Source organism: Croceibacterium aestuarii (assembly GCF_030657335.1).
GTDB lineage: Bacteria > Pseudomonadota > Alphaproteobacteria > Sphingomonadales > Sphingomonadaceae > Croceibacterium_B > Croceibacterium_B aestuarii.
The window spans coordinates 1556386-2001090 of record NZ_CP131039.1; the positions used below are offsets into that span (position 1 = coordinate 1556386).

The 444705-nt window shown below is 65.8% G+C and carries 475 protein-coding genes, 3 tRNA genes, 1 other RNA gene, 2 pseudogenes and 2 riboswitches (2 of these 483 cut by a window edge); of the genes and pseudogenes, 244 read left to right on the plus strand and 237 right to left on the minus strand.

All coding sequences use genetic code 11. The features are described 5' to 3' along the window. On the plus strand, nt 1-1185 hold the 3' portion of the coding sequence (locus Q7I88_RS07485) for a glycerol-3-phosphate dehydrogenase (RefSeq protein WP_305098415.1). The gene continues 288 nt to the left of window position 1, outside the view; 1185 of the gene's 1473 nt are visible here — the last part of the coding sequence; its start codon lies off the left edge, out of view; its stop codon occupies nt 1183-1185. A 134-nt stretch (nt 1186-1319) separates the two neighbouring features. Here Q7I88_RS07485 and Q7I88_RS07490 read toward each other — a convergent pair whose 3' ends face one another. Genes Q7I88_RS07490 through crtY form a run of 5 tightly spaced genes read right to left on the minus strand, consistent with a single transcriptional unit; the run spans nt 1320 to nt 7636 of the window. Continuing rightward, nucleotides 1320-3251: an acetyl/propionyl/methylcrotonyl-CoA carboxylase subunit alpha gene (locus Q7I88_RS07490; RefSeq protein WP_305098575.1), complete on the minus strand. Its 1932-nt coding sequence runs from the start codon at nt 3249-3251 to the stop codon at nt 1320-1322. 40 nt (nt 3252-3291) lie between these two features. Further along, nucleotides 3292-4386 carry a phytoene/squalene synthase family protein gene (locus Q7I88_RS07495; protein WP_305098416.1) on the minus strand — a complete coding sequence of 365 codons (1095 nt, stop codon included), beginning with the start codon at nt 4384-4386 and terminating at the stop codon, nt 3292-3294. Next, nucleotides 4387-4968 carry an LOG family protein gene (locus Q7I88_RS07500; RefSeq protein WP_305098417.1) on the minus strand — a complete coding sequence of 194 codons (582 nt, stop codon included), beginning with the start codon at nt 4966-4968 and terminating at the stop codon, nt 4387-4389. It abuts the gene before it with no gap. After that, entirely contained in the window at nt 4965-6458 is a 1494-nt protein-coding gene (locus tag Q7I88_RS07505) for a phytoene desaturase (RefSeq protein WP_305098418.1), read from the minus strand. Before Q7I88_RS07505 ends, Q7I88_RS07500 begins: the two co-directional genes overlap by 4 nt. Then, complete coding sequence (crtY, locus tag Q7I88_RS07510; protein ID WP_305098419.1) at nt 6455-7636, minus strand: lycopene beta-cyclase CrtY; 1182 nt, start codon at nt 7634-7636, stop codon at nt 6455-6457. The genes Q7I88_RS07505 and crtY overlap by 4 nt, the downstream gene beginning before the upstream one ends. 59 nt (nt 7637-7695) lie before the next feature. Here crtY and Q7I88_RS07515 point away from each other — a divergent pair, with 59 nt between their 5' ends. Beyond that, nucleotides 7696-8280: a DUF2585 domain-containing protein gene (locus Q7I88_RS07515; RefSeq protein WP_305098420.1), complete on the plus strand. Its 585-nt coding sequence runs from the start codon at nt 7696-7698 to the stop codon at nt 8278-8280. Nucleotides 8281-8352: 72 nt separating this feature from the next. Next, entirely contained in the window at nt 8353-10164 is a 1812-nt protein-coding gene (locus Q7I88_RS07520) for a DUF885 domain-containing protein (RefSeq protein WP_305098421.1), read from the plus strand. Nucleotides 10165-10201: 37 nt separating this feature from the next. Here Q7I88_RS07520 and Q7I88_RS07525 read toward each other — a convergent pair whose 3' ends face one another. Genes Q7I88_RS07525 through Q7I88_RS07540 form a run of 4 tightly spaced genes read right to left on the minus strand, consistent with a single transcriptional unit; the run spans nt 10202 to nt 12004 of the window. Beyond that, a complete protein-coding gene (locus Q7I88_RS07525; protein WP_305098422.1) occupies nt 10202-10411 on the minus strand; it encodes a hypothetical protein in 210 nt (69 codons plus the stop codon). A gap of 33 nt (nt 10412-10444) precedes the next feature. Further along, on the minus strand, nt 10445-10756 hold the full coding sequence (locus Q7I88_RS07530; RefSeq protein WP_305098423.1) for a transcriptional regulator: 312 nt from the start codon (nt 10754-10756) through the stop codon (nt 10445-10447). Continuing rightward, on the minus strand, nt 10753-11211 hold the full coding sequence (locus tag Q7I88_RS07535) for a hypothetical protein (RefSeq protein ID WP_305098424.1): 459 nt from the start codon (nt 11209-11211) through the stop codon (nt 10753-10755). Before Q7I88_RS07535 ends, Q7I88_RS07530 begins: the two co-directional genes overlap by 4 nt. A 37-nt stretch (nt 11212-11248) precedes the next feature. Continuing rightward, nucleotides 11249-12004, minus strand: coding sequence for a CPBP family intramembrane glutamic endopeptidase (locus tag Q7I88_RS07540; protein ID WP_305098425.1), 756 nt, complete (start codon nt 12002-12004; stop codon nt 11249-11251). 151 nt (nt 12005-12155) lie between these two features. On the opposite strand from Q7I88_RS07540, the gene Q7I88_RS07545 reads away from it, so the two are divergent. The 3 genes from Q7I88_RS07545 to Q7I88_RS07555 all read left to right on the plus strand — a co-directional run bounded on the left by Q7I88_RS07545 (nt 12156) and on the right by Q7I88_RS07555 (nt 13863). Then, on the plus strand, nt 12156-12542 hold the full coding sequence (locus Q7I88_RS07545; RefSeq protein ID WP_305098426.1) for a hypothetical protein: 387 nt from the start codon (nt 12156-12158) through the stop codon (nt 12540-12542). 104 nt (nt 12543-12646) lie between these two features. Next, nucleotides 12647-13465: a hypothetical protein gene (locus Q7I88_RS07550; protein ID WP_305098427.1), complete on the plus strand. Its 819-nt coding sequence runs from the start codon at nt 12647-12649 to the stop codon at nt 13463-13465. Between the two features lie 20 nt (nt 13466-13485). Then, entirely contained in the window at nt 13486-13863 is a 378-nt protein-coding gene (locus Q7I88_RS07555) for a DUF6152 family protein (protein WP_305098428.1), read from the plus strand. Here Q7I88_RS07555 and Q7I88_RS07560 read toward each other — a convergent pair. Next, entirely contained in the window at nt 13817-14476 is a 660-nt protein-coding gene (locus tag Q7I88_RS07560; protein ID WP_305098429.1) for an SOS response-associated peptidase family protein, read from the minus strand. The genes Q7I88_RS07555 and Q7I88_RS07560 overlap by 47 nt on opposite strands. A gap of 41 nt (nt 14477-14517) precedes the next feature. After that, nucleotides 14518-14626, plus strand: a riboswitch (TPP riboswitch). Nucleotides 14627-14660: 34 nt separating this feature from the next. On the opposite strand from Q7I88_RS07560, the gene Q7I88_RS07565 reads away from it, so the two are divergent. The 10 genes from Q7I88_RS07565 to Q7I88_RS07610 all read left to right on the plus strand — a co-directional run bounded on the left by Q7I88_RS07565 (nt 14661) and on the right by Q7I88_RS07610 (nt 22933). Next, nucleotides 14661-14867 (plus strand): hypothetical protein, encoded by a 207-nt coding sequence (locus Q7I88_RS07565; protein ID WP_305098430.1) that lies wholly within the window; start codon nt 14661-14663, stop codon nt 14865-14867. Continuing rightward, entirely contained in the window at nt 14868-16736 is a 1869-nt protein-coding gene (gene thiC / locus Q7I88_RS07570) for a phosphomethylpyrimidine synthase ThiC (protein ID WP_305098431.1), read from the plus strand. Then, nucleotides 16705-17256: a DUF2306 domain-containing protein gene (locus Q7I88_RS07575; RefSeq protein WP_305098432.1), complete on the plus strand. Its 552-nt coding sequence runs from the start codon at nt 16705-16707 to the stop codon at nt 17254-17256. Before thiC ends, Q7I88_RS07575 begins: the two co-directional genes overlap by 32 nt. Nucleotides 17257-17330: 74 nt before the next feature. After that, nucleotides 17331-17783, plus strand: a complete 453-nt coding sequence (locus Q7I88_RS07580) for a hypothetical protein (protein WP_305098433.1) — start codon at nt 17331-17333, stop codon at nt 17781-17783. Nucleotides 17784-19140: 1357 nt separating this feature from the next. Next, nucleotides 19141-20016: a hypothetical protein gene (locus tag Q7I88_RS07585; protein WP_305098434.1), complete on the plus strand. Its 876-nt coding sequence runs from the start codon at nt 19141-19143 to the stop codon at nt 20014-20016. A 14-nt stretch (nt 20017-20030) separates the two neighbouring features. Beyond that, the gene (gene arr / locus Q7I88_RS07590; protein WP_305098435.1) at nt 20031-20441 is read left to right on the plus strand and encodes an NAD(+)--rifampin ADP-ribosyltransferase; all 411 of its coding nucleotides are present in this window, start codon (nt 20031-20033) and stop codon (nt 20439-20441) included. A gap of 37 nt (nt 20442-20478) precedes the next feature. Next, nucleotides 20479-21102 carry a cation efflux transmembrane domain-containing protein gene (locus Q7I88_RS07595; protein ID WP_305098436.1) on the plus strand — a complete coding sequence of 208 codons (624 nt, stop codon included), beginning with the start codon at nt 20479-20481 and terminating at the stop codon, nt 21100-21102. Between the two features lie 246 nt (nt 21103-21348). Next, the gene (locus Q7I88_RS07600; protein WP_305098437.1) at nt 21349-21963 is read left to right on the plus strand and encodes a hypothetical protein; all 615 of its coding nucleotides are present in this window, start codon (nt 21349-21351) and stop codon (nt 21961-21963) included. Nucleotides 21964-22091: 128 nt separating this feature from the next. Beyond that, nucleotides 22092-22286, plus strand: coding sequence for a hypothetical protein (locus Q7I88_RS07605; protein WP_305098438.1), 195 nt, complete (start codon nt 22092-22094; stop codon nt 22284-22286). A gap of 146 nt (nt 22287-22432) precedes the next feature. Continuing rightward, nucleotides 22433-22933 carry a hypothetical protein gene (locus Q7I88_RS07610; RefSeq protein ID WP_369426176.1) on the plus strand — a complete coding sequence of 167 codons (501 nt, stop codon included), beginning with the start codon at nt 22433-22435 and terminating at the stop codon, nt 22931-22933. A gap of 15 nt (nt 22934-22948) precedes the next feature. Here Q7I88_RS07610 and Q7I88_RS07615 read toward each other — a convergent pair whose 3' ends face one another. Beyond that, entirely contained in the window at nt 22949-23272 is a 324-nt protein-coding gene (locus Q7I88_RS07615; protein ID WP_305098439.1) for an alkylphosphonate utilization protein, read from the minus strand. A gap of 5 nt (nt 23273-23277) precedes the next feature. On the opposite strand from Q7I88_RS07615, the gene Q7I88_RS07620 reads away from it, so the two are divergent. From Q7I88_RS07620 to Q7I88_RS07630, 3 genes are all read left to right on the plus strand, one after another. Further along, nucleotides 23278-23817 (plus strand): DUF3833 family protein, encoded by a 540-nt coding sequence (locus Q7I88_RS07620; protein ID WP_305098440.1) that lies wholly within the window; start codon nt 23278-23280, stop codon nt 23815-23817. Between the two features lie 106 nt (nt 23818-23923). Then, nucleotides 23924-24244, plus strand: coding sequence for an HPF/RaiA family ribosome-associated protein (locus Q7I88_RS07625; RefSeq protein WP_305098441.1), 321 nt, complete (start codon nt 23924-23926; stop codon nt 24242-24244). After that, nucleotides 24244-24417 (plus strand): hypothetical protein, encoded by a 174-nt coding sequence (locus tag Q7I88_RS07630; RefSeq protein ID WP_305098442.1) that lies wholly within the window; start codon nt 24244-24246, stop codon nt 24415-24417. Before Q7I88_RS07625 ends, Q7I88_RS07630 begins: the two co-directional genes overlap by 1 nt. Here the strand turns inward: Q7I88_RS07630 and Q7I88_RS07635 are convergent. Continuing rightward, nucleotides 24414-24548 carry a hypothetical protein gene (locus Q7I88_RS07635; protein WP_305098443.1) on the minus strand — a complete coding sequence of 45 codons (135 nt, stop codon included), beginning with the start codon at nt 24546-24548 and terminating at the stop codon, nt 24414-24416. The two genes, Q7I88_RS07630 and Q7I88_RS07635, sit on opposite strands and share 4 nt — an antisense overlap. A 315-nt stretch (nt 24549-24863) precedes the next feature. Here Q7I88_RS07635 and Q7I88_RS07640 point away from each other — a divergent pair, with 315 nt between their 5' ends. Then, nucleotides 24864-25076 carry a cold-shock protein gene (locus Q7I88_RS07640; RefSeq protein ID WP_305098444.1) on the plus strand — a complete coding sequence of 71 codons (213 nt, stop codon included), beginning with the start codon at nt 24864-24866 and terminating at the stop codon, nt 25074-25076. Nucleotides 25077-25159: 83 nt separating this feature from the next. After that, nucleotides 25160-25411: a hypothetical protein gene (locus Q7I88_RS07645; protein WP_305098445.1), complete on the plus strand. Its 252-nt coding sequence runs from the start codon at nt 25160-25162 to the stop codon at nt 25409-25411. 54 nt (nt 25412-25465) lie between these two features. Here Q7I88_RS07645 and Q7I88_RS07650 read toward each other — a convergent pair whose 3' ends face one another. From Q7I88_RS07650 to Q7I88_RS07660, 3 genes are all read right to left on the minus strand, one after another. After that, complete coding sequence (locus tag Q7I88_RS07650; RefSeq protein ID WP_305098446.1) at nt 25466-25714, minus strand: hypothetical protein; 249 nt, start codon at nt 25712-25714, stop codon at nt 25466-25468. Nucleotides 25715-25801: 87 nt separating this feature from the next. Continuing rightward, complete coding sequence (locus tag Q7I88_RS07655) at nt 25802-26905, minus strand: potassium channel family protein (protein ID WP_305098447.1); 1104 nt, start codon at nt 26903-26905, stop codon at nt 25802-25804. A gap of 55 nt (nt 26906-26960) precedes the next feature. Continuing rightward, nucleotides 26961-27698: a SpoIIAA family protein gene (locus tag Q7I88_RS07660; protein WP_305098448.1), complete on the minus strand. Its 738-nt coding sequence runs from the start codon at nt 27696-27698 to the stop codon at nt 26961-26963. 188 nt (nt 27699-27886) lie between these two features. Here Q7I88_RS07660 and Q7I88_RS07665 point away from each other — a divergent pair, with 188 nt between their 5' ends. Continuing rightward, the gene (locus tag Q7I88_RS07665; protein ID WP_305098449.1) at nt 27887-29440 is read left to right on the plus strand and encodes a hypothetical protein; all 1554 of its coding nucleotides are present in this window, start codon (nt 27887-27889) and stop codon (nt 29438-29440) included. Beyond that, nucleotides 29430-30047 carry a hypothetical protein gene (locus Q7I88_RS07670; protein ID WP_305098450.1) on the plus strand — a complete coding sequence of 206 codons (618 nt, stop codon included), beginning with the start codon at nt 29430-29432 and terminating at the stop codon, nt 30045-30047. The genes Q7I88_RS07665 and Q7I88_RS07670 overlap by 11 nt, the downstream gene beginning before the upstream one ends. 6 nt (nt 30048-30053) lie before the next feature. Here the strand turns inward: Q7I88_RS07670 and Q7I88_RS07675 are convergent, their stop codons facing one another. Continuing rightward, nucleotides 30054-30587 carry a hypothetical protein gene (locus Q7I88_RS07675; protein ID WP_305098451.1) on the minus strand — a complete coding sequence of 178 codons (534 nt, stop codon included), beginning with the start codon at nt 30585-30587 and terminating at the stop codon, nt 30054-30056. A gap of 106 nt (nt 30588-30693) precedes the next feature. On the opposite strand from Q7I88_RS07675, the gene Q7I88_RS07680 reads away from it, so the two are divergent. Next, complete coding sequence (locus Q7I88_RS07680; protein WP_305098452.1) at nt 30694-31188, plus strand: COG3650 family protein; 495 nt, start codon at nt 30694-30696, stop codon at nt 31186-31188. Between the two features lie 14 nt (nt 31189-31202). Further along, entirely contained in the window at nt 31203-31991 is a 789-nt protein-coding gene (locus Q7I88_RS07685; protein ID WP_305098577.1) for a DODA-type extradiol aromatic ring-opening family dioxygenase, read from the plus strand. Here the strand turns inward: Q7I88_RS07685 and Q7I88_RS07690 are convergent. Then, a pseudogene (locus tag Q7I88_RS07690) lies at nt 31988-32316 on the minus strand (Mpo1-like protein). The gene Q7I88_RS07685 and the pseudogene Q7I88_RS07690 sit on opposite strands and share 4 nt — an antisense overlap. A gap of 136 nt (nt 32317-32452) precedes the next feature. Between Q7I88_RS07690 and Q7I88_RS07695 the strand changes: the two are divergent. The 4 genes from Q7I88_RS07695 (at nt 32453) to Q7I88_RS07710 (ending at nt 35824) form a co-directional block, all read left to right on the plus strand. Beyond that, nucleotides 32453-33313: a cupin-like domain-containing protein gene (locus Q7I88_RS07695; RefSeq protein ID WP_305098453.1), complete on the plus strand. Its 861-nt coding sequence runs from the start codon at nt 32453-32455 to the stop codon at nt 33311-33313. A gap of 145 nt (nt 33314-33458) precedes the next feature. Then, nucleotides 33459-34070, plus strand: coding sequence for a YbhB/YbcL family Raf kinase inhibitor-like protein (locus Q7I88_RS07700; RefSeq protein ID WP_305098454.1), 612 nt, complete (start codon nt 33459-33461; stop codon nt 34068-34070). Nucleotides 34071-34108: 38 nt separating this feature from the next. Beyond that, nucleotides 34109-34357: an SWIB/MDM2 domain-containing protein gene (locus tag Q7I88_RS07705; RefSeq protein ID WP_305098455.1), complete on the plus strand. Its 249-nt coding sequence runs from the start codon at nt 34109-34111 to the stop codon at nt 34355-34357. A 207-nt stretch (nt 34358-34564) separates the two neighbouring features. Beyond that, nucleotides 34565-35824: a gallate dioxygenase gene (locus Q7I88_RS07710; protein WP_305098456.1), complete on the plus strand. Its 1260-nt coding sequence runs from the start codon at nt 34565-34567 to the stop codon at nt 35822-35824. Here the strand turns inward: Q7I88_RS07710 and Q7I88_RS07715 are convergent. The 3 genes from Q7I88_RS07715 to Q7I88_RS07725 are packed head-to-tail and all read right to left on the minus strand — an operon-like array spanning nt 35821 to nt 36979. Then, nucleotides 35821-36258 (minus strand): DoxX family protein, encoded by a 438-nt coding sequence (locus Q7I88_RS07715; protein ID WP_305098457.1) that lies wholly within the window; start codon nt 36256-36258, stop codon nt 35821-35823. The two genes, Q7I88_RS07710 and Q7I88_RS07715, sit on opposite strands and share 4 nt — an antisense overlap. Next, entirely contained in the window at nt 36255-36692 is a 438-nt protein-coding gene (locus Q7I88_RS07720; protein WP_305098458.1) for a cupin domain-containing protein, read from the minus strand. Before Q7I88_RS07720 ends, Q7I88_RS07715 begins: the two co-directional genes overlap by 4 nt. After that, the gene (locus Q7I88_RS07725; protein ID WP_305098459.1) at nt 36689-36979 is read right to left on the minus strand and encodes a DUF427 domain-containing protein; all 291 of its coding nucleotides are present in this window, start codon (nt 36977-36979) and stop codon (nt 36689-36691) included. Before Q7I88_RS07725 ends, Q7I88_RS07720 begins: the two co-directional genes overlap by 4 nt. A 74-nt stretch (nt 36980-37053) precedes the next feature. Here Q7I88_RS07725 and Q7I88_RS07730 point away from each other — a divergent pair, with 74 nt between their 5' ends. Further along, nucleotides 37054-37851, plus strand: coding sequence for a DUF72 domain-containing protein (locus tag Q7I88_RS07730; RefSeq protein WP_305098460.1), 798 nt, complete (start codon nt 37054-37056; stop codon nt 37849-37851). Further along, a complete protein-coding gene (locus Q7I88_RS07735; protein ID WP_439648374.1) occupies nt 37848-39107 on the plus strand; it encodes a dipeptidase in 1260 nt (419 codons plus the stop codon). The genes Q7I88_RS07730 and Q7I88_RS07735 overlap by 4 nt, the downstream gene beginning before the upstream one ends. 30 nt (nt 39108-39137) lie before the next feature. Here the strand turns inward: Q7I88_RS07735 and Q7I88_RS07740 are convergent, their stop codons facing one another. From Q7I88_RS07740 to dapD, 3 genes are all read right to left on the minus strand, one after another. Further along, on the minus strand, nt 39138-39326 hold the full coding sequence (locus Q7I88_RS07740; RefSeq protein WP_305098462.1) for a DUF3008 family protein: 189 nt from the start codon (nt 39324-39326) through the stop codon (nt 39138-39140). A 13-nt stretch (nt 39327-39339) separates the two neighbouring features. Continuing rightward, nucleotides 39340-39648, minus strand: coding sequence for a hypothetical protein (locus Q7I88_RS07745; RefSeq protein WP_305098463.1), 309 nt, complete (start codon nt 39646-39648; stop codon nt 39340-39342). Nucleotides 39649-39727: 79 nt separating this feature from the next. Then, a complete protein-coding gene (gene dapD / locus Q7I88_RS07750) occupies nt 39728-40567 on the minus strand; it encodes a 2,3,4,5-tetrahydropyridine-2,6-dicarboxylate N-succinyltransferase (RefSeq protein ID WP_305098464.1) in 840 nt (279 codons plus the stop codon). 402 nt (nt 40568-40969) lie between these two features. Between dapD and Q7I88_RS07755 the strand changes: the two genes are divergently transcribed. Continuing rightward, on the plus strand, nt 40970-43177 hold the full coding sequence (locus Q7I88_RS07755; RefSeq protein ID WP_305098465.1) for a S8 family peptidase: 2208 nt from the start codon (nt 40970-40972) through the stop codon (nt 43175-43177). Here Q7I88_RS07755 and gmk read toward each other — a convergent pair whose 3' ends face one another. Genes gmk through Q7I88_RS07770 form a run of 3 tightly spaced genes read right to left on the minus strand, consistent with a single transcriptional unit; the run spans nt 43178 to nt 44847 of the window. Continuing rightward, on the minus strand, nt 43178-43813 hold the full coding sequence (gmk, locus tag Q7I88_RS07760; protein ID WP_305098466.1) for a guanylate kinase: 636 nt from the start codon (nt 43811-43813) through the stop codon (nt 43178-43180). Nucleotides 43814-43863: 50 nt separating this feature from the next. Next, entirely contained in the window at nt 43864-44277 is a 414-nt protein-coding gene (locus Q7I88_RS07765) for a hypothetical protein (protein WP_305098467.1), read from the minus strand. A 57-nt stretch (nt 44278-44334) separates the two neighbouring features. Next, nucleotides 44335-44847: an SspB family protein gene (locus Q7I88_RS07770; RefSeq protein WP_305098468.1), complete on the minus strand. Its 513-nt coding sequence runs from the start codon at nt 44845-44847 to the stop codon at nt 44335-44337. Between the two features lie 84 nt (nt 44848-44931). Here Q7I88_RS07770 and hisB point away from each other — a divergent pair, with 84 nt between their 5' ends. The 14 genes from hisB (at nt 44932) to pal (ending at nt 53505) form a co-directional block, all read left to right on the plus strand. Next, nucleotides 44932-45525 carry an imidazoleglycerol-phosphate dehydratase HisB gene (gene hisB / locus Q7I88_RS07775; protein WP_305098469.1) on the plus strand — a complete coding sequence of 198 codons (594 nt, stop codon included), beginning with the start codon at nt 44932-44934 and terminating at the stop codon, nt 45523-45525. A gap of 4 nt (nt 45526-45529) precedes the next feature. After that, nucleotides 45530-45817: a YciI family protein gene (locus Q7I88_RS07780; protein WP_305098470.1), complete on the plus strand. Its 288-nt coding sequence runs from the start codon at nt 45530-45532 to the stop codon at nt 45815-45817. Beyond that, complete coding sequence (hisH, locus tag Q7I88_RS07785) at nt 45818-46447, plus strand: imidazole glycerol phosphate synthase subunit HisH (protein ID WP_305098471.1); 630 nt, start codon at nt 45818-45820, stop codon at nt 46445-46447. A gap of 106 nt (nt 46448-46553) precedes the next feature. Then, on the plus strand, nt 46554-47282 hold the full coding sequence (gene hisA, locus Q7I88_RS07790) for a 1-(5-phosphoribosyl)-5-[(5-phosphoribosylamino)methylideneamino]imidazole-4-carboxamide isomerase (RefSeq protein WP_305098472.1): 729 nt from the start codon (nt 46554-46556) through the stop codon (nt 47280-47282). Beyond that, complete coding sequence (hisF, locus tag Q7I88_RS07795; protein ID WP_305098473.1) at nt 47279-48037, plus strand: imidazole glycerol phosphate synthase subunit HisF; 759 nt, start codon at nt 47279-47281, stop codon at nt 48035-48037. Before hisA ends, hisF begins: the two co-directional genes overlap by 4 nt. 79 nt (nt 48038-48116) lie before the next feature. Next, entirely contained in the window at nt 48117-48287 is a 171-nt protein-coding gene (locus Q7I88_RS07800; RefSeq protein ID WP_305098474.1) for a PEP-CTERM sorting domain-containing protein, read from the plus strand. A 33-nt stretch (nt 48288-48320) separates the two neighbouring features. Beyond that, nucleotides 48321-48635: a phosphoribosyl-ATP diphosphatase gene (locus Q7I88_RS07805; protein WP_305098475.1), complete on the plus strand. Its 315-nt coding sequence runs from the start codon at nt 48321-48323 to the stop codon at nt 48633-48635. Further along, nucleotides 48635-49012, plus strand: coding sequence for a histidine triad nucleotide-binding protein (locus Q7I88_RS07810; RefSeq protein WP_305098476.1), 378 nt, complete (start codon nt 48635-48637; stop codon nt 49010-49012). Before Q7I88_RS07805 ends, Q7I88_RS07810 begins: the two co-directional genes overlap by 1 nt. Before the next feature lie 70 nt (nt 49013-49082). After that, nucleotides 49083-49541, plus strand: a complete 459-nt coding sequence (locus Q7I88_RS07815; protein WP_305098477.1) for a YbgC/FadM family acyl-CoA thioesterase — start codon at nt 49083-49085, stop codon at nt 49539-49541. Further along, nucleotides 49538-50248: a protein TolQ gene (gene tolQ, locus Q7I88_RS07820; protein WP_305098478.1), complete on the plus strand. Its 711-nt coding sequence runs from the start codon at nt 49538-49540 to the stop codon at nt 50246-50248. The genes Q7I88_RS07815 and tolQ overlap by 4 nt, the downstream gene beginning before the upstream one ends. A gap of 3 nt (nt 50249-50251) precedes the next feature. Further along, nucleotides 50252-50701, plus strand: coding sequence for an ExbD/TolR family protein (locus tag Q7I88_RS07825; protein WP_305098479.1), 450 nt, complete (start codon nt 50252-50254; stop codon nt 50699-50701). 13 nt (nt 50702-50714) lie between these two features. Next, nucleotides 50715-51524 carry a cell envelope integrity protein TolA gene (gene tolA, locus Q7I88_RS07830; RefSeq protein WP_305098480.1) on the plus strand — a complete coding sequence of 270 codons (810 nt, stop codon included), beginning with the start codon at nt 50715-50717 and terminating at the stop codon, nt 51522-51524. After that, nucleotides 51524-52915: a Tol-Pal system beta propeller repeat protein TolB gene (gene tolB, locus Q7I88_RS07835; RefSeq protein ID WP_305098481.1), complete on the plus strand. Its 1392-nt coding sequence runs from the start codon at nt 51524-51526 to the stop codon at nt 52913-52915. The genes tolA and tolB overlap by 1 nt, the downstream gene beginning before the upstream one ends. A 77-nt stretch (nt 52916-52992) precedes the next feature. Beyond that, nucleotides 52993-53505 carry a peptidoglycan-associated lipoprotein Pal gene (pal, locus tag Q7I88_RS07840; RefSeq protein ID WP_439648375.1) on the plus strand — a complete coding sequence of 171 codons (513 nt, stop codon included), beginning with the start codon at nt 52993-52995 and terminating at the stop codon, nt 53503-53505. 25 nt (nt 53506-53530) lie between these two features. Here the strand turns inward: pal and Q7I88_RS07845 are convergent, their stop codons facing one another. Then, a complete protein-coding gene (locus Q7I88_RS07845) occupies nt 53531-53686 on the minus strand; it encodes a hypothetical protein (RefSeq protein ID WP_305098483.1) in 156 nt (51 codons plus the stop codon). 143 nt (nt 53687-53829) lie between these two features. Here Q7I88_RS07845 and Q7I88_RS07850 point away from each other — a divergent pair, with 143 nt between their 5' ends. The 4 genes from Q7I88_RS07850 to Q7I88_RS07865 all read left to right on the plus strand — a co-directional run bounded on the left by Q7I88_RS07850 (nt 53830) and on the right by Q7I88_RS07865 (nt 55619). After that, the gene (locus Q7I88_RS07850) at nt 53830-54363 is read left to right on the plus strand and encodes a J domain-containing protein (RefSeq protein ID WP_305098484.1); all 534 of its coding nucleotides are present in this window, start codon (nt 53830-53832) and stop codon (nt 54361-54363) included. Nucleotides 54364-54559: 196 nt separating this feature from the next. Next, nucleotides 54560-54901, plus strand: a complete 342-nt coding sequence (locus Q7I88_RS07855) for a PilZ domain-containing protein (RefSeq protein WP_305098485.1) — start codon at nt 54560-54562, stop codon at nt 54899-54901. Nucleotides 54902-54917: 16 nt separating this feature from the next. Further along, complete coding sequence (locus tag Q7I88_RS07860) at nt 54918-55292, plus strand: PilZ domain-containing protein (protein ID WP_305098486.1); 375 nt, start codon at nt 54918-54920, stop codon at nt 55290-55292. Between the two features lie 3 nt (nt 55293-55295). After that, nucleotides 55296-55619 carry a PilZ domain-containing protein gene (locus Q7I88_RS07865; RefSeq protein ID WP_305098487.1) on the plus strand — a complete coding sequence of 108 codons (324 nt, stop codon included), beginning with the start codon at nt 55296-55298 and terminating at the stop codon, nt 55617-55619. A 163-nt stretch (nt 55620-55782) separates the two neighbouring features. Here Q7I88_RS07865 and Q7I88_RS07870 read toward each other — a convergent pair whose 3' ends face one another. Together Q7I88_RS07870 and Q7I88_RS07875 are read right to left on the minus strand one after the other, a co-directional pair. Next, complete coding sequence (locus Q7I88_RS07870; protein ID WP_305098488.1) at nt 55783-57093, minus strand: cystathionine gamma-synthase family protein; 1311 nt, start codon at nt 57091-57093, stop codon at nt 55783-55785. Nucleotides 57094-57289: 196 nt separating this feature from the next. Further along, on the minus strand, nt 57290-58699 hold the full coding sequence (locus tag Q7I88_RS07875; protein ID WP_305098489.1) for an SLC13 family permease: 1410 nt from the start codon (nt 58697-58699) through the stop codon (nt 57290-57292). A 68-nt stretch (nt 58700-58767) separates the two neighbouring features. Here Q7I88_RS07875 and Q7I88_RS07880 point away from each other — a divergent pair, with 68 nt between their 5' ends. Next, complete coding sequence (locus Q7I88_RS07880; protein WP_305098490.1) at nt 58768-59151, plus strand: VOC family protein; 384 nt, start codon at nt 58768-58770, stop codon at nt 59149-59151. On the opposite strand, the gene Q7I88_RS07885 is transcribed toward Q7I88_RS07880, so the two are convergent. The 5 genes from Q7I88_RS07885 to pdeM form a co-directional block, all read right to left on the minus strand. After that, nucleotides 59143-59631 (minus strand): hypothetical protein, encoded by a 489-nt coding sequence (locus Q7I88_RS07885; RefSeq protein WP_305098491.1) that lies wholly within the window; start codon nt 59629-59631, stop codon nt 59143-59145. The two genes, Q7I88_RS07880 and Q7I88_RS07885, sit on opposite strands and share 9 nt — an antisense overlap. A gap of 83 nt (nt 59632-59714) precedes the next feature. Continuing rightward, entirely contained in the window at nt 59715-59978 is a 264-nt protein-coding gene (locus Q7I88_RS07890) for a PadR family transcriptional regulator (RefSeq protein WP_305098492.1), read from the minus strand. A gap of 104 nt (nt 59979-60082) precedes the next feature. Beyond that, complete coding sequence (locus Q7I88_RS07895; RefSeq protein WP_305098493.1) at nt 60083-60628, minus strand: hypothetical protein; 546 nt, start codon at nt 60626-60628, stop codon at nt 60083-60085. Between the two features lie 74 nt (nt 60629-60702). Next, nucleotides 60703-61224: a translation initiation factor IF-3 gene (infC, locus tag Q7I88_RS07900; RefSeq protein WP_305098494.1), complete on the minus strand. Its 522-nt coding sequence runs from the start codon at nt 61222-61224 to the stop codon at nt 60703-60705. A gap of 103 nt (nt 61225-61327) precedes the next feature. After that, nucleotides 61328-62017 (minus strand): ligase-associated DNA damage response endonuclease PdeM, encoded by a 690-nt coding sequence (gene pdeM, locus Q7I88_RS07905; protein WP_305098495.1) that lies wholly within the window; start codon nt 62015-62017, stop codon nt 61328-61330. A gap of 150 nt (nt 62018-62167) precedes the next feature. Here pdeM and hemF point away from each other — a divergent pair, with 150 nt between their 5' ends. Beyond that, complete coding sequence (gene hemF / locus Q7I88_RS07910; RefSeq protein ID WP_305098496.1) at nt 62168-63025, plus strand: oxygen-dependent coproporphyrinogen oxidase; 858 nt, start codon at nt 62168-62170, stop codon at nt 63023-63025. Between the two features lies 1 nt (nt 63026). Here the strand turns inward: hemF and Q7I88_RS07915 are convergent, their stop codons facing one another. The 3 genes from Q7I88_RS07915 to Q7I88_RS07925 all read right to left on the minus strand — a co-directional run bounded on the left by Q7I88_RS07915 (nt 63027) and on the right by Q7I88_RS07925 (nt 64910). Further along, nucleotides 63027-63419 carry a type II toxin-antitoxin system death-on-curing family toxin gene (locus Q7I88_RS07915; RefSeq protein ID WP_305098497.1) on the minus strand — a complete coding sequence of 131 codons (393 nt, stop codon included), beginning with the start codon at nt 63417-63419 and terminating at the stop codon, nt 63027-63029. Between the two features lie 5 nt (nt 63420-63424). After that, entirely contained in the window at nt 63425-63652 is a 228-nt protein-coding gene (locus Q7I88_RS07920; RefSeq protein ID WP_305098498.1) for an AbrB/MazE/SpoVT family DNA-binding domain-containing protein, read from the minus strand. 115 nt (nt 63653-63767) lie between these two features. Further along, nucleotides 63768-64910, minus strand: a complete 1143-nt coding sequence (locus tag Q7I88_RS07925; protein ID WP_305098499.1) for an aminotransferase class I/II-fold pyridoxal phosphate-dependent enzyme — start codon at nt 64908-64910, stop codon at nt 63768-63770. Between the two features lie 272 nt (nt 64911-65182). Here Q7I88_RS07925 and Q7I88_RS07930 point away from each other — a divergent pair, with 272 nt between their 5' ends. Both Q7I88_RS07930 and Q7I88_RS07935 read left to right on the plus strand, forming a co-directional pair. After that, entirely contained in the window at nt 65183-67264 is a 2082-nt protein-coding gene (locus tag Q7I88_RS07930; protein ID WP_305098578.1) for a RelA/SpoT family protein, read from the plus strand. A gap of 4 nt (nt 67265-67268) precedes the next feature. Further along, nucleotides 67269-67631, plus strand: coding sequence for a VOC family protein (locus Q7I88_RS07935; protein ID WP_305098500.1), 363 nt, complete (start codon nt 67269-67271; stop codon nt 67629-67631). Nucleotides 67632-67656: 25 nt separating this feature from the next. On the opposite strand, the gene Q7I88_RS07940 is transcribed toward Q7I88_RS07935, so the two are convergent. Continuing rightward, complete coding sequence (locus Q7I88_RS07940; RefSeq protein WP_305098501.1) at nt 67657-68625, minus strand: peptidylprolyl isomerase; 969 nt, start codon at nt 68623-68625, stop codon at nt 67657-67659. Between the two features lie 16 nt (nt 68626-68641). After that, nucleotides 68642-69046: a metallopeptidase family protein gene (locus Q7I88_RS07945; RefSeq protein ID WP_305098502.1), complete on the minus strand. Its 405-nt coding sequence runs from the start codon at nt 69044-69046 to the stop codon at nt 68642-68644. Between the two features lie 113 nt (nt 69047-69159). On the opposite strand from Q7I88_RS07945, the gene Q7I88_RS07950 reads away from it, so the two are divergent. Continuing rightward, nucleotides 69160-69249: transfer RNA gene (locus Q7I88_RS07950), tRNA-Ser, on the plus strand. Between the two features lie 190 nt (nt 69250-69439). Here Q7I88_RS07950 and Q7I88_RS07955 read toward each other — a convergent pair. The 4 genes from Q7I88_RS07955 to Q7I88_RS07970 form a co-directional block, all read right to left on the minus strand. Next, the gene (locus Q7I88_RS07955; RefSeq protein ID WP_305098503.1) at nt 69440-69844 is read right to left on the minus strand and encodes a hypothetical protein; all 405 of its coding nucleotides are present in this window, start codon (nt 69842-69844) and stop codon (nt 69440-69442) included. Between the two features lie 31 nt (nt 69845-69875). Beyond that, nucleotides 69876-70466 (minus strand): CC0125/CC1285 family lipoprotein, encoded by a 591-nt coding sequence (locus tag Q7I88_RS07960; protein WP_305098504.1) that lies wholly within the window; start codon nt 70464-70466, stop codon nt 69876-69878. Nucleotides 70467-70474: 8 nt separating this feature from the next. Then, complete coding sequence (locus tag Q7I88_RS07965; protein ID WP_305098505.1) at nt 70475-71749, minus strand: hypothetical protein; 1275 nt, start codon at nt 71747-71749, stop codon at nt 70475-70477. Between the two features lie 93 nt (nt 71750-71842). Then, entirely contained in the window at nt 71843-74272 is a 2430-nt protein-coding gene (locus Q7I88_RS07970) for an outer membrane beta-barrel protein (RefSeq protein ID WP_305098506.1), read from the minus strand. Nucleotides 74273-74415: 143 nt separating this feature from the next. On the opposite strand from Q7I88_RS07970, the pseudogene Q7I88_RS16570 reads away from it, so the two are divergent. After that, nucleotides 74416-74606 (plus strand): annotated as a pseudogene (locus Q7I88_RS16570) (IS6 family transposase); the annotation flags it as partial. 246 nt (nt 74607-74852) lie between these two features. Here Q7I88_RS16570 and Q7I88_RS07975 read toward each other — a convergent pair. Then, nucleotides 74853-76127: an MFS transporter gene (locus tag Q7I88_RS07975; protein WP_305098507.1), complete on the minus strand. Its 1275-nt coding sequence runs from the start codon at nt 76125-76127 to the stop codon at nt 74853-74855. Between the two features lie 241 nt (nt 76128-76368). Here Q7I88_RS07975 and Q7I88_RS07980 point away from each other — a divergent pair, with 241 nt between their 5' ends. Genes Q7I88_RS07980 through Q7I88_RS07990 form a run of 3 tightly spaced genes read left to right on the plus strand, consistent with a single transcriptional unit; the run spans nt 76369 to nt 79805 of the window. After that, nucleotides 76369-78606, plus strand: coding sequence for a TonB-dependent receptor (locus Q7I88_RS07980; RefSeq protein ID WP_305098509.1), 2238 nt, complete (start codon nt 76369-76371; stop codon nt 78604-78606). Between the two features lie 9 nt (nt 78607-78615). Continuing rightward, complete coding sequence (locus Q7I88_RS07985) at nt 78616-78990, plus strand: carboxymuconolactone decarboxylase family protein (protein ID WP_305098510.1); 375 nt, start codon at nt 78616-78618, stop codon at nt 78988-78990. Next, entirely contained in the window at nt 78987-79805 is an 819-nt protein-coding gene (locus tag Q7I88_RS07990; RefSeq protein ID WP_305098511.1) for a class II aldolase/adducin family protein, read from the plus strand. Before Q7I88_RS07985 ends, Q7I88_RS07990 begins: the two co-directional genes overlap by 4 nt. Here Q7I88_RS07990 and Q7I88_RS07995 read toward each other — a convergent pair. Next, complete coding sequence (locus Q7I88_RS07995) at nt 79793-80752, minus strand: NAD(P)-dependent oxidoreductase (RefSeq protein ID WP_305098512.1); 960 nt, start codon at nt 80750-80752, stop codon at nt 79793-79795. The two genes, Q7I88_RS07990 and Q7I88_RS07995, sit on opposite strands and share 13 nt — an antisense overlap. Before the next feature lie 4 nt (nt 80753-80756). Then, nucleotides 80757-81653, minus strand: coding sequence for a beta-keto acid cleavage family enzyme (locus Q7I88_RS08000; protein ID WP_305098513.1), 897 nt, complete (start codon nt 81651-81653; stop codon nt 80757-80759). Between the two features lie 154 nt (nt 81654-81807). On the opposite strand from Q7I88_RS08000, the gene Q7I88_RS08005 reads away from it, so the two are divergent. The 11 genes from Q7I88_RS08005 to cobA all read left to right on the plus strand — a co-directional run bounded on the left by Q7I88_RS08005 (nt 81808) and on the right by cobA (nt 97273). Continuing rightward, nucleotides 81808-82659: a helix-turn-helix transcriptional regulator gene (locus Q7I88_RS08005; RefSeq protein WP_305098514.1), complete on the plus strand. Its 852-nt coding sequence runs from the start codon at nt 81808-81810 to the stop codon at nt 82657-82659. A 532-nt stretch (nt 82660-83191) separates the two neighbouring features. After that, the gene (locus Q7I88_RS08010) at nt 83192-83791 is read left to right on the plus strand and encodes an ANTAR domain-containing response regulator (RefSeq protein ID WP_305098515.1); all 600 of its coding nucleotides are present in this window, start codon (nt 83192-83194) and stop codon (nt 83789-83791) included. Further along, nucleotides 83788-84996, plus strand: a complete 1209-nt coding sequence (locus Q7I88_RS08015) for an ABC transporter substrate-binding protein (RefSeq protein ID WP_305098516.1) — start codon at nt 83788-83790, stop codon at nt 84994-84996. Before Q7I88_RS08010 ends, Q7I88_RS08015 begins: the two co-directional genes overlap by 4 nt. Before the next feature lie 222 nt (nt 84997-85218). Beyond that, nucleotides 85219-86658: a CmpA/NrtA family ABC transporter substrate-binding protein gene (locus Q7I88_RS08020; RefSeq protein WP_305098517.1), complete on the plus strand. Its 1440-nt coding sequence runs from the start codon at nt 85219-85221 to the stop codon at nt 86656-86658. A 29-nt stretch (nt 86659-86687) separates the two neighbouring features. Beyond that, the gene (locus Q7I88_RS08025; RefSeq protein ID WP_305098518.1) at nt 86688-87749 is read left to right on the plus strand and encodes an ABC transporter permease; all 1062 of its coding nucleotides are present in this window, start codon (nt 86688-86690) and stop codon (nt 87747-87749) included. A gap of 2 nt (nt 87750-87751) precedes the next feature. Continuing rightward, nucleotides 87752-89419, plus strand: coding sequence for an ABC transporter ATP-binding protein (locus tag Q7I88_RS08030; protein ID WP_305098519.1), 1668 nt, complete (start codon nt 87752-87754; stop codon nt 89417-89419). A 139-nt stretch (nt 89420-89558) separates the two neighbouring features. Beyond that, nucleotides 89559-90770, plus strand: coding sequence for an alginate export family protein (locus Q7I88_RS08035; RefSeq protein WP_305098520.1), 1212 nt, complete (start codon nt 89559-89561; stop codon nt 90768-90770). 241 nt (nt 90771-91011) lie between these two features. After that, a complete protein-coding gene (gene nirB, locus Q7I88_RS08040) occupies nt 91012-93498 on the plus strand; it encodes a nitrite reductase large subunit NirB (RefSeq protein ID WP_305098521.1) in 2487 nt (828 codons plus the stop codon). Continuing rightward, nucleotides 93498-93872 carry a nitrite reductase small subunit NirD gene (gene nirD / locus Q7I88_RS08045; RefSeq protein ID WP_305098522.1) on the plus strand — a complete coding sequence of 125 codons (375 nt, stop codon included), beginning with the start codon at nt 93498-93500 and terminating at the stop codon, nt 93870-93872. Before nirB ends, nirD begins: the two co-directional genes overlap by 1 nt. A gap of 9 nt (nt 93873-93881) precedes the next feature. After that, nucleotides 93882-96455, plus strand: coding sequence for a nitrate reductase (locus Q7I88_RS08050; protein WP_305098523.1), 2574 nt, complete (start codon nt 93882-93884; stop codon nt 96453-96455). Then, a complete protein-coding gene (cobA, locus tag Q7I88_RS08055) occupies nt 96452-97273 on the plus strand; it encodes a uroporphyrinogen-III C-methyltransferase (protein WP_305098524.1) in 822 nt (273 codons plus the stop codon). Before Q7I88_RS08050 ends, cobA begins: the two co-directional genes overlap by 4 nt. A gap of 99 nt (nt 97274-97372) precedes the next feature. On the opposite strand, the gene Q7I88_RS08060 is transcribed toward cobA, so the two are convergent. The 3 genes from Q7I88_RS08060 to Q7I88_RS08070 all read right to left on the minus strand — a co-directional run bounded on the left by Q7I88_RS08060 (nt 97373) and on the right by Q7I88_RS08070 (nt 102234). Then, nucleotides 97373-99655, minus strand: a complete 2283-nt coding sequence (locus Q7I88_RS08060; RefSeq protein WP_305098525.1) for a TonB-dependent receptor — start codon at nt 99653-99655, stop codon at nt 97373-97375. An 88-nt stretch (nt 99656-99743) separates the two neighbouring features. Next, nucleotides 99744-100985: a serine hydrolase domain-containing protein gene (locus Q7I88_RS08065; protein ID WP_305098526.1), complete on the minus strand. Its 1242-nt coding sequence runs from the start codon at nt 100983-100985 to the stop codon at nt 99744-99746. Between the two features lie 73 nt (nt 100986-101058). Further along, nucleotides 101059-102234: a helix-turn-helix transcriptional regulator gene (locus Q7I88_RS08070; RefSeq protein ID WP_305098527.1), complete on the minus strand. Its 1176-nt coding sequence runs from the start codon at nt 102232-102234 to the stop codon at nt 101059-101061. A gap of 447 nt (nt 102235-102681) precedes the next feature. Here Q7I88_RS08070 and Q7I88_RS08075 point away from each other — a divergent pair, with 447 nt between their 5' ends. From Q7I88_RS08075 to Q7I88_RS08095, 5 genes are all read left to right on the plus strand, one after another. Next, nucleotides 102682-105822, plus strand: coding sequence for a TonB-dependent receptor (locus Q7I88_RS08075; protein ID WP_305098529.1), 3141 nt, complete (start codon nt 102682-102684; stop codon nt 105820-105822). A 135-nt stretch (nt 105823-105957) separates the two neighbouring features. Further along, the gene (locus tag Q7I88_RS08080) at nt 105958-106674 is read left to right on the plus strand and encodes a SapC family protein (protein WP_305098530.1); all 717 of its coding nucleotides are present in this window, start codon (nt 105958-105960) and stop codon (nt 106672-106674) included. Next, complete coding sequence (locus Q7I88_RS08085) at nt 106671-107702, plus strand: cupin-like domain-containing protein (protein ID WP_305098531.1); 1032 nt, start codon at nt 106671-106673, stop codon at nt 107700-107702. Before Q7I88_RS08080 ends, Q7I88_RS08085 begins: the two co-directional genes overlap by 4 nt. Nucleotides 107703-107718: 16 nt before the next feature. Continuing rightward, the gene (locus tag Q7I88_RS08090; protein WP_305098532.1) at nt 107719-109206 is read left to right on the plus strand and encodes a tryptophan halogenase family protein; all 1488 of its coding nucleotides are present in this window, start codon (nt 107719-107721) and stop codon (nt 109204-109206) included. Between the two features lie 102 nt (nt 109207-109308). After that, nucleotides 109309-110439 carry a GGDEF domain-containing protein gene (locus Q7I88_RS08095; protein WP_305098533.1) on the plus strand — a complete coding sequence of 377 codons (1131 nt, stop codon included), beginning with the start codon at nt 109309-109311 and terminating at the stop codon, nt 110437-110439. A 127-nt stretch (nt 110440-110566) separates the two neighbouring features. On the opposite strand, the gene Q7I88_RS08100 is transcribed toward Q7I88_RS08095, so the two are convergent. The 18 genes from Q7I88_RS08100 to Q7I88_RS08185 form a co-directional block, all read right to left on the minus strand. Next, complete coding sequence (locus Q7I88_RS08100) at nt 110567-110950, minus strand: flagellar protein FliS (protein WP_305098534.1); 384 nt, start codon at nt 110948-110950, stop codon at nt 110567-110569. A 1-nt stretch (nt 110951) separates the two neighbouring features. Then, nucleotides 110952-112373, minus strand: coding sequence for a flagellar filament capping protein FliD (fliD, locus tag Q7I88_RS08105; protein ID WP_305098535.1), 1422 nt, complete (start codon nt 112371-112373; stop codon nt 110952-110954). A gap of 30 nt (nt 112374-112403) precedes the next feature. Then, on the minus strand, nt 112404-113528 hold the full coding sequence (locus tag Q7I88_RS08110; RefSeq protein ID WP_305098536.1) for an EscU/YscU/HrcU family type III secretion system export apparatus switch protein: 1125 nt from the start codon (nt 113526-113528) through the stop codon (nt 112404-112406). Next, on the minus strand, nt 113525-114310 hold the full coding sequence (gene fliR, locus Q7I88_RS08115) for a flagellar biosynthetic protein FliR (RefSeq protein ID WP_305098537.1): 786 nt from the start codon (nt 114308-114310) through the stop codon (nt 113525-113527). Before fliR ends, Q7I88_RS08110 begins: the two co-directional genes overlap by 4 nt. After that, entirely contained in the window at nt 114307-114579 is a 273-nt protein-coding gene (locus Q7I88_RS08120; RefSeq protein ID WP_305098538.1) for a flagellar biosynthetic protein FliQ, read from the minus strand. The genes fliR and Q7I88_RS08120 overlap by 4 nt, the downstream gene beginning before the upstream one ends. A gap of 5 nt (nt 114580-114584) precedes the next feature. Continuing rightward, entirely contained in the window at nt 114585-115340 is a 756-nt protein-coding gene (gene fliP, locus Q7I88_RS08125; protein ID WP_439648376.1) for a flagellar type III secretion system pore protein FliP, read from the minus strand. Beyond that, nucleotides 115337-115615, minus strand: a complete 279-nt coding sequence (locus Q7I88_RS08130) for a flagellar biosynthetic protein FliO (protein ID WP_305098539.1) — start codon at nt 115613-115615, stop codon at nt 115337-115339. The genes fliP and Q7I88_RS08130 overlap by 4 nt, the downstream gene beginning before the upstream one ends. After that, nucleotides 115615-115938: a flagellar motor switch protein FliN gene (gene fliN / locus Q7I88_RS08135; RefSeq protein WP_305098540.1), complete on the minus strand. Its 324-nt coding sequence runs from the start codon at nt 115936-115938 to the stop codon at nt 115615-115617. Before fliN ends, Q7I88_RS08130 begins: the two co-directional genes overlap by 1 nt. Continuing rightward, the gene (locus Q7I88_RS08140; protein WP_305098541.1) at nt 115935-116837 is read right to left on the minus strand and encodes a flagellar motor switch protein FliM; all 903 of its coding nucleotides are present in this window, start codon (nt 116835-116837) and stop codon (nt 115935-115937) included. The genes fliN and Q7I88_RS08140 overlap by 4 nt, the downstream gene beginning before the upstream one ends. After that, on the minus strand, nt 116834-117418 hold the full coding sequence (locus Q7I88_RS08145; protein WP_305098542.1) for a flagellar basal body-associated FliL family protein: 585 nt from the start codon (nt 117416-117418) through the stop codon (nt 116834-116836). The genes Q7I88_RS08140 and Q7I88_RS08145 overlap by 4 nt, the downstream gene beginning before the upstream one ends. A 33-nt stretch (nt 117419-117451) precedes the next feature. Then, nucleotides 117452-118729, minus strand: coding sequence for a hypothetical protein (locus Q7I88_RS08150; protein WP_305098543.1), 1278 nt, complete (start codon nt 118727-118729; stop codon nt 117452-117454). Between the two features lie 69 nt (nt 118730-118798). Then, nucleotides 118799-119224 (minus strand): hypothetical protein, encoded by a 426-nt coding sequence (locus Q7I88_RS08155; protein WP_305095426.1) that lies wholly within the window; start codon nt 119222-119224, stop codon nt 118799-118801. Next, nucleotides 119214-120545, minus strand: coding sequence for a FliI/YscN family ATPase (locus tag Q7I88_RS08160; RefSeq protein WP_439648329.1), 1332 nt, complete (start codon nt 120543-120545; stop codon nt 119214-119216). The genes Q7I88_RS08155 and Q7I88_RS08160 overlap by 11 nt, the downstream gene beginning before the upstream one ends. After that, nucleotides 120539-121120, minus strand: coding sequence for a FliH/SctL family protein (locus tag Q7I88_RS08165; RefSeq protein ID WP_305095427.1), 582 nt, complete (start codon nt 121118-121120; stop codon nt 120539-120541). Before Q7I88_RS08165 ends, Q7I88_RS08160 begins: the two co-directional genes overlap by 7 nt. After that, nucleotides 121113-122138: a flagellar motor switch protein FliG gene (gene fliG / locus Q7I88_RS08170; RefSeq protein WP_369426035.1), complete on the minus strand. Its 1026-nt coding sequence runs from the start codon at nt 122136-122138 to the stop codon at nt 121113-121115. The genes Q7I88_RS08165 and fliG overlap by 8 nt, the downstream gene beginning before the upstream one ends. Further along, nucleotides 122135-123775 (minus strand): flagellar basal-body MS-ring/collar protein FliF, encoded by a 1641-nt coding sequence (gene fliF / locus Q7I88_RS08175; protein ID WP_305095428.1) that lies wholly within the window; start codon nt 123773-123775, stop codon nt 122135-122137. The genes fliG and fliF overlap by 4 nt, the downstream gene beginning before the upstream one ends. Nucleotides 123776-123779: 4 nt before the next feature. Next, nucleotides 123780-124145 carry a flagellar hook-basal body complex protein FliE gene (gene fliE / locus Q7I88_RS08180; RefSeq protein WP_305095429.1) on the minus strand — a complete coding sequence of 122 codons (366 nt, stop codon included), beginning with the start codon at nt 124143-124145 and terminating at the stop codon, nt 123780-123782. Then, nucleotides 124142-125275 (minus strand): sigma-54 interaction domain-containing protein, encoded by a 1134-nt coding sequence (locus Q7I88_RS08185; protein ID WP_305095430.1) that lies wholly within the window; start codon nt 125273-125275, stop codon nt 124142-124144. The genes fliE and Q7I88_RS08185 overlap by 4 nt, the downstream gene beginning before the upstream one ends. A 362-nt stretch (nt 125276-125637) precedes the next feature. Between Q7I88_RS08185 and Q7I88_RS08190 the strand changes: the two genes are divergently transcribed. Further along, complete coding sequence (locus Q7I88_RS08190; protein WP_305095431.1) at nt 125638-126459, plus strand: flagellin N-terminal helical domain-containing protein; 822 nt, start codon at nt 125638-125640, stop codon at nt 126457-126459. A gap of 761 nt (nt 126460-127220) precedes the next feature. Here the strand turns inward: Q7I88_RS08190 and Q7I88_RS08195 are convergent. Genes Q7I88_RS08195 through Q7I88_RS08255 form a run of 13 tightly spaced genes read right to left on the minus strand, consistent with a single transcriptional unit; the run spans nt 127221 to nt 136691 of the window. Beyond that, a complete protein-coding gene (locus Q7I88_RS08195; RefSeq protein ID WP_305095432.1) occupies nt 127221-128045 on the minus strand; it encodes a flagellar motor protein MotB in 825 nt (274 codons plus the stop codon). A 1-nt stretch (nt 128046) separates the two neighbouring features. After that, nucleotides 128047-128910 (minus strand): flagellar motor stator protein MotA, encoded by an 864-nt coding sequence (gene motA, locus Q7I88_RS08200; RefSeq protein ID WP_305095433.1) that lies wholly within the window; start codon nt 128908-128910, stop codon nt 128047-128049. A gap of 31 nt (nt 128911-128941) precedes the next feature. After that, entirely contained in the window at nt 128942-129850 is a 909-nt protein-coding gene (locus tag Q7I88_RS08205) for a flagellin N-terminal helical domain-containing protein (protein WP_305095434.1), read from the minus strand. Between the two features lie 4 nt (nt 129851-129854). Continuing rightward, entirely contained in the window at nt 129855-131192 is a 1338-nt protein-coding gene (gene flgK, locus Q7I88_RS08210) for a flagellar hook-associated protein FlgK (protein WP_305095435.1), read from the minus strand. A gap of 3 nt (nt 131193-131195) precedes the next feature. Then, the gene (locus Q7I88_RS08215; RefSeq protein WP_305095436.1) at nt 131196-131498 is read right to left on the minus strand and encodes a rod-binding protein; all 303 of its coding nucleotides are present in this window, start codon (nt 131496-131498) and stop codon (nt 131196-131198) included. Further along, nucleotides 131495-132592 carry a flagellar basal body P-ring protein FlgI gene (locus Q7I88_RS08220; protein ID WP_305095437.1) on the minus strand — a complete coding sequence of 366 codons (1098 nt, stop codon included), beginning with the start codon at nt 132590-132592 and terminating at the stop codon, nt 131495-131497. The genes Q7I88_RS08215 and Q7I88_RS08220 overlap by 4 nt, the downstream gene beginning before the upstream one ends. A gap of 8 nt (nt 132593-132600) precedes the next feature. Continuing rightward, complete coding sequence (locus Q7I88_RS08225) at nt 132601-133266, minus strand: flagellar basal body L-ring protein FlgH (RefSeq protein WP_305095438.1); 666 nt, start codon at nt 133264-133266, stop codon at nt 132601-132603. 2 nt (nt 133267-133268) lie between these two features. After that, complete coding sequence (flgG, locus tag Q7I88_RS08230) at nt 133269-134057, minus strand: flagellar basal-body rod protein FlgG (protein WP_305095439.1); 789 nt, start codon at nt 134055-134057, stop codon at nt 133269-133271. A gap of 16 nt (nt 134058-134073) precedes the next feature. Continuing rightward, on the minus strand, nt 134074-134814 hold the full coding sequence (locus Q7I88_RS08235; RefSeq protein WP_305095440.1) for a flagellar basal body rod protein FlgF: 741 nt from the start codon (nt 134812-134814) through the stop codon (nt 134074-134076). Nucleotides 134815-134820: 6 nt separating this feature from the next. Further along, nucleotides 134821-135633, minus strand: coding sequence for a flagellar hook-basal body protein (locus Q7I88_RS08240; protein WP_305095441.1), 813 nt, complete (start codon nt 135631-135633; stop codon nt 134821-134823). A 19-nt stretch (nt 135634-135652) separates the two neighbouring features. After that, nucleotides 135653-135940, minus strand: a complete 288-nt coding sequence (locus Q7I88_RS08245) for a flagellar hook assembly protein FlgD (protein ID WP_305095442.1) — start codon at nt 135938-135940, stop codon at nt 135653-135655. Then, nucleotides 135937-136341 (minus strand): flagellar basal body rod protein FlgC, encoded by a 405-nt coding sequence (flgC, locus tag Q7I88_RS08250; RefSeq protein ID WP_305095443.1) that lies wholly within the window; start codon nt 136339-136341, stop codon nt 135937-135939. The genes Q7I88_RS08245 and flgC overlap by 4 nt, the downstream gene beginning before the upstream one ends. A gap of 2 nt (nt 136342-136343) precedes the next feature. Further along, nucleotides 136344-136691, minus strand: a complete 348-nt coding sequence (locus Q7I88_RS08255; RefSeq protein WP_305095444.1) for a flagellar basal body rod protein FlgB — start codon at nt 136689-136691, stop codon at nt 136344-136346. Between the two features lie 186 nt (nt 136692-136877). Between Q7I88_RS08255 and Q7I88_RS08260 the strand changes: the two genes are divergently transcribed. The 13 genes from Q7I88_RS08260 to eda all read left to right on the plus strand — a co-directional run bounded on the left by Q7I88_RS08260 (nt 136878) and on the right by eda (nt 147932). Further along, nucleotides 136878-137531, plus strand: coding sequence for a MotA/TolQ/ExbB proton channel family protein (locus Q7I88_RS08260; RefSeq protein ID WP_305095445.1), 654 nt, complete (start codon nt 136878-136880; stop codon nt 137529-137531). Then, complete coding sequence (locus Q7I88_RS08265; protein WP_305095446.1) at nt 137528-137989, plus strand: hypothetical protein; 462 nt, start codon at nt 137528-137530, stop codon at nt 137987-137989. The genes Q7I88_RS08260 and Q7I88_RS08265 overlap by 4 nt, the downstream gene beginning before the upstream one ends. Next, nucleotides 137980-138480, plus strand: coding sequence for a flagella basal body P-ring formation protein FlgA (locus Q7I88_RS08270; RefSeq protein WP_305095447.1), 501 nt, complete (start codon nt 137980-137982; stop codon nt 138478-138480). The genes Q7I88_RS08265 and Q7I88_RS08270 overlap by 10 nt, the downstream gene beginning before the upstream one ends. 80 nt (nt 138481-138560) lie before the next feature. Further along, nucleotides 138561-138854, plus strand: coding sequence for a flagellar biosynthesis anti-sigma factor FlgM (gene flgM / locus Q7I88_RS08275; protein ID WP_305095448.1), 294 nt, complete (start codon nt 138561-138563; stop codon nt 138852-138854). Further along, nucleotides 138851-139186 (plus strand): hypothetical protein, encoded by a 336-nt coding sequence (locus Q7I88_RS08280; RefSeq protein ID WP_305095449.1) that lies wholly within the window; start codon nt 138851-138853, stop codon nt 139184-139186. The genes flgM and Q7I88_RS08280 overlap by 4 nt, the downstream gene beginning before the upstream one ends. Before the next feature lie 63 nt (nt 139187-139249). Continuing rightward, nucleotides 139250-140098 carry a lytic transglycosylase domain-containing protein gene (locus Q7I88_RS08285; RefSeq protein WP_305095450.1) on the plus strand — a complete coding sequence of 283 codons (849 nt, stop codon included), beginning with the start codon at nt 139250-139252 and terminating at the stop codon, nt 140096-140098. After that, nucleotides 140095-142218: a flagellar biosynthesis protein FlhA gene (locus Q7I88_RS08290; RefSeq protein WP_305095451.1), complete on the plus strand. Its 2124-nt coding sequence runs from the start codon at nt 140095-140097 to the stop codon at nt 142216-142218. The genes Q7I88_RS08285 and Q7I88_RS08290 overlap by 4 nt, the downstream gene beginning before the upstream one ends. Continuing rightward, complete coding sequence (locus tag Q7I88_RS08295) at nt 142215-142952, plus strand: sigma-70 family RNA polymerase sigma factor (protein WP_305095452.1); 738 nt, start codon at nt 142215-142217, stop codon at nt 142950-142952. The genes Q7I88_RS08290 and Q7I88_RS08295 overlap by 4 nt, the downstream gene beginning before the upstream one ends. Nucleotides 142953-143183: 231 nt before the next feature. Further along, nucleotides 143184-144203 (plus strand): biotin synthase BioB, encoded by a 1020-nt coding sequence (gene bioB, locus Q7I88_RS08300; protein WP_305095453.1) that lies wholly within the window; start codon nt 143184-143186, stop codon nt 144201-144203. 7 nt (nt 144204-144210) lie between these two features. Continuing rightward, complete coding sequence (locus Q7I88_RS08305) at nt 144211-145365, plus strand: aminotransferase class I/II-fold pyridoxal phosphate-dependent enzyme (RefSeq protein WP_305095454.1); 1155 nt, start codon at nt 144211-144213, stop codon at nt 145363-145365. Continuing rightward, nucleotides 145362-145976 (plus strand): dethiobiotin synthase, encoded by a 615-nt coding sequence (bioD, locus tag Q7I88_RS08310; protein ID WP_305095455.1) that lies wholly within the window; start codon nt 145362-145364, stop codon nt 145974-145976. The genes Q7I88_RS08305 and bioD overlap by 4 nt, the downstream gene beginning before the upstream one ends. After that, nucleotides 145973-147241, plus strand: coding sequence for an adenosylmethionine--8-amino-7-oxononanoate transaminase (locus Q7I88_RS08315; RefSeq protein WP_305095456.1), 1269 nt, complete (start codon nt 145973-145975; stop codon nt 147239-147241). Before bioD ends, Q7I88_RS08315 begins: the two co-directional genes overlap by 4 nt. Before the next feature lie 79 nt (nt 147242-147320). After that, nucleotides 147321-147932: a bifunctional 4-hydroxy-2-oxoglutarate aldolase/2-dehydro-3-deoxy-phosphogluconate aldolase gene (gene eda / locus Q7I88_RS08320; protein ID WP_305095457.1), complete on the plus strand. Its 612-nt coding sequence runs from the start codon at nt 147321-147323 to the stop codon at nt 147930-147932. A 266-nt stretch (nt 147933-148198) separates the two neighbouring features. Here the strand turns inward: eda and maiA are convergent, their stop codons facing one another. Genes maiA through hmgA form a run of 3 tightly spaced genes read right to left on the minus strand, consistent with a single transcriptional unit; the run spans nt 148199 to nt 151412 of the window. Beyond that, entirely contained in the window at nt 148199-148840 is a 642-nt protein-coding gene (maiA, locus tag Q7I88_RS08325) for a maleylacetoacetate isomerase (protein ID WP_305095458.1), read from the minus strand. Then, on the minus strand, nt 148837-150129 hold the full coding sequence (gene fahA / locus Q7I88_RS08330; protein ID WP_305095459.1) for a fumarylacetoacetase: 1293 nt from the start codon (nt 150127-150129) through the stop codon (nt 148837-148839). The genes maiA and fahA overlap by 4 nt, the downstream gene beginning before the upstream one ends. Then, a complete protein-coding gene (hmgA, locus tag Q7I88_RS08335) occupies nt 150126-151412 on the minus strand; it encodes a homogentisate 1,2-dioxygenase (protein WP_305095460.1) in 1287 nt (428 codons plus the stop codon). The genes fahA and hmgA overlap by 4 nt, the downstream gene beginning before the upstream one ends. A gap of 116 nt (nt 151413-151528) precedes the next feature. Here hmgA and Q7I88_RS08340 point away from each other — a divergent pair, with 116 nt between their 5' ends. Beyond that, the gene (locus Q7I88_RS08340) at nt 151529-152392 is read left to right on the plus strand and encodes an XdhC family protein (protein ID WP_305095461.1); all 864 of its coding nucleotides are present in this window, start codon (nt 151529-151531) and stop codon (nt 152390-152392) included. Further along, complete coding sequence (locus tag Q7I88_RS08345) at nt 152389-152955, plus strand: NTP transferase domain-containing protein (RefSeq protein WP_305095462.1); 567 nt, start codon at nt 152389-152391, stop codon at nt 152953-152955. The genes Q7I88_RS08340 and Q7I88_RS08345 overlap by 4 nt, the downstream gene beginning before the upstream one ends. On the opposite strand, the gene Q7I88_RS08350 is transcribed toward Q7I88_RS08345, so the two are convergent. The 10 genes from Q7I88_RS08350 to Q7I88_RS08395 form a co-directional block, all read right to left on the minus strand. Continuing rightward, complete coding sequence (locus Q7I88_RS08350; protein ID WP_305095463.1) at nt 152952-155183, minus strand: xanthine dehydrogenase family protein molybdopterin-binding subunit; 2232 nt, start codon at nt 155181-155183, stop codon at nt 152952-152954. The genes Q7I88_RS08345 and Q7I88_RS08350 overlap by 4 nt on opposite strands. After that, nucleotides 155176-155646, minus strand: a complete 471-nt coding sequence (locus Q7I88_RS08355) for a (2Fe-2S)-binding protein (RefSeq protein WP_305095464.1) — start codon at nt 155644-155646, stop codon at nt 155176-155178. Before Q7I88_RS08355 ends, Q7I88_RS08350 begins: the two co-directional genes overlap by 8 nt. A gap of 45 nt (nt 155647-155691) precedes the next feature. After that, nucleotides 155692-156570, minus strand: a complete 879-nt coding sequence (locus Q7I88_RS08360; RefSeq protein WP_305095465.1) for a kinase — start codon at nt 156568-156570, stop codon at nt 155692-155694. Next, nucleotides 156567-157535: a 2-hydroxyacid dehydrogenase gene (locus tag Q7I88_RS08365; protein WP_369426036.1), complete on the minus strand. Its 969-nt coding sequence runs from the start codon at nt 157533-157535 to the stop codon at nt 156567-156569. The genes Q7I88_RS08360 and Q7I88_RS08365 overlap by 4 nt, the downstream gene beginning before the upstream one ends. A 3-nt stretch (nt 157536-157538) precedes the next feature. Next, nucleotides 157539-158381 (minus strand): beta-etherase, encoded by an 843-nt coding sequence (locus Q7I88_RS08370; protein ID WP_305095466.1) that lies wholly within the window; start codon nt 158379-158381, stop codon nt 157539-157541. Nucleotides 158382-158448: 67 nt separating this feature from the next. Then, a complete protein-coding gene (locus Q7I88_RS08375; protein WP_305095467.1) occupies nt 158449-159375 on the minus strand; it encodes a ketopantoate reductase family protein in 927 nt (308 codons plus the stop codon). After that, nucleotides 159372-159884, minus strand: a complete 513-nt coding sequence (locus Q7I88_RS08380) for an NUDIX domain-containing protein (RefSeq protein WP_305098583.1) — start codon at nt 159882-159884, stop codon at nt 159372-159374. The genes Q7I88_RS08375 and Q7I88_RS08380 overlap by 4 nt, the downstream gene beginning before the upstream one ends. Before the next feature lie 52 nt (nt 159885-159936). After that, nucleotides 159937-160611, minus strand: coding sequence for a TPM domain-containing protein (locus tag Q7I88_RS08385; protein ID WP_305095468.1), 675 nt, complete (start codon nt 160609-160611; stop codon nt 159937-159939). 2 nt (nt 160612-160613) lie between these two features. Next, nucleotides 160614-161441 carry a TPM domain-containing protein gene (locus Q7I88_RS08390; protein WP_369426037.1) on the minus strand — a complete coding sequence of 276 codons (828 nt, stop codon included), beginning with the start codon at nt 161439-161441 and terminating at the stop codon, nt 160614-160616. A 19-nt stretch (nt 161442-161460) separates the two neighbouring features. Continuing rightward, nucleotides 161461-162180: a LemA family protein gene (locus Q7I88_RS08395; protein ID WP_305095469.1), complete on the minus strand. Its 720-nt coding sequence runs from the start codon at nt 162178-162180 to the stop codon at nt 161461-161463. Nucleotides 162181-162308: 128 nt separating this feature from the next. On the opposite strand from Q7I88_RS08395, the gene mscL reads away from it, so the two are divergent. The 3 genes from mscL (at nt 162309) to Q7I88_RS08410 (ending at nt 163903) form a co-directional block, all read left to right on the plus strand. Beyond that, entirely contained in the window at nt 162309-162752 is a 444-nt protein-coding gene (gene mscL / locus Q7I88_RS08400) for a large conductance mechanosensitive channel protein MscL (RefSeq protein WP_305095470.1), read from the plus strand. A gap of 7 nt (nt 162753-162759) precedes the next feature. Continuing rightward, nucleotides 162760-163107, plus strand: a transfer-messenger RNA (tmRNA) gene (ssrA, locus tag Q7I88_RS08405). 271 nt (nt 163108-163378) lie between these two features. Further along, nucleotides 163379-163903 (plus strand): murein L,D-transpeptidase catalytic domain family protein, encoded by a 525-nt coding sequence (locus tag Q7I88_RS08410; RefSeq protein WP_305095471.1) that lies wholly within the window; start codon nt 163379-163381, stop codon nt 163901-163903. On the opposite strand, the gene Q7I88_RS08415 is transcribed toward Q7I88_RS08410, so the two are convergent. The 8 genes from Q7I88_RS08415 to Q7I88_RS08450 all read right to left on the minus strand — a co-directional run bounded on the left by Q7I88_RS08415 (nt 163882) and on the right by Q7I88_RS08450 (nt 173401). Next, nucleotides 163882-164136, minus strand: a complete 255-nt coding sequence (locus tag Q7I88_RS08415; protein WP_305095472.1) for a hypothetical protein — start codon at nt 164134-164136, stop codon at nt 163882-163884. The genes Q7I88_RS08410 and Q7I88_RS08415 overlap by 22 nt on opposite strands. A gap of 106 nt (nt 164137-164242) precedes the next feature. Then, complete coding sequence (locus Q7I88_RS08420) at nt 164243-165493, minus strand: N-succinylarginine dihydrolase (protein ID WP_305098585.1); 1251 nt, start codon at nt 165491-165493, stop codon at nt 164243-164245. Continuing rightward, nucleotides 165490-166506, minus strand: coding sequence for an arginine N-succinyltransferase (locus Q7I88_RS08425; protein WP_305095473.1), 1017 nt, complete (start codon nt 166504-166506; stop codon nt 165490-165492). Before Q7I88_RS08425 ends, Q7I88_RS08420 begins: the two co-directional genes overlap by 4 nt. Beyond that, entirely contained in the window at nt 166503-167714 is a 1212-nt protein-coding gene (locus tag Q7I88_RS08430; protein WP_305095474.1) for a hydrolase, read from the minus strand. The genes Q7I88_RS08425 and Q7I88_RS08430 overlap by 4 nt, the downstream gene beginning before the upstream one ends. Before the next feature lie 24 nt (nt 167715-167738). Further along, nucleotides 167739-168557, minus strand: coding sequence for a 16S rRNA (adenine(1518)-N(6)/adenine(1519)-N(6))-dimethyltransferase RsmA (gene rsmA, locus Q7I88_RS08435; protein ID WP_305095475.1), 819 nt, complete (start codon nt 168555-168557; stop codon nt 167739-167741). Then, complete coding sequence (gene pdxA, locus Q7I88_RS08440; protein ID WP_305095476.1) at nt 168554-169585, minus strand: 4-hydroxythreonine-4-phosphate dehydrogenase PdxA; 1032 nt, start codon at nt 169583-169585, stop codon at nt 168554-168556. Before pdxA ends, rsmA begins: the two co-directional genes overlap by 4 nt. Next, nucleotides 169563-170909, minus strand: coding sequence for a peptidylprolyl isomerase (locus tag Q7I88_RS08445; RefSeq protein WP_305095477.1), 1347 nt, complete (start codon nt 170907-170909; stop codon nt 169563-169565). The genes pdxA and Q7I88_RS08445 overlap by 23 nt, the downstream gene beginning before the upstream one ends. A gap of 161 nt (nt 170910-171070) precedes the next feature. Beyond that, on the minus strand, nt 171071-173401 hold the full coding sequence (locus tag Q7I88_RS08450) for an LPS-assembly protein LptD (RefSeq protein ID WP_439648330.1): 2331 nt from the start codon (nt 173399-173401) through the stop codon (nt 171071-171073). A gap of 97 nt (nt 173402-173498) precedes the next feature. Between Q7I88_RS08450 and Q7I88_RS08455 the strand changes: the two genes are divergently transcribed. The 6 genes from Q7I88_RS08455 to Q7I88_RS08480 all read left to right on the plus strand — a co-directional run bounded on the left by Q7I88_RS08455 (nt 173499) and on the right by Q7I88_RS08480 (nt 177674). After that, the gene (locus Q7I88_RS08455) at nt 173499-174962 is read left to right on the plus strand and encodes a leucyl aminopeptidase (protein WP_305095479.1); all 1464 of its coding nucleotides are present in this window, start codon (nt 173499-173501) and stop codon (nt 174960-174962) included. A 44-nt stretch (nt 174963-175006) separates the two neighbouring features. Next, complete coding sequence (locus tag Q7I88_RS08460; protein WP_305095480.1) at nt 175007-175444, plus strand: DNA polymerase III subunit chi; 438 nt, start codon at nt 175007-175009, stop codon at nt 175442-175444. A 74-nt stretch (nt 175445-175518) separates the two neighbouring features. Further along, nucleotides 175519-175941: a nucleoside-diphosphate kinase gene (gene ndk, locus Q7I88_RS08465; RefSeq protein ID WP_305095481.1), complete on the plus strand. Its 423-nt coding sequence runs from the start codon at nt 175519-175521 to the stop codon at nt 175939-175941. Nucleotides 175942-176043: 102 nt separating this feature from the next. After that, the gene (locus tag Q7I88_RS08470) at nt 176044-176457 is read left to right on the plus strand and encodes a nuclear transport factor 2 family protein (protein ID WP_305095482.1); all 414 of its coding nucleotides are present in this window, start codon (nt 176044-176046) and stop codon (nt 176455-176457) included. A gap of 67 nt (nt 176458-176524) precedes the next feature. Beyond that, nucleotides 176525-176956: an ester cyclase gene (locus tag Q7I88_RS08475; RefSeq protein ID WP_305095483.1), complete on the plus strand. Its 432-nt coding sequence runs from the start codon at nt 176525-176527 to the stop codon at nt 176954-176956. A 37-nt stretch (nt 176957-176993) separates the two neighbouring features. Beyond that, entirely contained in the window at nt 176994-177674 is a 681-nt protein-coding gene (locus tag Q7I88_RS08480) for a methyltransferase family protein (protein WP_305095484.1), read from the plus strand. 58 nt (nt 177675-177732) lie between these two features. Here Q7I88_RS08480 and purN read toward each other — a convergent pair whose 3' ends face one another. Then, nucleotides 177733-178686 carry a phosphoribosylglycinamide formyltransferase gene (purN, locus tag Q7I88_RS08485; RefSeq protein ID WP_305095485.1) on the minus strand — a complete coding sequence of 318 codons (954 nt, stop codon included), beginning with the start codon at nt 178684-178686 and terminating at the stop codon, nt 177733-177735. A 68-nt stretch (nt 178687-178754) separates the two neighbouring features. Between purN and Q7I88_RS08490 the strand changes: the two genes are divergently transcribed. Further along, nucleotides 178755-179831: an AI-2E family transporter gene (locus tag Q7I88_RS08490; RefSeq protein ID WP_305095486.1), complete on the plus strand. Its 1077-nt coding sequence runs from the start codon at nt 178755-178757 to the stop codon at nt 179829-179831. On the opposite strand, the gene purM is transcribed toward Q7I88_RS08490, so the two are convergent. Further along, nucleotides 179821-180909, minus strand: coding sequence for a phosphoribosylformylglycinamidine cyclo-ligase (gene purM / locus Q7I88_RS08495; RefSeq protein ID WP_305095487.1), 1089 nt, complete (start codon nt 180907-180909; stop codon nt 179821-179823). The genes Q7I88_RS08490 and purM overlap by 11 nt on opposite strands. Nucleotides 180910-180981: 72 nt before the next feature. Here purM and Q7I88_RS08500 point away from each other — a divergent pair, with 72 nt between their 5' ends. From Q7I88_RS08500 to Q7I88_RS08520, 5 genes are all read left to right on the plus strand, one after another. Continuing rightward, entirely contained in the window at nt 180982-182256 is a 1275-nt protein-coding gene (locus tag Q7I88_RS08500; protein ID WP_305095488.1) for a heavy-metal-associated domain-containing protein, read from the plus strand. A gap of 12 nt (nt 182257-182268) precedes the next feature. Then, on the plus strand, nt 182269-182880 hold the full coding sequence (locus tag Q7I88_RS08505) for a P-loop NTPase family protein (protein ID WP_305095489.1): 612 nt from the start codon (nt 182269-182271) through the stop codon (nt 182878-182880). Between the two features lie 54 nt (nt 182881-182934). Next, nucleotides 182935-183657 (plus strand): serine O-acetyltransferase EpsC, encoded by a 723-nt coding sequence (gene epsC, locus Q7I88_RS08510; RefSeq protein ID WP_305095490.1) that lies wholly within the window; start codon nt 182935-182937, stop codon nt 183655-183657. Next, nucleotides 183657-184013, plus strand: coding sequence for a DUF2794 domain-containing protein (locus Q7I88_RS08515; RefSeq protein WP_305095491.1), 357 nt, complete (start codon nt 183657-183659; stop codon nt 184011-184013). Before epsC ends, Q7I88_RS08515 begins: the two co-directional genes overlap by 1 nt. Nucleotides 184014-184460: 447 nt before the next feature. Beyond that, nucleotides 184461-187124, plus strand: a complete 2664-nt coding sequence (locus Q7I88_RS08520; RefSeq protein WP_305095492.1) for a TonB-dependent receptor — start codon at nt 184461-184463, stop codon at nt 187122-187124. Nucleotides 187125-187286: 162 nt separating this feature from the next. Here the strand turns inward: Q7I88_RS08520 and Q7I88_RS08525 are convergent, their stop codons facing one another. Beyond that, nucleotides 187287-188495: a Rieske 2Fe-2S domain-containing protein gene (locus Q7I88_RS08525; protein WP_305095493.1), complete on the minus strand. Its 1209-nt coding sequence runs from the start codon at nt 188493-188495 to the stop codon at nt 187287-187289. Nucleotides 188496-188579: 84 nt separating this feature from the next. Next, entirely contained in the window at nt 188580-189263 is a 684-nt protein-coding gene (locus Q7I88_RS08530) for an HAD-IA family hydrolase (RefSeq protein ID WP_305095494.1), read from the minus strand. 60 nt (nt 189264-189323) lie between these two features. On the opposite strand from Q7I88_RS08530, the gene glmU reads away from it, so the two are divergent. The 6 genes from glmU (at nt 189324) to Q7I88_RS08560 (ending at nt 195975) form a co-directional block, all read left to right on the plus strand. Then, nucleotides 189324-190691: a bifunctional UDP-N-acetylglucosamine diphosphorylase/glucosamine-1-phosphate N-acetyltransferase GlmU gene (gene glmU, locus Q7I88_RS08535; RefSeq protein ID WP_305095495.1), complete on the plus strand. Its 1368-nt coding sequence runs from the start codon at nt 189324-189326 to the stop codon at nt 190689-190691. 1 nt (nt 190692) lies between these two features. After that, nucleotides 190693-191124 (plus strand): hypothetical protein, encoded by a 432-nt coding sequence (locus tag Q7I88_RS08540; protein WP_305095496.1) that lies wholly within the window; start codon nt 190693-190695, stop codon nt 191122-191124. A gap of 26 nt (nt 191125-191150) precedes the next feature. After that, nucleotides 191151-191342, plus strand: coding sequence for a ribbon-helix-helix protein, CopG family (locus tag Q7I88_RS08545; RefSeq protein ID WP_305095497.1), 192 nt, complete (start codon nt 191151-191153; stop codon nt 191340-191342). After that, nucleotides 191339-191716, plus strand: coding sequence for a type II toxin-antitoxin system VapC family toxin (locus tag Q7I88_RS08550; protein ID WP_305095498.1), 378 nt, complete (start codon nt 191339-191341; stop codon nt 191714-191716). Before Q7I88_RS08545 ends, Q7I88_RS08550 begins: the two co-directional genes overlap by 4 nt. Before the next feature lie 6 nt (nt 191717-191722). Continuing rightward, nucleotides 191723-193546 carry a glutamine--fructose-6-phosphate transaminase (isomerizing) gene (glmS, locus tag Q7I88_RS08555; RefSeq protein WP_305095499.1) on the plus strand — a complete coding sequence of 608 codons (1824 nt, stop codon included), beginning with the start codon at nt 191723-191725 and terminating at the stop codon, nt 193544-193546. A 71-nt stretch (nt 193547-193617) separates the two neighbouring features. Further along, nucleotides 193618-195975, plus strand: coding sequence for a putative bifunctional diguanylate cyclase/phosphodiesterase (locus Q7I88_RS08560; RefSeq protein WP_305095500.1), 2358 nt, complete (start codon nt 193618-193620; stop codon nt 195973-195975). Nucleotides 195976-195981: 6 nt separating this feature from the next. On the opposite strand, the gene purQ is transcribed toward Q7I88_RS08560, so the two are convergent. The 4 genes from purQ to purC all read right to left on the minus strand — a co-directional run bounded on the left by purQ (nt 195982) and on the right by purC (nt 200817). Further along, nucleotides 195982-196653, minus strand: coding sequence for a phosphoribosylformylglycinamidine synthase subunit PurQ (gene purQ / locus Q7I88_RS08565; protein ID WP_305095501.1), 672 nt, complete (start codon nt 196651-196653; stop codon nt 195982-195984). After that, nucleotides 196653-196892 (minus strand): phosphoribosylformylglycinamidine synthase subunit PurS, encoded by a 240-nt coding sequence (gene purS / locus Q7I88_RS08570; RefSeq protein WP_305095502.1) that lies wholly within the window; start codon nt 196890-196892, stop codon nt 196653-196655. The genes purQ and purS overlap by 1 nt, the downstream gene beginning before the upstream one ends. A 105-nt stretch (nt 196893-196997) precedes the next feature. After that, the gene (locus Q7I88_RS08575) at nt 196998-199865 is read right to left on the minus strand and encodes a M16 family metallopeptidase (RefSeq protein ID WP_305095503.1); all 2868 of its coding nucleotides are present in this window, start codon (nt 199863-199865) and stop codon (nt 196998-197000) included. Nucleotides 199866-200016: 151 nt separating this feature from the next. Beyond that, entirely contained in the window at nt 200017-200817 is an 801-nt protein-coding gene (gene purC / locus Q7I88_RS08580; RefSeq protein WP_305095504.1) for a phosphoribosylaminoimidazolesuccinocarboxamide synthase, read from the minus strand. A gap of 175 nt (nt 200818-200992) precedes the next feature. Here purC and Q7I88_RS08585 point away from each other — a divergent pair, with 175 nt between their 5' ends. Next, nucleotides 200993-201508 carry a cupin domain-containing protein gene (locus Q7I88_RS08585; RefSeq protein ID WP_305095505.1) on the plus strand — a complete coding sequence of 172 codons (516 nt, stop codon included), beginning with the start codon at nt 200993-200995 and terminating at the stop codon, nt 201506-201508. Between the two features lie 292 nt (nt 201509-201800). Here the strand turns inward: Q7I88_RS08585 and Q7I88_RS08590 are convergent, their stop codons facing one another. Both Q7I88_RS08590 and Q7I88_RS08595 read right to left on the minus strand, forming a co-directional pair. Beyond that, the gene (locus tag Q7I88_RS08590) at nt 201801-203099 is read right to left on the minus strand and encodes a cation:proton antiporter (RefSeq protein WP_305095506.1); all 1299 of its coding nucleotides are present in this window, start codon (nt 203097-203099) and stop codon (nt 201801-201803) included. A 48-nt stretch (nt 203100-203147) separates the two neighbouring features. Continuing rightward, nucleotides 203148-204029, minus strand: a complete 882-nt coding sequence (locus tag Q7I88_RS08595; RefSeq protein ID WP_305095507.1) for a metal-dependent hydrolase — start codon at nt 204027-204029, stop codon at nt 203148-203150. A 198-nt stretch (nt 204030-204227) separates the two neighbouring features. On the opposite strand from Q7I88_RS08595, the gene Q7I88_RS08600 reads away from it, so the two are divergent. Beyond that, the gene (locus tag Q7I88_RS08600; protein WP_305095508.1) at nt 204228-204827 is read left to right on the plus strand and encodes a TetR family transcriptional regulator; all 600 of its coding nucleotides are present in this window, start codon (nt 204228-204230) and stop codon (nt 204825-204827) included. Nucleotides 204828-204848: 21 nt separating this feature from the next. On the opposite strand, the gene Q7I88_RS08605 is transcribed toward Q7I88_RS08600, so the two are convergent. Further along, nucleotides 204849-205946, minus strand: coding sequence for a S41 family peptidase (locus Q7I88_RS08605; protein ID WP_305095509.1), 1098 nt, complete (start codon nt 205944-205946; stop codon nt 204849-204851). Between the two features lie 85 nt (nt 205947-206031). Further along, nucleotides 206032-206754 (minus strand): CAF17-like 4Fe-4S cluster assembly/insertion protein YgfZ, encoded by a 723-nt coding sequence (ygfZ, locus tag Q7I88_RS08610; protein ID WP_305095510.1) that lies wholly within the window; start codon nt 206752-206754, stop codon nt 206032-206034. A gap of 97 nt (nt 206755-206851) precedes the next feature. Between ygfZ and Q7I88_RS08615 the strand changes: the two genes are divergently transcribed. Beyond that, a complete protein-coding gene (locus tag Q7I88_RS08615; protein WP_305095511.1) occupies nt 206852-207739 on the plus strand; it encodes a DMT family transporter in 888 nt (295 codons plus the stop codon). A gap of 12 nt (nt 207740-207751) precedes the next feature. Here Q7I88_RS08615 and Q7I88_RS08620 read toward each other — a convergent pair whose 3' ends face one another. Together Q7I88_RS08620 and Q7I88_RS08625 are read right to left on the minus strand one after the other, a co-directional pair. Then, nucleotides 207752-208132, minus strand: a complete 381-nt coding sequence (locus tag Q7I88_RS08620) for a response regulator (protein WP_305095512.1) — start codon at nt 208130-208132, stop codon at nt 207752-207754. Then, nucleotides 208133-209230, minus strand: coding sequence for a PAS domain-containing protein (locus Q7I88_RS08625; RefSeq protein WP_305095513.1), 1098 nt, complete (start codon nt 209228-209230; stop codon nt 208133-208135). 131 nt (nt 209231-209361) lie between these two features. On the opposite strand from Q7I88_RS08625, the gene pyrC reads away from it, so the two are divergent. After that, nucleotides 209362-210399, plus strand: coding sequence for a dihydroorotase (gene pyrC / locus Q7I88_RS08630; RefSeq protein WP_305095514.1), 1038 nt, complete (start codon nt 209362-209364; stop codon nt 210397-210399). On the opposite strand, the gene rarD is transcribed toward pyrC, so the two are convergent. Beyond that, complete coding sequence (gene rarD, locus Q7I88_RS08635; protein ID WP_305095515.1) at nt 210396-211313, minus strand: EamA family transporter RarD; 918 nt, start codon at nt 211311-211313, stop codon at nt 210396-210398. The genes pyrC and rarD overlap by 4 nt on opposite strands. A 166-nt stretch (nt 211314-211479) precedes the next feature. Between rarD and Q7I88_RS08640 the strand changes: the two genes are divergently transcribed. Next, nucleotides 211480-211974 carry a glycine zipper 2TM domain-containing protein gene (locus tag Q7I88_RS08640; RefSeq protein WP_305095516.1) on the plus strand — a complete coding sequence of 165 codons (495 nt, stop codon included), beginning with the start codon at nt 211480-211482 and terminating at the stop codon, nt 211972-211974. A 243-nt stretch (nt 211975-212217) separates the two neighbouring features. Continuing rightward, nucleotides 212218-212928, plus strand: a complete 711-nt coding sequence (locus tag Q7I88_RS08645; protein ID WP_305095517.1) for a hypothetical protein — start codon at nt 212218-212220, stop codon at nt 212926-212928. Nucleotides 212929-212937: 9 nt separating this feature from the next. Here the strand turns inward: Q7I88_RS08645 and astD are convergent, their stop codons facing one another. Together astD and Q7I88_RS08655 are read right to left on the minus strand one after the other, a co-directional pair. Further along, nucleotides 212938-214353, minus strand: coding sequence for a succinylglutamate-semialdehyde dehydrogenase (gene astD / locus Q7I88_RS08650; protein WP_305095518.1), 1416 nt, complete (start codon nt 214351-214353; stop codon nt 212938-212940). 97 nt (nt 214354-214450) lie between these two features. Next, nucleotides 214451-215851 carry a protein adenylyltransferase SelO family protein gene (locus Q7I88_RS08655; protein ID WP_305095519.1) on the minus strand — a complete coding sequence of 467 codons (1401 nt, stop codon included), beginning with the start codon at nt 215849-215851 and terminating at the stop codon, nt 214451-214453. A gap of 42 nt (nt 215852-215893) precedes the next feature. Here Q7I88_RS08655 and Q7I88_RS08660 point away from each other — a divergent pair, with 42 nt between their 5' ends. From Q7I88_RS08660 to Q7I88_RS08680, 5 genes are all read left to right on the plus strand, one after another. After that, nucleotides 215894-216766 carry an alpha/beta fold hydrolase gene (locus tag Q7I88_RS08660; RefSeq protein ID WP_305095520.1) on the plus strand — a complete coding sequence of 291 codons (873 nt, stop codon included), beginning with the start codon at nt 215894-215896 and terminating at the stop codon, nt 216764-216766. After that, nucleotides 216763-217902, plus strand: coding sequence for a glycosyltransferase family 4 protein (locus tag Q7I88_RS08665; RefSeq protein ID WP_305095521.1), 1140 nt, complete (start codon nt 216763-216765; stop codon nt 217900-217902). The genes Q7I88_RS08660 and Q7I88_RS08665 overlap by 4 nt, the downstream gene beginning before the upstream one ends. Before the next feature lie 115 nt (nt 217903-218017). Then, the gene (locus Q7I88_RS08670; protein ID WP_305095522.1) at nt 218018-218803 is read left to right on the plus strand and encodes a tetratricopeptide repeat protein; all 786 of its coding nucleotides are present in this window, start codon (nt 218018-218020) and stop codon (nt 218801-218803) included. An 11-nt stretch (nt 218804-218814) separates the two neighbouring features. After that, entirely contained in the window at nt 218815-220161 is a 1347-nt protein-coding gene (locus Q7I88_RS08675) for an outer membrane protein assembly factor BamB family protein (protein ID WP_305095523.1), read from the plus strand. 66 nt (nt 220162-220227) lie between these two features. Continuing rightward, a complete protein-coding gene (locus Q7I88_RS08680; protein WP_305095524.1) occupies nt 220228-221583 on the plus strand; it encodes a methyltransferase family protein in 1356 nt (451 codons plus the stop codon). Here the strand turns inward: Q7I88_RS08680 and Q7I88_RS08685 are convergent, their stop codons facing one another. The 4 genes from Q7I88_RS08685 to Q7I88_RS08700 form a co-directional block, all read right to left on the minus strand. Next, nucleotides 221584-221883, minus strand: a complete 300-nt coding sequence (locus Q7I88_RS08685; protein WP_305095525.1) for a putative quinol monooxygenase — start codon at nt 221881-221883, stop codon at nt 221584-221586. A gap of 5 nt (nt 221884-221888) precedes the next feature. Continuing rightward, nucleotides 221889-223259: a glutamate--cysteine ligase gene (locus Q7I88_RS08690; RefSeq protein ID WP_305095526.1), complete on the minus strand. Its 1371-nt coding sequence runs from the start codon at nt 223257-223259 to the stop codon at nt 221889-221891. 80 nt (nt 223260-223339) lie between these two features. Further along, complete coding sequence (locus tag Q7I88_RS08695; RefSeq protein WP_305095527.1) at nt 223340-224083, minus strand: 16S rRNA (uracil(1498)-N(3))-methyltransferase; 744 nt, start codon at nt 224081-224083, stop codon at nt 223340-223342. Between the two features lie 48 nt (nt 224084-224131). Next, a complete protein-coding gene (locus Q7I88_RS08700) occupies nt 224132-224881 on the minus strand; it encodes a hypothetical protein (protein WP_305095528.1) in 750 nt (249 codons plus the stop codon). Between the two features lie 87 nt (nt 224882-224968). On the opposite strand from Q7I88_RS08700, the gene ubiA reads away from it, so the two are divergent. Both ubiA and Q7I88_RS08710 read left to right on the plus strand, forming a co-directional pair. Continuing rightward, nucleotides 224969-225883, plus strand: coding sequence for a 4-hydroxybenzoate octaprenyltransferase (ubiA, locus tag Q7I88_RS08705; protein WP_305095529.1), 915 nt, complete (start codon nt 224969-224971; stop codon nt 225881-225883). 30 nt (nt 225884-225913) lie between these two features. After that, nucleotides 225914-226498 (plus strand): SOS response-associated peptidase, encoded by a 585-nt coding sequence (locus tag Q7I88_RS08710; protein WP_369426038.1) that lies wholly within the window; start codon nt 225914-225916, stop codon nt 226496-226498. A 1-nt stretch (nt 226499) separates the two neighbouring features. Here Q7I88_RS08710 and Q7I88_RS08715 read toward each other — a convergent pair whose 3' ends face one another. Both Q7I88_RS08715 and Q7I88_RS08720 read right to left on the minus strand, forming a co-directional pair. Then, on the minus strand, nt 226500-227318 hold the full coding sequence (locus tag Q7I88_RS08715) for an arylamine N-acetyltransferase family protein (RefSeq protein WP_305095531.1): 819 nt from the start codon (nt 227316-227318) through the stop codon (nt 226500-226502). Further along, on the minus strand, nt 227311-227682 hold the full coding sequence (locus tag Q7I88_RS08720; protein ID WP_305095532.1) for a VOC family protein: 372 nt from the start codon (nt 227680-227682) through the stop codon (nt 227311-227313). The genes Q7I88_RS08715 and Q7I88_RS08720 overlap by 8 nt, the downstream gene beginning before the upstream one ends. A gap of 153 nt (nt 227683-227835) precedes the next feature. Here Q7I88_RS08720 and soxR point away from each other — a divergent pair, with 153 nt between their 5' ends. The 3 genes from soxR to Q7I88_RS08735 are packed head-to-tail and all read left to right on the plus strand — an operon-like array spanning nt 227836 to nt 229776. After that, a complete protein-coding gene (soxR, locus tag Q7I88_RS08725) occupies nt 227836-228288 on the plus strand; it encodes a redox-sensitive transcriptional activator SoxR (RefSeq protein WP_305095533.1) in 453 nt (150 codons plus the stop codon). A 40-nt stretch (nt 228289-228328) separates the two neighbouring features. Further along, entirely contained in the window at nt 228329-229111 is a 783-nt protein-coding gene (gene ppk2, locus Q7I88_RS08730; RefSeq protein ID WP_305095534.1) for a polyphosphate kinase 2, read from the plus strand. Beyond that, nucleotides 229108-229776, plus strand: a complete 669-nt coding sequence (locus tag Q7I88_RS08735; RefSeq protein WP_305095535.1) for a spermidine synthase — start codon at nt 229108-229110, stop codon at nt 229774-229776. The genes ppk2 and Q7I88_RS08735 overlap by 4 nt, the downstream gene beginning before the upstream one ends. A 6-nt stretch (nt 229777-229782) precedes the next feature. Here Q7I88_RS08735 and Q7I88_RS08740 read toward each other — a convergent pair whose 3' ends face one another. Together Q7I88_RS08740 and Q7I88_RS08745 are read right to left on the minus strand one after the other, a co-directional pair. Then, the gene (locus Q7I88_RS08740) at nt 229783-230139 is read right to left on the minus strand and encodes a hypothetical protein (protein WP_305095536.1); all 357 of its coding nucleotides are present in this window, start codon (nt 230137-230139) and stop codon (nt 229783-229785) included. A gap of 141 nt (nt 230140-230280) precedes the next feature. Continuing rightward, entirely contained in the window at nt 230281-230862 is a 582-nt protein-coding gene (locus tag Q7I88_RS08745; protein WP_305095537.1) for an NfeD family protein, read from the minus strand. Between the two features lie 240 nt (nt 230863-231102). Here Q7I88_RS08745 and Q7I88_RS08750 point away from each other — a divergent pair, with 240 nt between their 5' ends. The 5 genes from Q7I88_RS08750 (at nt 231103) to Q7I88_RS08770 (ending at nt 235817) form a co-directional block, all read left to right on the plus strand. After that, nucleotides 231103-232350 (plus strand): PQQ-dependent sugar dehydrogenase, encoded by a 1248-nt coding sequence (locus Q7I88_RS08750; RefSeq protein WP_305095538.1) that lies wholly within the window; start codon nt 231103-231105, stop codon nt 232348-232350. An 86-nt stretch (nt 232351-232436) separates the two neighbouring features. After that, complete coding sequence (locus Q7I88_RS08755) at nt 232437-232847, plus strand: DUF6152 family protein (RefSeq protein WP_305095539.1); 411 nt, start codon at nt 232437-232439, stop codon at nt 232845-232847. Further along, nucleotides 232844-233584: a hypothetical protein gene (locus Q7I88_RS08760; RefSeq protein WP_305095540.1), complete on the plus strand. Its 741-nt coding sequence runs from the start codon at nt 232844-232846 to the stop codon at nt 233582-233584. Before Q7I88_RS08755 ends, Q7I88_RS08760 begins: the two co-directional genes overlap by 4 nt. A gap of 177 nt (nt 233585-233761) precedes the next feature. Then, nucleotides 233762-235555, plus strand: coding sequence for an SLC13 family permease (locus Q7I88_RS08765; RefSeq protein WP_305095541.1), 1794 nt, complete (start codon nt 233762-233764; stop codon nt 235553-235555). Between the two features lie 88 nt (nt 235556-235643). Further along, on the plus strand, nt 235644-235817 hold the full coding sequence (locus Q7I88_RS08770; protein ID WP_305095542.1) for a hypothetical protein: 174 nt from the start codon (nt 235644-235646) through the stop codon (nt 235815-235817). A gap of 2 nt (nt 235818-235819) precedes the next feature. Here Q7I88_RS08770 and smc read toward each other — a convergent pair whose 3' ends face one another. The 4 genes from smc to Q7I88_RS08790 all read right to left on the minus strand — a co-directional run bounded on the left by smc (nt 235820) and on the right by Q7I88_RS08790 (nt 241373). Beyond that, nucleotides 235820-239242, minus strand: coding sequence for a chromosome segregation protein SMC (gene smc, locus Q7I88_RS08775; protein ID WP_305095543.1), 3423 nt, complete (start codon nt 239240-239242; stop codon nt 235820-235822). A 27-nt stretch (nt 239243-239269) separates the two neighbouring features. Continuing rightward, nucleotides 239270-240013 carry a thioredoxin domain-containing protein gene (locus Q7I88_RS08780; protein ID WP_305095544.1) on the minus strand — a complete coding sequence of 248 codons (744 nt, stop codon included), beginning with the start codon at nt 240011-240013 and terminating at the stop codon, nt 239270-239272. 110 nt (nt 240014-240123) lie between these two features. Beyond that, on the minus strand, nt 240124-240798 hold the full coding sequence (locus tag Q7I88_RS08785; RefSeq protein WP_305095545.1) for a DsbA family protein: 675 nt from the start codon (nt 240796-240798) through the stop codon (nt 240124-240126). Beyond that, nucleotides 240795-241373, minus strand: coding sequence for a DUF721 domain-containing protein (locus Q7I88_RS08790; protein ID WP_305095546.1), 579 nt, complete (start codon nt 241371-241373; stop codon nt 240795-240797). Before Q7I88_RS08790 ends, Q7I88_RS08785 begins: the two co-directional genes overlap by 4 nt. A gap of 14 nt (nt 241374-241387) precedes the next feature. Here Q7I88_RS08790 and Q7I88_RS08795 point away from each other — a divergent pair, with 14 nt between their 5' ends. After that, nucleotides 241388-242416 carry an A/G-specific adenine glycosylase gene (locus Q7I88_RS08795; RefSeq protein ID WP_305095547.1) on the plus strand — a complete coding sequence of 343 codons (1029 nt, stop codon included), beginning with the start codon at nt 241388-241390 and terminating at the stop codon, nt 242414-242416. A gap of 12 nt (nt 242417-242428) precedes the next feature. On the opposite strand, the gene Q7I88_RS08800 is transcribed toward Q7I88_RS08795, so the two are convergent. Then, nucleotides 242429-242650: a hypothetical protein gene (locus tag Q7I88_RS08800; RefSeq protein WP_305095548.1), complete on the minus strand. Its 222-nt coding sequence runs from the start codon at nt 242648-242650 to the stop codon at nt 242429-242431. A 96-nt stretch (nt 242651-242746) separates the two neighbouring features. Here Q7I88_RS08800 and Q7I88_RS08805 point away from each other — a divergent pair, with 96 nt between their 5' ends. Genes Q7I88_RS08805 through Q7I88_RS08815 form a run of 3 tightly spaced genes read left to right on the plus strand, consistent with a single transcriptional unit; the run spans nt 242747 to nt 245582 of the window. Further along, nucleotides 242747-244033, plus strand: a complete 1287-nt coding sequence (locus tag Q7I88_RS08805) for a serine hydrolase domain-containing protein (RefSeq protein WP_305095549.1) — start codon at nt 242747-242749, stop codon at nt 244031-244033. Then, entirely contained in the window at nt 244030-244902 is an 873-nt protein-coding gene (nudC, locus tag Q7I88_RS08810; protein ID WP_305095550.1) for an NAD(+) diphosphatase, read from the plus strand. Before Q7I88_RS08805 ends, nudC begins: the two co-directional genes overlap by 4 nt. Further along, nucleotides 244899-245582, plus strand: coding sequence for a DsbA family oxidoreductase (locus Q7I88_RS08815; protein ID WP_305095551.1), 684 nt, complete (start codon nt 244899-244901; stop codon nt 245580-245582). Before nudC ends, Q7I88_RS08815 begins: the two co-directional genes overlap by 4 nt. Here Q7I88_RS08815 and Q7I88_RS08820 read toward each other — a convergent pair. The 7 genes from Q7I88_RS08820 to mgtE form a co-directional block, all read right to left on the minus strand. Continuing rightward, entirely contained in the window at nt 245548-246729 is a 1182-nt protein-coding gene (locus tag Q7I88_RS08820) for a threonine aldolase family protein (protein ID WP_305095552.1), read from the minus strand. The genes Q7I88_RS08815 and Q7I88_RS08820 overlap by 35 nt on opposite strands. A 93-nt stretch (nt 246730-246822) precedes the next feature. Next, nucleotides 246823-247266, minus strand: a complete 444-nt coding sequence (locus tag Q7I88_RS08825) for a hypothetical protein (protein ID WP_305095553.1) — start codon at nt 247264-247266, stop codon at nt 246823-246825. Nucleotides 247267-247322: 56 nt separating this feature from the next. After that, on the minus strand, nt 247323-247583 hold the full coding sequence (locus Q7I88_RS08830) for a hypothetical protein (protein ID WP_305095554.1): 261 nt from the start codon (nt 247581-247583) through the stop codon (nt 247323-247325). Between the two features lie 46 nt (nt 247584-247629). Beyond that, a complete protein-coding gene (locus Q7I88_RS08835; protein ID WP_305095555.1) occupies nt 247630-248022 on the minus strand; it encodes a DUF1489 family protein in 393 nt (130 codons plus the stop codon). 47 nt (nt 248023-248069) lie between these two features. Further along, a complete protein-coding gene (locus tag Q7I88_RS08840; RefSeq protein ID WP_305095556.1) occupies nt 248070-249347 on the minus strand; it encodes a nucleotide disphospho-sugar-binding domain-containing protein in 1278 nt (425 codons plus the stop codon). Next, the gene (locus tag Q7I88_RS08845; protein ID WP_305095557.1) at nt 249340-249981 is read right to left on the minus strand and encodes a TetR/AcrR family transcriptional regulator; all 642 of its coding nucleotides are present in this window, start codon (nt 249979-249981) and stop codon (nt 249340-249342) included. Before Q7I88_RS08845 ends, Q7I88_RS08840 begins: the two co-directional genes overlap by 8 nt. A gap of 229 nt (nt 249982-250210) precedes the next feature. Further along, nucleotides 250211-251629 carry a magnesium transporter gene (gene mgtE / locus Q7I88_RS08850; protein ID WP_305095558.1) on the minus strand — a complete coding sequence of 473 codons (1419 nt, stop codon included), beginning with the start codon at nt 251627-251629 and terminating at the stop codon, nt 250211-250213. Nucleotides 251630-251728: 99 nt separating this feature from the next. Between mgtE and Q7I88_RS08855 the strand changes: the two genes are divergently transcribed. Next, the gene (locus Q7I88_RS08855; RefSeq protein ID WP_305095559.1) at nt 251729-252205 is read left to right on the plus strand and encodes a peptidylprolyl isomerase; all 477 of its coding nucleotides are present in this window, start codon (nt 251729-251731) and stop codon (nt 252203-252205) included. Here the strand turns inward: Q7I88_RS08855 and Q7I88_RS08860 are convergent. The 4 genes from Q7I88_RS08860 to Q7I88_RS08875 form a co-directional block, all read right to left on the minus strand. Next, nucleotides 252186-253070, minus strand: coding sequence for a LysR substrate-binding domain-containing protein (locus Q7I88_RS08860; RefSeq protein ID WP_305095560.1), 885 nt, complete (start codon nt 253068-253070; stop codon nt 252186-252188). The two genes, Q7I88_RS08855 and Q7I88_RS08860, sit on opposite strands and share 20 nt — an antisense overlap. Before the next feature lie 73 nt (nt 253071-253143). Next, on the minus strand, nt 253144-254076 hold the full coding sequence (locus tag Q7I88_RS08865; protein WP_305095561.1) for a hemolysin family protein: 933 nt from the start codon (nt 254074-254076) through the stop codon (nt 253144-253146). Between the two features lie 17 nt (nt 254077-254093). After that, on the minus strand, nt 254094-254588 hold the full coding sequence (gene ybeY, locus Q7I88_RS08870) for an rRNA maturation RNase YbeY (RefSeq protein WP_305095562.1): 495 nt from the start codon (nt 254586-254588) through the stop codon (nt 254094-254096). Nucleotides 254589-254625: 37 nt separating this feature from the next. Then, nucleotides 254626-255660 (minus strand): PhoH family protein, encoded by a 1035-nt coding sequence (locus Q7I88_RS08875; RefSeq protein WP_305095563.1) that lies wholly within the window; start codon nt 255658-255660, stop codon nt 254626-254628. A gap of 131 nt (nt 255661-255791) precedes the next feature. Here Q7I88_RS08875 and Q7I88_RS08880 point away from each other — a divergent pair, with 131 nt between their 5' ends. Continuing rightward, nucleotides 255792-256358, plus strand: a complete 567-nt coding sequence (locus Q7I88_RS08880) for a COG3650 family protein (protein ID WP_305095564.1) — start codon at nt 255792-255794, stop codon at nt 256356-256358. Here the strand turns inward: Q7I88_RS08880 and miaB are convergent. The 8 genes from miaB to Q7I88_RS08920 form a co-directional block, all read right to left on the minus strand. Next, nucleotides 256355-257692 (minus strand): tRNA (N6-isopentenyl adenosine(37)-C2)-methylthiotransferase MiaB, encoded by a 1338-nt coding sequence (gene miaB, locus Q7I88_RS08885; RefSeq protein ID WP_305095565.1) that lies wholly within the window; start codon nt 257690-257692, stop codon nt 256355-256357. The genes Q7I88_RS08880 and miaB overlap by 4 nt on opposite strands. Before the next feature lie 238 nt (nt 257693-257930). Beyond that, complete coding sequence (locus tag Q7I88_RS08890; protein WP_305095566.1) at nt 257931-258647, minus strand: lysophospholipid acyltransferase family protein; 717 nt, start codon at nt 258645-258647, stop codon at nt 257931-257933. A gap of 10 nt (nt 258648-258657) precedes the next feature. Continuing rightward, nucleotides 258658-259080, minus strand: a complete 423-nt coding sequence (locus Q7I88_RS08895) for a Fur family transcriptional regulator (protein ID WP_305095567.1) — start codon at nt 259078-259080, stop codon at nt 258658-258660. 72 nt (nt 259081-259152) lie between these two features. After that, nucleotides 259153-259596: a Ros/MucR family transcriptional regulator gene (locus tag Q7I88_RS08900; protein ID WP_305095568.1), complete on the minus strand. Its 444-nt coding sequence runs from the start codon at nt 259594-259596 to the stop codon at nt 259153-259155. A 158-nt stretch (nt 259597-259754) separates the two neighbouring features. After that, nucleotides 259755-260207 (minus strand): GNAT family N-acetyltransferase, encoded by a 453-nt coding sequence (locus Q7I88_RS08905; RefSeq protein WP_369426039.1) that lies wholly within the window; start codon nt 260205-260207, stop codon nt 259755-259757. Then, nucleotides 260207-260833 carry a tRNA (adenosine(37)-N6)-threonylcarbamoyltransferase complex dimerization subunit type 1 TsaB gene (gene tsaB / locus Q7I88_RS08910; protein WP_305095570.1) on the minus strand — a complete coding sequence of 209 codons (627 nt, stop codon included), beginning with the start codon at nt 260831-260833 and terminating at the stop codon, nt 260207-260209. Before tsaB ends, Q7I88_RS08905 begins: the two co-directional genes overlap by 1 nt. Before the next feature lie 7 nt (nt 260834-260840). Continuing rightward, nucleotides 260841-261434 carry a malonic semialdehyde reductase gene (locus Q7I88_RS08915; RefSeq protein ID WP_305095571.1) on the minus strand — a complete coding sequence of 198 codons (594 nt, stop codon included), beginning with the start codon at nt 261432-261434 and terminating at the stop codon, nt 260841-260843. After that, the gene (locus Q7I88_RS08920) at nt 261434-262006 is read right to left on the minus strand and encodes a NifU family protein (RefSeq protein ID WP_305095572.1); all 573 of its coding nucleotides are present in this window, start codon (nt 262004-262006) and stop codon (nt 261434-261436) included. Before Q7I88_RS08920 ends, Q7I88_RS08915 begins: the two co-directional genes overlap by 1 nt. 92 nt (nt 262007-262098) lie before the next feature. Here Q7I88_RS08920 and Q7I88_RS08925 point away from each other — a divergent pair, with 92 nt between their 5' ends. From Q7I88_RS08925 to Q7I88_RS08955, 7 genes are all read left to right on the plus strand, one after another. Further along, a complete protein-coding gene (locus Q7I88_RS08925) occupies nt 262099-265014 on the plus strand; it encodes a M16 family metallopeptidase (protein ID WP_305095573.1) in 2916 nt (971 codons plus the stop codon). A gap of 100 nt (nt 265015-265114) precedes the next feature. Next, nucleotides 265115-266488 carry a class II 3-deoxy-7-phosphoheptulonate synthase gene (locus Q7I88_RS08930; protein ID WP_305095574.1) on the plus strand — a complete coding sequence of 458 codons (1374 nt, stop codon included), beginning with the start codon at nt 265115-265117 and terminating at the stop codon, nt 266486-266488. 89 nt (nt 266489-266577) lie between these two features. Further along, nucleotides 266578-268389, plus strand: a complete 1812-nt coding sequence (locus tag Q7I88_RS08935) for a sensor domain-containing diguanylate cyclase (RefSeq protein WP_305095575.1) — start codon at nt 266578-266580, stop codon at nt 268387-268389. A 91-nt stretch (nt 268390-268480) separates the two neighbouring features. Then, nucleotides 268481-269722, plus strand: a complete 1242-nt coding sequence (gene egtB / locus Q7I88_RS08940; RefSeq protein ID WP_305095576.1) for an ergothioneine biosynthesis protein EgtB — start codon at nt 268481-268483, stop codon at nt 269720-269722. Beyond that, the gene (egtD, locus tag Q7I88_RS08945; protein WP_305095577.1) at nt 269722-270711 is read left to right on the plus strand and encodes an L-histidine N(alpha)-methyltransferase; all 990 of its coding nucleotides are present in this window, start codon (nt 269722-269724) and stop codon (nt 270709-270711) included. Before egtB ends, egtD begins: the two co-directional genes overlap by 1 nt. A gap of 45 nt (nt 270712-270756) precedes the next feature. Next, nucleotides 270757-271431 carry a retropepsin-like aspartic protease family protein gene (locus Q7I88_RS08950; protein WP_305095578.1) on the plus strand — a complete coding sequence of 225 codons (675 nt, stop codon included), beginning with the start codon at nt 270757-270759 and terminating at the stop codon, nt 271429-271431. A 60-nt stretch (nt 271432-271491) separates the two neighbouring features. Next, a complete protein-coding gene (locus tag Q7I88_RS08955) occupies nt 271492-272862 on the plus strand; it encodes an MFS transporter (protein WP_305095579.1) in 1371 nt (456 codons plus the stop codon). A 62-nt stretch (nt 272863-272924) separates the two neighbouring features. On the opposite strand, the gene Q7I88_RS08960 is transcribed toward Q7I88_RS08955, so the two are convergent. Together Q7I88_RS08960 and Q7I88_RS08965 are read right to left on the minus strand one after the other, a co-directional pair. Continuing rightward, entirely contained in the window at nt 272925-274358 is a 1434-nt protein-coding gene (locus Q7I88_RS08960) for a sulfatase-like hydrolase/transferase (protein WP_305095580.1), read from the minus strand. 87 nt (nt 274359-274445) lie between these two features. Then, on the minus strand, nt 274446-277535 hold the full coding sequence (locus Q7I88_RS08965; protein WP_305095581.1) for a TonB-dependent receptor domain-containing protein: 3090 nt from the start codon (nt 277533-277535) through the stop codon (nt 274446-274448). Nucleotides 277536-277652: 117 nt separating this feature from the next. Between Q7I88_RS08965 and Q7I88_RS08970 the strand changes: the two genes are divergently transcribed. Further along, nucleotides 277653-278603, plus strand: coding sequence for a LysR family transcriptional regulator (locus tag Q7I88_RS08970; protein WP_305095582.1), 951 nt, complete (start codon nt 277653-277655; stop codon nt 278601-278603). A 16-nt stretch (nt 278604-278619) separates the two neighbouring features. Here Q7I88_RS08970 and Q7I88_RS08975 read toward each other — a convergent pair whose 3' ends face one another. The 4 genes from Q7I88_RS08975 to Q7I88_RS08990 are packed head-to-tail and all read right to left on the minus strand — an operon-like array spanning nt 278620 to nt 281334. Then, entirely contained in the window at nt 278620-279003 is a 384-nt protein-coding gene (locus tag Q7I88_RS08975) for a VOC family protein (protein ID WP_305095583.1), read from the minus strand. A gap of 15 nt (nt 279004-279018) precedes the next feature. Continuing rightward, a complete protein-coding gene (locus tag Q7I88_RS08980) occupies nt 279019-279456 on the minus strand; it encodes an EamA family transporter (RefSeq protein ID WP_439648331.1) in 438 nt (145 codons plus the stop codon). Between the two features lies 1 nt (nt 279457). Continuing rightward, entirely contained in the window at nt 279458-279781 is a 324-nt protein-coding gene (locus Q7I88_RS08985; protein WP_305095584.1) for a c-type cytochrome, read from the minus strand. Next, entirely contained in the window at nt 279778-281334 is a 1557-nt protein-coding gene (locus tag Q7I88_RS08990; protein WP_305095585.1) for an FAD-binding oxidoreductase, read from the minus strand. Before Q7I88_RS08990 ends, Q7I88_RS08985 begins: the two co-directional genes overlap by 4 nt. A 93-nt stretch (nt 281335-281427) precedes the next feature. Here Q7I88_RS08990 and Q7I88_RS08995 point away from each other — a divergent pair, with 93 nt between their 5' ends. Further along, nucleotides 281428-281799, plus strand: a complete 372-nt coding sequence (locus Q7I88_RS08995; protein ID WP_305095586.1) for a hypothetical protein — start codon at nt 281428-281430, stop codon at nt 281797-281799. 103 nt (nt 281800-281902) lie between these two features. Here Q7I88_RS08995 and Q7I88_RS09000 read toward each other — a convergent pair. Beyond that, a tRNA-Gln gene (locus Q7I88_RS09000) sits at nt 281903-281977 on the minus strand. A gap of 131 nt (nt 281978-282108) precedes the next feature. Here Q7I88_RS09000 and Q7I88_RS09005 point away from each other — a divergent pair. Continuing rightward, nucleotides 282109-284346, plus strand: coding sequence for a TonB-dependent receptor (locus tag Q7I88_RS09005; RefSeq protein ID WP_305095587.1), 2238 nt, complete (start codon nt 282109-282111; stop codon nt 284344-284346). A gap of 27 nt (nt 284347-284373) precedes the next feature. Here the strand turns inward: Q7I88_RS09005 and yghU are convergent, their stop codons facing one another. Further along, nucleotides 284374-285243: a glutathione-dependent disulfide-bond oxidoreductase gene (gene yghU / locus Q7I88_RS09010; protein WP_305095588.1), complete on the minus strand. Its 870-nt coding sequence runs from the start codon at nt 285241-285243 to the stop codon at nt 284374-284376. 145 nt (nt 285244-285388) lie between these two features. Here yghU and Q7I88_RS09015 point away from each other — a divergent pair, with 145 nt between their 5' ends. Next, entirely contained in the window at nt 285389-286399 is a 1011-nt protein-coding gene (locus Q7I88_RS09015) for a DNA topoisomerase IB (protein ID WP_305095589.1), read from the plus strand. A gap of 13 nt (nt 286400-286412) precedes the next feature. Here the strand turns inward: Q7I88_RS09015 and Q7I88_RS09020 are convergent, their stop codons facing one another. After that, on the minus strand, nt 286413-287381 hold the full coding sequence (locus Q7I88_RS09020) for a GGDEF domain-containing protein (protein ID WP_305095590.1): 969 nt from the start codon (nt 287379-287381) through the stop codon (nt 286413-286415). A 186-nt stretch (nt 287382-287567) separates the two neighbouring features. Between Q7I88_RS09020 and Q7I88_RS09025 the strand changes: the two genes are divergently transcribed. Next, the gene (locus Q7I88_RS09025) at nt 287568-288539 is read left to right on the plus strand and encodes a glutathione S-transferase family protein (RefSeq protein ID WP_305095591.1); all 972 of its coding nucleotides are present in this window, start codon (nt 287568-287570) and stop codon (nt 288537-288539) included. Here the strand turns inward: Q7I88_RS09025 and Q7I88_RS09030 are convergent. Further along, nucleotides 288536-288982, minus strand: a complete 447-nt coding sequence (locus Q7I88_RS09030) for an MEKHLA domain-containing protein (protein WP_305095592.1) — start codon at nt 288980-288982, stop codon at nt 288536-288538. The two genes, Q7I88_RS09025 and Q7I88_RS09030, sit on opposite strands and share 4 nt — an antisense overlap. A gap of 62 nt (nt 288983-289044) precedes the next feature. On the opposite strand from Q7I88_RS09030, the gene Q7I88_RS09035 reads away from it, so the two are divergent. Genes Q7I88_RS09035 through Q7I88_RS09045 form a run of 3 tightly spaced genes read left to right on the plus strand, consistent with a single transcriptional unit; the run spans nt 289045 to nt 292792 of the window. Beyond that, nucleotides 289045-290658, plus strand: coding sequence for a GMC family oxidoreductase (locus Q7I88_RS09035; protein WP_305095593.1), 1614 nt, complete (start codon nt 289045-289047; stop codon nt 290656-290658). After that, entirely contained in the window at nt 290658-291728 is a 1071-nt protein-coding gene (locus Q7I88_RS09040) for a HupE/UreJ family protein (RefSeq protein WP_305095594.1), read from the plus strand. Before Q7I88_RS09035 ends, Q7I88_RS09040 begins: the two co-directional genes overlap by 1 nt. Beyond that, the gene (locus Q7I88_RS09045; RefSeq protein WP_305095595.1) at nt 291728-292792 is read left to right on the plus strand and encodes an MBL fold metallo-hydrolase; all 1065 of its coding nucleotides are present in this window, start codon (nt 291728-291730) and stop codon (nt 292790-292792) included. Before Q7I88_RS09040 ends, Q7I88_RS09045 begins: the two co-directional genes overlap by 1 nt. Before the next feature lie 33 nt (nt 292793-292825). Here Q7I88_RS09045 and Q7I88_RS09050 read toward each other — a convergent pair whose 3' ends face one another. From Q7I88_RS09050 to Q7I88_RS09060, 3 genes are all read right to left on the minus strand, one after another. Beyond that, nucleotides 292826-294607, minus strand: a complete 1782-nt coding sequence (locus Q7I88_RS09050) for a DUF885 domain-containing protein (RefSeq protein ID WP_305095596.1) — start codon at nt 294605-294607, stop codon at nt 292826-292828. An 84-nt stretch (nt 294608-294691) separates the two neighbouring features. After that, nucleotides 294692-295795, minus strand: coding sequence for a branched-chain amino acid aminotransferase (locus tag Q7I88_RS09055; RefSeq protein ID WP_305095597.1), 1104 nt, complete (start codon nt 295793-295795; stop codon nt 294692-294694). Nucleotides 295796-296379: 584 nt separating this feature from the next. Further along, the gene (locus tag Q7I88_RS09060; RefSeq protein WP_305095598.1) at nt 296380-296928 is read right to left on the minus strand and encodes a hypothetical protein; all 549 of its coding nucleotides are present in this window, start codon (nt 296926-296928) and stop codon (nt 296380-296382) included. Between the two features lie 63 nt (nt 296929-296991). Between Q7I88_RS09060 and Q7I88_RS09065 the strand changes: the two genes are divergently transcribed. The 8 genes from Q7I88_RS09065 (at nt 296992) to Q7I88_RS09100 (ending at nt 302325) form a co-directional block, all read left to right on the plus strand. After that, the gene (locus tag Q7I88_RS09065) at nt 296992-297732 is read left to right on the plus strand and encodes a TlyA family RNA methyltransferase (RefSeq protein ID WP_305095599.1); all 741 of its coding nucleotides are present in this window, start codon (nt 296992-296994) and stop codon (nt 297730-297732) included. Nucleotides 297733-297796: 64 nt separating this feature from the next. After that, entirely contained in the window at nt 297797-298351 is a 555-nt protein-coding gene (locus tag Q7I88_RS09070; RefSeq protein ID WP_305095600.1) for a TspO/MBR family protein, read from the plus strand. 24 nt (nt 298352-298375) lie between these two features. Continuing rightward, nucleotides 298376-298624 carry an accessory factor UbiK family protein gene (locus Q7I88_RS09075; RefSeq protein WP_305095601.1) on the plus strand — a complete coding sequence of 83 codons (249 nt, stop codon included), beginning with the start codon at nt 298376-298378 and terminating at the stop codon, nt 298622-298624. A 56-nt stretch (nt 298625-298680) separates the two neighbouring features. Beyond that, on the plus strand, nt 298681-299193 hold the full coding sequence (locus Q7I88_RS09080) for a DUF1993 domain-containing protein (protein WP_305095602.1): 513 nt from the start codon (nt 298681-298683) through the stop codon (nt 299191-299193). Nucleotides 299194-299196: 3 nt separating this feature from the next. Then, nucleotides 299197-299796 (plus strand): DNA repair protein RecO, encoded by a 600-nt coding sequence (gene recO / locus Q7I88_RS09085; RefSeq protein ID WP_305095603.1) that lies wholly within the window; start codon nt 299197-299199, stop codon nt 299794-299796. After that, nucleotides 299793-300851, plus strand: coding sequence for a 3-isopropylmalate dehydrogenase (leuB, locus tag Q7I88_RS09090; RefSeq protein WP_305095604.1), 1059 nt, complete (start codon nt 299793-299795; stop codon nt 300849-300851). The genes recO and leuB overlap by 4 nt, the downstream gene beginning before the upstream one ends. A 46-nt stretch (nt 300852-300897) precedes the next feature. Then, on the plus strand, nt 300898-302040 hold the full coding sequence (locus Q7I88_RS09095) for a glycosyltransferase (RefSeq protein WP_305095605.1): 1143 nt from the start codon (nt 300898-300900) through the stop codon (nt 302038-302040). A 99-nt stretch (nt 302041-302139) separates the two neighbouring features. Then, a complete protein-coding gene (locus Q7I88_RS09100; RefSeq protein WP_305095606.1) occupies nt 302140-302325 on the plus strand; it encodes a PLDc N-terminal domain-containing protein in 186 nt (61 codons plus the stop codon). A gap of 15 nt (nt 302326-302340) precedes the next feature. On the opposite strand, the gene Q7I88_RS09105 is transcribed toward Q7I88_RS09100, so the two are convergent. Further along, nucleotides 302341-303630 carry a phospholipid carrier-dependent glycosyltransferase gene (locus Q7I88_RS09105; protein ID WP_305095607.1) on the minus strand — a complete coding sequence of 430 codons (1290 nt, stop codon included), beginning with the start codon at nt 303628-303630 and terminating at the stop codon, nt 302341-302343. Nucleotides 303631-303741: 111 nt separating this feature from the next. On the opposite strand from Q7I88_RS09105, the gene Q7I88_RS09110 reads away from it, so the two are divergent. The 6 genes from Q7I88_RS09110 to Q7I88_RS09135 all read left to right on the plus strand — a co-directional run bounded on the left by Q7I88_RS09110 (nt 303742) and on the right by Q7I88_RS09135 (nt 308171). After that, nucleotides 303742-304008 carry a hypothetical protein gene (locus Q7I88_RS09110; RefSeq protein ID WP_305095608.1) on the plus strand — a complete coding sequence of 89 codons (267 nt, stop codon included), beginning with the start codon at nt 303742-303744 and terminating at the stop codon, nt 304006-304008. A gap of 42 nt (nt 304009-304050) precedes the next feature. Next, on the plus strand, nt 304051-305259 hold the full coding sequence (locus tag Q7I88_RS09115) for a trans-sulfuration enzyme family protein (RefSeq protein WP_305095609.1): 1209 nt from the start codon (nt 304051-304053) through the stop codon (nt 305257-305259). 195 nt (nt 305260-305454) lie between these two features. Then, nucleotides 305455-306678 carry a PAS domain-containing HWE histidine kinase family protein gene (locus Q7I88_RS09120; RefSeq protein ID WP_305095610.1) on the plus strand — a complete coding sequence of 408 codons (1224 nt, stop codon included), beginning with the start codon at nt 305455-305457 and terminating at the stop codon, nt 306676-306678. Further along, nucleotides 306618-306803 carry a hypothetical protein gene (locus Q7I88_RS09125; RefSeq protein ID WP_305095611.1) on the plus strand — a complete coding sequence of 62 codons (186 nt, stop codon included), beginning with the start codon at nt 306618-306620 and terminating at the stop codon, nt 306801-306803. Before Q7I88_RS09120 ends, Q7I88_RS09125 begins: the two co-directional genes overlap by 61 nt. 92 nt (nt 306804-306895) lie before the next feature. Next, nucleotides 306896-307306, plus strand: a complete 411-nt coding sequence (gene apaG, locus Q7I88_RS09130; RefSeq protein ID WP_305095612.1) for a Co2+/Mg2+ efflux facilitator ApaG/CorD — start codon at nt 306896-306898, stop codon at nt 307304-307306. A gap of 73 nt (nt 307307-307379) precedes the next feature. Next, on the plus strand, nt 307380-308171 hold the full coding sequence (locus Q7I88_RS09135; protein WP_305095613.1) for a LysR family transcriptional regulator: 792 nt from the start codon (nt 307380-307382) through the stop codon (nt 308169-308171). A gap of 55 nt (nt 308172-308226) precedes the next feature. Here Q7I88_RS09135 and Q7I88_RS09140 read toward each other — a convergent pair whose 3' ends face one another. Continuing rightward, on the minus strand, nt 308227-309459 hold the full coding sequence (locus Q7I88_RS09140; RefSeq protein ID WP_305095614.1) for a hypothetical protein: 1233 nt from the start codon (nt 309457-309459) through the stop codon (nt 308227-308229). 255 nt (nt 309460-309714) lie between these two features. On the opposite strand from Q7I88_RS09140, the gene Q7I88_RS09145 reads away from it, so the two are divergent. Beyond that, nucleotides 309715-309891, plus strand: a complete 177-nt coding sequence (locus Q7I88_RS09145) for a DUF1328 domain-containing protein (protein WP_305095615.1) — start codon at nt 309715-309717, stop codon at nt 309889-309891. On the opposite strand, the gene Q7I88_RS09150 is transcribed toward Q7I88_RS09145, so the two are convergent. Beyond that, a complete protein-coding gene (locus Q7I88_RS09150; protein WP_305095616.1) occupies nt 309888-310439 on the minus strand; it encodes a hypothetical protein in 552 nt (183 codons plus the stop codon). The two genes, Q7I88_RS09145 and Q7I88_RS09150, sit on opposite strands and share 4 nt — an antisense overlap. A gap of 353 nt (nt 310440-310792) precedes the next feature. Next, nucleotides 310793-310960, minus strand: a complete 168-nt coding sequence (locus Q7I88_RS09155) for a hypothetical protein (protein WP_305095617.1) — start codon at nt 310958-310960, stop codon at nt 310793-310795. A gap of 234 nt (nt 310961-311194) precedes the next feature. On the opposite strand from Q7I88_RS09155, the gene Q7I88_RS09160 reads away from it, so the two are divergent. The 37 genes from Q7I88_RS09160 to Q7I88_RS09340 all read left to right on the plus strand — a co-directional run bounded on the left by Q7I88_RS09160 (nt 311195) and on the right by Q7I88_RS09340 (nt 335687). Then, complete coding sequence (locus Q7I88_RS09160) at nt 311195-312004, plus strand: TIGR04255 family protein (protein WP_439648332.1); 810 nt, start codon at nt 311195-311197, stop codon at nt 312002-312004. A 74-nt stretch (nt 312005-312078) separates the two neighbouring features. Next, complete coding sequence (locus tag Q7I88_RS09165) at nt 312079-312480, plus strand: hypothetical protein (RefSeq protein ID WP_305095619.1); 402 nt, start codon at nt 312079-312081, stop codon at nt 312478-312480. Further along, on the plus strand, nt 312458-312913 hold the full coding sequence (locus tag Q7I88_RS09170; protein WP_305095620.1) for a hypothetical protein: 456 nt from the start codon (nt 312458-312460) through the stop codon (nt 312911-312913). The genes Q7I88_RS09165 and Q7I88_RS09170 overlap by 23 nt, the downstream gene beginning before the upstream one ends. 425 nt (nt 312914-313338) lie before the next feature. Further along, nucleotides 313339-313710 (plus strand): 30S ribosomal protein S12, encoded by a 372-nt coding sequence (rpsL, locus tag Q7I88_RS09175; RefSeq protein ID WP_159793563.1) that lies wholly within the window; start codon nt 313339-313341, stop codon nt 313708-313710. A gap of 187 nt (nt 313711-313897) precedes the next feature. Then, nucleotides 313898-314368 (plus strand): 30S ribosomal protein S7, encoded by a 471-nt coding sequence (gene rpsG, locus Q7I88_RS09180; RefSeq protein WP_305095621.1) that lies wholly within the window; start codon nt 313898-313900, stop codon nt 314366-314368. Between the two features lie 90 nt (nt 314369-314458). Beyond that, nucleotides 314459-316552, plus strand: coding sequence for an elongation factor G (gene fusA, locus Q7I88_RS09185; RefSeq protein ID WP_305095622.1), 2094 nt, complete (start codon nt 314459-314461; stop codon nt 316550-316552). 93 nt (nt 316553-316645) lie between these two features. Further along, nucleotides 316646-317836: an elongation factor Tu gene (tuf, locus tag Q7I88_RS09190; RefSeq protein WP_305095623.1), complete on the plus strand. Its 1191-nt coding sequence runs from the start codon at nt 316646-316648 to the stop codon at nt 317834-317836. A gap of 119 nt (nt 317837-317955) precedes the next feature. Further along, nucleotides 317956-318654, plus strand: coding sequence for an SDR family NAD(P)-dependent oxidoreductase (locus Q7I88_RS09195; protein WP_305095624.1), 699 nt, complete (start codon nt 317956-317958; stop codon nt 318652-318654). A gap of 192 nt (nt 318655-318846) precedes the next feature. Then, nucleotides 318847-319158 carry a 30S ribosomal protein S10 gene (rpsJ, locus tag Q7I88_RS09200; protein WP_034905023.1) on the plus strand — a complete coding sequence of 104 codons (312 nt, stop codon included), beginning with the start codon at nt 318847-318849 and terminating at the stop codon, nt 319156-319158. A gap of 210 nt (nt 319159-319368) precedes the next feature. Next, nucleotides 319369-320262 carry a 50S ribosomal protein L3 gene (gene rplC / locus Q7I88_RS09205; RefSeq protein WP_305095625.1) on the plus strand — a complete coding sequence of 298 codons (894 nt, stop codon included), beginning with the start codon at nt 319369-319371 and terminating at the stop codon, nt 320260-320262. A 3-nt stretch (nt 320263-320265) separates the two neighbouring features. Further along, the gene (gene rplD / locus Q7I88_RS09210) at nt 320266-320889 is read left to right on the plus strand and encodes a 50S ribosomal protein L4 (protein ID WP_305095626.1); all 624 of its coding nucleotides are present in this window, start codon (nt 320266-320268) and stop codon (nt 320887-320889) included. Further along, nucleotides 320882-321190 (plus strand): 50S ribosomal protein L23, encoded by a 309-nt coding sequence (locus tag Q7I88_RS09215; RefSeq protein ID WP_305095627.1) that lies wholly within the window; start codon nt 320882-320884, stop codon nt 321188-321190. Before rplD ends, Q7I88_RS09215 begins: the two co-directional genes overlap by 8 nt. Nucleotides 321191-321213: 23 nt before the next feature. Beyond that, nucleotides 321214-322050 (plus strand): 50S ribosomal protein L2, encoded by an 837-nt coding sequence (gene rplB / locus Q7I88_RS09220; RefSeq protein ID WP_305095628.1) that lies wholly within the window; start codon nt 321214-321216, stop codon nt 322048-322050. 6 nt (nt 322051-322056) lie between these two features. Then, nucleotides 322057-322332 (plus strand): 30S ribosomal protein S19, encoded by a 276-nt coding sequence (rpsS, locus tag Q7I88_RS09225; RefSeq protein WP_305095629.1) that lies wholly within the window; start codon nt 322057-322059, stop codon nt 322330-322332. Next, complete coding sequence (gene rplV, locus Q7I88_RS09230; RefSeq protein ID WP_305095630.1) at nt 322332-322709, plus strand: 50S ribosomal protein L22; 378 nt, start codon at nt 322332-322334, stop codon at nt 322707-322709. Before rpsS ends, rplV begins: the two co-directional genes overlap by 1 nt. Before the next feature lie 2 nt (nt 322710-322711). Next, on the plus strand, nt 322712-323407 hold the full coding sequence (rpsC, locus tag Q7I88_RS09235) for a 30S ribosomal protein S3 (protein ID WP_305095631.1): 696 nt from the start codon (nt 322712-322714) through the stop codon (nt 323405-323407). A 22-nt stretch (nt 323408-323429) separates the two neighbouring features. Next, the gene (rplP, locus tag Q7I88_RS09240; RefSeq protein WP_305095632.1) at nt 323430-323864 is read left to right on the plus strand and encodes a 50S ribosomal protein L16; all 435 of its coding nucleotides are present in this window, start codon (nt 323430-323432) and stop codon (nt 323862-323864) included. Next, nucleotides 323864-324082 carry a 50S ribosomal protein L29 gene (gene rpmC, locus Q7I88_RS09245; protein ID WP_305095633.1) on the plus strand — a complete coding sequence of 73 codons (219 nt, stop codon included), beginning with the start codon at nt 323864-323866 and terminating at the stop codon, nt 324080-324082. The genes rplP and rpmC overlap by 1 nt, the downstream gene beginning before the upstream one ends. A gap of 12 nt (nt 324083-324094) precedes the next feature. Next, nucleotides 324095-324385: a 30S ribosomal protein S17 gene (rpsQ, locus tag Q7I88_RS09250; protein WP_305095634.1), complete on the plus strand. Its 291-nt coding sequence runs from the start codon at nt 324095-324097 to the stop codon at nt 324383-324385. Nucleotides 324386-324466: 81 nt separating this feature from the next. Continuing rightward, a complete protein-coding gene (rplN, locus tag Q7I88_RS09255) occupies nt 324467-324835 on the plus strand; it encodes a 50S ribosomal protein L14 (protein ID WP_305095635.1) in 369 nt (122 codons plus the stop codon). Next, complete coding sequence (gene rplX / locus Q7I88_RS09260) at nt 324835-325158, plus strand: 50S ribosomal protein L24 (RefSeq protein WP_305095636.1); 324 nt, start codon at nt 324835-324837, stop codon at nt 325156-325158. The genes rplN and rplX overlap by 1 nt, the downstream gene beginning before the upstream one ends. Continuing rightward, nucleotides 325151-325732 carry a 50S ribosomal protein L5 gene (gene rplE, locus Q7I88_RS09265; protein ID WP_305095637.1) on the plus strand — a complete coding sequence of 194 codons (582 nt, stop codon included), beginning with the start codon at nt 325151-325153 and terminating at the stop codon, nt 325730-325732. The genes rplX and rplE overlap by 8 nt, the downstream gene beginning before the upstream one ends. Before the next feature lie 24 nt (nt 325733-325756). After that, nucleotides 325757-326062, plus strand: a complete 306-nt coding sequence (gene rpsN, locus Q7I88_RS09270; protein WP_305095638.1) for a 30S ribosomal protein S14 — start codon at nt 325757-325759, stop codon at nt 326060-326062. A gap of 10 nt (nt 326063-326072) precedes the next feature. Continuing rightward, entirely contained in the window at nt 326073-326468 is a 396-nt protein-coding gene (gene rpsH / locus Q7I88_RS09275) for a 30S ribosomal protein S8 (RefSeq protein WP_305095639.1), read from the plus strand. Continuing rightward, nucleotides 326468-327001 (plus strand): 50S ribosomal protein L6, encoded by a 534-nt coding sequence (rplF, locus tag Q7I88_RS09280; RefSeq protein ID WP_305095640.1) that lies wholly within the window; start codon nt 326468-326470, stop codon nt 326999-327001. The genes rpsH and rplF overlap by 1 nt, the downstream gene beginning before the upstream one ends. A 1-nt stretch (nt 327002) precedes the next feature. Beyond that, a complete protein-coding gene (gene rplR / locus Q7I88_RS09285) occupies nt 327003-327347 on the plus strand; it encodes a 50S ribosomal protein L18 (protein ID WP_305095641.1) in 345 nt (114 codons plus the stop codon). A 2-nt stretch (nt 327348-327349) separates the two neighbouring features. Beyond that, complete coding sequence (rpsE, locus tag Q7I88_RS09290; RefSeq protein ID WP_305095642.1) at nt 327350-328255, plus strand: 30S ribosomal protein S5; 906 nt, start codon at nt 327350-327352, stop codon at nt 328253-328255. Between the two features lie 5 nt (nt 328256-328260). Continuing rightward, nucleotides 328261-328446 (plus strand): 50S ribosomal protein L30, encoded by a 186-nt coding sequence (rpmD, locus tag Q7I88_RS09295; protein ID WP_305098587.1) that lies wholly within the window; start codon nt 328261-328263, stop codon nt 328444-328446. Between the two features lie 70 nt (nt 328447-328516). Beyond that, nucleotides 328517-329038 carry a 50S ribosomal protein L15 gene (gene rplO / locus Q7I88_RS09300; RefSeq protein ID WP_305098588.1) on the plus strand — a complete coding sequence of 174 codons (522 nt, stop codon included), beginning with the start codon at nt 328517-328519 and terminating at the stop codon, nt 329036-329038. A gap of 115 nt (nt 329039-329153) precedes the next feature. After that, the gene (gene secY / locus Q7I88_RS09305) at nt 329154-330518 is read left to right on the plus strand and encodes a preprotein translocase subunit SecY (protein ID WP_305095643.1); all 1365 of its coding nucleotides are present in this window, start codon (nt 329154-329156) and stop codon (nt 330516-330518) included. A 25-nt stretch (nt 330519-330543) separates the two neighbouring features. Next, on the plus strand, nt 330544-331191 hold the full coding sequence (locus Q7I88_RS09310; protein ID WP_305095644.1) for an adenylate kinase: 648 nt from the start codon (nt 330544-330546) through the stop codon (nt 331189-331191). Between the two features lie 365 nt (nt 331192-331556). Beyond that, the gene (gene rpsM / locus Q7I88_RS09315) at nt 331557-331925 is read left to right on the plus strand and encodes a 30S ribosomal protein S13 (protein ID WP_305095645.1); all 369 of its coding nucleotides are present in this window, start codon (nt 331557-331559) and stop codon (nt 331923-331925) included. 66 nt (nt 331926-331991) lie between these two features. After that, nucleotides 331992-332381, plus strand: a complete 390-nt coding sequence (gene rpsK / locus Q7I88_RS09320; protein ID WP_305095646.1) for a 30S ribosomal protein S11 — start codon at nt 331992-331994, stop codon at nt 332379-332381. 103 nt (nt 332382-332484) lie between these two features. Continuing rightward, the gene (locus tag Q7I88_RS09325; protein ID WP_305095647.1) at nt 332485-333540 is read left to right on the plus strand and encodes a DNA-directed RNA polymerase subunit alpha; all 1056 of its coding nucleotides are present in this window, start codon (nt 332485-332487) and stop codon (nt 333538-333540) included. An 87-nt stretch (nt 333541-333627) separates the two neighbouring features. After that, nucleotides 333628-334047, plus strand: coding sequence for a 50S ribosomal protein L17 (gene rplQ / locus Q7I88_RS09330; RefSeq protein WP_305095648.1), 420 nt, complete (start codon nt 333628-333630; stop codon nt 334045-334047). A gap of 195 nt (nt 334048-334242) precedes the next feature. Next, complete coding sequence (locus Q7I88_RS09335; protein ID WP_305095649.1) at nt 334243-334824, plus strand: hypothetical protein; 582 nt, start codon at nt 334243-334245, stop codon at nt 334822-334824. A 167-nt stretch (nt 334825-334991) separates the two neighbouring features. Continuing rightward, a complete protein-coding gene (locus Q7I88_RS09340; protein ID WP_305095650.1) occupies nt 334992-335687 on the plus strand; it encodes a hypothetical protein in 696 nt (231 codons plus the stop codon). A 5-nt stretch (nt 335688-335692) separates the two neighbouring features. On the opposite strand, the gene Q7I88_RS09345 is transcribed toward Q7I88_RS09340, so the two are convergent. From Q7I88_RS09345 to Q7I88_RS09385, 9 genes are all read right to left on the minus strand, one after another. Further along, nucleotides 335693-336307 (minus strand): trimeric intracellular cation channel family protein, encoded by a 615-nt coding sequence (locus Q7I88_RS09345; RefSeq protein ID WP_305095651.1) that lies wholly within the window; start codon nt 336305-336307, stop codon nt 335693-335695. Further along, nucleotides 336304-336465 (minus strand): hypothetical protein, encoded by a 162-nt coding sequence (locus Q7I88_RS09350; protein WP_305095652.1) that lies wholly within the window; start codon nt 336463-336465, stop codon nt 336304-336306. The genes Q7I88_RS09345 and Q7I88_RS09350 overlap by 4 nt, the downstream gene beginning before the upstream one ends. Before the next feature lie 32 nt (nt 336466-336497). Beyond that, on the minus strand, nt 336498-336929 hold the full coding sequence (locus tag Q7I88_RS09355; RefSeq protein WP_305095653.1) for a VOC family protein: 432 nt from the start codon (nt 336927-336929) through the stop codon (nt 336498-336500). Then, nucleotides 336929-338329 (minus strand): dihydrolipoyl dehydrogenase, encoded by a 1401-nt coding sequence (lpdA, locus tag Q7I88_RS09360; RefSeq protein WP_305095654.1) that lies wholly within the window; start codon nt 338327-338329, stop codon nt 336929-336931. The genes Q7I88_RS09355 and lpdA overlap by 1 nt, the downstream gene beginning before the upstream one ends. A 10-nt stretch (nt 338330-338339) precedes the next feature. Further along, nucleotides 338340-339626: a 2-oxoglutarate dehydrogenase complex dihydrolipoyllysine-residue succinyltransferase gene (gene odhB, locus Q7I88_RS09365; RefSeq protein WP_305095655.1), complete on the minus strand. Its 1287-nt coding sequence runs from the start codon at nt 339624-339626 to the stop codon at nt 338340-338342. Between the two features lie 3 nt (nt 339627-339629). Continuing rightward, a complete protein-coding gene (locus Q7I88_RS09370) occupies nt 339630-342491 on the minus strand; it encodes a 2-oxoglutarate dehydrogenase E1 component (protein ID WP_305095656.1) in 2862 nt (953 codons plus the stop codon). Between the two features lie 30 nt (nt 342492-342521). Further along, nucleotides 342522-343412 carry a succinate--CoA ligase subunit alpha gene (gene sucD / locus Q7I88_RS09375; protein ID WP_305095657.1) on the minus strand — a complete coding sequence of 297 codons (891 nt, stop codon included), beginning with the start codon at nt 343410-343412 and terminating at the stop codon, nt 342522-342524. Nucleotides 343413-343440: 28 nt separating this feature from the next. Next, complete coding sequence (gene mdh / locus Q7I88_RS09380; RefSeq protein WP_305095658.1) at nt 343441-344403, minus strand: malate dehydrogenase; 963 nt, start codon at nt 344401-344403, stop codon at nt 343441-343443. A 277-nt stretch (nt 344404-344680) separates the two neighbouring features. Next, complete coding sequence (locus Q7I88_RS09385) at nt 344681-346375, minus strand: putative bifunctional diguanylate cyclase/phosphodiesterase (protein WP_305095659.1); 1695 nt, start codon at nt 346373-346375, stop codon at nt 344681-344683. A gap of 446 nt (nt 346376-346821) precedes the next feature. Here Q7I88_RS09385 and Q7I88_RS09390 point away from each other — a divergent pair, with 446 nt between their 5' ends. Next, entirely contained in the window at nt 346822-347736 is a 915-nt protein-coding gene (locus tag Q7I88_RS09390; RefSeq protein WP_305095660.1) for a metal-dependent hydrolase, read from the plus strand. A gap of 52 nt (nt 347737-347788) precedes the next feature. On the opposite strand, the gene Q7I88_RS09395 is transcribed toward Q7I88_RS09390, so the two are convergent. Together Q7I88_RS09395 and Q7I88_RS09400 are read right to left on the minus strand one after the other, a co-directional pair. Next, nucleotides 347789-348097: a hypothetical protein gene (locus tag Q7I88_RS09395; RefSeq protein WP_305095661.1), complete on the minus strand. Its 309-nt coding sequence runs from the start codon at nt 348095-348097 to the stop codon at nt 347789-347791. A 130-nt stretch (nt 348098-348227) separates the two neighbouring features. Beyond that, nucleotides 348228-349352 carry a cell wall hydrolase gene (locus Q7I88_RS09400; RefSeq protein ID WP_305095662.1) on the minus strand — a complete coding sequence of 375 codons (1125 nt, stop codon included), beginning with the start codon at nt 349350-349352 and terminating at the stop codon, nt 348228-348230. Between the two features lie 172 nt (nt 349353-349524). Then, nucleotides 349525-349659, plus strand: a riboswitch (cobalamin riboswitch). A 113-nt stretch (nt 349660-349772) separates the two neighbouring features. Between Q7I88_RS09400 and Q7I88_RS09405 the strand changes: the two genes are divergently transcribed. Genes Q7I88_RS09405 through Q7I88_RS09420 form a run of 4 tightly spaced genes read left to right on the plus strand, consistent with a single transcriptional unit; the run spans nt 349773 to nt 354221 of the window. After that, complete coding sequence (locus tag Q7I88_RS09405; RefSeq protein WP_305095663.1) at nt 349773-351659, plus strand: TonB-dependent receptor plug domain-containing protein; 1887 nt, start codon at nt 349773-349775, stop codon at nt 351657-351659. Nucleotides 351660-351682: 23 nt separating this feature from the next. Beyond that, complete coding sequence (locus Q7I88_RS09410) at nt 351683-352480, plus strand: ABC transporter substrate-binding protein (RefSeq protein ID WP_305095664.1); 798 nt, start codon at nt 351683-351685, stop codon at nt 352478-352480. Next, nucleotides 352477-353430: a FecCD family ABC transporter permease gene (locus Q7I88_RS09415; RefSeq protein WP_305095665.1), complete on the plus strand. Its 954-nt coding sequence runs from the start codon at nt 352477-352479 to the stop codon at nt 353428-353430. The genes Q7I88_RS09410 and Q7I88_RS09415 overlap by 4 nt, the downstream gene beginning before the upstream one ends. Then, nucleotides 353430-354221: an ABC transporter ATP-binding protein gene (locus Q7I88_RS09420; RefSeq protein ID WP_305095666.1), complete on the plus strand. Its 792-nt coding sequence runs from the start codon at nt 353430-353432 to the stop codon at nt 354219-354221. The genes Q7I88_RS09415 and Q7I88_RS09420 overlap by 1 nt, the downstream gene beginning before the upstream one ends. Here the strand turns inward: Q7I88_RS09420 and Q7I88_RS09425 are convergent. Both Q7I88_RS09425 and thpR read right to left on the minus strand, forming a co-directional pair. Continuing rightward, entirely contained in the window at nt 354179-354850 is a 672-nt protein-coding gene (locus tag Q7I88_RS09425) for a lysozyme (RefSeq protein ID WP_305095667.1), read from the minus strand. The two genes, Q7I88_RS09420 and Q7I88_RS09425, sit on opposite strands and share 43 nt — an antisense overlap. Nucleotides 354851-355066: 216 nt before the next feature. Continuing rightward, on the minus strand, nt 355067-355603 hold the full coding sequence (gene thpR, locus Q7I88_RS09430; RefSeq protein ID WP_305095668.1) for an RNA 2',3'-cyclic phosphodiesterase: 537 nt from the start codon (nt 355601-355603) through the stop codon (nt 355067-355069). A gap of 224 nt (nt 355604-355827) precedes the next feature. Between thpR and Q7I88_RS09435 the strand changes: the two genes are divergently transcribed. From Q7I88_RS09435 to Q7I88_RS09450, 4 genes are all read left to right on the plus strand, one after another. Beyond that, nucleotides 355828-356352 (plus strand): helix-turn-helix transcriptional regulator, encoded by a 525-nt coding sequence (locus tag Q7I88_RS09435; RefSeq protein WP_305095669.1) that lies wholly within the window; start codon nt 355828-355830, stop codon nt 356350-356352. Between the two features lie 80 nt (nt 356353-356432). After that, nucleotides 356433-356759 (plus strand): hypothetical protein, encoded by a 327-nt coding sequence (locus tag Q7I88_RS09440; protein ID WP_305095670.1) that lies wholly within the window; start codon nt 356433-356435, stop codon nt 356757-356759. Between the two features lie 16 nt (nt 356760-356775). Further along, nucleotides 356776-357231, plus strand: coding sequence for a hypothetical protein (locus Q7I88_RS09445; protein WP_305095671.1), 456 nt, complete (start codon nt 356776-356778; stop codon nt 357229-357231). A gap of 55 nt (nt 357232-357286) precedes the next feature. Further along, the gene (locus tag Q7I88_RS09450) at nt 357287-358300 is read left to right on the plus strand and encodes an N-acetylmuramidase domain-containing protein (protein WP_305095672.1); all 1014 of its coding nucleotides are present in this window, start codon (nt 357287-357289) and stop codon (nt 358298-358300) included. A 9-nt stretch (nt 358301-358309) separates the two neighbouring features. Here the strand turns inward: Q7I88_RS09450 and Q7I88_RS09455 are convergent, their stop codons facing one another. The 6 genes from Q7I88_RS09455 to Q7I88_RS09480 all read right to left on the minus strand — a co-directional run bounded on the left by Q7I88_RS09455 (nt 358310) and on the right by Q7I88_RS09480 (nt 363707). Next, the gene (locus Q7I88_RS09455) at nt 358310-358621 is read right to left on the minus strand and encodes a hypothetical protein (RefSeq protein WP_305095673.1); all 312 of its coding nucleotides are present in this window, start codon (nt 358619-358621) and stop codon (nt 358310-358312) included. A gap of 115 nt (nt 358622-358736) precedes the next feature. Beyond that, nucleotides 358737-360785 (minus strand): M13 family metallopeptidase, encoded by a 2049-nt coding sequence (locus Q7I88_RS09460; protein WP_305095674.1) that lies wholly within the window; start codon nt 360783-360785, stop codon nt 358737-358739. 258 nt (nt 360786-361043) lie between these two features. After that, the gene (locus Q7I88_RS09465; RefSeq protein ID WP_305095675.1) at nt 361044-361607 is read right to left on the minus strand and encodes an Hsp20/alpha crystallin family protein; all 564 of its coding nucleotides are present in this window, start codon (nt 361605-361607) and stop codon (nt 361044-361046) included. 176 nt (nt 361608-361783) lie between these two features. Then, nucleotides 361784-362665 carry a DUF3618 domain-containing protein gene (locus Q7I88_RS09470; RefSeq protein ID WP_305095676.1) on the minus strand — a complete coding sequence of 294 codons (882 nt, stop codon included), beginning with the start codon at nt 362663-362665 and terminating at the stop codon, nt 361784-361786. Further along, on the minus strand, nt 362662-363123 hold the full coding sequence (locus Q7I88_RS09475) for a phage holin family protein (RefSeq protein ID WP_305095677.1): 462 nt from the start codon (nt 363121-363123) through the stop codon (nt 362662-362664). The genes Q7I88_RS09470 and Q7I88_RS09475 overlap by 4 nt, the downstream gene beginning before the upstream one ends. After that, nucleotides 363120-363707: a hypothetical protein gene (locus Q7I88_RS09480; RefSeq protein ID WP_305095678.1), complete on the minus strand. Its 588-nt coding sequence runs from the start codon at nt 363705-363707 to the stop codon at nt 363120-363122. The genes Q7I88_RS09475 and Q7I88_RS09480 overlap by 4 nt, the downstream gene beginning before the upstream one ends. 259 nt (nt 363708-363966) lie before the next feature. Here Q7I88_RS09480 and uvrA point away from each other — a divergent pair, with 259 nt between their 5' ends. Both uvrA and Q7I88_RS09490 read left to right on the plus strand, forming a co-directional pair. Then, complete coding sequence (uvrA, locus tag Q7I88_RS09485; RefSeq protein WP_305095679.1) at nt 363967-366957, plus strand: excinuclease ABC subunit UvrA; 2991 nt, start codon at nt 363967-363969, stop codon at nt 366955-366957. Nucleotides 366958-367036: 79 nt separating this feature from the next. Beyond that, nucleotides 367037-367180, plus strand: coding sequence for a hypothetical protein (locus tag Q7I88_RS09490; protein WP_305095680.1), 144 nt, complete (start codon nt 367037-367039; stop codon nt 367178-367180). A gap of 16 nt (nt 367181-367196) precedes the next feature. Here the strand turns inward: Q7I88_RS09490 and Q7I88_RS09495 are convergent, their stop codons facing one another. From Q7I88_RS09495 to Q7I88_RS09510, 4 genes are all read right to left on the minus strand, one after another. Continuing rightward, complete coding sequence (locus tag Q7I88_RS09495; RefSeq protein ID WP_305095681.1) at nt 367197-368099, minus strand: hypothetical protein; 903 nt, start codon at nt 368097-368099, stop codon at nt 367197-367199. Continuing rightward, entirely contained in the window at nt 368092-369453 is a 1362-nt protein-coding gene (locus Q7I88_RS09500) for an AAA family ATPase (RefSeq protein WP_305095682.1), read from the minus strand. The genes Q7I88_RS09495 and Q7I88_RS09500 overlap by 8 nt, the downstream gene beginning before the upstream one ends. Nucleotides 369454-369563: 110 nt before the next feature. Next, complete coding sequence (locus Q7I88_RS09505; RefSeq protein WP_369426040.1) at nt 369564-369917, minus strand: VOC family protein; 354 nt, start codon at nt 369915-369917, stop codon at nt 369564-369566. Further along, nucleotides 369877-370257, minus strand: a complete 381-nt coding sequence (locus Q7I88_RS09510; protein ID WP_305095684.1) for a GFA family protein — start codon at nt 370255-370257, stop codon at nt 369877-369879. Before Q7I88_RS09510 ends, Q7I88_RS09505 begins: the two co-directional genes overlap by 41 nt. 568 nt (nt 370258-370825) lie before the next feature. Here Q7I88_RS09510 and Q7I88_RS09515 point away from each other — a divergent pair. Together Q7I88_RS09515 and Q7I88_RS09520 are read left to right on the plus strand one after the other, a co-directional pair. Then, nucleotides 370826-371686, plus strand: coding sequence for a hypothetical protein (locus tag Q7I88_RS09515; protein WP_305095685.1), 861 nt, complete (start codon nt 370826-370828; stop codon nt 371684-371686). A 61-nt stretch (nt 371687-371747) separates the two neighbouring features. Then, nucleotides 371748-372215: a hypothetical protein gene (locus Q7I88_RS09520; protein ID WP_305095686.1), complete on the plus strand. Its 468-nt coding sequence runs from the start codon at nt 371748-371750 to the stop codon at nt 372213-372215. A 31-nt stretch (nt 372216-372246) separates the two neighbouring features. Here the strand turns inward: Q7I88_RS09520 and Q7I88_RS09525 are convergent, their stop codons facing one another. From Q7I88_RS09525 to Q7I88_RS09590, 14 genes are all read right to left on the minus strand, one after another. Then, nucleotides 372247-372522 carry a ribosomal protein L7/L12 gene (locus tag Q7I88_RS09525; protein WP_305095687.1) on the minus strand — a complete coding sequence of 92 codons (276 nt, stop codon included), beginning with the start codon at nt 372520-372522 and terminating at the stop codon, nt 372247-372249. A gap of 37 nt (nt 372523-372559) precedes the next feature. Beyond that, a complete protein-coding gene (locus tag Q7I88_RS09530) occupies nt 372560-373096 on the minus strand; it encodes a septal ring lytic transglycosylase RlpA family protein (protein ID WP_305095688.1) in 537 nt (178 codons plus the stop codon). An 848-nt stretch (nt 373097-373944) separates the two neighbouring features. After that, nucleotides 373945-375162, minus strand: coding sequence for an argininosuccinate synthase (locus tag Q7I88_RS09535; protein WP_305095689.1), 1218 nt, complete (start codon nt 375160-375162; stop codon nt 373945-373947). A 79-nt stretch (nt 375163-375241) separates the two neighbouring features. Beyond that, entirely contained in the window at nt 375242-375793 is a 552-nt protein-coding gene (locus Q7I88_RS09540; protein ID WP_305095690.1) for a hypothetical protein, read from the minus strand. 10 nt (nt 375794-375803) lie between these two features. Further along, nucleotides 375804-377168: an MATE family efflux transporter gene (locus Q7I88_RS09545; protein WP_305095691.1), complete on the minus strand. Its 1365-nt coding sequence runs from the start codon at nt 377166-377168 to the stop codon at nt 375804-375806. 1 nt (nt 377169) lies between these two features. Then, nucleotides 377170-378417 carry an SAM-dependent methyltransferase gene (locus Q7I88_RS09550; RefSeq protein WP_305095692.1) on the minus strand — a complete coding sequence of 416 codons (1248 nt, stop codon included), beginning with the start codon at nt 378415-378417 and terminating at the stop codon, nt 377170-377172. 90 nt (nt 378418-378507) lie between these two features. Beyond that, nucleotides 378508-379785, minus strand: a complete 1278-nt coding sequence (locus Q7I88_RS09555) for an SAM-dependent methyltransferase (RefSeq protein ID WP_305095693.1) — start codon at nt 379783-379785, stop codon at nt 378508-378510. Between the two features lie 136 nt (nt 379786-379921). Then, a complete protein-coding gene (locus Q7I88_RS09560; RefSeq protein WP_305095694.1) occupies nt 379922-380662 on the minus strand; it encodes a molybdopterin-dependent oxidoreductase in 741 nt (246 codons plus the stop codon). Beyond that, a complete protein-coding gene (locus tag Q7I88_RS09565; RefSeq protein WP_305095695.1) occupies nt 380649-381323 on the minus strand; it encodes a cytochrome b/b6 domain-containing protein in 675 nt (224 codons plus the stop codon). Before Q7I88_RS09565 ends, Q7I88_RS09560 begins: the two co-directional genes overlap by 14 nt. Next, nucleotides 381320-382081: an SDR family oxidoreductase gene (locus Q7I88_RS09570; protein WP_305095696.1), complete on the minus strand. Its 762-nt coding sequence runs from the start codon at nt 382079-382081 to the stop codon at nt 381320-381322. Before Q7I88_RS09570 ends, Q7I88_RS09565 begins: the two co-directional genes overlap by 4 nt. Continuing rightward, on the minus strand, nt 382078-382674 hold the full coding sequence (locus Q7I88_RS09575) for a YceI family protein (RefSeq protein ID WP_305095697.1): 597 nt from the start codon (nt 382672-382674) through the stop codon (nt 382078-382080). The genes Q7I88_RS09570 and Q7I88_RS09575 overlap by 4 nt, the downstream gene beginning before the upstream one ends. Nucleotides 382675-382746: 72 nt before the next feature. Next, a complete protein-coding gene (locus Q7I88_RS09580) occupies nt 382747-383985 on the minus strand; it encodes a cytochrome b/b6 domain-containing protein (protein WP_305095698.1) in 1239 nt (412 codons plus the stop codon). Nucleotides 383986-384070: 85 nt separating this feature from the next. After that, the gene (locus Q7I88_RS09585; protein ID WP_305098589.1) at nt 384071-386101 is read right to left on the minus strand and encodes an NAD(+) synthase; all 2031 of its coding nucleotides are present in this window, start codon (nt 386099-386101) and stop codon (nt 384071-384073) included. A 300-nt stretch (nt 386102-386401) separates the two neighbouring features. Then, complete coding sequence (locus tag Q7I88_RS09590) at nt 386402-386854, minus strand: CinA family protein (RefSeq protein ID WP_369426041.1); 453 nt, start codon at nt 386852-386854, stop codon at nt 386402-386404. A 172-nt stretch (nt 386855-387026) separates the two neighbouring features. On the opposite strand from Q7I88_RS09590, the gene Q7I88_RS09595 reads away from it, so the two are divergent. The 3 genes from Q7I88_RS09595 to Q7I88_RS09605 are packed head-to-tail and all read left to right on the plus strand — an operon-like array spanning nt 387027 to nt 388602. Next, complete coding sequence (locus tag Q7I88_RS09595) at nt 387027-387542, plus strand: DUF305 domain-containing protein (RefSeq protein ID WP_439648333.1); 516 nt, start codon at nt 387027-387029, stop codon at nt 387540-387542. Further along, nucleotides 387539-388030, plus strand: coding sequence for a DUF6692 family protein (locus Q7I88_RS09600; RefSeq protein ID WP_305095699.1), 492 nt, complete (start codon nt 387539-387541; stop codon nt 388028-388030). Before Q7I88_RS09595 ends, Q7I88_RS09600 begins: the two co-directional genes overlap by 4 nt. Beyond that, complete coding sequence (locus Q7I88_RS09605; RefSeq protein ID WP_305095700.1) at nt 388030-388602, plus strand: c-type cytochrome; 573 nt, start codon at nt 388030-388032, stop codon at nt 388600-388602. Before Q7I88_RS09600 ends, Q7I88_RS09605 begins: the two co-directional genes overlap by 1 nt. A gap of 107 nt (nt 388603-388709) precedes the next feature. On the opposite strand, the gene Q7I88_RS09610 is transcribed toward Q7I88_RS09605, so the two are convergent. The 3 genes from Q7I88_RS09610 to Q7I88_RS09620 all read right to left on the minus strand — a co-directional run bounded on the left by Q7I88_RS09610 (nt 388710) and on the right by Q7I88_RS09620 (nt 391173). After that, entirely contained in the window at nt 388710-389921 is a 1212-nt protein-coding gene (locus Q7I88_RS09610; RefSeq protein ID WP_305095701.1) for an amidohydrolase family protein, read from the minus strand. 129 nt (nt 389922-390050) lie between these two features. Beyond that, nucleotides 390051-390440, minus strand: coding sequence for a glycine zipper 2TM domain-containing protein (locus Q7I88_RS09615; protein WP_305095702.1), 390 nt, complete (start codon nt 390438-390440; stop codon nt 390051-390053). A 136-nt stretch (nt 390441-390576) separates the two neighbouring features. After that, the gene (locus Q7I88_RS09620) at nt 390577-391173 is read right to left on the minus strand and encodes an FMN-dependent NADH-azoreductase (RefSeq protein WP_305095703.1); all 597 of its coding nucleotides are present in this window, start codon (nt 391171-391173) and stop codon (nt 390577-390579) included. A 79-nt stretch (nt 391174-391252) separates the two neighbouring features. On the opposite strand from Q7I88_RS09620, the gene Q7I88_RS09625 reads away from it, so the two are divergent. Beyond that, complete coding sequence (locus Q7I88_RS09625; protein WP_305095704.1) at nt 391253-391648, plus strand: winged helix-turn-helix transcriptional regulator; 396 nt, start codon at nt 391253-391255, stop codon at nt 391646-391648. 4 nt (nt 391649-391652) lie between these two features. On the opposite strand, the gene Q7I88_RS09630 is transcribed toward Q7I88_RS09625, so the two are convergent. Together Q7I88_RS09630 and rlmN are read right to left on the minus strand one after the other, a co-directional pair. After that, nucleotides 391653-392093, minus strand: coding sequence for a nuclear transport factor 2 family protein (locus Q7I88_RS09630; RefSeq protein WP_305095705.1), 441 nt, complete (start codon nt 392091-392093; stop codon nt 391653-391655). 62 nt (nt 392094-392155) lie between these two features. Beyond that, complete coding sequence (gene rlmN, locus Q7I88_RS09635; protein WP_305095706.1) at nt 392156-393406, minus strand: dual-specificity RNA methyltransferase RlmN; 1251 nt, start codon at nt 393404-393406, stop codon at nt 392156-392158. Nucleotides 393407-393701: 295 nt separating this feature from the next. Between rlmN and Q7I88_RS09640 the strand changes: the two genes are divergently transcribed. Further along, nucleotides 393702-394361 carry an outer membrane protein gene (locus Q7I88_RS09640; protein ID WP_305095707.1) on the plus strand — a complete coding sequence of 220 codons (660 nt, stop codon included), beginning with the start codon at nt 393702-393704 and terminating at the stop codon, nt 394359-394361. Nucleotides 394362-394424: 63 nt separating this feature from the next. Here Q7I88_RS09640 and Q7I88_RS09645 read toward each other — a convergent pair whose 3' ends face one another. Further along, nucleotides 394425-394871 (minus strand): invasion associated locus B family protein, encoded by a 447-nt coding sequence (locus tag Q7I88_RS09645; RefSeq protein WP_305095708.1) that lies wholly within the window; start codon nt 394869-394871, stop codon nt 394425-394427. A 356-nt stretch (nt 394872-395227) separates the two neighbouring features. Between Q7I88_RS09645 and Q7I88_RS09650 the strand changes: the two genes are divergently transcribed. Continuing rightward, nucleotides 395228-395974: an EAL domain-containing protein gene (locus tag Q7I88_RS09650; RefSeq protein WP_305095709.1), complete on the plus strand. Its 747-nt coding sequence runs from the start codon at nt 395228-395230 to the stop codon at nt 395972-395974. On the opposite strand, the gene greB is transcribed toward Q7I88_RS09650, so the two are convergent. Then, complete coding sequence (greB, locus tag Q7I88_RS09655) at nt 395958-396458, minus strand: transcription elongation factor GreB (RefSeq protein ID WP_305095710.1); 501 nt, start codon at nt 396456-396458, stop codon at nt 395958-395960. The two genes, Q7I88_RS09650 and greB, sit on opposite strands and share 17 nt — an antisense overlap. A 29-nt stretch (nt 396459-396487) precedes the next feature. Further along, entirely contained in the window at nt 396488-398440 is a 1953-nt protein-coding gene (locus tag Q7I88_RS09660; RefSeq protein ID WP_305095711.1) for a lytic transglycosylase domain-containing protein, read from the minus strand. A 96-nt stretch (nt 398441-398536) separates the two neighbouring features. Here Q7I88_RS09660 and dapA point away from each other — a divergent pair, with 96 nt between their 5' ends. Next, nucleotides 398537-399418 carry a 4-hydroxy-tetrahydrodipicolinate synthase gene (gene dapA, locus Q7I88_RS09665; RefSeq protein ID WP_305098592.1) on the plus strand — a complete coding sequence of 294 codons (882 nt, stop codon included), beginning with the start codon at nt 398537-398539 and terminating at the stop codon, nt 399416-399418. A 61-nt stretch (nt 399419-399479) separates the two neighbouring features. On the opposite strand, the gene Q7I88_RS09670 is transcribed toward dapA, so the two are convergent. Continuing rightward, entirely contained in the window at nt 399480-400661 is a 1182-nt protein-coding gene (locus Q7I88_RS09670) for an acyl-CoA dehydrogenase family protein (RefSeq protein WP_305095712.1), read from the minus strand. 71 nt (nt 400662-400732) lie between these two features. Between Q7I88_RS09670 and smpB the strand changes: the two genes are divergently transcribed. From smpB to alaS, 9 genes are all read left to right on the plus strand, one after another. Beyond that, nucleotides 400733-401215 carry an SsrA-binding protein SmpB gene (gene smpB, locus Q7I88_RS09675; RefSeq protein WP_305095713.1) on the plus strand — a complete coding sequence of 161 codons (483 nt, stop codon included), beginning with the start codon at nt 400733-400735 and terminating at the stop codon, nt 401213-401215. An 81-nt stretch (nt 401216-401296) separates the two neighbouring features. Further along, complete coding sequence (locus tag Q7I88_RS09680; RefSeq protein ID WP_305095714.1) at nt 401297-401884, plus strand: DUF2062 domain-containing protein; 588 nt, start codon at nt 401297-401299, stop codon at nt 401882-401884. Further along, nucleotides 401881-402444 carry a DUF2062 domain-containing protein gene (locus tag Q7I88_RS09685; protein WP_305095715.1) on the plus strand — a complete coding sequence of 188 codons (564 nt, stop codon included), beginning with the start codon at nt 401881-401883 and terminating at the stop codon, nt 402442-402444. Before Q7I88_RS09680 ends, Q7I88_RS09685 begins: the two co-directional genes overlap by 4 nt. Then, on the plus strand, nt 402441-404882 hold the full coding sequence (locus Q7I88_RS09690; RefSeq protein WP_305095716.1) for a response regulator: 2442 nt from the start codon (nt 402441-402443) through the stop codon (nt 404880-404882). Before Q7I88_RS09685 ends, Q7I88_RS09690 begins: the two co-directional genes overlap by 4 nt. Before the next feature lie 100 nt (nt 404883-404982). Continuing rightward, complete coding sequence (locus Q7I88_RS09695; protein WP_305095717.1) at nt 404983-406512, plus strand: DUF4139 domain-containing protein; 1530 nt, start codon at nt 404983-404985, stop codon at nt 406510-406512. A gap of 41 nt (nt 406513-406553) precedes the next feature. Next, nucleotides 406554-408137 (plus strand): DUF4139 domain-containing protein, encoded by a 1584-nt coding sequence (locus Q7I88_RS09700; RefSeq protein WP_305095718.1) that lies wholly within the window; start codon nt 406554-406556, stop codon nt 408135-408137. Nucleotides 408138-408295: 158 nt separating this feature from the next. After that, entirely contained in the window at nt 408296-409366 is a 1071-nt protein-coding gene (gene recA, locus Q7I88_RS09705) for a recombinase RecA (RefSeq protein WP_305095719.1), read from the plus strand. Nucleotides 409367-409507: 141 nt separating this feature from the next. Then, on the plus strand, nt 409508-410329 hold the full coding sequence (locus Q7I88_RS09710) for a class I SAM-dependent methyltransferase (protein ID WP_305095720.1): 822 nt from the start codon (nt 409508-409510) through the stop codon (nt 410327-410329). Nucleotides 410330-410475: 146 nt separating this feature from the next. Continuing rightward, entirely contained in the window at nt 410476-413142 is a 2667-nt protein-coding gene (gene alaS, locus Q7I88_RS09715) for an alanine--tRNA ligase (protein WP_305095721.1), read from the plus strand. Between the two features lie 10 nt (nt 413143-413152). Here the strand turns inward: alaS and Q7I88_RS09720 are convergent, their stop codons facing one another. After that, complete coding sequence (locus Q7I88_RS09720; protein ID WP_305095722.1) at nt 413153-413329, minus strand: hypothetical protein; 177 nt, start codon at nt 413327-413329, stop codon at nt 413153-413155. A gap of 157 nt (nt 413330-413486) precedes the next feature. After that, nucleotides 413487-415253: a cation:proton antiporter domain-containing protein gene (locus tag Q7I88_RS09725; protein ID WP_305095723.1), complete on the minus strand. Its 1767-nt coding sequence runs from the start codon at nt 415251-415253 to the stop codon at nt 413487-413489. A gap of 112 nt (nt 415254-415365) precedes the next feature. Here Q7I88_RS09725 and putP point away from each other — a divergent pair, with 112 nt between their 5' ends. Further along, on the plus strand, nt 415366-416850 hold the full coding sequence (gene putP, locus Q7I88_RS09730) for a sodium/proline symporter PutP (protein ID WP_305098593.1): 1485 nt from the start codon (nt 415366-415368) through the stop codon (nt 416848-416850). After that, complete coding sequence (locus Q7I88_RS09735; RefSeq protein WP_305095724.1) at nt 416834-418048, plus strand: FAD-dependent oxidoreductase; 1215 nt, start codon at nt 416834-416836, stop codon at nt 418046-418048. The genes putP and Q7I88_RS09735 overlap by 17 nt, the downstream gene beginning before the upstream one ends. Here the strand turns inward: Q7I88_RS09735 and Q7I88_RS09740 are convergent. The 7 genes from Q7I88_RS09740 to cpdR all read right to left on the minus strand — a co-directional run bounded on the left by Q7I88_RS09740 (nt 418045) and on the right by cpdR (nt 424373). Beyond that, nucleotides 418045-419655, minus strand: a complete 1611-nt coding sequence (locus Q7I88_RS09740) for a bifunctional GNAT family N-acetyltransferase/carbon-nitrogen hydrolase family protein (RefSeq protein ID WP_305095725.1) — start codon at nt 419653-419655, stop codon at nt 418045-418047. The genes Q7I88_RS09735 and Q7I88_RS09740 overlap by 4 nt on opposite strands. Nucleotides 419656-419665: 10 nt before the next feature. Continuing rightward, nucleotides 419666-420889, minus strand: coding sequence for an NADP-dependent isocitrate dehydrogenase (locus Q7I88_RS09745; protein ID WP_305095726.1), 1224 nt, complete (start codon nt 420887-420889; stop codon nt 419666-419668). Nucleotides 420890-420965: 76 nt separating this feature from the next. Then, the gene (locus Q7I88_RS09750) at nt 420966-422042 is read right to left on the minus strand and encodes an NAD(P)/FAD-dependent oxidoreductase (RefSeq protein WP_305095727.1); all 1077 of its coding nucleotides are present in this window, start codon (nt 422040-422042) and stop codon (nt 420966-420968) included. After that, nucleotides 422039-422725: a methyltransferase domain-containing protein gene (locus tag Q7I88_RS09755; RefSeq protein WP_305095728.1), complete on the minus strand. Its 687-nt coding sequence runs from the start codon at nt 422723-422725 to the stop codon at nt 422039-422041. Before Q7I88_RS09755 ends, Q7I88_RS09750 begins: the two co-directional genes overlap by 4 nt. After that, on the minus strand, nt 422715-423785 hold the full coding sequence (locus Q7I88_RS09760) for a type III polyketide synthase (RefSeq protein ID WP_305095729.1): 1071 nt from the start codon (nt 423783-423785) through the stop codon (nt 422715-422717). The genes Q7I88_RS09755 and Q7I88_RS09760 overlap by 11 nt, the downstream gene beginning before the upstream one ends. 86 nt (nt 423786-423871) lie before the next feature. After that, nucleotides 423872-423946: transfer RNA gene (locus Q7I88_RS09765), tRNA-Val, on the minus strand. A 52-nt stretch (nt 423947-423998) separates the two neighbouring features. Further along, complete coding sequence (cpdR, locus tag Q7I88_RS09770; protein WP_305095730.1) at nt 423999-424373, minus strand: cell cycle two-component system response regulator CpdR; 375 nt, start codon at nt 424371-424373, stop codon at nt 423999-424001. Between the two features lie 115 nt (nt 424374-424488). Here cpdR and Q7I88_RS09775 point away from each other — a divergent pair, with 115 nt between their 5' ends. Then, a complete protein-coding gene (locus Q7I88_RS09775) occupies nt 424489-425433 on the plus strand; it encodes an N-formylglutamate amidohydrolase (RefSeq protein WP_439648334.1) in 945 nt (314 codons plus the stop codon). 173 nt (nt 425434-425606) lie between these two features. On the opposite strand, the gene Q7I88_RS09780 is transcribed toward Q7I88_RS09775, so the two are convergent. Then, nucleotides 425607-426410, minus strand: a complete 804-nt coding sequence (locus tag Q7I88_RS09780; RefSeq protein ID WP_305095732.1) for a SapC family protein — start codon at nt 426408-426410, stop codon at nt 425607-425609. A 64-nt stretch (nt 426411-426474) separates the two neighbouring features. Further along, the gene (locus Q7I88_RS09785; RefSeq protein WP_305095733.1) at nt 426475-427923 is read right to left on the minus strand and encodes an FAD-binding oxidoreductase; all 1449 of its coding nucleotides are present in this window, start codon (nt 427921-427923) and stop codon (nt 426475-426477) included. Between the two features lie 127 nt (nt 427924-428050). Here Q7I88_RS09785 and Q7I88_RS09790 point away from each other — a divergent pair, with 127 nt between their 5' ends. The 3 genes from Q7I88_RS09790 to Q7I88_RS09800 all read left to right on the plus strand — a co-directional run bounded on the left by Q7I88_RS09790 (nt 428051) and on the right by Q7I88_RS09800 (nt 430975). Next, on the plus strand, nt 428051-428620 hold the full coding sequence (locus Q7I88_RS09790; protein ID WP_305095734.1) for a hypothetical protein: 570 nt from the start codon (nt 428051-428053) through the stop codon (nt 428618-428620). A 97-nt stretch (nt 428621-428717) separates the two neighbouring features. Then, nucleotides 428718-430109: a DEAD/DEAH box helicase gene (locus Q7I88_RS09795; protein WP_305095735.1), complete on the plus strand. Its 1392-nt coding sequence runs from the start codon at nt 428718-428720 to the stop codon at nt 430107-430109. Between the two features lie 50 nt (nt 430110-430159). After that, on the plus strand, nt 430160-430975 hold the full coding sequence (locus Q7I88_RS09800) for a sterol desaturase family protein (protein ID WP_305095736.1): 816 nt from the start codon (nt 430160-430162) through the stop codon (nt 430973-430975). Between the two features lie 3 nt (nt 430976-430978). Here Q7I88_RS09800 and Q7I88_RS09805 read toward each other — a convergent pair whose 3' ends face one another. Together Q7I88_RS09805 and Q7I88_RS09810 are read right to left on the minus strand one after the other, a co-directional pair. Continuing rightward, nucleotides 430979-431137 carry a hypothetical protein gene (locus Q7I88_RS09805; RefSeq protein ID WP_305095737.1) on the minus strand — a complete coding sequence of 53 codons (159 nt, stop codon included), beginning with the start codon at nt 431135-431137 and terminating at the stop codon, nt 430979-430981. Nucleotides 431138-431192: 55 nt separating this feature from the next. Then, nucleotides 431193-433502, minus strand: a complete 2310-nt coding sequence (locus Q7I88_RS09810; RefSeq protein WP_305095738.1) for an ATP-dependent helicase — start codon at nt 433500-433502, stop codon at nt 431193-431195. A gap of 119 nt (nt 433503-433621) precedes the next feature. Here Q7I88_RS09810 and Q7I88_RS09815 point away from each other — a divergent pair, with 119 nt between their 5' ends. Continuing rightward, nucleotides 433622-434248 carry a hypothetical protein gene (locus Q7I88_RS09815; protein ID WP_305095739.1) on the plus strand — a complete coding sequence of 209 codons (627 nt, stop codon included), beginning with the start codon at nt 433622-433624 and terminating at the stop codon, nt 434246-434248. Between the two features lie 19 nt (nt 434249-434267). Here the strand turns inward: Q7I88_RS09815 and rsmD are convergent, their stop codons facing one another. Together rsmD and Q7I88_RS09825 are read right to left on the minus strand one after the other, a co-directional pair. Beyond that, nucleotides 434268-434810 (minus strand): 16S rRNA (guanine(966)-N(2))-methyltransferase RsmD, encoded by a 543-nt coding sequence (rsmD, locus tag Q7I88_RS09820; protein WP_305095740.1) that lies wholly within the window; start codon nt 434808-434810, stop codon nt 434268-434270. Then, entirely contained in the window at nt 434807-435568 is a 762-nt protein-coding gene (locus tag Q7I88_RS09825) for a pseudouridine synthase (RefSeq protein ID WP_305095741.1), read from the minus strand. Before Q7I88_RS09825 ends, rsmD begins: the two co-directional genes overlap by 4 nt. A gap of 93 nt (nt 435569-435661) precedes the next feature. Here Q7I88_RS09825 and Q7I88_RS09830 point away from each other — a divergent pair, with 93 nt between their 5' ends. Together Q7I88_RS09830 and Q7I88_RS09835 are read left to right on the plus strand one after the other, a co-directional pair. Continuing rightward, nucleotides 435662-437002: an AmpG family muropeptide MFS transporter gene (locus tag Q7I88_RS09830; protein ID WP_305095742.1), complete on the plus strand. Its 1341-nt coding sequence runs from the start codon at nt 435662-435664 to the stop codon at nt 437000-437002. A gap of 46 nt (nt 437003-437048) precedes the next feature. Then, nucleotides 437049-437450, plus strand: coding sequence for a PilZ domain-containing protein (locus Q7I88_RS09835; RefSeq protein WP_305095743.1), 402 nt, complete (start codon nt 437049-437051; stop codon nt 437448-437450). Here Q7I88_RS09835 and Q7I88_RS09840 read toward each other — a convergent pair. From Q7I88_RS09840 to purB, 9 genes are all read right to left on the minus strand, one after another. Beyond that, entirely contained in the window at nt 437447-438742 is a 1296-nt protein-coding gene (locus Q7I88_RS09840; protein WP_305095744.1) for a bifunctional folylpolyglutamate synthase/dihydrofolate synthase, read from the minus strand. The genes Q7I88_RS09835 and Q7I88_RS09840 overlap by 4 nt on opposite strands. 229 nt (nt 438743-438971) lie before the next feature. Then, complete coding sequence (accD, locus tag Q7I88_RS09845) at nt 438972-439820, minus strand: acetyl-CoA carboxylase, carboxyltransferase subunit beta (protein ID WP_305095745.1); 849 nt, start codon at nt 439818-439820, stop codon at nt 438972-438974. 109 nt (nt 439821-439929) lie between these two features. Further along, a complete protein-coding gene (gene trpA, locus Q7I88_RS09850) occupies nt 439930-440715 on the minus strand; it encodes a tryptophan synthase subunit alpha (protein WP_305095746.1) in 786 nt (261 codons plus the stop codon). Then, nucleotides 440712-441173 carry an endonuclease domain-containing protein gene (locus Q7I88_RS09855; RefSeq protein WP_369426043.1) on the minus strand — a complete coding sequence of 154 codons (462 nt, stop codon included), beginning with the start codon at nt 441171-441173 and terminating at the stop codon, nt 440712-440714. The genes trpA and Q7I88_RS09855 overlap by 4 nt, the downstream gene beginning before the upstream one ends. 66 nt (nt 441174-441239) lie before the next feature. Beyond that, on the minus strand, nt 441240-442454 hold the full coding sequence (gene trpB / locus Q7I88_RS09860) for a tryptophan synthase subunit beta (protein WP_305095747.1): 1215 nt from the start codon (nt 442452-442454) through the stop codon (nt 441240-441242). A gap of 7 nt (nt 442455-442461) precedes the next feature. Next, complete coding sequence (locus Q7I88_RS09865; protein ID WP_305095748.1) at nt 442462-443100, minus strand: phosphoribosylanthranilate isomerase; 639 nt, start codon at nt 443098-443100, stop codon at nt 442462-442464. Nucleotides 443101-443154: 54 nt separating this feature from the next. Further along, nucleotides 443155-443829 (minus strand): orotidine-5'-phosphate decarboxylase, encoded by a 675-nt coding sequence (pyrF, locus tag Q7I88_RS09870; RefSeq protein WP_305095749.1) that lies wholly within the window; start codon nt 443827-443829, stop codon nt 443155-443157. Then, nucleotides 443826-444200 carry a DUF1049 domain-containing protein gene (locus Q7I88_RS09875; RefSeq protein ID WP_305095750.1) on the minus strand — a complete coding sequence of 125 codons (375 nt, stop codon included), beginning with the start codon at nt 444198-444200 and terminating at the stop codon, nt 443826-443828. The genes pyrF and Q7I88_RS09875 overlap by 4 nt, the downstream gene beginning before the upstream one ends. Nucleotides 444201-444265: 65 nt before the next feature. Further along, nucleotides 444266-444705 carry the 3' end of an adenylosuccinate lyase gene (gene purB, locus Q7I88_RS09880; RefSeq protein WP_305095751.1) on the minus strand. The gene runs 871 nt beyond the window's last position, so 440 of the gene's 1311 nt are visible here — the last part of the coding sequence; its start codon lies beyond the right edge, outside the window; it ends in the stop codon at nt 444266-444268.

Sequence of the window (444705 nt, forward strand, 5' to 3'; positions counted from 1 at the left end):
CGCCCGCGCTGGATGCTGCGCGCGGGGCTGGCGCTCTACGATCTGCTGGCGCTGGGGGGCTCGCTGCCGGGCACGCGCTCGATCCGGCTCGACAGCCACGCTTCGGGCAAGCCGCTCAAGCCGGGCCCCACGCGGGGTTTCGAGTACTCCGATTGCTGGGTGGACGATGCCCGGTTGGTGGTCTTGACCGCGAAGGACGCCGCCAGGCGCGGCGCCGCGGTTCGGAGCCGAACCCCCGCTACGGCCGCACGGCGCGAAGGCGAAAAGTGGATTGTCGAGACCCCGGCTGGCAACTACTCGGCCAGCGCGCTGGTCAACGCCGGCGGTCCTGCCGCCGAAGCCGTGGCCCGGCTGGCGGGGGTCGAACCGGCCTGGCACATCCGCCCGGTGCGCGGGTCGCACATCGTCGTGCCCAAGCTGTTCGATCACCCCTTTGCCTACATCTTCCAGCTGCCCGATACACGGATCTGCTTCGCCATCCCGTGGGAGGACGACTTCACCCTGATCGGCACCACCGACGCCGACCACCACGGTTCGCTCGACCATGTCGAGGCGAGCGACGCGGAGGTCCGCTATCTGTGCGAGGCGGCGAGCCGATACTTCGCACGGGGCGTGACGCCGGCCGACGTCGTCTGGACTTACGCCGGGGTCCGCGCGCTGGTCGACGACGGCAGCGGGCGGCCCGAGGCGGCGACGCGCGGCTACCGCCTGCCGCTAAGTGAGCCGGGGGAGGGCGCGCCGCTGCTCGGGGTCTACGGCGGCAAGATCACCAGCCACCGCCATCTCGCCGAAGAGGCGGTCGACAAGCTGGCCGAGCGCCTGCCCGCGCTGTCCCGCCCGGCCTGGACCGCCAGCGAACCGCTGCCCGGCGGCGATTTCCCGCACACCGAGCAGGCCGGAGTGATTGCCCTGCTGCAGCGCGACTATTCCTTCCTCGGCGAACGCGACGCCACCAGGATTGTCCGCGCCTACGGGACGCTGGCGCGCGACTGGCTGGGGACGGCTCGCGCGTGGGACGACCTCGGCCGCCAGTTCGGCGCCGGGCTCAGCGAAGCCGAAGTCGATTACCTCAAGCGCGAGGAATGGGCGCAGACCGCCGAGGACGTCCTGTGGCGCCGAACCAAGCTGGGGATGCACATGAGCGAGGCCGGGCAGGTGGCGCTGTCGGAATATTTAGGCAGCTAATGCCTCCCCGGGGACGGGGAGGGGGACCACCGAAGGTGGTGGAGGGGATTCGCCCCAAGCGATGCCGCATTAGGCCGCGACTCCCCTCCGTCAGCCGCCTGCGGCGCCTGACACCTCCCCGCACCGGGGAGGAACTATTTCGGCGCCTTGACCCGCGCGAGCAGCGCCTCGACCTGCACCTGGCTGCCTTCGGACACCGACAGTTCGGCCACGGTTCCCGCGAACGGCGCTGTGAGCGCGTGCTCCATCTTCATCGCCTCGAGCACCAGCAGCCGCTGCCCCACCTCGACCGCATCGCCCTCGGCGACATCGACCGCGATCACCTTGCCCGGCATCGGCGCGAGAATGTCGCCATCGTGGGCGGAGTGGTGGCCGGAGCCCTCGGGACGGGAAAGCCGGATGCGGTGTGCGAAGCCTTTCTCAAAATAGATTCGTGTGGGGCCGTCGATGACACTTCGACGCAAGCTGTCATACGCCAACGCATGCGAGCCAACGGACGTCTCGGCAGTCTCCCCGTCTACCTCGAGGCGTACAGTTCGCTGTTGAGGAGCATTCAGTCGGAATCCGAAGCGAAGTTGCTGAAACTCATGCGCTAGATCGTTGAGGCCATCGGGCAGCAATTCAGTGGCAAAATCGTCCGCTGCGTATTGTAGTAGTGCGTCGTCGGCTTTGGGTGCTCCAATAAGCCTTTCGAGGTTGTCCCCAATGAACGCCGTCGTCATCGAACCCTCTCGGACATCCTCTTCATCGCATAGGCGCGCGAGAAACCACGCGTTGGTTCTGACTGGCTCGATTTCAACTGCTTCACAGGCGTTTGCTAGCAAATCGAGCGCTTCATTTCGATTTTTACCCCAGCAAATTATCTTGGCGATCATCGGGTCATAGAAAGGCGAAATTAGGTCTCGTTCTTCAACCCCCGTATCGACCCTCGGCTCACCGCCGGTGGCGACGCTTGCGATGCCGGTTTTCGGAAGCAGCATATAATCCAGCCGCCCTGTGCTCGGCAGGAACCCCTTCGCCGGATCCTCCGCATAGAGCCGCGCTTCGATCGCCCAACCGTCGATGCTCAGCTCGTCCTGCCTGAGCGGCAGCGGCTCGCCGCTCGCCACGCGCAGTTGCCATTCGACCAAATCGACCCCGGTGATCTCTTCGGTCACCGGATGTTCGACCTGCAGGCGGGTGTTCATTTCCATGAAGAAGATGCGGTCGGCCTTGAGGCCTTCGGAAGCATCGGCGATGAATTCGATGGTGCCGGCGCCGACATAGTCGACCGCCTTGGCGGCGCGCACGGCGGCGCCGCAGATCGCCTCACGCGTCGCTTCATCCATGCCGGGGGCGGGGGCTTCTTCGATGACCTTCTGGTGGCGCCGCTGCAGGCTGCAATCGCGCTCGAACAGATGGACGACATTGCCGTGCGTGTCGCCGAACACCTGTACTTCGATATGCCGCGGGCTGGTGATCCATTTCTCCAGTAGGACCTCGTCGTTGGCAAAGCTCGACTTAGCTTCACGTTTGCAGGATTCGAGCGCGGCGAGGAAATCCTCCGGCGCATCGACCTTGCGCATCCCCTTGCCGCCGCCACCTGCGACGGCCTTTATGAGTACCGGATAACCGATTGAGTCCGCTTCTTTCTTGAGCCGTTCGGGAGACTGGTCTTCGCCGAGATAGCCCGGGGTAACCGGCACGCCGGCCTCCTGCATCACCTTCTTGGCCGCGTCCTTCAGGCCCATCGCCTCGATGCTTTCGGGAGCGGGTCCGACCCAGGTGATCCCGGCGTCGATCACGGCGCGGGCGAAGTCCGCGTTCTCGCTCAGGAAACCGTAGCCGGGGTGGATAGCGTCGGCCCCGGTCTCCGTCGCGGCGGCGATGATCCTTTCGCCCACGAGGTAGCTCTCGGCCGCGGGCGAGGGGCCGATATGCACCGCTTCGCCGGCCATGCGGACATGCAGCGCCTTGGCGTCGGCGTCGGAATAGACCGCGACCGTGGCAATCCCCATCGCCTTCGCGGTGCGCATGACCCGGCAGGCGATTTCGCCGCGGTTGGCTATCAGCAGCTTTCGTATCATCGGTAACCGGTTAGCCGATGCATCGCGCAAGAGCTAGCCGTCACTCCTCGTCGGGCAGCGGGGTCATCGGCATAGGAGCGACGGGACCAGCCATGCGCGCGGCGGTCATCAGGCTGCCGCGCGTATGCTGCGGCCATTCTTCCGGCTCGGGCGCACCGCGCAACGCTTCGACGAAAGCGCGGGCGACGAAGCCGAGCTTGGCCAGGCCGCCCGTATGGATACGATGATCCCATGCGTGCGGCCCCGCTGCGCGCACCTTGCGTCCGATCGCGCCGTAGATATTGGCGGCGGACAGCACCGCCCAGCGCTGGCGAAAGCGTAGTCCGTTGGCGCCGTAGCGCGCCGCAGCCTCGTGCACTTCGGCGAGGTCGAGCATCCGCCCGACCAGTTCGACCAGTTGCTCGCGGTACTCGGGCCGCAGCCGCATGCCGGGCGGCAGGTCGGCCTCGGCCTGCCACTCGGTCGGGATGTAGCAGCGCCCCGCGGCATCGTCGTCGGACACATCGCGGGCGATGTTGACCAGCTGGAAGGCAAGCCCGAGATCGCAGGCGCGGTCGAGCGTCTCGTGGTCCTCGCCCGAGACGCCCATGACCTTGGCCATCATCACCCCGACCGCGCCCGCGACGTGGAAGCAATAGCGCATCAGGTCTTCCTCGGTGCGCGGGCGCCAGCCCTGCGCATCGAGCGCGAAGCCCTCGATCACGTCGTCGGCCTCTTCCTTGGTTAGGCGGCATTCGGCGCTGACCTGGTTGAAGGCGTCGAAGGCCAGTTCGGCCGTCGGTTGGCCTTGCAGCGCACGTTCGGTGAGAATGCGGATGGCAAGAATGCGCTGCTTGTTGCTGGCGTCGTCGAGCTTGAGCACGCTGACAGGCGCGCTCTGGCCATGGTCCTGCCCGTCGGCGATGTCGTCGCAGCGCCGGCACCATGCATAGAGCAGCCAGACCCGCTCGCGCGTCGGCTTGTCGAACAGCTTGCTGGCTAGCGAGAAGCTCTTGCTGCCGCGCGCGATCGACTTTTTTGCTTGGCGCACCAGCGCCGCCCGTTCGCGTCCCCCGCCGACCTGGCGCGGGGTCTGCCGCAATATGCTGGACGAAACCAGCCGCCGGTTACCGAACCGCAGGATGCGTCCCGGCATCTAGAGGTCCTCGGCCTTCATCTGGAAGATCGGCGTGTGCGGCCTGTATTCGGCCATGCGTTCGAGCAGGGCAGGCAGTTCGACTTCGGCGATGATGATGCCCTGATGCGCCGGGCGGACGAAGCCGACCTCGGCCATGTGGCGATTGAATTCGAGCAGCCCGTCGTAGAACCCGAAGGCGTTGAGCACGCCGACGGGCTTGTTGTGGTAGCCGAGCTGGGCCCAGCTGACCGCTTCCCACAGCTCGTCCATCGTGCCGACCCCGCCGGGGATGGTCAGGAACCCGTCGCTGAGGTCGGTGAAGGCCTGCTTGCGCTCGTGCATGTTGGCGACGACCTTGAGGTCCGTGCACTCAAGGTTGGCGACCTCGGCCTTGATCATGGCTTCGGGAATGACGCCGATGACCTCGCCGCCTGCGTGCAGCGCGCCGCTCGCCAGCGCACCCATCAGCCCGAGCCGCCCACCGCCGTAGACCACCCCGACCCCGCGCGCAGCCAGGGTCGCTCCGACCTCGCGGGCCAGCTCGATGTAGCGCGAGTCTTCCGGCGTGGCGGAGCCGCAATAGACGGCGAGGCGGTTCACTGGGCCAGATCCTCCAGCATCAGCCCGGCAGTCGCCTTGGCGCTGCCGACCACTCCGGGAATGCCTGCCCCGGGGTGCGTTCCTGCGCCGACAAGGTAGAAATTCCCGATCACGTCGTCCCTGTTGTGCCCGCGGAACCAAGCGCTCTGGGTGAGGATCGGTTCCAGCGAGAAGGCGCTGCCGACATGGGCGTGCAGGTCGTGGGCGAAGTCGCTTGGGGCGTAGTGGAACTTGGTGACGATGCGATCGTGGATGTCGGGGATCAGGCGCCGCCCGACCTCGTCGAGGATGCGCTTTTCGAGCTTCGGCCCGACCTCGTTCCAGTCGATCGTCAGCTTGCCCATATGCGCCACCGGGATGAGCGCGTAGAACGTGCTCTTCCCCTGCGGCGCCATGCTCGGATCGGTCACCGTGGGGTGATGGAGGTAGATCGAGAAGTCCTGCGGCAGAACGCCGCGGTCGTAGATGTCCTCGAGCAGCCCTTTGTAACGCGGGCCGAACAGGATCATGTGGTGCGGGATGCCCGGCCAGGTGCCCTCGATCCCGAAATGGACCACGAACAGGCTCGGGCTGAAGCGTTTCTTCGCCAGCGACCGGCCCATCTCGTCGCCGCGCTTGGTGCCGCCGAGCAGGTCGCGGTAGGAATGGACGATGTCGGCATTGCTGGCGGCGGCGTGAAACGCCTCGCGCCAGCCGCTCTCGGTCTGCACTTCGGACGCGCGGTTGCCGATGGTGTGGACGCGGACCACTGGGTCGCCGAGGCGGATCGTGCCGCCCAGCCGCTCGAACAGGCGGACCATGCCGGCGACGAGCCGGTTTGTCCCGCCGCGCGCCCACCAGACCCCGCCGTCCTTTTCCAGCTTGTGGATCAGCGCGTAGATCGCGCTGGTGGTCATCGGGCTGCCGCCGACCAGCAGCGTGTGGAAGCTCAACGCTTCGCGCAGCTTCTCGTTGCGCACGTACTTGGAGACCACGGAATAGACGCTGCGCCAGGCCTGGTGCTTGGCCAGCGCCGGGGCCGCCTTGAGCATCGACTTGAAGTCGAGGAACGGCACCGTGCCGAGCTTGACGTAACCTTCCTCGTAGACCGCTGCGGAATATTCGAGGAACGCGTCGTAGCCGGCGATGTCGGCGGGATCGAGCTTGCCGATCTCGCCGCGCAGCAGCTTGTCGTCGTTCGAATAGTCGAAATTCGTGCCGTCGGGCCAGTTGAGGCGGTAGAACGGCATGACCTTCATCAGTTCGACATCGTCGCGGATGTCGCTGCCCGACAGGTTCCACAGTTCCTCGAGGCAGGCCGGGTCGGTAATGACCGTCGGCCCGGCGTCGAAGGTAAAGCCCTCGCGCTGCCAGTGGTAGGCGCGGCCGCCGGGCTTGTCGCGCCCCTCGACGATCGTCGTCTGCACCCCCGCCGATTGCAGGCGGATGGCAAGCGCGAGGCCGCCGAATCCGCTGCCGATTACGCAGGCGCGCTTGCTCTCAACGGTCATTCGGTCGGTTCCAGGGTTGGGCGCGAGGTGGTGAGTGCGGCAAACGCGCGCGAGATCGGGACAGGGGGACGACCGCACACGACGCGGCGGCGATCGGCGCGGGTCGAGCGGGCGGCGTAGAAGCGTTCCACCAGCCCTTCGTCGAGGCTGTAGAATCGCGCGAAAACCCGCCAACGTTCATGGCTGCGGGCGGCGCCGAACAGCATCGAACCGAGCCGGCGGTAGAATTTCGTTTCGCTCCAGTGCTTGCGGGCCCGCGCGCCGAGCATGGCAGACAGTCGCTCGCCGGTCAGGTCTCCAGCTCGGGCAATGGCGTTCGCCGTCGCCGCGGCGAAGGGCAGGGTGTAGCTGGTCAGCGGATGGAGGAACCCGGCACCCGCTCCCGCGCGAGCGACCCCCGCGGTGCGTTCTTCGGCCTGCCAGCGGGCAAAACTGCCGCCGGTCACCACCGGCAGAACGCCGGTTTCGGAACCGAGGTCTTCGCCGCGCCAGCCGTTGTCCTCGCAGTAGCTGTCGATGCGGTCCGAAAGCAGGCTGCGGTCGAGCTGCGGCCGATCCTGGTAGTACGTGTCTTCGACGAACAGCTCGTCGGCGCCGAGCGGGAGGACATAGACGAACCGGTAACCGTCCTCCTGACCGACCCTGGCATCCATGATCATGGGCCGCGCCACCTGGTGCGGCCGCTCGGTACGCAGGTGACGGCCGAGAAAGACCTGCCAGCCGCCCGAAAGGTGACGTGTCGGGGCGAAACCGCGGCAGTCGATCACCGCACGCGCGCCGACCCAGCCGCCGTCCTCGAGGAACACGCCGTCGGCGAGCAGGATTTTGGCCTTGCGCTTGGTCATGATCGCCCCCGGAGCCAACTCGCGCTGGAGCGCCGCGGCGAAATCCTCGCTCGATAGCGAGTTGTAGGCGGTGCCGAGATGGCGGACCCTGCCCGGGAATGCCACGTCATAGCCGTCGCCCCAGCGCGTCGTGCGGAACGCCCCCAACAGTTGCCGGCCCGCCTCGTCGAGGTCGCTTTCGAACCAGCTCCAGCGGTGGTTGCCGCCCGGCGCCGCGCCGCTTTCGATGAGGCGGACGGAAACCTCCGGACGGGCCCGGCGCAGAGCCAGTGCGATGAGGCCTCCGGCGAGACCCCCGCCGACAATCGCAATGTCGCATGTACGTCCGGGCATTGCAGTCGCCTTAGCCTATGGGGATTGCATGGCAACTGCCGTGCTTGCACAAGCCGGCGATGAACCGACTGCTTCCCGACCGCCGCGGCCTCTTCGCGACCCTGGCGCTGATCGTGATCGCCGCCGCCGTCCTGCTGGCAATGGGCCGCAACCCGATCTGCGAATGCGGCTACGTCAAGCTGTGGCACGGCGTGGTGCAGTCGTCGGAGAATTCGCAGCATGTCACCGATTGGTATTCGCCGAGCCACTTCACTCACGGGCTGATCATGTACTTCGTCGCGTGGCTGCTGTGGTCGAGGCTCAGGCTGTTCGGCGGACGCCCGGCGCGTTGGGCGCTGCCGATCGCGGTCGCGGTCGAGGCGGCATGGGAGATCGCCGAAAACACGCCGATGGTCATCGACCGCTACCGCGCGGTGACGGTCAGCTTCGGCTATTCGGGAGACAGCGTGGTCAATTCGCTCAGCGACATCGGCTGGATGACGATCGGCTTCCTCGTCGCCGCGCGAATCCCGGTGAAATTCAGCGTGGCGCTGGCGGTGTTTCTCGAACTTCTCACGCTCTACACCATCCGCGACAACCTGACGCTCAACGTGGTGATGCTGTTCTGGCCGATCGAGGCGATCCGCCAGTGGCAGGCGGGTTAGACAACCGGTTGCGCTTGTAACCGCCCGCTGCGCGCTCTAGCGCACCGCAATGCCGACATCCCGGAGACACCCTTGAAGCCCTTCCTCTCCGTCGCCCTCCTTGCCGCCGCTGCTTGCTCGCTCGGCGGCTGCGCCACGACCGCACAGGGCGATACGGCACAAGGCACCGCGACCAGCCCGCACCAGCGCCTGTTCGCCGCCTTCACGGCGGCCGACGAGGCCGACCTCAAGCTCAATCCCCTCGACGCGCTGAGCCGCGGCGACATGCGCTATGCCGAGCATTTCGGCGACTACGATTCGGATTCCTACTACGCGGCTGAAAAGCGCCAGGCGCAGGCCAACCTGGCAGCGCTGCGCGGGATCGACCGCGCCGCGCTCTCGCCGACCGACCGCATCGCCTACGACGTCTTCGCCTGGAACCAGCGCAACGCGCTCGCCGGTCTCGCCGACGATATCCTGCCGTTCACCCAGGTCCGCCCGGTCAACCACTACGCCAGCTGGCAGGTCTACTACCCGACCATCGCCAGCGGGCAGGGCAGCGCCCCGTTCGAGACGCTCGCGGACTACGAGAACAATCTCAAGCGCCACGCCGAATACGTAGCCTGGATCGATCGCGCGATCGCCCGGATGCGCGAGGGACTGGCGAGCGGCGTGGTCGAGAGCCGGATGACCATCGACCGCACCATCGAACAGCTCGATGCGCAGCTGGCCGCGCCGATCGAGGATTCGCCGTTCTATGGCCCGGTGAAGCAGTTTCCCGAGGGTTTCAGCGCCGCCGACAAGGCCCGCCTGACGGCGGCGTACCGGCGCAGGGTGGGCGATATCCTGGCCGCCTATCGCCGCCTCGATACCTTCCTCAAGGACGAATACGCGCCGCGCGCCCGCAAGGACCCGGGCCTGTGGGCTATGAAAGGCGGCGACAAGGTCTACCGCCAGTTGATCGAGCGCTACACCACGCTCCCGCTCGATCCCGAGCAGGTTCACCAGACCGGCCTCAGCGAAGTCGCGCGGATTCTCGATGCGATGCGCGAAACGCAGAAGGAACTCGGCTTCGAGGGCACGCTGCAGGACTACTTCACCTGGCTGCGCACCGATCCGCGCTTCAAGCGCAAGACCGTGCAGGAGAAGATCGACGCCTTCAACCGCATCTCCAGGATGGTCGAAGCCAAGGCGCCCGAATACTTCGCGCAGCTCCCCAAGCTGCCGCTCGAAGTTCGTCCGGTCGAAGCGTTCCGCGAGAAATACGCCGCCGAAGCTTCCTACAACGAAGGCTCGCCGGACGGTTCGCGCCCGGGAATCTTCTACTACAGCACCTACGATCTGCCGGCGCGCACCACGCCGAACGAAGTGACGCTCTACATGCACGAGGCAGAGCCCGGGCACCATTTCCAGATCAGCATGGCGATGGAGAACGAGAGTCTGCCCAATTTCATGCGCTTCGGCGGCAACACCGCCTATGTCGAAGGCTGGGCGCTCTATGCCGAGACGCTCGGCTACGACATGGGCTTCTACGACGACCCGGCCTCGCGCTTCGGCACGCTCAACGACGAGATGCTGCGCGCCATGCGGCTGGTCGTCGATACCGGAATTCATGCCAAGGGCTGGAGCCGCGAGCAGGCGATCCAGTACATGACCGACAATTCGGCGCTGGGCCTCGAGGACATTCGCGCCGAGGTCGAGCGCTATATCGCGATGCCGGGACAGGCGCTGGCCTACAAGACCGGGGCGATGACCATCCAGCGGCTGCGGGCCAAGGCGGAAAAGGAACTCGGCGACAAGTTCGACATCCGCGAATTCCACGCCCAGGTGCTGAACACCGGCGCGCTGCCGCTGCCGGTCCTCGAAGCGAAGATCGACGCCTGGATCGCCGCGAGCAAGGCCTGATCCGCCGCGGCGGATTCGCCGTCTCAGCTCCGCAGGATCATGCCCCGGTGGCGCAGGCTTTCTTGCCCTTGGCCATCCAGACGAGGCCGGCGAGCGCCAGGCCGATCGGCACGCCCACGACCGCGCCAAGCGCGGCGTCTGAGAGCTCGAGCTTGCCAAGCAGCGGAAGCAGGATAGCAGGCAGGACTGCCGGCATCACGACGATCGAAAGGAAGCGTGCGCGCGGGTTTCTGGGTTTGCTTGTCATGTGAAAGGTACCTCCTTTGTGGGTCTATCCGCCCTACTGGGCGGCGACTGCCTGTTCGGCGCTGTCGATCAATGCCTGCAGCGCGCTCATGTGCGACGCGAAGGCGGCGCGGCCCTTGCGGGTGAAACTTGCCCAGGTCCGCGAGCGTCCGTCGAGCGGGCTCTTCTTGAGGCTCACGTAGCCGGCCTCGACCAGCGCCGCGAGATGCTTGGAGAGCACCGAATCGCTCACGCCAGTGATCTCGCGCAGCTTGGCGAATTCGGCGCTGTCCGCGGTCGCCAGCACGGTGGCGATCTGCAACCGGGCCGGCGCGTGGAGCTGCGGGTCGAGTACGACCGGAGTCACAAGCGACGCTCCATTTCGCGGCGGAAGATGCGGCCCCAGATGACACTGGCGCCCGTCGCGATAATGGCCGCTACGACGCCCACCGCGATGTGGGCTGCGGCGCTCGCACTCTGGTCGAGCAGCCAGATCTGGGTGAGCACCAAGGCTAGCATGGCGCCGACCAGCACGAAGGTGAAAGGCCGAGTCGCGCCCTTGCGGTAGCCGTTGACGAATACGCCATAGCGCTTGAGATCGTAGCGAAAGACCAGCGCGAGGCCGCCCATCGCCACCGCGAGAGTCGCCATCTGGGTGGTGCCGGGAAAGCCCATCCCGCCGATCAGCAACCCCATGATCGCGCCGAAGGCGGCATGCCGCCATGGCGGACACAGCCCGAGAGCCGCCAGTTGCGCGCGGGTCGCGCCGACATTGTCGAGCGCGGCGCGTGCTTCGGCGGGGGACAGGGTTTCGTTGCTCATCGGTGCTTTCCTCTGTTGCAGGGTGTCGGAGGCCGGGTCATGCGACCAGTGACGAATTGGCTGTTCGGCGCAGCATCAGCCGCGAGACGGCAGGCCGTACGATCAACGCCATGATATCGACCAGCGCGTGCAGGATGATGACTTTGGGCAGCGAACCCGAGACGACGTAGATCCAGGCGAAAAGGGCCCCGACCTGGCTCGTCACCAGCACGCCTTTCCAGCCTTGGTACCAGTGCATCAGGCCGAACGCGATCGTGGCCGCGACCAGCCCCACGAGGGCGGAACCGGTCACTGCGGCGATAAGGAGCGGAAGAGCGAGGCGAAAGAACAGTTCTTCGCTCAGTCCGGCGTTGAGCGAAACCGGGATCGCCATCAGCGTCTCGTGCCCATTGCGGGGCAGCAGGGGCTCGATATCGCCGACGACCGGATGGGTCATCTTGCGCAACCGGCGATGCCACACGAACGCCACGACCCCCAACGAGAGGGCCGCTCCGATGAAGAATCCCGCCAGCGTGTCGCCCGACATGTTCTCTATCGGGACATTGGGGTCGCGCGGAGCCAGCCGGGCAAACTCCGAAGGAATGGCGAAAAGAGCGTCCATCCGGCCTATCGCGGCGAGAATACCGATCGAGCCGAGGCCCAGGATCACAAAGCTCGTCCAGGTCCAGCTCCAGTAGAAGGCCAGGCGGCGCGCCGAATCCTCGCACGCACGAAATTCCCTGTAGCGGCGGGTTTCGCGCCAGTTCCATGCGAAGATGATGGTCAGCACGGCGGCCAGCAGCATTGTCGGCATTTCGCGACTCCAGACTTTCCAATGTGGAAAGTGACTAGCCGTGACTTTCCGATTCGCCAAGAGACAATTTTCCAAAATGGAAAGTCACGGATTGCCGGACGTGGCCGGCGGGCGTAGACGCTCTGGGCAGCAGCAGGATAGGGGGCAGGCGATGGACATACCCGCGTGGATCGCATTCTTCATCGGGCTCTATTCGCTCGCCGCCGCGGTCGGCGAATTTCGCGAGCCCGGGACCTGGGCGGCGATGATCGAGGATCTCGGCCATTCGGCCGGCCTGCGTTTCCTGACCGGGCTGCTATGCATCGTCCTCGGCGCGGCAATCTATCTTGTCTGCCCGTGGCGCCCCGGCGACTGGCTCGCGATCGCGGTCAATGTGATCGGCGGGCTATGCGCAGGTGAGGGCTTGCTGATCCTCGCAGCCGGCGATCGGTTTCTGGCCCTGGCGCGCAAGCTGATGGGGCGAAGCAGCAAGACCTGGGCCGGTTTCTCCGCGCTGCTGGGCATGGCCGCGCTGCTCGCCGCGCTGTCCCGGCTCTAGCCGCGCGCCATCCTCGCCCAGTTTGACTTTCGCAAACGCGAATCCTGTGGCACAACCCGGCCGGCGGACGGCAACGACTGTCCGGAGAGTTGGGAGAGCTTGCAATGCGTTGGGCCGGTTTGGGCATTCTATCGGGTTTGGTTCTGGGCGCGGTGGCGGTTGGTGCCGCAGCACAGGATGCGCCGCTTACGGCGGCGCGCGATTTTTCGGGCGTGTGGACGACTTATCGCGAGCCCGGCGGTCCGCCGCGCGCCGGCGGCCCGATCGCCGCAACGCCCGAGGTCCCCTTCACCGCGGAGGGCGAGCGGCGGCGGGCCGAATATGCCAAGCTGGTCGGCGAGGACGCCACCCCCGGCTCGTTCAGCGGCGACAATCCGGCGGCGCACTGCGTGCCCTACGGCATGCCGACGATGATGCAGTCGGCTGGGGGCTACCCGATCGAGTTCATCATGCGGCCCGAGCAGCTCACTATCATCTACGAGGTCGAGAGCGAGACGCGCCGGGTCTACATGCCCGGCCACGGCGTCCCTCCGGAAAAGCGCCTGCCGGTGCGGCAGGGGTACTCCGAAGGGCGCTGGGACGGCGATACCCTGGTGGTCACGACCACAGATCTCAGCGATGGGCAGGACCAGCGCACCTATCCGCACAGCGAGGAAGCGAAGATCGTGGAGCGCTTCCACTTGGTCCCCGATGAAAAGGTCGGCAAAGCCCTCGAATACGAACTGACCATGACCGACCCGGTCTATTATACGCAGCCGATCAGCTTCACGAAGAAGTGGATGCCGCTCAAGGACGGCCACATCATGGCCTACAACTGCACCGAGGAGCCTTGGCTGCGCCTGCTCGACAAGCGCCGCGAACAGCTCGAGGCCGGCGAACCGATTACCGCCAAGATGGCCGACGTCATCGACGTCTACGAATGATCCGAGTGGAGACCAGAGAGATGAACCGCACTATCCTTGCCCTGGCCGCCGCAGCCACGTTGGGCTTTACCGCACACGCCGCCGCGCACCATTCCGCGGCGATCTTCGATTTCCGCAATCCCGTGACGCTCAAGGGCACGGTCAAGGCGATCAAGGTGGTCAATCCGCACACCCACATGGTGCTGACCATCACCGACGCGAAGGGTACCCGCGACTGGGATTTCGAGGGCCACAGCGCCAGCAACTTCTACCGTGCCGGCTTCACCCGCGGATCGGTCAAGGCCGGAGACAAGATCTCGATCACCATCGCCCCGCTGCGCGACGGGCACGACGGCGGCTACATCGTCGCCTTCACGACTCCCGCGGGCGACACGGTCGGCTTCGCTCCTCCGGGCTGAGTCGCATCAGCGACGAAGGGTAGGGCTCGAGCAGGGTCTTCGCGTGGTCCCAGCCGGCGCGCAGCCAGAGGTCCTGCGCCCGCGGGTCTGCCGGGAGAAGGGCCGGCATCGCATCGCAGCCGGCGTCGCGCAGCAGCGCATTCGGCGCGCAGGTCAGCAGCGCGAAACTGGGCACCTCGCTGTCCTTCCACACCCCGGCGAAGGCGAACAGCGGCTGGTCGGACGCGGAGAACCAGTGGCGCCTGCGCCGGCCGCGGCTATCGGTGTCTTTGCTCCACTCCATGAAGGCGGTTGCCGGCGCGAGGCAGCGGAATTCGGGATTGCGCAGATTGCCGACCCAGAATGGGCTGTCGGTGTTGCGCACCGAGAGCACCCCGTGCGGCTCGCCGCCCCACGCCGATGGAGGCGGCGGCACTCCCCAGAGCCGCGGCACCAGGCGCCGCGGCTGGCGCGGCGCGCCCGGTCCGGCGATGAACTCGCGACCAGCGGTGACGACCGGGGCGAAGCTGGCAGGGGCGAGGTATCCGCCGGCCCACGGATCCTCCCCGGCTGCTGCGCCGAACGTGCGCGCGATTGCCACGGCATCGGCGTCGAGGCGGTAGAGCACGGTCATGGCCCGCGGCCCTAGACCTCGCCCCGCGCAAGGTCTATCGAGAGGCATCCCCGGGGAGCGCGCGTGCGCTGAGAGGGAGGGCTCGCATCCTCCGACCCGTCGAACCTGAACCCGTTAGCACGGGCGGAGGGAGCGGGCCTGGCGTTTTGACGGGCCATCGCTCTCCCCCCGCGAGGAGCAGACAGTGAAGTCCGAACTCAAGCCATCCGACGATGCCATTCTCATCGCCGCATCGAACCTGGCGGCGGCACTGGCGCAGTTGCGCCGGCGCGAACTGTCCAACGCCGGCGAGCCCGACGAGCCGTTCAATTACGGAAAGCAGGAGCAGCGGCTGGCGAACATGCTGGGCTGGGCGATCGAACAAGTACAAATCCAGATAAAGGGTAAATAAATGGCCGACATTCCCAGCCACCTCGAAATCGGCGTCACCACCGGCCCCATCCGCGGCTCGAAGAAGATCCACGTCGGAGAGCGCCGGGTGGCGATGCGCGAGATCGCGCTCGAACCCTCGAGCGGCGAGCCGCCGGTGCGCGTCTACGACACCTCCGGGCCCTATACCGACCCGGCAGCCGTCATCGACATTCAGGCCGGCCTGCCTCCGCTGCGCCGCGAATGGCAGCTCGCGCGCGGCGACGTCGAGGAATACGCGCCCCGCGACGTCAAACCGGAAGACAACGGCCAGCTCGGACCGGACCGCTCCGGCGGCGTGCCCCCGTTCCCCACCGCGCTGCGCCGTCCGCTGCGCGCCAAGGCCGGCGGCAATATCTCGCAAATGCACTACGCCCGCCGCGGCATCGTCACGCCGGAAATGGAGTACGTGGCGGAGCGCGAGAATCTCGGCCGCGAATTCGTCCGCCGCGAGATCGAGGGCAATTCATGGGGCGCCGAGATCCCCGAATACGTCACGCCCGAATTCGTCCGCGACGAGGTGGCGCGCGGCCGCGCCATCATCCCGAGCAACGTCAACCACCCCGAGGCCGAGCCGATGGCCATCGGTCGCAACTTCCTCGTCAAGATCAACGCCAATATCGGCAACTCCGCCGTGGCGTCGGATGTCGCGAGCGAGGTCGACAAGATGGTCTGGTCGATCCGCTGGGGCGCCGACACGGTGATGGACCTCTCCACCGGGCGCAACATCCACGACACCCGCGAATGGATCATCCGCAACTCCCCCGTCCCCATCGGCACCGTGCCGATCTACCAGGCGCTGGAAAAGGTCGGCGGCATCGCCGAGGATCTGACCTGGGAAATCTTCCGCGACACGCTGATCGAGCAGGCCGAACAGGGCGTCGACTATTTCACCATCCACGCCGGCGTGCGCCTCCCCTATGTCCCGATGACCGCCAAGCGCGTCACCGGCATCGTCAGCCGCGGCGGCTCGATCATGGCGAAATGGTGCCTCGCGCATCACAAGGAGAGCTTCCTCTACGAGCGCTTCGACGAGATCACCGAGATCATGAAGGCGTATGACATCGCCTATTCGCTGGGCGACGGCCTGCGCCCCGGCAGCATCGCCGACGCCAATGACGAAGCCCAGTTCGCCGAGCTCTACACGCTGGGCGAGCTGACCAAGCGCGCGTGGGAACAGGACGTGCAGGTGATGATCGAGGGCCCCGGCCACGTGCCGATGCACAAGATCAAGGAGAACATGGACAAGCAGCTCGCCGCCTGCGGCGAGGCCCCCTTCTACACCCTCGGGCCCCTCGTGACCGACATCGCGCCCGGCTACGACCACATCACCAGCGGCATCGGCGCAGCGCAGATCGGCTGGTACGGCACCGCCATGCTCTGCTACGTCACGCCCAAGGAACATCTCGGCCTGCCCGACCGCGACGATGTGAAGGTGGGCGTCGTCACCTACAAGCTCGCCGCCCACGCGGCAGACCTCGCCAAGGGCCACCCCGCCGCCCAGGTCCGCGACGACGCGCTGAGCAAAGCCCGCTTCGAATTCCGCTGGCGCGACCAGTTCAACCTCAGCCTCGATCCCGACACCGCCGAGCAGTACCACGACCAGACCCTCCCCGCGGAAGGCGCCAAGACCGCGCACTTCTGCTCGATGTGCGGGCCCAAGTTCTGCAGCATGAAGATCACCCAGGAAGTGCGCGATTTCGCTGCCAGGCAGAACGCCGGGATCGAGAGTTTCGTCGCCGCCGCCCCCGACCCGGTTGACGCCGAGGCCGGAATGGCTGAAAAATCGGCGGAATTTCTCGAAGGGGGGAGCGAACTCTATGTCGGAGCCGGCGGGCGCGAGCACGATTGACGCAAGGCCAGCGGGGCGCGCCGCGCGGCGCGAGCCTTACAGGAAACCGCTGACGCCCGACACCTACGAGAAGGTGCTCGCGGGGGCCGCGCTGGCGCTGCTCGCCGCGGTGCTCGTCGCGCTGGCGCGGGGGCGGGGCGAGTGGGCCGAGGTCCCCGGCATGGTCTGGGCGCACCTCGCCACGATCGGCGTCGCGCTGGCGCTCACCCCGGTCATGCTGCTGCGCGCGCGCGGCGACCGCCGCCACCGCACGCTCGGCTGGATCTGGTGCGCCGCGCTGCTGCTCACCGCGATCGACAGCCTGTTCATCCGCCTGATCAACCGCGGCGGCTTCTCGGTCATCCACGTGCTCTCGCTGTGGACGCTGATCCAGGTCCCGATCATCGTCTGGAGCGCCCGCACCCACAACGTGAAGCGCCACCGCAGCGCGGTGCGCGGCATGGTGACGGGCGCGCTGCTGATCGCCGGGTTCTTCACCTTCCCGTTCGAGCGCATGCTGGGGCACTGGCTGTTCGGGTGAGGGCGATCGCTCTCAACAGCCGCGCGCAAAGGTGATATTGCCCCGCGCGCATCGATGAGGGGGGAGTGCGCGCGATGGATCGTCGTCTTGCCATTGGCCTGCTGGCGCTCGCCGCCTGCACCGCCCCGGCCGCGCTCTGGGCGGCGGGCGGGGCGAGCTTCGATTTCGACCCCGTGCCGCGCTGGGAAGTCCCGGGGTCCGAGGACCAGGACCTCGCCGAGGCCTGCCCGGCGATCCGGCAGGAATGCCCGCAGCTCGCCCCGTTCGACGAGATCTCCACCGACATCGCCTTCGACGAACTCTACGACAAGGACGGCCTGCTCACTGGCATCCACGTGACGAGATCGACCGGCTGCAAGCCGCTCGACGAACACCTCCTGCTCAGCCAACGCCACTTCCGCCTCGTCTTCCGCACCGAGGGCCAGCCCGACCTCGACAACATGCGAATGAGCCTCGGGCCGGGCGTGAACCCCGACGACGTGCGGATGGTCAAGGCGACAGAGACGAGTGTTAGCGTGGGGTGCTGAGGGTTTAATAGACTGTCACTGTAATTCCACCGTAAATTTAGCGGCGACGGCACCTGGCGCAGCGCGCTCTACGACAAGGCCTTCGAACTGACCGCTCGCCCACAGCCCGGCTGCTCCGACGGCATGAGCGACAACCGCTATCTCTACACGGTCGATGTGCTGGTGAAGGGCGTGCGGCGAAAGGGGCATGCGGAGGGGGGGGGTGAGTTTGAGTCAAAGCAGAACTCTGATAGCTGCTTCAAGTGAATGAACCAAACGCGACCGACATTCTATTTTGACTTCGATGAGGAATCTGGAGCAGACGGCGCGGTACCTGCACTGCAGAAAATTCCTAAGGATCGGGTTTTTTTGGATGGTAGAAATCTTCGTCACCCGGTCGGCGTCTATAACGTCTCGCTTTCCCAAGCTCTCGACTCGCGAGGGCATGCGATCTTGCTGAAGCTTTAATAGTCCGAAATCCTGATCTCAAATCGTTCTCTTCGGACGAGGACAGCAGGTATCTCGCAGACTATATTCTGCTTTCTATTTACGCAGCTGCCGAGCACGTAGACGACCTTGAGAACGTCCTAAGGCTCCTATTTCACGACGATAGGGAGTATTCTAAGGCTCCAGAAGTGAGGCAGTTTAAATCGAGTCTCAAGTCGTCTAGGGATCGTGTTGCTGGCTTTGCGAACGCCTTGAAGCATGCTCAGGCGAGAGTAAGACTATACCTAGGAGGTATTGAATACGTTGGCGAGAAACAGTGTTTGGTGGGGTTTTTTATTGAGGGCATTAAGGACGGAGTGATTGGACCCTCCCCTATTGTGCATCAATCGGAGCGGGTAATTGCGCTCCCATCTTTCTTTTGGGAGATAACGGAATTTGTACTCACTGCCGCAAATTTGCTCGAAATTGCGGTGAGTTCGATCATTTCAACTGAGCCGGCGGAGCGGGACCGAGAACGTTCCCCGTTGCCCAAGAATCTGATCGAGAAAGTCGTTAGAATTCCGCACTACAGTTTCGACGGTGTCAACGCTGTCGAAAGATGTAAATTTCGCTTTAGGGGTGAAGCGTTTACGCAGGTAATAAACGGTGCAAAACTCATGGGCGCGATCGGGAGAGAATGGCCCGTAAGCTCGGATATCCGATTCACGAACAGCTTGTTGACTTATGCAGGTGATGGGGTTTCTCGGCAGTTCGCGTTGGTCGACCCAGGCCAGCTTAGAATGCATCGTTGGTCTCGCGGGTGAGCGATTGAGAGCAATTGTTGGACGGGGGGAAGATGGGCTGGAGGGGAACGCTTAGGGCAATGGAAGCGGCGTCACGCCGAGCGAACCGCGAGGCTGAGCGCAGGAGGAAGGCCGAACAGAAGGCCCAAATGATCTCTGACGCCGAGGACGCTGTCACAGAGTGGCGCGAGCATCTCCGTGAGATTGTTTCGTTACACGTAAATCCAAACGATGACGTGAACTGGCGCGAAATTAGGGATCGGCCTGAGCCAATTGCACCAAGCCGCTCTAATACCGAGGAAAGCGCGGCACAGTCCCAGTTGGAGGGTTATGAGCCGCGATTCTTCGATTTTCTTTATGGCGGGTCGGAGAAGCGGAGGGCGAGGCTCGCAGACGCAGTCGTCGAGGCGCGGCAACGCGACGAAACAGAGTTCAGAAAGCGACTGGCTCAGCACGAACAAGACCACGCGGATTGGCTAGCTGACAAGGAACTCGCTCGGCGATTGCTTTCGGGAGATGTCTCTGCTGAGCGAGACGTTATCAGCGAGATGAAATCCTGGAGCGATGAAGGGCTGATTGGGACGCGTTTGGCATTTTGCTTTTCGGACGAGTACATTCATGCCATCGCCTATGTGCACAATGACGAAGTAGTCCCTAAGGTTCGGCGGAAGCAGCTACAGAGCGGCCGCTTGTCAGAGACGAAGATGCCGGTCGCCGAAGCGAACGAGCTATATCAAGATTATGTCTGCAGTGTCGCTCTAAAGGTCGCAGGTGACTTGTTCGGGGTGTTGCCGCGCGACGAGGTTTTCGTCACGTGCTGCGCAAAAATGCTGGACACCACGACGGGGCGTACAGCAGACACACCCATTCTCTCGGTTCGATTTATTCGCGAAACGTTTGCGAACTTGAGGCTTGCCGCGATCGATCCATCTGACTCTATGAGAAACTTTGTTCATGAAATGCGCTTCAAGCGAACGAAGGGTTTCGATCCGATCGAACCACTAAAGCCCCTTGAAGGCGAATAGCCGGACTTATGGCCATGACCTATGCCAAAGATTCCACCGGCCCGTTCTACCACGGCACCCGCGCCGACCTCGCGCCGGGCGACCTGCTCGCCCCCGGCAACCGCTCCAACTACGCCGACCGCACCCTTTCGTGGATTTACTTCTCGGGTACGCTCGACGCCGCGACCTGGGGGTGCGAGCTGGCGAAGGGCGAGGGGCGCGAGCGCATCTACATCGTCGAGCCGACCGGCGCGTTCGAGGACGATCCCAACCTCACCGACAGGAAATTCCCCGGCAACCCGACCGAATCCTACCGCAGCCGCGAACCGCTGCGGATCGTCGGCGAGGTCGAAAGCTGGGAGCCGCACCCGCCCGAACGCCTCGCCGAGATGAAGGCCTTCCTCGCCCGGCTGGACGCCGAGGGCGGGCCCGAGATCATCGACTGATCTTGCCCCTGCCGGAGCGCGCGGCCACATAGCTCCCATGTCCGCCGACTGCTGCTCCGCCAAGTCGACCACGCTCGAACATCTCGCCCGCCAGCGCGACCAGCGGCGCGTGCTGGTGATCGTGCTCGCGATCAACGCCGCGATGTTCGTGTTCGAGTTCGGCGCAGGCGTGATCGCCGGGTCCACCGCGCTGATGGCCGATGCCAGCGACATGCTCGGCGATGCGCTGGTCTATGCGGTTAGCCTCTATGCCCTCGCGCGGTCGGACCGGTGGAAGGCGGGGGCGGCCACGCTCAAGGGGGTGGTGATCCTTGCGCTCGGCCTCGGCATCGCGGTCAATGTCGCGCTCAAGATCCAGAGCGGCGTGCCGCCGAGCTCCACGCTGATGCTGGCCTTCGGCGCACTGGCGCTCGCCGCCAACCTCGCCTGCCTGCGACTGCTGTGGCGCTTCCGCGCGCACGACGTGAACATGGCGAGCACCTTCGAGTGTTCGCGCAACGACGTGATCGCCAACTGCGGCGTGCTGCTCGCCGCCGCGCTGGTCTGGTGGCTGGCCTCGCCCTGGCCCGACATCGTCATCGGCGGACTGATGGCGCTGGTCTTCCTGCGCAGCGCGCTGCGGGTGATCCGCGCGGCCGCGCCGCAACTGCGGGCGGCCTGAACCTTCAAGGTCGCCACCAGGTCACCAACTTTCCCGGGCCACCGCCCTACCGGGTCACCCCGGACCTGTTCCGGGGGCGGTGCTTCCCTTTCCCGGCATCGCGCGACGCAGCAAGCAAGCACCAGCCCCGGAACAAGTCCGGGGTGACAGGAACAGGGACCCAGGAACCCGGCCGGGCCGCCCGAGACGCCGACGCCCGCAAAAAACACTTTCCTACACGCCCCGGTTTGTGGCCTATCCTGCCCGATGACCCACCAAGGCCCGATCACGCCCGCCGCGTCGTCTGCCCCGGACGCCGCCGATCCCCCCACCGCTGCCGCTCCGCGCTCCGGCGAGCGCTGGACGCCGCCGAAAATGGCCGCGTTCCTGCGCGCGCTCTCGGCCACGCATTCGGTCAGCGCCGCGGCGCGCAGCGTCGGGATGAGCCGCCAGTCGGCCTATCGCCTGCGCAGCCGGCTCAAGGGCCAGGAATTCGATACGGCGTGGAACCAGGCGTTTCACCACAGCTACGACAACCTGGCCCATGCCGCGCTCGAACGCGCGCTCAACGGGATCGAGGTGCCGCACTATTACAAGGGCGAGCTCGTCGGCACCTCGCGCCGCTACGACGAGCGGCTCACCGTCGCGCTGCTCAACATGGTCGGCAGCGCGCAGACCAGCGGGATCGGCAGCCACCAGCCCGCCGCGCTGCGCAGCGGGCAGCGCTTCGCGGCGCTGATCGAGCGCATCGAGGCCGGCGGCGAGAGCGCCGCGGCGGATGCCGAGGCGCGTTCCTTCGCCGATTCCGCGGATCTGTCACCCATGCCGGACCAGCCCGAAATGGCGGATTTGTGCGGTTTCGGGGCAGGCGAGGGTGGGTGACAAGGTGTCGCTTGTGTCAACCTGCCGCTGCGCCCCGATGCGCGCGACCCGCTGCGCGTGCTCCGGGCCGTGCCACCCCCGGAACCGCCGGACTCTTCGTTGATTCCCTTATCGTAAGGAGACGCGAAATGGCGAAGAACACAGGCGAAGGCTATCGCATCGGTTCGGTCGACGACCGCACCCAGGTCAAGAACCCGGCCACCGGCAAATGGACCAAGCGCGACCGTTCCGACGGCGCCGACGCGGGCGAGTTCATGGACGTCAAGAGCGACGGCGAACCGTTCAAGGGCGTGGCCAAGGAAAGCGACGGGCGGCGCAGCTAGGCGCCCGCCGTGGGTGCGGCAGGATTAGCAAATGCTCATTTTCACCCTTGCCCCGGGTGGCCCCGATACCCATACTGCAGACACGAAACCGGCGCGCCGCAGCGCTATCCATAATACCGGCGCCAGGCCGGAAACGGGTCTTGCACGTGAGTTCCATGAATGGCGCGCCGTTCTCGCAAGAGGACCGCGATACGCTCATCGATAACCTGCACCAGCTCGCCCGCCGCGTGGCGGAGCTCGAGGCGCGCGCGGCCAGCGATCCCGGCGCGCCGCGTTCGCTCGGCTTCAGCGACGAGAAGCTGCGCATGATCGCCGGCTCGATCTATCGCTCGCGGCAGTTCCGCTCGCGCTATTTCGATGCCGATCTGTTCGCCGAGCCGGCCTGGGACATGATGCTCGACCTGTTCATCAATCGCGTGATCGGGCGGCGGACCTCGACCAGCAGCCTGTGCCTCGCCGCGAACGTGCCCCAGGCGACCGGGCTGAGGTGGATCGCCGTGCTGCAGAAGAAGAACCTGCTGCGCCGCTTCGGCGCGCCCGAGGACGCGCGGCTCAAGCTGGTCGAGCTCACCGCCGACGGCTTTCAGCTCATGCGCCGCTTCCTCAGCGACAGCGTCACCCGCTTCGACATGCCGATGCCCGATTGATCCGCGGGCGCCGGCTCACCGCTTCTTCACGAACTCCGCCCGCAGCACCAGGCCCTTGATGCCTTCGAAGCGGCAGTCGATCTCCTGCGGATCGCCGGTCAGCCGAATCGACTTGATCAGCGTGCCCTGCTTGAGCGTGCGCCCCGCGCCCTTGACCTCGAGGTTCTTGATCAGCGTCACCTGATCGCCGTCGGCCAGCAGGTTGCCGACCGCGTCGCGCACCTCGACCGTGTCGGCCGCGTTCTCGGCCTGCTCGCGGGCGGACTGCTTGGCGGCCAACTCGGACGCCGGCATCCACTCGCCGCTGTCCTCGTCATAGACGTAATCGTCGTCGGGCATTACCAGTGGTCCTCGCATCGTTCGAAGGACCGCATATCACACTTCGCCCCAGCCGCATCGCCCCGCTCGCCGTTCTCGCCGCGCTCCTCCTCGCGGCGCCGGCCCAGGCCGCTCCGCCGGCCGCCACGGCGTTCGATCCCCTGGCGTTCTTCACCGGACGCACCACCGGGGAGGGACGGCTGAAGAAAGTGCTCTCGCCCTCGCAGGCCACTCACGTCGAGAGCTTCGGCAAAGTCGACAAGGACGGCGTCCTGGTGCTCGACCAGACGGTCGAGATCGAGGGCGACAAGGACCGGGTGCGGCAGTGGCGCCTGCACAAGGTCGCGCCGGGCCGCTACGAAGGGACGCTGAGCGACGCCAAGGGGCCGGTGGTGGCGACGCTCGAGCGCGGCGTGCTGCACATTGCCTACAGCGACAAGGACGGCTTCCCCTTCCGCCAGAAGCTGACCCTGGCGCCCGGCGGGCAGCAGGCGCACAATGTGATGAAGGTCCGCCGCTTCGGCCTGACCGTGGCGACGATCGACGAGACCATCACCCGCGACTGAAGCGCGCGCCGGGCGCGACCGGACGCTTCTCGTGGCGCATTCCGGGTGCGGCTGCTACACCGCACCCGACTAGGGCCGATCACCGGCCAGGAGCGCATTCCCGACCATGGACATACATTTCAATACCGACAGCAGCGTCATGGGCACCGAAGACGTCGCATCGCGCATCGCGGCGCAAGTGCGCGGCAGCCTCGCTCGGTTCGCCCAGCGGCTGACCAATGTCGAAGTCTATGTCGTCGACGTCAACGGCGCCAAGGGCGGTGCCGACGACAAGCAGTGCAAGATCGAGGCCCGTCCGCGCGGCGAGGAACCGGTTGTCGTCACCGCCGAGGCCAGCGACGTCGATTCCGCGGCGCGCAAGGCCGGGGCCAAGATGCTCTCGCTGCTCGACAGTCACTTCGGCAAGACCGACCGGCACCAGCGCTAATGGCTGATCTCTACCTCAAGGCGCTGCACTCGGAACGCAAGTCGCTGTGGGCGACCTGCCGCCTCAAGGGCCTGCCGAAAGACAGCAACGAGCGGCGGCGGATTGCCGATCTCGACGCGGCGATCGCCGCGCAGGAAGCACGGCAGAAGGGCCGCAAGGGGCTCGAGCCCTAACGGTTCTTCATGTTCTCCAGCCCCTTGATCCCGCCGGGCTTGAGGCTGGGCTGGCTGGCGTTCTGTTTCGGCGGCTTTTCCGCTTTCGGCTTGCGCACTTCGCGGTTCGACTTCTTCTGGCTCTTGGCCATGGTCTTTTTCCATCGGGGCGGGTGCCCCGCATCGCCCTAGGCCCCTTCGCGGGCAAAAGCCCGTCATTTCGCCGGCGGTCTGACGGGCAGCGCATAGCGTGCCTGCGAGCAATGATTAGGCGTATCGGCGCAGCCGTGCTATTGCCGCTGCGCTGACGTCGAAATTTGCGACGGACTTCGGCTTTTGACGACCGCCATCGGCCTTGCCCCTGGCGCAAACCAGACGACGACTTCCTTTCATTTGACGATTTGACGCACGACCCCTGGCGCCTGTCGCGTCAGGGCAAACAACCTCGTTTCTTGAAAGGAAACACCATGGCCAAGACTGGCACCGTGAAATTCTTCAACACCGACAAGGGCTACGGCTTCATCCAGCCCGACGACGGCTCGGCCGACAGCTTCGTGCACATCACCGCCGTCCAGGCGGCCGGCATGCAGTCGCTCGATAAGGACCAGCGCCTCAACTACGACGTCGAGATGGGCCGCAACGGCAAGGAAAGCGCAATCAACCTTTCCTCCGCCGACTGATCTTCGGTGACTCTCCCCCGCGGCTCATCGCCAGGTGAGCGCGGGGGAGGGGCCTGATCCCGTCAACCAGGAGGAGCCCACCGATGAGTCAGACGTTCGAATTCTACGACCAGCAGGCCAACAAGGCCGCTACCGAAGCCAGCGAAGCGACGCTCGACAACGTCCGCGAACGCAACCTGCGCGCCGAGCGGACCTGGCGCGCGCTGGCCGATCAGGCCCGCAAGGTCCTCGTTGACCGAAAAAAGGCCGAGGTCGAGCGGGCTGAACGCCGCGAACGCGAAGCCGACGAAGAAGCCGCCCGCCGCGCCCGCTATGAAATCGGCGAGGGTCGCTGACGGCAGGCCGGCTGGCCCAGGCCGACCCACGAAGTTCGCTGCTCCGGGCGGAGTTCAGGGATCCTCGCTCGGGGCGTTGGGATTGTCCTGCCCCTCGACCTCATTATCGCCGAGTTGTCCGTGGCCGTGATAGGCCGCGTTGCTTTGCCCGCCGTGAAATTTCTTGTCGGCGTGCTCCGGTTCGTAAGGTCCCCCGCCACCCGCGCCGCGCTCCTCTTCGGGAACGAGACTCTCCGGCTCGTTCGTGCGATCTTGCCCGGTAACGGCTTGCGTGGGATGTTTGGCGCGCTTGTTGTCTGTCACGAGGTTTCTCCTTGCGGCTGCAACGGGCCGGCCTCGTCCCCGTTCCGGCTCACCGCAGTCACCTGAGTTTCCCCTGTGCGGATCAGGTCAGTCCGCGCGACCCTCGTCGAGGTGCCCCCGCTCGGCCGGGACCGCGAAGACTGTCCCCGCCTCGACCCTGTCTCCGCGCAGGACAAGGACCACCCGGTCGCCCGTTTCGATCGTGAAGTCGCCGGGTGGGTGCGGGAATACGGGGCCGCTCGGACGGTCGATCTGGACTATGAAGAATGCTCCGCCGCCGCGCGCTTCCGCCTCGGCCACGGTCTTGCCGGTCAGCGATCCGCCGTCCGCCGCTGCGGCGACTTCGATCTCGAGTCCGAAATCTTCGAGACTGCGGCGCAGTTCCTGCAGTCGGGGCGACTTTTCGATCAGCCGGTCGGTGTGCGGATAGAGGATCCGCTCGGCGATGTGTTCGGCACCGATGTGGGTCGGCATCACCACCTTGTTCGCCCCGGCATGAATGAGCTTGTTTTCGGTGGTCGGCGCCTCGCCGCGGGCGATGATCTCGATCGCCGTGTTGAGGCTGCGCGCCGAAAGCGTGATGAACACGTTGGCCGCATCGTTGGGCAACACGCTGGCGAGAACCTTTGCGCGGTCGATCCCCGCCTCCTTGAGCGCATCTTCCTCGGTCGCATCGGCCTGGATGACAAGATAGCCAAGTCCACGCGCTTCGGCGACCTTGGCCGGGTCGCGCTCGATCACCACGAAAGGGCTCTTCGCCGTGTGCAGCTGGGCAGCCAGACGGTATCCGATCCGCCCTAGCCCGCAGATGATGGTGTGCCGGGACAGATTGTGGATCTCGTTGTGCATGCGATTCAATCCCAGAAGACGAGTGACCTGATAGTGCGTGAAAGCCTGGACCAACGCGCCGGTGAGCACGATCATGCCGGTACAGCCGAGAATAATCGTGGCGATGTCGAGCGCCCGGAGCCAGGCCGTGTCGATCGGGTGTACTTCGCCATAACCGACCGAGAAGATCGTCAGCGTGACCATGTAGAACGCGTCGGACCAGGTCCAGCCCGAGAGTACGAAGCCGGTCGTGGCAAGCGCCCAGACAGCGGCTACGAAAGCGAGCGCGGCGCCGAGGTTGCGCAAGGGCGACCCGAGCGCTCCTTCGAACAGTTGCTCCGCAGCGCCTTCCGCCCTGTCCATCTGGCGCTCCCTCCGGCCGGAAATTCTGCTTTGCCCCGCCGGGCTTGTCTTGCGCCTAGCGCTTGATCCAGCTCTTGGCATCCTCGATCGCGTCGAGCCCGAAGACTTCGACCTCGAGAGGCATCAGCGGTGAGAACAGCCGCGCGGCCTTGGCCATCCACCCGATATCGGTGACCAGCGCCATCCGCGTGAAGGTGTTCCAGTGGCTCAACCCGAGCCGAAGATCGGCCCAGGCGGCGTCTCCGGTATAGGTCGCGTATTCCTCGCCCAGCACGATCAGGCACTTGAGTTTGTCGTGGGTCTTTAGCCGCTCCTCGACCATCGGCATCAATGTATCGCGGTAATCGTCGCCGGTGATCACCCCGACCGCCCGCAAGGCGATAACGTCGCGCGGGAGACCTTCGATCTCCTCGAAGTGGCCCGAATCGTCCCCTTCGGCGCGGGCCCAAGCCTGCGCTTCCGCCAGCTTGCCGGCGGGAAAGCGGCGAATGCGCGCGGCGACGAAGTGATCGGCAATTTCCGGCGCGAACGCGAGCAGCGGAGAATCGCCGACGATGGCGACCTTGCGCACGACTTTCTGGTGCACCTGCACGAAGTGGAAATGACGAGCCAGTGCGCCGATGCTGTCCCAATGCGGCAACCCGTCGACGCGTATGACCAGATTCGGCACCCGGTCGGTTTCGTTGATTCGCTCGTCGATGGCTTTGGCGAGATTGGTAAAGTCCTCTTCGCTCAGCCGGCCATGCGGGCGCAGCGTCACGATTTCGGAGTCCGACAGGTCGATTTCGATCATCGCCAGGTCCTTTCAGATGCGCACTGATCCGAGATCGACTTACGCCTCGGCGGGTGAGCCTGTCAAAGCTCGCTGCATCCGCACGCACGGACGGAAGCGGAGGTCGGACCTGACGCTTGCGCGCGGCTGCACCTGCGCTAACTTCCTTGCGGGAGAGGATAATTCGGGAGTCGCGGAATGAGGAAGCTGTGGCAACTCGCGGTGCTGGGCGGGCGCTGTTTGCCGGCGCGGGGCCTGCTCATGCCGAGTGGCTGGAATCGCAGAGCGCACACTTCGTTGTCTATGCGGATGACGACGAGGAAGACATCCGCCAGTTTTCGACCCGGCTCGAACTCTACCACTCGGCCTTGGAACTCGTCACCGGAACCCACAAGCCGGCGCCCAGCCCGTCCAACCGGGTGACCGTCTATGTCGTCAAGAACGAACGCGAGGTGCGCCGCTTGGCTGGCGAGAAAGCAAACAACATCGCCGGCTTCTACATTCCCCGGGCCGGTGGTTCGGTCGCATTCGTTCCCGCCGTCAGGATGAATAACGGCGACGAAGATTTCTCCATGATCGTGCTGTTGCACGAATACGCCCACCACTTCCTCATTTCCAATTCCAGCTTCCCGACGCCGCGCTGGCTCAACGAGGGAGGCGCGGAATTCTTCGCCAGTTCCGAGTTTCCCAAGGACGGCGGCGTTCGCCTCGGCATGCCGGCGATGCACCGAGTGGACGAAATCTTCTACGCCCGGGACGTGCGGGCGCACGACTTGCTCGATCCGGAGCATTACGCGGACGGCAAGAACAGCGGTTATGACGCATTCTACGGCAAGTCATGGCTACTCTATCATTTTCTGACAATGAATCCGGAGCGCGGCGGACAACTGCGGCAATACGTCAGCCTGCTGGCCAACGGCGTCGATTCGGTGTCGGCCGGTGAACAGGCCTTCGGCGATCTGAAACAGCTCGAGAAGGATCTCGACAAATACACCCGCCAGCGGCTGTACACCGCGATTGTTCCGCCCGACAAATTGCCCATCGGCAAAGTCGCCGTGCGCAAAGTCTCGCCCGGCGAGGCCGAGATTCTGCCGGTCCGCATGCGCTCCAAGCGCGGTGTCGACAGCGAGACAGCGCCCGGACTTCTGGCCGAAGCGCGCGAGATTGCAGCTCGCTACCCCGAGAATCCGGCAGTCCTGTCGGAACTTGCCGAGGCCGAATTCGACGCGGGCAACGACGACGGGGCAATCGCGGCAGCGGACCGGGCTCTGGCCGTCGACCCTTCGGCGAAGAACGCGCTCGTTCAAAAGGGCTATGCCTTGTTTCGCAAGGCGGAAGCTGCCGACGCCGAAGCCGCGGATGCCGCCTTCGCCGCAGCCATGCAGCCCTTCGTAAAGCTCAACCACCTCGAGAACGACAACCCTTTGCCGCTGATCTACAATTTTCGCAGCTTCGCGGAGCGCGGCGTGAAGCCCGACGAGAACGCGGTTCACGGCCTGGAACGAGCCACCCAATTGGCGCCATTCGATCTCGGCCTACGACTTGAACTGGCCGGCTACGAACTGGCCACCGGCGACCTCAAGCGGGCGCGCTACAATCTCATCCCGGTGGCCTACAACCCGCACGGGGGCACGCGCGCCGAGGCGGCCCGAGCGGTCATCGATCGGATAGACGGCGGCGAAACCGAAATCTCGACCTTGCAGACTCTGCTATATTCCGCCTCCAGTGCGGACGATGGAGAAGGTGAGGGCGATGGCGCTTAAGACGCGCCTCTTGTCGGCCGCCGCTCTGCTTGCGCTCGCGGCTTGCGGCTCGCAAACCGACGAAGATCGATCGACAAAGGATCAGGCGCCGGCCGGCCAGCTGGCGCCGACGGGCGACGCCCTGGCGCTGCGGCTCGATACGCTCGATGCTGCAGTCATGAAATGGCAGACGGCGACCGATCTTGTCACCGCTCACGCGGCGGCGGAGGAGGTGCGCAACCTCGTCGTCGGTCCGGCCGGCCCGATCTACGACGATGCCGACCGTGACGGCGAGGTCGCGGGCGCGAGCGACGAGGGTTTGCTACCGGGCACGAGGGGGCAAGTGGCACTGGTCGCGGGCGAAGCCGATCGCTGCCTGTTGCAGAATGTGCTTGGCGGAAGCTGGACCGATCCCGGTGCGCGCTGGGCGCAGGCACTGATTGCTTTCGACAGCTGGCGACCTGGCAACGACGCGATATCCTCGCTTCCCAGCCCGACCATGCGCCTCGTCGGCTGGGCGACGCTTGGGCTTGAGTCGCTGCGTATCGACGCCAGTCGTGATTTCGCCCAGCAAGCGGCCCACGAACTGCAGAGCGTGCGGCGTGCGATAGAGGGCTGCGCCGCCTAGAAGAGCTCAGAAGGATTCCGTTTCGATCGCGGGGACCTGCTGGAAGGCCAGGGGATCCGTCCGGTCCACGTGCGGCGCATCGGGCGCCGCCGGCGCGATCTGTTCGGGCCTTGGCACTTGCGCCGCTTCGGCGGCGTCCTTGGCCGCCTCCGCGGCGCGCTCCGCGGCGCGATCGATGCTGCTGCCGACGTGGACAGTGACGTGCGGGTCGCCGTAGTTTGCCTCGAGCGGTTCGGGAGCACTGGCGTAGTCGGCTTCCTGCCAAGTCTCGGCTGGCAAGGGTGCTACGTCCTGCGGCGGGTAGTACTCGAAACTGTAATCGAGGTCGGGGCGATAGCTGACGCCTCTCGGATTGAGGTCCTGCGGTCCGGCTTCGTAGATCGGCCGGTAAGGCTCGATCCGGTCGGCGTGTTCGATGACCGACGCCGGCAAGATCTGCGACCGGTGAAACTTCATTTCCGGATGCGAAGCCTTGCCCCCGACGAAGCCGAGCAGCATTCCGGCGGGAACGAGCGCGGCGAAAGCGTACAGGGGTTTCATCAAGGCGACTCCGATTGCCCCATCCACAGGACAAATGCGCGCCCACCATCGAGGTTCCGCACGTCAAACCCTTTGCGAAACCGCCCCACCGTCCTAGGTTCGGACCATGACCACACCCCTTTGCCTCGTAGCCGTTTTGGCACCTGCGTTTCTTCTCGCCGCTTGTGGCAGTTCGGACGCTTCAAGCGAATCCGCCGTCCAAGATGAGACGTCGACCGCACTGGACGGGGCCGCTGCGCCAGGCGATCCGGGCGACAATGCGCCCTATAACGGCATTGCTGCCGACGAGACGGTCAAGTTCACGGGGACCGAGCCCTTCTGGGGCGGCGAGGTCACCGGCGAAACGTTAACCTACTCGACGCCCGAGGACCAGGAAGGCGCGACGTTCACGGTGCAGCGCTTTGGCGGACGCGGCGGGCTGTCCTACTCGGGCGAGTACAAAGGCATGCCCTTCACACTGGGCATCACCCCCGGCGATTGCAGCGACGGGATGAGCGATCGGACTTACCCGTTCAACGCGACACTCCAGGTGCTCGGCCAGCTTCGCACCGGCTGCGCCTACACCGACAAGCGGCCGCCGATCGAACCGGCCCGTCCGTGAGCGCCACGACCGACATTCGCCAGCCCGCGCTGTTCATTCCGCACGGCGGCGGGCCCTGGCCGTGGATGCGCGACATGCGCCCGATGTGGCATGGCCTTGAAGGTTACCTCGCAAACCTGCCCGCGACGCTGCCCGAGCCGCCGCGGGCGATCCTGATTGTCTCGGGCCACTGGGAGGCGCCGGCTTTCACGGTCACTGCGGGCGAGGACCACCCCGGGCTGCTCTACGACTATTACGGTTTTCCGCCGTCCACTTACGATATCCAGTGGCCTGCACCCGGCGCACCGTGGCTGGCCGAGCGAGCGGAGGGTCTGCTTGCCGAAGCCGCCCTGCCGACGGCGCGAGAGACTCAGCGCGGCTTCGACCACGGGGTGTTCGTGCCGCTGGCCGTGGCCTGGCCGCAAGCCGATGTGCCGGTGGTGCAGCTGAGCCTTCACCAATCGCTCGATCCTGCGCTGCATCTCGCCGCGGGGCACGCATTGGCGCCCTTACGCAACGAGGGTGTGCTAGTGCTCGGCTCGGGGATGAGCTTCCACAACCTGCGCGCTTACGGCAACCCGGCTGTCACCGCACCGGCGGCGGAGTTCGATCGCTGGCTGGTCGATGCCGCAGGGCGCGATGGCGAGGGGCGCCGCGGCCTGCTCGCTCACTGGCAACAGGCGCCTTATGCGCAGGTATGCCACCCGCGGCCCGAGCACCTCTTGCCCTTGATGGTTGCAGCCGGCGCGTCGGAGGAGCCCGGCACGCACGATTTCGGTGAGGAAGTCCTGGCCGCCGCAGTGTCGGGCTTCCGCTTCGCCTAGCGTATGCCAGCGCGCTCCAGCTCCGGCCCAAGCCGTCCGGTCAGCCATAGCGCCCACATGCGGAAATCGGCGGCAAGGCTCCACAGCGGGTAAGTGAAGGTGGCCGGATGGTTCTTCTCGACGCCGAAATGGCCGATCCATGCGAACAGGTAGCCGAGAACGAGGATCGTCGGGAGCCACGGCCACCGGCCGGTAACCACAAGGAATAGACCAGTAGGACGACCAGGGTCGTGCCCAGATAATGCAGCGCGCGCGTCTGCGGACGCGAATGCTCGCGCAGGTAATGCGGCCAGAAGGCAGAGAAGGTAGTGAATTCGCGTGCCACGGCGCGAAGCTGCATCGTCGCTTCGGCGCAGTCAATCGCTCAACGCCTCGCGAAATTGTCCCGCACGGGGACACGCACACAACCCGCGTGGCCGAGGTTATTTTCCCTTTACCTTGCCAGGCGTAATTCCCCGCGCATGCACCAGCAGGCCTTCACCCAGAGCGCGCTCGCCGATTTCGCTTCGGCCTATCCGCTCGTCCCGCAGCATCTGACCCACACCATTGCCAGGCACCCCTTGCTCGAGCTCGATGCGCTTGCCGATCTTGCCGACCGCCTGCGCCCCGAAACGCTCGAGCACAATGCCGCGGTCGGCCTCAGGTTGGGCATCGGTTACGACGAGACGCCGTCCAACGGTCTCGGTGTGCGCGAGACGATCGAGCGGATCAACGAATGCGGTTCGTGGGTGCTGCTCAAGTACGTCGAGCAGGACCCGGCCTATGCCAGGCTGATGCGCGATGTCCTGTCCGAGATCGAGCCCTTGGTCGCGCCCAAGACCGGCAAGATGTTCCGTTTCGAAGGTTTCATCTTCGTCTCGAGCCCGGACGCCGTGACTCCGCTGCATTTCGATCCCGAATACAACATCCTGTTCCAGGCGCGCGGCAGCAAGACGATGACCCTGTTTCCCGCCGCCGACCCCGACATCATCGGCGATCCGTTCTTCGAGCAGTATTTTTCCGGCGGGCCGCGCAATCTACCGTGGCAGGACGATTGGGCGGCGCGCGGGAAGGCGATCTCGATTGCCCCCGGAGAGGCAATTTACGTCCCGATCCTCGCCCCGCACCACGTCAAAGTGCACGGGGACGTCTCGGTCTCGCTGTCGATCACCTGGCGAAGCGAATGGAGTTGCCACCATGCCGACGCCTGCCGCTTCAACCGGCGCTTGCGCAAGATCGGCCTGCGCCCAGCCTCGCCCCGGCTCTATCCGCAGAACAACCGCGCAAAATCGTACTCACACCGCGCGCTGAGCAAGCTCGAACGGATGCTCGGCGCGGCCTGAGGCGCCGGCTTCGCCCGTTGCGGGCGACGGAGCCGGCGGCTTTCCTCCATACGCGGCCCTATTGCGGGCGGAGCACAACTTGTTGGTCCCGCGGTTGCAGTGCGCGCCGGGGCTGCCTAGGTCTTTCCGTAAATCAGGAGATATCATGGCTGCAGACGTACCCGAATGGCTCGAGCGCATTTTTGACGAACCCCACGCCGGACATGCGAAGCTGGCCGTCGCCCGCCTGGCTGGCGAAGGATTGATCGGCCGGGGCGGTTTTACGCTCGGCTCTCCGGCGTTCAAGAACGGCGCCGAACTCGATCCGTGTTTCACCGCCGACGAAGAAGATGCCGTGGCCCCGCCGCTCGAGTGGAGCACACCGCCCGCCGGGGCGCAGGAGCTCGTTCTGATCGTCGAGGATCCGGACGCCGCGAGTGCAGAAAGCGCTTGCCATTGGCTGGTCTGGGGGCTGCGACCCCAGCAAGGCATGCTGCTTGAGGGCGAAACCCCGCCCCGGGTCGGCAAGAACTCGCACCAGAACTCCGAATGGCTGCTGCCGAGCGTGCCCGACGGTGACAGCGCGCACGAATATGTCTTCCAGCTTTTTGCGCTCGATACTGGCGTTCCGCTGATGCCCGGAGCCTCGCGTGCGGACCTGCTCGCCGAGATGAAGGGCCACGTTCTTGCCGCCGCGGTGCTTACCGGAAAGTACCAAGGCCAAGAAAATGGGGAAGAATGGGGGGAGGAATGGGACGATACGGATGAAATGCACTAAGCAACCACCACCGAATCATTACCTGAAAGGATAGGCCGATGGCCAAGAACAACGCATTGCAGAAGCCCGTGACCCTGTCGCCGCAGCTCGAGGCCGTCGTCGGCAAGGGCCCGATGACCCGCGCCCAGGTGACCAGCAAGGTCTGGGAGCACATCAAGGCGAACAATCTGCAGGACAGCAAGGACAAGCGCATGATCAACCCCGACGCCAAGCTCGGCGCGGTGATCGGCAACGATCAGATCTCGATGTTCAAGATGACGGCTGCGGTTTCCAAGCACCTCAGCTAAGCGGCGCCGCGGGGCTAGGCTCCGCGACCATACAGGTTCGGAGCGGGCGGGGCTGGTTTGGCATCCCCGCCCGCTTTCGTTCGGATATGCGAATAATTCGCCCACGCGGAAAATTGACTTGTCGCAATGCGGCCCAGCGTGGCATCATGGGATATAATCTGCGGACACGCCGAACGGGCAGTGTCGGTGCATCGAGAGGTCTCTGTCATGGCAACCATCGTCGGCGGCGTCGCCACGTCGCACACTCCGACCATCGCTTTCGCCAAGGATGCGAAGAAATTCGACGACCCCGTGTGGAAGCCGATCTTCGAAGGTTACGAGCCGGTCCAGGCGTGGTTTCACGAGAAGAAGCCCGACGTCCTGGTCTATATCTACAACGACCACATGACGGCCTTCTTCGATCACTACAGCCACTTCGCGCTGGGTGTGGGCGAGGAATTCGGTCCGGCCGACGAAGGCGGCGGTCCGCGCGACATCCCGGCGATCAAGGGCGATCCGGACTTCGCTGCACACGTCGCCCGAGTAATGGTCGCCAACGAATTCGACCTCTCGTACTTCCAGGGCAAGAAGCTCGACCACGGCGCCTTCTCGCCGCTTTCGGTCATGGTCGATTATGACCAGGACGGCTGGGCCTGCAAGCTGCTGCCGATCGTCTGCGGCGTGCTTACCGTACCGCTGCCCAGCGCCCGCCGCTTCTGGAAATTCGGCAAGAGCCTGCGCCAGGCGATCCTGAGCTATCCGAAGGACATCAAGGTGGCGATTGCGGGGACCGGCGGGCTCAGCCACCAGGTCCATGGCGAAGGCTGCGGGTTCAACAATCCCGACTGGGATCACGAATTCATGGAAAGGCTCGAAAAGGATCCCGAAAGCCTGCTCGACCTGCCCATCGCCGAACTGGCCCGCCGCGGCGGCTGGGAAGGCGCCGAAGTCGTCATGTGGATGATGATGCGCGGCGCGCTGTCGGAAGAGGTCGAAGTGACCCACAAGACCTACTTCCTGCCGTCGATGACCCCGATTGCGACGATGATTTTCGAGGAGAAGAGCCACGACGCCCCGGTCGAGGATCCAGCCAAGACGCGGGAGCGCGCGACGTGGGACTATGAGGGCGCGGAGAAGATGGAGGGAACCTATCCCTTCACCATCGAGCGCAGCGTGAAGGGCTTCCGCCTCAATCACTTCCTGCACTCGCTGACCGATCCCGCAGTGCGCAAGCGCTTCAAGGCCGACGAGGAAGCGACGATGGTCGCTGCCGGACTCACGGACGAGGAGCGCAAGCTGGTCCGGACCCGCGACTGGATCGGCATGATCCATTACGGGGTCATCTTCTTCATGCTCGAAAAGCTCGGCGCGGTCACCGGCGTCGGCAACATCGACATCTATGCAGCGATGAAGGGCATGACCGTCCCCGAATTCCAGAAGACCCGCAACGCGCAGATCAACTACGGGGTGGCCGGAAAGGACGACTAGGCGTCGCCTTTTCGGTCGCTACGCGCGCGATTTGCGCGGCCGGGTCGCGCCGGCCATTCGGTTGCCTCTCCGGTCCACAGCGCCAGCCAGATAAGCAGCGGCTGTGCCAGCATCCGCGGCACGTGATAGGCGAGGCCCCAGCCGTGGTCGGGGCGGGCGAGGTCCATCAGCATGTGGTTGACGTTGGCCGGCCAGACGCACAGCGCGTAGAGCGCAAGACCAATGCCGCCGATCTTCCGCAGGCGGCGCGACCACGGTTGGAACAGCGCCGCAGCCCCAGCGAATTCGGCAAGGCCGGTCAGCGCGACCACGGTTTGCGGCATCGGCACCCAGCCAGGCACGATGCGCAGAAACGGGCCTGGCACGGTTAGGTGGAAATATCCGGCGGCGGCGTAGAACCCAGCAAGCAACCCGCGCAGGGCGACGCGGGTCATGCGCCGGGATGCCAGCCAGGCGGTGCCAACGTGAACCCATCGAACTCGAACGCCGGCGACACCACGCACGAGACCAGCGTGTAGCCGTGCTCTCCCGGCAGCGGTGCCGCCGCCTGCCATTGGTGCGGCGGGATGACGTGTTGCGGGGCGTCGCCGCCGAGGACCTCGGGGCCGAGATGTACCTCCGCAACCGGCCCCGCGTCGGTAGCGGACATAGAGAGCAGCAACGGGTCGCCGGCGTGCCACAGCCAGGTCTCGGTCGCGTCGACCCTGTGCCAGTGGCTGCGCTGGTGGCTTTCGAGCAGAAAATAGATCGCGGTTGCCGCCGGTCGCTCACCTTCGGCCGCCGCGGCGCGCCAGGTCTCGCGAAACCAGCCGCCCTCCGGGTGCGGCGCCAGTGCCAACTTTTCGATCAGCGCCTTGGCGTTCGTCATTCCTCCACAATCTCGACCCCGCGCCAGAATGCAATGCGGTCACGCACCTTTTCCGCTTCCGGCTTGGGCTCGGGATAGTACCACGCGGCATCCTCGTTTCGCGCGCCGTCGAGATCGATCGTGTAATAGTGCGCAGTGCCCTTCCACGGACAGACGGTTGTGGTGGGACTCTTGTCGAGCAGCGAGGTGTCGACGTCGCCCTTCGGAAAATAGTGGTTGCCTTCGACCACAACGGTATCGTCGCTGTGCGCAATGACCTGATCGTTCCAGATAGCTTCGATCGCCATGCGAACTCTCCTATTCCGATTCTCGGGCGAAAAACCTTGCAGGACCCGCTTCGGTTCCGGTTAGGATGGAGGCCATGACGATCCGGACCGGCATCGGCGGGTGGACCTACGCGCAATGGCGCGACGGGACGTTCTTTCCCGCCGGCCTGGTGCAGAAGCGCGAACTCCAATTCGCGTCCCGCGCGGTCGGAGCGATTGAAATCAACGGCACGTTCTATCGCCTGCAGAAGCCTGAGTCCTACCGCAAGTGGCGTGACGAGACGTCTGAGGGATTCGTCTTCGCACTCAAGGGTTCGCGCTTCGTCACCAATCGCAAGGAGCTGGCAAGCGCGGGTGAGGCTATCGAGAGCTTCATGAACCAGGGGCTGACCGAACTCGGCGATCGCCTCGGTCCGATCTGCTGGCAACTGGCCACCACCAAGCGCTTCGCGCCAGACGACATCGCGGCGTTCCTGGCGCTGCTGCCGCGCGAGTGGGAGGGGATTGCCATCCGCCACGCCATCGAGGTTGGGCACGAGAGCTTCGCCTGTTCCGAATTCGTCGATCTGGCGCGCGAGGCCCGAGTGGCGATCGTCTGGTCCGACCATCCCGAACGAACGCCCATCGCCGACCGAACGGCCGACTTTGCCTATATGCGGCTACAGGGAATGCGCGCCAAGTGTCCGACCGGCTACGATCAGGACGAACTCGACCGATGGCGCCGGATCTGCCAGAGCTGGGCAAATGGCCACGCCCCCGACGGCCTACCCTACCGCGGCAATCGCGAAGAGAGCCGTGATCGCCCTGGCGACGTGTTCGTTTTCATGATCAACGGGGCCAAGGAACGCGCGCCGGCCGCGGCAATGGCGCTCGCCGACCTGCTGAGAGAATGACGATGAAGCGCTTGATTCCATGTGCGACAGCACTGCTTCTCGCCTCTCCACTTGCCGCCGAAACGCCCGAACAGACGGCGCAAGCGGCTCTGCGCGAGGCGCCGGTGTGGGACGGGCACAACGACGTGCCGGAAGGGCTGCGCAACCGGCGGGGCAATGTTCTGGCCGGATTCGACTTTACCGACACGACGCATGAGCCCGATGCTCGCACCGGCGGCACCAGCGCGATGAACACCGACCTCGCACGCATGGCCCAGGGTCATCTGGGCGCGCAGTTCTGGTCGATTTACGTCCCGGCTACGCTGCCCGAGCCCCAGGCGGTGCTCGAAACGTTAGAACAGATCGACGTCCTCAAGCGCCTGGTGGCGAAATATCCGGATCGCATGATGCTTGCCACCTCCTCTGCCGATGTCGCGGCGGCCTTCGGGCGGGGCAAGGTCGCTTCGCTGATGGGCATCGAAGGCGGGCACTCGATCGGTTCGAGCCTTGGCGTCCTGCGGCAGATGTACGCGCTCGGCGCGCGCTATATGACGTTGACGCATTACCGCAACACGCCCTGGGCCGACAGCGCCGACGATGCACCCCTGCACCACGGATTGACCGACTTCGGCCGCGACGTGGTGCGCGAGATGAACCGGCTCGGCATGGTGGTGGATCTGTCGCACGTCAGCGCCGAAACGATGCGCGATGCCCTGGCGGTGGCCCGAGCGCCGGTTATCTTTAGTCATTCCAATTCCGCCGCCCTCACCAACGATTCGCGCAATGTCCCGGACGATGTGCTCGCGATGCTCAAGGACAACGGCGGTATCGTCATGGTCACGGGCGTGGCCGATTTCGTGAGCGAGGGTCGGCGCGCGTGGCTCGCCGACCAAGCAGCGGAGAAGGCGCGTCTCGAATGGCTGTGGCAGGAACAGCCCGACAAGGTCGCCGCGGAGCTGGAGGCCTGGCAGCAAGAGCATCCCGCGGTCTCGGTCACGGTTGCCGAGCTGGCCGACCACGTCGACCACATCCGCGAGGTTGCCGGGATCGACCACATCGGGGTCGGCGGCGATTACGATGGGTGGTACGCTTTCCCGGTCGGCATGGAGGACGTCAGCGGCTATCCCCAGCTGTTCACCGAACTGGCTCGGCGGGGGTACTCGAAGGCGGATCTCGAAAAGATTTCAAGCGGCAACATGATGCGGGTCATGAAAGCGGCAGAGCGCTATGCGCAGGCGCATAGCGCCGATCCGCCGATCGAGCGCCCGGTCCGCTGAGACGCATGCGGCGCTGTCGCCGGGCCGCGATCAGTCGTCGTCTGCGTGCTCGGGCAATCCTTCGCGGTCCGTCTCGGCGAACTCCTCGAGTTCTTCTTCCGACATCGAATCGTACATGCTCTTCGATGCGCCTTGAAGATCGCTGACTTTGGTATCGCCACGCTTGGCCGACAGGGCGGCCCCGGCGGCCTGCTGCTGTGCTTTGGACTTGGCTGGCATGCTCTGATCTCCTTCAGTTTGCTTCGTTCTCCTCGTCGATACCCACCGGGACGGCCACGGTATCGGCCTGCTCGCCGGCCACCATGCCGGGTCTATCGCTGACGATGCTGTCGGTATCGCTGCCCTCGCTCCGGCTTTGCGTTGTGACCTGGCCTTCGCCTCCCGTGCCATCGGTGCTCCAGGCCCCGAATATCCAGATTGCGGACAGGAGGACGATGGCCGCCAAGAGGCTGATCGCCAGCACCCAGCGCACGATGTTCGGCGTGGAGCCGGCACGCGCTGCATCGGTCGTTTCGTGGACTTCGCTTCCTTCGGTACGCATGGGCGGCTCCCGCTAGACTTGGCAACCCGGTGGGTTCGCCAAATTCTACGGTTGCCGGGCCGAAGGGTTCCGTTTCTCGCTAATCGCGCAGCAGTTCGTTGATGCCCGTCTTGGCGCGCGTCTGGGCGTCGACCGTCTTGACGATCACCGCACAGTACAGCGAGGGGCCGGGGCTGCCGTCGGGAAGCGGCTTGCCGGGTAATGCACCGGGCACGACGACGGCATAAGGCGGGACGACGCCGCGATGGACTTCGCCGGTCGCGCGGTCGACGATCTTGGTCGAAGCGCCGAGGTAGACGCCCATCGACAGCACCGCACCCTGGCCGACGCGAACGCCCTCGGCCACTTCCGAGCGCGCACCGATGAAGGCGCCGTCCTCGATCACCACCGGCCCGGCTTGCACCGGTTCGAGAACGCCGCCGATGCCGGCGCCGCCGGAGATGTGCACGTTCTTCCCGATCTGGGCGCACGAACCGACCGTCGCCCAGGTGTCGACCATGGTGCCTTCATCGACATATGCGCCGATATTGACGAAGCTCGGCATCAGCACGACGCCCTTGCCGATGAAGCTGCCGCGCCGGGCGACTGCGCCCGGCACGACGCGAAAGCCCGCATCGCGGAAGCGATTTTCGCCCCAGCCGGTGAACTTGTTGGGCACCTTGTCGAATGCCGGAGCACCCGCGGCGGCGTTCTCCATCGTGGCGTTGTCGTTGAGGCGGAACGATAAAAGCACCGCCTTCTTGAGCCACTGGTTGACGTGCCAGCCGCCATCGCCGTCGGGCTCGGCGACGCGAGCCTGGCCGCTGTCGAGCAATTCGAGCGCCGTCTCGACGGCCTCGCGAACGTCGTCGCTGCCCGGCGTAACCGAGGCGCGGGCCTCCCAAGCTGCTTCGATCACGGCCTCAAGCGCTTCGGACATTAACAGTTCCTCGTTATCGTGCTCGTTGCGACAGCTTTCATTCGTAACGAATTAACCGTCCATTCAAGCAATCTGAGCGATTTACGGTAACCTTGCCGCCGGATTGGAGCAAGACGGACGGGCCCAAGAATTCCCATCGGGGTTCAAAGACAAACGCACAGATTCGGTTTCCGACGCGCATGGAGAGAGTCGCAGATGTTTGGTTCCATCAGCTTTCGCCGTGCCGTGCACCGTGGCAGCGCTCTGAGTGCCATCGCTTTGCTCGCAGCGTGCGGGGGCGGGGGTGCCAACAGCACCCCCGCACCGCTGCCGATGCCTGCCCCAGCGCCTGCGCCTACTCCGGCTCCGACGCCCACTCCCACCCCCACGCCGGCTCCTTCGCCGGCGCCGACCGCAACACCGGTGCCCAGTCCCACGCCACTGCCAGTCGCGCCGCAGTACAACACCGTGGAATTCCGCCGATCGGACGGACCGCTGCAGCACAACGCTGCTTATGCATGGAACCTCGGTTGGAACGGGCAGGGCGTCACTATCGCCATTGTCGACACCGGAATCGACGTCGACAGTCCGGAGTTCGCCGGACGCATCTCCAGCAAGTCGCGCGATATCTTCGATGGCAATAGCGGCCGCGGCTTGAACGCGAGCGACGACCACGGCACCAACGTTGCCATGGTCGCCGCAGCCGCGCGCGACAACACCGGTGTTCTGGGCATGGCCTGGGATGCCGGGATCCTGGCTATCCGCGCCGACAGCGTGGGAACCTGCAAATCCGACAATCCCGACAGCGCGGACGACTGTGGCTTCGACGATATAGCGATCGCCGACTCCGTGGACTACGCGACCGACAATGGCGCAAGGGTGATAAACCTTTCGCTTGGCGGCGGTGCGCCGAACAGTTCCCTCAAGGACGCAATTTCGCGGGCCGTCGCCGCCGGGGTCGTTATCGTGGTCGCCGCCGGCAACGACGGCTCGACCCAGCTCGATCCATTCGCAGCGGGGCTCGACCTGGCGGGCAACGGTGGAGTGATCGTTGCCGGTTCGGTCGACGAAAACGGAGTGATTTCGGACTTCAGCGACCGCGCCGGTTCGCAGCCTACCCATTACCTCGCCGCACGCGGCGAAACCATTTGCTGTACCTACCGGGACGGAACGCTCTACGTCGATCCCGACGGGTACATCTACCTGTTCTCCGGCACCAGCTTTTCCGCTCCGCAGATCTCCGGTGCCGTGGCCTTGCTCGCCCAGGCCTTCCCCTCGCTGACGGGCAAGGAGATCGTCGATATTCTTCTGCGCTCGGCCTTCGATGCCGGCGTGACTGGTACCGACGACATCTACGGCCGCGGCATTCTCGACATTGCCCGCGCATTCCAGCCGATCGGCACCACCAGCCTTGCCGGCGGAACCACGCCGATCGCGCTGGGCGACACCACCGGCGCCACTTCGCCGGCCATGGGCGACGCAGCTGCGGCGGCCTCGTTGCAGTCGGTCGTACTTGACGAATACCGCCGCGCCTTCGGGGTCGACCTCGCCGGAACGCTGTCCGCGGCGCGTCCGCGCGAACCGCTCTACGGTGCGGTTGGCGTGCAGCGGCACAGCGTTTCGGGCGGCAACGAGCAAATGAGCGTCGCCTTCAGCATCGACGCCCGGGGCGAGGTCGGCGAAGCGCCGCGCATCCGCCAGCTGCGCCTCGTCAGCGACGATGCCGATACGGCCCGCGTCCTCGCCGGCCGCGTGGCGCTCAAGATTTCGCCGAAGACCCAGGTCGGTTTCGCCTTCTCTCAGGGGCGTGACGGGCTCGTCGCCCACCTGCAGGGCCAGGAGCGGCCCGCATTCCTCATCGCCGGCGATGCTGCGGGCGATTCGGGGCTCTACCAATCGGTCGACACCGCACTGGCGCTGCGCCAACAGATCGGCAGGTGGGGCCTGACCGTCAGCGCCGACCGCGGCGATGCGTTGTCGGCCAGCTATGTCCGTCTTGCCTCCGAACAACGCGGCCAGCGTTACCGCGGCAAGGTGCACGATTTCGGCGTTTCGCTCGACCGCCGTTTCGGGGCTCTGGACACGGCGTTCGGGCTGACATGGATGCGCGAGGACGAAACCCTGCTCGGGGCGAAGTTCCACGACGCCTTCGGGCTGAGCGGGGCCGAAACGCTGTTCTTCGATGCCGCCGCCGGATGGTCCTTCGGCGAGAACTGGCGTCTCGGCGGGGCGCTGCGCCAAGGCTGGACGCGCGCGCGCGTCTCGGGCGCGATAGCCGGCGGTTCCAAGCTGGTCAGCCGCGCCTGGTCGCTCGACTTGACCCGGGCCGGCGTGTTCGCCTCCCGTGACAGGCTCGGCTTACGCTTTTCGCAGCCCATGCGTGTCGAGAGCGGCGGACTCAATCTCACTCTGCCGGTCGACTACAGCTACGCGACCCTGAGCCCGACTTATGGCATCCGCTCGCTCTCGCTCAGTCCGCAAGGGCGCGAACTGACGGGCGAACTGGCCTGGTCGGGTCCGTTCCTGCGCGGGCACGGCTCGGCGAGCTTGTTCTATCGCCGGCAGCCGGGTCACTACGTCAGCCTGCCCGACGACAAAGGGGTTGCGCTGAGCTGGTCGACCGATTTCTGATCAGCGCGTCAGGTCGCGAACGAAGTCGATCAGCCCGGTCTGACGGGTGCGCTCCATGCGCTCGGCGTTCAGGATCTCGCGCACCTTGGTGAAGCAGGTGTCGCGATCGTCGTTGATGACGACGTATTCGTACTCTGCCCAATGGCTGATTTCGTCGCGCGCCCGGGCCATGCGGCTCTCGATCACTTCGGCGCTGTCGGTTCCGCGGCCGGAGAGGCGGCGCTGCAACTCGTCGAGGCTGGGCGGAAGGATGAAGACGCTCACCACGTCCTGCTTGTCCTTCTGGTAGAGCTGCTGGGTGCCTTGCCAGTCGATGTCGAAGAGGAAGTCCTGCCCATCCTTCAGCGCGCTGCGGATGTGTCCCTTGGGGGTCCCGTAGCGGTGGCCGAAGACGTGAGCCCATTCGTAGAACCCGTCGTCCTCGATCGCCTGGTCGAATTCGGCATCGGAGAGGAAGTGATAGTCGACCCCGTCGGTTTCCCCCGGGCGCATGGGCCGGGTGGTGGCCGAAACCGACAGTCTTATATCGGGATCGGACGCCAGTAGCATGTGCGAGATCGTCGTTTTGCCCGCCCCGGAGGGGGAGGAGAGCACGAACATCAGTCCGCGGCGTTTGAGCAAAGGGGTACCGGCCATGCGCGCTGTTGCCGCAGGGGCGGGACCTAAATCAAGAGGCGAGCCAGAGCTTATGCCTCTTTGTCGTCGGCGTTCTCGGCAATCTTCTCGAGCGTTTCGTCACCGCGGCGAGTGGATTCGCGGCGGCTCAGGCTCCGGTCCAGCACGGCTTTGCCCAGCAAACCGCCGCTGACGAGTAGGAAACCGGGAACCGAGCGGGTCGCCAGCCGCGAAACGGCGAAGCCGGCGAGGGTGTGTCCCATCGTCTTGCCCTCGACGATTTGCTTGGCCTTCTCGGGGCCGAAGCGAGCGCGCAGCAAGCCCTTCTCGAGCGAGCGGCGGAAGAGGAACGAGAGGCCGCGAACCGTGACGTCGGCAATCATCAGGTTGGTCGCGGGGTTGGTGCTGGGGCCGGGAACGCTTTTCACCCCGTTGCGCGCGGACCTGATCGCCCGCCGCACGCGGCGGCCGCCTCTGTCAGTCAAGCGATTGCGAAGTTTCCCTGCCATTATGCCCCTTCCGCACGGGCACCACCCGCCGGGTTATTTCTTGCGGCCGAAATCGACCGTGACGACGTTCGAACCGTCGTCCGAAGTAGTAACGTCGCGCGGCTCGCCCCGTTCCGCGCCGCCCGGCGCGTCATTCTCGGCTTCTTCGTGTGCAGGCGGAGCGACATCGGCAGAGACCGCCTGAAACTGCAGCCCGAAATCGACCGCCGGATCGACAAAGGCGGTGATCGCGGAAAACGGGATGTCGAGCTTTGCCGGGACCTGGTTGAACGACAGGCCGACGGTAAAGCCGTGATCGTCGACGTTGAGGTCCCAGAACTTGTTCTGCAGGACGATGGTCATCTCGTCCGGAAACCGTTCCTTCAGGCTCGGCGGGATCGAAACGCCTGGCGCCCCGGTTTTGAACGTGATGTAAAAGTGGTGGTTGCCGGGCAACTCGCTGCCCGACGCCTGGACTTCGCCGAGCACCCGGCCGACCACGGCGCGCAGCGCTTCCTGCACGATCTCGTCGTAAGGTATTAGGCTGTCGGGCGTTTCGTTGGCCATAGCACCGGCTAGGTGGCGAGCGCGGGGCTTGCGGTCAAGCGTCGAATGCTTGCCTGAACGCCGATTCTGCCTATAGCGCGGCACATGCGCACCGGTCGGATCAGCAGGGATACCACGGAGACGCGGATCCTAGTCGAGGTCAATCTCGACGGGACCGGTTCCTACCGGGTTTCGACCGGAATCGGCTTCCTCGACCACATGGTCGAGCAATTTTCGCGCCACTCGCTGATCGACGTGACGATGAAGGTCGAAGGCGACCTTCATGTCGACCAGCATCACACCACTGAGGACAGCGCGATCGCGCTCGGCCAGGCCCTTTCGGAGGCGCTGGGCGACAAGGGCGGCATCGGCCGTTACGGCAGCGCCTATTCGCCGATGGACGAAACGCTGGCCCGTGTCGCGCTCGACATCTCGGGTCGCCCGTACCTGGTGTGGAAGGCCCATTTCACTCAGGAAAAGCTTGGCGAATGGGACACCGAGCTCATCGAGCACTGGTTCCACTCGGTGGCGCAGGCGGCGGGTATCACGCTGCATGTCCAGCTGCTCTACGGCACCAACAACCACCACGTGTGCGAGAGCATCTACAAGGGATTCGCCCGCGCCATGCGGCAGGCGGTCGAACTCGACCCGAGGAAGGGCGGTGCGGTTCCTTCGACCAAGGGCCAGCTCGGAGGCTGACGGCGTGTTCCTCTTCTCGCTCACGTACACCGCGCCGCTGGCGAAGGTCGATGCGCTCCTTGCCGAGCATCGGGCCTGGCTCCAGGCGCAGCATGGGGCCGGCAAGTTTCTCGCCTGGGGGCGCAAGGTCCCGCGCGAAGGCGGAGTGATCTTCGCGCTCGCCGCCGATCGCGCCGAAGCCGAAGCGCTCGCCGCCAGCGATCCCTTCGTCACCGGTGGAGTCGCGCAGACCGAGGTCATCGAGTTCGATCCCGCCTTCGTCGCGCCGGGGCTGGAAGCGCTGAAGGGCTGAATGGCCGAGGCAATCGCCTTGATCGACTACGGCGCGGGCAATCTCCACTCGGTCCACAACGCGCTGAAGGCTGCCGGGGCGGAGCACGTCGCCCTCACCGCCGACCCCGATCTCGTGCGCGGCGCGCAGCGCATCGTCTTGCCCGGGGTTGGCAGCTTCAAGGCCTGCGCCAAGGGTCTGAAGTCCATTCCCGGTCTGGTCGAGGCGATGGAAGAGCGCGTGCTGCAGGACGGCGTGCCGTTCCTCGGCATCTGCGTGGGCATGCAACTCATAGCGGATCGCGGGCTTGAGCACGGCACTACGCTGGGTCTCGGCTGGATTTCAGGTCAGGTCGAACCGATCGAGCGGACGGACCCGGCAATCAAGGTGCCGCACATGGGCTGGAACGACGTCGTGCCGATGCCGCATCATGGCGGGGCGGGGCTGATCGAGGAAGGCGAGGCCTATTTCCTCCATTCGTATCACTTCGCGGTCGAGAACGGCCGCGATATCGCGGCGATGACCGACCACGGCGGTGGCCTCGTAGCGGCGGTGGCGCGCGACAACATGCTCGGCGTGCAGTTCCACCCGGAAAAGAGCCAGGCCTACGGATTGTCGCTGCTCGAACGCTTCCTGGAGTGGCGGCCGTGACCGCTGGCTTTTCGTCATTCCCGCGAGGGCGGGAATCCAGTGAGGGAGGCGCGAGATCGCCATCGATCCCCGCCTTCGCGTGGATGGCGAGAGAAGGGGGCGGCGAGTGATCGTCTTCCCCGCCATCGACCTCAAGGGCGGCCAGGTCGTGCGGCTGGCCGAAGGCGACATGGATCGCGCGACGATTTACGGCGACGACCCGGCGGCGCAGGCGATGATCTTTGCCGAGGCCGGGGCTGAGCACCTGCACGTGGTCGATCTCGACGGCTCGTTCGCCGGCAAGGTGGAGAACCGCGAGGCAGTCGAGGCGATAGTCGAGGCTTTCCCCGGTTACGTCCAACTGGGCGGGGGCATCCGCAACCGCGAGGCGGTCGAGGGCTGGTTCGACCTTGGCGTCGCGCGGGTGGTCATGGGCTCCGCCGCGCTCAAGGATCCCGAATTCGTCAAGGACATGGCGCGCGAGTTCGAAGGCGGCATCGTCGTCGCCGTAGACGCGAAGGGCGGCATGGTCGCGACCGAGGGCTGGGCCGACGTGTCCGACGTGCCCGTGGTCGACCTCGCCCGTCGGTTCGAGGATGCCGGCGTCGCCAGCCTGCTGTTCACCGACATCGGTCGTGACGGACTGCTCAAGGGCGTGAACATCGAAGCGACGGTCGACCTCGCGCGACGGGTCGAAATCCCGGTCATTGCCAGCGGAGGAGTCAAGGGCCTCGACGACATCCACATCCTTGCGCTGCATGCCAACGAGGGGATCGAGGGAGTGATTACCGGTCGGGCGCTCTACGAGGGGCGGCTCGACCTTGCGGCGGCGATTGCGATGGCGGGGCGGGCATGACCGTCCGCATCCGCGTCATCCCCTGTCTGGACGTGGCCGATGGCCGCGTGGTCAAGGGCGTCAACTTCGTCGATCTCAAGGACGCCGGCGATCCGGTCGAACAGGCGCGCGCCTATGACGCGGCAGGGGCCGACGAACTGTGCTTTCTCGACATCTCCGCCAGCCACGAAGGGCGCGGTACGCTGCTCGACATCGTCCGGCGGACGGCAGAAGTCTGTTTCATGCCGCTGACCGTCGGCGGCGGGGTGCGCACGGTCGATGATGCCCGCGCGCTGCTGCTCGCCGGTGCCGACAAGGTGGCGGTCAATTCCGCTGCCGTCTCGCGGCCCGAAGTGGTGGCCGATATCGCGCACAGGATGGGCAGCCAGTGCGTGGTCGCCTCGGTCGATGCGCGCTGGGTCCACGATCACTGGGAAATCTTCACCCACGGCGGGCGAAGAGAGACTGGCATCAACGCGGTCGAACACGCTGTAAAACTTGCCGAACTCGGCGCGGGCGAGCTGCTCGTCACCTCGATGGACGGCGACGGTACGCAGCGCGGGTACGACCTCAAATTAACCAGAGCGATTGCCGATGCGGTCTCGGTACCGGTCATCGCCAGCGGCGGAGTGGGGACGCTCGACCACCTCGTCGAAGGCGTGACCGAGGGTCATGCCAGTGCCGTTCTGGCGGCCTCGATCTTCCACTTCGGCACGCACACCATCGCCGAAGCGCACGATGCGCTACGCGCGGCGGGGCTGCCGGCGCGCGTCTGAGCGCACTCGTTACGGTCCCGGCACGGGACAGCCCGTTCGCCGCGCTTGAAATGTCCGCTACCCCTGCAATGCCGCTGACATGGGTCTTCGCTGGCTTCTCTGCACCTGCCTCCTGTGCGCCTCCGACGCGGCCTTCGCCGGCGGCGGCGCGCAAGTGCCCGAGGGTTCGCAATTCACCCTCTTCGCCCTCGGTCTCGCCGGCGTCCTGATTGGCCGCCGGCTTTCGATGCGCGGGCCGGGAGAGGATTGACGCGCGCGCGCCGTGTGCCCATGCGTGCGCCGCATGGACACTCTTGACCGTCTCGAGGCCACGATCCGGCAGCGTCTCTCTGCTTCGCCGGAATCGAGCTACGTCGCACAGCTCCACGCCCGCGGTTTGCCGGTCATCGCCCGCAAGCTCGGCGAGGAAGCCGTCGAGACGGTGATCGCCGCGCTGGCGGGAAGCAACGACGAGCTGACCGCCGAAGCCGCCGATGTCCTCTTCCACCTGCTCGTGCTGCTCGCCGAGAAGAACATCGCGCTCGCCGATGTACTCGCCGAACTCGACCGGCGCGAGGGCACATCCGGCCTGGACGAGAAGGCCGCGCGGAGAAGCTGATGCCCATCGACGCCACCCAACCCTACGACGACCAGAACGTCTTCGCGAAGATCCTGCGCGGCGAATTGCCGTGCAAGAAAGTCTACGAGGACGAATGGTCGCTGGCCTTTCACGACATCGCCCCGCAGGCGCCGGTGCATATCCTGGTCATTCCCAAGGGCGCCTATGTCAGCTGGGACGATTTTTCCGCACGCGCCTCCGCCGAAGAAATCGCCGGCCTGACCCGCGCCGTCGGCCACGTCGCACGCGAGGCCGGACTGGTCGAGCCGGGCTACCGACTGCTGGTCAACACGGGCACCGAGGGCGGACAGGAGATTCCGCACCTGCATTTCCACGTCTTCGGCGGCAAGCCGCTCGGGCGAATGATCGCCGGCTGAGCGGCAGCCCGGCACCTTCCACCTCTTGTCCAGTTGCCAGCCGAGTCGCCGGGCGGCTAAGGCGCGAGCCATGACAAGGTGCCTTCTTCCGCCCTCGGGCATGCTCGACGGCACGACCCACCGCTATCCTCTGCGAGTCTATTTCGAGGACACCGACCTTACCGGTGTGGTTTATCACGCCAATTACCTCAGGTGGTTCGAGCGCGCGCGAACCGAGTTGCTGCGACTGCTCGGAATCGAACAGCGCGGCACGCACGAAGGTGGGGAAGGGGCCTATGCCGTGGCGGAGTTGTCGATCCGCTACCTCAGCCCGGCGCGGCTCGACGACGAGATCCTGATCGAGAGCCGGGCAGTGGAGCTGCGCGCCGCCTCGTGCCGTCTTGCCCAGCGCGCGCTGCGCGGGGATAGCGTGCTGGCCGAGGCACAATTGCGCGTCGGCTTCGTTGGACCGGACGGAAAACCGCGCCGCCAGCCGCCCCAGTGGCGCGAGGCATTCGCACAGTTGATGGACGAGCAAGGGACCACATGAACCTCACGCAAATTCTCGCTTCGGGCGCAATCTCCGCGCCGACGCGACTTAACCCGCTGCAGCTGTTCCTCGATGCGGACATTGTCGTGCAGGCGGTGATACTGGGCCTCGTGCTGGCCAGCATCTGGGTCTGGGCCATCATCGTCAGCTTCCAGCTGAAGATGGGCAGCGTGGGCCGGCGATCGCGCGAATTCGAACGGCAGTTCCTCAGCGCACGCGAGCCGGAGCGTCTTCTGGATGGAGACCGCCGGTCCAACCCCTCGGTGCGCGTGGCCAAGGCGGGCCTCGATGAACTGGCTCGCTCGACCGGCAGCAGTGGACGCGTCGCCGATCGAGCCGGCACCGCCGGGCGCGTGGCATTGGCGATGGAAGGCCAGGTCGCCGCCGAGGCTGACCGTCTCGCCGAGCGCCTCAACTTTCTCGCCACGACGGGTGCGGTTGCTCCCTTCGTCGGGCTGTTCGGCACCGTCTGGGGGATCATGAACAGCTTCTTCCAGATCGGCCAGCAGCAGAATTCCTCGCTCGCAGTCGTCGCCCCCGGTATTTCCGAGGCACTGTTTGCCACCGCTATCGGACTGTTCGCGGCGATCCCGGCAGTCATTGCCTACAACCGCTTCAGCCAGCGGGTGAACACGTTCGAAGCGCGCCTTCAGCGCTTTGCCGACCGCGTCCACGCTCAGGTCGGGCGGGAGCTGGAGGAGCACTGACCGATGGCGATGGGACTTGCTTCCGCGTCTCCGCGCCGCCGCGGCCGTTCCCGCCGCCGGGCAGCGATGGCCGAGATCAACGTCACCCCGCTGGTCGACGTGATGCTGGTGCTGCTGATCATCTTCATGGTCACCGCGCCGCTGCTGACCAGCGGCGTGCCGATCGACCTGCCTGACAGCCGCGCCAATCCGCTCGACCAGAAGCCCGACCAGGTGACCCTGTCGATTGATCGCAACGGCTTCGTTTTCGTCGACGATTCGCGGGTTGCTGCGGGTCAGCTGCCTGCCGTGGTCGGCCGTTTCGGTTGCGAGACCGCAAGCGCGCCGCTGATTACGGTACGCGCCGACCGTGCGATCGACTACGGGCGAGTGATGGCGGTGATGGGCGAACTCAACCGTGCCGGGTGCCGGAGCATTTCGCTGGTCACCAACGGTTCAGCCGAAGCGCCATAGCCCGGAACGAAGGATGGCATCGATCGCGCATCTTCAGCGGGAGGAAAAGCTCGGGCTCGGCGTGGCCGTTGTCGCCCATGTCGCCCTGCTTGCGCTGCTCCTGTGGCATGCCAACCGCGCCGCGCCGATCATCCCGCCCCCCGAGCGTATGACCGTGAGCCTGGCCAGCGAGGTAAGTCTCGAATCCACAGCGCCCGACCCTTCCGCCGCCGCGCAAGCAGCGGTAGCACCCGAACTCGCTCCCGAGCCGCGGCCGATTCCGGCTCCGACGAGCGTGCCGATCCCCGCACCCCAGCCGCGCGCGATCGAGCGGCCCACGCCCAAGCCGGCCACGCCCAAGACTCCCGCCACCCCCAAGCCGCAGGCCAAGCCGAGCCCCGCGACGAGGAGCAAGCCCGAGCCCAAACCGAGCAGCAAGCCGGCTGGCGGCGCTCGCCTAGGCGACGATTTTCTCAAGGGCGTCAGCGCCGGCGATCGCAGCGGCGCAGGGACACCGGCGGCAACGTTCGGTCCGGCCGAACAAGCCAGCCTTTCCCAGGCCATCAATCGTCAGCTCAAGAAGTATTGGCAGGCGCCGCAGGGCCCCGATGCCGAGCTGCTGGTTACGGTACTCGCCTTCGATCTCAATCGAGACGGCAGCCTTGCCGGTACGCCGCGCGTCGTGCGACAGGAAGGCATCACCCCGACGAACGAAAACCAGGCGGCGCGTCACGCAGAACAGGCGATCCGTGCCGTTCGCCTGGCCGCGCCTTTCGATTTGCCCGACGAGTTATACGACAAATGGAAGCGCGTGAGTGCCTGGCGCTTCGACAGGAAGCTGTAATGACCTTCAAGACGATCATAGCTCTGACCCTGCTCACGGCCTCCGTGCCAAGCGTCGCACAAGTTGCGCCGGCGGATTCGACTCCGTTGCCGTCATCCGCTGCGGGGCAAGTCGAAGACGGCGGCCTGACCGGTTCGGTGACCGACGAGAACGCGTGGGAAGACCTCGCGCTCGCCATCCCGAGCTTCGCGACCGACCGGGAACAGCCGACGCCTGCCAACAGCGCCGGAACCGGCGCTCTGGCGCTCGAGCTCTCACGCGTGGTCTACAACGATCTCAAGAACAACGGCCTGTTCAGGCCGACCGGGCCCGATGCGCTGCCCAAGCCGAGCTATGGCGACATCACCAATCCGCAGTTCGGCACCTGGCGGGGGCGCGGGGCGGAAATGCTCGTGCAGGGGTTCGTGCGCGCCGGTGCAGATGGGAAGCTGACCGTCGGCTGCTATCTCTACGACGTACAACTTGGCGACGAGCTGACGCGGGCAGGCTGGGTTGTGCAACCTGCCGACTGGCGGCGTGCGGCGCACAAGTGTTCCGATCTCGTCTATTCGCGGCTTTCGGGCGAGAGCCCGTTCTTCGATTCCAAGATCGCCTATATTGCCGAGACCGGTCCCAAGGATCACCGCGTCAAGCGCCTGGCGATCATGGATTCCGACGGCGCCAACCATCGTTTCATCACCAACGGCCAGTCTACCGCGCTGACCCCGCGCTATTCGCCGGACTATTCGCAGATCGTCTATCTCAGCTACCTGAACGATCGGATGCGGATTTACGTTTACGACATTGGCAGCGGGCAGCAGCGGCTGGTCACCGAAAGCGGCAACCCGACCTTCGCCCCGCGCTGGAGCCCTGACGGGCGCACAATCCTCTATTCGATGGCGGTCAACGGCAACACCGACATCTACTCCGTCCCCGTCGGCGGAGGAACGCCGCGGCGGCTAACCGACGCCCCGGGAATCGACGTCGGCGGATCGTACTCGCCCGACGGCAGCCGGATCGTGTTCGAGAGCGACCGCTCGGGCACCCAGCAGTGCTATGTTATGGACGCCAATGGCGCCAACCAGCGCCGGATCAGCTTCTTCGGCGGGCGCTGCGCAACACCGGAATGGAGCCCGCGCGGCGATCTCATCGCCTTCACGCACATCGTCGGCAACTTCCGCATCGCCGTTATGACGCCCTCGGGCGGAGGGCTGCGCCACCTGACGAATTCGTGGCAGGACGAGGCACCGACCTGGAGCCCGAACGGCCGCATCGTCCAGTTCTTTCGCACCGCGCAGGGAACCTCGGGCGACAGCTCGATCTGGCAGGTGGACCTGACCGGCCGCAACGAGCGGCGCCTCAAGACGCCCGTCGGCGCCTCGGATCCGGCGTGGGGACCGGTTCTGCCTTGAATGCGTTGTTCGCAGGTACGGGTCGACCCGGGGGCGCCGTCGCCGGGCGGATTTTCATTACAACGTTCAAGGAGAGTTTGATGAACAAGCTGACCATCTCCCTCGTGACTGCCAGCGCCTTGGCCCTCACCGCATGCGCGAAGAAGGCGCCCGACCAGCTTCCCCCGGCGCCTGAGTCGACATCCGCCCCTGCGCCGACGCCCACGCCGCCGAGCGGGCCGATTCCGGGATCGGAGGCGCACTTCAAGCAGGTCATGTCGGGGCAGGACGTGATCTATTTCGACACCGACAAGTTCAATATCGACAGCGACGATGCCGCGGCGCTGCGCAGTCAGGCGCAGTACCTGCTCCAGTATCCGCAAATCCGTGCCACCGTCGAAGGTCATGCCGACGAACGCGGGACGCGCGATTACAATCTCGCGCTGGGTGAGCGGCGAGCGAACGCTGCCAAGAACTATCTTGTCAGCCTCGGCGTCCCGGCGGCGCGGCTGTCGACGATCAGCTACGGCAAGGAACGCCCGGTTGCGCTGGGCTCGAACGAGGCCGCATGGGCACAGAACCGCCGTGCGGTAACCGTGGTATTGAACTAAAAGATCTAAGGGCTCCTGTCGGCGCCTAGTGCGTCGGCAGCGAGACCTGGAGAGCGGGCGTGGCGAAACCGTTCGCCGCGCCCCTGTTGTCCGCACGTTCGAGGTTCGGCGTCGCCAACAATACGAAGGCCGCCGTCGCCAGGACGGAAATCGACGCGGAAATGGACAACTGCTTGCTCACGAACGGATCTCCTTGGTGCTCCGTATATGGGATTTGGCGCGCGTTGTGCAATGCAGCATTTGTCTTAAAGTGTAGCAAACCTGTCCCTTGGCAGGGGTCCCCAGGAAGACCACATAGGATATCATGAGACGGGACATGCAGTCTTGAGCGGCAGCCGCAGATCGATGGATTGGGGTTTCCCGCGCTGGCGCGGCTACGCCGGTGCGCGCGAAACGGCAAAGGTGCGCCTGTGCGATCGCCACGGCTGCGACGAACCGGGCGATTGCCCGGCACCGAAGTCCCCCAACAGCGCGGAGCGCTGGTATTTCTGCCAGCGCCACGCAGCCGAATATAACCAGAAGTGGGACTATTTCGAAGGTCTCGACAAGGAAGAAGCTGCGGCGCGGGCCAAGAGCGAACAGAGCGAAAACGCCGGCTATGCGGAGGCGGCGCACTACGGTTGGAGCGGTAGCGGCGATGGGACTCGCTCGGCCGACGAGATGCGAGCGCTCGACCTGCTGGGGCTCGACGCGGACGCCGAATTCGAGACGATCAAGAAGGCCTGGCGGGCCAAGGCCAAGGAAGTTCATCCCGACGTCAAGCCGGGGGACGATGAAGCGGCGAAGGCCTTCCAGGCCTATTCGCTGGCCTACGAGGTGCTGCGCCAGGCTGAAGAGCGGCGCACCTGGAAGGGCTAATAGCCCGGAGCCTCGCGGCTTGCCGCCCTGAGAGGAAAACTAACACCCCGCCCAGTTCCCGCCATCCACTTCGGGCCCTGGCGCCCGCCGGCTAATCGCGATTTCTGCAGAGATCGGCAGAATAGGTATTTGGCCTGAGCAACATGTTAACCAATCGGCCGTAACTGAGTCGACGGGATCAGCTTGGGAGGCACCCATGGAACGACGGGTTACGCTGCGACTGGGGACCTGTGTCGAGGTAAGTTGCCTCAGTTCTTCGGCCGTGTTGCAGGGCGAAGTACGGGATATTTCCGTCCAGGGATGTCGGCTCGAGATCAAGGGCGGGCACAGACATCTTTGTACCCCGGGCAAAGCCATGTGCATCGACCTGGGCGGTATGGCGGAGGTCGCGGGCAAGGTGGTCTGGATGGAAGCGGCGGATGTCGGGGTCGAGTTCGACGAGCCCCTCGACCTCAAGCAATACGGCATTCTGTTCTGGCTGGAACGTAGCGCCGGTGTCCATTTCGAACAGCTGACCGACCACCAGATCGCAGCCTGAGCGAAAGGAACTGGCAATGGACGGCAGGAAGTTCGGTCGGATTCAGGCATCTGGCGAGATTGCGGTCGCTTTGCCGGCCCGCATCGCTCCACTGGATTTGCGCGACATCTCGGTCAGTGGTTGTGGGGCGCGGGGCCAGGTGGACGGTCTGGGGCCCGGTACGAGGGTTGTCGTAGAATTGCCGGACGGGGCCGCGGTTCTCGGAGAGATTCGCTGGGCCGACGGCGCGGCCTGCGGCATTGCGTTCGCCCGTGCCTTGCCCGAGGAGGCGGTGCGGGGTTTCCACTGTCGCTCCAGCAGAACGGAATGGGATCGCCACATCTTTCGCGACAAGTTCGGCCGTCCGCTTCCCGCCCTGCGCGTGGTGCGGATGCGCGAGTGGGAGAGGTGATGCATGGCTGACGACGAGAAGGTCGAACGCCGCAAGGATGTGAGGTCCGCCCTTGCACTCCCTGTTCTGTGCCGCGTTCCCGCGACGCCGCGCGAGGCAACGATACTCGACATTTCGGTCAGCGGCTGCCTGATCCGGGCGCCGGGCAGTCTCGAAGTAGGAGCGACCATAATCGTCTCGCTGCCACTGCGCCGCGAAGTATCGGGAATGATCGTCTGGTCGCGCCCCGGACATGCCGGCGTGCGCTTCCATTCGGCGCTCAGCGCCGACCTGGTCGACGCAGTTGCCGCGCTTCCGGACGAAACCCGGATCGCCAAGGTCGCCTGATCCGATCCAGCCGGCAAAGGGTTCAACCCGACACCGTCATTCGATCGATTGCCTAAAGACGACAGGGCAGTTACACCCTGTCGCACGGCGCGCCCCGCCGGGGGGACGGGGCGCGCCAACTCCCTTCACGACTGGTTTGTCTTTCGTGCGGCGTATCAGCGTCTTACACTTCCGCCAGCGCCTGATCGAAGTCAGCGATCAGGTCGTCGGCGTCTTCGATGCCGATGCTGATGCGCACCAGGTTGTCGGTGATCCCCATGGCCTTCTTGCGCGCGTCGGGGACCGAGAGGTGGGTCATGGCCGCGGGGTGGCTGGCGAGGGTCTCGGTGCCGCCGAGGCTGACCGCCAGCTTGGCAACCTTGAGCGCGTCGAGGAAGCGGAAGCTCTCGGCTTCGCCGCCCTTTATGAACAGGCTGAATGTGCTGCCGGGGCCGCTGCAGTGGCGGTCGTAGATGTCCTTCTGCCGCCCCTCGGGCAAGAGGCCAAGGAAGCCGACCCCCTCGACCTTGGGGTGGTCCTTCAGAAAATCGCAGACCCTGATGGCGTTCTCGGTGGCGCGCTGCATGCGGATTTCCAGCGTCTCGAGGCTGCGCAGCAGCATCCAGGCGGTGTTGGGATCGCAGATGCCGCCCATGGTGTTGCGCAAGGATCGGACCGGGTCCATCCACACCTTGGCGCCCGATATGCCGCCCGCCACCAGGTCCGAATGGCCACCCGCATACTTGGTCAGCGAGTAGGCGACGATGTCGGCGCCGTGCTCCAGCGGGCTCTGCCACAGAGGGCCGAGGAAGGTGTTGTCGATGGCGATCGGCGTTTCGGCCGGGTCGAGCGCGGCGTCGCGCGCCGCCCGGACCGCCTCGATATCGACCAGCGCATTGGTCGGGTTGCCGGGGCTTTCGAGGAAGATCATCGCCACCTTGCCGCCCTGCTCGGCGGCCATGGCCTTGGCCTCGGCCAGGATCGCATCGAGTTCCTCGCGCGTGGCGCCGGCCGGGAAGTTGACATGGGGGACGCCGAACTTGCTCAGCCACTTGGCGACGAAGCCCTCGCTGGCGGCGTAGAGGGGGCCGGAGTGGACGATCACGTCGCCGGCCTCGCAATAGGTCATCATCAGCACGCAGATCGCGGTCATGCCGCTGGAGAAGACCAGCGCATCCTCCGCTCCGTCCCACACCGAGAGGCGGTCCTCGAGGATTTCCTGGTTGGGACCGTTGAAGCGCGAATAGACCAGGCCGTCGGTTCCGCCCGGGCGTTTGCCGGTAATGCCCTCGAAATGGCGCTTGCCGGCCTCGGCGCTTTCGAACACGAAGGTGCTGGTGAGGAAGATCGGCGGCTTCAGTGAGCCTTCGGACAGCACCGGGTCGTAGCCATAACCCATCATCAGGGTCGAAGGTTTGAGCTTGTGTCCGCCGACCGTGGCGACTTCCGGTTTGGGCTTGCGGCGCGGGGTAAGCGGCTTGACGGGATCGGCCATGATCGGCGTTCCTTCCTTGCTTCGTGCTCCCAGGAAGGCAGGAGCGGGTCGATCGCTCCGGGGCGCTGGCGATCCTAACCTCCGCAGGACCGCATCTCCACCGGACGTCGGCGTGGGTGCCGATAATGCGCCACGCGGATAAAGACAAGATGGTTGCCGGTGAAACCGGTTGATGCGTGGTTCCGGCGCGTCGAAGCTAGATAAGTGCGGCCACGGCCCAGCAGCCGAATACCAGCAGGAACACGCCGGCGATGTCGAGGAGGATGCCGGCGCCGACCATGCGCGGCAGATGGATACGGCCGGTCGCCCAGGCGATGGCGTTGGGACCGGTTCCGGCAGGCAGCATGAAGCCCCAGCTCGCCGCCAGCGCCGCGGGCATCGCGAGCAGCAGAGGATCGACTCCGAGCGCGACGATCAGGCTCCCGACCACCGGGATGATTCCGCTGGCCGTTGCGACATTGCTGGCGAATTCCGTGACGACAATGACCAGCGCGACGATTGCCAGCGCGACGATCAGGAGTGGCACTGTGGACAGGAACAGCAGGCTCTGCCCCAGCCAGTCGGCCAAGCCCGAGGCGCCCATGCCCGCGGCCAGCGCCAGCCCGCCACCGAACATCATGATCACGCCCCATGGCGCGCGGTCGGCCTCGGCCCAGTTGAGCAGTGCGCGGCCGGTGCCGTCGGGGACGACGAACAGCAAGAGGCCGACCAACACGGCGATGGTCCCGTCGGTCAATGCGCCTTCGGGCAGCAACGGGCCCAACAGCGGCTGGGTCATCCACAGCACGAAGGCCAGCGCGACGAGGGGCACGAGGCGCTTTTCGGGTTCCGTCCACGGCGTGTGATCGTCGATCGCCTCGCGCGCGGCGCGCACGTCGAATGGGTGCGTGGCGACCTGTTGGACCTTGCCGACGATCCATGCCGCCAGCGGGACGCCGACGAATACGATCGGCAGGCCGAACATGGTCCATTCGGCGAAGCTGATGTGGATTCCGACCGTTTCGTCGAGCAGCGCGACGGCGATGGCATTGGTGGGGCTGCCGACGATAGTGCCAAGGCCGCCGATCGACGATGCGAAAGCAATTCCCATCGGCAGGGCGCCCGACAACCCCTCCTTCGAATCTCCGCTCAAGCCGCCGCCGACCAGCACGGCCAGCGCCATCGGCATCATGATGAGGCTGGTCGAGGTGTTGGAGATCGCCATCGACAGCATCGCCGAGGAGAGCATGAAGGCGAGCAACAGCTGCATTGCCCCGCCGTTTTCCCCCAACCGCTTGAGGATGCCGAGCGCGAGACGGCGATGCAGACCCGTGCGTTCGATAGCCAGGGCGAGGAAGGCGCCACCGAGAATCAGGAAGAGGGTGGGCGAGTAATAGGTGCTGGCGGTGTCCTTCGCGTCCATCACCCCGGCCATGGGCAGGACGAGGAACGGCAGAAGCGCAGTGGCGGTCAGCGGTAGCGCCTCGGTCATCCACCAACAGGCCATCCACACCACCAGCCCGGCAACGAGCCAAGCCTGTGGCGGCATCGAGCCCGGCGCGGGAACCGCAAGTGTCAGAGCGAACGCTGCCAGGCCGGCCCAGAACCCGATCCGCTTTGCCAGCACCCAATCCCCCTTTACCCGTCTCCCGCGCAATCCTAGCCTAGCGGGCGATTACGGCAAGGAGGGCAGGCATGGGCGGCGGAAAGGTTACGGGGATCGGCGGCTTTTTCCTCCGGGCGGACGATCCGGGTGCGCTTGCCGCCTGGTACCGCAAGCATCTCGGGATCGTCGCCACGAAGTCGGGCGAGCCGGATCCCGACGGCAACTGGAACTGGACGCAGGAGGCCGGCGACACAGTGTTCGCCATGTTCCCGCGGGACAGCGACTACTTCGCCGCCGGCAGGCAGGTCATGCTCAACCTGCGGGTCGAAAATCTGGACGCGTTGCTCACGCGCCTCGAGGCCGCCGACGTGGCTATCAGCCATCGCGAGGCAATGGACGGTGTCGGCAGCTTCGCCCGCATCCACGATCCCGAAGGCAATCCGCTCGAACTGTGGGAGCCGCCCTCAGACTAAGCTGCGGCGCAAACGCACCCTGCGACCGAGGTTCGCTGCGCCAACCCATATGCCAAGCGAGGCTGGGTAGAGAAGCGCGGCGGCACCAACATTGCGAAGGGTAAATCGCGCCCAGTCGATCGGCGACACACCGAGGAGCAGCGTCGAAGCCGCAAGCGGGGTGAGCAGGAATAAGCCCCCCGCGAGCAGCGCAAGGGTGCGGGCGCGCGAGGGCATTGCCCAACCAAGTGCGAACGGCACGGCGATCGGGTTGAGCAGATAGGCGGCCATCCACACCGCTGTACCGGCATGAGCTTCACGCAAAGCCGGGGCGATCGCGCTCATCGTCAGGGTATTGCACAAGATCATGACGGGCGCGGAGAGAGCGATGGCCGCCGCGACCTTGCGCTCACGGAACGCCCTGTCGAGCAGCACGGCGCCGAGACAGCCGAGCGCCCAGCGCACCTTGCCGGTTTCGCGTTCATTCCATTCAGCGGCCATCGCCCGAACCCACTCGTCACGCTCGGGACCCCCGACGCGCCGCGCGAAGAGAATTGAGGCTCGCGAAATGCTATGTCCAGCACTCATGATCTCAGCTCCTGCAACGTGCCCTTCGCTGGCTCTGCCGCGGCCTCGGCCAGCGCCTTCCGCCCCGCGGGCAGAATGCGGTATGCATGGCGTGGAGGGCGGCCTTCTCGCGCAGGCTCCTGCCACTCGGCTTCCAGCAGGCCGCGCTCGGCCAGGCGAATGAGGATCGGGTAGAGCGATCCGGACTTAAGTCCGGTGCGTTCGGCAATCTCGAGGCCATAAAGCCATTCGGGACGTGGCGCATCGAGGCATGCAAGCACGCTGAGTGTCTGGCGAGAGGGTTTGCGTTTCCACATCACATACAACTCTACCTATATAGAGTTTGTCGTCAAGCGTTGAATCGGCAAACGCTTCCTTACGGGAGTCAGCTCGCCTTGAGGTCCGCGCTCACCATATGCCAGCGCAGCTGCGCAGCGCTCGCGCCAGGGACATCGTTGACGCGGCGCAGGACGGCATCGCCGGTCCACTTCTCGGTGTTTCCGGTTACCAGTTCGCAGCTAAGGGTGGTGGGCGCGGTATAGTAGGACGATCCGGCCGCCCCTTCCATCTGCCCGTCCGACAGAGCGACCGTGATCTTGCGGCAGCGACCAAACTGGGTAGCGTATTCGGCGGCGCTCATGCCATTCTGGGGGCCACCTTCGCCGAACTGGGCATAGGCTTCGCCAAAGCGCTTGTTCTCCACCGCGCGGGCCCAAGCGAGCAGGACGTTGCGTGCGCCTTTCTCGCCTTTTTCCGCTTCGGGCACGAGCGGGGGAGCGAGGGCGACGTCCGTCCCGGCGTCGGTCGGTGTCGGGAAAGCAGCAGTGGGATCCGGGCTCGGCGAGGCCGTTTCGGTCGGCGCCGGCGCTGGCTCTCCGCAGGCACACAGCGCCAGCACCGCGATCACGGCGTAGGACATAGTGAGTTTCATGATGGAATCGCGCCTCCTTTGCGGAGGCAACGGGACAGGGCGGTGCGTTGTTCCGCGCACCGCCATATGCGAACCTACTTGGGCGAAAGCACCATCAGCATCTGCCGACCTTCAAGCCGGGGGTAGGCTTCGACTTTGGCAATTTCAGCCGTGTCGTCCTGCACCCGCTTGAGCAGGTTCATGCCGAGTTCCTGGTGCGCCATTTCACGGCCGCGGAAGCGCAGGGTCATCTTCACCTTGTCGCCTTCTTCGAGGAACTTGGTCACGCTGCGCATCTTCACGTCGTAATCGTGCGTGTCGATGTTCGGACGCATCTTGATCTCTTTGATCTCCTGCGTCTTTTGCGTCTTGCGCGCGGCGTTGGCCTTCTTCTGTGCCTCGTAGCGGTATTTGCCAACGTCGAGGAACTTGGCGACAGGCGGGTCTGCGTTGGGTGAAACCTCGACGAGGTTCAGCCCAAGCCCGTTGGCCTGCTCCATTGCTTCCTTGGTGTACATGACGCCGAGGTTCTCGCCTTCATGGTCGATAACCCGGACTTTGTCCGACTGGATCATATCATCGTAGCGCGGGCCGCTCTTTACGGGCGGGGCCATCATGCGCCGGGGTGGACGGGCTATGGGGCAGTCTCCTGATAATTGCCGTTGTGTTCGCCCGCTATGTAGGGAGGAATCCCCTCCGGCGCTAGGGGGCTTGGGAAGGTCAGGCCGCCCGCCGCCAGAGCGGGAATGTCGCCAGTTTGTCCTTGGCGGGGACCACCGCGTTGATTTCCGCCGCCGGCTGCAGGGCCTGGAGGATTGCGGGGTCGGCGGCGTTCATCCCGCCGGTCAGGGCGCCGTAAGCCGGCAGAATCATCCGTTCGCCGCAGTCGCCGCGGCTGACGACTGCGCAGGGGCGCCGGATCGAGCGATCGCGGACCCGCAGTTGCACGCGCGGGTGGAAATGGCCGGAAAGCTCGGGCCGCGTCTCGCCGGGCCGGGCGCGGTGGCGCAGCAGCAGGCCGGCGATGTCGAGTTCCTCGGCCAGGGTGCCGCCCGCCTTCGCCTCCATTCCCGCGTCGTGGTTGCCGGTGATCCACACCCAGTCGGTCGCGCGGACCAGCGCGGCCAACATTCCCGCGGCGTGCGGCTCCATCCGCTCGGGCCCGGCGTCGTCGTGAAAGTTGTCCCCCAACGTATAGACCCGCCGGGCCCCGGTCTCGCGGATTGCCAGCGCGAGGCGTTCGAGCGTTTCGCGGCTGTCGTAGGGCGGCAGCATCTGCCCCGACCGGGCGTAGAAGCTCGCCTTCTCAAGATGCAGGTCGGCGACCAGCAGCGCCCGTTCGCGCGGCCAGTACAGCGCGCGGCCCTGTGAGAGCGCGAATTCCTCGCCTGCGAACGAAAGGGGAACCATGAACGGTCCTTGCCTCACGCGATTCTGCTTGGCAAGAGCACCATGGCCTTGATCTTGGTCATTGCGACGAGCGCAACGACGAAGCAATCCAAGGCGACTGCGCGCGACGCCATGGATGCGTCGCAGTGCTCGCAACGACGAGAGAGACGGATGACCGACTGGTCCCAGCAGACCCAACAAGCCCGAGACTGGTTCGAGACGCTGCGCGACGACATCTGCGCGGCGTTCGAGTCGATCGAGCGCGAGGCGGCCTCTGATGCGAAGTTCGAGTATATCCCCTGGAACCGCGAGACCGATGACGGTCACGAAGGCGGCGGCGGCGTCCGCGGGGTGATGAAGGGCAAGGTATTCGAAAAGGTCGGGGTCAACGTCTCGACCGTATCGGGCGATTTCGCTCCCGGCTTCGCGCAGACAATCAACGGGGCGAGCGAGGACAATCCCGGCTTCACCGCCACCGGCATCAGTCTGGTCGCGCACATGGCCAACCCGCACGTGCCTGCGGTGCACATGAACACGCGCTTCCTGACCACCAGCAAGGCCTGGTTCGGCGGCGGAGCGGACCTCAATCCGCCGATCCCCTATGCCGAGGACACCGAACAGTTCCACGCCGCCTTCCGTGCCGCCTGCATGGGCCACAACCCGACCTACTACGAGAAATTCAGGAAGTGGGCCGACGACTACTTCTTCATCCCACACCGCGGCGTCGCGCGCGGGGTCGGCGGGATATTCTACGACCACCTCGAGTGCGCCGACGAGCCGCAGTTCGAGCGCAACTTCGCGCTCACCCGCGACGTCGGCAGCGCCTTCCTTGAGGTTTTTCCGAAGATCGTCCGCCGCCGCATGGCGCAGGAGTTCACCCCGGAGGACAAGGCTGCGCAGCTCGAATGGCGCGGGCGATACGTCGAATTCAACCTGGTCTATGACCGGGGCACGCTATTCGGCCTCAAGACCGGCGGCAACATCGATGCCATCCTGATGAGCTTGCCGCCCGAGGTGACCTGGAGCTGAGTCAGCTTGCAGCGAGGCGTTGCCGGAACCATTCGGCCAGCTCGTCCTCGCTCAAGGCGCCGGCGGAGAGGGCGAGGAAGGCTTCACGCGCCTCATCTCCCGGAATGTCGACTTGAACGCCGTTGCGAGCGAGAAAAAGCAAAGAGAGCACGAAAGCTGACCGCTTGTTGCCGTCGACGAAGGGGCGGTTTCTGGCAACCGCGAAGGCGTAAGCCGCTGCCAGATCACTGAGGTCCTCGTCGCCATAAGACCAACGGTTGAGGGGCCGGGCCAAGGCCGATTTTAGCGCCCCGAGATCGCGAATGCCCGCGCCGCCGCCGTGCTCGGCAAGTTGGCGTTCGTACACCGCGATCGCCACGGCCAGGTCGATCCAGACCGGTTCGCTGCTGGCCAAAGCGATTACCCGACCAGCGCGCGAAGGGTGTCGCGGTTTTCGCGCATGATCTTTTCCGCAAGATCCATCTGCCGTTCGAATTCGGGATCGTAGGGCGAGACGCGAAATCCGCTGGCCGTTTCACTGAATGAAATACTGTCGCCGACATCGGCACGGAGCTTGGTGAGCATCTCCTTGGGCAGGATAACTCCCGCAGAGTTGCCGATCCTGGTGATCTTGAGTGTCTTGTGCATACGTTAGTAATGACATGTCGCAGGTGCCAGGCCTACTGGTTTCAGCCGGATCCCAAATTCATTTTCTGCCCTTCGCCGCCCGGCATCGCGTCATCGCCCCGCGTTATCGCCATGTTCAGGACCGGAATCGCGCCAGGCGTTCGATTGCCGCGTCGAGCGTCGCGTCCTCCTTGGCGAAACAGAAGCGCAGATATCCCTTTTCCGGCGCGTCGCCGCAGAAGGCGCTGACCGGGATCGCGGCCACACCGGCCTCGCGGATCATGCGTGTCGCCACGGCCTCGTCATCGGGCTCAAGCCCCGACGCGGCTAGGTCCACGATCAGGAACCAGGTCGCCGCAGAGGGGAGCACCTTATAACAGGCTGCAGCCAGACCGGTGGCAAGGCGCTGATAGGAGGCGGCATAGCGGGCGCGATGGGCGGCATGCCAGGTTGCGGGCAGGGGGAGGCCCTCGGCCACGGCCCATTGCAGCGGCACCGCAGTGGTGAAGGTCAGGAACTGGTGCTGCGCCGCGATACGCTCGGCCAGCGCCGGCGCCGCCAGTGCCCAGCCGACCTTCCAGCCGGTGAGCGAGAAGATCTTGCCTGCCGAGCCGATCTTGACGGCCCTTTCGCGCAAGCCCTCGATGTGTAGCGGCGAAACATGCGTGCTGCCGTCGATAATCATCCCTTCCCATACCTCGTCACAGATCAGCACGAGGTCGTGCGCCGCGCACAGCGCGCCGAGCCGTTCGAGGTCGGTTCGCGTGAGCAACGTGCCGGTCGGGTTGTTCGGCGTATTGAGAATGATCGCGCGCGTCATGGGACCGATCGCCGCCTCCAGCCTGTCGAAGGGGATGGTCCAGCCCGGCGCCTGCAGCGGCACAATGCGCGCGGTACCGCCGGCGCGTTGCACCAGCGGCAGGTAAGCGTCGTAAAACGGCTGCAACAACACCACTTCGTCGCCGGGTCCGACCAAGGCGGAGATCGCGGCCGCCAGCGCCTCGGTCGCGCCGGAGGTGACGATCACTTGCGAGGAATCGAGCTCCAGCCCCTGTTCCTGAGCATAATAGCGCACGACTGCTTCGCGCAGGTGGGGCAGGCCGCGCATCGGCGGATACTGGTTGGAGTGCTCGACCAGTGCCCGCTGCGCCGCTGCCAGCAGCTCGGGCGCGTGCTCGATTTCGGGAAAGCCCTGACCAAGATTGATCGCCCCCGTTTTGCGGGCGAGCGCAGAGACGCGATCGAACACGGTGTCGGCGAATGGGGGCGGCGGTCGCATGCCGTTCCGTTACGCCGCCGCGCCGGGCGAAGAAACCGCTTTCCTCCAGCCCGGCGCGCGCGGCGGGGGAGGCGCCGTACCACGCCCCGATGGCTCACGCGCGCCAACCGTTGCCCCGCGGCCTATCCGGCTCAGCCGCGTTTGGGCGCCGCAGTCTTGACGCGAGGCACTGCCGTCTCTGCCGATCCGGTAAGACCTTCGATGCATTCTTTGCAACTCGCAGGCGCTCTTTCCGCTTGCCCAAATCCAGCCTGCCCCACATCTTGCCGGCGATGTTGCGGCAATACGAACTTGTGGAACGGGTCCAGAGCTATGACCCGGACGCGGACGAGGTCCTGCTCAACCGCGCCTACGTCTACACGGTGCAAAAACACGGGAGCCAGAAGCGCGCCAGCGGCGATCCCTATTTCAGTCACCCGATAGAGGTGGCCGGCTTGATCACCGACCTCAAGCTCGACCAGGACACCGTCATTTGCGCGCTGCTCCACGATACCGTCGAAGACACGCTCGCGACGATCGAGGACGTCGAGGCCAATTTCGGACCCGACGTCGCCCGGCTGGTCGACGGGGTGACCAAGCTTTCCAAGATCGAGCAGCTGACCGACGACGAGCGGGCGGCGGAGAACCTGCGCAAGTTCCTCCTCGCCATGAGCGAAGACATTCGCGTGCTGCTGGTCAAGCTCGCCGACCGGCTTCACAACATGCGCACGCTGCATTTCATTCGCAGTCCCGACAAACGCCAGCGCATCGCCCGCGAAACGATGGATATCTACGCCCCCCTGGCCGAGCGCGTGGGAATGTACGAATACATGCGCGAGATGCAGCTGCTCGCCTTCGAACAGCTCGAGCCCGAAGCCTACGCCACGATCACCGGGCGTCTCGAACAGATCCGCAGCAGCGATGAGGGGCAGGTCGATGCCATCGCGCTCAAGATCAAACAGGCTCTTGCGGAGGCCGGCATCCGCGTCGAGCTCTCGGGACGCGAGAAGCACCCATATTCGATCTGGCGTAAGATGGCCGAGCGCCACGTCAGCTTCGAGCAGATTTCGGACATCATGGCGTTCCGCATCATCACCGAGAACGTCGAGGACTGCTACCGTGTGCTCGGCGTGCTGCACCAAGTCTGGCAGTTCGTGCCGGGGCGTTTCAAGGATTACATCTCGACCCCCAAGACGAACGGTTACCGTTCGCTCCACACGACGCTGATCTACGAGAACTCCATGCGCGTGGAAGTGCAGATCCGTACGCGCGAGATGCACCGCCGCAACGAATTCGGCCTCGCGGCACACTGGGCCTACAAGCAGGACGACCGCCCCGACGGGCAGGTCGGCTGGCTGCGCGACCTCATCGAGATCGTCGACGCCAGCCACGATGCCGAGGAACTGCTCGAACATACCCGCCTGGCGATCTATTCGGACCGCATTTTCGCCTTCACCCCCAAAGGCGCATTGTTCCAGTTGCCGAAGGGCTCGACCCCGGTCGATTTCGCTTTTGCCGTGCATACCGACCTCGGCGCGCAGACCGTCGGCGCGAAGATCAACGGCCGCCACATGCCGTTACGGACGCCGCTGAACAACGGTGACGTGGTCGAAATCATCAAGGGCAAGAATTCCGAACCGCAGCTCTCGTGGCTTGGCTTCGTCGTGACGGGCAAGGCTCGCGCCTCGATCCGCCGCGCTGTGCGCGCCAAGGAACGCGAGGAAGTCGCTTCGATCGGCCGCAAGATGTTCGACGACATCGCCGAGCGGGTGCCGGCCAAAATCGGCCGCAAGGCGATCAAGGCGGCGGTCGAGCGGCTCGAGCTCGAGAATGAGGACGAGCTGATGTACGCGATGGGCTCAGCCAAGCTGAGCGATCGCGAGGTGATGGAGGCGCTGGTGCCGGGCAGCACCGCCGATCTGCCCGAATTGCCGCCGCAGGGGCGGGCGATCTCGATCAAGGGGCTGACGCCGGGCATGGGCTTCACACTCGCTGCGTGCTGCCATCCGGTCCCGGGCGACCGCATCGTCGGGCTGAAGCGGCCGGGCGCCGGGGTCGAGGTCCACGCCATCGATTGCCTCGAACTGGCGAGCGGGATCGACGCCGACTGGGTCGACCTTTCATGGGGCGAACGCTCGCAGGGTGCGGTGGGCCGGCTGCGCGTCGTGCTGTACCACCGCACCGGCACGCTGGCTGAGATGGCCGCCATTTTCGCGCAAAACCGAGCCAACGTGATCAACCTCGAACTGACTCAGCGCGACGATCCTTTCCACACCTACGACGCCGATCTCGAAGTCCAGGACCTCGCTCACCTGACGCGGATCGTCAGCGCGCTGCGGGCGAGCGAGGCGGTCGCCCAGGCGGAACGGATCTGACGCGGTGGGCATCGTCGGTCTCGACCATGTGCAGCTCGCCATGCCCGAAGGCGGCGAAGGCCGCGCGCGGGCGTTTTACTGCGGGGTGTTGGAGATGACGGAAATCCCGAAACCGCCCCATCTCGCGGTTTCGGGGGGATGCTGGTTCGAGCGGGCGGGGGTGCATATCCATCTCGGTGTGGAGAAGGATTTTCGCGCCGCCAGGAAGGCGCATCCCGCGCTTCTCGTCGATGACTTGGCCGACTTTGTATCTTCGATTGAGGCGCGGGGGGTGAAATTCGTCCCCGGCAAGCCGCTCGGCGGATACCGGCGGGGAGACATCGCTGACCCGTTCGGCAACCGCATCGAGGTGCTCGAAAAACTCTAGGGCGGAGCCAGGGGGGCCTGGGACGTCAACCGTTCGGGACTCGCCGGATCGGCACCGGCGCATTGCACAGGTCGATGCCGTGCGCAGGCGCGATATAGAACGCATCGTCTCGATTGGCCCGGACTTGCAGGTAACGGGCAAAGCTGGCGCTCGCAGTGTCGAGATATTCGAAGGAGGGCGGGGCTTCTTCCATGTCGCTGCCGAGCCGCACCGAGACGATCGGCGTGCGCTCCTGCTCCGTCGTGTAGACGCCGGCCTCGCCGGTCCCGCGCGGCAGGACGGAGAGGTATTCGATGCCTTCGATGACCCGGCCGACGACCGCGATATTGCGGTCGAGTTGCCGTGGGGCATGCCCGATGACGGCGTAGAGCTCGCTGCCGCTGCCCATGTCCTCAATGCTGCGCGCCACGCCGACGGTGCCATAGCAATGCACCGGCCAGGCGGTTTCGCCGCCCTGCTGATCTAGGCCGACCGGCCAGCCGGCTACGAAGGCTGGAATGGCGTAGGAGTCGATAAATTTGCTGACGACGATCTCTTCCTTCTCCGGCGTCAGGATGAAGTCGCGATGGTCTTGCTGGTCGCGCTCGACCTGCGTCACGAAGTCGCCGGGTCCCATTGACTGCAGCCCGTCCGGCAGGGGGCGCTTCTCATCGACATCGCCCCATTGGGCGACCCAATTGTCGACGACCCGGTAGACACTTAGTCCATCCCAGAAGTGCGCCCTGGCAAGCGCACGGATGTTGTAGGTCCAGCCCGTACTGAAGGGGTGGGGCACGAGCTGGATGATCACCCGCCGCGGCTTGCCGGCAGCGTCGGGCGCGAGATCCATGACCAGCAGGTCGGAAGACGGGATCGGCGTCCAGTCGCTCGGCGGAGCGGCCGCGACCACCGAGGCCGGGGTGAGCGGTTCGGCGTCTTGAGCGAAGACGGGCGACGCCAGCGTTAGGGCGAGGGTGAGGGCGAACAGTGGCGCAGCGCGCAGGGATGGCGTCATGCGCCGCACCGTGCCCTTAACCGGCAGCATCCTCAAGAGCGTGAATGTCGTCGTCGGAGAGGCCGAAGTGGTGCCCCACCTCGTGAATGACGACGTGCAGGACCAGGTCTTCGAGCGTGACGTCGCCGCGATCAGCCCACTCCTCCAGGAGCGCTCGGCGATAGAGGAAGATGCGGTCGGGCATCGTCCCGCTGTGCTCGATGCTGCGCTGGGTCAGAGCTATGCCCTCGTAGAGCCCGGAGAGCTCGAACGGATTATCGATCCCGAGATCGGCGAGTACTTCGTCGCTGGCGAATTCTTCGACCCGCAGCACGACATCGCCGAGGTGACGGGCGAACTCTGCCGGCAGGCGCTCGAGTGCGCCGCGCGCCATCGTTTCGATTTCGTCGGCCAGTGGCGGCAATCCGAATGTGCGGCTCATTGCGGCTCTGTGGTCCGCCTCGCTTGCCTTGGCAAGCGGCTCCGGCTAGGGCGCGCCTTCCTCGTTACGGGCGGCTTGCACTCAGGCAGCGAAGCGGCACCGTAGAGGGATGCGGAGCGGTGGCCGAGTGGTCGAAGGCGCACGCCTGGAAAGTGTGTATACGGTAACCCGTATCGTGGGTTCGAATCCCACCCGCTCCGCCACCGGGCTTTGCAGACAGGACGCAATCCCTCCAGAATCGCGCGGAAACTCTGCATTTCGCCGGGAATCTTTGGTACACGCATCCAAGCGCCGCAGTTGAAGGCGAGACGCGAGCCGGGCACCTAGCGACGCGTTAAAAAGACGGTCGAATTGTCTCCGAACGACAGCCGTCTCAGGCGTCACGCCCGGCGCTTAGGGCCGTGTGTACGGCACGAAGTCGCCGAGGAAGACGATGCCCGTCGTAAAGCCATTTGTGCGATCGACGGTACGGATCACGTCCTGCTTGCAAAGCTGGCTGCTTGTGCGCTTGATAACGAGGATGTCGCTGGCGTCGAGCGAGCGCGGCTCGGTCGGGCGCGAGACCCAGATCGTGTCGCCTGCGCGATAGACGATGGCCGTGTGATCGTAGACTTCCAACCGGTTCATCTGGAAGGCGGAAATGCAGCTTTTCGGCGTGCCGGCGACGCGGCCCTGGAGCAGCTCGGCGAGGCGTGCTTCCTCGCGTACCTGGAAACGGTTCGGTCCGGCGGTTGTCGCGCAGCCCGAGAGGGCGAGCGCGCCGGCGGCGGCGGCAATGCCAATATATCTTGTCTTCATCGTCGATCTCCTTGCAGATGGGCGGAGGGGGCTAGCTCGGGCGCTTGATGGTCGGACCCAGCCGTTCGATCACCTCCAGGGCGTGAAAGGCGCGGGTGCTGCTTGCCGGCTTGCGGCCGCGGTGCATGACAATCTCGGCATGGGCCTCGAACCGCTCGACCGTTTGGACTTCGGCCGGACGGCTCCACAGTGAATCGCCGTAGCCCGGATACCAGTAACGCCAACCAATGCGCGGCTCGTAATAATGCCAGTAGGGCCGCCAGGCGGGGTAGCCCCACCAGGGATCATATCGCGCATCGGGATAAACTTCGCGCTGAACCTCGTGTTCGACCTCGCGGTCAACGATCTCGAACCAGCCGTATCCCTGCTGCTGCGTCAGTTCGGCCGCGCGGAACAACAAGTAGCCTTCGACCGTCGCACGCGAGGTGAGCCGGTTGCCCGCGAAGCTGACCAGCCAGCGATCTGCGGCCAGTCGTTCCTCGTAGTAACCGCCGCTGGTTTTCGCCGCCGGAGCAATCGGCTGGTAGGGGGTCGGCGTTGCGCAGGCCGAGAGCGCCAGGGCGGCGGCGAGACCGAGGCCGGCAAAAAACCGGCCTCGGCTGGGGGAGAGTTGGTGAACCATCGTATGCCTCACTCGCCAGTCGGCACTTCGTCGGCCGGGATGGCGTATTCGTGGATGTAGTTGATCACGGCGCGGGAATCGTCGACCGCTGTGGCAAAGGCGTCAAACGTGCCGGTGCCTGAGTAATCAGCGTTGCCGAACACGACATCGTAGACGTTCACCTCGGTCGGGACCCAGCTGCCATCCGCCTGTTTGACCAGCACGGTCGTCTTCACGTCACCGTACGTGTCCGAGCGGTCGTAGCTGTAGGCGCTGTAGTCGACGTTCGAATATGTCACGTCCCCGGTGCTCGCGAGATCAATGCCGAGAATGGCGTTCATGTAGGCGACCGCGTCGGGAGCCAGCGTGGTGAACTTGTCGGCTGCTCCGGCCATCAGGCTGGTGGCGACGATCATGTCATCAACCGTCAACTGGCCGTCGACCAGAAAGTCGAAATCGGTTCCGGGCAGGTCGGTCACGCCGGGGATGGTTCCCTCGGTCATCAGCGCAACGTAAAGTGCGAGGTTTTCGAGCGGAGCGTCGATCGTCTTGACGCTGCCGTCGGGACTGGTGACGACCAGGCGGCCGGCGGCATCAGTGCTGAGCGCAGTTGCGTCCGCCAGCAGGGTAACGACTTCCTCGGCGCGATTGTCGAGCACAGAGTTCGGCGAACGGCCCACGTTGAGGCGGCCGATCTCGACTTCGATTGCCAGGGTCGGGTCGATCGGGGCGCCTTCTTCGTCGAGCGGGATCAGGTTGCCGTTGGCGTCGATCGGCTGGACGAAGCCCGCGCCGTTGAGGATCGGCACGCCGTTGGCGTCGCGCAGGATAACGTACATGTCGCCGTAGAGATCGCCGCGGGTGCTGCCCGAATCGCTCGGCGGCTCGCCGTGATCGTTGCGCCCGCCGCCGCCGCCGGCGTAGTCGGGACGGTCGGATTCCTCTTCCGAATCCTCCCCGCCGCTCTCATCGCCCGCAGCCTTGCGGCCGATCCCGGCCCAGCTCGGACGGTCGGAGTCTTCTTCGGCATCGGCCACGTCGCGGAAGATGTCTTCCATGCTGCGGTGACCTTCGCTGCCTCCGGACTCACCCGGCGCGCGGCCTTTGCCCGACTGCTTGCTGCCGCCTTCATGCTCGCTGCCGCTATCGTGATCGCTGCCGCTGTCGTGGCCGTCGCCGTGGTCCTGCGCGGCGGCAACGCCAACGGGGGCAATCGCGATAGCAATCCCGGCAGTTGCGGTCATAAGCGCGGCCGCTGCCGTGGCGATACGGAAATCGGTCATCAGTTTCTTGGAGGTCTTCATGATCTTCGTCCTTGCTTTACGTTCGATATTGACGACCGTTTGCGGCATGCCGGAAAGCGGCTGAATCGGGTGAGTTCCGACTGTGGATTTTACTTAGAGGCGCCACGCAATTCCGAGGCGGAACAACCCTTCGGAGTGATCGAAGCGGTCCGAGTTGTTGCCGTAAGCCACGTCGTAGGCGGCATATTCGGTGACCGTGTAATCGACCCGCAATCGCACCCGCGGGGCCACGCCGACTTCGAGGCCGAGGCCGTAGCGCAAGCCATTTCGCCACTCGCGCGAGCGGGTCGATGCGCCGCTGGTCGAATAGGGGACGTCGAATCGGGTCGTGACCATCCCGAGCCGACCGTAAAGCAGGGCCGCGTCGCCGAGCAGCAAGCCGGCGCGGGCCGAGGCCCCGAGTGAATAATCGTGCTGCGCCGAATAGATGCGGCCGTTGGGATCGCGCTCGATGTTCCAGTTGATCGCGCTGATATCGGCCTCGCCCTCGAGACCGAGGTAGGTCCGGCCGAATACCCCGCCGAATCCCGCGAAGATGCCTGCAAGTCCGCCGCGGCTGGCCCTGGTCACGTCCAGCGCGGTGCCGCCGCTGCGGGTGCCCTGGTTGGAGGTAACCAGCGAACCGTGGCCGATCTGAACGCCTACGTAGGGGCCGGCGAAGTCGATCGGCGCCCCGTCGCGCGGTGTCGCGCGGGGCCGCCCGAAGCGGACCCCGCCGCCGAACCGGAACTGGCTTTCGAGCGAGGAGAAGTTGTCGAACTGTCCGCTGCCCGTCGTGATGTCCAGATCGTCATAGGAAACCACAACGAATTCGGCGCGCACGAAGCTCAGCGCGCCGACCGGGGCCTCGATGCCGCCGCCGCCGCCGAAGCCGGTGCGACTTGCGGCGCCGGAGTACGAACTTGCCGCGTGATCGTAGCTGGTGCGGAAGTCGGCATTGCTCCAGCCGAACCGGGCGTAGATCAGGTCGTCGTGCGCGGTGGCCAGGCCGACGCGGGCGGAGAAGCCGTAGGCGTGGTTTTTCGCCATCGAGAACACCCGGTCGGAGTTGTGCGTCCATTCCGGCCCGTCGACCGACGCTTCGGCCTCGATCCCGAGGTAAAGCGCATCGACCAGCACGCCGTAACCGGCGACCACGACCGCGGAAGGTCCGAAGCCTCCGAAATCGGCCGTATTCGCGCCGTTCGAGCCGCGGGGGCCATCGAGGCCCGTGACTTGCGTGCCATGCGCCAACAGAACGCCGGCGTAGGCGCCGCCCGGCGCTGCGCTGTCGACGCGCAGCGGCATGGCGTCGGCGGCGAACCGGGGGCGCAGCTGCGCGCCGACGCTTACCTCGAAGCGATTGCGCTCGTAATCGTATCCGGCCGCATCCGAACTGCGTTCGTCGTGGTAATAGGCGAGACCGAGATAGAAGTTGCGGTCGAACCAGTATTTCGCCCACGCATCTCCGCCGATGACGAACTCCGTGCGCGGATGGCCGACGTAATCGTAGTGAGTGCCGCTCAGCCCGATCCCGGCACTGATGCGCGGGTTCACATTGGCGCGAAGGCCGAGCCGGCCGCTAGTGAGAATGTAGGCCGAAGCGCCCGGCAAGGTCGTTTCTTCTGCACTGCGGTCGAGCCGGAACGAGCCGCCGAGACCGCCGTCACCGGTCCAGTCGAGTACCGCCCCCACGTCGAAGGTGGAGATGTCGGGCAGGGCGGGGTCGCGATAGTCGCGCTGCAGCCAGCCGGCGAAGAGTTCGGCGGTGAACTGCCGGCCAAGGCGGCCGCGCACGCCGGCGGCGAGCGAAACGCCGTCGGAGTTGCGATCGAAGCCGTAATCGTCTGCCGCGTCATCATAATCGCGCCAATCGTATCCCCCTTGGGCGAACAGTTGAGTGCCCGATGTCAAATCGATTCCCGCGCGGACGCCGATCTCTCCTTGCAGCCGATCGCGGTCGTCGTTGTTGATGGTGCCGGACGAAGTGGGGACATCGGAAAAATCGTAACGGGTGATCGTACCGGCGAGCCGCCCGCTGAAACGGCCCTTGGTGCCGAGCAGGCCTAGGTAACCGAAGCCGCGCCGATACTCGGTCGGCTCAAGACCACTCACGGCGTCGGGGGAACCGCGATTCTCGTGATCCCAGCGCCATTCGCCGCCGCCGATGAGCGAAACGCTGTCGCTCAGCCTCGTGCGGCCGTCGGCCGCCAGCGTCCAGTCGTTGTAGTCTTCGCTGGAAAGTTCGGCGTAGCGCCCGATCTCTCCCTCGGCGCGCAGCGAGGCGCTGTCGGCGCCGGAGCCGAGATCGGCCCGGACGAACGGACGCGCCAGAAAGTAGAAATCGTCCTTCTCGCGATTGCGAGTGGCATAGACGTTGTCGTTGTACCCGCCGACGATTTCAACTCCCGCGTTGACCTCGTGCTTCGCCTCTACCGTCGCCACTGGCTGCAGCGTGCCGCCCTGATCCTGCGCCGCCGCAGCAGCGGACGTGGCAGCAGCGCTCGCCAAGAGCAGACCGCGAAACACCTTCAACCCAATCATTTTCACCGCCCCGCAATATTTGTCGATTGGTTGCGGGTAGCTGCGCGGCGCGGGGTCAGCGCCCCGCAATTATACGGATCGCTCCGGCGTGCTCGGTCGGGGCAAATGCACCAAGTGATAAGGAGCCTGGTTCAGGGCGGGGCGTGGAAAACTCCCATCTCTCGTTTAGGCGGCGAGAGCGGGCGATGCTGCGGAAGATGAAATCCCTACAGAAGTTCACTTCGCTCCACACCAACGCTTATGGCCACTTAAACCAAGAACGGCGTCTGATCGACTGGGAGACCTAGAGCCGGCCGCTCGACCGCCCTGGCAGTGGCGATTGCTCATGGCCTGAGACTCATCGCGGGTCGGAAGAGTTCTGGCGATCGGAGACAAGTTGCGATCAGACTAGCGACTCCGCCACTCCCCCAAGACCTTGTCTCCGCTGCCGCGATAGCTGCGCAGAGCTGCGGAACACGCCGGCTTGCGTAAGCCGAGACGTCACTTCGATCGGAATAACCGTCGGTCTCCGGCGGTTTCAATCGCATCTACGCAAGGATGTACGCCCGAAGGCCCGTAACTGGACCGCCGGCACCAATCGTTAGGGCTTTCCACCGGTCGCGACGGCGCCAGACCCGGATTCCTTGTGAGCAAGAATTCCCACAAGCAAGACGGCTGCAGCTGATAGTCCGGCCGGAATTGCAAATAGCGACATGACGGTGGTCTCGCGGACATGGGCCGCGATGGCGAGTCCGATCAGGATCGGAGCGATTATCGTGCCCACTCTTCCGACGCTCTTGGTCAGGCCGATGCCGATGGCGCGCAAGTGGTCCGGGTAGTAGGTGGCGAGGACGAAATTGACCCCGCCATAGGCTCCGAGAAAGAAAAAGCCGCCGGTCACCAGCATGACCATCAAGGCGGTGGAGGATGCCGTCGCCAGTGACCGGCCAATCATGAAAAGCAGCACGGTGGCGAGGGCTAGGAAGGTAACCAGCACCTGCGTCCCGCCGAAGCGGTCGATCAGTACCCCGACCCCAAGAGCCGCGATGATTCCGCCGAGCGAGAAAATGGTGACCGAAAGGGCGGCGAACGATTGGTCGCGGCCGACTTCGACCATCAAGGTGGGAAGCCATGAGCTGAGGCAGTACTGCACCGTGAGCATGGAAATGAACATCAGCCATAGCAGGAGCGTGCCACCCAGCAGGGGGGGCGAGACGACTTCGAGCGCACTCGATCGCCTCATGCTTCTGCCGTCGCTCTCGACTCCGGCTTCCTCGTCGACGCCGCGCAGCCACATCCATGCCGCCACGGCGGTGGCAGCCGAGACCGTACCGACGATGCCGATGGCGATCCGCCATCCTCCTGCGTCGAGGAAGGCGGAAGCGAGAATGCCAGAAGCCGTCGCGCCAGAGCCATAGCCGGTGAACAGCATCATAACCGAAAGCCCTTGGCGGCCGGGCGGAGAGACCCTGGTCACGATAGCCAGGCAGCTGGGCATGCATCCGCCCAGGAACACACCGTCGATCAGACGGAATGCAAACAGCGAATTCCCGTTCCAAGCCAGCGCGGTCGCATATTGTGCGAGGCAGAAGCCGATCACGGCAAGGATCACCACGATGCGGTGTCCGTAGCGATTGGCGAGCAAGGGGAAAGCCAGCAGGCCGAAGGTCTGGCCGATCAGGTTGGCGGAGAAGATTGGACCGAGAGTTGTCGGCGAGAGACCCAGCTCCTGCGAAATTTCCGGGGCCATCGGGCCGAGCACGGTGTGAATAAGGCCGTCGAGGAAGAACACCGCCGAACAGACCCCGATAACTGCGAGGCTGGAGGCGCTGAACCTATGCGCCAGGTCGCGTTGGTCCGTCATTGCTTGCGCCATCGATCCTCTCCGGCCTCTTGCCGAGCCCGCGAACTCCAGTCCGGTTTGTGCAGTATGGTCGGTTGATGGCCTGTCCTCTCTGCAGAGGACCGGGCGATGTGAAGCCCTGCATTTCCCCGGCAGCAGAAAGCCGAATTGTCCTCTTGTTCACGGACAGACCCCCTTTCGGCCGAGGCTTACGCTCTTCGCCGAAAATGGAAGTTGGGGAGGAAAATCAGTGAAACGGACGTTGATTCTAAGCGTGCCTTTCCTTGCTCTGCAGGTGCTCGGCGCGACTGCGGCTCAGGCACAGTCGCAGGACGCAAAGACCGACGAAGCCGCGCGCACTTCCGACCAGGGTCTTGGCGATATCGTGGTGACCGCGCAGCGGCGTACCGAAGACTTGCAGAGGGCCGCTCTGTCGATCACCGCGGTTTCGGGCGACAAGGTCATCGAGCGGGGTGTGACTCAGGTCGAGCAGCTCGCCACGCTGGCTCCGGGCCTTCAGGTCAACACTTCGGCTGGACCATACGCTTCGTTCTCGATCCGCTCGGTCAGTTCGCTCAGCGGCAACGCCTTCGCCGATTCCGCCGTGGCGATGAATTACGACGGCGTCTACCTCGCGACCCCGACCATCCTCAACGGGCTCTACTACGATCTTGAGCGGGTCGAGATTCTCAAAGGACCGCAGGGCACCCTCTATGGCCGCAATGCGACCGCCGGCGCGATCAACGTCATACCGCGCAAGCCCGAGTTCACCACCGGCGGCGATGCCAACCTCCAGGTCGGCAACCTCGGCCGGTTCAATATCGGCGGCGCGATCAACGTGGCGGCCAAGGACACAGTCGCGGTACGCTTCGCCGGCCAGCATGTGCGTCGCGACGGCTTTATGAGCGACGGCACTTCCGACGACAACGGCGATGCCGTCCGCGGCTCGATCCTGATCGAACCGACTCCGGACCTGTCGATCCTGATGATGGCCGATTACTCGCATCAGGGCGGGCGCGGGCCCGGCGCCACGATCCGCAAGGAGTGCGCCAAGATCGGCCTGACCGGCGGCGCCTGCTTCGTTGCCGACCCCTACACGGGGATCGCCGACCTTGCGAGCGAGTACACCTCGGTCGGCGAGGCGCCGCCGACGCAGAACCAGTTCATCGATGGTGATTATGGCGGCGCGCTGCTCAACATCGACTACCGCACGGCAATCGGCACGCTGACCTTTCTTGGTGCCTATCGCGAGGCAGAGAGCGCCTATGTCGGGACCGGCACGAGCTGGCAGTTGCGTGAAACGCAAAAGCCACGCCAGACGTCTGGGGAACTCCGGCTGGCATCGGACGGGGGAGGCGCGCTGCAATACGTGTTCGGTCTCTATTATCTGTCGACCACGATGGACTCGCGCTCACAAAGCGAGAGCCTCAACAACAAGCGCTTCAGCGATTCCTTTACTCACAACGAAGGCTGGACCTGGGCCACCTTCTCGCAGCTGACCTACTCGGTGAGCGACGTGCTACGTCTGACCGGCGGACTTCGTTACACCTACGAGCAGAAAAAGACGAATTCGCAGCGTTACAACCTGCTCAACACCGTCGGCCCCGACCCGGTGATCCCCGACACGCCGAGCGGCGTGCCCACCATCGACATGAATCTGAAAAAGAGTTGGGACGCGGTGAACTGGAAGGCCGGCATCGAATTCGACGCCGCCCCGGAGAGCCTGCTCTACGCCAACGTCTCAACGGGATTCAAGGCGGGCGGGTTCTACTACGGACCTCCCGGCGCGAACACTTACGAGCCCGAGCACGTCACGTCCTACGCGATCGGCAGCAAGAACCGCTTCGCCAATGACAGGATCGAGCTCAACATCGAGGGCTACTACCTCGACTACACCGACCAGCAGGTCTCTTTCGTCAAGCTCGTCGGGCCCGGCTCGGTCGTGTTGGTAACCGAAAACGCCGGCAAGACGACCGCCTACGGCGTCGACGTGGACAGCCAATTCCTGCTTGGCCGGGACACTCGTATCGGACTGTCGGGCAGTTGGGTCCACGCACGCTACGACCAGTTCGACTACGATACCGTGGCGCCTCCCAGTTCGACGACGCTGTGTACCGTCGGGCCGCCGTTCCCGTTCAACGTCGACTGCTCGGGCTTGCAGCCGTTCCGGACGCCCGAATGGACTGTCACCGGCACTTTCGACCAGAGCTTCGACCTGGCCGATGGCGGCCGCGTGTTCATGGACGCGCTGGGACAGTACAAGTCGGCTTTCTATGCCGACACGAGCTACCAGATCGAGACGCTGACCAACGAATCCTTCCGGGCGAACTTCGGGCTCGGGTACGAGGACCCCCAGCGCCGCTATCGCATTCGCGCCTTTGTCGACAACGCGTTCGACGAGGTGACGATTTCGAACGCCACGGTCAACACTGCCTATAGCCAGAACAACATCGTCGGCGTCAATCTCCTCGCCCCGCGTACTTACGGCATCCAGGCCTCGGCCAATTTCTAGGGGAGAGAAATGAGCGCAGCGGACAACGAGCGGGAAAAACGGGGCCTGGAAATCCTCCAACAGCTGGGTTGGGGGCACAACGAGGGCACCCGCGACCTCGACGAGGACCTCTGGCGGATCGTGACCGAGACCAATTTCGGCACGATATGGTCGCGCCCGGGACTTTCGCTACGTGAGCGCGAACTGATCTGCATGGCGATCCTGATCGCACGCGGCGCGCATGGCGTGGCGATGCACTTCAAGAACGCTCACCACGTCGGCTTCACCGACGACGAACTGAAGGAGGTCGTCTTGCAGACGATCCCCTACGCCGGGCTTCCGCGTGCGCTTGGTGCCATGGCTCTGCTCAAGAAGACGCTCAACGGCGAGGAACCCGAGTTGTGAGCGTGCTGCAAAGGGAATCGTCCGGTCCCGGCAATGTCGTCGAATCCAGCCCGCACGCCGTGAAACCGGCCGACTTCTCGGCCGAGGAATGGGCCGTGCGCGTCGATCTGGCGATCGCCTACCGGTTGTTCGACTGGATGGGCATCACCGACCTCATTCACACGCACATCTCTGTTCGCGTGCCGGGTGCGGACGAACAGTTCCTCCAGCTGCCCTATGGCCATCTGTTTCACGAGGCTCGCGCGTCCGACATGGTCAAGGCGGACCCGGCCGGCGGCATCATCTCTGATCCCACCGGCCTCGGCATAAGCCGCGGCGGCTTCGCCATCCACAGCGTGGTGCACATGAACCGTAAGGATGCGGCCTGCGTGATGCACGCGCACACCGAAGCCTCGATCGCCGTCGCCAACTATCGCGACGGCCTCCTGCCGCTAACGCAGCACGCGCTGCGGTTCTACGGCAAGACCGGATACCTCGCTTACTGTGGCCTGTTCGATTCCGAGGAAAAGCGCGCTTCTATCGCGAGGGCGCTCGGCAATGCCGACGTGCTGATGTTGCGCAACCACGGACCACTTGTCATCGGGCAGACTGTCCGCGAGGCATTTTCGCGTATGTACTACCTAGAACGGGCGTGCCGTATGCAGGTCGCGAGTCTGTCGCAATGTACCGACCCCGACAAGGAGCTGCTCTACATCAGCGCCGAGGATTGCCGGGCCATGGCGGCCGCATTCGAGGGCGGCGAAAGCGTGATCGACCGCGAATGGAACGCGCTGGTACGGATGCTCGACAAGACCAACCCTGGCTACGACGAGTAGGCCGCCTCAGTAAAGTAAGGGGTCAGCAGTGGTTCGCCGGCGTAATAGCGGCGGATGTTTTCGCGCAGCTGCCCGAACATGTCCCGGCCCGCTTCCTGCGTGAAGCCGGCGATGTGCGGGCTGAGCACGACGTTGGGAATGTCGCGCCACAAGGCGGCGTCGGTCGGCTCCTCAACAAACACATCGAGACCGGCTCCGCCGAGGGTTCCTTCGGATAGCGCCGCGCGCAGGCCGTCCTCGTCGACCAGCATTCCGCGGGTAATGTTGACAAGCACGCCTCGCGGCCCGAGCGCATCGAGTATCCGTCGGTCGATCAGCCCTGCGTTTTCGGGGCTGATGGCGCAGGCGAGAAACAGCGCGTCCGCCCATTTGGCGAGCTGCTCAAGGCTGTCAGCACGTCCGTACGCCGCGCCCCGCTTCTCGCGCGGTCCCCACCAGCGCACGTTCATCGCGTGGGCGGCCGCGCGCGATGCGATCTCCGAGCCGATGCGGCCCAGGCCGACCACGCCTGCGTTTCTGCCGCGTAACGAGCGCCGGGGCGCGAGGCCTTGGCGGAAGCCCGCCTGCCAGCCACCCTCGCGGACCATTGCATCGGCCCCGATGACGCCATGCCGTTGCGCCAGGAATAGTGCGATCGCCTGGTCTGCAACATCGTGTGCATTGACGCCCGCGGCGGTTGTCAGCTGGATGCCACGCCGTTCGAGCAATGCCGTGTCTATCGCCTCGATACCTGTCGAGAAGCAGGCCAAAAGGCGCAGCTCCGGCAAGCTCTCGATCAGCTTCGGATCGAAGGTGCTGCCGACAGTGACGAGGACTTCGACCGAACCGAGGACGTCATCCGGCAGGCCGGCGGCGATGTCCTTGGGTCCGAGGAGCGGGAGGTCGTCGTTCCACTCTGCAGCACGGTCGAACAGAAACCCCGGCTGGACGATAAGCGGTGCCGTCACCCCGTCAGATCCCGAATCGCTCGCGCGCTTCCTCGACCGTGGCCGGCGCCATGCCGAACAACGCGCCGATCTCCTTCGCCTTGCTCACCATTTCGTGGTTATGCGCGGCAACCGATCCGTCGGGTAAGTGGATCCCGTCCTCGAAACCGACGCGCACGAGATCGCATTGCATCGACAGGCCGAGCGTGACCATCTTGAACATTTCGCGCCCGGTCGAGGTGATGCCGAAGATTGCCTGGGGAAAGTAGCGGAGGCCTTCCTCGATGTTGAAAAGCAGGTTGCGGGTTATGGCGGGAACCGCCCCGAATCCGCCGCCATGGAGCAGCCAGATGTTCTTCCTGTTGCGATCGAACAACCCCTCCTCGGCATAGCGCACCAGGCGGTGAATCACGCTGGCCTCGACCACTTCATATTCAAGCGCCGAGCCCCGGGCGTAGACTTCCTTGATGGTCGAGCGCAGAAATTCCGGCGAGTTCACGTACGGCGTTTCCCTGTGATAGCCGCCTTCCGGGTGATAGAAATCGGCCGATCCGGCCGCGACGCCAAACACATCGGGCTTGGGATCGATGTTGAGCAGACCGAGCCGTTCTTCATCGGTTGGCCAAATGAAGCCCCCGGTCGCCGGGTCGCGCCGCACGCCGATCCCGTTGGTGGTCTGCACCAGGACCGGGCAGCGCTTGCGGATCTCTCGAATGATCTCGGCATAGATGGCTGGGTCACCGGAGTTCTTGCCCTGCGGGTCGCGCGCGTGGACATGCACCAGCGAAGCGCCAGCCTCGTAGCAGCGGGCGGCGGCCTCGCCCAGCTCGGCCGGCTGCTTGGGCACGATCGCTCCGTCTCGATCCTGCTGCATACCTCCGTTCAGCGCGACGGTGATGATGAACTTATTGCCTGCAAACATCCAGATTTCCTTCCCTTGGCGCGCAGACTCTGGCCGATTTGCCGAAAAGTCTGTCCCCTCATCGCGCTACTTTGCTGGCCGCTTATGCAGCTAGTCGCGGGCAAAGGTATCGTGCTGTCCTCTCGAGAGAGGACAAAGCTGGACGACATCGCGTGTGATTATCGATACCAACGAGGTGGGCGCGCCGCTGGGCGGTAAAAAATGCGCTCGAGGAGAGGACGGTTCGATGCCGGAAATCATGCAGATCAATGATCGGCGAATGCCGGAAGCCATCGGCGGGGCCTACGAGAAACTCTTGCCGAAAATCGGTACCGAGGAGTTCGGCTCGACTGTCCGCGACTGCGTCGCTTCGACCACCGCCGGCGTGCGCCGGATTTACCTGTTCGAGGCAACTGGCCGGGAACACAGCGACCTGCAGTACTACTTCTGCGAACCGTCGCTGACCGACCATCTGCCAGCCTACAGCAAGCATTACCTGCGGCTCGATCCGGTATGGGACGCCTATCGCGCCGCGCCTGCCAATCGTGACATGGCGCTGCTGCGCATCCGACCGCAGGATATTGCTTCGCCTGGGTTTCGTCACACGTTCTTCGAGGACTGCGGCATCGTCGAACGCGTCTCGGTCATCCAGCGCGGGTCGGACCAGTGGCGGGTTATCAACGTGGCGCGCCACCAAAACGATGGCTGCTTCAGCGATGCCGAGATTTCCGCCCTGGTCGCGCTGGCGTCGCTAGCGCTGCCGATGCTGCCGCTCAACCGCGCTCATCAGGCGAAGTGCGATCAACTGACGGTCTTCCAACTCGAGGATCGCTTCGCCGCACGCTTCGAGGACCTGACGGCGCGTGAACGACAGGTCTGCGCCCGCGCGGCGATCGGCATGAGCGTCGAGGCGACAGCCTTGGATCTCGCGATCGCGAAAACCTCTGTGCTAACCTACCGGCGCCGCGCCTATCACCGCCTCGGGGTCACCAGCCCTTACGAGCTCTGCTCGCTGGTGACGCATTGAGTTCACGGCCCTTTCAGCGCAAATCACCAGCCTGAAGCTTGCCGGGTAAGTGAGAACTCCGCCAATTTGCGGCAAGCCTCAGCCTCCGGCACGTGGTCTCTCTTTTGGCTTCTCCCGGCACTACCAGGGCAAATGCGCCGGCTAGTAAGGAGCACGCGGGCAAGGTCGCACGATGCACCGTTCCAAGAAGTGCGTCACCGATCCAATTCCCGCGACTTCTGCACGAACGCTGTCCCTGTTAGCCACTCTGGCGCGCACGCGTTGGTCCAGCCTCTTACTGGTCAGAACGTCATCGAGGTCAGCGAGACGCCCAAAAACGAATGGCAGCATCTGTCCGCGGTAAAGATCTCTTCGACATCGCGTCCCAACGGCAGCGGAATCGACCGGACAGACGGGTGCCGCGACGGCAAACGAAAGCTCGCTCGCTGCGGGTCGCCGCAGAGATTGGTTCCGTTCCAAAGCCCCTTATTGCTGGGGCTGAAATGCTCGATGCCCTCTTGTCGCGGCCTTTGCTGCGGTGCACAATCGCGTTATGAAGGTCGCGGTTGTCGATGAAAGCCCTGCTCGAGCCTCTATAATCGTCGAGGGGCTGTCACAGCTTCCGGACTGCGAACTGTTCGTCCTGAGCGAGCGCAAGGGCCTGCTCTTCGCGATCGAGAAAATCGCACCGGACATCGTCCTGATCGATCTGGGCAATCCGTCGCGCGATGTACTCGAAGAATATTTCGTGGTGAGCCGCGCGCTGGCGCGTCCCATCGCCATGTTCGTGGACGAGAGCGACGATGATGCGATCGCCGCTTCCATCGATGCGGGAGTGTCGGCGTACGTGGTCGATGGGCTTTCCGCCCATCGCATCCAGCCGTTGCTGGACCTCGCAGTGCGAAGGTTCAATGCCTTCGCCAGACTTCAATCGGACCTCGCGGAAGCCAAGGGCAAGCTCGCCGAGCGTGACACCATCGATCGCGCCAAGCGCATCTTAATGGACAGCAAGAAGGTCAGCGAACCACAAGCCTACGGCGAACTGCGGCGCAAGGCGATGTCGTCCAACAAGCGCATTCTCGAGATCGCTGAAGCCGTTGTCACGGCGCACGATTTGCTGGGAGGTGCAGAAATGAAGGGGCAGCGGACATGAGCGACCACCTGACGATCGGCTTCCTGCCACTGGTCGATGCGTGCCTGCCGATCCTGGCGCACGAGCACGGGTTCGCCGAGGAAGAAGGCCTTCGCCTGACATTCGTGCGCGATGTCAGCTGGGCGACGGTGCTCGATCGCCTGCTTTACGGGCACAGCGATGCGGCCCACTTGATCGCGCCGCTCGCCATCGCCACGACCCTGGGCAGGGGCCGTCCGGCCCAGCCGCTGTCCGTGCCGTTCGTGCTCGGCCTCAACGGCAATGCCGTGACCCTGGCGAACGAGCTGGCGGCCAAGGTCGTGACGCCGGGTGAACTCGGCGATCCCAAGGCATGCGGCGAGGCCTTGCGAGCTGAGGCGTTGGCGGCGCTTGCCCGGGGCCGAAGGCTGCGCTTCGGTGTCGTGCATCGCTATTCCAGCCACAACTACAAGCTGCGCTACTGGCTGGCGGCGAGCGGAATTCGTCCTGACGAGGACGTCGAGATCATCACCGTTGCACCGCCCTTCGTTGCCGATGCCCTGGCGAGCGGCGAGATCGACGGCGCCTGTGTCGGCGAGCCGTGGAACAGCGTCTGTGTCGATCGCGGAGTCGGCACCATCGTCCTGGCCACGGCGCAAATCTGGCGCCGCGGGGTCGAGAAGGCGCTGGCGATGCGCGAGCCGGTGCTCGAAGCCAAGCGTCCGCAGGTCGAGGCGCTAATTCGAGCGATGCGCAAGGCCGGCAAGCAATTTGTCGACCCGGCCACCTGGGAGGACAGTGCGGCAATCCTGGCGCGCCCCGAGTACCTCGGCGGCGAAGCCAAGCTGATAATGCGCTCGATTTCCGACCGACTGGTCCTGTCTCAGGGCGCTGAGCCCGTGCATTATCCCGATTTCATGTTCCAGCACAGCGAAGCAGCAAACTTCCCGTGGGTCAGCCAGGCACAGTGGCTCTATTCGCAGATGGTGCGCTGGGACCACCTTGAATTCTCGCCCGACGATGCGGCCAAGGCTGCACGGGTGTTCCGGCCCGACGTCTACCGCAGTGCACTAAAGGGCACGGATGACGCCCTCCCAGGCGCCAATTCGAAAGTCGAGGGGAGCCTCGATCAGCCGCTGCAGGTTAGCACCCAGCAGGGTGTTATCACCTTGTCTCCCAACGCCTTTTTCGACGGCAGCTGTTTCGATCCCGAAGATATCGAGGCCTATCTCAAGGCGTTGCCCTAGAGGAAGGTTCGTGCTGCAGTGCAAAAAAGTGCTTTACCGCCGTGCGGCGAATCAGTTATCACCTCGTCACGAACGGAAGGTCGCACCCGCCGATGGGTGGTCATCTGGCCCTCCATTTTGATTCAACATTGCGTGGCAACGTAGCCGCCCGATCTGACCCTTAACCGGGTCAAGTCGAGGCGGCTTTTTTGCGTTGTGCGTTTGAGGCCGGAGTGGCGAGCGATGAAGGGATTTGAGGGTTCGGCGGTGGGACGTAGGAGAGTTATCGCGGCCTTGGTTTCGGCAGCCGCCTGCCTGGCGCTTGCAGGCTGCGGCAGCAGCAGCGAAACCGCAGCCTCGGAAGATACGGCGGCCGCCGCCAGCCTCGACGGTGCGATTGAGAAGCCGAACGTCAAGCTCGGCTTCATCAAGCTGACCGACATGGCCCCGCTCGCCATTGCCAAGGAGAAGGGCTTCTTCGCCGAAGAAGGCCTCAACGTCGAACTCCAGCCGCAAGCCAATTGGAAGGTCCTGCTCGACGGCGTGATCGGTGGTCAGCTCGACGGTGCGCACATGCTCGCGGGCCAGCCGCTCGCCGCGACGATCGGCTACGGCACCAAGGCCGACCTGATCGCTCCGCTCAGCCTCGACCTCAACGGCAACGCGATCACGCTGTCGAACAAGGTTTGGGCGATGATCGAGCCCGAACTGCCGAAAGAAAGCGGCAAGCCGAAGCACCCGATTTCGGCTGCGGCGCTCAAGCCAGTCGTCGCGAGCTATGAGCGGCAGGGCAAGCAGTTCAAGATGGGCATGGTCTTCCCGGTCAGCACTCACAATTACGAGCTGCGCTACTGGCTCGCAGCCGGCGGCCTGAACCCGGGCTACTACACCCCCGGCGACGTCGGCGGCACCGTTGCGGCCGATGTCCCGCTGTCGGTGACGCCACCGCCGCAGATGCCGGCGACGCTCGAGGCCGGGACGATCGACGGATACTGTGTCGGTGAGCCCTGGAACCAAGCCGCAGTGCAGAAGAAGATCGGCGTCCCGGTGATCACCGACGACGAAATCTGGCACGACAACCCTGAAAAGGTCTTCGGCTTGCGTAAGGATTTTGCCGAGAAGTATCCGGCGACGACTGCCGCGATCCTCCGTGCGCTGATCAAGGCGCAGCAGTGGCTCGACGCCGACGATGGTGCCAACCGTGCCGAAGCGGTGAAAATCCTCAGCCAGTCTAACTACGTCGGAGCCGATCCCGAAGTGATAGCCGCCAGCATGACCGGCAAGTTCACCTTCGAACCGGGCGACACGCGCGCCGCCAAGGGCTTCAACATCTTCTTCGACAAGTACGCCGGCTATCCGTTCTACTCCGATGCCATCTGGTACCTTACGCAGATGCGTCGCTGGGGCCAGATCGCCGACGACAAGACCGACCAATGGTATTTCGATACCGCCAAGGCCGTTTATCGCCCGGACCTCTATCTTGCGGCAGCCAAGAAGCTGGCGGCGGATGGCGTTATCCCATCGGCTGCAGTGCCCGAGAGCGATGGCTTCCGCGGCCCGCAAGGTGGCTTCATCGACGGCGTGACCTACGACGGCAAGGCACCCAACGCCTATCTCGCCAAATTCAAGATCGGCCTCAAGCAGGGGCAGCGGGTCACCGCCTCGGGCGTCAGCGGCAGCTGATGAGCTTGGGACTGAACAGGAGTTCGACAATGGCAACCGCATTCGCAGATATGGAGCAGGGCGAGCCCGGTCTTGCCGAGCCGACCAGCTCCCCGATTTCGTGTGATACGGCCAAAGTTAAGGTCGAGGCGAAGGCAGGGGACAGGCCGAAGACCAGCCCGGTTGCCGGAAAGATCGGGGGCTGGGCCCGGTCGCTTGCCGCACCGCTGATCGGAATTGCCACTTTCCTCGCGCTCTGGGCGGTGCTGGCGCCGCAAGTAGATACTTCGCTGGGCGCGCTGCCCGGACCGGCGGAAGTCGCCGAACAGGGCGTCGCGCTCTATGACGAATGGTCCGCCGCCAAGGAGGCCGAGGCGCAATTCTACGCCCGGCAGGACGCCAGCAACGCGGCAGCGGTCGCTGCTGGCAATCCGGGCGCGGTTCGCGAGTTCGAATATGCCGGGCCGCCGACGTTCCTCGACCAGGTGTTCACTTCGCTGAAGACCGTCGCTCTTGGCTTCATCCTCGCGACCGTCGTGGCGGTGCCGATCGGCCTGGTCTGCGGCCTGTCGCCCCTGGTCAACGCGGCAATAAATCCACTGGTTCAGATCATGAAACCGGTCAGCCCGCTGGCCTGGCTGCCCATCGTGACAATGGTCATCTCGGCGATGATCAGCAATGCCGATCCGCTGCTGCCCAAGGCCTTCGTGATTTCGGCGCTGGTAGTGATGCTGTGTTCGCTCTGGCCGACGCTGATCAACACGGCCGTCGGCGCCAGCAGCATCGACAAGGATCTACTCAACGTCGGACGCGTGCTCAGGCTCGGCTGGTTTGCCAAGCTCACCCGCCTGATCCTGCCGGCTTCCTTGCCCTACATCTTCACCGGCATGCGCCTCTCGCTCGGTGTGGGCTGGATGGTTCTCATCGCGGCCGAAATGCTCGCGCAGAACCCCGGCCTCGGCAAATTCGTCTGGGACGAATTCCAGAATGGATCGAGCCAGTCGCTCGCCCGCATCATGTTTGCGGTGTTGGTCATCGGCTTCATCGGCTTCGGTCTCGACCGGCTGATGATGTTCCTCCAGTCGCTCGCCTCCAAGAACCATACGGTGTGAAGATGGACCAACCGATCCTCTCCTTGCGCGGCGTAACAAAGTCTTATGGCGAGACCAGCGTCCTCGCCGGCATCGACCTCGATGTTGCCGAAGGCGAATTCGTCGCCATCCTCGGCTTCTCGGGGGCTGGCAAGACCACGCTGATCAACACGGTCGCCGGCTTGGTCGCACCTGATGCCGGCCAGATCCTGCTCAAGGGCAAGGCGGTCAGCGAACCGGGCAAGGATCGCGGCCTGGTGTTCCAGTCCTACTCGCTGTTTCCCTGGCTCACCGTGCAGCAGAACGTCGCGCTGGCGGTCGATGCGGTTCACAAGGACCGCAGCCGCGAGGAACGCGCCGCGCTCGTACGCCAGAAGGTCGAACTGGTCGGGCTCGGCCACGCAATGGATCGCAAGCCGTCACAGCTGTCCGGCGGGATGCGTCAGCGCGTGGCGGTCGCACGAGCCCTCGCCATGGAGCCGGAAATCCTGCTGATGGACGAGCCGCTCTCGGCGCTCGATGCGCTGACGCGCGCCAAGCTGCAGGACGAGATCGAGCGGATCCGCAAGGAAGAGGGACGGACCATCGTGCTCGTCACCAACGATGTCGATGAAGCGCTTCTATTGGCCGATCGAGTTGCTGTTCTGACCCCTTCACCGTCTGCTCGAATAGGTCAGGTGTTCAATATTGACGTCGCGCGGCCGCGCGACCGCGAAGAGGTCAACGACGACGCTCACTTCCAGGCCCTGCGCAAGCAGATTGTGTCCTACCTCGGCTCGCTCAACGCGGAGTCCGGGACGGTCGGCGAAAGTTCGGTCGCGCTGCCCAACGTAACCCCGCTTGACCTTGCACCCCCGCCGCAGGCCTATCGCGATGCGTCGAAGAGCGCTGTCAAGGATCGCTATCTCGAATTCTTCAAGCTCGACAAGGTCTACCCGACGCCGAATGGGCCGCTCAAGGTCGTCGAGGATTTCAATCTGCTCATGGACCGGGGCGAGTTCGTCTCGCTCATCGGCCATTCGGGCTGCGGCAAGTCGACGGTGCTAACGATGGCTGCCGGCCTCAACGAAATCAGCGGCGGGGGCATCGTTCTCGACAACCGCGAGATCGACATTGCCGGGCCGGACAAGGCTGTGGTCTTCCAGGCGCCCAGCCTGATGCCCTGGCTGACCGCGCGGCAGAACGTCGCTCTGGGTGTCGAACGGGTCTATCCGCACGCCTCCAGGGCCGCGCGGCGCGACATCGTCGACTATTACCTCGACCGCGTGGGCCTGGGCGACGCGAAGGAGCGGATGGCGGGCGAGATATCGAACGGCATGCGCCAGCGTGTCGGCATCGCCCGCGCCTTCGCCCTGTCGCCGCGCTTGTTGCTGCTCGACGAGCCTTTCGGAATGCTCGACAGCCTAACCCGCTGGGACCTGCAGGACGTGCTGGTCGAAACCTGGAATCGGACCAATGTCACCGCGATCATGGTCACGCACGACGTCGACGAGGCGATTCTGCTGGCCGACCGGGTGGTGATGATGACCAACGGGCCGAACGCCACGATCGGCAAGATTCTCGAAGTCGACCTGCCGCGCCCGCGCGAGCGCAAGGCGCTGCTCGATCACCCGAAGTTCTACCGCTACCGGCAGAAAGTGCTGCACTTCCTGGCGGAATACGACCACGGTCCAGCGGCGAAGGCCGCCTGACGCTCTGGGAGGGGCCGGGGCGGCAGAGGGGCCGCACCCGCGAAACGGATAACGCCGGTTCGTCCGGCTCGAACGGCGGGCAATGGCGCTCGCTTCCCGCAACGGACCCGGCCGGGTCTCGCCGCAAGGAAAAGCGCCAATGAAAACCGCATTCCGCCTGCTCGCCGCTGCTTCGACTCTGACCATTTCCGTTCCAGCCCAGGCCAAGGACGGCGACCCGGTCGCGATCGCCGATGGCGTCAATCTCGACCTGCTCTTCAACGCGCGCCTGCGCTACGAGACGGTCGATCAGGCCAGCGCCGCCAATGATGCCGATGCCATCACCTTTCGCTTGCGCTTCGGCGGCGAGATCAAGGCGTCTGATTTCTCGGTCCTGGCGGAGGCGGAGAGCACCCGCGCTTTCCAGTCGGATTACAACGACACGCTTCCGGGCAACGGAGTCGAGCCGTTCCCTGTGGTCGCCGATCCCGAAAGTATCGAGCTCAACCGGGCGCAGGTCTCGTGGATGAAGGACGGCACCGGCGTGACGGTCGGGCGCCAGCGCATCATCCTCGACAACGCGCGCTTCGTCGGCAACGTCGGTTGGCGCCAGAACGAGCAGACCTTCGACGCGGTGCGCGGGCAGGCGAAGATTGGACCGGCCACGCTCGACGCGACCTATTCGAATTCCCTGCGCACGATCTTCGGCAGCGACAGTCCGAATGAGCACTTCGACGGCGACATCGTCCTGCTAAACGCCGGGGCCGAGCTGGCCGGTGTCGAGGTGAAGGCTTTTTCCTACCTGATCGATTACGACACTCGGGCCGCCTTCTCGAGCCAGACTTACGGCGTGTTGGCCAAGGCCAGCCTCCCACTGCCGGGTGTCAAACTGAGCGTGACGGCGAGCTATGCCCGCCAGGGCGACTATGGCGCGAACCCGGTGAGCTACTCGGCCGATTATTACAGCTTCGAACTGGGCAGCACGTTGGCCGGCTTTTCGCTCGGCGCCGGATACGAGGAACTAGGCAGCGATGGCGGTGTAGCGTCCTTCCAAACGCCGCTGGCCACGCTCCACGCTTTCAACGGCTGGGCGGATATGTTCCTGACGACGCCGGCGGCGGGCCTGCGCGACTATTACGTGAAGGCAGGCAAGACGTTGAAAGTGCCCGGGCTCCCCGGTCTCAACGCAGCGGTGGTCTACCACAAGTTCGACAGCGACTTCGGCGGCCTCGACTACGGCACCGAGTGGGACGCCCAGCTCGGCCTCAAGCTCGGCCCGATCACCCTGCTGGCGAAGTACGCCGACTTCAATTCCGACGGGTTCGCATCCGACACCGAGAAGCTCTGGCTCCAGACCGAATACGAGTTCTGATGCGTGGGAGGGTCCTGAAGCAAACGAATGCTGCATTGCAATATTCGCTTGCGACCAAAGCGCGAATTGCAGTAACGAACAGGAGATCGGGATATCTGCCCGTCCAGAGTCGGACGATCCGCAAATCCCGGTTTGAAGTTCAACATTGCGTGGCAACGGTGCCGCCGGTCTGTCCCTTGTGGGACGCGACTTGGCGGCTTTTTTGCGTGCGCGCTCAGGGCTTCGGCCCGCGGAGGAAGAGATGAACGCACCGGCTGGCCTGGATCTACCGGATCCCCCGCGCGAGAGGCTCGTGGTCATCGGCAACGGCATGGCCGGATGCCGCGCGGTCGAGGAAATGCTCGAGCGCGATGCTGGCCGCTTCGACATCGTGATCTTTGGCGCCGAACCGCGGGTCAATTACAACCGCATCATGCTCTCCCCGGTGCTCGCCGGCGAGAAGACGTTCGACGAGATCGTCATCAACTCGACCGAATGGTACGCCGAGAACGGGATCGAGCTCGTCAGCGGCGACCCGGTCGAGCACATCGAGCGCGAGAGCATGTCGGTGGTCAGCCGCTCCGGCCGGATCGAGCCCTACGACAAGCTGCTGATCGCCACCGGTTCCGACCCGTTTATCATCCCAATTCCCGGCAACGATCTGCCGGGTGTCGTGACCTTTCGCGACCTCGACGATGTGGAGCGCATGCTCGCTGCCGCGGAACTCGGCGGTGACGCGGTGGTAATCGGCGGCGGCCTGCTTGGACTGGAGGCAGCGCACGGCCTGTCCTTGCGAGGAATGAAGGTCACCGTCGTTCACCTTATGCCAACCCTGATGGAACGCCAGCTCGACGAGGCGGCCGGATACCTGCTTCGTCAGGAGCTGGAGAGCCGCGGCCACACCATCCTGACTGGCGCCAATACGAAAACCATTCACTCCATCGAGGGTCGGGTCGCCGGGATCGAGCTTGAAGATGGAACCCGGATCAAGGCCGACATCGTAGTCGTGGCGGCGGGCATCAAGCCGTCGATTGGGCTGGCCAAGGCCGCCGGCCTCGAGTGCGAGCGCGGCATCATGGTCGACGATCACATGGTCACCTCCGACCCCGACATCCTGGCGGTCGGCGAATGCGTGCAGCACCGCGGACTGTGCTACGGCCTCGTCGCGCCGCTGTGGGAGATGTGCCGCGCGCTGGCCGATTATCTCACAGACACGCCGAGCGGCTATCTCGGCTCGGTCACCTCGACGAAGCTCAAGGTCAGCGGCATCGATCTGTTTTCAGCAGGGGATTTCTCGGGGGGCGCGGACTGCGAGGACATCGTCATGCGAGACGCCTCGCGCGGGGTCTACAAGCGCGTTGTCGTGAAGGGCAACAGGGTCGTCGGGGCGGTGCTCTACGGCGATACTGCGGACGGGAACTGGTACTTCGACCTCCTCAAGAAGGAGGAAGACATCTCGGAGATTCGTGAGGCGCTGATCTTCGGACAGGCCTTCGCCAGCGGAGGTGCGCTGGCGGACCCTAACGCCGCCGTTGCCGCTCTTTCGGACGACGCAGAAATCTGCGGCTGCAACGGCGTTTCCAAGGGCAGGGTCGTCCAGTGCATAGAAACCGGCGCACACAGCCTCGATGCGGTGCGCTCGCAGTGCAAGGCTTCGGCCAGTTGCGGGTCGTGCAGTTGCCTGGTCGAGAGCCTGCTGGCGCTGACGCTGGGCGGCAAGGTCGAGAGCGGCCCGAAGACGATGTGCAAGTGCACCAGCTTCACCCACGACGACGTGCGCCACCTGATACTGGAAAAGGGCCTGAAGCTGATCCCACAGGTCATGCAGGAACTGCACTGGACCACGCCCGACGGCTGCTCCTCGTGCCGCCCGGCGCTCAACTACTACCTGCTCTGCGCCTGGCCCGGCGAATACGAGGATGATGAGAAGAGCCGCTTCGTCAACGAACGGCTGCACGCCAACATCCAGAAGGACGGCACCTATTCGGTCGTGCCGCGCTTCTTCGGCGGGATCACCAATCCGAAGGAACTGCGCGCAATCGCCGACGTGGTCGAGAAATACGATGCGCCGATGGTCAAGGTGACCGGCGGCCAGCGGCTCGACATCTTCGGCGTCAAGAAGGAGGACCTACCCGCCGTCTGGGCCGACCTCAATGCGGCGGGAATGGTCTCGGGCCACGCCTACGGCAAGGCCCTGCGCACGGTGAAGACTTGCGTCGGATCGGAATGGTGCCGCTTCGGCACGCAGGATTCGACCGGGCTTGGGGTCAAGCTCGAGCGCCTGACCTGGGGCAGCTACATGCCGCACAAGTTCAAGATGGCGGTCAGCGGCTGCCCGCGCAATTGCGCCGAGGCGACGATCAAGGACTTCGGCGTGATCTGCGTCGACAGCGGATACGAACTGCACGTCGGCGGTAACGGCGGGATCCACCTGCGCGGCACGGACCTGTTGTGCAAGGTCGAGACCGAGGAGGAGGCGATGGAGACCTGCATCGCCTTCATCCAGCTCTACCGCGAGGACGGCCATTACCTCGAGCGAACGGCTCCGTGGATCGTGCGCAAGGGTCTCGAATGGATCAAGGCGCAATTGTTTGACGATCCGGGCGCCATCCCCGCGCTCGCGGCGCGGTTCCGCCTGTCGCAGACGTTCTGGCAGGTCGATCCCTGGGCGCGTCGCGCCGCGGGAGCGCATCGCAACCTGCACAGCCACCTCGCCGAAATCCGTCCCCTTGCCGTGGAGAATGCATGATGTCCGAGGCCTATGGCACCTGGCTCGACATCGGGACCACCACGCAGATCGAACCGGGTTCGGCCCGCACCCTGCCGGTCGCCGGTGGCGACGAGATCGCAGTGTTCCACACCATGCGCGGGGAGTTCTACGCGCTGGTCAACACGTGTCCGCACAAGCAGGGGCCGCTCAGCCAGGGTATCGTCCATGGCGACAGCGTCTCATGTCCGCTGCACAACTGGCGCATTTCGCTCAGGACCGGCGAAGCGCTGGGCGACGACCAAGGCTGCACGCCGACGATCCCGCTCAAGATCGACAGCGGGCGCCTGTTCCTGCTGCGCGAGGCCGTCATACCGGGAAAAGCGCCGCCCCTCGCGCCGGCGCTGGCGGCGTGAGGGGCTGATGTGAAGACCGTCCGGACCACCTGCGCCTATTGCGGCGTCGGCTGCGGCATCGCGGCCACGGTCACGGGCGAACGTGCGGTCAGCATTGCCGGCGATCCGGACCACCCGGCGAACAGGGGCCAGTTGTGCTCCAAAGGCACTTACCTCGGCGAGACGGTCGGTCTCGAGGGCCGGTTGCTCAAGCCGATGATCGGCGAGCGCCAAACCGAGTGGAATGAAGCTCTCGATTTGGTCGCTGAACGGCTGAGGAACACGATCGAACAGCACGGACCGGACAGCGTGGCGTTCTACCTTTCGGGCCAGTTGCTGACCGAGGACTATTACGTCGCCAACAAGCTTGCCAAGGGCTTCATCGGCACGGCCAACGTCGACACCAACTCCCGGCTTTGCATGTCGAGCGCGGTGGCCGCGCACGTGCGCGCCTTCGGCGAAGACATCGTCCCGTGCAACTACGACGACCTCGACTGCGCCGACCTGATCCTTCTGGTCGGATCGAATACGGCCTGGTGCCATCCAATCGTTTGGCAACGGATCGAGCGTGCGCGGGAGCGCCGAGGCACCAAGCTGGTGGTGATCGATCCGCGCCGGACCGAGACCGCTGAGCTGGCGGACCTGCACGTCCAGCTCGCCCCGGATGGCGATGTCGCGCTGTTCAACGCCGTGCTGCGGACGATGAAGCACAGCGGGTTCGTCGATGAAAAATATCTGCGTGCGCGTTGCACCGTGCCGGCGGGTTTCTGGGATCAGCTGGAAGACCATCCGGGCATCCCGCAGGAGACCTTTCGCGAATTCGCCGCGATGATCGCGACCCATCCGCGCATGGTGACCGTCTTCAGCCAAGGCGCGAACCAGTCGGCTTGCGGGACCGACAAGGGTAACGCGATCATCAACCTCCACCTCGCGCTTGGCCGGATCAACCAGTCGGGCATGGGGCCCTTCAGCATCACCGGCCAGCCCAATGCCATGGGCGGCCGCGAGGTCGGCGGGTTGGCCAACGTGCTGGCCTGCCACCTGGGATTCTCGGAAGCAGAGCGAGCCTCGATCGGCCGCTTCTGGCGGGCACCCGCGCTGTGCACGGGCCCCGGACTGAAGGCGGTTGACCTGTTTCGCGCGATCGACGACGGGCGCATCAAGTTCGTCTGGATCGTGGCGACAAATCCGGCGGTCTCGATGCCCGATGCCGGCTTCGTGCGACGTGCCCTGCGCAAGTGCCCGACCGTCGTCGTGTCCGACGTCATCGCCGATACCGACACCGCGCTGCTCGCCGACATTCGCCTTCCCGCGCTCAGTTGGGGCGAAAAGGACGGCACCGTCACCAACTCGGAACGCTGCATCAGCCGGCAGCGGGCGCTGTTTCCGCCCCCCGGCACCGCTCGGGCCGATTGGCGGATCGTCTGCCAGGTCGCGGCGAGGCTCGGTTTCGGCAGCGCGTTCGCTTTCCAGACGCCAGCCGATGTGTTCCGCGAATACGCGGCCATGACGGCGCTCGCTGGGAAGCACGGCAAGCTGCTTGACCTTACCGCCTGGTCCGAATGCACGGATCTCGATTACGCTGCGATGTCCCCCTTCCGCTGGGGCGACCGACACCCGCTGAAACAGCGCTTCGTCTCTCCGGGTGGAAAGGCGCGTCTGGTTGCCGTTTCATCCGCCACGCAGGAGAAGTCGATCCGGCAATGGCCGCTGCGGCTGAACAGCGGTCGCTACCGCGATCAATGGCACACGATGACCCGCACCTCCCTGAGCGCGAGACTCTCGCTGCACCGCCGCGAGGCGCTGGTCGAGGTGCATCCCGATGACGGCGGACTCTACCAGGTCGAACACGGCGGATTGGCAAAAGTCGTCACGGCGACCGGCGAAGCAACATTCCGCGTTGCGCTCTCCGACGCGCAGCGCCGCGGTGAGATCTTTGTCCCGATGCACTGGAGCGACCAGACCGCAAGTTCGGCACGCGTCGGTCTGCTGGTCGAAGCGATCGTGGACCCGCATTCCGGCCAGCCGGCTTTCAAGAACGTGGCCGCCTCGATCGCTCCGGTTCATCCCGAATGGCGCGCCTTCCTCGTCACGCGCGATCCGGTTCGTCCCCACGCGGACTATTGGTCGCGCGCGAAGATCGAGGGCGGCTGGCTTTGCGAACTCGCCGGCTCCGGCATTCTCGACGTCGACGCCCTTTTGCCGGCTGGCCTCCGGCACGAAGCCAGCGACCGAAGTCGCGGCATGTTGCGTGTGGTGGTCTCCGCGGACGACGGGCAAATCGAAGCGGCGCTATACGTCACGAGGGCGGGCAGCCTTCCCGACCGCGAGTGGATTGTCCGCCAATTCCCAGCGCCCGACGCCAGCGCGGTCGAATGGCTCGCCGGCCGGGCGTCGGCACCCCCGGCCGACCGGGGCAAGTTGGTCTGCGTCTGCTTCGATGTGTGCGAGAGCGATATCCTGGCGTCGTTGGACGACGGAGCGACAACCGTGAAGCAGGTGTGTTCCGTGACGCAGGCCGGAACCAACTGCGGTTCGTGCCGGACGATCATTGCTGGCCTCTTGAAGCGGAAGTCCGAGACAAGCCTGGAAGCGGCGACATGAACGACCTGATTGCTCCGGGCGAAGTGTGGCTGGTCGGTGCCGGGCCGGGCGATCCCGAGCTCCTGACGCGCAAGGCCGAGAAGTTGATCTGCGCGGCCAGCGTCGTGCTCTACGACGCGCTCGTCGGCCGCGGTGTGCTCGACCTCGTGCCGGCTGGTATCAGGCTGACCCCGGTCGGAAAGCGCGCTGGGCGCCATTCCAAGGATCAGCGAACGATCGATGCGCTGCTGGTCGAGCTGGCTCTCGCAGGGGAACGAGTCGTGCGCCTGAAGGGCGGAGATCCAGCGGTTTTCGGCCGCGCGAACGAGGAGCTTGCAGCCTGCCGTGCACACGGCATCATCGTCCACGTCTGCCCGGGTATAACTGCAGCGAGCGCGGCAGCCGCCTCGCTCGGCACATCGCTGACCCTCCGCGGTCTCGCGCGTCGCCTCACGCTGGTAACGGCACATACCCGGAGCGGCCATGCCTCGCCACTCGACTGGGCGGCCCTTGCGGACCCGGAAGCGACACTGGCGGTTTACATGGGCAAGGCGGCGGCGGCGGAGGTTGCCGCGGGCTTAATCGAGGGCGGCCTGCCTGCCCATACTCCAGTTACACTTGTCGAAAGCGTCAGCCTCGAAAACGAACGCCGATTCCACACGCGACTCGATCTTCTGCCAATCGCGGCGAGAACCGCTCTCGGGAACGGGCCTGCCATCCTGCTCATCGGACAATCGATGCGGCAGGAATATGTCGATGTGCCGGTCGAATCCCAGAGATCGGCCGCTCGGCAAGCAATCCCTTCGTCAGATGAGAGCGCGAAGCCAGTACTCCAATAATGGTGCATACCCCCTCCCTGCTTGCGCGGGTTGAAGAGAAACTTAGCAGATTACAATGCATCCCACCCGCTCCGCCAGCTGTTGTTACGATCGCAGATGTCAGAACCTCACTGAAACCCGGACACCGTATTCGCGCGGCGCGCCGTATAGTTCGTTGTTGGCCGATTGGCCGCTCACGTATTCCTTGTCGGTGAGGTTGGTGGCGTAGCCTTCCACTGCCCACTCGCGGTTTTTGAAGGTCAGCTGGGCCGAGAGCAGGCCTCGCCCGGCGAGATAATCGAGCTTGGGATCGTAAAACAGGTTCGTCCAGCGCGGTCCCAGGTAGGCGTAGTTCAATCGCGGCGTCAGCGTAGCGTCGCCGCCGACCGGAAATTCATACTGTGCGCCAAGGTTGTAGGACCATTTGGGCGAGAACAGGTTGGGTCCGCCCGCAGCCGTACCGGTGAATGGACCGTAATCGAAGCAGGCGGGCGGGCTCGAAGGCGTACCGGCAGGGCATTGCGGTCCGAGTTGCCCTATCGGCGGCAACAGACGGCTGTTCACGATCGTCACCGGGTCGAGGCTCGAATCGACATAGGCCAGACCGCCGTCGAGGCTGAACCCTCCGAAGTAGGCTTGCGCCTGGAGTTCGAAACCCTTGATCGTCGCATTGGAGATGTTGACCACGCCTGTTTGCCCCGTGGCGGCCTCGAGCGAGTCGAACTGGAAATCCCGGTAATTCATGTAGAATGCGCCGAACTGGGTGCGCAGATGATTGTCGAGCAGGTTGCCCTTCCATCCCAGTTCGTAATCCCACACGGTTTCCGGGCCGAAATCGGAGGTGGCGCTATTGGTGCCGCCGGGCTTGTACCCGCGCGCCGCGAAGACGTAGATCAGGTTGTCGTCGTCGACCGACCAGTTGAGCGCGATTTTGCCCGTGGCCCGCCCGTCCTTGTGACTGCCGACGAGGTTCGCAACCTGCAACCCGTCAGGCCCGAAAACCGGGCCTTCCGATCCGATCGTCACGCTGCCCGTCTGGTCGACCTTGTAGTGCGAATACCGAGCGCCGACCTGCAGCTCGAGGGAGGGGAGGAGCTTGTACCCGGCCTGCGCGAACGCGCCGAGCGTGAGCTTGTCGTTGAAGATCGCGATGTCGGTCGGGTCGCCGACGATGTCCCCGCTGCGGTTGCGGATCGCGACGTCGATCTTGTTCTTCTGGTAATAGCCGCCGACGATCCAGTTGAAATCCCCGTCGGTCGGCGAGATGATGTTGATTTCCTCTGTAAGTTCGCGCTCGCGTACGAACTGGTCTTCGGTCTGGGTGAAGCTGGCTGCCGGATCGGTTGCCGACGGGGCGAAAGCGCCATCGCTGTCGTAGAGGTTGTTGATCCGCTTGTTGGTATAGCCCGTAAGGGAGCGGAAGACGATCCCGCTGTCGGTTTCGTAGCGGAGCTCAAGGCTCGAGTTGAGAGCCCGCTCGTGGTTCTTGGTCGGCGCGTTGTAGGTCAACTCGCGAATGTCGTTGGTGCGCGCATTTTCGAACGCCGTGCCCTCGATGGGGCGATAGGCGTAGCCGCCTGTTTGCTTGTCGACCCATTCCACCTTGCCCAGCGCGCGGAAGGCGCCGGGTTGCCACATCACGCCGAGCCGCCCGGCCTGCTCGTCAAGCCTGTCGGGCCGATTATGAAAGGGCCCAAGGTCCGTGAAGTAGCTGTCGCGCCAGTTGCTGATCCCGGAGATGCGAACCGCCAGCGTGTTGCTCAAGGGCAGATTGACCGCCCCTTCCATCCCTACCGCGTCGTAGCTGCCGTAGTGCGCCTTGGCGTAGCCTTTGACCCGGTCCGTGCTCGGGTTGACGGTGTTGATGAAGATTGCCCCGCCGGTCGAGTTGGACCCGACCAGGGTTCCCTGCGGCCCGCGCAGAACCTCGATGTTGGCCAAGTCGTAAAAGCTGGAGGACGTGACGATCGGCGGCTGAAAGACCCCATCGATGTAGGTTGCGACCCCGTTTGCGACCGCCGGGGAGCCGCTGGCGATGCCGATCCCGCGAATGTTGACGGACTGGGTCAAGCCCTGGTCCGTAATCGAAACCGAAGGGGCGGCGTATTGCAGATCGGCAAGGTTCTCGACGGCCTTCGCGTCGAGATTGTCGCCCGACAGGGCAGTCGCGGCGATCGGGATATCCTGTAGATTCTCTTCGCGGCGTTCCGCCGTGACGATAATTTCGGGCGGGACCCTGTCGCTGTCGGCGCGCGCAGTGTCGGTCTGCGACTGGGCCGACGCGGGCGCGGTGAATCCGAGGCCGACCGCGAAAGCTGCGGTCGACAGCTGAAGGGCGAGGGCAGGGCGGACTCGAAGCGGGCCGCGCGCCCGGAAGATGGAGCCGGTTTTGGACTGCGACATGTGAATTCCTCTCGTTACCCCGCCGCGTCGGTGGGCGTTGTATGGTTCTGAGCCGAAGCCCAGGAAAATAGAGCTTTTTCAGCGTTTCCTATTGCGGGGTCCAGGTCGATGCAGCCTTGAGGAAGGCCGCGGTCTCTTCGGAAGCGTCCTGTTCCGCCGGCGGGAAGTAGCTCAGCTTGACGACCAGCGTTTTCGTCTTCGGGTCGATGTAAATGTATTGTCCCTGGAGCCCGATCGCCGAGTAGGCGCCGTTATCGAGATCCCACCATTGCAGCCCGTAGCCCATCTGGCCTTTGGGCACGGCTTCCGTCGGCCGCGTGGACAGGGCGACCCAGTCGGCCGGCACGATCTGGTGACCGTTGGCCCGGCCGCCGTTCATCATCATCAGACCGAAGCGGGCGAAATCGCGCAGCGTGGCATTGAAACCTGCGCCGTTGAATTCGCGGCCCACCCCCGGCGGGCCATCCATGATGAAGAAGCCGTCGCTTTCGGCTCCAAGCGGCTCCCAAAGACGCTGCGCCATATAGGCGGATAGCGTGCTCCCGCCGCTGACCCGTTCGAGCAGCCAGCCGAGCACTGCGGTGTCGAGAGTCTTGTACTGGAAGACCTCGCCTGGTTTGTGGATGCGCTTGATGGTCCTCGCCGGGTCGGCAAAGCGGGCGACGTTCTTGACCAGCGCCGCGATGTGATTGCTCGCGGCAACGCCCGGATTGGCGAAATCGTAGCGTTCCTCGTAATCCACGCCCGAGCGCATCTGCATGATCTGGCGGATGGTGACGCCTTCGTATCCTCCCCCCTTGAGTTCGGGCAGGTAAGCGTCGATCGGATCGTCGATCGACTTGATGCGTCCTTCGGATAGGGCAATGCCGACCAGCGCCGACGTGAAGGATTTGGTCATAGACCAGCCGATGAAGCGGGTGCGCTCGTCGCTGTTGTTGCGATAATTCTCGTAGACGATCCGGCCGTTTTTCATGACGAGAAGCGCATTCGTGTAGGTCCGGTCGAGGAATTGGTCAGGCGTGTAAGTCTCGCCTTCGTAGGTGTACGTGAAATCGAGCGGATGATCGCTGCGCTGGAGCTGCCAGACCGGACCCGAACGCGGAACGCTGCGCGTGGTGAACAGCGAGTCCATGCTGCGGAAAGTGAGGCTGTTGATATCCGCATCGTTCATGTGCCAGCGCAACTCCTGCACCGCGATCGGCACATCGGAACGGGGACCTTGCGCGAGTTGCGGCGGCAGGACTTGCTGCGCGGATGCGCATACCGAAGACAGCGCCAGTGCATAAACGGGCGTGCGGAAAAGCAAGCTGCTCAACTTCTTGTAAGACATGAGTTTACGTCCTCCCAGGGGAGGGGCTTTATCGGGCCGACCCGCGGGGCCGTAAGTCCCAAATGGTATAAGCCTAGTGGCGCCGGCCTCTGCTCGGCCCCACGGGATGCACCGGCTTGTTGGCCCAGCCGAGGACCGACGTGCACAACGTGCGGACAAGATCGGACTGCCGTCCTGCGCCGGTCTTTGCCAACGCCTGCTTGAGTTGGTTTCTCGCGCTTCCTTCGGCAAGCCCGCGGCTTACGGCATAATCCTTGACGCTGCTGCCCGCGCACAGCGCGGCCGCGACCCGCGCTTCGGCGGCGGTCAGGCCGAAGAGTCGGGCGACGTCATCCGCGCCGAGGACAGGGGCATCGTGCGGCCGCGCCAGGATGAGCCCGATCTGACCCGCCGTCTCGCTCGGCGTGAGTGGCCCACTCGCAAACGCGGAAGGGGGGAGCGCAAGGATTTGAACCTCGTCCGGCTGACCCGAGCCGAGAACCAAAACGCCGCCCGGGGCCGCCGATTCTGCACCGCGACACACGAGATCCTGCAACATTCGGTCCTCTACGTGGCGACGCGCACGAAGGATTCCGTCCTGCAGGACCAGATGGGCGGATTGCTGCACGATGCGTTCGGCAGAGGCATTCCACCATGCAATCGTGCGATCGGCGCGGCAGATCAGCGCTCCTGCGCGGAGCGCTTCGAGCAGGCTTTCCAATCCCGCGGTACGGTTCGTCTGGCTCTCCACCCGTTGGCTGAGCTCGAGGGTCTTCTCCAGGTGAGGGCCGAGTTCGAGCAGGAACTGCTCTTGCTCCGAATCGAAATCGCGGTCGTCTTGCGCGCTTCGATGGAGGATCATCGAAAACACGCCATCGTCACCGCATTTGAGACCGAAGGCGATCGATTGTCCGAGTCCCGCATTGCCGAGCTTTTGGCGGAGTTCGGTGTAGCGTGGACATCCCGGCTCGAACCAATCGCCGTCCCGGATTAGCCGGGAGGGGGCGAGTCTGGCGTGGGACTTCATTTCGAAGCGAGGGTTTGAGCTGTTGTTGACGAAGCGATCGTGCAACGCGGCTGCGCGCATCGAGGCGGAATCGCGGGCACTCCACACGGGCACCATCACCGCGCCTTTCGGCTGCAGGATTTGCACTACCGAGGAACCTACACCCATTCGCTGGCACAGGCGATCCATGACGCGCCCCCACCGCTCGGGTTCGTGCGCGCAACTGTACAAGTCCAGTAGCAGATCGGAATCGAGTCCCTGCATCGCCTCTCCATTTTTGCGCGAGCGCTCTTCGGCGCATCTTGAGAGACGACGCTAGCGGCTCTTGACCGCGACGCAAGCCTCGCGGGCGCAGGGTGTCCGACCGGGGAGGAAATCGGCCGCTGGCCAACGACGTCAGATAGCGGCTTTCCCTCCGAAAGCGGAAGCGGACCACGCTGTGGATCGAGCGAGCGTCTGCGGCGAATGGGTCGCGTGGAGAAGTCTCCCGATCCACCGCCATCGGTTTGTGATAACGCTACCTTGACGGGCATCGAGCCTCCAAATGGACAGAATCCCTGCGAGTGACGCCTTGACAATAGACCGCGCTATGGTAGCGAGACACACCGCGTGGTAGCGCTACCCCACAAATGGTAGCGCTACCATACGAACAATAGCGGTTAAAAGGCGGTCGCCAACGGCGAAGCCGCTTGGGACTTGGGGAGAGGTGAAATGAGCGATCTGAACGCGCGCACTATTTCGGTCGAACGTAGGGGAAGGCGATTCTTGCGGGCCACGCTGGCGGCCGGTGTGTCGGTTCTTGCGACAAGCGTCCTTGCGCCGCCGGCGCTGGCGCAGGACAGCGATGCCGACTCGGGCACTGAAAACGAAATTGTCGTCACGGGCATTCGCGCCAGCCTCGAACGTGCGATGGACATAAAGCGCGAGTCGAGCGGCGTCGTCGATGCGATCTCGGCGGAAGATATCGGCAAGTTCCCTGACACCAATCTCGCCGAATCGCTGCAACGCGTTCCCGGCGTTTCGATCAACCGGGTCAATGGCGAAGGATCGCAGGTCACGGTCCGTGGATTCGGGCCGCAGTTCAATCTCGTAACCGTCAATGGGCGCCAGATCGCCACGTCGTTCGTCAACGCGGTGGGCGGTGACCAGTCGGTCGACTTCTCCCGAGCGACCAGCCGCTCGTTCGACTTCGACAATCTGGCATCGGAAGGTGTCAGCCGGCTGGAGGTCTACAAGACCGGTCGTGCGGCCATTCCCTCCGGCGGCATCGGCGCCTCGATCAACATCGTCACCCAGCGTCCGCTCGACATCGCCGGCGACGGCTTGCGCGGCAGCTTGGGCGCCAAGGCGCTCTATGACCTGAGCAACGACAAGTTCCACGTCGATCCTGACTTGTCGGGCATCGTGACCTGGACCGATCTCGACAACACCTTCGGCGTGTCGTTGTTCGGCGCCTATCAAGAGCGTCAGAGCGCTGCGGCCAGCGCCACTTCGAACGACTGGAATATCACGCCGTTCTCGTCATTTCCGGGGCGGGGACCCTCGACACAGGTGTCGGGCGCGCCGTCGGACCCGAGCACCTTGGTGGCAGTGCCCAACGACAGTCGCTATCACTATTCCGAATCCGAACGTAAGCGGATCAACGCTTCGGCCACCATGCAATTTCGTCCGGTCGACAGCCTTACGTTCACTGCCGACGCGCTGTTTGCGCAGAACAGGATTCACGAAGCGCGCAACGACCAGACCAACTGGTTCAACCGTCCGTTCGACCACATCACCTTCGACGACACCGACGCAGTGCCCACCGCCATCTACATCGACGAAGGCGCTGGTTACGGCACGAAGGATATCGGCTTCGAGCAGCAATACCGCGCGACCAAGACCGAACTGCAGTCGTACGGCCTGAATGCCGAATGGGATCTCGGCTCGAGCTTCCAACTGACGCTCGATGGCAATCACTCGGTCTCGAACTCGACCCCGGACGCGGCCAATGGCGCGAGCTCGACTTTGGTGGGCTTCGGCGCGCCTGTGGTCGATGCGCATTCGGTAGACTTCTCTGGTCCCGTTCCGCATCAAATGTGGACCTTGAACGACGGCGGCGCGGGAACCGACGGCATTCTCGGCACGGCCGACGATCGCGGCAACAACAACGGCGTTCTCGATATCGGCGATCTCGGCACGCAGGTCCAGCGGACCAATGCGTCGAGCCAACGGCATCGGCTCGACCAACTGAGCGCAAACCTCGGTTGGGACTTCGGCGGCGGTAGCCGCTTCGACGTCGGCACCAGCTACATCGATTCGAGGATGACAAGCGCCCGTACCCAGACGCAGCAAACGCTGGGCGACTGGGGCATCAATAACGTCGGAGACGTCCAGGCGGTCGCCGGCGACCTGGTCCACGAATTCTGTCTAGCCTGTCAGTTCGACCACTATTCGGTCACCGACGCGGACGTTGCGTTCCGCGGCAATGCGGTCGACCTCTACCAGGCCTTTGCGCCGTATTACGCGAACCTCGGCAATCCGATCAACGTCACTGGCGACGACTACGACCGTGTCGGCGAAAAGATCTGGGCCGCTTACGCTCAGCTGACCTGGAAGGGGACGATGATGGGCCGCCCGGCGGGTCTGGTCGCCGGGGTTCGTTACGAGAACACCAAGGTCACGGCTTTCTCGCGGGTCGCGCAGCCGGTGCGGATCGAGTGGGACTCGGACAACGACTTCACGCGAGTGATCGGATCCGACGTTGCCGAGATCAGCCGCAAAGGGGAGTACAATAACCTTCTGCCTTCGGTCGATTTCCAGATCGAACCGATGGACGACGTCGTTGCCCGCGTGTCGTACAGCAAGACCATCGCCCGCGCCGACTACGGCAACCTGTTCGCTTCCCAATCGGCCGGCGCTCCGAACCGCCCGACCGCTTTGGGGGGCGTGACGAGCGGCAACCAGGGAAATCCGGACCTCCTGCCGCTGATCTCGGACAACTTCGATATCTCGCTCGAGTGGTACTTCGCGCCGACGAGCTACGTATCCGGCGGATTTTTCTACAAGAAGGTCAAAAACTTCGTGGGCGTCGGGCAAGTCGACCAGGCGCTATTCGGCCTGCGTGATCCGAGTTCGGGCGCCGCTGGCACACGCTCGGGCGACGCGCTCGACGAAATCGACTCGCTGGGCGCCGTGTTGAGCGACGTGAGCCTCTTCACGATGACGGCGCTGATCGACGCCCACGGGGGCGACGTTGCGGCGGCTTCGGCAGAATTCCAGTCTCACCTGGGCGCCAACGGCCAGCTCGATCAGGCTTTCGTCGATACCGTGCTCGCGGCCCGCGACGTGATCGCCAATGCCGACGATCCGCTGTTCGACTTCCAGGTCCAGACGCCGATCAACAACCGCGAAGGCAATATCCATGGCTTCGAGTTGCAGGGCCAGTATTTCTTCGGAACGACGGGCTTCGGCGTTTCGGGCTCGTTCACCAAGGTTTATGGCGACGTCAATGTCGATATCCTGTCGGATCCGGGTACCAACGTTTACGCGCTGGTCGGTCTGGCTGACAGCTTCAACGTCACAGGCATCTACGAGCGCGGACCCATATCCTTCCGCGTAGCTTACAACTGGCGGGACAAGTTCCTCTCGGCGGTAAACCGCGGCGGCGGGCGAAGCCCGGTGTTTTTCGAGCCATTCGGAACGCTCGATGCGCATGTCAGCTACGACTTGACCGACAACATCGCCGTATCGCTCGAAGCGATCAACATCCTCGGGGAGCCGGTCAGGTCTTACGGCCGCGACGACAATCAGCTCTGGTTCGCGCAGGAACTCAGTCCGCGGATTTTCGCCGGAGCGCGCTTCCGGTTCTGACGAGAGCGTAGTGCATGTCCATGGGGGGAGGGCCGCTGTCCGCAGCGGCCCTCAGTCTCGGGGCATTGAGCCCGAGGTCCGCATGGCTCATAATCACGTCATGCGAGGAGCGAATTGGCCAGGCGGCCAGAACCAATGACCCACGTCCTGCTGAACAACGTCGACCACGGCGACCTCAACGTCGTCACCCGTCACGGGCCCGAGTTCGGTGACGCGGTCAATCAGGTCCTGGTCTTCCCGACCGAATTCGAAAACGTGCAGCGCGAATATCCGATCGTGCTGCGCAGGAGCGCCGAGGGCCCGCTGCGGCCAGTCGCGTTGCTCGGCTTGTCGCGCGACGAAAACCTGTTTCTCGATGGCGCGGGAGGATGGCAGGCGGGCTACGTCCCTGCGCTGCTCCAGCGCGGACCTTTCAGCATCGCCGCGCCCGCCGATGCCGAGGGCGAGCCGATGATCCACATCGACCCCGAACATCCCCGGGTTTCGCGCAGCGAAGGCACGCCGATCTTCCTGCCGCAGGGCGGGAATTCGCCATATCTCGAGCGGATCGCCGGCGTCTTGCGCATCATCTACATCGGCCATCACTTGCTCGATCCGATGAACGCGGCGTTCGAGCGCGCCGACTTGCTCCGGCCGGTTAACCTCGATGTGCGGGTCGGCGAGACCGAGGTTTACCGCGTGCCGGAGGCGTTTACGATCGATCGCGAGCGGCTTGCAGCACTGGATTCGAAGGAGTTGGCGGACTTGCACAAGGAGGGCTTCCTGCAAAGCGCTTTCATGATCGCCGCCTCGCTCGGAAACGTGCAACGCCTGGCCGATCGCAAGAGCCAGCAGCAAGACGCCCCCGCGTGAGCCTCGATGCGCCACCTGTCCGGCGCCTGGCGGGAATTGCGGCCGAGGCGATCCCGTTCGACGAACTGATCGCGGCGCAGGAACCCGTCGTGCTCGAGGGCGCGGCGCGCGACTGGCCTCTCGTCAGGCGGGGCGGCGAGGGTGCCGCACAGGCTGCCGATTACCTTAAACGATTTACCAACGAGCGGCCGGTTACCGCTTTCACCGGTCCGCCTGAAATCGGCGGCCGCTTCCATTACGATGCCGAAGTGACCGGGCTCAACTTCACAGCAGGCCGCATTTCGCTCGGCGCGTTTCTCGACACGATCGTCGAACACATGCAAGACGCTGCGCCGCCGTCGTTTTACATCGGCTCCACCGACCTCGATACCTTTCTGCCGGGGCTGCGTGATGAGAACGATCTCCCCCTCGATCATCCGGCCTTCGCCGATAAGCCGCCGTTGGCGAGCATCTGGATCGGCAACCGCACGGTCGCGGCGGCACATCACGATATGTCGAACAACCTCGCCTGCTGCATGGTCGGGCGGCGCCGGTTCACGCTGTTCCCGCCCGACCAGGTCGCCAACCTCTATCCGGGCCCGCTCGAGCCGACGCCGGCCGGGCAGGTCGTGACCATGGTCGATTTCCGCGCGCCGGATTTCGACCGTTATCCGCGTTTCCGCGAGGCGTTGGCGGCGGCGCAGATCGCCGAGATGGAGCCGGGCGACGTGCTGTTCTACCCTGCGCTCTGGTGGCACCAGGTGGAGGCGCTCGACGCCTTCAACGTGATGATCAACTATTGGTGGAATCCGACGCCGGAATACCTCGACACGCCGCACACCACGCTGCTTCACGCGCTGCTCAGCCTGCGCGACAGGCCCGAGACCGAAAAGCGCGCATGGCAGGCCCTGTTCGAGTTCTATGTTTTCGGGGATCCGGAACGAGCCGGTTCCCACTTGCCCGAGCACGCCAGGGGCAGCCTCGCGCCCTTGGATGAAAAAAGCGCCCGCCGACTGCGCGCGCAAGTGCTCAATCGGCTCAACCGGTGAAGAGACTGGAGGGGGAATGGACGGGCAGGCTGTGAAGCGGGTCGTGATCGCGGGTGGCGGCACTGCGGGTTGGACCGTCGCCGCGGCGCTGGCCAAGAACCTCGGCTCGTTGCTCGAGATCAGTCTCGTCGAATCCGACGCGATCGGAACCGTCGGCGTTGGGGAATCGACCATTCCCACCGCCCGGCGCTTCCACGAGTTGCTCGGTATCGACGAACGAAGCTTCGTTTGCGCGACCCAGGCCAGCTTCAAGCTCGGCATCGCTTTCGAGGACTGGGCGAAGATCGGGGACCGCTACTTCCACGCCTTCGGCGTGACCGGTCAATCGACCTGGCTGGCCGATTTCCACCACGTCTGGTTGCAGGCACGCGAGCAAGGCCTCGCGGGAGAGTTCGGGGACTATTGCCTCGAGCTCCAGGCTGCGGAGGCGGGGAAATTCGAAGGTGGGAAGGGCTCGCGCCTCAACTACGCCTACCACCTCGATGCGAGCGCTTACGGCCGGTTCCTGCGGGCCTTCGCCGAGCCCTTGGGTGTACGGCGCATCGAAGGCAAGATCGCCCAGGTCGATCTGGCCTCGGACACCGGGTTCATCGAAGCGCTGGTGCTCGAATCCGCCGAACGCGTGGCGGGCGACCTGTTCATCGATTGCACGGGCTTTCGCGGGCTGCTGATCGAAGAAGCCTTGGCGACGGGCTACGAGGACTGGACGCACTGGCTGCCAACCGACAGCGCCCTTGCGGTCCAGACCGAGGCGACGGGCCCGGCGCGGCCCTATACCCGCGCCATCGCTCGTCCTGCAGGCTGGCAATGGCAGATCCCGTTGCAGAAGCGGGTCGGCAATGGGCTCGTATTCTGTAGCCGGTATCTGTCCGACGACGAAGCGCACGCGCAGCTCGCCCGACAAATCGAGGGGGCGATGCTCACCGATCCGCGGCTGATTCGTTTCCGCGCCGGAACCCGCCGCAAGGCGTGGAACCGCAATTGCATCGCCATCGGACTTGCCAGCGGTTTCGTCGAGCCGCTCGAGTCCACCAGCATCCACCTGATTATGATTGCCGTCACACGATTGATGCAGCTCTTTCCTTTCGGCGGCATCAGCGAGGCTCTCATCTCGCGCTACAACGAGGTGTCGCGGCGCGAACTCGAGTCCATTCGCGATTTCATCGTCCTGCATTACCACCTGAACGAGCGGGACGAGGAATTCTGGCGCGAGTGCCGAACGATGGACATTCCCGACACGCTCGCCGAACGCCTCGCACTCTTTCGCGATGCGGGCCATGCCTACCAAGCGGCGGACGAACTGTTTCGGACCGATTCGTGGGTGCAGGTCATGCTCGGCCAGCGGCTCTCGCCGCGGGGCCATCACGCGATGGGCCGGTTGATGCGCCCCGAGCAGCTGAGCGCCGCGCTCGCGAACATAGCCGCCAACATCGACGCCGCGGTCGCCAGGTTGCCGCAGCACCAGACGTTTCTCGACCGTTTTTGCGGCCATCCGAGCGGGTAAGAGCGGTTGTCCGCCGGAATGGGTTCACAAGGCGTTGCAATCCCTTAAAATTGGTGCTGCCAGACCGTTCAATAGACAAACCTACGGCGAGGAAGGATTGCAGTGGCGGCGGAATTGGCCTTGCGCTGGCTGCGAGGCAGCACCAAACGCGCTTCCGGCGATGACCGGAGAGGCGACGCGCCAACGCCTGACGTCGGCCGTCTTGCGCGCCAGGCGCGCCGCGAACTGCTCTCCGCCATAAGCGACTTTCTCCTCGAGAACGATCTCGCCGTGAACCCGGAAAACCTGAGTGCCGCCTACAACGCATTGTCCGGCAATTCGCCAAGCCTGGGACGGCGGGTGGCAGAGCGGCGGGCCTCCGCGGAGGGGATCAGCCAGTCTTGGCTCCGTTCGGTTTGCGCCGATCCGGCAGACCAGCCCGACGAGGATGCACCGCGTCGTCTGACCGAGGAACTCGACCGCTCGCTGAAGGTCTTTGCGCGCAGCGCAAGCGCGGCGCGAAGCGCCACCAGCGACTACGGGGCCCAGCTCGATCGTCACGCGTCCGAATTGCACAAGCTGGATCTCGGCGACGCCGCGTCCGGTCTCGCCTCGATCGCCCGGGAGATGGCCGATCGCGCGCGCAGCGCCGAAGCCAAGCTCGAGGAGAGCGAGCGCGAGGCAAAGGCCCTCCGGCGGCGACTCTCGCGCGCAAAGCGCGACGCCGAGCGGGACCATCTCACCGGCCTTCCCAATCGCCGGGCCTTCGACGCAGAGTTGCAGCGGCAGTACGCCGAAGCGAAGGCGGCTCATGACCGGTTGTGCGTCGCCTTCTGCGATGTCGATCACTTCAAGCTGGTCAACGACCGCCACGGTCACGAGGCGGGCGACCGCAGTCTCAAGTTCATCGCCAGAGCGCTCAACACGATTTCCGACAAGAATTGCCACGTGGCTCGCCATGGCGGCGAGGAATTCGTGATGCTCTTTCGCGGCGCGACCGTGCCCGAGGCGGTCGAAAAGCTCGACAAGGTCCGCGCAAGGCTTGCGGCACGCCGGCTCGTGAACCGCGAGACGGGTGAGCCGATCGGGCAGATCAGTTTTTCCGCCGGGGTGGCCGATGCGTTTGCCTATCCGGCCGCGCAGGACGCGCTGAGAGCGGCAGACGAGGCGCTGCTGCAAGCCAAGGACCAGGGCCGCAATCGAGTGATCGCGGCACAAAAGTGGCAGCGCCGGCACAGCGATTCTGCACAGTAGCCAGACCCGAGCGGTTCGGTAGGAACCGATCCGTCGCAGTTCGGTCGGGGGCGAAGCCCGGGAATGTGGGACGGCGCGTATCGCAATCCGGCCGGAGCGGGACGCCGAAGCGGAATGGGCTTTCGGCTCAGGCCGCTTGCCGCGCCGCGCGAAGCCCGGCGTCGATCTCGCCGAAGTCTTGGCGAACGGTTTCGAGCGCGGCGGGATCGAAGTTCGTGACGCTGTCGAGCACAGCCTTCCGCGCGGCGCCGTAGATCTGCAACAGCGAGCCGGCAAGCGGAGCGGAGCGATCGACCCCCATCTCCAACGCGGTAATTGCCGTCAGCGCGCGGGTGAGGCCCTTGCTTCGCGCTGCAGGATCGGCGCGCTGGTGAGCGAGCAGCGCGCCGCCGAGACCGGCCATCGCCTGCTCGAGGCACAAGTGCACCAGCGCGGCCGCGTCGCTGCCCTGAACCCGGGCGTCGAAATGACTGCGGCGATAGGCTTCGTTGGGATCGGTCAGGGTCAGCATTCTAGTTCTTCTGCGAGTTCCAGGCGTCGATCTGCGATTTCAGAAACGACAGCGTCGATTGCGATGCGCTGATACGGGTATCGGCCTTGGCGAAGCGGGAAACGAGATTGGCGCGCAGGCGCTCCTGCTGGTCGGCGAGCTTGCTGGTGTCCTCGCTGACCTGGGCCGATTGCTTCTGGTACCGTGCGATCGAGCCGGCGATCGAGCCCGGATCGCCGGTGCTCGACGCCGCGCGGGAAATCTTATCGAACGTGGCGTAGACGCCATAGAGACCGGCGGTGAACATCGCCGCGGCCCCGGCGGGATCGCGATCGAGCGTGGCCTGCAGCCGCGCCGTGTCGAGACGAAAGCTCCCATCGCGCTCGATGGCCAGCCCCAGGTCCGACAAGGTGCGCGGGGCATCGGCGGCTGCGTTGGGCATTACGACCGTGCCGCCCAGCTCCGAGAAGGTGCGCTTCAACGCGCGCGCGCCGGGATCGCGCGACAAGTCGCCGCTCACCGGATCGGTCGCGCTGCGCAGATCGCCCGTCACCTCGTTCAGCGCGCTCACAAGATCCTGCATCGCGCTCGAGATGTTCTTGACCGGATTGGAGAAGCTGATCGTCGTCGGCACACCGACGTTGGTGCCGGTCAGCTTCAGTGACAGGCCGGGGGCGACTGTGCCGGTCGTGTTGCTGGCGCTCGACATGGCCAAGCCATCGAGCTTGAACTGTGCATCGGCCGAAGTCGAAAGAAGGCGGGCCGGATCGCCGCCGGCTGTAGGGTTCCAGGCCAGAGCTGCGAGGCCAGGCTCGCCGGCTGCCTCGGTTGCTTCAACCACGAAGCCGTTCTGCGCACCCTCGGGGCCTTTGAGGACCAGTTGTGCGCCTTGCGGGGTTTGCGCGACATAGGCGCTGACACCGGCCTTCTGGGCGTTGATCGCGCTGGCGATGTCGGTGAGGTTCGATCCGCTGGCGATGTTGACCGTGACGGCGGCGTGCGCGGCGTCTTCGGTAAAGGACGATCCGCTCGTCGAACCGAAGCGGAACGTCAGCGACCCGGCGCCGACGGCGGTCGTCGCGTCGGCGAAGGCCGGCGTCGTCAGCGTCTGTGTCTTCGCGAGCGCCAGGACTTCGAGACTGTAGCTTCCCGAGCCGCTCGTGCCGAGAGGGCTGGAAACCGTAGCCACCGAGGCGCTCGCGATCTGCGGGGTGACCGCGAGGTCGCCCGAGCGCACGCGGTCGCCCAGAGCGCTGGCGAGCAGCGACAGGGAGCTCTTCAGCGACGAGGCCGCGGAAATCTGCCGCTCGAGCGTTTCGCTCTTGGCGGTCAGGCGCTCGGTACGCTGCTGGAACTGGGCGGTGGCGAGGTTCGTCGCCAGCGCGGTCATATCGATCCCGCTTCCGGCCCCGAGGGCGGACACGATGGATGAGGTATCGGTCATGAGTGAGAGAACGGCCCCTGCGACCGTCGCTTAAGAGGCGAGCCGGCCGTCGGCATCGAAGCGCAGCTCGACCGGGACTTCGATGATCGGGTTCGGGCGAGCCTCGCCGCGCTTCAGCGACAGCACGAATGCGAGGACGGCGGCGATTGCGGCGTAGAGTTCTTCGCGGATCGTCTGGCCTTCGCGCGTGGTGAAATAGACCGAGCGGGCAAGCTGCGGATATTCGAGCATCGGAACGCCGTATTCGCGCGCGAGATCCTTCATCGCCTGAGCCTTGTCGCCCCGGCCCTTGGCGAGGACCAGCGGCGCGCCGGCCTTCTCCGGATCGTAGACCATCGCAACAGCGAAGTGGGTGGGGTTGGTCAGCACGAACTGTGCTTCGCGCATCGCGTGCGCGACACCTCCTGCGGCGATCTCGCGTTGACGCTGCCGGCGATGGGCGCGGGCTTCCGGAGAACCTTCGGATTCCTTGTTCTCGTCGCGCATCTCCTGATGGCTCATCTTGAGCCGCTGATTGCGCCGCGCCCACTGAATCGGCGCGTCGACGAGAGCGATGAGCACCAGCCCGCCCGACAGTGCAAACAGGAGCGAGGTCAGTGCCCCCCAGCCGGCGGTCAGTTGCTGCGAAAGGTTGCCGCTGCCCATTCCTGCGATCGTGTCGAGCCAACTGCGGCCCCAGACGAAGGCGATTGCGCCCAGCAGGGCGACCTTGAGCAAACCCTTGCCCATCTCGATCCAGCCGGTCGGCCCGAACATCCGCTTCAGCCCGGACAGCGGGTTGATCCGCGAACCCTTGAAGGCGAGGTTTTCGCCAACCCAGCGTCCGTCGCCGATGCCGAGCTGGGTTATCAACGCCAGCGCGATCATCGGCGCGGCGATGGTCAAAATCGGGGGCAGCGCGGTGAGCAGGCCGGCAAGAAGCATTCGCCCGGGTTGAAAGTCGAGCATGTCGCGGCGATCGAACACGAGTCCCTCGTGCAAGACCCGGCTGAGTTCGCCCAGCAGCCAAGGGCCGGCAAAGGCAAACCACGCGGCGCTGAACAGGATGGCCGCAGCCGTAGTCAGCTCGCGGGAGCGTAGGACGTCGCCTTTGCGGGCCGCGTCGCGCTTGCGCTTCTCCGTCGGCGCGAAGGTCTTTTCGCCGCCCTCGCTCATCGCAGTACGACGCTCTCGGCCTGGCCCAGCGAAAGCGCGACCAGATCGCTGAACTGGTCGAACAGGAGCGGCGCGGCTATGATGAGGGCGGCGATTCCGGCGAGCACCCCAGCGGGCAAACCGAGGGCGAACAGGTTGAGCGAGGGAGCGGACCGGCTGAGTACGCCGGTCAGAACCTGCACCAGCAGCAGAACGAGCGTAACCGGCAACGCGATGCGAACCGCGGTTTCGAACATCGTCCCGGCGAATGAAGCGATGAGCTCGAAGCGCTCGGCACCGAGCCAGGTCTCGCCGGGCGGAAAGGTGCGGTAGCTTTCCGACAGCAGGGCGATCCATTGCAGGTGAGCGCCGAGCGCGAGGAAGATGAGCGTCAACACGATCGTGAAATACTGGCCGTAGGCGGTGGTTTGTCCTCCGCCGTTCGGATCGGCCGCGACTGCCATGCTCATTCCCATCCCACCGCCAATCAGTTCGGCCGCGAGCGTTGGCGCGGCGAAAGCTATTTGGAGGACGAAGCCATGCGCGAGACCGACCAGCACCTCACCGGCGACGGCCAGCAATCCAGCCGCCGAGAACAGCGCGGGCGGCGCCGCGATGCCGGGCTGCCAGACGGCGACGAAGATCGCGAGCGCGCCGGTCATGCTGACGCGGACCGTGACCGGCACCGAAGCGGCGCCGAAGAAGGGAGCCGCAAACAGCGCCGCACCGATGCGGGTCATCAGGAAAACGACCCGCCAGAAATCCTGTTCGATCCCGCCAAGGCCGAAGTCGAGCGCGATCACCGGCCGATCCTGGCGATCTCCAGGAATATCTCCTGCATGAAGTCGCTCACTAGCGCCATCATCGAGGCACCGAACAGCACCAGCACCAACGCGATTGCAGCCAGTTTCGGGACGAAGGTGAGCGTCTGTTCATTGACCGAAGTCGCCGCCTGGACGAGCCCGACCACGAGCCCGACTGCGAGGCTGGCGAGCAGGATCGGCGCGGCAACCAGCGCGGTGGTCCACAGCATGCGGTCCGCGAGCGAGAGAAGAACGGGAAGATCGTCCACGACGTTTATCCGAAGCTCGCGGCGAGGGAGCCCATCAAGAGCGCCCATCCGTCAACGAGTACGAAGAGCAAGAGCTTGAACGGCAATGAGACGATCATCGGGCTCATCATCATCATGCCGAGACTCATCAGCACGCTGGCGACGACGAGGTCGATCACCAGGAAGGGCAGGAACAGCATGAAGCCGATCTGGAAGGCCGTCTTGAGTTCGCTCGTCACGAATGCTGGCAAGAGGATGGAGAACGGCACGGCCTTGGCCGACGTGAAGGCCGGCGCGTCGGCGATTTCGGCAAACATCGCCAAGTCGTGCTCGCGCGTCTGGCGAATCATGAAGGCATGGAACTGATCGCCCGCTGCGGAGATCGCTTGCTCGGCATCGATCTGTCCTGCCGAGTAGGGCGCAATCGCGGTGTCGTTCACCCGTTCGAGAGTGGGCGCCATGACGAACAGCGAGAGGAACAGCGACAATCCGATCAGAACCTGGTTCGGCGGCGACTGTTGCAGGCCGAGCGCCTGCCTGAGGATCGCGAGCACGACGATAATCCGGGTGAAGCTCGTCATCATCAGGATCAGGGCCGGCAGGATCGTCAGCAGCCCCATCACCAGGAGCAGCTGCAGCGAAAGACTCAGCGGCTCGCCGCCGGCACCGCCGAGACTGCCCAGCGCGCGGTCGAGCGCGCCGGGCACGGCGTTCTGTGCTTGCGCGGCGACAGGGGTGAGCAGCGCTGCCAGCGCGGCAGCGGTCGCGACGAGGCGTTTCACGCGGCGTCCTCCGTGAGCGGGCGGGCGGGGGCTTCGGCAAGACGAGTCAGTCCATGGCGCGAGGTCGACACCAGGATCTCGCGCCCGTGGAACTCGAGCACCGCGAGCCGCATCGTCGGCGACAGCATGGTCGTCTCAACGATCCGCACTGCCTTGGTCCCGCGTTGCGGCGCGCCGAGGCGGCCCTGCATGCGCTGGGCGAGCTTGAGACTGCCCCAGATCATCGCGCCGATCAGCGGCAGCAAGACCAGCAGCTTGACGACGTACCAGAGCATCAGGCGGGAACCCCGGTTTCCACGCTGGTCACTTCGATGGGCGCTGCCCGCCTTTCGAGCGGCGCGCTCGGGCGGCTGTCGCCGGCGAGTTCGAGGATTCGCAGACCAAACCGGTTGCCCTCGGCAATCACTTCGCCCTTGGCGATCAACTTGCCATTGACCATCACGTCGAGCGGCTCGTCGGTCAGCCGGTCGAGCATGACGACACTGTCCTCGGTCAGTTCGAGAACTTCGCGAAGCCGCATTTGCGTGCGGCCGAGTTCGACTGTCAGGCGGACGTCGATGTCCTGAATGAGGCCGAATCCGTTGGCGGCAATGGTCATTGGGAATCCTTCCGGGAAAATGTCTGGGTGATCTGGAGGGCGACTTGCTCGTCGACTTCGCCGATGCTGCCGCGCGCGACGCATATTTCGCCGATCTGCAGCGGAACGTTTCGCGCCACCATGATCGGCAGCACCGTGCCCGGTTCGAGCGCGGCGAGGCGATGAAGCGGAATGCTCATGTCGACGAGCGTGGCCCCGGCGGTTAGCGGCAGGTCGGCAAATGGTGCTTCGCCGATGCCAGGCCGCCGGCCTTCGGACTTTTGGGCGGGCGACGAAGGCCGACGGGGAAGCAGCAGCGGGAGCGCGCCGGTTTCGACTGCGATGGCGAACAGCCACGGGCGGCCTTCGCTGCCGCTGACCTCCAGCCGCAGAACGGCAATTTCCGCGCCGGTGGCAAAGGGCGTAACCTGCGCCGCGTTCGTAGCCTGCGGGGTCGTGCGGATCTCGATTCCGAGCTGCTCGGCAAGAGCCGCGGCAGCTTGTGTGTGAATGCGTTGAGCCAGGAGACCGGCAGAAAGCGGCAACTCGGCCGGCAGCTTGTCTCCGATGTCGCCGGTCCCGCCGAAAGCTCGGTCGATCTGTTCCAGCAGTCCGCGGCCTTCGAGCGAGAGCAGCAGGCGATCCTCACACTTTCCGAAGCTGTGCAGGCTGTTGGCCGCGAGCGACCCGCACAAGTCGGCAAGTTCGCCGGCAGCCAGCGTTCCGGCGCCGAGTGAACGAAGCCGTACCGCCGGATCGTTGCATGCGGCCGCGAGGGCCCGCCGCAGGTCCATGGCGAGCCGTTCGCCGAGCCGCGCGAAGTCGTCAGCGAACTCCGCGGGCGCGACGGCGCGCTTGAACAAGGCGTCGCAATGGGCCGCCGCGCGCTGCGCGGGGCGAGGGAGGTCCTGGTGGATCATTGAACGATAAAGGTTCGGAAGTAGACGTTGTCGACGCCGCCGAAGCCTTCTTGCTCGGTGAGGACGTCGTTGACCGCGGCCGTCAGGCGCTTCTGGAGCCGCGCCTTGCCTTCGGGCGTGTAGACTTCCTCTTCGGGCGTGTCGGCCAGAGCGACGAGAATGCGCGAGCGGATCGCAAGCTGGTGCTCGTCCAGCCACATCAACACGCGGCCGTCGCGACGCGTCGAAGCGGCAAGACTTACCTGGACCAGAGCGTCAGTGTCCTTGAGGTTTGACGTGAAATCGTCGGCAAACCGGTAGTAGGCGACACGGTACTTGTTCCCGCCCTCGCCGTGGACCAACTCGGGGGTTTCCTCGTGCCCCTTGGGCGCAGGCGGTGCATACGGGTCTTCCTCGCCCTTCAGAACGAGCTGAGGTCCGCTCTCCTTCGCCTTGGCTGGATGATCGCCGATTATTCCGGCCGCCATCAGGGCGAAGACGGTCCCGCCCCCGGCGCCGGCGAGTAGCACCCCGATGAGCAACATCTTGACGATGCCTTTGCCCTTCTTGGGTTCGGCCGACTTGTCCTTCTTATTGGTCACGCTTGATTCCTTGAACTTGCTTGCTGGTGTTGGTCAGGCGAAGAGGCCGGAGCGCGGCCGATTGCCGGCACTGTGCTTGCCGTCCTGCGCCGAGGAGCGACGCTGCGCCGCCTGCTCGTGGCGGGCGGAAGCGCCATGGCCTGTCTGTCCCTCGCGCCCGCCGCCCTCGCCGCGGGCCTGTGCCTGCGACTGGGTTTGCGATTGGGCTTGGCCCGAGGAGCTGTCCGGCGCGGCCGAAAACGGCCGGTCGGCGACTGCGGCGGCAATCGCGCGGTGGGCCTCGGGATTGCCGGCGGCGAGTTGGACGGCCAGCTGGCCGCTGCGGTGCTGGTCGAAACGAAGGGTAAGCTCGCCGAAGTCCGCGTGATCGATCGCGAGTTGAGCGCTGGCCGGCGCCAAGGCCTCGCGCGCTGCCGCAAGCCGGTCGACGATCCGGGTGAGGTCCTGGACCGCGTCGGGGCGAAAAGCCGCGGCTGCATTGTGATGCGCGGGAGCGGAAGGCGAGGTCTGCGGCGAGCTCGTCGACGCGGCAGCAAGCGCCGAGGCAGGTGCGGGCGATTCGCTGGGGGACGGCGCTTCCCCGACGTTCGTCGGTACCACCGCATGCGCTTTCACTGCGGCCTTCGTCGCTGGAACGTCCTTGGTTGTGCCGCCGCCTTTCAGCGGGCGCTCCGACTGGCCGGTCGATTGCGATGCAATGGTGAGCGCCACTGCAGGCGCCGTCGGCGCCTGGGCTTGCTGGTTCGCGGAGGCTTTCGATTCAGCGGTAACCTGCTGGTCACTGTTGGCCAGCGCTGGCGCGGTCTGCGCGGAGAGCGGGCGCGCGGTCGTCTTTCCCCTCAAGGTGAACGCCGGCCCATCTTCATTCGAGGTGGCTGCACCCGTAAGGGGGAGCAAAGCGAGCTCCGTTGAGGCAACCACCGTCTGTGGGGCATCGGTGGCATCGTCGGTCTCTGGCTTTTCGGCACCCGCTTCGATGCCCGCCCGCTGCTTCTCGGTGCGGTCGTCGGCTGCGGGCTTGGGCGCGAGGGGAAGGGCGCCGGGTCCCATGCTCTCGATAGGTGTGTGGAGGATCGCCTCGGCGGCTTGCCCATCGGCAGCCGGCAATCTTTTGCCGGTATTGTCCGCAAGCGGTAGAGCCTTGCCGCTCTTGCCGCTCCTTGCGATTGCAGCGGCAAGCTCCGTCTCGTTTGCCGCCGCTTCACCCGGTTCCTTCCCGGTTTCGGCGGTCAGGGTAGCCAGCGTTGCCGAGAAGCCGCCGCCTCCTACCCCGGGCTCGCCCGAAGGCGGGGCCGCTTCGCTGCGGGTCACGGGCGTATTTTTGGGAGAAGAGGGAGCCAGAGAAATCATCGACCTGCCGTTCGCGGTTGTTTCCCTTGGCTATTCAAGATGCGTGCCAGTTTTCCTCATGGGCACCGCGTCGCGCTTGCTAATCTCTTCGATCACCGACCGATGCAGTTCGCGGCGGCGGTCTTCGGCTCGCTGGCGACGGCGCTCGGCGACGGCCAGATCGGCGAGTTTGTCATCGGCCTCTTGGCGCGCCTGGTCGGCTTGCTGTGCCGCAGTTCTGCCGAGATCGCGCAAATGGTTGCCGAGCACCGCTGCGCTTCGCAGGTCTGCGCCGTCGGCCGCGTTGTCGCGCAGGGCGTAGAGCTGGGCGAGCGAGTGGGTGCGTTCGGAAAGCTGTTCGAGCTTGCGGCGCGCCGCTTCGAGGCGAAAGGCCTCGGCTGCGGTCTTGCGCTGCTCGACGGAGCGGATGCGTTCGATCAGGCGGGCGCGGCGCAGTCGCGCAGTGTCACTCGTCATTGGCGATTAGCTGACGCAGCTCGTCCTGCGCTTGCGACAGCGAAATATGTTCGCCGCTGGTCTGTGAAAGAAAAGCCGAGATTTTCGGTTGCAGCGCTATCCCGCGATCGATCACCGGGTCGGCTCCGGCGCGGTAGGCGCCCATCAGCACCAGGTCACGATTGCTCTCGTATCCGGAAACGAGCGCGCGGAAGCTTCGCGCCAGCGCATTCTGTTCGGGAGGGACTACGTCGCTCATGACCCGGCTGAGCGAAGCGCCGACGTCGATCGCCGGATACTGCCCGCGCTGGGCGAGCTCGCGCGAAAGCACGATGTGGCCGTCGAGAATCGAGCGAGCGGTGTCGACCACCGGATCGTTCTGGTCGTCGCCGTCGGCCAGGACGGTGTAGACTGCGGTTATTGAGCCACCACTTTCGGCTGAATTGCCCGCCCGTTCGACGAGTTTCGTAATGGTCGAAAGCGCGGAAGGCGGGTAGCCGCGGGCGGCGCCGGGCTCGCCCAGCAGAATGCCGATCTCGCGCGCGGCATGGGCGATGCGGGTGAGACTGTCCTGGATCAGGAGGACCTTCGCACCCTGCGCACGAAAATGTTCGGCAAGCGAGGTCGCCAGGAGCGCGCCGCGCAGGCGCAGGTTCGCGGCGTGGTCCGCAGGCACGGCGACCACGGCGGTACGGCGGGCCGCTTCGCCGGTCATGTGCCGCTCGACGAAATCCGACACTTCGCGGGCGCGCTCGCCGATCAGGCCGACCACGACGACGTCGGCTTCGGCGCCCGCAGCGATCATGTCGATCAGTACGGACTTGCCGACTCCCGAGCCGGCCATGATTCCGACGCGCTGGCCGACACCGAGCGTGGTGAGGGCGTTGATCGTGCGGATGCCGGTGTCGAACGGCTCGCGGACGCTAGCCCTGTCTAGTGCGCCGCTGCGCGTTCCTCCGGCCGGCCATTCGGCGGTGCAATGAAGGGCCGCTCCACCGTCGATCGGACGGCCGAGACCGTCGACCGCGCGCCCGAGATAGGCGCGGCCCACCGGCAGCATTCCCGGCCGGCCTTCGGGCCGAACCGGCACGCCGGGGCGCAGCAGCACGCTGTCTCCCAGCATCATCATCATTGTCCGGCCGTTGCGGAAACCGATGACTTCGGCGGTGAGCATCGTGCGTTTGCCGTCGTAGATCCGGCACAGTCCGCCAATCGGGACGGACAGACCGCTGGCTTCGATCAGACCGCCATCGCATGCCGTCACGCGGCCGAACCGGCGCGGGTGGAGGTCGAGCGGCGGCATGGCAAGATCGCCAAGCATCTCGTCGAACTGCTTCAGCACTCGCGAAACGCCTCGGCGAGAATCTGGCGCCATTGCGCCGGGCCGTCCTCGACCCCGCCGTCGGCGGTTTCAATGCGCAGCGCGCCGCGCTCGACCGAAGCATCGCTTTCGACCGTAAGCCGGGCCGGAAGCCGATCTGCTACAAGAGCGAGGTCGTCGGGATGAAGCATGATTCGCCGCTCGTCCTGCGAGCGTTGGAGCATGGAGGTCGCCTTTTCGACCCTCGCCGCGAGGCCGTCGGGGTCGAGCGCCAAGGGAAGGATAGTCTCCTCGCACAGCGCGAGCACGGTCAGGCGCAGCTTTTCGCGCAGCTCGGCCGCGCTCTCCTCGTCGAGGCGCGCGAAGGCAAGCTCGATAGCCTGGCGTTGCGCGTCCCGTTCGCGTTCGGCGCGCAGCGCGGCTTCGCGGGCTTGTCCAGATCCTTCGGCAAAGCCGCGCTCGAACGCTTCCTCGAGCGGATCGACGACCGGCACCTCTGCCTCGGTTCGAGCTTTCGCCGCCAGCAAGGACGAGAAGCGCGGATCACGGGAGAAGCTCCCGCGGTTGCTCAGCAGCTCGAACGGTAGACTAGACATAGTCTTCATCTCCGCCATTGCCGAACACGATCGTGCCTTCGGCGGCGAGGCGCTTGGCAATCGCGATGATCGCCTTCTGCGCTGCATCCACATCGGCGCGCTTGATGCGTCCGCGGGCCTCTATCTCATCGCGCAGACCGTCGGCCGCACGGCTCGACATCGCGCCGAAGAAGTGTTCGCGCTGCTCTTCCTCGACGCCCTTCAGCGCATCGATCAGCACTTCGCTCTCGATCTCGCGAAGGAGTTGTCCAATCATCTTCGTGTCAAGTTCGAACAGGTGTTCGAACTTGAACATCTCGTTCTCGAGTTCCTTGGCCAGCTTCTTGTCGAGCTTGCCAATCGCCGGCATTATCCGCTTCTCGACGCTGCGCGCGGCTCTATTGATGATGTCCCCCGCTTCGCGCACCCCGCCCATCGTAAGCGGAGCCTTGCCGTGGGACCGGGCGATCTTGGTGGCGAGCGTCTCCTCCAGAATGGCGATGGCTTCGGGCGAAACCGGCCCGAGAGTGGCGACGCGGTGGACCACCGGGGTCTGCAGCTCGTCGGGCAGGCCGGCGAGTACGGCCGCGGCCGCGGCCGGATCCAGTTGGACGAGCAACACGGCGATGGCCTGCGGGTGTTCGTCGCGGATCAGCGGAATGAGTACGTCGGGTTCGAGCCACTGCGCGATTTCGAGCGCCGGGGTACGCGGAGTCTCCTCGGGCGGGGCAACGCGCCGCATGAGGCTGTCAGCCTTCACTTCGCCGAGCGCCCCGGTCATGATTCGCCGCACGTTTTCTATCCGCCCGTGGGAAGAGATTCCGCTCTGGCCCGCGGACTCGGCAAAGCTCGCGATCGCCTCTGAGATGGCGCCCGGGCCGATGTCGCCGATGGCGCACATCTTGGCCCCGAGCGTACGCAGCTCGTCGGGGGAAAGGCCGGAAAGAAGCCGGGCGGCGTCTTCCTCGCCAAGCAACATGACCATGACAGCGGCGCGGTCGGAGCCGTCGGGGGCGGCGGTGTCGGCAAGAGCGGTCACCGCACGCCTCCCGGCACTTCGCGCCCGTCGCCGAGCATTCGGCGCAGCGCCTGCAGCGCGTCGTCCGGCTGCTCCCGAACGATCCGCTGGGCCAATTCAACCTGGGCGGACAGACGCTCGCGGTCGGGCATGTTGACGAGCGAAGTCGAGCTGGGAGACAAGGCTCTGACGGTCATCGCCGCCGGCTCCGGCCTATCGTCGCTGTCTTCGTCGGCAGCCTTGCGACCGGACAATGATTTGATCACAGGCCGAACCGCGAGGAGCAAGACCAGAAGCACCGAAATCAGGGCCACCGCATTGCGCAGGATAGTCGCGAACCAGCTGGTTTCCCAGAAGGATGCCGCCTCGATCTCCGTCGCCTGGAACGGCCGGACAACCACTGCAACAGTGTCGCCGCGGTTGCTGTCTGCGCCGACGGCGGCGGTCACCAGCTGCTCGAATTTCTTCAGGTCGGCTGGCTTGGCCCCTTTGAGCGCGTTCTGGTTAAGCGCAACGGCGACCGAGAGACGCTTGACGGTACCGGGAGCGATATTGGAGACAGCCACCTCGCGCCCGAGCTCGTAGGTCCGTGTAGCGCTGCTTTCTCCCAGAGCCTGGTTTTGCGCTTGCGCGGGACCTCCCTTGGGCGCGCCGGGCTGGGCCTGGGCCGCTGGGGGAGGGGAGTTCGACAGGACGCCGGGCACGCCCATGGCGGGAGAGTTCGCCGTTTGCGACTGCTGCGTCGTTTCGCGCCGGACAGCACCGTCCTTGTCATAGCTTTCGCGAGCCGACGTCACTTCGTTCATGTCGAGATCGACCTGGACCTCGCTAGTGAAGTTCTCAGCCCCGATCATCGGAGCGAGAAGCTGTTCGACCTGCGTGCGCAGCTTGCTCTCGATCCGCGCCTGCAGTTCGAGGCGATCCGAGTCAGCGTCGTGCGGCTGCGACAGCAGCCGGCCGTGCTGATCCACGACTCGTACCGCATCGTTCGTTAGACCGGGGACCGAGCCGGCGACGAGATTGGCGATCGCGGTGACTTGCGAATCGGAAAGTTGCCTGCCCTTAGCCATGCGCACCATAACCGACGCCGTCGGGGCCACATTGTCGCGCACGAAGACCGATCGTTCGGGCCGGGCGAGATGGACACGAACCGCTTCGACCCCGTCGATCTCCTTGATCGTAAGCATGAGGTCGCGTTCCTGGGCCGCGCGAAGCCTGTCGCCTTCGAGCGTCCGGCTGGCGCCCATCGGCAACGAATCGAGCAGCGCGGCGCCGCTTTCGGGCGCGGCCAGCGCGCCATCGGAAGCGACCAGCATGCGCGCCCGGTAGAGATCGTCCTCGCCGACCGTCAGCGCGCCGGTGTCGTTGTTGATCGAATAGTCGATCGACGCCTTGTCGAGCGCGCTTGCCACGTCTGCGCGCTCGTTGTCGTTCAGCGAAGAATAGAGGACGCGCTGGGGGGCGGGGGAGAGCCCTGCCCAGACCAGCGCGAGAAGGCCGGCGCCGGCTATGCCGGCGAACCATGGCAACGCCTTCTTCACCGGCGGTTGCGCGGCGAAGGTGCCGATGCGCGTCAGCACGGATCCGCTCGCACGATCGCGCAAGGGGCCGAGCAACGATCCTCCGGAAGCGGGCGCCATGGGCACGAGATCGCTCATTTACCTAAACCCCCATCCGCATGATGTCCTGATAGGCGGACAGCAGCTTGTTTCTGACTTGCAGCGTGGCCTCGAACGCCACGCCGGCTTCCTGGCGCGCAAGCATGACGCTGGCGATGTCGGTGACCTCGCCGCGTTCATACCCGGCGCTTAGCTCCGAGGCTTTTGTCTGGGTGGCGTTGACGCCGTCCAGCGCGGACTTCAGCGTATCCGCAAAGCCTCCGCCGGCGGGTTCGGCCGGTGCAGTTCCCTCCGCGGCCTTCGCCTGGTGGATTTCCTTGAGCAGGCTCGAGCGATCGATGATCTGCTGCCTCAGCGAGATGATCTGCTCGACCGATCCCGCGCCGCCAATGCCGCTGACGCCGCTCACCGGCCCGCTCCCACTGCGAGACCCGCTTCACGAAAGGATGCGAGCCGGTATCGAAGGGTTCGCTCGCTGATGCCGAGCTGGCGGGCGGCCTCGGCGCGGCGTCCGCCGCACGCGTCCAGTGTGTCCATGATTGCCCGCGCCTCGGAAAGCTGCACGACCTTCGCCAGCTTGGCGCCCGGCGCAATGTCGATGTCCGCGTCGACCGACGTGACCTCGGCCTCGCGTTCGACCAGGCGTGCGGGGCGGTCGAACACGATGTGTTCCGTGCCGATCGACTTCGCATTTCCGGCCAGCACAAGCGCGCGGCGCATGACGTTTTCCAGTTCGCGGATGTTGCCCGGCCAGCCGTGCTGCTTGAGCATGGCGATCGCACCATCGCTGATCCACGGCGCCTGCTGGCCCTTGGGCGCATGGCGCAGCAACATCGCGAAGGCGAGCGGAACGATGTCCGCCGGACGTTCGCGCAGCGCGGAGAGCGCCATCGGGAAGACGTTGAGCCGATAGAACAGGTCGGCGCGAAAGCGTCCTTCTTCGACCTCGAGCGGCAGATTGCGGTTGGCGCAGGCGATGATCCTGACGTCGACCTTGACGGGCGTGGTCGCTCCCACGGGAACGACTTCCCCTTCTTGCAGCGCGCGCAGAAGCTTGGCCTGGAGCGGCAGAGGCATCTCGGCGATCTCGTCGAGCAGGAGAGTGCCACCATCGGCCGCGCGGAAGAAGCCTTCGCCCGCAGCATTTGCCCCCGTAAAGGCGCCCTTCTGATGCCCGAAAAGCAACGCTTCGAGCATCGCTTCGGGGATGGCCGCGCAGTTGATGGCAATGAAGGGTTTCTCACGGCGCTGGCTGCGGTCGTGAATGAACCGGGACAGGACTTCCTTGCCGGTGCCCGTCGGGCCGTTGATCAAAACCGGAATGTCGGTGCCCGCGAGGCGGTCGGCGAGTGCGAGGACCGAAAGCGATTCCGGGTCTGCGGCGACCGGTCCGCTGCCGGTGGAGATCAGCGCAACGAGGGCGCCGAATGTCCCCTCCGAAGTCGGATCGGAATAAGTGAGGGTCGCGCTAGATCCTGCGCGGGCCAGCGACGGGACATCCGCGCGGGCGAGCGAAATGGTGTTCGGGAGCGCTCGCATGGCAGTTTCCGCGAGATCGCCGAGTTGAATCCGGCGCCCCGGAAACAGCGACGAGGCTACTCCAGCGAACTTCCCAGCCAAGGCTGCATGATTTTTTTCGAACCTTTCGGTCCGCTCAATCGATCCCACTGCGGTCCCCTGTATTAACCAATCTTCGTCCGAGAGCGAAATGGGTCCTGGCCCTGCAATTTCTCTTAAACGTAAACCTACTGGAAACTACGTAAGTCCTTGCGCCAGCTGCGGCGGACCTTCGCCGGGGTGCCCTAAAAAAACTTCCAGCCCTGCCGGTCTGGGTTCCAGCTGCCATTCGCGACGGGGTCTCGGGGCAGTTTTCGAAGACACCTCTTCTGGGAGTTTCTACAATGTCAGTGATCAACACCAATATCAGTGCTCTGAAGGCGTCGAACGCGTCGGCCGGTGCCAACAAGATGCTCGGCACCGCGATGGAGCGTCTCTCCACCGGCAAGCGCATCAACAGCGCGAAGGACGACGCCGCCGGCCTCGCCATCGCCACGACGATGACCTCGCAGGTGCGCGGCATGAGCCAGGCCGTTCGCAACGCCAACGATGGCATCTCTCTCGCGCAGACCGCCGAAGGTGCCCTGTCTGAGGTCACGAACATGCTGCAACGCGTCCGCGAGCTTGCTGTGCAGGCTGCGTCCGAGACCTACTCGACCAGCGACCGCACCAATCTTCAGGCAGAAGTCACCGAGCTTCAGGGCCAGATTGGCAACGTCATTAGCAACACCAAGTTCAATGGTGTCGCCATCCTCGGCAACGCCGACGTTACGTTCGATATCCAGGTTGGTGCGAACGCCAGCGAAACGATCACCCTGACTTCCAAAGGCATCACCGCGACGAACATCGATGCAGCTGCCCTGGATGTCAGCGGCGCCGACGGTACCAAGGCGACTGCCACTCTCGGCAAGGTCGATGCCGCGCTCACGGAAGTCAACACCGCCCGCGCAACGCTCGGCGCCGGACAGAGCCGTCTGGAATCCGCGATCAATGGTCTGACCAACAACGTCACCAACCTGTCCGATGCCCGCTCGCGGATCGAAGACGCCGACTATTCGGCCGAAACGACTGCGCTCGCCAAGGCGCAGATCCTGAGCCAGGCTTCGACGGCGATGCTTTCGCAGGCCAACCAGAGCCAGCAGAACGTTCTCTCGCTCCTCCGCTGATCGAGCTTCTCGATTGGTCCCTTGAGGCCCGGCGCTCCCCACGCGCCGGGCCTTTTTCGTTGATCCGGGCCGCAGCACCGACGGGTCCGCGCAAGCCCACCCCCCCCCCGACGGCATCCGGACGCTGATCGCGAGAAGCTTCGCGATGTGGAACTGCATCGGACCGGCGCTCCAAGTCGGGGCCGCGGGCTGTCGTCCCGCTTCAGACTGCCGGGCTGAGATGCTTCTCCTGTGCACCATCCTCGCATCAACTCCTTCGGCGGCCTCTGCTTGTTGGGAGCTCCGCGCCGCTGAGCAGCGGCCTGAGAAGGCGGCACCCCGCTGGCTAAGAATTGCAGCCCTAGCGCGCCCGCCATGCAGTTTAGACATGCGGTTCTCCTCGTCCTCCTCAGAAGATCACGCGGCGACCGCCAAGCGGCGTTGTGGTTCGGTAGCCTGGGCACCGCGGCGCGCCAGCAGCGAGGAGACCTGTCGAGCGCCGGGCGGCCAAGCGAGGCGTCGCAGCCTCGCGTGCCACAACTATGCCCGACTACCTGCAGACGACCCTGGCGGGGATCCGCGACAACGGAATCGTGCGGAGCGGCGTGTAGCCCCCGGGGGTCCGCCACTCCTGCTCAACGCCGCTATGCGATGTGGCGATGAGGGGCTGAACGGCGGAAGCGATTGCCGCCACTCTCGAGAAGGACAATCAGAGGCAATTCTAGCGGCCGCCTCGCCCCGGGGTGCACCGGTGGCTTGGCCCGTGCCCCTGAGAGGACGTGCTAGTTGATCAGAACGGAGATCCGGCGATTGCGCGGATCCTGGGGATTGTCCTCGATCAGAAGCTCGCGATCGGCAACGCCTTCGATGCGGCGGAACCGTCCTTCGCCGATGCCGTCGCGCATCAGCGCCTGGCGCGTCGCTTCGGCGCGGCCCGCGGACAGCGACCAGTTGTTGGCGACGGCGCCGCTCTTCCACGGCAGCGAATCGGTGTGGCCGCGGATCGTCAGCTTGCCCGCTTCGGGGCCGACAGCGCCGGCAATCGCGCCGATCAGGTCGGTTGCTTCGGAGGTCAAGACGGTCGTGCCGAGAACGAACATGGAGAAATCAGCATCGTCGACGAGGTCGATCCGCACGCCTTCGGTCGTCTCGACCATTCGCACGTGACGCATCAGACGGCGCAGGCGCTGGCTGCTCTCCAGCTTCTCCTGCACGCGCGCGCGCATGCGCTTGACGACCGTGGCGCCTTCCTTCGGCCCCCCTTTGGCGTCGCGGGGGATAGTGAGGGACTGTGTGCCCGTCTGGCCTGCGCGATGTGGATAGCTGTCCGCATCGGTGAGCGACGACCCTCCCAGCAGGCCATTCGATCCCGCGCTCTCTTCCTTCGTCTTCACCAATGTCGGGGTGAAGTAATCCGCCAGGCCCTTGCGCTGCGCCTCGGTCGTCGAGCCGAGGAGCCAGAGCAGCAGGAAGAACGCCATCATCGCCGTGACGAAGTCCGCGTAGGCCACTTTCCACGCGCCGCCGTGATGTCCGGCGGCGACCACGGTCACTTTCTTGACGATAATTGGCGGCGCGGGGTCGTTGCGCGCGGGACTGCTGGCCATTTCAACGGCCCCGCAGGCCGTCGAGCAGCTCCGAAAGACCCGGTCGGAAAGCATGGCCGAGACCCGACCGCGCACTTTCGACGACCAGCGGCTGCGGATATCCGTTCAGCGAGGCGATGATCACCTGCTTGACCGCGTGAAAGATCTGCTCGTCCTGCTCGAGCACTTGCTTGAGGCGGGACGAGAGCGGGCCGACGATACCATAAGCGAGCAGCACGCCGAGGAAGGTGCCGACCAGGGCCGAACCGATCATCCCGCCGAGAATGGCCGGAGGCTGGTCGATCGAGCCCATCGTTTTCACGACGCCGAGCACGGCGGCGACGATGCCGAGAGCGGGCAGCGCGTCGGCGAGCGACTGGAGCGCATGTTGCGGCTCGTGGATTTCATGGAAGTGCGTCTTGATCGCATTATCCATCACGTCTTCCACCGCGTGTGTCTCGAGCGTGCCGGATGAAACCACCAGCAGAGTCAGCGTGTCGCAAATCAGCGCGATGAGCGGCTTGTTGCTGAGCAGGTTGGGGTACTCGGCGAACAGCGCCGAATCCTGCGGGTTTTCGACGTGGCTCTCGAGCGCAACCGGACCTTCGGCGCGCAGCAGCTTCATCAGCCGGGTGGTCAGCGCGATGGCGTCGATATGGTCCTGCTTGTTGTGTCGCGGCCCCTTGAACACTTTGCCGAGCGAAGACCCGATCGCCTTCAGCTCGTGGAGCGAATTGCCGGCCACGAGCGCGCCGACGGATGCGCCGCCGATAATGAGCATCTCGTGCGGAATGGCCTCCATCACCGGCCCCAGTGCGCCCCCGGTAATGACGAATCCGCCGAATACCATCACCAGCAGGATGACGATCCCGATCGCTGCGTACATTGTCTCGAATACCCTCTGTTCGTGTTCTGGTTCAGCGCAGCATGTCGAACAACGACAGGCTGGAAAGGCGCACGAAGCTGGCCTGGCTTGCCTCGAGCACGGTCATCACTTCCTGCAGCCGCGTCATCGTCGTGGCGAGATCGGCTCCGCCGACGGAAGATTGCTCCTCGGCGACGAGTTCTCCAGTCGCTTCGCGGCGCTGGTCCATCATATCGATCCAGCCCATCCGGGCGCCGACCAATGTCTGCGCGGTTGTTACTTTGTCGAGGCCGGCGTCGAGAGCGTTCATGGCGTCGCGGCTGGCGCCGACCTGATCGCCGCTACCCTGGAGCGCGGAGGCCAAATTCCCGAGCACCGTAAACAAATCGGTCGGCGAGCCATTGACGTCGAACTGGAAGACTTCCGGCCCGGTGAGTGACGGAGTGACGCTCTGGCCGTCGCCGAGATCGACCGGATCCGCGCCCGCCGTTCCGACATAGGCGATGCCCGCTCCCGAATCGGCGTAGGCCGCGCCGGACGCATGACCACCGAACAAGGCATGGCCCGCGCTGTTGCGGCTGTTGGCGACAAGCAGAACAGTCTGCTGCAACCCGGCGATCTCGCTGCCGATCGAGGCACGCTGCTCGGCACCAAGTGCGCCGTTGGCGGCCTGGTTGGCGAGTTCCTTGGCGCGGATCACCACGTCGGCGATCGAACCGAGGGCCTGGTCGGTAAGCTTGAGATCGGTCTGGGCGATTTCGGAATTGCGCTGATCGATCTTGGCCAGCCGGTCGGCGCGCGACAGCGTGCGAAGACGCGCGGCCGCGACCGGATCGTCGGAGGAACGCGAAAGCCGTTCACCGCTGCCGATCTGTTGCTGCAGCGAATCGGCCTCGGCGCGCAGCGATCCGATCTGGCGCGTCGAGCGTTCGTAGAACGCACTGGTGCTCAGGCTGATCATGGCGTCACCTTATGCTCAAAAGCGAATCGAAGATGGTGCTGGCGACCTGCATCGCTCGCCCGGATGCCTGGAAGGCCTGTTGGAAACGCATCAGGTTCGCTGCTTCGGTATCGAGGTCCACGCCGGCCTGCTGTTCCAGCGAAATGCGTGCCGATGCGGCAATCGAATCGAGTGCGTCGCGCGTTACGGTCCGCCCGGCCACTTGGCTGGAGACGTCGAACAGAACCGAATTCATTTCCTTGGCCACGCCGTTCCCGTCGAGCGCCTGGCGCAAGGCCGCGAGGTTCGAGCCGTCGAGACTCCCAGCGGCTGCGCCGGCGGGCGCGGTCGCGAGCGCAGCGCCGCTGGTGAGGACGACCTTGAGGCCGCTTGCCCCGCTGCCGGCGAAGAGCGGCTGCCCCGCTGTGCCATCGAGCGCCGTGCCGCCGGTTTGTACGGAGTTGACCGTCGTCGCGATGCCGTCGGCCAGAGTGTCGAGCCGCGAGCGCACAGCCGCCGCCTGGGTCAGCGCCAGCGAGGTCCCGGCGAGCGATCCGCCGCCAAGGGAAACCGCCGCGCCGTCCACGGCGAAGGAGACGGTGCCGTCGGCCGCCGTCGCCATCGACAGGGTGCCCGAAAGACCGCCCGTGACGAGGGTCTGGCCGCTGCTGCCGCCGGCCTTGACGGTTACCGACCCGTCGCCAGCGAAGCTGGTCGAGATGTCGAGTGTGCCGCTCAGTTTTTCGAGCAAGGCGTCGCGACGGTCGAGCAGCGAGGCTCGGTCGCTGCTGCCTTCGCCAGCGCGGGACAGCCGCAGGTTCACGCGGGCCAGTTCACCGCCGACGATGTTAGCTTCGTCGACCGCGGCAGTGGCATCGAAGCGAAGTCCGTCACCGGCGGCGTCGAGACTTTCGGCGGCAATGTTGAACTTGCGTGCCAGCGTGTCGGCGCTGGCGAGAGCGGCCGCGCGCAGAGAGGAATCGGTGGGATCGGCGGAGAGCTGCTGCAACCCGGCTTCGAATTCGACGATTGCAGGGTAGACCCCCGCCTGCTCAATCGCGCTCTCGATGTTTTGCAGGCCGCCGAGTTCGGTTGTCGCTCGCGTTACGTCGCTGTTCGTGCGGCGCACTTCGGACTGGCGGAACATGTCGGCGTTGCGATGAATGCCGGATATCCGCGCGCCGGAAAGCGAGATGTCCCCGATCCGCAGCTGCCCGCCCGCCGCGGCAACTTCCTCCATCTGGACGCTGCGCCGGATGTAGCCCTCGCTCGAAGCGTTGGCGATGTTCTGCGCGGTGACGTCGAGCGCGCCGCGCGCCGCGCGCGCGCCGCTGGCGGCAATCGAGAGGAGATCGGAGGCCATGGGTCAGCTCTCGGGCCCGAGAAACCGCGCGAGTTGCGATTCGATCGAGGCGGCGAATCCGAGTGTCCCTGTCTGAGAGGCGATCTCGGCGAAGCGGGCATCGCGCATCTCGCGGAACGTCTCTTCTCCCTGGCCGCCGAACAGGTCGTCGCCGCCGAAGTCGGTGCTCCGCGCAGCCGAAAGCATCTGCCGCAGAAAGATCGCTTCGAACTGTTCCGCGGTTTCGGCCAGGCGCGCCCGATCGCTGCCCGCCGGCGCGACGGGACGAGCTGCGTTGGCGCCATCGAGGGAGATCGGGCTCGTCATATGATGACCATCTCGGCCTTGAGCGAGCCGGCCTGCTTGAGCGCTTCGAGGATCGCCACGAGATCGGATGGGCTAACGCCGAGCATGTTGAGCGCATCGACGAGCTCGGCGAGCGAGGCGCCCGGTTCGAACAAGGCGACGTGGTTACCCTCCTCGTAGGCATCGACCGAGCTGTTCTGTTCGACCGCCGTCTTGCCCTTGCTTAACGGGGCTGGCTGCACGACTGTCGGATTCTCGTCGATCCGCACGACCAGGCTGCCGTGGCTGATCGCCGCCGGAGCGAGCCGAACCGCGCTGGAGATTACCACGGTGCCGCTGCGGCTGTTGACGATGACCTTGGCGGCGCTTTCGGCCGGAACGATGTCGAGCATCTCGATCGCCGCCATCATCCCTGCGCGGGAGTTGGCGCCCGGCGGGAGCCGCAGGGCCAGAGTTACGCCGTCCTCGATCTCGGCTGCACCGGGAAACCGCGCGTTGATCGCATCGCGCACACGGGTGGCCGTGAGGAAATCGGCTTGGTAGAGATTCCAGCGCAGGATATCCGAGCTGTCGAAGGCCGTTGCGACCGCCCGCTCGACGCTTGCGCCATCGGGAATACGTCCGACCGTAGGGACGTTGACCGTGAGCTTCGAGCCGTCACGTCCGGAGACGCCGAGCCCGCCAACCGCGAGATTGCCCTGCGCCATCGCATAGACCTGCCCGTCCGCACCGTAGAGGGGCGTCATGATCAGCGCACCGCCGCGTAGCGACTTGGCCTTGCCCATGGTCGAGACGGTCACGTCGATCCGCTGCCCGGGCTTGGCGAAGGCCGGCAAATCGGCGGTGATGATCACGGCCGCCGCGTTCTTCAGGGCCGGGTTGGCGCCTGGCGGTAGCTGCAGTCCGAAGCGGTCCGAAACGCCGCGCATCGCCTGCGTCACGTAGGCGAAGTTGTCGTCGCCGGTGCCGTCGAGGCCGACGACGATACCATAGCCCGTGAGCTGGTTGGATCGGACAGACTGGAAGGTGCCCAGGTCGCGAATCCGCTCGGCCGCAGCCGGGCTGGCGACGAGGGCGAGCGATGCCGCAGCAGCGATGAGGAAGGTTCTGATCATCACAGGCCTCAGAACGGTGTGACGATGTTGAAAAAGCGCGAAAGCCAGCCTTCGCGGCTCGCCCGCTGGACGGAGCCCTTGCCGGCGTACGTGATGCGTGCATCCGCGATCCGCGGCGAGGCGATGCGGTTGTCCTGATCGATATCCGCCAGGCGGATTATGCCCGAGAGCTGGATCCATTCTTCGCCCTGGCTCAGCTGCATGACCTTTTCGCCTCTCACCAGTGCGGTTCCGTTTGGGCGGACCTCGGCAATCGTCACGGTGAGATCTCCCCTCAGTGTGCTGGTCTGGGCCGCATCCCCCTTGCCCTTGAACGACGAAGAGCCCGAAGAGTTAAGGACTCCAGGGTCGAACGAGAACGGGCCTGCGCTCGGCGGGGCAAGCGAGATGCCGCCGTCGCGCTGGTTGTTGGCGCTTGCCGATTTCGACGTTTGCGTGCGTTCGACCAGGATTACGGTGACGAGATCACCGACCTGGCTGGCTCGCTGACCGTAGTACAAGGGGGCGTAGCCGGTGGAAGCATGATAGATCGCACCGTCGGGAGCGTCCGGCGTCCGGGCGAGCGGTGGAGGCGGCAAGGCGGCAGTGAAGCCGGCGGGACGCTCGGGGCCGCACGCGCACAGCGCGAGCAACGGCGCGATGGCGGCCATGCCGCGGAATGCGGAATTGGTCATGGTCACAGCGTCTGGTTGGCGTTGCGGAGCATCTCGTCGACCGACGAGACCATCTTCGAATTGATTTCGTAGGCGCGCTGGCATTCGATCATGTCCACCAGCTCCTCGACGATGTTGACGTTCGAGGCCTCGAGCATGCCCTGGCGGATGTGCCCGCGCCCGTTTTCTCCGCCGGGGGCGAGCTGCACGGCGCCGCTGGCGGCGGTCTCGACCAGGAAGTTGTCGCCGATCGCCTGCAGCCCCGCGGGATTGGCGAACGTAGCCACCTGCAGCTGGCCGAGCTCGGCCGGTTCGGCGTCGCCCGAGATAACCGCTGTGACAGTCCCGTCGGGCGAAACGGCGATTGCGCCGGCCCCCTCGGGCACGGTAATCGCCGGTTGGACGACATAACCCTGCTGGGTGACGAGCTGGCCTTCGGCGGAGCGGGTGAAGTTGCCCGCTCGCGTGTACCCCAGCTTGCCGCCGGGCATTTCCACTTGGAAATAGCCGTCGCCATCGAGAGCGAGATCGAGACCGTTGCCGGTAGTGTTGAGCGCGCCCTGAGTGACGATCTGGCTGGTCGACTGGATCGCGACCCCCGTGCCCAGGTTGATGCCAGTGGCGTAAGCGGTTTCTCCCGAGGATCGCTGGCCTGCGACGCGCGCGTCCTGGTAGGCGAGCGTGGCGAAGTTGGCGCGGTCCTTCTTGAATCCCGTGGTGCCGACATTGGCGAGATTGTTGGCGATCACGCGCATGCGCGCGTCCTGAGCCTCGAGCCCGGTGCGGGCGACCTGGAGAGCGGAAGTGGGCATTTAGATGTTCCTTTCGTCAGCTCAGACGCATCAACTGCGCGCCGCCCTCGTCGCATTCGCGGGCGGTGCTGATGAGTTTGCTGCGCATTGCGAACAGGCGCTGGGCGTCGATCATGTCGACCAGCACTTCTGTGGGTTTGACATTCGATTGCTCGAGCGAACCGGACAAGACCGTCGCTTCGGCGTCGGTCGGCAGAATGCCGCCGCCCTCGACGCGAAAAAGGCCGTCGAGCCCCTTGGCCAGCGGGCTGCCGCGCCAGCCGGCCAGTTTGATCCGGCCAACTTCCTGCGGCGGCTGGTCCGGCACTGCCGGATCGGCGACCGTCACTGCGCCATCGGGCGCAATGGAGGCCTTGCCGCCGAGCGGAACGGTGATCGGGCCCGCGTCGCCGAGAACCGGGCGGCCCTCGCCATTGACCAGGAGGCCTGTGGGCGAAACCGACAAGTCGCCGCGGCGCGTGTAGGCCTCGGACCCGTCTTCCGCCTGCACCGCGATCAGGGCTTCACCCTGAACGGCGATATCGAGCGGATTGCCCGTCTCGATCAGTTCGCCCCCGTCCATGACGGCGCCGCGAACCTCGGCATCCTGCATGGCCCGTACCTCGAGAGTCTCCCCTTTGACGGTGACCGGGCGCTGGTCGAGCAGCTCGGCGCGAAAGCCGACCGTCTGGGCGTTCGCCATATTGCTGGCGATCACCCTCTGGCGGTCCATCGAGGCCTGCATGCCCGACAGGGCGGTATAGATCAGCCGGTCCATCGGTTATCAGGTCCGCAGATTGATCACGGTTTGCGAGATCTGCGACGCGGTATCGATGGCCTTGGCATTGGCTTGGAAGTTCCGCTGCGCGGTGATCAAGCCAACCAATTCCTCGGCGATGTCCACGTTCGAACGCTCGAGTGCGCCGGAAAGAAGCGACCCGAACTGGCCTTGCCCGGGCGCACCGTACTTGGCGGCGCCGGAGATGCCGGTCGACTCCCAGTTCGAAGAGCCGACCTGCTTGAGCCCGGTCGGTGCGATGAACGAGGCGAGGGCGACCTTGCCCACGGCTTCGACGCTGCCATCGGCGTAAGAAGCACTCACCTTGCCGTCGGCGGCGACGGTGATCCCGGCGAATTCGGCCCCGGCGGCGTTGGTCGGTGCGATCTGAGCGTCCACCGGCGTGGTCGAGGTGACGTTCCCGGCGGTATCGGTCGGGAACACCTGCAGGCGGTTGTTGGAGCCGTCGTCGATGAACCCGGCGCCGTCGATGCCGAACGCGCCGTTTCGTGTGTAGAGGGTATGTCCGCTTTCGGCGGAGCGCATGGCGAAGAACCCGTCACCGGTGATCGCGACGTCGAGCGCCGAGCCGGTTTGTTCGATCGGGCCGAGCGCGAAGTTCTGCGTAATTCCTTCGAGAGTGGCACCAAGTCCCTTGATCATGCGCGGATCGGTATTGGCGCCACCGGCGACGACGTCGGCAAAACTGGACTTGCCGCGCTTGAAACCGGTGGTTTCGACGTTGGCAATGTTGTGCGCGATGACGCCGAGGTCGGTCTGGGCGTTCTTGAGGCCGTTCAGGGAAGTGTAGAAGGACATGGAAATCGTCTCCTGGTCGTCATTTGGTGGTGGCGGCGCTCGCGTTGGCCGCGGCGAGCACGTCGAGTTTGTCGGAAATCTTCTGCAGCGTGGAGTTCACGTCCGAGATCCCGGCCAGCGAGGAAAACTGGGCCATCTGCGCCAGCATCTCCTTGTTATCGACCGGATCGAACGGGTCCTGCTGCTGCACCTGGACGGTCAGCAGTCGCAGGAAATCGGCCTGGCCGAGCGACGAGTAGTCGCGACCGCTGGCGCCGCTTGCGCCGCTGGCCGCGCCGGTGGCGGCTGAAGTGGGGGTTACGGTCATTTCATCCTCATCGTTTCGAGCATCAGTTGCTTGGCGGTGGACAGGGCCTCGACCATGTTCTGGTACTGGCGTGAGGCTTCGAGCATCTCGACCATCTCGGCGTTCTCATCGACCGGGGAGGCCCAAACATCGCCGTTTTCATCGGCCAGGGGGTGTCCGGGGTCGTGCCTGCGCAGCGGCGCCACGTCGGCACGATAGACACCGTCCACCTGCACCGAGCTGAGGCCGCTGGCGGCGTCGAGCTGTTCGGCGAAGACGGGGCGCAACGGCCGATATGCCTCGTCTTCGCTTCCGGCCACGCTGCCGGCGTTGGCGAGGTTCGAGGCCGCCGCGTTCATCCGCACGAGCTGCGCGGACATGGCCCGCTGGCCGAGTTCGAAGAGGGTCATCGGTCCGGACATGATTATTCGCCCCTGATCGCGCGGGTCACGGTCTCGATGCGTCCGCGAAGAAAGCCCAGCGTGGCGGTATAGGCGACGGCGTTCTCGGCGAACGCGGCCTGTTCGGTGGACATCTCCACCGTGTTGCCGTCGAGGCTCGGCATCACCGGCACGCGGAAACGGGTAGCGGTGCCGGTGGCCTGAGCCTCGTCGGCACCGCCCAGCCGCGCATCGAGCGCGGCTGCGAAATCGATATCGCGCGCCTTGTATCCAGGCGTCGCGGCGTTGGCGATGTTCGAGCCGAGCACACCCATGCGTTGCGCCCTGATTTCCAGCGCCGCACCGTGAATCCCGAAAAGACCTTCGCTCATGAGAATCTCCAAACTTAGTCGGTCACACTCTAGCAAAGAGCGTGCCAAACGGAGCCGGAGGGCCTCAGGAGCCTTGCGCGAGAGCGGTGCCCGGCAAGAGCTTGCCGGATGCGGCAAAGTTCGTCCGGAGACTAAATTGCCTCTACTGCCGAGCCGTTCTTCCCGGGCGAGGAGAAGCTTGGGAATATGACCCATCTGTTCGATCCGCTTTCTGCGGCAATTGTGCTCGGTGGAACCATCGTGGCGGTCTTTCTACGGTGCGGTTGGCGCGACACGAGGTGTGCCGCGGTGGCTGTTTCGCACCTGATGCTGCGCGCGTTCGACAGCGAGGGGGTGCGGGCGGAACTTGCCGTACAAATCCAGGAAATCGCCGACGACGGCCTGCTCCGCGCCGAGCCGCATCATTTCGGCGACGGCGAGTTCGATGAACTGAGCGACGTCCTTGTGCGCCATCGTTCGATCCAGGCGCTCTACGAAGAGCACGAGCGGTATCGCCACCGGCGCGCCGTGCTTGCCGGGACCGCCGGACGGGTGCTGGCGGAAGCGGCCGATCTTGCGCCCGTTCTCGGCCTAGCCGGCACCTTGCTCTCGCTGGGCGGCCTGTCGACCGCGGCCGAAGGCGACTACGCGCGGTCCATCGGCACCGCGGTCACGACCACCCTCTATGGTCTCGTCGTCGCCAACTTCCTGTTCGCGCCGCTGTCCACCGCGGTCGACCGCCGCGCCCGGGCGGAGGAGCGCGACCGGCAGGCGTTGCTCGACTGGCTCGCCAAGGCCATCGAAAGCGCCTGTTCGCGCAGCCCCGTTGCGACCCCGACTCCGCCGAGGGCGGCGGCATGATCGCCGGTGTGCGGGGAAGCTGGCAGACGATCATTGCCGATCTCTCCCTCATTCTTTTCATGGTCACCGCTGCGGCGATGAATCCCAAGGCGTCGGGAGCGCTCGACAATCCCCTTCCCGCGCGCGGCGAACCGACGGCCATCTATAGGGTGGGCGAGGGGGCGCCGCCGCTGGGCGCGTGGTTGGCCGCCGAGCCCGCCGACGATCGCCAACAGCTAACGGTGGTCGCGCGCTATCCGGCCGAAGGCATGCGTGAGGCGGCCGACACGGCCCTGACGCTGTCTTCTGAGGCCGAGCAACTGGGGCTGCGGCCGCGCATCGTTTTGGAACCGGCGCCCGAGGCCGAAGTCTTTGCCGTATTGGCGTTCGATGACGCCGGCGATTGGCACACCGATTGCATGGCGAGCGGCAACAAGGGCGCGCGTCGCGCCTCCGGAAAGGACGACCCATGCGAGTGATCCCTCATCTTGCTTTCGGCGCCGCGCTGGCTGCCGCCGCCCCCGTTGCTGCGGCAGGATTTTCCGACCCCGCCGACATCGATCGCGCCGTCGCCGAATTCACTGGCGCTGCTATCGGCGTCGAAGGCGGCGCCCGGTTGCCGGTCGATCGCCGGCTCAAGCTCGCCGAGTGCAGTACGCGGCTGGCGGTCGAATGGTACGGGCGGTCGCAGGACACCGTAGTCGTCCGCTGTCCCGTCGCGGGCGGTTGGCGTCTCTTCGTGCCGATCGAATCCGCCTCAGCCGCAGCCCCGGCACAGGACGTCGTCGCGCGCGGCGAGGCCGTCTCCATCGCCGTTCACGGCCGGGGCTTCACGCTCTCGCGTCAAGGCGAGGCTCTGGAGAGCGGGGCGATCGGCGAGTGGATCCGTGTACGTCCCGTGGGGACCAAGCGGGATCCGATCAGGGCGCGCGTCCTGCAGCCCGGCAAAGTCGGCATGGATTTGCCGTAAGCGGCAAAATCTTGCGCGGACCTCTTAAATCGTCCGCGCCACTGCCGTTCTTCGATCCGACAAGTCAACGGAGCAAACCGATGGACCGGATCGACCCGCCAGTGCTGAATGGCAGCTTGTCCCGCCTCAAGACGAGGGGGGCCGCGCCAGTTTCACGCGTAGAGACGACGCGCGCTTCCGCCGAAGGCGGTGCCAAGCCGGGCGTCGTCACGACTGCGGTAACAGCGTCTTCCGCTGGTGCCGAACCACCCGTCGATACCGGCCGCGTGGCCGAGATCCGCAAGGCTGTGGAGCAGGGCCGCTACCCGGTGGTCCCGACCAAGATCGCCGATGCGATGATCGCCGCCGGCTTTCTCCTGAGGACTCGCGGATGACATCCGAAAAGCCACTTGGCGAAACGCTCCGGCAAATGCTTGCCCTCCTGGAGGGCGAGCGGCAAGCACTTGCAGCGCTCGACCTCGAGCGCATCCTGACCTGCGCCGACGGAAAGATGCAGCTGTGCGAGCAGATCGAGCGTAAGGCGCAGGGGCATCTCGACGAAGATGCGCGCGGCCTGCTCGATGCGGTGACCCGGCTCAACGAGATCAACCGCAAGATGCGCAACCTGATCGCCGCAAACGTCGAGGCTCGCCTCGGCTCGCTCACCGGCCGGATCAGCCTTTACGGCGGCGACCGCCCGGCGGTCGTGCGGGAGATGCCGCTCTAGCCCCGGCCAGTTTGGCACGCTTATTGCTGAGACCCGGCTAAACCATTGCAGCCGGGGGACCCAGTGTCCGGAATATCGCCAGTCCAGAGAAGCGAAGCGCACGCCGCCATTGCGCGGGCGTCTGCCGCGACCGGTGTCAATTTCGACTACCTGCTCGCCCAGGCGAAACTCGAATCCGGTCTCGATGCTGGAGCCCGGGCTGGCAGCTCAAGCGCAGCCGGTCTCTATCAGTTCGTTTCCGGGACCTGGCTGGAAACCCTCGACCGTCACGGCAGCGAGCACGGTCTCGATTGGGCCGGCGCCGCGATTACCAAGAGCGGCGGACGCACCACGATTGACGATCCGGCTGCCCGTGCGCAGATCATGGCTCTGCGCTTCGATCCCAACGTCTCCGCCCTGATGGCGGCCGAACTGGCCCGCGACAACTCGGCCGAACTGAGCGGCTTTCTCGGCCGCGAGCCGGAACCGGCCGAACTCTACCTGGCGCACTTCCTCGGCGCGGGCGGCGCGCGCACCTTTCTCGGTGCGCTGCAGGATAGCCCGCAGGCCTCCGCCGCCAGCCTGTTCCCCAAGCCGGCCGCGGCCAACCGCGCCATCTTTTTCGATTCCGGCCGGCCGCGCACGGTTGGCGAGGTCATGGATCTGATGCGGACGAAAGTCGGCGCAGCCATGGAGTCCGGGTCCGACTATCCGCAGCCGGCAGGCGGTTTCGCCGCTTCGACGATACCGCCGCCAGGCTCTTTCGCGCATGCCGCCGCCTCGTTTGCCGGCGAGCGATCCGCAGGCGGCGCCAAGCGCGTATCGATGGCTGAAACGCTGCAGGCGACCTTCGGCGGCTCCGATCGCCTCGGCGGCCGCGCCGGTGAGCGCATCGGCGAAGCTTACGGCAAGTTCAAGGCATTCGGCCTGTGAGTTGGCGTTCGTTTCTCTCGCCCGCGGTGGCGCTGCCCGGCGGCATTCTGACGATCATCGTGCTGATGGTCGTGCCGATCCCGGCGATGATGCTGGACTTGTTCTTCGTCCTCAACATCGCCTTTTCGGTCGCCATTTTGATGGCGGCGATGAACGCCGAGAAGCCGCTGGATTTCTCGTCCTTCCCCTCTGTCCTGCTCTTCGCCACCCTGTTGCGGCTGGCGTTGAACGTCGCCTCGACGCGGGTCGTTCTGCTCAACGGGCACGAGGGCGATGCCGCCGCGGGCAAGGTGATCGAGGCGTTCGGCGCATTCCTCATCGGCGGCAACTTCGCAGTCGGCCTGTTCGTGTTCATGATCCTGATGATCATCAATCTGGTGGTGGTGACCAAGGGTGCGGGCCGGGTGTCGGAAGTCTCCGCCCGTTTCACGCTCGATGCGTTGCCGGGCAAGCAGATGGCGATCGACGCCGACCTTGCCGCCGGCCTGATGACCGCCGACGAGGCCAAGGCGCGGCGCCGCGAAATCGCCACCGAGGCCGACTTCTACGGTTCGATGGACGGCGCCAGCAAGTTCGTGAAGGGCGATGCCGTTGCCGCTCTGCTGATCCTCATGGTCAACATAATCGCCGGACTCGTGCTGGGGATGGTAACGCATGGTCTCTCCGCGGCGGAGGCCGGCCAGCGCTACGTGACCCTCGCGGTCGGCGATGCCCTGGTGGCTTCGATCCCGGCGTTGCTGCTGTCGATTGCCGCGGCGGTCATCGTCACCCGCGTTTCCGATACCCGCAACTTGACCGGCCAGATCGGCGGCCAGCTCGCCGATCCGCGCATCTGGCTGCCGGTCGCGTGCATCCTCGCCGCGATGGGAATGATCCCGGCCATGCCGCAATCGGTGTTCCTGCCGCTCTCCGGCGGATGCTTCGCGCTCTGGCGGACGCTGGGGCGGCGCAAGGCCGCGGCGGCGCTGCACGTTGAGCCCGAACCGCGACCCGACCCCGCCAAGATCAGCATCGAGGACGTTTCGGAACAATCGCTGGTTACGATCGAGCTTGGCTTCGGGCTGATCCACCTCGCGGACGAGCGGCGCGGCGCGCCGCTGATCGCCCGCCTCACCGGACTGCGGCGGCAGCTGTGCCAGTCCTTCGGTTTCGTCATCCCCCAGTTCCGCATCAAGGACAGCTTCGATCTGCCGCCCGATCGCTATCGCATCACCCTGGGCGGGGCGCCGCTCGGCTCGGGACAGCTGCGCCCCGGCCTCATGCTTGCGATCGACACGGGCGAGGCAGGAACCGGCGCCGCTCCGCTCGAAGGCGAGCAGACCCGCGATCCGAGCTTCGGCTGTCCGGCGGTGTGGATCGAGGCGCGCTCGCGCGACCTCGCGGTCGCCGAAGGGTACCTGGTGGTCGACGCCGAGAGTGTTATTGCCACCCACGTCAACCAGCTCCTCTCCGCCAGGCCGCAGGAACTGCTCGGTCCCGACGAAGTGCGCGAGCTGCTCGACACCGTCCGCGAGCGGCATTCGCAGTTGATCGAGACGATAACGCCGCAGCCCCTGTCGCTGGCTGCCATAACGCGGCTGCTGCGCTCGCTGCTGGCGGACGGCATTTCGCTCGCGCACCCATTGCCGGTGCTCGCCAGTCTCTCGCAGGCCGCCCAGCAGACGACCGATCACGATCGGCTGATCGACATGCTTCGCGCCGACCTCGGCCCGATGCTGGTCGGCAGCATTTGCGCACCCGACGAGCGTTTGCCCGTCATCACGCTTGCTGCCGAGCTGGAGGAAATGGTCGTCGGCGGGCTCCACGACCCGACGAGCGGTCAGATCGTTATCGAGCCCGATCTCGCGCGGTCGATCGGCGAACGCATCGTCACCATTCTTTCGCAGCGTCCTCCGCACGAAGGCGCGCCGGCGCTGATCGTCCAGCCACGCGCCCGGCGCCCGCTGGCGGCGCTGCTCAAGCTCCGCGCCCCCGGGTGTGCGGTGCTGTCCATCAACGAATTGCCCGCCGCGCAGCCGATCGAGGTGATCGCGGTCATAGGAGGCGAAAACAATGCGCCGCCGCAAATTGCCAGCGGCGCGCCCGAAAGCATGCACGACAGGGAGCCTTTGGCCGCATGATACAGGACCATTCCCACTTTTCCGCCGCCAACGCTTATCGCGGCGACCTGGCCGAACGGGTCAGGAGCTTCCTGCCGATGGTGCGCAAGCTGGCCTGGCACTTGTCCGGGAGCGGCGGGCCCACCGTCGACGTCGAGGACCTCATCCAGGCGGGGCTCGTCGCCCTGACCGAATGCGCGCAGAAGCACGAGGGACCGAGCGAAGACGGCTTTGCCGCTTATGCGAAGCTGCGCGTGCGGGGCGCCATGGTCGACCTCCTTCGCAGCAGCTCCCCCGATCGGCGCGGTGCGCGCGCCAAGCGCAAGCGCCTCGAAGAGGAGCAGGCGCGGCTCGCCGCCGAGCTCGGCCGCGACCCGTCCTCGGCGGAGCTGGCCGAGGCGGTCGGGATGGAACTCGACGAGCTGCACCGCCTCCGCCGCGACGTCGTCGAAGCGCGGGTAAGCTCGATCGAGGATTGCTATTCGGACGCCGACGCCGCGTTCGCATCCGACGAACCGGATGCCGAGGCGGTCCTCCTGCAGCACGAGGATCGTGAGCTTCTGGCGCAGGCCATCGGCACGCTTTCCGAGCGGCACCAGCTGGTCATCCAGCTCTACTTCGTCGAGGAACTCAACTTGTCCGAGATCGCCGCCGTGCTCGGCGTGAGCGTGCCGAGAGTGCATCAGCTCAAAGCCTCGGCGCTCGACAAAATCCAGCAGGCCTTCGTGGCGGTGGAGGATCGAGCCAGCGTCTGAACGGCAGGACCGCGAGGTTGCGAGAGAGGCGGCGCAAGCGATCCGGGCAAATGCCTGAAAGCGCCTTGTGAGGAAGTTGCCCTGCACTTATGGCCGAGTGGCAGTCACTCGGCGTGTCCCTTATGCGCATGCTCGGTGCCTGCGATTTCCGGGCCGGGAGCGCGCCTTCCGCCGGGAGACACGCTGCGATTAGACTGAAGGTATCGCCACGATGGCCAATGCGCGAAAGGTTTGCCGGTGACTCGCAACGACTGGACCCGCGAGGAAATCGCCGCGCTGTTCGACCTGCCGTTCACCGAGCTGGTCTTCAGGGCGGCAAGCGTGCACCGCGAACATCACCGCGCGGACGAGGTGCAGCTCTGCACGCTGCTGTCGATCAAGACCGGCGGGTGCCCGGAAGACTGCGGTTACTGCTCGCAGAGTGCGCACGCCGATAGCGGGGTCGAGGCGACCAAGTTGATGGACGTGCGCGCGGTGCTGCAGAGCGCAGCGCAGGCGAAGGACGCGGGCAGCCAGCGCTTCTGCATGGGCGCGGCCTGGCGCAATCCCAAGGACCGCGACATGCCGAAGATCGTCGAGATCGTGAAAGGCGTGCGCGAAATGGGGCTCGAGACCTGCATGACGCTGGGCATGCTGACCCCGGCGCAGGCCGACCAGCTCGCCGAAGCGGGTCTCGACTACTACAACCACAACGTGGATACCGGGCCCGAGTACTATGAGCGCGTCATCTCGACGCGCTCGTACGAGGACCGGCTGACCACGCTCGAAAACGTCCGCGAGGCGGGGATCAACGTCTGTTCGGGCGGAATCGTCGGCATGGGCGAAACCCGCGAGGACCGCGTCGGCTTCATCCACACGCTGGCGACGCTCGAACGGCACCCGGAAAGCGTTCCGGTCAACGCGCTGGTGCCGGTCAAGGGCACGCCGCTCGGCGACATGCTGGCCGATACCCCGCTCGCCAAGATCGACGATATCGAGTTCGTCCGCACAGTCGCCGTCGCCCGTATCACCATGCCGCGCTCGATGGTTCGCCTATCGGCCGGGCGCGAGAGCATGTCCGACGCCGCGCAGGCCTTGTGCTTCATGGCCGGGGCGAACTCGATCTTCACCGGCGACAAGCTGCTGACAGCGCCCAATGCCGGCGACGACGAGGACGCCGCGCTGTTCGAGCGGCTCGGGCTGAGGCCGCTCGCCGGCGAGGAGCCGATGCGGCAGGGCGCGTGCGCGAAGGACCGCGTCCCGGCGGAATAGGCTCGCGATGCTCGACCGAATTGCCGCTGCCCTGGCCGAACGAAAGCGCACGGGGCTCCTGCGCACGCTGCGGCCGCTTTCGCCAGGCAGGCCGGGGCATGTGGTACGCGGCGGGCGCGACCTCGTCGACCTGTCGAGCAACGACTATCTCGGGCTTGCCCGTCACCCGCTGCTGATCGAGCGCTCGGTCCAATGGACCGAGGCGCTGGGCACCGGATCGCGCGCGTCTCGGCTGGTTACCGGCACGCTCGAACAGCATGCCGAAATCGAGACCAAGCTGGCGGCGTTCAAGGGCACCGAGGCGGCGCTGCTGCTTGCCTCGGGCTGGCAGGCCAACGCCTCGATCTTCAAGGCGCTGGTCAAGCTGGCGCCCGATGCGGCGATCTTCGCCGACGAGCTGGTCCATGCCAGCATTCACCTCGGCATCGCCGCGGCGGGCAAGCGGCAGGTGCGTTTTGCGCACAACGATCTCGACCAGCTCGACCGCCTTCTCGCCGAACAGGGTCCGCTGGCCGAAGAGCGCATCGTCGTCACCGAGAGCGTGTTCAGCATGGACGGCGACCGCTGCGACCTCGTTCGCCTGAGCGACATCGCGCGGCGCCACCGTGCCTACCTGATCGTCGACGAGGCGCACGCCACCGGCGTGCTCGGGCCGCGCGGGGCGGGGCTGTCCGCGCAGAGCGGGGTGAGGGTGGACCTCGTCATCGGCACCTTCAGCAAGGCGATGGGATCGTTCGGAGCCTACGTTGCCGGTCCGCAACTGCTGTGCGACTACCTCGTCAACGCGTGCAGCGGCTTCGTCTATTCCACCGCGCTTCCGCCCCCGGTCCTCGGCGCGATCGATGCCGCGCTCGACCTCGTGCCGGCGATGGACGCCGAGCGCGCGCATCTCGCCGCGCTCGCCGAGCGGCTGCGCGCGGGGCTGCGGCGCCGCGGCTTCGATACCGCCGCGTCGGACACGCAGATCGTGCCCCTGCTGGTGGGCGGCGAGGACGAGACGCTGGCGCTGGCGCGGAGGCTCGAGGAGCAGGGCGTGCTCGGCGTCGCGATCCGCCCGCCGACCGTGCCGCGGGGGACGTCGCGCATTCGTTTCGCGCTGTCGAGCGTCCACGGCGAAGACGAGGTCGACGGTCTGCTCGCGGCGCTGGGGGAAACGGTTTGAGCTACATCGTCAGCGGCACCGATACCGATGTCGGCAAGACGGTCTTCGCCGCCGGACTCGCGGCGGCGCTGGGCGCCGACTACTGGAAGCCCGCGCAGGCGGGGCTCGATGGTGCGACGGACAGCAGCGAAGTGGCGCGGCTGGCGCCGGGCGTCACCGCGCTGCCCGAGGCCTATCGCCTCGCCACGCCGTGCTCGCCGCACGAGGCCGCGCGGATCGACGGGGTCGAGATCGACTTGGCCAGATTGGCACTGCCCACGACCGAAAGACCGCTGGTGATCGAGGGGGCAGGGGGCGTGCTCGTGCCCTACCGGATGGACCTGCTCGCGGCCGACATCTTCGCGCACTGGGGCCTCCCGGTAGTGCTGGTTGCCCGCACCGCGCTCGGCACGATCAACCACACCTTGCTCTCGATCGAGGCGCTCCGCGCGCGCGCCGTGCCGGTGGCGGGCGTGGCCTTCGTCGGCGAGGCCGAGCCGGTGGCCGAGCAGGCCATCGCGGAAATCGGCGAAGTCGCCCACCTCGGCCGCCTGCCGCGGCTCGACCCGCTGACCGCGGAGACGCTGGCCGCGGCCTTCGCCGCCGGGATCCGCACGGACCTGCTGACATGAGCCGCCGCTCGCCGGTCTGGCATCCCTTTACCCAGCACGGCCTGAACGAGCCGATCCCGCTGGTCGAACGGGCCGAGGGCGCGGCGCTCTACACCGCCGACGGGCGCCGGGTGATCGACGCCATTTCGAGCTGGTGGGTCACCACCCACGGCCACAACCACCCGCGCATCGTCGCGGCGATCCGCGAACAGGCGGAAAGGCTCGACCAGGTTATCTTCGCCGGCTGGACCCACGAACCCGCCGAAGCGCTCGCGCGCGGACTGCTGGAGATCATGCCCGGCGGGCTCGACCACGTGTTCTTTTCGGATTCCGGGTCGACCAGCGTCGAGGTCGCGCTGAAGATGGCGCTCGGCTTCTGGGGCAATCGCGGCGAAGGGCGGCACCGCATCCTCGTCATGCAGCACAGCTACCACGGCGACACCGTCGGCGGCATGTCGGTCGGCGAGCGCGGGGTCTACAATCGCGCCTACAGCCCGCTGCTGTTCGATGTGGAAACCATCCCCTTTCCGCACCCCGGCAGCGAGCAGGAGACGTATGACGCGCTGGACGCGGCCTGCGCAGGCGGCGACGCGGCGGCCTTCATTGTCGAGCCGTTGCTGCTCGGCGCGGGCGGCATGCTGATGTACCCGCCCGCGGTGCTGGCCGAAATGCGCGCGATCTGCGCCCGCCACGGCGTGCTGTTCATCGCCGACGAAGTGATGACCGGCTGGGGGCGCACGGGTACGCTGACCGCGTGCGAGCAGGCCGGCGTGGTGCCCGACATCATGTGCCTCGCCAAGGGTCTGACCGGCGGCAGCATGCCGCTCGCGGTGACCCTGGCCAGCGCACCGATCTACGAGGCGCACCTGTCGCAGGACCGGGCGCGGATGTTCTTCCATTCCTCGAGTTTCACCGCCAACCCGATCGCCTGCGCGGCGGCGGGCGCCAATCTGGCAATCTGGCGCGAGGAGCCGGTGCTGGCGCGCGTCGCCCGGCTGGCCGAGCGCGAGGCCGAGGGGTTTGCCCGCATCGCCGAGCGCCACCCGGTGAAGAACCTGCGCCAGTGCGGGACCGTCATCGCGTTCGATCTCGAGGTCGCGGACGCCGGCTACCTCTCGCAGCTCGGCCCGCGGCTGCTCGCAAGCTTCCGCGAACAGGACGTGCTGCTCCGCCCGCTCGGCAACACGATCTACCTCATGCCGCCCTACTGCATTTCCGACGCGGACCTCGACACGGTCTTCGCCGCCATCGACCACGCGCTTACAAGCGTCATAGGGAGCGGCTGACCCCGCCCACCTTGGGTGTGGACCGCCGCACCGGAAATGCGATAGGCGCGGGAGCGTTCACGATACAGGGACCACGCAAATGGCCGCCATCGCCGAGATCATGCAGCTCGCCCCGGTCATCCCGGTGATCGTCATCGACGAGGTCGAGCATGCCGTGCCGCTGGCCGAAGCGCTGGTGGCGGGCGGCCTGCGCGTGCTCGAGGTGACCTTGCGCACCCCGGCCGCGCTCGAAGCGATCAAGCTGATGCGGCAGGTGGAGGGCGCGGTGGTCGGGGCCGGTACCGTGCTCAATCCGGGACAGCTCGACTACGCCCTCGCGGCCGGCAGCGAGTTCATCGTCTCGCCCGGCCTGACCGAACCGCTGGGCAAGGCGGCGATCGCGAGCGGAGCGGCGTTCCTGCCGGGCACGGCCAATGCCGGCGACATCATGCGCGGGCTCGACATGGGGCTGACCCATTTCAAGTTCTTCCCCGCCGCAGCGGCGGGCGGCCTCCCGGCGCTGAAGGCGCTCGCCGCGGTGTTCGGCGATGTGCGCTTCTGCCCGACGGGCGGGATCACGGAGGAGACGGCCCCCAATTGGCTCGCGCTCGCCCAGGTGTTGTGCGTCGGCGGCAGCTGGATCGCCCCGCGCGGCCCGGTCGACAAGGCCGCGGTGGAGTCGGCGGCCAGGCGGGCTGCCGCGCTGCGCTAGGCAGGCCCCGGGAAGCATCCGCCGGCAGGGTTACTCAAGCTTACACCTGTAACTCTGCCGCGGAATCAAAATGTGGCTCGATTTCAGCGTGTTGCGATCCGAACGTGCCACGGTTTGCCGGGTTACACCTGCGCGCCGATGAAAAAAATCAGCGTCACCTTCACCCGATGGGCGCTTGGGCGTCGAGACGGCCGCGTGGGAAGGGAGGTATAGTATAACCGCGAGAACATAGGACGAACGATTGGCTGTAGGAAAGCCGTTTTCGCTCAGTCGGCGTCGGGCTGCCTGTCAGGATGCGCCGCGGCGACCGGCGGTTCGGCCAGCGCGTTCTCGACCGCGCGAACGAGCTTCGGCCAGGGCGAGCAGTCGAGCTTGACCCGCTGGGCGGAGTAGAACTGCGGGACGAGATGACAGTCGGCCGCAGTCAGCGTGTCGCCGCAGGCGAAGCGCCCGCCGTGCCGGCCGATCAACACCTCCAGCGCCGCGAAGCCCTCGGATATCCAGTGCCGCGACCAGCGGTCGATTTCTTCCTGCTCATGCTGAAGATCGTTCCGCAAGTACTTGAGAACGCGCAGGTTGCCGAGCGGATGGACGTCGCATGCAACGACCATCGCCATCGCCCGGATCGCCGCGCGCCGAGCCGCATCGCCGAGGAGCAGCGGCGGGTCGGGATAGCGTTCGTCGAGCCACTCGATGATTGCCGAAGATTGCGTCAGAACGCCGTCGGGCGTCTCGAGCGCGGGGACCAGCCCCTGCGGATTGCGCGCCAGGTGCTCGGGGGATTTCTGCTCGCCCTGGCGCAGCTCGACCGGGGCCTGGCGGTAGGCGAGGCCCTTGATCTCCAGTGCGATGCGCGTGCGATAGCTGGTGCCGGAGCGCCAGTAGCCATGCAGGACGAGTTCGCTCATCCCACGATCTTGCCGCGGCATTCGCCGAAGCCGATGGTCCGCCGGCCTTCGCGCACCGCGTGGGCGCGCATGACGATCTCGTCGCCGTCTTCGAGAAAGGTCCGGGTCTCGCCGCCGGGCAGCTCGAGCGGCCGCTTGCCGCCTTCGGACAGTTCGAGCAGGCTGCCGAAGCTGTCGCGCGTCTCGCTCGACAGCGTGCCGGTGCCGAGCAGGTCGCCCGGCCGCAGGTTGCAGCCGTTCACCGTGTGGTGCGCGATCAGCTGCGCGGCGGTCCAGTACATGGCGTCCATCGGACCCTTCGAGAGGCGATGCGGCTCCAGCCCGGCTTCGCGCATCTTCGCGGTGGCGAGCAGCACCTCCATCTCGATGGCATAGGCGCCGTGCGCCTGGTCGTCAGCATCGGCGAGGTAGGGCAGGGGGACCGGATCGCCTGCGGGCCGCGCCGGCTGGGCGATGCGGAACGGCGCCAGCGCGGCGCTGGTCACCACCCAGGGCGAAATCGTCGAGTTGAAATTCTTGGCCAGGAACGGGCCGAGCGGCTGGTACTCCCACGCCTGCAGATCGCGCGCCGACCAATCGTTGAGGATCGAGAGGCCGGCGATGTGATCGGCGGCCTCGGCAATCGGGATCGGCCGGCCCATCGCGTTGGAGCCGCCGGCCCAGACCGCCATCTCCATCTCGTAATCGAGCTTCTTCGAAGGACCGAACAGCGGTTCGTCGCCGTCGGGGTTCTTCTGCTGGCCGCTGGGCCGGACCACCTCGCACCCGCTCGGGACGATCGAACTGGCGCGGCCGTGGTAGCCGATCGGCACCCACTTGTAGTTGGGCAGCAGCGGGTTGTCGGGGCGGAACTGCTTGCCGACGTTCTCGGCGTGATGGATGCCGGTGTAGAAGTCGGTGTAGTCGCCGATGGCGAAGGGCAGGTGGAGCGTGCAGGCGCTCGCCGGATAGAGCGCGGGGGTGACGTCATCCTGGCGCGCGCTATCGGTCAGGAGCTCGAAAAGCCCCTTGCGAAGCGCATCGGCCAGCGCGTTGCCGTCTGCGAAGAGCGCGTTCAGCGTCTCGCCCGAGGCAAGGCTTGCGGCCTGTGCGGCATCGCCCGACAGCAGCGGTTCGACGGCGCCGAGATCGCAGACGAAATCGCCGATGGCCACGCCGCCGCGCTTGGTTCGCTCGGCGGTCGAGAAGATCCCGAGCGGGAGGTTCTGGACCGGGAATTCCCGGTGCGCGTCGGCCCCGTCCACCCAGCTCGAGGCGGAGGGCGCGTGAGTCTCGTCGAGATCGATCATTCGGGAAGTTTCGCCTTTTCGAATCCGTGCCAGCACTCATCGTAATCCGCCTGCAGCCCGGGAAGTTCCATCGCCGCGGAAGTCGGGCGGATGACCCAGCGGCTTTCGAACATGAAAGCCAAGGTGTCGTCGAGCTTCTTCGGCGCGAGGTCGGCGGCCATCGCCTTGCGCGTCGCCTCCGCATCCGGGCCGTGACCGTTCATCTGATTGTGCAGGCTCGCGCCGCCCGGTTCGAAGCCGCCGCCTTCCTTGGCGTCGTAGACGCCGCGCACCAGGCCCATGAACTCGCTCATCGTGTTGCGGTGGAACCACGGCGGGCGGAAGGTGTCCTCGGCGACCATCCAGCGCGGCGGGAAGATCACGAAATCGCAGTTGGCGGTTCCGGGGATCTCGCTGGGCGATGTCAGGACGGTGAAAATCGACGGGTCGGGATGGTCGAAACTGACCGTGCCCATGGTGTTGAATTTCGACAGGTCGTAGCGCAGCGGCGCCGAATTGCCGTGCCAGGCGACGACGTCGAACGGCGAGTGGTCGATGGTGGTTCGCCACAGGTGGCCCTGGAACTTCTGCACCACCTCGTGCTCGCCCTCGACATCCTCGAACCAGGCCACCGGCGCCTCGAAATCGCGCGGGTTGGCGAGGCCGTTGGCGCCGATCGGGCCGAGGTCGGGGAGCTGGAAGGGCGCGCCGTAGTTTTCGCAGACGTAGCCGCGGCTCGGCCCGTCGAGCGCCACCGAAAAGCGCAGCCCGCGCGGAATCAGCGCGATGTGGCCCGGGGGGACGTCCATCCGCCCGAGCTCGGTGGTCACGTGCAGCGTGCCCTGCTGGGGGACGATCAGCAGCTCGCCGTCGCTGTCCTGCACCACGCGGCGCTCCATCGAGCGGCCGGCGGCGTAGAGGTGCACGGCGATGCCCGATCCGGTCCCGACATCGCCGTTGCCGCCGTAGGTCACGAGGCCCTCGAGCCAGTCGGCCTCGGCGCCGAGGGACAGCGGGTCCCAGCGCAGACGGTTGGGGCTGACCGGGCCATGCGCGAACGGCGCGGCGGCGAGACGGGGGAAGCCGTGGAGCGGTTCGAACGGAGCGTGCTCGGCCATCGGCCGCATCCGGTAGAGCCAGGTGCGCCGGTTCGCGCTGCGCGGCGCGGTGAACGCGGTGGTCGAGAACTGTTCGGCATAGAGCCCGAAGGCCGGGCGCTGCGGGCTGTTGCGCCCCACGGGCAGCGCGCCTTCGACCGCCTCGCTGGCGAAGTGATTGCCGAATCCGGTGATATAGTTTTGCATGAAACTATCTCCTGGCGCGGCGAATATGCCCGCCCTCCCGACAAATCAACCGTTCAGGCGTCTATCGGCCCCGGATCAATTGCCATTTGCCGGGCGGCGCGGCAAACCGCGGGGCGATGGCGTCTCCTTCCATTCCCCACGATCACGCCGCGCTCGCCCATGCGGCAGGCGGCGATGCCGTGCTGTGCACCATCGTCGGCATCGACGGCAGCTTCTCGCGCCGCGTCGGCACGCAGCTGGCGGTCGATGCCGACAAGAGCCGCGTCGGCGACATGGCCGACCAATGCCTCGACGACGAGCTGGCCAGCCAAGCCGTCGCCGCGCGCGCCGAGGGCAAGCCGCGTCTGCTGCGCTATGGCAAAGGCTCGCCGATGGTCGATTTCCGTCTGCCGTGCGGCGCGGGGCTCGACATCTGGATCGATCCGGCGCCCAACCGCGAGGCGCTGCGCGGGTGCGTCGCTGCGCTCCACGCCCGCGAGGAAGCGAGGCTCGATCTTGCGCTGCCCGCCGATGCCGCGGCGGACCTCCTGCGCCGGCGAGGCTATATCCCGGCGCCGCGGCTGGTGCTGCTTGGCGCAGGCAGCGAGTGCGCCTCGCTCGTCGCGCTGTGTGCGGCGCAGGGAATCGCGGTCGAGTGGCGCGAGGCGGGAAGGGGCCTCGATCTCGGACGCGCTCCGGAGGGGATCGAGGTCGATGCGTGGACCGCCATCCTGCTGCTGTTCCACGACCACGAGTGGGAGCACGCGCTCTTGCAGTGGGCGCTGGGCACGCCCGCCTTCCTGATCGGCGCGCAGGGCGGAGCGCCGGCCCGCGAAGAACGCACCGCGCGGCTGCGCGCCGCCGGGCGCAGCGAAGCGGACCTGGCCCGGATCAAGAGCCCGGTCGGCCTGATACCCCGTGCCCGCGATCCGCGGGTGCTGGCGCTTTCGGTGCTGTCCGAACTGGTCGGCGCTTACGAGCGGCTGCACACGCACGCATGAGCGGTCTCGCCATCGCCCTGCTCGCTGCCGGCGGCGCCCGGCGCTTCGGCGGGGGCAAGCTCGACGCCGATTGCAACGGCAGACCGCTCGGGGCCTGGGCGCTGAGTGTGGCAAGCGATCTGGAAGGCGCCCTCGCCGTCGTCGTGGGATCCGACCGTCCCGCCTTCGCCGCGGGCCGGCAACTGGTCGTCAATCCGCACGCGGACGAGGGGCTCGGCACTTCGGCGGCGGCGGCGGCGCGCTGGGCGATCTCAATCGGCGCCGACGCCTTGCTGATCATGCTGGCGGATATGCCGCTGGTTTCCTCGCGGACCCTTCGACTGTTGGCCGAGGGGGCCTTGCCGTCCGCCGCACGGTGGCCCGGCGACAAGCCCGGGGCCCCGGCGTGCTTTCCGGCGGCGATGTTCGCCGATCTCGCGGTTCTGCAGGGCGAAGACGGTGCCTCCCGCCTGCTGCGCGGACGCGGAAACGTGCGCCTGGTGGATGTCGACGAAGACGAACTGCGCGACGTCGACCGGCCCGAGGACCTGGCCGACGTCGCGGCAATTCTGGCGCGGCGCTAGGCGCTCGCCAGCAGTTTGCGGTCGATCGGCAGGCTGCGAACGCGCTTGCCGGTCGCCGCGAAGACCGCGTTGGTCAGCGCCGGAATGACCGGCGGCAGGGCCGGTTCGCCAAGGCCGGTCGGCGCATTGTCGCTCGGCACGAACTCGACGTGGATTTCCGGCACCACCGGCATGCGCGGGATGGGATAGTTGTGGAAGTTCGAGTTGACCGTGGCCCCGTCCTTGATCTCGACTGCGAGCGAGAGTGCCTGGCCGAGGCCGTCGGTGATGGCGCCCTGCGCCTGGTTGAGCGCCCCGAACGGGTTGATGATGTGGCTGCCGACATCGCCGGCGCACCACACGTTGTGCGCCGAAACGACGCCCGACTTGCTGACGCTCGACTCGACGACTTCCGCGAAATAGCCGAGGTGGCTGTAGTAGTAGCCGAAACCGAGCGCGTGGCCTTCGGGAAGGCTCGCCTTGCCCCAGTTGGACATGGCGGTGACCTTCTCGACCACCGCGCGCATGCGGCCCGGGTCGAAGCCCGGCTGGCGCCCGAACATCCCGGCTTGCGCCGGTTCCGCCTGGGCGCCGTCGATCAGCTCGAGCAGCAGCGTCGGCAGGTCCTTGCCCGCCTCGTGCGCGACTTCGTCGAGGAACGACTGGAACACGAAACTCATCGCATTCGAGGTCGGTGCGCGCAACGCGCCCATCGGCACCGCCGTCTTCATCTTGGTCTGGCCGTAGCTGACGTTGTCGACGAAGGCCGCCGGGAACTCGTCGGCCGACATCGCCGCCGGGTTGTAGGCGCCCGGGCCGGGGATTTCGAAGGTGATGAAGTGGTCCTTGATCCCGACGAGCTTGCCGCTTTCGTCCAGCGCCGCCTGCAGGCGGTGCCAGCCGGCGGGGCGGTAGAAGTCGCTGCGGACGTCGTCCTCGCGGCTCCAGATCAGCTGCACCGGCTTGTTGGGCATCTGCTTGGCGATCGCCGCGACCTGCATCATGTAATCGTTGTTGAGCCGGCGTCCGAAACCGCCGCCCATGCGGGTGATGTGGACGATGACCTTGTCTTGCGGAACGCCGAGCCACTTGGCGACGCTCTGCTGCCCGCCCTGCGGGGTTTGCGACGGGGCCCAGATCTCCATCTCGCCCTTGTCCGCGTGCCACAGCGCCGTGCAGTTCATCGGTTCCATGGGCACGTGGGCGAGGAACGGGTAATGGTATTGGGCGTCGACGGTCTTGGCCGCGGAAGCGAAGGCGGCGTCGACGTCGCCTTTCGACTTGAGGCTTTCCGCCGGAGTGCCCGAGGCCATGAGCTTTTTCGCCTGGGCGTCGTATCCCGCGGTCGAGTGGCTTGCCCACTCGCCGTTGTCCCATTGCACGTCGAGCTTGGAGCGCGCCTTGTTGGCGAGCCACCAGTTGCTGGCGATCACGGCGACGCCGTCGCTGAGTTCGGTCGGGTTGCCGTTGCCGGCGATGGCGAAGGCGTCGATCACGCCGGGCTCGCCCTTGGCCGCGGCGAGGTTGGCCGTCTTGTACTTCGCACCGAACACCGGCGAACGCTCGAACGCGGCGTAGACCATGCCGGGCAGCTGGGTATCGAGGCCGAAGATCGGTTCGCCGGCGACGATTTTGGGGCTGTCGATCCCGCCGATCGCGCGGCCGATGATGACGAAGTCTTTCGCGTCCTTCAGCTTGACCTTGGCCGGATCGGGAACGGGGACGTTGGCCGCAGCGGAGGCGACTTCGCCGTAAGTCAGCGTTTTGCCGCTCGCCGGGTCGGTGATCACGCCCTTCGAGGTGGTCAGCGTCGCCGGATCGGCGCCAAGCTTCTTAGCGGCGACCGCGACGAGCATGGCGCGCGCCGCGGCGCCGGTCTGGCGCATCGGGAACCAGTTCATCGGCGTGGCAAAGCTGCCACCGGCCAGTTGCGGGCCGTATTTCTTGGCGTCGGAATCGCCCTGGACGATCTTGACCTTGTCCCAGTCGGCGTCGAGTTCCTCGGCGATCAGCATGGGCAGCATCGTCTTGATGCCCTGGCCGATCTCCGGGTTCTTGCCGACGATGGTGATCACGCCGTCGGGAGCGATCGAGACGAAGGCGTTGAGCGGGGCGGCCTCGGCCGCGCCGCTCGCCGCGCGGGCGATGCCCGGCATCGTGGCGGAGACGAACAGGCCGCCGCCGGCGAGTGCGCCGGCCTTGAGCAGGGTGCGGCGCGACAGGTTCACGGTGCCAGCGAGATCAGACATCGGCTTTCTCCGTTTCCTTCGCCGCAAGCTGGATCGCGGTCTTGATCCGGCCGTAGCAGGCGCAGCGGCAGATATTGCCCTGCATCGCGCGCTCGATGTCCTTCTCGCTGGGGGCGGGGTTCTCGGCGAGAAGCGCGCTCGCGCTCATCAGCTGGCCGGCCTGACAATACCCGCACTGCATGACGTCGACGTCGAGCCAGGCGTTCTGCAGGGCCTTGCCGACGGGCGACTTGCCGAGTTCCTCGATGGTCGAAACCTTCTTGCCGGCGAGCGAGCCGACCGGAGTGGTGCACGAGCGCGTCGCGACCCCGTCGATATGGACGGTGCAGGCGCCGCAGGCGCCGATGCCGCAGCCGAACTTGGTGCCGACCATGCCCAGTTCCTGGCGCAGGGCCCAGAGCAGGGGCATATCGTCGGGCACGTCGAGCGTGCGCGTTTCGCCGTTGATGTTAACGGTGGCCATGAAAGTCTCCCCAAGGCTTTGCGGGTCGCAGGAATTTGACAAAGTCTACATGGATTCCGCCGGTGTGGGAAGAGGCGGACGGGCCGAAAGCGGACGCTGGTCGGGGCCGATGGCGATCACGATGTCGGCCCGCTGGGGCATCTCTTCCAATTGCCAGCGGGTAAGCCGCTCGTAATGCATCAGGAACCGGTCGAGCGCCGCCTCGTCCATCACCGCGGGCCCGGCGCCGAGCTTGGCTTCCTGCCTGCGGCGATTGGCGCGGACCGCGGCGAAATCCGCCACCTTCAGCATCGCCAGCAGGTCCATCCGCGCGAACAGCCCGGCGTAGTCGGTGGCGAGGCGCCGGTTGACCTCGCGGCGCCAAGCGGCCTCGGGGTCTTCCTCGGCCTCGAGCGAGTTGACGGGCGTTGCCAGCGCCGCCGCCGGTTGCGGCGCAGCGCCGACGCACCACCCTTCGAACAGCACGACATCGACCGGCCCCCCGACGTGCATGGTGCCGGGCGCGCGGTCGTCTCTCGCCTTGTCGAAGCGCGGCAGGTCGGCCGAGCGCCCGGCGAGCAGGTTGTCGAGTATGTCCATGCCGAGATCGACGTCGTGCGTACCGGGCACGCCGCGGGTGGCGAAAAGCGGGTGTTGATCCCGCGCCAGCTCCCGCCGCTCGGCACGGGTGAGGTAGAGGTCGTCGAGCGAGAGGGTGACGGCCGTCAGGCCCAACCGGGACAGGAACAGCTCCAGGAACCTGCAAGACGTGGTCTTGCCCGATCCTTGCGCGCCGTTGACGCCGACGAGCAGGCACTGGCGACCGCGGCCCTCATGCCGATGGGCAATGCAGGCGGCGAGAGGCCGCCAGAATCGTTCGGCGACTTCTCGATAGTGGGGAGGCAGCCGCTCGGCTTCGACGAGCGCGCCGATGGCGTCGGTCACGCCACCCGGTCCGGCAGGTCGCGGCCCTCGGCCCAGGCGACGACGTTGGACATCGCCTTCTCGCCCATCGCGGTGCGGGTTTCGGCGGTTGCGGAGCCCAAGTGCGGGAGGAGGACGACGCTTTCGAGCCCGAGCAGTTCGGGCGGGACCTGCGGCTCGGCCGGGTAGACGTCCAGCCCCGCCCCGGCGAGATGCCCGCTGCGCAGCGCTTCGGCCAGTGCCGCATGATCTACCACGCCGCCGCGCGCGGTGTTGATCAGGTAGGAACCCGGCTTCATGGCCGAAAGCGCCGCGGCGTCGATCAGGTTCGCCGTCTCGGAACTTCCGGGCACATGCAGCGAGACGAAATCGGACGCCGCCAGCAGGCCGTGCAAGTCGGGATGGAATGTCGCGTCGAGCTCCCGCGCCACTGCCTCATCGGCCTCGCGCCGGGCGTAGTAAGCGATCTTCATGCCGAAGCCATGATGCGCGCGCCGGGCCGTAGCGATGCCGATCCGGCCGAAGGCGACCAGCCCCAGCGTCTTGCCCTTGAGCGACGAGCCAAGCAGGTGTGTCGGCCGCCAGCCGCTCCATTGCCCGGCGCGCAACTCGCGCTCCCCCTCTCCGGCGCGGCGCGCGGCCATCAGCAGCAGGGTCATGGCGAGGTCGGCGGTGGCATCGGTCAACACCCCTGGGGTGTTCGTCACCGCTATCGCCGTCGCTTTCGCCGCGTGGACGTCGATATGGTCGAATCCGACACCGTAGTTGGCGATGATTTTCGTCCGCGTGCCGCCGGCGATGACCGCGGCGTCAATGCGGTCGGACACGGTCGGACAGAGCACATCGAACTCGCCCATCGCGCTCGCCAGCTCGGCCTGCGACAGCGGCCGGTCGCCTTCGTTGAGGACGGTATCGAAGCGCTCCTGCATCGCCCGCTCGACCGGCTGCGGCCAGCGCCGGGTGAGGAGCACGCGCGGCGCCGCCACGGGTCAGGCCTTGGCCATGCCTTCGGTGATCCGCTGCGTTTCGGCGCGGGTCGATTCGATACCCGTGTTGCGCTTGTGGATCCCGCCCAGGCCCTGCGGCTGGAACAGCGGCGGATCGCCCTCGCGCTGCTTGAGACCGAACAGGGGAAAGAGGCCGGGATGGCGGCCGAGGCCCCCGTACATGTCGAGAAGGCTGTCGATCCATGGGCGCAGGGGATCGTCGTCGGCCAGCACCGGGCTGTTCTGGCACACCGAGGCGGTGAACAGGATCGAGCCGAGAATGCGGTAATCGGCGTAGTTGGGCGTGTCGCCGCCGAGATACTTGCTCTCGCGCAGCGCAATGCGCAGCGGTTCGAGCGCGGCGGAAATCTGCGGGAGGCGGTCTTCGTAGCCTTCCTGCATTTCCTCGAGCGTCTTGCCGAGCATCTTCTCGCGCGAATGGGTGATGTATTCGTGGTCCTCGGGGTTGGCGAGGTCGCGGTAGCTGACGCAATTGCTGCGCATCCACGGCCCGGTCGCCACGCCCCAGAACCAGGCATCGAGCGCACGGGTGACGGCCGCCACGCTCGGGTGCGGAATCAGCATCGGCCGGTCGGGATAGGTCTCGTCGAGGTATTCGACGATACCCCACGAATCGAGCACCCACTTGCCGTCGTCGATGATCGCCGGGAGCCGCTCGGTCTTGCCGCCGGTGCGCTCGGGAATCTTGGTGAACCCGCCCGGCACCACATCGAGATCGAAGCCCTTGTGCTTGAGCGCATACTTGGTCGCCCACACGAAGGGACTGATCGTCGCGCCGGTGGACAGCGCCAGGTCGAAGAAGGTGATTGTGTTGTCTTTGGCCATGACTGGCTCCTCGGTTCCCAAGATGACTTTGTCCGGTTCGTATTCCCCAGCCGCGCAAATTGGAAGGCTATTCGCCCGCCAGCTTGGCTTCTTCGAGCTTCACGAAGCGCCAGAAGATCTCGAGCAGCGGGGTCGCGACACCCTTGCCTCGCGCCGCCTCGACGATGGCGCCGTTGATCGCATCGACCTCGGTGCGGCGCCCGGCCTTCACATCCTGCAGCATCGAGGCTTCGTGGTCGGCGTGGTCGGTGATCGAGACCCGCGTCAGGTCGTGGATCGCCTGCCCATCCACCATCACGCCGTTGGCATGCGCGGCGGCGATGCCTTCGTCCACCGCGGCGCGGATCATCGCCAGGCTCTCCTCGTGCGCACCGAGAAAGCCCGGGGTGCGCAGGGTCAGGGCGCAGAGCGGGTTCATCGTCGCGTTGAAGATCGCCTTCGACCAGACCGCTTCGTAGATCGCCGGGTCGGCGCTGGCGGCGAGTTCGCCCTGTGTCAGCAGTGCGGCGACCTGTTCCGCAAAGGCCGGGTCGCCCGATGGGAAGGCCGAATAGAGCTTCGTCCCGCCTTCGCCGTGGCTGCGCACCCGCCCCGGACCGACGAGATCGGAGGGCAGCGAGCTTATGCCGATGAGCACGCGCGCCGCGTCGACATGGGCTGCGAGGCGGGCTTCGTTGCCGAGCCCGTTCTGCAGCGTGAGCAAGTGGGTGGCGGGTCCGATGGCATGGGCGATGCCGGCCAGTGCGGTGTCGGTCATGAAGGTCTTGGTGAAGACCAGAACGAGATCGAGCGGGCCCTCGAGCTCTTCCGGCCGCACCGCGGGGATCGGCAGGCGCTCGGTTCCCGAGCGGCGCTCGAGTTCGAGGCCGCGCGCGTTGATCGCCGCGATGTGCTCGGCATTGACGTCGACCAAGACGATGTCGGCCCCGCCGCGGTGCAGCGCCGCGCCGTAGAGGCAGCCCATGGCTCCGGCGCCTAGGACCGCAACTCTCACGCGTCGCTCTCCGTCAGCATCCCGGCACCGAGCAGGAGCAGGAGCCGCACGTCGATCATCGTGCCCGCGGCGCGGCGTTCGGCGACGAACGCAGGCAGCGCGGCGACGGGCACCTTGTGCACGGTGATGTTCTCTCCCTCGACACCTCCGCCATCGCCGACGCGGCTCAGCCCGCTGGCGCGAAGCAGCGAAAACGTCTCGCCGACCATGCCGGGGGACGAGGCATATTCGCCGAGGTCTTCCCAGCGCGCTGCGGCAAAACCAGTCTCTTCCTCCAGCTCGCGCTCCGCTGCTGCGAAGTGATCCTCGTCATCGGCTCCCTCGTCGTCGCCGATCAGGCCGGCGGGCAGTTCGAGGCACGGCTTGCCGAGCGGCACGCGGAACTGTTCGACCAGAACCACTTCACCTGCATCGACCGCCAGGATCACCGCAGCGCGAATCCCGCGCGCCCGGCCGACATACTCCCACCGCCCGCGGCGCTTGGCCGTGATGAAACGGCCTTGCCACATTACTTCTTCGGGCTTGTCGGCATCGGGCGGGCGCTGGGTCACGCCGGGGCGTTTAGAGCTCGATCAACCGGTCTGGCAACTCGTTCCGGTCGTCTTCCGCACGCGGGAGGTGAGCGGCGAGGATTTCGCCGACCTTGCCGATTGCCGCGACCATGCCGGCACCGACCCGGCCTTGTTTGAGCTCGGCCAGAAGTGCGGCCATGGCGTCGCCCCACACTTCGGGCTCGACCTTGCTGGTGATCGCCTCGTCGGCGACGATTTCGGCGCGGTGCTCGCGCATCGACAGGTAGATGACGATGCCCGTGCGCCCGGTGGTCCGCTTCTCCGCGCCGATGTGGAATATCTGCAGCGCCCGGGCGTAGGCGCGCTTGCTCTTGATCGGACCGGGAATGAGGAAGAACTTGAGCGGCTGCCACAGCTGGATCAGCCACATCCCGGCGAACTTGACGATCCCGACGAACAGCGCGAGGCCGAAGATCCCGCGCGGCGTCCATTCGGCATTCCATCCGCCGAGCAGGCGGTCGACCAGGCCCATGCAGAAATCGGGGAAGAATGTCAGGAAGGCGATGGCGGTGAACGCCACGGCCACTGCCCAGGCCAGCGCCACGTCGCTGTAGCCGTCCGAGCGGTCCACGACGACGGCGACGATCTCGCCCGAGGTCGTGCCTTCGGCGCGCGCCACGGCCTCGGCGACCGCCTGGCGGTCCGCATTGCTGAGATGCGCCATGCCTACCACCCCCCGGAGGCGCCGCCGCCGCCCGACATGCCGCCGCCGAAGCCGCCGAATCCGCCGCCCCCGCCGCCGCCGAAGCCGCCACCTCCGCCGCCCCAGCCGCCGCCGCGGTGACTGCCGTGGCTGGCTGCGTTGAGTGCGCTCCACAGCAGGATGTTACCCACCGCGCTGCCCATTCCGCTGCGATAGTGCCGCCCGCGCCGCCGGCCGGCGAGGGGCAGGATCACGAAGAAGACGATGAACAAAATCCAGATGAGCCCGCCGATCGGGAACCCGCCGGAGTCGGCGCCCCGGTCCTTTTCGGCCGCGGCCGCGGCTTCGGCGATGGCCTTGGCGTCCTCGGGGCTCTTGGCGAGCTGGTCGAGCAGGGCGTTCACGCCGGCCTCGATCCCGCCGCTCATGTCGCCGGCCTTGAAGCGCGGAGTGATCTCGTTGCGGATGATCCGGCCGGACAGGATGTCGGTGATGTAGGGCGTCAGGCCGTAGCCGACCTCGATCCGCACCTTGCGCTCGTTGGGGGCGACCAGCAGCAGCACGCCGGTGTCGCGCTTCTCGCCGCCGATGCCCCAGGCGGCGTAGAGCTTGGTCGCGAAGTCCTCGATCGAGTCGCCCTGCAGGCTGTCGACGGTGGCGACGATGACGGCGTTGCCGCTCTGCTTGTTGACTTCGCGCAGCCGCTGATCGAGCGCCGCCTCCTCGGCCGCGGGGAGCAGGTCGGCCTCGTCGTAAATAGGCCCGCTGGGCCGCGGCGGCAGATCGAGCGCCGCCGCCGGCGAAGCCAGGAACGCCAGCAGCAGCGCGAAACCGATCCAGAGACGTGTCACGATCTTCTTCCGCAAGCCCTCACTGTCCGGCAGCGGCCGGCGCTGCGCCAGGGGCCGCCCCGGGCGCGGCCCCGGGGGCGGCGTTGTCGTTCGATGCGGGGGCGGCGCCAGGCGCTGCTCCCGGTGCCCCGGCCATGCCGCCGAAGTCGACATTGGGCGCGGTGTCGGCGCCCTCTGCGGCCTGGAAGTAGGACAGCGGCTTGGCGCCGTAGACCACCTTGGCGGCGACGATCGACGGGAAGGTACGGATCTCGGTGTTGTAGTCCTGCGCGGCCTCGTTGTAGCGGTCACGCTCGGTGTTGATGCGGTTCTCCGCCCCTTCGAGCGCGGTCATCAGGTCGGCGAAACGCTGCTGGCTCTGCAGCTGCGGGTAGGCTTCGACCACCGTGCGCAACTGGCCGAGCGCCTGGGTCAGCTGGTTCTGCGCAGCCTGGAACTTGTTGAAGGTCTCGGGATCCGAGAGGTCGTCGGTGGTGACGTTGATCGAAGTGGCGCGGGCGCGTGCCTCCGTCACGTTGCTCAGGATCTGGTTTTCCGATCCGGCGGCGGCCTTCACGGTCTCGACCAGGTTGGGGATGAGGTCGGCGCGGCGTTGGTAAGCGCTCTGCACCACGCCCCACTGGGCCTTGGCGGCTTCTTCCTTGGTCGGCACGGAGTTGATGCCGCAGGCGCTGAGCGCCAGCGCGCCGAGCGCGACGAGCGCCATGCGGACGATGACTGCGGGGGAACGAGTGGGCATCGAAGGACCTCCTCCAAGACAGGTGTATTGCCTAGATAGCACGGTGCGCGCCGTGCGCAAGGAAAGCCGAACTTGTTACCTGCGCAAGTCGGTGGCACCACTGCGCGGGCAGACAGGAGGACAAAGCCATGTGGGCGGATTTCAAAGCGTTCATCGCCAAGGGCAACGTGATCGACCTGGCGGTGGCGGTGATCATCGGCGGGGCCTTTTCGGGCATCGTCAAGTCGTTGACCGACGAGATCATCATGCCGATCGTCGGGGCGATCTTCGGCGGGGCCGATTTCTCGCGCTATTTCATCCTGCTCGACACGCCCGACGGCTACACCGGGCCGGTCGACGACTATGCCGCCCTCAAAGAGGCGGGCGCGGCGATGATCGGCTACGGCAGCTTTATGACGGCGGTGCTCAATTTCCTGATCCTGGCCTTCATCATCTTCCTGCTGGTGCGCTATACCAAGAAGATCGTCGCCGAGTTCGAGGAAAGGCCCGAGGAAGCGCCGCCTGCGCCGCAGGGCCCGACCGAAGTCGACCTGTTGAAGGAAATTCGCGACGAGTTGAAGAAGCGCCCCTGAACCCCGGTCACTTCACATTAATCAGCAAGTCGCTATATAGGGCGTGCCGGCTTCGGCCGGATATGGCGATAAATTGCAGTGTGTAATAGACGCAGCGGACCCGGGGGCAGTACCCGGCGGCTCCACCATAAAGCCCTGTTTTTGGAGGGCTTCCTGACGGGGCCGAACCAGGATCGACGTGTGTTGAAAGGCATTGTTTTTGCTCGGGCTGAGTAACCCGTTAAAGGCTCAAAACACACAAGTGCCAACGATAACGAAGCACTTGCTCTCGCTGCGTAATTCTAGGGCCTAGCGGCCTGACCTTACAAAGCTAAGAGCACGGTTCGGACCGAACCGGGTAACAGAATCGGAGACCGGGCGTCCGGAGGGAACGTAGCAACAGAATCCCTCCACCCATCGCCCTGAGGGAGGGCGGCTCAAAAATTACATAGAGAGCGCGCAAAGCGTCGAGCTGGATCGAATGACCCGGGCCACCAGAGGCTTGGGCAAAACGGACGGGATCGCACATGAATTTCAACAGGCGCCACTTCATCGGTGCTGCCATCGCTGCTTGCGCCGGAGCCTCGGCCAACCGCACCTTGGCGGAACCATCACGCCCGCCGCTCTTCCCGAGCGACGAACCGCCAATGCCCGCAGCCAAGCGCCCGCCGCTGCTCGACGAGGCGCTCGCCGCGCTCGACCGCCACGGCGCGCGCGTGCTCGACCGCGACCGCATCGGGCTGGTCGATTTCGGCCTTCCTTCGAGCGAACCGCGCTTCCATCTGGTCGATGTCGCCGGCGGCAAGATCGAGCAAAGCTGGCTCGTCTCGCACGGTAGCGGATCGGATCCCGCGGCAACCGGTATGCTGCAGCGCTTTTCCAATCGGCCCGGCTCGAACGCAAGCTCGCGCGGTGCCTATCTGGTGTCCAACACTTACGTCGGCGCGCACGGTCGCTCGCAGCGCGTCATAGGGCTCGACCCGACCAACGACGAGGCGCTCGACCGGGCGATCGTCATCCACGGCGCCGAGTACGTCGATCCCTCGCTGATCGACATCCAGGGCCGCATCGGGCGCAGCCAAGGATGCTTCGCGGTCCAGGTCGACGAGATAAATCCGGTAATTTCCCGGCTCGGGGCCGGGCGCCTGCTCTACGCCGGCAAGTCTGTCTGACCGTCGGCGCGCTCCGCGGCCGCCCTTTCGTGCTTGAGGCAGTCGAGGATCTTGGCTCCGGCCATGAACACCGCGCCGGTGCAGGCAAGGAACAGCAGGTCACCGCCATAGCCGGGATAGATTTCCAGATAGTGCGCGCCGCGCGTCGTCGCGCCGAGGGCGAGCGCGTAAATGATCAGATACGCTTCCCAGTGCGTTTTGATGACGAAAAGGCGAGCGATCTTGCGCAGCATTTATGGTCCTTGGCGTCGTGGAAGCCGGCGTCGTGCCAGCCCCGATTTCTGCACCTCTAATGCGGCTGGAAACCCCGCACCTGTAAAGCGTTCCGACAGTCCCGATTCAGGCCAGTTCGGGCAAGGAAAGAGCGTCGAGCAGCGCCGCGCGTGCGTCTGTTACCGTCGTGGCCAACGAAGTCTTGCCCAAATCTGAAGGATCGATCTGCTCGGGCCAAGTCCGGGAAACTACCTTCTCCATCGCATCGGCCGTCGATTCGCCCAGCAGGAAACGCGGATCGACCGTTGCCGGATCGGCGACCACGCGCAGGCGCAGGCAGGCGGGGCCGCCTCCGTTGGCCATCGACTGGCGCACGTCGACCGGAATGATGTGCCTGATCGGCCCATTGCCGGCCAGCATGCGCTCGCACCAGTCCCAGACGGTGGGATCGTCGCGGCACTCTTCGGGAACGACGAGCGCCATGGTGGCGTCGGGCAGGGTCAGCAGCTGGGCGTTGAACAGGTAGCTGGCGATGGCGGCGGCGAGGCTGACTTCCGCCTCCGGCACCTCGACCACCTCGAGTTCGGGAAACTTCGCGCGGATCGCGGCGTAGGCGCCGTCGCGGTCGGCAAATGCCTTTTCGTGCGCGAACAGAACGCGCTCGTTGGCGACCGCGACCACATCGTTGTGGAACGCGCCTGCGGCGATCGCCTCGGGGCTCTGCTCGATGAACAACACCCTGTCAGGGTCCAGCCCGTGCTTGCGGGCGACGATTCGGCTCGCCTGGTCGTGCTGGCGGGCGGGGAAGGGGCCGCCGGTCTTGCCGTAGACGAAGACCTCGAGGCCCGGAGCGCCGTGCGCCGAAGCCAGCCGCATGTGGTTGGCTGCGCCTTCGTCGCCGAAGGTGGGGGGAACCGGGCGATGAACCGCGAAATGCGCGGCGTCGGCGAACATGAGCTGCAGCTGGGCCAGCGTGTCGGGCCATTCGTGACTGCGGTGCGGCATCGTCACGAGATTGGCGACGGTCAGGTGGCAGCGTCCGTCGGCGGTGTCCGGCGCCGGGCTGACGGTGGCGGCGTTGGCCGTCCACATCGAGCTGGCCGACCACGCGCCGGCGACGAGCCCGGTGTCGGTCGCCGTGTCGGCCGCGATGTCGTTGAGCCAGCGCAGGTTCGGGCGCGGCAAGGGGACGAAGAAGCCCTGGGCCAGCCCGCGCGCCATGTTGCCGCGCATCTTGGCGATTCCCTGCAGCGCCGCTGCCCGCGGATAGGATGCCTCGCCCGCGTGGGCCGTCGCTGCGAGGTTGCCGAGGCTGAGCCCGGCGTAATTGTGGCTCGGACCGACGATGCCGTCGAAATTGATTTCGGCCAGCGTCACCGCGCTACGCTCCACACCTCGTCGCCCAGGCCCACGCCGAGCGCTTCGGCGGCGGCTTCGTCGATCGCGATCGAGCCGTCGGCGGCGAATTCGCGCCTGCCGTAGCAGCAGCGAAAGCTCGCCAGGGTTCCGGTGGCGAGGATGGCCCGCTCGCCGATGTCGAGCGTCGTGCTGCCGACCCCGGCCGGCCGCGCCTCGGCGATCGACTTCACCTGGCTCGTGCGCGCCGTCATCGTCGGCCCGCCATCGAAGATGTCGACGTAGCCCTCGAAGGCGAAGCCCTCGTTCTCGAGCATCTTCATCGCCGCCCGCCCGGTCGGGTGCGGCAGGCCGATGACCTTCTTCGCCTCTTCGTCGAGCATGGCGATATAGACGGGGTGCTTGGGCATCAGGTCGGCGATGAACTGGTTGCCCTTGATGGCGTTGAAATAGTCGGCTTCCTGAAAGGTCATGCCGAAGAATCGGCCGGCCACCCCGTCCCAAAAGGGCGAGCCGCCGCGTTCGTCGATGATGCCGCGCAGCTCGGCCAGGATGCGCTCGGCGAAGCGCAACCGGTGCATGGCGATGAACAGGTAGCGGCTGCGCGCCAGAAGCATGCCCTTGCCGCCCGAGCGCTCTGCGGGATGGAGGAACAGCCCGCCGACTTCGCTCGACCCTTCGAGATCGGTCACGAGGCTGAGCAGTTCGGCGCGGACCGTGCGGCCAAGCTCCTCGGAACGCTGGGTCTGCGTGGTGATGCGGTAGCTGTAGAAGGGCCAGCGTTGGCCGATGTGGCTCATCACCTGGCAACTGCCGCGCGCTTCGCCGGTCTCGGTGTTCTCGAGCATGAAGAAGAACAGGTCGTCGCCGAGATCGTCGTCGCTGCGCGCGAACGACCTCGCCGAACGCTCCAGCTTGGCCCGCAGCGCGGTGCGGTCGGGCGGCAGGTTGGTGAAGCCGCCGCCCGTGCTCTTGGCCATTTCGTAGATCGATTCGAGGTCGTCCTCGCCCGCGGCACGGATCACGAAAGTCACAGTGTCTCCCCTGTAGCCAGGCGGTGCAGGACCACCGCCGAAAGCGCCGCCCGCTCGGACAGCGAGCTGGCGATCATGAATTCGTCCGCCGAATGAATGCTGCCCCCGCGGACCCCCATCGTGTCGACCACGGGCACCCCCGCGGCGGCGATGTTGTTGCCGTCGCACACTCCGCCGCTGGCCTGCCAGCCGAGCTTTCGGCCGAGCGCTTCGGAGGTATCGGCGACGAGGTCGAAGAGCTTCTGCGCGCGGGCGTCGACCGGCTTGGGCGGGCGGGTAATGCCGCCGTGCCGATGTATGGCGACGTCGTGGCGCTCGGCGATGTCCGAGAGCAGGTAGGCCAGCGCCTTCTCGAATTCGGCAGCGGCCTCGGTGGTCTTCGGGCGGATGTTGAAGCGCAGCACGGCGTGATCGGGCACGACGTTGTTGGCCGACCCGCCCTCTATTTTCGCGGGATTCACCGCCAGATCGTCATGACTCAGCGCCTTGAGAACCACTGCGATCTCGGCCGCGGCGACGATCGCGTTGCGCCCGTCCTGCGGATTGCGACCGGCGTGGGCCGACCTGCCGGTGACCACGATCGAATAGTTGCCGCTGCCGCCCCGGGCGTGGGCCAGCGTTCCGTCGGGCAGGGCCGAAGGTTCGTAAGTCAGGGCGGCGAACTTTTCCCTCGCCAGTTCGGCAATCAACGGGGCCGAGGACAGCGACCCCGTTTCCTCGTCCGCGTTGATCATCACGTCGTAGCCGACCTTCGCCGCCTCGGGCGAGGCTTCGAAGGCGATCAGCGCGTGGAGAATCACGGCGAGGCCGCCCTTCATGTCGGCCGCGCCGGGGGCGTTGAGGGTATCGTCGTCGAGCCAGGTGGCCGACTGGAAGGGATGGTCGGCGGGGAACACGGTATCCATGTGCCCGGTCAGCAGAAAGCGCCGTCGCGCCTCGGGCCGGACGGAGACAACGAGGTGCATGCCGTGCGGCAATTCGACCTCGCTGCCATCGGCGTCGACCGCGGTGACCGCGGCGGGATCGTGCATTTCGACATCGCCGGGCAGGGCGGCGAAAGCCTGGGCCAGTTCGTTCGCCTGCCGGGCGAGACCGCCGAGATTGCGCGTTCCGCTGTTGATCGCGCACCAGCGCTCGACCGCGGCGAGCATCGCGGCCTGGTCGATCGGTTCGACGAGGCTGTGTTCGGAGGCGGAAAGCTGTTTCATTCGCAACCGCCCTACCCGTGCAGGTCAGCCTGTCAACGCGCGCGCCACGGCGATGAACTCTTCCACGGCGAGCGTTTCGGCTCTTCGCGCCGGGTCGATCCCGAGCGAATGAAGCGCTTCGACCGCGCCCGGAACGCCTTTGAGACTCTGGCGCAGCATCTTGCGGCGCTGGCCGAACGCGGCCTCGGTCACGCGCTCGAGCTGGAGGGGTGAAACCCCGTCGGGCATTGCGGCGGGTTCGAGATGGACGACCGCGCTCATCACTTTGGGCGGCGGGGTGAAAGCGCTGCGGTGGACCTTCATCGCCAGTTTTGCACGCGAGCGCCACTGCGCCAGTACGGCGAGGCGGCCGTAAGCGCCGCTGCCCGGCGCGGCGACGATGCGCTGGGCGACCTCGAGCTGGAACATCAGCGTCAGCGAAGTCCACTGCGGGGGCCATTCTCGGCCCGACAGCCAGCGGACGAGCAGCGCGGTGCCGACGTTGTAAGGCAGGTTGGCGACCACCGCGAAGGACTCTCCCATCAACGCCCCGTGGTCGAGCGCGAGCGCATCGCCCTCGATCACCTCGAGCTGACCCGGGAAGGCCTCGGCGAGTTCGGCCAGCGCGGGCAGGCAGCGGCGGTCCATCTCGATGGCGGTGACTCGCGCCCCGGCGCGCAGCAGGGCGCGAGTCAGGCCGCCGGGGCCCGGGCCGACCTCGAGCACCGCCTTGCCCTCGAGCGAACCGGGGACCGCGGCGATGCGACCGAGCAGTTGCTCGTCGAACAGGAAGTTCTGCCCCAGCGCCTTCGACGCCGACAGGCCATGGCGCTCAATGACTTCGCGCAGGGGCGGAAGGGTCACTGCGCGATCGTCCGCCGTGCGGCGATCTCGCCGGCCATGCGGATCGCCGCAATCATAGCGCCGGGGTCGGCGAGGCCCTTGCCGGCGATGTCGAACGCGGTGCCGTGGTCGGGCGAGGTGCGCACGATCGGCAGCCCCAGCGTGACGTTGACCCCCTGGTCGAAGTCGAGCGCCTTGAGCGGTACCAGCGCCTGATCGTGGTACATCGCAATGGCCACGTCGTAGGTCGCGCGGGCGCGCGGAGCGAAGAGGGTGTCGGCCGGGTGCGGTCCGGTTGCGTCGATGCCGTCGGCACGAAGTTGCGCGATGGCCGGAGCGATGATCTCGATTTCCTCACGGCCCATGCGGCCCGCTTCCCCGGCATGCGGATTGAGCCCGGCGATCGCGATGCGCGGCTGGGCGATGCCGTAGTCGGTCCGCATCGCTTCGGCGACAACGCGGCAGCGGCGCACGATGAGACCTTGCGTGAGAAGGCCCGGCACATCGGCCAGCGCGCAGTGCACGGTCAGCGGCACGGTTCTGAGGCTCGGGCCGGCAAGCAGCATTACGGCGTCTTCGGCTGGGACACCGCAGGCATCGGCGACAAACTCGGTCTGCCCGGGAAAGTCGAAGCCGACCTCGGCGAGCGCGGCCTTGGCGATCGGGCCGGTGACGATGCCGGATGCCGCGCCGCTAACGGCAAAACCCGTCCCCGCCTGTAAGGAATTGAAAGCCAGGCGTGCACCGAGGCTCGACGGGTTGCCCGGCGTGTAGGAAGCATCTCCGTCGCCGAGGACCGGAAGAGCTTCGCGGCCTGCCGAGCCGGCTTCGCAAGGATCGAAAATTTCGGCGAAGTCGATTGCCAGACCGCGCGCCCTCGCGGCAGCGGACAGGACGTCCTTGCCGCCGCACACAAAGAACGGCGGCAGGCCCTCAGCCTCGCGGCGAGCCCATGACTCGCAGATCAGTTCGGGGCCGACCCCCGCCGGATCGCCGAGCGATATCGCCAGCGGGGGGAGAGCGGGGTCAGTTATCCTCGACCACCGCATCGCGCCGCAGGTCGCGCAAATAGCGCTGGGCCCGCTTGCCCACGCGGTCGTCCTCGAGCTGGGCCATCAGCTGGTCGTAGTTCGGACCGGCTTCGGGCGACGGATCGTCGCGGCCGCACAGCATCAGCACGCGGACGCCTTCTTCGAGCGAGCCGAAGGGGGGAGTGGTTTCGCCGACGTTGAGCTTGAGCATCGTCTGCTGCAGCGCCTCGGGCAGTGCGCGGACGGGAATGTTGTCGTTCGTCACGACCTGCGCGCCCATCGCCTTGCCCGCGGCATCGGCGTCTCCGCAGCCCTTTATCTGGGTCGCGGCCTGGGCAAAGGCGGCGGCCTTGGCCTTGGCTTCTTCCTCGCTCGTCCCCTTGGGAAACTCGAGCGAAATCTGCTTCAGGCTGAGGACCGCATCGCGTGGGTCGGCCATGCCGACCTGGCGCTTGTCCTGGAGGTAGAGGATCGAATAGCCGCCCGGAATCTCGATCGGCCCCACGAGCTGGCCGGGCTGCATGTTGCGCGCCACGGTTTCCAGCGTCGGGTTCTGCAGCTGCTCGAGCTTGATCCAGCCGAGATCGCCGCCCACCGCGGCGGTCGAGGCTTCGGAAAACTGCCGCGCGTAAGCGAGAAAGCTGCCGCCCTGGCGAAGCTGTTCGACGATCCGCTTGGCGTTCTCGCCCACCGCCTCGTGCGTCTCCGGAGTCGAAGAGAGGTAGATTTCGGACAGCTTGTATTCCGGCGTGCCCTTGGCGGCCTGCAGGCGCTGGTAGAGCTCGTTGACCTCTTCGGCCGAGACGTTGACGAACGGCCGAACGTTGCGCTGCAGCAGCCGGTCCCATGCCAGCTCCCCTTCGATCTGGCGCTTGAGCGAAGCGGGCGAAGAGCCGACCGATTTGAGGTATTCGTCGAGCTTTTCCGGCGTGCGGCCGAAACGCTGCGCGGCATAGCGCAGGTAGTATTCGTCGACCTCTTGCTTGGTCACCGCCATGTCCTGCGCGGCGGCTTCCTGGATCTCGAGCGTTTCGTCGATCAGGTTGCGCATGACCTGCTGGCGCAGGCGCTGCATCTCCTCGTCGGAAATCTCCACGCCCTCGTTCGCCGCAACGATCAGCGCCACGCGCTGTTCGACATCGGTCCCGGTGATGATTTCGCCGTTGACCTTGGCCGAGGCGTGGCGGTTGTCCGGGTCCATCTTGGCGACGGACACGTCATCGGGAATGTCGGTGGCGCTCGACGGCGCCGCATCCTGGGCCGGCGCGGCCTGCACCCCCAGCAAGGCAAGGGCCGCAAAAGCGCTACCGGTAACCAGAATTCGCCTGACCGAATGAATCACGTATCAATCCTCGCAAGGGCGCCGCGCGCGCCATAGAGTTCGGCGGCCGGTTGCCAAAAACCGGCTGAACCGCACCTGAGCGTGAGGCCGATAGCGTGTTTGCTCGTGGCTGCCAACGTCCGCGGCTTAGGCTGTGCATCGCCAGTGTGGATGCTGCGGGCCTAGCGCAATCCGAGGTTCTTGAGCGAGAAGAACACGGCAAACGAATTGCCCAGGCGCGCGTCGGCGATCGTCACGTAATCGCGCCGCCAGGTCACGCCGAATTCGAGGCAGTCGTCCGAATAGGCGATGCCCAGGCGGGTGCGCAGCGGCTCGAAGCCGTCTGAGGTCAGGTTGGGATCCTCGCGGCGGTCGGTCAGGTTGACCACCGCCGAGCCGAACATGGACCAGTAGCGGGCGAAGGCGACGCGCGTCGCCGCGCGCAGCTCTTCGCGGTCCTGCAGATCCTCGAAGGTCAGGTCGATATTGCGGTTGAGCCGCAGGTAGCCCAGCTCGACGTATGTGCGATCGGTGCCGACGGTCATGTCGACCTCGTTTCGGCGCACCGAAAAGCTGTCCTTGTCGAGCCGGAAACGGTGCGTCAGGCTGATGAAATCGCGGTAGCGCACTTCGGTCCGGCCGACGAAATCCGACCACTGTTCGTTGAGTCCCGTACCGTCGGGAAACAGCGTCCGCTTGTCGCTCAGCCGATAGGACTGGCCGATGGTCGAGCGCACCCGCCAGCCGGGGCGGTCGAGCGACCAGTCGACCCCGTAGGTCATGCGCACCCCGTCCTCGACACGGTCGTATCCGGGAAAGCGGTTGAGCGCGAACAGGTTGCTGTCCTCGAGATCGATCGCTCGCGCATCCTCGTTGGGAATCGCCAAATTGCGAATCTTGGGGCTGGCGACGAGTTGGATGCGCGGGGTGAACACCTGGGTTCCGCCGAGCGCCTCGCCCACGAAGGGCCATTTCACGTCGATCGCCCCGATCGCCACGCCGCGCGTCTGCCAGCCCGGAATGCCGCGATAGAGAGCGGTTCGGGTGAGGTCGTTCTCGTCGGAGTGGTAGACATCGCCGCGCAAGAGAGCGGTGAAGGTCACCTCCTGGCCGAGCGAGGTTACCCGGCGTAGGTCCCACTTGGCGCTGGCAAAGGCGCGCTGAGTGTCCTGGCCGGAGGTCCGGGCAATGGCGAGGCTGTTGGCCTGCAGCTCGATCTTTCCGCCGAGCAGCGGATCCTCGAGCCGCCGGCGATAGTCGATGACCGGCAGCGCGATCGGCACCTGCCCCTGGCTCTGGTTGGTCAGCAGGACCTGGGTCGCCCAGCCGGCGAGCGAAAAATACGAATCGTCGTCGATCCGTTCGAGATTGAAGGTCGAACGCAGGCGATCGTCGCGGCTGATGTCGTAGCGGCGCAGGAAGGTGCGGTCGGTGGCCACCCGGACCGAACCCGTAAGGTCCCAGTACGGGTCGAGCTGGAAGCGCCCGTTGGCGGCAAGATAGCCGCGGAAATCGGTCTGGGCCTTGGGCGTTGTCGCGCCGAGCGGAAGGCGCGAGCCAAATGTTCCGTATCCGGTGATCTGATAGGCGCCGGCATCGGTCAGCGCCCGGTACTGGGCCGAGACCATCGGCGCGGTCTTGCTGTAAACGCGGGCCGAAAGCTCGAGGTCGCGGTTGTCGGCGAGCCGCAGATAGAAGTTCTCGCCGGCCTCGAGACCGTTCGAGCTGCTATAGCCAAAGTCGGGCACCATGAAGCCCGATTTGGGTCCGCCATCGGTTCGCAGGCTGAGTGCCACCAGCGGCAGGACGCGCAGGCCGAACACTTCGAGGAAAGCGCCCTTGAAGCGGATCGTGCTGGTCGCGGCGTCGTAGATCACCCGGTCGGCAGTAATGCGCCAGCTCGGTTTCTTCGGGCACCCATTTTCGCTCGTCACCGCGCAGCCGGAATAGGCGGCACGGGTCAGAACGACGTTGCCCTGCTCGTCGCGCACGCCCTGCTCGGCGGCCAGCCGCCCGCCCGCGCGCAAAGCCAGCAACAGGTTCTGCATTGCCCCCGCCTTGAGTTCCTCGGTCAACTCGAGGCGGTCGGTGAAGAGCTGGTTTCCGTCGGCATCGACCAGTCGGACGTTGCCGCTGGCGACGATTTCGCCGGTCATGCGGTTCCAGGTGACCGCGTCGGCGCGCACCGACTGGTCGCCCGAGCGTAGCAGCACGTTCCCCGACGCGGTGACGCTTTCGTCGCCGTTGTCGTAGGCCAGCGTGTCGGCTTCGAACGCGATCTGCCGTTCGCCTGCGGCGTTGAACTCAGGCGCAGGAGGCGGGACCGGGGCAGCTTCCACCGGCCGCGCGGCGAGCGGATCCTGCTGCGCGGCGTTGCCGCCGGCGGTCTCGTCCTGGGCCGCGGCCAGTGCCGGCCAGGTGAGCGCCAGGACCATTGCAGCGGCTGTTCCCGAACGGACTGCGGGCAAGCGGCGGGGAGGGGCTTGCAGCGAAGACTGCCGGTCGGGGAGCATGGCTTGCCTATCGCACCGGCGCTCTCTAACTGCAACGCCATCCATATACCGGGTCGCGCGCTACGGCGTGCCGGGCCCTCGTTTCACCGGAGAGACCATGCAGATCACTTTCGCCGCATCAGCCGATTCCAGTACGCCGCGGCTCGTCGCCCGGATCGTCGACCAGGAGGCGCTGCCCGCCGACCTGTCGCGCAGCGACAGCGAGGGCGCCGCGGCAGCGCGCTTCACCGGCAAGACGGGGCAGCTGTTCGAAAGCTTCGCCGAGCGCGACGGACGCGTCGTGCGCCAGGTCCTCGTCGGCGCCGGCAAAGCCGATGCCGAAGGACGCCGCGCGGCGCTCGAGAAGGCCGGCGCCGCGCTCGCCTCGCGCTACATGGCGAGCGGCGAAAAGGCGCTCGCCCTCGACGTCTCGGGGGGCAATCTCGATGCCGCCGAAGTCGCCGCCGTGCTGACCGGCCTGCGCCTGCGCACCTGGCGTTACGACCGTTACCGCACCAAGCTCAAGGACGAGCAGAAGGTGACCCTTGCCGAAGCGGTCGTGATCGCTGCGCCCGAGGGTACGCCAGCGGCCTGGGAGGTCGAACAGGCCGTGGCGGCCGGGGTCGAGCTGACCCGCGAGCTGGTCGCCGAGCCGGCCAACGTGATTTACCCCGAAAGCTTCGTCGAACGCGTCAGCGAGCGGCTGGAGGGCACCGGAGCGGAAATCGTCGTGCTCGACGAAAAGCAGATGCGCGAACTCGGCATGGGGGCGCTGCTCGGCGTCTCGCAGGGCTCGGCGCGCGATGCGCGGCTGCTGTGCATCAAGTGGATGGGCGGCGAAAGCAGTGCGGCGCCGACCGTGTTCGTCGGGAAGGGCGTGACTTTCGACACCGGCGGCATCTCGCTCAAGCCGCCGGCGGGCATGGAAGACATGAAGTGGGACATGGGCGGCGCCGGCGCTGTCGCCGGGGCCATGCTCGCGCTCGCCGGCCGCAAGGCCAAGGCCAACGTCATCGGCGTCTGCGGGCTCGTCGAAAACATGCCTGACGGCAACGCCATGCGCCCGGGCGATATCGTCACCACCATGAGCGGCCAGACCGTCGAGGTCATCAACACCGATGCCGAGGGCCGTCTGGTGCTATGCGACGCGCTGTGGTGGGCGCAGAAGGAGTTCAAGCCGGCCGCGATCGTCGACCTCGCCACGCTGACGGGTGCGATGGTGGTTGCGCTGGGGCACGAGAACGCCGGCATGTTCTCCAACGACGACAAGCTGGCCGACAATCTGATCAAGGCCGGCAAGGAAAGCGGCGACAAGCTGTGGCGCTTCCCCCTCTCGGCCGAATACGACAAGCTGCTCGACAGCCCGATCGCCGACATGAAGAACGTCGGCCCGCGCTACGCCGGCTCGATCACCGCGGCGCAATACCTGCAGCGCTTTATCGTCGAGGGAACGGCGTGGGCACACCTCGACATCGCGGGTATGGCCTGGGCCGACAAGGCAGGCGCGACGTGGGGCAAGGGCGCCACCGGCTTCGGCGTGCGCCTGATCGACCGCTACGTGCGCGACGTGCTGGAAGGCTAGTTGGCGTTCCCGGCCTCAAGTGGCGGAATGGCGGGGCGAAGATAGTGCAGCTCGATTTCTGGCAGCGATCTTCCGGCTCGATCGAGCGCGTCGTGGCAATGATTGCCGAACGCGCGCGCAAGACCGGGGGCCGGTTGCTCGTCGTCGATGCCGATGCCGAGCGGCGCCAAGCGACGAGCCGGGCCTTGTGGGAATACAATCCCGAGGCGTTCCTTGCCAACGGCGAGGCGGGCGAGCCGCATGCGGAGCGCCAGCCGGTCTTGCTTTCGGCCGAATGCGAGGCGGCGAACGGGGCGCGCCTTGCGGTCATCGCCGACGGGCTGTGGCGCGAGCCGGGGCTGGGTTTCGAACGGACCATCTTCCTGTTCGACGACGCCACGCTGGAGCCGGCCCGTGCAGTCTGGCGCAGGCTCGGGGAGCAGGAAGGCGTCGAGCGCCGCTATTTCGCGCAAGAAGAGGGCAAATGGGTCCAGAAGGCGTAAGGCTTGCGCCTCATGCAACCTGAGGCTAGGGGCGCGCGCGAATTCTCCCAACATCCGAACCTGAGGAAATCTCCATGGCGGTCACCCGCACATTCTCGATCATCAAGCCCGACGCCACGCGCCGCAACCTGACCGGCGCAGTCACCAAGATGCTGGAAGACGCCGGACTGCGGGTCGTCGCATCGAAGCGAATCCACATGAGCCGCGAACAGGCCGAGGGCTTTTACGGCGTCCACCGCGAGCGCCCGTTCTTCGGCGAGCTGGTCGAGTTCATGACCAGCGGCCCGGTCGTCGTCCAGGTGCTCGAAGGCGAGGACGCAGTGAAGCGCAATCGCGACGTGATGGGTGCGACGAACCCGGCCGACGCCGCCGAAGGCACGATCCGCAAGACTTTCGCCGAGAGCATCGAGGCCAACACGGTTCACGGCTCGGACAGCGACGAAAACGCGAAGATCGAAATCGAATTCTTCTTCAAGCCCGACGAAATCGTCGGCTGACGAACTCCATTTGATCGAAGGTTTCTTGGCGGCCGCCCGGGGTGACCCGGCGGCCGCTTTTGCTTGGCATCGCAGGGTCTGAGGGTTTATCCTTGCGGGACAATGGGTTGGCTGACCAGACTGAAGCGACGGCAAAGCCCGAGAGCTCCGCTCGAGGTCGCGAAGGCGAGCATCGAGGCGATCAATACGCGCGCCTGGGACGCTCTCGCTGATCTTTTGGCGGACGATTTCCATTTCAAAGACGGCCACAGTCACAGGGTCGACGGCCCCGAAGCCTATCTGGCCGCAATCCGGAATCTTGTCTCCGAAGTCCCCGATTTCGAATTGAGGATCGATTCATACGACGTCGAGCAGGACGTCGTGATCATGCGCGGGAGCTCTTATGCCGCTCCGCACAGCTTCCGAACCGCGGCAGTATGGCGGCTCGGTGTCGTCGAAGGGCGGATCACCTACCTTCACAACTTCCGCGCCAACAGCAACTTGCGGCTCTATCGCTACGCTCGTGGACGGCCCTGAACGCCACCCACGGGGTGCAAAGCTTTTTGTATTATGGAAATGCCGGTCCGTGGGCTAGCTTCCGGCGATGCCGTTCCGGCAAGCCCTGTACGACGCCCTGTTCGGCAAATCGCCCGGCGAAGTGGCGATGGCTGCAGTCGCTGCCATAAACGAGCGGCGGTGGGACGATTTCCGCAGCCTCGCAGCCGACGATTTCTACTATGTCGACTCCGAAGAAAACCAGCTCGACGGCATCGGCGCGTTCATCGCTGCGATGATGGCGATGTTGCGAGACGCTCCCGACTTCCGGCTCGACGTTCAAGGCTGCGACACGGCCGGCGATACGGTGGTGATGACGGGCCGCACGCTATCGGACAACCGGCGCTTTCACACTGTCTCCGCCTGGCGCCTCGAAATTGGGGCGGCTCGCATCAGGTGCTGGCAGAGCTTCCGCGCGAACGACACGGTGCAGTTGATGTCCTACCTGCCGCAGAACAGCGAGGCGAAGTCGGCGTCCTGATCCCGAGTTGTTACCCCTGCCGGTAGGGAGGAATTCCATGCCAAGATCGTCGGCCATGCTTGTTTCGGCGTCATGCTACGCCGCCTTCCTGGCTGCCTTCCTGTACCTGATCGGCTTCGTCGGAGCGTTCGATCCCCTGCCGACGCATGTGGACAAGGGCTATTACGCCCCGAGTAGCGTTGCGCTGGTCATCGACGTCGTGCTGATCGTCCTCTTCGGAGTGCAGCATTCGGTGATGGCGCGTCGATCCTTCAAGGCGCGGTGGGTGCAGGTGGTGCCTGCGCCGCTCGAGCGTTCGGTCTATTGTCTCGCGTCGGCCCTGGCGCTCGCCGTGCTGTTCGCTGCATGGCATCCCGTGAGCGGACAGCTCTGGTCGATCGGCAACGCGGCCTGGCGCACCGTGATCTGGGCTCTGTTCTTCATCGGTTGGGGTTCCGCGTTCGTCTCGACGCTCTTGATGAACCACTTCCAGCTGTTCGGTCTGGAGCAGACCCGGAGCCATTCCCGCGGCGGTGAAGCGAGCATGCCGATCTTCCGGACTCCGCTGTTTTACCGCTGGGCGCGGCATCCGCTGTACAGCGGATTCCTGCTCGCATTTTGGGCGACGCCCGACATGACCTATAGCCACCTGCTCCTCGCCGGCGGCTTCACGGTCTACATCTTCCTGGCGATCGCCCACGAAGAACGCGATCTCGCCGCCCATTTCGGCGAATCGTAACTCAGCTGCCGGCGCAGGGTCGGGTCGGCGTTTCCGGGCCTGGGCAAGCGGCGTTGACCTAAAACTCGTCCGCCAGGTCGAGCAGGGCAGTCAGACGCTTGGGCGCAACGCTGCGCCACGAACGTTGCAGCCAGTCGGCGATTCCTTCCCAGTCGGTATCGCCGAGGTCGAGCCGGATGCCGATCCAGCCGTCGCCGAAATACGCGGGGCGGTAGTAACGATCCGGGTCGAGGTCGATGAGTTGCGCCTGCTCGTCCGGTCCGTCGATCTTGATCAGCAGCGCGGTCCTCCCGTCGCCGTGATGATCGATGCTGACGTAGGCGAACTTCTTGCCCTTGGCGATGCCGAAGCAGGGCATGCCGTGCGAGCTTGTCTCCTCCGCCTCGGGCAGCGCCAGCGCGCGTTCGCGCACCCTCCGGGTCAGCCAGGCGGGGTCGCGTTCGCGGCTGACGTAGTCGCCGAGGCAGCGCGGGTAGAGCTGGTATTCGGCCATCTGCACGCGCGCTTGCAGCGTTTCGGGGGTGTCGTCGGGCAGGATGCGGACCGGCACCTGGCCGAGCAGCGGGCCGGCATCGAGTTCGGGCACCACGATGTGGACCGAGCAGCCGCCGTGGCTCTCGCCCGCTTCGATCGCCCGCTCGTGAGTGTGCAGGCCCTTGAACTTGGGCAGCAACGAAGGATGGGTGTTGACCATCCGCCCGGCCCACTTGGCGACGAAGCTTGCGGTCAGGACGCGCATGTAACCGGCCAACGCGATGTATTCGGCGTCCGCTCGTTTCAACGCCTCGTGCATGATCACCTCGTGCGCTTCGCGCTCGAGCCCGCCGTGCGGGTGCGCGAAGGTGGGGATATCCTCGGCCGCGGCGATCTTCAGCCCCCGCGCCTCGCGCACGTTGCTGGCGACGAGGACGATTTCGTAAGGGCAGTCCGGCAGTCGGGACTGGAAGAGCAGCGAGGACATCGTCGTGCCGCTGCCCGAGAGCATCACGGCAACGCGCGCCTTGCGGTCCATCTCCAGCTCCCTCGCCGGCGAGAGGCCCGGGAACGGGCCGCCTCGCGAATCGTCTCGTTCCTGCCCGCATGCTGCCCGTTTTCCAACCCTCCCCAGAAGATTGGCCCTTTCTCAGGCGCCTTATCTGGACGATTCTCGCCGGCGCGGCGCTGGTCGTGCTGTGGCGGGCCTCGGACCTCCTGCTGCTCGCGTTCGGTTCGATCCTCGGGGCGGTGATGTTTCGCAGCGCCGCGCACCTGTTCGAGCGTATCGGGATCGCCAACAAGCATCTGGCGCTGGCCCTCGGGACCTTGCTGATCCTCGCCCTGTTTGCGACAGTTGGCTGGTTGCTCGTCGTGCAGTTCGGCAGCGAGCTGTCCGCGATGCTTGGCGACCTGCCCGGAACGCTATCCTCGATCGAGCGCAACCTCGGTTCGAGCGAGGTGGGCGCGGCGATCGTCGAGGCGATCCGGTCGGCCGCAGGGGACGAGGCGATCGCCAGCCGCCTTGGCGACGTCGTGCTGGGCAGCGGCCGGCTGCTGCTCAATTTCCTCATCGTGCTGGTCGGGGCCATGTTCATCGCCGTCGATCCGCGCCCCTATCGCCGCGCCATCGTGCTGCTCACCCCGCCTCCGGGCCGCGCGGCGGTGGAGCACGCGCTCGACCAGGTGATCACGGCCCTCAAGCTCTGGCTCAAGGCCAAGCTCGTCACGATGGCCATCATGACCGTGTTGATTTCCGCCTCGCTGTGGTGGGCGGGGCTCGAGAGCTGGGCCGCGCTCGGCCTGCTCGGCGGTCTTTCGGAGTTCGTGCCCTATGTCGGCCCGGCCGTCGCCATGCTGCCGTCGATCGGTCTTGCGGCCGCCGCCGGGGGCTCGGTGTTCTGGCGTACGGTGGCGGGCTACGTCGTCGCGCGGCTGTTCGAAGCCTACCTGATGACCCCGCTGGTCAACCGACGGGTGGTGCGCATTCCCCCGGCGCTGACGCTGTTCGTGATCCTCGGCGTGGGTGCGGTGTTCGGCATCTACGGCGTGTTTTTCGCCGGAGCGCTGCTGGTGGTCGCCTATGTCGGGATTCGCGAGCTTTACCTGCGCGACACACTGGGCGAGGATATCGAAGGGGTGCCCGCCAAGACACGGCCCCGCGGCCCGCCACTCAGGCGGTGAAGACGGCTTCCCATGGCTCTTCGGCGCCCCAGGTACCCGCCGCGCCGCGTACGGTGCATCCGCGCCCGCCCGCCGAGATTTCCCCGACGTGGACGACCTGTTCGCCGGCTTCCTCGAGTTCGGCAACGAACTCGCCGGCGAGTTCCGGCTGTACGGCCAGGATCATGCCGATACCGCAATTGAAGGTCCGGGCCATCTCTGCGGGTTCGATATTTCCTTGCGCCTGCAGGAAGGCCATCAGCGCCGGCTGTTCCCAATCGTCCGCGTCGACCACGGCGTGGGTGCCTTCGGGCAGCACGCGCGGGATGTTCTCGAGCAGGCCGCCGCCGGTAATATGGGCCAGGGCATCGATCTTGCCGCCGCGCACCACGGGCAGGAGGGATTTCACGTAGATCCGGGTCGGCTCGATCAGCGCATCGAGCAGGGTGCCCGCGCCGCCGAATTCGGCGTTCAGGTCCCAGGCCTTGTCGGCAGCGAGGCGGCGAACCAGCGAGAAGCCGTTGGAGTGCACGCCCGAACTGGCGAGGCCGAGCAGGACATGGCCCGGAGCGACGCGTTCCCCGGTCAGCTGCTCGCCGCGCTCGACGGCGCCGACGCAGAAGCCGGCCAGGTCATAGTCGCCAGGCGCGTACATCCCGGGCATTTCCGCAGTCTCGCCGCCGATCAGCGCGCAGCCGGCCGACGTGCAGCCTTGAGCGATGCCGGCAATGACTCGCTCGGCCACGCCGTTCTCCAGCTTGCCGGTGGCGAAGTAGTCGAGGAAGAAGAGCGGCTCCGCGCCCTGCACGATAAGATCGTTTACGCACATCGCGACGAGGTCGATGCCCACGCCGTCGTGACGATCGTGTTCGATCGCGAGCTTGAGCTTGGTGCCGACCCCGTCGTTACCGGCCACCAACAAGGGATCGTTGTAGCCCGCCGCTTTCGGATCGAAGAACCCGCCAAAGCCGCCAATCTCGCCGTCGGCGCCGGGGCGGCGGGTGGCCTTGACCAGCGGGCCGATCGCCCGGACCAGGGCGTTGCCGGCATCTATCGATACTCCGGCTTTTTCGTAGGTGTAGCGATTGTCGATGCTCATTGCGGGACCGCTTTACCTATTCGGCCTTGGATTTCCACTCGCCATTGGGCAATAGGCGGGCGGTTTCCCCCGATGACTGCGCTCCTCCTTCCCTCCCGCGCGCCGCAGCGCAACCGCCTGTACCTCGTCGCCGGTGCCCTGGCACTGGCGTTGCTGGCCACCGCTGGCGTGCTCTGGGCGCAGGTCGAGGGCGACCGCGGCATCGCCCCCGTGGCGAGCACCGCCGACATCACCGTCGACGGAATCGAGGTCAACGTTACCGGCAAGGATTCCGAGGATGCGCGCCAGAAGGGCTGGCTCGAAGCCCAGCGCAAGGCGTGGGCGCAGCTCAAGGGACCGAAGATCCCCGACCATCAGTTGGAGTCGCTGGTATCGGCCATCGTGATCGATTCCGAAACGCTGGGGCCGCGGCGCTATGTCGCCAGGCTCGGGGTGATCTTCGATCGGAAGCGCGCTGGCGGCTTGCTCGGCGCTGGCAGCGGAGAGGTTTCGCACTCCGCGCCGATGCTGACCTTGCCGGTGCTGATCAGTGGCGGCGCTGCGACGATGTACGAGGTGCGCAATCCCTGGCAGCAGGCCTGGGCCGAGTTCCAAGCCGGGGCCAGCGCGATCGACTACGTGCGCCCGAGCGGCGCGAACGGAGAATCGCTGCTGCTCACCTATGGCCAGGTCAATCGCCGCAGCCGCGCCTGGTGGAACAACATCCTCGACGAGTTCAGCGCCGCAGACATCATCGTGCCCATTGCCCGGCTCGAGCGGCAATGGCCCGGCGGCCCGATCCGCGGAATCTTCACCGCCCGCTTCGGCCCGGACAATACCTTCCTCGGTTCGTTCACGATGACCGCACCCGACGAGCAGGGCCTGCCGGCGATGCTCGGCAAGGCCGTGACGCGCTTCGATGCGATGTTCAGCCAGGCGCTGGCCGACGGCAAGCTGCGGCCCGACCCCACGCTGTCGCGGCAATCGATTCAGGTCAGTCCGGAAATCCAGGCGCTGATCGATGCGGCGCGCGCCGCCGAGCGCGCAGAGGCCAGTCCCGAGGTCGTGCCGACCCCGGTGCCGGCAGAGCCGTTGCCCTCGACCACACCGCCGCCGGGCCAGCCGCAAGTCGTCAACAGCTACGCCGTCCAGTTCGCAACGCCTGATGCGGCGAGCTACGACCAGGCGCTGACGCTGGTGCGCAGCGCACCGGGCGTGCGCGGCGCGGTGATCAGTTCGACGGCGATCGGCGGCGTTTCGGTCATGCGCGTGTCCTACGCCGGGGACATTTCCGATCTCGCCGCGGCGCTGCGTTCGCGCGGGTTCCAGGTGCAATCGGCCGGCAACGCGCTGTCGATCCGGCGCTAGAGTGCGCCGGCAATGTCGCAAATTGCCCTTCCGCTGACCCGCAGGGCCGGCGTCGGCCCGGCGAAGATCGTGCTCGGCGAAGGCAATGCGCACGTTGCCGATGCGCTGCTTCGTCCCGCAGGCTGGCCGTTCGGCACAGCAGTCCTCACCGGCCCGCCGCGCTCGGGCAAGTCGCTGTTCGCGAAGTGGTTCGAGTCCAGTGGCAAGGGCGATGCGCTCGACAATGCACATCAGCTCGACGAGGACGCGGTGTTCCACCGCTGGAACCGGGCGCAAGAGAAGGGCCGCGCGCTGCTGATCGTCGGCGGGGAGCCGCCGTGGAACATCGCGCTGCCCGACTTGCAAAGCCGCCTTGGCGCGGCGCTGCAGCTCGAGATATTCCAGCCTGGCGATGCGCTGGCGACCGAAATGCTGCTTTCGCTGGCGGCGGAGCGCGGGCTGCCCCTCGCACCGGAGGCCGCAGCCTATCTTGTCCCGCGCGCATCGCGTTCCTACCTGACGATCGAGAAGCTGGTCGAGGCGATCGACCGGCTGAGCCTCGAACGCAAAGCGCCGCCTACGCTTGCCGTGTGGCGGGCCGCGCTCGAGGCGGTCGAAGGACCCGACGAGCCGCGCCTGCTCTAACACGCATGTGCCGTGCTTGCCTTGGCCCGGTTTTTGGGGGAGAATCCCGACGTTATGTTCGAACGCCTGATCAGCTATCTCGACTCGGTCAAGGCGCGCGACCCGGCGCCGCGCAGCCGCTGGGAAGTCCTGCTCTATCCGGGCGTCTGGGCGCTCGGCTTCCATCGCCTCGCCCACTGGCTGTTCGAGGCCGAGATGTTTTTCCTCGCCCGGGCGGTGAACCATACGGCCCGCTTCCTGACCGCGATCGACATCCATCCCGGCGCGACGATCGGGAGGAACTTCTTCATCGATCACGGCTTCACCGTCATCGGCGAAACCGCGCATATCGGCGACAACGTCACCATCTACCAGTGCGTGACGTTGGGCGGCACGAACCCCACCAATGGCGAAGCGGGCAAGCGCCATCCGACGCTCGAGGACGACGTGATCATCGGCTCCGGAGCGCAGATCATCGGCCCGATCACCGTCGGCAAGCGGGCACGAGTCGGCGCCAATGCAGTGGTCACCGACGACGTGCCCGAAGGTGCGACGATGATCGGCCTCAAGGCGCGATCGACGCTGGTCCCGGCGGAGACCTGGCTCAAGGAATTCATCCCCTACGGGACGCCGTGCGACGAACCGTGCGAGCCCGATACGCGGCGCATCGACGAACTGGAATCGCGGCTGACCCAGCTGCAGGACGAGCTCGCCAAGTTGCGCACCGACACGCCGCTGCCCGAAAGCGAGGCCGCTCGCGGCACCGCCCGCACGGGGCGCAAGAAGACGGGCAGCTGATGGAGCGGCTTCCCGCTGCCGGGCAGATCCTCGCCTTTCCAGGCCGCCAACCGAACCAGGTCGGTTTCGAGCGTGCGGAACTTGCCCGCATCCTCGATCTCTACGGCCGGATGGTCGCTGCAGGAGAGTGGCGCGACTATGCGATGAATTTCGCCCGCGATTGCGCCAGCTTCGCGGCCTTCCGTCGCACCGCCGACGTACCCCAGATGCGTCTCGAGAAGCGCCCGGCGTTAAGGGCAAAGCAGGGCATGTGGACACTGTTCGGCGAACACGGCCAAGTGCTCAAGCGCGGGCACGAACTGCCCAGCGTGCTCGCCCCGGTCGAGCGGCGGTTGGTGAAGGTTGTAGGCGACTAAAGCGGAGTCTCCGGGCGCCGATATCTCGGCACGAGAGCTGCCACATCTCTCGCAGGAACGCGAAGGAAGAATGCCGGTCCGCTCGGCTCAACGCGTTTGCGTTCGCTGCATCTCTGAACCGCTCAAAAGGCTTGTTGACACTATCAATTTTGCGAGCCTAATTTGTCTTCGGTGCTTCGACAGCGGGCACAGGGGGGAAGATGCTCGAGGTGTTTGCCTGGGAGCCGAGCCGATATTCAGGCGGAGGGCGCGCTCTGCCTCGAAGCGATAACCTGTCCTGCCGGCATTATTCACCAACACCCGAAAGCTTGGGCACGCCCGTCCGGCGGCCAATATTCCTGCGCGGCAGTTTGCGGGTGAAACGAACCAACAACAGTACGGGAGCGGGGAAGGCCGGTCCCTTAGATAATAACAAGCGTGTTTGAGAACCAGGGAGAGGAAGAGGTCATGAGAGGATTCGTTGCCGGGTCTAGGGATTACAACGGCCGCACCGGGCGAGGAGCCGCCGCCTTCAACGGTTTGCACCCTTCGAAATGGCTCGGCGGGCTGTCGGCGCTCGCGCTCGCAGCCGCCTGGGCCGTTCCGGCCGCGGCGCAGAACCAGGACCAGAACCCGCCAGAGGACAAAGGTGAAGAGGCGTCCCCGCCGACCGACGGCAAGGGCCTGAGCGAGATTGTCGTCACCGCGCAGTTCCGCGAGGTCGACTTGCAGAACACGCCGATGTCGATCACCGCGGTCAATTCCGAGCAGATCGAGCAGCGTTCGATCACCAACGTCGTCGACGTCGCGCAGGCCGCTCCGAACGTTACGATGACCGAGGGCGGCAACGGGTTCGGCAAGACCAACCAGGCTTTCATCCGCGGCATCGGTCAACTCGACTTCAGCTTCGCCTTCGAACCCAAGGTCGGGTTCTATATCGACGACGTCTATTATGCGACGACCTTCGGCTCGGTGTTCGAGCTGCTGGACATCGACCGTGTCGAGATCGAGCGCGGTCCGCAGGGGACGCTCAACGGCCGCAATTCGGTCGGCGGCGCAATCAGGATATTCAACAAGAAGCCGACCGGTGACGGTTCGGGCTATGTCGAGGCGAATTACGGCAGCTACAATCACTACCAGGTCAAGGGCATGTTCGACGTGCCCGTCGTCGGCGACACCGTCGCCTTGCGATTGGGGGCGTCGTACAACAGCCGGGACGGCTGGGTCGACCTGCTCAACTTCGCCTGCGCCAACCCCTCTGTCGCCGGTACCTTGCCGAAGGTCGGCCTCGACAATGCGGGTGGCACCGGCGGCAGCCGCAAGGGCTGCAAGGTCGGCACGCTCGGCGGCGGCGATGTGTTCACTTCGCGCGGGCAACTGCGCATTCGCGGGGCGAACTGGGACAACAACATTGCGGTCGACTTTACCCGCGACCGATCGGAGGCTCCGGCGGTCACGCTGCTGCCGGGGACGCTGGGGGTTTCGTTTTCCGACGACACGCTGCTCCCCGACGGCAGCGGCCCGGCGCGGCCGCCCAACACGCCCAACGGGCTCGGCGTCTTTATCGGCGGCGCGTGGGGGCAATACTACGGCCTCGCCAGCCCGCTTGTCACAGGCGCCTCCCCGGCGACGCTGCAGAACCCGCTGTCGCCCGAAGCCGCGGCCCTGCTCGCCGCACTCAACCCGCAGGACCCTTATGTGTCCTACGCCATTTTCGGTAACCCCGGCGGGCCGTCGCCACTGCAACAATTCATGAACCCGAATCTGAGCACGGTCCGCTCCTGGGGCGTGTCGAACAACTTCGAGCTCGACATCAACGACAGCCTGCAGCTTTCCTCCATCACCGCCTACCGTCACTACACCGGCGAGTTCGGCCAGAGCGATTTCGCGCTGCCGGTGCGCGAGGCGTACAACGAAGTGGCGCACGATCAGTTTTCGCAGGAACTGCGGCTCAATGGCACGGCGATCGACGGCCGGTTGCACTGGACGGTGGGCGGGTTCTACCTCGATACCTCGAACGACAATTCGGGCCGGGTGCAGACGGCCGGGTTCTCGATCTTCGCAGGGCCTGGGGGGACCATTCCCTTCATCCTCGACATGTATGTCGACGACAAATCCGGGGTGAAGAATCTTTCCGGCTTCGTCCACGGCGATTTCGCCCTGAACGATATCTTCTCGGTCGAGGGCGGCCTGCGCTACACGCACGAGAAGAAGACTTATTCCTATTTCCGCCAGGACGTGGGTCAGCCGCCCAGTCTCGAAGGTGCCGCGCCCGACAAGACGATCGAGCAGTGGAACCCGCGCGTTTCGGTCAATGCCAAGGTCTCGCCCGACGTGCTGCTCTACGCCGCGTTTTCGACCGGCTTCACCGCCGGCGGCAACGATCCCCGTCCCTTCTTTCCCGGAGACGTCAACCTGACCTTCGGGCCCGAGAAGGCCAAGGCCTATGAACTCGGCTTCAAGTCGCTGATGCTGGACAACCGGGTCCGCTTCAATGCGGCCGGATTCTGGACCGACTATAAGAGCATCCAGACATTCCTTTCGGCAAATACGACAGGCTGCGTTCCGGGCACTCAGCCGGAGGGGCGCCCGCCATGCACGATCTTCTATTACGGCAACGGCGGCGATGCGACCATCAAGGGCTTCGAGGCCGAGCTTGAGGCGCGCCCTGTGCCCGAATGGCTCTTCACTGCGGCCGTGGGATACACCGACTTCCAGTACAAGACCCTCGCGCCGGGCGTGAATCCGACGGGAGATCTCAACTCGACGACGCTGGACAGCCCCCAGACCCAGACGCCGAAGTGGAAGATTACCGCGGGCACCCAGTACGACATCGACCTGGGCAATTCCGGTCGCCTCGTTCCGCACATCGACGCAACCTATCAAAGCAAGGTCTACTACACGACCAGCTTGATCAACCCGATCCCGATCCAGCCCGGCTACACGATCGTCAACGCCCGGATCACCTGGTACAGCCCCGAGCAGACCTGGCAGGTCGCCGCTTACGCAACCAACCTGCTCGACAAGCTGTATTACACCGGCATCACCGACGTGCGGAACGGCTTCGGCTATGCTTTCGGGCAGGTCGGGCGGCCTCGCGAATTCGGCGTCTCGTTGAAGCGGACGTTCTGACGCGCACCGGCGGCGTGCGGCACCCCGCCGCTCGCCGCCGGCCTTTCGTTGCGAACATAAGCGAAGCGCAGCCAATCGAGCGACATGGCGCCTGAGCGCCGCGCGTGCCAACGCCGTCCGCCGATGGCCGGCCTGTGTCGTAGCCGCCGTTACGTACGCCGCCTAAGAGAAGAAGTTGCCGCTCGGCACCCGGGTCACGGCGCGCTCGTCGAACGAGATGCCGGGCGGATCGCCGCCGGCTGCGACCGTCTCCAGCGCCCGGCGCAGCATGCGGCGCTGCAGGCCGATGCCCTTGTCGCTCGTGACGAGGTGCTCCTCGCTGTGCAGCGACACCGGCCCCTGGCCGGCCTGCGCCTCGTAGTCGCCCGGCTGGTCCTGCCGCTCCTCGACCGTGCGCTGGTGCCAAGGCTTGAAGTTTTCCGCCTCGAGGCCGCGCATTGGGCGGTCCCTGACGTCGGCGGGCACGCGCATCGCCATCACGATGCGGCAATGGGTATCGTCGACCGGCACCGACACGCCGATGCCGTTGGGCCGTCCGGGACGCATCGCCACGTCAGGCACGAACATGACATTGGGCATCATCCAAGTGGAGACGCGATTGACGTGGCGCCCGTCGGAAAGGTCGCGGTGTGCCTGATAGGTCACGCCGGCTTCGATCTCGTCGAACTCGACTTTCGGCATAACCTCGAACTCGCGCACGAACTGCGTGCCCGAGAAAGTGGTGTGGAGGACCTGCACGTGAAACGGATCCATCACGTTGTCGTTCATGTGCAGCCACGAATAGGGGACGACCTCGGGCCCATGGAAATCGCCGTGGCTGCCCAGCGAGTTGTCGAAGGCGAGATATTCCTCGCCCTCGTCGAGCGGCTCCATCGCATCGAAGCGAGGCAGGGCGGGCATGCGGTCGGGCGGGCCCATGTAAGCCCAGACGAGCCCGTAGTGGTCGCGCACCGGGTACCACGGCTGACGATGTTCGGGGCGGCACGCGGTGGGGTTGGGCTCGCACGGCTGTTCGATGCATTGCCCGTCCACGGCAAACTTCCATCCGTGATAGCAGCAGCGGATTCCATCGCGCTCGACATGGCCCCAGAAGAGACTTGTGCCGCGGTGCATGCAGCGCGGATAGAGCAATCCAGGACGCCCCTCGCCGTCGCGGAAGATGATCAGATCCTCGCCGAGAAGCCGCACTTCTTTCGGCCGCTCGGTCACGTTGCGGCTGGCTAGCACAGGCTGCCAGTAACGCCGCATCAGCTCGCCCATGGGCGTGCCGGGACCAACCCTCGTCAGGTCATCGGCCGGTTTTTGCGGTCCGCGTCCATACGCGGTCCCTTGGGGTATCGATTGAGGCGCGTCCTCGGGGGCGGTGGCCATCGGCTGTCTCTCCGTTTGTGTCCATCTTGCGGGACATCACGCAGAGGCTAGACCTGCGCAGACGGGCTGACAATTGACTTTGTCCTAATCGGACGGGGCAAGGTATTCGAGGGCAGGGATGAGATCCTCGAAGCGGTCGATGACCGCATCGGCACCGAGTTCCCCGACCGGCTTGTCATGGTACCCGGGCCCATAGACCACGCACGGTACCCCGGCGGCGTGCGCGGCAAGCACGTCGAAGCTCGCGTCGCCGACCATCGCAAAGCGTGTGCCATCGCATTGCCGCAGCGCTTCGTCGATCATGTCGCGCGCCGGCTTGGCCCGCCCGGGGCCGAGCGTATCGCCGCCAAGAATGCAGGCGAAGCGGTCGGTGAGACCGAGTTCGGACAACAACTTGCGAGCGAAGCGTTCGATCTTGTTGGTCACGACCGCCAACTGGCAACCACGCGCCGCGAGGTCGTCGAGCGCGGTGAGGAGGCCGGGATATGGGGCGCTATGCTGCGAAGTATTACGCTCGTAATAACCAAGCAGAGTGTCATAGGCTTCATCGAAGACATCCGCGCCGACCATGCCGCCGGTGCGCTCGAACGCGCGGGTCAACATCGCCCGCGTACCTCCGCCGATCATCTGCCGGGTGACCTCGGGCGTGACCGGGGCTCGTCCTGCTTCGGCGAGTGCGTGGTTGACCGCCTCGCACAAGTCGGGCGCCGTATCGACGAGTGTTCCGTCGAGGTCGAAGCCGATGGTGTCGAAGGGAAAGTTCGCCATGTCGCGCGCCAGTGCCCGACCCATATGGAAACCGCAACGATTTGCTGCCAATGACCGGGAATGAGCGAAACCACGCGACCGATCGCCGTCGTCGTCCTTGCAGCCGGCAAGGGCACGCGCATGAAGAGCAAGCTGCACAAGGTGCTGCACCCGATCGGCGGGCGGCCCATGCTCGAACACCTGCTAGCCAGCGTGGCCCCGCTCGAACCCGTTCATACGGTCGTCGTTGTCGGCCATGGGCGCGACCAGATTGCCGATGTGGTTGGCGCGCGCGCGCAGACGGTGGTGCAGGAACCGCAGCTCGGCACCGGCCACGCCGTGCAGCAGGCGCAGGCCGCGCTGGGCGATTTCGACGGCGACGTTCTGGTCCTCTACGGCGATGTCCCGTTCGTCGCGCAGTCGACCATGCGCCGGATGCTCGATCGTCTCGATGACAGCGACAATCCGGCCGCAGTGGTCCTCGCCTTTCGCGCCGCCGATCCGGGCGCCTACGGCCGCGTCATCAGCGTCGACGGAAAGACCATTCTCAAGATGGTCGAATTCAAGGATGCGAGCGCGGATGAGCGCCAGGTCGACTTGTGCAATTCGGGGATGATGGCGTGCCGGGCCGCGGACCTGTTCGCATTGCTCGCGCGTGTCGGCAACGACAATGCGGCAGGTGAATACTACTTGCCCGACATCGTAAAGGTCGCCGCTCACGACGGCCGCAAGTCGACGTACATCGAAACGCACGAGAGCGAGGTCCGCGGCATCAACAGCCGTGCCGAGCTCGCCGCCGCCGAACGCCAGTGGCAGGACTTCCGCCGCGAAGAAGCGATGGCAGAAGGGGCTTCTTTGACGGCGCCGGAAACGGTGTTCTTCAGCTGGGATACCGCGCTCGGGGCCGACGTGACGATCGAGCCCAATGTCGTATTCGGGCCGGGCGTGTCGGTGGCCGACGGCGCGACAATTCACGCCTTCTGCCACCTCGAAGGCTGTGAAATCGGAAGCGGCGCGTCGGTCGGCCCGTTCGCCCGCCTGCGCCCCGGGGCAAAGCTGCACGCCGGCGCGAAGGTTGGAAACTTCGTCGAAATAAAGAATGCGGTGCTGGGCGAGGGCGCCAAGGCCAACCACCTTACCTACATCGGCGATGCCGAAGTGGGCGCGGGGGCCAACATCGGCGCCGGCACGATTACCTGCAACTACGACGGCTACTTCAAGCACCGGACTGTCATCGGGCCCGGCGCGTTCATCGGCTCAAACAGCGCGTTGATCGCGCCCGTGAGCATCGGGGCAGATGCGATCGTCGCGGCGGGCAGCGCCGTGAGCCGCGACGTCGCGGCAGGCGAACTGCGCATGGTGCGCGCCGAGCAACTGGTCAAACCCGGCTGGGCCGACCGCTTCCACGACGCCATGAAGAAGAAAAAAGCCGAGGCGAGGAAGGGTTGAGATGACGCTGGGAGAGCGCGAACTCGCCGTGGTCCTCCAGGCGGCTGTCGATCACGCCAGACAACGGCTTGCGGAACAGGGGAGCTTCCTCCCATTCGGGATTCGCGCGAAGCCCGGCGGTGAAATCGAATTTGTCGAGGTTCAGGATGCCGGTGGGCAACGGCTCGAAGCTCTGCAAAGCGAACTGATCGACACTCTCCGGCAGGAGACAGGCTCTCTTCTCGCTGCCGGACTCGTGGCAAGTGTCATGCTCCCCGACAGTGAGGAGTTCCCTACTGCCATCGCCGTCCAGCTCGAAAGCGAGGGTTTCTGCCGCTTGATCCTCGTGCCCTGTCGCGGAGACGGGGAAGAGGTCACGACCGGTCCAATGAATCCGGAGGCGGCCACTCCCCTGATCTACCGGCCAGCATCGTGCATTCAGGTCTTGCATTGATATCATGATATGATATCGTCATATCAATGACGCGAATCCTCGCCGACCTCTCCGATGACGACCTGGCGTGGCTCGACAGCCGGGCCGCCTCCGAGGGAAAGTCGCGCGCCGCAGTCATGCGCGATGCCGTTGCCGCCTATCGGGCCGCAATCCAGGCCGGCGGAATCGAGCGCTATTTCGGTATCTGGCGGGGACGCGCATCGAGTGACGCCGAGTGAGCGCGGCGCTGTTCGATACGTGGATACTCCTCGACGCGCTGCGCGGGGTGGAACAGGCCGGAAGCGAACTGCAACGCTACAACCGCCGCTACCTCAGCCGGATCAGCTGGATCGAGGTGCTGACCCATGGGATGCCCGATGACGCTCAACGCGCCGAGAGTTTCCTCGGCCATTTCACCGTGGTCGAACTGTCGGAGGAAATCGCGCGCAGCGCCGCGCAACTGCGCGGCCAGCGCCGCGGACTCACCTTGAGCAATGCCATCATCCTGGCGTCCGCGCAGACCGCCGGGCACATCCTCGTGACTCGCAATACCCAGGCTTTCCCAGCGCAGATGCCGGGCATTCGCATTCCTTACACGCTTGAAGAAGGTTGACCTCCCATGTGCGGAATTATCGGCATCGTCGGCAAGGAACCGGTCGCGGACCGGCTGGTCGAAGGCCTCAGGCGGATGGAATATCGCGGCTACGACAGTGCCGGCATCTGCACCCTCTATGACGACCGGCTCATCCGCCGACGCGCCGAGGGAAAGTTGTTCAACCTGGCGCTGGAACTCGAACGCAACCCCGCGCCGGGAGAGGTCGGGATTGCGCATACCCGCTGGGCCACGCACGGCGCCCCGACGACCAACAACGCGCACCCGCATGCTACCGAAGAGGTGGCGCTGGTTCACAACGGAATCATCGAGAACTTTCGCGTTCTTCGTACCGAGCTCGAGCAGCGGGGACGAATCTTCGAAAGCGAAACCGACACCGAAGTCGTCGCCCACCTCGTGTCGGAACAGGTCGAGGCCGGCAAATCGCCGCAGGATGCGGTACAAGCGGTCCTGCCCCAGCTGCGCGGGGCGTTCGCGCTGGCGATTGCCTTCCGTGCCCATCCCGACATCCTGATCGGCGCTCGCCTGGGTTCTCCCTTGGTCATCGGCTACGGCGACGGCGAAACCTATCTCGGCTCGGACGCCCTCGCACTGGCGCCGCTGACCCAGAAGATCGCTTATCTCGAGGAAGGCGACTGGGTCGTGGTGACTCGCGACGGCGGCGAAATCTACGACAAGGACAACCGCCCGGTCGAGCGCGAGGTGACGACGTCGGGGGCCTCTGCTGCAGCGATCGAGAAGGGCAACTACCGCCACTTCATGCAGAAGGAAATTTTCGAGCAGCCCACAGTCGTGGCGCAGACGCTGCGCAGCTATCTGCGGCCGATGGAGCAGCAGGTCGCGTTGCCGCAGCTCGATTTCGATATCGCCAATATCAATCGGGTGACGATCGTGGCCTGCGGCACATCGTACTATGCGGGCATGGTGGCGAAGTACTGGTTCGAGCAATTCGCCCGCACGCCGGTCGACATCGATTTTGCCAGCGAGTTCCGCTACCGCGAACCGGTCCTCGAACCCGGCGGGCTGGCGCTGTTCATCTCGCAGAGCGGCGAAACCGCCGACACGCTGGCTGCGCTGCGCCACTGTAAGGCCGAAGGCCAGACGATCGCGGTCGTCGTCAACGTCCCGACCAGCTCAATGGCGCGCGAGGCCGATCTTCTGCTGCCGACCCACGCGGGCCCCGAGATCGGCGTCGCCAGCACCAAGGCGTTCTCCTGCCAGCTCGCCGTGCTCGCTGCGCTGGCGGCTCACTTCGCCGTGCGCAAGGGGCGCATGACGCACGATGAGGAAGCCGAAGTCGTCAAGCACCTGATGGAAGCGCCGGCAGCGCTCAACGCAGCGCTGGCGCACGACGAGGATATCGCCGCAATCGCGCCGCTTATCGCGCCGGCGCGCGACGTCCTGTACCTTGGCCGCGGACCGGACTTCCCCTTGGCGCTCGAAGGCGCGCTGAAGCTCAAGGAAATCAGTTACATTCATGCCGAGGGCTATGCCGCCGGCGAGATGAAGCACGGCCCCATTGCGCTCATCGACGAGGCGGTTCCGGTGATCGTCCTCGCGCCATCGGGGCCCTTGTTCGAAAAGACCGTCTCGAACATGCAGGAGGTTCGTGCCCGCGGCGGCAAGATCGTGCTGATCTCCGACCGCGAAGGTCTCGCCGAAGCCGGCGAGGGATGCCTGGCGACGATCGAAATGCCGCGCGTTCATCCGTTGATCGCGCCGCTCGTCTACGCCGTCCCGGTTCAGCTGCTGGCGTACCACGTGGCGGTCGCCAAGGGCACTGACGTCGACCAGCCGCGCAATCTGGCGAAATCGGTCACCGTCGAATAGCGTCAACGAACATCCATTTCATGCCTTGCTGATTTACCCCGCTTCAATGATTGGCCGGGTATTCGGCGCGGGTGAGCGAAAACCACGCCGACCTTCCCCTGCTGCCCCTGACGCTGACGGCAGCCGAATTGCTCGGGCTGAAGAAGCCTGCGCAGGGCAGTTGGTCGCAAATCCGCGCGCTGCAGTACGCCGGGCTGTACAAGGCTTCGCCGATAAGGCTGGCTGGCCATGTTCTGGCGGCTCTGATCACCGCCGGGCTGTTTGTCGGCCATGTCCCGATCTATCTCCTCGGTCCGTGGCTTCCTCTCGTCTATCTGGGTCAGTGGAACGCCACCCGGATCGACCGAGGCTTGGCAGATAGCGGTCATCGCGCCATGTCGAGGGCGGAATTCCATCGCCAATCCCTGGCCGTCGCCGGCGCGGCGCTGCCTTGGTCGCTGGCGCTGCTCGTCTTCCCCTGGTTCGGTGACCTCTCCGACCATGTCGGGATGTGGAGCGTCGTGGCGATGCTCATTGCGGGTTCCGCCCTGATGCTCTCGTCGGCGCCGATGGCGACCATCGTCTTTGCCGTGGTCACCGGGACCGCGGCGTCGGTTTCGTTCGGCCTGCAGTGGCAGTTCCTTCTCGCCGCCATGGTGATCGCCTTCGTCATCACGGCGTGCTTCGGTGCGATCAAGGTGGCGCGGACGTTTCTTGCGGCCGAAATCGCCGTGGCGGGCGTGGCGGAAAAGTCCGAGGTCGTCTCGCTGCTGCTGCGCGAGTTCGAAGAGAACGAGGCCGACTGGTTGTGGCAGGTCGACACCAACCGCCTGGTGCGCTCGGCCAGTCCGCGCTTCGCCTTTGCGCTGGGCCGCGATGCCAGCGAGATCGAGGGCACTTCGTTCATCAAGCTGGTGGCGGGATCGGCGTGGGACAGCGGCAAGTTCGCTCCCAGTCTCCACGACCTCGCCGAACGGCTCAAGCGGCGCGAAAGCTTCTCGAACCTCCTTGTACAGGTCGAGGTGGCATCCGGCCGGCGGTGGTGGGAAATCTCCGGCACACCGATGCGCGACGAAAAAGGCGATTTTCTCGGCTTCCGTGGGGTCGGTTCGGACGTGACCGAGCAGCGCGAATCATCGGAAAAGATCGCCTATCTCGCGCGTTACGATACGCTCACAGGACTACCGAACCGCTTGATGGTGACCGAATCGCTGAAAGACGCTTTGCGTTACAGCGAGCAGTGGCGCACCCGTTGCGCCTTTCTGATGGTCGATCTCGACCGTTTCAAGGCGGTGAACGATTCGCTTGGCCACCAGGTCGGCGACCAGATGCTGGCCCAGGTTTCGCAGCGGCTCGAGCTGCTCGCCACCGACAACGAGATGTGCGGCCGGCTCGGCGGAGACGAATTTGCCGTCGTGATTCGCGACGCCTCCGATCGCGGGGCTGTCGACCGCTTCGCCGCAAAGATCATCGACGCGCTCTCGCAGCCTTACGTGGTCGACAACAACACGTTGTATATTGGCGCCAGCGTTGGCTCCGCAATGGGGCCGCGCGATGGCGATTCGGTCGAAATGCTGATGCGCAACGCCGACCTCGCACTGTACCGCGCCAAGGACGATGGCGGCGGCAATCACTGCAAGTTCGAACCCGCCCTCCACGCCGAGGCCGAGGAGCGCCGACAGCTCGAATCCTCGCTGCGCTTCGCTACCGAGAAGGACGAGCTGCTGCTCAACTTCCAGCCGGTGGTCGACGCCAACAGCGAGCAAGTCGTCAGCTTCGAAGCGCTGGTGCGTTGGCAGAGCGCGGAACACGGCTTCGTGCGTCCTGACAAGTTCATCCCGCTGGCGGAGGATACGCGTCTCATCATCCCCATCGGCGAATGGGTTCTGCGCGAGGCCTGCCGTCAGGCGGTAAACTGGCCCGAACCGATCAAGGTCGCGGTCAACGTCTCGGGCGAACAGTTGCTCGAACCCGGTTTCGCCAACTGCGTGGTTCGCGCCTTGTCCGACAGCGGGCTGGCCGCGCACCGCCTCGAGGTCGAGGTCACCGAAAGCATCTTCGTGCGCGACGCGCAGATTGCGCGGCAGTCGCTCGAGGAGATCATGGCGCTCGGCTGTACGATAGCGCTCGATGACTTCGGCACAGGTTACTCCTCGCTCGGATACCTGAGGGCTTTGCGCTTTTCGACCATCAAGGTCGATCGCAGCTTCGTCCAGGGCGCTGCCCAGCAAAGCCCGGAAAGCCTCGCGATCATCAACGCCGTGGTGGCGATGGCGCGAAGTCTCGACATGACAACCACCGCAGAGGGCGTCGAAGACGCCAAACAAGCGGCGATGATCCGCGAATTGGGCTGCACCAAGATCCAGGGCTACTACTTCGGCCGGCCGATGCCGGCCGCCGAGGCTGCCGCGATTGCCGAGCGGAGCCGTATCGGCCGCGAAGCAGCCTGATCCGCCTCAGGCGCCGACCAGGTCCTTCAGCGCCGCTTCGAACAGCGCCCGCCCGTCGCGGTTGCCGTGCGCGGCCTCCATCGCCCGTTCGGGGTGCGGCATCATTCCGAGGACGTTGCCGGCTTCGTTGAGAACGCCGGCAATCTTGCGCTGCGAGCCGTTGACCTCGTCGGCGTAGCGAAACGCCACCCGGCCTTCGCCCTCGAGCCGATCGAGCGTCTCGCTATCGGCGAAGTAGTTGCCGTCGTGATGCGCCACCGGCAGATCGATGACCTGTCCGGCATCGTAGCCCGAGGTGAACAGCGACAGGTCGTTCTCGACCACCAGGGGCACGGTGCGACAGGTGAAGGTGAGCTGGGCGTTGCGCATCAGCGCGCCGGGCAACAGCCCGCTCTCGGTCAGCACCTGGAAGCCGTTGCACACACCGAGGACTGGCACGCCGCGCTCCGCTGCGGCCACGACGGCGCGCATGATCGGGCTGCGCGCGGCCATCGAGCCGCAGCGCAGGTAATCGCCATAGGAAAAACCGCCGGGCAGGGCGATGAAGTCGAGCCGATCGGGCAGGTCGGCATCGCCGTGCCAGACGCGGATCGCCGGAGTCCCCGAGACCTCTTCTATGGCGACCGCCATGTCCCGATCGCAGTTCGATCCGGGGAAGGTGACGACGGCGGCGCGCATCAGGCGTGCTCCAGCTTCTCTATGCGGTAGTTTTCGATCACCATGTTGGCGAGCAGCTTGCGGCACATCTCCTCGAGTGCCTCGTCGCTGGTGTCGTCGGCCACCTCGAGTTCGATCAGGCGCCCCACGCGGACGTCCTTGACGCCGGCGAAGCCGAGCCCGTCGAGAGCATGGTGCACGGCACGGCCCTGCGGATCGAGGACGCCGGGCTTGAGGCTGACGTGAACGCGTACTTTCATGGGCAAGTCCTTGTGGGGGCCGTGAGACTCGCGCGCAGCCTATGGCGATTACCGGCTGCGCAAACAAGGGGGCACGCGGCCAAGGTCACAGCAAATGCATCGCCTCTATTGGTCCGCGATCTTGCTCCGCGGGACGACGTCGATTTCGAGCCTTCGCGCCGTGTCGAGGTAACGCGAAGCGGTTGCCGCCAGGTCATGCGCGGTCAACGCTTTGAGCTTGTCCGGCGCAGATTTGAAGCGGGCGAGCCGCTCGGGGGCGCTCTGTGCATCGTCGGCCAGGTTGAGCCAGCCGCGGTTGGTCTTGAGCGCGTTGTCGTATTGTTCGAGCAGCGGCTGGCGCGCCCGCCGCAGCACGTCGGTATCCACGGGTCCCGAGCTCAAGGCCTCGACCGTCGCCAGCATCGCCGCGCGCGCCGCCGCAAGCTGGGCGTAATCGACCGCAGCGGTAACGGTGAAAGTGCCGTATCCGGGATAGTCGCGCGACTGGCTGGCGCTGACCGCGGGCGAATAGGTCTGGCCCAGCTTCTCGCGCAAGTTGTCCGTCATTTCGACCTGCATGACCGCCTGGAGCAATTCGAGCCGCACGACCTCGTCGAAATCGCTGTCGTCGGTCGTCGGCCAGATCATCTGCAGCAGTGCCTGATTCTCGGGTCCGTCGTGCGGCACTGTCCGGATCGAGCGGTCGGCGGTGAAGCTGCGCGTGTCGTTGTCGTCGTAGCTGCGGAATTCGGCTTCGCGCTGGGGAATCGCACCGAGCGTCCTGGCCACCAGCGCGATGGCGCGATCGGAGTCGAAGTCGCCGACCAGCGCGAGTTCGGCGGCACCGTGGGCGATGCGGTCGCCGATCGCGTCGCGCAGCCCGGCAAAGGTGAGCGCGAGGTAGTCGGACTCGGGCTGGAGCGAGAAGCGCGGGTCGGCGTCCGACTGGATTCGGCCCGCCGCGGCGTTGAGCGCACTTCCCGGGGTGGCGCTGAGGCGGGCGAAGGTGTTGTCGACACCGCGCCGGTACTGCACCTCGCCCTGCGGCCGGTAGCCGAGATCGGTAAGTGCCGCCGCGACGAGGTCGAGCTGCAGCTCAAGGTCGCGCGGGGTGGTCATCCCGCCCATCAGGAAGGTGTCCGCGTCGGCCGAAACGTTGAAGCCGACGCTGCGCCCGGCGAGGATCGACTGCAGTTCGTCGAGCGAGTGCTTGCCCAGTCCGCCCGCTGGCAGAGAGCTGGTCATCGCCGTCGCCAGGGGATGTTCGCGCGTGTCGAGCATGTGCCCGCCGTCGACGTTGAGCTCCCACGAGATGCGGTCGTTCTCGAGCTTGGTCGGTTTGAGGTTGAGCCGCAAACCGTTGGCAAAACGGATCGTGCGGATGCCGAACTGGGGCTCGGTCGTGTCGGAGACGACGGTGCCGGGCGTGCCGAAGTCGGTATATCCGAAGTCGGTCAGCTTGGCCTGTTCGTCCTGCTTGAGCTCGGCCTGCATCCCTTCGTTCCATGCCGTGCGCAAGGCTGCGGCGCCGCCTTCGGGTGCCGTCCGGCCTTCGAAGCGGATCATGGGATCGTCCAGCGGGAGCAGCTCGTCGCGCAGCGCGGCCATGACTGCAGCGGGCGTGATCAGCGGTTCGACTTCCCTGAACCGTTCGAGCGAGCTTTGCGGCGTTGTGGGGACCTGTCCGTCTTGCAGCAGGCCAAGCGCCGCCCCGACGAAATCGGCGTTGGAGCGCGTGTCGGCGCCGGCGGCGGCGTTTTCCTGCGCGGTGCGCATATTGGCGAGCTGTTCGTCGACTTCGGCCTGGGTGACGCCGAAGGCCAGGGCCTTGCGGTATTCGGCCTGAGCGACAGCCAGTCCGCGCTTCCATTCGCCTTCTGCGGCATCGACGATGAGGTTGCTGGTCCGTCCGACCTTGAACACGTCGCCCGTTCCCAAGCCGGCGCCGCGGAACGGCGGGTCGTCGGTCCGCGCGAGGCGCTGGAGGCGGCGGTTGATGATGCCATAGCCGATCGAACGCATGAGCTTGGCGCGGCGACTGGCGACGGTGTCGGGCTCGTCGAGATAGGGGCCGGTGACGGAAACGGTAACCCGCTCCGACAGCGCCGGGTCCAGATGGACCGCGGTATCGCCGCGCAGGCTGTAGTCGATCGGCCCCGCGCCCGGCTCGTCGAGCGCCGGCGGTCCGCGCCAGTCGGCGAAGTGCCGGCGGATCTCCGCCTCGACGGCATCGGGGTCGAAATCGCCGACGACGACGATCGCCGTGTCCTCGGGCCGGTAGAGTCGGCGCCACAGCGCGCGCAACCTGTCCGAAGTCGCGTTTTGCAGAGTCTCGGTCGTGCCGATGGGAAGGCGCTGGGTCAGCCGCGCGCCGGGATACTGGAATTCGAGATTGTCGAGCATGTTGCGATAGGCATAGGTGTCGCCGACGCGCTTTTCGGAAAGCACCACGCCTTTTTCGCGATCGATCGCGGCCTGGTCGAAGCTCAGCTCGCTGGCGATCTCGCGCATCAGCATCAGCGACGTATCGAGCAGTTCGCCGTCGTTGCGCGGCAAGTTGAGCTTGTAGATCGTCTGGTCGAATCCGGTCGAGGCGTTGGTGTCGGCACCGAACGCGAGACCTTCGCGCTCGAGCAGCTTGACCATCTCGCCTTCGGGGATGTGGGTTGAGCCGTTGAACGCCATGTGCTCGATGAAATGGGCGTAGCCGCGTTCCGCGTCATGCTCGGACAGCGAACCGCCGTCGATCCGCATCCATACCATCGCCTGCCCGGCGGGGGTCGCATTGCGGCGGATGATGTAGCGCATCCCGTTGTCCAGCGTGCCGAAACGATAGGCGGGATCGACCGGCAGGTCGCTCGTTTCGAACGCCCAGTCGGTCTCGGGCGCCTGGGCCGCGACGACGGCAGTTGCGGTGTCCCGCGCCTGGAGCGGCGTCTGGACGAATGCGGCAAGGGGGAGGAGAAGCGCGGAAAGCAGGAGGCGAAAATTCATCGCCGCTGTTACTGCCGCAGGAAGTGTGAACGGGCAATGGCTCGGCGCCGTCGCGCTGACAGGAATTTCCCGCCGCCCCAAGCAGCAGGGTGCAGATTCGGCGAGGGAGCGCGCGCCTCGTCGTACCGACGACCAGGGGGCGGGACGGCGGCTACTTCTTTTTCGCCGGGGTCCCGCGCAGCTTCGTGCGGTGAGCGGAGAGGTCGAAGACCTCGCCGGGTCCGGCGTCTTCCTGCAGCAGGCCGAGACGGCGGGCGACCTCCTGGTAGGCCTCTTCCTCGCCGCCCAGATCGCGGCGGAAGCGGTCCTTGTCGAGCTTCTCGCCGCTCGTCATGTCCCACAGCCGGCAGCCGTCCGGGCTGATCTCGTCGGCCAGGATGACCCGCGAATAATCCCCGTCCCAGATGCGCCCGAACTCGAGCTTGAAATCGACCAGGCGGATGCCGATGGCCGAGAACATGCCGCTCATGAAGTCGTTGATGCGGATCGCCATGCTCGACATGTCCTGCATCTCTTCGTTCGATGCCCAGCCGAAACAGGCGATGTGCTCTTCGGAGACCATCGGGTCGTTCAGCGCATCGTCCTTGTAATAGTACTCGATCAGCGTGTGCGGCAGGGGCTCGCCTTCCTCGATGCCGAGGCGCTTGGAGATCGAACCGGCGGCGACGTTGCGCACGACGACCTCGAGCGGGATGATCTCGACCTGGCGCACGAGCTGCTCGCGCATGTTGAGCCGGCGGATGAAGTGCGTGGGGATGCCGATGTGGCTCAGCCGCGTGAACACGTGCTCGCTGATGCGGTTGTTGATCACGCCCTTGCCGTTGATCGTGCCCTTCTTCTGGGCGTTGAAGGCGGTGGCATCGTCCTTGAAGTACTGGATGATCGTGCCCGGCTCGGGGCCCTCGTAGAGGATCTTGGCCTTGCCTTCGTAAATCTGGCGGCGACGGGACATGGCAGTGACCTTGCTGTGACGCGGAAAGGGGCAAAAAAGCGAGCGCCCCGGCGTTCGAAGCACGGCTTCGCACGGGCCCGGGGCGCGAGCGCGACCATATAGCGCGAACGACCCGAAAAGCAATTGCAGGGGCGGAATGCTCGTCTAGACCATGCGCGGGACAAGGGAGAGAGACATGAACACCGATCGCCGTACACTGATTGCCGCGGGCACCGCGCTCACCGCACTGTTCGCCACCGGCGCATGCGCGCAGGAAGACCAGAGCGAGGGACAGCCGCTGCCGAACGGCCCGGCCAAGGGGCCCTCGGGGCTGATGGAGATCATCCACATCTACGCCGACGAGAAGGGCGTGAGCCACGTCGGCAAGGTCACGGTGCAGGGCACGCCCAAGCCGCTGCCGGTGACCGGAGTCGTCGCCACCTCGATCGCCCAGGGCACCGAAGACTGGCACCAGGCCCCGCGCAAGACCTTCACCATCAACGTCGTCGGCGACATCGAGGCCGAAGTCGGCGACGGGACGAAGATCCCGATCGGCAAGGGCGACCTGGTCTATCTCGAGGACCGGAGCGGCAAGGGCCACGTCACCCGGCTGCTGACCCCGGTGGCCAACCTGTTCCTGCAGATGCCCGACGATTTCGACCTCGTCGCCTGGGCGAACGCCCCGGTCGATCCGGACTCCCGCAACGGGTGATCCGGGCCGAAATGCCGGGCCTGCCTCCGGGGCGGTGGCTTGCCGAAACCGTCCCGAGCCGGGGTTACTTCAGTTACAGGTGTAAGCTTGGCGAGAAGTCTTGAAAATGCTGCATCGTCAGGCATTTAGTTGAAGAAAAATCACGGTTCGAGCGGGTTACACATACCGGGCCGGAAAAGAATTCGCGCAAGCCGCACCGCCGCGCGAAAGCGTTGGGCCGGGGGGGTGTGCAGCGGGGTTGGCATCGGCCGGAGCCTAGGCCGATCGCCGCCGTGTAGGAAAACGATTTTTTCTAATGGAGAGTCTCGGGCACGTCGTCCGGGTCCTCCTCGCGCTCCTGCCGCCGCTCGATCATGCGGCCGAGCGTCGCGCGCTGGACCAGCACCGAGAACAGCACCGCGGCGAAGGTGGCGGCGAGCAGCAGGTCGCGCGTCGGCCCGACAGGGAGCGAGAGCACCAGCGCAATGGAGATACCGCCACGCAGGCCGCCCCAGACCAGCACTTGCCAGCTGCCGGGCGCCTGCGGCTTGGCGGCGGGCACCGCGCGGGTCGAAAGCGAGACCGAGAGCGCGCGGGCGAGCAGCACGGCCGGCACCGCCAGCAAGCCGAACGCAGCGTGCTGCAGTCCGGCGACGATGACGATCATTTCCAGGCCGATAAGCAGGAACAGCGCCGAGTTGAGCATCTCGTCGATCAGCTCCCAGAACTTGATGACGTAGTCGCGCGTCGTGTCGCTCATCGCGTAAGTCACACCGTGGTTGCCGATCAGCAGGCCGGCGACGGCCATCGCCAGCGGACCGGAAACGTGAACCGCGCTGCACAGGGCATAGCCGCCCATCACGACCGCGAGGCTGATCGTCACTTCGAGCGCATAATCGTCCATCGAGCGCATCGCCCGGTAGCCGAGCCAGCCGACGATAAAGCCGACCAGGATGCCGCCACCGGCCTCGACCACGAACATGTGCGCGCCTTCGAGCAGCGAGAAGTCCTGGCCGGTGAGCGCCGCCCCGAGAAGGATGGTGAAGACGACGATCCCGACACCGTCGTTGAACAGGCTTTCGCCGGCAACGATCGCCTGCAAACGGCCCGGGACATTCTCCTCGCGCAGTACGCCGAGCACGGAAACCGGGTCGGTCGGCGAAATCAGTGCGCCGAAAACGAAGTACCAGATCGGCGCCATCGACGCGCCGAGTGCCGTGCCGATGGCCCACATCATCACCCCGATGAGGACCGTCGAGATGATCACCCCCACGGTCGAGAGCATGAGGACCGGAAACCAGTCCTTCTTGAGGTCGTCGAGATTGACGTGAAGGGCGCCGGCGAACAGCAGAAAGCTGAGCATCCCTTGCAGCAGCGTCTCGGTGAAATTCATCTGCTCGAGCAAGGCGCGCACATTGTCGTCGAGCGTCACAGCGGGGATGAAGGCATTGGCCAGCAGCAACCCGATCGAGGCGATCGCGCCCATCACCGTCAGGCCGATGACATGCGGCAGCTTGAGCACGTGGTGATTGAAGGTGCCGAGGACGGCCGCGGCGACGAAGACTATCGCGCCAAGGTCGAATGCGTTCAGAGCTTGCGCTTGTTCGTGCATGTGCCGGGGATAGCGCGCCGCGCCGGGGGCGCAAGCCGCGCCAGCGCGTTATTCCGCCGGCATCACCGCATCGGCGAAGTCGCTTTCGTATCGGGTAATCAGTTCGCGGTCGTCGCGATTCCACGGGTGGAAGCCGGGCAGGAAGTACGCCGCCCAGGCCGGAAAGATGCGCCGCAGGACGCCGGGTTTGCCGACCAGGTACCATGTGAGCCTGGCCCTGGCTTTCCAGCCGGTAATCCCGTCCTGCGCCATCAGGTCGAGCGCGTCGTGGCTGCGGTGGCCGACGAAACGCCCGGTGACCAGCAGCATGGTCAGCGCCTTGAGCTTCCAGCGGCGCCAGCGCGACCAGCCGCGGGTCGCGTGCAGGTAGGTGTCGAAAGCGACGCCCTTGTGTTCGATTTCCTCGACCGCGTGCCAACGCCAGATGTCGGCCTGCGGCCCGTTGGGGTCGAAGAAGGCCTTTGCGTCCTTGAGGAACAGGTGGGCGAACATCGCGGTGAAATGCTCGAGCGCGATGGTGACGCCGAGTTGAACCACCGGCGGCCGGGTTCGGGCGATGGCGACGTTGTGCGCGATGCGCGCTTCCAGGCCGCTCATGTCGTAGCCGCTTTCGGCCGCGGCGCGGTTGAAGGCGAGGTGCTCCCTCGTGTGGTTGACTTCCTGCTTCACGAAAGCGCGGATTTCACTGGCCAGGCGGGGCGGGGCACCGTCGCGAAACGCCTTGACGCTCTCGATGAACAGCCCTTCGCCGAGCGGGAAGCTGGCCGAAAGCGAGTTCATCCACGCCGTCGCCACCGGGTCGGCATTGCACCACCAGCGCTGCATCGTCTCGCCGCGGCCGAAGCGGCTGTCGCGCGGGGTGATCGTCAGGTCCGCCGGGGTCGGCGTCGGGCCGGCGTTCGGGCGTTCGATTCGTGCAGTGGCATTCATGGCAAGGCTCCGTAACGACCGGGAGATATGCATAACTTACATTGATGTCAATAAGGACCGCCCTCCCGCTGGGCGAAGTGCCCCCCAAAGTTGCCATCGGGTCGTGCGAATGCCACGAGCACCTCAGTCTCGTGCGATTCCATCCGGCCCTGGCCTGCCGGGCGAGACGGTCCCCGGTTCAAAAGAGCACCGACATTTATGGCAAAGCGCAAGCGATTGAGCCCCGAAGAATCCCGTACCGCGGCGCTCGAAGCGGCGCGGGCTCTGCTTATCGAGACCGGCCCGCAGTCCGTCACGCTGAAGGCCGTGGCGGGGCGCATCGGCCGGACTCACGCCAACCTGCTGCACCATTTCGGCTCCGCTTCGGGCCTGCAGAAGGCTCTGGCCGAGCACTTGGCGTACACCGTGTGCGAGACCATTGCCGACGCCGTGCGAGCGACGCGCGCCGGGATCGGCAGCCCGCGCGAGGTTGTCGATCTGACCTTCGACGCCTTCGACAGCGAAGGCGCCGGGGCGCTGGCAAGCTGGATGCTGTTGACCGGCAACGAAGATGCGCTCGACCCGATCGTCGAATCGATCCACGATCTGGTCGACGAGCTTCGTCCCGAGGAAGCGAGCCACCAGGGCAGCGACGCGATGCACCGGGTGACTCTGTCGCTCGTCCTGCTTGCTCTCGGCGACGCCCTGCTCGGCCGCCAGCTGGCCAATTCGCTCGGTCTCGAACGCAGTGCGGCGCGCGACGATGCGGAGCGGATGTTGACCGCGGTGCTGGTACGGAACGGCCCGATCGGAGGCTGAACGGGGTTTGCCGAGCGCCGCTCAGGGCCGCGCCGGCGCCTCCCACCGCGGCAAATTCGCCTCGCCGTGCTGAGCGCGTTCGATCAGAGCGGCATATTCGGCCTTGTCCTCGCCTTCGGCGTCGTTCGCCGCGGCCTGCAGGGCTGCGACGTAGGCCGCCTGCAGGGCGCCGGCGGCGGGCAGCGCGACATCGGGTTTGACGCCGACATGTTCCCAGTTGGTGTGCGTAATCGGGTTGATGGCCCGGCCCGACGGGATGAACGCGGTGAAGCCTCCCGCGAGTTTCACGCCCCGGCCGGGATTGGCGCCGCCGCCGGTCGTCTCGCCATAAATCCTCGCCCGCTTCTGCGTTTGCATGTCGAAGGCGAACTCTTCGCCGCCCGAGAACGTGTAATTCGAGGTCACGAGATAGACCGGCCCTGTGTAGCGCGTTTCCGCCGCGGGATTGGTCCAGTACTGGCGGGTTTCGCCCGTCGGACGCCAGTAGATGTCGTTGAGATGCCTCTCGTCTCCATGGGCAAAGAAGTGGCTTATCAGCTCGGCAACGCTGCCGGCGTTGCCGCCGCCGTTGCTCCGCAGGTCGATTATCACGGCATCGCTGCCTTGGAGCAGCCGCATGGCGCCTTCGAACGCCGGGCCGGTGAAGTCGGGCATGCCGAAACTGCGGACGTCGAGATAGCCGATGTTGCCTTCGAGCCGTGCCACGCGCTCGATGCCATAGCCCATCTGTTCGTGGCGGCGGCGCAGGCGTTCGATCTCGTCGGCGCCCGGCGCCTCGTCGGATTCGGGAGGCGGGACGAAAGCGGGATCGTAGCGCACGCCGAAGTGGCCGTCCTGCCCGATGCGGCGCAGGTCTTCGGTCAGCGCGGCGGCGAAGGCCTCGGCCGTTTCAAGGCTGTCATAGCCGTGCTTGCGTTCCTTCTCCGCCAGCGCCTTCGCCGTGCGTTCGGCCACCTCGGGAAAGACGTAGCCATCGCGCATTTTCTCGCCGAGGTCGCGGATCACCGCCTGGCGCGTCTCCGAATCGACTTTCACACCGTCTTGCGCCGGCCGTGCGGCGACGGGGGCGGTCACACCGGCTGCAAGGGCGAGGCACGCGGCAATCAAAGCAGTTTTCAAGGTCGGTTCTCCTGGCCGCCACGATGGCGGCTGCGAACCCGATCCTATTGCCGCCCCGCAGCGGGCGTGCGCGCCTTTCGTTCAACTACAGTTGTAGCCAGACGGGCGCATTCGCGGAATCGATATCATCGATCCGCAAGTGATCGATCGCCAGCCCGAGAGCCGGATGGTCGGCCTTTCGGCGCCGTTCATCCGAGGTGCCGAGCGGCACCACGACGAGACGGCGATTGACCTTTTGCCGCCAGTTCATTCGCGCGGTGTTCTCCTGGCCGATGTAGCAGCCCTTGGAAAAGCTGACGCCATTGAGTTCGACCGCATTGGTTTCGAGCCAGAGGATGTCGGACAGTTCGGCGCGGCCTTCCGGGACGCCGAGCGACAGGCGGTGCTTCGTCCAGGCTTCGTCCGCCGAAACCTCATCGGCCTGGCGCTTGGCGATCCACCGCTCGCCGAGGTCCGGCAGACGCGGGTCGGGCGCGCCGCCGTCGCCGAGTTCGGCCTGCCAGTAGACGCCCAGCGTATCGTCGCGCTCGATCGAAATCTTGCGGCGCAGCCGGTACAGCGACAAGCGCTTCGCAAGCTCGTCCGCGGCCTCGGCCTCGCAGTCCAGCAGCAGCGACCCGTCGGCGCCGGGCCAGACCAGAAAATCGAACAGCGTCTTGCCCTGGGCGGTCAGCAGCCCGGCGTAGGCGGGCAGCTCGCCGGTCACGTCGTTGGTGACGAGTCCCTGGAGGAAGGCGGCGACGTCCTCGCCGGGTTCCTGAGGGGCGATGCGCAGGACGGCGCGGCTGGTGAGGCGTGGGGCAGGCATGGGCTGCAAGGTGGCACCGCGGTGGCGGGAATCAATAGCGAAGGTGCCCGATCGCGGGGTGCAGGGGCCGCGGCAAATCGGTAAGGGGGCCCGACTCATGCCTTTACGTGCCTTTCTGTTGCTGACCGCAATCTGTTTTGTCTGGGCCCTCAACGTGGTCGTCAGCCGGCTGGTGGTGGAGGGACTCGGCGTCCCGCCGCTGGCCTATGCGGCGATGCGCTCGCTGCTCGTGCTTCTCGCGCTGTTGCGCTGGCTGCGCCCCCTCCCGGCCAGCCTGCCCAAGGTGCTGCTGGTGACCTTCGCGGTCAGCGGCGGTTCGTTTGCCTTGCTGTTCGTCGGCCTGCAGGATGCGACGCCCTCGGCTTCGGCGGTGGTCAACCTGTCGGGCGCGCCGCTCACCGTGCTGTTCGCAATCGCCATCCTCGGCGAGCGAATCGGCTGGCGGCGCGGGGTCGGCATCGGCCTGACCTTCGCGGGCGTCGGCGTCGCGATCGCCTCCCCGAGCGGGTGGTCGAGCAGCTACGGCCTGCTGTTCGTCTTCGCTTCGGCGCTGGTCGGCGCGCTCGGCTCGGTATTCCTCAAGCGGATCGAGCTTGAATCGATCCGCCTGCAGGCCTGGGCCGCGGTCGCATCGGTCGCGGTGCTGATGCCGCTCAGCCTGCTGCTCGAGCACGGCCAGGTCGCCGCCGTCGCCGCCGGCGGCTGGGAGCTCATCGCCGCGCTGGTCTTCTCCGCGGGCGTCGTCTCGCTGGGCGCGCACACGCTCTATTTCGACCTGCTCAAGGGGTACGACGCGAACCTGATTGCGCCGCTGACGCTGATGACCCCGATGTTCACCATCGCTGCCGGCGCGGCGATCACCGGCGACCGGGTCGGGCCGCTGCTGCTGCTCGGGGCGGCCATCGCTGCCGGAGGCGTGCTGGTGATCGTGCTGCGGCCGAGCCGCAAACTGTTCAAGCCGCTGCTGGTCCGGCCGCGCCTCTAGCTCGCGAGCGCGTCAGGCGCACTTGCGCCCGACCTGGTTCATCGCGGTCGAAATCACGTGGTCGGCATTGGCCGGCTTGGGAATGAGCTGCGCATTGAGCGAGCGAACGGTTTCGTCCTGGCGGTCGAGATCGCCCGAATGGAGGATATAGGGAATTCCGCGGCGTTCGAGCTCGCGGGCCACCGGTTCGCAGGTCTGCCCCTGGCCAAGATTGACATCGAGAACGCCGACACGGACCGGCCCGCCGTTTTCGAGGTGTCTGAGGGCCTGTTTGACGTTGGTGGCGCACAGCGCGCTGCAACCGCACGCTTCCGCCGCGAATTCGAGATCCATCAGGATCATCGGTTCGTCTTCGAGCAGGAGGACGTGGCACGCCGCATCGGAATCACACATTTACTCAGCCTTCCAGATCGGGAGGCGCGCCGTCGCGACGAGGCCGTCCTTGCGCCATTCGCGATCGATACGTCCGTTGGCGAAGCGCAGCAGCCGATCGATGATCGCGTTGCCCGAACCGGCGCTGTCCTTCGGGGCGCTCACTTCCGGACCGAATTTCTCGCGCCACGTAACTTCGAGCATGCGGTCCTCGCCTTCGCCCTTTTCCCGCCAGTCGACTTCGACCAGCCCGCCGTCGCGAGTCCACGCGCCATGCTTGGTGGCGTTGGCGGCCAGTTCGTGCAGGACCATTCCGATGCTGGAAACCGCAGCGAAGGGTACGCGAACGCCGTTGCCGAGCAGGCGGAGGTGGCCTTCGCCGACGTCGTAGGGCTGCAGGATCGCGCGGATCGCCTGGCCGATTTCGATGCGTCCGGCAGAGGCATCGTCGAGCGTCGTTTCGTAGGCACGCCCCAGCGCCTGCACGCGCTCGTTGATCTCGCGCGCTTCGGACTCGACCCCGCGCATCCGGCCCGTGACGTTGACGATGCCGGAGATGACCGAGAACATGTTCTTCATCCGGTGCGACAGTTCGCGGGCCATTTCGCGGGCATAGTGTTCTTCGGCGCGCGATGCGCGGACGTCGGAAACGTCCCACTGGCTGCCGAAGAAGTACTTGAGGTTGCCCGTGTCGTCGTAAATCGGGCCGAGATGCAGGGCGTTCCAGAAACTGGAACCGTCCTTGCGATAATTGAGCAGTTCGACGACCACGACATCCTCGTTCGAAATCGCCTCACGCATTTTCTTCACTTGCTTCGGATCGGTATCCGGACCCTGAAGAAAGCGGCAGTTGCGGCCGACGATCTCGTCCTCGTCATAGCCGGTGAGGTTTCGAAACGCCTTGTTGGCGAAGACGATCGGCGTGTCGGGAAGCTGAGGGTCGCTCAGGCATATCGCCATGCGCGTCTGCGCCATGGCCTGCTCGAACATGACACCCGACGAGCCGACGAAACGGGCCTCGGGATTTTCATCCCGGAACCGCTCCGCACTGTCGTCGAAGTCTCTTGGATTGCCCATCGCCTGAGACGGGCGCGAACTCACTTGTTCGTCGTCGGTCAATGTCAGCTCATTGAATTTGTGGAAACCTGTTTCGCCATCCAACGCTGGATCCTTGCTGCGGTTCCTCGCGCCGGGCCGGTCGCGGCAAGCGGGTGCTTGTGGCATGACCGCGCGCGTCCTATCGGGCGGCGATGTCCGCGAAGCGCCTGACCATCCGCCGCCCCGACGATTGGCACGTGCATTTGCGCGACGGCGATATGTTGCGCGCCGTCGTCGATCACACCGCGCGGCAGTTCGCCCGCGCGATCGTCATGCCCAATCTTTCGCCGCCGGTGACCGACGTGGCGAGCGCCGTCGCCTACCGCGAGCGGATCCTTGCCGCTCTGCCCAAGGGTGCGGATTTCACTCCGCTGATGACCTGCTACCTGACCGACGCGACCGACCCCGCTGAGGTTGCGCGGGGCTTCGCCGAGGGCGTCTTCACCGCAGCCAAGCTCTACCCGGCCAACGCGACGACAAACTCGGCGCACGGCGTCACGGCCCTGAGCGAGATCATGCCGGTGCTCGAGCGCATGGCCCAGATCGGCATGACGCTGTGCGTGCATGGCGAAGTGACGACCCCGGATATCGACGTGTTCGACCGCGAGGCGGTGTTCATCGAGCGTGCGCTCGAACCGTTGACCCGCGAGCTGCCCGAGCTGCGGATCGTGTTCGAGCACGTGACCACGGCCGATGCGGTGCAGTTCGTCGAGAGCGCGGGGGAGAACGTCGGGGCGACGATTACTCCCCAGCACCTGCACATCAACCGCAACGCCATGCTGGTCGGCGGGATCCGGCCGCACGCCTATTGCCTGCCGGTCGCGAAGCGCGAGCATCACCGCCTGGCACTGCGCAAGGCGGCGACTTCGGGCAGTGCGAAGTTCTTCCTCGGCACCGACAGCGCGCCGCATGCCCGGCATTTGAAGGAAGCCGCCTGCGGATGCGCCGGCATCTTCAATGCCCCCTTCGCGCTCGAAAGCTACGCGGCGGTATTCGATGCGGAGGACGCGCTCGACCGGTTGGAGGCCTTTGCCAGCGAGAACGGGCCGCGCTTTTACCGCCTGCCGCTCAACGAAGGCAGCGTGACACTCGAACAAACCCCGGTCGAAGTCCCGGCGGAGATCGCGGCGGAAGGCGAGGTGCTGGTCCCCTTCCACGCCGGCGAAACGCTGAGCTGGCGACTCGCCTAGGCGGCGGGAGCGACCGGCGCCCGGGTGCGCCGGGCGTTGTGGAACGCGTCCCACAGGAACACCGCCGCGGCCGTCCAGATCAACGCGAAGCAGGCGAGCTGGGCGGGGTGCAGCTCCTCGCCGAAGACCAGCAGGCCGAGCAGGAAGACGATCGTCGGCGAGCTGAACTGCAGGAACCCGATCACCGTGTAGGGCAGGCGCCGCGCGGCAAAAGCGAACATGATCAGCGGAAACGCCGTCATCGGGCCGCCCATCGCCACGGCGAAGGCCACCAGCGGCCCTTGCGCCAGCGCCGAGCCTGCGGGGCTCGCCGCATACCACCAGGCCAGCGCGAGCGAGATCGGAGCGAGGATCGCCGCCTCGAGAGTCAGCCCGGGAAGCGGGCCTGCCTTCACGGTCTTGCGCAGCAGACCGTAGAGCCCGAAGGTGATGGCCATGCTCAGGCTCAGCCACAGGGTGGAGAGGGCACCCGCGGCGAGGATCGCCACGCCCACCCCGGCGATGGCGATAGCGCGCCACTGCCAGCGGGTGAGCTTTTCGCCGAGCACGACAAGGCCGAGCAGCATCATCGTCAGCGGCAGGATGTAGTAGCCGAGGCTCGCCGCGTAGACGTGACCGGTCTGGATCGACCACACGTAGAGGAACCAGTTGACCCCGATCAGGATCGAACTGGCGAGCAAGGTGAGCATCGTCTTGCGGTCGCGCATTGCCGTGCGCAGTTCGGGCCAGGCGCGCCGCCAGGCGATGACTGCAAGGCAAAGCGGGATGGTGAACAGGATTCGCCAGGCGACGTATTCGACCGCGGGTACGGTGCGTACGAGCTGCAGATAAAGCGGCATCGAGCCCCAGAAGACATGCGCGCCGATGGCGCTCGCCAGCCCGGTCCGGTCATAATGCGTGCCCGTTTCGCTCATCGCGGCGGACCTACGCCGCGCCCGGACGGGCGGCAAGCCGGCAAACCAAAGTTATCTGGCAAGGAAAACAAGGCGTTGTCATTCCTTGCAACCGCGTTGCATGATGTTCAGAAAAGACGCCGTATTTATGAACCACCGGCTCGAACAGCCACAAAGGAGTTGTGACATGAATACAGTCTTCCGCAACGCAGCCGCGACGCTGGCCGTCGCCGGCATGGCACTCCCCGCCGCCGCATCGGCCGCCGATTTCGGGCTTCCGGGCGCCGCGCACAGCGCTTACGAAACCGATACCTGGCAGCACAAGGGCGACCGCGGCAGGCACCGTGGCTGGGACCACCGCCGCGGCCACGATCGCGACTACGACCGCTATCGTTCGGACCGCTACCGCTCCTCCGGCTATGGCTCGTACGGTTACTATCAGCCGCAGCGCACCTACTACGCCGAGCCCGTCTATCGCGACACGCGCGTGTGGCGCGGCAACGACGGCCGCACCTACTGCAGCCGCCGCGATGGAACGACCGGCCTCATTGTCGGCGCGGCCGCCGGCGCGCTGCTCGGCCGTTCGATCGACACCCGCGGCGACCGCACGCTCGGCACCATCCTCGGCGCTGCCGCGGGGGCGTTTGTCGGCAAGGAAGTCGACAAGGGCGGTTGCCGCTAGAACACCGACCGATATCGGCTAGCCTTTCCCTGTTGGGCATAGCCGGTGCGCGGCTCCCGAGTCGCAAACTTCGAGGGGTCGCGCCAAGGCGTCCGTGCGGGAGACCGTGCGGGCGCCTTGAGTTTTGCGGCTCCCCGGCCATCCCAATTCGGGACGGCTCGATTGCGATGTGTCTTTGGCCGGCCGTTCGGCTGTATAGCCGCGCGGTCCGCGGGTCTCGGCCCGCCTGTCAGGGTAGATTCGATGAACCGTTCAGTCCTGCTCCTCGCCCCGTTTCTGTTGCTCGCCGCCTGCGACAGCGGAGAGCCGGCGGCCAAGCCCGAAGGCGATCCGGCGATGAATGCCGCGCTGCAGGACCGGATCATGGTCGATCCCGATCTGGTCGAACAGAATCGCGCGAACGCCGCGGCCGACTTGCCCGACGGCGATGGTTCGATTCCGGTGGAAGACAGTTCGGCCGAAGCGACCGCCGCGGCGCGCGCCGACGCGCTCAAGCTGGTGGGCGGCCCGGGGCGGATGAAAAAGGCGCCCGACGCCCGCAAAGTCTCCGGCTCGCTGCCGGCCGGCGCCACGCTGACGGCTGCGGCACGCGCCGCCGCCTCGCCCGGCGGCAGCGAGAACTGCGCCGAAGCGGCGACCTACTCGGCGAGCTGGGCGGCGAAGATGCCGGCCGCGTTTCCGGTCTACCCGCGCGGGGCCGTGCAGGAGGCGGCCGGAAGCGACGCCGGCAAGTGCCATCTGAGGGTCGTCAATTTCCTCACCCCGGTGCCGTTGGATGAAGTCATCGACTTCTATTTCACCAGGGCAAGCAATGCCGGGTTTTCCACCGACCGCGCGCTGATCGATGGCGAAAACACGCTCGGCGGGACCAAGGCGGGGAGCAGCTTCGTGGTCTATGCCCGCAAGCAGAAGAACGGCCTGACTTCGGTCGATCTCGTCACCAACGGCGAGTGACCGACCGGCTCAGGCGTCCTTGAATCCGACCCCGAGGCTGGCGCGCGGCTGCTCCATCTCGGTGCTCGTGACCGGGTAGGCGCAATAGTCCGCGGCGTAGAATGCCGCCGGGCGATGATTACCCGAAAGGCCGATGCCGCCGAACGGAGCCGCCGAGCTCGCGCCGTTGGTCGGACGGTTCCAGTTGACGATTCCCGCGCGGATGTTGGCCCAGAAGCGGTTGTAATCCTGCGGGTTGCCACCGATCAGCGAGGCCGAGAGCCCGAACCGGGTGTTGTTGGCTTCGGCGATGGCCGCGTCGAAATCGTCGACCTTCACCACTTGCAGCAGCGGCCCGAACAGTTCGACGTCGGGGCGTTCGGACATGTCGGTGATGTCGATGATGCCGGGGGTGACGAAGGGCAGGCCCTTGCGCGGGCGGCGCATGTGGGTGATCGGCTTGCCGCCGTTCGACAGCAGATAGAGAAACGCCTCGGTCAGCTGATCGGCGGCGGCCTCGTCGATCACGGGGCCCATGAACGGCGCCGGCTCGTCGAAGGGAGCGCCGATGATTATGCGCTCGGTCGTGCTCTTCAATTCGGCGATTGTCTCGTCGTACATGCTTGTCTTGACGATCAGACGGCGCGCGGCGGTGCAGCGCTGCCCGGCGGTGGTGAAGGCCGATTGCACGATTAGGTTCACCGCATCGTGAATCTTCGGCGTATCCCACAGGACGATCGGGTTGTTGCCGCCCATCTCGAGCGCCACGATCTTGCCCGGATTGGTCGCCAGCTTGCGATTGATGGCGATCCCCGCCTGGGCACTGCCGGTAAAGAGGACCCCGTCGATTCCCGGATGCGCGACCAGCGCCTTGCCTTCCTCCGGCCCGCCGTGGAGCACTTGTACCAGCGCCGCGCTGATCCCGGCCCGGTTGAACAGCGTCATCAGGAATTCGCCGGTCGCAGGGGTCTTTTCGCTCGGCTTGAGGATTACCGCATTCCCGGCGATCAGCGCCGGCACGACGTGTCCGTTGGGCAGGTGGGCGGGAAAATTGTACGGGCCGAGCACCGCCATGACGCCGTGCGGCTTGTGCCGCACCGCCGCGCTGCCGCGCAGGGCGGAGTCGAGCTTGCGCTGACCCGTCCGCTCGGCATAGGCGCGGATCGAGATCTCGACCTTGGCGATCACCGCTTCGACCTCGGTGCGCGCTTCCCACAGCGGCTTGCCGGTTTCGCGCGCGATCAGCTCTGCGAAGGCGTCCTGCTCCTTCAGCACTTCGTTGGAAAAGCGGCGAACCAGCTCGATTCGCTTGGCGAGCGGCTGCGCAGCCCAGGCCGGCCAGGCACGGCGGGCGCGCTCGACGGTCTCGTCGACGTTGCCGGCATTGCCGCGCCACAGCTCCTGGCCGGTGGCCGGCTCGGTGGATATGATCAGGTTGTCACCCAAGACGTTTTGACAGGTTAACTGAGTTTCTAACGGGATAGTTGGGGGCTGATAGCGGCTCCGCCTTAAGCAAGCCAGTCCGGCTAGGGTTTAGATGAAACTAATTGCCGTGCCCCGCGGGAGCGGGCGGCTCGCCGAGGGCATCGCCCATGCGGCGGAGCGCCGCGACCTTGTCGTAGAGCGGCTGCCAGTCGTCGCGCTCGGCAATCGCGGCCCAGATCGCTTCGACTTCGTCGATCAGCATCGCCTGCGGACCCGCGCCGTCCCAGTAGGGATGGTCGCCGGGTACCGGCTGGAACGGGGCCAGGGCCTGCGCCAGCTCACCGCTCGCGCCGCGGCCCCCGCGGTGGGCGAAGAAGAACGCATCGGGGCCGAGCTTGCCCTCGCGCATCGTCCGCTCTGCCGCGCCGATCAAGGCGACCGCGCAGTCGCGGTCGGCGCCGGTGACACCGAGTCGCCAGCAGAAGCGCCGCGCCATCGCCGCGCTGTAGCAATCGCCGAAGCGGTTGAATGCGGCGACCAGCGGTTCGGGTTCGCAGATCGTCCGCAGGGCAATGGCCAGCTGGCCGAGGTTCCAGTGGATCGCCTCGGGCTGGCGGCCGAAGGCGTAGAGCCCGCCATGGTCGAAATAGGCGGCGGTGAAGGCGGGGTCCCATTGCGGCAGCCAGCGCCACGGCCCGTAGTCGAAGCTTTCGCCGGTGACGTTCATGTTGTCGGAATTGAGCACCCCGTGGACGAACCCGGCGACCATGTAGCTCGCGGCGAGATCGGCCAGCCGCTCGACCGCCTGGTGCATCAGCCGTGCGGCCGGTTCGTCGCGCCCCGGTGCGTCTTCGGGCGGCGGCGGGCCGGGATAGGTCTCCAAGCAGTATTCGGCCAGCGCACGCATGTGGTCAGACTCCCCGAGGGCGGCGAGGCGTTGGAACGTGCCGATGCGGATGTGCGAGTGGCTGAGGCGCACGAGCACGGCAGAGCGGGTGGGAGAGGGCTCGTCGCCGCGCTCCAGCGCTTCGCCGGTCTCGATCACCGAGAAAGTCTTGGAGGTATAGACGCCGAGCGCCTCGAGCATTTCGGTCGCCAGGATTTCGCGTACGGCGCCCTTCAGCGTCAGCCGGCCGTCCGCGGTGCGGCTGTAGGGGGTCAGCCCGCTGCCCTTGGTGCCCAGATCGAGCAGGCGGCCGGGTGCATCGCGCAGCTGGGCGAAGGTAAAGCCGCGGCCGTCGCCGATTTCGGGATTGTACACCCGGAACTGGTGGCCATGGTACCGCTGGGCGAGCGGCTGAGGCAGGTTTTCGGGCAAAGGCTCGAATTTGCCGAAATGGCCAATCCATTGCTCATCCGACAGGTCCGCCAGCCCGACCGCCCCGTCCCAGCGGCGGTTGCGAAAGCGCAGCTCGTGCATCGGGAAATCGGCGGATTCGACGCGATCGGTCAGCCAGTCGGCCAGGGCGAGGAGTCGGGGATCGGGACGGTAAGGGGCAGGTTGCGGTTCGGCGCGCATCTGGCATTAGTGGTCTTCGATGCTCCGGGGGACAAGCCGCCAATGAAAGATAATCCGGCCCCGTTCGCCGGCCGCGAGTGGCGCGCCGAAGATGGCCTGCTGCTGCATTACCGCGAATATCCCGGAAGCAATGCAGGTCGGCCGACCTTGCTCTGCTTGCACGGCCTGACGCGCAACGCGCGCGATTTTACCGCCCTTGCCGACCGCTTCGCGGGCGAATGGCGCATCCTCGTTCCCGAGATGCGCGGCCGCGGCCGAAGCGAATATTCACGCGATTCGTCGAACTACACGCTGCAGCAGTACGTGCGCGATGTCGTCCAGCTGCTGCGCGAACGCGAGGAAGGGCCGGTGGCGATCGTCGGCACTTCGATGGGCGGCGTGATGGCCATGGCGATCGCGCGGGACGATTCGTGGCCGCTTGCCGGTGTCGCGCTCAACGACATCGGGCCCGATCTCGAGCCGGCGGGCGTGGCGCGAATTCGCGATTATGTCGGGCAGGGGGGCAGCTACGAAACCTGGATGCACGCTGCGCGCGCGCTGCGCGAAAGCATGGGCGCGGCCCATCCGGACTTCGGCCTTTCCCAGTGGATAGCCCTTGCCAAGCAGGTGATGTGCATTAGCGGAAGCGGGCGCATCACCTTCGACTACGACATGCGCATCGCGGACCTGTTCGACAATGCCGACGATGGGCTCGACGCCGATCTGTGGCCGGCCTTTCGCGCACTTGCCGGCAAGCCTTTGCTGGTGCTGCGCGGCGAGCTTTCGGACTTGCTCTCGCCTGCGACGGTCGAGCGAATGCAGCGAGAAGTGCCCGGGACGCGTGCGGTCACGGTGCCGCGCGTCGGCCACCCCCCGATGCTCGACGAACCCGCGGCCCTCGAGGCAATCGGCGACTGGCTGGCAGAGATCGCATGACCGCCCAGGGTTCCCGGCCGCGTATCCTGCATCTGCATTCGACGTTCGACGCGGGCGGCAAGGAAGTGCGCTGCGTGCAACTGGTCAACGCGCTGGGGCGCCAAGCCGAGCACGCCATCGTATCGGACGACCCTGCGCGGCGGGGTGCTGCCGGGCTGCTCGATGGCAAGGCGCCGGTCAGCTGGCCGCCGTTCCCATCGCTTTCCGGCAAGCCGTGGCCGGGCCGGCTGGCGCGGCTCGCCGCGGCGATGCAGTCATACGATCTCGTTTGTACCTACAACTGGGGGGCTATGGACGCGGTGCTCGCGCACACCCTGTTTGCCGACGCCTATAGGTTGCCGCCGCTGGTTCATCACGAGGACGGCTTCAACGAGGACGAAGCGAACGGGCTCAAGCCTGCGCGCAATCTCTATCGGCGTATCGCGCTCGGGCGGACGGCAGCGCTGGTGGTTCCGTCGCGCACGCTGGAAACCGTTGCGCTGCGCGCCTGGCACCAACCGCGCAGCCGGGTACGGCGGATCCCCAACGGGGTCCCGACCGCGGCCTATGCCCGCAAGCCCAGGCCCGATCTGCTGCCGGGCCTGGTTAAGCGCAGAGGTGAACTGTGGGTGGGAACGCTCGCCGGGCTGCGCAAGATCAAGAACCTGCCGGCGCTGGTCCGCGCCTTCGCCGGCTTGGCGGAGGAATGGCAACTTGTCATCGCCGGCGAGGGGCCGGAGCGGGGTGCGATCGAAGACGAGGCGCGGCGCCTGGGGATCGAGGACCGCGTACACCTCCCGGGCTTCGCGGAAGCTGCCGCGCTCGCTCCCCTGTTCGACATCTTCGCACTCTCCTCGCAATCTGAGCAATTCCCGATCTCGGTAATTGAGGCGATGGCGGCCGGGGTGCCAGTGGCGGCGCCGGCGGTCGGGGATGTATCGGCGATGGTCGCCAAGGAAAACCTCCCCTTCATCGTCCCGCCCGGCGACGAGGCGGCCCTCGCCGCCGCGCTGACAGCCTTGGCGGCCGATCCCGCGCTGCGCGCCAGCGTCGGCTTGGCCAACCGGGCCAAGGCGCGCGCCGAGTTCGAGGAAGCGAAGATGGTTGAGCGCTACAAGGCGCTCTACTGGTCGGCCATTGCGCGCCGCGCCGAGTGATCCCGCGCTTCACCGGCGGTTCACCTGCCCGGGGACACTTGCGGACAAGGCAATTGCGAATTCGCGCCCGTGGCCCTAACGGGGCGCGCAGAGAGAAACCAGCAACGGACCCCGCGTGGCCCTGACACCTACGACACCGCAATCCGAGGAAGACAAGCGCGCCTCGCGCGAGAACGCGCAGCAGGACATGCTGCTGCGCGAAGTGGACGAGGCCGTACGCCAGGATGAAGCGGCCCAGTTCGCCAAGAAATACGGCAAGCTCATCGCCGGGGTGATCGTCGCCGCTTTGCTCGCTTTCGGTGGCTACCTGCTGTGGCAGGAGAACCAGGAGAAGACGCTCGAGGAAGGCTCGGAGACGTTCGTCACCGCGCTCGACCAGCTCGATGCCGGCAATCTCGACAAGGCGGACCAGCAACTGGCGGCGATTTCTACCGAAGGCTCGCCGGGCGCCCAGGCGGCGGCGGACCTGCTGCGCGCGGCCATCGCTGCCGACAAGAAAGACACCGCCAAGGCCGCGCAGATGTTCTTTGCCGTGGCCGACGACGCCAGCGCTCCGCAGGCCTACCGCGACCTCGCCGCGATCCGCGGCGTTTCGGCCAACTACGACAAGATGAAGCCGCAGGAGGTCGTCGATCGTCTCAAGCCGCTCGCGGTACCGGGCAATGCGTTTTTCCCGAGTGCCGCCGAACTCGTCGCGATGGCTTACCTTCAACAGGACAAGAAAGACCTCGCCGGCCCCTTGTTCGCCGCCATCGCCAAGGACGACACGGCGCCGCAGTCGCTCCGCTCGCGGGCGCGGCAGATGTCCGGTCTGCTCGGCTTCGATGCGGTGGAGGACGTCGACGAGGCGCTTTCCGAAATGGAAGAGCCGGGCACTGCGGTCAATCCCGCCGCGCAGTGATGGATGGACATATGAACGCCAAGACTTTCTCGCCTTTCCTGCGCAACAGCATTGCCGCCCTCGCGCTGGCCGGCATGCTCAGCGGCTGCGCTATCTTCGGTGGAAAGGACAAGGCCAAGACGCCGACCATCGGCAATCGCCAGCCGATCCTTTCGCGAATCGCCAATGCGGCGACCCCCGATCCGGCGCTGGCCGGCGTTGCGGTCGTCGTCCCGCCACCGCAGGTCAATGCCGACTTCGCGCAGGCCGCCGGCTCTGCGACCAAGGCCACCGGCAACCTCGCGCTGGCGGACAACCCCGCGCCGGTCTGGACGGCATCGATCCCCGGCACCAGCAAGCGCGAGCGTCTTGCCGCCGCCCCGGTCGTCGGCGGGGGTCTGCTCTACGTGGTCGATACCAATGGCGCGGTGCAGGCGTTCGATGCCGCCACCGGGACGAAGCGGTGGACCTACCAGACCGACCTCGAAAAGGATCTGCGGCCCTCGTCGTTTGGCGGCGGCGTGAGCTATTTCGACGGCAAGGTCTACGCCACGAGCGGTGCGGGCGATGTGGTCAAGCTCGACGCCCAGACCGGCACCGAGGAATGGCGCGTGCGCCCGGCCGGGCCGCTCCGCGGATCGCCGACCGTCGCCTTCAACGCCGTCTATGCGATGACGCAGGACAATCAGATCTTCTCGCTGGCTACCGAAGACGGCCGCATCCTGTGGCAGGATGCCGCCGCCTCCGGCGAAGCCGGCGTCTACGGCGTCGCCGCTCCAGCCGCGGGGCAGGGCACGGTCATCGCCGGTTACAGCACCGGTGAAATCGTCGCCTATCGCTACGAGAACGGTCGCACGCTGTGGTCGGACGCGCTGGCGCGGACGTCGATCTCGACCTCGGTGAGCACGCTGACCGACGTCGATGCCGACCCGATCATCGACAACGGCCGCGTCTATGCGCTCGGCCAGGGCGGGCGCATGGCGGCTTACGAGCTGGTCACCGGGCAGCGCATCTGGGAACTCTCGCTGGCCGGGATATCGACCCCCGTGGTGGCCGGAGAGTGGATCTTCACGCTGACCGACGATGCACGGCTGCTGGCGATCGCCCGCTCGACCGGTAAGATCCGCTGGATCACCCAGCTGATGCGCTACAAGAACGAGGAAAAGCGCACCAATCCGGTGTTCTGGACCGGTCCGGTGCTGGCCGGAAACAAGCTGTGGATCGCCAACACCCGCGGCGAGCTCAGGTCGGTGGACGTGATGACCGGCGAGGCGACCGATTTCACCAAGTTCGGCAGCGGCATTTCGCTGCCGCCGATCGTCGCCAACCAGACGCTTTACGTGCTGGAAGACAGCGGAAAGATCACCGCCTTCCGCTGATTTCTCGGGCCTTTTGGCGCCACGTCTTACCCGGCTTTTAACCCTTTGGCGCTAGGGCCGGGCGCAATGAACGCGCAGTCCCAAAAGGCGGGAGGACCGCCCGCGAGCGATGTTTCGCCGTGGGTCGGCGTCAGCGGGGTGCTGGCGCTGGCCGGATACGTTCTGCTTGCCCGCCATTGGCCGGACATCGCTGCCGCCTTCGATCTGCCGGGCCCGCGCGCGCGGCTTTCAGGACCGTACAGCGCCTTGCTGGCGATGGTGCTTACCGGCGGGGTGATGGCCGCCTGGTCGATCTTCGTCGACAAGGTCCACCGCAATCCCAGCACCGGCATCGACTGGTCCAGACCGCGCCCCTTGGCGCTCGCGCTCGAGACGGCGGTGACCAAGCTCGCGGGATTGTGGGCGACATGGGCGCTGATCGGCTTCGCCTATTGTCTCGGCCGTTTCTACTGGGACGGGCAGTTCCTCTTCGCGATGGAAGTGATCGGCGCGGCGGCGCTGCCCCTGTTCGTGCTCTCGATCCCCTACGTGCTGTGGCTCGACCGGGTCCTGGTCCATCCGCGCGACGGGGCCTGGCACTTCGGCGCGCTGCTGATCGGGCGCGAGGCCTGGGATATCGAGCGGGTCAAGAAGCATTGGCGCGCCTGGGTCATCAAGGCCTTCTTCACCGCCTTCATGATTTCGATCCTGCCCCCGGGCTTCGCTCAAATCGTCAATGCCGACTTCTCGCAGGCGCTGTCCGATCCGGTCTATGCCGGCAACGCCCTGCTCAGCCTGATGTTCGTCGTCGACGTCCAGATCGGCACGGTCGGCTACTTGCTGACGATGCGCCCCCTCGACGCGCACATCCGCAGCGGCAATCCGCTGCTCGCCGGCTGGGTCGCCGCGCTGATGTGCTACCCGCCGTTCGTCTATGCCTTCATGGGCAACGGCGGGGTCATTCAATACGAATACAACACCGCCGACTGGGCCTACTGGTTCGGCGGCCACGTCGCCGTGCTCTGGGCCTGGGCCGCACTGCTGGTCTTCCTGACGGCGGTCTACGCCTGGGCGACCGTCGCCTTCGGCATCCGCTTCTCGAACCTGACCTATCGCGGCGTGCTGACCAATGGTCCGTACCGCTACACCCGGCACCCGGCCTACCTGGCCAAGAACCTGTTCTGGTGGCTTTCGGTCATGCCGATGATGGTCACCAGCCACTCGTGGGTCGACGTGATCCGCAACACGGTGTTCATCGCCTGCGTCAGCGGGGTCTACTACTGGCGCGCCCGAACCGAGGAAGCGCACCTGCTCGGCGAGGACGCCAAGTACCGCGAATACCATGCCTGGATGCAGGAGCACGGGCTGATCACGGCGCCGCTCGCCCGCTTGCTGGGCCGGGCCAGAGGGCGGCGCATGCCGCTGGTGCAGCCGGCAGAATGATCAGAACGGGTCGGCTTGGCCCGCTTCGCGAATGGAAATCTCGCGGTCGTGGAAGCCTAGCGCGTCGCGCTCCTTCTGCCAGCGGAGCATGTGCGCGGTCGCGAAGTGCGCTTCCAGCGCGGCGCGATCGTCCCATTCCTCGTAGACCCTGAACAGGCCGGCCTCCGAAACGTCTTCGGCGTAGGAATAAGCGCGGCAAGCAGGTTCGAGGAGCGACGCCGCGACCACCTTGCGCATCGGTTCGCGCGCCTCGTCAATCCGGCCCGGCGGCAAGCGAAAATGCCCGCTGACGACGATCACCGCGCTCAGAAGCTCTCTTCATAGACGCGGGCGATGTCGCCCGCCCACTCGCCGTGGAACTTGTCGAGCAGGCGCTGCGCCGGAACCTTACCGGATTCGACGATTTCCTCGAGCGGCTCGAGGAAGCCGGTCTCGTTGTCGCCGCTGGCGTTGAGCCGGGCCCGGCGCGAGAGTCCGCCGCGGACGATCGGCAGGATTTCGCGGGCCAGCGACAGGAGCGTCTTGCCCCCGGGGATCGGCGCCCCGAGTGCCAGCTTGGGCACTGCGTGGCGCAGCGCCTCGCGCTCCTCCATCGTCCAGTCCTTGACGAGGTCCCACGCGGCGTCGAGCGCGGCGCGGTCGTAGAGCAGGCCGACCCACAGCGCGGGCAGGGCGCAAATGCGGTTCCACGGGCCCCCGTCGGCGCCGCGCATCTCGAGGAACGACTTGAGCCGCACCTCGGGGAAAGCGGTCGAAAGGTGGTCGATCCAGTCGCTTTCGAGCGGCAGTTCGCCGGGCAGCGCCGGCAACTCGCCCCTGAGGAAATCGCGGAAGCTCTGGCCGGCGGCGTCGATGTATTTCCCTTCGCGGAAAACGAAGTACATCGGCACGTCGAGCATGTAGTCGACATAGCGCTCGTAACCGAAGCCGTCCTCGAACACGAAAGGCAACATGCCCGTGCGATGCGGATCGGTGTCGGACCAGATGTGGCTGCGATAGCTGAGGTAGCCGTTGGGCTTGCCCTCGGTGAAGGGCGAGTTGGCGAATAGCCCGGTGGCCAGCGGCTGGAGCGCGAGGGAGGCGCGAAACTTGGCCACCATGTCCTCCTCGCTCGAGTAGTCGAGGTTCGTCTGGATGGTGCAGGTTCGCAGCATCATGTCGAGGCCGAGATTGCCGACCCGCGGCATATGCCGCAGCATGATGTCGTAGCGGCCCTTGGGCATGATCGGCAGCGCGGCGCGGGTCTTGTCGGGCCACATTCCGAGACCGAGAAAACCGACGCCGAGCGTCTCTCCTACAGCCTTGCACTGGGTCAGGTGCCGGCCGGTTTCGGCGCAAGTCTCGTGAAGGTTCTCGACCGCGGCTCCCGACAGCTCGAGCTGGCCGGCCGGTTCGAGGCTGATCGTGCCGTCCTCGCCACCCATGGCGATGACCTTTCCGCCTTCCTCGATCGGCTTCCAGCCGAACTGCTGCATTTCCAGCAGGATATCGCGGATGCCTCCGGGCTCGTCGTAGCTCGGGGCGGAATGGTCGGAGAGCTTGTAGACGAGCTTTTCGTGCTCGGTGCCGATGCGCCAGCGATCGCGCGGCTTCTCGCCGTCCTGCATCGGGGCCACGAGCTGATCGCGGCTCTCGATCCGCGGCTCCTCCCCCTCTGACGCCTTGCGCGTGCTCATAGCCCGACGCCTTTAGCGTTTCGCTGCGCGCAGGCCAGCGCAATTTGCTTTTGTCCGGAAAAGCGGCCTCGGCCCGGCACTTACCAGTCGCCCGCCGCGCCCATCCACAAGGCGGTCGCGGCGATTGCCGCGGTCTCGCCGCGCAGGATACGCGGACCGAGCGACACGGGGATGGCGGCGGGATGCGCGCGAATGGCGTCGCGCTCGGCATCGTCGAATCCGCCCTCGGGGCCGGTAACTATGGCGGCTGGGCCCGCGTGCGCGGCGAAGGCTGTCGCGGCCGGCTTGCCGCCGAGCTCGTCGGCGAAGAACAGCGCCCGGCCCGCCGGCCAGTCGCGCAGGAGGGCGTCGAGCGAAACGGGCGCATCGACGTGCGGCAGGGCGGTGCGGGCGCACTGCTCGGCGGCCTCGACCACGTGGGCGCACGCCCGGTCGAGGTTGAGCTTGTCGGCCACGCAGCGCCGGGTGACCACCGGCCGGATGGCGCGCACGCCGAGTTCGGTCGCCTTCTCCAGCACGAGATCGAAACGGTCCTTCTTGAGCAGCGCCGGGCAGAGCCAGAAATCGGGCACTTCCTCGCGGGGCCGCAACCGTTCGACCGGGTCGAGCACGACCTCGCGCTTGCCGGCCGATAGCACTCGCGCAGCCCATTCGCCGGTGGCGTCGTCGCAGAGCACGACAGCGTCGCCTTCGCTGACGCGCATGACCTTGGCGAGATAGTGCGCCTGGTTGCCCGCGACCGAAACGCTCGCGCCGGACGCCAGCGGTCCGGGGAGGAACAGCCGTGGGGCGCTGCGCGGCGGCCAGGCGGGCGTGGCGGGCATAGTTCTTCCCTGTCGAAGCGGCGCACAAACGGCAAGACCTGTGGCGGATCAGCCTTGAGGCAGGACCTTTTTCCAATCCGCGACAGGAAGGCCTTTGTCGCGGCAATAGGCAATCGTGCCCGGAGCACCGGGTCCGGCGACCCGATCGACGAGATCCGCCGACGGCAAGCGGTGAAGACTTAGGATCATCTGCATCATCTGCTTGGCCAGGAGAGTTGCCTCACCGTTCCGGCCTCTTTGCTCGGACAAGTCCTGCAAGAGGCTCACGCGCGTCGCCTGATCGAGTTCGATCGGATCGGCCATTATGCGCAATCGATCGAATGCGGCGCGGCGATGGTCGAGCAGCTCGCGAATGTTCGACTGCTGCGTGTAAAACGCGGCAGTATTCTTCTGCGTCCATTGGCTCATGTGCGGCACTGTGCCGTCGCTCACGAGTGATTGCCACGCGCCATCGCGCAGCAGCCGCCAGGGTGCGCGGATCACGAAAGTTCCATAGGAATCCCGTTGCAGCGGCACGGGCTGGGCGAAGGCCGTATTGTTCAGCAAATGGGCGCGCAATGCGTCGATCTGCGCATCAATACACGGAGCCACGGCGACCTGCTCGGCCATGATCGCGAAGGCGCTGGCCGCTTCCTGGCGCAGCGCTTCTTCACCTTGCTCGACTCTGTGCCGCCAGGTGTAGTCGCTGACCAGTTCCTCTGCCGAAAGCGCAATCAGCACGCCGATGACGACGACGGCGATCTCGCCGAAGAAGGCGCGCCACCCATGGATGGGCTTGGGCGGATGGAAATGCGGCATGCGAGTTCCCCCTTTGCTCCAGGCTAGTCGATCACCGGCCCGTGGCAAGACTTGCGCTGGCGCCCCGCACACAGCAGAGCGGATCGCATGATCCCGGCGCCGCCCGAAACCATCACCCCCGACAGCGAGCACCGCGGACTCGTCGCCCGATTGCCGCAGCCGCTGCGCGATCTTGCCATGCTGGCCCGGTTCGACCGGCCGATCGGCTGGTGGCTGCTGTTCTGGCCCTGCGCCTGGGGCGTCTGGCTGGCGGGAGCAGGGTGGCAACTGGCGCTGGTCGCCTGGCTGCTGCTCGGCTCGGTCGCCATGCGCGGAGCGGGGTGCGTCTACAACGACATCGTCGATGCCGACCTCGACTGCCAGGTGGCGCGCACCGCGGTGCGGCCGGTGGCGAGCGGGCGGGTCGGCCCGAAGGCCGCCTGGGGCTGGTTGCTGGCGCTTTGCGCCGTCGGTCTCGTCGTGCTGCTGCAACTGCGCTGGCAAGCGCAGCTGGTCGCGCTGGCCAGCCTGGCGCTGGTTGCCGCCTATCCCTTCATGAAGCGGATCACCTGGTGGCCGCAGGCCTGGCTCGGGCTGGTCTTCACCTGGGGGGCGCTGGTCGGCTGGATGGCACTGCGCTCCGATCATGTCGAGGCGATGCTGGCGCTTTACGCCGGGGCGTTCTTCTGGTGCATGGGCTACGACACGATCTACGCCTGCCAGGACCGCGAAGACGATGCGCTGGTCGGCATCAAGTCGAGTGCGCTCCGGCTGGGCGAGAACGTGAAGGCGGGGGTGATCGCCTTCTACTGCCTGGCGCTCACGCTGTGGGGTCTCGCCTTCTGGTTGCTGCGGTGGGACTGGATCGGGTTGCTCGCGCTGGCCCCGGCCGCCGCGCACCTGCTGTGGCAGGGCCTGACGCTCGACCCGGAGAGCGCAGACAATGCGCTCGCCCGGTTCCGCTCGAATCGCTACGCCGGGGCGCTTGTCGCGGCGGCGTGCTTTGTCGTCGGCAACGCCTAGGTTCCGGGCCCGATGTGCAACCTCTACCGGATGACCAAGACGGTCGACGAGATCGCCCGGCTGTTCGAGGCGGATGTCGCGGCCGGCAGCAATGCCGGCGGTGAGGTCTATCCCGGCTATCCCGGCGTGGTCGTCGCCGAGGGCAGGGTGCAGACGATGCACTGGGGCTTTCCGCTCGCCGCGCGCGGCAAGAGCGGGCAGCTGCTCAAGCCGAGACCGATCAACAACGCCCGCACCGACAAGCTCTCCAGTCCGTTCTGGAAGGCGAGCTTCGTCTCGCGCCGCTGTCTGATCCCGCTCGAAGCGTTCGCCGAGGCCGAGGGCCCCAAGGGCGGCAAGACCCGCACCTGGGTGACGGTGCCCGGCGAAGAGACCTTTACCGTCGCCGGGATCTGGCGCTGGAGCGAGGAATGGGGCGAGGTCTATTCGATGGTGATGACCGAAGCTTGCGTCGACATGGATGGGTTGCACGACCGCATGCCGGTCATCGTGGCGTCCGCTGACAGGGCCGCGTGGACGAACGCCTCCCCCGAAGAGGCCTTCGCCGTGTGCCGCCCCTGGCCGGGCGCGCTGGCGCTCGACCGAACGGCGGAACCCTGGGCGGGGCGGCGCTAGCTCAGGCTGCCTGCTCGGCGAGGAATTCGACGTGGCGCGCCTCGATCTTCGGCCACAGCGATGCGGCGCGTGGTTCGTCAATCCCGAAGCTGCCGCGCAGCACGGCGACGAACTCGCCCGCATCGATCAGTTCGCGACTGCTTCGACCCGAAGGGCCGACTTCGCTCAGCACCTTGCCGCGCAGCGCGATGCGGCTGTCGCCGACGCGCCGCTGGGCGACGAAATTCTGCACGAAGTTGGATTGCGGGGCCGTCGCCTGCCACCGGCACTTGGCGGCGAGCAACGCCTCGTCCGCCGGCGCGGCGGAGAAATCGAACGAGAAGCCGTCGGGATTTTCGTACTCAGTGTAGCGCCATTGCGCGTCGCCCGGCTGCGAAAGGGCTACTGTGAATGGCAGCAGCGCATGTTCCGCCACGACGAGCGGCAGTGGTTCGCCGAGCGAGCTGCCGAAGCCGACGTCGGCCAGCCAGGTCCCGCCGTCGGCCTCGACCAGCAGCGCGAGGTGGGTGCCCGCGCGTGCTTCGCCGCCGACGTGCTGCATCACCCCGCACGACACCCGCGTCACGGTAAAGCCGATCTGCTCGAGCGCCCAGCCGAACAGCCCGTTCATCTCGTAGCACCAGCCGCCTCGCCGCCGTCGCACCAGCTTGTCGAAGATCGCCTCGCGCTCCATCGACGGGACGAGGCCCAGTTGCACGTCGAGCGCCTCGAACGGAATCGCCCGCACATGCGCCCGGTGCAGCGCCTGCAGCGTCGCCAGGCCGGGGCGGACCGGCCCGGTGTGGCCGATCCGCGCAAGGTACTCGGTGAGCTCACTCATAACTGACCACCTCGAACTCGATGCCGTCCCAGTCGAAGAAGTAGAACCGCCGGCCGGGCTCGTAGTCGGCATGATTGAAGGTTTCCAGGCCGGCGCCCAGCACGATCCTTTCGGCTGCGTCGAGATCGTCGACCACGATTCCAATGTGATTGAGCGGCGCGCCCTTGGCGAAGCGCTCGTGCGGCTGCCGATCGGTGTAGAGCGCGAGGTAGGTCGAGTGGTTGCCGACGTGGATCGTCTCTCCGCCATTCATTGCCGCGCCGCGCCAGCGTTCGTGCCAGCCGAACAATCGCTGGAAGAAGTACGATGAGCGCTCGATGTCACTCACCGTCAGATTTGCATGTTCCATCGTGCCTTGGGGCATGTAGGGCCCTTTCGTTCATCTCAGGTCTACCTTTGTGTCCAATTCTCGCCGCGTTGCCGAGGCGGGCGAATCGAGACGCTTGCGTTTATGCAACCTCAAGATAACTTGAGGTCAAGCGGGTTTGCGGGATGGAGGATCGGGGGCGTGAACGTCATGGGGTCGCTAACCAAGGACGATGTCATCACCATCGGCCAGCTATCCGCCCGCACCGGCGTCGCGGTGTCGGCCATCCGCTTCTACGAAGACAAGGGCCTGCTGCAGGCAATCCGCACCAGCGGCAACCAGCGGCGGTTCCTGCGTTCGGATATCCGGCGGGTGAGCTTCGTGCTCATCGCCCAGCGCCTCGGTCTCTCGCTGAACGAGATCGAGGAACAGCTCTCGCTCTTGCCCCAGGGCCGCACGCCGACGCCGCGCGACTGGCGCCAGATCAGCCAGCAGATGCGCCAGGCGATCGACCGGAAGATCGAGCTCCTTACCCTGACTCGCGCCAAGCTCGACGAATGCATCGGCTGCGGCTGCCTGAGCCTGACCAAGTGCGGACTCTACAACAAGGGCGACAAGATGGGCGCCAGCGGCGCCACCGGCCCGCGGCTGGTGCTCGACTAGCGCACTTGCCACGCCTTCGCGGCGGGGCCAGAAGCGCGCGATGAGCAAGCTCGACAAGAAGGATTACAAGCGCGCGCTCAAGGCGATGCAGCGCGAGCTGGTCGACCTCGCGCGCTGGGTGGCGGAGAGCGGGGTGCGCATCGTCGTGCTGTTCGAAGGGCGCGACAGCGCCGGCAAGGGCGGCGTGATCGGGGCGATCCGCGAGCATCTCAACCCGCGCCAGGTCCGCGTCGCCGCGCTGCCCAAACCCGACGAGCGCGAGAAGGGCGAATGGTACTTCCAGCGCTACGTCGCGCACCTGCCCAGCGCCGGCGAGATCGTGCTGTTCGACCGCAGCTGGTACAACCGCGCGGGGGTCGAGAAGGTCATGGGTTTTGCCACTGAGGCCGAGGTCGAGGCCTTCCTCGCCGCCGCGCCGGTGTTCGAGAAGCTGCTGACCGACGACGGGATCATTCTCCTCAAGTACTGGCTCACCTGCGACCAGGAAAAGCAGGAGGAACGCTTCGCCGAGCGCCACGAAGATCCGCTCAAGGGCTGGAAGCTTTCGCCGATGGATGTCGCCGCGCGCGAGATGTACGACGAATACACCCGCGCCCGCGAGACGATGCTGAAGGCGACGAGCACCGCCAACGCGCCGTGGACCCTGGTCGATTTCAACAGCCAGAAACAGGGCCGGCTGACGCTGATCCGCGACCTGATCGACCGCATTCCCGACTGGTGCGTCCCGCCCGAACGCGTCCCCCTGCCGCCGCTCGAGGGGGCGCCGCACGAGGAGAGCTTCGGGGTGATCGAACCGCTGCCCGATTTCCGGCCGGAGACATGATCCCGCTCGAACAGCTCGATACCGCGCAGGTCCCCGGCGGCGAGGAGCTGCGGCTGGTGCGGCGCGGCGACGACTTCATGATCGTGCTCGACCGCAACGAGTTGATGAACAGCCGGATGAGCGGCTCGGAAGAGGCGCTGGCGACGATGACCGCCGAGCGGCTTGAAGGTCGCAAGGACCAGCACTGGCTGGTCGGGGGCTACGGCATGGGCTTCACCCTGCGCGCGGCGCTCGCGGTGCTCGGACCCGACGCCAGGCTGACGGTGGCCGAGCTGGTGCCCGAGATCATCGACTGGGCGCGCGGGCCGATGGCCCAATTGACCGCCGGCTGCCTCGACGATCCGCGCGTCACGCTGCTCCATGGCGACGTCGCCTTGCAGATCGCCAAGGGGCGGAACGCCTACGACGCGATCCTGCTCGATGTCGACAACGGCCCCGACGGGCTGGTCCGCGCCGACAACGACCGGCTCTATTCGCGCGAAGGGCTGGCCGCGGCAAAGGCCGCGCTGCGCCCGGGCGGCGTGCTGGCGATCTGGTCGGCGGCGAAGGATACCGTCTTCGCCAATCGCCTGCGCCGCGCCGGCTTTGGCGTCGAGGAAGTCCAGGTACGCGCGCGAAGCAACGGCAAGGGCGCCAAGCACACGATCTGGTTCGCGCGTCGCTAGCGCGACTCAGAAGACGATCCGCAGGGTCACCTTCGCTTCGACCCCGCTTCCGCCCATGGCCCCTTGCGCCGGGCCCACCTGCGGCCCGAGCGTCGCATTCTTGCCGAGGCGGATTTCCAAGGGGTTGGACGGCGCGGGATTTTCGGGCGGCGCTTCGACCGAGGCGTTGAGCTCGGGCGCTGCGGCGCAAACCGTTATTTCGCCTTGCGCAGCCGAGTTGCATGGTTCGGCAACAGGCAGGACAATCCGCAGGCTGCCGTCCTCTTCGGCGGTAACGGCGTTCCCGTGGCCATCGCTCGCTGCTGCGGCAACAATGGCGACGTCGTCGCTGGAAAGGATCGGGATTCTGGCGTCGCCGTCCATGAAAGCTCCCCGTCGCCTGCCGGATCGAGGGTACGCGGACGGCGGCGGGCTGGCAATCGCCCAAGCCGCACCCCGGCGCAGCAAGCACGTGGCGACGGACCGGCCGGTGCAAGGTGCGCGGAAGTGCGGGCTGCGGCGCGTTCAGATCAACCCGGCGACCAGACCGCGCTCGAGCGCGACCTCGGCCGGGACGTACCAATTGTAGAGCGCCTTCTCGAGGAGCTCGTCCATCGTCACGTCGCTTCCCTCTATAAGGCGCTGAAAGTTCTCGACCTCGAGCTTCACGCCGATGTCGATTTGATGAAGCAGAGCCTGCACCTTCGCCCGACTGCCCCGCAAGGGGCCGGAAATCTCGAGCGTCTCGTCGAGCTGGCGACAATGGATCAGCAGCATGGTGTCGCGGGTCAGGAAGCGATCCTCACGCGGAAAGCCCGCCATCAGCGTAACGCCGGCAGAATAGACCGTGGTCTTGCCGAGGAACAGCAGTCGCCGCGGCGCCAGCCGCTGGCGTGCGAGATCGATTTCGAGGACCATGCGCCGGGCGGCTTCGGCGTCTCCGCCGAGCGTCGATATTTCGACCGTGACCGGATCTTCCCCCTGCTTCTCGGCGTCGCGCAACTGCTCGATCAGCGTACGAACGCTCTCATCGGTGACTTCCCCGAGAAGCGAGACCGGGGGGATGTGCGGGTCGGCTTGTACTGCAGAAAGATCGTCTCTTGCCATTGGTCCTCCAGAACGAAGACTGCCGCCCCATAGGGGGGAAGCGGGCAGTGGGCGGCACCAGAATTCCGCAAACGGACTCCGGTTCCACGCCAGCGCCCTTCGCCCGCAAATCTCCCACGAAACGGCGAGCTCCGGACTCTTCGCCAAGTTTCAAAGGTTTCATCGCCAGGGCCGATCGTATTCCGCCTTGGCCAGCGCTTGTGATATGTCGGTTCGAACAAGGGGATGGGAGGGGGTGAAATGCGAAATCTTCGAGCGAGCCTGAAGGCGCGAGTCGGCGCAACATGTGTAGTGCTGGCGGCAAGCATATTCAGCGCCGGGGCCGCGGCGCAGCACAAGGTGGAGATGTCGCCCGGCGGATATCCGGTCGCGCCGACCGGGATTGCCGACAACCCGCTGCCAAAGGGCCCGTTCCATTATCGCACCGCCGAAGGAATGGACATTCGCGTCGAGGTGGTCGCGCGCGATATCGAGTACCCGATGGCGCTGACCTTCCTGCCCGATCGCGCCATGCTGATCGCGACGCGCAAGGGTGAGTTGCATCTGCTCGAGCCCGGCGCAAAACGCACCCGGCTCATCCCCGGCGGGCCGGATGCAGTCTTCTCGGGCGAATCCGGCGATGCCGGGACCTCGCACGGTTACATGGACGTGGTGCTGCATCCGGATTTCGCCAGCAACGGCCTGATCTACATCGCCTACAACAAGCCCGACGGCGCGGGACGTCACATGGCCGTGGGGCGCGGGCACTGGAATGGCGAGGGGATCGAGAACTTCGCCGATGTCTGGAACGCGCCACAAGGCGCCGGAGGCATGACGCGGCTGGCCTTCGGGCAGGACGGCACGCTGTTCCTGACGACCTCTGGCCCCGATGCCCAGAACCTCGGCACCGTCGGCGGCAAGGTCCTGCGCATCAACGCCGACGGCTCGATCCCGGACGACAACCCGTTCCTGCGCAACGCCTTCGCGCGCAAGGACGTTTATTCCTACGGCCACCGCGGCGCGCTGGGGCTGGCGATCCACCCGCAGACCGGCGCAGTGTGGGAGAGCGAGAACGGCCCCAACGGCGGCGACGAGATCAACCTCATCAAGCCTGGCACGAACTACGGGTGGCCCTTCGTCAGCCTCGGGCGCAACTATCCCGGGCCGTGGCAATCGGGCGGGCGCCCGGGTCACGAGGTGTTCGAACCCCCGGTGGTCTACTGGATGCCCGCCATCGCCGTCTCGGGCCTGATGTTCTACACCGGCGACGCCTTGCCGAAGTGGAAGGGCGACATCTTCGTCGGCGCGCTACGCACCGGCGAGATCCCCGGCACCGGCCATCTCGAACGCATCCTGGTCAACCAGAACATGGAAGAACTGCGCCGCGAAACGCTGCTCTACGATCTTCACCAGCGCATCCGCGACGTGAAGCAGGGGCCCGACGACTTCATCTACCTTGCGGTCGAGCAGAAGGACGGGAGCATTCTGCGGATCGTCCCGGCGGACTAGACGCGCTTGAGCGTGCCCATTGGCTTGACGGAATAGTTATCTTGGATAACTAATTGCCGAGAAGAAGCGGGAGAGGATCGCTGGACATGAAACGCGTTGCCGCCGTCACCACTGCCGCGGCCGCCCTGGCCCTCGCGGGACCGGCCTGGTCGCACCACAGCTTCGCGATGTTCGATCGCGACCATCCGATCAAGATCGCGGGCACGATCAAGGAATTCCAGTGGGTCAACCCGCACACCTGGATCCAGATCCTCGTGCCCGGGCCCGGCGGCAAGGTCACCGAGTGGGGCCTCGAAGGGCGCAGCCCCAATATCCTCGCCCGCCGCGATTGGACGCGCAAGACGCTCAAGCCAGGCGACAAGGTCACGCTGACGATATTTCCGCTCAAGAGCGGTCAACCCGGCGGGGCGATCGAACTGGTCGAGTTCGAGGACGGGCGCACGCTCTATGCCGATACCCCGGCCGCGGTCGACACCAACGAGGAGAACCGCAAGTGAGGCGACTGCTGGCCGCTCTTGCGCTGACCTGCTGCGCCGTGCCCGCCGCCGCGGCCGAAGAGGCGAAGCATCCCGACTTCTCCGGCCTGTGGGTCATCTCGGAGCGCTCGGCGAGCCGCGACAACGACGAGAACTTTCGCGAGATGAAGCCCGAGGAGTACCTCAACGCCAAGGGCCTCGCGGCGATCGCCGAAGTGCACATCGCCTACGATCCCGGGGCGCAGTGCCTGCCTTCGCTGCCGCGACACCTCGGCTATCCCTATCCGATGGAAATCGTCCAGACGGGCAGCCGCCTGGTCAACCTTTTCGAGGCCGACACGGTGTTCCGCATCGTCTACCTCGACGGGCGTGGCCACCCCGACCCGGATGCCGACACGCGCTTCATGGGCCACGCGGTCGGCCACTGGGATGGTAACGAGCTGGTGGTCGAATCCGCCAACTTCAACGGCAAGGCCTGGCTCAGCGCCAGCGGGCTGCCTGAATCCGAGAAGGCCAGCCTCGTCGAACGTTACTCGCTTCAGGACGGCGGCAAGACGCTGCAGGTCATCGCAAAGTACGAGGACCCCGAATACCTCACTCGGCCGATCTGGCGGCGCTATCTCTACAACTTGCGCAACGACTGGGAGATCAGCGAGTACATCTGCAACGAGGGCAATCGCGACAATGCCCTGCAACCGCGCGAGGGCGAGCCGGGGGCGATCCGCATCGACGATGTGGTCAAGCGCGAGGGGCAGTAGGCGGGGAGGCTCGATCGGGCGGAGGCGAGGCAGCGTCCGGCCGCGCTGCCCGGCGAAATAGAAAAGTTTCTCGGTTCCGTCGCAGAAATCAGCGTACGCGCCGCGCTGCGCCGTCTATGTACTCCCGCAACGTGCCGACCGTAGTGGCGCACGGGCCGGACTGCGAGGGAGGCGTTCATGGTTCTTGTCGCCGGTGCGTACCTGCCGCTGGTGGTTGCCGCGGTCCTCGTTCTCCTGCTGCTCGCTTTCGCCTTCGAGGTCAGGCCGCCGGAAGTCGTAGCCATCGCAGCGGTCGCGCTGCTGCTCGCGCTCGGCGTCCTGACGGCCGACGACCTGCTCGCGTCGCTGAGCAATCCGGCGCCGCTGACCATTGCCGGGATGTTCATCGTCTCGGCGGCGCTGGTGCGGACGGGTCTGCTCGACGACTTCGCGCGGATGGTGACTCAGCGGGCAAAGGATTCGCCGCGCACTGCGGTGGCGATGCTGCTGGCGCTTGTCGCCGTGCTCTCGGCCTTCACCAACAACACGCCGCTGGTGATGATGATGGTTCCGGTCGGCATGGTGCTGGCCAAGCAGCTCGGCGAAGCCTCGTCGAAGCTGCTTATGCCGATTTCGTTCGCCGCGATCCTCGGCGGAACCTGCACGCTTATCGGCACGTCGACCAACCTGCTGGTCGACGGCGTCGCGCGCGACGCGGGGCTCGCGCCTTTCTCGATCTTCGAAATCGCCCCGGTCGGAATCATCGTGGCGATTGCCGGCCTCGCCTATCTCGTCGTCGCGCGGTCTCTCTTGCCTGTGCGCCCCACGGTGGCCTCGCTGGTCGATGCAAGCGACGACAAGCGCTTCACCGTTTCGGTGGCGATCGAGGACAGCTCAGCCTTCATCGGCCAGGCGGCTTCGACGATTTCCGCCTTCAGCCGCGGTGACAGGCGTCTGATCGACTTGATCCGCGGGGCCCATTCCATGCGCGACAACCTCGCCGATACGGTGCTCCAGAGCGGCGATGTGCTCATCCTGCGCTGCCCGGCCAAGGATCTGCTGACGATCAAGGAGAGCGCCAGCATGCGGCTCGCCGGATCGGCCGACGAGCCCGACCTGATCGCTTTGACCAGCCGCACCTCGACCGTCATCGAAACGCTGCTGCTGCCGGATTCGCAGATCGTCGGCCACAGACTTTCCGACCTGGCGATCCGCCGCCGCTACAACGTTCACCCCATCGCGCTGCACCGCCGCGGCAGCAACCTGCGCGAGCGATTCGAGAACGTCGCGCTCGAGCCGGGCGACACGGTCCTGTTCGAAGGGGAGCGCGAGGATCTCGACCGCTTCGTCGAAAGCGAGAAGCTGCTCAACCTGGCCGAACCCAAGGCGCGCGGCTTCCGCACCGCCAAGGCGCCGATCGCGCTGGCGGCGCTGGTGGCTATCGTCGCCGGGGCGGCGATCGACATCCTGCCCTTGCCGGCGCTCGTGACGCTCGGCGTCGCGGTCGTGCTGGTCACTCGCTGCATCGAGCCCGAAGAGGCCTTTGCCGCTGTCGACTGGCGGATCATCGCGCTGATCGTCGCCATGCTGGCGATCGGTACTGCGCTGGAGAAGGCGGAACTGGTCGAAACGGCGGTCGCCGCAGTCACTCCCGCGCTCGGGGGATTCTCGCCTTGGGTTGCGCTGGCGGCAATCTACCTCCTCAGCCTGCTGCTGACCGAGCTGGTCACCAACAACGCCGTCGCCGTGGTCGTCACCCCCATCGCCATCAAGCTCGCGGTGGCGCTCGGCTCGGACCCGCGCCCGTTCGTGATCGCGGTGATGTTCGCCGCCAGCGCCAGTTTCCTGACGCCGATCGGCTACCAGACCAACACCCTGGTCTATGGCGCCGGTGGCTACCGGTTTGCCGATTTCCTGGGGTTCGGTTCGCCGCTGACGGTCGTGGTGGCGATCGTCACGATGATCGCCATCCCGCTGCTCTGGCCGCTGTGACGAGCGCGGTTGCCAGCGATTTGTGGCTCTGCGTTAATCGAATAGAGAGCCGGGTGGCCCATGCGCAGAGGGTCAGGAGACACCCGCAATGAAATTCGTTTCGCTCAAGTCCCGCGGCGGCAACTATCTCGTCGTCGCCTCGAACATCGCCTGGCTGCGTTCGGCCGAGCACGGCCAGACCACGGTCGGCATCGTCGGCAGTTCCCCGCTGGTGGTGACCGGCACCGTCGATGAAGTGGCGGCGATGGTCGTCGGCGGCTGACGCTATTCGGCGGCGAGCAGTTCGGCTTCCCCGAGATCGACGCTGACGAGGCGGCTGACGCCCTTCTCGACCATCGTTACCCCGAACAGGCGATGCATGCGGCTCATGGTCACCGCGTTATGGGTGACGATGAGGTAGCGGGTCTGCGTCTCCTGGACCATCGAGTCGAGCAAGTCGCAAAAGCGATCGATATTGGCGTCGTCGAGCGGCGCGTCGACCTCGTCGAGCACGCAGATTGGTGCCGGATTGGTTAAGAACAGCGCAAAGATAAGTGCCGTTGCGGTTAGCGCCTGCTCGCCGCCCGAGAGCAGGTTGAGCGAGGTCAGGCGCTTCCCCGGGGGCTGGGCGTAGATTTCCAGGCCCGCCTCGAGCGGATCGTCGGAATCGACAAGTGCGAGGTGCGCACTCCCGCCTTCGAACAGCCGGGTGAACAGCTTCTGGAAGTGGCCGTCGACCGCCTCGAAGGCGCTGCGCAGCCGTTCGCGGCCCTCGCGGTTGAGATTGCCGATCGAGCCGCGCAGCCGGTTGACCGCCTCGGCCAGCTCGGCCTGCTCCTCGACGCTGGCGCCGTGTTCCTGCTCCAGCTTGGCCAGTTCGTCGGCGGCGACGAGGTTGACCGGGCCGATCCGTTCGCGCGCCGCGACGAGGCGGTCCATTTCCTCGCTCTCGCCAGACGAATCCCCGATCGCCTCGGGATCGAATTCGAAACGCCCCGCGAGCAGCGGCGGCGGGCACTGGAAGCGTTCGCCCGAAATGCGTGCCATTTCCTCGCGGCGTTGTTCCTCGTTCTCCGCGCGCGCCGCGGCTCCCGCGCGGTTCTCGCGCGCCGCCGCAAGCGCCTCCGCCGCTTCGGCAAGGGCAGCTTCGGCCGCCTTGACCTCTTCGCCGACGGCAGCCACGGCGGCCTCGGCTGCGGAGAGCTCTTCGCCGAGCCTGCGGCGCACCGCATCGCCCTGCTCGATTTCGCGCAGCAGTCCGGCGGGTTTTGCTGCAACCACTGCGCGTTCCTCGGCGATTTCCTCGAACCGGCGCTCCATCTCGGCGAGCCGGCGGGCGGCGTCCCCGGCGCGCGCTTCCCAGCCCTTCATGTCGGCGCGCAGCGCCCCGGTCCGTTCGCGCGCCACGGCCAGTGCCTGATCGTGCGCGGCGAGTGCGGCGAGCGCCGCCTGCAGCGCGGTGCGGGCGGCTTCGTGCCTGGCGCGTGCGGCCTCGAGCGTGGCGCGGCCGCTCTCCGGGTCGGGCAGCGTGGTGCGCTTGTCCTGCGCCGCGGCCAGGTCCTTCTCCGCCGCGGCGCGCTGTTCGGCGAGGTCGGCGGCGTGGGCATCGAGCTGTTCGAGCCGCGACGCGAGCCGCTCGCGCGCCGCCTCGGCCTGGTCGAGCGCGCGCAGCGCCTGGCGTTCGCGCTCGGAGGCCTGGGCGACCTCGCGCTCCATTCCGACGAGCTCGCGTTGCAGCGCATGAAGCGCTTCGCTTGCCGCCGAACAGGCCGTTTCCGCAGTGTTCGCCGCTTCGCGCAACGCAGGTAGTTCGGCTTCGAGGTCGGCGAAGCGGTTTTCAGCCTCGAGCCGGGCCGCTTCGGCAGCGCCTTCGCCGCGGGCGACGAAGCCGTCCCAGCGGCGCAGCGCTCCGGCCCTGGTCACCAGCCATTCGCCTGGGCCGAGCGAGCGCCCGTCGTCGCTCTCCACGACGTGGACCAGCGCCAGTCGGGCGGCGAGTTCGGGCGGGCACGACGGGACATGGTCGGCGAGGCTGTCGGCGACTTTCGCGGGAGCCGCGGAGCCGGTCCAGAAACGCCCCTCGCTGTCCGCTCCCGGCTGGCCAAGCGGCGCCTTGGCGTCGCGTCCCAGCACGGCGGCGAGCGCGCGCTCGTAGCCCCTGGCGGCGCCGACCCTGTCGAGTGCGGCGGGCAGGCCGTGCTTGTTGGCGGCCTGCCGCGCGCGGGCCTCGCGGTCGCGCGCCAGCGCGTTGTATTCACGCTCGATACCGGCCAGTTCCGCTTTGGCAGAGGACAGCGCGCTCGATGCCGCCTCGCGCTTCTCGGTGAGCGTTTCCTTGCGGGCCTGCCCGGCTTCGAGGTCCGCGCGCAGCCGGGTCAGCGCCTGGCCGGCCGCTTCGGCTGAGCGTTTCGCCTCTGCCACGGCCTCGGCGGGATCGCCTTCGCCGTTCAGCGCCGCGCGCGCCTCGTCCTGCCGGCGCAGTTCGGCGGCGATACGATCGAGCCGGGTCTGGGCCTGCGCCACTTCGGCTTCGGCCACGCGCCATTCGGCTTCGACCCCGGCGTGGTCTGCGGTCGCCTTGGCCAGCGCCAGTTCGGCAGCGCGGCCGGCGCGCTCGGCTTCTTCGGTTTCCTCGGCAATGGCGGGGCGGCGCGCCTCGTTCTCGGCCAAGGCGCGCTCGTTGGCTTCGAGCTCGCCCTGCAGCCGCTTCATCGCCTCGGCGGCATCGCCGGTCAGCCGGTCGGCATCGCCGCGGTCTTCTTCCAGCCGCTGCTTCTGCCGGTCTAGGTCGGCGAGCCGCTCCTCTGCCGCTTCGAGCTGGCTGGAAAGCGCCGCCATGCGGTGGCCGTGGGCGCTGGCGTCATCGCGGCGGTCGGCGAGCTCGTCGCGCACCTCGGCGAGCTTTTCCGCGAGCGCCGCCTGTGCCTTCTGCGCGGCGTCTGCAGCGGCCTTGGCCGCATCGACCTGGCCGTCTGCCAGCCGCGCCTGCTCGCGCGCCGCCTCGGCAGCGGCGGCGGCATCGCGCCAGCGCGCGAACAGCAGCCGCGCCTCGGCGACGCGGATCTGGTCGGACAGCGCCTTGTAGCGCTCGGCCTGCTTCGCCTGCCGGCGCAGGCTGGCGATCTGGCTGTCGAGCCCGGCCATGAGATCTTCGAGCCGGGCGAGGTTGGCCTCGGTCTGGCGCAGCTTGCCCTCGGCATCGCGGCGGCGGACGTGAAGTCCGGCGATTCCTGCCGCCTCTTCGAGCATCATCCGGCGTTCGGCCGGCTTGGCGGCGATCACCCCGGCGATCTTGCCCTGGCTGACCAGCGCGGGACTGTGCGCGCCGGTGGCTGCATCGGCGAAGACCAGCGCAACGTCCTTGGCGCGCACGTCGCGTCCGTTGACGCGATAGGCGCTGCCCGCGCCGCGCTCGATCCGGCGGGTGACCTGCAGTTCCTCTCCGTCGGCGGCGAAGGCGTCGAGCACGACCTCGGCAAAGTCGCGCTGCGGGCGCTGCGCGGTGCCGGCGAAGATGACATCGTCCATTCCGCCCGAGCGCAGCGACTTGGGCGAGTTTTCACCCATCACCCAGCGGATGGCTTCGAGCAGGTTCGACTTGCCGCAGCCGTTCGGACCTACGACGCCGGTCAGCCCGGGTTCGATGCGCAGCTCAGCCGGTTCGACGAAGCTCTTGAAGCCTGAGAGCTTGAGCTTCCTGAACTGCATGGCCGCTCGCGTTTCCCCGGCGCCGCGTCAGCGGGCCCCGGCGTTCTGCAGGTTGGCCTCGAGCTCCGACCAGCGCAGCGTGCCGAGATTGCGGCCGTTGATGAAGAAGGTCGGGGTGCCGGTGACGTTGAGCTCCTCCGACTGCTTTTCCGAGCGATCAGCGATCTCGGTGAGGCTCTTGAAGTCCGAAAGGCACTCCAGCTGCTGGTCGCGGGGGATGCCGCGCGCCGCGAAGAAGTCGATCAGCCCGAGATCCTGCGCCAGCTTGGGGAAGCGCTGTTTCTCCGGCAGCGTCATGGCGCTCTGCATCAGTTCGGGGTTCTGCTGCACGGGGGCGACGATCTGCGGCAGGTTCTGCCACACCTGCTCGGACAGCGGGATATAGGCCGACGGATCGTTGCCGCAGCGGGCGAGGCGGGCGATGGTCAGGTCGATGGCGTCGTGAATCTGGTTGCGCAGCTCGTAGCTGACGACCCCGCTGGCGACGTACTTGTTCTTGATCGGTTCACCGGCCTCGGCGTCGAATTCGGCGCAGTGCGGGCAGGTGTGGCTGGCGTATTCGACCAGCTTCACCGGCGCGTCCGGGTTGCCGATCTGGTGCCCGCCCTCGGGCGTCACCGTGGCGACGTCGAGCCAGCTGCCGCCGTTGGGCGCAGGGATCGGGGCGATCGCTTCGGAAACGGCGGTCGCGTCGTCGGTCTTGTCGCCGCCGCAGGCGGTGAGGCCGGCAGCGAGGAGGGCGGCAAGGGCGAAACGTCGGAACATGGTCATGGCAGGCCTGTCAGCTGGATACGGATGGGGAGGCTAGCCCAGTGGGGCCGGGCGTCAAAGCGCGGTAACCTTGCGCGCGCTCCTTTTGCACAGGCTTGTGCCCCGCGGGGTCAGTTGTTCGGTGCGGCGACGACCTTCTGAAGCTGGTCCCAGGTGTAGACGCCCTTGAGCAGCTTGCCGTTGAGCAGGAAGTTCGGCGTGGAATTCACTCCGTCAGCCTGCGCTGCGGCGTCCGCCTTGTCGGCCAGCGCCTTGATCGCCGTTTCGTCGCTCAGGCAGCGGTCGACCTGGGCGCGGCTATACCCCCGCGTTTCCATCATCCCGTAAAAATCGAGATCCGACGCGATGGCCCGCATCCTGGCGCCGAGCGCACCCGACTGCCAGCGCTGCCGCTGCGAGGGCAGCGTCAGCTGCCAGGCGGTGGTCCATTTGTCCTGACGAGCGAAGAACATGTCGTGATTGCCCCAGAACTTCGACGGGTCGCCGCAGTTGACCAGCACCACCGCGGCGAGGTCGACCGGGTCGCGGATGACGTTGCGCACTTCGACCGAGGCCTTCCCGGTCTGGACCAGCGACAGCTTGATCGGCGCGTCGGCTTCCTTGAAGAATTCGCCGCAGTGCGGGCAGGTATAGCTGACATATTCGACCAGCTTGGTCGGTGCGTCGGGATTGCCCATCCGGTGCCCGGCCGCGGTCACGGCATAGGTGCCGAGCCAGTTCTGTGCCGAAACGGCGGCCAGCGGCGCAAGTGCGACCAGCACGGCAGCCAGCAGGTACTTCTTCATCCCTCTCGATCCTCCTTGTCGCCCAGGCTGCGGGCGAGCGATTCCAGCACCGTACGCAATTCCGGGTCGCCGATGTCGCGCAGCGAATCCCCCAGTTCCATGGGAATCGGCTTGAGCGACGGGGGCGCCGCCGCTGCCTCTTGAGCCCGATTGCCACTGTACGGGGGCTTAACCTCGCCTTGGCGCATCTTGACCCGCGACACAGCCTTGTATCCGAAGAAGCGATTCACCCGTTCGATGATCTCGGGAATGACGTGCTGGATCAACGGGGCGTGCGCCGGCAGCACGACGAGTTGCAGGATGCCTTCGCTCTTCTCCCCCGGCGGGAAGCGGATCGATTCGGGCATGCAGACCTTGGCGTGATGCTCACCGACGATTTCCGGCCAGCGGGTGACGACCGAGCTCTGTACGAAGCCGAAGCGGCGGAAAGCGGCGCGGCCGATTTGCGGCACGAGGTCGGCGACGGGGCGCGCCGGTCCGCCGCGCGGCCGTTCATAGACCTTGGCCTTCGACGTTGCCGCCTTGGCCGGCCGTTTCGGTTTGTCGCTGTCGCTTCCCATGGTCGCCGCGGCCATGCCATAGGCGGGGCGTGACTTCCACTGCCGCCGTCTCCGAAAAACTGCTCGAATGGTACGACCGCAGCGCGCGCAGCCTGCCGTGGCGCGTGCCCCCGGCCGGCGGCGCTGCCGATCCCTACCGGGTCTGGCTTTCCGAGGTCATGCTGCAGCAGACGACCACCGCGGCGGTCGCGCCGTATTTCGCGGCCTTCACCGAACGCTGGCCAAGCGTCGAGGCGCTCGCCGCCGCGCCGGAAGAGGACGTGATGGCCGCCTGGGCGGGCCTTGGCTACTACTCGCGGGCGCGAAACCTCGTGAAATGTGCGCGGCAAGTTTCGGAAATGGGCGGCTTTCCGCACAGCGAGGATGCGCTGCGTAAGCTGCCGGGGCTGGGCGCCTACACCGCCGCGGCGGTGGCGGCGATCGCCTTCGGCCAGCGCGCCGTCGTGGTCGATGCCAACGTGGAGAGGGTCGTCGCGCGGCTCTTCGCGATCGGCGAACCGCTGCCCGGCGCACGCAAGGCGATCCGCGAACGGGCCGACGCGATCACGCCGGATCGACGTTCGGGCGACTTCGCCCAGGCGATGATGGACCTCGGCGCCACGATCTGCACCGCGCGCGCTCCCAAATGCCTGCTCTGCCCGCTCAGCGCCGAGTGCGAGGGGCGCGCGACTGGCGACCCGGCGCGATTGCCGGTGAAGTCGGCGAAGAAGCCCAAGCCACAGCGCCAGGGCACCGCGTTCTGGATTGAGCGCGAGGGGCACGTCTGGCTTGTCCGGCGCCCCGGCAAGGGCATGCTTGGCGGGATGCGCGCGCTGCCCGACGATGGCTGGGCGGCCGGCGGCGATGGCTCTGGCGAGGCACCGATCCGCGGCTCTTGGCGTGCTGGCGGGGTGGTGCGCCACGGTTTCACCCATTTCGACCTCGAACTCGGGCTGGCAATCTATGCCGGCAAGAGCTTCGAAGCGCTGGGCGATGGCGAATGGTGGCCAGTCGCGCAAATCGAGGAGGCCGGGCTGCCGACCCTGTTCGCCAAGGCGGCGCGGTTGGCTTCGGCGTAGGCGCGTGTCGCGCTAGATGATCCCTCCGCCGAGCATCAGCCGCACGACGGCGATGGCGAAGACGATGAGGCAAAAGTTGCGTCCGCCATTGCTGCTCGACAGAGCGCCGAGGCCGATGCCGACGACGGCAATCGGGAGGACGAACCAGTTGCCCCAGCCGAGCAGCGGGATGGTCGAGGGGATGGCCAGCAGCAGCGCGACGATCCCGGTGATGATCGAGAGCAGGTTGAGCATGTGTCTTATATGGGCAACACAGCGCCCCCTTGCAAGGGCGTGGCGCGAGCCGGGGATTTGCCGCTAGGGAGGGCCCCGCAGCCAAGAGGAGTCGCGATGCCCCCGTTCGATCTGACCCGCAGGCAATGGCTCGGCAGTGCCGCCGCACTGGGCACGGTGAGCGCCTTCGGTGCCCCGCTGCTGGCGGCGGATTCGCCCTGGCGCAATGTGGCGAAACTGATTTCGGACTACGTCGATCCGCACAAGGTCGCCAACATGGTGGTCGTGCTCGGGTTCGGGCAGGACGCGCCGACCGTGCTTGCCGGCGGCGTCGACACGCTCGGGCAGGCGCGCACGTCGGATGCCAGCAGCATTTATCGCATCTATTCGATGACCAAGCCGATCACGGGCATGGCGGTGATGCAGCTGATCGACGAGGGCAAGCTCGGGCTCGACCAGCCGCTCTACGAAATCCTGCCCAGGTTCAAGCACATGCAGGTGCAGAAGGCCTACGATGGCCCGGTCACGCCCGACAACCTCGAACCGGCGAAGCGCGCGATCACGATTCGCCAGCTGCTGACGCACACCGCCGGGCTCGGCTACGGCATCGTCCAGAGCGGGCCGATTGCCGAGGCGTTCAAGGCCCGCGGGGTGGTGCCGGGCCTCGTCACAAAGCTGCAGAACCTCCCGGTGTTCCGCGGCACCGCGGTGCACGGGCTCGACGTCTTCGCCGACCGGCTGGCCGAAATGCCGCTGGTCTACCAGCCGGGCGAGCACTGGTCGTACTCGATGGCTGCGGACCTGCTCGGGCGGGTCATCGAAGTCGTCAGCGGCCAGCCGTTCGATGCTTTCCTGCGCGAACGGTTCTTCGATCCGCTGGCGATGGACAGCACCTGGTTCCAGGTCCCCCGCGCCGAGGCGTCGCGGATGACCACCAGCTACCTGCTGGCCAAGGGCAACTTGCTACCGATCGACCTCGGTTCGGATTCGATCTTCTTCGATCCTATCCCTTTCCCGATGGGCGGTTCGGGCCTCGCCTCGACCCCGCTCGACTACGACCGCTTCCTCGCCATGCTGCTGGGATACGGAGAAACGCGGGGCAGGCGGGTTATGGGCGAGCTGGCGGTACGGGTCGGGACTTCCGATCTGCTGCCAGATACGCTGCTCGGGCAGGAGGACTACGGCACCAAGTGGGGCTTCGGCGCGCTCGGCCGGGTCGGGCGCGGGATGCAGGAGGGCGTCTACGGCTGGGCGGGAGCGGCGGGCACGCTCGGCTTCGTCGACTTCAAGCGCGGCCTGCGCGCGGGGCTGTTCACCCAGTACATGCCCTCGTTCGAATACAACCTGCTCGACGAATTTCCTGCCGCGATCCTTGCCGACCTGGCGGCCCAGGGGCGCGCATGAGGCTTGCGTTCTCCGGGCACCCGCTCGACCGTGCCGACCATGTCCGCGCCGACCCCGAGCGTCTCGCTGCGCTGGCTGTGCCGGAGGCGAAGCTGCTCAAGCTCGACGGCCTCATCCCCCTGCGCGAGGGCGACCGCCTGCAGTGGACCACGCTGGCCGAAGCGGGCGAGGGCGCAGAGCTGGTGTTCCTCGGCCTGCTGGGCGGCGAGGCGTGCTTCGGCGCCGTGCCCGAAGGCGGCGATCCGGACCCGGCCTATGCCCGGCGCGAGACCTTTGCCGCGCTCGCCCACCTCGGGCTCGACGACCTCGCGCTCTACGGCGGGGCGCGCAGCCTGCTCGACTGGCACGCGCGGCACCGGTTCTGCGCCCAGTGCGGTGAGCCCACGCGTCTCGCCAAGGGCGGCTGGCAGCGCGATTGCCCGGCCTGCAAGGCGCAGCATTTCCCGCGCACCGATCCGGTCGCGATCATGCTGGTCGAGCACGAGGGGCGTATCCTGCTCGGGCGCAACTCGCGCTTTCCAGAACGGCGCTATTCGGCGCTCGCCGGTTTCATCGAGCCGGGCGAAACGATCGAGGAAGCGGTCGCGCGCGAGGTGCTGGAAGAGGCGGGGGTGAAGGTGCGCGACGTGCAGTACGTGATGAACCAGCCGTGGCCCTTTCCGAGCCAGCTGATGATCGCCTGCCATTCCCACGCAGACGATGATACACTCGACATCGACACGACCGAGCTTGCCGATGCTCGCTGGTTCACCCGCGCCCAAGTGGCCGAGGCGTTCGAGAAGGGCGAGGACAGCCCGACATTCATCCCGCCACCCCCCATGGCGGTGGCATACCACCTGATGGCCTGGTGGCTGGAGAAAACCGCATGAGCGACAAACCGAAGGTGATGGTCGACATCTGGTCCGACGTGATGTGCCCGTGGTGCGCCATCGGCTACGCCCAGTTCGCCAAGGCGGTGAAGGCGCTCGACGGGGAGATCGAGGTCGAGGCGCGGTGGATGCCCTTCGAACTCAACCCCGACATGCCCCCGGAGGGCCGCAGCCAGGCCGAACACGTGGGCAAGGTCTACCAGCGCACGCCCGAACAGATCCGCGAGATGCAGCAGGGCATGGAAAAGCGCGCCGCGGAGGTGGGCTTCCCGATGCGCTTTACCGACGACGACGGCGAGCCGGCGATGATGTGGAACACCTTCGAGGCGCACAAGCTGCTGCGCTGGGCGCTGACCAGCGCCGGTCCGGAGGCGCAGACCCGGCTCAAGGTGGCGCTGCTCGAGGCACACTTCCAGCAGCACCGGCCGGTGGGCGAGCGCGAGACGCTGCTCGACATCGCCGAGCAACAGGGCTTCGACCGGGCCGCCGCCGCTGCCGCGCTCGACGATGAGGCGCTCGCCATCGCCACGCGGTTGGAGGAAAAGCGCGGCCTCGAAAGCGGGATCAATTCGGTCCCGAGCTTCGTCTTCGCCGGCCGCTACCTGGTCCCGGGCGCGCAGGAGCCCGAGGTCTTTGCTGCGACCATCAGGAAGGTTGCTGAGCTGGCCGAGACGGCCTGAACGCCAGCAGCAAGTCGATGGCCGCCGCCAGTTCCTCGTCGCCGAGCGCGAGGCTGGCCGCGCCCATCGACAGTTCGGTGCCGGCCACGCCTTCGCTCACCGGCTTGAGCTTCCCGAACAGCCAGATGCCGGTCTCGCGCGCCACGTGATCGCGGGCGAGCAGCAGGTCCTCCACCTCGCCCTGCAGGCGGAGGTGGAACATGCTGGTGTGCGGAGGGTCGGGGAGGACGCCGATGCACTCGTGGCCGCTGAACAGCGCGGCGACCTCGCGGGCGCGTCCGATCAGGCGGGGCATGCGTGCGAGGCAATCGCCGAGCCGCATGCGGGCGGAGACGATATTGGCCACCGCGGTGTAGAGCGTGCCGCCCTGCCGCCGCTGCCACACCGCCGCCTCGTCGATGAAGTCTCGCGGCCCGAGCAGCATGGCGCCGGGCAGGGCGCCCACGTCCTTGTAGAACGAGACGTAGATCGAATCGAACAGCGCGGCGATCTCGGCCAGCGGGCGGCCATAGGCGGGCGCGGCCTGCCACACGCGCGCGCCGTCGAGGTGCAGCTTGATGCCATTCTCGCGGCACAATTGGCTCAGCTCGGCCAGGTCGTCCCACGAAGGGAGTTGGCCGCCGATCTCGCGTGCCGGCAATTCGATCAGCAGGCTGGCTATGCCGGTCTCGTGCGCCGCGCCGCCGGGTTCGAGCAGCGCCTCCACGTCGGCAGCCGTCGTCGGACGTGCCGGATCGCCGACCAGGTGTGCGGTCAGCCCGTGCAGTTCGCGGTAGCCGTGTTCCTCGTGCAGCTCGAGGTGCGAGGTAGGGTGAAACGCGGTCACGGGGTTGCGGTCCCGATCGCTCCAGATCCGCAGCGCGATCGGCTGGGCCATGCAGCCCGAGGGCATGAACCGCGCGGCGGGCATGCCGAACAGCGCAGCGAGTTCGGCCTCGAAGTCTTCGACCAGCGCGCCGGTGCCATAGATGTCGGGTGCCAGACCGGGCTCGACCCCCAAATCCGTGACCGTGTCGCCGTGTTCGCGCAGCCAGGCGCAAACGGCCTCCAACTCGTCGGCCGGGTTGCTGGGGCCGTCGCCCTGGAGCCAACGGCTGCTGAGCCGCAGGCGGGCGCGTTCTTCTTCGAGCGGTTTGTCGATCGTCATGTCCGCGCCATTGCGGCCCGCCGCCGCCCTCCGCAAGCCTGACGACCGGGAGCAGGCCGGAACGGTCCTGCTCGAGGGGATGAACGCCCTTTGCTAGTCGGGCATGAGCCGGTTGGCCTTGCTGACGATAAAGGCGGTCGACCAGCTTATGAGGAGGAAGCCGATCAGCGCCTCGATCGCGCTCATCAGGCGCCAGCTATCGGGGAAGTACTCGGCCGTTCTGCCCAGCGTGGTATAGGCCGACGCCGAGTAGTAAAGCGCTTCTTCGACGGTCTGCATCGCCCCGATGGCAAGATAGAAGCCGGCGAAAGCGGCCACTTCCAGCGTATGCAGCAGGAGAAGAAACAGGCCCGAACCGCACATGAGCGCAAGGCCGTGCACGCCGAAGTGCAGTTCCTCGAGTCGCTCGCGGCGCAAACCCAGAAAGCGCGTTGCCGCCGTCAGACCGAGCGCATGGGTCACCGTCATCGCCAGCATCATCCCGGCTGCCGCGGCGAGTTGCTGACCCAGCGCGATGGACTGTACGTTTTCCTGCATTGCCGGAGACTAAACGCAGCCGTGCCGCGTTGTTCCGGGTGCTCCGCGGCGAAGGCTCAGCCGTTCTGCTTGCCGTTCCGAATCTTCTCGAAGGTCTTGTCCCCCTTGCGGGCGTCCTGCTCGGGATTGTCGCTGCCGACGGCGGTTTCGACCTCGTCGCCGGTGAGCTTGCCCTCGGCGCGCTTGAGGTCGGCACGCGTGCCGACGCGGCGATTGACCTCGCCGCCGCTGCGGCTCTGCTGTGCGCCGCCGAGCGACTGCTCCTGCATTTCGTCGATCAGTTCGTTGTCCGGGTGGCGCGATTGGCGTTCGGGCATGGCATGTCTCCTTTCCCGGTCAACGGGAGAGGGCAGGGCGATGTTCCTAGACCAGACCGAGTTTGTTGAGCTTGCCGAGAAGCTTGCCCGGGATCAGATCGCCCTGCTCCTCACCGGCGTCGAGATCGCGAGGGGCATCGGCGTCCTGGAGATAGCGCCAGCCCTGATGCGCGCGCTTGGGGCGCGGCTCGACCAGCCGCAGCTTGCCTTCGAGCCGGATCGTCCAGCGCCCGTCGGGCCGCTGCTCGAAACCGAGGATTTCGCAGCGCGCCACGAGCGCATGGTTCATGATCCAGTAGAGCGATCCGCCGATCATCTCCGCGTGCCGCTTGGGCAAGTAGCGGGTGGTCATGAGCGCCTCGTCGTCCGCCTCGACCCACTCGCGCAGCACCTCGATCGTCTTCGAGGTATAGGCGATCTTGGTCATGTGCAGCGGCATGGGGCCGAGATAGGGTTCCTCGGCCGCGCCGCAAGCGCGAGTTGTCCTCAGGCGAAGACGGGGTAGCAGAGCGCCTCGAGCTGTTCGACCACGTCGGATTCGCGGGTTTCCCGCTCGACCGCCTCGCCAAGTGCGCGCGCGCCTGCGGCGAAGGCGGGGTCGCCCAGCAAGGCGCCGATCGCCGCGGCGATCTCGCCGGTCCCGGCCGAAGGGGGCAGCATCATGCCGGCGCCGTGCGCGGCGATGCGCATGGCGTTGCCGTTCTGGTCGCGGCCGTGGGGGATCACCAGCAGCGGCAGCCTGTGCAGCAGCGCGCGGGCAACCGTGCCATGGCCGCCGTGGGTCACCACCAGCGCCGCTTCGCGCATCACCGCGCCGTGCGGGGCGCTGGGCACCAGAGCGGTGTTGGCGGCGGGGGAGAGTTCCTCGGCGGCGATCGTCGGGCCGAGCGTCACCAGCACGCGGACCGGGAAGCTGGCAAGCGCGTCGATCACCCACTGCAGCACGCCGACATGGTTCTGGAACGTCGTGCTGAAGCCGACGAGGACCAGCGGGCGAGCGTCGTCTTCGGGCCAGGGTGACTGCCATTGTTCGGTCCATGTCGCCTCGTCGAGCTGCGGGCCGACGTAGGTGAAATGGTCGCCTGTGTCGGCGGGGGCGAAGTCGAACGTGCGGCTGACGCCGAGCAGGGTCTTCCTGGCGACCAGGACCTGGTCCCACATGTTGCCGAGCGGGCGCAGGCCATAATGCGCGCGGGCGACGTTGAAGACCTGCGTGGCCTCGGCGAACGCCCGCATCATCTGCTCGAACAGGGGAGCCATCGCCGCCTGCTGATCTGCCGTCAGGGCCGGGCCCGCCGGGGGCGCCCCGGTTATCGGGAACATGATCGAATTGCAGGCGAGCACCGCGCAGGGCTGGCCGGCGACCTCGCAGCCGAGTTCGACGCCGAGGAGAAGTTCGCTGCCCACGACGAGGTCGGCAGGTTCGCGCCGCAGCTCGGCCAGGAGGTCTTCGGCGTAGTCGACCGCGCGGCCGGCGGTGACGTCCCTCAACACCTGTCCGAGCCCTTCGGCCGGGGTCGCGCCGGCCCAGTCGCGGACGATCTCGCTGTCGCGATGGCGGTCGGTGCGGCTGGGCGCGCGGGTCCAGGGAACGAAGCGCGCGCCGGTTCTCTCGCTTTCGGGGCGGTTGCACGCGTCGCTCATCACGCGCACGTCGTGACCGGCATCGATGAGCTTGCGCGCGACGGTGAGAGCCGGGCCGACCGAGCCGCCGCCTTCCCAGGTGGTGACGAGGAACTTGCGGCGTGGATGGGGATCAAGCATCGGTGTTCTCCGGTATACGGGCCTGGATCAGGGCCTGCGGGGTGGTGGCGAGCGCGGCCGCGGCCATTTCGAGCATGGCGCGGCGCAATTCGGCGAGACTGCGCTTCATGTCGACGCGCAGGAGCTTCCAGACATAGAGATCGAGCGCGATGACCAGGCGATCGTGCGCACGGCAGCGTGCGCCGGGCTCGAGGATAGCGAGCCACGGAGCGAAGACTGCGCCGACCCATTCGCGGTGTGTCGTCCGGCCTTCGTCGGTCATGCCCTTGATCTGCGGATAGCGATCTTCCTGCGCGAGCGCCCGCATCATGAGTTCGCCGTGCGCCTCGTATTCGGCAATGATCGCTTCCAGCGCGCGCCCTACGTCGCCGGACGGAAGCTGGCGCGCTGCCAGGATGTCGTCGCGCATGCGGTTGCGCGAGGCGTCGAGCAGGCCTTCCTTGCCGCCGAAACGGCGGATGACGGTCTGCACGCTGACCGCGGCATCGGCGGCGACGTCTTCGAGGCGGATTTCCTCGAACCAGCCGCCGCGCATGCGCGCAAGGAAGGCGGCGATGATGCGTTCGCCCGTCTGCTCCGCCGCTTTGGCGCGAGCGGTCTGGCGATAGGCGCGAGTGTCTGTCTGCTCATTCATGTGAGCCGTACTAACATGAAATTTGAAAGGCGCAAGCTTTATGTTAGTCCAACTAACATCAAATTTTTCGCGCACCCCGCTTTCCTACAACCCCGCCGATGTGCCAGCGGGGTTTCACATGACCGAAAGCACGCTGAATTTCTGGGAGACGAGGCGCATCGCGGCGGCGCTTGCGCAGCGCGAATTTTTTGCCTCTGGACCGTGTAACAGCCGGTCCATGTCTGTCACCTTAGCCGACCAACCCGGTCGCCACCGCCAGGCTCAGAAACACCAGGAAACCCATCGAATCGGTGGTCATGGTGACGAATATCGAGGAGGAGATGGCGGGATCTGCGCCCGTGCGTTCGAGCGTCAGCGGCACCACGACTCCGGCGACTCCGGCGATGAGAATGTTGGCCAGCATCGCAAGCCCGATCACCGCCCCGAGATGCCAGTCGCCGAAGATCCACGAGACCGCGAGCGAAATGACCAGCGCCACGCTCAGCCCATTGAGCAGCGCAATCGAAATCTCGCGGCGGACAGCGCGCAAGGTGTTGCTGCTGGTCAGCTGATTCGTCGCCAGTGCGCGGACCGTGACGGCGAGCGTCTGGGTACCGGCATTGCCGCCGATCCCGGCGACGATCGGCATGAGCACGGCCAGCGTGACAAGTTGCGCGATGACGTTCTCGAAGCGCGATATCACGAACGAGGCGACCGATGCGGTCACCAGGTTGGCCATCAGCCATCGCACGCGCGCCGCATAGGCGTCGCGGATCGGTTCGTTGATGTCGCCCTCGCCGGCGCCGGAGAGCAGGAGCGTGTCCTCGCCCGCTTCTTCGGAAATGATGTGGACGATGTCGTCGACGGTCAGCTGGCCGACCAGCCGCCCGCTCTCGTCGACCACGGCGGCCGAGATGAGCGCGTACTTCTGGAAACGCAGTGCGACCTCTTCCTGGTCCATGCCGACGGGGATCAGCGTTTGGTCGCGCTTCATCACGTCGGCCAGCTGGATATGGCGCGGCGCGCGCAGGATCCACGACAGCGCACATGTCCCGATCGGGTGGTGCTTGTGGTCGACGATGAAGATTTCCCAGAACTCTGTCGGCAGCTCGTCGTGCTCGCGCATGAAGTCGATGACGTCGCCCACGGTCAGGTGTTCGGGCACCGCGACCAGCTCGCGCTGCATCAGGCGGCCGGCGGTTTCCTCCGGGTAGGCCAGCGCGCTCTCGATCGCCGCGCGGTCCTCGGGCTCCATTTCCGCGAGGATCGCCTGCTGGTCGGCGTGGTCGAGGTCCTCGATCAGCTGCACCGCGTCGTCGGTGTCGAGCTGTTCGGCGATTTCCGCCACCGCCGCGGCGGGCAGCGCCTCGACCATGTCCTCGCGCACATAGTCGTTGAGCTCGGAAATGACTTCGCCCGACAGCAGGTCGGTTATCGCCGCGGCCAGCTTCCTCCGGTCCTCGGGCTCGAGCAGCTCGAGCAGGTCGGCGATGTCGGCCGGGTGGAGCGGTTCGACCAGATCGTAGGCCCGGCCGTCGTCGCCCTCCTCGAGCGCGTCCCGGACGCTGCGGACGAACTCGGGCTTGAGCCGGTTCTCCTCGTCGAGCTGTTCTTCCTCGGCCGCGCCGGCGGTGCCCGCTTCCAGCTCGTCGAGATCGGTTTCGGCCATGGCGGTTTCCCTATGCATCGCACCTGCAAAAGCAAGCGAAGGGTGACTTTGCCGCCATCGCCCCTATATCGGCGCCGATCGAAATAGGAGAACGACGCAATGGCCGATACCCTGACCTTCACCCTCGACTGCGGCGACGGAAAGGGTGGCGATGTCGTCATCAAGCTGCGCCCCGACCTGGCGCCCGGCCACGTCGAGCGGATTACCGAACTGGCGAACGAAGGTTTCTACGACGGTGTGGTGTTTCACCGGGTCATTCCCGGTTTCATGGCCCAAGGCGGCGATCCGACCGGCACCGGGATGAGCGGCAGCGACAAGCCCGATCTCAAGGCCGAATTCAATTCCGAGCCCCACGTCCGCGGAACCTGCTCGATGGCCCGCACCGCGGCACCCGACAGCGCCAACAGCCAGTTCTTCATCTGCTTCGACGATGCTCGTTTCCTCGACAAGCAGTATACGGTCTGGGGCCAGGTCGAGAGCGGCATGGAACACGTCGACGCGCTCCCCAAGGGCGAGCCGCCGCGCGAGCCCGGCAAGATCGTCAAGGCGACGGTGGCTAAAGCCCCGCTTCGATAAGCCAGTCGTGGAAGATCCGCACCGGTCGATTCTCGAGATCGACCGGGCGGCACACGAACCAGTAGCTGTAGGGGCTCTGCACCTCGATATCGAACAGGTGCGCAAGGCGCGGGTCGTTGGCGCGCTTGAGGTGGTCGTCGTGCATCATGGCGATGCCCAGGCCCTGCGCGGCGGCCTCGAGGATCAGCTGGCCCGAATCGTAGTGGTCGATCGCTTGGGGGTGCAGCTCGGGCATGCCAATCGCCGCCTTCCAGGCGTCGAAGCTCTGCGGCAGGTCGCTGTGAATCAGGAAGGTCTGCTTCTCGAGCTCGGAGAGCGGCGGATTGGGTCCGAGTTCGGCGGCGAGGTCGCGGTTGCAGATGGCATGCACGGTGTTGTGATCGAGCTGCACCGAATGAAAGCCCGCTTCGGGGCGCGTGGTCAGGAGGATTGCCGCGTCGAGCGTGTCGCCGACGCGGTCGATCAGATGCGGCCCGGTATCGATGTCGATGTGCAGCCGCGGATGCTGGCGGCGCAGCTCGGGTAGCTTGGGAAACAGGCGCTGGGTGCCGAACAGCGGCAGAACCCCGAGCCGCAGACGCTGCAGGCGAACATTCTCCGACTGGTTCTCGACCGCCACGGCGAGCGCATCGAGGTGCGGGGTCACGGCGTCGAAGAACACGCGCCCCTCGTCGGTGAGCCTCATCGTCTGCCCGCTGCGCGAAAACAGCTTGCGCCCGGTGAATTCCTCGAGATTGGCGAGCCGCCGCGAAAGCGCAGAGGGGCTGAGCCCGATTTCAGCCGCCGCGGCGCGTGCCGAGCCAAGCCTCACGGTTCGAATGAACGCCTCGAGGGCGCGCAGCGGAGGGAGTCGGCGTGTCGGCATCACGCGCGAATGTTGTGCCCAATAGCGATAATGTCGAGTGCCGATTTACCGCACTGCACAATTTTCTGTCCGGCTATTCCGCTTCGTCGTCGTTTTCAGCCGTGGGCCGGTGCAGCCGCAGCCGGGTCACGTGGGTGTCGTCGCCTTCGGTCACCTCGATCAGCCAGCCACTGGGGTGCGTGAGCACGGCGCCGGGCTGGGGCACTTGTTCGGCGAGGACAAAGGCGAGGCCGCCGAGCGTATCGACCGCTTCCTCGACCTCGGCGATGCGCGGGTCGCCCACGATCTCGGCGACGTCGTCGAGTTCGGCGCGGGCGTCCGCGTCCCAGATTCCGTCGCCCAGCGGGGTGATCATCTCGACCGGGTCCTCGTCGTGTTCGTCCTCGATGTCGCCGACGATTTCCTCGACCAGGTCTTCGATCGTGATGATGCCGTCGGTGCCGGAAAACTCGTCGAGCACGATGGCCAGGTGCGTACGGCTCGAGCGCATGTCGGCAAGCACGTCGAGCGCGCCGCGCGCTTGCGGGACGTAAAGCGGCTGGCGCATCAGCGAGGTCCAGTTCGGCGGCGGCGGAGCGCCGCTGGCAAGGAACGGAAAGATGTCCTTGATGTGCATCATGCCGATCACTTCGTCGAGCGTCTCGCGGTAGACCGGCATGCGCGAATGACCGTGCTCAGCGAAGGCGGCGACGACTTCCTGCCAGCTGGCGTCGGCCGACAGAGCGATGATCTCGCCGCGCGGGATGGCGATGTCGTCGGCGTCGTGCTCGCTGAAATGCAGCAGGTTGCGCAGCATGGTCAGCTCGAAGGCCGAGAGGTCGCCCTTCTCCCCTTCGGCTTCGCTGCCGGCCTGTTCTTCGGAGTGCTCGTCGATCGCCTCCTCGAGCTGCGCGCGCAGCGAGGTGTCGACGTCCGAGTTGTCGAAAAGCCGGCGGATCGCCTTCAGCAACCCGCCGCTACTGTCCCCCTCTCCATTGGCTGAATCGGGCCTGGAACTCTCGGACATCGCCTCTGTGCTTCCCCCTAAATCGCTTCGCTATCGCCATATGGGTCGGCGACTCCCATCTGTGCAAGCGCCTTTGTTTCCAGCGCTTCCATCGTCGCCGCTTCGGCCTCGCCCAGCTCGTGGTCATGGCCGGCGAGGTGGAGCAGGCCGTGGACGATCAGGTGCGCGGCGTGATCTTCGAGCGCAACGCCCTTGTCGGCCGCCTCCCGGGCGCAGGTTTCGTGGGCAAGCGCGACATCGCCGAGCAGCTCGGGCGGCCCGTCGGGGCCGAGCGCCAGCAACGCGCGGCGTTCGAGCATCGGGAACGACAGGACATTGGTCGGCTTGTCCCGCTCGCGCCACTCGCGATTGAGCGCGTGGATCTCTTCGTCGGAGGTGAACAGCAGGCTGACGGAGAGGCGCGGGTTTGCCAGTTCGGGGGCGATCTGAGCCAGCGCGGCGGCGGCGCGCTCGGCCAGCTCCGGCCAATCGCCGGTCGGCCAAGGGTCTTCGATGTCGATCTCAAGGTCCACGCCGAGCCCCTTGCCGTTCGCTTCGAACGAAGTCGAGTTAGCTACCGTCGCCCTCGTAAGCTTCGACGATGCGCCCGACGATCGGGTGGCGGACCACGTCGGCGGCGGTGAAGCGGGTCACCGCAATGCCTTCGACGCCTTCGAGCTTGGCCACCGCGTCGGCCAGCCCGCTCATCCGGTCGCCACCGGGGATGTCGACCTGGCGGGGATCGCCGCAGACGACCATGCGGCTGTTCTGACCGAAGCGGGTGAGAAACATCTTCATCTGCTCGCGCGTGGTGTTCTGCGCTTCGTCGAGGATAACGAAAGCGTCGGCCAGAGTGCGTCCGCGCATGAAGGCGATCGGGGCAATCTCGATTTCGCCCGAGGCGAGGCGACGCTCGACCTGTTCGGGCGGCATGCAGTCATAAAGCGCATCGTAGAGGGGGCGCAGGTAGGGATCGACCTTGTCCTTCATGTCGCCGGGCAGGAAGCCGAGCTTCTCGCCCGCCTCGACCGCCGGGCGGCTCAGGATCAGGCGCTGGACGCTGCCGGTGATCAGCTGGCTGACAGCCTGCGCCACGGCGAGGTAGGTCTTGCCGGTGCCGGCCGGCCCGAGCGCGAAGATGATCTCCTTGCTGGCCAGTTGGCGCATGTATTCGCCTTGCATGACGCTGCGCGGCACGATGGTCTTGCGGCGGGTGCGGATCATGATGGGCGGAGTCTTGGTCTCGCCGGTGATGATGCCCTCGAGAGTCGGCTCGCCCGACATGGCGATCAGGGCCTCGATCGCGCCGCTGTCGAGATCCTGCCCCGTCAGCAGGCGCTGGTGCATGGCCTTCAGCACTTCGCGGGCGCGGGCGACGTCGTCCTCGCTCCCTTCGATGATGATCTTGTTGCCGCGCGCACCGATGTACACGCCGAGGCGGTTTTCAAGCAGCACGAGATTGGCGTCGAATTCCCCGAACAGTGCGCCGAGCACAGCCTGCTCGTCGAATTCGACTTCGGCCCGGGCGCGGCGCGATGGGTCGCGGCGATCCTCGGGATGGGCCAACGCCGCCTGGCTGTCGGCGCGTTCGGGTTTGCGGGCCATTTGCTCCTTTCGAGTCTGATGAGTCGAAATGTAGGGCCGGGCCGGGCGGTGGCAAGCGCAGCCGCGCAACACCGACGGGGAAAAACTTCGCGCGCCGTGCGTTGCCGGCCGAGATGATGGGAGATTTTGCAATGCGTTATCTGATGGCTGCTGTGGTGGCGCTGACGCTGAGCGGGTGCGGGAACTCTCCGGACGACGATCCGATGACTCCCGCATCGCAAAACTCGCAGATAACGCCTGCCGCTAAGACCCCCGACGGCACGGTCCCCCGCGATGCGGCGCTCGAATCCTGGCTCAAGGCCCGGTACGGCAAGTCCGGGCGCCTCGGCTACCGCTCGAGCGAATTCGACCTCGACGGTGACGGCAAGCCCGAGATCCTGGTCTACGTTGGCGGACCGAGCCTCTGCGGCTCGGGCGGTTGCAGCCTGGTCGTGCTGAAGCGCGAGGGTGACCGGTTCACGCCGGTGGTGCAGACCACAGTAACCCAATTGCCGGTCGGCGTGCTCGACTCGTCGAGCAACGGCTGGCGCGACCTGTGGGTATCGGTCGCCGGCGGCGGCGAACTCGGCGGCAGGCGGAAGCTGCCGTTTGACGGCGAAAGTTACGCGACCAACCCCACGGTGCCTCCTTCCGAGGAAATCCGGATCCTCGATACCCAGATCCTGATCCCCGACGGCGACTTGATCTGGCTGGACTAGGCCACTGCGGTTTCGAGCAGCCTTCCCGCCAGCGAATTCGGCCCCGCTTCGGCCAGCTCGACTTCGACCAGGTCGCCGATCGCTGCGTCACCTTCGAAAAATACCGATTGCAGCCAGGGCGACTTTCCGAGCCACTGGCCGGGATGCTTGCCCTTGCGTTCGACCAGCACTGAACAGCGCTTGCCGACGCTGGCCCGGTTGAAGGCCAACTGGTCGCGGTTGATCGCGGCTTGCAGGCGCTGCAGCCGCTCGTCCATCACTTCGCGCGGCACCTGGCCTTCCATAGCCGCGGCGGGCGTGCCGGGGCGGGGCGAATACTTGAAGCTGAAGGCCTGCGCGTAGCGGACCTCGGCGACGAGCTGCAGGGTCTGCTCGAACTCGGCCTCGGTTTCGCCCGGGAACCCGACGATGAAATCGCCGGACAGCGCGATATCGGGACGCGCGGCGCGAAAGCGGTCGAGGAGCCTGAGATAGCCTTCGGCCGTATGGCTGCGGTTCATCGCCTTGAGCACGCGGTCGCTCCCGCTCTGCACCGGCAGATGAAGGTAGGGCATGAGTTTCTCGACTTCGCCGTGGACCGCAATCAGCCCTTGAGAAACGTCGTTCGGATGGCTTGTGGTGTAGCGAATTCGCTGTAATTCCGGGATCTTGGCTATTGCTCTTATCAGACCGTCGAGACCCAGGCTGTGGCCTTTGGAATCGCTGCCGGACCAGGCGTTGACGTTCTGGCCGAGCAGGGTGATTTCGCGCGCGCCGGCTTCGACAAGCCCCTCCGCTTCGCGCACCAGTTCGGCGAATGGCCGCGAGATTTCGGCCCCGCGCGTATAGGGCACGACGCAATAGGTGCAGAACTTGTCGCACCCTTCCTGCACGGTGAGGAAAGCGCTCGGCGCGCTCTTGCGGCGGGCGGGGAGGGCGGCGAACTTGGCGTCGGCGGGCATGTCGGTATCGGTCGCGCGTTCGCCCTTCGCGGCGCGGGCGATCAGTTCCGGCAGGCGGTGATAGGCCTGGGGGCCCACGACCATGCCGACTCCCGGGGCACGCGCCATAATCTCCTCGCCCTCGGCTTGCGCGACGCAGCCGGCGACCGCGATCATCGGCGGGTGCTCGCCGCCGGCCTTCACCAGGCGGCCAATATCCGAATAGACCTTTTCGGCGGCCTTTTCGCGAATGTGGCAGGTGTTGAGCACGACGAGGTCGGCCTCCTCGCCTTCGGGCGCCGGGGCAATGCCTTCGGCCGCAAGCAGCTCGGCCATGCGCTCGCCGTCGTAGACGTTCATCTGGCAGCCGAAGCTCTTGACCCTGAAGGTCCGGGGAGTGTCGCGTTCACGCATGGCGGCGCGCCATAGGCCAATCGAGCGGGTCTTTCAAACGCGCGCTTGCGTCGCTGCAAGCTCGTGCGAAACCCGGAGGAAAGTGTCGTGTGACCGGTGGCGACACCCACGATTTTTCGCGGGTCTGCGAACCGCTCGGGCGTAAACCTTGCCGCCGCAAGCCGCTACGAGGGTGGATTCGAGGAGGCGAGGCGATCATCGGACGAGCCTGCCGCAACCGGCATCCTGTAGGACAGCGTTATCTGCGCAGCGCGGCGGCGATGCGCGTTCGGGCGGCAGCGGCCATGGCCTTGCGGTCGGCCAATTCCGGGCCCGACAGCGGATCGAGGAAGTGAATCGTGAGCCCGACACCGCCGCGCCGGGCGAGGACGCGGCGGACGTTGGCGAGGCCCGCCTCGTCGCCGTACCAGCAGGTTTCGGCGGCATCGGCATAATCGAGGGCAACCGGCTGGATCGGGATATCATGGGCGAGAGCTTCGACCGCCGAGAGCAGCGAGCTGCGAAACGGCCGTAGCTCGATCCCGTCGTTGGTGGTCGCTTCGGGAAAGATCGTCACTGGCCGCTCGCCCAGCGCCTGCTTCACCTGTTCGACTTGCCGGGCGACCGTGCCGCGCATGTCGCGAGCGATGAAGACGGTGTCGTTCTGGTCGCATAGCCATTTGAGCGCGGGATGGCCGGCGAGACCCGCATGCGCGACGAAGACCGAGCGGGTTGTGCCGGCGAGCGCGAGGATGTCGAGCCAGCTTTCATGATTGGCGAGGAACAGGGCGCCGCGGCGCGGCTGCCCGGTAACGCGCACGTGCAGTCCGGCGACACGTCCCATGAGGCCGAGGAACAGCGGGGGCACTAGGTTCCGTGCCCCCGCGAGCGACACCACAACATGCGCCGGGACGAGGGTGACGAATACGAAAAACGCGGCGAGGCTCCGTGCCGCCAGCCTCAGCGTGCCTGCCATCGCCGCGCCGCTAGTCTTCGCGGTCGATACGGACGCCGTAGAGTTCCATCCGGTGATCGACCAGCCGGTAGCCCAGCTTCTCGGCGATCTGCCGCTGCAGCGCTTCGAGCTCCGGGTCGACGAATTCGACGACCTTGCCGGTCTCGACATCGATCAGATGGTCGTGGTGCGCCTCGGGTGCGGGTTCGTAACGGGCGCGGCCATCCCCGAAATCGTGGCGGTCGAGAATGCCGGCCTCTTCGAACAGGCGCACGGTGCGATAGACCGTCGCGATCGAAATCTTCGGGTCGATCGAATTGGCGCGCCGGTGAAGCTGTTCCACGTCGGGGTGGTCTTCGCTTTCCGACAGCACCCGGGCGATGATCCGGCGCTGCTCGGTGATGCGCAGGCCGCGTTCGGCGCACAGGGCTTCGAGATCGATCTGCTGGTGCAACTGTTCTGCCCGGAAAAGACTAACGCCCCGGACCTTAGGGGGCCGGGGCGTCAATCTCAAGCGGCGGGTGCCTTATGCCGTCGTCTTCTTCTGACGGCCGCGGCGCTGCCCGGGCTTGCGGCCAAGGCCGATCTTCTTGGCCAACTCGCGGCGCTTTTCCGCGTAGTCCGGCGCGACCATCGGATAATCCGAAGCCAGACCCCAGCGCGCCCGGTATTCGTCGGGCGTGAGGCCGTGGTCGGTCATCAGGTGGCGTTTGAGCATCTTCATCTTCTTGCCGTCTTCCAGGCAGACGATGTGGTCCTTCTTGACCGACGAGCGAACCGAGACGGCCGGCTCCGGCTTTGCTTCGGCCGCCGCGCCGTCACCGCCGAGACCGGACAATGTCGAATGGACGGTCTGGATCAGCGCTGAAATGTCTTCGGAGGCAATCGAATTGTTGGAGACATAAGAGACAACGATGTCGGTAGTGTGGGTGATCAGCGTTTCCGCCAGATCGCCATGTACTTCTTCCATTGGCAAACCTCATTACAGTCGTTCGGACGAACGGCTTTCACCTATTCATCCGCGCGCACCCTGCCCGGCATTTGGACTAAGGGTCGGGGCTTTGCAAGGGTGGGCAAAGACCTAATCGTAGCGTTGATTGACCGTTTACCTCGATGTCGCGGCGCGATTCAGATCGAACAGGCGTAGGTGATTGCATCGAGCGGACCGTTACGCGCACCGCGATAGTAATCGCGGCGACGACCGACGGGCTCGAAGCCGAATTTCGCATAGAGAATTTGCGCCGGGTTGCCGTCGCGCATCTCAAGACACAGCCGCGTCGTACCCCGCCCTCGGGCCTCTTCAAGCAGACGTTGCATCAGCGTCCGGCCGATGCCGCGGCGCCTGGCTTGCGGATGGACCGCTATGAGCAAGAGTTCCTCCTCGCCAGCAGCTCCGCGCGTCATCAGGAAGCCGGCTGCGGGTTCGCCATCGCGCGGCTGGGCGCCATCGGCGCCAGCGAGCAGGTAATAGGTGTTCGGCAGGGCCAGCGCGTCACCGACCTGCCGCCGGGTCCAGGCCTCGGCGAATTGCGGGTCGAAGGCTGCCTCCATGACCGCCATGATCCGGTCGAGATCGTCCATCACCGCCGCTCCCCCGGCAGCGCTGCATCCGGCGGCCGGCCGTAGATCGGCCCGAGGTCGGCGGTCAGGTGGGCAGGATCGAGCAAGCCGAGCGAACGGGCATCGGGCAGCAGGGCGATCGCTTTACCGTCAGCCCCCGCCAGGGCAGCGAGTTCGGCAGCCTTGCTGCCGACGATGCTGGCGTGGCGGGAGGCCCGGCACGCCGCTGCGGGCGCGAGCGATTGCGCGGCATCCTGCGCTTTTCCCTCGGCGCTGAAGTTCTGCACGAACCATTCGCCGTGTCCGCCGTTCATGCACACCGTTACGGGTCCCGGTTGCTCGGCGATTGCCTGCGCGGCGACGAGTGCGAGGGTCGGATAGCCGCGCACGTCGGCGCCCCAGGCGAGACCGAGCGCGCGGCCCACGGCAAGGCCGATGCGGACCCCGGTGAAGCTGCCCGGGCCCAGCGAGATCAGGACGCGATCGGCGCGCCCCTTGTCCGGCAGTTCGGCGATCATCGGCACCAATCGCTCGGCATGGCCCCGGTAGATCACCTCGCAGGCGCCGGCGACCAGCGCGCCGCCTTCGAACAGCGCCGCGGAACAGGCTTCGGTCGCGCAGTCTATGCCAAGGACTCGCCCCGCCATCGGCGTGTCAGACGACGCGGTTGAAGATGTCGAACTCGGGCCGCGGGCTGCGCCCGAAGATACTAGCCTCGTCGCCGTGCCCGATGGCGCAGATGAAATTGCTGCGCTGGCGCGGCTCGTCGGCGAAGAAAGCCTTGTCGACCGCCGCGTTGTCGAAGCCCGACATCGGTCCGCAGTCGAGCCCGAGAGCGCGTGCGGCGAGCATCAGATAGGCGCCCTGCAGCGAGGAGTTGCGGAACGCCTGGGTCCGGCGCGCTTCCTCGTCGCCATCGAACCAGCTCTTCGCATCGGTATGCGGGAAAAGCCACGGCAGCTCTTCGTGGAAGTCGATGTCGTAGCCGATGATCGCCACGACGGGAGCAGCGAGGATCTTGGCCTTGTTCCCCTCGATGGCGCAGTCCGCCAGCTTCTGCTTCGCCTCGTCCGACTTGCACCAGACGATCCGCCCGGGTTGCATGTTGGCCGAAGTCGGGCCCATCTTCATGAGTTCGTAGATCGCCCGAATCTCGTCGTCCGAGACGCCTTTATCGATCCAGCCGTTGTAACTGCGCGCCTCGCGAAACAGCGTGTCGAGCGCGCCTTCGCAGAGCGGCTTGCCCATCAGGCGGCCCTCACTTCGCTGACCTCCGGCACATAGTGCTTGAGCAGCCCCTCGATGCCGTGCTTGAGGGTCGCGGTCGAGCTGGGGCAGCCCGAGCAGGCACCCTGCATCTGCAGGAACACGACGCCGTTCTGGAAGCCGCGGTACTGGATGTCGCCGCCGTCGCCGGCCACGGCCGGGCGGACGCGGGTTTCGATCAGGTCCTTGATCTGGGCAATGATTTCGGCATCCGCCGGATCGTCGGCGACCTCGGGCTCGGCGGGCACGCTGATCGCAGCGGCGTCGCCGCCACGGAACAGCGGCGCTTCCGACACGAAATGGTCGAGCAGGATCGCGACCACCTGCGGTTTGAGCGCCGTCCACTCGGCGCCCGGCGCCGCGGTGACCGAGACGAAATCGGCCCCGTAGAACACGCCGGTCACTTCGCCGCTTTCGAACAGGGCTTCGGCCAAAGGCGAGGCCTCGGCCTCCTCGGGCGTCGTGAAATCGCGCGTCCCGCTGGCCATGACCCGGCGGCCGGGGAGGAATTTGAGCGTTGCCGGGTTGGGCGTCGTTTCGGTCTCTATGAACATGCCCTGCGATGTAGGCATCGCGGCCCCCGGGGGCAAGCAAGGGTCGCGATATTCACTGTCCCTTCATCGCCCGTGCCGATATGGCGGCGGCGATGACTTTCCTCTCGCGCGCAATCCGCGCCCTTGCCTTCCTCCCCGCTTTCGCCTCGCTGCCCCTCGCGGCGCAGGACGTGGCGGCGCCGCCGGCCGCATCGGCAAATGCGCTGCCCGAGCCGAAGTATCTGGCGCCCGACGACCCGTGGATCTACCGCGGCACCGACATTCCGGTCGATCCGGAGTGGCAGTTCGGCGAGATGCCCAACGGGCTGCGTTACGCGGTACGCGAGAACGGCGTACCGCCGGGCCAGGTCTCGATCCGCGTGCGCATCGGCGCCGGTTCGCTTTACGAACGCAAGGGCGAGGCCGGTTTTGCCCACCTCCTCGAGCATCTGACCTACCGCGAATCGAAGTACCTCGGTTTCGGTCAGGCAATCCCGACTTTCCAGCGCTGGGGCGCCGCGTTCGGCAGCGACACCAACGCCGAGACCACCCCGACGCACACGGTGTACAAGCTAACCTTGCCCAATGCGCAGCCCGATACGCTGCGCGAGGCGGTGCGCCTGCTTTCGGGAATGATCCGCGAACCGGTCCTCTCGAAGGCCGATCTGGCCGCCGATGTGCCGATCGTCCTGGCCGAGCGGCGCGACCGTGTCGGGCCCGACCTGCGCATCGCCGACGCGAGCCGCGAGACGTTCTTCAAGGGCCTGCGCCTGGCCGATCACGCCGTGATCGGGACCGTCGCGGACCTGCAGGGCGCCACCCCGAAGGCGGTGCGCGCATTCCACCAGCGTTGGTACCGGCCCGACAACACCACGATTTCCGCGGTGGGGGATGTCGATCCCAAAGTGCTCGCAAGGCTCATCGAGGAGTATTTCGGCGACTGGCAGAACCAGGGCGAGAAGGCCTCGCGGCCCGATTTCGGCACGCCGCAGGCGCCGGCGGCCGCGGACCCAGCCAATCCGGTCGGCCAGACCACCGTGATGGTCGAGCCCGGCCAGCCGCGCTCGATGACCTACGCCTACATGCGGCCCTACGTCCAGGTGACCGACAACATGGAGCTGAATCGCAACCGGCTGATCGACGCGGTGGGCGAGGCGATCATCAACCGGCGGCTGGAAACGCGGGCGCGCAACGGCGGCAAGTATCTGTACGCGGCGGTCGACCACCAGGACATCAGCCACTCGGCCTCGGCCACGTTCGTCAGTTTCGCCCCGCTCGATGCCGACTGGCAGGGCGCCCTGGCCGACGTGCGCTCGGTCATTGCCGATGCCCTGGCCACGCCGCCCTCGCAGGAAGAAATCGACCGCGAGGTGGCCGGGCTCGATGTTTCCTTCACCAACCAGGTCGAACAGAGCACGATCCAGGCCGGATCGCAGCTTGCCGACGACATCGTCCAGGCGGTCGATATCGGCGAGGCGGTCGGAACCCCCGACTTGTTCCTCAAGGTGTTCCGCCAGTCGCAGGACCGGTTCACGCCGCAGGCGGTGTTCGACCACACGCGCAAGCTGTTCGATGCGAATGTCATCCGGGCGTTCTACGTGACCCCCGACGCGGGCGAGGCGAGCGACGAACAGCTGGGCGCGGCGCTGCGGGAGATGTCCGATGCCGACGGGAGCGCCCGGCTCGAAGGCAAGGCGCTTTCGTTCGCCGACCTGCCGCCGATCGGCGAAGCGAAGGACCCGGTCGCGACGAAGCCGCTCGGAATCTACGAAATCAAGCAGCTCGACTATGCCAACGGGGTCAAGGCGATGGTCTGGAACAGCGGCAACGAACCGGGACGCGTCACCGTGCGGGTCCGCTTCGGCAGCGGCTGGCGAGGCTTTACCGGCGACACCGCGGTCTATGCCCATCTCGGCGAGATGGCGCTGGTCAGCGCGGGCGAGGGGATGCTCGGGCAGGAGGAGCTCGAGCGCGTCACCGCCGGGCGCAAGATGAGCTTCGATTTCCACATCGAAAACGGCGCTTTCGTTTTCGAAGGCCTCACCCGCCAGGCCGACCTGGCCGACCAGCTCTACCTCTTCGCCGAAAAGCTGGCGCATCCGCGCTGGGATAAGCAGCCGATCGAACGCGCACTGGCCTCGGCGAAGCTCGCCTACGACAGCTACGATCTCGCCCCCGGTTCCGTGCTCAACCGCGATCTCGAATACCTGCTCAGCAACAGCGATCCGCGTTTCGCGACGCCCGGACCCGCGGCGCTCGACAAGGCCACCGCCGCGGGCATGCAGGCGGCCTGGGAGCCGCTGCTCAAGCAGGGCCCGATCGAAGTCGACGTGTTCGGCGATGTCGACGTCGCAGCCGCGACTGCAGCGATTTCGAAGACCTTTGGCGCGCTGCCGCCGCGCGAACCTCTTCCGGCTTCGGTGCTCGCCCGGTCCGTCGATTTTCCGACGGGCGGCGGCGCCCCGGTCGTGCTGCGTCACGGCGGGGACCCCGAGCAAGCCGCGGCGGTCATCGCCTGGCCGACCGGCGGCGGTTCGGCCGCCCTGCCGGAAAGCCGCAAGATCGATCTGCTGGCGCGCATCTTCTCCAACCGGATGATCGACGCGCTGCGTGAAAAGGCCGGGTCGAGCTATTCGCCGCAGGTCGTTTCGGACTGGCCGACCGACGTGCCGGGCGGCGGCCGGATCATTGCGCTTGCACAGCTGCAACCGGGCCAGGTCCAGCCCTTCTTCACCACGGCCAAAACGATCGCCGCCGACCTGGCGCGGAACGGGCCGAGCGACGAAGACTTGCGCCGGGCGGCCGAGCCGATGGCGCAGATGATCACCCGCCTGCAGACCGGGCACACTTTCTGGCTCAACCAGCTCCAGGGGGCGACGACCGATCCCAATCTGGTCGCCAACCTGCGTTCGCTGTTGCGCGACTACACCCAAACTCCGAAAGAGGAGTTGGAGACCCTCGCCCAGAAGTATCTTCTTCCGGACAAGGCCTTCGAGGTCGCCGTCCTCCCCCGTGAAAAGATCCGCTGACGGGAGGATTCCTCTCGAATCGATACCAGATGTAACCTTTGCAATGGCCCGGAGCAGGGCGTAAACGCGCCGCCTTTACGCAAGGGCATTGGAATTCGACGTGACACAGAATTGGACTCCCGACGGCTGGAAGGCGTGCGAAGCGAAGCACCTTCCCGTCTACGAGGACCCGGCGGCACTGGCGCGGACAGAACAAGTCCTGGCCGAATTCCCGCCGCTGGTCTTCGCGGGAGAGGCGCGTGCGCTCAAGGCGCAACTGGCCGAGGTCAGCGCCGGGCACGGATTCCTGCTGCAGGGCGGCGACTGCGCCGAGAGCTTCGCCGAGTTCCATGCCAACAACATCCGCGATACCTTCCGCGTACTGCTGCAGATGGCGGTCGTCCTGACCTTTGCCAGCAAGCGGCCGGTCGTGAAAGTCGGACGCATGGCGGGGCAATTCGCCAAGCCGCGCAGTTCGCCGACCGAGACCCAGGGCGATCTGACCCTGCCGAGCTACCTCGGTGACAACGTCAACGGCATCGATTTCACGCCCGAAGCACGGGTCAACGATCCGCAGCGGATGATCCGCGCCTACTCGCAGGCCGCTGCCACCCTCAACTTGCTCCGCGCCTTCGCTACCGGCGGTTACGCCAACTTGCGCCAGGTGCACCAGTGGACGCTCGATTTCATGGGGCGCAGCCCCTGGGCCGCCAAGTTCGCCGAGACCGCCGACCGGATCGGCGAGGCGCTCGACTTCATGGAAGCCTGCGGGATCGATCCCGCCACTGTGCCCCAGCTCAAGAGCACCGACTTCTACACCAGCCACGAAGCGCTGCTGCTGCCTTACGAGCAGGCGCTGACGCGGCAGGATTCACTGACCGGCAAGTGGTACGACACCAGTGCGCACATGCTGTGGATCGGCGACCGCACCCGCTTCGAGGGCAGCGCGCACGTCGAATACTTGCGCGGCGTCGGCAATCCGATCGGCATGAAGTGCGGCCCCTCGCTCGAGCCCGATGCGCTGCTGCGCCTGCTCGACACGCTCAATCCGGCGCGCGAGGCGGGACGGATGACGCTGATCAGCCGCTTCGGCCACGACAAGGTCGAAGCGGGCCTGCCGCGGCTGATCCGCGCCGTGCAGGCCGAGGGGCATCCGGTGCTGTGGAGCTGCGATCCAATGCACGGCAACGTCATCAAGGCGGACAGCGGCTACAAGACGCGGCCGTTCGATCGCATCCTGTCGGAAGTGAAGGGCTTCTTCGCAGTCCACCGCGCGGAAGGCACCCATGCCGGCGGCATCCATATCGAGATGACCGGCCAGGACGTGACCGAATGCACCGGCGGAGCCATTGCCATCACCGATGCCGGCCTCGCAGACCGCTACCACACCCATTGCGACCCCCGGCTCAATGCCGCGCAATCGCTGGAGCTGGCTTTCCTGCTGGCCGAAATGCTCAACCTCGAAGCCGGCATGGCGCAACGCAACGCCGCCTGAGCGCAATCTGAGGGATTATACGTAGGGGCCGAACAGCGGCCTCTAACCTCTTTCGTTCATACCTCCTCGCCAACTTGAGGAGGGAGCGGTTGGGACGGCTGCGTGACTGGCAAATGCCCATTACCGTCGGGCTCGTCTGGGCGGTCACGGCCTACTTTTCGCTCGCCCTGCGCAACAGCAGCGGGGGCGTGTTGCTGCTTTGGCTGCCCAGTGCGGTAGCGGTAGCCGCGCTGGCGGAGCAGCCGCGCAGCGATTGGCCGCGCATCCTTTTCGCCTTGTTCGCCGCCAACCTGCTGACGAGCCTGTTCACCAACATTCCGATCACCGCATCGATCGGCTTCGGGACCGCCCAGGTGGTAGAGGCGTGGACCTGCGTCAGTGTCGGCCGCCGCGTGCTTGGTCACCACCGGGCGCCGCAAAGCATTCGCCACCTGACCGGGATCTTCGCCGCGGCCCTTGTCGCCAGCGCGGTGAGCATGGTGGCGGCGATGCCGTTCCGGCTGCAGGGCGGATGGGAACAGCAGGTCTGGTGGTTCCTCGCCATGACGCTGGGCATGCTCGTGGGAACGCCGATCATTGTCTACCTGCGCAACCTGATCCGCGGCGGCGGGCTGCGGCGAGGGCCTACAGGGCGCGGCGGCCCGCTCGCTCTTGCGGTCGTCTTTGTCGTGTTCGGCCTGGCGAGCGCAGCGGTTCTTGCCGCCAACCACCCCTTCTTGGTTCCGCTCTTATTCTGCGCGCTTGTCTTCGCAGTCGTCAGCGCCGGACAGCGCGGGGCGGCCGTGGCCGTTTTCGCCTTTGCCGTCGCGGCGACGATCGGAACCCGCGCGGGGCTCGTCCCGCAGGCGATCTTCGGCCTCTCGCCGTTTTCCGGCGGTCTGCTTTTGCAAGGTTACATGCTGTTGATGTTGAGCATGTCGCTGCCGCTCGGTTCGACCTTGCTGGCCCGCGAAATGCTGGAGGCGAGGCTGCGCCAGGGCAACGAGGAGCTCAAGAGCAACCTCACGATCCTCAACCTCGCCAAAACACTCGCCGGGATCGGGCGCTGGCGGCTCGATTGCGTGACCGGAAAGCAGGACTGGTCGGAGCATATGCTCGCGCTCAACGGACTGTCGCCCTCCCTGGCGCCCGACCCGGGCAACGTGCGCGACCTGTTGCCCGATGGCGGCGAGGAGCTCTTCAGTCAGCTGGCGAACCACCGCGACAGCCGCATTCCGTACAGTTTCGAATACGCAGTGACCCTGGCCGGGGGCGACGAACGCATTCTCAAGATGAATGCCTACAACGAATTCGAAGGCGGTCGCCGCGTGGCGATCTTCGCCGTGGCCATGGATGTGACCGAGCAGCGCAAGCGTGAGCGCATGCTCGACCGCGAACGCGAAGTCGCAATCCGCCGCGCTGCCGAGGCGCGGCGACTGGCCAATACCGATGTCCTGACCGGCCTGGCCAATCGCCGCTGCGCGCTCGCCCGGCTCGACATCCTGCTACGCCGCAGCCTCCTCCAAGGCTCGCCGCTGACGGTGGTGCTGTTCGACATCGACCATTTCAAACATGTCAACGACGGCTTCGGTCACGCGGTCGGCGACGAGGTCCTGGTTCGCGTCGCCGAGCTGGCGCAGCGGCTGGTGCGATCCGACGACATGGTCGGAAGACTCGGCGGCGAGGAGTTCGTCTGGCTCCTGCCCGGAGTCAATTCAGCCGAAGGAGCTCGGCTGGCGGAACGCCTGCGCGATGCCATACACGGACAGAGCGGCGAGGGGGGACTGCCTCCGGTGACCATCAGTCTGGGCCTGGCGAGCCGGCGAGGCGACGAGGACGCCGAGGCAATCCTCGCCCGCGCCGACGCCGCGCTCTACGCCGCCAAGAACGGCGGCCGGAACCAGGTGCACCTCGCAGCGTAGTCTGCCAGCCGGGGGGTTTTCACCCTCGCGCCTTTAAATTGACTGCGCGAACGTCCAGTATGGGACAGGACTGCCGACAGCAGGAGGGACCATGCCCGAGGCCACAGTCCGTACCGCCGCTCCCGAGACCGCTGGACTCGCCGCAGGCTGGCGCGCCACCCGCGCCTTGTCCGAGGCGCTCGTCGCGCCGCTAAGCGAAGCCGACGCAACGATCCAGTCGATGGAAGATGCGAGCCCGGCCAAGTGGCATCTCGCGCACACCACCTGGTTCTGGGAAACCTTCCTCCTGCGCGACCACCTCCCCGGCTATCGCCTCTACGACGAGGACTGGGCCTTCCTGTTCAATTCCTATTACGAGGCCGAGGGCGAGCGCATCCTGCGCCGCCGCCGCGGCCTGCTGTCGCGGCCGACGCTGAGCGAAGTAATCGGCTGGCGCCACCACGTCGACGAGGCGATGGAGCGGCTGATCGACGATCCGGCCTGCGCCGATCTGCTCGAACTGGGCGTCGCCCACGAGCAGCAACACCAGGAACTTCTGCTGACCGACATCAAGCACGCGCTGTCGAAGAACCCGCTCGGCCCGGCGATGTGGCCGCACGGCGGGCGCGCTCCGGTCGAACGGTCGCAATCGGTGGATTGGTACGAGCATCCCGGCGGCATTGCCCTGGTGGGGCACGAGGGCGAGGGCTTCGCCTTCGACAACGAGGGCCCGCGTCACCGCGTGCTGCTAGAACCCTTTGCGCTGGCGGGGACTCTCGTCACTAATGCGGAGTGGGATGCATTCATCGCCGATGGCGGCTATTCCAGCGCCTCGTTGTGGTTGTCCGACGGCTGGGCCTGGGTTCAGCGGATGGGAATCGCCGCACCGCTCTACTGGCGGGGCAGCGAACAGTTCAGCCATTGTGGTTGGCACGAGCGCGATCCCGACGCCCCGGTGACGCACATCTCGTATTACGAGGCCGACGCCTTCGCCTCGTGGGCGGGGGCCCGGCTGCCGACCGAATTCGAATGGGAAGCCGTGGCGGCCCAGGGCCACGATCCCGCCGGCGGCAACCAGCTCGACACCGCCGAGGCGCCGTTGCCAGCGGGCAGCGCGTCGCTGTTCGGCGACTGCTGGCAGTTCACCCGCTCGGCTTACCTGCCCTATCCGCGTTTCAAGCCCGCCGCGGGCGCTGTCGGCGAATACAACGGCAAGTTCATGGCCGGCCAGTGGGTGCTCAAGGGCGCCAGCTGCGCTACCGTGCGCGGCCATTCCCGCGCCAGTTACCGCAACTTCTTCTACCCTCAGCAACGCTGGCAGTTCACCGGACTGCGGCTGGCCAAGGATATTTGATGGACCTGCAGAAGAACGGACTCGCGCTCGTCGATCTCGACAAGGAGGGAGTCGACAAGGCGTTTCGCGCCGACGTGCTCGCCGGACTGGCGCAGCCCCAGAAGGCGATTCCGGCGCGCTGGCTCTACGACGATGCCGGGTCGGAGCTGTTCGAGGACATCACCCAGCTGCCAGAATACTACCCGACACGCGCCGAGACCGAGATTCTGCGCGAACAGGGCGACGAGTTCCGCGAGCTGATCGGGGCCGGGCGCGCGGTGGTCGAGTTCGGATCGGGCTCGTCGCTCAAGACGCCGCTCTTGCTGCGGGCCATCGAACCGGCGGCCTATGTCCCGCTCGATATTTCCGGCGCCTTCCTGCGGGCGGCGGCGGCCGACCTCGCGGCGAAGTTTCCCGGCCTCCCGGTCTATCCGGTCGAGGCCGACTTCATGCGCGAGGTCGCGTTGCCCGATGCGGTTGCCGATATGCCCAAGCTCGGCTTCTTCCCCGGTTCGACGATCGGCAACATGGTTCCGCGCACCGCCGTCGACCTGCTCCGCTCGATGCGCGCAACGCTCGGCGCGGGCTCGCAATTGCTCATCGGAATGGATCTGATCAAGGACGCGCAAGTCCTCGAGGCGGCCTACGACGACGCGGCCGGAGTGACCGCCGAGTTCAACCTCAACCTTGCCCGGCGGATCAACCGCGAGCTGGCCGGCACGATTCCCACAGACAAGCTGCGCCATCGCGCCCGCTGGAACGACACCTTCGCCCGGGTCGAAATGCACCTCGAAGCCCTCGAACCGATCGAATTCGAGGTCTCCGGACGCGACTTCGCGATGGGCGAGGGGGAGACCATCCACACGGAGAACAGCCACAAGTTCTCGCACCGCAGCCAACACACGCTGCTGCTGGCGGGCGGCTGGACCCCGAAGCGGCGCTGGCTCGATTCCCAGGGCCGCTTCTCGCTCATCCTGGCCGACTGGACCGTGCCCCGCGGCGCGCCCTGATCGCGTGGTCTCGCAATGCAAGGGGAAGCGAACTACATTGCGAGCATGGATTTTGCGCCGATCTGGGACCAGCTTGCCGGGACGATCCGGGCTTTGCCCAAGTCCGGGCTGTTGCTCGCGGCGCTGGCGGCGATGATCATGGGCGTGCTCGGATCGCTGACCATGCGCCGCTTGCCGGCGCTCGGGCAAAGTCTCCGGATGGCCAGCACCTTGGGGCTGATGGGCGTCCTGGTCCTCGTCATCCTGCAAGTCTCGAGACTGGATCCGCGCTTCGACCTTGCCGTCCCCGAACTCGGCATGCCCGCGCAGGTGGTGGCCGGGGGCGAGACCCGCATTCCGCTCGCGCCCGACGGCCATTACTGGCTGCGCGGAGAGATCAACGGGGTGCCCGCAGCGTTCATGATCGATACTGGCGCCACGCTGATCGCCCTCTCGCAGGACACTGCTGACGCCGCCAGGCTCGAACCGAGCGTGGGCGGCTTTCCGATCCTGATGGATACCGCCAACGGTACGGTGCAGGCGGACATGACCACCATCGGCGAGCTACGGTTCGGCAATGTCGCGGCGCGCGGGCTCGATGCGATCATTGCGCCCGGTCTCGGCCCCACCAATGTCATCGGCATGAACCTGCTCAGCCGGCTCAAGTCGTGGCGCGTGGAGGACGGCGTCCTGATCCTGGTGCCGCATAATCCGCAGGACGAGGTGACTGCCGCCGATTGACGGAACGCCCGGCGCCATCCACTCTCCTTTTTGATACTGTCCAAAGGGAGAGGGACGATCATGGACCAGGCCAGCGCCCGGCAACGCTTCGACGTTGCCGCCTTCATCGACGACCGCAAGCTGAGCTGGCGCGAGTTCGCCATGCTCGCGGTCTGTTCGCTGGTTCTCTTCATCGACGGTTTCGACATGTACTTCTTCGGCAAGATCCTGCCGGCGATCGCGGCGGGACTGAATGCCCGGCCGGACCAGATGGACGTGGTGATCTTCTGGACCTACGTCGGCATGACCATCGGCGCGTTCCTGATGCCGCCGCTGGCCGACCGCATCGGCCGCCGCCCCGTCCTGGCGATCTGCGGGCTCGGATTCGGCATGCTGTCCATTGCCGGCGCTTATAGCGAAACCGTGACGCACATGGCGTGGGTCCGCGGGATTTCCGGGATCTTCTTTTCGGCCATGCTGCCGATCGGCCTCGCGCTCCTGTCGGAAATGACCCCGCGACGCTGGCGCGCCGCGTTCATGGCGATTGCGCTGGTGTGCTTTTCGGCGGGCAATGCGGCGAGCGGGATTATCGCGGCCTGGTTGCTCGACCTCTATGGCTGGCAGGTCGGCTTCTACGTCGGCGGCGCGCTCGGCTTCCTGGCGCTGCCGCTTCTTGCGATGATCCCCGAATCGCTTGCCTTCCGCGTGTCGCGCGATCCGGCGGATCCGCGCATCCCGGCAACGATCAATGCCATCGGCGCGAATCAGCCGGTGCAGGGCGGGGAGGCGTTCCACCTGGGCGATGCCGTGCGGCCGGAGCGCGATCTCGGCCCGCTCGCCCTGTTGCAGAAGCGTTACCTCGCGCAGACGCTGATCCTGTGGGGCACCTGCTTCCTCTCGCTCGGCAACATCGCGCTGCTGCAGAACTGGATGGCGACCTTCTTCCAGGAAATCGGCGGAATCCCGATTCAGGAGTTTGCGATCTCCGCGATGATCTCGTTCGCCGGCGGTGCGGTCGGTACGCTGATCATGGGCTTCCTGATGGACAGGATGAATCCCTACTGGCTGATCGCGGTGTTCTACTTCGTCGAGGCGGTTGCGCTCTACACGCTGGGCAGCGTCCCGTTCAGTTCGGGCATATTCCTCGGCGCCCTGATCATGTGGAACTTTACGCAGGTCGGCGGCCAGACCGGGCTCAACAACCTCGCCACCTTGAGCTACCCGCCGGAAATGCGATCGAGCGGGATCGGCTGGGCCGGGGGCTGGGGCCGCATTTCCGGCATGGCCATGGCGCCGTTCGCCGGGGCGATGGCGCTGCGAATGATGCTGCCGCTCGACACCATCATGGCGATCGTTGCCGGGATCGCGGTTGCCGTCGGATTCGGCGTGATCCTGCTCGGGATCGTGGCGCCGGTGCTATATCCGAAGAAGGGCGCGGCGGTTCCGCACTGAACAGGTCACCGGGCGGCGACGGGTGAGAACTCGTGGATCCCGCCCCCGCCCGGCTTCCCCCCTCAATCGTTCCAGCCGAAGTGATCGGCCAGTTCCCTCGGCGTAAAGCCGAAGCTCGAAACGCTCTTGTCGTAGGGGATCATATCCTTGTTCCAGGCCTCGAATTCGCCTTTCAGTTCGGCGAACTTGCCCGGCAGGCGCTTGGCGAGGTTGGCGCGCTCCTGCGGGTCGGCGACGATATCGAAGAGGTACTCGTTGCCGTTGATCGACAGGTACTTGTATTGCCCCCGCCGCGCAGCCTTCTGGTCCTTGTTCCAGAACCGCCAGAACAGCGGGCGCTCGGGCAACGTGCTTCCGGTGAGTGCATTGTGGATGTCGACCCCATCGGCGGGATAGGCCGGGTCCGGCGCTCCGCCGGCCGCGGCGAGAAAGGTCGGCAGGACGTCCATCGAGATGACCGGAACGTCGCTCTTGCTCCCCGGCGCGACCAGGCCCGGCCAACGCACGATGAAGGGGACGCGCAGGCCTCCCTCGAGCAGCTCGGTCTTGATGCCGTTGAACGGCCAGTTGTGGCTGTAACGCTCGCCGCCATTGTCGCTGGTGAAGACGACGACGGTGTCCTCCTCCATGCCCAGCTCGCGGAGCCGCGCCAGGATTCGTCCGACATTGCGGTCCATCGCCGTGACCATGCCGGCGTAGGTTTCCATGTCGCCGCCATCGTAGTCGGCAATGCCCAGCGCCTCACCCGAGCGCGCGGCGTCGATGCGCGCGGATTCGGCGCGTCCTTTCTCGTTGTCGGCTTCCCAGGGCCAATGGGCGGCGGTGAAGTGCAGGCTCAGCAGCCAGGGTTTGTCCTGCTCCTTTGCACGCGCTTCGAGATACTGGATCGAGCGGTCCGCCAGCAGATTGGTATAATATCCCATCTGCTCGATCCGCACGTCGTCGTCCCACAGGTCGGGGAAATTGCCGATCTTGTGGGTGTAGTAGTCGACCCCGCCGCCGCGGTTGCCCCAGAATTCGTCGTAGCCGCTCTGCAGCGGCCCGAACTTGGGCAGGCTGCCGAGGTGCCACTTTCCGACAAGCGCCGAGTGGTACCCCTGCTTCTTCAGCAGCGAGGGCAGGGTGGGGATCTCGGGCGGCAGGCCCCATTTCGGCCCGCCGAGCGGTTCCTCGAGACCGGCGCGCAAGCGGTACTGGTAACGCCCGGTGATCAGCCCCATGCGCGTGGCGCTGCACACCGCAGAGTTGGCATAGCCGTGCATGAATTGCATGCCCTGCGCGGCAAGGCTGTCGATTGCCGGGGTGGCGTATTCCTGACGGCCGTAACACGACAGGTCGGCCCAGCCGAAGTCGTCGGCCATGATGAACAGGAAATTCGGCTTGCGCGCCGGGTTGCGCGCCAGGCCGGGACCTGCGGCAGCCAGGGCCGCGGTCCCGAGCATGCCGCCTACGGCGCTGCGGCGGGTTATCCCCTTGCGGAGGGCGGTGTCGGTCATTCTAGCGTTTCCCTCTTGGAAATCCGGGGCGCGGATCGGCATTGCCGAGATTGCCGATCCGCGCAATTGAAGGCCGTGGCGTGGAGTTCAAAGCTTGACCTTGACGCCAAGGGTGAAGCGCCGCCCCAGGATATCGTAGAGGGACGTGTTGGTCGGAACGATCTGGCCCGGGAATGCGGCGTAGTAGCCCGTGATCCGCGGGTCCTGGTCCAACAGGTTCGAAACCGCGCCCCAAAGCTCGACGCCGGCGGCCCCGATATCGAACTGGTAGGCCAGCCGCAGATCCGCATAGAAGGTTGCCGGCACGTCGTTCTGTTCGATACCGATAACCCCGCCGACGACCCCGTCGCCTTCGGTCAGCGTGGTATCGACCTTCCCCCCGCCGACCACGCGGCCGGTGACGAAGAAGCTGAAGGGTCCGTTCGTGTAGTTGACGTTGGCCGTCGCCTTGAACCGGGTGTACGGCGTCGATAGGCCGCTCGACGGGCGCAGCCCGATCTGGCCGACGAGGTCGGTGGTGATCCCGGTGCTGTTGGTATCGGAGCGCTCGAGCAGCCAGGATGCGAAGGTGCGAATGCCAAGGTTTTCCTCACCTCCCCCGAAAAGCTTGACGGGGGTGCGATAGCCCAGCTCGACGTCGATGCCTTCGACCGCGGCCTGATCGACGTTCACATAGGCATCGCCGACGAGGATGATGTCCCCGGCCGAGTTGAGTGTGATCAGGTCGCAGAATTCCTGTGCGTTTTCGCCCAGGCAGCGATTGAGAACCTCCTGGAACCCGACGCGGCCGATCGCACCCTTGATCTTGATCTTGTACCAGTCGACCGCGAGCGAGAGCCCGTTCAGCCATGATGGCGAGTATACGCCGCCGATCGTGTAGGTATCGGCCTTTTCCGGCTTGATCGCGGGATTGCCGCCGGAGAACGAAGTCACCGAGAGCGATTCGATCACGTTCGGCGTGCGCGGATCGTCGAGACCCGTGGCCACGCCGCCCGTCCGGTCGAACCGTTCCGACAGGTTGCCCGCGCGGACGTCTCGCGAGTACGTCCCGCGCAGCCGCAGGTCGTCGAACACCGAGAAGTCGAGGCCGCCCTTGTAGGCCCAGATGCCGCCGGCGGCATCGTAATCGGCATAGCGGGCAGCCAGGTTGACTACCGCGCTGGTACCTTTGTGGTTATCGAAAAGCGGAACCAGCGTTTCGCCGAAAACCTCCCAGACCCTCGACGAGCCACGGATGTTCGACACCTTCGAAAACTGGAACCCGACCGTGTTGTTGCAGTCGGTATTGGCGTGGCGAAGGCCGCCCACAGCGCCCGAGCACAACACGGGGCGCCCGCTGACATGGTCCGAGGGCGGGTTGGTCTGGTCCTGCACCAGCTGCAGAATGCTGTCCTTGCGATACGAACCGCCGAGCGCCAGCGAGATCGGGCCGGCCCAGCCTTCGAAAAGGTTCCCGGCTGCTGAAAGTTCGGCATATTGCTGCTTGAACGTCGTGATGTTCCGCTTCGGCTCGCTGGTGGTGTAGCTATAGGTCTTGCCAAGGTCGTAGCCGGTGTCGGCGAAGAAGATGGGGGTGTCGATCTGGACACCCGGATCGTTGCCGGTCACGTAGTCGACCGCCTCCGACGATGCGTTGCCGCGTCCGAAGGGGTTGAGCGGCACGCAGCCCGGGAAGGCGGCCGCTCCATCGGCATAGAGCGAGACATTGCAGACGATGTTGCCGGTCGCCGGATCGACCACCGCGTCCAGCGCAGCGTGGATTCGGTCGACGCGGAACCCGTACTGGTCCCACACGCGGCGGCTGTGGCCGTACTGATAGAACCCGTCGACGCTCCAGCCGTTGAGCGGCCCGTCGTCGATTTTGTACTTGAAGCCGGCTGTGCCGACATTCTGGGTCGTCACGTCCTCGTAGTAGATGTTGCCGAAATCGGATGGATGACCGATCCGGCCCAGCCGGAACGAGGCAATCCCGTTCGCGTCCATGATCGCCTGGACATCGGCCGGGAGGAAGGCGTTGCCGCTATAGATCGTCGCCGTGGTGAAAACCGGTACCAGGTTGATCATCGCCGCCGGCGTTGCCGTCTGCACCTGGCCGTTCTGGCCGCGTGTGAACTGACCGAAGACGTTGAGATTCTCGGTCACATCGTAATCGGCATAGGCGAAGACCGAGTTGCGATCGGTTTCCGGCCAGATCGACTGATATTGGAACAGATCGTCGCCGTCGCCGCCGGACGTCCGCGCGCCGTATGCGCCGACGGTGCCGGTCGAGAAGGATCCCGGCGTAAAGTTGACGAGGTTGCCGTTGGCATCGAAAGCCTTGTTGGCCAGTGCGGTGCCGGGGGCGAAGATGATGCCGTCGAACGAGGCGTTCATCGAATGGACGTTCTCGTAGGTGCGATAGGTGTTCGTCGCCGGGTCGAGAATGGCCGCCTGGCCATTGTACCAGTTGCGGTCGGCATAGCCGCGAATTCCGTCCTGGTGGGCCAAGGTGCCTGAAATCAGGAAGTGGCCGCGGTCGCCGATGTTGGTGCCCCAGGACACCGACCCCTCATAGCTCTGGGCGTCGCCGCGCTGCGTGATGCCGCCCTGAAGGTCTACCTGGAATCCCGTGTAATCGGTGTCGAGGATGAAGTTGACCACGCCCGCGACCGCGTCCGTGCCATAGGCCGCCGAACCGCCGCCGGTGGTCGTTTCGACCGAGCGGATCATCGCTTCGGGGAACAGGTTGATGTCGACGCCGCCGAATGCCGACGACGAAGGGAAGCGGCGTCCGTTGAGGAGCGTGAGCGTGCGGTTCACGCCCAGCCCGCGCAAGTTGAGGTTGCCGGTGCCGCCGCGGACGAAGAAGTTCGAGTTGTTCGGCGTCTGGTTGCCGTAGAACTGCGGCAGGTTGCTGACGCTGGCGATGAGCGAGGTCGGGTTCATGGCCTCGAGCTCTTCTGCATCGACCACGGTGATCGGCACGGGCGAGGTCATCCCGTTGGTGATAAGGCGCGAACCGGTCACGATGATCGCCGACTGATCCGTGCTGGCGGATGCAGCTTCGTCGGCAGGTGTTGCAGCTTCGTCCTGCGCCAGTGCCGGGCTTGCGCCGAGAACGAGCGCGGCCGCGCTGGCTCCGCACGCAAGACTCTTGCGAACAGCGGACACACCTGCAGAATGTGCGAAGTACCTCATGTAATCCCCTCCCTGTGTAGGGACCGGGAAATCGGGGCAGAGAGGCCTTCAAAGCAACGCATCGCAAAGTGATGACACCACATAATTTGTAGGTTATGGCAAGCGACCGAGCCCATAATGCCCAGCCTACCTTTCACCTTGCGACAGCTGGAAGTCTTTGCCAGCCTCTGCGCCACTCGCAGCTTCCGCCGGACGGCGGAAGCTCTCGGCATTTCGCAGGCTTCGGTCAGCAACCAAATCAAGGCGCTTGAGGACCAGCTGGGACTTTCGCTGCTGTCGCGGCGCCCTGGCAAGCGGCCGAGCCTCACCCAGGACGGGATGTCGTTTCTCGAGGATCTGCGCGATTTCAACAGCGCTGGGGAAAGGCTCGCCAGTCACCGCCGCAGCCAGCCCGATCGCGACGGCCCGGTGGTCTACCGCATCCGCGTCGGGCAAGGATTGGTCGACTACTTCATCAAGCCGAAGCTCGACCGATTCCTCTCGCAGAATCCCAACATCGAGCTCGAATTCGAAGCGCAGCCGCCGAGCTATCGATATGCCCAGGACATCCAGGACGCCCGGTTCGACTTCGCGCTGTTCCACCTGCGCGCCGACCGCCCTGTCGATCCGGTGATGCGCCAGCTGGCGATGGTCCGGGGGGGCATATTCGGGCACCGCCGATTCCTGAAGGGCCGAAACTCGCCGCTTTCGGCGGACGAGATGTCGCAGTTGCCGTTCGTCCTGCCGCAGGCCGGTAGCTTGCAGGAGCGCGAAGTCCTGAAGGCCTTTGAAGTGCACGGCATCGTGCCGCGCAAGGTCGTCAGCCATACTCAGTTTTTCGATGTGATCGGCACAATGCTCGAACGCGGCCATGGCGTCGCCTCATTCTCGGAAGTCATGCTCGCGCCCGAAGCCCGCACCGACGTGATTCTGCTCTATCCGCTCCAGGACTGGCGGCTCATCTGGTATCGCCAGGATCACAGCGGCGATCCGCGCTGCGACATCGTCGAGAGCTTCATGCTGTCGAGCGTCCTGCAGGATCCGGACTATCCCACCATCGATGTATTCGCCGGCGAATACGCCGGCTAGCCGCCAGGCCGCTGGATCAGGCCGGGAGCTGAACCAGCTCGATTTCGTGTCCCTCCGGGCTTTTGAGCATGGCGACTTGCACCGGACCGACGGCGAATATGCCGGTGAGCCCCTGCGCCCCCGCCGCCAGCGCCTGCTCATGCGCGGCGGCGATGTCCTCGCACTGCAAGCCGACCGGGCCGTGCCCGGGGCCCACCGAAACGTCGCGCCCGTCCTTGTATGAAACGAGCAGCAGATTGGGCCCGGCCTGTTGTCCGGGCAGGGCCATGATGTGCTCGAGCAAATCGGGTTCGTCGAACGTCTGCACGACGGCGAAACCGAACGCCTTCTCCCAGAACGCGAGCGCCGCGTCCATGTCGGGCACGTTGAGCTTGAAGAAATTCAGCCGGATACCGCTCATTGCTTGACCTCTCTCTCAGCCGCGCCAGGCAATCAGAATTCCGCCCGAAGTGACCAATGCCACACCGAGCCAGCCGTAGGCGCTGAGCCGCTCGCCGAGCAAGAGGACACCGAGCACGGCCACGAGGACCACGCTGAGCTTGTCGACCGGAGCGACCTGCGCCGCTTCGCCGATCGACAGCGCGCGAAAATAGCACAGCCAGCTCGCCCCCGTGGCAAGTCCCGACAGCGTGAGGAACAGCATGGCCCTGCGGGTCATGCTCTGTTCGCCGGAGAACTTGCCGGTCAGCGCCAGCAGGATCGCCAGCGCCCCGGCGACGATGATCGTGCGGAAGAAGGTGGCAAGGTCCGAATCGATGCCCTCGACGCCGACTTTGGCGAGGATCGCGGTCAGCGCGGCGAAAACTGCGGAGCTCAGCGCCCAGAACTGCCAGCTGGCGAACACGGCCTGCACCTCAGCCCTCCTTGGCCAGCCACTGTGCCAGCGCAGCCAGCTGCGCGTCGGTCAGCTCGGTCGGAGTGAACTGCGGCATCGAGCCGGCCCCGTGGCGCACGACGTATTCGACATAGGCGGGCGGCAGGCCGCGGCGCTTGCGCAGTTCGGCCTGGCCGGGCGGAACCCGCTCCGCCAGTTTGCGCGTGCCCCAGCCGCGCGCGTCGTGACAATAAGCGCAGCGCGCGTCGTAGAACTGCTCGGGCGACCACCGCTCATCGCTCCCCGCGGCGGCGAACGGCAGTGCCAGAAGGCTCAGCGCCAGGAGAACAGCAGGACGGATCACGGTTGGCGGCCCCCGATGCCCTGCTTGCCGGGGGCAAGGATGCCGTTCGGGTCGAGCATGGCCTTGAGGCTGTCGTTGAGCTTCGGCAGCGCATGGCCGTTCCAGCCATGGATCGCCTCAGCGTCGTCCATGAACTCAATGTGGCTGCGATAGACGCCGATCCCCATCGCCTCGACGTCCTTGCACAGCTGCCGGAACAGCGCCTTGCACGCGGCGGTCATCGCCGCGTCGTCCTGCACGTAAAGCATGTCTGCGACGAAGATCAGCGCCCGCCCGCCGATCCCGAACATACCGACCCACGGGTCGAGACCGTATTCGAGGAAGCGGCGCTCGATCAGCTCGTAGACCGCATTCACCCGCTCTCCCACCGCGGCGACCACCGGTCCAAAATCGCTGTGCCCGCCGGGGGACCCGCGCCAGTCGACGATGGCGAAGGGAGCAAGGCTGACGTCCTGCCGCATCCACGGCTGCTGCGGTTCGCCGCGCTTCCAGCGGACCACCGAGATCTTTGCCTCGGGCATCTCGGCGGCGAAATGGCGGCGGATTTTCTCGACCCGCAGGTCCATCCCGCCGGCGGTGTGCTCGAACAGGTTGAAGATGACGTTCCACCAGCCCTTGCCGCGCTGCGCGAGGACTTCGCCGATGCGTTCGAGCGATATCGCGCCGCCCTCCTGCCAGATCTCCTGGCGGCGCGCGCCGCCGGTGATCTGCCGCATGCCGTTGGCGATGGTGTAGGCGGTGTTGATGGTCTCATCGAGCTTGAGCGGCCGCAGCGTGTCGACCAGCTTTGCGAGGTCGCCCTTGCCGGGCACGTCGATGGTGACGCCGGCCATCTCCGCGGGCTCGGGCATGAGCCACAGGCCCATCTTGGTCACCACCGCGAAGTTGGACTGGGTGAACATCCCGTCCCACACCGGGCCGAACGGCAGCTTGAAGGCCTGCCATTCCCGGCTGCCTTCGATCGCTCCGAAACCGGTTCGCACGAGAGTGCCGTCGGCGAGCATGACTTCCATCCCGCAGATCGTCTCGGCGTGGATGCCGTAGGGCGTGTAGCCGACGCCGTGCTCGAGCGCGTTGCCGATGACGCTGCCCCACGAATGCGCCGGGCCGCTCATCCAGAACTTAGATCCGCGGCGGTCGAGCTCCTCCTTGAAGTCGAAGAAGCTGACGCCCGGTTCGACCACCGCATAACCCAGCGTCTCGTTGATCTCGATCACGCGGTTCATTCGCTTGAGATCGAGCACCACTGCGCCCTTCAGCACGGGCGCGGCGGTTCCATAGGCGAAATTCTTGCCCATCGAGACCGGCCAGAGCGGGATCTTGTAGCGGTTGGCGGCGGCCAGGACTGCGGCCAGCTCGTCGGTGCTGGCAGGAGCGACTGCGGCCGAGGCGGCATGCTCGTCGCGCGGGCCGATGGCGAAGGGGTCGAGATAGCTCGCGCGGTCCGGTTCGCTGGTGAGTACCCAGTCTGGTCCGACGGCTTCGCGGAATGCGGCAAGCGCTGCGGCGAAATCGGCCGGGCTAACCCCGGGTGGCACCAGCACCTCAGCCATTCGTCCCTCTCCACACTCGAAGCCGTGCCTATCGCCTATCGCGGCAGAGTCCAACGGCTTGCGAAGATCGGCGTTTTAGGGTGTCATGACGACATGGGGACTTTCGACAGACGAACGGCGATGAAGCTGGGCGGGGCGGCAGCGCTCGCGGCCCTTGTTCCCGGCGCAGTGCTCGCGGCTAACGCCCCGCCTCGGCTGTTCGTCTTCGATTCTCGCTACCCTGCGTCCCGGGAGGCGGCTGAGCGGTGGCGATCGCGCGGAACGGCCCTGCTCGACCCGCGGGGACGCGACCTGGGGCAGGCGTGGCGTCAAGAGATCAAGCACGCGCTCGACAACGGCGGGGCGCTTGCCGGCCTCACGCCGTGGTCGGATCGCCTGGTTTGCGAGATGATGGGCCGCGACCACGGGCTGAAGCTTCGCGCGACCGAGTCGGCCAACCCGCTCTACGGCTGGTACCTGATCTAGCGAACAGGCCGGGGCGGCAAGGTGGGCGGCTTCGGACCTTGAGGTTCGAACCTTGCAATCTAGCCGAAGATGCGGTCGGCGCAGGCGGAGATGTGGTGAAGGCTGGCTGGGGCGGCAGGATTCGAACCTGCGAATGCCGGTACCAAAAACCGGTGCCTTACCACTTGGCGACGCCCCAGCAGCGCTGCGCCCATAGGCTGGCCTCCCGGCGAAGTGAAGAGGCGCGAGCCCGTCCGTGCAATCAAATTGCCTGCATTTCGCGAAAGGCCTATATCGCGCAGCATAATTATAAGGATGTGGGAGGACCGAATGCTGACATTTTCACCGGGCCGGTTTGCCGGCGCTTCGCTGGCCGCGCTCGCCATGATCCTGGCCGCGCCCGCCGCGGCACAGGATGGCGCTTCCAGCGACGATCAGGCGCGAGAGCCGGCCGAAGGCGGCAACCAGATCATCGTCACCGGCCTTCGCCGCGAGGATACGCTACAGGACACTCCGGCGGCAATCACCGCCTTCAATGCCGAAGCGATCGAGAATGCGGGCATCGACAAGCCGGCCGACTTCATCAACCTCACCTCGAACGTCAACCTCGTCGAGACGCAGAACGTGGGTAACGCGTTCATCGTGATTCGCGGCATCACCCAGGCGCGCAACTCCGAGCCGTCGGTCGCGGTGGTCATCGACGGCGTCCAGCAGGTCAATCCGGCGGCCTTCAGCCAGGACCTGTTCGACATCGAGCAGATCGAAGTTCTCAAGGGCCCGCAAGGCGCGCTCTATGGCCGCAACGCCATCGGCGGCGCAATCATCATCACCACCAAGCAGCCGACCGACCAGCTTGAAGGAAACATCACGGCCGGGATCGACAACGGCTTCGGGTTCTACACCCACGCCGGGCTGAGCGGGCCTATCAGCGACAACGTCAGGTTCCGGATCGCCGGACTCTACAAGGACACCGACGGCTACATCCCCAATCCCTATCTCGGACGCGAAGCCGATCCTTACAAGGATTACGCCTTGCGCGGGAACCTGCTGTTCGATCCCGGCGCCGGCTTCAGCGTCGACCTCCGCGCCTCGCTGGACCGCACGCGAACCACGGGCTTCTGGTACAACATCGTCGGCGACGTGAACGACACCAGCCTGCCGGTGCGGGTCAACAACGAGGGCATCGACAACCGCGACATGAACAATGTCTCGGCCAAGCTGACCTACGACGGCGACGGCTTCAAGGTGACCTCGGTCACATCCTACGACACGGTGAAGGAAATCATCACCGGCGACGCGTTCGACTTCCTGCCGACCAACGAAGCTTACTGCGCACTGCCTTCCGATCCTTGCTTCAGCGGCAGCACCGACCTCAACCAGAGCCAGTACCTCAACGTGAAGGCCTTCAGCCAGGAACTGCGCTTCGAAAGCCCCTCGAACGAAGACCTGTTCTGGATGTTCGGCGGGTACCTGATTTCGACCGACCGGTTCATCTCGACCGGCAACATGCTCGACCTGGGCAAGGGCGTGTTCCCGGTCTACCGCGAACCGACGAGCAACCCGGACAATCCGCAATATTCGTTCCTGTCGGATTCGCAGGACAACTTCGCCTGGGCCGCCTTCGCCAACCTGGGCTACAAGTTCTCCGACCTGCTGCGGATCGATGCCTCGCTGCGTTACGACCACGACAAGCGCGAGAACACCACCGAAACGCCGAACGCCTGGCTCGGCTACATCAACTACATCGCCAGCCTCTATGGTGCGCCGCAGAGCGCGCAAGGCGACGTGCGGACGCGCAATTTCAGCGCCTGGCAGCCCAAGGTCACGGTGACGCTCACGCCCACGCCCGATCTGACGTTCTACGGCGGCTACTCGCGCGGCTTCCGCTCGGGCGGTTTCAACCAGACCGGGGTCGGCGTGGTCGCACTGAGCAACGGCGTCGTGGGGGTGAACGACGTTTTCGAAGCCGAAACGGCGGATACTTTCGAACTGGGCTTCAAATCGCAGCTCGCCGACGGCCTGCTGACGCTCAATGGCTCGGTCTACACGACCGAATCGAAGAACAGCTATTTCTTCGTCTTTCTCTACGCCAACTCGACGCAGAATCTCGGCAATGTGCCGAAGGTCAGGCTCAAGGGCTTCGAGCTGGAAGCCAACGTGAACCCCACCGACGACCTGCAGTTCAACGTCGCCTGGGGGTTGACCGACAGCGAGATCAAGTCATTCCCCGACCCGGCCGCAATCGGCAACGAGGCGCCGGTCGTCTCGCGCTCGACGCTCAACGTGGGGGCGCAGTACACGCCCTACATCGGAGGCGGACTCTCGGCGCTGCTGCGCGCCGACTATCGCCGCATCGGCCGGACCTGGTGGGACGTTTACAACTCGACCGTGCGAAATCCGGTCGAGCTCGTCGACGTGCGCGCCGGGGTTAAGGGCGAGCACTGGAGCCTGACGGCCTTCGCCAGCAACCTGTTCAACGAGAAGTACAACGCGGAATTCTCGCCCGGTGGTTTCGTCTTCAAGGCGAGGCCGCGGATTTACGGTGTGGAGGCCGGCTACAGGTTCTGAGCGGGCGCGGAGGGCGCGCGGGCCTTGTCAGACGTCCGCACGCTTCCTGACCGGTTCGAACAGGCTGCGGTCCTCGACCTTGTCGAAGTCCGCGGCGCTGTGGCGTTCGGCCATCGCCTGGCTGTTGACCAACCGTCCGCGAATGGCCCCGGGGCGCGCGTCGATCGCCTTGGTCCAGCGCCCGACGTTCTCGTATTCGTGCAGGCTGAGGAACTCGTCCGAACCCTTGTAGGCGCCGTGATAGAGGTTGCCGAGCCAGGTGTAGGCGGCGATGTCGGCGATCGTGTAGTCGTCGCCGGCCAGGTATTCGCTCTTGCCCAGCTGCATGTCGGCGACCGCGAAGAGGCGCTTGGTCTCCATCGCATAGCGGTCGATCGGGTACTTGTAGCGCTCGGGCGCGTAGACGTAGAAGTGTCCGAACCCGCCGCCGATGAACGGCGCGCTGCCCATCTGCCACATCAGCCAGCTGAGCGTTTCCGCGCGCGCAGGGTCCTGCTTGGGCAGGAGGTATCCGAACTTCTCGGCCAAGTGGATGAGGATCGCGCCGCTTTCGAACACCCGGAACGGCTTGGGTCCGCTCTTGTCGAGCAGGGCAGGGATCTTGGAATTGGGATTGAGCTCGACGAAGCCCGAGCCAAACTGGTCGCCCTCGAAGATCTTGATCAGCCATGCGTCGTACTCGGCGTCCGAGTAGCCTGCCTCGAGCAGTTCCTCGAACATGATCGTCACCTTCACCCCGTTGGGCGTGCCGAGCGAATAGAGCTGGAAGGGATGCTCGCCGACCGGCAGCTCCTTTTCCTCGCGCGCTCCGGCGGTCGGGCGGTTGATGCCGGCGAATTGGCCGCCGTTTTCCGGATCGAAGGTCCATACCTTGGGCGGAGTGTAGACGTCGGACATCGCGGGCTCTCCTGTTTGCGCTCGGGTGGAGCTTCACATGGCGGCGCCGGGGAAGGCGAGCAAGGGAGAGAATCTTTTCACGGGCCGATGGATTCGTTTTCGCATCGAAGGAACCCTCTGAACTCATGGCGCGTTTTCATGGGCCATGGCCACCTGTCCTCCCAAGTTGAAACATGTCGAGGACAGTCAGCCGGGCATTTCGCGCCGCAAGGCGGGGCGAGGCTGGGCCTATTACGATGCCGAGGGCGAACGTATAACCGACCGCGACGCGATAGACCGCCTGAACGCAGTCGCCTTGCCGCCTGCCTATACCGACGCCTGGTTCTGCCCCGATCCCCGCGGACACATCCAGGCCACCGGCGTCGACGACAAAGGGCGCAAGCAGTATCGGTATCATCCCGACTACCGCACGTATCAGGAAGCCGAGAAGTTCGATCAGTGCGCGCTGTTCGGAACTCTGTTGCCCAAGGTGCGCAAGCGGGTCGAAGCTGACCTCGCCGACCGCAAGCTTAGCCGCGAACGCGCGATCGCCAGCGTGGTGCGCCTGCTCGACGAGGGCGTGGTCCGGATCGGCAACGAGTGCTACGCGAAATCGAACAAGAGCTTCGGCGCAACCACGCTGCGCCGGCGCCACGTCAACGTCACGGGGAAGACGATCAAGCTGCGCTTCAAGGCCAAGAGCGGGAAGTTGTGCGAACTGTCTGTCACCGACAAGCGCCTTGCCCACTTCGTGCGCAAGATGGACGACTTGCCGGGCCAGCACTTGTTCCAATATCTCGATGACGACGAAAACGTGCACCACGTGGGCTCGGCCGAGGTCAACGCCTACTTGTGCGAGACGATGGGCGAGCATTTCACTGCGAAGAACTTCCGGACCTGGCATGCCAGCGTGCTGGCCTTCGAGGCACTTGCCGACGCCGACGATCAGCTGACGATAAAAGCGCTCATGGAGCTCGTTTCGGAGCGCCTCGGCAACACGCCCGCGGTCGCGCGCCGCAGCTATGTTCATCCTGCCGTCGTGGCGCTCGTCGATCGGCAGCTGAAATGGCGCGAAGCGCTGCAACTCCCGCGCAAGACGAAATGGCTCGGCCGGACCGAGCGCGGACTGCTCGAACTGCTCGAGAACAGCCCGAGCGCGGAACGCCTGCTGCGCTAGATCGGCGGGCGGGTCAGGCGACGACGCGCCGCCAGAAGCTGTCCGTGGCCGAGCGCAAGGTGTTCTTGCCGGCCTTTTTCGCCATGTAGAGCGAACTGTCGGCAACCACGAACAGCTCTTCGGGCGTGAGCGCACCGGGACTTTCCTGGAAGGCAAGACCGCCCGACAGTCCGATGGGGAGCAACTCGTCGTTCCAGGCTGCAGGCATTTGCAGCCGGGCGAAGCGCTGACGCACCTCGGCTTCCATGTGGGCGGGTGAATTCCCGGCCGGCAGGATGACCGCGAACTCGTCACCGCCGATGCGCGCCGAAAGCAGGGCCTGGGGAAATTCGGCGGCGAGGCGCTGACCGAGCGTAGCCAGGCAGGCGTCGCCGGCGGCATGGCCCCACCTGTCGTTCAATTGCTTGAAGCCATCCATGTCGAGCAAGAGCAGCGCCCCGATCGGGCCGAACGTGGGGCAATGCGCGATTTGGTCGAGGAACTCGTTCTGAAAACGGGCGCGGTTGGCGAGGCCCGTAATGGGGTCGGTGTCGGCCCGCAGGCGCAGCGCCTCGCGATCCCGGCGCTCGGCGGTGACGTCCTGCTTGATCCCGAAGAGTTCGCGGGCGCGTCCGTTTGAAACGCGGGTTGTCGCCGTTATCCGGATCCAGCGTTCTTCCCCACCGGCAGGCCGTATTCGTGCTTCCAAGGTAAAACCGCGTCCGCGAGCGATGGCGCTTGAGCGCAGCCTTTCCAGTTTCTCGCGCGATTCCTCGCAGTACTGGGCAAGCACGGCATCGCGCGCAATGCGCCGATCCGCGGGCAGACCGAACAGATCGAACACTCCGGGGGTCCAGGTAAGCCGTTCGTCCGACAGGTCACACGACCAGGCTCCGATTCCGACGAGGTGGGCCGATCGTTCGAGCAGGTCCGTAGGGTGGGTATCGCGAGGGATGGGCGCGGCAAAGGCAGGAGCGGCGTCGGCCAATCGTTCGGTTCCCATGTCGCGGATCGCTGGAGCGAACTCTGACTAGGTGAGAAAGGTGAACGTCCTGTTAGAGCTCCGCTACGGAAACGGCATGATTGCGGTCGATGTTCGAATGAACCGGCAGTTGCTCGATGGACGCGCGCGGCGGGCTGACAAGGCGCTCTTGCATCCCTAGGCGTCGTGTTCGAGCAGGAGAAGTACATGTCCCAACTCTACGACGGTGTCTGGCGCGACAGCCCCCCCGCGGCCGAGGAAATCGGCAACGATGGCCAGTTCCGGCGCATCGACAGCCCGCTGCGCGACTGGATCGAGGCCGATCCCGACGCGAAGTTCCCGGCCGAGGCGGGGCGTTACCACGTGTTCATCTCGTGGACCTGCCCGTGGGCCTCGCGCGTCACGGCTTACCGAGTGCTCAAGGGGCTGGAGGACGTTGTCGGCCTGTCCGCCGCATCCCCGACGATCGACAACCGCGGCTGGATGTTCGAGGACGAGACGATCCCGCCGTTCGAAACGCCGCATCCGCTCTACCGCGTCTACCAGGAGCACGACCCGCACTATACCGGCAAGGCGACCGTGCCGACTTTGTGGGACAAGAAGACGGGACGCATCGTCAGCAACGAAAGCGCCGACATCATCCGCATGCTGGGCTCGGCATTCGACCACATCACGGGCAACACGCTCGACCTCTATCCCGAGGACCTGCGGCCCGAAATCGACCGCTGGAACGACATCATCTACCCCGGCCTCAACAACGGGGTCTACCGCGCCGGCTTCGCCGCCTCGCAGGCCGCCTACGAGCGCGCCGCGCGCGGAGTGTTCGAGACGCTCGACGCGATGGAGGCGCAGCTGGCCCGCCATCGCTACCTGGCGGGCGAATGGCTGACCGAGGCCGACTGGCGCGCCTTCACCACGCTGGTCCGCTTCGACGTCGGTTATCACGGCGCCTTCAAGTGCAACCTTAGGCGGATCGACGATTACCCGGCGCTGTCGGGCTACCTGCGCGAGCTCTACCAGTGGCCGGGCATCGCCGCGACGGTGAAGCTGGAGGAGATCAAGCGCAACTACTATGCGCTGACCGACAAGCACCGCATCTATCCCATCGGCCCGAAGATCGATCTGTCGGTGCGGCATGGGCGCGACTTGCTGCCGGGCCAGGGAATTCGCGGGAGCTAGAGCGGGCTCCAGTCGGTGAAGGTGGCGGCTTGGCCGTGCAGCACGCCGGCATCGTCGCGCAGGTTCCAGATGATTGCGTTGTCGATGCGAAAGCGCATTCCGTTCGCGGCGATCCTGACGCCCCCGTACCCGGTCACGATATCGTCCGTTTCGAGCCGCCCGAAGGTGCGCGTGCGCTCCTCGCGGGCATCCGCCTCGGCAGACTCGTAAGACGGCAAGCCGATAAAGCGGTCGGCGCTCATCGCGAACAGCTCGAGCGCGAGGCGGTTGCCATAAAAGAACCGCGGCGGAACGTCGATTCCGTGCGCGAGGATGGCGCGCGGAGCATTCCACAACGGGTTGGGGGTGGCCGCGAGGGGCTGCCCGGTCAGCCGCTGAAAGCTCCGGGCGATCAGCGCCAGTCGCTCTCCTGCGCTGGCTTGCACTTTTGCGCGATCGTCCATCGCACGCGTCTTGCGCTGCCCTCGGCGGTGCCGCAAGGTCGGCGGCGCAAAGGGAGGCAGGAATGGCCGGAGTACCGGACCTTATCGTGATCGGCGGCGGCAGCGCGGGGGCAGCCTGCGCGGCGCGGCTCGCCGAGGGCGGCAAGCGCGTGCTGCTCGTAGAGGCGGGCAAGTCGGACAAGGATATCCGCTCTAAGATCCCGGCGCTGATGAGCGGGATCGTCCACACCCCCGAGTTCGACTGGATGTACAAGGCCGAGCCCGACGAGAGCGTTGGCGGGCGGCCCGATGTCTGGCCAGCGGCCAAGCGGCTGGGCGGGGGCAGCGCGATCAACGGGATGATGTTCATCCGCGGCCACCAGTGGGACTACGACCGCTGGGCCGAACTCGGGGCCACGGGGTGGGACTATGCCAGCGTACTGCCCTACTTCAAGCGGATGGAGGACAACGAACGCGGCGCCGACGAATGGCGCGGCACCGGCGGCCCGATTGCCGTTTCCGAAGTGCGCAGTCGCTACGAGGTCACCGACGAATGGATCGCGGCTGTGCAAGAAGCAGGCTTTCCGCGCTCGGTCGACCTGAACGGCGAATTCGCCGAGGGCGTCGATCATATCCAGCTCTCGCAGCGCCGCGGGCTGCGGAACTCGACCGCCGCCGGCTACCTGCGCAACACGCCGCGCAATCTCGAAATCATGCTCGAGGCACAAGTTCTCAAGATCGAAGTGTCGGGTGGCCGCGCGACCGGAGTTGCCGTGCGCCGGCAAGGCCGGACCCAAACGCTCGCAGCGCGCGAGGGAGTGGTGGTCTGCGCCGGGGCGCTCAACACCCCGCGGCTGCTAATGCTGAGCGGAATCGGCCCGGTGAAGCACTTGGCGCATCTCGGAATCCCCACCGTACTCGACCTGGCCGGCGTCGGCGGCAATCTTCAGGAACATCCCGGCTGCCACCTCATCAACGAAGTCTCGGTGCGCACGCTCAACAACGACGGACGGGGGCTCGCCGGGGTCGGGCAAGTGCTCGCATTCGTACTCGCTCGCAGCGGCGCGCTGACCACCGGTATCGGCCATGCCCAGGCTTTCGTGAAGAGCCGTGAAGGGTTGCCCGCGCCCAACCTTCAACTGGCGTTTTCCGCCTTTGCCTTCGACGTGACCGAGAAAGGTAACCTCGCGCTGCGCAAGGAGCCGTCGGTCAGCACATTCGTGGCCTTGATGCGCCCGCAATCGCGCGGCCGGATCGAGCTACCCAGCGCCGATCCCGACGATGCGCCGGTGATCCGCCACCAGTTGCTGGGCAGCGAGGACGACGTTCAGCAGATGATCGACGGGCTCGAGATCGCTCGCCGGATCATGGCCCAACCGGCCATTGCCGGACATGTCGTGTCCGAGGTTCGCCCCGGCGCGGAGCTGCAAAGCCGCGAGGCGCTCGGCCACTACGTCCGCGCGGCGACGATTCCGATGTACCATCCGGTCGGCACGGCGAGGATGGGTGCGGTGGACGATCCCGAGGCCGTCGTGGGCCCCGATTGCCTGCTGCGCGGGCTCGAGGGCCTGTGGGTCGCCGACGCCTCGATCATGCCGACCATTCCGCAGGGCAACACCAACGCCACTGCCATCATGATTGGCGAACGTGCGAGCGACCTGATCCTCGCCGGCCTCAGGGAGAGGCTGGCCGCCTGATGTTGCGCCTGGTGCTGGCTCTCCTGGCGCTGCTCGCAGCAGGGCAGGCGCAGGCCCACCCGGCGCCGTTCTCCTACCTCGATGTCCGCTACGATCCTGAACGCGGGATCGTCGGCACGCTTACCGTGCACGACTTCGATATCGCGCACGATCTGGAATTGACCGACCCAGCGCAACTGCAAGACCCGCACCTGTTGATCCACATGATGGACGATATCGGGCCGATGCTGGCCAAGCGCTTCGTGCTCGCCGCGGATGGCAGGCCGCTCGATCTGGCGTGGGAATACGCCGAGCCGCTCGCCGGCCAGAACGCGGTGCGGCTGTGGTTCCGCGCCACCGGGCCGCCCGGCGGCAAGCTGACCTACTCGGGCGAGATGTTTCACTACGATCCGCAGCACCAGACCTTCGTCAACATCTACGACGGCGGCAAGCTCGTGGATCAGTGGATCGTCGGGACGGGCGGCGGGACGCGGACCTACTATCGCGGCAATACGGCCGGGGCGGTGCAGGTCCTCAAGACCTTCGTGCCGGCCGGCGCGCACCATATCTGGATCGGGCCTGACCATCTGCTGTTCCTGCTCGGACTGCTGCTGTTCGGCGGCACCTGGCGAAAGCTGGTCGGTATCGTCACAGCTTTCACTATCGGCCATTCGGTTACCCTGACGCTGGCGGCGCTCGACATCTGGAGCCCGCCATCATGGCTGGTCGAGCCGATGATCGCGCTGACCATCATCGTCGTCGGTGCGGACAACCTCATGCGCGGCGAGGGCAAGGACCTGCGCATCTGGCTGGCCGGGACGTTCGGGCTGATCCACGGCTTCGGGTTCGCCGCCGTGCTGCGCGAGTTCGGCCTGCCGCAGGCGGCGCTGGGCTGGAGCCTGTTCGGCTTCAACCTCGGCGTCGAGCTGGGCCAGCTGGCGCTCGTCATCCCGCTGGCCCTCGCACTCGGCTGGCTGTGGCGACATCGTCCCAGGAATGCGCGACAATTGGCGACAGCGGGTTCGGTTGTCGTCGTTGCCGCGGGAGTCTATTGGTTCGTGCAAAGAACATTCCTGATGGGAGGAACCTGATGAACCGCAGCCTGATTCTCGGCTCAATCGTCGCCACCGGCGTGATCGCCGCTTGCGCGATGGCGCCGCAATCCGCGGATAGCGCCGCGCCCGCCGCCTCCGCATCGGCTATGGCCGACATCCCGACCACGCCGATGGACACGCCGCCTCCCGGCTACAAGCCGTCGACTGGCCCGGGCTTGCCCGGGGTTTCGCCGATCGAGCACGTCAAGGGTCAGGTTTACAAGATCTTCGGCGGCGGCGGGAACACCACCGTGTTCGTGATGGATAACGGTGTCGCTCTGGTCGACACCAAGCTGCCCAACAACGGCCAGGCGATCCTCGACGAAGTGCGCAAGGTCACCGACAAGCCGGTGACGATGGTCATCAACACCCACTCCCACCCCGACCACGTCGGCTCGAACCAGTTCTTCAAGGATCAGCGGCCGACCGTTGAGGTCGTGGCGCAGGCCAACTCCGCCGCGCGCATGGCGCAGGCGAGCGGTCCGTTCCCCGCCAACCCGGCGACCAAGAGCTTCGAAACCAAGACCAGCCTCGGCGCCGGCAAGGACAAGATCGATCTCTATTACTACGGGCCAGGTCACACCGACGGCGATGCCTTCGTGGTCTTCACGAACGACAAGGTCATGGCCGCCGGCGACATCATGGCCTGGTCGATGGCCCCGCTGATCGATCCGGGCAGCGGCGGCAGCGCGATCGGCGCGGCCGATACGCTGATGAAGGCCGCGGCCGGAATCAAGGGCGTCGACACTGTCGTCGAAGGGCACGGCTATATCCAGCCGTGGTCGCGCTTCGTCGAATTCGCCCACTTCAATCGGGCCCTGGCAGACGAAACGCGCAAGGTGAACGCCGCGGGCGGCACGCCCAAGGACGTCGTCGATCACCTCGTCGACAGCGGCAAGTGGGCGACTTATCTCAAGGACCACACGCTCACCGGGCTCGAATACGGCAGCACCGGGCAGAACCGCGCGCTGATCAACGCCATCGTCGGGCTGCAGGAACTGCGCGGCGAAAAGCCGGTAACGATCATGAACCTCAAGCCCGAGGACGCTTACAAGCGTTAGGAAAACGGGCGGCCCCGCAACCGGGGCCGCGCCTCACTTGGCCAGCTGCGCCGGGATGAAGTCGCTGCGCACCGCTTCGGCCAGCTGGTCGAGCGGCAGCAGGCCCTGGCCGACCACGAAGTCGTTGAACGCCTTGCGATCGAACTTGTCGCCGAGCGCCACTTCGGTCTCCACCCTGAGGTCGGCCAGCTTGCCATAGCCGTAGAAGTAGCTGCCCGCCTGGCCCTGGCCGCGGAAGGTGTAACGGTCGACTTCCTGCTTGGTCATGGCCACCGAAAGGCCGACCTTCTCGCGCAGCCACTTGGTCGCCTCCGCCGGTGTGATCATCCCGAGGTTGAGCATGGGATCAAGCATCGCGCGGCTTTCGCGCAGCAGCAGGAACTGCAGCGCGATCAGCTGCCCCTCGATGGGCTCGTAGGGCATGAACTCGGCTTCCGCGTAGAGACCCCAACCTTCGGCGTTGACGCTGTTGAAGGCATAGAGCGCGCGCGCCTGGCTCACGCCGCGTTCGACCATCTGTGCGAATTGGAGCTCGTGACCCGGCCGCGCCTCATGCGCGCTCAGCGTCCAGGCGGCAGCCTTGAAGTTGAAGTCGTCGAAGGCGGCGTCCGGACCGGCCGATGGATCGCCCGTGCCGAGCACGAACTGCCCGCGCTCTCCGGTATTTCCGATCAGGCGCGGCGGCAGCATGTGCGGCGCAGGCTGTGCGGCGTTTTCCGCCGGACTGCCGAGCCGCATCAGAACCGGATAAGCGGGCCGGTCGATGATCTTCTCGTCGGTGATGATCTTGTCGATCCGCCCCAGGACGCCCGCATAGTAGCTCTCCATCTGGTCGTCGGGGATGACGTCCTTCTTCAGCGCGCCGATCACCGAGGGATAATCAGCATCCTCGAAGCCGAATTTGGCCGCAACCTGCGGGGCCAGGGCCTCCATTTGCTGGCGCGTATCGTAGAAGCCGCGCCGCGCCCGTTCGATCAAATCCTTCGGCGGAATGTCGATGCCGTACTGCTTGAGCTGGAAGGCATAGAGTTCGGAGGGCAGGCGGAAATCGTCGCGCGCCTTGGGCAGGACGGCGGTGCGTTCCCACTCCGCATAGTCGCGCAGCTGTTTGTCGAGCGTCGCGAGGGCTTTGTCCGCGCCCTTGATCTTGGCTTTGGCGAACAGCGCATGAATGCCGGCGAGGTAAGTCTCCGTCTTGCCGAGCGTGTCTTCGACCCGGCCCTTGTACGGGCCGACCTTGCCTTCGCCGAGACTTTCGGTCCAGCGCGCCTTGGCCAGGTCGGTCAGGGGGGCGGAACCCGGGTACTGCCCGACGTAGCGTTGCAGCAGTTCGAGCGCCTTGGCCTGCCGTGCCGGGCCGATCTGCGGTTCGAGTGCGGAGTTCATCGCGTTGAAAACGAACTGAGGGACGTCGATCCAGTTCAGTTCCAGCCGGTCGGACAGCTGGGTTCCCTCGATCGACTGGTCGATCGAATTGATGAGAATCTTGAGGTCCTCCTTGACGAGCGGATTGTCCTCGCTGGCCAGCGCAGCCGCCAGCTTGGCGCGCTGTGCCTGCTCCATGGCAATATAGCGCTGCGAGAGGTCCGGACCGAGATCGATCGCCTTTCCGTCGAACTGCTCGAGGCCGCTCGCGGCTGCACTTTCGGGCGCGAATTGCGCTTCGGCCAGCATGAGCTGCCGGGTGTAGGCGTTGCTGCGGGCAATCCAGTCCTGCTCGGCCGGTGCGCTCGTTCCCTCCTGGGCCTGCGCGGAGGCGGGCACGGCGAGGGCGAGCGTGGCGGCGCCCAGCAGGGCGGCGATGCGGTATGTCATGAGTGAGTCCCCGGAACTGTGATGCCGGGTTCTATCGCACAACTTCGTCCGGCGGCAACGCTGCCCGTCGGCACACGTCGGTTGTCAGTCGAGCCGGTGAACCCAGCCGTGGCGGTCCTCGATGACGCCGCGCTGGATGCCGACAAGCTTTTCGCGGATCCGCCCGGTCAGCTGGCCGGGCCCGCCGCCGCCGATGGTGAACTCGCCGTCGGTGCTGGCGACCTTGCCGACCGGGGTGACCACCGCGGCGGTACCGCAGGCGAAGGTTTCGAGCAGGCGTCCGCTCTCCGCATCGGCGCGCCACTGGCCATAGCTGTAGCGGCCTTCCTTCACCGTCAGCCCTTCCTCGCGGGCCAGTTGGATGATCGAATCGCGGGTAATGCCGGGCAGGATTGTGCCGGTCAGCTCGGGCGTCAGCAGCGTTCCGTCGTCGAAGGCGAAGAACAGGTTCATGCCGCCCAGTTCCTCGATCCACTTGCGCTCGGCCGCGTCGAGGAAGCAGACCTGGTCGTAGCCCTTGGCGACGGCGTTGGCGTGGGGGACCAGGCTGGCGGCATAATTGCCGCCGCACTTGGCCGCGCCGGTGCCGCCAGGCGCGGCGCGGGTATAATCTTGCGAAACCCAGATCGATACTGCCGGGACCCCCGACTTGAAGTAATTGCCCGCCGGGCTGGCGATGACGAGGAATTTGTACTGCTTCGCCGGGCGCACGCCGAGGAAGGCCTCGGAAGCGAACATGAAGGGGCGCAGGTAGATCGAGCCACCCTCGACCGGCGGGAACCACGCCTTGTCGGCCAGCACCAGCTGGCGGACCGCTTCGACGAACACCTCTTCGGGCAGGTGCGGCATGGCGAGGCGATCGGCCGAGGCGTTGAACCGGCGCGCGTTCTCTTCGGGACGGAACAGCGCCATCGTGTCATCGGCCAGCTTGTAGGCCTTCATGCCCTCGAAGATTTCCTGGGCGTAGTGCAGCACCGCGCAGGCCGGGTCGAGGCTGAGCGGCCGGCGCGGACCCAGCGTCGCCGAATGCCAGCCCCGATCGGCGTCGAAGTCGATCGACACCATGTGGTCGGTGAACAGCGTGCCGAACCCGGGATTGGCGATCGCCTGGTCGCGGCTCGCGCCGGGAACCGGGGCGGGGTGGGGAATTCTGGCGAAGTCGAGCGAATGACCGGCGGTGGCGTGCATGCGAGTGTTCCTGACTATGTGGTGCTACGAATGACCGATAATTTCAAATCTCGCAAGAGAAATGAAATAAATGGTAAGTCGTGCAACCACTCTTCGCCGCACTAGCCGGAACCGACGCCGATTAGAAGGGCGGGGCGGCAGCGAAAAAGATGCGGAAACCGGTTCAGCTTGCGAGGGGGACCTGCCCAAACCGCGCCGGCGGAAAATGAGAAGGCCGGCTCCGCCTGTCGGTGGAACCGGCCTTCACATGGTCAGCGGTCGTTTAAACCGCTCACGAAGCCTCTATCGGCGGTTTTCAGAGGTTACCGATAGTGCTCCGCGCGGGTCGTTTCCGACCTCCCTGCTGAACCATGAGACATCGGATCACCTCCTTTCGCGCTTTGAAGCCAGGCCCCCGCTTCACCGGGGGCCAAGGCCTGCGTGGACCGCTGGCCTTGGACGCAATCTGAGTCGTCTTGGCCTCGAACACAAGACTTGCATTTCAGTTTTTCACTGTCAGAATCCTGCGCTTCCGGCTCGGGGTGCCCCCGGGCCCTTTTGTTTTTTCGAGCGGCAATCGCGCCGCTCATCCTCGGAAACGGGAATCACCGGCAATCGTCGATCACCCGGCTGATCTCGGGCCAGGCCGGCAGGTACAGCGTATTGAGGCCGAACACCTCCACCGCGAAGCGGCCCTTCGAAAAGGCGATCGCATCGAGGAAGGAATCGCGCGCCGGAAGCGAGGCGTGCATCGTTGGCGGCTCGTCATTGTCGGGGCTGGCAGTCAGTGTGCGGTCGGCGGTTTCGGTGTGGACCTGCATCGGGATCGCCGCGGAGGTGCGGCCGGAGCGTACGAGACTCACCGTGCCGGCGGCGCGGTTGCACACGAAGGCAAAGCGCGTCTCCCCGGGCGAAGGCCCGAAGCGGGCGGTGCTGCCACCCGGTACGGCGCTGTAGGTCCAGTCGCCCGGCGTCTGCGGGGCATCCATCCAGTTGTCGAAAGTCGGGGTGATGACCTCTTCGGGGGCCTGGCTCGGTGCCGGGCGCGGCGGGGCCGGTACGGGGCTTGGCGCGGGCGCCGGCGCCGGAGCCGACGGCACGCAGGCTGCCAGCGCGATGAAGGGCAGGGCGATCAGCAGGCGCAGCGCGGTCATCGCACCGCTGTGGCCGATGCGCGGGATTGGCTCAAGCGGGCTGAAACGGTTAAGCGCATGCATATGGCGAAACAACGCATCGACCAGCTTCTGGTGTCCCGCGGGCTGGCCGAAAGCCGTACCCGCGCCCAAGCGCTGATCATGGCGGGGCTGGTTTTCATCGATACTCGCAAAGTCGACAAGCCCGGCCAGCAAGTGGCGGAAGACGCGGATATTGTCGTCAAGGGGCGTGACCATCCCTGGGTCAGCCGCGGCGGGGTCAAGCTCGCGCACGCGATCGACAAATTCGGCCTCGATCCGCGCGGCGCGGTGGCGATGGACATTGGCAGTTCGACCGGGGGCTTTACCGACGTCCTGCTGCAGGGCGGAGCGGAGCATGTCTTCGCGGTCGATTCCGGCACCAACCAACTCGCCTGGAAACTGCGGCAGGACCCGCGCGTGACCGTGTTCGAACAGACCAGCGCGCGAATCCTCACTCCCGAGCAGATCGATCGCCCTTGCACCTGGGTGGTTTGCGACGCGTCGTTCATCTCGCTCGCCAAGGTCCTGGAAAGGCCGCTCGAGCTTGCCGCGCCAGACTGCCGTCTCGTTGCGCTGATCAAGCCCCAGTTCGAGGTCGGGCGCGAGGAAGTCGGCAAGGGCGGGGTGGTGCGAGATCCGGATCTGCACGCCCGCGTTTGCGGCGAACTGCGCGAATGGCTCGAAGGCTCGGGCTGGACTGTCGAGGGCATCGTGGAGAGCCCGATAACCGGGCCGGAAGGGAACGTGGAATTTCTCATTGCGGCCCGGCGGGGGACGGCCTGAGCGGCGCCGTTGCGCCCGCCGCGGGTCACCGCCAATATCCGCGCACCGAATCAAGGGAATTCGAATGAACCGCCTCGCTTCGCCCGCCCAGCTTCGCGCCAGCTTCATCCGCTGGGCGCTGTTCGTCGTTCCGGCGGTCCTGCTGCTCGGGTTCCTGTCCGGACAAGTCGCGGGGAGCACCGCGGCCTCGCCCTGGTTCGTCGCTCTCGACAAGCCGGCGACATTCCCGCCGCCCGCGACCTTCGGCATCGTCTGGTCCATTCTCTATGTCCTGATGGGACTGGCGCTGGCGCTGGTCTGCGCGGCGTGGGGCGCGCGGGCGCGCGGTCTGGCCATCGCCGCCTTCATCGTCCAGCTGCTCGTCAATCTGGCCTGGTCGCCGACCTTCTTCGCCCTGCACGAGATCACCTGGGCGCTCGGCTTGATCGTGCTGCTCGACGTTCTTGTCGGCGTCACCGTCGTGTTGTTCCTGCGCGTGCGGCGTGTCGCTGGACTGCTGTTGCTCCCCTACCTCGCGTGGATCCTGTTCGCGACCTTGCTCAATTGGCAGTTCCTGCAATTGAACCCTGGGGCCGACGGCGCCGACGTCAGCGGCTCGGTGCAGCGGATTGAATTGTAGGCGCAAGTGGTCCAGATAGGACGTATGCAGAGCGAAAATCCCCTCGTTGCCGACTTGGTCAAGATGGCCAACGCCGCCGCCGGCACCTTTGCCGGCATGACCCGCGAAGCGCGCGAGGGCGCACGCGAGCGGATGAAGGAGGCCCTCGGCGGCCTCGACTTCGTCAGCCGCGAGGAATTCGACGCGGTCAAGGACATGGCCGCCAAGGCCCGCGAACAGGCCGACGCGCTCGCCGAGCGCGTCGCGGCGCTCGAAGCCAAGCTGCAAAAGTAGCTCGCCCGCCGCGCGAAAGCGGTGCAAGGCCCTCCCGCAACACGGAGAGGATCCCCATGAGTTTCAGCATTTACGAATCGTCGGCGCCGGTTTTCGTCAAGATGCTCGGCAACATGCGCGCCTGGATCGACAAGGCGGCGGCGGAGAAGCCCGAAACGAACCTCGTCGAAGCCCGGCTGGCCGAGGATATGCGCCCGCTCGCCGCGCAGTACCAGATGGCTTCGGACTCGGCGAAGAACGCAATCGCCCGGCTGCTCGGCATCGATCCGCCGTCGATGCCTGATACCGAAGCGAGCCTGGCCGAGCTGCAGGAGCGCTGCGACAAGACCATCGCGTTCATCGAGAGTGTCGACCCCGCGGCGTTCGCCGGCGCCGAAGACCGCGCCATCGAGATGAAGTTCCCCAACGGCATGGGCTATCGCTGGACCGGCGCCGACTACTTGCGCGATTTCGCCCTGCCCAACTTCTATTTCCACGCCACGACCGCCTACGCGATCATGCGCGCCGAGGGCGTTTCGCTCGGCAAGCCCGATTTCCTCCAGCACCTGGGGCCCCCCGAGCAGTTCTAGCGCATGGACATCCGCGCTCCTGCGATTCTCTGCGCGGCGCGTCCGCATGGCGAAACGGCGGTGATCGCGCGGCTGCTCACCGCCGATTACGGGCTGGTCGCGGGCTATGTCGCCGGGGGCAGGGGGCGCCAGCTGCGTCCGGTCGTCATCCCCGGCAATCTGGTCGAGGTCGAGCTGCGTTCGAAATCCGCTAGCCAGTTGCCCTTCGCTCGGCTCGAACTGGTCGAAAGCCGCGGGCCGTGGCTGGGCGAGCCGCTGCCCGCAGCGGCGATCCAGTGGGCCACGGCCCTCACCGCGACCGCCTTGCCCGAGCGGCATCCCTATCCTTCGCTGTGGAGCGCGCTCGGCGGACTGCTCGACGCGATCTGCCATGCGCCCTCGGCGCGCGGCTGGGCGCGGGCGCTCGCCGGCTATGAAATCTTGCTGCTGCGCGAGCTGGGCTATGGCGGCGCCGGGGGCGTGCCCGAGGGCGAGCTTCCCGAAATCCTCGATACCCTGGGCAGGCTGGCCGCGCCGCTCGACCACTACCTGCTTGCCGACCGGCGGGGAGACGTTATGGCCGCGCGCACTCGATTGCTCGAACTGCTCGGACGAATGGCATGAAGATCGCGGTTTTACCTGGTGACGGCATCGGCCCTGAGATCATGGCCGAAGCGCGCAAGGTGCTCGATGGGCTGGATCTCCCCGGCCTGACGCTGTGGGAAGCCGACGTCGGCGGCATCGGCTACAAGCGCCACGGCCACCCGCTGCCGCCCGAGACCCTCGAAATGGCGAAGGGCGCCGACGCCGTGCTGTTCGGTGCAGTGGGCGATCCGTCGTGCGACAGTCTCGAGCGTCACCTGCGGCCCGAACAGGCGATCCTCGGGCTGCGCAGCGCCCTCGGCCTGTTCGCCAACCTGCGCCCGGCGACGATGTTTCCCGGGCTCGAGGACCTATCCGCCCTGCGCCCCGAGATCGCCCGGAAGATCGACCTGCTGATCGTGCGCGAGCTCAACGGCGACGTCTATTTCGGCGAAAAGGCCATCCGCACGCTCGACGACGGGCGGCGCCAGGGCTTCGACTTCATGTCCTATGCCGAGGACGAAGTGCGGCGCATCGCCCATGTCGGCTTCAAGGCCGCGCAAGGCCGCAAGGGCCGCTTGTGCAGCGTCGACAAGGCCAACGTGCTCGAGACCAGTCAGCTGTGGCGCGACGTGGTGATCGAGGTCTCGGCCGAATACCCCGAGGTGGAATTGACCCACATGTACGTCGACAACGCGGCGATGCAGCTGGTCCGCGATCCGGGACAGTTCGACACCGTCGTCACCGGCAATCTGTTCGGCGACATCCTCTCCGACCAGGCCTCGATGTGCGTCGGCTCGATCGGCCTGCTCGCCAGCGCGAGCCTCGGCGAGACGCGGACCGAGTTCGGCACCAAGGGCCTGTACGAGCCGATCCACGGCAGCGCCCCCGATATCGCCGGTACCGGCAAGGCCAACCCGATGGCGATGATCCTCTCGGCGGCGATGATGCTGCGCCATTCGTTCGGCCGCGAAGCGGAGGCGCAGCGGATCGAGGCGGCCGTGGCCCAGGCCCTGGCCGACGGCGTCAAGGGCGCCGACCTCGGCGGCAGTTCCGGCACTGCCGAAGTGGGCGAGGCGGTGCTCGCCCGGCTCTGAAGCCGCGCAACGTTTTATTGATATTTACCATATATCCGCCGAAGCGATGGATATGACGCACGCTGCCCTTGCCGACGCCGTCGAGGCTGCCGATCGGCCGCTCGAGCTGGCGATCGTGCTGCCCACCCTCAACGAGAAGGCCAACATCGCGCCGATGGTCGCACGGCTCGAAGCGGCGCTCGGGCCAAGCGGCTGGGAAGCGGTGTTCGTCGACGACAATTCGAAGGACGGCACCGCCGAGGAGGCGCGCCGCATCGGCCAGACCGACCCGCGTATCCGCGTGATCCAGCGCATCGGCCGCCGCGGCCTCGCCAGCGCCGCGATCGAGGGCATGTGCGCCACCGCCGCGCCCTATGTCGCGGTGATGGACGCCGACCACCAGCACGATCCCGCGCTGCTGCTCGACATGCTCGCCGCGGTGAAGTCGGGTGAATACGATCTCGCCTATGCCAGCCGCTTTGCCGCCGGCGGCAGCGCCGAGGGTCTTTCCAGCAAGGGGCGCGAGAAGGGGTCGAAATTCGCCAACGCACTCGCCCGCAAGCTGACCGGCACCGAGCTGACCGACGCCATGAGCGGTTTCTTCCTGCTTCGCGCCGACCAGCTGCGCAGCCAGGCCGACCGCCTGACCGGCATCGGTTTCAAGATCATGCTCGACATCCTCGCCACGGCCGAGCCCAAGCTCCGCGTAAAGGAATTCCCTTTGAAATTCGCCCAACGCGCCGCCGGTGAATCCAAGCTCGACCACGGCGTCGTGCTCGATTTCCTCGCCGGCCTCTACGAACGCTGGTTCGGCCGCTACATCCCGACGCGCTTCGCGCTTTTCGGCACCGTGGGCGGCCTCGGCGTGCTCGTGCACATGGCGGTGGTGGGTCTGTTCTACAAACTGCTCGGGACCAGCTTCACCTGGGGCGTGGCGATTGCGACCGTGGTGGCGATGACCTTCAACTTCTGGCTCAACAACCTGCTGACCTACCGCGACCAGAAGCTCGCCGGTGTGGAAAGCCTGTTCTACGGCTGGATCAAGTTCTGCCTCGCCTGTTCGATCGGCGCGCTGGCCAACGTCGCCGTCTCCAGCATGCTCGATGCGATCGGCTTCCACTGGTACGCCGCTGCGCTGATCGGCGTGATCATCGCCTCGGTTTGGAACTACGCGCTGTCGAGCAAGTTCGTCTGGGGCCGCTTCAGATAGGCCGAACCGAGGCGCGCGGCGGAACCGCCTGCAAAGGTTGCCCGTTGATGCCCCTGTAGACAGCGCACCATTCGCGCATCGCAGACACAGGAGCATCAAATGGGTACCATTCTCGGCATCATCGTCCTCGTCATCGACATCTGGGCGATCATCAACATCGTCGGCAGCGGCGCATCGCTCGGCGGCAAGATACTTTGGGCGCTTGGCGTGCTCATCTTCCCGGTCATCGGTGCCGCGGTTTGGTATTTCGCCGGCCCCCGCGGCGACACGCGCGCCATCGCATAAAGCGCGCAAACGTTCCTACCGCCAGCTGACCAGCCAGGCGTAGTCGAGGAAACTCATCTCGCCCGGCAGGGCGGCGGCGGTGAGGATAGGGAAGAAATAGGCGAACAGCAGTCCGCTCAGCGTAAGCACGGTCAGCGGCAGCCGGCGTTTACCGCGCTTCCAGAACTCGTCCAGCGCGAGCGCCAGGGCGGCGAGCAGGAAGGTCCCCGGCAGCAGGTAGTGGTAATAGAACTGCACCGGCTTGTCGGCGAGGATCCACATTCCCAAAGCCACCGCATAAAGCACGAACACCGCCATTGCGTCGCACCCGCGGCGCGCAATGCCCTGCCAGCCGGCCCAGACCAGCGCCGGCAGGCCGAGCAGCATGGTCAGCGGATTGCCGATCATCAGCACCCCGCGCTGCGCCCCGTCGACCTTCTCGTAGAGATACCAGATCGGCCGCCAGTCGAAGACCCACTGGTACCAGCGCGACTGGTAGGTGTGCGGCGGCAGCTGCTCGGTTTGCAGTTCGAGCATGTGCCGGTGCAGCTCGACGATTCCGCCGGGCGCAAACGGCGCCAGCGTGTAGCCGTGAGCCGCGAACCACAGGCCGGGCACGTAGCAGGCGGCATAGGCCAGCAGCGGCACCACGCCGAGCCAGAGAAACGCCTCGGCGGTCGAGATCCCGGCCACGGGCGCGCCGCGGTGCGACGTGACCACGCGCCACCCGGCGGCACGCGCGCGGACCAGCACGAACGCCAGGCCGGGCAGCACGGCCAGCGGCACCGCGTTCCACTTGGCCGCCATGGCCAGCCCGAGGCACATTCCGGCGACGGCGAGGCGCCTGCGCCCGGTCTCGTTCTCGCGAACCGCGCCGGCGAGCGCCCAGAGCGCGATCAGCACGAAGCTGACCATGAAAACGTCGAGCATGGCGATGCGGCTCTGGACTAACAGCATGAACCCGGTCGCGACCAGCCAGCCGAACGCGATCGACGCGAAGCGCGAGAGCGAGGCGAACCACAGCGCGCGCATGCCCGCGAAGAGCCCGAGCGTGCCGAACAGCGCCGGAAAGATGCGCCAGCCGAACGGACCGTCGCCGAACAGACGCATGCCCAGCGCGATGATCTCCTTGCCCAGCGGCGGGTGTTCGATGTTGCTCGGTTGGCTCAGAGCCATCCAGTCGCGCGCCGCGGGAAGGTAATGCACCTCGTCGAAATACGGCTTGCCCGGGATCGCCAGCCGGACGAGGCACAAGGCGAGAAACCCCGCCGCCACCAGCACGTGCCAAATCAGCGGATCGCGCGGGTGCTCGGGGACGTCGCTCATCGGATCGGGCTTAGGGCGGGCACAGATTCGCATCAAGCGCCCGCTTGCCCCGATCCTGGGCCGGCACGGCGGCCGCCGGAACGCGGCGGGGCGAACGCGGTTCTGGGAACCATGCGGAACACCCTTTATCTCCTATGGTTCGACCCCGCCGCCGCTTCGTCCGATCCGCTCGATCTTCATGGCGACGGTCATCCGCTGGCCGAGGGCCTGTGGCTGATCCGTTCGCCCCTGACCCGCTCCAAGCTCTATCACCGGATCAAGTGGCAGTTGCCCGACGATGCCGCGCTCTTGCTCGCCCCGCTCGAGGACGACCGCGAGGGCTGGCCCAAGTTCAAAGGGCTAGCGGACGGCGCGCTGAAGTGGCTGCGATCGGCCTAGCCGGCTTGCCCGCGCGGGCCTTGCGCCCTAAACCGCGCCGCGATGAAAAGAACCACCGGAACCGACCGCTCGGTCACCTCGAAATGGCGCCCCGCGACGCAAGCCGTGCGCGCCGGCACCTGGCGCTCCGAGCAGGGCGAGACGAGCGAGGCTCTGTTCCTCACGTCGGGGTATGCTTACGACGATGCCGAAACTGTCGCCGCGCGCTTCGCCGGCGAGCAGGCGGGCATGCAGTACTCGCGCTTCAAGAACCCGACGGTCGAGATGCTGCAGGAACGCATCGCCGCGATGGAAGGGGCCGAGGCGTGCCTCGTCCAGGCCAGCGGCATGGCGGCGATGACCAGTTCGCTGCTGTGTATGCTCTCGTCGGGCGACCACGTCGTCGCCGGGCGCGCGGCGTTCGGCTCGTGCCGCTGGATCCTCTCGAACGTGCTCGAACGTTTCGGCATCACGCACACCGCGATCGACGGCACAGACAATGCGGCGTGGGAAGCGGCGATCCGCCCGAACACCAAGGCGTTCTTCTTCGAGACCCCGGCCAACCCGACGATGGACCTGGTCGATCTGGAATTCGTCTGCGGTCTCGCCCGCTCGAAAGGCATCACTTCGATTGTCGACAACGCATTCGCCACCCCGGTGCTGCAGCGGCCGCTCGATTTCGGCGCCGACGTCGTGGCCTATTCGGCGACCAAGCTGATGGACGGGCAGGGCCGCGTCATGGCCGGTGCGGTCTGCGGCAGCAAGGAGTGGATCGAAGAGAAGCTCAGCCCGTTCCAGCGTAATACCGGGCCGATTTGCGCGCCGTTCAACGCCTGGGTGATCATGAAGGGGCTCGAAACGCTCGACCTGCGCGCCCGCCACCAGAGCGAAAGCGCGCTGCAAGTCGCGCGCTTCATCGAAGACCGCGGGCTGCGCGTGCTGCATCCCTGGCTGCCAAGCCACCCCCAGCACAACCTTGCGCATCGGCAGATGAAGGCGGCCGGCTCGGTGTTTGCCTTCTTCGTCCCCGGCGGGCGAGAGCCGGCGATGGCGGTGTGCAACGGCTGCGAGTTGATCGATGTCTCCAACAACATCGGCGATGCCAAATCGCTGATCTGCCACCCCGCGACCACGACCCATCACAACATGGGTGCCGAGGGCCGCACCGAGGCGGGGATCGAAGACGGCATGCTGCGGATCAACATCGGCCTCGAGGATCCCCTCGATTTGATCGAGGACCTGGCCAAGGCATTAGACCGCGCCGGGGTCTGAGGCAGGTTTTGAACGGCTGCATCGGCCTTGGCTGTGCGATCGGGTGGGGAAAAATTCTGCAATAAAGTTGCTGCAAACTTCTGATATTAATACATTTATCTGACGTAAAGTTTGATTCGCGAAGATTCGTCCAATATAGTAGGCGGTGTGCGGGATACCTGGTGCGCAGCCGGGGCAAAGTGGACGACTCTGTGAATGCTGGAAGTTCGTGATTTCTACGAGGCCCTCGTCGAATCCTCCGACGACGCCATCGTCGCCAAGGACACCGACGGAATCGTCATCGCCTGGAACCCGGCGGCCGAGCGGCTGTTCGGCTGGACTGCGGAGGAGATGGTCGGAAATTCGATTCGCCGTTTGCTCCCCGAGGACCGTCAGGACGAAGAAGATCTGATCCTCTCGCGCATCCGTGCCGGAGAGCGGGTCGGCCAGCTCATGACCAAGCGGCTGCACAAGGACGGCACGCTGCTCGACGTTTCGGTGACCGTCTCCCCGGTGCGCAACGCTGCCGGCGAGGTGGTCGGGGCGAGCAAGATCGCACGCGATGCGGGTCCCTACCTGCGCGACCAGGAGCGGATCCGCAAAAGCGAAGAGCACCTGCACATGCTGGCCGACAATATCAGCCAGTTCGCCTGGATCGCCCGGCCCGACGGGCACGTCTTCTGGTACAACCGGCGCTGGTACGAATATACCGGCACCACGCTGGAAGAGGTGGAGGGCTGGGGCTGGAGAAAGGTCCAGCATCCCGATCATCTCGAACGGGTCGAAGCGCATTTTCGCGAAAGCATCGCCAAGAACGCGGAATGGGAAGACACCTTCCCGCTGCGCAGCCGCGACGGGAAATGGCGCTGGTTCCTCTCGCGCGCCGAGCCGATCCACGACGACGATGGCAACATCGTCTACTGGTTCGGCACCAACACCGACATTACCGAGGAGCGCGAGCAGGCCGAACAGATCCGCTTGCTGCTGCTCGAATTGAACCATCGTTCGAAGAACATGCTGTCGACGATCCAGGCGCTGGCCCGGCGCAGCGATCCCAATGCCGAAGGTTTCATCTCGCGTTTCGAGGACCGCGTCCGCAGCCTGGCGGTCAACCAGGATATCCTCGTGCGCCGGCAATGGCGCGAGGTGCCGGTCGACGAGCTGATCCGGCTGCAACTCGCGTTCCTCGAAAACGCGTTCGACGATCTCGAAATCTCCGGACCCGATTGCTCGGTGACTCCGCGCGCCGCCGAAGTCATCGGCATGGCGCTGCACGAACTGGCGACCAATTCGCTCAAGCACGGTTCGCTCTCCGCCGACGGCGGCAAAGTGACGATCGGCTGGGACAAGGGCGCGGAGGACAAGGGCTTTCGCCTCTGGTGGCGCGAAAGCGGCGGGCGGTCAAGGAACCGACGGGCAGCGGCTTCGGCACCACGCTGATCCGCGACGTTCCGGGCCACACCCTCGGGGCCGAGGTTACACTCACCTTTCAGCGCGAGGGCGTGTGCTGGATGCTCGACGCCGATTCATCGGTCCTCGCCGGGACCGGCCAGGTCGCGGCCTAGCCGGGCGGCGGGCGCAAAAACCGGGCACACCGCCGGCAAGGTCCAATCCCGCCCTTTACCCGCGGGCCAAACCCGCTACGCTAGCGGCCAAGATGCTCGACGCGCTTGGCAGCCTTTTCCAGCATGCGGCAATGACCGACGGGGTGACTGTGCGCGTGGCTGTGACGTTCATGCCCGAGCAGTCGCGGGTCGAGGCGGGCAAGTGGTTCTGGGTCTACCACATCCGCATCGAGAACCACCGCGAGGACACGATCCAATTGCTCACCCGCCACTGGCGCATTAGCGACGCCCGGGGAATGATCCATATCGTCGACGGCGAAGGGGTGGTCGGCGAGACGCCGGTGCTCAAGCCCGGCCAGACGCACGACTACGTCTCCGGCTGCCCATTGGCGACCCCGCACGGTTCGATGGAAGGCATGTACACCTTCAAGGCCGGCGACGGCCAACTGTTCGAAGCGCGCATCCCCTTCTTCCCGCTCGCCGCACCCGCCGAAGCGGGCTGAGCCGCTCCGCCGCCTGGGGCGCATCGCCTCGCGCTTGCCGGGCGGGCCCGGGCGCAATAAAGCGCCGCTTGTCATGAAGCGCACCCACCTGCCTCTCAACGCCTTGCGCGTGTTCGACGCCGCGGCGCGGCACCTGTCGTTCACGCGGGCGGCCGACGAGCTGGCGGTGACGCCCGCCGCCGTCGGCCAGCAGATCCGCGCGCTCGAGGACGTGCTCGGCGTGGTGCTGTTCCGGCGCACCTCGAAGGGCCTCGAGCTGACCGAGGAAGGCGAGGCCGGGCTCGATTCGCTGCGCGAGGGGTTCCTGAAGTTCGAGGAATCGGTCCAGGCGATGCAGGCCGGGCAGTCGAGCAGCTTCTACACCATCGCCGCGCCCCGCGAGTTCTACGCCCAGTGGCTGGCCCAGCGCCTCGCCGGCTTCCAGGCCGCCAATCCCGACGTGCGCTGGCAGATCGTCGGCGGCGAGGCGGTCGATTTTACCGAGGCCAACCTCGACCTCGCGGTGCGGCTGGTCGACGGGCCGGGCGAGCTCGAGGGGGTTCAGCTGGCCCCGGCGCAGCGGGTCATCGTCGCCGCCGCGGGCGCGCCCGATCGCTGGATCCACTGGCCCGGCGCGCCCTTGCCCGAGGGCCGCGAACCCGAAATTCAGGCCGGCGACGCCGGGCAGGCGCTGGCCAGCGCCATCGCCGGGCTCGGCCGCACCATGCTCCCGCTGTTGCTCTGCGACGAGGCGATCGGCCACGGCCAGCTCGAAGTGCTCGAAGGCCCCGAGGACGGCCGCCGCGCCTACTGGCTCGTCGCCCCGCGCCCGCAGTGGCGGCAGAAGAAGGTCCGCGCGCTGGTCGATTACCTGAGCGGCGAGTGAGCGCGCCGTCGGCTGCGGCCGGCCGAGCGCGCCCCTCTGCGCAGGCTAGCCGGCGTTACGGCCGCCCACCGCCCGGCGCGCCGCCCGGGGGCGGCGGATAGTCGGCCGCCGGATCGCGGTCGAAGGTCGAGGCGAAGCGGGTGCGCGAATCGGTGTCGAGCGTGTCGGCCTCGGCCGTGCCTTCGGCCACCGCCTTGCGGTGCGCGCGGCTGGCGCTGATGTAATCGCGGATCTGCTGGTTGCCCTCGTGGCAGGCATATTCGAAGAACTGGTAGCTGTCGTCGCGGATCCATTCGAAGCGCGCGGTCCACGGCGCTGTGAACACCTTGGGGTCCGAATAGGTCACCGTGTAGTCGATCGCGTTGGCGTTGGGCATCGAAAGGCGCTCGATGGTCTTGGCCTGCTTGCTCATCGGCGTGGTGTTGAGCGGCAGCGAGGCCTGGGTGGCGACGTTGAGCGGCGAGGCGGCGCGCGAATAGCCGTCGCCCGCGACGCTGTCGCCCGACTTGATGTTGGTCGTCTCGATGACCAGCTCCTTGCCTTCCCACCAGGCGCGGCTGTCGCCCATCCAGGTCTCGACGTCGCTCGGCCAGCCGGCGGCTTCGGCGGCGGCCTTGGTCTTGTAGAGCGGGATCACCCGGGTGCCGAGCATCTCGAGCACGATGGTCACGTAGCCCGGGCTCTGGAACACCTTGATGCCGTTGTTGTAGCGAAACGGGAACATGCTCGCCGGAAAGCCGCGGCTGACGCAGCGGTCCCAGCTGTCGAAGTCCGAAACCCAGTCGAACTCCTGCAGCGGCACCCAGCTCGAGCGGCCCTTTTCGAACATCTCCTTGCCCCACGGCGTCATCGCCGGGAGTTGGCCGTCCTTTGGATCGACCAGCATGCTGGTGCGGTGGGCGAAGGTCGAATGCCGAATCCAGTCGGCCAGGCCTTCGGTGCCCGAGGTGCCGATGCCGCGGTCGCTCGCGGCGGAGAAGTTGGCATCCGATTTCTCGGCCGCGGCGAGCCGCTTGGCGAACTCCTCGTCGGTGAGGAAATTGCGGTTGCCGTAGCTTTCGGGCCGCTGCAGCAGGATGCGCGCGTTGTTGATGTATTCGATCTGGTAGGTGTGGCTGAAGTCGTAATCGCCCCACGGCGTCTTGGGCGGGGTGTAGCTGGTGTCGGGCGGCGGCAGCGCGGTGAGGTCGGCCGGCACGTTTTGCGGCAGGGCGGGGGCCGCCAGAGTCAGCGCGGCGGCGACCGCCATGGCCGAAACGGCGTGAGTGACAAGGCGCATCGGGCGCATGGGGTGGTTCCTCTCCAGGCTGTGTTTGGCGGCGAGCCTACGGGTAAATTGACTTTGTCTCAATTCATTTCTGCGGGCGTCCCAGGCGCCAGGGACGCTCGCCGAATGCGCGGGCGTGGGACAGGGCGTGGGGCAGGGGACCGGAGCAAAGCCGGTTCGGAACGCCGCGGATCGGGGCGCGTGCAACAGCTGCTCCGAAACGATCCGCCGTCTCGTCCATTGATCCCACGGACGGGTAACTCGAAGGAGGCTGCCATGTACGGCTGGGCCATCACACTGGGCATCATCGCCCTCATCGCCGCGATCCTCGGTTTCGGCGGCGTCGCCGGAACCCTCGCGAACATCGCCATCGTCATCTTCGTCCTCGCGCTGATCGGGACGGTGATCTTCTTTTTCCTCGGCTGGAAAGCCGGCAAGGCGGTGATCGACTAGCCGCCCGCTTCGGCGTCCGCCAGAACCTCGGCCCTGATCCGCTCGTAGACCGGGTGGCCGGGGACGAGGTCGCGTTCGTCGACCTTGAACGGGCCGCGGCGGCCGATGAGGTAGATCAGCAACCCGTTGCCGCGCCCGGCCCAGCCCATTTTCGGATCCTCGAACGCGCCGTCGAGCGCTCGCTGCAGCGCGCAGTCCTCCAGCCGCTGCGCCCCCCAGTACAGCGCCTCGTCCCACGCCGCCGCGAACGCCTCCGCCCCGGGGCGGTTGCGCAGCTTGTAGAGCGCCTCCTTGGAAGCGCCGATGGCCAGCGCCGCCTGCGTGACGATGCCGCTGGCCGCCAGCTCGGCGACGAACGCCCGCTGCCGCGCCGCCGTGATCGAGTTGCGGCGCGGGGCCTTGTGCGGGACGGGCCTGAAGGAGAGCAGCGGATCGTCCGGATCGAGCGGCTCCCCGCGAAACGCGGCGCGCGACGTGGCCTGGCGTGGGATGGCCCGGGTGTTGACGAGCGGCTTGGGCGGCTTGGGGGGATTGGATTGATCGGTCATGTCGGTTCCTCGCTATTGGGCGCAGCACGCACTGCGATCAGCAGCCCAAGGCCGGAAGCGAAGCTGAACCGCGAAGCGGGACAACTGCACGGCCGCCCACAGGTGCCCCGCAGTCGCGAAGCGACGGAGAGATCAGCCCCGAGGACCGCGCGCCCGCATGCGCGTGCGGAAGGCCAAAGGGCGTTCACAAAAAGGGAATCACGCCTGTTTCACAAACAGGGGGCTGTAGGAAAATGGTTTTTTGCGCAGGCGAAAGCGCAAAGGTACGGAGGAACGCAGCGGTGCGCCGCACTTTCCGAGGGAAGGGCAGGGCAATCCGCTGCACACCTCTCGTCCTCCTTGCCGCCGCCGGCTCAGGCCACGAGCGACAGCAGGCTCAACAGCATCAGGACCGCAACGAGCGCGTATTCGGCCTTCACTATAAGCCGGTCGCGCCGCTCCTTGCGGCTGGCGTCAGGCAAGGGCGCATCGCGCGCAGCGTCGCGGAGCGGTTCGTCGGCTGGGCCGTCTGGTGCAGGCATCGGCGCTTTCCTTCACCAATCGAACGAGCGGAGGGCGGGGGAGGTCGCGAAGCAGCCCAAACCTAGAGCAGGTCGCGCGGACGTACGGAAATCTACCCTTCAAGACTTCAAAAGAAAGTCGCGACGAACGGAGGCTGGTGGTGCTTCCGTGGCGGAGGACCGTGCAGCGGAGAATTGTCTTTCCCCACTTTCCTGCGTAGGAACTCCACAATTCTTCTCGAGCTTGTAGGTGTCATGTCTAGACCTAAAGATCTTCCGGAATATAGTAATCCTCCTCTTAATGAGGTGGTAATGGGGATCCAGTTTAGAACTCCTGACACGTACCATCAGATCCTGGCGGGTGAGGTTTGGAACCTCTTTCGTGATCGATTCCCGGAAGTGGAGGAGCACCAAAGATTAGCGCCGGTATTCGAGACTTTCGGTCCACCGACACCTCATCAAGCAAAGTTCGAGCTTCTAAACTCGGCACAGCATGATCGTTTCTGGTTTCTGACGAGAGACAAGAGTGAACTAGTGCAATTCCAGGATGATCGACTATTGCATAACTGGCGTCGTTTACCTGAAGAAACTGCAGAGTACCCTCGCTTTGAGAACATGGCTCAAACGTTCCAAGATTCCGCAGAGAAGCTAGAAAGATACCTGAAGACTCTTGGTGAGAACGAAGGGCTAGAGATTTCCCAGGTGGAGGTGAGCTATATCAATCATTTCCCCGTGGATAGGGAAGGAGCTTTCACTGCTCTTGTGGAAAACATCAAAATAGTTGATGGTCCGGATGTTCCCCCTGAGGATATGAGCTTTAAATATCGTCGAGTTATTGAAAACTGCGATCAGCCCGCTGGGAGGCTCTATGTCAGTTGCACGCCTAAAGTAACGCAGTCGGGCAAGCGATTGGTGTCGCTCGACCTCGTGGTGCGAGGTTCTCCTCAGGAGTCAAATATCGAAGGTGCCATGGAGTTCTTGTTTTTGGGCCGGGACTTAATAGTTAGGGAATTCGCAAATATCACGACAGATGGAGCGCAGCAGCGATGGGGGAGGACTCAGTGAGCTCTGTAAACGGTTGGACACCGGCATCCAGCCAAGAGGCCAGTGTTGTGCGGATGGGGGGCGCTCTGAGGCGCGTGTCCATTTCCCACCCGGAACGCGACTGGCGGCGCGAGGTTGTGGAAAAGCTTAACGAGCTAACGGCGCTTCCGCGCGGCTGGGACGGATATCATGCGAGAGCTGTGCGCTTTGACACTGCTAACTTCGCGCTCCAGATGCTGGAACACATCTGCCCTGCTGACTCGCCAGCTCCTCAAATTGTTCCAGGCACAAAAGGGGACCTGCAGGTTGAATGGCACTCTGAAAATGGGGAAGTCGAACTCGATGTCCTCGGGCCGTATAGGGTCGAAGGGTGGTTTGCCGATGATGAGACCGGCCCAGAAGGCGTAGAGTTCCGCCTAAAATCTGACTTCACCTTGGCGGCCGAGTGGGTGCGAAAAGTGACGGAGCCGGCGTTTGCCGCAACAGCCGCCGCATGACGAGAACGGAAATGTCATGCCTCATGATCACGACGAGATTGAGGATGAGGACTTCGTAATTCGTCGAATATCCGAGCTTCAGCTTTGCCGTGATAAAGACGGCAGGCGCCGGATTTCCAGCAAGGCTTATCAAGGTTCATCCGAAGCTGGTGGAGGCATGTCGGTCGACATCCGGAAGTTCATCGAGGCCGACGACATAGAACCCAGGGATTGGGTGACAAGCCCACGTTGGTTAGGGTCGGTACGCTTCTCCGCTGGATGCCTGCGTAGCTTGGAGCTTCAGGTTGGTTATGATCCGCTTCCCAATAAGCTTTCCGAAGAGCGTAATCCTTATCACGGCGGCGTTTGGGGGAGCTTCTCCCGGGCCACCAAAAGACGCATGCAACAGAACGCCCAGTGGTTTGTACCCATTGCTGACGCAGAACTTTTCTAGCGGTGCCTCCAGCTTGACCTGCTGCCCAAATCCTACTAGGGGCCCGCTCATCCGAACCGGACCCCGATCCGCGTCGGGCAGATAGAGCTGAACATTGCCGGTTAAGTCCCGGGGCCTTGGCAAACTTGCCGAAGGTCCTTTTCTATTGGACCCCCCGCGAATGCAGGGGTCGGGGCGGCCGTCAAAGTAACCCGGCGTTCGTGGCCGGGTGGAGCGTTTCAGGCTCGCGCGACACACCCCCGGCCACAGGGCCGGGTGCCGCGCGTTCCTTTCCCGCTCCACCTTGCCGGTAACGCCACCCCTGATCCCTTCAGGGAAGTGGGAACCGGATTGGCCTTTGGCCTGCTTCGCGTCTCCGCCCGGAGGGTCAGGCCGAACCTGCACTTTCGCATGTTCGGAGAACCTGGTGAAGAGAGACATCTTTAATGCCGACGATCAACCAGCTGGTCCGCAAGGGCCGCGAACCGCAGAAGGCCAAGTCCAAGGTCCCTGCGATGGAGCAGAACCCGCAGAAGCGCGGCGTCTGCACCCGCGTCTACACGACGACCCCGAAGAAGCCGAACTCGGCGCTGCGCAAGGTGGCCAAGGTGCGCCTGACCAACGGGCGCGAGGTCATCTCGTACATCCCCGGCGAGGGGCACAACCTGCAGGAGCACTCCGTGGTCCTGATCCGCGGCGGCCGTGTGCGCGACCTTCCCGGCGTGCGCTACCACGTGCTGCGCGGCGTGCTCGACACCCAGGGCGTCAAGGATCGCCGCCAGAGCCGCTCGAAGTACGGCGCCAAGCGTCCGAAGTGACCATGACGGGGTCATGGTCATCCTGAATAGGTCGCCATAAGCGACCGTAGTTCAGGATCCATGGTTCCACCTGGTCCGAGTTCGCAAGTTTTCGAAAGGTCCGCCCAAAACCGATAAATGGACCCTGAAACGAGTTCAGGGTGACGGTGATTGGATAGCGGTGCCGCCAAGATAAGGAATAAGCGACATGAGTCGTCGTCGTCGTCCCGAAAAGCGGGAAATCCTGCCTGATCCCAAGTTTGGTGATGAGGTCCTGTCGAAGTTCATGAACAACCTCATGTACGACGGCAAGAAGTCGGCCGCCGAGAAGATCGTCTACGGCGCGCTCGAAACCGTCGAGAGCAAGGCCAAGGCCGATCCGATCGCGCTGTTTCACGATGCGCTGAACAACATCAAGCCTCAGGTCGAAGTGCGTTCGCGCCGCGTCGGCGGTGCGACCTACCAGGTGCCGGTCGAGGTTCGCCCCGAGCGCGCCCAGGCGCTGGCCATCCGCTGGCTCATCTCGGCGGCGCGCGGCCGTCCCGAGACCACCATGTCGGCGCGCCTGTCGGGCGAGCTCATGGATGCCGCCAACAATCGCGGCAACGCGGTCAAGAAGCGCGAAGACACCCACCGCATGGCGGATGCCAACCGCGCCTTCTCGCACTACCGTTGGTAACGACGGTGTTCTTCAAGAGTCGCTGGTAACACCTATATAGGGGGCGCGCCGGGCGAGCCGGCCGTCCCCCAAGCCCCGAGGAATTGTACAATGGCCCGCGAATATCCGCTGGAGCGCTATCGCAATATCGGCATCATGGCGCACATCGATGCCGGCAAGACCACCACCACCGAGCGTATTCTCTACTACACCGGCAAGTCCTACAAGATCGGCGAAGTCCATGACGGCGCCGCGACCATGGACTGGATGGAGCAGGAGCAGGAGCGCGGGATCACCATCACGTCTGCCGCCACGACCACCTTCTGGGCGGCCGAGGACGGCACCGGTCCCAAGCACCGCATCAACATCATCGACACCCCCGGTCACGTCGATTTCACCATCGAAGTCGAACGCTCGCTGCGCGTGCTCGACGGCGCGGTCGCGGTGTTCGACGGCGTCGCCGGCGTGGAACCGCAGTCCGAGACCGTCTGGCGCCAGGCCGACAAGTACAAAGTACCCAGAATGTGCTTTGTAAATAAGTTGGACCGCACCGGCGCCGACTTCTACTACTGCGTCCAGTCGATCATCGACCGCCTCGGCGCCAAGCCGCTGGTTCTCTACCTGCCGATCGGCGCGGAGAGCGACCTCAAGGGCGTCGTCGACCTGGTCAACAACCGCGGCATCGTCTGGAAGGACGAGAGCCTCGGCGCTGAGTTCGAGTACACCGACATTCCCGCCGATCTCGCCGACAAGGCCGAGGAATACCGCACGAACCTGATCGAGACCGTCGTCGAGCAGGACGACGAGGTCATGGAATCCTACCTCGAGGGCGAGATTCCCGACGCCGCGACGCTCAAGCGCCTGATCCGCAAGGGCACGCTGGCGCAGGCCTTCGTTCCGGTGCTGTGCGGTTCTGCCTTTAAGAACAAGGGCGTCCAGCCCCTCCTCGACGCCGTGGTGGACTACATGCCGAGCCCGCTCGACGTGCCGCCGATCAAGGGCGTGAAGCCGGACTCGGACATCGAGGAGACGCGTCCCTCGAGCGACGATGCGCCGTTCTCCGCGCTGGCGTTCAAGATCATGAACGACCCGTTCGTCGGCTCGCTGACCTTCACCCGCATCTATTCGGGTCGGCTGGCGAAGGGCTCCTATCTTAACTCGGTCAAGGACCGCGACGAGAAGGTCGGCCGCATGCTGCTGATGCATGCCAATAGCCGCGAGGACATCGACGAGGCCTTCGCCGGCGATATCGTTGCGCTGGCCGGCCTCAAGGAGACGACCACCGGCGACACGCTCTGCGCCAAGAATGCGCCGATCATCCTGGAGCGGATGGAGTTCCCCGATCCGGTTATCGAACTGTCGGTCGAGCCCAAGACCAAGGCCGACCAGGAGAAGATGGGCATCGCTCTCAGCCGCCTCGCGGCCGAGGATCCCTCGTTCCGCGTCTCGACCGACCATGAATCCGGCCAGACGATCATCAAGGGCATGGGCGAACTACACCTCGACATCCTCGTCGATCGCATGAAGCGCGAGTTCAAGGTCGAGGCCAACGTTGGCGCGCCGCAGGTGGCCTACCGCGAGTCGCTGGCTCGTGAGGTCGAGCTGACCTACACCCACAAGAAGCAATCGGGTGGCTCGGGCCAGTTCGGTGAAGCTAAGGTCCGTCTGATTCCGGGCGAACGCGGCCAAGGCGTGGTGTTCGAAGACCAGATCAAGGGCGGCAATATTCCGCGCGAATATATTCCGTCGGTCGAGAAGGGCATGCGCGAACAGGCCGAGAGCGGCTTCCTCATCGGCTTCCCGATCATCGATTTCACGATCCAGCTGATCGACGGCAAGTATCACGACGTCGACTCAAGCACGGTGGCGTTCGAAATCACCGGACGCGGTGCGATGCGCGAAGGTGCGGCCAAGGCCGGCATCAAGCTGCTCGAGCCGATCATGAAGGTCGAGGTGGTGACGCCGGAAGAGTTCATGGGCGACGTCATCGGCGACCTGAACTCGCGTCGCGGCCAGATTCAGGGCACCGACAGCCGGGGCAACGCCCAGGTGGTCGAGGCCTTCGTGCCGCTGGCCAACATGTTCGGCTACGTCAACGAACTGCGCTCGTTTTCACAGGGCCGGGCCCAGTACACGATGCAGTTCAGCCACTACGACGAAGTCCCGGCAAACGTCGCCCAGGAGGTCAAGGAGAAGCTTGCTTAAGCATGGGCAAGCGTCTAGGGGCGGCGCCTGATTCACCGGGTGCCGTCACCGACCTGATGAAATTCAATTCGACACACAGAGGTTAGAAGCAAAATGGCTAAGGCAAAATTTGAGCGGAACAAGCCGCACTGCAACATCGGCACCATCGGTCACGTCGACCATGGCAAGACCACGCTGACGGCTGCCATCACCAAGGTTATGGCCGAAGAGCACGGCGGCGCTGCCGTCGACTTCGCCAACATCGACAAGGCTCCGGAAGAGCGTGAGCGCGGGATTACGATCTCGACCGCACACGTCGAGTACGAGACTGCTGCGCGTCACTATGCGCACGTCGACTGCCCGGGTCACGCCGACTACGTGAAGAACATGATCACCGGCGCCGCGCAGATGGACGGCGCGATCCTGGTCGTGAACGCTGCCGACGGCCCGATGCCGCAGACCCGCGAGCACATCCTGCTTGCGCGTCAGGTCGGCGTGCCGGCGCTCGTCGTGTACATGAACAAGGTCGATCAGGTCGACGACGAGGAAATCCTCGAGCTGGTCGAGCTGGAAGTGCGCGAGCTGCTCAGCTCGTACGACTTCGACGGCGACAACATTCCGATCATCAAGGGTTCGGCGCTGGCCGCCCTCGAGGGCCGTGACGACGAAATCGGCAAGAACTCGATCATCGAACTGATGAACGCGGTCGACGAATTCATCCCGCAGCCCGACCGTCCGGTCGACAAGCCGTTCCTGATGCCGATCGAAGACGTGTTCTCGATCTCGGGCCGCGGCACCGTCGTCACCGGCCGTGTCGAGACCGGCATCGTCAACGTCGGCGACGAAGTCGAAATCGTCGGCATCAAGGACACGCAGAAGACCACTGTCACCGGCGTCGAGATGTTCCGCAAGCTGCTCGATCGCGGCGAAGCGGGCGACAACATCGGCGCCCTGATCCGCGGCATCGGCCGTGACGATGTCGAGCGCGGCCAGGTTCTGGCCAAGCCGGGCACCGTGAACCCGCACACCGAGTTCAGCGCCGAGGTCTACGTGCTGTCGAAGGACGAAGGTGGCCGTCACACGCCGTTCTTCGCCAACTACCGCCCGCAGTTCTACTTCCGCACCACCGACGTGACCGGCGAAGTCGTCCTTCCCGAGGGCGTGGAAATGGTCATGCCCGGCGACAACGTGACGATTTCGGTCAAGCTCATCGCGCCGATCGCGATGGACGAGGGCCTGCGCTTCGCGATCCGCGAAGGCGGCCGCACCGTCGGTTCGGGAGTCGTGTCGAGCATCACGAAGTAAGTCGGGCGCCTTGCGCGCCGGACTGAATCGGACGAACAAGAGACCCGGCGCCGGCAACGGCGCCGGGTCTTTCGCTTTTCCTCCGGCCGTGTTCATGCGCCGGGCCGTGGGAGATAACGATGGCAGAACTTGAACCCACCATTCTGATCGCTGGAGCATCGCGCGGGCTGGGCCTGGCAATGGCCGAAGAGTTCGCCGGACGGGGCTGGCATATCATCGGTACCGTGCGTGCCGATCGCACCGGGCTGCACGAGTTGAGCGAGCGGCTACCCGGCAAGGTCAGGGTCGAACAGCTCGACGTCACCCTTCCGGCCAGCATCGCCGGGTTAAGGGAAGCTTTGTCCGGTCAGCGGGTCGACGCGATATTCGTCAACGCCGGGACCACGACCAGCGACCCGTTTGGTTCGCTTGATCAGGTGACCGACGCGGACTTCCTGCGGGTGATGGAAACCAACGCGCTGGCCCCCATGCGGGTGGTGGCTGCGCTGGAAGATCTTCTCCCGCCCAACGGTATGGTCGGCGCCATGTCATCGGGCCTGGGGAGCATTGCTGACAACACAATGGGCAAGGCCGATGCCTATCGTGCCAGCAAGGCAGCTCTCAACATGCTGATGAAGACCTACGCGGTGCGCCGGGAAAACGCAGCGCGGCCGGTCATCCTCATGGCGCCCGGATGGATCAAGACCGAGCTGGGCGGGGAGGGCGCGACTTTCACGCTCGAGGAAACGGTCCCGGCCATCGTCGACACGATCATCGCCAAGCGCGAACGGCCGGGTCTCGAATATCTCGACCGGTTCGGGCAGGCGGTCGCCTGGTAAGATATTTCCCATTTCGGGGTTGCAAGGAATCGGTGTCCTCCGTATAGGCGCGGCCTCAGCCGGGGATTCGTCCCCGGCAATAGAAATTCAGGGAAGGCCGCCCGTTCCGGGATACCGGACAAAAGCGGGGCGGGCTTTTCTTTTTTGCGGGCCGGAAACGGTTCGCTTGGCTCTTTCGCATCGGTGTAGGACATGGAAGCCCAGAATATTCGCATTCGCCTCAAGGCGTTTGACCATCGCGTTCTCGACCAGGCGACTGGCGAGATCGCCGATACCGCCCGTCGCACGGGCGCGCTTATCCGGGGTCCCATTCCTCTGCCGACGCGCATCGAGAAGTTCACCGTGAACCGCGGCCCGCACATCGACAAGAAGTCGCGCGAGCAGTTCGAGGTGCGCACTTACAAGCGGCTGCTCGACATCGTGCAGCCCAACGCCCAGACCGTGGACGCGCTGATGAAGCTCGACCTCGCCGCGGGCGTGAATGTCGAGATCAAACTCGCCTAAGCGAGTTTGCTTTCAGCCCCGGGCATTATCCGGGGTCGCCGGGCCTCCGGCAAGACATAGGGATACCTCCGGCGCGTGCCGGGCAAGCGTCCCCCGTCTCGCTCTCTCGCAAGGGAGGGCAAGTTTTCAGCCCGGACGGGGCGACGCACGACAACATGGGCTGGCAAGCACGCGGGAATGGTCTCGCGTGCCTCTGTTAGGAGATGGATCATGCGCACTGGCGTGATCGCGAAGAAAGTCGGGATGACCCGCCTGTTCCAGGAAGACGGCCGCCATGTGCCGGTCACTGTCCTGGCGCTGGAAAATTGCCAGGTCGTATCGCATCGCACCGCCGAGCGTGACGGTTACGTCGCGCTCCAGGTCGGTTCGGGCGAGGCCAAGCAGAAGAACGTCAACAAGCCGCAGCGCGAGCAGTTCGCCAAGGCCGAAGTGGCGCTGAAGATGAAGGTCGCCGAATTCCGCGTCGATGACGAGGATGGTCTCCTTCCTGTCGGCGCGACCATTTCTGCCGAGCACTTCGTCGCCGGGCAGAAGGTCGACATCACCGGCCACACGCAGGGCAAGGGCTTCGCCGGCGCCATGAAGCGTTGGGGTTTCGGCGGTCTGCGTGCGACCCACGGCGTGTCGGTCAGCCACCGTTCGCACGGTTCGACCGGCAATCGCCAGGATCCGGGCAAGGTCTTCAAGAACAAGAAGATGGCCGGCCACATGGGCGACCGTCAGCGCACCCAGCAGAACCTCGAGGTTGTGCGCACCGATGCCGATCGCGGCCTGATCTTCGTCAAGGGCTCGGTGCCCGGGACGAAGAACTCCTGGCTGCTGGTTCGCGACGCGGTCAAGCTGCCGCTTCCCGAAGGCGCGCCGTTCCCCGGTGCGGTCCTCTCGGCCAAGGGCGAGCATCTCCCCGAGCACGAGGAAGCGCCGGCCGGCATGGTCGAGCACGCTGCCGAGCACGAAGTTCACCCCGAGGTCGATGCCGCCCACCAGGAGCAGCTGCTGAAGGAACAGCATGCCGGCGCCGGTGACGATACGACCCCCGCGGTTGGCGAAACCAACGATGCTGAGGGCAGCACGCCCGCAGCCGACGAAAACAAGGAGGGCTGAGCCGTGAAGGTGAAGGTCCAGAAAATCGACGGCAAGGCTGCCGGCGACGTCGAGCTCAACGATGCCGTGTTCGGTGTCGAGCCGCGTGCCGACATTCTTCACCGCGTGGTCACGTGGCAGCTCGAAAACCGCCGCGGCACCGCCCGCCCGACGCGCGAGCGGTCGGACGTGGCCCGCACCGGCAAGAAGTACGGCAACCAGAAGGGCGGCGGTACCGCTCGTCATGGCGACCGTGCGGCGCCGATCTTCATCGGCGGCGGCAAGGCTCACGGTGCGCGCAAGCGCGAGTTCGAGCAGTCGCTCAACAAGAAGATCCGCGCGCTCGGCCTGAAGATGGCGCTCTCGGCCAAGGCCAAGGACGGGCTGGTCATCGTCGACAGCCTCGAGCTCAAGGATGCCAAGACCAAGGCGCTCGCCGCGACGTTCGGCGAGAACGGCTGGAACGGCAAGGTCCTCGTGATCGACGGCGACGCGGTGACCGACAGCTTCAGGCTGGCGGCCGGCAACCTGCCGGGCGTCAACGTGATGCCGGCTGCCGGCGCCAACGTTTACGACATCTTGAAGCACGACACGCTGGTCCTTTCGAAGGCGGCGGTCGAAAAGCTGGAGGCGCGTTTCAATGGCTAAGAAGCAGGAAATCGACGCCCGTCATTACGACGTGATCCTCGCCCCGCACATCACCGAGAAGTCGACCATGGCTTCCGAGCATAACGCGGTGGTGTTCAAGGTCGCGAACGATGCCACCAAGCCGCAGATCAAGTCTGCGGTCGAGGCGCTGTTCGAGGTGACCGTGACCGGCGTCAACACGATCGTGACCAAGGGCAAGACCAAGCGCTGGAAGGGCAAGCCCTACAAGCGGACCGACGTGAAGAAGGCGGTCGTCACCCTGAAAGACGGCGACTCGATCGACGTCACGAGCGGTATCTGAGGCCAAGGACCTAGGAACGAACAATGGCACTCAAGAACTACAAACCGACGAGCCCGGCGCGCCGCGGCCTCATCCTTGTCGACAAGTCCGGCCTCCACAAGGGCGGCCCGATCAAGTCGCTCACGGAAGGCAAGCGCAAGACCGGCGGCCGTAACAACAAGGGCCACGTCACCAGCCGCGGGATCGCGGGCGGTCACAAGCAGAAGTATCGCTATGTCGACTTCAAGCGCCGCAAGTGGGACGTCGAAGGCTCGATCGAGCGTATCGAATACGATCCCAACCGGACCGCGTTCATCGCCCTGGTCAAGTACGACGACGGTGAACTCGCCTACATCCTGGCCCCGCAGCGCGTCGCCGTGGGTGACAAGATCGTCGCCGGCGAGCGTGTCGACGTGAAGCCGGGCAACGCGATGCTGCTCGGCCAGATGCCGGTCGGCACGATCTGCCACAACGTCGAGATGAAGCCGGGCAAGGGCGGTCAGATCGCCCGGTCGGCCGGCACCTACGTGCAGCTGGTCGGTCGCGACCGCGGTCTCGTCATCGTCCGCCTCAATTCGGGCGAGCAGCGCTACCTGCGTTCGGACTGCATGGGCACGGTCGGTGCGGTGTCGAACCCCGACAACCAGAACCAGAACCTGGGCAAGGCCGGCCGCAAGCGCTGGATGGGCCGCCGTCCGCTGACCCGCGGCGTTGCGAAGAATCCGGTCGATCACCCGCATGGCGGCGGTGAAGGCCGTACTTCGGGCGGACGTCACCCGGTGACCCCGTGGGGCAAGCCGACCAAGGGCGCCCGGACCCGCAACAACAAGCAGACGGACAAGATGATCATCCGTTCGCGCCACGCGAAGAAGAAGAGGTAATCCGACATGGCTCGTTCCGTCTGGAAAGGTCCGTTCGTCGACCTGCACCTGCTCAAGAAGGCACAGGTCGCTCAGGAATCGGGTGGCCGTGCGCCGATCAAGACCTGGTCGCGCCGTTCGACGATCCTGCCGGATTTCGTCGGCCTGACGTTCAGCGTCTACAACGGTCACAAGTTCATCCCCGTCTCGGTCAACGAAGACATGGTCGGCCACAAGCTCGGCGAGTTCTCGCCCACGCGCAGCTTCCCGGGTCACGCCGCCGACAAGAAGGGTAAGCGCTGATGAGCAAGCAGAAAGCCCCGCGCCGGGTCGGCGACAACGAGGCGCTGGCTGTCGGCACCACGATCCGTGGTTCCGCGCAGAAGCTCAACCTCGTCGCGACGCTGATCCGCGGCCGCAAGGCCGAGGAAGCGCTGAACATTCTCGCTTTCTCGAAGAAGGCCATGGCGCGCGACGCGGCCAAGGTCCTCGCCAGCGCCATTGCCAACGCCGAGAACAATCACAACCTGGACGTCGACGCGCTGGTCGTGGCGGAAGCTTCTGTCGGCAAGTCGATCACCATGAAGCGCTTCGCGACGCGCGGCCGTGGCAAGTCCACCCGCATCCTCAAGCCGTTCAGCCGGCTGCGGATCGTCGTTCGCGAGCAAGAGGAGGCCTGATCATGGGTCATAAATCCAACCCGATCGGGCTGCGCCTGCAGATCAACCGGACCTGGGACAGCCGCTGGTATTCCGAGGGCCGCGCTTATGCGCAGCTGCTCAAGGAAGACATCGAGATCCGCAAGTTCATCATGGGAAGCCTGCCGCAGGCGGCGATTTCCAAGGTGGTGATCGAGCGTCCGGCCAAGCTGTGCCGCATCTCGATCTATGCCGCGCGGCCCGGTGTCATCATCGGCAAGAAGGGCGCCGATATCGAGAAGCTGCGGGTCAAGCTGTCGCAGATGACCGAAAGCGAAGTGAAGCTGAACATCGTCGAAATCCGCAAGCCGGAAATTGACGCCAAGCTGATCGCCCAGGGCATTGCCGACCAGCTGATCCGCCGTGTGGCCTTCCGCCGTGCGATGAAGCGCGCGATGCAGTCGGCGATGCGTTTGGGCGCTGAAGGCATCAAGGTGATGTGCGGCGGCCGCCTCGGCGGCGCCGAGATCGCCCGTGTCGAGCAGTACCGCGAAGGCCGCGTGCCGCTGCACACGCTGCGCGCCAACGTCGACTACGCCGAAGCCGAGGCGCTCACCGCCTATGGCATCATCGGAATCAAGGTCTGGGTCTTCAAGGGCGAGATTCTCGGCCATGACCCGACCGCACAGGACCGGCTGATGATGGAGGCTCAAACCTCCGGCGTCCGCCCGGCCCGTTGATCGCTGGACCTGAGTAGAGATCATGCTGCAACCGAAGAAAACCAAGTTCCGCAAGGCGTTCAAGGGCCGGATTCACGGTAACGCCAAGGGCGGCACCGCGCTCAATTTCGGCTCCTACGGGCTGAAGGCGCTGGAGCCGGAGCGGATTACCGCCCGTCAGATCGAGGCCGCGCGCCGTGCGATCACGCGCCACATCAAGCGCCAGGGGCGCCTGTGGATCCGCGTGTTCCCCGACGTTCCGGTGTCGAAGAAGCCGGCCGAAGTGCGCCAGGGCAAGGGCAAGGGCGCGATCGAATACTGGGCCGCTCGCGTCAAGCCGGGCCGCATCCTGTTCGAGCTCGACGGTGTTCCCGGCCCGCTCGCCGCGGAGGCGTTCAGCCGCGCCGCGATGAAGCTGCCGATCAAGACCAAGGTCATCGCCCGGCTCGGTGACAACTCGCACCTCGGAGGCGAATGATGGCCACCAAGACCGAAGATATGCGCGCCAAGACCGACGATCAGCTCAGCCAGCAGCTCGACGAACTGAAGAAGGAGCAGTTCAACCTGCGCTTTCAGGCCGCGACCAATCAGCTGGAGCGTCCCGCGCGGATCAAGGAAGTCCGCCGTGAGATCGCCCGCATCCAGACGCTGCAGGGTGAACGCGCCAAGAGCGCCAAGCCCGCGGCGGCGAAGTAAGGAAACCAGACGATGCCCAAGCGTATCCTGGTCGGGACCGTCGTTTCCGACAAGACCGACAAGACCGTGACCGTGCTCGTCGAGCGCAAGGTGAAGCACCCGCTGTACGGGAAGATCATCCGCCGCTCGAAGAAGTACCACGCCCACGACGAGGCTAACGAGTACCACCCCGGCGACATCGTGCGGATCGAAGAGACCCGCCCGATTTCGAAGACCAAGACCTGGGCCGTTCTCGACCGAGTTCAGGCGGGCGGCGTGCAGGCGGTCGATGCCGATCTCGATGTCGAGGCGGCAAGCAACTGATTTTGAGCCCCGCGTAAGCGGGGACAGGCGTAAGGAACTGCCGGACTTGTTCCGGCAAGCCATTGAGAAGGAACCGGATCGATGATCCAGATGCAATCCAATCTCGACGTCGCGGACAACAGCGGCGCGAAGCGCGTCCAGTGCATTAAGGTGCTGGGCGGGTCGAAGCGCCGGACCGCGAGTGTCGGCGACGTGATCGTCGTTTCCGTCAAGGAAGCGCAGCCGCGTGCCCGTGTGAAGAAGGGCGACGTGCACCGCGCGGTCATCGTCCGCACGAGGAAAGACGTGCGCCGCCCCGACGGCAGCGTGATCCGCTTCGACAGCAATGCCGCGGTTCTCGTCAACAAGAGCGAGGAGCCGATCGGCACTCGTATCTTCGGCCCGGTGGTGCGCGAACTGCGCTCCAAGGGTTTCATGAAGATCATCAGTCTTGCTCCGGAGGTGCTGTGATGGCCGCCGCGAAGATCAAGAAGGGCGACAGCGTCGTGGTTCTGTCCGGTAAGGACAAGGGCCGCACCGGCACCGTCACCAAGGTCATGCCGAAGGAAGGCAAGGTCGTGGTCGACGGGATCAACGTTGCCGCCCGTCACCGCAAGCCGACGCAAACCAATCCGCAGGGCGGCATCGACCGTTCGCCCGCTCCGATGGCGATCAGCAAGGTCGCCGTTGCCGACCCGAAGGACGGCAAGCCCACCCGCGTCCGCTTCGAAACGAAGAAGGATGGCACCAAGGTGCGCATTGCCGTGAAGTCCGGGGAGACCATCGATGGCTGACAATTACACCCCGCGCCTCAAGAAGCAGTTTGACGAGACCATCGTCAAGGCGATGACCGAGAAGTTCGGTTACAAGAATCGCCTGGAGGTGCCCCGGCTCGAGAAGATCACGCTCAACATGGGCGTGGGCGAAGCGAGCCAGGACAAGAAGAAGGTCCAGACTGCGGCCGAGGAAATGGAACTGATCGCCGGCCAGAAGCCGGTCATCACCAAGGCGAAGAAGTCGATCGCGCAGTTCAAGCTGCGTGAAGGCATGCCGATCGGCTGCAAGGTCACCTTGCGCCGTGAACGCATGTACGAATTCCTCGACCGTCTGGTCACCATCGCGATGCCGCGCATCCGCGACTTCCGCGGGCTCAACCCGCGTTCGTTCGACGGCCGCGGCAACTACGCGATGGGTCTCAAGGAACAGATCGTGTTCCCCGAGATCAGCTACGACCGTATCGAAAAGGTTCGCGGCATGGACGTGATCGTCACGACCACTGCCAAGACCGACGAAGAGGCGCGCGAGCTGCTGCGTCTGTTCGGTTTCCCGTTCCCGGCTGTCGAAGCCGAAGAGAAGGAGGCGGCGTAAGCCGCTTCAGGAGAGCTTAAGTCCATGGCGAAACTGAGTTCCATCAACAAGAACGAGCGGCGCAAGAAGCTCGTGAAGAAGTACGCGAGCAAGTACGCAAAGCTGAAGGCTGTTGCGGACGACAAGTCGCTCGACGAAACCGAGCGGTTGATGGCCCGCTTGAAGATGGCGGAATTGCCGCGCAACGCGAATCCCACGCGTGTGCGCAACCGCTGCACCACCACTGGCCGCCCGCGCGGCTATTACCGCAAGTTCGGCCTCAACCGGATCGAGCTCCGCGACAAGGCCAACAAGGGCCTTATCCCGGGCGTGACCAAGTCGAGCTGGTGAGGATCACAAGATGGCTATGACCGATCCCCTGGGTGACATGCTCACCCGCATCCGCAACGGCCAGCAGGCGAAGAAGGATTCCGTCCTTTCGCCGGCGTCCAAGCTGCGCGCGAACGTCCTCGAGGTCCTCCAGCGCGAGGGCTACATCCGCGGTTACACCGAGGATTCGAGCGGCAAGCACCCGGCGCTGCGGATCGAACTGAAGTATTTCGAAGGCGAGCCCGCTATCAAGCACGTGGCCCGTATCTCCAAGCCGGGCCGCCGGGTCTATTCGGGTTCCAGGGAACTGCCGAATGTCCGCAACGGTCTCGGCATCACCATCGTCTCGACGCCGAAGGGCGTGCTCTCGGACAACGAAGCGCGCACCCAGAACGTCGGCGGCGAAGTGCTGGCGGAGGTGTTCTGATGAGCCGCATCGGCAAGAAGCCGGTGACGATCCCGAGTGGCGTCACCGCCAATATCGAGGGCGACACGCTGGCGGTGAAGGGACCCAAGGGGACCCTGACTCTCGGTTTGTCCGACCTGATCGACTACAAGGTCGATGGCGGCGAGATCTCGGTCAAGCCGGCCAACGACACGCGCGAGGCGCGCAACCACTGGGGCATGCAGCGCACGCTGGTGTCCAACCTGGTGCAAGGCGTGACCGACGGCTTTACCAAGGTCCTCGAGATCAGCGGCGTCGGCTATCGTGCGCAGGCTCAGGGCAAGACCCTGAAGCTGCAGCTCGGCTACAGTCACGATGTCAATCTCGACGTGCCCGAGGGCCTCGAAGTCAAGACCCCGGACCAGACCACGGTCGAGATCAGTGGGATCGACAAGCAGGCGGTCGGGCAGTTCGCCGCCGAAATCCGCCGCTGGCGCAAACCCGAACCCTACAAGGGCAAGGGCATCAAGTACCGTGGCGAGTACATCTTCCGCAAGGAAGGGAAGAAGAAGTAAGATGGCCAAGCTTTCCCTGTTCGAACGCCGCCGCCGCCGGGTACGGACCGCGCTCAAGAGCCGCGCCGGCGGCAAGCCGCGCCTGTCGGTGCACCGCACCGGCCAGCACATCTACGCGCAGATCATCGACGACAAGGACGGCCGGACCGTCGCCGCAGCGAGCACGCTCGGCGGCAAGTCCTCGGGCGCCAACGTCGAGGCTGCCAGCAAGGTGGGCAAGGATATCGCCGCGGCGGCCAAGAAGGCCGGCGTCACCGCTGTCGTGTTCGATCGCGGCGGCTACCTGTTCCATGGCCGCGTCAAGGCGCTGGCCGATGCCGCCCGCGAGGGCGGGCTGGAGTTCTGACGATGGCTGACAAGAAAACACCCGAAGAGACCGAAGCCAAGGTCGAAGAGACCAAGGTCGAGGATACCGCCGTAGAAGCGGCTCCCGCCGAGAACGCCAAGGCCGACGAAGCCCCGGCCGCGGAAGCTGCTCCGGCAGCCGAAGCGAAAGCCGAGGAGACCGTCGTCGTCGACAACGCGGGTTCGACCCCGACCCCGACCACGGCGACGACCGAAGCCTTCGACAATCAGTCGCCTGCCGCCGGCACGACTCCGCCGCGTGAAGCGCGCGGGGGGCGTGGCGGTCGTGGCGGCGGCGGCGGTGGCCGCAACGATCGCGGTGGCGGCCGTGGCCGTGGACGCGACGATCGTCGTGGCCGCGACGACGACGGCGGCGAAGAGCTGATCGAGAAGTTGGTCCACATCAATCGCGTGTCGAAGACCGTCAAGGGCGGCAAGCGCTTCGGTTTCGCCGCACTGGTCGTGGTCGGCGACGGCAAGGGCCGGGTCGGCTTCGGCCACGGCAAGGCCCGCGAAGTCCCCGAAGCCATCAACAAGGCGACCGCTGCTGCCAAGAAGAAGATGATCCGCGTGCCGCTCAAGGAAGGTCGCACGCTGCATCACGACGGCAAGGGCCGCTTCGGCGCCGGCAAGGTCAACGTGCGGACGGCTCCGGCCGGTACCGGCATCATCGCCGGCGGTCCGATGCGCGCCGTGTTCGAAAGCCTTGGCGTTCACGACGTGGTGACCAAGTCGATCGGTACCTCGAACCCCTACAACATGATCCGCGCCACCTTCGAGGCGTTGCAGGACCAGACTTCGCCGAAGTCGGTCGCGCAGCGTCGCGGCAAGAAGGTCGTCGACCTTCTCGGCCGCGGTGGCGCTTCGGAGGCCGAGGCTGAAGCCGACGCCGCCGCTATCGCGGAGTAATGACGATGGCTGCCAAGAAGACCATCAAGATCAAGCAGATCGGTTCGCCGATCCGCCGCCCGGAGCATCAGCGCCAGACCCTCATCGGTTTGGGGCTGAACAAGATGCACAAGGTCGTCGAGCGCCAGGACACCCCCGAGGTGCGCGGCGCGATCGCCAAGATCCCGCATCTCGTCCAGGTGATCGACTGATCATCCCGCGCCCGGCCGCCGAGCCGGGCGCATCCTACCAGCGCGACAAAAGCGAAAGCGAGTGCACATTATGAAACTCAACGATCTCCGCGACAACGAAGGCGCCCGCAAGTCCCGCATGCGGGTCGGCCGGGGCATCGGCTCGGGCAAGGGCAAGACTGCCGGCCGCGGCCAGAAGGGCCAGAAGAGCCGCTCGGGCGTAGCCGTCAAAGGCTTCGAGGGCGGCCAGATGCCGCTGCACATGCGGCTGCCGAAGCGCGGCTTCAACAACCCGTTCGGCAAGGACTTTGCCGAGGTCAACGTCGGCATGGTGCAGAAGTTCATCGACGCCAAGAAGCTCGACGCCAAGAAGCCCATCGACCACGAGGCGCTCAAGGCCGCCGGCCTGGCGCGCGGTGGTAAGGATGGCGTGCGTCTGCTCGGCAAGGGCGAACTGACTGCCAAGGTGACCTTCAAGGTCGATGGCGCCAGCAAGGGCGCGATCGCCGCTGTCGAAAAGGCCGGCGGAACCGTCGAGGTTGCCGCGCCCAAGGTCAGCGAGCATGAAAAGAAGACCGCTCGCCGCGACGCCAACAGGGCTGCCGCGAAGTAATCGGGACAATGGGAGCGGGCGGGGTTACATGATCCCGCCCGCGTCCTATATGGACCGCTTACGGGGTCTCCGCCGGGCCGGATCCGGCGGCTTCAGTTAAGGCTTTTGCAAGACGATGGCATCACGCGCCGACAATCTCGCCAGCAATCTCAGCCTTGCCAACTTCGGCAAGGCGACCGAGCTCAAGCAGCGCATCTGGTTCACCGTCGGTGCGCTCGTCGTGTTCCGCTTCCTCAGTTTCGTGCCTCTGCCGGGCGTCAATCCGCTGGTGCTGGAAACGCTCTACGACCAGACGCGCGGCGGCATCCTCGACCTGTTCAACACCTTCTCGGGCGGCTCGCTGCAGCGCATGAGCCTGATCGCGCTCGGCGTGATGCCCTACATCACCAGTTCGATCGTTGTGCAGCTCGCCGCCGCGCTCCATCCTTCGCTGATGGCGCTCAAGAAGGAAGGCGAGGCGGGGCGCAAGAAGCTCAATCAGTACACCCGCTACGGCGCTGTCCTGCTGTGCGCCATCCAGGGCTGGTTCCTCGCGACCGGGCTCGAGGCCTATGGCGCATCGAGCGGGCTGCAGGCGGTCATCAATCCCGGCCTGCTGTTCAAGATCACCGCGGTCATCAACCTGATCGGCGGAACCATGTTCCTGCTCTGGCTGGGCGAGCAGATCACCAGCCGCGGTATCGGCAACGGCGTGTCGCTGATCATCATGGCCGGCATCATCGCACAGTTCCCGACTTTCGCCGCGAACCTTTTCGAAGGCGGCCGCACGGGCTCGGTCAGCATGTTCGTGATCGTCGCGATCATTGCCGTCATCGTCGGGCTGGTGATCTTCATCTGCTTCGTCGAGCGCGCCCAGCGGCGGTTGCTGATTCAGTATCCCAAGCGCGCCAGCGCCAAGGGCATGATGCAGGCCGACCGCAGCCACCTTCCGCTCAAGCTCAACACCGCGGGCGTCATTCCGCCGATCTTCGCCAGCTCGCTGCTGGTGTTGCCGCTGACCATTACCCAGTTTGCGGGCAACTCGCTGAACACCGATTCGATGTTCTACAGCGTGGTCCAGACGCTCAACCAGTACCTCGGCCGCGGTCAGCCGCTGCACATGGCGCTTTACGCCCTGGGCATCATCTTCTTCTGCTTCTTCTACACCTCGGTGGTCTTCAATCCCGAGGAGACGGCTGAGAACCTGAAGAAGAACGGCGGGTTCATTCCCGGCATTCGTCCGGGCAAGAACACCGAAAAGTATCTCGATTACGTGCTCGACCGGATCACGGTGATCGGCGCGCTCTACCTGACCCTGGTCTGCGTCACGCCCGAATTCCTGGTCAACGAGACCGGCATCCAGCTTTTCCTCGGCGGAACCAGCCTGCTCATCGTGGTCAACGTGACGGTGGACACTATCAGCCAGATCCAGTCGCACCTGTTGGCTCACCAGTACGGTGACCTTATCAAGAAGGCCAAGCTCAAGGGCCGGCTGCGCTAGGCGCGGCACAATTGGGGGCAGGATTTTGAACATCATCCTTCTCGGGCCGCCGGGTGCCGGCAAGGGAACGCAGGCCGCCCGGTTGGTCGAGCATCACGGCATGCGTCAGCTTTCGACGGGCGACATGCTGCGCGCGGCGGTGAAGGCCCAGACCCCGGTCGGACTCGAGGCCAAGGCGATCATGGAGCGCGGCGAGCTTGTCTCCGACGAGATCGTCAGCAAGCTCATCGACGCCGAACTGACCGCGATGGGGCCCGATGTGGGGGCCATCTTCGACGGGTATCCCCGCACCGCTGCGCAGGCCGAACAGCTCGACGCCATCCTTGCCCGGCATGGCCGCAAGCTCGATCACGTCATCGAGCTCGAGGTCGACGAGGACGCTCTCGTCGAGCGTATCATCGGCCGTTTCACCTGCGCGAACTGCGGCGCCGGCTATCACGACATCTACAAGCTGCCGAAAGTCGCCGGCGTGTGTGACAAGTGCGGCAGCACCGAGTTCAAGCGCCGTCCCGACGACAACGAGGAAACCGTCCGCACCCGGATGGCCGAATACCGTGCCAAGACCGCGCCGATCCTGCCGATCTACGACGCGCGCGGCATCGTGACCCGCATCGACGGCATGGCGGCGATAGACACCGTAACCGATCGCATCGAGCAGGTTCTGGCGAGCTGAGGGCCGGCCCGCCGGGAGGCGGCAACGCTCCTTGTCCCATCTCCGCCGCCGAGGTCGTCGCTGCATTCGGCGGCAGCCCGTTTTGACCGCTGCCGTGAAGCGCGGTATAGGCAACGCATCGGTCGCGTCGGTCGCGATCGTCGCGTGAGCGCGAGGTGATTGCCTTTGCGCGGTTTCTGCTGTTGACGGGCCTTGCGAATCGCCGTAAGCGCCCCACATTCGAGAAATCGGGACCAGTCCGGCAGGCGACAGCCAAGTGCGCGCCCATCCGGGCTTTTTGCCGTCCAGGCAATCCGGTGGTTCGAAACGAACGCGATGAGATAGGGGCGCCGACCGGCTATCCCCTGTGGAGCATGGAGAAGTAAGTGGCTCGTATTGCCGGGGTAAACATCCCCACCAACAAGCGCGTGATCGTCGCGCTGACCTATATCCACGGAATTGGCCCGACCACGGCCAGGAAAATCGCCGACAAGCTCGGCATCGACCACAGCCGCCGCGTGCAGGACCTGTCCGACGCGGAAGTGCTGCAGATCCGTGAAACGATCGACGCCGACTACACCGTGGAAGGCGACCTGCGCCGCGACACCGCGATGAACATCAAGCGGCTGATGGACCTCGCCTGCTACCGCGGGCTGCGCCATCGCAAGGGCCTGCCGGTCCGTGGTCAGCGCACGCACACCAATGCGCGCACCCGCAAGGGCAAGGCCAAGCCCATCGCCGGCAAGAAGAAGTAGGCCGCCGCTTTTTTCTCTCTGGACCGTGTAACACCCGGTCCATGTCTCGAGGACAGGATACGAACCATGGCTCGTGAACCTCAGCGTCTCCGCAGGCGGGAACGCAAGAATATCTCCAGTGGCGTCGCGCACGTGAACGCCAGCTTCAACAATACCATGATCACCATCACCGACGCGCAGGGCAATGCGATAAGCTGGTCCAGCGCGGGCATGATGGGATTCAAGGGCAGCCGCAAGTCGACTCCGTATGCCGCCCAGGTGGCTGCCGACGACGCCGGCAAGAAGGCCGCCGAACACGGCGTCCGGACCCTTGAAATCGAGATTAAGGGCCCGGGCTCGGGCCGCGAGAGCGCGCTGCGCGCCCTTCAGGCCGTCGGCTTTACGATTACGTCGATCCGCGACGTGACGCCGATCCCTCACAATGGCGTCCGGCCGTCCAAGCGCCGCCGCGTCTGATTCGAACCTGCCGCGGCGCAAGCCGCCCAGAAACTCGCATCGGCCGCGGCACTCCAGTGCTCCGCGGTCGTTGCCACAAGACAAACACCTTTAGGGGAAGTCCATGTCCGTCAACATGAAGAACTGGCAGGAACTGAAGAAACCCAATCAGCTCGAAGTCAAGGAAGGCGGCGACAAGAAGCGCAAAGCCACCTTCGTCGCCGAGCCGCTCGAGCGTGGCTACGGCCTGACCCTGGGCAACGCGCTGCGCCGCGTGCTGCTGTCGTCGCTGCAGGGCGCCGCCATCACCTCGATCAAGATCGAGAACGTGCTGCACGAATTCTCCTCGCTTGCCGGCGTGCGCGAGGACGTCACCGACATCGTCCTCAACACGAAGCAGATCGCGCTCAAGATGGAAGGCGAAGGCCCCAAGCGGCTGCAGCTCTCCGCCACCGGCCCGGCCGAAGTCAAGGCGGGCGACATCGCCGTTACCGGCGATATCGAAGTGCTCAACCCGGACCTGGTGATCTGTCACCTGGACGAGGGCGCGACGCTCAACATGGAACTGACCGCCGACAGCGGCAAGGGCTACGTCCCGGCCGTGTCGAACCGTCCGGCCGATGCGCCGATTGGCCTGATTCCGATCGACTCGCTTTATTCTCCGGTTCGCCAGGTCAGCTACAAGGTCGAAAACGCCCGCGTCGGTCAGGAACTCGACTTCGACAAGCTCAGCCTGACGGTCGAGACCGACGGCACCGTGACGCCGGAAGACGCCGTGGCCTACGCCGCGCGCATCCTGCAGGATCAGCTGACGCTGTTCGTCCACTTCGAGGATGGCATTCCGCAGCCGCAGGGCACCATGATCGGCGTCGCCGCGCAGCCGGAAGAAAGCGACGCCAACCAGCTCAACCGCTACCTGCTCAAGAAGGTCGACGAGCTCGAGCTGTCGGTGCGTTCGGCCAACTGTCTCAAGAACGACAACATCATCTACATCGGCGACCTGGTCCAGAAGACCGAAGCCGAGATGCTCCGCACGCCGAACTTCGGCCGCAAGTCGCTCAACGAGATCAAGGAAGTCCTGAGCTCGATGGGCCTGCGGCTCGGCATGGACATCCCGGGCTGGCCGCCTGAAAATATCGAGGAAATGGCCAAGAAGCTGGAGCAGGAACTGCTCGGCTAACCTGGCTGCAGGGTAAAGGGCGGCGACCCGAACTGCCGCCGGGAACGGGGTACCTGATACGGCCCCCTTACGAACGGAGTACATGAGATGAAACACGGCATTTCCGGCCGCAAGCTGCAGCGCAAGTCCGGCCACCGCGCCGCCCTGCTGCGCAACATGGCCGCCGCGCTGATCAAGCACGAACAGATCCTCACCACCACGCCCAAGGCGAAAGAGCTGCGCCCCTACGTCGAAAAGCTGGTGACCTTGGCCAAGCGTGGCGGGCTCTCCAATCGCCGCCTGGCCCACGCGCGGATCATGGACGATGCGCAGGAAAAGAAGCTGTTCGACGTCCTCGCCGAGCGTTACGCCGACCGCGAGGGTGGCTACACCCGCGTGATCAAGGCCGGCATCCGCGCCTCCGACGCGGCTCCGATGGCGGTCATCGAACTGGTCGACCGCGACGAGGATGCCAAGGGCCAGGATTCGGGTCCGGTGATGAACGAAATGGAATTCGACGAAGCCTGATAAGGCTATTCGGAGCAAGAAGGGGCCGCGAACCGCTTGGTTTCGCGGCCCTTTTTTGTGCGGCATGCCGTTCATAGTAAGCATCATATTCCTGAACAAATGCCAACCGGCGAGTTCAGCCTCGCCTCACCGCGGATGGCCTAAACCTCGTTGCATGGAGGAGCAGACCGGCTCCGAACTGCGAAAGGGAAGACCATGAAGATTGCTACCAGGACCTTGGCCAAGGGCATGATCGGCACTGTCGCGGCCGGCGCGATGGCGCTGGGTTCGGCGTCGCCCGCAATGGCCCGTGACCGCGACCACTACCGCCACCACGACGGAATCGACGCCGGCGACGTTATCGCCGGGGCGCTCATCATCGGCGGCATCGCCGCCGTAGCCTCCGCGGCGAGCAACGACCGCGGCTATCGCTACGACGATTACCGCTACCGCGGCGACGAGCGATATCGCGGCCGCTACAACTACAGCCGCTACGGCAATCCGCGCGAGGCGGTCGAGATGTGCGTCCGCGCCGCCGAACACAATGCCAGTCGCTATAGTTATGGCGGCCGCGCGAAGGTCACGGATATTCGCGACATCGACCGCAAGCGCGATGGCTACCGGGTGAAGGGCCGCATCGCGGTGAATGCCCGCAACAGCGACTGGCGCCGGGGTTGGCGCAACGACTACCGCGGATATGACAGCCGTTATAACGGTTACGACAGCGGCAGCTTTACCTGCCAAGTGCGTTACAACCGCGTCGTCGATCTCGACTATCACGGCATTCGCGGACTCTGATGCGGCAATGGGGAGGGTCCCGACCATAGAACGCAAGTTCGAGAGGCGGGACCCTCGCATCGCCCGCCAGATCCGGTTCAGCCGCTCGCAAGCCTGGCGAGCCTAGCTCTCGCTTCATCGACAGTCCGCGGCGACTCACCGCGCCGCCACCGAGGAGGGATGCCATCATGGCCCTGTTCCGCCGTTTCAGTGCCGCCGCCGCAAGTGCCGCGGCTGTTTCGCTCCTTGCCGCGCCCGCCGCGGCGCTCGAATTGCCGCGCGGAGCACCGGCCATCTATCACGAGGACTCGGCCAACGGTTGGCGCCGGCATCATCGCCACCGGGATGGTATCGACGGCGGCGACGTGCTTGCCGGCGTGCTGATTCTGGGCGGTATTGCCGCCATCGCGAGCGCGGCTTCGAAACAGGACCGCGCCGAGCGCTATCCTGCACCCCCGCCTTATCCTCAGCAACGGCAGGGCTATAGCAGCGACGGCAACGGCCGCGGGATCGATGGCGCAGTGGAGATGTGCGTCGGACAGGTCGAGCGCGGCCGCGACCGCGTCGGCACGGTCGACAGCGCCAATCGCGACGCCACAGGATGGTCGGTGACCGGAACGATCGAGGGCGGCCAGTCCTTCAGCTGCCGGATCGACAGCGACGGGCGGCTTCGTTCGCTCGACATCGGTGGCTGGCAGGGCGCTGCCGCGGCGGGCCCCGACCGGCAGTATTCCGACGACGTCTACCGCCAGGCCCGCGCGGCGCAGGACGCGCAGCCGTCGCTCGCCGCTCCGGGTACCGCGCTTCCCGGCGAGGTCGATGACCGGCCGGTTTGGCCCGGTGAGGACGACCCGGACAATGGCGTTCGCCACTACGGCGGTTGAACCGATCAGGTTTCGCGCGAATAGGCCGGCAGTTCGATCTTCCACACGACTGCCGCGCCGCGCAGCGCGAACCCGGCGAGCGCCGCCAAGCCCCAGACCAGACCCTGCGGCAGGCCCAGCAGGGTGCCCCCCATGCACAGCGTTGCGGCGAGCGCCGCGGCGGTGACGTAGAGTTCCGGGCGCATCAGGATCGACGGTTGGCCGGCCAGGATGTCGCGAATTATGCCGCCCACGCATCCGGAAATGACCCCCACGATCGCTGCCGGTAGGGGCGCAACACCGAAAGCCAGCGCCTTCGCCGTTCCCAGCACCGAATAGGCGGCGAGGCCCACCGCGTCTCCCCAAAGCAGGATTCTGCCGGCCCACCATCGGCTGGGGGTGAACCAGGCGAGTATGGCAGTGGCCAGGATAATCGGAGCCACCCAGCGATCGCGCAGCCAGAACACCGGCTCGCCGATCAGCAGGTCGCGCACGGTGCCGCCGCCGACCCCGGTGACGAGCGCAAAGAACACCATCGTTACGAAGGTCTGCCGCATGCGTGCGGCGATCAGCGCGCCAGAGAGTGCAAATACGGCCGTGCCTGCGAGGTCGAGCAAGGGCGGGAGGACCGGTGGACTCATATCTTGGCCCGCGCCAGTGCATCGCCGCGGACTTCGTCGATCGCGCGCGCGACCATCACCAGTCCGGTGACGGTCCACATCAGGATCGGCAAGCCGACCAACCAGCCGAGCCAGATGTGCCAGCGCGCAAAACGGAACATCATGCGGTGTTTCGCCATTAGGCGGCGATAGCCCGGGGAGAGCGGGGCGGCTAGTCGGCCACGAACAGTTGGGCGAGGTCGGCGAAGGCCTTCATCTCGATGGCGTTTCCGCTCGGATCCTTGAAGAACATCGTTGCCTGCTCGCCCGGCTCGCCTTCGAACCGCACATGCGGCTCGATCTCGAAGCGGACTCCCGCTTCGACGAGACGTTTCGCCAGGTCTTTCCAGTCGTCGAGCGTCAGCACGATGCCGAAATGCGGCACCGGCACGTCGCGGCCGTCGACCGGGTTGGATCCCGCGGCGCCCTTGGCGACCACCGTCGGGGCGAGGTGGGCAACGATCTGATGGCCGTAGAAGTCGAAGTCGATCCATTCGTCGGACGAACGCCCCTCCGGACAGCCCATCGTCCCTCCCCAGAATGCGCGCGCCGCATCGAGATTATCGACGGGGAAGGCGAGGTGGAACGGGCGCAAGACCGCCATCAGACGTGGATCGGTTTGCCCTGCACGGCCATGGCCGCTTCCTTGAGCGCTTCCGGATGCGTCGGGTGCGCATGGCAGGTGTAGGCGATGTCCTCGCTGGTGGCGCCGAATTCCATCGCCAGCGCCGCCTCTGCAATCATTGTACCGGCGACCGACGCGATGGCCCAGACGCCGAGCACTCGGTCCGTGTCCGCCTCCGAGATCACTTTCACGAAACCGTCGGGCTCGTGATTGGTCTTGGCACGGCTGTTGGCAAGCATGGGAAACTTGCCGACTTTGACTTCGCCCTGCTCCTTGGCTTGTTCTTCGGTCAGGCCGACGCCGGCGATCTCGGGCCAGGTGTAAACCACACTGGGAATGACCGCATGATTGACGATGCCGGTCTGCCCGGCGATCCATTCGGCCACCGCGATGCCCTCGTCCTCGGCCTTGTGCGCCAACATGGGGCCGGGAATTACGTCGCCGATCGCGCGCACGCCGTCGATCGAGGTGCGGAATTCGCCGTCCACCTCGATCTGGCCGCGCTTGTTCGTTTCCAGCCCGATCCTGTCGAGCCCGAGCCCCTCGGTGTTGGGCCTCCGGCCGATCGAAACCAGCACGCAGTCGGCTTCGAGCGTTTCGTTGTCGCCGCCGGCGGCGGGTTCCATCGTCAGCGTCGCCGTCTTGCCCTTGACGGTGCAGCCGGTGACCTTGGTGCCGAGCTTGAAGGTCAGACCCTGCTTCTTGAAGATCTTGTGGGCTTCCTTGCGGACGTCCTCGTCCATGCCGGGCAGGATCTGGTCGAGGTATTCGACCACGATGACTTCCGCGCCGAGCCGCCGCCAGACCGAGCCGAGTTCGAGCCCGATCACGCCGCCGCCGATGACGACCATCGTCTTGGGCACCTTGGGCAGTTCGAGCGCACCGGTCGAATCGACCACGACGAACTTGGAATTGTCCACTTCGACGCCGGGGAGCGGCGTGACCGAGGACCCGGTGGCGATGACGATTTCCTTGGCCGTCTTGGTTTCGCCGTTCACCTCGACGGTGTGCGCGTCCCTGAAGCTGGCGAAGCCCTTGATCCAGTCGACCTTGTTCTTCTTGAACAGGAAGGCGATGCCGCCGGTCAGCTGCTTGACCGCGTCGATCCGCTGGTCGTGCATCGCGGGCAGGTTGAGCTTGGGCGTCACCTCGACACCCATCTTGGCCATCATGCCGTTCTTCGCCGCATCGAAGTACTCGCTCGCGTGTAGCATCGCCTTCGAGGGGATGCAGCCGACGTTGAGGCAGGTGCCGCCCAGCGTCTCGCGGCTTTCGACGCAGGCGGTTTTCAGCCCGAGCTGCGCCGCGCGGATCGCCGCGACATAGCCGCCGGGGCCGGAGCCGATGATGAGAACGTCGTAGTCGTAGGTGTCAGCCATTTTTTTCCTCTCAGAGATCGATCAGCATCCGCATGGGATCCTCGATCGCCTCCTTGATGATCTTTAGCGCAGTGACCGCCTCGCGGCCGTCGATGATGCGGTGGTCGTAGCTCAGCGCAACGTACATCATCGGACGGATCACGACTTCGCCGTTACGAGCGACCGGGCGGTCCTCGATACGATGCAGGCCGAGCACGGCGCTCTGCGGTGGATTGATGATCGGGGTGCTCATCAGGCTGCCGAACACACCGCCGTTGGAAATGGTGAAGGTGCCGCCCTTCATGTCGTCCATCGTCAGCGTGCCGTCCTTGGCGCGGCTGCCGAAGTCGGCGATGTCGAGCTCGATCTGCGCGAAGCTCTTGGCATCGGCATCGCGCACCACCGGCACGACGAGACCGTTCGGCGCACTCACCGCCACCGAGATGTCGACGTAGTCGTGATAGACGATTTCGTCGCCGTCGATGTAGGCGTTGACCGAAGGCACGTCCTTCAGCGCCAGGCAGCTCGCCTTGGCGAAGAAGCTCATGAAGCCAAGCTTGATGCCGTGCTTCTTGGCGAACAGCTCCTTGTAGGCCTCGCGCGCCTCGATCACCGCGGTCATGTCGACGTCGTTGAACGTGGTCAGCAGCGCCGCCTCTTCCTGCGCGCCTTTGAGGCGGCGGGCGATGGTCTGGCGCAGACGCGTCATCTTGACCCGTTCCTCGCGCCGCTCGCCGCTCGCCGCGCGCGCCGGTGCAGGCGAGGATGAGGGAGCCGGGGCAGGGGCCGACGTGCTCGGCGTCGGGGCGGCCTTCTTGGCGGCCGCCGCCGCGAGGACGTCCTCCTTGGTCAGCCGCCCATCCTTGCCGGTCCCCTTGATCTGCGTCGGATCGACCCCCGCCTCGAGCACTGCGCGGCGCACCGCGGGTGACATCGAGACGCTGTGATCCTCCGCCTCATTGCCTTTGGGCAGAGCATCAAGCTCACGGTCGATGTCGGCCGCTTGCTCGGATTCCTCCGAATGATCGGACTTCGCTTCGGGCGCCGGGGCAGGAGCCGGTGCAGGGGCCGGAGCGCTCGCGCCTTCCTCGACCGTGGCGATGACGGTGCCGACCTCGATGGTGTCGCCGACCTTGGCTCTGAGTTCGCCAATTACCCCGGCGACCGGGGAGGGAACCTCTACCGCGACTTTGTCGGTTTCGACGCTGACGATCGGTTCATCCGCCGCGACCGCATCGCCCGGCTGCTTGAGCCATTCGGCGATCGTTCCTTCGGTGACCGATTCACCGAGCGCGGGGACCTTGATTTCAGTTGCCATATCTTACTTTCCCTTGCCCGCTGGCTTGCGGTTGGAACCGTTCTTGAGCTTGCGTCTGGCTTCACCGCCGTCGGCGAGGCCGAGGGCGATCGACACCAGGGCCTCCTGCTGCGCCTGATGGCGCTTGGCGAGGCCCGTGGCCGGCGAAGCGGCGACTTCCCGGCCGGCGTAACTTGGCCGCATGCCCTTGTGCCCGGCATCGGTCAGCGCTTGCTCGATCTTGCTTTCGACAAAGAACCACGCGCCGTTGTTCTTCGGCTCTTCCTGGCACCAGATGACCTCTTCGAGCCCGGTCATCCGCTCGAGACGGACCGCAAGCGGTTCGCCAGGAAAGGGATAGAGCTGCTCGATGCGTATGATCGAGACATCGTCGAGACCCTCCTCGTCGCGCTTCTCGAACAGGTCGAAGGCCACCTTGCCCGAACACAGGACGAGCCGGCGTACGTTCTTGTCGTCGATCTCGGTCTTGTCGGAGAGGATGCGCATGAAGTGGCTGTCGCCGGTGAACTTGTCTGCCGGGCTCCTGGCCATTGGATGCCGCAGTAGGCTCTTGGGCGTCATGATGATCAGCGGCTTGCGGAACGGGCGCAGCATCTGCCGGCGCAGCACGTGAAAGTAGTTCGCCGGGCTGGTGATGTTGCAGACCTGGATGTTGTCGTTGGCGCACAGCTGCAGGAAACGCTCGAGCCGAGCGGAGGAGTGCTCGGGGCCCTGGCCCTCGTAACCGTGCGGCAGCAGCAGGACGAGGCCGTTGGCGCGCAGCCACTTGGCCTCGCCGCTGGCGATGAACTGGTCGATGATGATCTGCGCGCCGTTGGCGAAATCCCCGAACTGCGCCTCCCACAGCACCAGCGTCTTGGGATCGGCCATGGCGAAGCCGTATTCGAAGCCGAGCACGCCGTATTCCGACAGCGGGCTGTCGTAGACCTCGAACTTGCCGTGCGGCAGCGTGGTCAGCGGGATGTACTTGTGCTCGTCCTGCTGGTCGATCCACATGGCGTGACGCTGGGAGAACGTGCCGCGGCCCGAATCCTGGCCCGACAGGCGCACCCCGAAGCCTTCGGTGACGAGGCTGCCAAAGGCGAGCGCTTCGGCAGTCGCCCAGTCGAACCCGTCGCCCTGGGCGAACATTTCGCGCTTGGCGTCGATCACGCGCGCCAGCGTCTTGTGAATGTGCAGGCTCTCGGGGATCGTCGTCAGCGTCCGGCCGAGGCTTTCGAAAAGCTTCGCCGAAATCGAGGTGTGGACGTTGCGGCGAGCGGATTCGGGATCGGCCGGCTTGTGCAGACCGCTCCAGCGCCCGGCGAACCAGTCCGCCTCGTTGGGAAGGTAATTCTGTCCCGCGGCGAATTCCTCGCTCAGCAGGTCGTCGAACTCCTTGCGGATCGCCGGTGCGGTGCCCGCATCGATGACCCCTTCTTCCTTGAGCCGCTCGGAATAGAGGTCCGAGACGCTCGGATGCCCCTTGATGCGGGCATACATCAGCGGCTGGGTAAAGCTCGGCTCGTCGCCCTCGTTATGGCCGAAGCGGCGATAGCACCACATGTCGATGACGATGTCGCGCTTGAACTTCTGGCGGTATTCGATCGCCAGCTTGCAGGCGAAGGTCACCGCCTCGGGATCGTCGCCGTTGACGTGCAGGATCGGCGCCTGGACGCCCTTGGCGACGTCGGACGGGTAGGGCGACGAGCGCGCGAACTGTGGGCTGGTGGTGAAGCCGATCTGGTTGTTGATGACGAAGTGCAGCGTACCGCCGGTGTTGTATCCGCGCACGCCGGAAAAGCCGAAGCACTCCCACACGATGCCCTGGCCGGCGAAGGCCGCGTCGCCGTGGATCAGCACCGGCAGGACTTCTTCGTGCGCGGCGAGATCCTCGCGGATCGCCTGCTGCGCGCGGACTTTGCCGAGCACCACCGGGTCGACCGCTTCGAGGTGGCTGGGATTGGGGACCAGGCTCATGTGCACCTTGATCCCGTCGAACTCGCGGTCGGTGCTGGTGCCGAGGTGGTACTTGACGTCGCCCGAACCGCCGACGTCTTCCGGATTGGCGGTGCCGCCGGAGAATTCATGGAAGATTACGCGGTATGGCTTGGCCATGACGTTGGCGAGCACGTTGAGCCGGCCGCGGTGCGACATGCCGTAGACGATCTCGCGCACGCCGAGCGCGCCGCCGTACTTGATCACCGCCTCCAGCGCCGGGATCATCGATTCGCCGCCGTCGAGGCCGAAGCGCTTGGTGCCGACGTACTTCTTGCCGAGGAACTTCTCGTATTCCTCGCCGCGGATCACCGCCGAAAGGATCGCCTTCTTGCCCTCGGGGGTGAAGGTGATGACCTTGTCGGGGCCCTCGATCCGGTCTTGCAGGAAACGGCGTTCCTCGACGTCGGCAATGTGCATGTATTCCATGCCGACATGGCCGCAGTAATTGAGCCGCAGGATCTCCACCAGGCGGAGCGGGGCGACCCAGTCGAGGCCGAGCGTCCCGCCGACATAGACCTCGCGGTCGAGCGCGGCGCCGGTGAAACCGTGCCATTCGAGCTTGAGGTCGTCGGGCAGCTTGCGCTCCGACAGGCCCAGCGGATCGAGATTGGCCGCGAGATGGCCGCGCACGCGGTAGCTGCGGATCAGCAGCATGGCGCGGATCGAATCTCCTGCCGCCTGCTCGATGGCAGTGGCGTCATACGCCTTGCCGGCTTTGATGGCGGCATCCTTGACGACGACTTTCAAGGTCGTCGGGTCGAGTGCATCGGTCCAGTCGCCGGCGTCGCCGGTCAGCGGCCAGCGCGCGTTCTGCCAGCTCGGTCCGGGCTGCGGGCCGTCCTGCCCGGTCAGTTCGGGAAGAAATGTCTGCGCTTCGTTACCCATGGGGCGTTCCTTGAAGCCAATGAAGGAAAGTTACGCGAGTTCCTTCAGGAACGCGTCGAGTGTGGTGCCGAGCTCGCTTGGTGACGGCGAAACGCGGATGCCCGCGGCCTCCAGCGCGGCAATCTTGTCGTCGGCGCCGCCCTGGCCGCCCGAGACGATGGCCCCGGCGTGGCCCATGCGGCGACCCGGGGGCGCGGTGCGACCGGCGATGAAGCCGACGGTCGGCTTCTTGCGCCCGCGCTTCGCCTCGTCAGCGAGGAACTGCGCGGCCTCTTCCTCGGCGCTGCCGCCGATCTCGCCGATCATGATGATCGACTTGGTTTCGTCGTCGGCGAGAAACAGCTCGAGCACGTCGATGAAGTTGGTCCCGTTGACCGGATCGCCGCCGATGCCGACGGCGGTGGTCTGGCCGAGGCCAACCTGCGTGGTCTGGTGGACGGCTTCGTAGGTGAGCGTGCCCGAACGCGAGACGACGCCGACCGAGCCATTCTTGAAGATGTTACCCGGCATGATGCCGATCTTGCACTCGCCCGGGGTCAGCACACCAGGGCAGTTGGGGCCGATCAGCCGGCTTTTGCTGCCGGAAAGCGCGCGCTTGACCCGGACCATGTCGAGCACCGGGATGCCCTCGGTGATGGCGACGATCAGCTCGATCCCGGCGTCGATAGCCTCGAGGATCGAATCCGCGGCGAACGGCGGTGGGACGTAGATCACACTGGCGGTCGCGCCCGTGGCGGCCTTGGCCTCAGCCACGGTATCGTAGACCGGCAGCCCGATATGCGTCTGCCCGCCCTTGCCGGGGGTGACGCCCGCGACCATCTGCGTCCCGTAATCGAGCGCCTGCTGGGTGTGGAAGGTGCCGGTGTCGCCGGTCATCCCCTGGGTGATGACCTTGGTGTTCTTGTCGACGAGGATGCTCAAACCGCTTCTCCGAATATCGCTGGCAGGCTCAGGCGAGTGAGCTGTCGAGGCTCTTGCAGGCTTCGAGCAGCTCCTCGACCGCATCGGTCGAGGTCTTGAGGTTGGCCTTCTCGTCGTCGGTCAGTTCGATCTCGACCACGTCCTCGATTCCGTTCGCGCCGATCACCGCGGGCACGCCCACATAGAGCCCGTCGAGGCCGTACTTGCCGTCGACGTAGGCGGCGCAAGGCAGGATGCGCTTCTGGTCGCCGAGATAGGCCTCGGCCATGGCGATCGCGCTGGTGGCCGGCGCGTAATAGGCGCTGCCGGTCTTGAGCAGGCCGACGATCTCGCCGCCGCCGCCGCGGGTGCGCTTGACGATTTCGTCGATGCGATCGACCGAGATGCCCTTGATCTTGGCGAGGTCATTGACCGGGATGCCGCTGATCGTGGTGTAGCTGGTGACGGGCACCATCGTGTCGCCGTGGCCGCCGAGGACGAAGGCATTCACATCGCGCACCGAGACGCCGAACTCCCACGCGAGGAAGGTCGCGAAGCGCGCAGAGTCGAGCACGCCCGCCATGCCGACGACCTTCTCGTGCGGCAGGCCGGAGAACTCGCGCAGCGCCCAGACCATCGCATCGAGGGGGTTGGTGATGCAGATCACGAAGGCGTTCGGGGCGTGGTTCTTGATGCCTTCGCCGACCGCCTTCATCACCTTGAGGTTGATGCCCAGCAGGTCGTCGCGGCTCATACCCGGTTTGCGCGGCACGCCGGCAGTGACGATGACCACGTCGGCCCCGGCGATGTCGGCGTAGTCGTTGGTGCCGGTGATCTTCGCGTCGAAGCCCTCGATCGGGCCGCACTGGCTCAGGTCCAGCGCCTTGCCCTGCGGAATGCCCTCGGCGATGTCGAACAGGACGATGTCGCCCAGTTCCTTCTTGGCGGCGAGGTGGGCGAGGGTGCCGCCGATCATGCCGGAGCCGACGAGAGCGATTTTCTTGCGGGCCATGGAGTATTCGATCCTTCGCTGGCGGGCGCTTGTGTCGTGGCTGGCGCGCCCCCGCATCCCGCTTGGAGGGGCATCGCCCGTTTCCGCGGCCCTAGGCCCGGCCCCTAGGCAAGACAACCGGCAAAATGGTCGATCCGGTGATTATGTTTGCAAAGAGTTCGCATTAGCAAATGAATGGCAATTCGGGTGTCTGTAAGGTGACGAGCGGGCCCGCGTTAGGTTCCGGCGCAATCGCCTGCGGAGATGCGGAGATCGGAAATTCGCCGACAGGCGTCGGTCAGCCGGCGAGGCGGCTGCCACTCGTCCGCGCGGCGCCGTCGTCGCGCTCCTGCGATAGCAGCATGGCGGCGAGGAAGTCGGGAACGGCGCGGCTGAAGTAATAACCTTGACCCAGGGTGCAGCCGGCCTTGCGCACCGCTTCGACCTGCTCGACCGTCTCGAGGCCCTCGGCCACGATGTCCATCTCCAGCGTCGAGCCCATTTCCGCCACCGCGCGGATGATCGCGTCGCTCTTGCGGCCGATGTTGGGACCGGAAACGAAGCTGCGGTCGACCTTGATCTTCTTGAACGGGAACTGGTTGATGTAGGCGAGCGAGGAATACCCCGTGCCGAAATCGTCGAGGGCGAAGCGGACGCCGTGGGCGGAGAGCTCTTCCATGAACCGTCCGGTCTGTTCGCTGTCTTCGAGGAACAGGCTCTCTGTCACTTCAAGTTCGAGGCGCTCGGGTTCGAGGCCTGCTTCGCGAATGGCGCTGAGAATGCCCAGTGCGGCGCCCGGCGCCCGGATCTGCAACGGCGAGAGGTTGACCGCGACGGTGACGTCCTTGGGCCATTGTGCCGCGGCCTTGGCGGCTTGCGAGGTGATCCAGTTGCCGAGCGTGATGATAACCCCGGTCTCCTCGGCGACCGGAATGAATTCGTCCGGGCGCAGCTCGCCTTTCTCCGGGTGGAACCAGCGAACCAGCGCCTCGAAGGTGCGGATCTTGCCGGATTTGAGGTCGACGATCGGCTGGAAGAAGATCGACAGCTCGTCCTTCTGGATCGCTGCGCGCAGTTCGCTCTCGATTTCCTTCTTGCGCACCAGATCTCTGGTCATCGACTGATCGAAGAACCTCAACTGGTTCCGGCCCTGGACCTTCGCATGATAGAGCGCGAGGTCGGCGCCCTGCATGACCGCGTCGATGTCGGGCCCGTCGTCGGGCAGCATGGCCACGCCCATCGACGTGCCCCCGCTGACCCGGTGTCCGTCGATCCGATAGGGCCGCGAAATGTCGCCGATGATCGCGCTGGCGAGCTGTTCGCACTCGGCGCGGTCGGTAACGATGCAGGCGGCGATAAACTCGTCGCCGCCAAAACGGGCGATCACCGCGCCGGCGGGGGCCGTATCGATGATCCGCCGGGCCACTTCGGCCAGCACGCCGTCGCCGACCGAGTGGCCGAGCGTGTCGTTGATCTCCTTGAAGCGATCGAGGTCGAGCCAGAACAATGCCAGCTTCTGATCCGCGGGCAACTGCATCTGCAGTTCCACCAGCTCGTGATTGAGGCCTGCGCGGTTGAGCAGACCCGTGACCACATCGGTCCGCGCTTGCTCGCGCATCTGATCCGCCAGTCGCGCGCTCGTGTCGGCGGCGGTGATCGAGCTGCGTAGCGTCCTGAAAACGTTCAGGCCGATCGAAATCATCACCACCACGAAGAGTCCCAACGACACCGCGAGAACCTTCGAGGCAAAGCCCGGCAGGAACATGAGAACTACGCAGGTGGGCGTGATGGAAAGCATGAGCTGGCCGATGGCGATCGGCAGCCTGCCGGCGTTGCGCGCACTGATCCCCGCACCGTATCCAATGGCGGCGGTAACCGACATGAGCTGGATTATCGTTGGAGCACCCATGGCAACGCACGCAGCGGCGAGCGTGCCTAGCGCCAGTGCGTAGCTAAAGGCGCCGATCTCGAACACCCATTCGAGTAGCCTCACATTCCCATGCTTACGGTAGTTCAGCCAATAGGCAGCAATCACGCGCAATATTGCAACCACGGCAACGGTGGCTGCCAGCAGCGAAATCACGCGATTATTGGAACCGGAAGAGATTACGACACTGGTCGTTACCCCGACAATCGCGCCCATCGCGAGGCTGGACGGATTTTGATACAGGCTCTCTACCAGGATCCTGTGGACCCTGTCTCCGGGAGCATCGGTGCTCAGTGGCACCGGCCGCTTGGCGAGGTATCTTTTAATCGCATGCCCTCGAGTTTCGCCGTTCTCAGTAGACAGCGAGCGTGATTGAACGGTTAACGGCTGACCCCGGTGTGATGCGCGGTGAAAATCAGGAGAAAAGATGCCCATTGTTCATCAGCGGGACAAACCTGACTGCCGGCCAAAAACGCCTTGCCCTGGATGCTTATACCTAATATTTTGTAAATATGGTCACTCAGGCGCGCGAAGAACTAGTAGATCAGGCAGACATGCCGCTGATTGGCGGCAAAGCCCAATCATCTCCTGAAGAACGGGCTCTGATCGTCCGCGATGACCGGTTTTGCCGAACCGAGCGGCCCGCGCGCTGGTGGATGAACGGCGATCCGGTCGCAACCGCCTGGTACAATTCGGTATCCGCCAGCCTGCCGCGCGGCGAGGTGTTCTTCATCGACACGATGAAGAAGTTCCGTGACGAGATGCCGCCTGGCCTGGAAACCGAAGTGCGCGATTTCATCCGCCAAGAAGTCAATCACACCCGCGAACACCTCGCCTTCAACCGCATCGTTGCCGACCATGGCTACGACGTCGAATCCATCGACCGCGGCATCGCCGACATGCTCTCGCTGGCCGAGGGGCGGCCGCGCGAAGTCAACTTGGCAGTGTCGATCGCTCTCGAGCACTTTGCCGCTTCGATCAGCCACGAGTTACTGTCGGACCCCTCCTACCTCTCCGGCGCCCAGCATGAACCGGCCGAACTGTGGCGATGGCATGCCGCCGAGGAAATCGAGCACAAGGGCCTCGTTTTCGACGTCTGGCTGCACGTCACGCGCGACTGGAGCGCGTGGAAGCGCTGGAAGATGATGGCGGTGGTCGCTCTGCTCATCACGCGCAAATATTTCCGCAACCGCGTGCGCGACGCGCTTGGGATGATGGCGCAGGACGGGCTGACCGGCTGGCAGGCGCGGGCGCGGCTTTACTGGCATCTGTGGGGTAATCCCGGAATGATCCGGCGACTGTTGCCTCATTGGAGCCGTATCCTTCTGCCCGGTTTCAAGCCTTGGGCCTTGGACAACAGCGACCTGATCAGGCTCTATCGCCGGCAGAACGAGGTGGCAGCGCGCACGCTTGTTCCCGCTGAATAGAGCGGGCGGTTCGGCCAGAGCTATCGAGCACTTTGGCTAACGCGCCGACGGTTTAGCCGGCGTCCTTGGTGTCTGCTGCAAGTTCGCGAGCCATACGCCGGTCAAGCGTCCGGCAGATGCCCAGCCACCAGCGATATCCTTCCTTGTCGCCGCTGAACCAGGCCGCCTCGGCTTTCGCCCGGGCATGTGCGGCCGCGGCGAGGCCGTGCTCGGCGAAGTGGCGCAACGAGGCGCGCAGCATGGCTTCGGCGGACTCGCCGCTGCCGTTGTCGTTGGCGGCCTCGGCGATGGCTGCGCGCGCTCGTGCGCCGCGAAGGCGGACATTCATAGCTTGCGGAGGGGCGGCGAAACGGATGCTCATGCTAGGTAGGACAAGCTTTGGAGAAGGCGGAAGAGGTCATGACATCCTCCTAGCTCGGGCTCGGCTAAGCGTTCGTGTGGCGAAATGGTTTCCATCATCTTAGGGATGAGCGGGGCCCCTATGTTCCGGGTTACCTGAGCCATTGCCCGCTGCGCTCGAGCTCGGGTGAAAGCTCGCCGCCCTGCGGCAGGTTGCTGCCCCGGAACAACGCCTCGCCGCCGCGCGCGCTGACCGCTGGGGCGTAATCGGGCGTTGCGGCCGGCGCCTGCGCCTGCGTCGCTGGCCCCTGGCGCGCAGCCGGGTGGGCTTGTTCGAAGGCGCGCGCGAGGACCAGCGGATCGGCCTCCGCCGCGGGAACCGGTTCGGTGACGCGCGGATGCGGCGCGGCCAGCGGCTCGCCGCCGCGATAGGCGACGGTGAACGCGTTCGACTGCCCGGCGGCCCCGCGCCAGCGGTAAAAGATGTGCGCTCCGATCGTCGTCACCTTCTGCAGGCTGTCGGCCCAGTACGGATGCACTGCGAGCGTGTGGTAATGCGTGGCCAGCCCCACCGGGGCATAGACCGCTCCCGCGAGCGCCTGGTGCGCGACCCGGCTGGCGCGGTCCCAGAACGCGGCCATCGGCTGCCGGTTCAGCGAACCGTCGCAAGTGAATGTGAACTGGCAACCCGTACGCCGCTCCGATCCCTGGAATACCACACCGCACACCGTGTTGGGATAGCTGGGATGGGCGACACGGTTGAGGACCACCTGGGCAACGGCGCGCTGGCCGGCGTCGGGCTCGGTCGCCGCCTCGTAATAGATCGCCATCGCCAGGCACTTTTGCGCGCGCGCTGCGTCGCTGGCGCTGCCCATGGCGCGCAGCGCCCGGGCGGCGGGGCCGGCGCTGTCTCGCGGCGCCTCTGCGGCCGTGGTCGCGGCGGCGTCGGAGTGGATGTCGCCTTCGCCCGGCATCGGCCGATATCCGCTGTCGTCGAGGTAATAGAAGGCCGAGCCGGGGAAGCTCTCGCCCGGCGTCTCGAACGGCATGGGCGCCGCTTGGCCCACGGCGGGCTCGGCGAAGTCGGGCTGCCAGGCATCGGGGGCGGCCATGGCCGGAAAGGCGATCGCGGCGGCCAGCGCGGCAAAGCGCAGCCGCAGGCCGGTATTGCTCCGCGCCCATGCCGCGCGCAGCCGGCCGGGCAGGCGCCGTTCGGCCCGGACCCGGCGCCGGGCGATCAGTTCGGGCGGAGGCCAGGAAGGAGAGCGAGCGGACATCGGTCCCGCGCCCCTACGCGCGGGCGCAAGCCAGCGCACCTCGTCTGGTCCAGCCGTCCCGCCTTGGGACGCGCCGAACGGACCTTGCGCCGCAGCCGGAGCGGTCCTATCGCTCCGCGCTGTGTCATGGATTGTCCGGGAGACCGGGCCGGGGTGGCCCCAAGCCATCCCGAGGGAAGCGGGTTCAAACCCCGCGCTGCCCCCGCAACTGTGACCGGGGAGGCCGCTCCCGGCGACGCCACTGGCCAAGCGTTCTGCGTGGCTGGGAAGGCAGGGGCGGCTGGCGATCCGGCGAGCCAGGAGACCTGTCCGAGACACGTCGTTCCGCGCCGGGCGGGGTGTACCGGAAGCAAGCGCAGGATGGCTCGGTCGCGAGTCTTCCCGCCACGAGCGACGTGTTCGCAAGTGATGGGATATTTCGTGTACAAACCTCTGTTTCTTATCTCTGTTTTCGCAATTTCCTCGCCAGTTCTGGCGCAGGACGATGCCAGCACCGCGGCCGACCCGCGCGGTTCCGACGAGACCCGGATCACCGTCACCGCCACCGGAACGCGGAGCGAGGTCGAAGACACCGGGCAAGCGGTCACCGTGGTCGGCCGCGACGAGATCGAGGCCGTGCAGGGCTTCGACGTCGCCCGCGTGCTCGAGCGCGTCCCCGGCGTAACCCTCAGCCGCAATGGCGCGCCCGGCAGTTTCACCGGGCTGAGCGTGCGCGGCGCCGCGCCCGACCAGGTGGTCGTCGTGATCGACGGGGTCCGTGTCGCCGACCAGGCGGCGCCGTCCGGGGGGTTCGATTTCGGCACTCTGGCGGCCGGCAATCTCGCCAAGCTGGAGCTGTTGCGCGGCTCCAACTCGACGATCTGGGGCAGTGACGCCATCGGCGGCGTGCTGGTCGCTTCGACGCTCGCCACCACCGGCCTGCAGGGCAGCGCCGAATACGGCTCGCGCGGCACGGCCTACCTCACCGCCGCGGGCGGTGTCGGCGGTGAGAACGGTTACCTCGGCGGCTCGGCCGGCTGGTATACGAGCGACGGTTTCTCGAGCGCTGCCGCGGGCACCGAGCGCGACGGTTTCGAGCAGTGGAATGCAGACGGCCAAGGCCGGATCTACTTTTCCGACAGCTTCGAGATTTTCGCACGGGGCCGCTATGCCGAGGGCGATCTCGACATCGACGGTTATCCGCCGCCCAGCTACACCCTCACCGATACCGCAGAGCGGCAGGAGACGCGCCAGTGGTCGACTGCTGCCGGCGCGGTCTACGACAGCGGGATCCTGTTCCTTGCCGGCAGCTATGCGCTGTCCGACACGCAGCGCGACAGCTTCGACCCCGCGATCGGCACCGCACCGACATACACCACCCACGGTCGCTCCGACCGCTTGGCGCTGAACGGCGAATGGCGGGCGATCGGGCCCTTGCTCGTCGATTTCGGCGCCAGTTACGAATGGACCCGCTTCGCAACCCTGCTCGACTTGCCGCGCAAGACCGGCATCGGCGGGGCCTATGTTCAGGTCGGTCTCGAATATGGGCCCGTTTCCGGCCATGCCGGCCTGCGCCACGACGAGCACCAGGACTTTGGCGGCGCCACCAGCTTCGGCGCCGACCTCTCCTACGAAGTCGCACCCGACCTTCGCCTGCGCGCCAGCCTGGGCGAGGGCTTCAAGGCCCCGAGCCTGTTCCAGCTCCATTCGGACTACGGCAACGCCGCGCTCGCGCCGGAAAAGAGCACCAGCTTCGACCTCGGCCTTGCCTGGCACCGGCGCGGCGAATGGCCCTACGCCGCGGTCACGCTGTACCGCCGTGACAGCGCAGATCTGATCGGCTTCGTCTCGTGCTTCGGCATGACGGCGGGTATCTGCGCCGGGCGGCCGCAGGGCACCTACGACAACGTCGGCAAGGCGCGCTCGCAGGGCGTCGAGGTCGAGGCCGGGGCCGAGTTGGCCGCAGGGCTGACCTTGCTCGGCAGCTACAGCTTCGCCGACAACGCCAACCGCACATCCGGCTCGGCGGAATTCGGCCTGCCGCTCGCCCGCCGTCCGCGCCACGCGCTCTCGGTGATGGCCGAATGGGACCTCGATGCGGTCGTGCTCGGCGGCGACTTGCGCTGGGTCTCGAAGAGTTTCGACGATGCTGCCGCCACGGTCCGGCTCGATCCCTACGCCACTCTCGATCTGACTGCGCGCGTGCCGCTCGGCAAACGCACCGAGCTGTTCGGCCGGATCGAGAACCTGTGGGACGAGCAGTACCAGACGGCGGCGGGCTACGCTTCGCCTGGCCGCGGAATGTTCGTCGGCGTGCGACTCAAATGATCCGCCCGGTGCTGCGGAGGCTGTTGCCTTTCGCCCTCGCGGGCTGCGCACCGGTGGCGGCTCCGCACCCTGCAATCCATCCCACGATCGTCAGTCTCAATCCCTGCGCCGACGCGATCCTCGCCGAAGTCGCCGATCCGGCGCAGGTGCTGGCGCTGTCGCACTTCAGCCACGATCCGCGCGCCACTTCGCTGCCGCTGGCCGTTGCCAGGCGCTTTCCCGTTACCGGCGGTACGGTCGAAGAGGTGCTGGCGCTGGCTCCCGATGTCGTCGTCGGCGACAGCTTCATGGCGCCGGCCACGCGCTCCGCGTTTGCGCGGCTCGGCATGCGGGTGGAAACGACCGGGATCGATCGCACGGTGGCCGACAGCGAGGCGCAAGTCCGCCGGCTGGCGCGGCTCGCCGGCCATCCGCAGCGCGGCGAAGCGCTGGTCCGGCGCATCGAAGCGGCGCTGGCCGAGACCCGGCGGCCCCGCGAGCGAGTCCCGGCCTTGCTCTGGCAGCAGGGCGGAATCGTCGCCGGCGGGGATTCGCTCGTTGCAAAGCTCTTGGCGCACACCGGTTTCGCCAGCCAGGCGGCGGCGCGCGGTCTGGGGCAGGGCGCCTACCTGCCGCTCGAACGGGTGCTCGCCGACCCGCCGCGGGTCATTCTCGCTGCGGGCAAGGGACGCGAGCAGCGCCATCCGGCGCTCCGGGCGCTCGATGGAGCCGTCTACGCGCAGATCGAGCCCAACCTCCTCTATTGCGGCGGCCCGACCATTCCCCGGCTGGCGCGGCGCCTTGCTCGCATACGCGACAGTGTGGACGGGGCCAGCACATGACCCGCCCGGTGCCGCTTCTCCTTGTGGCGCTGGCGCTGGCGGTACCATTGTCGCTCCTTACCGGGCGCATCTGGATCGATCCCGCGAGCACGGCCAACGCGGCCGTCATTCTCGGCGAACTGCGCCTGCCACGGGCGCTGCTGGCGCTCGTCGTCGGCGGCGGACTCGGCGCTGCCGGGGCGGCGATGCAGGGCTATCTGCGGAACCCGCTGGCCGACCCCGGTCTGTTCGGAGTGGCTCCGGGCGCCGCGCTCGGCGCGGTGGTCAGCTTGTGGTTCGGGTACGCGGCCAGCCCGCTGCTGCTGCCACTGTTCGCTCTCGCCGGCGCGGGCGGGGCCATGGCGCTGCTCGCGCTTTTGGCCGGGCGCACCGCCGGGGTGGCGCTGTTTACGCTGGCGGGGGTGATGATCGCCAGCTTCGCCGGCGCGCTCACCAGCCTGGTCATCAGCCTGGCGCCCAATGCCTTCGCGCAAAGCGAGATCGTTACCTGGCTGATGGGTGCGTTGACCGATCGGGGGTGGCCCGATGTCGCGCTCGCCGCCCCTCTGACGCTCGCCGGGCTCGTTCTTCTGCGGCTTGCCGGGCCGGCGCTCGACGCCTTGACCCTCGGCGAAACGGCGGCGCGCTCGCTCGGCGTGAACCCGGCACGACTGCAGTGGCTGCTCATTGCCGGGGTCGGTCTGACGGTGGGCAGCGGGGTGGCGGTGGCCGGGGTTGTCGGTTTCGTCGGCTTGATCGTTCCGCATCTCGTGCGTCCGCTGACCGATCGGTATCCCTCCTCTCTGATTGTGCCGAGCGCGCTCGCCGGGGCGTTGCTGGTCCTGCTCGCGGACATGGCCTGCCGGGTCCTTCCGCTGGTCACGGAACTGCGGCTCGGCATCGCGCTGAGCCTCATCGGTGCGCCGTTCTTTCTCCACTTGCTGCTCCGCATGCGCCGGGGGTTTGCCTGATGCTCGCGGCGCACGACCTGCATCTTTCGGGGCGGCTCGAAACGGTAACGGCTGCGTTCGAGCCCGGCACGATCACTGCGATCTGCGGGCCGAACGGGGCGGGCAAGTCGAGCTTGCTCGAAGCCCTGGCCGGGCTCTTGCCGCTCGAGCGCGGCGAGGTTCGGCTCGATGATTGCGCGCTAGCCGCGCTGCGTCCGCGGGAACGGGCGCAGCGCATCGGTTATCTGCCGCAATCGGCGGAAGTGGCCTGGGATCTTTCGGTGCGCGGGCTCGTCGCGCTGGGCCGCCTGCCGCGGCGCGACGGAGCGAGCGAACCGATCGAGCGTGCGCTGTCCGCACTCGATCTCCTTGGGTTCGCCGATCGGCCGGCTTCGACGCTGTCCGGCGGCGAGCTCGCGCGGGCGCTGTTGGCGCGCGTGCGGGCCGGAGAGCCGCGCTGGATCCTTGCCGACGAGCCGCTCGCCGCGCTCGATATCGGTCACCAGCTCGCGCTGCTCGCAACCCTTCGCGGCGCGGCCGACCAAGGCTGCGGGATCATTCTCGCGCTGCACGATCTCGCGCTGGCCATGAACCATGCCGATCGGGTTCTCGTGCTCGACCGGGGCCGGGTTGTCGCCCATGGTGCGCCCGGGCACGCGCTGTCCCAGGAAACCATCGCTCGGGTGTGGAAGGTGGACGCGCTCTGGCTCGGCAGGCCCGGCGCACGCGCGCTGCTGAGCGGCGATGCGGCCGGAGCCGCTGGTTCGGCTCAGGCTCTTTCGCTGGCGGGAAGTTCGCGCGGGTCGGCGTAGCTGGCGAGCTCGAAGATCCGGGTCCTGCGTTCGGAGCGATTGACGAGCCCCCCGGCCACGCGGCCGTCGGCATGGACGTAGTCGAGCTGGCTCGCGATCGCGTCGTAATCGTGCGCCGCGATGGCTGCGCGCAGGTGCGGCGAGTTGGCCGGGGACAGGTTGCCTTCGCCCACGTTGAAGGCGAGGTCGACCAGCGCATCGAATTCGTTTTGATAGAGCGGGAGATCGCCCGTGATCCGGGCCACGGCGCTCTCGGCCTGCTTCAGGTCCTCCTCGAAAAAGTCGAGGATGCGATCCTGGCCGACGCGTTGCCCCACGCTGAGGCCGTCCTCGGCAGTGACGAGGTGCCCGACGCCGACCGTGGGATTGCCGGCGACGTCGCGATAGACGTGATACCGCACGCCTTCTTCTTCCATCATCACGGCCTTCATGCCCTCGCTGACGCTGCGCATGCCGGCCGGCAGGCGCTGGTCGACATTTGCCTGCACGGTCGTCTTGTTCCAGTCGAGCATGGCCGGATCGCTGGCCCCCGTGCTCAGTCCCAAGGCACCGGCGGAAAGCGCCAGCACGGCCTTGCGCTTGCGCAGTCGCCGGCCAAACTCTCCGCGCCGCGCTCGGCGCTCGCGCATGCGGCGCAGCAGTTGCCTGGCACGCTCGCGGGCGTGCTGGCGGGGCCGTTGAAAGGGTAAGTACGTTCTTTTTTCTCTGGCGGGTGTGACGTTATGCTCCTGCTGTTTCCGTGGCGGCAGTGATCGGCGATGCCGACGCCGCCGGCCTTCACGGAATCAACGGGTCGGCCCGCGCGTATGTCCACGACTCGCCGGGGCCAAGCCACGGCTCATGCGTCAGCCGCGCAATGCGAACTGCATCAGCGGCTCATAGAGCGAGCCTTCGGGCCTCAGGTGGCTCTCGTAGAGCGTGAAACGCTCGACCGGCCACGGCGCGGTGCGGAGTTTGCCGTGGTCGGCCAGCCACAGCCCAGGCTCGGCCCCGCCGCGATTGAGACGGGCGAGCGTGATATGAGGCACGAAGGTCTTTCCTTCGGGCGGACACCCCGCACGGCGGCAGGCGCTCGCCACGCGCTGCTGCAGCACCTTCAACAGCTCGCTCGGGGCGAGGGCGGCCCACAGCGCGCTGACCGCTCCTCGCCGCTCGAAATGCCTGACCCCGGTCACGGCCAGTTCGAATGGCGGGGAATGGACCGCGTTCAGCGCGTCGAGCAGCGGCTCGCCGGCCCGTTCGTCGACGCGGCCGAGGAAAGCCAGCGTGAGGTGCAGTTGGTCGTCGTCCTGCCAGCGCGCGCCGGGCACGCCGCCCATGATTGCGAGGAGGGACTCGCGAACCTGGGCGGGCGGACGCAGGGCGACGAACAGGCGCGGCATGGTGCGGATGTAACCATGCAAACGCGAAGCCGCCAGCGGTCGAGCAACGGGAGTGCCCGCAATTTTTCAAGCTCTTGCGCTTGCCGATCGGCAGCAGCGCGCACAAATGCGCTGCTGGCGAAGGGACTGCGGCGAAACGTCCGGTTCGGTGCTTTCTCTGCGCACAAACTTGCAACAACGTGCAGGTATCGGCACACTGGGCAGATGCCGAGAAACGGAACACCATGGGGCAGCAGACGACGTTAGAAGAACCGGAAGTCGGCGGCCTGACCGCCAAGCAGATCGAGGTGCTCGACCTGCTGATCGAGCATAAGACCTCGAAGGAGATCGCTCGCGCGCTCGATATCTCCCCCTATACCGTCGACCAGCGGATCAATTTCGCCAAGGACAAGCTGGGCGTGCGCACCCGCGGCGAAGCGGCGGTGGCTTATCGGCGTCTGCTCGAGACATGCGAACAATCCGCATACGGAAATTCGGGTATCGCATCCGAACCGGGATTGGCCAAACAGGGGGCAGGGCCGCAAGGTTCGCTTCCGGAGTCGGCACGATCTGCGACAGTCCGACTGGACGGTCAGCGGGCTCCGGAAGCGGATTTCCGGGTGGTCCCGGAATCGTTCGATGGACCATACGGCGCCTTGGTGCGGCTTGGGGCGATCTTCGTGGTCGCTTTCTGCCTCGTCCTGGTCGTGCTTGGCGGGCTGGCGATCTACAGCCAACTCTCCTCGCTGCTCGGCAAGGCCGTCTCCTGACGGGGCGGCCTTTTCGGAAAAACCGTCGTGAACGATTCCTCGCCAACGAAAGATGTCTCGATAGACATAGGGGATCCGCAATGACCATGACACTACCCGTCGCCAGCCTGCGTATCACGCGGCAATTCCGCAAGGCCGAGAAGTCGCTCGACGATGCTATGATCCATCAGTCGGAGCTTTTCGCATCGATCGTTTCCGCCCGCACCGAGACCGGCGTCGGCCCCTTCGTGGCGCACGACGTTCTCCTGCGGATCGCCAAGTCGCAGCAGGCGCTGCTCGACGCCGAAGGCAACCTCGCCCGCGCGCACGGCCGGATGACCGACATCGGACGCGAGAAGATGAATGCCGATCCCTGCCCGCCGGAAAAGCGCGAAACGCTGCCGGAAGAGAGCCAGCAGGCCGCCTGACCGGGTGGACGCGCGCGTGAATTCGCAATTCGTCTTTATCCTCGCACTTGTGATCCTGGCCTCCGCCGTCGCCTATCGGCGCGGCGGTCCGCCGGAACGCTTCGCCGCCTTGGTGATCGTCGCGTGGGTCGGGTCCGACGCGGTCTACCACCTGCTGTTCGGTTTCGGGACATTCGCGCGGGTCGATCCGGTCCACGTGGTGTTCGACGTCAGCGAACTCGCGGCCGTCGTCTGGCTGGCCCTCAGGGCCAACCGGGTCTGGCCGATCGTTGCGGCTGCCGCCCAGGTCATGTGCGTCAGTGGGCACATAGCCGTGCTTGTCGAACCCGACGGCGCGCGGCGTGCCTACTGGGCCATGACGAGCCTGCCGCAGTACATCCAGCTCGCCGCGCTGGTGGCCGGAGCCGCGGCGCACCAGAAGCGGCTGCGTCTGATCGGGCGCTACCGCAGTTGGCGCTACAGCTGGACCTGACGCTTCGGATCGCGGCGGCGCCGCGCGGTCCTCACCACCCGCTGGGAGACCTGCGATGACCCGCACTTTCACCGGCGATCCGACTCCGCTCGGCATCGGCGATTACGAGGAGGCGGCGACCCGCCTCGGCTGCACGGTCGCCGCGATCCGCGCGGTGGCGCAAGTGGAGAGCGCGGGAAGCGGCTACCTGCCCGACTCGCGGCCGAAGATCCTGTTCGAACGGCACGTGTTCCACCGCTTGACCGGCGGCGCGCATACCGCGGTCCACCCCGACCTCTCCTTCCCGAGCGGGGGCGGCTACCTCGGCGGCGCGCGCGAATACGATCGGCTGGAACGGGCCATGGCGCTCGACGAGCCGGCCGCGCTCGCCTCGGCCAGCTGGGGCAAATTCCAGGTCATGGGCTTCAACCACGCGCTGGTCGGCGAGCCCAGTCTCGACACTTTCGTCGACACCATGGTCTCGGGCGAGCCGGGGCAGCTCAAGTATTTCGTCGCGTTCATCGCCGCGACCGGCTTGGCCGACGAACTCCAGCGCCTCGACTGGCGCGGCTTCGCCCGCGGCTACAACGGCAGCGGCTACGAGCGGTTCAACTACCACGGCAAGATGGCGCGCGCCTTCGCCACCTTCTCCGAGGGCGGGGCGCGGACCGAAACGCCGATGCCGCTGCTCAAGATCGGCGACCGCGAGCCGTCGGTGACGCACCTGCAGGAACTGCTCGGGCTCGTTACCGACGGCGATTTCGGTCCCGCGACCAAGTCCGGCCTGATCGAGTTCCAGTCCGCAAAGGGCCTCTACGCCGATGGCGTGGTTGGCCAGCAGACCTGGACCGCGCTGCTCGGCGATTCGCGCACGGCCGACATCGCCGGAGCGGCGCGGACCCGTCCCGTGCTGCGCGAGGGGGACCGCGGCGACGCCGTGAAGTATCTCCAGGGTCTGCTCGGCGTCCATCCCGACGGGGTGTTCGGCGCCGGCACCCAGGTCGCGCTCATCGATTTCCAGCGCGACCACCGCCTCACGCCCGACGGGATCGTCGGCGCGAAGACCTGGGACAAACTGCTCTCGGCGTGACCGCGGCTCTCAGCGGGCGCAGTATTCGTAATGCCCGCTCTGGCACAGCCGCACGGCGCGGCGCCATTCGGCCATCTGCCGCTCGTAATCGGCCTTGGCCTGCGGATAGTCCCGATATGCCTGCCAGCCGGCCCGATAGCCGGCATCGCGCTGGCTGACATAGGCCTGCTGTTCGCGGTTGAGGCGGCGGATCTCCGCCGCATCGGCCTCGCGTGCCTTCCTTTCGCGCATTGCCGGATCGTTCGGATCGTCGGCCCAGGCGGCATGCGGCAGGGCTATCGAAACCAGCGCCAGCGCGCCGGCGAGTGTCTTGGCAATCATCGGTAAGCGACCTCCCGTCAGGCCGATCCTCTCGGCCTGACGGGGCCATAACCCGGCCCGATTTGCTCGCAACTGAACGCTTTGGGTTAAGCGCCCGTGCGTTGCTCGCGCGCGCTCACCAGATGCGGACGCGCTTTTCGGGCGGAATGTACATCGCGTCGCCGGGCTTTACGCCGAAGGCCGCGTACCAGGCGTCGAGATTGCGCAGCGGCGCGATCGTGCGATAGCGCGCCGGGCTGTGCGGGTCGGTCGCGACCTGGTTGCGCAGGCTGTCCTCGCGCGCCTTGCTGCGCCACACTTGCGCATAGCCGAGGAAGAAGCGCTGATCGCCGGTCAGCCCGTCGATCACCGGCGCCTCCTTGCCGCCCAGCGAGCGGTGATAGGCGTCGAGCGCGACATTCAGTCCGGCGAAGTCGGCGATATTCTCGCCCATCGTCAGGTCGGGATTGATGTGCGCGCCCGGCACGACTTCGAACGCGGCATACTGCTTGCCGAACTCGTCGGCTTCGGCGTTGAAGCGCTTGGCGTCCTCCGGGGTCCACCAGTCGCGGATCCGCCCCTCGGCGTCGATCTTGCGGCCCTGGTCGTCGAAGCTGTGGCTGATCTCGTGCCCGATGACCACTCCGATGGCGCCGTAATTGACCGCCGGATCGGCGGCTGGGTCGAAGAACGGCGGCTGCAGGATGGCGGCCGGGAACACGATCTCGTTGAGCTGCCCGCCGTTGTAGGCGTTGACCGTCTGCGGGCTCATCAACCACAGCTTGCGGTCGACCGGCTTGCCGAGCTTGGCGAGCTCGTAGGCGGAGTTGAACTTGCTCGCGGCGACGACGTTTGCGTAGAGATTGTCTGGCTTGATCTGCAGCGCCGAATAGTCGCGCCACTTGTCGGGATAGCCGACCATGACCAGCGTGTTGTCCAGCTTGGCCAAAGCCGCGTCCTTGGTCGCCTCGCTCATCCAGCCGTTCGCCTTGATGCGATCCGCCATGGCCAGCTTCAGGTTCTTGACCAGGTCTTCCATCATCGCCTTCGACTTGGGCGGGAAGTACTTCTCGACGTAGTCCTGGCCGACGAGTTCGCCGAGCGAGGCGTTGACCTGGTCCACTCCGCGCTTCCACCGCTCGCGCAATGTGCTGACGCCGCTCAGCGTCTTGGTGAACTGGAACCGGCTGTCGACCATCTTCTTGGTCAGATAGGGCGATGCCTGATCGGTGACGTGGAATTTCTCCCACAACTTCAGCGTCTCGAGCGGCGTGGCGGCAAACAGCTTGGCCAGCCGTTGCACCGCGGTGTTCTCGTTGACGATCATCTTGTCCTGCGCCGGCACGCCGAGGCCCGCAAAGTAGGCGTCCCAGGCGAATTCGGGCGCGTAGGCCTTGAGCTCGGCGGTGGAATAGGGATTGTTGGTCTTGTCGATGTTGCGCCGGTCGGCGACGTCCCAGCTGAGCTGCGCGATGTAGGTTTCGAACTCCATCACCTTGGCCGCTGCGGCGGCGGGATCGGGCTCGCCGATCGCCTTGAAGCTGCGCTTCAGGTAATCGACGTAGGCGGCGCGCTGCGGAGCGAAGCGGGCGTTGAGATAATAATCCTTCTCCGGCAGGCCCAGGCCGCCCTGGACGACATTGAGCACGCTGCGATCCGGGTGCTCGGGGTCGACGTCGACGTAGGTGTTGAACAGCGCGAGCCCGAACTGCCCGTCGGTTTCACCCATGTAGCGGGCCATTCCGGCCTTGTCGGTGATCGCATCGACCTGGGCCAGGTCGCGCTTGAGCGGGGCGAGACCGACCCGCTCGAGCGTCTTCTGATCCATGAAGGAGTGATAGAGCGCGCCAGGCTTGGAGCTGGCAGGGGCGGCCTTGATCAGCCCGTTCATCTGCGTGGTGACGTCTTCGCGAAGATCGTTGAACGAACCCACGCTGGCGCGGTCGCCGGGGATTTCGGTGCGGTCGATCCACGCCCCGGAGGCGAAGCGCTCGAAATCGTCGCCCGGCTTGGCCGTGGTGTCGCGAGCGGTCAGGTCGATGCCGAAGTCGCCGATCGCCGAGTGGGCGGTTACGACGATCGGATCGCCGTCTTTCGAGGCGGGCGCATCCTGCGCAAAGGCGGGGGCGGCCAGCGAGAGAGCGAGCGCCGAGGCGGCAGTAAGAGCGTAAGGCATGCGGATCATGGTGCGGCGTCCTGAATAGAAGAGGCGAGGGGGCGCCGCTCGCGGCGCGAATGTCTTGGGGACACGAAACTTACTCATAGGCGAAGCAAAATTACCCTTCGATGAAGGGTGCACTCGGTCCGACAAACGGCGTGGAGTCAAGTCCGACGTCTTTTGGGCGCGCTCGGTTGCCACGGAAATTGCCGTTCGCGCGGAAAGAGGGGCGGCGGCCCGTCTCCCGGCCGCCGCCCCTTCAAGGACGCACCGCGTCCGGCCGCGTCAAGCGTTTTGCTTGGCCTGCTCCGGGGACTGACTCTTCTTGCCGTCTTGCTCGATCAGCGCGTCTTCGGACGTATTGCCGGACTTTCGCGAGCCGAGGGGAATCTTGCGCCCGCGGTTCCTGTCCTCGCTGACCGGGAGCGTGATCGTCAGGACTCCGTTCTCGAAATCGGCCGCACAGGCGTCCTCGTCGACGTTGGCAGGCAGGGAAATGCGGCGTTCGAAGCTGCCATAGGTCCGCTCGGAGTAGCCGCGCTCCTCGTCGCTGCGTTCGCTTTTCTTCTCGCCCCGCAGGGTAAGCACGCCGTCTTCGATCGTCAGGTCGACGTCGTCCTCTTTCACGCCGGGAAGCTCGGCGGTGATTTCGATCCGGTCCTCGGACTGGTGAATGTCCAGCGCCGGGGCGGCCATGCCGCTGCGGGCATAGAAGCCGCTGTCGCCGTCCTGGTCGAACAATTGGTCGAACATGCGGTTCATCTGCTCGTGCAGGTCGAAAAGCGACGAGCCTGACGAACTGCGCGCGGGGGTCCCGCGGCGGTAGGGTCTGAGATAGCCAAGTGCCATTTTCGTCCTCCTCTTGGTTGGCGGAGGCCGGCGCTGCTGCGAGGGCTCTGACGGCAGCAGCTCTGGTGCCGCCCCCGATGGTGCGGAAACGCAGCTGGCGCTGAGTGGGTTCCGCGCAACGAAAAGCGGCCGCGACGGGTCTTCCGTCGCGGCCGCGGTTGCAAGGGAGCGCTGCGTCAGGCCGTTTCGTAGGACCTGCTGCGCGCGCGATCCGCGCCGTCCGAACGGCCGGCGTCGCGTAGTTCGCGGTCGGCCTTGTCGACCGCCTCGTCCTTCTTCTCGCGCATCTTGTCCGCGCCTTCGCGCGCCTTGTCGCGCGCGGCGTCCAGGGTGTCCGCGCCGTATTCGCCGAGGTACTCTTCCTCGGTCCGCGTCGCCGGGAACGCGGCACCCGCCATGGCTCCGGCGATAGCCGCGACCAGTCCGCCGATCAGCGGATTCTCGCGGTACGCGCGCTCGGCCTTGCCGGCCAGGCGGCTGGCTTGGTCGCTCGTGCGGCGCCCCATGTCGCGCGCTTTCTCGGCCACGCGGTCGCGCTGTTCGCGCATCTGGTCGGTCGCATCGTCGAGCCGCTTGCGGAAGCTGCTTTCGTCCTCGTCGTGGCGCTGCTCGATCATCAGATAGCTCGCCCGCGCGCAGTCGCGGCGGCGGCGATAGGCGTCGGTGTTCTCGCCTTCGCGCGGTTCGACGCTGCTCATGTGCTCGACATAGCCGAGATGGTGGGCATGGTCCCATTCGTCGCCGGGCGCAGGTTCGCCGCCGAACTTGTCGGTGAAGGTCTTGGCGCGGGCATCGCTGTCGCTGACCAGCCACAGGCCGCCGGCGGCGATCATGCCCAGGGCTATGGGATTGCGTCTCGCGGCATCGAGCACGTAGCGCGCGTCGATACCGTTTTCGTCGGCCTTGTCGAGCAAGGCGTCGAAGATGTTGCGGGGCGTCATCTGCGCACCGATCCGGTCGGCTGTTCGGCTCATGTCGCGCTGGGTGCGGCGGATTTCGCTTTCGATTTCTTCAGGGTCCCGGGTGTCGGTCCGGATTGTCGTGTCGTCGTATGTCATTGAGTCCTCCTCGAGGAATGGGTCATGTCGCCGGTCACCGCATCGGGGGTGTCCTCGGCGGTGCGAATGGTGCGTTCGGGCTTGAGATGGGTGGCGCGCATCTTGGACTTGCCGCTCGAGTACATGATGGCGGCAACGATCAGGGTGATCGCGCCCACGATGAGCGTGCCGAGCCAGACATTTTCGATCCAGTCGCCGACCAGATAGGCCAGACCCATCAGGGTCACGCCGAGGCCGGCAATCCCGACAACGGCGGCGCCGGCGAGGGCGCCGACGGCCTGCTTCACATCGGTGGTCGCCTCGCGCACTTCGGCCTGCATCAGGCTCACCTGCTCTTCGGCGAGGTGGGCGCCCTGGCGAGTCAGCCGGCCGACGAGGTCGACGATATTGTCATCATCGGCTTGCGCTGCGCGCACGCGGCGGCCGGGTGGATCTACTATGGTTCTCTGATCGTTCATCGCGCCGTCTCCCCGCTTGCGCCGTACTGCTGCTGCGCGGCGCGGGTGGCATCGTCGAAGCGGCCGCTGCGCCTGCCGGCGGTCCATTCGCCGGGGGCACCGGCGCCGTAATCGCCGCGCCGTGCGCTGTCCTGGTTATGCGCATGCTCATGCTCGTGCTTGTAGTCGGCTCCGGCGCGCAGGAAACGCGCGGCGGCGAAGCCGGCCGCGGCCGATGCGGCGAGGAAGGTGGTGGGGTGCTCGCGCGCGAAGCGCGAGAGGTCGCGGCCCATCTCTTCGGGGCGGCGGCCTTCGACCTTGCCGGCCATCCGGTCGATGCCCTTGGCGGTCTCGCGGAAGGCGCTGCTCAGCCAACTCGGTGCATCGTTGTCGCGGTCGAGTTCTCCGGCGGCTTTTTCGAGCGCGTCGGACGTCGAACGCGCGGCGCGCGTCGCCTGCCCCTTGCGCTTGTCGGCTTCCTCGCTGGCGCGGTCCTTGGCGGTCTCTTTCAGGCGGTCGGCGTCGGCCTTCAGCTCCTGCTTCGTATCGGAACCGGAAGCACCGGGCGCAGACTGGCCGGAACGGGTCATTTCGGCTGTCGTCATGGTGGTCTCCTGTTGGTTTGCAGTTACTTAACCAAGGGATGGGGACGCGCTGTGTTCCGAGAAACCCGGCCGCGGACGGCGAGGCGAGCCTGCGCGGCGGACGACCCGTTGCCACGGACCTCGGACGCCCGAGCGCCGGCCCCGATGGCTGCATCCCGGCGTTGTAATGGCGGCTCGCGTCCCCACATCCGGCGCGCCGGCTTGCAGGCGTTGCCGCCGGCCTCTTGACAGTTGCGAACATTACAGGAACACGCCATTCATGGCTCTCACCACGATCTCCGTCCGCGGCGCCCGCGAGCACAACCTCAAGGGCATCGACATCGACCTGCCGCGCGACAGCCTGATCGTGATCACCGGGCTGTCGGGTTCGGGCAAGTCGAGCCTCGCGTTCGACACGATCTACGCCGAGGGCCAGCGCCGCTATGTGGAATCGCTCAGCGCTTATGCCCGGCAGTTCCTCGAGATGATGCAGAAGCCCGACGTCGAGCATATCGACGGGCTCAGCCCCGCGATCTCGATCGAGCAGAAGACCACCAGCCGCAACCCGCGCTCGACGGTCGCCACCGTCACCGAGATCTACGACTACATGCGCCTGCTGTGGGCGCGGGTGGGCGTGCCCTATTCGCCCGCCACCGGCCTGCCGATCGAGGCGCAGACCGTCTCCAACATGGTCGACCGGGTCATGGCCCTGCCCGAGGGCACGCGCGCCTACCTGCTCGCCCCCGTGGTGCGCGGGCGCAAGGGCGAGTACCGCAAGGAACTAGCCGAGTGGCAGAAGGCCGGCTTCACCCGCGTGCGCATCGACGGCGAGGTCTACGAGATCGAGAACGCTCCGGCGCTCGACAAGAAATACAAGCACGACATCGAGGTGGTGGTCGACCGCATCGCCGTGCGCGAAGGCATCGAGACGCGCCTCGCCGACAGCTTCGAGACCGCGCTCAAGCTGGCCGAGGGGCTGGCCTACGTCGACCTGGCGGACGGCAATGTTTCAGACGTCGTCCCAGCGACCCGCCAGGGCGGCGCAGCCAACGCTGGGACCGCTGGCGAAGGAGCGCAGCCGGAAGCGACCCCGGCTTCCGCTGGGGTGACAATGGGTTCGCTCAAGGGCGCCGGCCTCCCGCCCAACCGCATCGTCTTCTCGGAAAAGTTCGCCTGCCCTGTCTCCGGCTTCACCATCGAGGAAGTCGAACCCCGCCTGTTCTCGTTCAACGCCCCGCAGGGCGCCTGCGCGGCGTGCGACGGGCTCGGTGAGAAGCTGCTGTTCGACCCGCAGCTGGTCGTCCCCAACGAGGCGCTGAGCCTGAAGAAGGGCGCGGTGGTGCCGTGGGCCAAGTCCAACCCGCCGAGCCCCTACTACATGCAGGTCCTTGCCAGCCTCGCCCGGGCCTACGACTTCGATCTCGAGACGCCGTGGAGCGAGCTGAGCGAAGAGCAGCGCGACACCATCCTGTTCGGCACCCGCGGCGCGCCGGTGGCGCTCACCTTCAAGGACGGGCGCAAGGAATACACCGTGCGCAAGGCGTTCGAGGGGGTCATCGGCAACCTCAACCGGCGCATGCTGCAGACCGACAGCGCGTGGATGCGCGAGGAGCTGGGCAAGTTCCAGACCGCGCAGCCGTGCGAGGTGTGCCACGGCAAGCGCCTCAACGAGAAGGCGCTGGCGGTCAAGATCGCCGGCACCGACATCGCCACCCCCACCAAGATGGCGGTCAACGCGGCCAAGGACTGGTTCCTCGCGCTGCCCGACAAGCTCAACGACACCCAGAACCAGATCGCCCGCGCCATCCTGAAAGAGATCAACGAGCGGCTCGGCTTCCTCGACAACGTCGGGCTCGACTACCTCAACCTCGACCGCACCAGCGGCACCCTCTCGGGCGGCGAGAGCCAGCGCATCCGCCTCGCCAGCCAGATCGGCTCGGGCCTCTCGGGCGTGCTCTACGTCCTCGACGAGCCGAGCATCGGCCTGCACCAGCGCGACAACGACCGGCTGCTCGAAACCCTCAAGCGCCTGCGCGACCTCGGCAACACCGTGATCGTCGTCGAGCATGACGAGGACGCGATCCGCCACGCCGACCACATCGTCGATCTCGGCCCCGGCGCCGGCGTCCACGGCGGCGAGATCGTCGCCCAGGGCGACCTCAAGACGATCCTCAAGGCCAAGAACTCGCTCACCGCCGATTACCTCACCGGGCGGCGGCGGATCGAGATCCCGGACAAGCGCCGCAAGGGCAACGGCCACCAGCTCACCGTCCACGGCGCGCGCGCCAACAACCTCAACAACGTCACCGCCAGCATCCCGCTCGGCACCTTCACCTGCGTCACCGGCGTCTCGGGCTCGGGGAAGTCGAGCTTCACCATCGACACGCTCTACGCCTCGGCCGCGCGCACGCTCAACGGCGCGCGGGTCGTCGCCGGGGCGCACGACAAGGTCACCGGCCTCGAATACTGCGACAAGGTGATCGAGATCGACCAGTCGCCGATCGGCCGCACCCCGCGCTCCAACCCGGCGACCTACACCGGCGCCTTCACGCAGATCCGCGACTGGTTCGCCGGCCTGCCCGAGGCGCAGGCGCGCGGCTACAAGCCGGGGCGCTTCAGCTTCAACGTCAAGGGCGGCCGCTGCGAGGCCTGCCAGGGCGACGGGCTGATCAAGATCGAGATGCACTTCCTGCCCGACGTCTACGTCACCTGCGAGGAATGCCACGGCAAGCGCTACAACCGCGAAACGCTGGAGGTGAAGTTCAAGGGCCTCTCCATCGCCGACGTGCTCGACATGACGATCGAGGACGCGGAGGAATTCTTCAAGGCCGTCCCCCCGATCCGCGACAAGATGCACATGCTCAACGAGGTCGGTCTCGGCTACGTCAAGGTCGGCCAGCAGGCGACTACGCTCTCGGGCGGCGAGGCGCAGCGGGTCAAACTCGCCAAGGAACTCAGCCGCCGCAGCACCGGGCAGACGCTCTACATCCTCGACGAGCCGACCACCGGCCTTCACTTCGAGGACGTCCGCAAGCTCCTCGAAGTCCTCCAGCGGCTGGTCGACCAGGGCAACTCGGTCGTGGTGATCGAGCACAACCTCGATGTCATCAAGGTGGCCGACTGGATCGTAGACCTGGGGCCGGAAGGCGGCGTGCGAGGCGGCGAGATCGTCGCGGAAGGTACCCCCGAGCAGGTCGCCGAAAATCCGCGCAGCTTCACCGGCCAGTACCTCGCCCCGCTACTGACACGCCGGGCGGAAGCGGCTGAATGACGATGACTGGTGGTGATCGAGCACAGCCGGTAGCCTGCCCCGGACTTGTTCCGGGGTGATCAAGACGCCGGACTGGATCGTGGATCTGGGGCCTGAGGGCGGCGTGCGGGGTGGGGAGATTGTCGCGGAAGGAACGCCCGAGGCGGTGGCGGAGAACCCGCGCAGCTTTACCGGGCAGTACCTTGCGCCGATGTTGGAGCGGGCGCGGGAGGCGGCGGAGTAGTTGCCGACAATTACTGTCAGGCAGCCAAATCCTGAAGGATTGTTGGCGCTTCGCAAAAAGCACCCATTCTCTCTGCCAAAGCTGCGGCTGAGAAATCGGTGCTCAAGTTCGGGTTTAGGGTGTGAATTTCGCCCGCAGTACGCTTCGCGCAAAGCGTGTCGTGAGTGCGTTGAACGTAGGCACTGCAAATCAGTGCAAGATAATGGCCTCGAAGCCAGAGAAACGGTTCGCGTTCAACAAATGATCGCCCTCTCTGGGCCGATTCCTCAGTCCTAAATTCAAGAGGAATCCTACACCGAGTGTAGTCTTCATCCGTTAGCTCTGAGAGATCTCCAGTCGCAAAAAACACTGACGCGATATTTCGAACATCTAAGCTATTAAAATCTAGTGAGTGGCCATTTTCAATAGCAGCGAAGCTCGCGCCAAAAAGTGGAGCGAGATGCTGAAAGATCTGCCGAACTCCATTCTCATATCGAGTTATGCAGGCCGGAATATCATATTCGTCGGCAGATATGCCGAACCGAGCCGCCAAAAGCATCTCGAAATTTGAAGGGGTAAATATGAAATTTTCGACGGAATAGCGGTCAAGAATGACGACTCGCTCTCCGGCAGGTAAGTTTCCTAGAAACTCGTCAAAGTCTGCATCGCGAATAAACCTCGCTTCGCAGCGGGAATCGAGACCTTCAGCGTAATAAAGTCCGACAATTCGATCCATATTACGTTTTCCGAAGGTCATTCGTACCGCCTCCGGCCGGAAGCTCCCTAGAGGAAGGAAGCGGCTGTAAAAAGCCAAATCTTCAAAGCCTTCGACAAACAATACATGGTCCAAGCCGGCCGCAACCTCCAATCTAAACCGATGAAAGATTGCGATCGCTGTCCGCTTCCTCTTATCGAGCAGTTCAGCAAAAGACTCAGCCATATCCAAACTCGACAACCGAATTTGCCAAGCTATTGTCGTAGATAAACGGCGAATGAGTTACCGCCATTACTTGGCCGCAGCCAGGAGCGGTTTTGATGTCAGTTAGAAATCGGAGCTGCCACGGTACAGAGAGGGACAATTCAGGCTCGTCTATGAGAAGGTTGAATTCGGCATCTCGAAAGTGAACCTCGGCGAGCATTGAAATAATCTGCTTCTCGCCGGATGAGAGATCGGCCAGCTGTAGCTCGTCCCCTCGTTCATCAACAATGGCAGTATGGTAACGCTCAATATCATATTCGAGCTTCTTCGGAGAAATGTAGTTATTCACTGCCGATATGAAGTTTGTAAGATTACGCTCTCTATCTTCCAAATCTTGGTTAACCTGGAACAATTTGATAAAAAAGTGTGCCAACCAACTTTTTTGAAAGGTTGGATTGCCTTTAATTTTGCCCGCGCTCAGATCGATTACAGTTTGACCAATATCAGCCTTCTCGGCCTCATCCAGCAGTCCCTCTTCGATGCGCGAGAGCGTTCGATCGATGCTATTTTGTGTAAGAGGAATATCTCTAAGTTCTCTGACGGACATTGCTTTGCCCGTAGCCATGTCTTTTAGATAAGAAGTCATCATACGATTGAATTGATTACGGGCGTAATCTCTAGTTTCGCGCTCGAAGGTAGTGAGCAGCTCAACAACATCATCCATACCAAATCGTATCACTTCGAGCAGGAATTCGCCGTTTTGGAAGCGAACCTGTCGCTCCTTTAATTGGCGGTGCATTCTTTCTGGGACTTCATCAAATAGCTTCTTTAAGTCCAATTCTATTCTACGGTATGTCGGGAGATAAAGGGTCGGTAGAAGAGAATTTTCTTCGAACACATCAATGCATTGCCGAATCTTCTTTCGGGCGGTTCGCTGACCCGGATCGTCGCCAAACTCTCTTCGTAGCGCCCTAACGGCGGTTGGCGAAATTCCGAGTTTGGCAGATGCTTCTTCAAGGTCTTCTTTGGATGTCAAATCCAGCGATAGAATAATATTTGGATCCCATACCATCCGCTCTGGGTAACGAACTAGCCTCGTGCCTGCGGTTCGATATAAGTTATTTCCGAACGTTTCACAATCCGCACGACGAAGTTCTGCCGACTTGCCATTCTTAAAATGAATTGATATTTGATCGAAGGGCTGATTACCTAATTCAATCCACTTTCTGCCTAACATGTAGGCCGAGATCTGCAAGGCAGTACTTTTACCAGTGCCATTTGGTCCAATAAGGATGCAATGCCCATTTTTGAAGGGCAGGGTGACGTCACGGGCACCGTGAATTCCGGAAATTTCGATTGCGTCTATCAAGGCCATGGTCAGTGATTATGTTGTGATCGATCCGTTCGCAATATCTTTATAGAACGTGGCTTTTTGCCGATGTTAGGTGTCGTCGAAGAGTCTTACTTTTCTTATTGCCCCCTCGCTCACCTAAACTCAATCAACTCGAACGGAATCCCCGAGTTGTCGGCCACGAACACGTAGGTCGGCCGCAGGCCGACGACCGGGCCGAGCACGATTTTCGCGCCATTGGCGGCCGGTTCCTTGGCCGCCGCCTCGGCGTCGTCCACCTGGAAGGCGAGGTGCTTGACGCCGTGGACGTAGAGGCCGCCATGGCGTCGAAGCGGTAATCGGGCATGGGCCGGTCCTCGTCGACCTGGAACAGCTCGAGGTTGAAGTCGCCGCGGCGGATCAGGGCGAAGTTCGTCTTCGGGTCGGCGTCCTTGCTCCCTCTCCTCCTTAGCCCTCCCGATTGCCCGCAAAACCCCGCATCCCCACAAACGCCGGCAACCACTCCTCGCGCCGCACGGTCCAGCACTCGTAGGTCGGCGTAAACCGGCTCGGCGCGTCGAGCGTGCCGAGGTGGACTTCGATCTCGTCTTCCCAGCGGGCGAAGACCGATCCGCCGCAGGACGGGCAGAAGTGGCGGTTGTTCCAGGCGCGCGTCTCGCCGCTCACGCGCACCGCGTCTTCGGAAAAAATCGCCGCGGCGTAGAACACCGCGCCGTGATGCTTGCGGCAATCGAGGCAGTGGCACACGCCCACGCGCCGCGGCGCGCCCGTCGCCTCGATCCGCACCGCGCCGCACAGGCAGCCGCCGGTTACCGGGTCCGTGGTCATGGCGCTGCTCCTTCCTCTCGCGGCGTGGCTCCAGGCGCTATGCCCGCAAAAACAACTTTCCTACAGCCCCCGATCTGGTCCACTTGGCTGGATTCACTCCATCCGCACGAGGTGAATCGCCATGAACTTTTCTTGTTTCGACCCTCAAGCGCCGGGCGGAGCGCGTCCGCGCTCCTTGGCTTTCGGCCTAACCGGCCGGCGCGCGGGCAGTTGTGCTTTGCACGTCTCCGCCTTGGGCTCCGACTCCGCGCTTGCGGTGCGCTGGGCGCGCACCGGCCCAGTGCTCTCCTCCGGCGTTGGAGGTGCCGCATGACCGCGCATACACCGAACTTGCCCGCGCTCATCGCCGCCATCCCCTCCGACCAGCACCGCAAGCCGCAGACCGAATTCGTGCGCGAACGGCAGGTGGCCTTTCTCGAGAACCTCTCGATCACCGGCTCGGTGCGCTCGGCCTCCGCGGCCGCCGGGGTCAGCCACCAGACGGCCTACCGCGCGCGGCGCTCGCAGGGCGGCTTCCGGCTCGCCTGGGACGCGGCGATGGTCGCCGCGCGGGGCCAATGCCGATGCAGTGCTCGCCGCGCGGGCGATCGACGGGGTGGAAGAACAGGTGTTCTACCACGGCGAGGTGATCGCCACCCGCACGCGCTATTCCGACCGCCTGCTGCTCGCCCACCTCGCGCGGCTCGACAAGCTCGTCGCCGATGCCGCGACGCGGGTCTTCGCCGACGAGTGGGACGCGGCGATGGAGCGCTTTGCCCGCGGCGAGGAGCCGGTCGTTCGCCGGGCCGAGGACGAGCGCGGCGATGGCGCGGCGGGTCCAGATATTTTTGCCCCTGGACCGTGTAACACCCGGTCCATGTCCGGCGGCGAGGGCGCGGGGCAGGAGGGTCTCGCCGGGCCCGAGGAGCCGCCCGAGCCGCCCTGTCCCGACTGCGGCGGCTGGTGCCTCGTGCCCGATGCCGAGCTGACCGAGGCCGACTGCATGTGGCACGGCAACCGGCTCGAGCGGATGGACGCCGCGCGGCCCGCGGGCGTGCGGCTGCCGCACGACTTCGCCGACTACCCGGCCGACGCGGTCGAGGAGGAGCAGCTCGCCGCGTTCGAGGACGGGGTCGAGCAGTGGTGGCAGGTCGTCCCCCCGGGTCCGGACGACGATCCCGAGGAATGGCGCTATGCCGAGGAGGACCGCTACCACGGGCTGTTCCACTCCGATTACACGCCCGCCGGGGCGTGGAGCGCGGCGCGCGAGAGTGCGGAGGCGGCGGAGCTGTCCGGCGAAGCGGAGAGCCCGGCGGAGCAGTCTGAGCAGTCGGGCGAGGCGGCGGCCCTGGACGCGGGCCCGGACGCGGCACCGGACGCGCCCCCGGCCTCGGCCCCGGCGGCGCGCACGCGGGAAACCCGGGGGCCCGCCGTGCATTGTCTGTGGTGAGGCGCCGGACGTCTCCCACGCTCCCGCGCCCACCGCTCATGCATGCAGGAGGAGACCCACCATGGACGACCCGACACAGCCGCATTCCCGCACTCTCTCGCCGGCGCTGCTGCTGGCGCTCGGCACGCTCGGCGCGCTGGCCTTGCCCGGTGCGGCCACCGGCCAGGCCGGCGACCGCGGCAAGATGCTCGACCAGCCGGCCATCACCGCCGCGCTCGACGTCGGCCACGCGGGCAATTTCACCGGGCTGATCGACCCCCGCGACGACGAGCTGTGCTACATGCTCAACGCCCCGGTCGACGCGCCCACCCGCGCGGTGATCGCCGATGACGGCGGCACGCCGCTGGTCACGCTCGCCACGCCCGATGCCCGCGGCGCCAGCGCCGGGTGCATCGCCATCGCCCCGGCGGCGGTGAAGGCGCTGACCGGCAAGAATGCGGACGACTATGCGCTGGTGATCGACACCCGCGACTATCCCGCCGAGGTCCGCGCGCCGCTGCACGCCATGCCGAGCCCCGGCTCCGCCTAGGGCGGGGCGGGGGCGTCCGGCGCGGCTGCGCTCAGCGCGGCGCCTGCCGCTCGACCAGCAGCTTGGCTTCCTTGAGGCCGAGCCCGGTGCGCTCGCGGACCAGCTTGATCGCCTCGATCTTGCGCTTGGCCCGCAGCGCCTCCTGCACCTCGGGCTGGGCGAGCACGGTGAGATGGTCCGATCCGGGCTCGAAGGTCGCGGCGCGCTGCCGCTCGATCATGTCGCGGCTGCCGCCCGACAGCGCCCGCGCCAGCAGCACGAGCAGCAGGAGGGCGGCCGGGACGAGGATCCACAGGGGCACGAACATGCCCGCAGGCTAGCCCGCGCCGGCGCCGGCGGTCAAATCAGTTGTCGAGGACGGCGAGGGTGACGGTGCCGTGCCCGGGCCCGATGAGCCCGAGCTGCTTTGCCGCGGCCTGGCTGACGTCGATCACCCGGCTGCGCGCGAAGGGCCCGCGGTCGTTGACCCGCACGACCACCGACTTGCCGCCGCGGGTCACGCGGACCTTGGTCCCGAACGGCAGCGTGCGGTGCGCGGCGGTCAGCTGGGTCGGGTCGAAGGTCTCGCCGCTGGCGGTCTTGCGGCCCTTGAACTTGGGGCCGTACCAGCTGGCCATGCCGCTGCCGTAAGCCTCCCAGGCCTCGCCCTCGGCGGCCATCGCCTCCTGCGCCGCATCGTCCGCCGTGTCGTCCGCGACCAGCGCCGCGTCGTCGCCCTGCGGCGCGAACTGCGGCAGCGCGGGGTCGATCGGGGCCTCGATCGTCGCCGCCGGCGCGGGGACGTTGTCCTCGGCGTAGCCCGGCGCGACCGTGGCGCCGAGCGCCAGCAGCGCCGCGGTGGCCAGGGCGGCCCTCAGGGGGGTGATGATCCTCCGGTCCATGTGGGGACTGCAGATACCCGCCCGGCGATGGCGAAAACACCCGCCCGCCGTCGCCCGGTCCCGATTCGCCTTCGCTTCGTCGCGGCTTGTGGGAACCTTAACCATGACCGCCGGCATCCGGCCGGTCCGGCGAGCCGCAAGGCGGCTGCCGCCAACGACCGAGTCGCGGTGCCGCGTGGCAGGTCGAAGCGAGGGCCAGAGGTCGCGGGGCGGGAGGTGCACGGTTGCGCAAGGAGGTGCGACAATGGGGTCGGAGTGTCGAACGAGAAAATGGGGCCGGCATTCCTGCCGACCCCACTCTCACCGGCGGTGGGCCCCGAAGGGCGCTTATCGCCTGGCGTTTTCGCGCGCTAGCTGTTGAGGCAGCGCCACTCTATCGCCCGGCGCTCGCGCCGGTGCCGGTTCCGTCGGGGGCCGGGTCCGATCCGAGGATCCTTCCCTTGCCTCCGGCGGTTCCGAGACCGGGCGTCCTTGCCTGGTTTCTCAAGCGGTCCTTCGATCCGAAGATCTCCGCACCATCGACACCAGTCCGGCTCGTCCGGCCTTCCGACTGCGCACCTTCGCGGTTTCAACGCTCCGGGATTTGACAGATCCGAAGATCTCTCTTCTCCCTTCGCTCCACCCCGCGGCGTCTCGCGGTCGGCTCGACAGTGGTTCCAAAATCTCTTCGTCTTTTCAGGGTATTACCCCCTAAATCCGAAGAGCCAATCCCCGCTCTCGATGACTTGAAGATGCGCCGGAAGGGCGAGTCGGGCAAGCGCGCGAAGCGCCGGTTTTCCACTTTCAAGCCAAACAGCGGTGGACAAGGGTGGATAACTCAACGCTTCGCCGCACGACGCCGGGAGGGCTTAGCGGTCGCGCTTGGCCAGCAGCCGCAGGCGCAGGGCGTTGAGCTTGATGAACCCCTCCGCATCGGTCTGGTCGTAGGCGCCGGCATCGTCCTCGAAGGTGACGTGCTGCTCGGAATAGAGCGAGTTGGGCGATTTGCGGCCGACCACCATGGCCAGCCCCTTGTAGAGCTTGAGCCGCACCGTGCCCGAAACCTTCTCCTGGCTCAGGTCGATGGCCGCCTGCAGCATCTCGCGCTCGGGAGCGAACCAGAAGCCGTTGTAGATCAGCTCGGCGTACTTCGGCATGAGCTCGTCCTTAAGATGTGCGGCCCCGCGGTCGAGCGTGATCTGTTCGATCCCGCGGTGCGCCCGGGCGTAGATCTCGCCGCCCGGCGTCTCGTACATCCCGCGGCTCTTCATGCCCACGAAACGGTTCTCGACCAGATCGAGCCGGCCGATGCCGTGCTTGCGCCCGAGGTCGTTGAGCGCGGCCAGCAACGTGGCGGGGCTCATTGCCTCGCCATTGAGCGCAACCCCGTCGCCCTTCTCGAACTCGATCGTGATGTACTCAGGCGCGTCGGGCGCGTCCTCGGGATTGTCGGTGCGGGAATAGACGTAATCGGGCACTTCCTCCCACGGATCCTCGAGCACCTTGCCCTCCGACGAGGTGTGCAGCAGGTTGGCGTCGGTCGAGAACGGGCTTTCCCCGCGCTTGTCCTTGGGCACCGGGATCTGGTGCTTCTCGGCCCAGGCGATCAGCGCGGTACGGCTGGTCAGGTCCCATTCGCGCCACGGGGCGATGACCTTGATGTCGGGCGCGAGCGCGTAGGCGCTCAGTTCGAAGCGGACCTGGTCGTTGCCCTTGCCGGTCGCGCCGTGGGCGATGGCGTCGGCGCCGGTCTCGCGGGCGATCTCGATCAGGCGCTTGGAGATCAGCGGGCGGGCGATCGAGGTTCCGAGCAGGTAGTCGCCTTCGTAGCGGGCGTTGGCGCGCATCATCGGGAAGACGAAGTCGCGAACAAACTCCTCGCGCAGGTCGTCGATGTAGATGTGCTTGTCCGGGATGCCCATCATCTGGGCCTTCGCCCGCGCCGGCTCGAGTTCCTCACCCTGGCCGAGGTCGGCGGTGAAAGTGACGACCTCGCAATCGTAGGTCACCTGCAGCCACTTGAGGATCACGCTGGTGTCGAGGCCGCCCGAATAGGCGAGGACGACACGCTTGATCTGGTCGGACATGGTCGAAACTCCGCTGGAAACGGCGGCGCGCCTAACAGGCGAGCGCGCCGGCGGCAACGCAGGAAAGCTTGTTCGCGCTTCAGCCCTTGATGGGCCGCGCCTTCAGCTGCGGATTGAGTTCGGAGATATGGTTGAGCCAGGCGCGCGGCTTGCGCAGCAGCTTTCTTGGGAAATCGACCTTGAGGCCGGCCATTTCGGCGATGCGGCCGACGAAGTGAATGCAGTTGCGCGTATCGAGGTCGTAATAGTCGCCCGGGTGGTTACGCCAAAGTTCGACCTCCTCGCGCATCTTGCGATAGGTCGCGTCATCGACCGTGACCGTGAAATGGGTATTGGTCTTGGCGATCCACTTGGGTTCCTCGACCCAGATCGCCTGCTTGACCGGGCCGGTGAGGATCGCCGGAGTCACGTGCTTCGCAGTGAATCCGAAGTTCTCGTCGATCGTCTGCCCGGTGTCGTCGAGTTTCCCCTTGAAGACCACGAAAGTATGCGGATAGCGGCCGAACAGCACCGAGCCGTTGAAGCTGTGGAACTCGACGCTGACCTTGGCGGCTGCCGGCTGGGCGAAGCCGGCGAGTCCAGCAAACGCCAGGAGGAGGGCGAGCAGGACAGTACGAAAGGGGCGCGGCATCACCAACCCGTTATCCGCCCTTTGCCTCGCCTTCAACCGCCCGCGCGGTATCAAGGCCTGAAACAAGCGCGGGTAGCTGCAAGGCCAGTCCGGCGGCGCGAAAACCATAGGCCGCCCACAGGGCCAGCCAGACTCCCTGCGCCCCGAGCGGACGGAGCAACAGGTCGGTGGCGATATAGAGCGCGGTGGCGGCAATCGCCGCGTTGCGCAGCGCCCTCCCGCGCGTTGCGCCAATGTAGATCCCGTCGAGCATCCAGCTCGGCAGCCCAATCAGCGGGACCAGCGCCGCATAAGGCAGGAAGCGCTCGGCAGTCGTGCGAACCGCGGGCTCGGTGGCGATCAGCGCGATGATCCAGTCGCCCGCAAGCCAGAAGGCGAGCGCCAGCAGCACTGCGGAGGCGAGCGAGAACTCGCTCGTCAGGCGCACCGCGCGCAAGAAGCGCGGCCGCGACTTCGCGCCGATTGCCGCACCGACCCGCGCCTCCGCGGTGAATGCGAATGCGTCGAGCACAAAAGCGGCGACGTTGACGAATTGCATCAGCACGTGCTGCGCAGCCAGTGCGACCGCACCGAGCCGTGCGCCGGCGTTGGCGAACCAGGCGAACAGCATCAGCAGGGCGATCGTGCGTACCATCAGGTCGCGGTTGACCGCGAAGAGGTGGGCGAGGGCGCTGCGCTCCAACAACTCCTCGCTCCCGGCCCTGCGTGCCAGCGCCACCGGACCCGCTCCGGCGATCCGCGTTACGATGACGAGTCCGGTGGCGAGCGCCACCCATTCGGCCAATGCCGTGCCCAGGCCGACGCCCGAAGCGCCCATCCCGAGGCCGAAGACGAAGGCGATGTCGAACACGGCGTTGGCCAAGTTCATTACGAGCTGCAGAACCAGCGCCGCACGGGTCCGGCCGAGTCCGAACAACCAACCGGTTACTGCGAACACCGCCAGTGCGGCGGGCGCACCGAAAAAGCGCATGGTCACGTAAGCGCGTGCTTCGGAAGTGGTCTCCGCACCCCCGGCAAACAGCGCGAAGGCCAGTTCGCGCAGGGGCCACAGCAACGCCAACAGAGCGACGCCAATGGCCGCGCCGACCGCCAGGCCGCGGACGAGCAGCGCGTCGACCTCGCTCTTGCGACCCGCGCCGCCCGCTTGCGCGGTCAGGCCGGTCATGCCCATACGCAGGAAGCCGAATGTCCAGAAGACAAGGCTGATAACCGTCGCCCCGAGTGCGACCCCGGCGAGCGCGGCAGCATTGCCTGTGCGACCGATTGCGGCAGTGTCGACGAGGCCGACGAAGGGGATCGACGCCTGCCCGAGCATGATCGGCCAGGCCTGCGCGAAGACCGCACGGCGGCTCAGCGAGGCGGGCCTGTCGTTCACCTCAGCTCGCGAGCAAGCTGCGCTCGGCCTCCTCGATGTAGGTGCGCGTCAGCAGCAGGGCATGGCGGCTGCGGACGTACTGGATCTGGTAGTTGCACATCTTGCCGCTCTCGAACGAGGTGGCCGCCCCGGCGAGATAGAACGTCCACATCCGGAAGAAACGCTCGTCGTACATGGCGATGATGGCTTCGCGGTTGGCCATGGAGCGCCGGTACCATTCCTGGATCGTCAGGTTGTAATGGAGCCGCAGCGTTTCGACGTCGGTAGCGATAAGGCGGACCTTCTCGCTCGCGGCTACGGTCTCGCTGAGAGCCGGGATGTAGCCGCCGGGGAAGATGTACTTGTCGGTGAAGGCATCGGTCGTGCCCGGAGTGCCCATCCGGCCGATGGTGTGGACCAGCATGACACCGTCGTCGTGCATCAGGTTGGCGCAGGCGCGAAAGAACGTCTCGAACTGCGGCGTGCCGACGTGTTCGAACATGCCGACCGAAACGATCCGGTCGAAGGTGTCGCCGCGCGCTGCTAGGTCGCGGTAATCGATGAGCTCGAAGCTCACCTTGTCGGCCACACCGGCCTCCACGGCCCGTTCGCGGGCGAGCTTGAGCTGTTCCTCGCTCAGCGTGATGCCATGGACCTCGACTCCGGCGCGCTGTGCCAGGAAGATGGCCATGCCGCCCCAGCCGCAGCCGATGTCGAGCACGCGCTGGCCGGGCTGGAGGGCCAGCTTGGCGGCGATATGCGCCAGTTTCGCCTCCTGTGCCTCGCCCAGCGTCATGTCCTCGCGCGGCCAGTAGGCGCAGGAATACTGCATATGCTCCTCGTCGAGCATCAGGCGATAAAGCTCGTTGCCGACGTCGTAGTGGTGCGAAACGTTGCGCTTCGAGCTGCCGGGCTTGTTGACCGAGCGCAGGGCATAGCGAACGCGGTCGAGAAGCCGGCGGCGCAAGGTCGGCGAGGCGAGCTTCTCGCCCTTGTCCCACGGTTGATTGCGTCGCAGCAGCTGGATCAGCTCCATGATACCGGCGTTTTCGACGACGATGCGGCCGTCCATGTAGGCCTCGCCCGCGCCCAGCCGCGGGTCCATCACGACATCGCGCGGAACCCGAGCGTCGGTGAGGCGGATGGAAACATCGGGAAAACCGTCTGCAGGTTGGCCGAAGGTCGTCGACGTCCCGTCCGCATAGGTGACCGTCAGGCAACCGCGCTTGACGGTCCGGGCGAGGAACCGGTTGAAGAGACTTCGACTCATATCTGTGTTGTCCGGTGACTTGATATCTGCAGCAGCATCCTCGTTGCCGCCGCTTGGCGCATAGTTCAACCCGCGGCGACGCGGGACGCCCTATTCGGCCGCTTCCCTGAGCCCGGGGTCGAGATGCCAGACGGGCGGCTCCTCGCTCTCGCGCAGTCGCTCGCTTTCCTCGTGCATGAACTCACGGGTCATCGGGATCGCCTCACGGTTCTTCACGTAGACGATCTGCCAGTTGACCATGTTGCCATTGCGAAAGCTCTGTTCGGCTCCGGCGAGGTAGAACAGCCACATCCGGTAGAATTCCTCGTCGTAGAGCCCGACGATCTCGTCGCGGTGCATGACCGTGCGATTGTACCACTCCTCCAGCGTGTAACTGTAGTGGAAGCGCATCGCCTCAACGTCCATGACCTGCCAGCCATACTGCTCCGACTGCGTGACGAGTTCGCTCAGGGCCGGGATATAGCCGCCGGGGAAGATGTACTTTCGCGTCCAGCCGTCGGTGAACCCCGGCGGGCCGGCGCGGCCGCAGCAGTGGCTGAACATCACCCCGTCCGGCTTGAGCAGCTTGGCGGTGTGGGAGAAGAATTGCGGATAGTGGGCGGTGCCGACGTGCTCGAGCAGTCCGACGGAGCTGATCCGGTCGAACTCACCTGCGACGTCGCGGTAGTCCATTAGCGCGAACCTGACCTTGTCGGCCACGCCCTCGGCCTTCGCACGTTCCTTGCAGAAGGCGATCTGATCCTGGGCGAGGGCCACGCCAAGCACCTCGCAGCCGTAGTGCTTGTGCAGATAGAGCGCGAAGCCGCCCCAGCCGCAGCCGATGTCGAGCACCTTCATGCCCGGCTTGATGTTCATCTTGGCGGCCATGTGCGCCTTCTTGTCGAGCTGCGCCTTCTCCAGGCTGTTCGACGTGTCGCGGTAATAGCCCATCGTGTACTGGCGGTCCTCGTCGAGGAACAGCTCGTAGAGCCGCCGGGTCAGGTTGTAGGTATGCTCGGCGTTCTTGCGCGCCTTGCCCTTGAGGTTGATGCCGTCGGCCTTGGCCGCGAGCTTCTGGGCCAGCTTCTTGAGCGCACCCTGCGGCTGGATCGCGCTGTCGCCGTGACGCTTGGTGTTGGCCGTGACGAACAGGATCATGTCCCGGACGTCGTGCGGCGGCTCCACCACCAGCCAGCCCCACATGAATGCTTCGCCGGCACCGACCTGCGGGTAGCGGGCGATGTGGTTGGCCGCCTTGCGATGGGTCAGGCGGATGCGGATTTCTTCGCCGCCGCCGGGCCCATATTCGTAGACTTTGCCATCATGATCGGTGACCACCAGCCGTCCATCGCGGATCGCCTTGGTCAGAAACTTGTCGAGCAGCCACATATCGGGCGCCTCTCCCCCCTCGATTGCAAAGCGGGAGCGTGAACTGCCGGATCGCGGACTGTCAATCTCTCGCTGTGAATCCGCCTTTGCGGTCGGCTCTGTGCTTGATCGGCGCTGGCCGCGTGCGACGCACCCGTCAGGCGCCCGCGTACCAGTGGTAGCCGGAACGGTCCTCCCAGTATCCACCCTTGCCGCCGGCGATCCCGTCGAGGCTCGCCACTGCTTCGATTGCCGTCAGGTATTTGGCGCTCTTGTAGCCGAGCTGGCGTTCTATCCGCACGCGCAGGGGCGCGCCGTTGGCGACCGGCAGCGGTTCGCCATTGAGGGAATGGGCGACGATCGTCTGCGGATGGTAGGCATCGACCATGTCGACGCTTTCGTAATACGGGCTGCCTGCCAGGATGTCGGCGCAGCGGAACACGACATAGTTGGCGGCGGACTGCACCCCGGCCATGTCGAGCAAGGTGCCGAGTCGGGGCCCGGTCCACTCGCCGATTGCGCTCCAGCCCTCGACGCAGTCATGGCGCGTGATCTGTCTGCGCTGGGGCAAAGCCTGGAGTTGTTCTAGCGTGAACTGCAGCGGCCGGTCGACCAGTCCGCCGACGGCCAGCGACCAACCGGAAAATCCGCTGGCCAAATGCGCCGCATAAGCCGCATCGCCAGGATCGGTGGTCCCGTTGCCGCGAAAGAAGGGCGAGATGTCGGCCTTCGTGAATTCCTGCGCCAGCCCGCGCTGGCTGGCGAGCGCGCGGTGCGCCCTGCGGTGCCAGTCCTCGGACAGCTTGAACAACGACTGCATCGGGCCGCTCTCGCCGATCTTCGAGCATCCGGCGAGGAAGCCGGCCCCGAGACCGGCGATCAGGTTACGCCGTTTCATCGATGGGCCCTCCGGTAATCATATCGCGCAATTGTCCGAGCGGACCCGACAGCAGGACAAGCGTGACGTGGAGCAGGAAGAAACCGAACAGCGCCCAGGCGGTGATGAAGTGGATCGAACGCGCACTCTGCCGTCCGCCGACGAGGGCCAACAGCGGGTCGGTGAGCGGTTCGAGACCCGGGCTGATCGACATGCCGGTGAGGATCATCGTCGGCAGGAGGATGAAGACGACGATGGCGTAAGCCAGCTTCTGCAGGAAATTGTACTTCCCCTCGCCGCGGGAGAAGTCGAACTTGAGGTGCGAAACGATGTCGGCGCGGATTGCGCTCCAGCGCCATTCCTTGCGCGTCGTGACGAGGTCGCGCATGAAATGGCGGTTCAGCAGGCTGGCGATCATGAACAGCAGCAGCGCGAGGGCAAAAACCCACGCGAACAGCAAGTGCCAATCGCGTGCCCCGGCAAGGCTGTAGTGGCCGGGAATCGTCGCCCAACCGGGGAATCGCATCACGTGCAGCCATGCCTCGCTGCTCTCGAAGCCCCAATCGCCCCAATAGAGGCGCGGGTGGGCGTTGGAGATGTTGAGGCCCGACATGAACAGGATGGCCAGCGCCAGAAGGTTGACCCAATGCCAAAGACGCGTCGCGAGACGATGCTTTTTCATAGAGATTCCTCTCTGGCGAGAAAGATCACGTCGCGCGCCTGGTTTAGCAGGTGCTGGCCCGAATCGACAAATAGGGTCTGCCCGCTGGCGAGCGGTCCGCAAGCGAGAAACCATGCCGCTTCGGCGATTTCGCCCTCGCCGGTGCGGCGCTGCAGCAGGTTGAGACGGTGCGAGCGTTCCGCTTCCTCGGCGGACTGATCGTGGCTCGGCAGGATCGCGCCCGGGGCGAGAGCGAAGACCCGGTCTTCGGCGGGCAGCGCCATGGCCATCATCGGCACCGTCCCGGCCAGGGCGTGCTTGCTCATCGTGTAGCTGAAGAAGTCGGGATTGGGATTCGCGAGCTTCTGGTCGGTCACCTGGATTGCGCAGCGCCCTTGGGCCGAGCGGGCATTGTGCATGAAGGTGTGAGTCATCACCGCCGGGGCCACTGCGTTGACGCGCATCGCCTCGCGGTTGGTCTCGGGGTCGAGCGTGCCGACATCGTCGGGCTTGAAGACCGAGGCCGAATTGACCAGCACGCGCCAGTCGGGCAGCCGCGCTGCGAGGTCGAGGATCATCGCCTGCGCGGCGCCGAGATCGACGAGGTTGCACGCAACGACTTCGGCATCGGGCAATTCCGCGGCGAGTGAGTCGGCTTCGCTGCGCGAGCGGTTGCAGTGAATGACGACGTGCCAGCCCTCGACGGCGAAGCGGCGGCAAATCGCCGCGCCGATGCGGCGCGCCCCTCCGGTAACGAGGACGGCGGGCCTTGCGCTCACTCGCGAACGGCGTCGAACGAGAAGGTCAGCCCGACGGTCTGATCGAGCCCGCCGCCGTGAGAGCCGAGGCCGATGCCATAGCCGACTCGGTCGATCGAAGCCTGTCCTTCGACATGGCGCTGCGCACCGCTGCCGCTGAGACGGAATTCAACGTCCTGCGCCATGCTCATGCCGTGGAGCGAGAGAGTGCCGTGGGCGACGAAGCGCCCGTCGGGCAGGCTCTCGACGTTGTCGCTGGAGAAGGTCGCGGTCGGGTGCGAAGCGGTACCGAAGAACTCGTCGTCCTGCAGCAGGCTATCCTTGAAGCTCTCGCCCACCGAGGCGCTGGTCAGGTCGACGTCTATCTTGATGGCCGCGTCGCCCGGGGCGTCGGGGTTGAAGTTGATCGTCCCGCCCCACTTTGAGAAACCGCCGTTAATGTCGGTCCCGTCGTTGGCGACCGCAAAGCCAAGCTCGCCGCCGGGCTGGATCGTCCAGGCCGGCGCGGTGCTGTCGGCAGCGACGGCGGTGGTGGAGCCGCCGAAGGCCACAAGCCCACCGCCCGCCAAAAGGGCGGCTGCCAGGGTCGCTGTCTTGATGCGGTACAATTTCATCTCGATCCTCTCCGAAATCCTTGCGCGGGCTATAACCGGGCCAAGGCGCTCTGTCATGGTGCCGGCGTTCGCCTAGTTCCTTGTCGCATTGAAACTGAACTCGACGTTGACCGTCGGCGATAGCGCCTCGGCCACTTCGCCCGATCCGATTCCGAATATCGTCCGATCAAGCGAAGTGGTGCCGGTGACGCTCTTCGTCTGTGCGTTTCCCTGCAGCTTGAAAGTGAGGGGTACCGACTTGGTCTGCCCCTTCAGCGACAGGCGGCCCTGCGCCTTGAAGGTGCCTGGCCCGGTCGCTTGCACCGAGGTGCTTCGCCAGGTGGCCGTGCCGGCAGGGCCGAGAAAATCGGCTTGCCGCAGCATCGAATCCTGGGTCGGGTCCGCGACCGTCGCACTCGCCAGGTCGACCTCGATGCGAATCTCGGCAGTGGCCGGGTCGCCAGGATCGAAGGCAATCGCGCCGCTCCAGCGATCGAAACGCCCGGCGATGCGATCGTCTCCGTTGAGGACCGAGAAACGCAGGCTGCCGCCCGGGGCTATCGTCCATACCGGTGGGGCGGCAGGCTCGTTCGCCGGAGTCTCGGTCGCAGCCACGTCCGGCGGCTCTGCGCTCTCGGTGGCGAGCGGACTCGGGGTGGCGGACGGTGTCGGTGTAGCGGGCGGGGCTGCGCTATCGACCGGTGCCTCGCTGGCAACCCCGTCCTTCTCCGGCTGCGGCGCCGACAGCGCGAAGGGGAGCATGAAAAGCAGCGCCGCAAGGCCCAGCAACCCCAGTGCTGCCATCGAAGATCCGCCGGGCGCCATCCGGCCAAGCGTTTCATCGTGGAGCAGCAATTGGTGACGCAAGGCGCCGGCGATGTGCAGCGCGACGAGTGCGGCACCAGCCCAGGCAAGCACTGTGTGAAGCTGCTCGGCAGGTTCGAACGCGCCGTGGGGGAGGGGCAAGTGCGGCCAGCCGATCTTGCCGAACAGCACGGTCGGCACTTCGACCGGCGCGGTCGACACGAGCGCCCAGCCCGAGAGCGGAGCAAGCAGCATGAAAACATAGAGGCCGCCGTGAACCGTCTTTGCCAGCGTCGTCTGCCAGCCGGTATCGAGCGCCGGCGGCGGCGTGCGTAGCAACCGCCAGGCAATTCGGCAGACGGTGAGCAGCAGCACGGTGATACCGACCGACTTGTGCAGCTGAATCAGGGCAAAGCCTTTCGTCCCTTCGGGCATGGCAAAGCCGAGTCCGATCTGAAACGAGAGGGTGATCGCAAGGAGCCAGTGCAACCAGATGGCAACTGCGCTGTACCGGGTTGCAATCTGCATGACGATCCTATTTTGCCGGAATCAATTAGGTTGCCATTATGCCGATCGGCGCAGAATTGAAAGCCTCCGCCTGTGCAACGGCCTGTTATGCGTCGGGGATGTTGGCGCGCAATTCTTCGAGCCAGACGTCGGCAACCGCGTCGCTCGGGGCGCGCCAGTCGCCGCGCGGGCTCAGCGCGCCGCCGCTGCTCACCTTGGGGCCGTTGGGGAGGGCGCTGCGCTTGAACTGACTGAAGCCGAAGAAGCGGCGCAGGAACTTCTCCAGCCACAGCGTGATGGCGGCGAGGTCGTACTCGTTCTTCATCGCCTGCGGGAACATCGCTGGCCACAGCCCGCGCTTCGCGTCGCGCCAGGCGTGCCAGGCGAGGAACGCGACCTTCGAAGGCCGCTGACCGAAGCGTACGACGTGGTGGACGAAGAAGTCGTTGAGTTCGTAGGGGCCGATGATCGCTTGGGTGCTTTGCAGTTGCTCGTCTTCGCCGGTGGGTACCAGCTCGGGGCTGATTTCGGTGGACAGGATCGCCTCGAGCACCGCATCCGTCGCGGGATCGAACTGGTCGGTGCGCGTGCACCAGCGGATCAGGTATTGGATCAGGGTCTTGGGCACGCCGGCATTGACGGCATAATGGCTCATCTGATCGCCGACGCCGTAAGTGCACCAGCCCAGCGCGAGTTCGGATAGGTCGCCAGTGCCGATGACGAAGCCGTGGTGCTGCCCGGCGAGACGGAACAGATAATCGGTGCGCAAGCCCGCCTGCACGTTCTCGAAGGTGACGTCGTAAACCGCTTCTCCGCGCCCATAGGGATGGCCGATGTCCTTGAGCATCTTTTCCGCCGCGGGGCGGATATCGATTTCCTCGGCCACGATGCCCATTGCGTCCATCAGTTTCCAGGCATTGGACTTGGTGCCCGCGGAGGTGCCGAACCCCGGCATGGTATAGCCGCGAATGGTCGTGCGCGGGATGTCGAGCCGGTCGCAGACCTTGGCGGCCACGATGAGCGCGTGGGTGGAATCGAGCCCACCCGACACGCCGATTATCATGCTGTCGCCGCCGGTCTGCTCGAAGCGCCGCATCAGGCCGTCGACCTGGATATTGAACGCCTCGTAGCAATCGTCGTCGAGCTTGGCTGCGCGGTTGGGGACGAACGGAAAGCGCCGGATCGGGCGGGCAAGACCGATGTCGCCCGTGGCGGGCGCATGGTCGAATTCGACAATCCGGAAGCTGCCCTCGGGCCGCCCCGCTTCTACGGCGGCATCGTTGAAGGTCTGCCACCGCATCCGATCGGAGAGAATGCGGTCGGTATCGACGTCGGCGACGCACAGCTCGGGGCGCAGCTCGAAACGTTCGCTCTCGGCCAGCAGGTCGCCGAGTTCGAAGATCATGCCCTGTCCGTCCCACGCCAGGTCGGTCGTGCTCTCGCCGTGGCCTGCGGCGGAATAGACGTAAGCGCTGGCGGTTCGCGCCGATTGCGCGCGGCACAGCATGTGCCGCTCGTCGGACTTGCCGATGACGATATTGGACGCCGAAAGGTTGACGAGAATTGTCGCTCCGGCCAGCGCACCGGCGGTCGACGGCGGGTTGGGCGCCCAGAAGTCCTCGCAGATTTCGGCGAAGACCCGGAAACCGGGCAGGCGGCTCGAGGCGAAGATCAGGTCGACGCCGAACGGCACCTCGGTCGCGGCGACGGCGATCGTCTTGCCGCGAATTCCGCGGCCGTGGGCGAACCAGCGCTTCTCGTAAAACTCGCGGTAATTAGGCAGGTAGCTCTTGGGTACGGCGCCGAGCAGGCGCCCGTCGGCAATTGCCAGGGCGCAGTTATAGAGGCGCCCTTCGTGGCGCAGCGGCGCGCCGATCAGCGAAACCGGGGAGAGGCCCTTGCTCGCCCGCACCACAGCGATCACGGCATGCTCCACGGCATCGAGCAACGCATCCTGCATCACCAGGTCGTCGAGCGCGTAGGACGACAGGCACATCTCGGGATAGACCAGCAAGTCGACGTGGGCGGCGTGGGCGCGCTGCAATTCGTCGATGATGCCGTCGCGGTTGTAGGCCACGTCGGCGGTGCGTACCCGCGGCGTGCTGGTGGCGACGCGGATGAAACCGTGGCGGTGCATGTCGTAGAACGGGTGTGCGCTCGCCGCCTCGCCCTTGCCCTTGGCGGGTTCGAGCCAGTCGCCTATCTCGCAAACGCCGAGATCGGCGAGGCGCTTCTGGATACTTGCTCCTGGTATTTTTCCCTGAGTCTCCCAGCCATAGACCGTGCGGCTCGGCCAGGGCTGCGGCGCTCCGAATTTCTGCCCGAATTCCGCGGCGGTAAGCGGGGGTCTCTGACGCTCGCGCCAAGCGCGTATCTTTTCTCCGGCTCGATGCATCATGCCCGAGTATCCTCAAAGGATACCAATGACAAGGCGCTATTACTCATCGAGCGCGGCTTCGATCATCTCGAGGGCCACCTCGAGCGCCGCTATACGTACCCCATCGCGGCCGATCTCGCCGAAATGCTCCTCGCGGTGGGCGCAGGTGCCATCCTTCCGCGCGCAGGCGAAGTGCACGAGGCCTTCTTCGTCATCCTCCGCGCCAGGGCCGGCGAAGCCGGTTATCGATAGCGCGATGTCCGCATCGGATCTCTGCAACGCGCCGCACACCATCTCAATCGCCACCTCCTTGCTGACACCGCGGCAACTTTCGACTTTCTCGCGCCGGAGCCCCAACAAATCGCATTTCGACGCCACCGAATAAGTGACGAACCCCCGGTCGAAAACGTGACCGCGACCTCGCACATCGGTGAGCAGGGCGGCAAGTAGGCCTCCGGTGCAGCTCTCCGCCGTGGCGAGCTTGGCTTGTGCTGCGTCGGCACGGTCGAGCACGGCGTGCGCGCGCTCCTGAACCTCTCTCGGCAAAACGGCATCTAGCGTTTCAGTCATCCAAACCTCGCTATGGCTCACTGCGAACACCGCAAGGTGCGCTGCGGTTCCGTGAGCGGGATGAACGATTTCGTCGTTGCTGCATTGATGGAGCACCCGTTCGAAGGAGGCAGCAATGCTGGGTAAGGCGCAGCAGGGCGACGGACCTTACGTCAAGTTCATGGCCATGATCGGCACATCCACTGCGGTGATGTTCGTGCTGATGTATCTCAACACCTACAGCATCGATCACGTGTTCTGGAGTGAGACGCGCTTCTGGATGGCCTTCGTGATGGGCGCCGCGATGATGGTGGTCATGCTCCTCTTCATGTGGGGCATGTACAAGAGCACGACCAAGAACGTGATCATCCTCGGCGTGGCTGCCGTCGTCTTCGCGCTCGCGCTCTGGCTGGTCCGCAGCCAGTCCACCGTCGACGATACCGAGTACATGCGAGCGATGATCCCGCACCATTCGATCGCCATCATGACCAGCGAGCGGGCGCATATTCGCGACCCTCGGGTGCGTGAGCTGGCCAAGGGAATCATTGTCGCGCAGCGGCGCGAAATCGCGGAGATGAAGTACCTCATCGAAGACATCGACAAGAACGGCGTGCGGGCGAGCGAGCACATGCCGCGGGAGGCAGCGCAATGAGGTATCTCGCTATCCTTGTCGCACCGCTGGCCCTGGCGGGCTGCAACCAGAACACGTCGGCCGGGGCCGACCGCGAGGCGCAGGTCGATCCGGCGCCGACTCCGGCGCCGCAGGTCAGCGCCGCGCAGGCACTATCGGGCATTGCGACCGAGGCGGTCGCGGTCGAGACGATGACCGATGCGGACATCGCCGCGCTTGGTCAGCGCGCGGGCAAATGCCGCATCGTGTTGACCGAGGTCGCCAAGCCCTCGCTATCGTTCGAACCGGGCATCCGGGCGACGATCAAGCTCAACGGCAAGCTCGTCACACTGCCGTCCAGCGGAGCGTCCAGCTATGCGGATGGCGGGCTGGAGGTACGTCTCCGACCGGTCGACGAGGAGGGCGATGCCGGACTTCCGGCCGAGGAGATGATCGTCCTGCTGCCAGGCGCGAAGGATGAACTGGGCTATCGCGGGTATCGGCAGTGCCTCCCGAGGAAAGCAAGCTGATGCGTTGGGCATCCTTTGTCGCCGGAATAGCAGCAACGATCGCCGTGATTTTGATCGTGAGCCTCGTCGTGGTCCTGGCCGGCGGTTACAACATCGCCGCGACCGATCGCCACAGCCCGCTGGTTGCTTGGGCGCTGCACACCAACTTCGAGAACTCGGTCAAATCGCACGCCGGCGACATTGCGCCGCCGCAGTTCTCCGCCGCGATGATCGATGCCGGCGCACCGGAATACAAGGCGATGTGCGCCCGCTGTCATGGCGGGGTGGGCGAAAGCCGCGAAGACTGGGCGGAAGGCATGCTGCCCAAGCCGCCGGCGCTTGCCAGGGCGGCCGATGAGTGGAGCCACGCGGAAATATTTTGGCTGGTCAAACACGGCGCCAAGATGACCGCGATGCCGGCCTTCGGCGACTCCCACGACGATCAAACCATCTGGAACATCGCCGCCTTCGTCAAAGCCCTGCCGACGATGTCTGCTGCGCAATACGCGGCCTATTCGACCGAGCACGGGGAGGAGAAGGAACGCGGCGAGGCGCATGCGCATGCCGAGGCCCCTTCGCCGCAGGCGGACTGACAGCTCCGCGAAAATCCAACCTGGCAAAAAAACGCTTTCCTGCAGGTGTGTGCAAATAGATTTCTGCAACCTCTCCTGCCTGCCGCGACAGCTGTACCAGATACGCGCTATTCGGCCGCGACCGCCGTATAGCCGATCGGCAACTCGGCGCGGATCGCCGCCTTGCCTAGGTCGAGGCCATAGAGTTTGGCCGCATTGCCGCCGACCATCTTGCGGACCTTCTCAGGGTCCATGTGGCCCATCGTCTCGCCGATGGTGCGCACCGAGTTGGGCCAGATCGAATCCGGGTGCGGATAATCGCTTGCCCAGAGCAGGTTATCCGGGCCCCAGAAGTCGGTCAGCGCCATCGTCGTCGGGCTTTGCTGGAATGTGCCGTAGACCTGCCGCTTGAACACTTGGCTGGGCTTCATCTTGTGCGGGATGCCGCCCTTGTCGTCCCAGTAGTCGGCGCATTCCCACAGCCGCCAGTGGCGATAGTCGAGTTCTTCGACCACCCACGGCACCCAGCCGGCGCCGCATTCGGCGATAACGATCTTCAGCTTCGGATGCCGCTCCAGGATGCCCCAGGCGAACAGGTCGACGAAGGGGTCGAGGAACTGCTCGATGAACATCTTGGCGTGGAGGAAGGTCGCCCCGGGCGAACCCTTGTACTTGTCGAACGCATCGCCCGCCTTGGGGAAGACGGTGACGTGGAAGCTGAGGACGATACCTGACTGTTCGAGCAGGTCGAAGACCGGTTCCCACCGCTTGTCCTCGAGCCGCGGCTCGGCCACCGCGATCTGGATGTTGGCCTGGCGGCAGCCGCCTTTTTCGGCAAGGCGCCTGAGCTCGGCAAAGGCGGCTTCGGGATGCGGTGGGAGCACGGCGACGCCGATCAGCCGCTCGGGCGAGGCGACGCAAAAGTCTTCGTAGAGCCAGTCGTTGTAGGCGGCGTAGCACGCGGCCATGAACTCGGGGTCGTCGGTCTTGATCGAGGTCACCGGGCCGAAGATCACGTGACCCCAGACGTTGTCGCGGTCCATGTCTTCCAGGCGTAGCTTTGCATTGCCGGCGCGCAGCTCCGTGAGGTCTTCGATCCCGCCGCGGTCATAGGCGGTGTGTAGCGGCTTCGGGCCCTTGCCGAAGGGATTGCCCTTTTTGCCCGACCAGAACCCCCAGCGCTCGCCATCGGCCATCCACATCGCTGGGCCGTCGGCAGCCGAGACGACCTGAGGGGTGCGCTCGCCCCACTTGCTCGCCATCCGCTTCTGCCAGACATCGGCGGGCAGCATATTGAGGTCGAGGTGGTCGTCGCAGCTGACGAGGGCGGCTTCGATCATGGAGCTCTCCGCAGGTACTTAGTTAGCTTTGCATACAAAATGACAGGTTCGCCGCGCATCGGCAACGCAAAGAAAAGGGCCGCGCGGGGGACTGGTCCGCGCGGCCCTGGTCTTTCACCGGGCGTTAGCTCAGCGGCAGCGCACGCGGTTCTGATCGATCGACTTGCCGAGCAGGGCGCCTACCGCCGCGCCGACGACGGTTCCGGTCGTGCGCTCGCCGCGGGTATCGATGGCCCGGCCGGCCAGCGCGCCTGCGGCGGCGCCGATGATGAGCCCGGTGGTGCCGTTGGAGCGCTTGCAATAGTAGCGCCCATCGTCGCCTCGCCAATAGCGAATGCCATTGTCGGTTGTGCGATAGCGGGGCTCGTAACGCGTGTGATAACGCTCGTAATAACGGTCATGATCCTTCGCCCGCTTGCCGTGCGCGGGTGCCCACGGCGGCGGGCCGTGATCAGCGAGGACGGGGGCCGCTGGCATCGCCAGCGCGACGGCGGCAGCGGCAAAGATGGTCTTTTTCATCGGTTCTACTCCCTTACGGACGTCAATGTGAGAGTGGAACCCGCACCTTCCCGAGCGGGTCCACAACCTCACATGAACGGCCCGACGAAGGCCCGAATTCGCGGCAGGCGGTGGCCGCGCCGCGACAAATCGAACGTCACAGCTTGGCGATTTCCTCGCGCGCGGCGGTCATTGCCGAATCCTTGGCTTCCGGGCCGAAGCCGATCCTTTCGGCGCGTACGAATTCGACGTCGTCGATACCGATGAAGTTGAAGAAGGTCTTGAGATAGGTCTCCTGATGCTCGGCCGGTCCGCCCATCTCGTAGGCGCCGCCCCGGCTCGAGGCGACGATGACCCGGCGTCCTCCGGCGAGCCCTTCCGGACCTTTCTCGCTGTAGCCGAACGTCACGCCAGGCACGCCGAGCCGGTCGAGCCAGGCCTTGATCGAGCTGGGCACGGTAAAATTGTACATCGGCACGCCGAGGATCACGATGTCGGAGGCCAGGAATTCGTCGAGCACGGCGCGTTCGGCCGGGAAGGCTGCCTTCATGGCGCCGTCGTGCGCATCCTGCGGTTGGCGAATGGCGCCGGTCTTGGCGACATCGAGGTGCGGCAGCGGGTCGGTGGCGAAATCGCGCACCACCCAGGTCGCGTCGGGATACTTGGCCCTGAAATGCTCGGCAATCGCGTCGGTCAATTCGCGGCTGACGGAGGCGTCGCCCGTGGTGGCACTGTCGATTCGCAGGATCTGCATGTCTTCCCTTTCGAGGTTACGATGAATAACTAGGGCGCATATGGAAACTGTCGCCACCAGTGCGCAAGGAGGCACATCGATGTCCGATAGGGACGGCAATGTAACCACCGCCGGGCATAGCCCGATCCGCTGCCAGGCGGTGAACGATATTCTCGCCCGCGTCGGCGACAAGTGGTCGATGCAGGTTGTGATGGGTCTGGCGGCCGGATCTCTGCGCTTCAACGCACTGCTGCGCGCGGTCGACGGAATCTCGCAGCGTATGCTCACCCGCACGCTGCGCGCTCTCGAGCGCGATGGGCTCGTCGACCGGGCGGTAACGCCGAGCGTACCGCCGCGCGTGGACTATTCGCTCACGATGCTTGGCCGTTCGCTGATAGAACCGGTCGGCACGCTCGGCGCTTGGGCGATGGAAAACCGTGCCGCGGTCGATGCAGCGCGCAGCCGGTTCGATGCGCGGGAGGGCGGTTCCGCCTGACCCTTTATTTGGGCGGCGGTCCGCCCGGCGCGCCGCTCATGAAGACGGCCTGGACCCGGATCTTGCCGCCGCGGACGAGGAATTCCTCGGTCGCATGGACCGGGCCCATTTCCCACGTTACGAAGCCGACATCGCCTTCTTCCCAGACTTTGGTGACCTTCATCGGCGGCGGACCTGAAGGTGCCGGCTTACCTCCCGCGTCGGCCCGGCCCGCGCCTCCACCACCCATCATCTGCGCATAAAAGGCGCGGATCGCATCCTTGCCGTCGAGAATCCGGCCCTGCTGCAGGACCACCGCATCGTCGGCATAATCGGCAACGATGGCATCGACATCGCCCCCGGCGTCGATGTGACGCTGCACCACCTCCGCCGGCGAAAGGTCGGCAGCCAAGGCAGGCGAGGCCAGCGCCAAACAAGCGAGCAGGGTCAACGGCACACGGATCATCGCGGTTCTCTCCCAATCTATTCGATAGGAGACTAACGAATGCCGCGCGCTCGCGACAGGGTTTATTCGGCTTCGAGCGCGGCCTGCTTTTCGGCAGCGAGGCGGTCGAGCTCGGCGCGGCTCTTCTTTTCGGCAGCGGTCTTGAGCTGGCCGCACGCGGCGTCGATGTCGCGCCCGCGCGGGGTGCGCACCGGCGCGGAAATGCCGGCTTCGAAGACGATGGTCGAAAAACTCCGGATCCGTTCCGGGCTCGAACAGTCGTAAGGCGCGCCGGGCCAGGGGTTGAAGGGGATCAGGTTGACCTTGGCGGGCAGATTGTACTTCTTGAGCAGCCGCACCAGTTCGTGGGCGTCTTCGTCGCTGTCGTTCTTATCCTTGAGCATGACGTATTCGAAAGTGATGCGCCGGGCGTTGGAGGCTCCGGGGTAGTCGGCGCAGGCCTGCAGCAGTTCCTCGATGCCGTACTTGCGATTGATCGGAACGATTTCGTCGCGCACGTCCTTGGTCACCGCGTGGAGCGACACTGCGAGGTTGGTGCCGATTTCCTCCCCGCAGCGCGCCATCATCGGCACCACGCCGCTGGTCGAAAGCGTGATGCGGCGCTTCGACAGGGCAAGGCCGTCGCCGTCCATCACCAGCTTGAGCGCGTCGCGGACGTTATCGAAATTGTACAGCGGCTCGCCCATGCCCATCATTACGATGTTGGTCAGCAAGCGGCCGTCGGCAGTATATTCGGCCTCGTCCTCGACTTCGGCGAAATCCATCTTGCCTTTGGGCCATTCGCCCAGCGCGTCGCGCGCCAGCATGACCTGGCCGACGATCTCGCCCGCGGTCAGGTTGCGCACCAGCCGCATCGTGCCGGTATGGCAGAACCTGCAGTTGAGCGTGCAGCCGACCTGGCTGGAAACGCACAGCGTGCCGCGGTCGGCATCGGGGATGAAGACCATTTCGAAATCATGCCCGTCGGCGGTGCGCAGCAGCCACTTGCGCGTTCCGTCGCTCGAATGCTGCGACTCGATGATCGCGGGGCGACCGATCACGAACCGTTCGGCCATCCATGGGCGCATCGCCTTGGAGATGTCGGTCATTGCCGCGAAATCGGTTACGCCGCGGTGATAGAGCCAGTGGAACACCTGTTTGGAACGCAGCCTGGCCTGTTTTTTGTCCAGGCCGGCCTCGCCGAACAGTTCGCTCAAGCGCTGCATCGACAGGCCAATGACGTCGATCCGGCCGTCCTCGCGCGGCGTGATGTCGCGTGCGACGGGGACCGGATCGATCTGTCCGGGTATCGGCATAAGGGCAGTGTCGGCCATTGCGTGGCGGATATAGGGTGAGGCGCATCAAAGGGCAAAGTCTGTCGGCGAACCGTGCTGCGCTGCGGCATGAGCTGCCCCACGGGCGCGGCCCAGGCGCGCTAAGCCCGAAATGCGTTATTCGGTTCCTGTCGCTTGCCGCACGCCCGGCCCATCTCATCGGCTCAGGTGTTGCCCAAAAACATCAAAATTTTCGTTGTCCTGTGTTCATGAAACCGGACGCCTGCGGAACCATTCTCGTGGTCCGCGTCGCAGGAATTCGGGCGCGTTTGAAAATGAAGAATGGAGTTAGAAAATGAAAAAGGGTCTTGCACTCATCCTCGCCACCGCCGCCACCGCGACGGCTGTTCCCGCCATGGCGCAGGACGCAGGCTTTTCCGGCCCGTGGATCGCAGGCGTCGCCGGATATGACATCAACAAGCCCGGAAGTTCGCAGGTTTCCGCCGTCGATCCCGATCAGGACGTCAATGCAGAAGGTGCGGTCTACGGTGCTGCGGTCGGCTACGACTTCGACATGGGCAACCTGGTGGTCGGTGCCGAAGGCGAACTGACCGATTCAACCGCGGATTCGACCTACGGGAACCCTTACACGACCTTCGGGCTTGGTTCGGTCGATGCGGGCCGCGACCTCTACGCCGGCGCGCGCGTCGGCTACAAGATGTCGCCGACCACAATGCTCTATGCCAAGGGCGGTTATACCAATGCCCGCTTCAACTACATCGGGACCGATGGGACGACGGAGTATAGCCGGCATCTCGACACAGACGGCTATCGTCTGGGTGCCGGCGTCGAGCACAAGTTCGGCTCAATGGCCTTCGGCAAGCTCGAATACCGCTATTCGAACTACAAGAAGGGCGAGGTCGACTTCGAGGCGAGCGGCGTTGCCGATTCCGATCGGTTCGACATCGACACCGACCGTCACCAGGTGGTGGCCAGCGTCGGCGTTCGCTTCTGATCGAAGCAAGGCGCTTTGAGATTGGGCGGGCCGGGGAGCGATCCCCGGCCCGTCTTATATTGCTTATCGGATGCGGGCGCAGCCGACGGTCGCCGCGTCCATCGCCGTCGCGACGCCCTCGAGGCTGAACCGGTCGGTAAAGCGCCGGCCGCGGCTGTCCGTCGCCGAGAGGCTCATGGCCGATGCCGAGCGCATCGCCGCAACGATCGCCGCGTCGGCCTTGCGGTCGGGCGCCCAGGCATCGACGCCGCCCCCCGTCAGCTCAAAACGCTGCCCGCTGATCGCCAGCGACAGACGCGGGTTGTCGGCCAGTTCGCGCGAGAGGCGGAAGTGGATCTGCCCGCGAACGCCCTGCTTGGGCCAGGTGGCGACGTCGACATAGGCCGGAAAGGCGCTGCCGTTCTTCGCCGCCGCCGATATCGCATAGCAGCGCGGCACCTCGGCATCCCGGAACGCGGCCCACTGTTCGAACACGCCGAGGTCGTCCTTCGCCGCGAGCGGAGCCGCCATGGCGACGCACGCAATACTTCCTGCCAGCCGCACCGAGCCCGAAAATAGCCGGATTGCTGCGGGTTTGCGAGCGGGGAGGCGATACGATCGCATCGATCGCGACATAGGAGGCTTGTCCCTTACCCAGCGCAAAAATTGCTCGATCAGCAAGCGAAAGGGGGAAAGGCAGCTCATGCGCAGCGTCCTTAGCACTTGAGATTCGCCGCGACCTAGCACGAACGTCCAGTGGGGTATCTTGCCCATCGATCGCTGAAACACGGCAAACGGCATTAGCGGGATGAACGCGGTAACGTCTTGAAACGATCTTAACTGGCGGAATTCTAAGCCGTTCTCATAGCGGAACAGGAGATGATTGCGTGGCCGGTTGCAGTGGATGTCGGGAGGGGCGGACGCTTCCGTTCGAGATCAGCGTGGCGTTTCAGCCGATCGTCGACCTCGAGAGCGGCGCGCCATACGCCTATGAAGCGCTCGTGCGCGGCAGCCAGGGCGAGAGCGCGGGCTGGGTGCTCGACCAAGTCAGCGAAGACAATCGCTATACGTTCGATCAGGCCTGCCGGGTGGCCGCGATCGAAGGCGCGGTGGCAGCCGGGATTCTGGAGACCGACGCCCGTCTGTCGATCAACTTCCTGCCCAACGCAGTCTATTCGCCGATGGCCTGCATTCAGCTCACGCTGGCGACCGCGCGCGCGACGGGACTGCCGCCGGAACGGCTGATTTTCGAGTTCACCGAACACGAGCAGGTGGATCCCCAGCACGTGATCGGAATTCTCGAGGCTTATCGGACGCTCGGCTTCACCACCGCTATCGACGATTTCGGCGCCGGTCATTCTGGACTCGGGTTGCTGGCGGAGTTCCAGCCGGACCTGATCAAGCTGGACATGGAGTTGATCCGCGGAATCGACGTCTCGCCGCCGCGGCGCATGATCGTCGATGCGACGGTGCGCCTGTGCGCCGACATGGGCCTGACGGTCATTGCCGAAGGCATCGAGACCGAAGGCGAACTTTCCGCGCTGCGCGATCTCGGGGTGCGCTACGTGCAAGGGTTTCACCTCGCACGGCCCGGGTGGCGCGAGTGCCAAGACGCGCTCAGGGCTGCGGCGTGACCGCCTCCGGGTAGGAGATTTCCAGCACCTCCCACTCTTTCTCTCCTGCCGGCAGGCGCACCGTGCGCAGGTCGCCGACAGCCGCACCGCGCAAGGCGCGGGCAATGGGCGCGCTCCAACCGATCTTGTGCGACGAGGCATCCTGTTCGTCGTCTCCGACCAGGGTCAGCGTGCGTTGCTCGTCGTTCTCGTCGGCGATCGTGACGGTGGCGCCAAACCACGCCCGTGCCCTGTCGGGCTGGGCCGCAGGATCGACCACCTTGGCCGTCTTCATCTTCTTGGCCAGTCGCGCCAGCTCGCGGTCGATCTCGCGCATCCGCTTGCGGCCATAGAGATAGTCGCCGTTCTCGCTGCGGTCGCCATTGCCGGCAGCCCAGCTGACGATGGCGACGATTTCCGGCCGCTCGGTGCCGAGCAGGCGATCGTAGCGCGCACGGAGCGCGGCGAGGCCGGCCGGCGTAATGTAGTTGGTGCGGGGTTCCACTGGTCGGCTGGCTACGCTCGGCCGGATCGTCAGCGCAGAAGCGAGTCGAGCTTGCGCGGCGTGCCGTAAGGCGCCTTGTCCGGATGCAGCGATTCGTAGACGACGGCGTTCTCGAGCACCCGTTGGACGTAGTTCTTTGTTTCGTAAAATGGGATCTTCTCGATCCAGTCGATCCAGCTGATCGAACCGGTGCGCGGATCGCCGTTGGCGGCGAGCCATTTGTTCACGTTGCCCGGGCCGGCGTTGTAGGCGGCGATCGCCAGCGGGTAGCTGCCGCCGTAATAGGAGACCAGGCGCTCGATATGATTGCTGCCGAGCTGCACGTTGTAGCTGGCGTCGTCGATTAGCGAAGCGGACATGTACTGAATTCCGGCCTTGCCGGCTTCCTCGCGCGCGGTGGCCGGCATTAGCTGCATCAGGCCGCGCGCGCCAGCGTGACTCACGGCGTTCTGCGCGAACTGGCTTTCCTGTCGGCTGATGGCATGGACCAGCGTCCAGTTCGTCCCCGGCGGGGTTACCAGTGTGGGATACCCGAGCGTGGTGAAGCCTTCGTAGCCGTCGGCGGCGGCGGCTTCGGCGGCAATGACCGCGAGATCGCGGCGCCCGATGTCCCGCGCGAGTTCGGTTACCAGCAGGTAGTCATCGAGCGTTTGGGCCTGGCTGGCCATTTCGCGGTAGAAGCGGATGCCCACCGACCACGGCGCGTCGCGGGCTACCTCGGTTACCGCGGCAGTAAGCGGGGCGCCGAGGAAGGCCTTGCGCTCGGCAGCCGTCGGCGTCCCGGCCGGAACGCCCGGCAACGCCGGCATAGGTCGGTCGAGCCGGTCCAGGGCCAACTGGCCATAGAAGCGGTCGGGATAGGCGGCGGCCATCTCGTAGTAACGCTTGGCTTCGGCGGCTTGACCGGCGCGCTGCGCAGCGTGCCCGGCCCAGAAGAAACCTTTCGACCGGGTCTGCGGGGTGCGGGCGGCGGCGCCGTAACGGTAGAAGAGGGGCACCGCGCTGGCCGGATCGCCGAGGTCCCAGAGCGACTGCGTCCCGCCCAGCCACATCAGCGAGGTGTAATCGTCGCGCAGCTTGTACTCCATGGCGGAGATGTCTGCACCGGGGGCAAACGCGTCGTCGATTTTCGAGGCGATGCTGCGCGCAGCCTGGGCGCCGCCGATGCGGGCAACGCTGAGTTGTTCGGTCACCCAGGCGGTCGGATCGAAGGGGCGCGAGGCCAGCGGCAGGCGCGTCGAGAGCAGGCTCACTGCTTCGCGGGCGCGGCCTTCGGTGCGCAGCTCGCGGCTGCGGTTGTAGAGATAGCCGGGATCGGACGTTGCCGCCGGGTCGACCGTGGCGCCATCGCCGCCCTGGAGGATCGCGAGTCGCGCAGCGAACAGACCGAGCTTGCCGGGGGAGACGCGAGCAATCTGCCGCGCCGCGCCCTCGGCGTCGCGCTGCCACAGCAGCGCGTCCATCCGCGCGTCCTGGTCCGCTTGGGTAAACTGGCTGCCGAAGTTGGCGAAGATGGTGGCGGCTGCGGTGTCGCTCATCTCGCCGCCGCGCCACGCGGCGAGCGCGACAGCGGCGGCATCGGCGGGGCGCTGGGCCATCAGGGCGAGAGCGTAATGGGCGCGCGCGTAGTTGGACTCAGGCGGATAGCGGTCAAAAAACGCCGCGAGACGGTCGGCCGAGACGAATTGGTTCTTCAGAGCCTCCTCGGCGTAGCGCTGCAAGGTCGCCGCATCGGGGAAGCCGGGGTAGGTCATCAGAAAACCGGCATAGTCCTCGAAGGGGCGCGTCTTGCTGGCCTTGAGTTGTTCCCACTGGGCGATCGCCGGAGCCATGCGACCGGGCCCCTGCGCGACCAGATCGGCGCGCGCCTTGTCCCAGTCGGACGCGCTGTAAACCGCGTCCTGCGAATGAACCGGCGCAGCGAGGGTGGCGGAGGTACAGAGAAGCGAGGTAATGATGAGCCGACGAACCATGCTGGACATCGTGGCAGGCGTCTCCTTATCAGGCGGTGAACGAACCCGTTGCGTGCGCAGGAAAAGCGTCCGCTCCCTTCTGAATCGAATATGAAAGCAGCGCAAATGTTCTCTGGCTCAATACCGGCCCTGGTGACTCCTTTTCGCGACGAACGGTTCGACGAGGCGGCTTTTCGGCGCTTCGTCGACTGGCAGATTGCCGGCGGCTCAAACGCTCTCGTGCCGTGCGGGACGACCGGTGAGAGCGCCACACTCGACAACGACGAGCATCACAAGGTGATCAAGGTCTGCGTCGAACAAGCGGCAGGGCGCGTGCCGGTGATCGCCGGATGCGGCTCCAACGACACTCGCACCGCGCTGTGGCACATGAATGTGGCCCGCGACCTTGGCGCCGATGCCGCGTTGCTGGTTGCGCCCTACTACAACAGGCCGAGCCAAGACGGGCTGATCCGCCATTTCAGCTTCCTTGCGGAAAACTGCGATCTGCCCATCGTGCTCTACAACGTTCCCGGCCGGACGGTGACCGACATCCTGCCAGCCACGGTCATCGGACTGGGCAAGCGCTTCCCCGAGCGGATCGTGTCGATCAAGGATGCCAGCGGGGACTTGTCGCGGGTCGTCACGCACAGGATCGGACTGGGCCCGAATTTCAACCAGCTCTCGGGCGACGACCCGCTGGCGCTGGCCGGCTACGCCCTCGGTCAGAGCGGCTGCATCTCGGTGACCGCAAATGTCGCGCCGAAGCTGTGTGCCGAATTCCACGCCGCGGCGGCGGCGGGCGACTTTGAGACGGCGCGCACGCTCAACGAGCGACTCTATCCCCTGCACAGGGCGCTGTTCGCAGACGCCAGCCCGAGCCCGACCAAGTACGCGCTGAGCAAGCTCCACGACTGGCTGCGCCCCGACACTCGATTGCCGATCGCTCCATGCAGCGATGCCGCAAAGCGGGCCGTCGATGCGGCGATGGAAGCCGCGGGCATCGGCTGACCCACGCACAAACCGCGCTCGGCTCGCGTATGAAACGCGCGAATCCGGGCTTCCGTCCCGATCAATAAAGCGGCGAGGGGTGCTGCTCGCCAAGCATCATCGCGCCGTAAGTAGCGAAGGCCGCGCGGTTGATGATCATGTGTTGGTTGAGAGTCAGCGCATCGCGGGCGAGGCGCTCGAGGGGACCGCCTTCGAACACCGCGTGGGCGCCAATAAGGTCGAAAAGCCGGCGCGTGACATCGGCCGCCATGCGGAACGAGTTGACATTGGCGAGAGCGAGGCGGCCCTTGGACTCGACTGCTGGGGTGCCCTCCTCCAGTTCCGCCCAGAAGTCGCCGGCCGAGGTGTAGAGAAAGGCCCGCGCTGCGCCGTAGAGAGTCTCGCATTCGCCTATCGCCTCGCGAACGTGCTGCAGCTTGCCGAGCGGCTGGGGAAGAATTCCGCCCTTGCCCTGCGCGACGATCGCCTTGGCTTCGTCGAGAGCGCGTCGGGCGGTGCCAAGAGGGACGGCGGCCATCGTCGTGACCCAGTTGAAGCCGCTCGAATAGAGCGGTTCGCGTCCTTCGAACATGGACGGCTCGATCAGCATCGCCTGGTCTTCGGGGATGAACACGCCCTCGGCACGGTAGTGGTTGGAGCCGCTGCCGCGCAGCCCGTGTGTGTGCCAGGTGTCCTCGATCACCAACTCGTCGGCCCGACAGAAGGCGAGCCTGCTTTCGGGCAGTCCAAGGGCGCCAATCAGCGGCTTGCCGTTTTCGTGGACGATCCCGCCCGTCATCACCACGTCGGCATGAGTGATGCCGCTGCCGAACGGGAAGCGGCCGGTCATCCGGTAACCGCCATCTGTCCGTTCAAGCGTTCCACGACCGGCGGTGAACTGACCGGCGGTAATCATGTCGGGATGCGGCAGCAGGCGGGCCGAGGCTTCGGGCGACAGGAATTCGGCGATAAGCCCGCTGTCGGTGCCAATCTTGACACACCAACCCACCGAGGGATCGGCCTGGGCCAGCACCTCGATCACCTCGAGATGCTGCGCCAGGGTCATCTGCAGGCCGCCTTTGGCAAGGCTACGGCCCATGCGAAAGAAGCCGGCTTTGCGCAACTCGGCGACGAGGTCGTCGGGCAAGCGGCGCAGGTCCTCTATTTCGGCCGAGCGAGCCGCAATGGCTGCACGCATGGAGCTTGCATTGGCCAGAATGTTGTCGGCAGTCAGCGAGTCCTGTTCCGTCGCGGCTGTCGCCATCTTGCTCTCCCCAAGGCGATTCGACGTCACTCTAGGATTTTCATCCTGCGCCGCCTACATGCGCCAGCCTTATGGCCCGTCCCAAGCCCACCGCGTTCGACAAAGTGAAGACCGTCGCCGAGAACCGGCGCGCACGGTTCGACTACTTTATCGAGGACAAGTTCGAAGCGGGAATCGCGCTCAGCGGCACCGAGGTGAAGAGTCTGCGCGGCGGGGAAGGCTCGATCGCCGAGAGCTACGCCGAAGTGCGCGGTGGGGAGGCCTGGCTGATCAATGCCAACATCCCCGAATTCAGCCACGGCAACCGCTTCAATCATGAGCCCAAGCGGCCGCGCAAGCTGCTGCTCCACGCGCGCGAGATCGAGCGCATGGTGGGCGCGGTCGAACGCAAGGGCATGACCCTGATCCCGCTGTCGGTCTACTTCAACAGCAAGGGCCGCGCCAAGGTCGAGCTCGGCCTGGCCAAGGGCAAGCAGGTGCACGACAAGCGCGCGACCATCAAAGAGCGCGACTGGAAGCGCGACAAGGCCCGGTTGTTGCGCGAAAACCGCTAGCCAGCTTGGTTAAGCTGGGGTTCGTCGGACACAAGCTAGAGCCGCCTTTCGCTGGTAATCTAAAGGTGTATGGAACGCCGCATGGCGAAGCGGTCGAAAACCTGGCTTGCAGAATGGCTGACGGGCAAACTGCCCGCGATGCCGACGCGCGAGGACATGGCGCAGAACCGCTGGCTGGCGCCGATCGCCCACCGTTTCCTCTCTCCCGAACTGTGGCGCTTCACGCGTCGCTCGGTCCCGCGTGGGGTCGCACTGGGGCTGTTCGCCGGTTTCATCGTCCCCGTGGGGCAGATATTCCTCGCCGCGTTCCTGGCGTTGCCCGCGCGCGCCAACGTGCCGCTCGCTGCGCTGGTGACCTTCGTCACCAACCCGTTCACCCTGCCGTTCTGGCTGCTCACGGCGAACAAAGTGGGCAAGTTCGTCCTCAAGATCGACGCTGCCACCGGGGGCTCTGCGCGGGCCGAGATCGACAGTGGCAGGTGGCAGGATTTCGGCTGGTTCGCTTTCCTCCAGACCGCCGGTGTGACTGCCTTTGGCTTCGTGGTTCTGGCCGTCGTCACGTCCGCGCTGGGCTATCTTCTCGCCTCGTGGTTCTGGCGTTGGCGGGTCGGCAAGCGCCGCCGCCTGCTGCTGCGCCGCCGCCGCGTGAGCGCGGCACCGGCTGAATGAGACAGGTCCCTGCGGGCGGGCGCCCGGGTCTTGTCGATCGGCTGCGGCGGCACGTCCCGAGCCGCGACGAGCTGGCGGCGAAGCCGTGGTTGCGGCCGCTCGCCGGCAAGATCCTCAAACCCGAACTGTGGCGCTTCACCCGCCGCACCGTGCCACGCGGGGTGGCACTGGGACTTTTCGTCGCCTTGTTGCTCCCGGTTGCGCATATCGTCGTCGTCGCTCTGCTCGCGGTGTTCGTGCGCGCCAACCTGCCAATGGCGCTGTCGATGACCTTGGTCGGCAACCCGCTGACGATTCCGTTTTTGTGGTGGCTGGGCTATCGCCTCGGCGACATGTTGCTGCATCTCGCTTCACTGACCGGCATCGCCCCCGTTGCCACCACGCTGCAGGGCAGCGGAACGAGCGAGTTGCTGACCCGGCTGACCGGAGCGAGCGAGGATACCGCCTTGGGCGTCCTTGTCATCGCCGCTGCGGCCGCGGTTCTGGGATATCTCCTGGCCGGCGTGCTGTGGCGCTACCGGGTGGTGCGGCGTCGGCAAAAACGGCGGCTGGCGGCATGAGCCTGACCGGAAAAGAGCTGTCGCGCCTGCCGTTCGATGCGGCGATCGTTGCCGCCGCGGCGCTGGCCAGCGCCGCAGTAGTCTGGTTCGTCACCGGTACGATGGCGGTCACCGCTGCGTTCATCGGCGGCCTGGCGGTGCTCGCATTGGTCGCGTTCGCCGCCGCTCGCGGAAATCCGGCGACGCGGGCGGTGGAAGAGCCGGCACTGCCCGATTGGTCGGTCACCGTCGCGGCCATCGAGCAGCCCGGCATCGCGGTTGCCATCACCGATCGCGCCAACCGGCTGGTTTGTGCCAACGCGGCGTTCGAACTTTGGTTCGGATCGAGCCATGCCCCTCCGCGCTTGCCGGTCGACGGCGCCTCGTCGGACCTCTTGCTCCGCGCCTCGCGCGCGGCGTGGCGCGAAGGTGAGAGCGGCCGCGCGACGATAGCCGACGAAACCAATAGCTGGACTGCGGAAGTGGTCCGCGCAGGCCGCGCCGAGGCCTACCTCGTCTGGCGCTTCGCCCCGGTTACCAGGACCGAGCCGCTGCAGGCGATCGGCAAGTACGTCACCGGCGTGTTCGGCCGCATCCTCAGCAACGCGGGCGTCGAGGTGGCGCTCGTCGGCCCGGACGGTGCTGTGCGCGCGGCGAGCGCCGGCTTCGCCCGCCGCGCGATGGGCGATGGCCACGCCAGCATGGCGGGGCAGGACTTCACCGCCTTGCTCCGCTCCGACGAGCGCGAAAGAATCTATTTCGCCCGCGAGGGCCGCAAAGGCTCCCCTCAAACCCTCCTCCAGGTCCCGCTGGTCGAACCCGGTTCGCCAGAGCGGCTTTCCGCCGATCAGGCACCATCGCTGATGCTGCTGGTCGACAACGGTGTCGGCGTCGGCGGCTGGGGCACGGACAGCGGCCAGGCCCCGCAGCTCGAGGCGCTTCTCGAACAGTTGCCGGTCGGGCTGGCGATGACCGACCGCGATGGCCATTTCCTTTTCGCCAACCCGGCATTTCGCAACGCCGCAGGTATCCCCAAAGGCAAGCACGTTCCCCCGTACCCGTCCGACCTCGTGGTCCCGGCGGACAAGACGGCGATGTCCGATGCGGTGCGCCGCTACGGGCAGGGCCCCGCTTCGAGCGGCGATATCGCCGTGCGGCTGCGCAGCGACCCTGAGGAGCCGGTGAGCCTCGGCCTGACGGGAGTGCGCGGGTTGGGCGAGGCGGCAGTGCTGCTCAGCCTCGCCGACACCACCGAGGAAACGCGGCTCAAGAAGCAGGTCGCGCAGGCCACCAAGATGCAGGCGGTCGGGCAGCTGGCCGGCGGCGTGGCCCACGACTTCAACAACGTTCTGACCGCGATCATCGGCTATTGCGATCTCATGCTGCTGCGCCACATCCCGGGCGACAGCGACTACGACGACATCCAGCAGATCAAGGCCAACTCGAACCGCGCCGCCAGTCTCACGCGGCAACTGCTCGCCTTCAGCCGGCAGCAGACTCTGCAGCCCGAGATCATCCAGCTGCCCGACGTGATCAGCGAGGTGAACCAGTTGCTCAAGCGCCTGCTCGGCGCCAAGATCACCCTGCGCACCCACCATGACCGCGACCTCGGCCCGGTCCGCGCGGACCCGCGCCAGCTCGAGCAGGTAATCATCAACCTCGCGGTCAACGCGCGCGACGCCATCCAGGCGCGCGGGGGCGAAAACGCCAGCGGGACGCTGACTTTCGCTACGCGGCGCATCACCGCGACCGATATCCGCCGCCTGCGCGACAACGAGATCATCCCCGCCGGACACTATACGGCACTCATCGCGCAGGACACCGGCGGCGGGATCCCGGCCGACGACCTGACCAAGATTTTCGAGCCTTTCTTCACGACCAAGGAGCTGGGCAAGGGCACCGGTCTCGGCCTTTCCACGGTTTACGGCATCGTCAAGCAATCGGGCGGCTTCATCTTCGCCGACAACGTCATGGGCCCCGACGGGAAGCCGGCCGGCGCACGCTTCACGATCTATCTGCCGGTCCACCAGGTCACCGAAGACGATCGCGAAAAGGAAAAGCCGGCCGAGGCAGCGGCCGACTGGTCAGGCGGCGGCCGGGTGCTGCTGGTCGAGGACGAGGACATGGTGCGCGCCGTGGCCGAACGGGCGCTGACCCGGCAGGGCTACAGCGTCACCACGGCGAGCGACGGCGACGAGGGGCTCGAGGCGTTCAAGGCTTCCGGCGAGTTCGACCTCGTGGTGAGTGACGTGGTCATGCCGAGCATGGACGGCCCGGCAATGGCCCGCGAGATTCGTAAGCTGGCGCCGAAAATCCCAGTCCTGTTCATGTCGGGCTATGCCGAGGAGCAGCTTCGCAACGAGATTTCTTTCGACGACATGCACTTCATCCCCAAGCCGTTCAGCGTGCAGCAGATCGCCACCAAGGTCGGCCAAGTCCTGAGCAAGCACAGCGGCTGACTTGTGCATTTCGTCGCTTTCCTGGCTCGGTTCGCCGTTCAGTTGCGGTAAAGCCTATGTAACCTTATCTCATCGTGCCGCTTTCGTGGGGAGAGTACCGATGCGCCTTGACACCGTTGCCAATGTCCTGGCCACAGCCGCGCCCTGCGCTCTGGCGCTGGTTGCCGTGCCTCTGCTGGCGCAAGAGAGTCCTGCGGAGCCCAATGCCCAGGGAGACGTCGCCGTGACAATCTACAACAACGGCCAGGCGCTGGTGCAGGACATCCGCCAAATTGCAATCGAGCGCGGCCGCAGCCGGATCGAATTTCCCGACGTCTCGGCGCAGATCCGTCCGGAAACCCTGAGTTTTTCCGCGGCCGACACGGGCATTGTCGAACAGAACTTCGACTTCGACCTGCTGACCCCGGCCAAGCTGATGGAGAAGGCCATCGGTCAGACCGTGACGCTGGTACGCACCAACCCGGCCACCGGATCGGAAACGCGCGAGAGGGCCAAAGTCCTGTCCACCGCAGGCGGCGTGGTGGTGCAGATCGGCGATCGCATCGAGGTGCTGCGCGACGACGGGCTACCCGTGCGGGTCATCTTCGATCGCGTTCCGCCCAACCTCCGCGCTCGCCCGACGCTGTCCGTCACGGTCGAAAGCGCACGCAGCGGCACCCGTCGCGCCTCGCTGCGCTACCTCACCCCCGGCCTCGGTTGGGGCGCCGACTATGTCGCGCTCTACGACGAGGGCAGGGGCGCTATCGACATGCAGGGTTGGGTCACGCTGACCAACAGCACCGGCACGACGTTCACGAATGCCGACACCTTGCTGGTGGCGGGCAATCCCAATTCGGGGGCCTCGTCGCAGCCCACCTACGGACGTGGCAGGCCGTTGCCGCCACCGTCTCCGGGCAAGTTCGTTCCAGGCACCGAAAGCGCTGCGCGCGAACGGCTGGGCGATTTCTACCTCTACCCGATCGAGGGCCGCACCACGATCGCCAACAATCAGACCAAGCAGGTCAGCTTTCTCGATGTGCAGGGCGTTCCCGCACGCAAGATCTACGGGCGCACCGTCGCCTGGTTGGCGAGCGATGGGGCGCCGGTTCCGGCGGCGAGCGAGATTGCCTTCAGCTCGAGCAAGGAGGGCGGCCTCGGCGATGCGCTGCCCGCCGGCACGGTGCGGTTCTATCAGCGCGACGGGCAGGGCAACCCGCAGTTCATCGGCGAAAACCAGATCGGCCATACCCCGATGGGCAGCGAGCTGACTCTCAAGACGGGCGATGCCTTCGACGTCTACACCCAGGCCGAAGTCGAAAAGCGCGAGACGATCACCGGCGCCGAGTGGGAAAGGAGCGCCCGCTGGCGGGTGATCGAGGACGGCAAGGTCGTGCGCCAGGGCGAGAGCGAGCGACCCAAGATCTACTACCGCACGACCATGCGCTACACGGTTACCAACGCCCAGAACACGCCGGTCAAGGTCGAGTTGGTCCAGTCCGGCCTCGACCGCGGTTGGTGGAGCAATGACTTTCGGGTGCCGAGCGAGGACGTTCCCGGCGAGCAGCTGAGCGCCGACCGTCGCAAGTACGTCATCGAGGTTCCGGCCAACGGCAAGCGCGAGGTCCGCGTGGTTTACGAGACGAGGTACTGAGGGGCCGGGTGGTGCGCCGCGCTGCGCTTTTACTGGCCCTGTTGCCTCTACTCGGCGCCGCACCCGTCCACGCCCGGGCAACGGTCGACGCTTCGACGCCGCAAGATGTCGCCGTAACGCTCTACCGCGACCCGGATCGCGGCGAAGGCCAGGCGATGAACCGCAGCTACCCGCGCGGTTTTGCGATGATCAGCGAGACGCGGAAGGTGACGCTGCCGCCGGGGAAATCGACGATCCGCTTCACTGGCGTGGCCGAGGGCATGATCGCGGTTTCGGCGATCGTGACCGGCCTGCCCGGCGGGACCATCGAAAAGAACCGCAACGCCGACTTGCTCAGCCCCGCGGCGCTGGTCGATGGCACCCTGGGCAACCGCGTCACGATCACCCGCACCGATCCGGCGACCGGCAGGGCAGTGAGCGAAAGCGCGATCGTGCGCACCCGCGCCGATGGCGCGCTCGTGCTGCAGACAAGCGAGGGCTTCGAGGCGGTGCGCTGCTCGGGACTGCCCGAGAAGCTGACCTTCGACCGCGTACCTGCCGGGCTGTCGCCTCAGCCGGTCTTTACTATCGACACGCAGGACAGGGCGGGCGGCACCTACACCGTCCAGCTGACCTACCTCGCCTGGGGTTTCGACTGGCAGGCGCACTATGTCGCCACGCTCGATACGCCAGGCCGAAGCGGCGCGGTGGCGCTGCGGTTGATGAGCTGGCTGACCTTGCTCAACGACAACGGGCAGAGCTTTGCGGACGCGCAGCTCAACGTCGTCGCCGGTAGGCTCAATGTGGAAAGCGACTATCAGGGCCTTGCGAGACCGCCGATGGGGCGACCGCTGCGGCTCACCTGCTATCCCATCGGTCACACCGCCGCCGGTTCGCCGGTTTCCTATCCACCGCCGCCTGCTCCGCCCCCGCCGCCTGCGCCTTCGGCTGCCTACCAGAGGGACGAGGCGATCGTCGTCACTGGCGCGAAGGCGATGCGCGGCAACCTCGCCTCAACCCCGGCAATGGTCGCGGTCGAGGAGGCGCTCGGCGACCTCAAGCTCTACCGCGTGCCGGAGCGGGTAACGGTCTCGGCCAAGGGCCTCAAGCAGGTCGCCTTTCTCGACAAGGACCGGGTCCGGGGCTGGCTGCGCTATGAGACGCTGTGCACCCCGTGGGAAAGCTCGGACGACGAATACGCGCCCGCTTCGATGGTCCTCGCCACGGTCAACGACAAAGAGCACGGCCTCGGCGTGGCGCTGCCCAACGGGGCGATCACCCTGTTCGAGCCCTCCGATAGGGCGGGCGACCTGTTCGTCGGCGAAGAATACCTGCGCGACTATGCAGCCGGGCAAGACGTCGACATCGAGGTCGGCCAAAGTGCTCTCGTCCAAGCGCGCTGCGGGATCGTCGGGCGCGAACCCGCCGGCTTCGAAAAGGGTTCGCAGGTGGACATGCGTGCGACGCTGACCAATGCCGCCGATGCCCCGGCGCGGGTCCGCCTCTCGCTTGGGCCAAGCGGCGCGCACCGGGTCAGCGGCCTCAAGAACGTTCGGATCAAGGACGGCGAGCGCATAGTGGAGGTCACGGTGCCCGCAAATGCAAGCAAGGAGGTGCGCTGGACCTACCGTTTCGATGCCAGTTGAAGCTCGCGGTCGGCACGTAATGCATGGTCGACTCGGCGCGCGGCAAAAAATTTCGTTCCACTCTTGTTCCGTGAGAACAAATGGGATACATCGATAATTCGATAGGGAGCTGGGGCCAACTCCGGACCCACCCCTAGGAAGCGATGGAGGCTTGTGTCATGGCGGCGGCGAACCTGAAACTGGTGGAAGGTAAAGTGGTGGACACGGACCGTCAGAAGGCGCTCGACGCTGCGCTGGCACAGATCGACCGCGCGTTCGGCAAGGGCTCGGCGATGAAGCTCGGCCAAAAGGAAACGATGCAGGTCGAAACGATCTCGACCGGCTCGCTCGGACTCGACATTGCACTGGGAGTGGGCGGCTTGCCCAAGGGCCGGGTCATCGAGGTCTACGGGCCGGAAAGCTCGGGCAAGACCACGCTGGCGCTGCACGTTCTCGCCGAAGCGCAGAAGGCCGGCGGTACCGTTGCCTTCGTCGATGCCGAACATGCGCTCGACCCGGTCTATGCCAAGAAGCTCGGCGTCGATATCGATGAACTGATCGTTTCGCAGCCCGACACCGGCGAGCAGGCGCTCGAGATCGTCGACACGCTGGTGCGCTCGAACGCCATCGACGTGTTGGTCGTCGATTCGGTCGCCGCGCTCGTGCCGCGCGCCGAGATCGAAGGCGAGATGGGCGACAGCCACGTCGGGCTGCAGGCCCGCTTGATGAGCCAGTCGCTGCGCAAGCTGACCGGCTCGATCAACCGCTCCAAGTGCATGGTCATCTTCATCAACCAGCTGCGCATGAAGATCGGCGTGATGTACGGCAATCCGGAAACCACGACGGGCGGCAACGCGCTCAAGTTCTATGCCTCTGTCCGCCTCGACATTCGCCGCACCGGGCAGATCAAGGACCGCGACGATATCGTCGGCAACACGACCCGGGTGAAGGTGGTCAAGAACAAGGTCGCCCCGCCGTTCAAGCAGGTCGAATTCGACATCATGTACGGGCAGGGCATTTCCAAGGTCGGGGAGATTCTCGACCTCGGCGTCAAGGCCGGGCTGGTCGAGAAGTCGGGGAGCTGGTTCTCCTACGATTCGATCCGCATCGGGCAGGGCCGCGAGAACGCCAAGCAGTACCTCAGGGACAACAAGGAAGTTTGCGACAAGTTGGAAGCTGCGATCCGCAGCCGCACCGACGAGGTCGCCGAGGAGATGATGACGGGGCCGGACGCGGACTCCGAAGACTGATCCTCAACCCGCGCGTCCTTCGCGGATGCGCCGGACGAAACCGGGGCCGGTGCGTAAAAGCCTCAAGGGGCGCGCGCCGGCCTCTTTCGTTTATCGTTGCGCTGCGCCACACTCCCCGCAGGACGAGGGAGAAAGCAGGCGATGGACAAGAGCGACTGGACCGGACGGGCGGGCAAATCCTGGGCCGCCGAATGGCAGCGCACCGACCGCAGCTTCGGCGGGCTGACCGAGCGCCTGCTGGCACGGAGCCGTGACTTTCCCTGCAACCGTGCGGTCGACATCGGTTGCGGCGCAGGCGAGCTCTCGCTCGCCCTGGCGCGCGGGCGCCCGCGGATCACCGTCACCGGTGTCGATATTTCGCCCGATCTTGTCGCCACGGCACGCAAGCGCGGTGCGCATCTTGCCAACGTGGCGTTCGTCGAAGCCGACGCAGCGACGTGGAACCCGGTCGGGTCCGCTCCCGATCTCGTCGTGTCGCGCCACGGGGTGATGTTCTTCTCCGATCCGTTCGCGGCCTTTCGCAATATCCTCGATTTCGCCGAGCCGGGCGCCAACCTGCTCTTCTCCTGCTTTCGTCCGCCTGCCGAAAATCCCATCTTCACCGAGGTCGCGGCGCAGCTCCCAGCGCTCGATGCGCCGCCGGCGGATCCGCACGCGCCCGGCCCCTTCGCCTTCGCCGACCGCGACTATACTCGATCGATTCTCGAGAGCGCAGGTTGGAGCGAGGTGCGCTTCGACGCGGTCGATTTCGCGATGGTCGCCGGGGCCGGAGACGATCCGGTAGAGGATGCGATCGCCTACTGGACTTCGATCGGCCCCGCCGCCCAGCGGCTCGGCGAAATGGACGATGTCTCGCGGCAATCGAGCATTCTGCGCATTCGTGACCTTGCCCGTCGCAACTGCAGGGACGGCGTCGTCGCGCTTAAAGGTGCGGCGTGGATCGTTACGGCGCACAAGGATTGACCGGCTGATCCCCCCTTGCTGTCGAGCGGGGGATTGACCTTGCTGACGGGCGGGCGATGCCATGGTGGGACTTATCGTCCTTGTCGCTCACTCTGGCCCCGTTAATCGTCTTGTCCGGGGCGGCGCGAGGCCCTAACTCGCCAAGCATGCAATCGACGAACGACATCCGCCGGGCCTTCCTCGACTATTTCGCGGGCAACGAGCACTACATTGCGCCGAGCGCGCCTCTGGTGCCGTACAACGATCCGACCCTGATGTTCGTCGCGGCCGGCATGGTCCCGTTCAAGAACGTCTTCACCGGGCTCGAAAGCCCGCCAGCGCCGCGCGCCGCCAGCAGTCAGAAGTGCGTGCGCGCGGGCGGTAAGCACAACGATCTCGACAACGTCGGCTACACCGCGCGCCATCTGACGTTCTTCGAGATGCTCGGCAATTTCAGCTTCGGCGACTATTTCAAGGAACGCGCCATCGAGCTGGCGTGGAACCTGGTCACGCGCGAGTTGGGGCTCGACAGGGACCGGCTGTTGGTCACGGTCTATCACACCGACGATCAGGCGCACGACCTGTGGCGCAAGGTCGCCGGGCTGCCCGATGAGCGGATCATTCGCATCGCCACCAAGGACAACTTCTGGGCGGCGGGTCCCGACGGTCCCTGCGGCCCCTGCTCGGAAATCTTCTACGATTACGGTCCCTCGGTCGCCGGCGGTCCGCCGGGCTCTCGGGACGAGGACGGCGATCGCTTCGTCGAGATCTGGAACCTGGTCTTCATGCAGCACGTCCAGGCGAACGACGTGATTGTCGGCGATCTGCCCCACCCGAGCATCGACACCGGCATGGGACTGGAGCGCATCGCCAGCGTCATGCAAGGCCAGCACAACGTCTTCGAGACCGACACTTTCCGTGCCCTGATCGAGGCGAGCGAGTCGCTCCTGGGCACGCCCGCCGATGCCGAGACGATCGCCAGCCACCGCGTCATCGCCGACCATTTGCGTTCGACCAGTTTCCTGATGGCCGACGGCGTGCTGCCTTCGAACGAAGGGCGCGGCTACGTCTTGCGGCGGATCATGCGCCGGGCCATGCGCCATGCCCATTTGCTCGGGGCCAAGGATCCGCTGATGCACCGGCTCGTGCCCGCGCTCGTCACCGAGATGGGCGCACACTATCCCGAGCTCGGCCGTGCCCGCGCGCTGATCCAGGAGACGCTGGAGCGCGAGGAGACGCGGTTCCGGCAGACGCTCGACAAGGGCCTGCGCTTGCTCGACGAGGAAACCGCGGGTCTGGCCGAAGGCGGGGAGTTGCCCGGCGAAACCGCCTTCAAGCTCTACGACACGTACGGCTTCCCTTACGACCTGACCGAGGACGCTTTGCGCGAACGCGGCATCGGCGTCGACAAGGCCGGTTTCGACGAAGCCATGGCTCGCCAGAAGTCCGCTGCGCGCGCCGCCTGGAAGGGGTCCGGCGCTGCCGCCGATGACGAGATCTGGTTCGACATCGTGGAGCGCGAGGGATCGAGCGAATTTACCGGCTACACCTCGACGGAAGGCCAGGGCCGGGTGGTTGCGCTGGTCGTCGACGGAAAGGAAGTCGGACTGGCGCAACCCGGGCAGGACGTCGTCGTGCTGACCAACCAGACGCCCTTCTACGGCGAAAGCGGCGGCCAGAGCGGCGACGCCGGGCGGATTACGGGGGCGAGCGACCTGTCGATCACCGTCACGGATACCTCCAAGCCGCTCGGCCGCCTCCATGCCATGCACGGGCGCGTCGACAGCGGCACGATCGCCGTGGGCGACACCGTCAACCTCGCCGTCGATGGGGCGCGCCGCGACCGCATCCGCGCGAACCATTCCGCCACCCACCTGCTCCACGCGGCGTTGCGCAACGCGCTCGGCGAGCACGTGACGCAGAAGGGCTCGCTCGTCGCGGAGGACCGCCTGCGGTTCGATTTCTCGCATCCCAAGGCGCTGACCGCCGAGGAAATCGCCGCGGTCGAGGCCGAGGTGAATGCGGAGATCCGCCACAACGAAACGGTGGGCACTCGGCTGATGAGCCCCGACGAGGCGATCGAGGCCGGGGCGATGGCCCTGTTCGGTGAGAAGTACGGCGAGGAAGTGCGCGTACTGTCGATGGGGCGCAGCGACTGGAACGGCACCGGAAAGAGCTATTCGGTCGAACTGTGCGGCGGCACCCACGTACGCGCCACCGGCGACATCGGGTTGTTTCGCATAATCTCGGAAAGTGCCGTTTCCTCGGGCGTGCGGCGCATCGAGGCTCTTACAGGCGAGGCGGCGCGGCAGTGGGTCGTCGGCCGCGAAGATGCGCTCAAAGCTCTCGCCGCAACGCTCAAGACTGCGCCCGACGAGGTCGAGGCGCGCGTCGCGGCGCTCATCGATGAGCGCCGCAAGCTCGAGCGCGAATTGGCCGAGGCGAAGAAGGCGCTCGCGCTCGGGGGCGGCGGCAAGTCCGCCCCCTCCGCCGACGAGGAAATCGCCGGAGTGAAGTTCTCCGGCCAAGTGCTCGACGGGATGAACCCCAAGGAACTGCGCGGCCTGCTCGACGAGGCCAAGCAGCGCATGGGATCGGGCGTTGCGGCAATCGTCGCAGTCAACGAGGGACGGGCCGCGTTCGCCGTCGGCGTGACGGACGACCTGACCACTCGTCTCGACGCGGTTGCGCTGGTCCAGGCTGGCGTTGCGGCGCTAGGGGGCAAGGGCGGTGGCGGCCGGCCCGACATGGCGCAAGGCGGCGGACCCGACGGCGACAAAGCCGAAGCGGCCCTCGCCGCGGTGCGTGAGGCGCTGGCTCGCGAAACGGTCTAGGGCGGGGGGCCTAGCGCGCGCCTTTGCTGGCGCGGCGGCGGTCGCCGGCGGAACCGCGGGCGACGTCATCGCCGCCCGGCTTGTCGCCGGTGCGCTGCGGGCCCTTGATCGAGCCCTGGTTTGCATCGGTTTGGTTCTGCGGCTTCTTGTCGGGTGTGGCGCTGGGGTTCTGGCGTGCGTCGGTCATGTCGAATCTCCTTTGCCCGACCAACGGATCAGGCCCGCGATGGGTCCATGGCCCGCGCAAATCGCCTCCTTGCCGCTCGGGGCAAACCTATTCGGACTTTCAGTGCGGAATCTTCCCCAGGACCGTGGTTCACGTCATCCACGTCGCGCTAGCGACGTCAGCCGCCCTGCCGCGTGCTCGTCCGGAGCTTGGGCTTGTGCTCCAGCGCACCGCCTTCGCGGATAACCTCGCGGAATTCGTCACGTTTCTCGTGGATGCTGGCTATCACCGGGCCCATCGCCACGCCGAGTTCGACGAGCACGGCTTCGGAGAGTTGCAGGCTGGCCTCGAGCGTCTCGGGCACGGCGGTGCTCGCCCCGCTGCGATAGAGCTCGGCCGCATGGCCGCTGTCGCGGGCGCGGGCGATGATCGGCAGCGCGGGATAGGCGGCGCGCAGTTTACGGGTGATCGATTGGGCCAGCACCGGCTCGTCCATGGTCAGGATCACCGCCGGGGCGCTCTCGGCGCCAAGCTTTTCGAGCGACTGCGGCCGTGCGGCGTTGCCGAATACCGCGTTGTATCCATCGCGCCGGCAGCGGTCGACCAGGTCCGTATCCGAATCGATAGCGATGTAGGGCTGACCGTGGACTTTGAGCATGTCGGCCACCAGGCGCCCGACGCGGCCGCAGCCGACGATGATCACCTGGGCCTCGTCGGGGTCGGCGCCGAGCGAGGCGGGTGAAGGGAGCGGCTCGACCCGTCTCGCGACGGCTTTTCCGGCCATCGCCAGCAGCGGCGTTATAGTCAGGCCGATGGCGGTGACGATTTGCCAGAACTGCGCCGTGCCGGGCTGGATCAGCAAGGCGCTGGCCGCCGCGCTGAGCACGATCAGGGTGGTTTCCGAAGGGCTCGCCATCAGCAGACCGGTCTCCGCCGCGGTGCTGGCCCGCGCCCCCATCATCCGCAGCAGGACCATCGTCACCACCGCCTTGAGCGAGATCACCGCGACGACCGCCACCGCGATCGGGCCAAAGTTATCCCAGATCGTCGTCAGGTCGATGCCCATGCCTACGGTGATCAGGAATATTCCGAGGGCGAGGCCCTTGAACGGCTCCATGATCCCCTCGACCTCGGCGTGGTACTCGGTCTCTGCGATGAGCAGTCCGGCGATCAGCGCGCCGACGATCGGCGAGAGGCCGACGAGCGCAGTGGCGAGACTGGCGCCGATCACCACCAGAAGGCTGGCGGCGAGGAACAGTTCGGGGCTCTTCGTCCGCGCCGCCTGCGCGAACAGGCGCGGGAGGGCGAAGCGCCCGACAATCATCATCGCCCCGACCACCAGCAAACCCTGCCAGACCGTCGTCAGCAGCCCGGCCATCCCTTCGGCCCCGGCATAGGGCGCCAGCGCGCCGAGGGTGAAGATGATCGGGACGATGGCGATGTCCTCGAACAACAGCATTGAAAGCGCCGCTCTTCCGACCGCGGAGTTCTGGTTGGTCATCGGCAGGACCAGCGCAGTCGAACTGAGCGCAAGCGCCAGGCCGAGGCCGAGCGCGCCCGTCCAGTATTGTCCCATCATGCCGAGGAACGAGGCCAGCAGCACGCCGATCACCAGCAACTCGAGCGCGCCGAGGCCGAAGACCATCCGGCGCATCGCCCACAGGCGATTGAACGAAAGCTCCAGCCCGATGGTGAACAACAGCAAGGTGATGCCGAATTCGGCGAAGGGGTCGAGCCGCTGCGGATCGGTGATGGTGACCCAGGTGAGCCACTCGTACTCGAACACCATGCGGCCTAGGCCATAGGGTCCGACCAGAAGCCCGACGAGGATGAAACCGATGACCGGGGTGATGCGAAAGCGGGTGAATACCGGAATGACGATCCCCGCCGCCCCGAGGATTACAAGCGCATCCGACATCATCGGGGAAATGGCTTCGCCGTGCATCGCCGCGTTATGTCAGACTGCCGGGGCACGGGGCAACGCATCTCGGCCCGGAGGCCGCCGCTTTCCCCACAAAGGGTGACACGGCGGCCTCAATCCTTATGTACGCGTGCCTATGCAGACAGGCACGCTCGTTTCACTCGCCCTTTATTTCGTCCTCATGCTCGCCATCGGGCTCTATGCCTGGCGCAAGTCGACCTCCGACAGCGAGGGGTATCTCCTCGGCGGGCGCAACCTCCATCCGGCGGTAGCGGCGCTTTCGGCCGGTGCTTCCGACATGTCGGGCTGGCTGCTGCTCGGTTTGCCCGGAGCGCTCTACGTATCGGGCCTGGTCTCGGCGTGGATCGGCATCGGTCTGTTCATCGGTGCGCTGGTCAACTGGATCGTCGTTGCCCCGCGCCTGCGCGAGCAGACGGTTCAATACGGCAACGCCCTGACGATACCCGAATTCCTCGCCAATCGCTTCCCCGACAAGGCCATTGCGCTGCGGGTCACCTCGGCCGTCATCGTGGTGGTGTTCTTCACCGTCTACAGCGCAGCCGGCCTCGTCGGCGGCGGCAAGCTGTTTTCGACCAGCTTTATCGACGGGAGGATGTTCGGGATGGATCCCTACCTTGCCGGCGTGTGGCTCACCGCCGTTGTGGTGCTGGCCTACACGATGGTGGGCGGATTCCTCGCCGTCAGCCTGACCGATTTCGTCCAGGGCTGCATCATGGTCGTGGCGCTGGTCATGATGCCGGTGGTCGTCATTTCAAACCAGGGCGGCCTCGGCGAGGTCGGCGCGATCCTGCGCGCGGCCGATCCGCAATTCCTCGACTGGTTCACCGGGATGACCGCGATCGGCTTCCTGTCCGCCATCGCCTGGGGACTGGGCTATTTCGGCCAGCCGCACATCATCGTGCGCTTCATGGCGGTTCGCAAAGGCGGCGTTCCTGCGGCGCGCAACATCGGCATGACGTGGATGCTCGTTTCGCTGATCGGCGCCCTCGGAGTCGGCCTGGCCGGTCGGGCTCACGTGCTGGCCAATCCCGGCATCACGCTCGAGGATCCGGAGACGATCTTCATCCTCATGGCCAACACGCTGTTCCACCCGCTCATAACCGGTTTCCTGCTGGCGGCGCTGCTGGCGGCGATCATGAGCACGATCAGTTCGCAGTTGCTGGTCTCGTCCAGCTCGCTGGCAGAAGATTTCTATCGCCTCTTCCTGCGCAAGCAGGCCAGCGAGCGAGAAATCGTCAACGTCGGCCGCGTGAGTGTGCTGCTTGTCTCGCTGGCAGCCATTTGGATCGCGAGCGATCCGGACAGCAAGGTGCTTGGTCTCGTTTCGAACGCGTGGGCAGGCTTTGGGGCCGCGTTCGGACCACTCATCGTTCTGTCGCTGACGTGGAAGCGCATGACCGGCGCGGGCGCCGTGGCAGGCCTCGTCGTGGGCGCGGCCGTGGTTATCGCATGGATTGCTGCGGGTTGGGGCGACAGCTTTCTCGGCGGTCCCGGTGTCTACGAGATCATCCCCGGCTTCATCGCTTCCTGGCTTACTATCTGGCTGGTAAGCCGGGCGACGTCGGATGCCCACGGAGCGGAGAATGCCCAGCTCGCCTAACGATGTACTCATAGTCGGCGGCGGACCGGCCGGCATGATGGCCGGGTTCCTTCTGGCCCGCGCCGGCGTCGCGGTAACGGTGCTGGAAAAGCACGCCGACTTCTTTCGCGATTTCCGCGGCGACACCGTCCACCCTTCGACCATGCAAATCCTCGACGAGCTGGGGCTGCTCGAACGCTTCCTGCGCCGCCCGCACAACCGCATCGACCACGCCGAGATCTGGTACAACGAACGCAAGCTGACCATCGGCGACCTGTCGCACCTGCACATGCCGGCCCCGTTCATCGCGATGATGCCGCAGTGGGACTTTCTCGACTTCCTGCGCGACGAGGCGGCCGCCTTTTCATCGTTCTCGCTGCGTATGGAGGCCGAGGCGGTCGACCTGGTCGAAGAGGATGGACGTTACGTAGGCGTAACCCTCGGCTCGGGCGAAGTCCTGCGCGCCGACAAGCTCGTGCTGCGCTGCGACGGGCGAGATTCGAAGGTTCGGCAAGTCCTCCCGCTGGAGAACCTCGGCGTGCCGATCGACGTGTTCTGGTTTGCCGTTCCGAAATCCCAGCCCGGCACCGCGCTGCGCGGCGTCATTCGCGGCTACCGCTTGTTCGTTCTGATCGACCGTGGTGACTACTGGCAGTGCGCCGCGGTTATCGCCAAGGGCGGGGCCGAACAGGTCAAGGCGCGCGGCATCGAAAAATTCCGCGAGGACGTGCTGACGGCCTTGCCGGAACTCGACAACGTCGACGAGGTGCTGCCCGACTGGGATGCGGTCAAGCTCCTGTCGGTTTCGCTCGACCGGCTTACCGAATGGTCGCGACCGGGCCTGCTGGCAATCGGCGACGCGGCGCACGCGATGAGCCCGGTGGGCGGCATCGGCATCAACCTCGCGATCCAGGACGCCGTGGCGACGGCCAATATCCTCGCCGCCTCGCTGGCCCGCGGCGAAAATGTCGACTCCCTCCTACCCACGGTCGAGAAGCGCCGACTCTGGCCGACGCGGGTAATCCAGGGCGCGCAGCGGCAAGCGCATGAGCGCGTGCTGCAACCGCTCGTCGAAGGCAGGAACACGGTCCCGCTCGAGCCACCCCTGCTGCTCAAGCTGCTCGACCGCTTCCCGCTGCTGCGCCGAATACCCGGTCACTTCATCGGCCACGGCGTTCGCCAGGAACACGTCCGCTCCCCCGTCGCGCTGCGAAGCTAGCCTCCGCCAGGCCCACCCTTGTGCAGCGGGGCGGGGCCGTCGGGCCGGTCTCCACCGGCAGACCCCTCGTCCCATTCGATGTGGTAGAGGTCGAAGCGGCGGTCGGCGAGGTTGCGCACGGTTCCCTCGGCGCGGGCCCAGCTGAGATCGGCCAGGTTTACGTCGCTAATGGTCAGGGTCTCGACGTTCTCGCTCGCTTCGGCGGCGATGCCGTCGCGGGCGAAAGGGAAGTCGCAGGGGGTCAGGATGCAGCTCTGGGCGTACTGAATGTCCATGTTGGCGACGTTGGGCAGGTTGCCGACGTTGCCGCTCATGACCACGAAACACTGGTTCTCGATCGCCCGCGCCGCGCAGCAATAGCGCACCCGCATATAACCCTGACGGCTGTCGGTGCAGAACGGCACGAAGATGATCCGCGCGCCTTCGTCCGCAAGCCGCCGGCTCAGTTCGGGGAATTCGGCGTCGTAACAGATCTGCACCCCGATCGGTCCGCAGTCGGTCTGAATGACGTCGATCGAATCTCCGCCCCGGATGTTCCACCAGTAGGCTTCGTTGGGGGTGGGGTGGATCTTTTCCTGCTCGTGGATCGATCCGTCGCGCAGGCAGACGTAGGCCACGTTGTGGATATCGCCGTCTTCCATCTGCGTGGGATGCGAGCCGCCGATGATATTGATGTTGTAGCGCAGCGCCATCTCGCTCAGCGCCTTGCGAATGCGCGGTGTGTAGCGGCTCAGTGCCTCTATGCCCTCGATAGGGTTGAGCTCCTTCTCCTCCGCGCTCAGCAACATAAGCGTGAACATCTCGGGAAAGAGGATGAAGTCGGCCTCGTAATCCGCTGCAACATCTACGAAATAATCTACGTGGCCGATGAATTCGTCGAAATTCTTAACTGCCCGGGCCTGGAGCTGGCAGGTGGCGATGCGCACGCTCTCCACCCCGCGCGGGACGCGAAACTTGGCGCTTTCCTCCTGGTCGACGAAGGGATTGCGCCAGACCATTTGCACGGCGTGACCGCGCGAACGAACGTCTTCGGGCAAGTATTTCTCGAGGATTCCGATCGGCTCGAACCCGTTGGCCAGCTGAAAACGCAGGACCGGGTCATGCAGCTTTCCGGCGACGACCTGGTCGAGATAATCCTGCGGACTGTCGACCCGCCGCCAGAAGCGCTTGAGATTGGGCATGCGTCCGCCGAAGACGATGCCCTTGAGTTCGAGATGCTCTGCGAGCTTGCGCCGCTCCTCGTATAGCCTCCGGCCTATGCGCGTGCCTCGCACTTTCGGGTCGACGCACATCTCGTAGCCATAGAGGAAGTCGCCTGTGGGGTCGTGCCGGCTTCCGTAGCCGTTGCCGGTGATCTCGTCCCAAGTGTGCGGTTTCAGCGCCTTGTCGCCCGCTATGCGCATGGACGCGCAATAGCCTATGGTCTTGTCGTCGAGCACGGCGACAAAGCAGCCATCCGGGAAGTTGTTCAACTGCCCGCGGATTTCGCGCAGGGTGTAAGGCTCGAACTCGCCGTAGACCCGCTTCGCCAGCGCGGCGATCGCTCGCGCGTCGGACGGTTTGGCCTGCCTGACTTCGAGCCGCGCCTTGGCTTTCCGGTCAGCCATCAGTGCGGCTTTACGCCCAGCTCGCCATCTCCGTCTCGAGATTCTCGACGATGGCTTCGAAGAACTGTTCGGTGGTCATCCACGGCTGGTCCGGGCCGATCAGCAGCGCCAGGTCCTTGGTCATCTTGCCGTTCTCGACGGTGTCGACGCAGACCTTCTCGAGCGTTTCGGCAAAGCGCACCACGTCGGGCGTGTTGTCGAACCGGCCGCGATAGATCAGCCCGCGGGTCCAGGCGAAGATGCTGGCGATCGGGTTGGTGCTGGTCGCCTTGCCCTGCTCGTGCTGGCGATAGTGGCGCGTCACCGTGCCGTGCGCAGCTTCGGCCTCGACCGTCTTGCCGTCGGGGGTCATCAGCACCGAGGTCATCAGTCCGAGCGAGCCGAAGCCCTGCGCCACGACGTCCGACTGCACGTCGCCGTCGTAGTTCTTGCAGGCCCAGATGAACTTGCCGCTCCACTTGAGTGCGGCGGCGACCATGTCGTCGATCAGACGATGTTCGTAAGTGATCTTGGCTTCGGCAAACTTCTCTTTGAAGCCCTCGGTGTCGAACACTTCCTGGAACAGGTCCTTAAATCGCCCGTCATAGGCCTTGATGATGGTGTTCTTGGTGCTGAGGTAGACCGGCCAGCCGCGATCGAGGCCATAGTTGAAGCTGGCGCGGGCGAAATCGCGGATCGAATCGTCGAGATTGTACATCGCCATGGCCACGCCCGGGGCCTGGAACTGATAGACTTCGCGGTCGATCGTCTTGCCGTCGTCCCCCTCGAAGATCAGGCGTAGCTTGCCCGGGCCGGGGACGAGAAAGTCGGTGGCGCGGTACTGGTCGCCGAAGGCATGGCGCCCGACGACGATGGGATCCGTCCAGCCGGGCACGAGGCGCGGCACGTTGTCGATCACGATCGGCTCGCGGAAGATCGTACCGCCCAGGATATTTCGGATCGTCCCGTTGGGCGAGCGGTACATGTGCTTGAGATGGAATTCCTCGACCCGCGCCTCGTCGGGCGTGATCGTCGCGCACTTCACGCCGACGCCGTACTTCTTGATCGCCTCGGCGGCGTCGACGGTGATCTGGTCGTCGGTCTCGTCGCGCTTCTGGATCGAGAGATCGTAATACTTGAGATCGACATCGAGGTAGGGCTGGATCAGCCGCTCGCGGATCCACTGCCAGATGATCCGCGTCATCTCGTCGCCGTCGATTTCCACGATCGGGTTCGCAACCTTGATCTTCGCCATGCGGTGTCCTGTCGTCTGCAATTAAGGGAGTTCGCCGCGCTCGTAACGGGCAGGCCCGGGGAGTGCAAGGCGGCCCTTAGGCAAGTCGCGTTGCGAGGATCACTTTCTCCAGGAGCGAAGGGGCGAAACGAACTGCGGACAGCGCAGCGGATGCCATTGCGGGACGCTCCGCCACTTGCCACGCGGCGCCTGCCCAGCGGATCGGTCCGGTCACGGCGCTATGGAAATCGGCCTGGAACGTGGTCGAAGCCCGCGGGCCGCCCGTCAGCCAGGCCTTGGCGGCCGCCATTCCGCTGGCCACGGCGATATCGATGCCTTCGCCGGCGAGCGAAGGGATGACCGCGCACTGATCGCCCACGCGGAACACTCCGGGGCGCGTTTCGGCAGTGGACCAGCCGTATGGCACGGCGCCGATGGTATCGATCTGGGCCTCGGCCCAGTGCGGTTCAAGCCGCAAGCCGAAATGCGGATGCGTGCGGGCTAGCCCCCCCAGCAATGCGCGCGGATCGCCGCCGTGCGCTGCGAACAGCGACTTGCGCAGCGCCATGCAGATGTTGGCTGCCCCGTCCTCCTGCAAGACGATTCCGGCATAACCGCCGGGGAACAGGTGTAGTTCGATACGGCCAGCGAGACGACGGGCGAGTCCGGCCGATGGCTGGATGCGTAAGCGCAGGCCCAGCGCAGGGTCGGCCGCCTCGCGCGGACGTCCGCTGCCGCGCACGTCGTGTTTGCCACTGGCGAGGAACAGGGCGCTGGCCGTGCGGTGGCTGCTGCGGCCGTGAAGTTCGAGGCCATCGACCTCTCGAATCGTGTCGACCTCAAGTGTCGAGCCCGCTTCGCTGGCCAGTGCGCGCAGGCGCGTGTCGAGCGCGTGACGCGAAAGACCCCAACAGGGCTGTGACAGGGTCACGTTCACCGATCTGCCCGGGCCGTAGAGCATCAGCGTGTCGACCCGGTGGGCGCCGAGCTCCTCGGGGCTGCAACCGAGCTGGCCGAGGCGCTGCGCGGTACGCCAGCTGAGAAAGCCGCCGCACAGCGCGTCGCCCGGCCGGGCGTTCCGGTCGATCAGAACCGGCTTGCCGCCACCACGGCCAAGTTCGATGGCTGCAGCGCACCCGGCCGGCCCGGCTCCCAGCACGACGACCTCGCTCATTGCAGCTGCTCGACGCAGAGGCGAAACGGAAACAACCGACTGACTTTCGCGCCATCGACCCCCGCTTCAGCGAGGATCGGCGGCCATTCGTCCGGCCGGTAGCTGCGCGCAATTGAGGTCTTGCCGTCGAGCCGGACGATCCGATGCCAGCCCATGGCGCGGGCCAGAATGGGGTAACCGAGCCAGGCGAAACCGTGACGGTGGAGATCGTTGATGAACCATCCGTCCCGCGCCTCGCGGTCCATGAAGCGCAGGAAAGCAACGAGCTGCTCGTGGCTCATGTGGTGCGCCACCAGGCTCGAGATGATGCAGTCAAACCCCTGGCCGCCCAGCGAAGCGTAATCGCCGGTCAGGTAGGCAATCGGATCGCCGGGCGAGGGCGAGCGTTCCGCGGCTGCCTTGCTCCGAGGGTTGAGGTCGATCCCCGTCAAGTGGGCGCGGATTCCTCGCCGCCTGGCCCAGCGCGCCACCTGGCGCAGCATATCGCCGTCGCCGAAGCCGACATCGAGGAGCGAGAACTCGCTCCGATTGCCAACGGCACGAGCGACAAAGTCGAGGGTCGGGCGGTGGGCGAAAGTTGCCCTGTTGACCTTGGCGAGGTCGGCAAGCACTGCGTGATATGTCGCGGCGTCGAGCGCCGGGTCGTCCATCAGCTCTTCGGCTTGCAGCCGCTCAGCAAGCATCGCCGTCGGTCCAGCCGAAGCGGAAACCTTCCATCGCCAGTCCCGGCCCGAAGGCCAGCACGACGCCCCGGTCCGGATGGCGGGGCAGGACTTGCTCGAGAACGAAAAGCACCGTCGAGGACGACATGTTTCCGTAGTTGCGCAGGACGGCACGCGATTCGGTCAGGGCTTGTGCGGGCAGGTCGAAGGCCCTTTCCACCGCGTCGAGGATCGATGCGCCGCCCGGATGAACTGCCCAGGCATCGATATCGGCAGCCTCGCCGCCATCGACAATACGGCTTGCCAGATCGGGATCGGCCAGCGCTTGGCTCAACCGGCGCGGAACAGCGCCGGAGAGGTTCATCAGGAATCCGGTATCGCCGATCGTCCAGGTTATCAGGTCGCTGCTTTCCTGGAGAGTGGCCGAGAGGCCTTCGCCGATGGCCAGCCCCGGACCCTCGCATGAGATGATCGCCGCGGCGGCCCCGTCGCTGAACTGGGCCATTGCCAGCGTCGCCTCGAGATCGGCTTCCTGCTGCAGATGCAGGCTGCATAATTCGACCGTCACGACGAGCACCTTCGCGCCCGGATTGGCCCGAGCCAGATGCCCACCGGTGCGTAGCGCTGTCGCCCCGGCATAGCAGCCCATAAAGCCGATCAGCGTGCGCTCGACGTCTCCCGCCAAGCCAAGTTCGCGGGCGATGATCTGATCGACGCCCGGGGCGATGAAACCGGTGCAGCTGGCGAGCACTAGATGCGTGACGCCGTCGATGTCGGGAAGCTTGCGGATTGCCGCCAGCGCAAGCGGGGGAGCCTCGCGGGCATAGATTGCCATGCGCTGCGCCGTCGTCGGGCTCGCGCCGCTGCTGTAGACGCCGCCGGGCGAGAGGTCGGCGGCCTCGCCGAGAACCGACCATCGGTGTTCGATGCCCGATCGTTCGGCCATGCGGTCGAAAAGCTTCGCATCGCGCTTGTCGGTCAGGATTTCGCCCGCCCAGCGCCGATAGGTCTCTTCAACGTCCTGCGTGGGGCAGGCGCTAGCGATCGCGTTGATCCGCGCTCCCGGAATTTGTGCTGGCATTCACCTGCTAACGGTCGAGGGGGACTTTGGTGGCAGTAGCATAAAGAAAAAGCGCCGCTCGCGCGACGCTTCCTCCACTTGCCCGATGGTGGGCGTACCAAGGTTCGAACTTGGGACCCCTGCGATGTCAACACAGTGCTCTACCACTGAGCTATACGCCCGTACCATCGGGAGGCGCGCCAATAGCCTCGCCTCGGTGCGGTGGCAAGTGGGTTAGAGAGAAACGCTCTGTGCGTCTTCGAACATGCGCTCCACTTCGAGCACGAGATCGCGAAGATGGAACGGTTTCGAGAGGACTTTCGCCTGAGGAGCAGTGCGATTCGGGCGTAGAGAGACGGCGGCAAAGCCGGTGATGAACATCACTTTCGTACGGGGGCTGACTTCCGAGCAGCGCTGCGCCAGTTCGATGCCATCCATTTCCGGCATCACGATATCGGACAGCAGGAGGTCGAATTCGCCATCTTCGAGCAAAGGGAGCGCCATAGTTCCGCGGTCCACCGCGTAGACTTCGTAACCCGCGTTTTCGAGCGCCCGGGAGAGATAGGCGCGCATCGCCTGATCGTCTTCGGCTAACAAGATGCGGATCATTCGACTGGCCTCCGTTTCAGGCCGGTCCCTTAGCGCGGGGCCGTTAAGAATCCTTCCAGCAAATCCCAGGTGACCAGCTTTGACACAGCCTCATACGCCGGGCAGCTAGGTGTGGATGATCGATTCGACAGAGGACTCCGCGGATTTGCCCCTTGCAGGGTACGGCGCGATTCCCGGCGCCCCGAGTCGACCAACCTTTTCGCTCCTTCGTCGCAACCCTTCGCCGATTCCCGTCTTCATCGCCGTTCCCCACGCGGGACGTAGTTACCCGCGCGCGTTACTCGCCCAGATGCGTGACCCGGTCGGGGTCGGGATTCGGCTCGAGGACCGTCATGTCGACCTGATTGCCCGCGAAATGGCGCGCGCTACAGGGGCGGGTTTGCTCGTCGCCCATGCTCCGCGGGCAATGATCGACCTCAACCGGGCGCCCGACGAAATGGATTGGGACATGCTGGCCAGCGGGCGTCCAGACGGCTGCGGCTCGATCCGAGTCTCACGCCGTGCGCGCGGCGGACTCGGCTTGGTCCCGCGCCGGCTGCCGGGGACGGGCGAGATTTGGAAGCAGCGGCTGACCAACCAGGATTTCCAGCGCCGCATCGAAGAAATCCACGTGCCCTACCATGCCGCCCTGACAGACGAACTTACGACGTTGCAGCTCCGCTGGGGGCAGGCCTTGTTGATCGACCTGCATTCGATGCCCCCGCTGTCGACCGTGCGAGATCGCCATCAGGCGGCCGAGTTCGTAATTGGAGATCGCTTCGGCAGCTCATGTTCTGGCGCGTTGTGTGCCGCGGCTTTCGGTCACTTTGCCGGCGCCGGCCGCCGTGCAGCGCACAACAGGCCCTACGCGGGCGGCTATGTGCTCGATCGCCACGCAGCGCCGACTCGCGGAATACATGCGATACAAGTGGAAGTGTGCCGCGGAGCATATCTCGATGCCGAACTGCGCGAGCCCGGCCCGGGGTTTGCCGCCACCTGCGCATTGCTGACCGGGTTGGTGCGCCGGCTCGCGGACGAAATGGGCATGCTCGGTCAGCCGGCGAGTCTCGCGGCCGAGTGACCGGCAAGAAAAAACCACCTCGTGCATTACGCACGAGGTGGCCAAGGTTCAGGGAGGAGGCGCACCGAAGTGCACCTATCCGAACAGGCCATGAGGGAAGCGCTATCCGGACCTTGTCAATCTAGGTTTGCAAGCCCTTGGGTTCAAGGGTGCAAAAGTCGCAAATTGTCGCGTCAGACGGAAGCTTCGACGTCCGCCGTCCGGGCGTCGCCAGCGGCGGATTTCGGCTCCCAGCCCTGTTCGACCTGCTTCGCAAAAATCACCCGCATGCGGTCGAGCGAAAACAGATGGGCGTAGATCAGTGGCAGAAGGCCGTTCTGGTTCCAGGTCCGCAGCTGGTCGCCGCGCAGTTCGCGTAGCTTGTCCTGGTCGACCATCATGAAGCCGCGGTAGACGTAGGGCCGATCAGGTTCCTCGTTGCGCTGGATCGAAACCTCGCCCTGCATCAGCAAGTCGGTCTTCTTGAGTTCCTCGATAAAATTCCGCGTGCGCAGGCCCGCTTCCTCGAACGACTGATTGAACTGCAGCAGTCCCTGGGTGTGCTCGGTCGCGGTTTCACCGTCGAAGAGGGCCACCCCCTCGTCGCCTTCGGCGACAAGGTCGCTGCTAGGGTCGAAGCACAGCGACATGTTTTCCGAATTCGCATCGAGCCGCGCGAGCAGGAATGGGTAACGCCGAATGTAGGCCGGGATGTAGACCGGTTCGCGGACCGTGCCATCGTCCTCGAAAAAAGTGTTGAGCCCTTCGTTGAGGCCCATGAGCGCCAGCGGTACCGGGTTATCGCCCTGAGAGAAGACGATCGGGAAGTCGCGCGACGCCAGGACGAACTCGTCGCTGGTCAGCGGAATGGCGTGCTGCTTGGCGACCCACGGCGCCTTGTCGGTCGACTTGGCGCGATATTTGCCGTGATCGCGGCTGTTGAGCGGCGTGAGATCGTTGTAGAAAAGGGGCAGTTGCGGTTGCGGCGCGCTGGCCATCGTTCTCTCCGGAAAAGCTGCTTGGTGCGGCCCTTTGCGGGCCCGGCGGTACGAACCGCGCGCTTTAGTGACTCCCCGCGCCGGGTGCAAGCGGCACGAGTTTGCCGGGGTTGAGCAACCCTTGCGGATCGAGCGCCTGCTTTATCGCGCGCATCAGCGCCAGTTGCACCGGATCTCCCAACCTGCCGAACTCGTCGCGCTTGAGCTGGCCGATGCCGTGTTCGGCGCTGATCGAACCGTGCCAGGCGGTCACAAGCTCGTAGACTTCGGCGCTGATCTTCTTGCCGTCGCCCGTCAGCCATGCGTGCGGAGCAACGCCCGGCGGGGCAATGACGTGAAAATGGACATTGCCGTCGCCGAGATGCCCGAACGCCAGCGCCTCGGTACCGGGCCATTTCTCCTCCAGATGAGGCACGGCGAATTCCACGAATTCAGGCATCCGATCCACCGGAACCGAAATGTCATGTTGCACAGCGGGCCCTTTTTCGCGCTCTGCGGGCGCAATGGAATCGCGCAGCAGCCAGAAATCTTCGGCCTGACGTTCGTTCGCGGCAATGACCGCATCTTCGAGTAACCCGGCCTCGAAGGCGCTCGACAGCATGTCTTCCGCCAGGCCGCCGATGCGGTCCGTGTCGCCGCGTTCGGCAACCAGTTCGATCAGCGTGTGCCAGGCGTGGGGTTCCGCCAGGGGTTCGCGTGCGTCGGGCAGGTGCCGCACGACATCGCCCAGTGTTTTGGCGGGGATGACCTCGAAGCCTTCGAGCGCATCACCCGCCACGTTCTGGCAATGCAGCAAAAGCTTCCGGGCCGCGGGCAAGGATGACACCCCGGCCCAGACAACCCGCCGCTCGCCGATAGCCGGCAACAGCTTGAGCGTTGCCGCGGTCACGATCCCCAGCGTGCCTTCGGAGCCGATGAGCAATTGCTTGAGGTCGAAACCGCGATTGTCCTTCTTGAGCGCTGGAAGCGCGTTGAAGACCGACCCGTCGGCCAGCACCGCCTCGATGCCCAGCACCTGCGCGCGCATCGAACCATGGCGCAGCACCTGCGTCCCGCCTGCGTTGGTCGAAACCAGGCCGCCGATGGTTGCCGAACCCTTGCCGCCCAAGGTGAGAGGAAAGCGCAGACCTTCCGCCTCCGCCGCCTCGTGCAAGGTTTGGAGAATGACCCCCGCCTCGCAGACCGCCTCGCGGGCTTCCGTATCCAGGCGGCGAATGGCGTTCATCCGGCGCAGCGACAGCAGGATGGCGTTGCCCGAGCCGTCGGGCGTGGCGCCGCCGCACATGCCGGTATTGCCGCCCTGCGCGACGATCGGCACTCCGTGAGCGGCGCACAGCTTCACGAGCGCGGACACCTCTTCGGTCGACGCCGGGGAGGCAAGGGCCATGGCCTCGCCCGTGAACCTGCCGCGCCAGTCGGTCAGCCAGGGGGCCATGATATCCGGATCGCGGGTCAGGCCGCGCGGGCCGAGGAGGTCGGCCGCTTCGGCGAGGAATGGGTCTGATGTGCTCACCCGGCTCCTTTGGCAAAGGCGCGGGCGGTTTGCAAAACGCAATCTGAGGGTTAAGCCGCTATTCAAGCGATCGTCGTAAGGGGGAAAGCGCGCGGCTCGCCGGGTCGCATGTCATAACGATTGTTCGATGATCAGCCTTACCGCCCTTTTGTCCACCTTTGCTCTCGCCGCGCCGCCGTTCGCGCCGCCGCCGCTGCTGCGCGCCGAGGTGACGCACGAGGTTAGGCCTGGCGATGCGTCTTCGGCTGTGGGCATGCAGAGCCTGCCGGCACCTTTCCTCGTGATCGAGCGGACCCTGCGCCCGCAAGGTCAATACCAGGTCCGGATCGAGGAGCGCGTCATCATCCGCATCGCCCCGAGCCCGCCGGCGACCCGTGAGAGGATGCTCTCGACCCTCCCGCGCCGATCGATGGAAACGCGCTATCAGGAAGTGAAGCTCGACAGCTGCGTCCCCATCCAGAGTATCGCGGGGGTCGCCCCGGTACAGAGCAACCGCCTTCTGCTGTTCATGCGCGATCATCGCGTTCTCAGTGCAGCGCTCGATCGAGCGTGCGACGCTCAGGCCTTTTACTCGGGCTTCTATGTCGAGCGTAGCAGCGACGGAATGCTCTGCTCCGGCCGGGACCAGCTGCAGTCGCGGGCCGGCAGCAGCTGTGAAGTGGCGCAGTTCAATCGGCTTGTCGCCGTCAAGGACTGAGCCGCATTCCTTGACTTTGCGCGCTGTCAAAGCGTAGGGCGCGCGCGTCGGTTACGGGACAATCCCGCGCCCAGCCATATTCCGGACATCGTAACCTATGAAATTTGCCGATCTCGGCCTGTCAGACGAATTGCTTCAGGCGGTGGAAGCCTCCGGCTACACCGAGCCAACGCCGATCCAGGCGCAGGCGATCCCGCAGGTCCAGATGATGAAGGACCTCATCGCCGTCGCTCAGACCGGCACCGGCAAGACTGCGAGCTTCGTGCTGCCGATGATCGACATTCTCGCGCATGGCCGGCGCCGCGCGTTGATGCCGCGCAGCCTGATCCTCGAGCCGACCCGCGAACTGGCGCAGCAGGTCGCTGAAAACTTCGAGAACTACGGCAAGAACCACGACCTGAAGATGGCGCTGCTCATCGGCGGCGTGCAGATGGGCGACCAGGTCAAGGCTCTGAACGAGGGCGTCGATGTCCTCATTGCCACGCCGGGCCGGCTAATGGACTTGTTCGAGCGCGGCAAGATTCTGCTTACTGGCTGCGACCTGCTCGTGATCGACGAAGCCGATCGCATGCTCGACATGGGCTTCATCCCCGACATCGAGTTCATTTGCGAAAAGCTTCCGGCCAACCGGCAAACGCTGTTGTTCAGCGCGACGATGCCGGGGCCGATCAAGAAGCTGGCCGACCGTTTCCTGACCAATCCGAAGTATATCGAAGTGGCGCGTCCGGCGACGGCCAACATCAACATCGCCCAGCACAAGATTCACGTCCAGTCGCGCAACAAGCGCGAGGTGCTGCGCCAGCTATTGGAGACCGACAACGTCACCAGCGCGCTAATTTTCGCCAACCGCAAGACGACGGTGCGCGATCTCAACAAGAGCCTGCAGCGTTCGGGTTTCAGGACCGGCGAGATTCACGGCGACATGGACCAGGCGAGCCGGATCAAGGAACTCGACCAGTTCAAAAAGGGCGAGATCAACATCCTCGTTGCCAGCGACGTCGCCGCCCGTGGACTCGACATCAAGGGCGTGAGCCATGTGATCAATTTCGACACGCCCTGGCATCCGGACGACTACGTGCACCGCATTGGCCGCACCGGCCGCGCCGGAGCGAAGGGCCGTGCCTTTACCTTCGTCGCACCGGAAGATGCCGAGGCGATTGCCAACGTCGAGAAGCTGACGAAGATCGATATCCCCGTCTTCGAAATAGGCTCGGGCGGTGCGAACCAGGAGCCGAAGGCCGAAACGGCGAAGAAACGTCCTGCCCGTGGCAAGCGCCGCGAGACGCAGCCGGAACCCGAAGCACCTGAACAGCGCGAAGAACACTCCGAGCCGGAACAAAGTCAGCAGCGCGAAGAACCGCGTGAGAAGCGGCCGGCCCGGTCGAAGCCGCGGAATGAGCCTCGTTCGGCGCCGTCCATCGATGACGAGGCCGAATCCGATGGGTGGAACGGTCCGGTGCCTGGATTCCTCGGTCAATCCGCGCTTTAAGCGGGGCGCCTTAACCCGCTGTTTGCCATCTGGCGCCTAATCTGGCGCGCATGGATGCGCTTTCCTCGCAAGCTTATGCAGTGGCGCTGGCTCTTGCGCCGGCCGCGGCGGTGTTCGCCGCCGTCTCGCTAGCGAGAAAGCGGCGCGGCGCGCTCTCGGCGCTGCGCAAGGCAATGCCGGAGTCGGTCACCAACCTGATGCTTGTAGCGCTCAACAGCGTCATCCTGGCCGGTCTCTATTCGTTCATCGCGGGATCGCTGGAAAGCCAGTTACGGCTCTTCCCGGCACTGGCGGACTTCTGGCTCGGCGTGCCCGAAGTCGCGCTTCTGCTGCTCGCCCTGCTGATCGACGAATTCATGGTCTACTGGCGCCACCGGGCCGAACATGTTCCCGCGCTATGGCCGATCCATGCGACGCACCACTCGGACGAGGCGATGACTTGGCTGACCTTGCTACGCAAACATCCGCTCAGCCACCTGTTCGGAAACGTCATCGATGCGATCCCGCTTATCCTGCTCGGCTTTCCGGCCTGGGCGGTGATCGCCTCTTCACTCATCCGCACCTGGTGGGGCTACTTCATCCATGCCGACCTGCCGTGGACGCTCGGCCCGGTGGGTAAGATTTTGATGTCGCCCGCGGCGCATCGCCTGCACCACATCGACGACGAGGTTTTGATGGGCCAGAACTTCGGCGGCTTCTTCTCGATCTGGGATCGCTTGTTCGGCACCTTCGACGACGCTTCGGAGCACCTCGATTGCCGTACCGGCATAGCCGGTGGCAGCCGCCCATTTCTCGGAGAACTGGCTCGGCCGTTCGAAGCGGTCATACGCCGCGCCCGCCGGGCCTCGCCTTCGCCGGCCGCGTAAACGTTATAGATCTTCCGCGTTGTCACCGCCCTTACGCCCGGTGCGGTCGCGGGCGTTCGAATGGTTGGGACTGCGCGATTCCTGCTTCTGCAGCTTCTCGTTCGGGTTGTCGCTGCCGCGGTGTTCCTTCTTCGCCTGCGTGTTGCCAGTGTCGCTGCTCATGTGAAGTCTCCTTTGCGCAACCAACGCGGCACCGGGCCGAGGTTTCCGGCGAGTCTCAACGGGCGAGCGTGACGAAGCTGTCGATCACCCGCTTCGTGCCGGCCTGCTCGAATTCGATCTCGAGCTTGTTGCCCTCCTGATCGACGACTTCGCCATAGCCGAACTTCTCGTGGAAGACCCGCGCGCCGACCGCGATGTCGCTGCGCGGCTTGGCGGCAAAGCTGGCGGCGCTGCGTCCCGGTTCCGCCAGCCGTTTCGGCGTGGGATCGTAGCCGGAGCTGAGCGCGCGTTGCCAGCCGGGGCCGCGCGTCCCCGAGCGTTCGGGCCTAGCACTGCTGACATGCGCGAAGGGATCGTCGCGCTCCGACCAGTTGGCGCGCCATAGCGAGGCACCCCCGCTCATGGTCGTCTCGACCTCGATGTGGTCCTCGGGCAACTCCTCGATGAAGCGGCTCGGAATCGAACTGGTCCACTGGCCGTAAATGCGGCGATTGGCGGCGTGGAGGATGGTGCAACGCCGGCGGGCACGGGTGATCGCGACATAGGCGAGCCGGCGCTCTTCCTCGAGGCTAGCGAGCCCGCCCTCGTCGAGCGCGCGCTGGCTCGGGAATACGCCTTCCTCCCAGCCGGGGAGGAAGACGTTGTCGAATTCCAGCCCCTTGGCGGCATGCATGGTCATGATGGTGACTTTGTCCTCGTCGCTCGCCGCATCGTTATCCATCACCAGGCTGACGTGCTCGAGGAAGTCGCCAAGGGTTTCGTAGTCCTCCATTGCCCGCGCAAGTTCGGTCAGGTTGTCGGACCGCCCGGCGCTCTCGGCCGAGCGGTCTGCCTTTAGCATTGCGTCGTATCCACTGTCCTCCAGCACGGTGCGGAGCAGTTCGGACGGGGTGACCTTCTCGCTCATCTCCCGCCAGCGCAGGAAATCGCCCATGAGCGTGGCGATGGTTCCGCGCGCCCGTGGCGGCAGCTCGTCGCTGTCCGCCAGTTGTAGCGAGGCGACCGCGAGCGGGAGCCCTGTCGCCCGCGCATGGCGATGCATCGCTTCCAGCGTCTTCGCGCCGAGGCCGCGCTTGGGCTGGTTGTAGATCCGCTCGAAGGCGAGATCGTCCTGCGGCTGGGCGATCACACGCAAATAGGCGAGGGCATCGCGGATCTCGGCCCGCTCGTAAAAACGGAATCCGCCGACGATACGATAACCCAGGCCGATCTGGATGAACCGGTCTTCGAACTCGCGCGTCTGGTACTGTGCCCTCACGAGGATCGCTATCTGCTCGAGCGGCGCTCCCTCGCGCTCGAGACGCTCGATTTCTTCGCCCACGCGGCGCGCTTCTTCGGGCGCGTCCCAGACGCCGATCACCCGGACTTTGTCGCCGCCGCCTTGCTCAGTCCACAGGGTCTTGCCGAGGCGTTCGGAATTGGCCGCAATCAGGCCCGATGCCGCGGCGAGGATCGGCGGCGTCGAGCGATAGTTCTGTTCGAGCCGGACGACCTTGGCGCCTGGAAAATCCTTCTCGAAGCGCAGGATATTGGCGACCTCCGCGCCGCGCCAGGAATAGATCGACTGGTCGTCGTCCCCGACCACACAGATGTTCTTCCGCTCCTGCGCCAGCAGTCGCAGCCACAGGTATTGGACCGCGTTGGTGTCCTGGTACTCGTCGACCAGCACGTACTTGAAGCGTTTCTGATACATCTGCAGCACGTCGCGCTCGGTGCGCAGAATGTTGAGCATGTGCAGCAGCAGATCGCCGAAATCGCAGGCATTGAGGCTCTTGAGCCGCTGCTGGTAAAGACCGTACATCTGCTGGCCCTTACCGTTGGCATAGGCTTCGTTCTCGACAGCATCGAGATCGCCCGGATTGAGCCCGCGGTTCTTCCAGCGATCGATCAGTCCGGCCAGCTGACGCGCCGGCCAGCGTTTTTCATCCAGGCCCTGGTCGGATATCAGCTGCTTGAGCAGGCGAATCTGGTCGTCGGTGTCGATGATGGTGTAGTTCGACTGCAGTCCCACCAATTCGGCGTGCCGACGCAACATTCTGGCGCAAATCGAATGGAAGGTCCCAAGCCACGGCATGCCCTCCACCGCATCGCCGATCAGCTCACCCACGCGGTGGCGCATTTCGCGCGCGGCCTTGTTGGTGAAGGTGACGCATAAGATTTCGCTAGGCCAGGCGCGCCGTGTGCGGATCAGGTAGGCGAGGCGGGCGGTCAGGGCGGCGGTTTTCCCCGTGCCGGCGCCCGCCAGCATCAGCACCGGCCCTTCTGTCGTGAGCACCGCTTCCTTCTGCGGAGGATTGAGGCCGTCGAGCCACGCCGGCGCTTCGCCTGCAGGCTCTGTTCGGGCTGGTGGAGGTGTGTCGCTCACGGCGAACAGCTAGGGAACATCGAGTGTGCACGCAAGGGTAGCCCATCGCCGCTGGCCGGAACCGCCGGAGGGACGCGCGCGTTTTTTTCGGCGCACAGGGACGATCGATGGAGAGTACCATGCACAAGTTCATTTTCGCAGGGGTTGCGGCGCTTGCCGTCGCCGCCATGCCGGCGATGGCGCAGGACGCTGACGCCGCCGTTACGCTGACGACCGAGCAGCAGGCCACGTTCGATACCTGGCCGCCGGATCGGCAGACGGTCTATCTGGCATGGGATCCGATTTACCAGGATTATTTCTGGACGCTGACGCCGGACCAGCAGAAGAATTACTTCCTCCTCACGCCCCAACAGAAGGCCCAAATCGCGGCAATGACGCCTGCACAGCGAACCGAGGCTTGGACCTCGATCGCGCAGCAGGTCGGGGCGGCCGGCAAGGCCAAGGTAACCGCCAACACGGCCGCGGCGGCCAACGCGCAGGCTGCGCCTCCGCCTTCGGCGACAGCAGTCGTTACGGACAACGATCCCGCCACACCACCGGTCGTGGCGCACAACGACCCGGGCAATCTCACAGCCCCGCCCGCGTCGGTCCTCAACAAGACGTACCCGGTGTGCAGCCGCAAGGTTCACGATAGCTGCCAGAACCCGGGCGAGGGCGGCGCGCCCGGACATTCTCGTGCCCTGTCCTACTGGCCGGGCAAGCCCGCCAGCCAGCTCGACGACAACGAAAATGACAATGGCGGCTGACCTTTGCGAGAAGGCCGGCTCAATCGAGCCGCAGTAGATGCAAACGGGCCTTGCCGCTGTCGCGCACTGTGTCGACCGTGAAGCCCTTCGCGTCAACGGTCTCCTTGCGCGAGGTTTCGACGCTGAGCCAGGCTCCCGGCGCGATCCAGCCCAGCCGCTTCAGCTTCTCGAGCGCCACCACGCCGGCACCCGTTCCGTAGGGCGGATCGAGCAGTAGCAGGTCGAGCGGCCGGCGCGCCGGCCCCAGAGCCAAGACCGACTGCGCCCGCACGTCGCAGCGCTGGGCGCAGCGCAGCGCCGCGATGTTGGATCGCAGCGCCCTGAGTGCCGCCGCATCCTGCTCGACGAAGAGGGCCGTTGCCGCACCGCGCGACAGCGCTTCGAGACCGAGTGCGCCGGATCCGGCGAAAAGGTCGCCGACCGCGAGATCGTCGAAATTGCCGAGCCGGCTGGTGAGCATCGAAAAGAGCGCTTCGCGGGTTCGGTCGGCGGTGGGACGGGTCGTATCGCCGACCGGCGCGCGCAGGAGCCGGCCGCGCCACTCGCCGGCGATGACCCTCATCGGTGCCCCTTGTTCAGGCTCGACACGAAGCGCTCGACGTCCTGCTTTTTCAATTCGTCGGTTGCCCCGCGCGGAAGGTCTCCGAGCACGAAGGGGCCGTAAGCTGTTCGCAGCAGGCGGCTGACCTGGAGCCCGAGGTGTTCGAGCACCCGGCGGACTTCGCGGTTCTTGCCTTCGGTCAGCGTCAGTTCGATCCATTGGTTGCGGCCGGTGCTGCGTTCGAGATTGGCGTCGATGCGGCCGTAATTGACGCCTTCGACCGTCACGCCTTCGATCAGATCTTCGAGCTGGCTTTGGGTGACATCGCCGAACGTCCGCGCCCGGTACGTCCTCGGAATACCGCTCGAGGGCAGCTCCATTGCCCGCTTGAGTTCGCCGTCGTTGGTCATCAGCAGCAGGCCCTCAGTATTGAGGTCGAGGCGGCCGACCGGCATTAATCGCGGCGCATCCCCCGGGAGCGAATTGCGCAGCGCATCGTAAATCGTCGGGCGCCCCTTGGGGTCGCGTTCGGCGGTGAGGAGCCCCGACGGCTTGTGGAAGCGGAACAGGCGAGTGCGATCGGCCTTGCCGACCGGTTTGCCGTCGACCGTCACACCGCGCAGGTGGGGCAGGATGGTCGCCGGCGTTTCCAGCTTCTTGCCGTTGAGCGCGATCCGCCCCTCGGCAATCATCCGCTCGACCTCGCGCCGACTGGCCACGCCTGCCCTGGCGAGAAGCTTGGCGATGCGTTCGCCTTCGGGTCGGTCGCTCGATGTCATGCCGCGGCCCTAGCTGTTGATGCAGGGTTCATCCACCCTTCCCATGATGGTGCGCGGCGCTAAGCAGGAGCTTTCGGCGAGGACGCGAAACGTATGAGCGAGATCGAACAGACCCTGCCAGCGCAGGAACGCGGGCTGTGGGGCTCGATCAAGCCATATCTCGAAAAGGAATCGCTGGCGGCGTTCTTCGTCGGTGTTTCGAGCGGCTTTCCGTTCGCGATGATCGCCGCGACGTTGACGACGCGTCTGGCGCAGGACGGCATTGAGAAATCGACCATTACTGCCTTCAGCCTTGCGTTTCTCGTTTACAATCTGAAGCCCCTCTGGGCGTGGATTGTGGATGGCGTTCGCCTCCCGGTACTCGGCGCGCTGGGACAGCGGGTGTCGTGGATGTTGGTCGTTGGCGTCCTGGTCATGGCCGCGACGATCAATCTGGCGTTGGCCGATCCGAAGGCCGACATCGCCTGGTTTGCGCTGTCGGCAGTGCTGGTCGGGATCGCAGGAGCAACGTTCGACATTGTCATCGATGCCTACCGGATCGAGACCCTCAAGCCATACCAGCTCGGCGTCGGATCCGGCATGAGCCAGTATGGCTGGCGCATCGGTTCGGCAGGAGCTGCGGCCGTCGCGCTGGTGGTGGCTGCCCGCTACGGTTGGTCGATCGCTTACATGACCTGCGCCGTCTTCGCGCTGCCGGCCATGCTTACCGCGCTGCTTATGGGCGAACCGGTCCGGCGCAAGGTGGTGATGGAGAAGAAGGGCCTTGGCGAGATATGGAATTCGATCGCGGGGCCGTTCGCCGAGTTTTTCAAGCGCAGCGGCGCGTTGCTCGTCCTGCTCTTCATTCTGGTCCACAAGATCGGCGACACGCTGGCTAACCTGACGTTCCGCCTGCTGTTCGACGATCTCCAGTTCAGCAATGACGAGATTGCCTTCTTCGACGTCGGTGTCGGCTTCTGGGCTTACCTCATCGGCATATTCGTCGGGGGGGTGATTTACGCCAAGATCGGCCTCAAACGCTCGGTGCTGTGGGCGCTGATCCTGATGGCGGTTTCCAACCTGAGCTTTGCGTTGCTCGCCGCTGCGGGCCATTCCAACCTCGGCATGGCCGGGGCCATCGGATTCGAGAATTTTGCCAGCGGTTACGGCGGGGTCGTCGTGGTCGCCTATTTCTCGGCACTGTGCGACCTGCGCTTTACCGCCGCGCAATACGCTTTGATTTCGGCCGGGGCGAGCGTCGTCGGGCGGTTCATTACCGGCACCACCGCAGGCGCGCTGATCGAGGGCATCGGCTATGTCGATTTCTACCTCCTCACCACGATCGCCGCCTTGCCCGGCATTCTGCTGTTCTGGTGGATGGCGCGCACCGGGCTGGTCGATGCGGCGATGGGCACGGCCGGGGAGATCGGCGAAGGCGGTGATAGGGCCGCGTAGGTGCTTGTTAACCCGGTCAAAACCAGCGCCGGGCTAACGAAAAGGCATGCCCGCATCCAGAGCGCCTTCGCTGAATGTCCCCGCCCACAACCCGCGGCGGGAGCATGCGCGCCTGCGCCTCGGCATCCCGGCCTCGTTCATCACCCTTCGCGGGAAGCAGACCGTGCGACTGGTCGACCTGTCGCAGGGCGGGGCGCACGTCATCATGCGCGACGGCGCCAAAGTGCGCGAAGGCGTGCTGAGCTGGATGCGCTACGAGGTCTTTGCCGAAGTCGTCTGGCAGGACGGCGACGCGATCGGCATGGCCTTCGATGAACCGATTTCCCGCGAGGCGCTGCTGCAGACGCGGCAGTTCGCGCCCTCGGTGGTGCGGGCCGAAACGATGGGCGCAAGCGACGCCGCGCGCCAATTCGTCGCGGGCAGCATCCATAACGGCGCGGAACGCTAATCCGGCACTTCCCCGTTCGCCTGCAGCACCTTGCCGGCGAGATAGAGCGACCCGGCGATCAGCACGGGGGCCCCGTCTTGCGGCAGAGCGCGCAGCGCCTGCTCCACGCTGTCGGCCCACTTCGCCCGGTCCGCATAGGCCTCGGCGCGGTGGCAGTCGCTGCCTTCGATCGGCACCGCGGTGATGCTGAGCAGGCGCCCGGCGAGCGGATCGAGGATTGCCTCGGGGCAGCGGTTGGAGAGCATGCCGATGATCAGGTGGATGTCCCGATCGGCGAAATGACGGCCGATGGCGAGACCGGCGTCGGCGTTGTGGCCTCCGTCGAGCCAGATCTCGCGGCCCGCGGCCAGCGCGGTGAGCGGACCTCGACTCAGCAATTGCAGGCGCGCCGGCCAGCGGGCTTCGCGCAGGCCGCGCGCCATCGCCTCGGGCGAGACGGTGACATCGTCCTGGTGGCGCAGCATGGCGACAGCCAGCGCGGCGTTATCGCCCTGATGCCGCCCGGGGAGGGTGGGGAGCGGCAGATCGAGCTCGCCGTGGCGGTCGCGGTAGTGAATCGCGTCCGCCACCTCCGCCCACCAGTCGTGGCCGCGCATGTGCAGCGGCGCACCAGCCAGCCCGGCGCGCTTCTCGATCTCGAGCTCGAGCGCCTCAGGGTAGTTCTGCGTCACCAGCGGCGAACCCGGACGGGCGATGCCGGCCTTCTCGAAGGCGATGCGCACGAGCGGCTCCTCCGGCACGCCATCTTCGGGCACCAGCAGGAACGCCTCGTGATCGATGCCGAGCGTGGCGATGCCGCAGGCGGCGGGGCGGTCCATGACGTTGGTCGCGTCGAACCGGCCGCCGAGGCCGACCTCGATCACGCAGGCGTCGGCGGGGTGGCGGGCGAAGGCGAGGAAGGTGGCGGCGGTGGTGATCTCGAAAAAGCTCGGATCGAGCCCCTCGCTCGCGTCGAGCACCTCCTCCAGCAGTTGCGCAAGCAGTTCGTCGGACACCAGCTCGCCGGCGATGCGGATGCGTTCGTTGTAGCGCACCAGATGGGGCTTGATGGCGGCGTGAACGACCTTGCCGTCCGCCTCGAGCATGGCGCGAAGGTAGGCGCAGGTCGAACCCTTGCCGTTGGTCCCGGCGACGTGGAACACCGGCGGCAGGCGCTTCTGCGGATCGCCGAGCCGGGCGAGAAGTTCGCGGATCGTCTCCAGCCCGAGCCGCCCCTGCGGCAGCGAGAGCTGCGACAGGCGGTCGAGTTGCGCCTGGACCAGCGGATTGTCGGAGGTGGCGAAGTCTTTCACGTTGCTTCTCGCTTCAGCAGGATGACACAAGCGACACCCTGTCACCCTGAGGTTTCACAGACAAACATCTGATGTTACGTCATTTGTTTGCAGAATCGCCGGGTGACACATCCCCGGATTCGGCGGAGAAAACCGCTTTCGACCGGCCGGATACCCGCTGCATCCCAAGCATATCTGCAGGCCTGTAGGAAAGCGAATTCTGCTCCTGGCCGCGGCGGGGCGGCGGCGTTCAGGCGGCCTGCGCCGGGGCGAGATAGCCGAGCAGATTGGCGAGCGTCGCGCGCAGGTCGCTGCGCTTGACCACCATGTCCACCATGCCGTGTTCGTGCAGGTATTCGGCGCGTTGGAACCCCTCGGGCAGCTTCTCGCGAATGGTTTCCTGGATCACGCGCTGCCCGGCAAAGCCGATCAAGGCGCCGGGTTCGGCGATGTGTACATCGCCGAGCATGGCGTAGCTGGCGGTGACCCCGCCGGTGGTCGGATCGGCGAGGACGACGATATAGGGCAGGCCTGCTTCGCGCAGCCGCCGGGTCATCACCGTGGCGCGCGGCATCTGCATCAGGCTGAGAATGCCCTCCTGCATGCGCGCGCCGCCCGCGGCAGTGACGACGATGTAGCCGCACTTCTCGTCGAGCGCGCGCTGAGCCCCGGCGCAGAACGCCTCGCCCACCGCCATGCCCATCGAGCCGCCCATGAACAGGAAGTCCTGCACGCCGACGACGGCCCTGGTCCCCTCGATCGTGCCGAGCGCGGCGGTGAAGGCATCGTCGTGGGCATTGCTGGCGCGCGCCGCCTTGAGGCGATCGGTGTAGCGCTTCGAATCGCGAAACTTGAGCGGATCCTCGCGCACCTGCGGCGCCGGAAGCAGCTCGTAACCCGGGTCGAGAAGCTGGTCGAGCCGCGTGTCGGCGCCGATCCGCCCGTGGTGCTCGCAGCGCGGGCAGACGTAGAGGTTTTCCTCGTATTCCTTGGTGAACAGCATCTCGCTGCATCCGGGGCACTTGACCCACAGGTTATCCGGGGTCTCGCGCTTGGGCACGAAGGGCAGCGAATTGCGGACGCGGGTAAGCCAGCTCATGCGGATGCCCTAGAACCAAATTTGCGCTTCGTCATCCCCGCGAAGGCGGGGATCCAGGCCACCATGTGCTGTGGCTTCCGTGGATTCCCGCCTTCGCGGGGATGACGAACTAGGTGCAGGCCCCATGCACCGCTTCGGCCAGCGACGCCGTCAGCTTGTGCAAGTGCTCCGGGGCGTTTGCGCCATGTTCGGCGATGATGTCGACGAAGGCCGATCCGACGACGACGCCGTCGGCCACGCGCGCGATCTCGGCGGCCTGTTCTGGGGTGCGCACGCCGAAACCGACGGCGATGGGCAGGTCGGTCGAGCGCTTGATGCGCGCGACGTTGTCCTCGATCGAGCCGATCGCGGCCTGCTGCATGCCTGTGATCCCGGCCACCGCGACGTAGTAGAGGAAGCCGGAGGACCCTTCGAGCACCGTCGGCAGCCGCTTGTCGTCGGTGGTCGGGGTGGCGAGGCGGATCAGCGAGATGCCCGCGGCGCGAAGCTGCGGACCGAGATCGGGGTCCTCCTCGGGCGCGAGATCGACGCAGATCACCCCGTCGACGCCGGCCTTCGTGCACGCCTCGGCGAACCACTCCGGCCCGCGGCGGACCATCGGGTTAGCATAGCCCATGAGAATCAGCGGTATGTCCGGGTGCCGGGCGCGGAACTCGGTCGCGAGCCGCAGCACGTCGGCGGTCTTGGTGCCCGCGCCGAGCGAGCGCAGGTTCGCGGCCTGTATGGCGGGGCCGTCGGCCATCGGATCGGTGAACGGCATGCCCAGCTCGATCACGTCCGCGCCGCCCGCGACCAGCGCATCGAGGTTGGCCGCAGTGTCGCCGTCGCCGGCGGTGATGAAGCAGATGAGGGCGGGGTGGCCCTTGGCGAAGGCGGAGGAGAGGCGGGAGCTCATCGCTTTCCCCTCTCTCGGACCCTCTCCCCTGAAGGGGAGAGGGAGGAGGTTGGCGCTGCTAAATCCCTCTCCCCTTCAGGGGAGAGGGTTGGGAGAGGGGGCCGCATCTCTTCGATGATCGAGGCCAGATGCTGCAGCACACCGTCGAGGTTCTGCATCACTTCGATGTTGGTATAGCGCAGCACCTTGTAGCCTTTGCTCTCCAGGAACCGCGTCCGCGCCGCGTCATACGCCCCATGCGCGGCGTGGGTGTCGCCATCAAGCTCAAGCACCACTTTCGGATCGTTTGATGCGAAATCGACGATGTAATGGTGCTGCTCGTCCTGGATCACCTTCTGGAGGCGAAATTTCACGTCGGAGAAGCGCTTGGCGCGGAGTTCCAACCAGAGCAGGGTTTCAGGCTCGGTCATTTCGCTGCGCATCGCGCGGGCGCGGCTTGTGAGTTCAGGGTCACGCATGTGCGCCTCCGGACTCCCCCTCTCCCAACCCTCTCCCCTGAAGGGGAGAGGGCTTCATTGCGCCCCTCACATCTCGACTCCCAGGGCCTCGGCCACGGTGAAGATGTCCTTGTCGCCGCGGCCGCAGAGGTTGGCGAGGATCACTGCGTCCTTGGGCAACTGGCGCGCGCGCTTGACGATGGCGGCGATGGCGTGGCTCGGTTCAAGCGCGGGGATGATGCCCTCGGTGCGGCAGAGGAGCTGGAAGGCGTCGAGCGCTTCGGTGTCGGTCACTGCGGTGTATTCGACGCGGCCGGTTTCCTTGAGCCAGGCGTGCTCGGGGCCGATGCCTGGGTAGTCGAGGCCGGCGCTGATCGAGTGCGCTTCGGTGATCTGGCCGTCCTCGTCCTGCAGCAAATAGGTCTTGTTGCCGTGGAGGATGCCGGGGAAGCCGCCGGCGAGGCTCGCGGCGTGCTGCTTGTCGAGCCCGTGGCCTGCCGCCTCGACGCCGAGCATCTTGACGTCGGGATCGTCGAGGAACGGGTGGAACAGGCCGATGGCATTGCTGCCGCCGCCGATCGCCGCGACCAGCAGGTCGGGCAGGCGGCCGGTGCGGCTCAGCATCTGGGCACGGGCTTCGGTGCCGATCACGCTCTGGAAGTCGCGGACGAGCTCGGGATAGGGATGCGGGCCGGCCGCCGTGCCGATGATGTAGAAGGTGTCGTGGACGTTGGCGACCCAGTCGCGCAGCGCCTCGTTCATCGCGTCCTTAAGCGTTGCCGCGCCGCTGGTGACCGGCACGACTTGCGCCCCGAGCAGCTTCATGCGGAACACGTTGGGCTGCTGGCGGGCAACATCCGTGGCACCCATGAAGATCGTGCAGGGCAGGCCGAAGCGCGCGCAGACTGTCGCGGTGGCGACGCCGTGCTGGCCCGCGCCGGTCTCGGCGATGATCCGCGTCTTGCCCATCCGCGTGGCGAGCAGGATCTGGCCGATGCAGTTGTTGATCTTGTGCGCGCCAGTGTGGTTGAGCTCGTCGCGCTTGAACCAGATTTGCGCGCCGCCGAGTTCTTCGGTCAAGCGCGGGGCGAAGTAGAGCGGGCTGGGGCGGCCGACATAGTGTTCGAGCAGGTCGTCGAACTCTTCCTGGAAGCTGGAGTCGGCCTTCGCCGCGCGATACTCCTTCTCGAGCTCGAGGATCAGCGGCATCAGCGTTTCGGCGACGTAACGGCCGCCGAACTGGCCGAAGTGCCCGCGCTCGTCAGGCTGGTTGCGGAAGGAATTGGGCTTCTGGTCGGTCATGGCTGCCTCAGGCTTCGCGCGCCGCTTTGCAGAACTCGGCGATGAGGTCCACATCCTTGACGCCCGGCGCGCTTTCGAGCCCGCTCGAGGCGTCCACCAGCGGGGCGCCGGTGCGCGCGACGGCCTCGGCAACGTTGGTCGGCGAGAGGCCGCCGGCGAGACCCCAGGGAATCTGGTGCCGGAAGCCTTCCATGATCGACCAGTCGATCGCCGTGCCGGTGCCGCCGGGGAGCTTCTGCGCCGGGGCATCGTAGAGCATCTTGTGCACCGAATCCTTGTATTTCAGCGCGTTGGCGAGGGATTCGGCATTGCGCACGCCCCAGGCTTTCCACACTTCGAGCGAGGTGTTGTTCTTGATCAGCGCCAGCCACTCGGGGGTTTCCGATCCGTGGAACTGGATGACGTCGGGCCGCACGGCCTCAAGTGCGAGCGCCGTCGGCTGGGCCTCCATGTTGACCAGCAGCAGCACCACCTTGACCGACGGCGGGACGCGGCGGCGCAGCTTGACGGCATCTTCGAGCGAGACATGGCGCGGGCTCGGTTCGTAATGGACGAGGCCGACGTGAGTCGCGCCGGCGGCGATCGCGGCGTCGAGGGTCTCGGGCGTGGAGAGCCCGCAAATCTTGATTTCGGTATCTTCGGACATGGCGCGGGTCCCTAGCGAACAGTCCCGTGCTCGTCACCCTCAACCGAGCGGGCGCTAGAGCGTCGCCTCGATCTCGCGCGCGGCCTGTACCGGATCTTCGGCGCGGCTGATCGGGCGGCCTATCACCAGCACCGAAGCACCGTCGTCGCGGGCCTTGCGCGGGGTGACGACGCGCTTCTGGTCGCCGGTGGCCTTGCCGCCCGGGCGCAGGCCGGGGACGACGAAGAAACCGTCCTTCCATTGCTTGTGCACGGCGCCGACTTCCTGCCCCGAGCAGACAATTCCGTCGAGACCGGCGGCTTCGGCCAGCTCGGCGAGCCGCATGACCTGGTCGTGCGCGCTGCCGGCCACGCCGGTGCGGACGAGGTCGCGCTCGTCGAGGCTGGTCAGCATGGTCACCGCGACGACCTTGCAGCTGTCCGAGGCGGCGGCCTTGGCGTCTTCCATCATCGCGCGTCCCCCCGAAGCGTGGACGGTGACAATGGCCGGTTCGAGCACGTGGATCGACTGCATCGCGCCGGCCACGGTGTTGGGAATGTCGTGCAGCTTGAGGTCGAGGAACAGCGGCAGGCCGACGTGGGCCAGTTCGTGCACCCCGTGGTGGCCGTGGGCGCAGAAGAATTCGAGGCCGAGCTTGAACCCCCCGACGTGCGCCTTGACCTTTTCGGCGAGCGCTCTTGCTGCGTCGAGTTGCGGCAGGTCGAGAGCGAGGTAGACCGGGTTGCTCACTGGCCCTCCGGCGAAAGGTTGTCGCGCGGTTTTTCCGCTTCGGGCACGGTGCGCTCCTCCTTCGCTACGACGGATTCCTCGACCACCGCCGGCTCCGGGGCCGGCGCGGGGGCCACCGGCGTCGTGGCGGAGGTGCGGGCCGCGGTCTCGAGCGAGTTGATCCGGCGGGCGAGATAGAACTTGTTGGCGCGGTGTAGCAGCCACATCGGGACGAGCCCGAGCAGGAACGAGATGATGACCAGCGCCGGAATCTTCGTCTCTATGACGAGATTTTCCCAGATCTTCACCGTCACCGGCTGCCAGTTGAAGACCGTGAAAAGGAGCAGTGCGACCAGCAGCAGTACCCAGACGATCGTGCGGACGATTTGCATGGAGCTTGGTCTCCCTAGTTCTTGGTTGCCGCGAACCTAGGTCCAATGCGGGCGGAAGGAAAGCGTCAGGCGAAGACCCGCTCGAAGATGCGGTCGACGTTCTTGAAGTGGTAGTCGAGGTCGAACTTCTCCTCGAGTTCGCGGGCGGAGAGCGCCGCGGAGACCTCGGGATCGGCCTTGAGCAGTTCGAGCAGCGAAAGCTCGCCGTCGGATTCCCACACCTTCATCGCGTTGCGTTGGACGAGGTGATAGGCGTCGTCGCGGGTCAGCCCCGCCTGGGTCAGCGCGAGCAGGACGCGCTGCGAGTGGACCAGGCCGCCCATCCGGTCGAGGTTCTTCTTCATCCGCTCGGGATAGACCAGCAGCTTGTCGATCACCCCGGCGAGGCGGGCGAGGGCGAAGTCAAGCGTGATGCAGGCATCGGGGCCGATGAAGCGCTCGACCGAGGAGTGCGAAATGTCGCGCTCGTGCCACAGCGCCACGTTCTCCATCGCCGGCATGGCAT

Coding starts and splice junctions, on each gene's coding strand:
- Q7I88_RS07490 (WP_305098575.1), bottom strand. CDS start 3,251: ATGATACGAAAGCTGCTGATAGCCAACCGCGGCGAAATCGCCTGCCGG.
- Q7I88_RS07495 (WP_305098416.1), bottom strand. CDS start 4,386: ATGCCGGGACGCATCCTGCGGTTCGGTAACCGGCGGCTGGTTTCGTCC.
- Q7I88_RS07505 (WP_305098418.1), bottom strand. CDS start 6,458: ATGACCGTTGAGAGCAAGCGCGCCTGCGTAATCGGCAGCGGATTCGGC.
- crtY (WP_305098419.1), bottom strand. CDS start 7,636: ATGCCCGGACGTACATGCGACATTGCGATTGTCGGCGGGGGTCTCGCC.
- Q7I88_RS07515 (WP_305098420.1), top strand. CDS start 7,696: ATGAACCGACTGCTTCCCGACCGCCGCGGCCTCTTCGCGACCCTGGCG.
- Q7I88_RS07525 (WP_305098422.1), bottom strand. CDS start 10,411: ATGACAAGCAAACCCAGAAACCCGCGCGCACGCTTCCTTTCGATCGTC.
- Q7I88_RS07535 (WP_305098424.1), bottom strand. CDS start 11,211: ATGAGCAACGAAACCCTGTCCCCCGCCGAAGCACGCGCCGCGCTCGAC.
- Q7I88_RS07540 (WP_305098425.1), bottom strand. CDS start 12,004: ATGCCGACAATGCTGCTGGCCGCCGTGCTGACCATCATCTTCGCATGG.
- Q7I88_RS07545 (WP_305098426.1), top strand. CDS start 12,156: ATGGACATACCCGCGTGGATCGCATTCTTCATCGGGCTCTATTCGCTC.
- Q7I88_RS07550 (WP_305098427.1), top strand. CDS start 12,647: ATGCGTTGGGCCGGTTTGGGCATTCTATCGGGTTTGGTTCTGGGCGCG.
- Q7I88_RS07555 (WP_305098428.1), top strand. CDS start 13,486: ATGAACCGCACTATCCTTGCCCTGGCCGCCGCAGCCACGTTGGGCTTT.
- Q7I88_RS07560 (WP_305098429.1), bottom strand. CDS start 14,476: ATGACCGTGCTCTACCGCCTCGACGCCGATGCCGTGGCAATCGCGCGC.
- thiC (WP_305098431.1), top strand. CDS start 14,868: ATGGCCGACATTCCCAGCCACCTCGAAATCGGCGTCACCACCGGCCCC.
- Q7I88_RS07575 (WP_305098432.1), top strand. CDS start 16,705: ATGTCGGAGCCGGCGGGCGCGAGCACGATTGACGCAAGGCCAGCGGGG.
- Q7I88_RS07580 (WP_305098433.1), top strand. CDS start 17,331: ATGGATCGTCGTCTTGCCATTGGCCTGCTGGCGCTCGCCGCCTGCACC.
- Q7I88_RS07585 (WP_305098434.1), top strand. CDS start 19,141: ATGATCTCTGACGCCGAGGACGCTGTCACAGAGTGGCGCGAGCATCTC.
- arr (WP_305098435.1), top strand. CDS start 20,031: ATGACCTATGCCAAAGATTCCACCGGCCCGTTCTACCACGGCACCCGC.
- Q7I88_RS07595 (WP_305098436.1), top strand. CDS start 20,479: ATGTCCGCCGACTGCTGCTCCGCCAAGTCGACCACGCTCGAACATCTC.
- Q7I88_RS07600 (WP_305098437.1), top strand. CDS start 21,349: ATGACCCACCAAGGCCCGATCACGCCCGCCGCGTCGTCTGCCCCGGAC.
- Q7I88_RS07605 (WP_305098438.1), top strand. CDS start 22,092: ATGGCGAAGAACACAGGCGAAGGCTATCGCATCGGTTCGGTCGACGAC.
- Q7I88_RS07615 (WP_305098439.1), bottom strand. CDS start 23,272: ATGCCCGACGACGATTACGTCTATGACGAGGACAGCGGCGAGTGGATG.
- Q7I88_RS07625 (WP_305098441.1), top strand. CDS start 23,924: ATGGACATACATTTCAATACCGACAGCAGCGTCATGGGCACCGAAGAC.
- Q7I88_RS07630 (WP_305098442.1), top strand. CDS start 24,244: ATGGCTGATCTCTACCTCAAGGCGCTGCACTCGGAACGCAAGTCGCTG.
- Q7I88_RS07635 (WP_305098443.1), bottom strand. CDS start 24,548: ATGGCCAAGAGCCAGAAGAAGTCGAACCGCGAAGTGCGCAAGCCGAAA.
- Q7I88_RS07640 (WP_305098444.1), top strand. CDS start 24,864: ATGGCCAAGACTGGCACCGTGAAATTCTTCAACACCGACAAGGGCTAC.
- Q7I88_RS07645 (WP_305098445.1), top strand. CDS start 25,160: ATGAGTCAGACGTTCGAATTCTACGACCAGCAGGCCAACAAGGCCGCT.
- Q7I88_RS07655 (WP_305098447.1), bottom strand. CDS start 26,905: ATGGACAGGGCGGAAGGCGCTGCGGAGCAACTGTTCGAAGGAGCGCTC.
- Q7I88_RS07660 (WP_305098448.1), bottom strand. CDS start 27,698: ATGATCGAAATCGACCTGTCGGACTCCGAAATCGTGACGCTGCGCCCG.
- Q7I88_RS07670 (WP_305098450.1), top strand. CDS start 29,430: ATGGCGCTTAAGACGCGCCTCTTGTCGGCCGCCGCTCTGCTTGCGCTC.
- Q7I88_RS07675 (WP_305098451.1), bottom strand. CDS start 30,587: ATGAAACCCCTGTACGCTTTCGCCGCGCTCGTTCCCGCCGGAATGCTG.
- Q7I88_RS07680 (WP_305098452.1), top strand. CDS start 30,694: ATGACCACACCCCTTTGCCTCGTAGCCGTTTTGGCACCTGCGTTTCTT.
- Q7I88_RS07695 (WP_305098453.1), top strand. CDS start 32,453: ATGCACCAGCAGGCCTTCACCCAGAGCGCGCTCGCCGATTTCGCTTCG.
- Q7I88_RS07700 (WP_305098454.1), top strand. CDS start 33,459: ATGGCTGCAGACGTACCCGAATGGCTCGAGCGCATTTTTGACGAACCC.
- Q7I88_RS07705 (WP_305098455.1), top strand. CDS start 34,109: ATGGCCAAGAACAACGCATTGCAGAAGCCCGTGACCCTGTCGCCGCAG.
- Q7I88_RS07710 (WP_305098456.1), top strand. CDS start 34,565: ATGGCAACCATCGTCGGCGGCGTCGCCACGTCGCACACTCCGACCATC.
- Q7I88_RS07715 (WP_305098457.1), bottom strand. CDS start 36,258: ATGACCCGCGTCGCCCTGCGCGGGTTGCTTGCTGGGTTCTACGCCGCC.
- Q7I88_RS07720 (WP_305098458.1), bottom strand. CDS start 36,692: ATGACGAACGCCAAGGCGCTGATCGAAAAGTTGGCACTGGCGCCGCAC.
- Q7I88_RS07725 (WP_305098459.1), bottom strand. CDS start 36,979: ATGGCGATCGAAGCTATCTGGAACGATCAGGTCATTGCGCACAGCGAC.
- Q7I88_RS07730 (WP_305098460.1), top strand. CDS start 37,054: ATGACGATCCGGACCGGCATCGGCGGGTGGACCTACGCGCAATGGCGC.
- Q7I88_RS07735 (WP_439648374.1), top strand. CDS start 37,848: ATGACGATGAAGCGCTTGATTCCATGTGCGACAGCACTGCTTCTCGCC.
- Q7I88_RS07740 (WP_305098462.1), bottom strand. CDS start 39,326: ATGCCAGCCAAGTCCAAAGCACAGCAGCAGGCCGCCGGGGCCGCCCTG.
- Q7I88_RS07745 (WP_305098463.1), bottom strand. CDS start 39,648: ATGCGTACCGAAGGAAGCGAAGTCCACGAAACGACCGATGCAGCGCGT.
- dapD (WP_305098464.1), bottom strand. CDS start 40,567: ATGTCCGAAGCGCTTGAGGCCGTGATCGAAGCAGCTTGGGAGGCCCGC.
- gmk (WP_305098466.1), bottom strand. CDS start 43,813: ATGGCCGGTACCCCTTTGCTCAAACGCCGCGGACTGATGTTCGTGCTC.
- Q7I88_RS07770 (WP_305098468.1), bottom strand. CDS start 44,847: ATGGCCAACGAAACGCCCGACAGCCTAATACCTTACGACGAGATCGTG.
- hisB (WP_305098469.1), top strand. CDS start 44,932: ATGCGCACCGGTCGGATCAGCAGGGATACCACGGAGACGCGGATCCTA.
- hisH (WP_305098471.1), top strand. CDS start 45,818: ATGGCCGAGGCAATCGCCTTGATCGACTACGGCGCGGGCAATCTCCAC.
- hisF (WP_305098473.1), top strand. CDS start 47,279: ATGACCGTCCGCATCCGCGTCATCCCCTGTCTGGACGTGGCCGATGGC.
- Q7I88_RS07800 (WP_305098474.1), top strand. CDS start 48,117: ATGGGTCTTCGCTGGCTTCTCTGCACCTGCCTCCTGTGCGCCTCCGAC.
- Q7I88_RS07805 (WP_305098475.1), top strand. CDS start 48,321: ATGGACACTCTTGACCGTCTCGAGGCCACGATCCGGCAGCGTCTCTCT.
- Q7I88_RS07810 (WP_305098476.1), top strand. CDS start 48,635: ATGCCCATCGACGCCACCCAACCCTACGACGACCAGAACGTCTTCGCG.
- Q7I88_RS07815 (WP_305098477.1), top strand. CDS start 49,083: ATGACAAGGTGCCTTCTTCCGCCCTCGGGCATGCTCGACGGCACGACC.
- tolQ (WP_305098478.1), top strand. CDS start 49,538: ATGAACCTCACGCAAATTCTCGCTTCGGGCGCAATCTCCGCGCCGACG.
- Q7I88_RS07825 (WP_305098479.1), top strand. CDS start 50,252: ATGGCGATGGGACTTGCTTCCGCGTCTCCGCGCCGCCGCGGCCGTTCC.
- tolA (WP_305098480.1), top strand. CDS start 50,715: ATGGCATCGATCGCGCATCTTCAGCGGGAGGAAAAGCTCGGGCTCGGC.
- tolB (WP_305098481.1), top strand. CDS start 51,524: ATGACCTTCAAGACGATCATAGCTCTGACCCTGCTCACGGCCTCCGTG.
- Q7I88_RS07855 (WP_305098485.1), top strand. CDS start 54,560: ATGGAACGACGGGTTACGCTGCGACTGGGGACCTGTGTCGAGGTAAGT.
- Q7I88_RS07860 (WP_305098486.1), top strand. CDS start 54,918: ATGGACGGCAGGAAGTTCGGTCGGATTCAGGCATCTGGCGAGATTGCG.
- Q7I88_RS07865 (WP_305098487.1), top strand. CDS start 55,296: ATGGCTGACGACGAGAAGGTCGAACGCCGCAAGGATGTGAGGTCCGCC.
- Q7I88_RS07870 (WP_305098488.1), bottom strand. CDS start 57,093: ATGGCCGATCCCGTCAAGCCGCTTACCCCGCGCCGCAAGCCCAAACCG.
- Q7I88_RS07880 (WP_305098490.1), top strand. CDS start 58,768: ATGGGCGGCGGAAAGGTTACGGGGATCGGCGGCTTTTTCCTCCGGGCG.
- Q7I88_RS07885 (WP_305098491.1), bottom strand. CDS start 59,631: ATGGCCGCTGAATGGAATGAACGCGAAACCGGCAAGGTGCGCTGGGCG.
- Q7I88_RS07895 (WP_305098493.1), bottom strand. CDS start 60,628: ATGAAACTCACTATGTCCTACGCCGTGATCGCGGTGCTGGCGCTGTGT.
- infC (WP_305098494.1), bottom strand. CDS start 61,224: ATGATGGCCCCGCCCGTAAAGAGCGGCCCGCGCTACGATGATATGATC.
- pdeM (WP_305098495.1), bottom strand. CDS start 62,017: ATGGTTCCCCTTTCGTTCGCAGGCGAGGAATTCGCGCTCTCACAGGGC.
- hemF (WP_305098496.1), top strand. CDS start 62,168: ATGACCGACTGGTCCCAGCAGACCCAACAAGCCCGAGACTGGTTCGAG.
- Q7I88_RS07920 (WP_305098498.1), bottom strand. CDS start 63,652: ATGCACAAGACACTCAAGATCACCAGGATCGGCAACTCTGCGGGAGTT.
- Q7I88_RS07925 (WP_305098499.1), bottom strand. CDS start 64,910: ATGCGACCGCCGCCCCCATTCGCCGACACCGTGTTCGATCGCGTCTCT.
- Q7I88_RS07930 (WP_305098578.1), top strand. CDS start 65,183: ATGTTGCGGCAATACGAACTTGTGGAACGGGTCCAGAGCTATGACCCG.
- Q7I88_RS07940 (WP_305098501.1), bottom strand. CDS start 68,625: ATGACGCCATCCCTGCGCGCTGCGCCACTGTTCGCCCTCACCCTCGCC.
- Q7I88_RS07945 (WP_305098502.1), bottom strand. CDS start 69,046: ATGAGCCGCACATTCGGATTGCCGCCACTGGCCGACGAAATCGAAACG.
- Q7I88_RS07955 (WP_305098503.1), bottom strand. CDS start 69,844: ATGAAGACAAGATATATTGGCATTGCCGCCGCCGCCGGCGCGCTCGCC.
- Q7I88_RS07960 (WP_305098504.1), bottom strand. CDS start 70,466: ATGGTTCACCAACTCTCCCCCAGCCGAGGCCGGTTTTTTGCCGGCCTC.
- Q7I88_RS07965 (WP_305098505.1), bottom strand. CDS start 71,749: ATGAAGACCTCCAAGAAACTGATGACCGATTTCCGTATCGCCACGGCA.
- Q7I88_RS07970 (WP_305098506.1), bottom strand. CDS start 74,272: ATGATTGGGTTGAAGGTGTTTCGCGGTCTGCTCTTGGCGAGCGCTGCT.
- Q7I88_RS07975 (WP_305098507.1), bottom strand. CDS start 76,127: ATGGCGCAAGCAATGACGGACCAACGCGACCTGGCGCATAGGTTCAGC.
- Q7I88_RS07985 (WP_305098510.1), top strand. CDS start 78,616: ATGAGCGCAGCGGACAACGAGCGGGAAAAACGGGGCCTGGAAATCCTC.
- Q7I88_RS08000 (WP_305098513.1), bottom strand. CDS start 81,653: ATGTTTGCAGGCAATAAGTTCATCATCACCGTCGCGCTGAACGGAGGT.
- Q7I88_RS08010 (WP_305098515.1), top strand. CDS start 83,192: ATGAAGGTCGCGGTTGTCGATGAAAGCCCTGCTCGAGCCTCTATAATC.
- Q7I88_RS08015 (WP_305098516.1), top strand. CDS start 83,788: ATGAGCGACCACCTGACGATCGGCTTCCTGCCACTGGTCGATGCGTGC.
- Q7I88_RS08020 (WP_305098517.1), top strand. CDS start 85,219: ATGAAGGGATTTGAGGGTTCGGCGGTGGGACGTAGGAGAGTTATCGCG.
- Q7I88_RS08025 (WP_305098518.1), top strand. CDS start 86,688: ATGGCAACCGCATTCGCAGATATGGAGCAGGGCGAGCCCGGTCTTGCC.
- Q7I88_RS08030 (WP_305098519.1), top strand. CDS start 87,752: ATGGACCAACCGATCCTCTCCTTGCGCGGCGTAACAAAGTCTTATGGC.
- Q7I88_RS08035 (WP_305098520.1), top strand. CDS start 89,559: ATGAAAACCGCATTCCGCCTGCTCGCCGCTGCTTCGACTCTGACCATT.
- nirB (WP_305098521.1), top strand. CDS start 91,012: ATGAACGCACCGGCTGGCCTGGATCTACCGGATCCCCCGCGCGAGAGG.
- nirD (WP_305098522.1), top strand. CDS start 93,498: ATGTCCGAGGCCTATGGCACCTGGCTCGACATCGGGACCACCACGCAG.
- cobA (WP_305098524.1), top strand. CDS start 96,452: ATGAACGACCTGATTGCTCCGGGCGAAGTGTGGCTGGTCGGTGCCGGG.
- Q7I88_RS08060 (WP_305098525.1), bottom strand. CDS start 99,655: ATGTCGCAGTCCAAAACCGGCTCCATCTTCCGGGCGCGCGGCCCGCTT.
- Q7I88_RS08065 (WP_305098526.1), bottom strand. CDS start 100,985: ATGTCTTACAAGAAGTTGAGCAGCTTGCTTTTCCGCACGCCCGTTTAT.
- Q7I88_RS08070 (WP_305098527.1), bottom strand. CDS start 102,234: ATGCAGGGACTCGATTCCGATCTGCTACTGGACTTGTACAGTTGCGCG.
- Q7I88_RS08075 (WP_305098529.1), top strand. CDS start 102,682: ATGAGCGATCTGAACGCGCGCACTATTTCGGTCGAACGTAGGGGAAGG.
- Q7I88_RS08080 (WP_305098530.1), top strand. CDS start 105,958: ATGACCCACGTCCTGCTGAACAACGTCGACCACGGCGACCTCAACGTC.
- Q7I88_RS08090 (WP_305098532.1), top strand. CDS start 107,719: ATGGACGGGCAGGCTGTGAAGCGGGTCGTGATCGCGGGTGGCGGCACT.
- Q7I88_RS08100 (WP_305098534.1), bottom strand. CDS start 110,950: ATGCTGACCCTGACCGATCCCAACGAAGCCTATCGCCGCAGTCATTTC.
- fliD (WP_305098535.1), bottom strand. CDS start 112,373: ATGACCGATACCTCATCCATCGTGTCCGCCCTCGGGGCCGGAAGCGGG.
- Q7I88_RS08110 (WP_305098536.1), bottom strand. CDS start 113,528: ATGAGCGAGGGCGGCGAAAAGACCTTCGCGCCGACGGAGAAGCGCAAG.
- Q7I88_RS08130 (WP_305098539.1), bottom strand. CDS start 115,615: ATGCTCTGGTACGTCGTCAAGCTGCTGGTCTTGCTGCCGCTGATCGGC.
- fliN (WP_305098540.1), bottom strand. CDS start 115,938: ATGACCATTGCCGCCAACGGATTCGGCCTCATTCAGGACATCGACGTC.
- Q7I88_RS08140 (WP_305098541.1), bottom strand. CDS start 116,837: ATGATCCACCAGGACCTCCCTCGCCCCGCGCAGCGCGCGGCGGCCCAT.
- Q7I88_RS08155 (WP_305095426.1), bottom strand. CDS start 119,224: ATGACGAGTGACACTGCGCGACTGCGCCGCGCCCGCCTGATCGAACGC.
- Q7I88_RS08165 (WP_305095427.1), bottom strand. CDS start 121,120: ATGTCTAGTCTACCGTTCGAGCTGCTGAGCAACCGCGGGAGCTTCTCC.
- fliF (WP_305095428.1), bottom strand. CDS start 123,775: ATGAGCGATCTCGTGCCCATGGCGCCCGCTTCCGGAGGATCGTTGCTC.
- Q7I88_RS08185 (WP_305095430.1), bottom strand. CDS start 125,275: ATGCGAGCGCTCCCGAACACCATTTCGCTCGCCCGCGCGGATGTCCCG.
- Q7I88_RS08190 (WP_305095431.1), top strand. CDS start 125,638: ATGTCAGTGATCAACACCAATATCAGTGCTCTGAAGGCGTCGAACGCG.
- Q7I88_RS08195 (WP_305095432.1), bottom strand. CDS start 128,045: ATGGCCAGCAGTCCCGCGCGCAACGACCCCGCGCCGCCAATTATCGTC.
- motA (WP_305095433.1), bottom strand. CDS start 128,910: ATGTACGCAGCGATCGGGATCGTCATCCTGCTGGTGATGGTATTCGGC.
- Q7I88_RS08205 (WP_305095434.1), bottom strand. CDS start 129,850: ATGATCAGCCTGAGCACCAGTGCGTTCTACGAACGCTCGACGCGCCAG.
- flgK (WP_305095435.1), bottom strand. CDS start 131,192: ATGGCCTCCGATCTCCTCTCGATTGCCGCCAGCGGCGCGCGCGCGGCG.
- Q7I88_RS08215 (WP_305095436.1), bottom strand. CDS start 131,498: ATGACGAGCCCGATCTCCCTCGATGGCGCCAACGCAGCTCGTCCCGTC.
- Q7I88_RS08220 (WP_305095437.1), bottom strand. CDS start 132,592: ATGATCAGAACCTTCCTCATCGCTGCTGCGGCATCGCTCGCCCTCGTC.
- Q7I88_RS08225 (WP_305095438.1), bottom strand. CDS start 133,266: ATGACCAATTCCGCATTCCGCGGCATGGCCGCCATCGCGCCGTTGCTC.
- flgG (WP_305095439.1), bottom strand. CDS start 134,057: ATGCCCACTTCCGCTCTCCAGGTCGCCCGCACCGGGCTCGAGGCTCAG.
- Q7I88_RS08235 (WP_305095440.1), bottom strand. CDS start 134,814: ATGGACCGGCTGATCTATACCGCCCTGTCGGGCATGCAGGCCTCGATG.
- Q7I88_RS08240 (WP_305095441.1), bottom strand. CDS start 135,633: ATGTCCTTCTACACTTCCCTGAACGGCCTCAAGAACGCCCAGACCGAC.
- Q7I88_RS08245 (WP_305095442.1), bottom strand. CDS start 135,940: ATGACCGTAACCCCCACTTCAGCCGCCACCGGCGCGGCCAGCGGCGCA.
- flgC (WP_305095443.1), bottom strand. CDS start 136,341: ATGTCCGGACCGATGACCCTCTTCGAACTCGGCCAGCGGGCCATGTCC.
- Q7I88_RS08255 (WP_305095444.1), bottom strand. CDS start 136,691: ATGAGCGAAGGTCTTTTCGGGATTCACGGTGCGGCGCTGGAAATCAGG.
- Q7I88_RS08260 (WP_305095445.1), top strand. CDS start 136,878: ATGACCCATCTGTTCGATCCGCTTTCTGCGGCAATTGTGCTCGGTGGA.
- Q7I88_RS08265 (WP_305095446.1), top strand. CDS start 137,528: ATGATCGCCGGTGTGCGGGGAAGCTGGCAGACGATCATTGCCGATCTC.
- Q7I88_RS08270 (WP_305095447.1), top strand. CDS start 137,980: ATGCGAGTGATCCCTCATCTTGCTTTCGGCGCCGCGCTGGCTGCCGCC.
- flgM (WP_305095448.1), top strand. CDS start 138,561: ATGGACCGGATCGACCCGCCAGTGCTGAATGGCAGCTTGTCCCGCCTC.
- Q7I88_RS08280 (WP_305095449.1), top strand. CDS start 138,851: ATGACATCCGAAAAGCCACTTGGCGAAACGCTCCGGCAAATGCTTGCC.
- Q7I88_RS08295 (WP_305095452.1), top strand. CDS start 142,215: ATGATACAGGACCATTCCCACTTTTCCGCCGCCAACGCTTATCGCGGC.
- Q7I88_RS08305 (WP_305095454.1), top strand. CDS start 144,211: ATGCTCGACCGAATTGCCGCTGCCCTGGCCGAACGAAAGCGCACGGGG.
- Q7I88_RS08315 (WP_305095456.1), top strand. CDS start 145,973: ATGAGCCGCCGCTCGCCGGTCTGGCATCCCTTTACCCAGCACGGCCTG.
- eda (WP_305095457.1), top strand. CDS start 147,321: ATGGCCGCCATCGCCGAGATCATGCAGCTCGCCCCGGTCATCCCGGTG.
- maiA (WP_305095458.1), bottom strand. CDS start 148,840: ATGAGCGAACTCGTCCTGCATGGCTACTGGCGCTCCGGCACCAGCTAT.
- fahA (WP_305095459.1), bottom strand. CDS start 150,129: ATGATCGATCTCGACGAGACTCACGCGCCCTCCGCCTCGAGCTGGGTG.
- hmgA (WP_305095460.1), bottom strand. CDS start 151,412: ATGCAAAACTATATCACCGGATTCGGCAATCACTTCGCCAGCGAGGCG.
- Q7I88_RS08340 (WP_305095461.1), top strand. CDS start 151,529: ATGGCGTCTCCTTCCATTCCCCACGATCACGCCGCGCTCGCCCATGCG.
- Q7I88_RS08345 (WP_305095462.1), top strand. CDS start 152,389: ATGAGCGGTCTCGCCATCGCCCTGCTCGCTGCCGGCGGCGCCCGGCGC.
- Q7I88_RS08350 (WP_305095463.1), bottom strand. CDS start 155,183: ATGTCTGATCTCGCTGGCACCGTGAACCTGTCGCGCCGCACCCTGCTC.
- Q7I88_RS08355 (WP_305095464.1), bottom strand. CDS start 155,646: ATGGCCACCGTTAACATCAACGGCGAAACGCGCACGCTCGACGTGCCC.
- Q7I88_RS08370 (WP_305095466.1), bottom strand. CDS start 158,381: ATGGCCAAAGACAACACAATCACCTTCTTCGACCTGGCGCTGTCCACC.
- Q7I88_RS08380 (WP_305098583.1), bottom strand. CDS start 159,884: ATGTGGCAAGGCCGTTTCATCACGGCCAAGCGCCGCGGGCGGTGGGAG.
- Q7I88_RS08385 (WP_305095468.1), bottom strand. CDS start 160,611: ATGGCGCATCTCAGCAATGCGGACCGCCAGGCGGTCGCCGAGGCCGTG.
- Q7I88_RS08395 (WP_305095469.1), bottom strand. CDS start 162,180: ATGCCCACTCGTTCCCCCGCAGTCATCGTCCGCATGGCGCTCGTCGCG.
- mscL (WP_305095470.1), top strand. CDS start 162,309: ATGTGGGCGGATTTCAAAGCGTTCATCGCCAAGGGCAACGTGATCGAC.
- Q7I88_RS08410 (WP_305095471.1), top strand. CDS start 163,379: ATGCCCGCAGCCAAGCGCCCGCCGCTGCTCGACGAGGCGCTCGCCGCG.
- Q7I88_RS08415 (WP_305095472.1), bottom strand. CDS start 164,136: ATGCTGCGCAAGATCGCTCGCCTTTTCGTCATCAAAACGCACTGGGAA.
- Q7I88_RS08430 (WP_305095474.1), bottom strand. CDS start 167,714: ATGAAACAGCTTTCCGCCTCCGAACACAGCCTCGTCGAACCGATCGAC.
- pdxA (WP_305095476.1), bottom strand. CDS start 169,585: ATGCGGTGGTCGAGGATAACTGACCCCGCTCTCCCCCCGCTGGCGATA.
- Q7I88_RS08450 (WP_439648330.1), bottom strand. CDS start 173,401: ATGCTCCCCGACCGGCAGTCTTCGCTGCAAGCCCCTCCCCGCCGCTTG.
- Q7I88_RS08455 (WP_305095479.1), top strand. CDS start 173,499: ATGCAGATCACTTTCGCCGCATCAGCCGATTCCAGTACGCCGCGGCTC.
- ndk (WP_305095481.1), top strand. CDS start 175,519: ATGGCGGTCACCCGCACATTCTCGATCATCAAGCCCGACGCCACGCGC.
- Q7I88_RS08470 (WP_305095482.1), top strand. CDS start 176,044: ATGGGTTGGCTGACCAGACTGAAGCGACGGCAAAGCCCGAGAGCTCCG.
- Q7I88_RS08475 (WP_305095483.1), top strand. CDS start 176,525: ATGCCGTTCCGGCAAGCCCTGTACGACGCCCTGTTCGGCAAATCGCCC.
- Q7I88_RS08480 (WP_305095484.1), top strand. CDS start 176,994: ATGCCAAGATCGTCGGCCATGCTTGTTTCGGCGTCATGCTACGCCGCC.
- purN (WP_305095485.1), bottom strand. CDS start 178,686: ATGGACCGCAAGGCGCGCGTTGCCGTGATGCTCTCGGGCAGCGGCACG.
- Q7I88_RS08490 (WP_305095486.1), top strand. CDS start 178,755: ATGCTGCCCGTTTTCCAACCCTCCCCAGAAGATTGGCCCTTTCTCAGG.
- purM (WP_305095487.1), bottom strand. CDS start 180,909: ATGAGCATCGACAATCGCTACACCTACGAAAAAGCCGGAGTATCGATA.
- Q7I88_RS08500 (WP_305095488.1), top strand. CDS start 180,982: ATGACTGCGCTCCTCCTTCCCTCCCGCGCGCCGCAGCGCAACCGCCTG.
- Q7I88_RS08505 (WP_305095489.1), top strand. CDS start 182,269: ATGTCGCAAATTGCCCTTCCGCTGACCCGCAGGGCCGGCGTCGGCCCG.
- epsC (WP_305095490.1), top strand. CDS start 182,935: ATGTTCGAACGCCTGATCAGCTATCTCGACTCGGTCAAGGCGCGCGAC.
- Q7I88_RS08515 (WP_305095491.1), top strand. CDS start 183,657: ATGGAGCGGCTTCCCGCTGCCGGGCAGATCCTCGCCTTTCCAGGCCGC.
- Q7I88_RS08520 (WP_305095492.1), top strand. CDS start 184,461: ATGAGAGGATTCGTTGCCGGGTCTAGGGATTACAACGGCCGCACCGGG.
- Q7I88_RS08525 (WP_305095493.1), bottom strand. CDS start 188,495: ATGGCCACCGCCCCCGAGGACGCGCCTCAATCGATACCCCAAGGGACC.
- Q7I88_RS08530 (WP_305095494.1), bottom strand. CDS start 189,263: ATGGCGAACTTTCCCTTCGACACCATCGGCTTCGACCTCGACGGAACA.
- glmU (WP_305095495.1), top strand. CDS start 189,324: ATGAGCGAAACCACGCGACCGATCGCCGTCGTCGTCCTTGCAGCCGGC.
- Q7I88_RS08540 (WP_305095496.1), top strand. CDS start 190,693: ATGACGCTGGGAGAGCGCGAACTCGCCGTGGTCCTCCAGGCGGCTGTC.
- Q7I88_RS08545 (WP_305095497.1), top strand. CDS start 191,151: ATGACGCGAATCCTCGCCGACCTCTCCGATGACGACCTGGCGTGGCTC.
- glmS (WP_305095499.1), top strand. CDS start 191,723: ATGTGCGGAATTATCGGCATCGTCGGCAAGGAACCGGTCGCGGACCGG.
- purQ (WP_305095501.1), bottom strand. CDS start 196,653: ATGCGCGCCGCCGTCGTCACCTTCCCCGGATCGAACTGCGATCGGGAC.
- purS (WP_305095502.1), bottom strand. CDS start 196,892: ATGAAAGTACGCGTTCACGTCAGCCTCAAGCCCGGCGTCCTCGATCCG.
- Q7I88_RS08575 (WP_305095503.1), bottom strand. CDS start 199,865: ATGAATTTTCGCCTCCTGCTTTCCGCGCTTCTCCTCCCCCTTGCCGCA.
- purC (WP_305095504.1), bottom strand. CDS start 200,817: ATGTCCCGTCGCCGCCAGATTTACGAAGGCAAGGCCAAGATCCTCTAC.
- Q7I88_RS08585 (WP_305095505.1), top strand. CDS start 200,993: ATGAACACCGATCGCCGTACACTGATTGCCGCGGGCACCGCGCTCACC.
- Q7I88_RS08590 (WP_305095506.1), bottom strand. CDS start 203,099: ATGCACGAACAAGCGCAAGCTCTGAACGCATTCGACCTTGGCGCGATA.
- Q7I88_RS08595 (WP_305095507.1), bottom strand. CDS start 204,029: ATGAATGCCACTGCACGAATCGAACGCCCGAACGCCGGCCCGACGCCG.
- Q7I88_RS08600 (WP_305095508.1), top strand. CDS start 204,228: ATGGCAAAGCGCAAGCGATTGAGCCCCGAAGAATCCCGTACCGCGGCG.
- ygfZ (WP_305095510.1), bottom strand. CDS start 206,754: ATGCCTGCCCCACGCCTCACCAGCCGCGCCGTCCTGCGCATCGCCCCT.
- Q7I88_RS08615 (WP_305095511.1), top strand. CDS start 206,852: ATGCCTTTACGTGCCTTTCTGTTGCTGACCGCAATCTGTTTTGTCTGG.
- Q7I88_RS08620 (WP_305095512.1), bottom strand. CDS start 208,132: ATGTGTGATTCCGATGCGGCGTGCCACGTCCTCCTGCTCGAAGACGAA.
- pyrC (WP_305095514.1), top strand. CDS start 209,362: ATGTCCGCGAAGCGCCTGACCATCCGCCGCCCCGACGATTGGCACGTG.
- rarD (WP_305095515.1), bottom strand. CDS start 211,313: ATGAGCGAAACGGGCACGCATTATGACCGGACCGGGCTGGCGAGCGCC.
- Q7I88_RS08640 (WP_305095516.1), top strand. CDS start 211,480: ATGAATACAGTCTTCCGCAACGCAGCCGCGACGCTGGCCGTCGCCGGC.
- Q7I88_RS08645 (WP_305095517.1), top strand. CDS start 212,218: ATGAACCGTTCAGTCCTGCTCCTCGCCCCGTTTCTGTTGCTCGCCGCC.
- Q7I88_RS08655 (WP_305095519.1), bottom strand. CDS start 215,851: ATGCGCGCCGAACCGCAACCTGCCCCTTACCGTCCCGATCCCCGACTC.
- Q7I88_RS08660 (WP_305095520.1), top strand. CDS start 215,894: ATGAAAGATAATCCGGCCCCGTTCGCCGGCCGCGAGTGGCGCGCCGAA.
- Q7I88_RS08665 (WP_305095521.1), top strand. CDS start 216,763: ATGACCGCCCAGGGTTCCCGGCCGCGTATCCTGCATCTGCATTCGACG.
- Q7I88_RS08675 (WP_305095523.1), top strand. CDS start 218,815: ATGAACGCCAAGACTTTCTCGCCTTTCCTGCGCAACAGCATTGCCGCC.
- Q7I88_RS08680 (WP_305095524.1), top strand. CDS start 220,228: ATGAACGCGCAGTCCCAAAAGGCGGGAGGACCGCCCGCGAGCGATGTT.
- Q7I88_RS08690 (WP_305095526.1), bottom strand. CDS start 223,259: ATGAGCACGCGCAAGGCGTCAGAGGGGGAGGAGCCGCGGATCGAGAGC.
- Q7I88_RS08695 (WP_305095527.1), bottom strand. CDS start 224,083: ATGCCCGCCACGCCCGCCTGGCCGCCGCGCAGCGCCCCACGGCTGTTC.
- Q7I88_RS08700 (WP_305095528.1), bottom strand. CDS start 224,881: ATGCCGCATTTCCATCCGCCCAAGCCCATCCATGGGTGGCGCGCCTTC.
- ubiA (WP_305095529.1), top strand. CDS start 224,969: ATGATCCCGGCGCCGCCCGAAACCATCACCCCCGACAGCGAGCACCGC.
- Q7I88_RS08710 (WP_369426038.1), top strand. CDS start 225,914: ATGACCAAGACGGTCGACGAGATCGCCCGGCTGTTCGAGGCGGATGTC.
- Q7I88_RS08715 (WP_305095531.1), bottom strand. CDS start 227,318: ATGAGTGAGCTCACCGAGTACCTTGCGCGGATCGGCCACACCGGGCCG.
- Q7I88_RS08720 (WP_305095532.1), bottom strand. CDS start 227,682: ATGCCCCAAGGCACGATGGAACATGCAAATCTGACGGTGAGTGACATC.
- soxR (WP_305095533.1), top strand. CDS start 227,836: ATGGGGTCGCTAACCAAGGACGATGTCATCACCATCGGCCAGCTATCC.
- ppk2 (WP_305095534.1), top strand. CDS start 228,329: ATGAGCAAGCTCGACAAGAAGGATTACAAGCGCGCGCTCAAGGCGATG.
- Q7I88_RS08735 (WP_305095535.1), top strand. CDS start 229,108: ATGATCCCGCTCGAACAGCTCGATACCGCGCAGGTCCCCGGCGGCGAG.
- Q7I88_RS08740 (WP_305095536.1), bottom strand. CDS start 230,139: ATGGACGGCGACGCCAGAATCCCGATCCTTTCCAGCGACGACGTCGCC.
- Q7I88_RS08745 (WP_305095537.1), bottom strand. CDS start 230,862: ATGGCAAGAGACGATCTTTCTGCAGTACAAGCCGACCCGCACATCCCC.
- Q7I88_RS08750 (WP_305095538.1), top strand. CDS start 231,103: ATGCGAAATCTTCGAGCGAGCCTGAAGGCGCGAGTCGGCGCAACATGT.
- Q7I88_RS08755 (WP_305095539.1), top strand. CDS start 232,437: ATGAAACGCGTTGCCGCCGTCACCACTGCCGCGGCCGCCCTGGCCCTC.
- Q7I88_RS08765 (WP_305095541.1), top strand. CDS start 233,762: ATGGTTCTTGTCGCCGGTGCGTACCTGCCGCTGGTGGTTGCCGCGGTC.
- Q7I88_RS08770 (WP_305095542.1), top strand. CDS start 235,644: ATGAAATTCGTTTCGCTCAAGTCCCGCGGCGGCAACTATCTCGTCGTC.
- smc (WP_305095543.1), bottom strand. CDS start 239,242: ATGCAGTTCAGGAAGCTCAAGCTCTCAGGCTTCAAGAGCTTCGTCGAA.
- Q7I88_RS08780 (WP_305095544.1), bottom strand. CDS start 240,013: ATGACCATGTTCCGACGTTTCGCCCTTGCCGCCCTCCTCGCTGCCGGC.
- Q7I88_RS08785 (WP_305095545.1), bottom strand. CDS start 240,798: ATGAAGAAGTACCTGCTGGCTGCCGTGCTGGTCGCACTTGCGCCGCTG.
- Q7I88_RS08790 (WP_305095546.1), bottom strand. CDS start 241,373: ATGGCCGCGGCGACCATGGGAAGCGACAGCGACAAACCGAAACGGCCG.
- Q7I88_RS08800 (WP_305095548.1), bottom strand. CDS start 242,650: ATGCTCAACCTGCTCTCGATCATCACCGGGATCGTCGCGCTGCTGCTG.
- Q7I88_RS08805 (WP_305095549.1), top strand. CDS start 242,747: ATGCCCCCGTTCGATCTGACCCGCAGGCAATGGCTCGGCAGTGCCGCC.
- nudC (WP_305095550.1), top strand. CDS start 244,030: ATGAGGCTTGCGTTCTCCGGGCACCCGCTCGACCGTGCCGACCATGTC.
- Q7I88_RS08815 (WP_305095551.1), top strand. CDS start 244,899: ATGAGCGACAAACCGAAGGTGATGGTCGACATCTGGTCCGACGTGATG.
- Q7I88_RS08820 (WP_305095552.1), bottom strand. CDS start 246,729: ATGACGATCGACAAACCGCTCGAAGAAGAACGCGCCCGCCTGCGGCTC.
- Q7I88_RS08825 (WP_305095553.1), bottom strand. CDS start 247,266: ATGCAGGAAAACGTACAGTCCATCGCGCTGGGTCAGCAACTCGCCGCG.
- Q7I88_RS08830 (WP_305095554.1), bottom strand. CDS start 247,583: ATGCCCGAACGCCAATCGCGCCACCCGGACAACGAACTGATCGACGAA.
- Q7I88_RS08835 (WP_305095555.1), bottom strand. CDS start 248,022: ATGCCGCTGCACATGACCAAGATCGCCTATACCTCGAAGACGATCGAG.
- Q7I88_RS08840 (WP_305095556.1), bottom strand. CDS start 249,347: ATGCTTGATCCCCATCCACGCCGCAAGTTCCTCGTCACCACCTGGGAA.
- Q7I88_RS08845 (WP_305095557.1), bottom strand. CDS start 249,981: ATGAATGAGCAGACAGACACTCGCGCCTATCGCCAGACCGCTCGCGCC.
- mgtE (WP_305095558.1), bottom strand. CDS start 251,629: ATGGCCGAAACCGATCTCGACGAGCTGGAAGCGGGCACCGCCGGCGCG.
- Q7I88_RS08855 (WP_305095559.1), top strand. CDS start 251,729: ATGGCCGATACCCTGACCTTCACCCTCGACTGCGGCGACGGAAAGGGT.
- Q7I88_RS08860 (WP_305095560.1), bottom strand. CDS start 253,070: ATGCCGACACGCCGACTCCCTCCGCTGCGCGCCCTCGAGGCGTTCATT.
- Q7I88_RS08865 (WP_305095561.1), bottom strand. CDS start 254,076: ATGTCCGAGAGTTCCAGGCCCGATTCAGCCAATGGAGAGGGGGACAGT.
- Q7I88_RS08875 (WP_305095563.1), bottom strand. CDS start 255,660: ATGGCCCGCAAACCCGAACGCGCCGACAGCCAGGCGGCGTTGGCCCAT.
- Q7I88_RS08880 (WP_305095564.1), top strand. CDS start 255,792: ATGCGTTATCTGATGGCTGCTGTGGTGGCGCTGACGCTGAGCGGGTGC.
- miaB (WP_305095565.1), bottom strand. CDS start 257,692: ATGCGTGAACGCGACACTCCCCGGACCTTCAGGGTCAAGAGCTTCGGC.
- Q7I88_RS08890 (WP_305095566.1), bottom strand. CDS start 258,647: ATGGCAGGCACGCTGAGGCTGGCGGCACGGAGCCTCGCCGCGTTTTTC.
- Q7I88_RS08900 (WP_305095568.1), bottom strand. CDS start 259,596: ATGGAAGAAGTACATGGCGATCTGGCGGAAACGCTGATCACCCACACT.
- Q7I88_RS08905 (WP_369426039.1), bottom strand. CDS start 260,207: ATGGACGATCTCGACCGGATCATGGCGGTCATGGAGGCAGCCTTCGAC.
- tsaB (WP_305095570.1), bottom strand. CDS start 260,833: ATGGCGGGGCGAGTCCTTGGCATAGACTGCGCGACCGAAGCCTGTTCC.
- Q7I88_RS08915 (WP_305095571.1), bottom strand. CDS start 261,434: ATGGGCAAGCCGCTCTGCGAAGGCGCGCTCGACACGCTGTTTCGCGAG.
- Q7I88_RS08920 (WP_305095572.1), bottom strand. CDS start 262,006: ATGTTCATAGAGACCGAAACGACGCCCAACCCGGCAACGCTCAAATTC.
- Q7I88_RS08925 (WP_305095573.1), top strand. CDS start 262,099: ATGACTTTCCTCTCGCGCGCAATCCGCGCCCTTGCCTTCCTCCCCGCT.
- egtB (WP_305095576.1), top strand. CDS start 268,481: ATGCCCGAGGCCACAGTCCGTACCGCCGCTCCCGAGACCGCTGGACTC.
- egtD (WP_305095577.1), top strand. CDS start 269,722: ATGGACCTGCAGAAGAACGGACTCGCGCTCGTCGATCTCGACAAGGAG.
- Q7I88_RS08950 (WP_305095578.1), top strand. CDS start 270,757: ATGGATTTTGCGCCGATCTGGGACCAGCTTGCCGGGACGATCCGGGCT.
- Q7I88_RS08955 (WP_305095579.1), top strand. CDS start 271,492: ATGGACCAGGCCAGCGCCCGGCAACGCTTCGACGTTGCCGCCTTCATC.
- Q7I88_RS08960 (WP_305095580.1), bottom strand. CDS start 274,358: ATGACCGACACCGCCCTCCGCAAGGGGATAACCCGCCGCAGCGCCGTA.
- Q7I88_RS08965 (WP_305095581.1), bottom strand. CDS start 277,535: ATGAGGTACTTCGCACATTCTGCAGGTGTGTCCGCTGTTCGCAAGAGT.
- Q7I88_RS08970 (WP_305095582.1), top strand. CDS start 277,653: ATGCCCAGCCTACCTTTCACCTTGCGACAGCTGGAAGTCTTTGCCAGC.
- Q7I88_RS08975 (WP_305095583.1), bottom strand. CDS start 279,003: ATGAGCGGTATCCGGCTGAATTTCTTCAAGCTCAACGTGCCCGACATG.
- Q7I88_RS08990 (WP_305095585.1), bottom strand. CDS start 281,334: ATGGCTGAGGTGCTGGTGCCACCCGGGGTTAGCCCGGCCGATTTCGCC.
- Q7I88_RS08995 (WP_305095586.1), top strand. CDS start 281,428: ATGGGGACTTTCGACAGACGAACGGCGATGAAGCTGGGCGGGGCGGCA.
- Q7I88_RS09005 (WP_305095587.1), top strand. CDS start 282,109: ATGCTGACATTTTCACCGGGCCGGTTTGCCGGCGCTTCGCTGGCCGCG.
- yghU (WP_305095588.1), bottom strand. CDS start 285,243: ATGTCCGACGTCTACACTCCGCCCAAGGTATGGACCTTCGATCCGGAA.
- Q7I88_RS09015 (WP_305095589.1), top strand. CDS start 285,389: ATGGCCACCTGTCCTCCCAAGTTGAAACATGTCGAGGACAGTCAGCCG.
- Q7I88_RS09020 (WP_305095590.1), bottom strand. CDS start 287,381: ATGGGAACCGAACGATTGGCCGACGCCGCTCCTGCCTTTGCCGCGCCC.
- Q7I88_RS09025 (WP_305095591.1), top strand. CDS start 287,568: ATGTCCCAACTCTACGACGGTGTCTGGCGCGACAGCCCCCCCGCGGCC.
- Q7I88_RS09030 (WP_305095592.1), bottom strand. CDS start 288,982: ATGGACGATCGCGCAAAAGTGCAAGCCAGCGCAGGAGAGCGACTGGCG.
- Q7I88_RS09035 (WP_305095593.1), top strand. CDS start 289,045: ATGGCCGGAGTACCGGACCTTATCGTGATCGGCGGCGGCAGCGCGGGG.
- Q7I88_RS09040 (WP_305095594.1), top strand. CDS start 290,658: ATGTTGCGCCTGGTGCTGGCTCTCCTGGCGCTGCTCGCAGCAGGGCAG.
- Q7I88_RS09045 (WP_305095595.1), top strand. CDS start 291,728: ATGAACCGCAGCCTGATTCTCGGCTCAATCGTCGCCACCGGCGTGATC.
- Q7I88_RS09050 (WP_305095596.1), bottom strand. CDS start 294,607: ATGACATACCGCATCGCCGCCCTGCTGGGCGCCGCCACGCTCGCCCTC.
- Q7I88_RS09055 (WP_305095597.1), bottom strand. CDS start 295,795: ATGCACGCCACCGCCGGTCATTCGCTCGACTTCGCCAGAATTCCCCAC.
- Q7I88_RS09060 (WP_305095598.1), bottom strand. CDS start 296,928: ATGACCGCGCTGCGCCTGCTGATCGCCCTGCCCTTCATCGCGCTGGCA.
- Q7I88_RS09065 (WP_305095599.1), top strand. CDS start 296,992: ATGGCGAAACAACGCATCGACCAGCTTCTGGTGTCCCGCGGGCTGGCC.
- Q7I88_RS09070 (WP_305095600.1), top strand. CDS start 297,797: ATGAACCGCCTCGCTTCGCCCGCCCAGCTTCGCGCCAGCTTCATCCGC.
- Q7I88_RS09075 (WP_305095601.1), top strand. CDS start 298,376: ATGCAGAGCGAAAATCCCCTCGTTGCCGACTTGGTCAAGATGGCCAAC.
- Q7I88_RS09080 (WP_305095602.1), top strand. CDS start 298,681: ATGAGTTTCAGCATTTACGAATCGTCGGCGCCGGTTTTCGTCAAGATG.
- recO (WP_305095603.1), top strand. CDS start 299,197: ATGGACATCCGCGCTCCTGCGATTCTCTGCGCGGCGCGTCCGCATGGC.
- leuB (WP_305095604.1), top strand. CDS start 299,793: ATGAAGATCGCGGTTTTACCTGGTGACGGCATCGGCCCTGAGATCATG.
- Q7I88_RS09095 (WP_305095605.1), top strand. CDS start 300,898: ATGGATATGACGCACGCTGCCCTTGCCGACGCCGTCGAGGCTGCCGAT.
- Q7I88_RS09100 (WP_305095606.1), top strand. CDS start 302,140: ATGGGTACCATTCTCGGCATCATCGTCCTCGTCATCGACATCTGGGCG.
- Q7I88_RS09105 (WP_305095607.1), bottom strand. CDS start 303,630: ATGAGCGACGTCCCCGAGCACCCGCGCGATCCGCTGATTTGGCACGTG.
- Q7I88_RS09110 (WP_305095608.1), top strand. CDS start 303,742: ATGCGGAACACCCTTTATCTCCTATGGTTCGACCCCGCCGCCGCTTCG.
- Q7I88_RS09115 (WP_305095609.1), top strand. CDS start 304,051: ATGAAAAGAACCACCGGAACCGACCGCTCGGTCACCTCGAAATGGCGC.
- Q7I88_RS09120 (WP_305095610.1), top strand. CDS start 305,455: ATGCTGGAAGTTCGTGATTTCTACGAGGCCCTCGTCGAATCCTCCGAC.
- apaG (WP_305095612.1), top strand. CDS start 306,896: ATGCTCGACGCGCTTGGCAGCCTTTTCCAGCATGCGGCAATGACCGAC.
- Q7I88_RS09135 (WP_305095613.1), top strand. CDS start 307,380: ATGAAGCGCACCCACCTGCCTCTCAACGCCTTGCGCGTGTTCGACGCC.
- Q7I88_RS09140 (WP_305095614.1), bottom strand. CDS start 309,459: ATGCGCCCGATGCGCCTTGTCACTCACGCCGTTTCGGCCATGGCGGTC.
- Q7I88_RS09145 (WP_305095615.1), top strand. CDS start 309,715: ATGTACGGCTGGGCCATCACACTGGGCATCATCGCCCTCATCGCCGCG.
- Q7I88_RS09150 (WP_305095616.1), bottom strand. CDS start 310,439: ATGACCGATCAATCCAATCCCCCCAAGCCGCCCAAGCCGCTCGTCAAC.
- Q7I88_RS09155 (WP_305095617.1), bottom strand. CDS start 310,960: ATGCCTGCACCAGACGGCCCAGCCGACGAACCGCTCCGCGACGCTGCG.
- Q7I88_RS09160 (WP_439648332.1), top strand. CDS start 311,195: ATGTCTAGACCTAAAGATCTTCCGGAATATAGTAATCCTCCTCTTAAT.
- rpsL (WP_159793563.1), top strand. CDS start 313,339: ATGCCGACGATCAACCAGCTGGTCCGCAAGGGCCGCGAACCGCAGAAG.
- rpsG (WP_305095621.1), top strand. CDS start 313,898: ATGAGTCGTCGTCGTCGTCCCGAAAAGCGGGAAATCCTGCCTGATCCC.
- fusA (WP_305095622.1), top strand. CDS start 314,459: ATGGCCCGCGAATATCCGCTGGAGCGCTATCGCAATATCGGCATCATG.
- tuf (WP_305095623.1), top strand. CDS start 316,646: ATGGCTAAGGCAAAATTTGAGCGGAACAAGCCGCACTGCAACATCGGC.
- Q7I88_RS09195 (WP_305095624.1), top strand. CDS start 317,956: ATGGCAGAACTTGAACCCACCATTCTGATCGCTGGAGCATCGCGCGGG.
- rpsJ (WP_034905023.1), top strand. CDS start 318,847: ATGGAAGCCCAGAATATTCGCATTCGCCTCAAGGCGTTTGACCATCGC.
- rplC (WP_305095625.1), top strand. CDS start 319,369: ATGCGCACTGGCGTGATCGCGAAGAAAGTCGGGATGACCCGCCTGTTC.
- Q7I88_RS09215 (WP_305095627.1), top strand. CDS start 320,882: ATGGCTAAGAAGCAGGAAATCGACGCCCGTCATTACGACGTGATCCTC.
- rplB (WP_305095628.1), top strand. CDS start 321,214: ATGGCACTCAAGAACTACAAACCGACGAGCCCGGCGCGCCGCGGCCTC.
- rpsS (WP_305095629.1), top strand. CDS start 322,057: ATGGCTCGTTCCGTCTGGAAAGGTCCGTTCGTCGACCTGCACCTGCTC.
- rplV (WP_305095630.1), top strand. CDS start 322,332: ATGAGCAAGCAGAAAGCCCCGCGCCGGGTCGGCGACAACGAGGCGCTG.
- rpsC (WP_305095631.1), top strand. CDS start 322,712: ATGGGTCATAAATCCAACCCGATCGGGCTGCGCCTGCAGATCAACCGG.
- rplP (WP_305095632.1), top strand. CDS start 323,430: ATGCTGCAACCGAAGAAAACCAAGTTCCGCAAGGCGTTCAAGGGCCGG.
- rpmC (WP_305095633.1), top strand. CDS start 323,864: ATGGCCACCAAGACCGAAGATATGCGCGCCAAGACCGACGATCAGCTC.
- rpsQ (WP_305095634.1), top strand. CDS start 324,095: ATGCCCAAGCGTATCCTGGTCGGGACCGTCGTTTCCGACAAGACCGAC.
- rplN (WP_305095635.1), top strand. CDS start 324,467: ATGATCCAGATGCAATCCAATCTCGACGTCGCGGACAACAGCGGCGCG.
- rplX (WP_305095636.1), top strand. CDS start 324,835: ATGGCCGCCGCGAAGATCAAGAAGGGCGACAGCGTCGTGGTTCTGTCC.
- rplE (WP_305095637.1), top strand. CDS start 325,151: ATGGCTGACAATTACACCCCGCGCCTCAAGAAGCAGTTTGACGAGACC.
- rpsN (WP_305095638.1), top strand. CDS start 325,757: ATGGCGAAACTGAGTTCCATCAACAAGAACGAGCGGCGCAAGAAGCTC.
- rpsH (WP_305095639.1), top strand. CDS start 326,073: ATGGCTATGACCGATCCCCTGGGTGACATGCTCACCCGCATCCGCAAC.
- rplF (WP_305095640.1), top strand. CDS start 326,468: ATGAGCCGCATCGGCAAGAAGCCGGTGACGATCCCGAGTGGCGTCACC.
- rplR (WP_305095641.1), top strand. CDS start 327,003: ATGGCCAAGCTTTCCCTGTTCGAACGCCGCCGCCGCCGGGTACGGACC.
- rpsE (WP_305095642.1), top strand. CDS start 327,350: ATGGCTGACAAGAAAACACCCGAAGAGACCGAAGCCAAGGTCGAAGAG.
- rpmD (WP_305098587.1), top strand. CDS start 328,261: ATGGCTGCCAAGAAGACCATCAAGATCAAGCAGATCGGTTCGCCGATC.
- rplO (WP_305098588.1), top strand. CDS start 328,517: ATGAAACTCAACGATCTCCGCGACAACGAAGGCGCCCGCAAGTCCCGC.
- secY (WP_305095643.1), top strand. CDS start 329,154: ATGGCATCACGCGCCGACAATCTCGCCAGCAATCTCAGCCTTGCCAAC.
- rpsK (WP_305095646.1), top strand. CDS start 331,992: ATGGCTCGTGAACCTCAGCGTCTCCGCAGGCGGGAACGCAAGAATATC.
- Q7I88_RS09325 (WP_305095647.1), top strand. CDS start 332,485: ATGTCCGTCAACATGAAGAACTGGCAGGAACTGAAGAAACCCAATCAG.
- rplQ (WP_305095648.1), top strand. CDS start 333,628: ATGAAACACGGCATTTCCGGCCGCAAGCTGCAGCGCAAGTCCGGCCAC.
- Q7I88_RS09335 (WP_305095649.1), top strand. CDS start 334,243: ATGAAGATTGCTACCAGGACCTTGGCCAAGGGCATGATCGGCACTGTC.
- Q7I88_RS09340 (WP_305095650.1), top strand. CDS start 334,992: ATGGCCCTGTTCCGCCGTTTCAGTGCCGCCGCCGCAAGTGCCGCGGCT.
- Q7I88_RS09345 (WP_305095651.1), bottom strand. CDS start 336,307: ATGAGTCCACCGGTCCTCCCGCCCTTGCTCGACCTCGCAGGCACGGCC.
- Q7I88_RS09350 (WP_305095652.1), bottom strand. CDS start 336,465: ATGGCGAAACACCGCATGATGTTCCGTTTTGCGCGCTGGCACATCTGG.
- Q7I88_RS09355 (WP_305095653.1), bottom strand. CDS start 336,929: ATGGCGGTCTTGCGCCCGTTCCACCTCGCCTTCCCCGTCGATAATCTC.
- lpdA (WP_305095654.1), bottom strand. CDS start 338,329: ATGGCTGACACCTACGACTACGACGTTCTCATCATCGGCTCCGGCCCC.
- odhB (WP_305095655.1), bottom strand. CDS start 339,626: ATGGCAACTGAAATCAAGGTCCCCGCGCTCGGTGAATCGGTCACCGAA.
- Q7I88_RS09370 (WP_305095656.1), bottom strand. CDS start 342,491: ATGGGTAACGAAGCGCAGACATTTCTTCCCGAACTGACCGGGCAGGAC.
- mdh (WP_305095658.1), bottom strand. CDS start 344,403: ATGGCCCGCAAGAAAATCGCTCTCGTCGGCTCCGGCATGATCGGCGGC.
- Q7I88_RS09390 (WP_305095660.1), top strand. CDS start 346,822: ATGGTCACTCAGGCGCGCGAAGAACTAGTAGATCAGGCAGACATGCCG.
- Q7I88_RS09395 (WP_305095661.1), bottom strand. CDS start 348,097: ATGAGCATCCGTTTCGCCGCCCCTCCGCAAGCTATGAATGTCCGCCTT.
- Q7I88_RS09400 (WP_305095662.1), bottom strand. CDS start 349,352: ATGTCCGCTCGCTCTCCTTCCTGGCCTCCGCCCGAACTGATCGCCCGG.
- Q7I88_RS09415 (WP_305095665.1), top strand. CDS start 352,477: ATGACCCGCCCGGTGCCGCTTCTCCTTGTGGCGCTGGCGCTGGCGGTA.
- Q7I88_RS09420 (WP_305095666.1), top strand. CDS start 353,430: ATGCTCGCGGCGCACGACCTGCATCTTTCGGGGCGGCTCGAAACGGTA.
- Q7I88_RS09425 (WP_305095667.1), bottom strand. CDS start 354,850: ATGCGCGAGCGCCGAGCGCGGCGCGGAGAGTTTGGCCGGCGACTGCGC.
- thpR (WP_305095668.1), bottom strand. CDS start 355,603: ATGCCGCGCCTGTTCGTCGCCCTGCGTCCGCCCGCCCAGGTTCGCGAG.
- Q7I88_RS09435 (WP_305095669.1), top strand. CDS start 355,828: ATGGGGCAGCAGACGACGTTAGAAGAACCGGAAGTCGGCGGCCTGACC.
- Q7I88_RS09440 (WP_305095670.1), top strand. CDS start 356,433: ATGACCATGACACTACCCGTCGCCAGCCTGCGTATCACGCGGCAATTC.
- Q7I88_RS09450 (WP_305095672.1), top strand. CDS start 357,287: ATGACCCGCACTTTCACCGGCGATCCGACTCCGCTCGGCATCGGCGAT.
- Q7I88_RS09455 (WP_305095673.1), bottom strand. CDS start 358,621: ATGATTGCCAAGACACTCGCCGGCGCGCTGGCGCTGGTTTCGATAGCC.
- Q7I88_RS09460 (WP_305095674.1), bottom strand. CDS start 360,785: ATGATCCGCATGCCTTACGCTCTTACTGCCGCCTCGGCGCTCGCTCTC.
- Q7I88_RS09465 (WP_305095675.1), bottom strand. CDS start 361,607: ATGGCACTTGGCTATCTCAGACCCTACCGCCGCGGGACCCCCGCGCGC.
- Q7I88_RS09470 (WP_305095676.1), bottom strand. CDS start 362,665: ATGACATACGACGACACGACAATCCGGACCGACACCCGGGACCCTGAA.
- Q7I88_RS09475 (WP_305095677.1), bottom strand. CDS start 363,123: ATGAACGATCAGAGAACCATAGTAGATCCACCCGGCCGCCGCGTGCGC.
- Q7I88_RS09480 (WP_305095678.1), bottom strand. CDS start 363,707: ATGACGACAGCCGAAATGACCCGTTCCGGCCAGTCTGCGCCCGGTGCT.
- uvrA (WP_305095679.1), top strand. CDS start 363,967: ATGGCTCTCACCACGATCTCCGTCCGCGGCGCCCGCGAGCACAACCTC.
- Q7I88_RS09495 (WP_305095681.1), bottom strand. CDS start 368,099: ATGGCTGAGTCTTTTGCTGAACTGCTCGATAAGAGGAAGCGGACAGCG.
- Q7I88_RS09500 (WP_305095682.1), bottom strand. CDS start 369,453: ATGGCCTTGATAGACGCAATCGAAATTTCCGGAATTCACGGTGCCCGT.
- Q7I88_RS09510 (WP_305095684.1), bottom strand. CDS start 370,257: ATGACCACGGACCCGGTAACCGGCGGCTGCCTGTGCGGCGCGGTGCGG.
- Q7I88_RS09520 (WP_305095686.1), top strand. CDS start 371,748: ATGGACGACCCGACACAGCCGCATTCCCGCACTCTCTCGCCGGCGCTG.
- Q7I88_RS09525 (WP_305095687.1), bottom strand. CDS start 372,522: ATGTTCGTGCCCCTGTGGATCCTCGTCCCGGCCGCCCTCCTGCTGCTC.
- Q7I88_RS09530 (WP_305095688.1), bottom strand. CDS start 373,096: ATGGACCGGAGGATCATCACCCCCCTGAGGGCCGCCCTGGCCACCGCG.
- Q7I88_RS09535 (WP_305095689.1), bottom strand. CDS start 375,162: ATGTCCGACCAGATCAAGCGTGTCGTCCTCGCCTATTCGGGCGGCCTC.
- Q7I88_RS09540 (WP_305095690.1), bottom strand. CDS start 375,793: ATGCCGCGCCCCTTTCGTACTGTCCTGCTCGCCCTCCTCCTGGCGTTT.
- Q7I88_RS09550 (WP_305095692.1), bottom strand. CDS start 378,417: ATGAGTCGAAGTCTCTTCAACCGGTTCCTCGCCCGGACCGTCAAGCGC.
- Q7I88_RS09555 (WP_305095693.1), bottom strand. CDS start 379,785: ATGTGGCTGCTCGACAAGTTTCTGACCAAGGCGATCCGCGATGGACGG.
- Q7I88_RS09560 (WP_305095694.1), bottom strand. CDS start 380,662: ATGAAACGGCGTAACCTGATCGCCGGTCTCGGGGCCGGCTTCCTCGCC.
- Q7I88_RS09565 (WP_305095695.1), bottom strand. CDS start 381,323: ATGAAAAAGCATCGTCTCGCGACGCGTCTTTGGCATTGGGTCAACCTT.
- Q7I88_RS09575 (WP_305095697.1), bottom strand. CDS start 382,674: ATGAAATTGTACCGCATCAAGACAGCGACCCTGGCAGCCGCCCTTTTG.
- Q7I88_RS09580 (WP_305095698.1), bottom strand. CDS start 383,985: ATGCAGATTGCAACCCGGTACAGCGCAGTTGCCATCTGGTTGCACTGG.
- Q7I88_RS09585 (WP_305098589.1), bottom strand. CDS start 386,101: ATGCACCGCCACGGTTTCATCCGCGTCGCCACCAGCACGCCGCGGGTA.
- Q7I88_RS09595 (WP_439648333.1), top strand. CDS start 387,027: ATGCTGGGTAAGGCGCAGCAGGGCGACGGACCTTACGTCAAGTTCATG.
- Q7I88_RS09600 (WP_305095699.1), top strand. CDS start 387,539: ATGAGGTATCTCGCTATCCTTGTCGCACCGCTGGCCCTGGCGGGCTGC.
- Q7I88_RS09605 (WP_305095700.1), top strand. CDS start 388,030: ATGCGTTGGGCATCCTTTGTCGCCGGAATAGCAGCAACGATCGCCGTG.
- Q7I88_RS09610 (WP_305095701.1), bottom strand. CDS start 389,921: ATGATCGAAGCCGCCCTCGTCAGCTGCGACGACCACCTCGACCTCAAT.
- Q7I88_RS09615 (WP_305095702.1), bottom strand. CDS start 390,440: ATGAAAAAGACCATCTTTGCCGCTGCCGCCGTCGCGCTGGCGATGCCA.
- Q7I88_RS09620 (WP_305095703.1), bottom strand. CDS start 391,173: ATGCAGATCCTGCGAATCGACAGTGCCACCACGGGCGACGCCTCCGTC.
- Q7I88_RS09625 (WP_305095704.1), top strand. CDS start 391,253: ATGTCCGATAGGGACGGCAATGTAACCACCGCCGGGCATAGCCCGATC.
- Q7I88_RS09630 (WP_305095705.1), bottom strand. CDS start 392,093: ATGATCCGTGTGCCGTTGACCCTGCTCGCTTGTTTGGCGCTGGCCTCG.
- rlmN (WP_305095706.1), bottom strand. CDS start 393,406: ATGGCCGACACTGCCCTTATGCCGATACCCGGACAGATCGATCCGGTC.
- Q7I88_RS09640 (WP_305095707.1), top strand. CDS start 393,702: ATGAAAAAGGGTCTTGCACTCATCCTCGCCACCGCCGCCACCGCGACG.
- Q7I88_RS09645 (WP_305095708.1), bottom strand. CDS start 394,871: ATGGCGGCTCCGCTCGCGGCGAAGGACGACCTCGGCGTGTTCGAACAG.
- Q7I88_RS09660 (WP_305095711.1), bottom strand. CDS start 398,440: ATGTCCAGCATGGTTCGTCGGCTCATCATTACCTCGCTTCTCTGTACC.
- dapA (WP_305098592.1), top strand. CDS start 398,537: ATGTTCTCTGGCTCAATACCGGCCCTGGTGACTCCTTTTCGCGACGAA.
- Q7I88_RS09670 (WP_305095712.1), bottom strand. CDS start 400,661: ATGGCGACAGCCGCGACGGAACAGGACTCGCTGACTGCCGACAACATT.
- smpB (WP_305095713.1), top strand. CDS start 400,733: ATGGCCCGTCCCAAGCCCACCGCGTTCGACAAAGTGAAGACCGTCGCC.
- Q7I88_RS09680 (WP_305095714.1), top strand. CDS start 401,297: ATGGCGAAGCGGTCGAAAACCTGGCTTGCAGAATGGCTGACGGGCAAA.
- Q7I88_RS09685 (WP_305095715.1), top strand. CDS start 401,881: ATGAGACAGGTCCCTGCGGGCGGGCGCCCGGGTCTTGTCGATCGGCTG.
- Q7I88_RS09690 (WP_305095716.1), top strand. CDS start 402,441: ATGAGCCTGACCGGAAAAGAGCTGTCGCGCCTGCCGTTCGATGCGGCG.
- Q7I88_RS09695 (WP_305095717.1), top strand. CDS start 404,983: ATGCGCCTTGACACCGTTGCCAATGTCCTGGCCACAGCCGCGCCCTGC.
- recA (WP_305095719.1), top strand. CDS start 408,296: ATGGCGGCGGCGAACCTGAAACTGGTGGAAGGTAAAGTGGTGGACACG.
- Q7I88_RS09710 (WP_305095720.1), top strand. CDS start 409,508: ATGGACAAGAGCGACTGGACCGGACGGGCGGGCAAATCCTGGGCCGCC.
- alaS (WP_305095721.1), top strand. CDS start 410,476: ATGCAATCGACGAACGACATCCGCCGGGCCTTCCTCGACTATTTCGCG.
- Q7I88_RS09720 (WP_305095722.1), bottom strand. CDS start 413,329: ATGACCGACGCACGCCAGAACCCCAGCGCCACACCCGACAAGAAGCCG.
- Q7I88_RS09725 (WP_305095723.1), bottom strand. CDS start 415,253: ATGCACGGCGAAGCCATTTCCCCGATGATGTCGGATGCGCTTGTAATC.
- putP (WP_305098593.1), top strand. CDS start 415,366: ATGCAGACAGGCACGCTCGTTTCACTCGCCCTTTATTTCGTCCTCATG.
- Q7I88_RS09735 (WP_305095724.1), top strand. CDS start 416,834: ATGCCCAGCTCGCCTAACGATGTACTCATAGTCGGCGGCGGACCGGCC.
- Q7I88_RS09740 (WP_305095725.1), bottom strand. CDS start 419,655: ATGGCTGACCGGAAAGCCAAGGCGCGGCTCGAAGTCAGGCAGGCCAAA.
- Q7I88_RS09745 (WP_305095726.1), bottom strand. CDS start 420,889: ATGGCGAAGATCAAGGTTGCGAACCCGATCGTGGAAATCGACGGCGAC.
- Q7I88_RS09750 (WP_305095727.1), bottom strand. CDS start 422,042: ATGAGCGAGGTCGTCGTGCTGGGAGCCGGGCCGGCCGGGTGCGCTGCA.
- Q7I88_RS09755 (WP_305095728.1), bottom strand. CDS start 422,725: ATGCTTGCTGAGCGGCTGCAAGCCGAAGAGCTGATGGACGACCCGGCG.
- Q7I88_RS09760 (WP_305095729.1), bottom strand. CDS start 423,785: ATGCCAGCACAAATTCCGGGAGCGCGGATCAACGCGATCGCTAGCGCC.
- cpdR (WP_305095730.1), bottom strand. CDS start 424,373: ATGATCCGCATCTTGTTAGCCGAAGACGATCAGGCGATGCGCGCCTAT.
- Q7I88_RS09775 (WP_439648334.1), top strand. CDS start 424,489: ATGATCGATTCGACAGAGGACTCCGCGGATTTGCCCCTTGCAGGGTAC.
- Q7I88_RS09780 (WP_305095732.1), bottom strand. CDS start 426,410: ATGGCCAGCGCGCCGCAACCGCAACTGCCCCTTTTCTACAACGATCTC.
- Q7I88_RS09790 (WP_305095734.1), top strand. CDS start 428,051: ATGATCAGCCTTACCGCCCTTTTGTCCACCTTTGCTCTCGCCGCGCCG.
- Q7I88_RS09795 (WP_305095735.1), top strand. CDS start 428,718: ATGAAATTTGCCGATCTCGGCCTGTCAGACGAATTGCTTCAGGCGGTG.
- Q7I88_RS09800 (WP_305095736.1), top strand. CDS start 430,160: ATGGATGCGCTTTCCTCGCAAGCTTATGCAGTGGCGCTGGCTCTTGCG.
- Q7I88_RS09805 (WP_305095737.1), bottom strand. CDS start 431,137: ATGAGCAGCGACACTGGCAACACGCAGGCGAAGAAGGAACACCGCGGC.
- Q7I88_RS09815 (WP_305095739.1), top strand. CDS start 433,622: ATGCACAAGTTCATTTTCGCAGGGGTTGCGGCGCTTGCCGTCGCCGCC.
- rsmD (WP_305095740.1), bottom strand. CDS start 434,810: ATGAGGGTCATCGCCGGCGAGTGGCGCGGCCGGCTCCTGCGCGCGCCG.
- Q7I88_RS09825 (WP_305095741.1), bottom strand. CDS start 435,568: ATGACATCGAGCGACCGACCCGAAGGCGAACGCATCGCCAAGCTTCTC.
- Q7I88_RS09830 (WP_305095742.1), top strand. CDS start 435,662: ATGAGCGAGATCGAACAGACCCTGCCAGCGCAGGAACGCGGGCTGTGG.
- Q7I88_RS09835 (WP_305095743.1), top strand. CDS start 437,049: ATGCCCGCATCCAGAGCGCCTTCGCTGAATGTCCCCGCCCACAACCCG.
- accD (WP_305095745.1), bottom strand. CDS start 439,820: ATGAGCTGGCTTACCCGCGTCCGCAATTCGCTGCCCTTCGTGCCCAAG.
- trpA (WP_305095746.1), bottom strand. CDS start 440,715: ATGAGCTCCCGCCTCTCCTCCGCCTTCGCCAAGGGCCACCCCGCCCTC.
- Q7I88_RS09855 (WP_369426043.1), bottom strand. CDS start 441,173: ATGCGTGACCCTGAACTCACAAGCCGCGCCCGCGCGATGCGCAGCGAA.
- trpB (WP_305095747.1), bottom strand. CDS start 442,454: ATGACCGACCAGAAGCCCAATTCCTTCCGCAACCAGCCTGACGAGCGC.
- Q7I88_RS09865 (WP_305095748.1), bottom strand. CDS start 443,100: ATGTCCGAAGATACCGAAATCAAGATTTGCGGGCTCTCCACGCCCGAG.
- Q7I88_RS09875 (WP_305095750.1), bottom strand. CDS start 444,200: ATGCAAATCGTCCGCACGATCGTCTGGGTACTGCTGCTGGTCGCACTG.